The organism is Pusillimonas sp. SM2304 (assembly GCF_031628915.1).
Classification (GTDB): Bacteria; Pseudomonadota; Gammaproteobacteria; order Burkholderiales; family Burkholderiaceae_B; genus Pusillimonas_C.
Map to the genome: position 1 here is coordinate 790,205 of NZ_JAVLUJ010000002.1, position 457,304 is coordinate 1,247,508.

The 457,304-nt window shown below is 61.8% G+C and carries 405 protein-coding genes, 3 tRNA genes and 2 pseudogenes (1 of these 410 cut by a window edge); 206 read left to right on the forward strand and 204 right to left on the reverse strand.

Going from position 1 to position 457,304, the window contains the following annotated elements:
• The 4 genes in view from RE432_RS12770 to RE432_RS12785 are tightly spaced (each overlapping or abutting the next) and all read left to right on the forward strand, a layout consistent with a single transcriptional unit that may run on beyond the window.
• Nucleotides 1-885, forward strand: partial view of a branched-chain amino acid ABC transporter permease gene (locus tag RE432_RS12770; RefSeq protein WP_310933780.1) — the 3' portion only. Its footprint begins 48 nt before the window's first position; 885 of the gene's 933 nt are visible here — the last part of the coding sequence; its start codon lies off the left edge, out of view; its stop codon occupies nt 883-885.
• Nucleotides 882-1,970, forward strand: a complete 1,089-nt coding sequence (locus RE432_RS12775; protein ID WP_310933781.1) for an ABC transporter permease subunit — start codon at nt 882-884, stop codon at nt 1,968-1,970. Before RE432_RS12770 ends, RE432_RS12775 begins: the two co-directional genes overlap by 4 nt.
• Nucleotides 1,967-2,875, forward strand: a complete 909-nt coding sequence (locus RE432_RS12780; protein WP_409079854.1) for an ABC transporter ATP-binding protein — start codon at nt 1,967-1,969, stop codon at nt 2,873-2,875. Before RE432_RS12775 ends, RE432_RS12780 begins: the two co-directional genes overlap by 4 nt.
• Nucleotides 2,872-3,606 carry an ABC transporter ATP-binding protein gene (locus RE432_RS12785; RefSeq protein WP_310933782.1) on the forward strand — a complete coding sequence of 245 codons (735 nt, stop codon included), beginning with the start codon at nt 2,872-2,874 and terminating at the stop codon, nt 3,604-3,606. Before RE432_RS12780 ends, RE432_RS12785 begins: the two co-directional genes overlap by 4 nt.
• A gap of 913 nt (nt 3,607-4,519) precedes the next feature.
• On the opposite strand, the gene dut is transcribed toward RE432_RS12785, so the two are convergent.
• From dut to RE432_RS12815, 6 genes are read right to left on the reverse strand one after another with little or no spacing between them, the layout of a single operon-like run.
• Nucleotides 4,520-4,969 carry a dUTP diphosphatase gene (gene dut, locus RE432_RS12790; RefSeq protein WP_310933783.1) on the reverse strand — a complete coding sequence of 150 codons (450 nt, stop codon included), beginning with the start codon at nt 4,967-4,969 and terminating at the stop codon, nt 4,520-4,522.
• A 14-nt stretch (nt 4,970-4,983) separates the two neighbouring features.
• Nucleotides 4,984-5,631, reverse strand: coding sequence for a DedA family protein (locus RE432_RS12795; protein WP_310933784.1), 648 nt, complete (start codon nt 5,629-5,631; stop codon nt 4,984-4,986).
• 8 nt (nt 5,632-5,639) lie between these two features.
• Complete coding sequence (gene coaBC / locus RE432_RS12800; RefSeq protein WP_310933785.1) at nt 5,640-6,869, reverse strand: bifunctional phosphopantothenoylcysteine decarboxylase/phosphopantothenate--cysteine ligase CoaBC; 1,230 nt, start codon at nt 6,867-6,869, stop codon at nt 5,640-5,642.
• Between the two features lie 42 nt (nt 6,870-6,911).
• Nucleotides 6,912-7,460, reverse strand: a complete 549-nt coding sequence (lspA, locus tag RE432_RS12805) for a signal peptidase II (protein WP_310933786.1) — start codon at nt 7,458-7,460, stop codon at nt 6,912-6,914.
• Nucleotides 7,453-10,290 (reverse strand): isoleucine--tRNA ligase, encoded by a 2,838-nt coding sequence (gene ileS / locus RE432_RS12810; protein WP_310933787.1) that lies wholly within the window; start codon nt 10,288-10,290, stop codon nt 7,453-7,455. The genes lspA and ileS overlap by 8 nt, the downstream gene beginning before the upstream one ends.
• The gene (locus RE432_RS12815) at nt 10,280-11,245 is read right to left on the reverse strand and encodes a bifunctional riboflavin kinase/FAD synthetase (RefSeq protein WP_310933788.1); all 966 of its coding nucleotides are present in this window, start codon (nt 11,243-11,245) and stop codon (nt 10,280-10,282) included. Before RE432_RS12815 ends, ileS begins: the two co-directional genes overlap by 11 nt.
• Nucleotides 11,246-11,292: 47 nt before the next feature.
• On the opposite strand from RE432_RS12815, the gene purN reads away from it, so the two are divergent.
• From purN to RE432_RS12840, 5 genes are all read left to right on the forward strand, one after another.
• Complete coding sequence (gene purN, locus RE432_RS12820) at nt 11,293-11,982, forward strand: phosphoribosylglycinamide formyltransferase (RefSeq protein WP_310933789.1); 690 nt, start codon at nt 11,293-11,295, stop codon at nt 11,980-11,982.
• Between the two features lie 128 nt (nt 11,983-12,110).
• A complete protein-coding gene (locus tag RE432_RS12825; RefSeq protein WP_409079873.1) occupies nt 12,111-13,403 on the forward strand; it encodes an RsmB/NOP family class I SAM-dependent RNA methyltransferase in 1,293 nt (430 codons plus the stop codon).
• Between the two features lie 194 nt (nt 13,404-13,597).
• On the forward strand, nt 13,598-14,806 hold the full coding sequence (locus RE432_RS12830; RefSeq protein ID WP_310933791.1) for a fatty acid desaturase: 1,209 nt from the start codon (nt 13,598-13,600) through the stop codon (nt 14,804-14,806).
• On the forward strand, nt 14,803-17,085 hold the full coding sequence (locus RE432_RS12835; RefSeq protein ID WP_310933792.1) for a UvrD-helicase domain-containing protein: 2,283 nt from the start codon (nt 14,803-14,805) through the stop codon (nt 17,083-17,085). Before RE432_RS12830 ends, RE432_RS12835 begins: the two co-directional genes overlap by 4 nt.
• A gap of 29 nt (nt 17,086-17,114) precedes the next feature.
• The gene (locus RE432_RS12840; protein ID WP_310933793.1) at nt 17,115-17,414 is read left to right on the forward strand and encodes a DUF1330 domain-containing protein; all 300 of its coding nucleotides are present in this window, start codon (nt 17,115-17,117) and stop codon (nt 17,412-17,414) included.
• A 69-nt stretch (nt 17,415-17,483) separates the two neighbouring features.
• On the opposite strand, the gene RE432_RS12845 is transcribed toward RE432_RS12840, so the two are convergent.
• The 6 genes from RE432_RS12845 to RE432_RS12870 all read right to left on the reverse strand — a co-directional run bounded on the left by RE432_RS12845 (nt 17,484) and on the right by RE432_RS12870 (nt 23,675).
• Nucleotides 17,484-19,418 (reverse strand): ATP-binding cassette domain-containing protein, encoded by a 1,935-nt coding sequence (locus RE432_RS12845; RefSeq protein ID WP_310933794.1) that lies wholly within the window; start codon nt 19,416-19,418, stop codon nt 17,484-17,486.
• A complete protein-coding gene (gene prmB, locus RE432_RS12850) occupies nt 19,415-20,311 on the reverse strand; it encodes a 50S ribosomal protein L3 N(5)-glutamine methyltransferase (RefSeq protein ID WP_310933795.1) in 897 nt (298 codons plus the stop codon). The genes RE432_RS12845 and prmB overlap by 4 nt, the downstream gene beginning before the upstream one ends.
• A gap of 29 nt (nt 20,312-20,340) precedes the next feature.
• Nucleotides 20,341-21,501 carry a succinyl-diaminopimelate desuccinylase gene (gene dapE / locus RE432_RS12855; protein WP_310933796.1) on the reverse strand — a complete coding sequence of 387 codons (1,161 nt, stop codon included), beginning with the start codon at nt 21,499-21,501 and terminating at the stop codon, nt 20,341-20,343.
• Nucleotides 21,501-22,322: a 2,3,4,5-tetrahydropyridine-2,6-dicarboxylate N-succinyltransferase gene (gene dapD / locus RE432_RS12860; RefSeq protein WP_310933797.1), complete on the reverse strand. Its 822-nt coding sequence runs from the start codon at nt 22,320-22,322 to the stop codon at nt 21,501-21,503. Before dapD ends, dapE begins: the two co-directional genes overlap by 1 nt.
• An 8-nt stretch (nt 22,323-22,330) precedes the next feature.
• Nucleotides 22,331-23,521 carry a succinyldiaminopimelate transaminase gene (gene dapC / locus RE432_RS12865; RefSeq protein ID WP_310933798.1) on the reverse strand — a complete coding sequence of 397 codons (1,191 nt, stop codon included), beginning with the start codon at nt 23,519-23,521 and terminating at the stop codon, nt 22,331-22,333.
• 69 nt (nt 23,522-23,590) lie between these two features.
• Nucleotides 23,591-23,675 (reverse strand) — tRNA-Leu (locus RE432_RS12870).
• Between the two features lie 327 nt (nt 23,676-24,002).
• Here RE432_RS12870 and tig point away from each other — a divergent pair.
• The 4 genes from tig to lon all read left to right on the forward strand — a co-directional run bounded on the left by tig (nt 24,003) and on the right by lon (nt 29,997).
• Complete coding sequence (gene tig, locus RE432_RS12875; protein WP_310933799.1) at nt 24,003-25,313, forward strand: trigger factor; 1,311 nt, start codon at nt 24,003-24,005, stop codon at nt 25,311-25,313.
• Nucleotides 25,314-25,970, forward strand: a complete 657-nt coding sequence (gene clpP / locus RE432_RS12880) for an ATP-dependent Clp endopeptidase proteolytic subunit ClpP (RefSeq protein ID WP_310933800.1) — start codon at nt 25,314-25,316, stop codon at nt 25,968-25,970. It begins immediately after the preceding gene.
• Between the two features lie 91 nt (nt 25,971-26,061).
• Nucleotides 26,062-27,372, forward strand: a complete 1,311-nt coding sequence (clpX, locus tag RE432_RS12885; RefSeq protein WP_310933801.1) for an ATP-dependent Clp protease ATP-binding subunit ClpX — start codon at nt 26,062-26,064, stop codon at nt 27,370-27,372.
• A gap of 153 nt (nt 27,373-27,525) precedes the next feature.
• Nucleotides 27,526-29,997 carry an endopeptidase La gene (lon, locus tag RE432_RS12890; protein WP_310933802.1) on the forward strand — a complete coding sequence of 824 codons (2,472 nt, stop codon included), beginning with the start codon at nt 27,526-27,528 and terminating at the stop codon, nt 29,995-29,997.
• 120 nt (nt 29,998-30,117) lie between these two features.
• Here lon and RE432_RS12895 read toward each other — a convergent pair whose 3' ends face one another.
• From RE432_RS12895 to RE432_RS12905, 3 genes are all read right to left on the reverse strand, one after another.
• Entirely contained in the window at nt 30,118-30,789 is a 672-nt protein-coding gene (locus tag RE432_RS12895; RefSeq protein ID WP_310933803.1) for a hypothetical protein, read from the reverse strand.
• A gap of 166 nt (nt 30,790-30,955) precedes the next feature.
• Nucleotides 30,956-31,621 carry a transcriptional repressor LexA gene (gene lexA / locus RE432_RS12900; RefSeq protein ID WP_310933804.1) on the reverse strand — a complete coding sequence of 222 codons (666 nt, stop codon included), beginning with the start codon at nt 31,619-31,621 and terminating at the stop codon, nt 30,956-30,958.
• 119 nt (nt 31,622-31,740) lie between these two features.
• Nucleotides 31,741-32,943, reverse strand: coding sequence for an amino acid aminotransferase (locus RE432_RS12905; protein ID WP_310933805.1), 1,203 nt, complete (start codon nt 32,941-32,943; stop codon nt 31,741-31,743).
• A 77-nt stretch (nt 32,944-33,020) separates the two neighbouring features.
• Between RE432_RS12905 and uvrB the strand changes: the two genes are divergently transcribed.
• From uvrB to RE432_RS12940, 7 genes are all read left to right on the forward strand, one after another.
• Entirely contained in the window at nt 33,021-35,045 is a 2,025-nt protein-coding gene (uvrB, locus tag RE432_RS12910) for an excinuclease ABC subunit UvrB (RefSeq protein ID WP_310933806.1), read from the forward strand.
• Between the two features lie 374 nt (nt 35,046-35,419).
• Nucleotides 35,420-35,911, forward strand: coding sequence for a low molecular weight protein-tyrosine-phosphatase (locus RE432_RS12915; RefSeq protein ID WP_310934225.1), 492 nt, complete (start codon nt 35,420-35,422; stop codon nt 35,909-35,911).
• Between the two features lie 213 nt (nt 35,912-36,124).
• Nucleotides 36,125-36,634 (forward strand): Fe-S cluster assembly transcriptional regulator IscR, encoded by a 510-nt coding sequence (gene iscR, locus RE432_RS12920; RefSeq protein ID WP_310933807.1) that lies wholly within the window; start codon nt 36,125-36,127, stop codon nt 36,632-36,634.
• A gap of 17 nt (nt 36,635-36,651) precedes the next feature.
• A complete protein-coding gene (locus RE432_RS12925; RefSeq protein ID WP_310933808.1) occupies nt 36,652-37,863 on the forward strand; it encodes an IscS subfamily cysteine desulfurase in 1,212 nt (403 codons plus the stop codon).
• A 26-nt stretch (nt 37,864-37,889) separates the two neighbouring features.
• Nucleotides 37,890-38,273, forward strand: a complete 384-nt coding sequence (iscU, locus tag RE432_RS12930; protein ID WP_310934227.1) for a Fe-S cluster assembly scaffold IscU — start codon at nt 37,890-37,892, stop codon at nt 38,271-38,273.
• 2 nt (nt 38,274-38,275) lie between these two features.
• A complete protein-coding gene (gene iscA / locus RE432_RS12935; RefSeq protein ID WP_310933809.1) occupies nt 38,276-38,599 on the forward strand; it encodes an iron-sulfur cluster assembly protein IscA in 324 nt (107 codons plus the stop codon).
• A 112-nt stretch (nt 38,600-38,711) separates the two neighbouring features.
• Complete coding sequence (locus tag RE432_RS12940; protein WP_310933810.1) at nt 38,712-39,602, forward strand: methylglyoxal synthase; 891 nt, start codon at nt 38,712-38,714, stop codon at nt 39,600-39,602.
• Nucleotides 39,603-39,649: 47 nt separating this feature from the next.
• On the opposite strand, the gene lysS is transcribed toward RE432_RS12940, so the two are convergent.
• The 3 genes from lysS to prfB form a co-directional block, all read right to left on the reverse strand.
• Nucleotides 39,650-41,170, reverse strand: coding sequence for a lysine--tRNA ligase (gene lysS / locus RE432_RS12945; RefSeq protein ID WP_310933812.1), 1,521 nt, complete (start codon nt 41,168-41,170; stop codon nt 39,650-39,652).
• A gap of 12 nt (nt 41,171-41,182) precedes the next feature.
• Nucleotides 41,183-41,935, reverse strand: a complete 753-nt coding sequence (locus RE432_RS12950) for an SDR family oxidoreductase (protein WP_310933813.1) — start codon at nt 41,933-41,935, stop codon at nt 41,183-41,185.
• Nucleotides 41,936-41,937: 2 nt separating this feature from the next.
• Nucleotides 41,938-43,042 (reverse strand): peptide chain release factor 2 gene (prfB, locus tag RE432_RS12955; protein WP_310933814.1). Its coding sequence is split into 2 segments (ribosomal slippage): nt 41,938-42,960 and nt 42,962-43,042, totalling 1,104 coding nucleotides; the frame shifts between segments, so codons are not numbered across the junction.
• Nucleotides 43,043-43,207: 165 nt separating this feature from the next.
• Between prfB and RE432_RS12960 the strand changes: the two genes are divergently transcribed.
• A complete protein-coding gene (locus RE432_RS12960; RefSeq protein ID WP_409079855.1) occupies nt 43,208-44,290 on the forward strand; it encodes a tellurite resistance/C4-dicarboxylate transporter family protein in 1,083 nt (360 codons plus the stop codon).
• 46 nt (nt 44,291-44,336) lie between these two features.
• Here RE432_RS12960 and RE432_RS12965 read toward each other — a convergent pair whose 3' ends face one another.
• The 5 genes from RE432_RS12965 to RE432_RS12985 form a co-directional block, all read right to left on the reverse strand.
• The gene (locus RE432_RS12965) at nt 44,337-46,055 is read right to left on the reverse strand and encodes a methyl-accepting chemotaxis protein (RefSeq protein WP_310933815.1); all 1,719 of its coding nucleotides are present in this window, start codon (nt 46,053-46,055) and stop codon (nt 44,337-44,339) included.
• A 75-nt stretch (nt 46,056-46,130) separates the two neighbouring features.
• Complete coding sequence (locus tag RE432_RS12970; protein ID WP_310933816.1) at nt 46,131-46,997, reverse strand: ABC transporter permease; 867 nt, start codon at nt 46,995-46,997, stop codon at nt 46,131-46,133.
• Nucleotides 46,998-47,002: 5 nt separating this feature from the next.
• The gene (locus RE432_RS12975; protein WP_310933817.1) at nt 47,003-48,247 is read right to left on the reverse strand and encodes an ABC transporter permease; all 1,245 of its coding nucleotides are present in this window, start codon (nt 48,245-48,247) and stop codon (nt 47,003-47,005) included.
• A gap of 5 nt (nt 48,248-48,252) precedes the next feature.
• Nucleotides 48,253-49,317: an ABC transporter substrate-binding protein gene (locus RE432_RS12980; protein WP_310933818.1), complete on the reverse strand. Its 1,065-nt coding sequence runs from the start codon at nt 49,315-49,317 to the stop codon at nt 48,253-48,255.
• Nucleotides 49,314-50,441 carry an ABC transporter ATP-binding protein gene (locus RE432_RS12985; protein WP_310933819.1) on the reverse strand — a complete coding sequence of 376 codons (1,128 nt, stop codon included), beginning with the start codon at nt 50,439-50,441 and terminating at the stop codon, nt 49,314-49,316. The genes RE432_RS12980 and RE432_RS12985 overlap by 4 nt, the downstream gene beginning before the upstream one ends.
• A gap of 126 nt (nt 50,442-50,567) precedes the next feature.
• Here RE432_RS12985 and RE432_RS12990 point away from each other — a divergent pair, with 126 nt between their 5' ends.
• Nucleotides 50,568-51,827: a DNA repair exonuclease gene (locus RE432_RS12990; protein WP_310933820.1), complete on the forward strand. Its 1,260-nt coding sequence runs from the start codon at nt 50,568-50,570 to the stop codon at nt 51,825-51,827.
• A 5-nt stretch (nt 51,828-51,832) separates the two neighbouring features.
• On the forward strand, nt 51,833-55,354 hold the full coding sequence (locus tag RE432_RS12995) for an AAA family ATPase (RefSeq protein WP_310933821.1): 3,522 nt from the start codon (nt 51,833-51,835) through the stop codon (nt 55,352-55,354).
• Between the two features lie 15 nt (nt 55,355-55,369).
• On the opposite strand, the gene RE432_RS13000 is transcribed toward RE432_RS12995, so the two are convergent.
• Nucleotides 55,370-55,942 (reverse strand): hemerythrin domain-containing protein, encoded by a 573-nt coding sequence (locus RE432_RS13000; RefSeq protein WP_310933822.1) that lies wholly within the window; start codon nt 55,940-55,942, stop codon nt 55,370-55,372.
• Between the two features lie 60 nt (nt 55,943-56,002).
• On the opposite strand from RE432_RS13000, the gene RE432_RS13005 reads away from it, so the two are divergent.
• The 7 genes from RE432_RS13005 to RE432_RS13035 all read left to right on the forward strand — a co-directional run bounded on the left by RE432_RS13005 (nt 56,003) and on the right by RE432_RS13035 (nt 62,408).
• Nucleotides 56,003-56,617 (forward strand): peroxidase-related enzyme, encoded by a 615-nt coding sequence (locus RE432_RS13005; protein ID WP_310933823.1) that lies wholly within the window; start codon nt 56,003-56,005, stop codon nt 56,615-56,617.
• A 185-nt stretch (nt 56,618-56,802) separates the two neighbouring features.
• Entirely contained in the window at nt 56,803-57,576 is a 774-nt protein-coding gene (locus RE432_RS13010) for an ABC transporter ATP-binding protein (protein ID WP_310933824.1), read from the forward strand.
• A complete protein-coding gene (locus tag RE432_RS13015; RefSeq protein ID WP_310933825.1) occupies nt 57,573-58,568 on the forward strand; it encodes an ABC transporter substrate-binding protein in 996 nt (331 codons plus the stop codon). Before RE432_RS13010 ends, RE432_RS13015 begins: the two co-directional genes overlap by 4 nt.
• Before the next feature lie 111 nt (nt 58,569-58,679).
• A complete protein-coding gene (locus RE432_RS13020) occupies nt 58,680-59,453 on the forward strand; it encodes an ABC transporter permease subunit (RefSeq protein ID WP_310933826.1) in 774 nt (257 codons plus the stop codon).
• Between the two features lie 2 nt (nt 59,454-59,455).
• Nucleotides 59,456-60,298, forward strand: coding sequence for a transporter substrate-binding domain-containing protein (locus RE432_RS13025; RefSeq protein ID WP_310933827.1), 843 nt, complete (start codon nt 59,456-59,458; stop codon nt 60,296-60,298).
• 35 nt (nt 60,299-60,333) lie between these two features.
• Nucleotides 60,334-61,707, forward strand: a complete 1,374-nt coding sequence (locus RE432_RS13030; protein WP_310933828.1) for a sodium-dependent transporter — start codon at nt 60,334-60,336, stop codon at nt 61,705-61,707.
• 8 nt (nt 61,708-61,715) lie between these two features.
• The gene (locus tag RE432_RS13035; RefSeq protein WP_310933829.1) at nt 61,716-62,408 is read left to right on the forward strand and encodes an aspartate/glutamate racemase family protein; all 693 of its coding nucleotides are present in this window, start codon (nt 61,716-61,718) and stop codon (nt 62,406-62,408) included.
• Nucleotides 62,409-62,479: 71 nt separating this feature from the next.
• On the opposite strand, the gene RE432_RS13040 is transcribed toward RE432_RS13035, so the two are convergent.
• Both RE432_RS13040 and epsC read right to left on the reverse strand, forming a co-directional pair.
• Nucleotides 62,480-63,379: a DMT family transporter gene (locus RE432_RS13040; RefSeq protein WP_310933830.1), complete on the reverse strand. Its 900-nt coding sequence runs from the start codon at nt 63,377-63,379 to the stop codon at nt 62,480-62,482.
• 70 nt (nt 63,380-63,449) lie between these two features.
• Nucleotides 63,450-64,382 (reverse strand): serine O-acetyltransferase EpsC, encoded by a 933-nt coding sequence (gene epsC / locus RE432_RS13045; protein ID WP_310933831.1) that lies wholly within the window; start codon nt 64,380-64,382, stop codon nt 63,450-63,452.
• A gap of 108 nt (nt 64,383-64,490) precedes the next feature.
• Here epsC and RE432_RS13050 point away from each other — a divergent pair, with 108 nt between their 5' ends.
• Nucleotides 64,491-64,706: a hypothetical protein gene (locus tag RE432_RS13050; protein ID WP_310933832.1), complete on the forward strand. Its 216-nt coding sequence runs from the start codon at nt 64,491-64,493 to the stop codon at nt 64,704-64,706.
• Here RE432_RS13050 and RE432_RS13055 read toward each other — a convergent pair.
• Nucleotides 64,693-65,463 (reverse strand): winged helix-turn-helix transcriptional regulator, encoded by a 771-nt coding sequence (locus tag RE432_RS13055; RefSeq protein ID WP_310933833.1) that lies wholly within the window; start codon nt 65,461-65,463, stop codon nt 64,693-64,695. The two genes, RE432_RS13050 and RE432_RS13055, sit on opposite strands and share 14 nt — an antisense overlap.
• A gap of 150 nt (nt 65,464-65,613) precedes the next feature.
• Between RE432_RS13055 and RE432_RS13060 the strand changes: the two are divergent.
• The 3 genes and pseudogenes from RE432_RS13060 to RE432_RS13070 form a co-directional block, all read left to right on the forward strand.
• Nucleotides 65,614-66,003, forward strand: a pseudogene (locus tag RE432_RS13060) (YybH family protein); the annotation flags it as partial.
• A gap of 18 nt (nt 66,004-66,021) precedes the next feature.
• Nucleotides 66,022-66,561: a VOC family protein gene (locus RE432_RS13065; protein ID WP_310934229.1), complete on the forward strand. Its 540-nt coding sequence runs from the start codon at nt 66,022-66,024 to the stop codon at nt 66,559-66,561.
• Nucleotides 66,562-66,725: 164 nt separating this feature from the next.
• Nucleotides 66,726-67,652, forward strand: a complete 927-nt coding sequence (locus RE432_RS13070) for a DMT family transporter (RefSeq protein ID WP_310933834.1) — start codon at nt 66,726-66,728, stop codon at nt 67,650-67,652.
• Nucleotides 67,653-67,675: 23 nt separating this feature from the next.
• Here RE432_RS13070 and recJ read toward each other — a convergent pair whose 3' ends face one another.
• Nucleotides 67,676-69,388 (reverse strand): single-stranded-DNA-specific exonuclease RecJ, encoded by a 1,713-nt coding sequence (recJ, locus tag RE432_RS13075; protein ID WP_310933835.1) that lies wholly within the window; start codon nt 69,386-69,388, stop codon nt 67,676-67,678.
• Complete coding sequence (locus RE432_RS13080; RefSeq protein WP_310933836.1) at nt 69,370-70,308, reverse strand: hypothetical protein; 939 nt, start codon at nt 70,306-70,308, stop codon at nt 69,370-69,372. Before RE432_RS13080 ends, recJ begins: the two co-directional genes overlap by 19 nt.
• Before the next feature lie 40 nt (nt 70,309-70,348).
• Between RE432_RS13080 and RE432_RS13085 the strand changes: the two genes are divergently transcribed.
• From RE432_RS13085 to RE432_RS13095, 3 genes are read left to right on the forward strand one after another with little or no spacing between them, the layout of a single operon-like run.
• The gene (locus RE432_RS13085; RefSeq protein ID WP_310933837.1) at nt 70,349-71,620 is read left to right on the forward strand and encodes a lipoprotein-releasing ABC transporter permease subunit; all 1,272 of its coding nucleotides are present in this window, start codon (nt 70,349-70,351) and stop codon (nt 71,618-71,620) included.
• On the forward strand, nt 71,613-72,329 hold the full coding sequence (gene lolD, locus RE432_RS13090) for a lipoprotein-releasing ABC transporter ATP-binding protein LolD (RefSeq protein WP_310933839.1): 717 nt from the start codon (nt 71,613-71,615) through the stop codon (nt 72,327-72,329). The genes RE432_RS13085 and lolD overlap by 8 nt, the downstream gene beginning before the upstream one ends.
• A gap of 57 nt (nt 72,330-72,386) precedes the next feature.
• Nucleotides 72,387-73,220: a TatD family hydrolase gene (locus tag RE432_RS13095; RefSeq protein ID WP_310933840.1), complete on the forward strand. Its 834-nt coding sequence runs from the start codon at nt 72,387-72,389 to the stop codon at nt 73,218-73,220.
• A 49-nt stretch (nt 73,221-73,269) separates the two neighbouring features.
• Here the strand turns inward: RE432_RS13095 and RE432_RS13100 are convergent, their stop codons facing one another.
• Together RE432_RS13100 and RE432_RS13105 are read right to left on the reverse strand one after the other, a co-directional pair.
• A complete protein-coding gene (locus tag RE432_RS13100) occupies nt 73,270-74,268 on the reverse strand; it encodes a tripartite tricarboxylate transporter substrate binding protein (protein WP_310933841.1) in 999 nt (332 codons plus the stop codon).
• Between the two features lie 29 nt (nt 74,269-74,297).
• Complete coding sequence (locus tag RE432_RS13105) at nt 74,298-75,167, reverse strand: fumarylacetoacetate hydrolase family protein (RefSeq protein WP_310933842.1); 870 nt, start codon at nt 75,165-75,167, stop codon at nt 74,298-74,300.
• 133 nt (nt 75,168-75,300) lie between these two features.
• Between RE432_RS13105 and RE432_RS13110 the strand changes: the two genes are divergently transcribed.
• Complete coding sequence (locus RE432_RS13110) at nt 75,301-76,020, forward strand: FCD domain-containing protein (RefSeq protein WP_310933843.1); 720 nt, start codon at nt 75,301-75,303, stop codon at nt 76,018-76,020.
• 49 nt (nt 76,021-76,069) lie between these two features.
• On the opposite strand, the gene RE432_RS13115 is transcribed toward RE432_RS13110, so the two are convergent.
• Genes RE432_RS13115 through RE432_RS13125 form a run of 3 tightly spaced genes read right to left on the reverse strand, consistent with a single transcriptional unit; the run spans nt 76,070 to nt 78,832 of the window.
• The gene (locus RE432_RS13115; RefSeq protein WP_310933844.1) at nt 76,070-77,041 is read right to left on the reverse strand and encodes a tripartite tricarboxylate transporter substrate binding protein; all 972 of its coding nucleotides are present in this window, start codon (nt 77,039-77,041) and stop codon (nt 76,070-76,072) included.
• 30 nt (nt 77,042-77,071) lie between these two features.
• The gene (locus tag RE432_RS13120; RefSeq protein ID WP_310933845.1) at nt 77,072-77,539 is read right to left on the reverse strand and encodes a DUF3237 domain-containing protein; all 468 of its coding nucleotides are present in this window, start codon (nt 77,537-77,539) and stop codon (nt 77,072-77,074) included.
• Nucleotides 77,540-77,578: 39 nt separating this feature from the next.
• Complete coding sequence (locus RE432_RS13125; RefSeq protein ID WP_310933846.1) at nt 77,579-78,832, reverse strand: flavin-dependent oxidoreductase; 1,254 nt, start codon at nt 78,830-78,832, stop codon at nt 77,579-77,581.
• Between the two features lie 155 nt (nt 78,833-78,987).
• Here RE432_RS13125 and RE432_RS13130 point away from each other — a divergent pair, with 155 nt between their 5' ends.
• The 3 genes from RE432_RS13130 (at nt 78,988) to ycaC (ending at nt 82,917) form a co-directional block, all read left to right on the forward strand.
• The gene (locus RE432_RS13130) at nt 78,988-79,485 is read left to right on the forward strand and encodes a MarR family transcriptional regulator (RefSeq protein WP_310933847.1); all 498 of its coding nucleotides are present in this window, start codon (nt 78,988-78,990) and stop codon (nt 79,483-79,485) included.
• A gap of 147 nt (nt 79,486-79,632) precedes the next feature.
• Nucleotides 79,633-82,122: a DNA internalization-related competence protein ComEC/Rec2 gene (locus RE432_RS13135; RefSeq protein ID WP_310933848.1), complete on the forward strand. Its 2,490-nt coding sequence runs from the start codon at nt 79,633-79,635 to the stop codon at nt 82,120-82,122.
• Between the two features lie 168 nt (nt 82,123-82,290).
• On the forward strand, nt 82,291-82,917 hold the full coding sequence (ycaC, locus tag RE432_RS13140; protein ID WP_310933849.1) for an isochorismate family cysteine hydrolase YcaC: 627 nt from the start codon (nt 82,291-82,293) through the stop codon (nt 82,915-82,917).
• 48 nt (nt 82,918-82,965) lie between these two features.
• On the opposite strand, the gene RE432_RS13145 is transcribed toward ycaC, so the two are convergent.
• Entirely contained in the window at nt 82,966-83,646 is a 681-nt protein-coding gene (locus RE432_RS13145; protein ID WP_310933850.1) for an MgtC/SapB family protein, read from the reverse strand.
• A gap of 14 nt (nt 83,647-83,660) precedes the next feature.
• Between RE432_RS13145 and RE432_RS13150 the strand changes: the two genes are divergently transcribed.
• The 10 genes from RE432_RS13150 to guaB all read left to right on the forward strand — a co-directional run bounded on the left by RE432_RS13150 (nt 83,661) and on the right by guaB (nt 97,177).
• Entirely contained in the window at nt 83,661-83,810 is a 150-nt protein-coding gene (locus RE432_RS13150; protein WP_310933851.1) for a hypothetical protein, read from the forward strand.
• A 35-nt stretch (nt 83,811-83,845) separates the two neighbouring features.
• Nucleotides 83,846-85,078 carry a 3-methyl-2-oxobutanoate dehydrogenase (2-methylpropanoyl-transferring) subunit alpha gene (locus tag RE432_RS13155; protein WP_310933852.1) on the forward strand — a complete coding sequence of 411 codons (1,233 nt, stop codon included), beginning with the start codon at nt 83,846-83,848 and terminating at the stop codon, nt 85,076-85,078.
• A gap of 2 nt (nt 85,079-85,080) precedes the next feature.
• Complete coding sequence (locus tag RE432_RS13160) at nt 85,081-86,157, forward strand: alpha-ketoacid dehydrogenase subunit beta (RefSeq protein ID WP_310933853.1); 1,077 nt, start codon at nt 85,081-85,083, stop codon at nt 86,155-86,157.
• Between the two features lie 2 nt (nt 86,158-86,159).
• Nucleotides 86,160-87,527 carry a dihydrolipoamide acetyltransferase family protein gene (locus tag RE432_RS13165; protein WP_310933854.1) on the forward strand — a complete coding sequence of 456 codons (1,368 nt, stop codon included), beginning with the start codon at nt 86,160-86,162 and terminating at the stop codon, nt 87,525-87,527.
• A gap of 9 nt (nt 87,528-87,536) precedes the next feature.
• Entirely contained in the window at nt 87,537-88,937 is a 1,401-nt protein-coding gene (lpdA, locus tag RE432_RS13170) for a dihydrolipoyl dehydrogenase (protein ID WP_310933855.1), read from the forward strand.
• A 73-nt stretch (nt 88,938-89,010) separates the two neighbouring features.
• Entirely contained in the window at nt 89,011-89,958 is a 948-nt protein-coding gene (locus tag RE432_RS13175) for an alpha/beta fold hydrolase (protein ID WP_409079874.1), read from the forward strand.
• 51 nt (nt 89,959-90,009) lie between these two features.
• Nucleotides 90,010-90,840 (forward strand): 3',5'-nucleoside bisphosphate phosphatase, encoded by an 831-nt coding sequence (locus RE432_RS13180; protein WP_409079875.1) that lies wholly within the window; start codon nt 90,010-90,012, stop codon nt 90,838-90,840.
• 45 nt (nt 90,841-90,885) lie between these two features.
• The gene (gene greB / locus RE432_RS13185) at nt 90,886-91,443 is read left to right on the forward strand and encodes a transcription elongation factor GreB (protein ID WP_310933857.1); all 558 of its coding nucleotides are present in this window, start codon (nt 90,886-90,888) and stop codon (nt 91,441-91,443) included.
• A gap of 89 nt (nt 91,444-91,532) precedes the next feature.
• Entirely contained in the window at nt 91,533-95,615 is a 4,083-nt protein-coding gene (gene purL, locus RE432_RS13190) for a phosphoribosylformylglycinamidine synthase (RefSeq protein WP_310933858.1), read from the forward strand.
• 101 nt (nt 95,616-95,716) lie between these two features.
• Nucleotides 95,717-97,177 (forward strand): IMP dehydrogenase, encoded by a 1,461-nt coding sequence (gene guaB, locus RE432_RS13195; protein WP_310933859.1) that lies wholly within the window; start codon nt 95,717-95,719, stop codon nt 97,175-97,177.
• Nucleotides 97,178-97,244: 67 nt separating this feature from the next.
• On the opposite strand, the gene RE432_RS13200 is transcribed toward guaB, so the two are convergent.
• Nucleotides 97,245-97,979, reverse strand: a complete 735-nt coding sequence (locus tag RE432_RS13200; RefSeq protein ID WP_310933860.1) for an alpha/beta fold hydrolase — start codon at nt 97,977-97,979, stop codon at nt 97,245-97,247.
• A 30-nt stretch (nt 97,980-98,009) separates the two neighbouring features.
• Nucleotides 98,010-99,197: a YbfB/YjiJ family MFS transporter gene (locus RE432_RS13205; protein ID WP_310933861.1), complete on the reverse strand. Its 1,188-nt coding sequence runs from the start codon at nt 99,195-99,197 to the stop codon at nt 98,010-98,012.
• 107 nt (nt 99,198-99,304) lie between these two features.
• On the opposite strand from RE432_RS13205, the gene guaA reads away from it, so the two are divergent.
• Complete coding sequence (guaA, locus tag RE432_RS13210) at nt 99,305-100,891, forward strand: glutamine-hydrolyzing GMP synthase (RefSeq protein ID WP_310933862.1); 1,587 nt, start codon at nt 99,305-99,307, stop codon at nt 100,889-100,891.
• Between the two features lie 228 nt (nt 100,892-101,119).
• On the opposite strand, the gene RE432_RS13215 is transcribed toward guaA, so the two are convergent.
• The 5 genes from RE432_RS13215 to RE432_RS13235 form a co-directional block, all read right to left on the reverse strand.
• Nucleotides 101,120-102,337, reverse strand: a complete 1,218-nt coding sequence (locus tag RE432_RS13215; protein ID WP_310933864.1) for a hypothetical protein — start codon at nt 102,335-102,337, stop codon at nt 101,120-101,122.
• Nucleotides 102,338-102,420: 83 nt separating this feature from the next.
• Entirely contained in the window at nt 102,421-102,996 is a 576-nt protein-coding gene (locus RE432_RS13220; protein WP_310933865.1) for a PIN domain-containing protein, read from the reverse strand.
• On the reverse strand, nt 102,993-103,460 hold the full coding sequence (locus RE432_RS13225) for a helix-turn-helix domain-containing protein (RefSeq protein WP_310933866.1): 468 nt from the start codon (nt 103,458-103,460) through the stop codon (nt 102,993-102,995). The genes RE432_RS13220 and RE432_RS13225 overlap by 4 nt, the downstream gene beginning before the upstream one ends.
• 229 nt (nt 103,461-103,689) lie before the next feature.
• Complete coding sequence (locus RE432_RS13230) at nt 103,690-104,676, reverse strand: nickel/cobalt transporter (RefSeq protein WP_310933867.1); 987 nt, start codon at nt 104,674-104,676, stop codon at nt 103,690-103,692.
• Complete coding sequence (locus RE432_RS13235) at nt 104,667-105,215, reverse strand: DUF1007 family protein (protein ID WP_310933868.1); 549 nt, start codon at nt 105,213-105,215, stop codon at nt 104,667-104,669. Before RE432_RS13235 ends, RE432_RS13230 begins: the two co-directional genes overlap by 10 nt.
• Nucleotides 105,216-105,411: 196 nt before the next feature.
• On the opposite strand from RE432_RS13235, the gene RE432_RS13240 reads away from it, so the two are divergent.
• Nucleotides 105,412-106,356: an aldo/keto reductase gene (locus RE432_RS13240; protein WP_310933869.1), complete on the forward strand. Its 945-nt coding sequence runs from the start codon at nt 105,412-105,414 to the stop codon at nt 106,354-106,356.
• 142 nt (nt 106,357-106,498) lie between these two features.
• Here the strand turns inward: RE432_RS13240 and RE432_RS13245 are convergent, their stop codons facing one another.
• Complete coding sequence (locus RE432_RS13245) at nt 106,499-107,422, reverse strand: alpha/beta hydrolase-fold protein (RefSeq protein ID WP_310933870.1); 924 nt, start codon at nt 107,420-107,422, stop codon at nt 106,499-106,501.
• A 184-nt stretch (nt 107,423-107,606) separates the two neighbouring features.
• Between RE432_RS13245 and RE432_RS13250 the strand changes: the two genes are divergently transcribed.
• Complete coding sequence (locus RE432_RS13250; RefSeq protein ID WP_310933871.1) at nt 107,607-108,827, forward strand: MFS transporter; 1,221 nt, start codon at nt 107,607-107,609, stop codon at nt 108,825-108,827.
• Here RE432_RS13250 and RE432_RS13255 read toward each other — a convergent pair.
• From RE432_RS13255 to RE432_RS13280, 6 genes are read right to left on the reverse strand one after another with little or no spacing between them, the layout of a single operon-like run.
• Nucleotides 108,822-110,228 (reverse strand): M20 family metallopeptidase, encoded by a 1,407-nt coding sequence (locus RE432_RS13255; RefSeq protein WP_310933872.1) that lies wholly within the window; start codon nt 110,226-110,228, stop codon nt 108,822-108,824. The genes RE432_RS13250 and RE432_RS13255 overlap by 6 nt on opposite strands.
• Entirely contained in the window at nt 110,225-111,202 is a 978-nt protein-coding gene (locus tag RE432_RS13260) for an oligopeptide/dipeptide ABC transporter ATP-binding protein (protein ID WP_310933873.1), read from the reverse strand. The genes RE432_RS13255 and RE432_RS13260 overlap by 4 nt, the downstream gene beginning before the upstream one ends.
• Nucleotides 111,199-112,188 (reverse strand): ABC transporter ATP-binding protein, encoded by a 990-nt coding sequence (locus tag RE432_RS13265; RefSeq protein WP_310933874.1) that lies wholly within the window; start codon nt 112,186-112,188, stop codon nt 111,199-111,201. Before RE432_RS13265 ends, RE432_RS13260 begins: the two co-directional genes overlap by 4 nt.
• Before the next feature lie 2 nt (nt 112,189-112,190).
• Complete coding sequence (locus RE432_RS13270) at nt 112,191-113,102, reverse strand: ABC transporter permease (protein WP_310933875.1); 912 nt, start codon at nt 113,100-113,102, stop codon at nt 112,191-112,193.
• Nucleotides 113,103-113,104: 2 nt separating this feature from the next.
• Nucleotides 113,105-114,022: an ABC transporter permease gene (locus tag RE432_RS13275; protein ID WP_310933876.1), complete on the reverse strand. Its 918-nt coding sequence runs from the start codon at nt 114,020-114,022 to the stop codon at nt 113,105-113,107.
• 29 nt (nt 114,023-114,051) lie between these two features.
• A complete protein-coding gene (locus RE432_RS13280; protein WP_310933877.1) occupies nt 114,052-115,611 on the reverse strand; it encodes an ABC transporter substrate-binding protein in 1,560 nt (519 codons plus the stop codon).
• 194 nt (nt 115,612-115,805) lie between these two features.
• On the opposite strand from RE432_RS13280, the gene RE432_RS13285 reads away from it, so the two are divergent.
• Nucleotides 115,806-116,852 carry a serine hydrolase gene (locus RE432_RS13285; protein ID WP_310933878.1) on the forward strand — a complete coding sequence of 349 codons (1,047 nt, stop codon included), beginning with the start codon at nt 115,806-115,808 and terminating at the stop codon, nt 116,850-116,852.
• A 24-nt stretch (nt 116,853-116,876) separates the two neighbouring features.
• Here the strand turns inward: RE432_RS13285 and RE432_RS13290 are convergent, their stop codons facing one another.
• Both RE432_RS13290 and RE432_RS13295 read right to left on the reverse strand, forming a co-directional pair.
• A complete protein-coding gene (locus RE432_RS13290) occupies nt 116,877-117,653 on the reverse strand; it encodes a transporter substrate-binding domain-containing protein (protein ID WP_310933879.1) in 777 nt (258 codons plus the stop codon).
• 100 nt (nt 117,654-117,753) lie between these two features.
• The gene (locus tag RE432_RS13295) at nt 117,754-119,880 is read right to left on the reverse strand and encodes a TonB-dependent siderophore receptor (RefSeq protein ID WP_409079876.1); all 2,127 of its coding nucleotides are present in this window, start codon (nt 119,878-119,880) and stop codon (nt 117,754-117,756) included.
• Between the two features lie 397 nt (nt 119,881-120,277).
• On the opposite strand from RE432_RS13295, the gene RE432_RS13300 reads away from it, so the two are divergent.
• From RE432_RS13300 to RE432_RS13310, 3 genes are read left to right on the forward strand one after another with little or no spacing between them, the layout of a single operon-like run.
• The gene (locus tag RE432_RS13300; protein ID WP_310933881.1) at nt 120,278-120,565 is read left to right on the forward strand and encodes a DUF3649 domain-containing protein; all 288 of its coding nucleotides are present in this window, start codon (nt 120,278-120,280) and stop codon (nt 120,563-120,565) included.
• Nucleotides 120,566-120,570: 5 nt separating this feature from the next.
• The gene (locus tag RE432_RS13305) at nt 120,571-122,256 is read left to right on the forward strand and encodes a PepSY-associated TM helix domain-containing protein (protein WP_310933882.1); all 1,686 of its coding nucleotides are present in this window, start codon (nt 120,571-120,573) and stop codon (nt 122,254-122,256) included.
• The gene (locus RE432_RS13310) at nt 122,256-122,546 is read left to right on the forward strand and encodes a DUF3325 domain-containing protein (RefSeq protein ID WP_310933883.1); all 291 of its coding nucleotides are present in this window, start codon (nt 122,256-122,258) and stop codon (nt 122,544-122,546) included. Before RE432_RS13305 ends, RE432_RS13310 begins: the two co-directional genes overlap by 1 nt.
• Here the strand turns inward: RE432_RS13310 and RE432_RS13315 are convergent.
• A complete protein-coding gene (locus tag RE432_RS13315; RefSeq protein ID WP_310933884.1) occupies nt 122,523-123,695 on the reverse strand; it encodes a DJ-1/PfpI family protein in 1,173 nt (390 codons plus the stop codon). The two genes, RE432_RS13310 and RE432_RS13315, sit on opposite strands and share 24 nt — an antisense overlap.
• A gap of 50 nt (nt 123,696-123,745) precedes the next feature.
• Here RE432_RS13315 and RE432_RS13320 point away from each other — a divergent pair, with 50 nt between their 5' ends.
• Complete coding sequence (locus RE432_RS13320) at nt 123,746-124,438, forward strand: type 1 glutamine amidotransferase domain-containing protein (RefSeq protein WP_310933885.1); 693 nt, start codon at nt 123,746-123,748, stop codon at nt 124,436-124,438.
• Here the strand turns inward: RE432_RS13320 and RE432_RS13325 are convergent.
• The gene (locus tag RE432_RS13325; RefSeq protein ID WP_409079856.1) at nt 124,416-125,153 is read right to left on the reverse strand and encodes a hypothetical protein; all 738 of its coding nucleotides are present in this window, start codon (nt 125,151-125,153) and stop codon (nt 124,416-124,418) included. The genes RE432_RS13320 and RE432_RS13325 overlap by 23 nt on opposite strands.
• 180 nt (nt 125,154-125,333) lie before the next feature.
• Here RE432_RS13325 and RE432_RS13330 point away from each other — a divergent pair, with 180 nt between their 5' ends.
• Nucleotides 125,334-125,750, forward strand: coding sequence for a hypothetical protein (locus tag RE432_RS13330; protein ID WP_310933887.1), 417 nt, complete (start codon nt 125,334-125,336; stop codon nt 125,748-125,750).
• 4 nt (nt 125,751-125,754) lie between these two features.
• Here the strand turns inward: RE432_RS13330 and RE432_RS13335 are convergent, their stop codons facing one another.
• The gene (locus RE432_RS13335; protein WP_310933888.1) at nt 125,755-126,204 is read right to left on the reverse strand and encodes an Lrp/AsnC family transcriptional regulator; all 450 of its coding nucleotides are present in this window, start codon (nt 126,202-126,204) and stop codon (nt 125,755-125,757) included.
• 133 nt (nt 126,205-126,337) lie between these two features.
• Between RE432_RS13335 and RE432_RS13340 the strand changes: the two genes are divergently transcribed.
• The 5 genes from RE432_RS13340 (at nt 126,338) to RE432_RS13360 (ending at nt 130,795) form a co-directional block, all read left to right on the forward strand.
• A complete protein-coding gene (locus RE432_RS13340) occupies nt 126,338-127,237 on the forward strand; it encodes a DMT family transporter (RefSeq protein WP_310933890.1) in 900 nt (299 codons plus the stop codon).
• A gap of 109 nt (nt 127,238-127,346) precedes the next feature.
• The gene (locus tag RE432_RS13345) at nt 127,347-127,706 is read left to right on the forward strand and encodes a CidA/LrgA family protein (protein ID WP_310933892.1); all 360 of its coding nucleotides are present in this window, start codon (nt 127,347-127,349) and stop codon (nt 127,704-127,706) included.
• On the forward strand, nt 127,703-128,428 hold the full coding sequence (locus RE432_RS13350) for an LrgB family protein (RefSeq protein ID WP_310933893.1): 726 nt from the start codon (nt 127,703-127,705) through the stop codon (nt 128,426-128,428). Before RE432_RS13345 ends, RE432_RS13350 begins: the two co-directional genes overlap by 4 nt.
• 106 nt (nt 128,429-128,534) lie before the next feature.
• On the forward strand, nt 128,535-130,196 hold the full coding sequence (locus RE432_RS13355) for an acyl-CoA synthetase (RefSeq protein ID WP_310933894.1): 1,662 nt from the start codon (nt 128,535-128,537) through the stop codon (nt 130,194-130,196).
• Nucleotides 130,197-130,312: 116 nt separating this feature from the next.
• Nucleotides 130,313-130,795, forward strand: coding sequence for a YajQ family cyclic di-GMP-binding protein (locus tag RE432_RS13360; protein ID WP_310933895.1), 483 nt, complete (start codon nt 130,313-130,315; stop codon nt 130,793-130,795).
• A gap of 20 nt (nt 130,796-130,815) precedes the next feature.
• Here the strand turns inward: RE432_RS13360 and RE432_RS13365 are convergent, their stop codons facing one another.
• Together RE432_RS13365 and RE432_RS13370 are read right to left on the reverse strand one after the other, a co-directional pair.
• A complete protein-coding gene (locus RE432_RS13365) occupies nt 130,816-131,577 on the reverse strand; it encodes an ABC transporter permease (protein WP_310933897.1) in 762 nt (253 codons plus the stop codon).
• Entirely contained in the window at nt 131,574-132,500 is a 927-nt protein-coding gene (locus RE432_RS13370; protein ID WP_310933898.1) for an ABC transporter ATP-binding protein, read from the reverse strand. Before RE432_RS13370 ends, RE432_RS13365 begins: the two co-directional genes overlap by 4 nt.
• A gap of 136 nt (nt 132,501-132,636) precedes the next feature.
• Between RE432_RS13370 and RE432_RS13375 the strand changes: the two genes are divergently transcribed.
• The 6 genes from RE432_RS13375 to RE432_RS13400 all read left to right on the forward strand — a co-directional run bounded on the left by RE432_RS13375 (nt 132,637) and on the right by RE432_RS13400 (nt 138,934).
• Complete coding sequence (locus tag RE432_RS13375) at nt 132,637-134,115, forward strand: NAD(P)H-hydrate dehydratase (RefSeq protein WP_310933899.1); 1,479 nt, start codon at nt 132,637-132,639, stop codon at nt 134,113-134,115.
• Nucleotides 134,116-134,278: 163 nt separating this feature from the next.
• Nucleotides 134,279-135,127: an HAD family hydrolase gene (locus tag RE432_RS13380; RefSeq protein WP_310933901.1), complete on the forward strand. Its 849-nt coding sequence runs from the start codon at nt 134,279-134,281 to the stop codon at nt 135,125-135,127.
• A gap of 37 nt (nt 135,128-135,164) precedes the next feature.
• Nucleotides 135,165-135,635 (forward strand): tRNA adenosine(34) deaminase TadA, encoded by a 471-nt coding sequence (gene tadA, locus RE432_RS13385; RefSeq protein WP_310934232.1) that lies wholly within the window; start codon nt 135,165-135,167, stop codon nt 135,633-135,635.
• 49 nt (nt 135,636-135,684) lie between these two features.
• On the forward strand, nt 135,685-136,656 hold the full coding sequence (locus RE432_RS13390; RefSeq protein WP_310933902.1) for an LD-carboxypeptidase: 972 nt from the start codon (nt 135,685-135,687) through the stop codon (nt 136,654-136,656).
• Nucleotides 136,657-136,711: 55 nt separating this feature from the next.
• A complete protein-coding gene (locus RE432_RS13395; RefSeq protein WP_310933903.1) occupies nt 136,712-138,313 on the forward strand; it encodes an ABC-F family ATPase in 1,602 nt (533 codons plus the stop codon).
• An 18-nt stretch (nt 138,314-138,331) separates the two neighbouring features.
• The gene (locus RE432_RS13400; protein WP_310933904.1) at nt 138,332-138,934 is read left to right on the forward strand and encodes a YigZ family protein; all 603 of its coding nucleotides are present in this window, start codon (nt 138,332-138,334) and stop codon (nt 138,932-138,934) included.
• Nucleotides 138,935-138,990: 56 nt separating this feature from the next.
• On the opposite strand, the gene trxA is transcribed toward RE432_RS13400, so the two are convergent.
• On the reverse strand, nt 138,991-139,374 hold the full coding sequence (trxA, locus tag RE432_RS13405) for a thioredoxin (RefSeq protein WP_310933905.1): 384 nt from the start codon (nt 139,372-139,374) through the stop codon (nt 138,991-138,993).
• Nucleotides 139,375-139,508: 134 nt separating this feature from the next.
• The gene (locus tag RE432_RS13410; RefSeq protein ID WP_310933906.1) at nt 139,509-140,801 is read right to left on the reverse strand and encodes an NCS2 family permease; all 1,293 of its coding nucleotides are present in this window, start codon (nt 140,799-140,801) and stop codon (nt 139,509-139,511) included.
• Between the two features lie 81 nt (nt 140,802-140,882).
• On the opposite strand from RE432_RS13410, the gene tsaD reads away from it, so the two are divergent.
• Nucleotides 140,883-141,959: a tRNA (adenosine(37)-N6)-threonylcarbamoyltransferase complex transferase subunit TsaD gene (gene tsaD / locus RE432_RS13415; protein ID WP_310933907.1), complete on the forward strand. Its 1,077-nt coding sequence runs from the start codon at nt 140,883-140,885 to the stop codon at nt 141,957-141,959.
• Here the strand turns inward: tsaD and RE432_RS13420 are convergent.
• Nucleotides 141,934-142,836 carry a LysR substrate-binding domain-containing protein gene (locus tag RE432_RS13420; RefSeq protein ID WP_310933908.1) on the reverse strand — a complete coding sequence of 301 codons (903 nt, stop codon included), beginning with the start codon at nt 142,834-142,836 and terminating at the stop codon, nt 141,934-141,936. The two genes, tsaD and RE432_RS13420, sit on opposite strands and share 26 nt — an antisense overlap.
• 60 nt (nt 142,837-142,896) lie before the next feature.
• Between RE432_RS13420 and RE432_RS13425 the strand changes: the two genes are divergently transcribed.
• Both RE432_RS13425 and RE432_RS13430 read left to right on the forward strand, forming a co-directional pair.
• Entirely contained in the window at nt 142,897-143,976 is a 1,080-nt protein-coding gene (locus RE432_RS13425) for a 4-oxalomesaconate tautomerase (RefSeq protein WP_310933909.1), read from the forward strand.
• A gap of 44 nt (nt 143,977-144,020) precedes the next feature.
• A complete protein-coding gene (locus RE432_RS13430) occupies nt 144,021-144,968 on the forward strand; it encodes a tripartite tricarboxylate transporter substrate binding protein (protein ID WP_310933910.1) in 948 nt (315 codons plus the stop codon).
• An 88-nt stretch (nt 144,969-145,056) separates the two neighbouring features.
• Here the strand turns inward: RE432_RS13430 and plsY are convergent, their stop codons facing one another.
• Nucleotides 145,057-145,698: a glycerol-3-phosphate 1-O-acyltransferase PlsY gene (gene plsY / locus RE432_RS13435; RefSeq protein WP_310933911.1), complete on the reverse strand. Its 642-nt coding sequence runs from the start codon at nt 145,696-145,698 to the stop codon at nt 145,057-145,059.
• A 107-nt stretch (nt 145,699-145,805) separates the two neighbouring features.
• On the opposite strand from plsY, the gene surE reads away from it, so the two are divergent.
• From surE to rlmD, 6 genes are all read left to right on the forward strand, one after another.
• Nucleotides 145,806-146,564, forward strand: coding sequence for a 5'/3'-nucleotidase SurE (gene surE / locus RE432_RS13440; protein ID WP_310933912.1), 759 nt, complete (start codon nt 145,806-145,808; stop codon nt 146,562-146,564).
• A complete protein-coding gene (locus tag RE432_RS13445) occupies nt 146,549-147,367 on the forward strand; it encodes a protein-L-isoaspartate(D-aspartate) O-methyltransferase (RefSeq protein WP_310933913.1) in 819 nt (272 codons plus the stop codon). The genes surE and RE432_RS13445 overlap by 16 nt, the downstream gene beginning before the upstream one ends.
• Before the next feature lie 15 nt (nt 147,368-147,382).
• Nucleotides 147,383-148,174, forward strand: a complete 792-nt coding sequence (locus RE432_RS13450; RefSeq protein ID WP_310933915.1) for a peptidoglycan DD-metalloendopeptidase family protein — start codon at nt 147,383-147,385, stop codon at nt 148,172-148,174.
• Nucleotides 148,171-148,953, forward strand: coding sequence for a 3'-5' exonuclease (locus RE432_RS13455; RefSeq protein ID WP_310933916.1), 783 nt, complete (start codon nt 148,171-148,173; stop codon nt 148,951-148,953). The genes RE432_RS13450 and RE432_RS13455 overlap by 4 nt, the downstream gene beginning before the upstream one ends.
• A gap of 138 nt (nt 148,954-149,091) precedes the next feature.
• Nucleotides 149,092-149,718, forward strand: coding sequence for a hypothetical protein (locus RE432_RS13460; protein WP_310933917.1), 627 nt, complete (start codon nt 149,092-149,094; stop codon nt 149,716-149,718).
• Between the two features lie 151 nt (nt 149,719-149,869).
• Nucleotides 149,870-151,195 (forward strand): 23S rRNA (uracil(1939)-C(5))-methyltransferase RlmD, encoded by a 1,326-nt coding sequence (gene rlmD, locus RE432_RS13465; RefSeq protein ID WP_310933918.1) that lies wholly within the window; start codon nt 149,870-149,872, stop codon nt 151,193-151,195.
• Between the two features lie 62 nt (nt 151,196-151,257).
• Here the strand turns inward: rlmD and argH are convergent, their stop codons facing one another.
• The gene (gene argH / locus RE432_RS13470) at nt 151,258-152,679 is read right to left on the reverse strand and encodes an argininosuccinate lyase (RefSeq protein WP_310933919.1); all 1,422 of its coding nucleotides are present in this window, start codon (nt 152,677-152,679) and stop codon (nt 151,258-151,260) included.
• Between the two features lie 76 nt (nt 152,680-152,755).
• Between argH and RE432_RS13475 the strand changes: the two genes are divergently transcribed.
• From RE432_RS13475 to RE432_RS13485, 3 genes are all read left to right on the forward strand, one after another.
• Nucleotides 152,756-154,060, forward strand: coding sequence for a mechanosensitive ion channel family protein (locus RE432_RS13475; protein WP_310933920.1), 1,305 nt, complete (start codon nt 152,756-152,758; stop codon nt 154,058-154,060).
• 63 nt (nt 154,061-154,123) lie between these two features.
• Nucleotides 154,124-154,462 carry a P-II family nitrogen regulator gene (locus RE432_RS13480; RefSeq protein ID WP_310933921.1) on the forward strand — a complete coding sequence of 113 codons (339 nt, stop codon included), beginning with the start codon at nt 154,124-154,126 and terminating at the stop codon, nt 154,460-154,462.
• A 24-nt stretch (nt 154,463-154,486) separates the two neighbouring features.
• Nucleotides 154,487-155,023, forward strand: coding sequence for a YaeQ family protein (locus RE432_RS13485; RefSeq protein WP_310933922.1), 537 nt, complete (start codon nt 154,487-154,489; stop codon nt 155,021-155,023).
• Between the two features lie 11 nt (nt 155,024-155,034).
• Here RE432_RS13485 and RE432_RS13490 read toward each other — a convergent pair whose 3' ends face one another.
• Nucleotides 155,035-155,631 (reverse strand): chorismate lyase, encoded by a 597-nt coding sequence (locus RE432_RS13490; protein ID WP_310933923.1) that lies wholly within the window; start codon nt 155,629-155,631, stop codon nt 155,035-155,037.
• Between the two features lie 36 nt (nt 155,632-155,667).
• On the opposite strand from RE432_RS13490, the gene RE432_RS13495 reads away from it, so the two are divergent.
• A complete protein-coding gene (locus tag RE432_RS13495) occupies nt 155,668-156,402 on the forward strand; it encodes a pseudouridine synthase (RefSeq protein WP_310933924.1) in 735 nt (244 codons plus the stop codon).
• 43 nt (nt 156,403-156,445) lie between these two features.
• On the opposite strand, the gene RE432_RS13500 is transcribed toward RE432_RS13495, so the two are convergent.
• Both RE432_RS13500 and ugpQ read right to left on the reverse strand, forming a co-directional pair.
• Nucleotides 156,446-157,300 carry a 23S rRNA (adenine(2030)-N(6))-methyltransferase RlmJ gene (locus tag RE432_RS13500; protein WP_310933925.1) on the reverse strand — a complete coding sequence of 285 codons (855 nt, stop codon included), beginning with the start codon at nt 157,298-157,300 and terminating at the stop codon, nt 156,446-156,448.
• 97 nt (nt 157,301-157,397) lie between these two features.
• Nucleotides 157,398-158,159, reverse strand: coding sequence for a glycerophosphodiester phosphodiesterase (ugpQ, locus tag RE432_RS13505; protein ID WP_310933926.1), 762 nt, complete (start codon nt 158,157-158,159; stop codon nt 157,398-157,400).
• Between the two features lie 226 nt (nt 158,160-158,385).
• Here ugpQ and RE432_RS13510 point away from each other — a divergent pair, with 226 nt between their 5' ends.
• On the forward strand, nt 158,386-160,353 hold the full coding sequence (locus RE432_RS13510; protein ID WP_310933927.1) for a SurA N-terminal domain-containing protein: 1,968 nt from the start codon (nt 158,386-158,388) through the stop codon (nt 160,351-160,353).
• Here RE432_RS13510 and RE432_RS13515 read toward each other — a convergent pair.
• Nucleotides 160,350-160,991, reverse strand: coding sequence for an arylesterase (locus RE432_RS13515; RefSeq protein WP_409079877.1), 642 nt, complete (start codon nt 160,989-160,991; stop codon nt 160,350-160,352). The genes RE432_RS13510 and RE432_RS13515 overlap by 4 nt on opposite strands.
• Before the next feature lie 22 nt (nt 160,992-161,013).
• Here RE432_RS13515 and RE432_RS13520 point away from each other — a divergent pair, with 22 nt between their 5' ends.
• Nucleotides 161,014-161,685 (forward strand): ABC transporter ATP-binding protein, encoded by a 672-nt coding sequence (locus tag RE432_RS13520; RefSeq protein ID WP_310933928.1) that lies wholly within the window; start codon nt 161,014-161,016, stop codon nt 161,683-161,685.
• 7 nt (nt 161,686-161,692) lie between these two features.
• Here RE432_RS13520 and RE432_RS13525 read toward each other — a convergent pair whose 3' ends face one another.
• From RE432_RS13525 to RE432_RS13535, 3 genes are read right to left on the reverse strand one after another with little or no spacing between them, the layout of a single operon-like run.
• On the reverse strand, nt 161,693-162,994 hold the full coding sequence (locus RE432_RS13525; RefSeq protein WP_310933929.1) for a TRAP transporter large permease subunit: 1,302 nt from the start codon (nt 162,992-162,994) through the stop codon (nt 161,693-161,695).
• Nucleotides 162,987-163,493 (reverse strand): TRAP transporter small permease, encoded by a 507-nt coding sequence (locus RE432_RS13530; protein WP_310933930.1) that lies wholly within the window; start codon nt 163,491-163,493, stop codon nt 162,987-162,989. The genes RE432_RS13525 and RE432_RS13530 overlap by 8 nt, the downstream gene beginning before the upstream one ends.
• Nucleotides 163,494-163,495: 2 nt before the next feature.
• Nucleotides 163,496-164,473: a TRAP transporter substrate-binding protein gene (locus tag RE432_RS13535; RefSeq protein WP_310933931.1), complete on the reverse strand. Its 978-nt coding sequence runs from the start codon at nt 164,471-164,473 to the stop codon at nt 163,496-163,498.
• Nucleotides 164,474-164,679: 206 nt separating this feature from the next.
• Between RE432_RS13535 and RE432_RS13540 the strand changes: the two genes are divergently transcribed.
• From RE432_RS13540 to RE432_RS13550, 3 genes are read left to right on the forward strand one after another with little or no spacing between them, the layout of a single operon-like run.
• Nucleotides 164,680-165,522: a peptidoglycan DD-metalloendopeptidase family protein gene (locus RE432_RS13540; RefSeq protein ID WP_310933932.1), complete on the forward strand. Its 843-nt coding sequence runs from the start codon at nt 164,680-164,682 to the stop codon at nt 165,520-165,522.
• A 20-nt stretch (nt 165,523-165,542) separates the two neighbouring features.
• Complete coding sequence (locus RE432_RS13545) at nt 165,543-166,223, forward strand: AzlC family ABC transporter permease (RefSeq protein WP_310933933.1); 681 nt, start codon at nt 165,543-165,545, stop codon at nt 166,221-166,223.
• A 57-nt stretch (nt 166,224-166,280) separates the two neighbouring features.
• Nucleotides 166,281-166,622 (forward strand): AzlD domain-containing protein, encoded by a 342-nt coding sequence (locus RE432_RS13550; RefSeq protein WP_310933934.1) that lies wholly within the window; start codon nt 166,281-166,283, stop codon nt 166,620-166,622.
• 16 nt (nt 166,623-166,638) lie between these two features.
• Here the strand turns inward: RE432_RS13550 and RE432_RS13555 are convergent, their stop codons facing one another.
• The 6 genes from RE432_RS13555 to xth all read right to left on the reverse strand — a co-directional run bounded on the left by RE432_RS13555 (nt 166,639) and on the right by xth (nt 171,689).
• Nucleotides 166,639-168,912 (reverse strand): bifunctional (p)ppGpp synthetase/guanosine-3',5'-bis(diphosphate) 3'-pyrophosphohydrolase, encoded by a 2,274-nt coding sequence (locus RE432_RS13555; RefSeq protein ID WP_310933935.1) that lies wholly within the window; start codon nt 168,910-168,912, stop codon nt 166,639-166,641.
• Between the two features lie 15 nt (nt 168,913-168,927).
• Nucleotides 168,928-169,131: a DNA-directed RNA polymerase subunit omega gene (gene rpoZ, locus RE432_RS13560; RefSeq protein ID WP_310933936.1), complete on the reverse strand. Its 204-nt coding sequence runs from the start codon at nt 169,129-169,131 to the stop codon at nt 168,928-168,930.
• Between the two features lie 31 nt (nt 169,132-169,162).
• Nucleotides 169,163-169,798, reverse strand: a complete 636-nt coding sequence (gmk, locus tag RE432_RS13565) for a guanylate kinase (RefSeq protein ID WP_310933937.1) — start codon at nt 169,796-169,798, stop codon at nt 169,163-169,165.
• A gap of 61 nt (nt 169,799-169,859) precedes the next feature.
• On the reverse strand, nt 169,860-170,195 hold the full coding sequence (locus RE432_RS13570) for a hypothetical protein (protein ID WP_310933938.1): 336 nt from the start codon (nt 170,193-170,195) through the stop codon (nt 169,860-169,862).
• Nucleotides 170,155-170,826: a methyltransferase domain-containing protein gene (locus RE432_RS13575; RefSeq protein ID WP_310933939.1), complete on the reverse strand. Its 672-nt coding sequence runs from the start codon at nt 170,824-170,826 to the stop codon at nt 170,155-170,157. Before RE432_RS13575 ends, RE432_RS13570 begins: the two co-directional genes overlap by 41 nt.
• 74 nt (nt 170,827-170,900) lie before the next feature.
• Nucleotides 170,901-171,689, reverse strand: coding sequence for an exodeoxyribonuclease III (gene xth / locus RE432_RS13580; protein WP_310933940.1), 789 nt, complete (start codon nt 171,687-171,689; stop codon nt 170,901-170,903).
• A gap of 116 nt (nt 171,690-171,805) precedes the next feature.
• On the opposite strand from xth, the gene RE432_RS13585 reads away from it, so the two are divergent.
• The 10 genes from RE432_RS13585 (at nt 171,806) to RE432_RS13630 (ending at nt 180,580) form a co-directional block, all read left to right on the forward strand.
• Complete coding sequence (locus tag RE432_RS13585; protein ID WP_310933941.1) at nt 171,806-171,952, forward strand: hypothetical protein; 147 nt, start codon at nt 171,806-171,808, stop codon at nt 171,950-171,952.
• Between the two features lie 120 nt (nt 171,953-172,072).
• The gene (locus RE432_RS13590) at nt 172,073-173,254 is read left to right on the forward strand and encodes an acetyl-CoA C-acyltransferase family protein (RefSeq protein WP_310933942.1); all 1,182 of its coding nucleotides are present in this window, start codon (nt 172,073-172,075) and stop codon (nt 173,252-173,254) included.
• Nucleotides 173,247-174,014: a spermidine synthase gene (locus RE432_RS13595; protein ID WP_310933943.1), complete on the forward strand. Its 768-nt coding sequence runs from the start codon at nt 173,247-173,249 to the stop codon at nt 174,012-174,014. Before RE432_RS13590 ends, RE432_RS13595 begins: the two co-directional genes overlap by 8 nt.
• Before the next feature lie 140 nt (nt 174,015-174,154).
• Complete coding sequence (locus RE432_RS13600; RefSeq protein WP_310933944.1) at nt 174,155-175,123, forward strand: ABC transporter substrate-binding protein; 969 nt, start codon at nt 174,155-174,157, stop codon at nt 175,121-175,123.
• A 100-nt stretch (nt 175,124-175,223) separates the two neighbouring features.
• Nucleotides 175,224-176,114 (forward strand): ABC transporter permease, encoded by an 891-nt coding sequence (locus tag RE432_RS13605; protein WP_310933945.1) that lies wholly within the window; start codon nt 175,224-175,226, stop codon nt 176,112-176,114.
• Nucleotide 176,115: 1 nt separating this feature from the next.
• Complete coding sequence (locus RE432_RS13610) at nt 176,116-176,910, forward strand: ABC transporter ATP-binding protein (protein ID WP_310933946.1); 795 nt, start codon at nt 176,116-176,118, stop codon at nt 176,908-176,910.
• 68 nt (nt 176,911-176,978) lie between these two features.
• A complete protein-coding gene (locus RE432_RS13615; protein WP_310934234.1) occupies nt 176,979-177,743 on the forward strand; it encodes an endonuclease/exonuclease/phosphatase family protein in 765 nt (254 codons plus the stop codon).
• A complete protein-coding gene (gene clsB, locus RE432_RS13620; RefSeq protein ID WP_310933947.1) occupies nt 177,740-178,987 on the forward strand; it encodes a cardiolipin synthase ClsB in 1,248 nt (415 codons plus the stop codon). The genes RE432_RS13615 and clsB overlap by 4 nt, the downstream gene beginning before the upstream one ends.
• Nucleotides 178,984-179,952 carry a lysylphosphatidylglycerol synthase domain-containing protein gene (locus RE432_RS13625; RefSeq protein WP_310933948.1) on the forward strand — a complete coding sequence of 323 codons (969 nt, stop codon included), beginning with the start codon at nt 178,984-178,986 and terminating at the stop codon, nt 179,950-179,952. The genes clsB and RE432_RS13625 overlap by 4 nt, the downstream gene beginning before the upstream one ends.
• Nucleotides 179,953-180,004: 52 nt before the next feature.
• Nucleotides 180,005-180,580, forward strand: a complete 576-nt coding sequence (locus RE432_RS13630; RefSeq protein WP_310933949.1) for a hypothetical protein — start codon at nt 180,005-180,007, stop codon at nt 180,578-180,580.
• A gap of 18 nt (nt 180,581-180,598) precedes the next feature.
• Here the strand turns inward: RE432_RS13630 and RE432_RS13635 are convergent, their stop codons facing one another.
• Complete coding sequence (locus RE432_RS13635; RefSeq protein WP_310933950.1) at nt 180,599-180,919, reverse strand: BON domain-containing protein; 321 nt, start codon at nt 180,917-180,919, stop codon at nt 180,599-180,601.
• Between the two features lie 241 nt (nt 180,920-181,160).
• Here RE432_RS13635 and RE432_RS13640 point away from each other — a divergent pair, with 241 nt between their 5' ends.
• The 6 genes from RE432_RS13640 to RE432_RS13665 all read left to right on the forward strand — a co-directional run bounded on the left by RE432_RS13640 (nt 181,161) and on the right by RE432_RS13665 (nt 190,232).
• The gene (locus tag RE432_RS13640; protein ID WP_310933952.1) at nt 181,161-182,423 is read left to right on the forward strand and encodes an efflux RND transporter periplasmic adaptor subunit; all 1,263 of its coding nucleotides are present in this window, start codon (nt 181,161-181,163) and stop codon (nt 182,421-182,423) included.
• 70 nt (nt 182,424-182,493) lie between these two features.
• A complete protein-coding gene (locus RE432_RS13645; RefSeq protein WP_310933953.1) occupies nt 182,494-185,700 on the forward strand; it encodes an efflux RND transporter permease subunit in 3,207 nt (1,068 codons plus the stop codon).
• Nucleotides 185,697-187,232, forward strand: coding sequence for an efflux transporter outer membrane subunit (locus RE432_RS13650; protein WP_310933954.1), 1,536 nt, complete (start codon nt 185,697-185,699; stop codon nt 187,230-187,232). The genes RE432_RS13645 and RE432_RS13650 overlap by 4 nt, the downstream gene beginning before the upstream one ends.
• Nucleotides 187,233-187,291: 59 nt before the next feature.
• Nucleotides 187,292-188,017, forward strand: a complete 726-nt coding sequence (locus tag RE432_RS13655; protein WP_310933955.1) for a pyridoxine 5'-phosphate synthase — start codon at nt 187,292-187,294, stop codon at nt 188,015-188,017.
• A 112-nt stretch (nt 188,018-188,129) separates the two neighbouring features.
• Nucleotides 188,130-188,705 carry a nitroreductase gene (locus RE432_RS13660; RefSeq protein ID WP_310933956.1) on the forward strand — a complete coding sequence of 192 codons (576 nt, stop codon included), beginning with the start codon at nt 188,130-188,132 and terminating at the stop codon, nt 188,703-188,705.
• Between the two features lie 90 nt (nt 188,706-188,795).
• Nucleotides 188,796-190,232, forward strand: a complete 1,437-nt coding sequence (locus tag RE432_RS13665) for a dihydrolipoyl dehydrogenase (protein ID WP_310933957.1) — start codon at nt 188,796-188,798, stop codon at nt 190,230-190,232.
• 435 nt (nt 190,233-190,667) lie between these two features.
• Here RE432_RS13665 and RE432_RS13670 read toward each other — a convergent pair whose 3' ends face one another.
• From RE432_RS13670 to RE432_RS13690, 5 genes are read right to left on the reverse strand one after another with little or no spacing between them, the layout of a single operon-like run.
• Nucleotides 190,668-191,255, reverse strand: coding sequence for an SCO family protein (locus tag RE432_RS13670; protein WP_310933958.1), 588 nt, complete (start codon nt 191,253-191,255; stop codon nt 190,668-190,670).
• Nucleotides 191,256-191,307: 52 nt separating this feature from the next.
• Nucleotides 191,308-193,386 carry a M3 family metallopeptidase gene (locus RE432_RS13675; protein ID WP_310933959.1) on the reverse strand — a complete coding sequence of 693 codons (2,079 nt, stop codon included), beginning with the start codon at nt 193,384-193,386 and terminating at the stop codon, nt 191,308-191,310.
• A gap of 17 nt (nt 193,387-193,403) precedes the next feature.
• Nucleotides 193,404-194,264 (reverse strand): bifunctional methylenetetrahydrofolate dehydrogenase/methenyltetrahydrofolate cyclohydrolase FolD, encoded by an 861-nt coding sequence (folD, locus tag RE432_RS13680; RefSeq protein ID WP_310933960.1) that lies wholly within the window; start codon nt 194,262-194,264, stop codon nt 193,404-193,406.
• Nucleotides 194,261-194,887, reverse strand: coding sequence for a response regulator transcription factor (locus RE432_RS13685; protein WP_310933961.1), 627 nt, complete (start codon nt 194,885-194,887; stop codon nt 194,261-194,263). Before RE432_RS13685 ends, folD begins: the two co-directional genes overlap by 4 nt.
• Nucleotides 194,884-196,641: a PAS domain S-box protein gene (locus RE432_RS13690; protein ID WP_310933962.1), complete on the reverse strand. Its 1,758-nt coding sequence runs from the start codon at nt 196,639-196,641 to the stop codon at nt 194,884-194,886. The genes RE432_RS13685 and RE432_RS13690 overlap by 4 nt, the downstream gene beginning before the upstream one ends.
• A 261-nt stretch (nt 196,642-196,902) precedes the next feature.
• Between RE432_RS13690 and aceE the strand changes: the two genes are divergently transcribed.
• The 7 genes from aceE to purF all read left to right on the forward strand — a co-directional run bounded on the left by aceE (nt 196,903) and on the right by purF (nt 207,593).
• A complete protein-coding gene (gene aceE / locus RE432_RS13695) occupies nt 196,903-199,614 on the forward strand; it encodes a pyruvate dehydrogenase (acetyl-transferring), homodimeric type (protein ID WP_310933963.1) in 2,712 nt (903 codons plus the stop codon).
• A gap of 15 nt (nt 199,615-199,629) precedes the next feature.
• Nucleotides 199,630-201,345: a dihydrolipoyllysine-residue acetyltransferase gene (gene aceF, locus RE432_RS13700; protein ID WP_310933964.1), complete on the forward strand. Its 1,716-nt coding sequence runs from the start codon at nt 199,630-199,632 to the stop codon at nt 201,343-201,345.
• Between the two features lie 8 nt (nt 201,346-201,353).
• Nucleotides 201,354-203,174 carry a dihydrolipoyl dehydrogenase gene (lpdA, locus tag RE432_RS13705; RefSeq protein WP_310933965.1) on the forward strand — a complete coding sequence of 607 codons (1,821 nt, stop codon included), beginning with the start codon at nt 201,354-201,356 and terminating at the stop codon, nt 203,172-203,174.
• Nucleotides 203,175-203,262: 88 nt separating this feature from the next.
• On the forward strand, nt 203,263-204,672 hold the full coding sequence (folC, locus tag RE432_RS13710; protein ID WP_310933966.1) for a bifunctional tetrahydrofolate synthase/dihydrofolate synthase: 1,410 nt from the start codon (nt 203,263-203,265) through the stop codon (nt 204,670-204,672).
• 86 nt (nt 204,673-204,758) lie between these two features.
• Nucleotides 204,759-205,586: an SPOR domain-containing protein gene (locus RE432_RS13715; RefSeq protein WP_310933967.1), complete on the forward strand. Its 828-nt coding sequence runs from the start codon at nt 204,759-204,761 to the stop codon at nt 205,584-205,586.
• Nucleotides 205,583-206,071 carry a CvpA family protein gene (locus RE432_RS13720; protein WP_310933968.1) on the forward strand — a complete coding sequence of 163 codons (489 nt, stop codon included), beginning with the start codon at nt 205,583-205,585 and terminating at the stop codon, nt 206,069-206,071. The genes RE432_RS13715 and RE432_RS13720 overlap by 4 nt, the downstream gene beginning before the upstream one ends.
• Nucleotides 206,072-206,093: 22 nt before the next feature.
• On the forward strand, nt 206,094-207,593 hold the full coding sequence (purF, locus tag RE432_RS13725) for an amidophosphoribosyltransferase (protein WP_310933969.1): 1,500 nt from the start codon (nt 206,094-206,096) through the stop codon (nt 207,591-207,593).
• Between the two features lie 73 nt (nt 207,594-207,666).
• Here purF and RE432_RS13730 read toward each other — a convergent pair whose 3' ends face one another.
• From RE432_RS13730 to map, 3 genes are read right to left on the reverse strand one after another with little or no spacing between them, the layout of a single operon-like run.
• Nucleotides 207,667-208,158, reverse strand: a complete 492-nt coding sequence (locus RE432_RS13730) for a disulfide bond formation protein B (RefSeq protein ID WP_310933970.1) — start codon at nt 208,156-208,158, stop codon at nt 207,667-207,669.
• A 42-nt stretch (nt 208,159-208,200) separates the two neighbouring features.
• Nucleotides 208,201-210,783 (reverse strand): [protein-PII] uridylyltransferase, encoded by a 2,583-nt coding sequence (locus tag RE432_RS13735; protein ID WP_310933971.1) that lies wholly within the window; start codon nt 210,781-210,783, stop codon nt 208,201-208,203.
• Nucleotides 210,784-210,804: 21 nt separating this feature from the next.
• Nucleotides 210,805-211,611, reverse strand: coding sequence for a type I methionyl aminopeptidase (map, locus tag RE432_RS13740; RefSeq protein ID WP_310933972.1), 807 nt, complete (start codon nt 211,609-211,611; stop codon nt 210,805-210,807).
• A gap of 263 nt (nt 211,612-211,874) precedes the next feature.
• On the opposite strand from map, the gene rpsB reads away from it, so the two are divergent.
• The 16 genes from rpsB (at nt 211,875) to RE432_RS13820 (ending at nt 227,353) form a co-directional block, all read left to right on the forward strand.
• A complete protein-coding gene (gene rpsB, locus RE432_RS13745; RefSeq protein WP_310933973.1) occupies nt 211,875-212,624 on the forward strand; it encodes a 30S ribosomal protein S2 in 750 nt (249 codons plus the stop codon).
• Nucleotides 212,625-212,744: 120 nt separating this feature from the next.
• Nucleotides 212,745-213,623: a translation elongation factor Ts gene (gene tsf, locus RE432_RS13750; RefSeq protein ID WP_310933974.1), complete on the forward strand. Its 879-nt coding sequence runs from the start codon at nt 212,745-212,747 to the stop codon at nt 213,621-213,623.
• A 93-nt stretch (nt 213,624-213,716) separates the two neighbouring features.
• On the forward strand, nt 213,717-214,433 hold the full coding sequence (gene pyrH / locus RE432_RS13755; RefSeq protein ID WP_310933975.1) for a UMP kinase: 717 nt from the start codon (nt 213,717-213,719) through the stop codon (nt 214,431-214,433).
• Nucleotides 214,434-214,446: 13 nt separating this feature from the next.
• Nucleotides 214,447-215,007 (forward strand): ribosome recycling factor, encoded by a 561-nt coding sequence (frr, locus tag RE432_RS13760; RefSeq protein WP_310933976.1) that lies wholly within the window; start codon nt 214,447-214,449, stop codon nt 215,005-215,007.
• A gap of 26 nt (nt 215,008-215,033) precedes the next feature.
• The gene (gene uppS / locus RE432_RS13765; RefSeq protein WP_310933977.1) at nt 215,034-215,792 is read left to right on the forward strand and encodes a polyprenyl diphosphate synthase; all 759 of its coding nucleotides are present in this window, start codon (nt 215,034-215,036) and stop codon (nt 215,790-215,792) included.
• Nucleotides 215,793-215,809: 17 nt separating this feature from the next.
• The gene (locus RE432_RS13770; protein ID WP_310933978.1) at nt 215,810-216,673 is read left to right on the forward strand and encodes a phosphatidate cytidylyltransferase; all 864 of its coding nucleotides are present in this window, start codon (nt 215,810-215,812) and stop codon (nt 216,671-216,673) included.
• A complete protein-coding gene (gene ispC / locus RE432_RS13775) occupies nt 216,670-217,872 on the forward strand; it encodes a 1-deoxy-D-xylulose-5-phosphate reductoisomerase (RefSeq protein ID WP_310933979.1) in 1,203 nt (400 codons plus the stop codon). The genes RE432_RS13770 and ispC overlap by 4 nt, the downstream gene beginning before the upstream one ends.
• A 37-nt stretch (nt 217,873-217,909) precedes the next feature.
• The gene (gene rseP, locus RE432_RS13780) at nt 217,910-219,235 is read left to right on the forward strand and encodes an RIP metalloprotease RseP (RefSeq protein WP_310933980.1); all 1,326 of its coding nucleotides are present in this window, start codon (nt 217,910-217,912) and stop codon (nt 219,233-219,235) included.
• A 53-nt stretch (nt 219,236-219,288) separates the two neighbouring features.
• Nucleotides 219,289-221,625 (forward strand): outer membrane protein assembly factor BamA, encoded by a 2,337-nt coding sequence (bamA, locus tag RE432_RS13785; protein WP_310933981.1) that lies wholly within the window; start codon nt 219,289-219,291, stop codon nt 221,623-221,625.
• A gap of 62 nt (nt 221,626-221,687) precedes the next feature.
• Nucleotides 221,688-222,245: an OmpH family outer membrane protein gene (locus RE432_RS13790; protein ID WP_310933982.1), complete on the forward strand. Its 558-nt coding sequence runs from the start codon at nt 221,688-221,690 to the stop codon at nt 222,243-222,245.
• Nucleotides 222,246-222,251: 6 nt separating this feature from the next.
• A complete protein-coding gene (gene lpxD / locus RE432_RS13795; RefSeq protein ID WP_310933983.1) occupies nt 222,252-223,346 on the forward strand; it encodes a UDP-3-O-(3-hydroxymyristoyl)glucosamine N-acyltransferase in 1,095 nt (364 codons plus the stop codon).
• Between the two features lie 43 nt (nt 223,347-223,389).
• On the forward strand, nt 223,390-223,845 hold the full coding sequence (gene fabZ / locus RE432_RS13800) for a 3-hydroxyacyl-ACP dehydratase FabZ (protein ID WP_310933984.1): 456 nt from the start codon (nt 223,390-223,392) through the stop codon (nt 223,843-223,845).
• A gap of 2 nt (nt 223,846-223,847) precedes the next feature.
• The gene (lpxA, locus tag RE432_RS13805; protein ID WP_310933985.1) at nt 223,848-224,642 is read left to right on the forward strand and encodes an acyl-ACP--UDP-N-acetylglucosamine O-acyltransferase; all 795 of its coding nucleotides are present in this window, start codon (nt 223,848-223,850) and stop codon (nt 224,640-224,642) included.
• Nucleotides 224,639-225,886, forward strand: coding sequence for a lipid-A-disaccharide synthase (gene lpxB, locus RE432_RS13810; protein ID WP_310933986.1), 1,248 nt, complete (start codon nt 224,639-224,641; stop codon nt 225,884-225,886). Before lpxA ends, lpxB begins: the two co-directional genes overlap by 4 nt.
• Complete coding sequence (rnhB, locus tag RE432_RS13815; protein WP_310933987.1) at nt 225,876-226,526, forward strand: ribonuclease HII; 651 nt, start codon at nt 225,876-225,878, stop codon at nt 226,524-226,526. Before lpxB ends, rnhB begins: the two co-directional genes overlap by 11 nt.
• A 20-nt stretch (nt 226,527-226,546) precedes the next feature.
• Nucleotides 226,547-227,353 (forward strand): RNA methyltransferase, encoded by an 807-nt coding sequence (locus tag RE432_RS13820; RefSeq protein WP_310933988.1) that lies wholly within the window; start codon nt 226,547-226,549, stop codon nt 227,351-227,353.
• Nucleotides 227,354-228,009: 656 nt separating this feature from the next.
• Here RE432_RS13820 and RE432_RS13825 read toward each other — a convergent pair.
• The gene (locus RE432_RS13825) at nt 228,010-228,843 is read right to left on the reverse strand and encodes a pyruvate, water dikinase regulatory protein (protein ID WP_310933989.1); all 834 of its coding nucleotides are present in this window, start codon (nt 228,841-228,843) and stop codon (nt 228,010-228,012) included.
• A gap of 179 nt (nt 228,844-229,022) precedes the next feature.
• Between RE432_RS13825 and ppsA the strand changes: the two genes are divergently transcribed.
• From ppsA to RE432_RS13840, 3 genes are all read left to right on the forward strand, one after another.
• Nucleotides 229,023-231,392: a phosphoenolpyruvate synthase gene (gene ppsA, locus RE432_RS13830; protein WP_310933990.1), complete on the forward strand. Its 2,370-nt coding sequence runs from the start codon at nt 229,023-229,025 to the stop codon at nt 231,390-231,392.
• Nucleotides 231,393-231,627: 235 nt separating this feature from the next.
• A complete protein-coding gene (locus tag RE432_RS13835) occupies nt 231,628-232,938 on the forward strand; it encodes an NAD(P)/FAD-dependent oxidoreductase (protein ID WP_310933991.1) in 1,311 nt (436 codons plus the stop codon).
• Between the two features lie 11 nt (nt 232,939-232,949).
• Nucleotides 232,950-233,675, forward strand: coding sequence for a methylated-DNA--[protein]-cysteine S-methyltransferase (locus RE432_RS13840; protein WP_310933992.1), 726 nt, complete (start codon nt 232,950-232,952; stop codon nt 233,673-233,675).
• A gap of 17 nt (nt 233,676-233,692) precedes the next feature.
• Here the strand turns inward: RE432_RS13840 and smpB are convergent, their stop codons facing one another.
• Nucleotides 233,693-234,157 (reverse strand): SsrA-binding protein SmpB, encoded by a 465-nt coding sequence (gene smpB / locus RE432_RS13845; protein ID WP_310933993.1) that lies wholly within the window; start codon nt 234,155-234,157, stop codon nt 233,693-233,695.
• Between the two features lie 58 nt (nt 234,158-234,215).
• Here smpB and RE432_RS13850 point away from each other — a divergent pair, with 58 nt between their 5' ends.
• The 5 genes from RE432_RS13850 to mmsB all read left to right on the forward strand — a co-directional run bounded on the left by RE432_RS13850 (nt 234,216) and on the right by mmsB (nt 238,292).
• Nucleotides 234,216-234,650 carry a type II toxin-antitoxin system RatA family toxin gene (locus RE432_RS13850; protein ID WP_310933994.1) on the forward strand — a complete coding sequence of 145 codons (435 nt, stop codon included), beginning with the start codon at nt 234,216-234,218 and terminating at the stop codon, nt 234,648-234,650.
• Nucleotides 234,640-234,954 (forward strand): RnfH family protein, encoded by a 315-nt coding sequence (locus tag RE432_RS13855; protein WP_310933996.1) that lies wholly within the window; start codon nt 234,640-234,642, stop codon nt 234,952-234,954. Before RE432_RS13850 ends, RE432_RS13855 begins: the two co-directional genes overlap by 11 nt.
• 96 nt (nt 234,955-235,050) lie before the next feature.
• Entirely contained in the window at nt 235,051-236,205 is a 1,155-nt protein-coding gene (locus RE432_RS13860; RefSeq protein ID WP_310933998.1) for an acyl-CoA dehydrogenase family protein, read from the forward strand.
• Complete coding sequence (locus RE432_RS13865; RefSeq protein WP_310933999.1) at nt 236,202-237,347, forward strand: enoyl-CoA hydratase/isomerase family protein; 1,146 nt, start codon at nt 236,202-236,204, stop codon at nt 237,345-237,347. Before RE432_RS13860 ends, RE432_RS13865 begins: the two co-directional genes overlap by 4 nt.
• Nucleotides 237,348-237,407: 60 nt before the next feature.
• Nucleotides 237,408-238,292, forward strand: a complete 885-nt coding sequence (gene mmsB / locus RE432_RS13870; protein WP_310934000.1) for a 3-hydroxyisobutyrate dehydrogenase — start codon at nt 237,408-237,410, stop codon at nt 238,290-238,292.
• A 34-nt stretch (nt 238,293-238,326) separates the two neighbouring features.
• Here mmsB and RE432_RS13875 read toward each other — a convergent pair whose 3' ends face one another.
• The gene (locus RE432_RS13875; RefSeq protein ID WP_310934002.1) at nt 238,327-239,367 is read right to left on the reverse strand and encodes a folate-binding protein; all 1,041 of its coding nucleotides are present in this window, start codon (nt 239,365-239,367) and stop codon (nt 238,327-238,329) included.
• A gap of 142 nt (nt 239,368-239,509) precedes the next feature.
• On the opposite strand from RE432_RS13875, the gene mltG reads away from it, so the two are divergent.
• From mltG to RE432_RS13900, 5 genes are all read left to right on the forward strand, one after another.
• Nucleotides 239,510-240,520 (forward strand): endolytic transglycosylase MltG, encoded by a 1,011-nt coding sequence (mltG, locus tag RE432_RS13880; RefSeq protein WP_310934003.1) that lies wholly within the window; start codon nt 239,510-239,512, stop codon nt 240,518-240,520.
• On the forward strand, nt 240,520-241,173 hold the full coding sequence (gene tmk, locus RE432_RS13885; protein WP_310934004.1) for a dTMP kinase: 654 nt from the start codon (nt 240,520-240,522) through the stop codon (nt 241,171-241,173). Before mltG ends, tmk begins: the two co-directional genes overlap by 1 nt.
• On the forward strand, nt 241,170-242,225 hold the full coding sequence (holB, locus tag RE432_RS13890) for a DNA polymerase III subunit delta' (RefSeq protein ID WP_310934005.1): 1,056 nt from the start codon (nt 241,170-241,172) through the stop codon (nt 242,223-242,225). The genes tmk and holB overlap by 4 nt, the downstream gene beginning before the upstream one ends.
• 89 nt (nt 242,226-242,314) lie before the next feature.
• The gene (locus RE432_RS13895) at nt 242,315-243,085 is read left to right on the forward strand and encodes a TatD family hydrolase (RefSeq protein WP_310934006.1); all 771 of its coding nucleotides are present in this window, start codon (nt 242,315-242,317) and stop codon (nt 243,083-243,085) included.
• Between the two features lie 148 nt (nt 243,086-243,233).
• On the forward strand, nt 243,234-244,136 hold the full coding sequence (locus tag RE432_RS13900; protein ID WP_310934008.1) for an ankyrin repeat domain-containing protein: 903 nt from the start codon (nt 243,234-243,236) through the stop codon (nt 244,134-244,136).
• A 68-nt stretch (nt 244,137-244,204) separates the two neighbouring features.
• Here the strand turns inward: RE432_RS13900 and RE432_RS13905 are convergent, their stop codons facing one another.
• From RE432_RS13905 to RE432_RS13920, 4 genes are read right to left on the reverse strand one after another with little or no spacing between them, the layout of a single operon-like run.
• Nucleotides 244,205-245,002 (reverse strand): RsiV family protein, encoded by a 798-nt coding sequence (locus RE432_RS13905; protein WP_310934009.1) that lies wholly within the window; start codon nt 245,000-245,002, stop codon nt 244,205-244,207.
• A gap of 8 nt (nt 245,003-245,010) precedes the next feature.
• Nucleotides 245,011-245,709: a glutathione S-transferase N-terminal domain-containing protein gene (locus RE432_RS13910; RefSeq protein WP_310934010.1), complete on the reverse strand. Its 699-nt coding sequence runs from the start codon at nt 245,707-245,709 to the stop codon at nt 245,011-245,013.
• Between the two features lie 16 nt (nt 245,710-245,725).
• Nucleotides 245,726-246,226 carry a glutathione peroxidase gene (locus RE432_RS13915; protein WP_310934011.1) on the reverse strand — a complete coding sequence of 167 codons (501 nt, stop codon included), beginning with the start codon at nt 246,224-246,226 and terminating at the stop codon, nt 245,726-245,728.
• Between the two features lie 28 nt (nt 246,227-246,254).
• Nucleotides 246,255-246,758 (reverse strand): peroxiredoxin, encoded by a 504-nt coding sequence (locus RE432_RS13920; protein ID WP_310934236.1) that lies wholly within the window; start codon nt 246,756-246,758, stop codon nt 246,255-246,257.
• A 217-nt stretch (nt 246,759-246,975) separates the two neighbouring features.
• Between RE432_RS13920 and RE432_RS13925 the strand changes: the two genes are divergently transcribed.
• A complete protein-coding gene (locus tag RE432_RS13925; protein ID WP_310934012.1) occupies nt 246,976-247,845 on the forward strand; it encodes a DMT family transporter in 870 nt (289 codons plus the stop codon).
• A gap of 22 nt (nt 247,846-247,867) precedes the next feature.
• Here the strand turns inward: RE432_RS13925 and RE432_RS13930 are convergent, their stop codons facing one another.
• From RE432_RS13930 to RE432_RS13945, 4 genes are all read right to left on the reverse strand, one after another.
• Nucleotides 247,868-248,938, reverse strand: coding sequence for a sulfate ABC transporter ATP-binding protein (locus RE432_RS13930; RefSeq protein WP_310934014.1), 1,071 nt, complete (start codon nt 248,936-248,938; stop codon nt 247,868-247,870).
• A gap of 2 nt (nt 248,939-248,940) precedes the next feature.
• Entirely contained in the window at nt 248,941-249,822 is an 882-nt protein-coding gene (gene cysW / locus RE432_RS13935; RefSeq protein ID WP_409079878.1) for a sulfate ABC transporter permease subunit CysW, read from the reverse strand.
• 64 nt (nt 249,823-249,886) lie between these two features.
• Nucleotides 249,887-250,744 carry a sulfate ABC transporter permease subunit CysT gene (gene cysT / locus RE432_RS13940; RefSeq protein ID WP_310934015.1) on the reverse strand — a complete coding sequence of 286 codons (858 nt, stop codon included), beginning with the start codon at nt 250,742-250,744 and terminating at the stop codon, nt 249,887-249,889.
• Between the two features lie 82 nt (nt 250,745-250,826).
• Nucleotides 250,827-251,837, reverse strand: a complete 1,011-nt coding sequence (locus tag RE432_RS13945; protein WP_310934016.1) for a sulfate ABC transporter substrate-binding protein — start codon at nt 251,835-251,837, stop codon at nt 250,827-250,829.
• 219 nt (nt 251,838-252,056) lie between these two features.
• Between RE432_RS13945 and RE432_RS13950 the strand changes: the two genes are divergently transcribed.
• Nucleotides 252,057-253,403, forward strand: coding sequence for a Gfo/Idh/MocA family oxidoreductase (locus tag RE432_RS13950; protein WP_310934017.1), 1,347 nt, complete (start codon nt 252,057-252,059; stop codon nt 253,401-253,403).
• A 7-nt stretch (nt 253,404-253,410) separates the two neighbouring features.
• Here the strand turns inward: RE432_RS13950 and RE432_RS13955 are convergent, their stop codons facing one another.
• Nucleotides 253,411-254,184, reverse strand: coding sequence for a PRC-barrel domain-containing protein (locus RE432_RS13955; protein WP_310934018.1), 774 nt, complete (start codon nt 254,182-254,184; stop codon nt 253,411-253,413).
• A 187-nt stretch (nt 254,185-254,371) separates the two neighbouring features.
• Between RE432_RS13955 and RE432_RS13960 the strand changes: the two genes are divergently transcribed.
• From RE432_RS13960 to RE432_RS13975, 4 genes and pseudogenes are all read left to right on the forward strand, one after another.
• Complete coding sequence (locus RE432_RS13960) at nt 254,372-255,793, forward strand: cytochrome ubiquinol oxidase subunit I (protein WP_310934019.1); 1,422 nt, start codon at nt 254,372-254,374, stop codon at nt 255,791-255,793.
• Nucleotides 255,794-255,805: 12 nt separating this feature from the next.
• A complete protein-coding gene (gene cydB, locus RE432_RS13965) occupies nt 255,806-256,813 on the forward strand; it encodes a cytochrome d ubiquinol oxidase subunit II (RefSeq protein WP_310934239.1) in 1,008 nt (335 codons plus the stop codon).
• The gene (locus tag RE432_RS13970) at nt 256,813-256,953 is read left to right on the forward strand and encodes a DUF2474 family protein (RefSeq protein ID WP_310934020.1); all 141 of its coding nucleotides are present in this window, start codon (nt 256,813-256,815) and stop codon (nt 256,951-256,953) included. The genes cydB and RE432_RS13970 overlap by 1 nt, the downstream gene beginning before the upstream one ends.
• 162 nt (nt 256,954-257,115) lie before the next feature.
• Nucleotides 257,116-259,353, forward strand: a pseudogene (locus RE432_RS13975) (heavy metal translocating P-type ATPase); the annotation flags it as partial.
• Here the strand turns inward: RE432_RS13975 and RE432_RS13980 are convergent.
• Complete coding sequence (locus tag RE432_RS13980) at nt 259,327-259,533, reverse strand: heavy-metal-associated domain-containing protein (protein WP_310934022.1); 207 nt, start codon at nt 259,531-259,533, stop codon at nt 259,327-259,329. The pseudogene RE432_RS13975 and the gene RE432_RS13980 overlap by 27 nt on opposite strands.
• Before the next feature lie 125 nt (nt 259,534-259,658).
• Between RE432_RS13980 and cueR the strand changes: the two genes are divergently transcribed.
• Nucleotides 259,659-260,072 (forward strand): Cu(I)-responsive transcriptional regulator, encoded by a 414-nt coding sequence (cueR, locus tag RE432_RS13985; protein WP_310934023.1) that lies wholly within the window; start codon nt 259,659-259,661, stop codon nt 260,070-260,072.
• A 32-nt stretch (nt 260,073-260,104) separates the two neighbouring features.
• Here cueR and azu read toward each other — a convergent pair whose 3' ends face one another.
• Entirely contained in the window at nt 260,105-260,554 is a 450-nt protein-coding gene (azu, locus tag RE432_RS13990; RefSeq protein ID WP_310934024.1) for an azurin, read from the reverse strand.
• Between the two features lie 137 nt (nt 260,555-260,691).
• On the opposite strand from azu, the gene RE432_RS13995 reads away from it, so the two are divergent.
• Nucleotides 260,692-261,567: a pirin family protein gene (locus tag RE432_RS13995; RefSeq protein ID WP_310934025.1), complete on the forward strand. Its 876-nt coding sequence runs from the start codon at nt 260,692-260,694 to the stop codon at nt 261,565-261,567.
• Between the two features lie 10 nt (nt 261,568-261,577).
• On the opposite strand, the gene RE432_RS14000 is transcribed toward RE432_RS13995, so the two are convergent.
• Entirely contained in the window at nt 261,578-262,612 is a 1,035-nt protein-coding gene (locus RE432_RS14000) for a glycosyltransferase family 1 protein (RefSeq protein WP_310934026.1), read from the reverse strand.
• A 2-nt stretch (nt 262,613-262,614) separates the two neighbouring features.
• On the reverse strand, nt 262,615-263,511 hold the full coding sequence (locus RE432_RS14005; protein WP_310934027.1) for a UDP-2,3-diacylglucosamine diphosphatase: 897 nt from the start codon (nt 263,509-263,511) through the stop codon (nt 262,615-262,617).
• Between the two features lie 190 nt (nt 263,512-263,701).
• On the opposite strand from RE432_RS14005, the gene arsC reads away from it, so the two are divergent.
• Together arsC and RE432_RS14015 are read left to right on the forward strand one after the other, a co-directional pair.
• On the forward strand, nt 263,702-264,124 hold the full coding sequence (gene arsC, locus RE432_RS14010) for an arsenate reductase (glutaredoxin) (protein WP_310934029.1): 423 nt from the start codon (nt 263,702-263,704) through the stop codon (nt 264,122-264,124).
• A 6-nt stretch (nt 264,125-264,130) separates the two neighbouring features.
• Nucleotides 264,131-265,387 (forward strand): MFS transporter, encoded by a 1,257-nt coding sequence (locus tag RE432_RS14015; protein WP_310934030.1) that lies wholly within the window; start codon nt 264,131-264,133, stop codon nt 265,385-265,387.
• A gap of 47 nt (nt 265,388-265,434) precedes the next feature.
• On the opposite strand, the gene RE432_RS14020 is transcribed toward RE432_RS14015, so the two are convergent.
• Nucleotides 265,435-266,292, reverse strand: a complete 858-nt coding sequence (locus RE432_RS14020) for a class I SAM-dependent methyltransferase (protein WP_310934031.1) — start codon at nt 266,290-266,292, stop codon at nt 265,435-265,437.
• 185 nt (nt 266,293-266,477) lie between these two features.
• Nucleotides 266,478-266,903, reverse strand: coding sequence for a DUF4148 domain-containing protein (locus tag RE432_RS14025; protein WP_310934032.1), 426 nt, complete (start codon nt 266,901-266,903; stop codon nt 266,478-266,480).
• 181 nt (nt 266,904-267,084) lie between these two features.
• On the opposite strand from RE432_RS14025, the gene RE432_RS14030 reads away from it, so the two are divergent.
• From RE432_RS14030 to RE432_RS14040, 3 genes are all read left to right on the forward strand, one after another.
• Nucleotides 267,085-268,020 carry a LysR family transcriptional regulator gene (locus RE432_RS14030; protein WP_310934033.1) on the forward strand — a complete coding sequence of 312 codons (936 nt, stop codon included), beginning with the start codon at nt 267,085-267,087 and terminating at the stop codon, nt 268,018-268,020.
• Nucleotides 268,021-268,351: 331 nt separating this feature from the next.
• Nucleotides 268,352-269,161: an META and DUF4377 domain-containing protein gene (locus RE432_RS14035; protein WP_310934034.1), complete on the forward strand. Its 810-nt coding sequence runs from the start codon at nt 268,352-268,354 to the stop codon at nt 269,159-269,161.
• Nucleotides 269,162-269,282: 121 nt separating this feature from the next.
• Complete coding sequence (locus tag RE432_RS14040; protein ID WP_310934035.1) at nt 269,283-270,188, forward strand: fused MFS/spermidine synthase; 906 nt, start codon at nt 269,283-269,285, stop codon at nt 270,186-270,188.
• A 45-nt stretch (nt 270,189-270,233) separates the two neighbouring features.
• Here the strand turns inward: RE432_RS14040 and RE432_RS14045 are convergent, their stop codons facing one another.
• Nucleotides 270,234-271,730, reverse strand: coding sequence for a helix-turn-helix transcriptional regulator (locus RE432_RS14045; protein WP_310934036.1), 1,497 nt, complete (start codon nt 271,728-271,730; stop codon nt 270,234-270,236).
• 77 nt (nt 271,731-271,807) lie between these two features.
• Here RE432_RS14045 and RE432_RS14050 point away from each other — a divergent pair, with 77 nt between their 5' ends.
• On the forward strand, nt 271,808-272,164 hold the full coding sequence (locus tag RE432_RS14050; RefSeq protein WP_310934037.1) for a hypothetical protein: 357 nt from the start codon (nt 271,808-271,810) through the stop codon (nt 272,162-272,164).
• A gap of 568 nt (nt 272,165-272,732) precedes the next feature.
• Here the strand turns inward: RE432_RS14050 and malQ are convergent.
• From malQ to RE432_RS14080, 6 genes are read right to left on the reverse strand one after another with little or no spacing between them, the layout of a single operon-like run.
• Nucleotides 272,733-274,868, reverse strand: coding sequence for a 4-alpha-glucanotransferase (malQ, locus tag RE432_RS14055; protein WP_310934038.1), 2,136 nt, complete (start codon nt 274,866-274,868; stop codon nt 272,733-272,735).
• Complete coding sequence (gene glgX / locus RE432_RS14060) at nt 274,869-276,986, reverse strand: glycogen debranching protein GlgX (protein WP_310934039.1); 2,118 nt, start codon at nt 276,984-276,986, stop codon at nt 274,869-274,871.
• Complete coding sequence (glgB, locus tag RE432_RS14065; RefSeq protein ID WP_310934040.1) at nt 276,967-278,952, reverse strand: 1,4-alpha-glucan branching protein GlgB; 1,986 nt, start codon at nt 278,950-278,952, stop codon at nt 276,967-276,969. The genes glgX and glgB overlap by 20 nt, the downstream gene beginning before the upstream one ends.
• Nucleotides 278,949-282,392 (reverse strand): maltose alpha-D-glucosyltransferase, encoded by a 3,444-nt coding sequence (treS, locus tag RE432_RS14070; RefSeq protein WP_310934041.1) that lies wholly within the window; start codon nt 282,390-282,392, stop codon nt 278,949-278,951. The genes glgB and treS overlap by 4 nt, the downstream gene beginning before the upstream one ends.
• Complete coding sequence (locus tag RE432_RS14075; RefSeq protein ID WP_310934042.1) at nt 282,389-285,532, reverse strand: alpha-1,4-glucan--maltose-1-phosphate maltosyltransferase; 3,144 nt, start codon at nt 285,530-285,532, stop codon at nt 282,389-282,391. The genes treS and RE432_RS14075 overlap by 4 nt, the downstream gene beginning before the upstream one ends.
• 17 nt (nt 285,533-285,549) lie before the next feature.
• Nucleotides 285,550-285,978 (reverse strand): OsmC family protein, encoded by a 429-nt coding sequence (locus tag RE432_RS14080; protein ID WP_409079857.1) that lies wholly within the window; start codon nt 285,976-285,978, stop codon nt 285,550-285,552.
• Nucleotides 285,979-286,151: 173 nt separating this feature from the next.
• On the opposite strand from RE432_RS14080, the gene RE432_RS14085 reads away from it, so the two are divergent.
• From RE432_RS14085 to RE432_RS14105, 5 genes are all read left to right on the forward strand, one after another.
• Nucleotides 286,152-286,859 carry a response regulator transcription factor gene (locus RE432_RS14085; RefSeq protein WP_310934241.1) on the forward strand — a complete coding sequence of 236 codons (708 nt, stop codon included), beginning with the start codon at nt 286,152-286,154 and terminating at the stop codon, nt 286,857-286,859.
• A 1-nt stretch (nt 286,860) separates the two neighbouring features.
• Nucleotides 286,861-288,285: an ATP-binding protein gene (locus RE432_RS14090; RefSeq protein ID WP_310934043.1), complete on the forward strand. Its 1,425-nt coding sequence runs from the start codon at nt 286,861-286,863 to the stop codon at nt 288,283-288,285.
• A gap of 224 nt (nt 288,286-288,509) precedes the next feature.
• Complete coding sequence (locus tag RE432_RS14095; protein WP_310934044.1) at nt 288,510-288,971, forward strand: tripartite tricarboxylate transporter TctB family protein; 462 nt, start codon at nt 288,510-288,512, stop codon at nt 288,969-288,971.
• 12 nt (nt 288,972-288,983) lie between these two features.
• Nucleotides 288,984-290,489: a tripartite tricarboxylate transporter permease gene (locus RE432_RS14100; RefSeq protein ID WP_310934045.1), complete on the forward strand. Its 1,506-nt coding sequence runs from the start codon at nt 288,984-288,986 to the stop codon at nt 290,487-290,489.
• Between the two features lie 203 nt (nt 290,490-290,692).
• Nucleotides 290,693-291,241: an NAD(P)H-dependent oxidoreductase gene (locus tag RE432_RS14105; RefSeq protein ID WP_310934046.1), complete on the forward strand. Its 549-nt coding sequence runs from the start codon at nt 290,693-290,695 to the stop codon at nt 291,239-291,241.
• Nucleotides 291,242-291,250: 9 nt separating this feature from the next.
• Here the strand turns inward: RE432_RS14105 and RE432_RS14110 are convergent, their stop codons facing one another.
• Entirely contained in the window at nt 291,251-291,547 is a 297-nt protein-coding gene (locus tag RE432_RS14110) for an acylphosphatase (RefSeq protein ID WP_310934243.1), read from the reverse strand.
• Between the two features lie 71 nt (nt 291,548-291,618).
• Nucleotides 291,619-293,415 (reverse strand): glycoside hydrolase family 15 protein, encoded by a 1,797-nt coding sequence (locus RE432_RS14115; protein WP_310934047.1) that lies wholly within the window; start codon nt 293,413-293,415, stop codon nt 291,619-291,621.
• Between the two features lie 201 nt (nt 293,416-293,616).
• Here RE432_RS14115 and RE432_RS14120 point away from each other — a divergent pair, with 201 nt between their 5' ends.
• The gene (locus RE432_RS14120; RefSeq protein ID WP_310934048.1) at nt 293,617-294,042 is read left to right on the forward strand and encodes a universal stress protein; all 426 of its coding nucleotides are present in this window, start codon (nt 293,617-293,619) and stop codon (nt 294,040-294,042) included.
• A gap of 82 nt (nt 294,043-294,124) precedes the next feature.
• Here the strand turns inward: RE432_RS14120 and RE432_RS14125 are convergent, their stop codons facing one another.
• Nucleotides 294,125-295,279, reverse strand: coding sequence for a PQQ-dependent sugar dehydrogenase (locus RE432_RS14125; protein WP_409079858.1), 1,155 nt, complete (start codon nt 295,277-295,279; stop codon nt 294,125-294,127).
• Nucleotides 295,276-296,301, reverse strand: coding sequence for a phosphogluconate dehydrogenase (NAD(+)-dependent, decarboxylating) (gene gnd, locus RE432_RS14130; RefSeq protein ID WP_310934049.1), 1,026 nt, complete (start codon nt 296,299-296,301; stop codon nt 295,276-295,278). The genes RE432_RS14125 and gnd overlap by 4 nt, the downstream gene beginning before the upstream one ends.
• Before the next feature lie 94 nt (nt 296,302-296,395).
• Here gnd and RE432_RS14135 point away from each other — a divergent pair, with 94 nt between their 5' ends.
• Nucleotides 296,396-296,878: a redoxin domain-containing protein gene (locus tag RE432_RS14135; RefSeq protein ID WP_310934050.1), complete on the forward strand. Its 483-nt coding sequence runs from the start codon at nt 296,396-296,398 to the stop codon at nt 296,876-296,878.
• On the opposite strand, the gene RE432_RS14140 is transcribed toward RE432_RS14135, so the two are convergent.
• The 6 genes from RE432_RS14140 to RE432_RS14165 form a co-directional block, all read right to left on the reverse strand.
• Entirely contained in the window at nt 296,875-297,636 is a 762-nt protein-coding gene (locus RE432_RS14140) for a slipin family protein (protein ID WP_310934051.1), read from the reverse strand. The two genes, RE432_RS14135 and RE432_RS14140, sit on opposite strands and share 4 nt — an antisense overlap.
• Nucleotides 297,626-299,020, reverse strand: a complete 1,395-nt coding sequence (locus RE432_RS14145; RefSeq protein WP_310934052.1) for a nodulation protein NfeD — start codon at nt 299,018-299,020, stop codon at nt 297,626-297,628. Before RE432_RS14145 ends, RE432_RS14140 begins: the two co-directional genes overlap by 11 nt.
• A 76-nt stretch (nt 299,021-299,096) precedes the next feature.
• Nucleotides 299,097-299,459: a DUF488 family protein gene (locus tag RE432_RS14150; RefSeq protein WP_310934053.1), complete on the reverse strand. Its 363-nt coding sequence runs from the start codon at nt 299,457-299,459 to the stop codon at nt 299,097-299,099.
• 44 nt (nt 299,460-299,503) lie between these two features.
• The gene (gene fumC, locus RE432_RS14155; protein WP_310934054.1) at nt 299,504-300,901 is read right to left on the reverse strand and encodes a class II fumarate hydratase; all 1,398 of its coding nucleotides are present in this window, start codon (nt 300,899-300,901) and stop codon (nt 299,504-299,506) included.
• A gap of 96 nt (nt 300,902-300,997) precedes the next feature.
• Nucleotides 300,998-302,047: a glyceraldehyde 3-phosphate dehydrogenase NAD-binding domain-containing protein gene (locus RE432_RS14160; RefSeq protein WP_310934055.1), complete on the reverse strand. Its 1,050-nt coding sequence runs from the start codon at nt 302,045-302,047 to the stop codon at nt 300,998-301,000.
• Between the two features lie 119 nt (nt 302,048-302,166).
• The gene (locus RE432_RS14165; RefSeq protein WP_310934056.1) at nt 302,167-303,714 is read right to left on the reverse strand and encodes a CoA-acylating methylmalonate-semialdehyde dehydrogenase; all 1,548 of its coding nucleotides are present in this window, start codon (nt 303,712-303,714) and stop codon (nt 302,167-302,169) included.
• A 142-nt stretch (nt 303,715-303,856) separates the two neighbouring features.
• Between RE432_RS14165 and RE432_RS14170 the strand changes: the two genes are divergently transcribed.
• A complete protein-coding gene (locus tag RE432_RS14170; protein WP_310934057.1) occupies nt 303,857-304,789 on the forward strand; it encodes a LysR family transcriptional regulator in 933 nt (310 codons plus the stop codon).
• Here the strand turns inward: RE432_RS14170 and RE432_RS14175 are convergent.
• The 3 genes from RE432_RS14175 to RE432_RS14185 form a co-directional block, all read right to left on the reverse strand.
• A complete protein-coding gene (locus RE432_RS14175) occupies nt 304,779-305,561 on the reverse strand; it encodes an SDR family oxidoreductase (RefSeq protein ID WP_310934058.1) in 783 nt (260 codons plus the stop codon). The two genes, RE432_RS14170 and RE432_RS14175, sit on opposite strands and share 11 nt — an antisense overlap.
• A 20-nt stretch (nt 305,562-305,581) precedes the next feature.
• Nucleotides 305,582-306,736, reverse strand: a complete 1,155-nt coding sequence (locus RE432_RS14180) for a glycerate kinase (RefSeq protein ID WP_310934059.1) — start codon at nt 306,734-306,736, stop codon at nt 305,582-305,584.
• 79 nt (nt 306,737-306,815) lie between these two features.
• Nucleotides 306,816-307,787, reverse strand: coding sequence for a D-2-hydroxyacid dehydrogenase (locus RE432_RS14185; RefSeq protein WP_310934060.1), 972 nt, complete (start codon nt 307,785-307,787; stop codon nt 306,816-306,818).
• Nucleotides 307,788-307,933: 146 nt separating this feature from the next.
• Between RE432_RS14185 and RE432_RS14190 the strand changes: the two genes are divergently transcribed.
• Both RE432_RS14190 and RE432_RS14195 read left to right on the forward strand, forming a co-directional pair.
• On the forward strand, nt 307,934-309,790 hold the full coding sequence (locus RE432_RS14190; protein WP_310934062.1) for a S9 family peptidase: 1,857 nt from the start codon (nt 307,934-307,936) through the stop codon (nt 309,788-309,790).
• A gap of 52 nt (nt 309,791-309,842) precedes the next feature.
• A complete protein-coding gene (locus RE432_RS14195) occupies nt 309,843-310,457 on the forward strand; it encodes a glutathione S-transferase family protein (RefSeq protein WP_310934063.1) in 615 nt (204 codons plus the stop codon).
• A gap of 454 nt (nt 310,458-310,911) precedes the next feature.
• On the opposite strand, the gene RE432_RS14200 is transcribed toward RE432_RS14195, so the two are convergent.
• From RE432_RS14200 to proC, 6 genes are all read right to left on the reverse strand, one after another.
• Nucleotides 310,912-311,613: an ABC transporter ATP-binding protein gene (locus tag RE432_RS14200; RefSeq protein ID WP_310934064.1), complete on the reverse strand. Its 702-nt coding sequence runs from the start codon at nt 311,611-311,613 to the stop codon at nt 310,912-310,914.
• Nucleotides 311,614-312,381, reverse strand: a complete 768-nt coding sequence (gene livG / locus RE432_RS14205) for a high-affinity branched-chain amino acid ABC transporter ATP-binding protein LivG (RefSeq protein ID WP_310934065.1) — start codon at nt 312,379-312,381, stop codon at nt 311,614-311,616.
• Nucleotides 312,378-313,604, reverse strand: a complete 1,227-nt coding sequence (locus RE432_RS14210) for a high-affinity branched-chain amino acid ABC transporter permease LivM (protein ID WP_310934066.1) — start codon at nt 313,602-313,604, stop codon at nt 312,378-312,380. The genes livG and RE432_RS14210 overlap by 4 nt, the downstream gene beginning before the upstream one ends.
• Entirely contained in the window at nt 313,604-314,530 is a 927-nt protein-coding gene (gene livH / locus RE432_RS14215; RefSeq protein WP_310934067.1) for a high-affinity branched-chain amino acid ABC transporter permease LivH, read from the reverse strand. The genes RE432_RS14210 and livH overlap by 1 nt, the downstream gene beginning before the upstream one ends.
• A gap of 109 nt (nt 314,531-314,639) precedes the next feature.
• Nucleotides 314,640-315,755, reverse strand: coding sequence for a high-affinity branched-chain amino acid ABC transporter substrate-binding protein (locus tag RE432_RS14220; RefSeq protein WP_310934068.1), 1,116 nt, complete (start codon nt 315,753-315,755; stop codon nt 314,640-314,642).
• Nucleotides 315,756-315,939: 184 nt separating this feature from the next.
• Nucleotides 315,940-316,773 (reverse strand): pyrroline-5-carboxylate reductase, encoded by an 834-nt coding sequence (gene proC, locus RE432_RS14225; RefSeq protein ID WP_310934069.1) that lies wholly within the window; start codon nt 316,771-316,773, stop codon nt 315,940-315,942.
• A gap of 167 nt (nt 316,774-316,940) precedes the next feature.
• Here proC and ugpB point away from each other — a divergent pair, with 167 nt between their 5' ends.
• The 4 genes from ugpB (at nt 316,941) to RE432_RS14245 (ending at nt 321,309) form a co-directional block, all read left to right on the forward strand.
• Complete coding sequence (gene ugpB, locus RE432_RS14230) at nt 316,941-318,248, forward strand: sn-glycerol-3-phosphate ABC transporter substrate-binding protein UgpB (RefSeq protein WP_310934070.1); 1,308 nt, start codon at nt 316,941-316,943, stop codon at nt 318,246-318,248.
• Nucleotides 318,249-318,411: 163 nt separating this feature from the next.
• On the forward strand, nt 318,412-319,296 hold the full coding sequence (gene ugpA, locus RE432_RS14235; RefSeq protein ID WP_310934071.1) for a sn-glycerol-3-phosphate ABC transporter permease UgpA: 885 nt from the start codon (nt 318,412-318,414) through the stop codon (nt 319,294-319,296).
• Nucleotides 319,297-319,332: 36 nt separating this feature from the next.
• A complete protein-coding gene (gene ugpE, locus RE432_RS14240) occupies nt 319,333-320,175 on the forward strand; it encodes a sn-glycerol-3-phosphate ABC transporter permease UgpE (RefSeq protein WP_310934072.1) in 843 nt (280 codons plus the stop codon).
• Nucleotides 320,176-320,223: 48 nt separating this feature from the next.
• A complete protein-coding gene (locus tag RE432_RS14245; protein WP_310934073.1) occupies nt 320,224-321,309 on the forward strand; it encodes a sn-glycerol-3-phosphate import ATP-binding protein UgpC in 1,086 nt (361 codons plus the stop codon).
• Nucleotides 321,310-321,395: 86 nt separating this feature from the next.
• Here the strand turns inward: RE432_RS14245 and RE432_RS14250 are convergent, their stop codons facing one another.
• From RE432_RS14250 to RE432_RS14275, 6 genes are all read right to left on the reverse strand, one after another.
• Complete coding sequence (locus tag RE432_RS14250) at nt 321,396-322,520, reverse strand: branched-chain amino acid ABC transporter substrate-binding protein (protein WP_310934074.1); 1,125 nt, start codon at nt 322,518-322,520, stop codon at nt 321,396-321,398.
• A gap of 165 nt (nt 322,521-322,685) precedes the next feature.
• Nucleotides 322,686-323,168: a Dps family protein gene (locus tag RE432_RS14255; protein WP_310934246.1), complete on the reverse strand. Its 483-nt coding sequence runs from the start codon at nt 323,166-323,168 to the stop codon at nt 322,686-322,688.
• Nucleotides 323,169-323,305: 137 nt separating this feature from the next.
• Nucleotides 323,306-324,262, reverse strand: coding sequence for a LysR substrate-binding domain-containing protein (locus RE432_RS14260; protein ID WP_310934075.1), 957 nt, complete (start codon nt 324,260-324,262; stop codon nt 323,306-323,308).
• A gap of 33 nt (nt 324,263-324,295) precedes the next feature.
• Nucleotides 324,296-326,392, reverse strand: a complete 2,097-nt coding sequence (gene recG / locus RE432_RS14265; protein ID WP_310934076.1) for an ATP-dependent DNA helicase RecG — start codon at nt 326,390-326,392, stop codon at nt 324,296-324,298.
• A gap of 11 nt (nt 326,393-326,403) precedes the next feature.
• A complete protein-coding gene (locus RE432_RS14270) occupies nt 326,404-326,790 on the reverse strand; it encodes a Rid family detoxifying hydrolase (protein ID WP_310934077.1) in 387 nt (128 codons plus the stop codon).
• A gap of 139 nt (nt 326,791-326,929) precedes the next feature.
• Complete coding sequence (locus RE432_RS14275) at nt 326,930-327,706, reverse strand: ferredoxin--NADP reductase (RefSeq protein WP_310934078.1); 777 nt, start codon at nt 327,704-327,706, stop codon at nt 326,930-326,932.
• Between the two features lie 341 nt (nt 327,707-328,047).
• Between RE432_RS14275 and RE432_RS14280 the strand changes: the two genes are divergently transcribed.
• The 3 genes from RE432_RS14280 to RE432_RS14290 all read left to right on the forward strand — a co-directional run bounded on the left by RE432_RS14280 (nt 328,048) and on the right by RE432_RS14290 (nt 331,626).
• Nucleotides 328,048-329,097, forward strand: a complete 1,050-nt coding sequence (locus RE432_RS14280) for a Fe(3+) ABC transporter substrate-binding protein (RefSeq protein ID WP_310934079.1) — start codon at nt 328,048-328,050, stop codon at nt 329,095-329,097.
• Nucleotides 329,098-329,167: 70 nt separating this feature from the next.
• Nucleotides 329,168-330,835, forward strand: a complete 1,668-nt coding sequence (locus RE432_RS14285) for an iron ABC transporter permease (protein ID WP_310934080.1) — start codon at nt 329,168-329,170, stop codon at nt 330,833-330,835.
• A gap of 8 nt (nt 330,836-330,843) precedes the next feature.
• Entirely contained in the window at nt 330,844-331,626 is a 783-nt protein-coding gene (locus tag RE432_RS14290; RefSeq protein WP_310934081.1) for an ABC transporter ATP-binding protein, read from the forward strand.
• Between the two features lie 3 nt (nt 331,627-331,629).
• Here the strand turns inward: RE432_RS14290 and ntrC are convergent, their stop codons facing one another.
• The 6 genes from ntrC to RE432_RS14320 form a co-directional block, all read right to left on the reverse strand.
• Nucleotides 331,630-333,141 carry a nitrogen regulation protein NR(I) gene (gene ntrC, locus RE432_RS14295; RefSeq protein ID WP_310934082.1) on the reverse strand — a complete coding sequence of 504 codons (1,512 nt, stop codon included), beginning with the start codon at nt 333,139-333,141 and terminating at the stop codon, nt 331,630-331,632.
• Nucleotides 333,138-334,187 carry a nitrogen regulation protein NR(II) gene (gene glnL, locus RE432_RS14300; protein ID WP_310934083.1) on the reverse strand — a complete coding sequence of 350 codons (1,050 nt, stop codon included), beginning with the start codon at nt 334,185-334,187 and terminating at the stop codon, nt 333,138-333,140. The genes ntrC and glnL overlap by 4 nt, the downstream gene beginning before the upstream one ends.
• Nucleotides 334,188-334,236: 49 nt before the next feature.
• Complete coding sequence (gene glnA, locus RE432_RS14305) at nt 334,237-335,649, reverse strand: type I glutamate--ammonia ligase (RefSeq protein ID WP_310934084.1); 1,413 nt, start codon at nt 335,647-335,649, stop codon at nt 334,237-334,239.
• Between the two features lie 227 nt (nt 335,650-335,876).
• Complete coding sequence (gene hemW / locus RE432_RS14310; RefSeq protein WP_310934085.1) at nt 335,877-337,103, reverse strand: radical SAM family heme chaperone HemW; 1,227 nt, start codon at nt 337,101-337,103, stop codon at nt 335,877-335,879.
• Nucleotides 337,100-337,702, reverse strand: coding sequence for an RdgB/HAM1 family non-canonical purine NTP pyrophosphatase (gene rdgB / locus RE432_RS14315; protein ID WP_310934086.1), 603 nt, complete (start codon nt 337,700-337,702; stop codon nt 337,100-337,102). The genes hemW and rdgB overlap by 4 nt, the downstream gene beginning before the upstream one ends.
• 49 nt (nt 337,703-337,751) lie before the next feature.
• Nucleotides 337,752-338,654 carry a LysR substrate-binding domain-containing protein gene (locus RE432_RS14320; RefSeq protein ID WP_310934087.1) on the reverse strand — a complete coding sequence of 301 codons (903 nt, stop codon included), beginning with the start codon at nt 338,652-338,654 and terminating at the stop codon, nt 337,752-337,754.
• A 125-nt stretch (nt 338,655-338,779) separates the two neighbouring features.
• Between RE432_RS14320 and RE432_RS14325 the strand changes: the two genes are divergently transcribed.
• Both RE432_RS14325 and RE432_RS14330 read left to right on the forward strand, forming a co-directional pair.
• The gene (locus RE432_RS14325) at nt 338,780-339,940 is read left to right on the forward strand and encodes an acyl-CoA dehydrogenase family protein (RefSeq protein ID WP_310934088.1); all 1,161 of its coding nucleotides are present in this window, start codon (nt 338,780-338,782) and stop codon (nt 339,938-339,940) included.
• A gap of 43 nt (nt 339,941-339,983) precedes the next feature.
• The gene (locus RE432_RS14330) at nt 339,984-341,336 is read left to right on the forward strand and encodes an MmgE/PrpD family protein (RefSeq protein WP_310934089.1); all 1,353 of its coding nucleotides are present in this window, start codon (nt 339,984-339,986) and stop codon (nt 341,334-341,336) included.
• Nucleotides 341,337-341,450: 114 nt separating this feature from the next.
• Here the strand turns inward: RE432_RS14330 and rph are convergent, their stop codons facing one another.
• Nucleotides 341,451-342,200, reverse strand: coding sequence for a ribonuclease PH (gene rph, locus RE432_RS14335; protein WP_409079859.1), 750 nt, complete (start codon nt 342,198-342,200; stop codon nt 341,451-341,453).
• Nucleotides 342,201-342,301: 101 nt separating this feature from the next.
• On the opposite strand from rph, the gene RE432_RS14340 reads away from it, so the two are divergent.
• Nucleotides 342,302-343,231, forward strand: coding sequence for a YicC/YloC family endoribonuclease (locus tag RE432_RS14340; RefSeq protein ID WP_310934090.1), 930 nt, complete (start codon nt 342,302-342,304; stop codon nt 343,229-343,231).
• 44 nt (nt 343,232-343,275) lie between these two features.
• Here the strand turns inward: RE432_RS14340 and RE432_RS14345 are convergent, their stop codons facing one another.
• The 4 genes from RE432_RS14345 to RE432_RS14360 form a co-directional block, all read right to left on the reverse strand.
• Nucleotides 343,276-344,325, reverse strand: a complete 1,050-nt coding sequence (locus RE432_RS14345) for an AI-2E family transporter (protein ID WP_310934091.1) — start codon at nt 344,323-344,325, stop codon at nt 343,276-343,278.
• Between the two features lie 152 nt (nt 344,326-344,477).
• Complete coding sequence (locus RE432_RS14350; RefSeq protein WP_310934092.1) at nt 344,478-345,950, reverse strand: efflux transporter outer membrane subunit; 1,473 nt, start codon at nt 345,948-345,950, stop codon at nt 344,478-344,480.
• 19 nt (nt 345,951-345,969) lie between these two features.
• Entirely contained in the window at nt 345,970-349,152 is a 3,183-nt protein-coding gene (locus tag RE432_RS14355) for a multidrug efflux RND transporter permease subunit (protein ID WP_310934093.1), read from the reverse strand.
• A gap of 18 nt (nt 349,153-349,170) precedes the next feature.
• Nucleotides 349,171-350,376, reverse strand: a complete 1,206-nt coding sequence (locus tag RE432_RS14360; RefSeq protein WP_310934248.1) for an efflux RND transporter periplasmic adaptor subunit — start codon at nt 350,374-350,376, stop codon at nt 349,171-349,173.
• Between the two features lie 209 nt (nt 350,377-350,585).
• Between RE432_RS14360 and RE432_RS14365 the strand changes: the two genes are divergently transcribed.
• Both RE432_RS14365 and RE432_RS14370 read left to right on the forward strand, forming a co-directional pair.
• A complete protein-coding gene (locus RE432_RS14365) occupies nt 350,586-351,602 on the forward strand; it encodes a LysR family transcriptional regulator (protein ID WP_310934094.1) in 1,017 nt (338 codons plus the stop codon).
• A gap of 18 nt (nt 351,603-351,620) precedes the next feature.
• Entirely contained in the window at nt 351,621-352,904 is a 1,284-nt protein-coding gene (locus tag RE432_RS14370) for an MFS transporter (protein ID WP_310934095.1), read from the forward strand.
• Nucleotides 352,905-352,928: 24 nt separating this feature from the next.
• On the opposite strand, the gene RE432_RS14375 is transcribed toward RE432_RS14370, so the two are convergent.
• Entirely contained in the window at nt 352,929-353,837 is a 909-nt protein-coding gene (locus RE432_RS14375; RefSeq protein ID WP_310934096.1) for a LysR family transcriptional regulator, read from the reverse strand.
• A gap of 118 nt (nt 353,838-353,955) precedes the next feature.
• On the opposite strand from RE432_RS14375, the gene RE432_RS14380 reads away from it, so the two are divergent.
• The 4 genes from RE432_RS14380 (at nt 353,956) to RE432_RS14395 (ending at nt 358,188) form a co-directional block, all read left to right on the forward strand.
• Nucleotides 353,956-355,026: a tartrate dehydrogenase gene (locus RE432_RS14380; RefSeq protein ID WP_310934097.1), complete on the forward strand. Its 1,071-nt coding sequence runs from the start codon at nt 353,956-353,958 to the stop codon at nt 355,024-355,026.
• Nucleotides 355,027-355,084: 58 nt separating this feature from the next.
• A complete protein-coding gene (locus RE432_RS14385; RefSeq protein WP_310934098.1) occupies nt 355,085-356,086 on the forward strand; it encodes a tripartite tricarboxylate transporter substrate binding protein in 1,002 nt (333 codons plus the stop codon).
• A 248-nt stretch (nt 356,087-356,334) separates the two neighbouring features.
• Nucleotides 356,335-357,390, forward strand: a complete 1,056-nt coding sequence (pbpG, locus tag RE432_RS14390) for a D-alanyl-D-alanine endopeptidase (RefSeq protein ID WP_310934099.1) — start codon at nt 356,335-356,337, stop codon at nt 357,388-357,390.
• Nucleotides 357,391-358,188 (forward strand): NRDE family protein, encoded by a 798-nt coding sequence (locus tag RE432_RS14395; protein WP_310934100.1) that lies wholly within the window; start codon nt 357,391-357,393, stop codon nt 358,186-358,188. It begins immediately after the preceding gene.
• Here RE432_RS14395 and ypfH read toward each other — a convergent pair whose 3' ends face one another.
• A complete protein-coding gene (gene ypfH, locus RE432_RS14400) occupies nt 358,189-358,968 on the reverse strand; it encodes an esterase (RefSeq protein WP_310934101.1) in 780 nt (259 codons plus the stop codon).
• Between the two features lie 123 nt (nt 358,969-359,091).
• On the opposite strand from ypfH, the gene imuA reads away from it, so the two are divergent.
• From imuA to RE432_RS14420, 4 genes are read left to right on the forward strand one after another with little or no spacing between them, the layout of a single operon-like run.
• Nucleotides 359,092-359,826 (forward strand): translesion DNA synthesis-associated protein ImuA, encoded by a 735-nt coding sequence (gene imuA / locus RE432_RS14405; protein WP_310934102.1) that lies wholly within the window; start codon nt 359,092-359,094, stop codon nt 359,824-359,826.
• Nucleotides 359,756-361,237 carry a DNA polymerase Y family protein gene (locus RE432_RS14410; RefSeq protein ID WP_310934103.1) on the forward strand — a complete coding sequence of 494 codons (1,482 nt, stop codon included), beginning with the start codon at nt 359,756-359,758 and terminating at the stop codon, nt 361,235-361,237. Before imuA ends, RE432_RS14410 begins: the two co-directional genes overlap by 71 nt.
• An 8-nt stretch (nt 361,238-361,245) precedes the next feature.
• On the forward strand, nt 361,246-364,368 hold the full coding sequence (locus RE432_RS14415) for an error-prone DNA polymerase (RefSeq protein WP_310934104.1): 3,123 nt from the start codon (nt 361,246-361,248) through the stop codon (nt 364,366-364,368).
• 28 nt (nt 364,369-364,396) lie between these two features.
• Nucleotides 364,397-364,855 carry a GatB/YqeY domain-containing protein gene (locus tag RE432_RS14420; protein WP_310934105.1) on the forward strand — a complete coding sequence of 153 codons (459 nt, stop codon included), beginning with the start codon at nt 364,397-364,399 and terminating at the stop codon, nt 364,853-364,855.
• A gap of 207 nt (nt 364,856-365,062) precedes the next feature.
• Here RE432_RS14420 and RE432_RS14425 read toward each other — a convergent pair whose 3' ends face one another.
• A complete protein-coding gene (locus tag RE432_RS14425; RefSeq protein WP_310934106.1) occupies nt 365,063-365,473 on the reverse strand; it encodes a BPTD_2524 family lipoprotein in 411 nt (136 codons plus the stop codon).
• Between the two features lie 130 nt (nt 365,474-365,603).
• Nucleotides 365,604-366,689, reverse strand: coding sequence for an alkene reductase (locus tag RE432_RS14430; protein WP_310934107.1), 1,086 nt, complete (start codon nt 366,687-366,689; stop codon nt 365,604-365,606).
• 115 nt (nt 366,690-366,804) lie between these two features.
• Between RE432_RS14430 and RE432_RS14435 the strand changes: the two genes are divergently transcribed.
• Together RE432_RS14435 and RE432_RS14440 are read left to right on the forward strand one after the other, a co-directional pair.
• Nucleotides 366,805-367,458 carry a TrkA family potassium uptake protein gene (locus tag RE432_RS14435; protein ID WP_310934108.1) on the forward strand — a complete coding sequence of 218 codons (654 nt, stop codon included), beginning with the start codon at nt 366,805-366,807 and terminating at the stop codon, nt 367,456-367,458.
• 3 nt (nt 367,459-367,461) lie between these two features.
• Entirely contained in the window at nt 367,462-368,829 is a 1,368-nt protein-coding gene (locus RE432_RS14440; protein ID WP_310934109.1) for a potassium transporter TrkG, read from the forward strand.
• Nucleotides 368,830-368,841: 12 nt separating this feature from the next.
• Here the strand turns inward: RE432_RS14440 and RE432_RS14445 are convergent, their stop codons facing one another.
• The 4 genes from RE432_RS14445 to RE432_RS14460 all read right to left on the reverse strand — a co-directional run bounded on the left by RE432_RS14445 (nt 368,842) and on the right by RE432_RS14460 (nt 373,023).
• Nucleotides 368,842-369,837, reverse strand: a complete 996-nt coding sequence (locus tag RE432_RS14445; protein WP_409079860.1) for a Bug family tripartite tricarboxylate transporter substrate binding protein — start codon at nt 369,835-369,837, stop codon at nt 368,842-368,844.
• A 111-nt stretch (nt 369,838-369,948) separates the two neighbouring features.
• Nucleotides 369,949-370,851, reverse strand: coding sequence for a LysR substrate-binding domain-containing protein (locus RE432_RS14450; protein WP_310934110.1), 903 nt, complete (start codon nt 370,849-370,851; stop codon nt 369,949-369,951).
• Between the two features lie 21 nt (nt 370,852-370,872).
• Entirely contained in the window at nt 370,873-371,802 is a 930-nt protein-coding gene (locus RE432_RS14455; RefSeq protein WP_310934111.1) for a hydroxymethylglutaryl-CoA lyase, read from the reverse strand.
• 30 nt (nt 371,803-371,832) lie between these two features.
• Entirely contained in the window at nt 371,833-373,023 is a 1,191-nt protein-coding gene (locus tag RE432_RS14460) for a CoA transferase (protein ID WP_310934112.1), read from the reverse strand.
• A 139-nt stretch (nt 373,024-373,162) separates the two neighbouring features.
• On the opposite strand from RE432_RS14460, the gene RE432_RS14465 reads away from it, so the two are divergent.
• Together RE432_RS14465 and RE432_RS14470 are read left to right on the forward strand one after the other, a co-directional pair.
• On the forward strand, nt 373,163-374,086 hold the full coding sequence (locus RE432_RS14465; RefSeq protein ID WP_310934114.1) for a LysR family transcriptional regulator: 924 nt from the start codon (nt 373,163-373,165) through the stop codon (nt 374,084-374,086).
• Between the two features lie 140 nt (nt 374,087-374,226).
• Nucleotides 374,227-374,303: transfer RNA gene (locus RE432_RS14470), tRNA-Pro, on the forward strand.
• A 69-nt stretch (nt 374,304-374,372) separates the two neighbouring features.
• Here RE432_RS14470 and RE432_RS14475 read toward each other — a convergent pair.
• The 9 genes from RE432_RS14475 to RE432_RS14515 all read right to left on the reverse strand — a co-directional run bounded on the left by RE432_RS14475 (nt 374,373) and on the right by RE432_RS14515 (nt 390,080).
• The gene (locus RE432_RS14475) at nt 374,373-375,386 is read right to left on the reverse strand and encodes a GGDEF domain-containing protein (RefSeq protein WP_310934115.1); all 1,014 of its coding nucleotides are present in this window, start codon (nt 375,384-375,386) and stop codon (nt 374,373-374,375) included.
• Between the two features lie 20 nt (nt 375,387-375,406).
• A complete protein-coding gene (locus RE432_RS14480) occupies nt 375,407-376,279 on the reverse strand; it encodes an endo alpha-1,4 polygalactosaminidase (protein WP_310934116.1) in 873 nt (290 codons plus the stop codon).
• Nucleotides 376,280-376,281: 2 nt separating this feature from the next.
• Complete coding sequence (pelG, locus tag RE432_RS14485) at nt 376,282-377,661, reverse strand: exopolysaccharide Pel transporter PelG (RefSeq protein ID WP_310934117.1); 1,380 nt, start codon at nt 377,659-377,661, stop codon at nt 376,282-376,284.
• Between the two features lie 2 nt (nt 377,662-377,663).
• On the reverse strand, nt 377,664-379,211 hold the full coding sequence (pelF, locus tag RE432_RS14490; RefSeq protein WP_310934118.1) for a GT4 family glycosyltransferase PelF: 1,548 nt from the start codon (nt 379,209-379,211) through the stop codon (nt 377,664-377,666).
• The gene (locus RE432_RS14495) at nt 379,208-380,215 is read right to left on the reverse strand and encodes a hypothetical protein (protein WP_310934119.1); all 1,008 of its coding nucleotides are present in this window, start codon (nt 380,213-380,215) and stop codon (nt 379,208-379,210) included. Before RE432_RS14495 ends, pelF begins: the two co-directional genes overlap by 4 nt.
• Nucleotides 380,208-381,584: a PelD GGDEF domain-containing protein gene (locus RE432_RS14500; RefSeq protein WP_310934120.1), complete on the reverse strand. Its 1,377-nt coding sequence runs from the start codon at nt 381,582-381,584 to the stop codon at nt 380,208-380,210. The genes RE432_RS14495 and RE432_RS14500 overlap by 8 nt, the downstream gene beginning before the upstream one ends.
• A 13-nt stretch (nt 381,585-381,597) precedes the next feature.
• Nucleotides 381,598-382,137, reverse strand: a complete 540-nt coding sequence (locus tag RE432_RS14505; RefSeq protein ID WP_310934122.1) for a penicillin-binding protein activator LpoB — start codon at nt 382,135-382,137, stop codon at nt 381,598-381,600.
• A gap of 64 nt (nt 382,138-382,201) precedes the next feature.
• Complete coding sequence (locus RE432_RS14510; protein WP_310934123.1) at nt 382,202-387,169, reverse strand: tetratricopeptide repeat protein; 4,968 nt, start codon at nt 387,167-387,169, stop codon at nt 382,202-382,204.
• 52 nt (nt 387,170-387,221) lie between these two features.
• The gene (locus RE432_RS14515; RefSeq protein WP_310934124.1) at nt 387,222-390,080 is read right to left on the reverse strand and encodes an endo alpha-1,4 polygalactosaminidase; all 2,859 of its coding nucleotides are present in this window, start codon (nt 390,078-390,080) and stop codon (nt 387,222-387,224) included.
• Nucleotides 390,081-390,560: 480 nt separating this feature from the next.
• Between RE432_RS14515 and RE432_RS14520 the strand changes: the two genes are divergently transcribed.
• The 6 genes from RE432_RS14520 to RE432_RS14545 all read left to right on the forward strand — a co-directional run bounded on the left by RE432_RS14520 (nt 390,561) and on the right by RE432_RS14545 (nt 394,855).
• Entirely contained in the window at nt 390,561-391,112 is a 552-nt protein-coding gene (locus RE432_RS14520) for a curli production assembly/transport protein CsgE (RefSeq protein WP_310934125.1), read from the forward strand.
• A 17-nt stretch (nt 391,113-391,129) separates the two neighbouring features.
• The gene (locus RE432_RS14525) at nt 391,130-391,585 is read left to right on the forward strand and encodes a curli assembly protein CsgF (protein ID WP_310934126.1); all 456 of its coding nucleotides are present in this window, start codon (nt 391,130-391,132) and stop codon (nt 391,583-391,585) included.
• Nucleotides 391,585-392,523 (forward strand): CsgG/HfaB family protein, encoded by a 939-nt coding sequence (locus tag RE432_RS14530; RefSeq protein WP_310934127.1) that lies wholly within the window; start codon nt 391,585-391,587, stop codon nt 392,521-392,523. Before RE432_RS14525 ends, RE432_RS14530 begins: the two co-directional genes overlap by 1 nt.
• 104 nt (nt 392,524-392,627) lie before the next feature.
• Nucleotides 392,628-393,488: a hypothetical protein gene (locus tag RE432_RS14535; RefSeq protein ID WP_310934128.1), complete on the forward strand. Its 861-nt coding sequence runs from the start codon at nt 392,628-392,630 to the stop codon at nt 393,486-393,488.
• 101 nt (nt 393,489-393,589) lie between these two features.
• On the forward strand, nt 393,590-393,910 hold the full coding sequence (csgH, locus tag RE432_RS14540) for a curli-like amyloid fiber formation chaperone CsgH (protein WP_310934129.1): 321 nt from the start codon (nt 393,590-393,592) through the stop codon (nt 393,908-393,910).
• 195 nt (nt 393,911-394,105) lie between these two features.
• Nucleotides 394,106-394,855 carry a response regulator transcription factor gene (locus RE432_RS14545; protein WP_310934130.1) on the forward strand — a complete coding sequence of 250 codons (750 nt, stop codon included), beginning with the start codon at nt 394,106-394,108 and terminating at the stop codon, nt 394,853-394,855.
• A 29-nt stretch (nt 394,856-394,884) separates the two neighbouring features.
• On the opposite strand, the gene sufT is transcribed toward RE432_RS14545, so the two are convergent.
• The 10 genes from sufT to RE432_RS14595 form a co-directional block, all read right to left on the reverse strand.
• The gene (sufT, locus tag RE432_RS14550) at nt 394,885-395,439 is read right to left on the reverse strand and encodes a putative Fe-S cluster assembly protein SufT (protein WP_310934131.1); all 555 of its coding nucleotides are present in this window, start codon (nt 395,437-395,439) and stop codon (nt 394,885-394,887) included.
• An 11-nt stretch (nt 395,440-395,450) separates the two neighbouring features.
• Nucleotides 395,451-395,906 carry a Fe-S cluster assembly sulfur transfer protein SufU gene (gene sufU / locus RE432_RS14555; protein ID WP_310934132.1) on the reverse strand — a complete coding sequence of 152 codons (456 nt, stop codon included), beginning with the start codon at nt 395,904-395,906 and terminating at the stop codon, nt 395,451-395,453.
• Between the two features lie 2 nt (nt 395,907-395,908).
• A complete protein-coding gene (locus RE432_RS14560; RefSeq protein ID WP_310934133.1) occupies nt 395,909-397,162 on the reverse strand; it encodes a cysteine desulfurase in 1,254 nt (417 codons plus the stop codon).
• Complete coding sequence (sufD, locus tag RE432_RS14565) at nt 397,159-398,466, reverse strand: Fe-S cluster assembly protein SufD (protein WP_310934134.1); 1,308 nt, start codon at nt 398,464-398,466, stop codon at nt 397,159-397,161. Before sufD ends, RE432_RS14560 begins: the two co-directional genes overlap by 4 nt.
• On the reverse strand, nt 398,463-399,233 hold the full coding sequence (sufC, locus tag RE432_RS14570; protein ID WP_310934135.1) for a Fe-S cluster assembly ATPase SufC: 771 nt from the start codon (nt 399,231-399,233) through the stop codon (nt 398,463-398,465). The genes sufD and sufC overlap by 4 nt, the downstream gene beginning before the upstream one ends.
• A gap of 14 nt (nt 399,234-399,247) precedes the next feature.
• A complete protein-coding gene (gene sufB / locus RE432_RS14575; RefSeq protein WP_310934136.1) occupies nt 399,248-400,720 on the reverse strand; it encodes a Fe-S cluster assembly protein SufB in 1,473 nt (490 codons plus the stop codon).
• The gene (locus RE432_RS14580) at nt 400,717-401,244 is read right to left on the reverse strand and encodes an SUF system Fe-S cluster assembly regulator (protein ID WP_310934137.1); all 528 of its coding nucleotides are present in this window, start codon (nt 401,242-401,244) and stop codon (nt 400,717-400,719) included. Before RE432_RS14580 ends, sufB begins: the two co-directional genes overlap by 4 nt.
• 122 nt (nt 401,245-401,366) lie before the next feature.
• Complete coding sequence (locus tag RE432_RS14585; protein WP_409079879.1) at nt 401,367-403,508, reverse strand: TonB-dependent siderophore receptor; 2,142 nt, start codon at nt 403,506-403,508, stop codon at nt 401,367-401,369.
• 385 nt (nt 403,509-403,893) lie between these two features.
• On the reverse strand, nt 403,894-405,690 hold the full coding sequence (locus RE432_RS14590) for an ABC transporter ATP-binding protein/permease (protein ID WP_310934140.1): 1,797 nt from the start codon (nt 405,688-405,690) through the stop codon (nt 403,894-403,896).
• A complete protein-coding gene (locus RE432_RS14595; protein ID WP_310934141.1) occupies nt 405,687-406,634 on the reverse strand; it encodes a LysR substrate-binding domain-containing protein in 948 nt (315 codons plus the stop codon). The genes RE432_RS14590 and RE432_RS14595 overlap by 4 nt, the downstream gene beginning before the upstream one ends.
• A 95-nt stretch (nt 406,635-406,729) precedes the next feature.
• Between RE432_RS14595 and RE432_RS14600 the strand changes: the two genes are divergently transcribed.
• The 5 genes from RE432_RS14600 to RE432_RS14620 all read left to right on the forward strand — a co-directional run bounded on the left by RE432_RS14600 (nt 406,730) and on the right by RE432_RS14620 (nt 411,184).
• Nucleotides 406,730-408,082, forward strand: a complete 1,353-nt coding sequence (locus tag RE432_RS14600; RefSeq protein ID WP_310934142.1) for an acyclic terpene utilization AtuA family protein — start codon at nt 406,730-406,732, stop codon at nt 408,080-408,082.
• Entirely contained in the window at nt 408,083-408,454 is a 372-nt protein-coding gene (locus RE432_RS14605; RefSeq protein ID WP_310934143.1) for a hypothetical protein, read from the forward strand. It abuts the gene before it with no gap.
• A 34-nt stretch (nt 408,455-408,488) separates the two neighbouring features.
• Nucleotides 408,489-409,469 carry a tripartite tricarboxylate transporter substrate binding protein gene (locus tag RE432_RS14610; protein ID WP_310934144.1) on the forward strand — a complete coding sequence of 327 codons (981 nt, stop codon included), beginning with the start codon at nt 408,489-408,491 and terminating at the stop codon, nt 409,467-409,469.
• Nucleotides 409,470-409,568: 99 nt separating this feature from the next.
• Nucleotides 409,569-410,099 carry a sigma-70 family RNA polymerase sigma factor gene (locus RE432_RS14615; RefSeq protein WP_310934145.1) on the forward strand — a complete coding sequence of 177 codons (531 nt, stop codon included), beginning with the start codon at nt 409,569-409,571 and terminating at the stop codon, nt 410,097-410,099.
• Entirely contained in the window at nt 410,096-411,184 is a 1,089-nt protein-coding gene (locus RE432_RS14620) for an anti-sigma factor domain-containing protein (RefSeq protein ID WP_310934146.1), read from the forward strand. Before RE432_RS14615 ends, RE432_RS14620 begins: the two co-directional genes overlap by 4 nt.
• Here the strand turns inward: RE432_RS14620 and RE432_RS14625 are convergent.
• The 13 genes from RE432_RS14625 to RE432_RS14685 form a co-directional block, all read right to left on the reverse strand.
• Entirely contained in the window at nt 411,165-412,550 is a 1,386-nt protein-coding gene (locus tag RE432_RS14625; protein WP_310934147.1) for an L-serine ammonia-lyase, read from the reverse strand. The two genes, RE432_RS14620 and RE432_RS14625, sit on opposite strands and share 20 nt — an antisense overlap.
• Before the next feature lie 100 nt (nt 412,551-412,650).
• A complete protein-coding gene (locus tag RE432_RS14630; RefSeq protein ID WP_310934148.1) occupies nt 412,651-413,058 on the reverse strand; it encodes a helix-turn-helix transcriptional regulator in 408 nt (135 codons plus the stop codon).
• Nucleotides 413,059-413,213: 155 nt separating this feature from the next.
• Nucleotides 413,214-413,639, reverse strand: a complete 426-nt coding sequence (locus tag RE432_RS14635) for a MerR family transcriptional regulator (protein WP_310934149.1) — start codon at nt 413,637-413,639, stop codon at nt 413,214-413,216.
• Between the two features lie 15 nt (nt 413,640-413,654).
• Nucleotides 413,655-413,966: an integration host factor subunit alpha gene (locus RE432_RS14640; RefSeq protein WP_310934150.1), complete on the reverse strand. Its 312-nt coding sequence runs from the start codon at nt 413,964-413,966 to the stop codon at nt 413,655-413,657.
• A gap of 12 nt (nt 413,967-413,978) precedes the next feature.
• Nucleotides 413,979-416,387, reverse strand: a complete 2,409-nt coding sequence (gene pheT, locus RE432_RS14645; RefSeq protein ID WP_310934151.1) for a phenylalanine--tRNA ligase subunit beta — start codon at nt 416,385-416,387, stop codon at nt 413,979-413,981.
• Between the two features lie 63 nt (nt 416,388-416,450).
• Entirely contained in the window at nt 416,451-417,473 is a 1,023-nt protein-coding gene (gene pheS, locus RE432_RS14650; RefSeq protein ID WP_310934152.1) for a phenylalanine--tRNA ligase subunit alpha, read from the reverse strand.
• 70 nt (nt 417,474-417,543) lie between these two features.
• A complete protein-coding gene (rplT, locus tag RE432_RS14655; protein WP_013742339.1) occupies nt 417,544-417,903 on the reverse strand; it encodes a 50S ribosomal protein L20 in 360 nt (119 codons plus the stop codon).
• 13 nt (nt 417,904-417,916) lie between these two features.
• Entirely contained in the window at nt 417,917-418,114 is a 198-nt protein-coding gene (rpmI, locus tag RE432_RS14660; RefSeq protein WP_310934153.1) for a 50S ribosomal protein L35, read from the reverse strand.
• Nucleotides 418,115-418,276: 162 nt separating this feature from the next.
• Entirely contained in the window at nt 418,277-419,788 is a 1,512-nt protein-coding gene (locus RE432_RS14665; protein WP_310934154.1) for a YifB family Mg chelatase-like AAA ATPase, read from the reverse strand.
• Nucleotides 419,789-419,909: 121 nt separating this feature from the next.
• Complete coding sequence (locus tag RE432_RS14670) at nt 419,910-421,508, reverse strand: methyl-accepting chemotaxis protein (RefSeq protein WP_310934155.1); 1,599 nt, start codon at nt 421,506-421,508, stop codon at nt 419,910-419,912.
• A 225-nt stretch (nt 421,509-421,733) separates the two neighbouring features.
• Nucleotides 421,734-422,174 carry a PaaI family thioesterase gene (locus RE432_RS14675; protein ID WP_310934156.1) on the reverse strand — a complete coding sequence of 147 codons (441 nt, stop codon included), beginning with the start codon at nt 422,172-422,174 and terminating at the stop codon, nt 421,734-421,736.
• A 166-nt stretch (nt 422,175-422,340) separates the two neighbouring features.
• Nucleotides 422,341-422,619, reverse strand: a complete 279-nt coding sequence (locus RE432_RS14680; protein ID WP_310934157.1) for an accessory factor UbiK family protein — start codon at nt 422,617-422,619, stop codon at nt 422,341-422,343.
• 143 nt (nt 422,620-422,762) lie between these two features.
• Nucleotides 422,763-423,173, reverse strand: a complete 411-nt coding sequence (locus RE432_RS14685; RefSeq protein WP_310934158.1) for a hypothetical protein — start codon at nt 423,171-423,173, stop codon at nt 422,763-422,765.
• A 550-nt stretch (nt 423,174-423,723) separates the two neighbouring features.
• Here RE432_RS14685 and RE432_RS14690 point away from each other — a divergent pair.
• Both RE432_RS14690 and RE432_RS14695 read left to right on the forward strand, forming a co-directional pair.
• Nucleotides 423,724-424,062, forward strand: a complete 339-nt coding sequence (locus tag RE432_RS14690; RefSeq protein WP_310934159.1) for a P-II family nitrogen regulator — start codon at nt 423,724-423,726, stop codon at nt 424,060-424,062.
• A gap of 94 nt (nt 424,063-424,156) precedes the next feature.
• Nucleotides 424,157-425,383 (forward strand): ammonium transporter, encoded by a 1,227-nt coding sequence (locus tag RE432_RS14695; RefSeq protein ID WP_310934160.1) that lies wholly within the window; start codon nt 424,157-424,159, stop codon nt 425,381-425,383.
• Nucleotides 425,384-425,429: 46 nt separating this feature from the next.
• Here the strand turns inward: RE432_RS14695 and ptsP are convergent, their stop codons facing one another.
• The 7 genes from ptsP to RE432_RS14730 all read right to left on the reverse strand — a co-directional run bounded on the left by ptsP (nt 425,430) and on the right by RE432_RS14730 (nt 435,356).
• On the reverse strand, nt 425,430-427,121 hold the full coding sequence (ptsP, locus tag RE432_RS14700) for a phosphoenolpyruvate--protein phosphotransferase (RefSeq protein ID WP_310934251.1): 1,692 nt from the start codon (nt 427,119-427,121) through the stop codon (nt 425,430-425,432).
• A 94-nt stretch (nt 427,122-427,215) separates the two neighbouring features.
• Nucleotides 427,216-427,485 (reverse strand): HPr family phosphocarrier protein, encoded by a 270-nt coding sequence (locus RE432_RS14705; protein ID WP_310934161.1) that lies wholly within the window; start codon nt 427,483-427,485, stop codon nt 427,216-427,218.
• A gap of 42 nt (nt 427,486-427,527) precedes the next feature.
• Nucleotides 427,528-427,929, reverse strand: a complete 402-nt coding sequence (locus tag RE432_RS14710; RefSeq protein WP_310934162.1) for a PTS sugar transporter subunit IIA — start codon at nt 427,927-427,929, stop codon at nt 427,528-427,530.
• Nucleotide 427,930: 1 nt separating this feature from the next.
• Complete coding sequence (gene gshB / locus RE432_RS14715) at nt 427,931-428,926, reverse strand: glutathione synthase (protein WP_310934163.1); 996 nt, start codon at nt 428,924-428,926, stop codon at nt 427,931-427,933.
• Between the two features lie 63 nt (nt 428,927-428,989).
• Complete coding sequence (gene infC, locus RE432_RS14720; protein ID WP_310934252.1) at nt 428,990-429,562, reverse strand: translation initiation factor IF-3; 573 nt, start codon at nt 429,560-429,562, stop codon at nt 428,990-428,992.
• An 11-nt stretch (nt 429,563-429,573) separates the two neighbouring features.
• On the reverse strand, nt 429,574-431,520 hold the full coding sequence (thrS, locus tag RE432_RS14725; protein WP_310934164.1) for a threonine--tRNA ligase: 1,947 nt from the start codon (nt 431,518-431,520) through the stop codon (nt 429,574-429,576).
• Between the two features lie 278 nt (nt 431,521-431,798).
• Nucleotides 431,799-435,356: an autotransporter domain-containing protein gene (locus RE432_RS14730; RefSeq protein WP_310934165.1), complete on the reverse strand. Its 3,558-nt coding sequence runs from the start codon at nt 435,354-435,356 to the stop codon at nt 431,799-431,801.
• Between the two features lie 181 nt (nt 435,357-435,537).
• On the opposite strand from RE432_RS14730, the gene RE432_RS14735 reads away from it, so the two are divergent.
• The 3 genes from RE432_RS14735 to RE432_RS14745 all read left to right on the forward strand — a co-directional run bounded on the left by RE432_RS14735 (nt 435,538) and on the right by RE432_RS14745 (nt 438,112).
• Nucleotides 435,538-435,614, forward strand: a tRNA-Val gene (locus RE432_RS14735).
• 182 nt (nt 435,615-435,796) lie between these two features.
• Complete coding sequence (locus RE432_RS14740) at nt 435,797-437,038, forward strand: phage integrase central domain-containing protein (protein ID WP_310934166.1); 1,242 nt, start codon at nt 435,797-435,799, stop codon at nt 437,036-437,038.
• A gap of 441 nt (nt 437,039-437,479) precedes the next feature.
• Entirely contained in the window at nt 437,480-438,112 is a 633-nt protein-coding gene (locus RE432_RS14745; protein ID WP_310934168.1) for an SOS response-associated peptidase family protein, read from the forward strand.
• Here RE432_RS14745 and RE432_RS14750 read toward each other — a convergent pair.
• From RE432_RS14750 to RE432_RS14800, 11 genes are all read right to left on the reverse strand, one after another.
• A complete protein-coding gene (locus RE432_RS14750) occupies nt 438,109-446,541 on the reverse strand; it encodes an LPD38 domain-containing protein (protein ID WP_310934169.1) in 8,433 nt (2,810 codons plus the stop codon). The two genes, RE432_RS14745 and RE432_RS14750, sit on opposite strands and share 4 nt — an antisense overlap.
• Nucleotides 446,542-446,543: 2 nt before the next feature.
• Entirely contained in the window at nt 446,544-448,010 is a 1,467-nt protein-coding gene (locus RE432_RS14755; RefSeq protein ID WP_310934170.1) for a hypothetical protein, read from the reverse strand.
• A gap of 19 nt (nt 448,011-448,029) precedes the next feature.
• On the reverse strand, nt 448,030-449,205 hold the full coding sequence (locus RE432_RS14760) for a tail fiber domain-containing protein (RefSeq protein ID WP_310934171.1): 1,176 nt from the start codon (nt 449,203-449,205) through the stop codon (nt 448,030-448,032).
• Nucleotides 449,205-449,633: a GNAT family protein gene (locus RE432_RS14765; RefSeq protein WP_310934172.1), complete on the reverse strand. Its 429-nt coding sequence runs from the start codon at nt 449,631-449,633 to the stop codon at nt 449,205-449,207. Before RE432_RS14765 ends, RE432_RS14760 begins: the two co-directional genes overlap by 1 nt.
• A 2-nt stretch (nt 449,634-449,635) precedes the next feature.
• The gene (locus RE432_RS14770; RefSeq protein WP_310934173.1) at nt 449,636-449,866 is read right to left on the reverse strand and encodes a hypothetical protein; all 231 of its coding nucleotides are present in this window, start codon (nt 449,864-449,866) and stop codon (nt 449,636-449,638) included.
• A 50-nt stretch (nt 449,867-449,916) separates the two neighbouring features.
• Nucleotides 449,917-450,576, reverse strand: a complete 660-nt coding sequence (locus tag RE432_RS14775; protein ID WP_310934174.1) for a hypothetical protein — start codon at nt 450,574-450,576, stop codon at nt 449,917-449,919.
• A gap of 372 nt (nt 450,577-450,948) precedes the next feature.
• Nucleotides 450,949-452,109, reverse strand: a complete 1,161-nt coding sequence (locus RE432_RS14780; protein WP_310934175.1) for a hypothetical protein — start codon at nt 452,107-452,109, stop codon at nt 450,949-450,951.
• 3 nt (nt 452,110-452,112) lie between these two features.
• Nucleotides 452,113-453,774, reverse strand: a complete 1,662-nt coding sequence (locus tag RE432_RS14785) for a hypothetical protein (protein ID WP_310934176.1) — start codon at nt 453,772-453,774, stop codon at nt 452,113-452,115.
• Nucleotides 453,771-454,289, reverse strand: a complete 519-nt coding sequence (locus RE432_RS14790; protein ID WP_310934177.1) for a DUF2514 family protein — start codon at nt 454,287-454,289, stop codon at nt 453,771-453,773. Before RE432_RS14790 ends, RE432_RS14785 begins: the two co-directional genes overlap by 4 nt.
• Nucleotides 454,282-454,764, reverse strand: coding sequence for a glycoside hydrolase family 104 protein (locus tag RE432_RS14795; protein ID WP_310934178.1), 483 nt, complete (start codon nt 454,762-454,764; stop codon nt 454,282-454,284). Before RE432_RS14795 ends, RE432_RS14790 begins: the two co-directional genes overlap by 8 nt.
• 273 nt (nt 454,765-455,037) lie before the next feature.
• Nucleotides 455,038-455,370 (reverse strand): hypothetical protein, encoded by a 333-nt coding sequence (locus tag RE432_RS14800; protein WP_310934179.1) that lies wholly within the window; start codon nt 455,368-455,370, stop codon nt 455,038-455,040.
• 96 nt (nt 455,371-455,466) lie between these two features.
• Between RE432_RS14800 and RE432_RS14805 the strand changes: the two genes are divergently transcribed.
• Nucleotides 455,467-456,477, forward strand: a complete 1,011-nt coding sequence (locus RE432_RS14805) for a site-specific integrase (RefSeq protein WP_310934180.1) — start codon at nt 455,467-455,469, stop codon at nt 456,475-456,477.
• Here RE432_RS14805 and RE432_RS14810 read toward each other — a convergent pair.
• Both RE432_RS14810 and RE432_RS14815 read right to left on the reverse strand, forming a co-directional pair.
• Nucleotides 456,446-456,856, reverse strand: a complete 411-nt coding sequence (locus tag RE432_RS14810) for a hypothetical protein (RefSeq protein WP_310934181.1) — start codon at nt 456,854-456,856, stop codon at nt 456,446-456,448. The two genes, RE432_RS14805 and RE432_RS14810, sit on opposite strands and share 32 nt — an antisense overlap.
• Nucleotides 456,853-457,155: a hypothetical protein gene (locus RE432_RS14815; RefSeq protein ID WP_310934183.1), complete on the reverse strand. Its 303-nt coding sequence runs from the start codon at nt 457,153-457,155 to the stop codon at nt 456,853-456,855. The genes RE432_RS14810 and RE432_RS14815 overlap by 4 nt, the downstream gene beginning before the upstream one ends.
• Between the last annotated feature and the right edge of the window lie 149 nt (nt 457,156-457,304).

Here is a 457,304-nt window from a genome sequence, read left to right on the forward strand (position 1 = left end):
GTGTATGCCTTGGTCGCCCTTGGCTACACCATGGTTTATGGAATCATAGGCCTGATCAATTTCGCGCACGGCGATGTCGTGATGGTGGGCGCCATGGTGGCGACCACGCTGGTTGCCGTGTTCCTGGGCGCGGATCCCGGCAGTACGTCCGCCTGGCTGGCCGTCATGGGGGCATTGCTGCTGTCCATCCCCGTGTGCATGGCGCTGGGCTGGACCGCCGAGCGCTTTGCCTATCGGCCCCTGCGCCGCGCCCCCCGCCTGGCCGCGCTGATCACCGCCATCGGGGTATCGATCATTATCCAGAACATCGCCATGATGGTGTGGGGCCGTAATTACCTGAGCTTTCCGCACATCATCGAGCCGAATATCTTCCAGTTGGGCGGCGCGCGCATCAGCATGCTGCAAATCATCATTATCCTGTCCGCCACGGCCATCATGGCCGGCCTGCTGCTGGTGGTGCACCGCACCCGCCTGGGCACCGCCATGCGCGCCACGGCGCAGAACCGCGAGGTGGCCGGCCTGATGGGCGTCAATATCAATACCGTCATTTCGGCCGCCTTCCTGATCGGCTCCGCCCTGGCGGCGGTGGCCGGCGTCATGGTCACCACCTACTATGGCGTCGCGCAGTACACCATGGGATTCATGCTGGGGCTGAAGGCCTTCACCGCCGCTGTGCTGGGCGGCATCGGCAATCTGGGCGGCGCCATGCTGGGCGGCCTGTTGCTCGGCATTATCGAATCGTTGGGAGCGGGCTACATCGGCGACCTGACCAATGGCGTGTTCGGCAGCAACTATCAGGATGTGTTCTCTTTCATTGTGCTGATATTGGTGCTGGTTTTCCGTCCGTCGGGCTTGCTTGGCGAGCGCGTAGGAGACCGCGCATGAACCATACCGTTACGTCGAACAAAGGCATATCGCCCAAGGTCTGGTTCGGCATCGCGCTGTTCGGTGTCGTCCTTGCCATCCTGCCCTTCGTGCTGGGCATGGCCGGGCAGAGCTGGGTGCGCACGCTGAATTTTGCCCTGCTGTACGTCATGCTGGCGCTGGGCCTGAATATTGTGGTGGGCTTTGCCGGCCTGCTTGACCTGGGCTATATCGCCTTCTATGCGGTCGGCGCCTATGTATGGGCTTTGCTGGCATCGCCTCACTTTGGGCTGCACCTGCCGTTTTGGGTCGTGTTGCCGCTGGGTGTGCTGCTGGCGGCGTTCTTCGGCGCCATGCTGGGGGCGCCCACCTTGAAGCTGCGCGGCGACTATCTGGCCATTGTGACCCTGGGCTTCGGCGAGATCGTCCGCATTTTCCTAAATAATCTGGACGCGCCGGTCAATATCACCAACGGCCCGCAGGGCATCAATCGGGTCGACACTTTTTCGGTGGGCGAGTTTGCCTTCGGCCGTTCGCAAGAGCTGTTCGGGTTTCGCATCACAGGACCTGAAAAGTACTACTACCTGCTGCTGCTCTTCACCATCATCATTGTAATCATGTGCGCGCGCCTGCAGAACTCGCGCATTGGGCGGGCCTGGGAAGCCGTGCGCGAAGATGAAGTCGCCGCCAAGGCCATGGGCATCAATACGCGCAACATCAAGCTGCTGGCTTTCTCCATGGGCGCCAGCTTCGGCGGCGTGGCGGGCGCCATGTTTGCATCCATGCAGGGCTTCGTGAGCCCGGAAAGCTTCAGCCTGACCGAATCCATCATGGTGCTGTGCATGGTGGTGCTGGGCGGCATGGGGAATATACCGGGGGTCATCCTGGGCGCGATCCTGCTTTCCGTCTTTCCGGAAGTCCTGCGCGCCGTCGTCGTGCCGCTGCAGCAAACGATTTTCGGCGACGTCGTGCTTGATCCCGAAGGCATACGCATGCTGATGTTTGGCTTTGCCCTGGTGCTGGTGATGATATTCCGTCCGGCGGGCCTGTGGCCTTCGGCGGTGCGGCGTCGTGAACTTTCCACACCCAAGGGGGGCCAGGCATGATATCGGCCAATGTCAATCCCAATGCCAGTTCCATGCCCGAGCTACTGCTGGTGGCCAACAAGCTCAGCAAGCGGTTTGGCGGCCTGCAGGCTTTGTCGGACGTCAGCTTTTCCATTTGCAAAGGCGATATCTACGGCCTGATCGGACCGAACGGGGCGGGCAAGACCACTTTGTTCAACGTGCTGACCAGTCTGTATGTGCCAGAGTCGGGCTCCTGCAATTTCATGGGCCATCAGCTTACCCGTCTGAAGCCGCATGAAATCGCGATTGCCGGCTTGGCCCGCACCTTTCAGAACATCCGTTTGTTCGGCGCCCTGAGCGCCATCGAAAACGTCATGATAGGCCGGCACATCCGTACCCGGGCAGGTGTTTTTGGCGCGGTCACGCGCAATAAGGCGACCCGCGCCGAAGAGGCCGCCATCGAACAGCGCGCCCACGAACTGCTTGACTATGTCGGCATCGGCGATCGCGCCAATCATGTGGCCAGTTCGCTGCCCTATGGCGATCAGCGGCGGCTCGAAATCGCCCGGGCGCTGGCCACGGAGCCGGCGCTGCTGGCCCTGGATGAACCCGCAGCCGGCATGAATGCTTCAGAAACCATGGTCTTGCGCCGGCTGATCGAAAAAATCCGCGATGACGGCGTGACGGTATTGCTGATCGAGCACGACATGAAACTGGTCATGGGCCTGTGCAATCGTGTATTGGTGCTGGAATACGGCAAGGTGCTGGCCGAGGGCAAGCCGGCTGAAGTGCAGCGCAATCCCAAAGTCATCGAGGCTTACCTGGGCGCCGGCGCCGCCGAACAAGCGCCGGTCACGGTGCCCACGAACGATCCTGCCGCGCAGGAGCTGGGCAATATCAATGATCCCGCTGCCGCGGCGGACGATAGTAAGGACCCCTCATGAGCCCAGCAGATCATTTACTGGAAATAAAGCAACTCGAAGTGGCCTACGGCGGTATTCGCGCTGTGCGCGGCATGGATCTGGCGGTGGGCCGGGGCGAGCTGGTCAGCCTGATCGGCGCGAACGGCGCGGGCAAAAGCACGACCTTGCGCGCCATTTGCGGGCTGGTGCCCATCAGCGCCGGCGATATCCTCTATGACGGCAAGTCCATCGCGGGCACGCCGTCTTATATGCTGGTGCGGCAAGGCTTGGTCATGGTGCCGGAAGGGCGCGGTATTTTCGGGCAGTTGACCATCGAGGAAAATCTGGCAATGGGCGGCTACAGCCGGCAGGACCAGAATGCCGTGCGTCAAGACATCGAGCACGTGTTCGAGCTGTTTCCCCGCCTTCAGGAGCGCCGGCGCCAGTCGGCCGGCACTTTGTCGGGCGGTGAGCAGCAGATGCTGGCGATGGGCCGCGCCATGGTCTCGCGGCCGCGCTTGCTGCTGCTGGACGAGCCTTCGATGGGGCTGGCGCCGCTGATGGTCGAGAAAATCTTCGAGGTGGTCCGCACGATCGCCGCGGAGGGGGTCACGATTCTGCTGATTGAGCAGAACGCCAAGCTGGCGCTTGAGACCAGCCAGCGGGCGTATGTGATGGAGTCCGGGCAGATTATCCTGCAGGGGCCTTCCGGCCAGTTGCTGGATGATCCTAAGGTGCGGGCGGCTTATCTGGGTGAGGAAGAGGCGGCTTAGTTCTGGGTTTGGGTGCCTGCGATGCTCAGCCTTTGGAGAGCATCCTGTTTTTAAGCCAGGCGCTGGGGAGGCTGGGGCCAGGCGCCGCGCCGATCGCTGCGGCCACGGCCTTGCCGTGGCTTCCCGTGTCACAGGCCTGATGCCGGGGTCGGACGCGAACTCGCAAAAAGCGGTCCCCCGGACCGCTTTTTGCTCAGACATGCGCGTCCTCTTGCGCCCCCGTCCTCAGCCCCGTGCCACGGCTTGCTCAACCGTCGCTCTACCTGGCCCCAGCCACCCCAGCGCCTTCATAGCATGGCAGGAACTACCTTATTGGGTAGCATGGTGGAACGTGGCTTGTTCGGCGCGTATGGCAGAGCGTGTGCTATTGAGAACAAGCAGGCATGGTTTAACAGGGACTCACCAGTAAGCCTTCGACGAACACGGGATCATTGCATAGCAATTGGTGAGCAAGGAATAGTAGAATCAGCAACCGTTCAACAAGCAATCAAAGAACAAGCCATCGAAGAACAAGCAATCAATAAGTGCTCAACGTGCTCGTCAATGCTTTGATATGTTAAAGGCGTAGCGTCCGGTGCCGGGTGGCGCGACGGTTGAGCAAGCCGTGGGGCCAGGCTGGGGCGGAGGGCGTAAGAGGACGCGCATGTCTGAGCCTGAAACAGTCCGGGGGACTGTTTCAGGCGAGTTCGCGTCCGACCTCCGACGCAGATTGGCCCCATGGGAAGCCACGGCAGCGCCGTGGCCGCAGCGATCGGAGCAGAACCCGGCACTGGGCGCTACGCCTTATTAAGAAACCCAAAAGGGAGCAGAACCCGGCATCGGGCGCTACGCCTTATTAAGAAACCAAAACGTAAACAACAGGCCAAGCAGTAACGCTACAGCTGATTCCTTGCAGCCCGGTCAGCAATGCTCCTTAGCCGCGTCCGGTGCTGCCAAAGCCCCCAGCGCCGCGCGCACTATCATCGAACTCATCAACGATATCGAACTCGATCTGCTGCACCGGCACCACCACCAACTGTGCCAGCCGGTCCATAGGCTGCAGTACAAATTCATCTTGTCCGCGATTCCAGACCGATACCATCAGCGGCCCCTGGTAATCGGAATCGATCAGCCCCACCAGATTGCCCAGGACGATGCCATGCTTGTGCCCCAGGCCCGAGCGCGGCAGGATCATCGCGGCGTAGGCCGGGTCGGCGATATGGATGGACAACCCCGTAGGCACGAGCTCGGTGGCGCCCGGGCGCAAGGTCAGCGGCGCGTCGATGCAGGCGCGCAAATCCAGGCCGGCCGAGCCGCTGGTGGCATAGGCTGGCAAATAGTCGTTCATGCGCGGATCAAGAATTTTAAGGGCGATTTTTCTCACGTGAGGCTCTGTGTTCAGGGTTTATTGCGAGGTTGATTGATATGGTTGGTCTGGCGCTTGCGCATCATGGCGCGGGCGATCCATACGGCAAGCACCACCGACAGCACGCCGCTGAACAGGATGCTGAAGTTCATGTTGTCGCTGCCCAGGGCATCGACGCTGCGGCCGGTCAGGTAGCCGGGCATGAGCATGATGGGTATCCATATCAATGCCGACAGGACATTGGCGCATTGAAAGCGCCAGTGGGGCATGCGCATGACGCCGGCTACGCTGGGCACGACCGCGCGCAAGGGACCCAGGAACCGGCCCGCGAAAATCGAGAGCACCCCATATTTATGGAAGAAGTAGCGCGCCCGGGCGACGGTGCGCCGCTGTTTGTTCAAGGGCCAGCTGCGGACAATCCTGGGGCCCAGCAGGCGGCCGATGAAGTATGAGATGGCATCGCCCAGTGCCGCGCCGGCGACACCCCAGGCGATGATGGGCAAGGGATCAAGGGTTCCGCTGCCCACCAGGCCGCCTACCAGCAGCATCAGGGCGGTGGCGGGAATGGCAAGGCCGATGATCAGCAAGGACTCGCCCATGGCGAGCAATCCCAGCGTGACACCGGCCCATTCCTGGTGTGTTTCGATGAAAGTGCTGACGTACTCTATGTATTGCTCCATATTCCTCACTATAGCTTGGGTGTGCCGCGTGCTTGATCGCGTGCCTTGGGTGCTTGGCTGGCGATTTCCTGGATCAGCCTGCGGGCGGCGCCCAGTTTCGGCAGGGCGGGCAGTGTTCGCGCACCTTGTGCATCGAACAGAACGAGTTCAGCCGTATCGGCATTCATGGCCTGCTGAGCCAGGTTGCCGACCAGCAAGGGCACGCCCTTGCGCTGGCGCTTGGCTTCGGCGTTCTCGTGCAGATTTTCCGTTTCCGCCGCAAAACCTACACAATAGGGGCCTTGCGCCATCTGCGCCACTTCCGCCAGAATATCCGGGTTGGCTGAGAACTGCAGCGCAGGCGGCTGGCCGCCCGCCTGTTTCTTGAACTTGCGGTCGCTGGCATTGGACACATGCCAGTCGGCCACCGCAGCCACGGCAATAAAGATATCGGCCTGCAGGGCTTCGCCCATGACCGCGGCATGCATCTGGGCCGCGCTTTCGACGTTTACCCGGCTGACACCGTAAGGTGTGTTCAAGGCCGTCGGCCCGGACACCAGGACGACCTCGGCACCCGCTTCGCGGGCTGCCTGGGCAATGGCATAACCCATTTTACCTGACGAACGGTTGGTGATGACACGCACCGGATCGATCTTTTCAGAAGTCGGCCCCGCGGTGACCAGCACACGCCGTCCGGCAAGCGTCTTGGGCTGAAAAAAAGCGATCAGTTCGGACAGCAGCTGGTCGGCTTCCAGCATGCGCCCGCTGCCGACTTCGCCACAGGCCTGATCGCCTTCGGCAGGCCCCAGGATGCGCGCGCCATCGGCCTGCAACTGCCTGACATTGCGCTGGGTGGCCGGATGCAGCCACATTTCGCGATTCATGGCGGGGGCGACAAGCAAAGGGCAGGGACCTTTGGCTACGCAGAGGGTGGACAGCAAGTCGTCGGCCAGGCCGTTGGCCAGCTTGGCGATGAAGTCGGTGCTGGCGGGCGCCACCAGCACGGCGTCCGCGCCGCGCGTGAGGTTGATATGCGCCATGTTGTTGGGTACCCGCGCGTCCCATGCATCCACGAATACGGGGCGGCCCGACAGGGCCTGCATGGTGACGGGCGTGATGAAATGGGTGGCGGCTTCGGTCATGACCACATCGATCACCGCGCCCTGATCCTGGGCACGGCGTATGAACTCTGCCAGTTTGTAGCAGGCGATGCCGCCGGTGAGCCCCAGGACGATACGTTTCTTTGCAAGTTCCAGCATAAGGAATTGTGCTCTTGTCAGATTAAACCAACACCGGGCGTGTCAGCCTGCGTTGCGTGACGCGCGCTTTTCGGCGCGCATGCGGCGGATTTCATCCAGGACAAGCAGGACGGCGCCGCAGCTAATGGCGATATCCGCGATGTTGAACGCCGGAAAATACCAACTATCCCAATAAAACAGCAAAAAATCAATGACATGACCGTGCTGTATGCGGTCGATCACATTGCCGATGGCGCCGCCCAGGATGCTCATGAGCGAGGCGCAAAACAGAGGCTGGCCGGGGTTGCGGCGCAGCAGGTGGATGATCAGGCCGATGGCGCCCAGCGCAATGGCCGTGAACAGCCAGCGCTGCCAGCCCTGGCCGTCGGCCAAAAAGCTGAACGCCGCCCCCGGGTTATAGAGCAGGGTAAAGTCGAAGAAGGGCAGCAGACGCCAGCGCTCGCCGTATTGCAAAGCGCCGTCGAAATAGATTTTGGTGATCTGGTCCAGCACGATGATCACCAGCGCGCCTGCGATCCAGGCCCAGAATCGCAGGCTTTTGGAGGGCCCGCGCGGGGCCGGGGCGGGATTGTTGGCGTGGGCGTCAGGCATGCTGGCGTGCTTCACCCTGGCCAAACAGATTATCGACGCAACGGCCGCAAATGGCGGGATGCCCGGGGTCGATGCCCACATCTTCCCGATGGTGCCAGCAACGCTCGCACTTGGCATGGCGGGTGGGGTGGACATCGATCCGCAGTGCGCCGTCGGCCTGATGGACGGTGGCGCGCGACACGATCAGCACGAAGCGCAAATCATCGCCCAGGCTGGCCAGCAATGCATGGTTGTCGCCGTCCGCGTATAAATCCAGCTCGGCCGCCAGCGAGGACCCGATGTCGCCTGTGGCACGGACTTCTTCGATTCTGCGCATGGCCTCGGCGCGGATGTCGCGCAGGCGGTCCCATTTGTCGCGCAGCAACTGGGCATCGACCTGGTCGGGCAGGGCGTGGAACAGTTCGGTAAAAATGCTGGGCACGTCGCTGCCGGTATGCAGGTCTTTCCAGGCTTCTTCCGCCGTGAACGACACGATGGGCGCCAGCAGTTTCAGCAAGGCATGGGTGATGTGATGGACCGCGGTCTGGGCCGAGCGGCGCGCCACGCTGGACTGCCCCGCCGTATAAAGGCGGTCTTTCAGGACGTCCAGATAAAAGGCGCCCAGGTCTTCCGAGCAGAAAATCTGCAGCCGGGACACGGCGGGGTGGAATTCATAGCGCTTGAAGCTGGCCAGGACCTCGGCCTGCATGGCGGCGGTCATGGCCAGGGCGTAGCGGTCGATCTCGAACAGATGCTCGGGCGCCAGGGCATCGGTGGCCGGATTGAAGTCCCGCAGGTTGCCCAGCAGGAACTTGAGCGTATTGCGTATGCGGCGATAGCCTTCGACCACGCGCTTGAGGATTTCGTCGGAAATCGACAGTTCGCCCGAGTAATCGGTGGACGCCGTCCACAGGCGCAGGATCTCCGCCCCCAGCGAGTCGGACACTTTCTGCGGCGCAATGACGTTGCCCACGGATTTGCTCATTTTGCGGCCCTGGCCATCGACCACGAAACCGTGCGTAAGCAGTGCCTTGTAGGGCGGACGGCCGTACATCATGCAGCCGGTCAGCAGCGAAGAGTGGAACCAGCCGCGATGCTGGTCCGACCCTTCCAGGTACAGGTCGGCCGGCCAGGTCAGCGCGTCGGCATGCGAGCCCTTGACGCTATGGTCCTGGCCGCCCAGCACGGTGGCGTGCGTGGTGCCTGAATCGAACCAGACGTCCAGCGTGTCGCGGTTTTTTTCGTACTGGCCGGCTTCGTCGCCGAGCAGCTCGGCGGGGTCCAGCGACTGCCAGGCCTCGATGCCGTGCTGTTCGATGCGCTGCGCGACCTGTTCCATGAGTTCCGGAGTGCGTGGATGCAGCTGCCCTGTTTCCTTGTGGACGAAGAACGCCATGGGCACGCCCCACTGGCGCTGCCGCGACAGGGTCCAGTCGGGACGGTTGGCGATCATGGCGTGCAGCCGGGCACGGCCCCAGGCCGGATAGAATTCGGTGTTTTCCACGCCTTGCAGCGCGGTTTCACGCAGCGTCCTGCCTGATTCAGGCTGACGGTCCATGCCCGCAAACCACTGGCTGGTCGCGCGATAGATGATGGGCGTCTTGTGGCGCCAACAGTGCATGTAGCTGTGCGACAGGGGTTCGGTGTGCAGCAGGCTGCCGGCGTCTTGCAACGCTTGGACGATGACCGGATTCGCCTTCCAGATCATCATGCCGCCGAACAGGGGCAGGCTTTCTGCGTAGTGTCCGTCGCCCATGACCGGGTTGATGATCTGGTCGTCGGTCATGCCATGGGCCTTGCACGACACAAAGTCTTCAATACCGTAGGCGGGCGCCGAGTGCACCACGCCGGTGCCGCTGTCGAGTGTGACGTAGTCGCCCAGATACACGGGCGACATGCGCCGGTAGCCTTCGTGTACATCGTACAGGGGGTGTTTGAATTCGAGGTTGGTCAGCGCGTCGCCTTTGGCGGTGGCAACCACCTGGCCGGTCAGCTTCCATTGGCTCAAGCAGGTGTCGACCAGGTCCTTGGCCAGCAACAGCATGGGGCCGGTGCTGCGCGGCTGGTCCAGCCTGACCAGCGCGTAGTCGAATTCGGGGTGTACATTCAGGGCCTGGTTGGCGGGCAAGGTCCAGGGCGTCGTGGTCCAGATGGCGATGGCGCCATCGTCGACCTGCGGCAAGCCGAAGGCATGGGCGAGCTTTTCCTTGTCGCCGAACTTGAACGCCACATGCACCGATGGATCTTTGCGGTCGGCGTATTCCACTTCGGCTTCGGCCAGGGCGGAACCACAGTCAAAACACCAGTTCACCGGCTTCAGTCCGCGGAATACATAGCCTTTCTGCATGATGCGGGACAGCGCGCGCAGCTCGTCGGCTTCATTGCCGAAGTTCATGGTCAGATAGGGGTTGTCCCAGTCGCCCAGCACGCCCAGCCGCTTGAAATCCTTGCGCTGGCGGTCGATCTGTTCATGCGCGTAGGCACGCGCCTTGGATTGCACTTCGGCCACCGGCAGATGCTTGCCGTACTTTTTCTCGATCTGGATTTCAATCGGCATGCCGTGGCAATCCCAGCCCGGCACGTAGACAGCGTCGTAACCCGCCATGGCGCGGCTCTTGACGATGATGTCCTTGAGTATCTTGTTGACCGCGTGCCCGATATGAATATCGCCGTTGGCGTAGGGCGGGCCGTCGTGCAGCACGAATTTCGGCCTGCCTTTGCTGGCTTCGCGAATGGCTGCATAAACCTTTTTTTCTTCCCACTCGGCAACCCAGCGGGGTTCCCGCTTGGCGAGGTCACCCCGCATGGGGAAGGGTGTGTCGGGCAAATTTAAGGTGTTTCTATAGTCCATGGAGGGCGAAATAGTCGCGAGCGCTTTGCGCATCGTTATCGATGGCGGCGATCATAGTGGGAAGGTCGGGAAATTTTTCTTCGTCCCGCAGATATTCAAGAAATTCAACACATGTGAGTTTACCGTATGCGTCTATGCTGCAGTCGAGCAGGTGCACTTCCAGCATCAGCCGCCCGCCGTGCGAGATCGTGGGCCGTACGCCCAGGCTGGCCACGCCGTTGATGGCCTGGGGCCCCAGGCCGTGCGCGCGCACGAAATACACGCCCGAGCGCAGGGCGCATTGCGCGGGCACTTTGACGTTCAGGGTGGGGTAGCCTATGCTGCGGCCCAGTTTCTGGCCGTGTATGACGTGGCCGCTGATGCGGTAGCCGTGGCCCAGCAAATGCTCCGCGCGCGCCAGGTTGCCCACAGCCAGGGCGGTGCGCAATTCCGAACTGGATATGCGGTGGCCGTGTTCGTCGGCCACGTCGGCAATGGTTTCCACTTCGAAGCCATGCTGCCGCCCGGCCCGCCGCAACAGATCAATGTCGCCGCTGCGCTTGTGGCCGTAGCGGAAATCCTCGCCCACCAGAAGCCAGCGGGTGTTCAGGCCCCGGACCAGCAGTTGCTGGATGAAGTCCTCGGCGGACATGTCGGCCAGGCTTTGGTTGAAGCGTTCAAGCACGACCTGATCCAGTTGATGGGCGGCCAGGGCAGTGAGCTTGTCGCGCAGGCTGCTGATCTGGGTGGGGACAAGTTCGGGGCGTTGGCCGCGCCGCGCGAAATAGGCGCGCGGGTGGGGCTCGAACGTCATGACCGTCGAGGACAGCCCGCGTTCGACGGCCAACTGCTGCACACGCGCAAGAATGGCCTGGTGGCCTCGATGGACGCCATCGAAGTTGCCTATGGTCACTGCGCTGGGAAGCTGGCTATCGTGGCGGGGCAGGGTGCGATATAGGGTTGGGGAGGTTTTCACACCCGAGAGTTTACAATCTTGTGCTGCTTTACTCAGGAATTATTGTCTTGGACGCTACTTCATCCTCCGACTGCCGTATCGTCGTACTGATATCGGGCCGCGGTTCAAACATGCAAACCATCGTGAATACGGTGCGCGACCGGGCCTTGCCCGCGACCATCGCGGCGGTCATGGCCAACAGGGCGGATGCGGCCGGCCTGGCCTGGGCGCAGGCGCGCGGCATACCGACCGGGGTCGTGCCCCACCGCGATTACGCCAGCCGTGAAGACTTCGACGCGGCGCTGGCGGACGCCATCGACGCCCATCGGCCGCATTACGTGCTGCTGGCGGGCTTTATGCGCGTGCTCACGCCGGCATTTGTCGAGCGGTTCAATGGCCGCCTGATCAATATCCATCCTTCTTTGCTGCCCGCGTTTCCCGGGCTGCACACCCACCAGCAGGCGCTGGCGACCGGTGTCCAGTGGCATGGCTGCACCATTCACTTCGTTACGCCGGTGCTGGATCATGGCCCGATCGTGGCCCAGGGCGCGGTCCCCGTCCTGGCGGGCGACACACCCGAGGATCTGGCCGGCCGCGTGCTGCAGGTGGAGCATCGGATGTACGCCGACGTGGTAGGCTGGCTGGCGGAAGGGCGCGTGTCGCTCGATGCCATGCAGCGCGTACAGGTAGCTGGCATCGCCAGCCGCTCTTTTGTCCTGACGCCCGATGGCGTTGAATCATCTGAAAGGCCGTCATGAATAGTACAGACAAGCCCCGGCGCAGCCGGGACCCACGCAAAGCGCCCCGTGCGCAGCGCGACGAGCGCAGCGCGCCGGCGGCGCGTCCCTACGTCATGGCGGCGGTGCGCATCGAACAGGTGCGCAGCGTGCTGGGCGAAATTCTTCAGTGGGAATACCCCGCCGACGCCGCCTTGTCGCACTGGCTGCGCGCCAACCCCAAGCTGGGCATGCGCGACCGCGCCGAGGTGGCCGAGGCCGTTTTCGATGTCTTGCGGCACTTGCGGCGCTACCGGCAGTACGCGGAAAGCGGCACCGGCCCGGCGGCGCGCCGCCTGGCCATACTTGGCCTTGCGTCGGTGTTCGACAGGTCGGTGCTTGATACGGGCCTGTCGGAACCGGAGCGTCATTGGTTGACGCATGTGCAAGGCATCAGCGTCGACAGCTTGTCGCGTGCGGTGCGCGACAGCCTGCCGGACTGGCTGGACGAGCGCCTGGCTTGCCTGGAAGATGCCGACGCCCTGATCAAGGCGCTGAACCAGCCCGCCCCCCTGGACATACGCGTCAATCCGCTGAAGGCGGACCGCGCCGACATGCTCAAGCAGATGCGCGGCGGGCCGGCCTTGCGCTATGACCCGGAGCCCACGCCTTATTCGCCCTGGGGCATACGCCTGCAGGGCCGCCCGCCCGTCAACCGGTGGCCGATGTTCGAGAAGGGCGAAATAGAAGTCCAAGACGAAGGCAGCCAGATTCTGGTGGCCTTGGTGGCGCCCAAGCGCGGCGAAATGATCATCGACTATTGCGCAGGCGCGGGCGGCAAGACCTTGCTGCTGGGGGCCCTGATGCGCTCCACAGGCCGCTTGTATGCCTTTGACGTATCGGCCGCCCGGCTGGCGCGCGCCAAGCCACGGTTCGCCCGCAGCGGCTTGTCCAATATTGTTCCGGTCGCCATCAGCGCCGACAACGACCAGCGCGTCAAGCGTCTTCGAGGCAAGGCGCAGCGGGTGCTGGTGGATGCGCCTTGTAGCGGGCTGGGCACGCTGCGCCGGAATCCGGACCTGAAATGGCGCCAGCACCCCGAGTCGCTGCAGGGCTTGCTGGACATCCAGGCGCGCATACTGCGCCAGGCGTCCCGCTGCGTTGCGCCGGGTGGCCGGCTGGTCTATGCCACCTGCAGTATCCTGCCCGAAGAGAACGAACAGCAGGTTGAGCGCTTTTTAGCCGAAAATCCGGACTTTACCCTCCTTGATGCGAGCAAAATCGCAGCAGATCGTTGCGAAAATCTGACACTGCAAGGGCCATTTTTGCGTCTCCGTCCGGATCGTCATGAAACCGATGGTTTCTTCGCCGCCGTACTCGAGCGCGTGAAGGCGGTACCCGCCAAAAAAGACCCTCAGGGGCTTGAAAACGCCGTACAAGGCGAAAACAGCGAAACTGCCTGAAATCATGCCGCCGGGGCGATCGCGGCGTATGCGCCGATATGACGCCCCGGGGCTGGCATGAAGGCAGGGGACGGCAAGCGCTTGCCGTCCGTAATTCCTTGATCTACCTCAAAACTATTTTGAAACTGCGCTGTCATATAGCTGACAACTGGGATACACTTTTCCTTGTTCTAACATGAGGCCTTTACAGGTTTATGGACCAAATACTTAATTTTCTGTCGGGCGGCTTCCTGCACCTTTCGTGGTGGCAGGTTGCATTGGTTGCCTTGGTGCTGACGCACATCACCATTGTCGGCGTTACGGTGTTCCTGCACCGTAGCCAGGCGCATCGCGGGCTTGATCTGCACCCCTCCGTCATGCACTTTTTCCGATTCTGGCTCTGGCTGACCACGGGTATGGTCACCAAAGAGTGGGTGGCCATTCACCGCAAGCACCACGCCAAATGCGAAAAAGAAGGCGATCCGCACTCGCCGGTGGTGTTCGGCCTGGGCAAGGTGTTTTTCCGCGGCGCGGAACTCTACCGCGAAGAAGCCACCAATCCGGAAACCCTGAAACGTTTCGGTCACGGCACGCCCGACGACTGGATCGAGCGCAATCTGTATTCCAAGCACAGTCTGCTTGGCATCCTCATCATGCTGGGCATCGACCTGGCGCTGTTCGGGGTGCTGGGCCTGACGGTATGGGCCGTGCAGATGGCATGGATTCCCTTCTGGGCCGCCGGCGTTGTCAACGGCATCGGCCACGCTTGGGGCTACCGCAACTATGCCAGCCCCGATACCAGCACCAATGTGTCGCCCTGGGGCATCATCATCGGTGGCGAAGAGCTCCACAACAACCACCACGCCTACGGCACGTCGGCCAAGTTCTCGACCAAGTGGTATGAATTCGATCTGGGCTGGTGCTACATCCAGGTGCTGCGCTTTTTCGGGCTGGCCACCGTCAAGAAACGTGCGCCCAAGCTCAAGCTCGAAGCGCCCAAGGCGCTGGCCGACGCCAGCACCTTGCAGGGCGTGATCACCCACCGCTACGAAATCCTGGCCCGCTATACCGATCTGGTCAAGAAGTCCGCCAGCGAAGAACTCAACAAGCTCCGGCTGACCCGCAAGGAAGGCAGTCCCGACTGCAGCTGGACGCTGCTGAGCCGCTGCAAAGACTGGATCAGCCGCAGCGACGACGCCCTGGAACCCGACCAGCGCGAGCAGGTCGATACGGTCCTGGCTCAAAACCAGTCCCTGTCCACCCTGGTGCAAATGCGGCGCGAACTCATCCGCCTGTGGGAAAGCTCCAGTTCCAGCAGCGAACAACTTCTGGCTGATCTGCAGGCCTGGTGCCAGCGGGCTCAGCAAAGCGGCATCGAAGGTCTTGAGCAGTTTGCTTACCGGTTGCGCCGCTACGCGGCATGATAGATAGCCTTAACCCGCAACAACAAGCTGCTGTCACTCTCCCTCCCTCGCACGCGCTGGTTCTGGCCGGCGCGGGCAGCGGAAAAACCCGGGTCCTGACCACACGCATGGCCTGGCTGATTCAAACCAGCCAGGCCAGCCCGTTTGGGCTGATGGCGGTTACCTTCACCAATAAGTCGGCGCGTGAAATGCTCACGCGCCTTTCCGCGTTGCTGCCCATCAATACGCGGGGGCTGTGGGTCGGTACCTTTCATGGCTTGTGCAACCGGCTGTTGCGCGCCCATCACCGCGACGCGGGCCTGCCGCAAACTTTTCAGATCCTGGACAGCGCCGATCAACTGGCGGCCATCAAGCGCCTGATCAAAGGCGCGGGCATCGACGACGAAAAGTTTCCGCCGCGCGATGTCCAGCGCTTTATCAACGGCGCCAAGGAAGAGGGGCTGCGTCCCGCCGATGTCGACGTCTGGGATGCGCACCGGCGCCGCCTGGTCGAGATCTATCAACTGTATCAGGATCAGTGCGAGCGCGAAGGCGTCGTCGATTTTGCCGAACTGCTGCTGCGCGCCTACGAGCTGCTGCAGCGCAACGCCCCCATCCGCGAGCACTACCAGCGCCGCTTCCAGCATATCCTGGTCGACGAATTCCAGGACACCAATACGCTGCAGTACCGCTGGCTGGCCCTGCTGGCCGGCGGCGGCGCATTCATGTTCGCAGTGGGCGACGACGACCAATCCATTTACGCTTTTCGGGGCGCCAATGTGGGCAATATGTCGGACTTCGAGCGCGACTATGCCCGGGGCAATGTGATTCGCCTCGAGCAGAATTACCGCTCGTATGGGCATATCCTGGATTCGGCCAATGCCCTGATTGCGCACAACAGCGCGCGGCTGGGTAAAAACCTGTGGACCGAGCAGGGCGAAGGCGAACCGGTGCGTGTGGTCGAGCAGGCATCCGACCTGTTGGAAGCGCAGTGGATCATCGACGAGATCAAGGCGCTGATCAATGACGGCCGCCTGCGGCGCGAAATCGCGGTCCTGTATCGCAGCAATGCGCAGTCGCGCATTATCGAACACGCGCTGTTTTCAGCCGGTATTCCCTATAAAGTCTACGGCGGGCTGCGGTTTTTCGAGCGGCAGGAAGTCAAGCACGCGCTGGCTTATTTAAGGCTGATGGATAACCCCCACGACGATACCTCGTGGCTGCGGGTGGTCAATTTTCCCACCCGGGGCATCGGCGCGCGTACGCTTGAACAATTGGCCGATGTGGCCAGGCAGCAAGGCAGCAGCCTGTTTCGCGCCGTGCCGGCGATGTCGGGCAAGGGCGGCAACAACCTGGCGCGTTTTGCCGAGCTGGTCGAGCAGATGGCCCACGAGGCGCAAATCCTGTCATTGCCGGAACTGATCGAGCACGTGGTGCATCACAGCGGCTTGCTGGCGCACTATCAGAATGACCGCGAGGGCGCGGACCGCCTTGAGAACCTGCAGGAGCTGGTCAACGCCGCCGCCGCGTTTGTGGCCGAGGAAAACTTTGAAGGCCTGCCGGCGGGACGCCTGCCCGACGAAGCCTTGCCGGCAGCCTCGCTGAATGCGGGCGCGCCGGAGGCGCTGGCGGCGATGTCGCCGCTGGCGGCCTTTTTGACGCATGCCTCGCTAGAGGCGGGCGACAACCAGGCGCAGGCGGGGCAGGATGCCGTGCAATTGATGACCGTGCATGCGGCCAAGGGGCTGGAGTTCGATTCGGTGTTTATCACCGGTGTCGAAGAGGGCTTGTTCCCCCATGAAAACAGCCTGTTGGAAGCGGCGGGGCTCGAAGAAGAACGGCGCCTGATGTATGTGGCGATCACGCGCGCGCGCGAACGCTTGTATCTGACCCTGGCGCAAAGCCGCATGCTGCATGGGCAAACCCGCTACGCGATGCGCTCGCGCTTCCTGGACGAGATCCCCGACGAGCATGTGAAATGGCTGACGCCCCGGGAAGGCCGGGCGCCTGTGCAGGTGCAGCAGCATGCCTGGAGCGGTGCGTTCCGCCGCGGCGATGCGTATAACCGTCCGGACAGCGGCAGTGTTGCGCCGCGGGCGCCGCGCAGCCTGACAACGGGCGTGACCGTTGGTACACAGCAGTTTCGCATAGGCACAGGAGTACGGCATGCCAAGTTCGGCGAGGGCACGGTGATTGGCTTGAGCGGCATAGGGCAGGATGCCCAGGCGCAGATCCAATTTCGTGATGTGGGCACCAAGACATTGGCGCTGGGCGTGGCCAAGCTGGACATCGTCGCTTAGGCCCTGGCTTACAAGTCAAGAGGGACAACATGGAGCAGAAAAGAGCCTACGTCATCGGGCACATCAGGGTCAAGGACCCCGTCAGTTGGGCCGAGTACTGCAGTAAAGTGCCTGGCACCGTCGCCCCGTGGGGGGCATCGCTGGTGTTCCGGGCTGACGGCGCGCAGGTATTGAGCGGCGAACATGCCTATACGGATACGGTGGTGATCAGTTTCCCGGACCTGGCTTCGGTCAAGGCGTGGCATGAATCAGCCGATTACCAGGCCATTGTGCCTTTACGCCAGAAGGCGGCTGATGTGGTGATCATCAGCTACGAGGCCCAAGCGTAATTCCAGAGAAAAAGCAGGCCGCGGTCCAGGCCGCCTCCTGTTCGCTTTGTACTGAGCCGGTTATACAGGCTAGCCGGCCGCCAGCGCTTCCAGTTCTTCTTGCAGCGCCAGCCATTGCTCTTCGAGCTGTGCCTGTTTTTTGCTCAGCTCGCCGTGCTCTTCAAGCACCTTCAGGCGTTCGTCGCGGCGGGCATCCGAATAAAAGTCGGGGTCCGCGATCAAGGTATTGAGCGCCTGCAGCCGTTGGCCGCAGCGCTCCATCTCGGTGTCGACCTGCTTCAGCTTGGTATCCAGCGGTTTGCGCAGGCTGGCCAGGCGCTGCCGCTCTTCGGCTTCCTGGCGGCGCTGCGTCTTGCGGTCGGATGCCGCTTCCCCGCCGCCGGCGGATGGGGTGCTGTTGCGGGCTTCAGCCCGCGCATGGGCGCTGCGGTCCGAGAGCCAGTCACGGTAGTCTTCAAGGTCGCCGTCGAACTCATGGACTCGGCCGTCGGCCACAATCCAGAAGCTGTCGACCGTCGTGCGCAGCAGGTGGCGGTCGTGGGACACCAGCAAGACGCTGCCCGCGAACTCCGCCAGGGCCGTGGCCAGCGCTTCGCGCGTGTCGACATCCAGGTGGTTGCTGGGCTCATCCAGCAAGAGCAGGTTCGGTTTCTGCCAGACGATCAGCGAGAGGGCCAGGCGGGCCTTTTCGCCGCCGGACATGGGCGCGATCTTGCTGGTGACGGTGTCGCCGCTGAAACCGAAACCGCCCAGGTAGTTGCGCAGCTCTTGCTCGCGGGTTTGGGGCGCCAGCCGCAGCAGATGCTGCAGCGGCGTGGCCTCTGGATCGAGCATGTCGAGCTGATGCTGGGCAAAATAGCCTATTTCCAAGCCTTTCGATGCCCGCCGCTCGCCGGCCAGCACCGGCAGCTCTTCAGCCAGGGTCTTGATCAGTGTGCTCTTGCCGGCGCCGTTCACCCCCAGCACGCCGATGCGGCCGCCCCCCCGGACCATGAGCTGGATGTTGCTCAGAATAGTGTGTGTCTGGCCGTCGCGGCCCTGGTAGCCGGTCGATACCCCGTCGAGCACCAGCAAGGGGTCGGGCATGCTGGTGGGTTCGGGAATGCGTATGTCGATACCCGATTCAGCCTGCAGGGGCGCCAGTGTTTCCATGCGGGCCAGCGCCTTGACGCGGCTTTGGGCTTGCTTGGCCTTGGTCGCCTTGGCTTTGAACCGGTCGATGAAGCTTTGCAGCCGCGCTGCTTCGCGGGTTTGCCTGTCCCAGGCGAGCCGGGTTTGACGCAGGCGCTCGGCGCGCTGCGTCAGGAAGTCTTCGTAGCCGCCGCGATAGCGCAGGAGCTTCGCCTGATCGAAATGAAGGATGACCGACGCGACGGAATCCAGGAATTCCGTGTCGTGCGAGATCAGCAGGACGATGCCTTGATACGCGGCAAGCCATCGCTCCAGCCACAGCATGGCATCCAGATCAAGGTGATTGGTGGGTTCATCGAGCAACAGCAGTTCGGACGGCGCCATCAGCGCCCGGGCCAGCGCCAGCCGCATCTGCCATCCGCCCGAAAAGCTGTTGACCGGATTCATCCATTGGCCTGGCGCGAAACCCAGGCCGGCCAATAGCTGCTCGGCGCGCGAGGGCGCGCTCCAGGCATCGGCTTCCACCAGCGCGGATTCCAGCTCGGCGATACGGTGGCCGTCGCCATCGGGCGTGGCGGCGCGTTCGGCCTGCAGGGCGCGCAGATGCGTATCGCCATCGATCACAAACTCGCGGGCGGGCAGGTCGTTGTGGCTGATTTCCTGTTCGACGCTGGCAATCCGCCAGCCCGGCGGGATCAGCAGCGACCCGGCATCGGCATCCAGCCTGCCTTGCAGCAAGGCGAACAGGGTGGACTTGCCCGCCCCGTTCTTGCCGACGATGCCCACGCGCTCGCCCGGATTGACGACAAAGTCTGCGCCGTCCAGCAGCACTTTGGTGCCGCGGCGCAGGGTCAGGCCGGCCGCGCGGATCACGAGGCCAATTGCTCGCGCGTGAGCAGCAGAATCTGGTCTTCGGTGTTTTCAGTGCTCAGCCAGACGGGGTCCAGGTGGGGGAAGGCCGCCACGAAATGCTGGTATTCGTGTCCGATCTCAAGCACCAGCATGCCTTCGGGAGCCAGGAAGTCGGGCGCTTGCTGCAGCAGGCGGCGGATCAAATCCATGCCATCGTCGCCGCCTGCCAGCGCCATGGTGGGCTCGTGCCGATATTCTTGCGGCAGGTGCTCCATGGAATGGTTGTTGACGTAGGGCGGATTGCAGATGATCAGTTGGTACTCGCATTGCGGCAGCTGTTCGAACAGGTCGCTGCAATGCGTGGTGATGCGTCCGTCCAGGCCGGACAGCTCGATGTTTTCGTCGGCGACTTCCAGGGCGCGCTCGGACAGGTCCACGGCATCGACCTGGGCATTGGGAAAGGCCAGCGCCGCCAGGACAGCCAGGCATCCGGATCCGGTGCATAAATCCAGTACGAAATCGACGTCGTCGGGGTCGGCCACCCAGGGGCTCAAGCCGTTGGCCAGCAGTTCGGAAATGGGCGAACGGGGGATGATGACACGCTGGTCCACCACGAAACGGTGTCCTTGCAGCCAAGCTTCGCCGGTCAGATAGGCGGCCGGCACGTGCTCGGTAATGCGCCGCTCCAGCAATGTCAGGAAGCGTTCGCGCTCGGCCGGCAGCACCCGCGCATCCAGAAAGGGATCGAGCATGTCCAGCGGCAGATGCAGGCTGTGCAGCAGCAGATAGGCGGCCTCGTCCCAGGCGTTGTCGCTACCGTGTCCGAAAGAGAGCCTGGACGCATTGAACTGGCTGACGGCATAGCGCAGCAGGTCGCGTACCGTGCGCAGCTTTTTACTGGCGATTTGATGCATGGCGGCTCCTTGAGTAGTGTTGACAGACGCTAGCCCTTGTCGGCCAGAAGATGCTCGAGCGCCAGAAGATGCTCGAGCGTACGGCGATAAATGTTCTTCAGGGGTTCAAGTGTATCGAGCCGTATGTGTTCATTCAGTTGATGGATGCTGGCATTGATGGGGCCGAACTCAATCACTTGCGGGCATATCTTGGCGATGAAGCGGCCGTCCGAGGTGCCGCCCGTGGTCGACAACTGGGTGGTCACGCCGGTTTCCTCAAGAATAGCCTGCGACAGGGCCTTGCTGAGCTCGCCCTTGGGCGTCAGGAAGGGTTCGCCGCCCAGGGTCCAGTCCAGATCATAGTCCAAGTCATGCCTTTGCAGAATGGCAATAACACGCGCTTTCAGGGATTCCGGGGTGCTGGCGGTGGAAAAACGGAAATTGAAGTCCAGCACGGCGGTTCCCGGCACCACATTCGTGGCCCCTGTGCCCGAGTGCAGGTTGGAGACCTGGAAGGTCGTGGCGGGAAAATACTCGTTGCCCTCGTCCCATTGCTGGGCCGTCAGGTCGACCAGCGCCGGCGCGAGCAAATGGATGGGGTTGCGGGCAAGATGCGGATAGGCCACATGCCCTTGCTTGCCTTTGATCGTGAGCTTGCCCGACAAAGAGCCGCGCCGGCCATTCTTCACGGTGTCGCCCAGCTGATCGACCGACGTGGGTTCGCCCACGATACAGTAGTCCAGCTGTTCGGCGCGCTGCGTCAGCGCCTGGCACACCTTGACGGTGCCGTCGATGGAAGGCCCTTCTTCGTCGGAAGTAATCAGCAGGGCGATCGAACCGGCGTGATCCGGATGACGCGCCACAAATTCTTCCGCCGCCACCGTGAACGCGGCGATCGAGCTTTTCATGTCGGCGGCGCCGCGCCCATACAGATTGCCGTCGCGCTCGGTGGGCTTGAAGGGATCGCTGTGCCAGCGGTCCAGCGGTCCGGTGGGCACCACGTCGGTATGCCCGGCAAACGCCAGCAGGGGCGCGGTGTCGCCGCGCCGCGCCCATAGGTTGGTCACGTCGCCGAAAACCAGGGTTTCGCAGGTAAAGCCCGCGGCCCGCAGGCGGGCGGCCAGCGCTTCCTGGCAGCCGCTGTCGTCAGGCGTCACGGACGGGCGTGCAATCAATTCCTTGGCCAGCGCCAGGACGGGTGAATCAGCCATCAGGTCCTCAGCAGATCGTTGATGCTGGTTTTGGAGCGTGTTTGCGCATCGACGCGCTTGACGATCACGGCGCAAGCCAGGCTGTGCGAGCCGTCGGCGGACGGCAGCGAGCCAGGCACGACCACCGAGCCCGACGGAACGCGGCCGTAGGTGATGGCGCCGGTGGCGCGATCGTAGATCTTGGTGCTCTGCGAGATGAACACACCCATGGCCAGCACGGAGTTCGCTTCAATGATCACGCCTTCGACGATTTCAGAGCGCGCGCCGATAAAGCAGTTGTCTTCGATGATGGTCGGGTTGGCCTGCAGCGGCTCGAGCACGCCGCCGATCCCCACGCCCCCCGATAGGTGCACGTTCTTGCCGATCTGCGCGCATGAGCCCACCGTGGCCCAGGTGTCGACCATGGTGCCTTCGTCGACGTAGGCGCCCACATTGACGTACGACGGCATCAGCACCACGTTCTTGCCGATGTAGGCCCCTTTGCGGGCAACCGCGGGGGGGACCACGCGGAATCCGCCCTCGGCGAAGGCCGCGGCGTCATAGCTTTCAAACTTGGTGTCGACTTTGTCGTAGAACTGCAAAGGGCCCTGGCCTTGCACGCGATTGTTTTCCAGCCGGAACGACAGCAGAACGGCTTTCTTGATCCATTGGTGCACGACCCAGTCCGCATCGATTTTTTCGGCGACGCGCAAATGGCCTGTATCCAGTGCGTTCAGTGTTGCCTGTACCGCTGCGCGGACTTCGGTGTGTCCGGATGCGGGAGAGAGGTCGGCGCGGTTTTCCCAGGCCAGCTCGATGGTGCGCTGCAGATCTGTAGTCATGTAGGTGCTCAGTGGTTAAGAAAAGCCGCGATGCGTCCGGCCGCTTCAATACATTGCTGTTTTGGAGCGACCAGGGCGATGCGGATGCGGTTTGCGCCAGGATTGACGCCGTGGGCCTCGCGGGCCAGAAAACTGCCGGGCAGGGCGGTGACGCCCGTTGCGCCGTACAGGTCACGTACAAAGTCGGTATCGGCGCCGGGTGTTCTGGCCCATAGGTAGAACGAGGCGTCCGGCCGGCTCACGTCCAGCACGGGCTCCAGGATGGGCAGGACGGCGTCGAATTTCTCGCGATAGAGGCGGCGGTTGTCGACAACGTGCGCTTCGTCGTTCCAGGCCGCAATGCTGGCCTGCGATACCACGGGACTCATGGCGCTGCCGTGGTAAGTGCGATAAAGCAGGAACTGTTCAATCAGTTTCGCGTCGCCGGCCACGAAGCCGGAGCGCAGGCCCGGTACGTTGGACCGCTTGGACAGGCTGGAAAAGCACATCAGATTGCGATAGTCGCCGCGTCCCAGCAGGTTTGCGGCCTGAAGGCCGCCCAGCGGCTTGCTGGATTCGTCGAAATAGATTTCCGAATAGCATTCATCGGCGGCAATGGCGAAGCCATATTCATCCGACAGGGTGAACAGCCGCTTCCAGTCGTCCAGCGACATCACGTTTCCGGCTGGATTGCCGGGCGAGCATACAAACAGCAGCTGTGTCTTGCGCCAGACGTCAGCCGGCACGGCTGCCCAGTCGTAGCCAAAATTCAGTTCGGCCTGCGCGTTGATGAAATAGGGTCGGGCGCCGGCAAGCAGGGCCGCCCCTTCATAAATCTGGTAGAAAGGGTTGGGGCATATCACCAGCGCGCCCGCATCGGGATCGATGACCGCCTGCGCAAAGGCAAAAAGCGCTTCGCGCGACCCCAATGCCGGCAGCACTTGCGTGTCGGGGTCGGGCGCCGCAATGCCGTAACGCCGGCCTATCCAGCTGGAGATCGCGGATCGCAGCGCAGGATCGCCTTTGGTCGGGGGGTAGACCGCCAGGCCGGACATGGCATCTTGCATGGCTTGCGAGATCAGCGCCGGCGTGGCGTGCTTGGGCTCGCCGATGGAAAGATTGATAGGGGTTTGCTGCGCGGCGGATGGCCCGGCCTGCGCGAGCAGACGCCTTAGCTTTTCAAAAGGATAAGGGTGCAGGGCGCTGAGTCGGGGGTTCATGTTTGCCGCAAGGTAAGGCTGCGAGCCGGCTATGGAGCAAGCTGCAATGCCGGCGCGCATGCTTTGTTGTGGTGCGAACGGAGAGACTCGAACTCTCACACCTCTCGGCGCCAGAACCTAAATCTGGTGCGTCTACCAATTCCGCCACGTTCGCTAAAGTAAGCCAAGCATTATAGCTTTTTTTGAATGCGGCGCAATGCGGGCCGCCGGGCCTGCGCTGCGCCCGGGGCATCGTATCCGTGACGTCATATATAGAGGGAGGGGGCAAGGACGATTCCACGGGGCAAGCCGAAGGCAGGCCGATCGTGCCGGCCGGCCGCTGGCCTTGCGCAAGCGGGTTTTATTTGCCGGGAACGCCGCGCTTCCATGCCGATTCACGGGGGTCCGCCATAGGGGCGCGCAGGGGAATTGGATTGTCTTGGCGAGTTTCCGGTAAAATGTTCTGTTCATTTCTTCAATTATTCATTTATATAGGTCCCTAATGCAGCCCGAGGTTGAAATTTTGTCTGGTCTGGAGCGCCGTGTTGATCTGGTCGTTTCGGTCGCCGACGTAGAAAAAGAAGTCCAGGCGCAACTCAAACGTGTCGCTCGTACTGCCAAAGTTCAGGGTTTTCGCCCAGGGAAGGCGCCGCTTTCCCTGATCGAGCGTAGCCATGGGCCCGGCATCCGCTACGACGTCATCAATTCCGAAGTGGGCCGTTCGCTGGATAAGGTCATTGGGGAAGCCAAACTGCGCGTGGCCGGTACGCCCAACCTGGAGCCCAAGACCGAAGGCGTGGAAGAAGGCGTCATGGCTTTCTCGGCCACCTTCGAAGTCTATCCCGAGGTCGATGTGCCCGACCTGGCGGCTTTGCAGGTCAAGCGCGCCAACGTGCAAGTGGGCGAAGCCGAAGTGCAGCGCACGATCGACATCCTGCGCAAGCAGCGCGCCAGCTACGAAGTCCGCGAGGGCCGCGAAGCCCAGGATGACGACCGCGTAACGCTCGATTTTGTCGGTTCGATCGACGGTGTCGCGTTTGACGGCGGCTCGGCAGAGAAATTCCCGTTCGTGCTGGGCCAGGGCCGCATGCTGCCCGAATTCGAAACCGCCGTTCGCGGCATGAAGGCCGGCGAATCCAAGACCTTCCCCCTGACCTTCCCCGAAGAGTACGGCAGCAAGGAAGTGGCCGGCAAGACCGCCGAATTCAAGATCACCGTCACTGAAGTGGCCGAGGCCGTTCTGCCCGAAGTGGATGCCGAATTCGCCAAGTCGCTGGGCCAGGCCGAAGGCGACGTCGAAAAACTGCTGGCCGACGTGCGCAGCAACATCGAGCGCGAAGTCAAGGTCCGTGCCCAGGCGCGCACCAAGGCCAGCGTCATGGACGCCCTGGTCGAGGCTTGCTCTTTCGACGTGCCCAAGGCGCTGGTAGACAATGACGCGCAAGGCCGTGTCAGCGCCGCCCGCGAAGAACTCAAGCAGCGCGGCGTGCCCAATGCCGACTCCATGCCCATCCCGGCCGACGCCTTCACGGCCGAGTCCGAGCGCCGCGTGCGTCTGGGCCTGCTGGTCTCCGAGCTGGTGCAAGCGGCCGATCTGCAAGCCAAGCCCGAGCAGGTGCGCACGCGCATTGAAGAATTCGCGCAAAACTACGAGCAGCCCGCGCAGGTTGTCGCGTATTACCTTTCCGACCGTCAGCGCCGCGCCGAAATCGAGGCCATCGTGCTTGAAGACAACGTGGTCGAACACGTGCTGTCCAAGGCCCAGGTTACCGATGAAGACGTTGCGTTCGAAGAACTCATGGGGACCAACTAAATGTCACGATTTACCGATTTTTACGCCTCAATGTATGGTGGTGACTCGGTGACCCCGACGGGGCTGGGCTACGTGCCTATCGTGATTGAACAGTCGGGCCGTGGCGAGCGGTCTTACGATATCTACTCGCGCTTGCTGCGCGAGCGCGTCATTTTCTTTGTCGGGCCGGTCAACGACCATTCCGCCAATCTGGTGGTGGCGCAGCTGCTGTTCCTGGAATCGGAAAATCCCGAGAAGGACATTTCGCTGTACATCAACTCGCCCGGCGGTTCGGTGTACGCCGGCATGGCCATCTACGACACCATGCAGTTCGTCAAGCCCGATGTGTCCACCCTGTGCACGGGCATTGCGGCCAGCATGGGTGCATTCCTGCTGGCGGCCGGCACCAAGGGCAAGCGCTACACCTTGCCCAACTCCCGCATCATGATTCACCAGCCTTCGGGCGGCGCTCAGGGCCAGGCTTCCGATATCCAGATCCAGGCGCGGGAAATCCTCAGCTTGCGTGAACGCCTGAACACCATCCTGGCCAAGAACACGGGCCAGCCAGTCGAGCGCATTGCCGAAGACACCGAGCGTGATAATTTCATGTCGGCTGAAGATGCGGTATCGTATGGTTTAGTAGACAAAGTACTGGTCTCTCGCTCCGACGAGGCCTAAGACCAGCAGGTCGGCGGGCGCCCGTGGCGCTTGCCGGTTAATACCCGACAGGCGCGTGTCGTCCTGTCCACTGAACTTAACGAAGAGTTTTATGCCCGAAAAAAAAGGATCGGCGGACGATAAAGTATTGCATTGCTCGTTTTGCAATAAAAGCCAGCACGAGGTTCGCAAGCTTATCGCAGGGCCGTCAGTGTTCATCTGCGATGAATGTATCGATCTTTGCAATGACATTATTGTCGAAGAAAGCCAGGAAGCGGCACGCGATGCCATACGCAACGAACTGCCCACGCCGCAAGAGATAAAAGGTTTTCTTGACGGCTACGTCATCGGGCAGGATACGCCCAAGCGCACGCTGGCCGTCGCGGTCTACAACCACTATAAGCGGATACGCTATGGCGAAGTCAAAGGGGACGACGTCGAGCTTTCCAAAAGCAATATTCTGCTGATTGGCCCGACCGGCTCGGGCAAGACACTGCTGGCCCAGACACTGGCCCGTATGCTCGATGTGCCTTTCGTCATGGCCGACGCCACGACACTGACCGAAGCCGGCTATGTGGGCGAGGATGTCGAAAATATCGTGCAGAAGCTGTTGCAGAACTGCAATTACGATGTGGACAAGGCCCAGCGCGCCATCATCTACATCGACGAGATCGACAAGATCTCGCGCAAGGCCGATAACCCGTCCATTACCCGCGACGTCTCCGGCGAGGGCGTGCAGCAGGCGCTGCTTAAGCTGATCGAGGGCACGGTCGCATCGGTGCCGCCTCAGGGCGGCCGCAAGCATCCGAACCAGGATTTCGTCCAGGTCGACACGACCAACATCCTGTTCATCGTGGGCGGCGCCTTCGATGGGCTGGATAAGGTCATTCGCGACCGCACCGAACGTTCCGGCATTGGCTTTTCGGCATCGGTGCGTGCCAAGACCGAGCGCGGCGTGGGTGAATTGTTCGCCGAGGTCGAACCCGAAGATCTGATCAAGTTCGGGCTGATTCCCGAACTGGTGGGCCGTCTGCCCGTCGTGGCAACGCTGGAAGAGCTCCAGGAAGATACGCTGGTGCGCATTTTGACCGAACCCAAGAACTCCCTGATCAAGCAGTTCCAAAAGCTGTTTGAAATGGAAGAGGTCGAACTCGATGTGCGCCCGGGTGCGCTGTCGGCCATTGCCAAGCGCGCCATCAAGCGCCGCACAGGGGCGCGAGGCCTGCGTTCCATCGTCGAGCAGGCTTTGCTGGGCACCATGTATGAACTTCCGTCGAATAAAGATGTCAAACGCGTCGTACTCGATGAAAACGCCATTACCGGCAAAGGTACGCCCATGCTCATCTATCAGGACGAGGACAAGAACCATGCCGCGGCCCCCGAAGAAGGCGCCGGCAAGAAGCTGAAGAATGCGGCCGCATAGCGGGGCTTGTAGAATACCCCTATATAAAGCAGGATTCGCGCTTTGTAGACTTGAAATACTGGCTATCGTCACTACATGCACCTATAGGTAGTACTAAAAAGGGAGGCCAAGGCTTCCCTTTTGCATCCAGAGGTAAACTTTAAGGAAATGACTATGTCTGCAAGCCAGATTCTCTCTTCAGAACCCACGGACTTGCCGCTGTTGCCTTTACGCGACGTAGTGGTATTTCCACACATGGTGATTCCGCTGTTTGTCGGCCGCCCGCGCTCCATCAAGGCGCTGGAGCTGGCCATGGAATCAGGCAACAACATCATGCTGGTGGCGCAAAAGTCGGCCAGCAAAGACGATCCTACCCCCGAAGACCTGTACAGCATCGGTTGCGCCGCCAGCATTCTGCAAATGCTCAAGCTCCCCGACGGCACTGTCAAAGTCTTGGTCGAGGGCCTGCAGCGCGCCACCATCCAGTCGGTACGCGAAGCGGACACCCATTTCATGTCCATCGTCGTGCCGATCGCACCGGATGCGGACGAGGGCGCCGAATCCGAAGCCCTGCGCCGCGCGGTGGTCGCGCAGTTCGAGCAATACGTCAAGCTCAACAAGAAAATCCCTCAGGAAATACTCACTTCCCTGACGGGGATCGATGACGCCGGCCGTCTGGCCGACACCATTTCGGCCCATTTGCCGCTCAAGCTCGAGCAAAAACAGCAAATGCTCGAGGTCACCGGCACGTCGGAACGGCTTGAAAACCTGCTGGCCCAGTTGGAATCCGAAATCGACATCCTTCAGGTCGAGAAGCGCATTCGTGGCCGCGTCAAGAAGCAGATGGAAAAAAGCCAGCGCGATTACTATCTGAATGAGCAGGTCAAGGCCATACAGAAAGAGCTGGGCGAAGGCGAAGAAGGCGCAGACATCGAAGAGCTCGAAAAGAAGATCACGGCAGCGCAACTGCCCAAGGAAGCCCAGAAAAAGGCCGACGCGGAGCTCAAGAAGCTCAAGCTGATGTCGCCCATGTCGGCGGAAGCCACCGTGGTGCGCAATTACATCGATACGCTGATCGGCCTGCCGTGGCGCAAGAAAAGCCGCATCAACAACTCCATTTCGAATGCGGAAGGCGTGCTGGATGCCGACCACTATGGCCTGGAAAAGGTCAAAGAGCGCATTATCGAATACCTGGCTGTCCAGCAGCGGGTCGACAAGCTCAAAGCGCCCATCCTGTGCCTGGTCGGCCCTCCCGGCGTGGGCAAGACCTCGCTGGGCCAATCCATTGCCCGCGCCACGAACCGCAAGTTCGTGCGCATGGCGCTGGGCGGCGTGCGCGACGAGGCCGAGATCCGCGGCCACCGCCGTACCTATATCGGTTCGATGCCGGGCAAGATTCTGCAGAACATGGCCAAGGTCTCTGTGCGCAACCCCTTGTTCCTGCTCGACGAGATCGACAAGATGGGTGCGGATTTCCGTGGCGACCCGTCCTCGGCCCTGCTCGAGGTGCTCGATCCCGAACAGAACCACACATTCCAGGACCACTACATCGAGGTCGATTTCGATCTGTCCGATGTCATGTTCGTGGCCACCAGCAATACGCTGAACATTCCGCCTGCCCTGCTGGACCGGATGGAGGTCATTCGCCTGTCGGGTTACACCGAAGACGAGAAGGTGCATATCGCTTTCGACCACTTGCTGCCCAAGCTCATGAAGAACAACGGCGTGCAAGAGGGCGAAGTCACCATTGAAGAGTCGGCGGTACGCGACATCGTGCGTTATTACACGCGTGAAGCGGGTGTCCGGGCGCTCGAGCGTGAAATCAGCAAGATCTGCCGCAAGGTGGTCAAGAAGCTGCTGGCTACCAACCCATCGGTGCGCACGCGCGGCCGCAAGACGGCGCAGTCCGCGCAGAATGTGGAGCGTGTCACAGTCACCTCCGACAACCTCAGCGACTTCCTGGGTGTGCGGCGTTTCAATTTCGGCATGGCCGAGAAAGAAAACAAGATCGGCCAAGTCACCGGCCTGGCCTGGACGGAAGTGGGCGGCGACCTGCTGACCATCGAAGTGGCGGACATGCCCGGAAAGGGCGTGGTACTGCGTACCGGCTCACTGGGCGATGTCATGAAAGAGTCGGTGGAAGCGGCGCGTACCGTGGTGCGCGCTCGTGCCCAGAAATGGGGTATTCCGAACACGGCTTTTGAAAAACGCGACCTGCACGTGCACTTTCCGGAAGGGGCGACGCCTAAAGACGGCCCTTCGGCGGGCATTGCAATCACCACGGCCATGGTCTCGGCGCTTACGGGCATTCCCGTGCGGGCCGATGTCGCGATGACCGGTGAAATCACGCTGCGCGGCGAAGTGCTGGGTATCGGCGGCTTGAAGGAAAAGCTGCTGGCGGCGCATCGCGGCGGCATCAAAGTGGTGATGATCCCCGAGGAAAACGTGAAGGATCTGGCCGATATCCCCGACAACGTCAAGAATCACCTGGAGATCATTCCGGTGCGCTGGATAGACCGGGTGCTGGAAGTCGCCTTGCAGAACATGCCCACGCCGCTGTCAGACGAGGAAGTGGCGCGGCTGGCCGCCGAGGCGGTGGCCAATGCCAAGCCCGCTGAAGCGCAAGAAGGCGTCATGAAGCATTGATGACGCGCAGTTGATGAACCCGCCGTCATGGCGGGTTCACTGGCAGTTTGTCCCAGGCCAGGCCCTGATCGATCAGGGCCTGGCCTGTTTTTCTGAATGCGCTTTGTGTTGCCGCATGCCTTACGCATGCCGCATGCGGGGCATGTCCAGGCAATTGTGCTCGATATCTATAGGCCGGTTGGCGCGCGACACATAGGCATGCGTGGTGCGCTGAACGATTTGCGAGATAAGCTCCACAAACCGGATCGAAGCCCTGGGGGACACAACGACGCCCAGCAGCAATGTTCGCAGGTCGACAAGAAGCCGCATGGGATTATGCCTGGGATCGCCCTGATAGGCGTCGCCCTGGGCGTTCACGATGACAAGCAGCGTCTCGTCCTCGAGCAGGGGCAGCACGGTGGACTGCGGGGGCCTTGGTGTGCCGGGCAGCGGGATGACGCGGCATGTCTGTTCGATAAATACATCGGTGCCTTCGCATGGAATCAAGGATGCCGACAGGGCGCTGATGCTTGAAATCAGATAGATCGATGGTTCAGCGGGCTCATCCGGCCACCAGTCAATGGCATGCTCATGGTCCAGCATCGCCCAGGATTGAAACCGCAGGCTGGCCGCATCGTCGGTGCTGTCTGCTGCTTCCCGATGCGGGTAGCGCTGGATTCCAAGCCGGAACGGGTCCGCACGGCCAAAGGTCATTTGACTGAATGTCATCAGGTCGATCAGATCATAGAAGCTGACCGTCCTGAAAATCCGCTTATCCTGATCGAGGCCTGGATTGATGTGAATATCCCCCATGCTTCAAACTCCTTCCAGGCCAAAGCGGCCTGCGTACTGGGCACCCCTTGAATCTTAGTCAAAAGCAAAGGCGCCCAACATTACGGTCTCCTTACCGTTTCGTAATGTTGGGCGCGTGGCAGGTGCCGATACGCGAAACCGGCGTGTGAGGCCGGCTGAAGCACGCCTAGTGCAAGGGCGTGTTCCGGATGAGGCCGACGGCGATGCCTTCGATGGAGAACTCGTCGTCAGCGGTGACGATGATGGGCTGGAAGTCGGGGTTTTCAGGCAGGAGCTCGATGCGCTTGCCGGCGCGGGCAAAGCGTTTGACCGTGACGTCTTCGCCGATACGGGCGACCACGATCTGGCCATTGCGGGCATCGGGCGATTTTTTGACGGCCAGCAGGTCGCCGTCGAGGATGCCGGCGTCGCGCATGCTGAGGCCGCGCACACGCAGCAGATAATCGGGCGTCTGGCTGAACAGGGCGAGTTCGATGCCGACTTCGCGCTCGACGTGTTCCGCTGCGAGTATGGGGTTGCCCGCCGCCACGCGGCCGACCAAAGGCACCATGAGCTGTGTGACCGCCGACGAGGCGCGGCCCAGCAGGGAGCCTGCGTGCTGCGCGCCGGCCAGGCTGCCGCCGGTAAGCCGTATGCCGCGCGAGGCGCCCGCGGTGAGTTCGATGGCGCCTTTTCGAGCCAGGGCCTTCAGGTGGTCTTCGGCGGCATTGGCCGATTTGAAACCCAGGGCGCGGGCGATTTCAGCCCGGGTGGGCGGGAAGCCCGTGCGGGTGATTTCGCTGCGGATGAGTTCGAGTATTTGCTGCTGACGCTCGGTAAGCTTGACGGCCATGACGATCCAGACTGTATTTATATACAGTCTGGATTTTGCAGTATTTCAGGGGAAAGATCAAGCCTGTGCACGCGGGGATAGGCAAACAGGCGATGCCCGCCAGGAAGGCGGGCGCTTGCTTAGGCCAGGACTTTGGCGATGGACGCGGCCACGTAATCGATATTGCGGCTATTGAGCGCCGCCACGCAGATGCGGCCGCTGCTGACTGCGTACACGCCATGTTCTTCCCGCAGTTGGTCCACTTGGGCCGCCGTCAGGCCGGAATACGAGAACATGCCGCGCTGGGCCAGCACGAAATCGAAATTCTGCGTGACGCCGTGGGCCTTGAGTTTTTCGACCAGTTGCACGCGCATGGTGCGGATGCGGTCGCGCATGGCCGCCAGTTCAGTGGTCCACAGGGTGTAGAGCTCGGGGGTATTGAGTACCGTGGAGACCACTGTGCCGCCGTGCGTGGGCGGGTTGGAGTAGTTGGTGCGAATGACGCGCTTGAGCTGGCTGAGCACGCGCCCGCTTTCTTCCTTGCTGGACGAGACCAGGGTCAGGGCGCCGACCCGTTCGCCGTACAGCGAGAACGACTTGGAGAAAGACGAACTGATGAACATGGTGAGGTCGTGCTGGGCGAACAGGCGCACCACGGCGGCGTCTTCTTCCAGGCCTTCGCCAAAACCCTGGTAGGCGATGTCCAGGAAGGGCACCAGGTTTCTGTCTTTGACGACCTGGACGATCTGCTGCCATTGCTCGAAGCTAGGGTCCACGCCGGTGGGGTTGTGGCAGCATGCGTGCAGGACGACGATGGTCTGCTCGGGCAGGGCCTGGAAGCAGGCCAGCATGGCGTCGAAGTTCAGGCCATGGCTGGCCGCGTCGTAGTAGGGGTAGGTCTCGACCTGGAATCGGGCGCGCTCGAACAGGGCGCGGTGGTTTTCCCAGCTGGGGTCGCTGATGAGCACCTTGGAGTCTGGCAGGATCTGCTTCAGGAAGTCGGCGCCGATCTTGAGCGCGCCGGTGCCCCCCAGGGCCTGGGCGGTCAGGACGCGGCCGCCGGACACCAGGGGCGAGTCGTGTCCGAGCAGCAAAGTCTGCGCGCCTTTGTTGTACCCCGGGATGCCTTCGATGGGCAGGTATCCGCGCGCGGCATGCGCTTCGATGCGCGCGACTTCGGCTTTGCTGACCGCGTCAAGCAAAGGAATGCGCCCTTCGTCGTCGTAGTACACGCCGACCCCCAGATTGACCTTGCCCGCGCGGGTGTCGGCGTTATATTGTTCGTTCAGGCCAAGAATGGGGTCGCGCGGAGCGAGCTCGACGGATTCGAAGAGAGATTTCATTTGGGGAGTATGAAGGTAGGTAGAGAAAGAGGTAGCAATAGTGTGATAATAAGGGGTTTACCCTGAAAGTGTCCAGTATGAACGCACCTGCGCCCGGCTTCATCGAGTATCCGAACAGTCCGTTTCAGCTTTTCCAGCCTTATCCGCCGGCGGGCGATCAGCCCGCGGCGATCGACGCGCTGACCGAGGGCATCAACGATGGGTTGATGTACCAGACGCTGCTGGGGGTGACCGGCTCGGGCAAGACCTACACCATGGCCAACGTCATCGCCCGTACCGGGCGTCCGGCGATTGTGCTGGCGCCGAACAAGACGCTGGCGGCGCAGCTCTATGCCGAAATGCGGGAGTTCTTTCCCAATAATGCGGTCGAGTATTTTGTGTCTTACTACGACTACTATCAGCCCGAAGCCTATGTGGCGGCGCGCGATCTGTTCATCGAGAAAGACTCATCGATCAATGAGCACATCGAACAGATGCGCCTGTCGGCCACCAAAAGCCTGTTGGAGCGGCGCGACACCGTGATTGTCGGAACCGTGTCGTGCATCTACGGCATAGGCAACCCCGGTGATTACCACGCCATGGTGCTGACCTTGCGCACGGGCGACCGCATTGCGCGGCAAGAGCTGCTGGGGCGGCTGGTGGCGATGCAGTACGAGCGCAACGATGTGGAGTTCACGCGCGGCGCCTTTCGCGCGCGCGGCGAGATCATCGATGTGTTTCCGGCCGAGCACGCCGAACTGGCCCTGCGCATCACCCTGTTCGACGACGAGATCGAATCGCTGGAAATGTTCGATCCGCTGACCGGGAAGATCAAGCAGAAAGTACCGCGCTTCACGGTGTTTCCCAGTTCGCACTATGTGACCCCGCGCGAGACCGTCCTGCGCGCCATCGAAACCATCAAGATGGAGCTGCGCGAAAGGGCGGCCGCGCTGGTTGCCGACGGCAAGCTGGTCGAGGCGCAGCGGCTGGAGCAACGCACCCGCTTCGACCTTGAAATGCTGCAGGAGCTGGGTTTCTGCAAAGGCATTGAAAACTACTCCCGCCACTTGTCGGGCGCCGCGCCCGGCGAACCGCCGCCCACGCTGATTGATTATTTGCCCGCCGATGCCTTGATGTTCATCGACGAAAGCCATGTCACCATGGGGCAGCTCAGCGCCATGTACCGGGGCGACCGCTCACGCAAGTCGACGCTGGTGCAGTTTGGCTTCCGCCTGCCGTCCGCCATGGACAATCGGCCTTTGCAGCTAGAGGAGTTCGAGCAGCGCATGCGCCAGTGCGTATTCGTATCGGCAACGCCCGCCAACTACGAGAACGAGCATTCCGACAATATTGTGGAGCAGGTGGTCAGGCCTACCGGGCTGGTCGACCCCGAAGTGGAGGTGCGGCCGGCGCTGACCCAGGTCGATGACTTGCTGGGCGAAATCAAGCAACGCATAGCGGTTCAGGAGCGCATACTGGTCACCACGCTGACCAAGCGGATGTCAGAGGACCTGACCGACTATCTGGCCGAAAACGGCCTGAAAGTCCGCTACCTGCATTCCGACATCGATACCGTCGAGCGGGTGGAAATCATTCGGGACCTGCGTCTGGGCGTGTTTGATGTCCTGGTGGGCATCAACCTGCTGCGCGAAGGGCTGGATATTCCCGAAGTGTCGCTGGTGGCCATCCTGGATGCCGACAAAGAAGGCTTCCTGCGCTCGGAGCGCAGTTTGATCCAGACCATGGGGCGGGCGGCCCGCAACCTGAATGGCCGGGCCATCCTGTATGCCGACAGGATCACCGATTCGATGCGCCGGGCCATGGACGAAACCCAAAGGCGCCGCATCAAGCAGCTGGAATTCAACCAGGCGCATGGCATCACCGCGCGCAGCGTGAGCAAGGCGGTGCGTGAAATGATCGACGGCGTCATGGTGGTGCCGGACCAGGCTTCCATGGTGGACGAGATTTCGCCCGATGTGCTGCGCGACGACAAATCGCTGGCCAAGGAAATCCGGCGGCTGGAAAAGCTGATGATGGATCACGCCAGGAACCTGGAGTTCGAACAAGCCGCGGCGGCCCGCGATGCGCTGAACAAGCTGAAGCAGAAGGCCTTGCTGTCCTAGCGTGGAATCGGTGCCGATAGTCCCGCGTTATAAGCGCAGGGCATATCGTTGTAATTCATCCACATTATGTGTTTTTTAATGCGCCTGTCATCGGGCTCCGATTGAACGGTCGATTCAGATCTTGCTTTCGTCTTTATTAGGGTTTACCATTAATTTTTAAAGGATTTTTGCTCGCGTTTCGGCTTGTTGCAGTGCATGAATATTGGTTTTCCGGCGGGTTTCGGAAAGGCCGTTTTGTGTGAAAGCAAGCGCAAAAATAGGCAGTAACGTCTTATTGCATTTAAATTTATCGGCTTGTCAATACGGTCGGAAACATAAATGTGGTGCCGCAAAAATCCTTGCCTTATAACGGGTTTTCCCTCACACTCTCGCTTATGATGACTAAGGTACTTTTCGTTTGCATGGGTAATATCTGTCGCTCGCCGAGCGCAGAGGGTGTTTTCCGCCGTTTAGTCGACGAAGCGGGGCTCTCTGACGTGGTCGGCGTCGACTCCGCTGGCACCCACAGCTTTCATATTGGCGAGGCGCCCGATGCGCGTGCGCAGGCCGCAGCGCGCAAGCGTGGTTACGAATTGTCGCACTGTGTGGCGCGCCAAGTCTGTGCCGATGATTTCCGCGAGTTCGACCTGATCCTGGCCATGGATTGGGAAAATCTTTCCGCGTTGCAGCAACAATGCCCCAAAGTATACCAGCACAAGCTGATGCTGCTTATGCGCTTCGCCAACGAGTTCGAAGAAGCCACGGTGCCCGATCCCTACTATGGCGGTCCCGAAGGCTTTGGCAAAGTGCTTGACTATCTTGAAGACGCCTGTCAAGGCGTCATGGAAATGGTGCGCAAGCGCGTACTGCAATACCAGGCAGCCTGAACCGTCAGGCCCTTTTCAGTAAAAAACCGTGCGCTGCACGGTTTTTTCGTTTCCGGCCTGTTTTTTTCGTGTTTAAAGCCGAGCGTTTTAGTCGGGAATTTGCTATACTGGACTATATTAGTCGGGTATAGGAATCCTGCTAATCGGCCGGGGTGCGGTGTTCCTGAATGGCGCTGCGCTCCGCGTGTTTCGGGCTTAATCAAGGACATCACGATGCGTTTAACGACCAAAGGGCGTTTTGCAGTGACCGCCATGATCGATCTGGCGTTGCGGCAGCAAAGCGGGCCTGTCACTCTGGCAGCCATCAGTCAGCGGCAGAACATTTCGCTGTCATATCTGGAGCAATTATTTGGAAAGCTGCGCCGGCATGAACTGGTCGACAGCGTCAGGGGGCCGGGCGGCGGCTACTCCCTGGCTCGCCTGGCGCGCAACATTACAGTGGCCGACATGATCTTCGCGGTCGATGAGCCGCTCGATGCCACCAGCTGCGGCGGCAAGGAAAACTGCAACATCGGCCGCAATGGCAGCACCGGAAAATGCATGACGCACGAACTGTGGTCCACGCTTAACCGTAAAATGGTCGATTATCTTGATTCGGTGTCGCTGCAGGACCTGGTCGATCAACAGCGCATGCGGCAACTGCATGAAGCCACGCAGGCTCAGGCCAGTATCCGGCTCAACCGGTCTCCCGATGTCCTGATCGCTTCTTCGACGCTGACTTAACCCATTCCAGGAGATGTATGGCAACCCCTCCCGTCTATCTCGATTATTCCGCCACGACGCCGGTCGACCCCCGTGTGGTCGATGTCATGGTGCCGTATCTGTACGAACGGTTCGGCAATCCGGCCTCGAACAGCCATGCCTACGGCTGGGACGCCGAAGAGGCCGTCGAGCAGGCGCGCGCCGAGGTTGCCGCACTGGTCAACGCCGAGCCGCGTGAAATCGTCTGGACGTCCGGCGCGACCGAGTCCAATAACCTGGCGCTCAAGGGCGCGGCGCATTTTCACGCCGGGCGGGGCAAGCACATCATCACGCTCAAGACCGAGCACAAGGCGGTGCTGGACACCTGTCGCGAGCTCGAACGCCAGGGCTTCGAAGTCTCTTACCTGGATGTCCAGGAAGATGGCATTGTCGACCTGGACGTGTTCAAGGCGGCGCTGCGGCCCGACACCATCCTGGCCTCGGTCATGCTGGTCAACAACGAAATCGGCGTGGTGCAGGACATTGCCGCCATCGGGCGGCTGTGCCGCGGCCAGGGCGTGGTGTTTCATGTGGATGCTGCGCAGGCAACAGGCAAGGTCCAGATCGATCTGCAGTCCCTGGACGTCGACCTGATGTCTTTTTCGGCGCATAAAACCTACGGCCCCAAAGGGGTGGGGGCCTTGTTCATACGGCGCAAGCCGCGTGTGCGTCTGGAAGCGCAGATTCACGGCGGCGGCCACGAGCGCGGTTTCCGGTCGGGTACGCTGGCCACCCACCAGATTGTGGGCATGGGCGAGGCCTTCCGCCTGGCCCGCCTGGAAATGGCTGACGAGAACCCGCGCATGCGTGTGCTGCGCGATCGGCTGTGGGCGGGCTTGTCAGGCATAGCCGGCGTCTATCTGAACGGCAGCCTGGATCAGCGCGTGCCGCATAACCTGAATCTCAGTTTCAACTACATCGAGGGCGAGTCGCTGCTCATGGCGCTGAAAGAGCTGGCGGTATCCAGCGGCTCGGCCTGCACCTCGGCCAGTCTCGAACCCTCGTATGTGTTGCGCGCGCTGGGGCGCAGCGACGAGCTTGCGCACAGCTCGATCCGCTTTACCGTGGGCCGCTACACCACGGCCGAAGACATCGATTTCACCATACAGCTGGTGGTTCGGCAGGTAGGCAAGCTGCGCGACATGTCGCCTTTGTGGGAAATGGCCCAGGCGGGCGTAGACTTGAAATCCGTGCAATGGGCCGCACATTAATCATGGAAGGAGCTTGATCGATGTCCATGATTTACAGTGAAAAAGTCCTGGATCACTACGAAAATCCACGCAATGTCGGTTCGTTTGATCCCGCCGACACCCGCGTGGGCACGGGGCTGGTCGGCGCGCCGGCGCTGGGCGATGTCATGAAGCTGCAGATCAAGGTCAACGAATCGGGTATCATCGAAGATGCGCGGTTCAAAACGTATGGTTGCGGTTCGGCCATTGCGTCCAGTTCCCTGATCACGGTATGGGTCAAGGGCAAAACGCTGGATCAGGCGCTTGATATACGCAATACGCATATCGTCGAAGAACTGGCGTTGCCGCCGGTCAAGGTTCATTGTTCCATCCTGGCCGAAGATGCCATCAAGGCGGCGGTCCAGGACTACAGGAAAAAGCATCAGGGATAATCATGGGAATTACGCTTACACAACAAGCGGCTGACCATATCAACCGCTACATCGAAAAACGGGGCAAAGGCCTGGGCCTGCGCCTGGGTGTCCGCACCACAGGGTGCTCGGGCATGGCCTACAAGCTCGAATACGTCGATCAGCCCAACGCCGACGACCAAGTGTTCGAACAGCTTGGCGTCAGGGTGTATGTCGACCCTAAAAGCCTGCCATTCCTGGAAGGCACCCAGCTCGATTACGGGCGCGAAGGCTTGAACGAAGGCTTCAGGTTCACCAATCCCAACGAAAAAGCCACCTGCGGTTGCGGCGAATCCTTCACGGTTTGAATCCCGCCCGCCCACAGGGCGGAGCCCCCGCATCGCTATCCCAGGCCATCCGGCACAGGGCGCCCCCGCGCATGACTTCCCGGTGTCACCTTAATGTGTTCTGATCGTCACCATGACTACACCTGTATTGCGCTTTGGCTTGGCGGCAAACCGCCTGCATCACGAAACCTATGGGGCCGCCCTGTTCCAGTGGCTGGAGCAATCGGCGGCCGGCATACGGGAGCTCGGCATAGAGCTCTACACCGTGGGCCGCACCTTCGACGCCATTGAGCGCTCGGGTCTGCTCAAGGGGCATGCCGGCCTGGTCCGCTACCCATTTGGCCGCGAGGGCGGGCTGATGAAACTGGTGGCCCGGGTCACCGAGGGCCGCGACGGAGCAGCGCCGTTCGATGGCGCCATCTATCTGATCGACCCGGTCGATCCCTCTTCTATCTTCCCCGAAGCCCTGGCCTTGAAGCGCCAGTGCATTACGCATGGCCGGCCTTTCGTGTCGACCCTGATGGGCGCGATCGAATGGGTAGAGGTCGAGCGTCTTTGCGCCGGCCTGGCGCCTGATCCGGCGCGGGCGCCCCTTTTTGATTTTTCACGGCAGACGCTGGCCCTGATCGCCCACGACGCCCTGAAGGACCAGATGGTCGAATTTGCGGACAAGCATTTTGATGTGTTGTCGCGCTTTGCCGGCCGGGTCGGCACCGGCACGACCAGCGGCCGGCTCAACGAACTGGCCTGGTCGCGCGGGTGGCCCAAGGATTCCCCCTGGGTGCAAGCCTACCTGAGCGGACCTTTGGGCGGCGATGCGCAAATAGCCGAGCTGGTGCTCGAGCAGCGCTGCCAGCGCGTCATCTTTTTCGAAGACCCCCATGTGGCGCGCCAGCACGAGGCCGACATTCAGTTGCTGGAACGCGCGGTGCGCGTGATCAGCGACAAAGCCGCCTGCATTGCGTCGCCGGCGGTGGCGCACAAGTGGGCCGGCGCAATGGGCAGGCGCCTTCAGTCCGCCTGACGGCAGGGCGGGCAGCCCGCAAGCGGGCCTGCCGCCCTTGCGCGGTCTTAGTCCTCGCGGCGCAGGTGCGGAAACAGGATGACGTCGCGGATGCTGGGGCTATCGGTCAGTAGCATGACCAGGCGGTCGATGCCGATGCCGCAGCCGCCCGTGGGCGGCATGCCGTATTCCAGCGCGCGGATATAGTCGGCGTCGTAATACATGGCTTCCTCGTCGCCGGCATCCTTGGCTTCGACCTGGGCCAGAAAGCGCGCCGCCTGGTCTTCGGGGTCGTTCAGCTCGGAAAACCCGTTGGCGATTTCGCGGCCCGTCATGAACAGCTCGAACCGCTCGGTGATGCCTTCCTGCGTGTCGGAGGCGCGGGCCAGCGGCGAGACCTCGACGGGATAATCAATGATGTAGGTGGGGTTCCAGAGTTTGGCTTCGGCCGTTTCCTCGAACAGGGCCAGCTGCAGTCCGCCCAGTCCGGCGCGTGCCAGGACGGGGCCATTGACATCGGCGCCCAGCCGCTTGAGCTCGCTGCGCAGGAAAGCCTCGTCCTGCAATTGCGCCAGGTCGTAAGCCGGCGCGTATTTGAGGATGGCCTGGGCAATGGTCAGGCGGTCGAAAGGCTGGCTCAGGTCCAGGACTTTGTCCTGGTAGGTCAGCACGGCGCTGCCGGTCGCGGCAATGGCCGCTTCGCGTATGAGCGATTCGGTAAAGTCCATGAGCCAGCGATAGTCGGTATACGCGGCGTAGAACTCCATCATGGTGAATTCTGGATTATGGCGGGGGCTGACGCCTTCGTTGCGGAAATTGCGGTTGACCTCGAATACGCGGTCGAAGCCGCCCACGACCAAGCGCTTCAGGTAAAGCTCGGGCGCGATGCGCAGGAACATCTCCATGTCGAGCGCATTGTGGTGCGTGACAAAAGGCTTGGCCGCGGCGCCGCCCGGTATGGGATGCAGCATGGGGGTTTCGACTTCAAGAAAGCCGGCGTTGAGCATGTGCTGGCGTATGCTGCCTATGGCTTTGCTGCGCGCCGCGAAACAGCGCCGCGTTTCTTCCGTCATGATGAGGTCGACATAGCGCTGGCGGTAGCGCAGTTCCGTGTCGGCCACGCCGTGGAACTTGTCGGGCAGGGGACGCAGCGACTTGGCCAGCAGGCGTATCGTCGCGGCATGGACCGAGAGCTCGCCTTTGTTGGTCTTGAACATCGTGCCCTCGACGGCCACGATGTCGCCGATGTCCCAGGTCTTGAACTGGGCGTAGGGCTCGTCGCCCACGGTGTTCCGGTCCAGGAAGATCTGGATGCGGCCGGAACTGTCCTGCAGCGTCGCAAAGCTGGCCTTGCCCATGACGCGCTTGAGCATCATGCGGCCGGCGACCTTGACATGCTTGTCGACCTCGGCCAGCGCGTCCTTGTCCAGTTCGTCGTAGGCGGCATGCAGCGCCGCCGCGACGTTGTCGGGGCGGAAATCATTGGGGTAGGCCACCCCCTCGGCGCGCAGTTTGGCCAGCTTGCCACGGCGTTCGGCAATCAGGTGGTTTTCGTCGGCGGCAATACTGGAAGGCGTAGGTTCGTTCATGATTCTGGTGGATTAAGCGTGATTTCTGATGTCGTCCAGCACATTCGCGCCGAAGTCGTCGTGGGCAACATAGCGCAGGATGCGGGCGGCCACGTCGGCCGGCAAGGCCAGCTGGCCCTGCTGGTGCAGTTGGGTAAAGCGCTCTACATTGGGAAAGTCGGTCGTGGCGGAGCCGCGGATGGTTTCCTGCATGCCGGTGTCGACCACGCCCGGCGCCAGCGACACGATGCGCACGCCGTGGTTTTCGGACTGCAGCACCCGCGTATAGTGGTCGAGCGCCGCTTTGGTGGCGCAGTAGACCCCCCAGCCCGGGGTGGGGTTGCGGCCGGCGCCAGACGAAATATTGACGATGCGGCAATCCGCGAGCAGCGGCTTGACCGCCTGCAGGAACGCAGCCGTGATCAGCATTACGCTGGTCACATTCAGGCTGAAGGCCGCGGTGATGGCCGCGGCATTGTCCAGCTCGGTGGCCTGGTGGATGGGCGCCACGGTGCCGGCATTGTTGATCAACAGATAACGTTTGGCGCCCGGCGGCAGGCCGGCAACCACTTGCTTGGCAACGCGTTCGGCGGCAGCGGGGTTGGCCAGGTCGGACTGGACCTGTTGCAGCACGCAGCCGGTTTGCTCGGCGCGGGCCGCCAGCTCGGGGCTGTGGCTGCGGGCCACGGTGATAAGCCGCGTGTCGGCCTGCATCAGGCCCTGGGCCAGCGCCTGGCCCAGGCCGCGCGTGGCGCCCGTCACAATGGCAACAGTACTTGGTTCCATGCTTATACCCCTTGTTTCAGGCTGGCCTGTATGAATGGGTCAAGGTCGCCGTCCAGCACTTTCTGCGTGTTGGATATTTCGACGTTGGTGCGCAAGTCTTTGATGCGGCTCTGGTCGAGCACATAAGAACGGATCTGATGGCCCCAGCCCACATCGGTCTTGGCGTCTTCCATTTTCTGCTGTTCCGCCATGCGTTGACGCATTTCAAGTTCGTACAGGCGCGACTTGAGCATCTGCATGGCTTCGGCCCGGTTGCGGTGCTGGGAACGGTCGTTCTGGCATTGCACGACGATGCCGGTGGGCATGTGCGTGATGCGCACTGCCGAGTCGGTCTTGTTGATGTGCTGGCCGCCGGCGCCGCTGGCGCGGTAGGTATCCACGCGCAAATCGGCCGGGTTGACCTCGATCTCGACCGAGTCGTCGACCTCGGGGTAGACGAACACGCTGGCGAACGAGGTATGGCGGCCATTGGCCGAGTCGAAGGGACTTTTGCGAACCAGGCGGTGCACGCCGCTTTCGGTGCGCAGAAAGCCAAAGGCGTATTCGCCTTCGACCTTGATGGTGGCTGACTTGATGCCGGCCACATCGCCGTCGGATTCTTCAAGGATTTCGGCCTTGAAGTCCTTGCGCTCGCAGTAACGCAGGTACTGGCGCAGCAAAATAGACGCCCAGTCCTGGGCTTCGGTGCCCCCCGCGCCCGCCTGGATGTCCATGAAGCAGTTGAGCGGGTCGGCGGGGTTGGAGAACATGCGCCTGAACTCAAGCTCTTCAAGGCGTTCGCCCAGCGCGGCGGTGTCATGCTCGATGGCCGCTAGGGTGGCGTCGTCGTCATCGTCGGCGGCCAGATCAAACAGTTCTTGCGCGTCGTTCAGGCCGTTGGCGATGTCCGTAAGCGTCTGGACGACGTTTTCCAGGGATTTTTTTTCACGCCCTAATTCTTGCGCATGCTTGGGGTCGTTCCAGACGTCGGCGCTTTCGAGCTCGGCATTGACGACATGCAGGCGTTCGGCTTTGGCATCGTAGTCAAAGATACCTCCGAAGGGCCGCCTGGCGCTCCGCATAGTCTTCAAGGCGGGCGGCAAGTAGGTTTTGGCGTTCGGCTTCCATAAGTATTCCTGATTGTGTCGGTGGCGGGCAATATGCTTGCGTAACCCGGTATTTTACCCTGTACTTCGATGCGCTTGCCGGCCCTGCGTTCTGGTCTTTGCCCGCTTGCGGGGATAAAATGCGGATTGTCGTATTCATATCGTGCCACGAGGCACATTCCACCCCATGCGCCCACCTCCCACCGAACATCCTCCTTTTTCGCCCAGCCTGCCGGTGGGTGTCCGGCTTGGGGGGTTGGCCGGCATGTCGCCCGCCAACTTCGGCATGGTCATGGCCACGGGCATCGTGTCCCTGGCGGCGCACATGCTGGGGCATGGCGCGCTTGCGCATGCCTTGTTCCTGCTCAATAACGTCCTGTTCGGCGTGCTGTGCGTGCTGACGCTGCTGCGCATCGTGCGTTACCCGAGGCTGTTTTTCAGCGATATGTCGGACCATCTGCGCGGGCCGGGGTGCTTCACCACCGTGGCGGCATGCGCCATACTCGCCTGCCAGTACATGGTGCTGCTGGGCGATACGCACATGGGGACGATTTTATGGGCGGCGGCCCTGACCTTGTGGTTCGGCTTCACGTATGCCATTTTCACCGTGCTGACGGTCAAGCGCGAGAAGCCCGGCCTGGAGCGCGGCATCAATGGCGGGTGGCTGCTTGCCGTGGTGGCGACGCAGTCGATCGCGGTATCCAGCGTCTTGCTGGCCGCCACCAGCCAGCAGCCGTATCGCCTTGAGCTGAACTTTCTGGCGCTGTCGATGTGGCTGTGGGGCGGCATGCTCTATATATGGCTGATGGCGCTGATTTTCTACCGCTATACCTACTTCCGGCTGTCGCCGGACGACCTGACGCCGCCTTACTGGATCAATATGGGGGCGATGGCCATCTCGACACTGGCCGGCTCCTTGTTGATCAGCCGTTCGGCCGACGCGCCTTACCTGATATCCCTGCAGCCATTCCTGAAGGGCTTCACCATTTTTTATTGGGCCACCGGCACCTGGTGGATCCCCATGCTTTTGCTGTTGGGCGTATGGCGCTACGCCTACAAGCGGTTTCCGCTGCGCTATGACGCCCTGTACTGGGGGGCCGTGTTTCCGCTGGGGATGTACGCGGCCTGTACGGAGCAAATGAACCAGGCCATGGGCTTTCGCTTTCTTGCTCCGGTGCCCGGCATTTTCTTTTACCTGGCGCTTGGAGCCTGGGCGCTGGCCTTTCTTGGCCTGCTGGCGCAGCTTGTCCGCGGCCGGCGCGCCGCCTAGCACCCGGCCCGGTTCCGCCTTGGCGGTTCGCCTGGCCTGGCGATGCTCAGGCGTAGCTGATCCGGGAGGCCGGGGAGGGCAGGAAACGGGGAGCCGCCCGGCCTTCGTCCGGCTGGATGGCGGCGGCATCGGCCAGGCCTGGCGCGGCAGCCGCCAGGTCGCGGCCGTTCAATGTAAAGCGCAGCAGGGTGTCCAGCAGCGCATCCGACTGCGCCTGCTGCAAGGCCGTGGCTTCCGCCGCTTCCCGCACCATGCCCAGATTCTGCTGTGTGATGGCGTCAAGGTGGTTGACCGCCTTGCTGACCTCGCTGATGCCGCTGGACTGTTCAATCGAGGCGCCGGCGATCTCGTTGACCATGGTTTGAACCTGGTTGACCGACTGCACGATGTCATGGATGGCGCGGCCGGCGTCATCGACCAGGTTGGCGCCGGCATCAAGCTGCGCGACGGAATCCTTGATCAATTGCTCAATGTCTTTCGAGGCCTCGGCCGAGCGCAGCGCCAGGCTGCGCACTTCAGCCGCCACCACGGCAAACCCTTTGCCTTGCGCGCCTGCGCGGGCCGCTTCGACGGCGGCGTTCAAGGCGAGGATATTGGTCTGGAAGGCAATATTGTTGATCAGGCTTGTGATGTCGGCGATTTTCCTGGAGCCCTGACGCACTTCCTGCATGGTCGCGACGGCATGGTTCATTGTCCGGCTGCCGCTGTGGGCGGCCGCCACCGCTTTATCCACCAGGATCTTGGATTGCTCGGCATTGGCCGCGTTCTGCTGGACGGTGGCGGCCAACTGCTCCATGGAGCTGGCCGTTTCCTGCAGATTGGCCGCCTGTTCGTTGCTGCGATCCGCCAGATGGGTGTTGCCGCCTGAAATCCGGTGCGACACGGTCGCGATGTGGGTCGCGTGATCGTAGACATGCTCGACCGCTTCATGCAGGCCATGGCCGATGCCGTTCAGCGCGTGCAGAAGCTTGCCCAGTTCGTCGCTGCGCTGGACCGGCACACGGGCCGTCAGGTCGCCCTGCGCAAGCCGTTCGGCAAACAGCACGCCGCGGTCCAGCGGACGCTTGATGGACCAGTACAGGCCCCACAGGGCCATGGCGCTGCAGGCCAGCAGGGCGATGATGGCGGCTACCGCCAGCAGGTAGGCGCGCTGGCTGGCCGCGCTGGCTTCCTCGACATCCTGGGCGTAGCGGTTTGCCTGCAGGGTATTGAATTCGTCGATGGCCTGCTGGATGCCGGCGGATGCCTGCGCGTACTGCTGGCCGAATATCATGACTTTGGCCAGCAGCGCATTGGGCAGCGCGACCTTGATGCCGCCTTGCCCGTCATCAAGCTGGCCGCTGGCCGTCCCGATGGCTTCGACTTCCGTCTTGCCCAGTTCGATCATCTGGGCGTGCGCCGATTCCAGCTTGGCCATTTCGTCCGCGGTGAAATCCAGCGCCTTGAAGCGGTCCAGCATGGCCTGCTGTATGCCGTTCGCATCCGGCGCCGCGCCATGCAGGACTTGGGCCAGATGCTTGTAGCTTTCTTCGAATTCGGGCTGCTCGCTGGCCACGAAAGCCATGACGTCGCGGGTCATGGCCTGCGTCAGATTCTTGTAGTCGGTGGCCAGTTCGGTGGCCTGATAACGCCGCGCTTCGGTGGTTTTAAGATGTTCTATGCTGCGCGTGAGATGTTGCAGCGCGCTGAGAACCAGCAGTGACAGCACGGTGAGGATGGCCAGAAAAAAAATAAAGCTTTTCTTCAGGGTGAAAACTTTGCTCATGTGCTGCTGCCTGCCGTCGATGATCTGCTGCCGGGCGCGGATGTCCGGCTATGCGGGACGAATTATCGCAGGGCTTCATGACAGCAATGTGTCGCCCCCCTGGCGTATTTTTTCAGAACGCCGGCGCAGCAGTTCCAGTGTCGCCAGAAACAGGATGGAAATAATGATCAGCAAGGTGGCGACCGCCAGGATGGTGGGATTGATTTGCTCGCGCAGCCCGGCGAACATCTGGCGGGGAATGGTGCCTTGCTCGGGTCCGGCCAGGAAGAGCACCAGCACGATTTCGTCGAACGACGTCACGAAGGCGAACAGCGCGCCGGAGATGACGCCGGGGCGTATCAGCGGGATGACCACGTCGCGGAATACCTGGAGCGGCGATGCCCCCAGGCTCAAGCCCGCCTGATAGAGCGACCGGTCGAAGCCGCTGAGCGTGGCGGTGACGGTGATGATCACGAAGGGCACGCCTAATGCCGCATGGGCAATGATGATGCCGGCGAAGCTGCCTACCAGGTTGAAGCGGGTGTAGAAAAAGAACATGCCCGCGGCGACGATAATCAGCGGCACGATCATGGGAGACAGCAGCAGGGCGGTGATCAGCCGCCGACAGGGCATGTGCTCGCTGGCCAGGCCCACGGCCGCCACAGTGCCTAGGGTGGTGGCGATGACAGTGGCGCACATGCCGATGAAGAAACTGTTGCGTATGGCCAGCATCCAGTTCTGGCTGTTGAAAATGGCCTGATACCATTTCAGCGAGTAGGCCTCGGGGTCCAGCTGCAGCATGCCGGGCGTGAAGCTGAAGAAGGGTTCGGCATTGAAAGAAAGGGGGATGATGACCAGTATGGGCAGCATCAGGAAGAACAGCACGGCCCAGGCGGTCAGCTTGAGCGCGTAGGCGGCCAGTTTGTGCCGCCAGGTGTAGTAGGCCGGATAAGCGTGTTCCATGGCCGTCAACCCAGCTTGATGTTCCTGGCGCCGATCAGACGGTCGTACGTCCAATACAGCAGCAGGATCAGTATGAGCAGCAGCGTACCCAGCGCGGCGGCCAGGCCCCAGTTGTTCGAGCGCTGCATGTGGAAGGCAATGATGTTGGAGATCATCTGCCCGTCGGTGCCGCCGACCAGGGCGGGCGTGATGTAGTAGCCCACCGAAATGATGAAGACCAGCAGCGAGCCGGCGCTCAGGCCGGGCAGGGTCAAGGGAAGGAAGACGCGCAGGAAGGCCGAGAAGGGCCGGCTGCCCAGGGACAGCGCCGCCCGGACATAACTGGGGTCGATGCCCTTCATGACGCTGTACAGTGGCAAGATCATGAAGGGAAGCAGAATGTGCGTCATGGCAATGACGGTGGCGAACCGGGTGTACAGCATTTCGATGGGGCCGCTGGTCAGGCCGATGGACTGGAATATCGAGTTGAGTACGCCGTTGGTTTGCAGCAAGGCGATCCAAGCGGTGGTGCGCACCAGCAGCGACGTCCAGAACGGCAGCAACACCAGCACCATCAGTATGCCCGCGGTACGGCGCGGCGCGTGGGCCAGGTAGTAGGCCAAGGGGTAGCCCAGCGCAATGCACAGCACGGTGATGATCAGGGCGATGCTGAGCGTTTTGCTATAGAGCTGTATATAAATGCGGGCGGATTCGCGCAGTTGGATTTCATTCTGCGCGTTGCGCTCCAGGTCCAGCGCGGTCAGATAATAGCTGTCGGTATAGACTTGGCCGACCTCACGGATCGCCCGCCACAAGCCGGGTTCGGCCCAGCGGGGGTCGGCTGCTTGCAATAGGGTTCCGCCTTCCTTGGCCAGCGTGCCGTCCGGCATTTTCCTGAATTTGCGCGCGGTGGCGTTGACCAGGCTGGATGCGCCGGGGTAGGCGCGGTTGATGGCGGCGGCCAGAATGCCCGAGCGGCGGCTTTCGGCAAGTTGCTTGAGCTCCACCGCCAGGGCCGAAAACACGACGGGTTCAGGCAGTTCGCTGTCTTTCCATTTTGCCAGCTGTTCCAGGGTGTTGGGGATGAGTTCGACCAGCGTCGGGTTATAGACGCTGCGATACAGCATGGTGGCGATGGGCGCCACGAAGGCAAAGAAAATAAAGGCCAGCAGGGGCGCCACGAGCAGCAGGCTGCCGCGCCGGCGGCGCCGCAGCTCTTTGCTTTCCGCCCTGATCTCGCTTGCCGACAGGGCAACGTGCTGGCCGGCCATCGCGATTACTTAAGCAGCCATTCGTTGAACTTCTCGCCCAGCGACTCGCCGTAGTCGGCCCAGAAAATGCCGTCGGCCTTGACGCCTTCGTCGACGTGGGAACTGGGCAGGTGATCGATGACGCTCTTGTCAACCAGCGCCATGGAGGAGTTGCGCGGCGGGCCATAGGCGACGTCCTGGAAGCCCGACAGCGCCTTGGTGCTGGTGGTGAACGAGACGAATTCCAGCGCTTGCTTCAGGTTGGGCGTGCCCTTGACGATGCCCCAGGCATCCAGGTCGTAAAGATTGCCGTCCCACACCATGGTAAATGGCTTGCCTTCGCGCTTGATGGCGTCAAAGAAGCGTCCGTTGGCCGATTGCACCATGACGGCGCCGCCGTCGTTCAGCAACTGGGGCGCTTGCGACCAGCTTTCGAACCAGACGATGTCGGGCTTGATGGTGTCCAGCTTGGCAAAGGCGCGTGCCTGGCCCTCGGGCGTGGCCAGCACTTTGTAGACGTCCTCGGCCTTGACGCCGTCGGCCAGCAGCGCCCATTCAAGATTGACCTGGGCGCGTTTGCGCAGGGCGCGCTTGCCGGGAAATTTCTGCAGATCGAACAGATCCTGAATGGTGGAAGGTTGCTTGTCGCCTATGGTCTTGTTGTTGTAGGCATAGACCGTGCTCCAGACGATTTCGCCCACGCCGCACTCGTTTTCCAGGGCGGCCGGGATGAAGTCCTGCTCGGCCGGCGTGCCATCGTCGCCCGGCAGCAGGATGTCGCGCGGTATGACTTCAAGCAGGCCTTCGGCGCAGGCCCGTTCCAGGTCGATGGTTTCGATGTCGACGACATCCCACTGGATTTTGCCGGCTTCGACCTGCGCCTTGATTTCGGCGACGCCGCCGGTGTAGTTTTCGAACAGGACCTTGTTGCCGGTCTTGGCGACATAGGGATCGATCTGGTGGACTTTCTGCGCCGCGCCATAGGCGCCGCCAAACGACACGACCGTCAGGGTTTGCTGCGCCTGTACTGCGCTACCCAATGCCAGGCCCAGCACCAGCGCGGGGCCTGCCAATTTTGTGATGGTTTTCACGGTTGTTCTCCTTGGACTGGGGATGAGTGGGTGCTGAACGCAAAACAGTCGCTGGTCATCCAGGCCAGGACGGTCGTTTGCCCTTCGGTGAAGTCGGGCGCCTTCGTATCGTTCAGGGTCTTGACGGTCACGTTGCTGCCGTCGGACAACTGAAAGTAATAACGGATGAAGTCGCCCACATAGTGGCGGGTGATGAACTTGGCGGAAACCTGGTTATCGAAGGCCTGGCCTTCCGTTTTGATCGCCAGCTTTTCCGGCCGGATCGAGATAATGCTTTGCGTGTCGCGCGCGCCGCAGTTGCCATTCCGGGCCTGGATGGCCGTGCCGCACTGCATGGATGCCGCCACGAAGCCTGTGCCGGCTCCGCCCGAAATAGCGGCCGGTATCAGGTTGTTCTCGCCGATGAAGTTGGCGACGAAGGCGTTGGCGGGCCGCTCGTACAGGTCGTCGGGCGAGGCGTATTGCTGCACGACGCCCTCGTTGAAGACGGCAATGCGGCTGGACATGGTCAGCGCTTCGACCTGGTCGTGCGTAACGTAAATGACGGTAAAGCCCAAGCGCTGGTGCAGGCGGGTGATTTCGAACTGCATTTGTTCGCGCAGCTTTTTATCGAGCGCGCCCAGGGGTTCGTCCATGAGCACCAGGGTGGGCTCGAAGATCAAGGCGCGGGCCAGCGCGACCCGCTGGCGCTGGCCGCCGGACAACTGGCCGGGATGGCGGTCGCCGAAATGGCTCAGTTCGATCAGTTTCAGGTACTGGGCGACTTTCTCGTTGATGACGGCCTTGGGCAGTTTGCGCACGGTCAAGGGGTAGGCCAGGTTTTGCGCAACGGTCAGATGGGGGAACAGGGCGTAGTTCTGGAACACCATGCCGATATTGCGCTTGTAGGGCGCGGTGGTGGTCATGGGCGCGCCGTTGATGGTGATGCTGCCGCTGGTGACGTTCTCGAAGCCGGCCAACATCATCAGCACCGTTGTTTTGCCTGAGCCCGACGGGCCCAGCAAGGTGACGAACTCGCCTTGTTTCACGTCAAGGCTGAAGTCTTTGACGACCAGCGTTTTTTGGTCGTAGGTTTTTTTGACGTTGGCAAATCTGAGAAATTCTTCCTTGCCTGCTTCTTCCATCGGTCTTCCAGTTGATCTTGGTTTTGTGTCAGACTATCCCGCGAACGAGTGCCAGGGCTCACTTTAGAATAGCACCACACCCGCCTGATTTATACCAAGGGTTTCCCCCGTAAAAGGATTTGTTCCGTGAGATTCATCCACGCTGCCGACATCCATCTGGACAGCCCCCTGACCGGGCTCAGCGCCTATGCGGACGCGCCGGCGGACATGCTGCGCACCGCCACGCGCGAGGCGTTCGCCAAGCTGGTCGGCGTCGCCATTGACGAGGCGGTCGACTTCATGGTGATTGCCGGCGACCTGTACGACGGCAACTGGAAAGACCACAACACCGGGCTGTATTTCGCCAGGCAGATGGGGCGCTTGAAGCGTGCCGGCATACCGGTGTATTTGCTGTATGGCAATCATGACGCGGAAAGCGAAATGACCCGCAAGCTGCTGTTGCCCGACAATGTATTCGTGTTCGACGCCCGCAAGGCCTCTACCTTCATCGACCCGGAACTGAAGCTGGCCTTGCACGGGCGCAGTTTCAAGGTGGCCGCCACCACCGAGAACCTGGTGGCCACCTATCCGGAGCCGGTCCGGGGCATGTTCAACATCGGGGTGCTGCATACGGCGCTGGAAGGCAATGCCGCCCACGCCCACTACGCGCCCTGTTCCCTGGACGAACTGCAAGCCAAAGGCTACCAGTACTGGGCCTTGGGCCATGTGCATGAATACAGCGTCTGGCGCGGCGATGCCTGTGTGGTCTTCCCCGGCAACCTGCAGGGGCGCAATATCCGTGAAACCGGTCCTCGCGGGGCGGTCATGGTCAGCCACGACGCCGCGACGGGGCAGGTCGACATAGAGCGTTTGCTGGTGGACGTATTGCGCTGGCACAGGCTGGAGGTCGATGCGTCGTCTTGCGCATCCTTTGTCGAGGTGGCCCGCGCCATCGGCAGCCGGCTTGAGCGTTTGCTGCTGGACGAGTCGCCGGACATGCCCTTGGTCGTTCGCGTCGTTGTCGGCGGGGAAACCGCCGCGCATGGCGAACTCTTCGGCCTGGAAAGCCAACTGCGGGCGGAAGTCCAGGCCCAGGTGGCCGCCCTGGGGCATGAACGGCTCTGGCTTGAAAAGCTCAGGCTCGCCACGCGCGCGCCGTTGCGGCCCGCCACGCTGCATGACCGCGCCGAGGCGCTGACCGATCTGCAGGCCTTGCTGGAAGAAGCGGAAACCGACGAGGCCTTTTTGAAGGATCTGCAAACGGAACTCATGGGCCTGGTGGGCAAAGCGCCCCATGAACTGCAAAGCAGCGTGCCCTGGTTCAGCGACATCAGGGCGGGCGAGTTGACCGGCCTGCTGCGCGAGGTGGCGCCGTCCCTGATGGCCCACTTGGCCAAGGCGGAGTAAGCGGCATGCGGCTGAACCGACTTGATCTGATCCGCTATGGAAAATTCACCGGCCAATCCGTTTCGTTGCCGCAAGCCCCCCGTGACTTTCATCTGATTCTGGGCGCGAACGAAGCGGGCAAATCGACCTTGCGCAGTGCGATCCTGGATTTGCTGTTCGGATTTCCCTTGCGTACGCCGCTTGACTTCCTGCATCAAAAATCAGATTTGTGTGTCGGGGCCCAGATCCAGCATGGGGACGGCATGCTGGAATTCGTGCGCCTGAAGGCCAACAAGAATACCTTGCGCGCGCCGGACGGCGAGATCTTGCCGGATACCGTGCTGGATGCCTTTCTTGGGGGGGCGGGCCGGGGCTTTTTCGACAAGATGTTCGGCCTGGACCATCCCAGGCTGGTCGAGGGCGGCAACAGCATACTGAATGCGCAGGACGACGTCGGCCAGGTCCTGTTCCAATCGGCGGCGGGCCTGGCCAGCCTGGGCCGTGTGCGCGATGCGCTCGAACAAGAGGCCGACAGTCTGTGGGCGCCCACCCGCTCGTCCAAACGGGCCTATTATCAGGCGCGGGACGACATGGCCGAGGCCAGCGCCGCCCTGAAGGCCGCCACGGTCCGTACGGGTGCGTGGACCGACGCGCACGAGCGGGTCCAGGCGTTGACCGAGCGCATCGAGGCGCAGCGCGCCGTGCAGCTCAGGCAGCAGGCGCAGCGCAATCAGCTGGAACGCATCCGCCGCGTCAATCCGGTCATGCAGGAGCTGAGGGAAAGCGAAGCCGAGTTGGCCGGCTTGGGCCAGGTCGTCAGCCTGGCGCCCGATGCGGCGCAGACGCTGGCGCAGGCGGAGCGGGCCCAGGCGATGGCCGAGCATGGACTGGATTTGCGCCGCGCCGAAGCGCAGCGGCTGGAGGCGGCCTTGGCGGGTATCGCCATTGACGACACCCTGCTGGCCATGGCCGGGGACATTGAAGCGCTGGATGCCCTGCGCCATCAGTATGGGGCGCACGAGTCCGCGATGGTGCGCTGCCAGGGGCAACTGGACCAGCTTTGGAAAGAGGCGCTGCAATGGCTGGATGAACTGGGCATGGCGCCGCGCGATGTTACGGACGGACGGGTCAGTGCGGCCGGGGTGCTGGCGCTGCAAGCCCGCTTGCCCGGCTTGCCTGTGCGCAAGCATTTGGAACAACTGCTGCGCGATCAGCATGTCGCCGGCCAGGCCCTGCACGCCGCGCAAGCGGCGGCAAGCAGCCGGCGGGCCGAAGTCGCCGCTATCGAAGCCAAGCTCCGCGCGCAACCCGCGCCCGTTGTCAATGCGGCGCTGCGCGCGGCGCTCGAGCGTGCAAAGACCTTGGGCGATCCCGATGCCGCGCTGCAGAAATCCATGGCGCTGGTCCGGAAAGCCCAGTCCGCCCTGGACCAGGCACTGGCCAATCTGGGCGAATGGTCCCACCCGCCTGGGCCATTGCGTACGCTTGCCGTGCCGCTGGCCCAGGTGGTGGCGGAGCTGCTGCCCGAACGCCGGGTGCATGTGTCCGATGTGAAGTCGGCGGGCCAGCGTTGCGACGAACTGGCCGCCACGGCCGAGAAGGCGCGGCTGCGTGTGCAGCAATACCGCGAACTGCATCATCCGGCCACGCAGGAAGATGTCATGCAGGCGCGCCTTCAGCGTGACGAGATCTGGCGGTCCATCAAGCGTGGCGACCAGGCGGTGGCGGCCGCGGCGACGCAGTTCGAGTCGCAGGTTGGCCGGGCCGATGCGCTGGCCGATTCCCGCCATGAGAAAGCGCAAGAGGCCGCGCAAATGCAAAGCCTGCAGCATCAGTGGGAGCAAGCCAGCCAGGACCTTGAACTGGCGCGGGCGCGTCAATCAGCCTGCCAGAAAGCGCTGGCTGATCTGGATGCGCGGTGGCGGGCGGCATGCGATAGCCTGGGGTTGGCCGGGATGCCCTTGGAGCACGCGCCGGATTGGCTCGCCCAGAAAGACCGCGTGCTGGATGCGGACGAAGCGCTGGTGCAGGCGCAGCACGATACCGCGCTGCTGCAGGACGCCCTCCAGACGGCGAGCGACCGGCTGGCGCAGACGCTGGCGGGCAACCGCGGCCAGGCGGAAGGCGATGCGGAACTGGACAAGGGCGCGGCCCTTACCTTGGACGGCTTGCGCGCCAAGGCCGAAGCCACGATCCGTGATGCCGATGCCGCCATAGTGCGGCGGGAAGCCTGGCTGGCGCAGCTTGCCGAACTCAAGCCCGTGTTCGAAGCGGCGCAGCAAGCCCTGCACGACGCGCAGGCCAGGCAGGCCAATTGGCAACAGGCCTGGACTGCGGCCTTGACGCAGGCGGGCCTGGCCCCCCATGCCAGCCTGGGCGAGGCCGAAGGGGCGCTGGCCCTGATCTCGGCTGTTGCGGACAAGCTCGAACAGATGCGCCGCCTGCGTGCAGAGCGGCTCGATGTCATGCAGGCCGAGCTGGACAGCTTTACCGAGCAGGCCGGCAGGTATGCGCAAACGGCGGGCCTGGCGGCAGGCGCTTTGTCGCATGCCGAGGCATTTTCCGTCAGCCAGACCCTGATGCAGCGCCTGGCCGAGGCGCGCCGGGCGCAGGAGCAGGCGGCAGGCCTGAAGCGCGCCCTGGAGGGCGAGCAGGCCGAGATCCGCGTCGCGGAACAGGCGCTGCGGCAAGCGCAGGCCAATGTGCAGCCGCTGCTGGATCGCGCCGGCGTGCGCACTCTGGACGCGCTGGCGCAGGCCATCGGCCGTTCTGATCAGCACCGTGCGCTGCAAGAGCGCATCCGCCTGGCGCAGGCGCGCTTGCTGCAAGAGGGCGACGGCCTGACCCGAGAACAATTGCAGGCCGAACGGGAGGCGGTCGATCCGGCGGCGATTTTGACGCAATGGACGGCGCTGCAGGCTGATCTGGAACAGTCGTCCAAGGCGCAGAGCGATCTGGCTGTGGAGCTGGCCGAGGCCCGGCGCGATCTGGACGCCATGGCCGGCGCCGACACGGCGGCCCGGGCCGAGGCGCGCCGGCAGGATGCCCTGGCCAGAATGGGCGATGCGGCCGAGCGCTACGTCAAAGTGTTTACCGCCGCCCGGCTGTTGCGGTGGTCGATTGACCGGTATCGCGAGGAAAAACAAGGCCCCATGCTGGCGCGCGCCAGCGCCATTTATGCGCAGCTTACCTTGAACTCCTTCGAGCGGCTCAGGGTCGACTTTGACAGGCATCCCATGGTGCTGGAGGGGCAGCGTGCCGACGGGCAGCGCGTCGGCATTGGGGGAATGAGCGACGGCACGCGCGACCAGTTGTATTTGGCCTTGCGCCTGGCGGCGCTCGAGCTGCATTTGCAGCAGGCGCCCGCGCTGCCGTTCATCGCCGACGATCTGTTCATCAACTATGACGATGCCCGGTCCGAGGCCGGCTTGCGCGCGCTGGCCGATTTGTCCGAGCAGACCCAGGTCGTGTTCCTGAGCCATCATGGCGCTTTGCTGGCGCCGGCGCGCCGGGTGTTCGGCGACCGTCTGAACGTGGTGACCCTGTAGCGGTGACCTGCAGCCCTATGGCTTTGGCGGCGAGTCGATGTCGCTGTCGCGGATGCCTCGCCGCCTGCGCATGGCCGCGCCTACGCGGGTGATGTCCTGATCGCTGAGCAGGCGCGCCGCCATGGGCAGCAACTCGTCCTCCTCGCGCTTAATGTGGCTGGCGTACAACTGGGTAAAGGATGCGACGGTGTCGGCGGGCAGGGTGGCCGGTTCGCCTTGGGCGACCCGCGCCAGGGTCTGGCGCAAGCGCCGCCAGTCTGCCTCCAGCTTGCGGTGCTCGGCGCTCAGGCCGTCAATCAGCGCCCGGATGCAGACGGCATCGGAGCCCGCCATGGATTCAAGCAGGGCGGGAAACAGGTCGTCTTCCTCGTCGGCGTGATGTTGCAGGGCCGAGGTGTCGAAATAGCGCATGATGGCCGCGGCCGCGCTGCGGGCTGCGCTGTCGCTGCCGTGTTCCAGTAAGTGAGGCGCCAGCCGCTCCAGGGTGTCGCATTGGCGCTCAATGCGATGGTGGCATGCACTGAGCATCTCCAGCGGCGCTTCAGTGCTGGCCGTGGGGCCCGAAAAGCCCGGAAAGTCTGTGGTCATGGCACGGTCTCCTGCCTATACTCTATTCTTGATCATTATAAATAGCAGAGAGAGACCCTTATGCCGCAACCGAACTATGTATCCGCCCTGGGCGCGCCCGACGCCAGCAGCCTGGATGAGGACATCCAGGCGGTGTTCGACAAATGCACTGAAAAGCTCGGCCTGGTGCCCAATGTACTGGCCGCCTATAGCCTGCGGCCCAACAAGCTGCGCCACTTCATGGCGATGTACAACGAGCTGATGCTGGCGCCGTCGGGGCTCAGCAAGCTCGAACGCGAAATGATTGCGGTCGTGGTGTCCAGCGCCAATCATTGCTATTACTGCCTGGTGGCGCATGGCCAGGCGGTACGCGCGCTGTCCGGCGACCCGCAACTGGGCGAAATGATGGTCATGAACTATCGGGTCGCGCCGCTTGAGCCGCGCCAGCGGGCCATGCTGGATTTTGCCTGGAAGCTGACCAAGACGCCCGAGCTGGTGGTAGAGGCTGACCGGGCGGCCTTGGCGGCGGCGGGCTTGAGCCCGGAAGACATTTTCGACCTGGCCGATACCGTTGGCTTCTTCAACATGTCCAACCGGATGGCCATCGGCATCGACATGATTCCGAATCCCGAATATCACGGCATGGATAGGCCTGCGGCTTTCGTGGCGCCCCCCAAGCAGGACAAGCCTGTGTGATTTTGCAACATTTCATCGTCCGTTCATGAAGTCGCCGCGGGTGTGTGTTTTTTTTATACACCCGCCCGTAGCGCGGCCCGGGCACCTATATTTCTGTTTGATATAAGTAAAGACAATAAAAATTCTTGTGGGTCATGATGGCGGTCAGTACAGTTCGATATAACCAAATAGTTAATCGAACACTCATGAAGTTGTCATTCAAGAATATAGAAAAGGAATTCTCGGGGCTGCATGTCATTGAGGATTTCAGCCGCGATATCGACGACGGCGAGCTGGTGGCCCTGGTGGGGCCGTCGGGCTGCGGCAAGTCGACCTTGCTGCATATTGCCGCCGGCTTGGAAAAGCCCAGCGGCGGCGTCATGCTGGCTGACGGGGCTCCCGTCCAGGGGCCGCATCCGGAACGCACGCTCATGTTCCAGGAGAATGCCCTGTATCCGTGGCTGACGCTGGCCCAGAACGTGGCGCTGGCGCTGGAATTCCAGAAAATCGACAAGCAGAAGGCATTGGCGCAAGCGTACGAATGGCTGGCCAAGGTCAACTTGCAGCGCTTCGAGAACTATTTTCCGCATCAGGTATCGGGCGGCATGCGCCAGCGTGCCGCATTGGCGCGCGCGTTCATTTCGCACCCCAAGGCCTTGCTGCTGGACGAGCCTTTCGGCGCATTGGACGCCTTGACGCGCATGACGCTGCAAGACGCATTGCGGCAGTTGATACGCGAGGCCGGCCCGACTGTGCTGCTGGTGACGCACGATGTGGACGAGGCGTTGTTCCTGGCGGACCGGATCCTGGTGTTCAGCCCCCGCCCGGCCACCGTCCTGAAGGAATTCAACCTGGCGCATCATGAAAAAACGCATGATCTGTCGGAGTTTGCCGCGATGCGCCGCGAGATCCTGGGCCTGCTCGGGATACACGCCGAACATGATGAATCCATTGAAATACAAGAGGAAGTTGAAGCATGAAATTGACACGTCTACTGTTGCCCGTCCTGGCCGCCTTTGCGTTGGCGTCGCCGGTGACCGCCGCTGAAAAATTCAAGGTCGGCTATTTGCGCGTCATGGACGATGCGCAGGCCATCGCCGCGTACGAGGGCGACTTCTACAAGAAGCACGGCCTGGATGTCGAGCTGGTGGAGTTCAAGTCGGGCACCGACCTGATCAAGGCCATCGTCGGCGGGCAGTTGGATACGGGCGTGCTGGGATTCACCAACGCCGCTTCGTGGTCGTCCAAGGGCGCTGACCTGAAGGTAGTGGGCGGCGCCCAGCATGGTTTCCACTCTATCGTTGTGCGCGACGACTCCGGCATCAAGGATGTCGCCGGCCTGAAAGGCCATACGCTGGCCTCGCAGAAAGAAGGCAGCACGGCGGACACGGTGCTAAGGGGCGTTGTGCTCAAGGATGCCGGCCTGAAGCCCGACGACCTTTCCATCATGGGGGTCAGCCCGCAAGTGGCCGTGCAGTCGCTGGTCGGCAAGCGTGTCGATGCCGCCTTCCTGTTCGAGCCTCAGGCGCGTATTGCCCAATTGATCGCGCCCGTGACGCAAATATATGAAATCGGCGAAGTCTGGCCTTTTCCCTGCATGGTGGTGATCACCTCGGGCGACACCCTGAAGAACCGCAAGGACGATGTCTGGAAATCGCTGGATGCGCAGCGCGAAGCCATCGAGCTGCTGCAGAACAATCCGGAAGAAGGCGCCAAGCTGATCGCCGACTACTTTATCGCCGAGCCCACGCTTAAAACCCTGAAGCATGGCGACATGCCGCGCGAAGACATCATTCGCGACGCGATCAAGAGCCAGACGTTCAGCCCGGTCCTGACGGACAAGGAACTGGCGCGCATGCAGGAGATCGCCGATATCATGCAGGAGCAGGGTGCCTTGAAGACCCGCGATGGCCAGCCGTTCGACGTCGGCCAGATTATCGACCTGGAATGGCAGAACACGCGCAAGCTGTAAAATGCCGCCTGCTCCGGCCTTGAGCCGGAGTGCAACACAGCTGTTGTGCCGCTGTAATCATCCATTCCCAGATGGCCGGTACGCTCCGGCCATCTTGCATTTTGAGCATTCATGAGTACTCAGATTCGCCTGACGGGCTTCAGAAAAAAAATTGCCATGGTCGTGGCTGTCGCCGCCATTTTGCTGTTCTGGCAGATTGCGGCATGGTCGCTGCCCGATTTCCTTATGCCGGGCGTGCCTACGGTCATTGTCCGCCTGTGGGAAGACATCCAGTCGGCTGATTTCCGGGCCGCCCTGTCGGGCAGCCTGGTGCGCCTGGGCTTTGGCTACGGCTCGGCGCTGGCTTTCGGGGTGGGCTTCGGCCTGGTCGGCGGCGTGCTGTTCTTCTTTCGGGAAGTGCTCAAGTCGGCCATCATCATTTTGCAGTCTATTCCCTCTATTGCCTGGGTGCCGCTGTTTTTGATCATGATGGGTTTCGGCAACCTGCCCATCATCGTGGTCATTGCCCTGTCGGCGTTCTTTCCGGCCGCGCTGTCGGTGATGAATGCGACGGAAAGCGTATTGAACGTGCATGTTTCAGCCGCGCGCGTCATGGGCGCCAGCCGCTGGGACATGCTCCGGCGCGTGTATTTGCCCGCCGTCATGCCCGAACTGATTACCGGCGCGCAACTGGCCTTCGGCAATGCCTGGCGCGCCCTGATTTCGGCCGAAATGCTGATCGGCTTCGGCCAGGGGCTGGGACGCTCATTGGCGTATGCCGGTGAAACCGCCGACATGGTGGGCGTGATGGCGAATATTCTGACCATTGCCATCCTGGCCACGTTGATCGACCAAGTCATTCTGGAGAATCTGAAGCGCCGGGTATTGCGCTATCAGTACGTGTAAAGATGAATGCCACGCTGACCCGCCTGCTTGCCCTGTCCCGGCGTACCGCCATCGTGGCGGCAATGGGCCTGACCTGCTCGACGATGCTGGTTCAGGCATCGCCGCAACCCCCTGCGACGGCGCAGGGCGGGACGGCGGGAACGCTGCAGGTAGGCATGGCGTATGTCGTCCCCCCGTTTGTGGACGGCGCCAAAGTCCGCACGCCGGAAGCCATCGATACGGCACTTGCCGAAGCGCTGGCCGGCAAACTGGGGCTTGCGCTGCAGGCAGTGCCCGCCAGGCCCGCCGGCAAAGACATCTTGCTGGGCAAGGATAAGCCCAGGGCGACACTGGCTGTGTTGCCCGATACGCAGTCCCTGCCGGCCTCCATGGTGGCGGTTCCCACCGGCTATGCCGCCGCGCCCATGGCGATCATGCGCACCGATACCGACATCAAGTCGTGGGAGCAGTTGAAAGGGCGTACGGTCTGCCTGTCCGAGGGCGGGCGGCATGTGGGAACCCTGTCGGCCCGCTACGGCGCGCAGGAAATGGTGTTCAGGGCGCCGGCCGACGCTTTGCTGGCCTTGCGCATCGGCGAATGCGATGCGGCCGTGCACGATGACGTCATGCTGAAGGCATTGCTCAAGCTGCCCGAATGGAAGAAGTTTTCCGCCCGGCTGACGCAAGCAGAGGCGGCGCCGCTGGTCTTCCTGGCATCCGCCGACGACACCGCCCTGGTCGGCGCGCTGAAGCAATTGGCCAAAGAATGGAAGGCCAGGCGCCACTTGGCGGCGCTGACAGCGTCCCGCGTCAACGATATTGCATTTGAAGTGTATCTGGATCAGGTCGTCGCCGATTGCCATTAAGTGCGAAAATTGCGTCTTGAGCAAGGAGGCGCGCAATGGGCCAGGGCACGAACAGCACAGCAAAAAAACGGGACGGTTTTTCATCCAGCTTCGGCGTGCTGGCCGCGACCTTGGGTTCGGCCGTCGGGCTGGGCAATATCTGGAAGTTTCCCTCGCTGACCGGCGCTCATGGCGGCGCGGGTTTCCTGTTGGTTTACCTGTTGTCCACCTTGCTGATCGGCCTGCCGGTCATGATTGCCGAGATCACGCTGGGACGCAAGGCCAAAGCCAACCCCATTACCGCATTGCAGACGCTTGCGCCCAGTGCGCTGCCCTGGTGGCTGATCGGCGCATCAGGCGTGGCGGCCGCCTTCCTGATCCTGTCTTTCTATTCTGAAGTCGTTGCCTGGGTATTCGCCTATGTGGCCAAAGCCCTGGGCGGGTCCATTCTTAGCAGCAGCCCCGAGGTCACGCAGAGCGCCTTCAGCGCCTTGATCAGCGACCCCTTGCAGTCCCTGTTATGGCAATGGGGCGTACTGGCATTCATCGGCGGCATCTTGCTGTGCGGCGTCACCAAAGGCATTGAAGCCATCACCAAGAAGTTGATGCCGCTGCTGTTTCTGCTGCTCTTGCTGTTGGGCGCGGTCAGCCTGTCGCTGGAAGGCGCGCGCGCGGGCCTGGCCTTCCTGTTCAGCCCCCAGTTCGACAAGATCAGCGCCAGTGTCGTGCTCACCGCGATGGGCCTGGCGTTTTTCAAGCTGTCGATCGGCATGGGCACCATGATGACTTACGGCAGTTACTTCCGCGATGACCAGAATATCCCGGCGACGGCATTTCGCGTCATGAGCGCCGACCTGTGCGTGTCTTTGCTGGCGGGCATTGCGATTTTTCCCGCGGTGTTCACCTTCGGCTTCGAACCGTCTTCCGGGCCGTCGCTGGTGTTCATCACCATCCCCGCGGTATTTTCCCAGATCCCCCTGGGGCATGGGCTGATGGTTGTGTTCTTTGTGCTGACGGCCATTGCCGCAACCGGCGCCATGCTGTCGTTGATGGAAGTGCCCGTGGTGATTCTGCATGAACGTTTCGGCCTGGCGCGCGGCAAAGCCACACTGCTGACCCTGATGCTGCTGATCGTGGCGGGATCAGGGGCGGCCTTGTCCCATAGCACGCTGGCCGAGTTTACCGTCTGGAACATGAGCCTGTTTGACTTGGCCGACTACCTGTCTTCCAATGTGCTTTTGCCCGCAGGCGGCATTTTCATTGCGCTGTTCGTCGGATGGAGCTGGGGGCTGGACCGGTTCAGGCAAGCGGTGTCCAATCAGGGCCGGCTGTCCAACGCCGCGCTGGCCAATGTGATTTTCTTTCTGCTGCGTTACGTGTCGCCTTTGCTGATTCTGATTGTCATGCTGCGCGGCTTGGGCCTTATCTAAGGAAAGCCATGAAAACCATAGGATTGATCGGCGGCATGAGCTGGGAAAGCACCGCCGACTACTATCGCGAAATCAACGAAGGGGTCAAACAGGCGCTGGGCGGACTGCATTCCGCGAAAATTGCCTTGTTCAGCGTCGACTTCGAGCCTGTGGAGAAACTGCAGCACCAAGGCGACTGGCAAGGGGCGGCCGCGGTGCTGGCCGACGCGGCCAGGCGCGTGGAAGCGGCGGGCGCTGATTGTGTACTGATCTGCACCAACACCATGCACAAGGCGGCCCGGGACGTGGAGCAGGCCGTTTCCATCCCTTTATTGCACATCGCCGACGCCACGGCGCAGGAATTGGCGCTGCATGGCGTCAAGAAGGTGGGCCTGCTGGGGACGGCCTTTACGATGGAGCAGGATTTCTATAAAGGCCGCCTGCAGCAGTTGCATGGCCTGGATGTCATGGTGCCCGGCGAGCATGACCGCAAAATCGTGCACGACATCATTTACCAGGAGCTGTGCCTGGGGCAACTGCGCGAACCGTCCAAGGCGCACTATCTGCGCATCATCGATGCGCTGGCAAAGCAGGGCGCGCAGGCGGTCATATTGGGCTGCACCGAGATCGGCCTGCTGGTCAAGCAGGCCGACACGCAAGTCATGCTTTTCGACACCACGGTAATACATGCCCGAAAGGCGGTGCAGTGGGCGCTTTCGTAAGCCGCCAGGCTGGCCTGGTCCTGGCGTAGGCCGGCCTGGCGGCATCGTGCCGCCGGAAACGCTGCGGCGGTTCAGCGCCTGGACGACAGGATGATCCCGCCCACGATCAAGGCAAAGGCCACGGCATGGTATAGATGCGGCACCTCGCCCAGGAAGGCGGAAGACAGCAGGGCGGCAAACAGCGGGGTCAGGTTATTGAAAAAACCGGCGGTGGTCGGCCCCACGCGCTGAACGCCCATGCCCCAGCAGCGGAAGGCGATGATGGCTGGTCCGATAGACACATACGCCAGCGCCAGGGCCAGCGGCCAGCCCCAGTGTATATGGGCGTCGGTCAACGTCCATTCGCCGGCGGCGAACATGCCCGACCACATCACGCCGAAGGAGACCTGCGCCAGCAATACGGTGGCCCAGTTGCGCCGTATCGCTTCCGTATCCGTGGACTGCACCAACAGCCAGCTGTAAAAGGCCCAGACGATGGTGGCGATGATCATGAAGATATCGCCCGGGACGAAACGCAGGGCAAGCAATTGGCTGAATTGCCCCTGGCCGAGCACGGTCAGGACCCCCGATATCGACAGCACCGCGCCGGCCACTTGCGTGCCCGCGATGCGCGATCCGAAAAACAGCGAACCGATGACCAGCATCCATACGGGCATGCTGGCGCCGACCAGGGTGACATTGATGGGGGTGGAGGTATGCAGGGCGATGTACTGCAGCGTGTTGTACAGGCCGATGCCCAGCAGCCCCAGCATGGCATAGCGCTTGCGGTTGGCCCACAAGCCGCTGCCTTGGCGGAATACGGAATAGCCCAGCGGAAGCAGAACCAGCAGGGCAATCGCCCAGCGCAGGAAGTTCAGCGTAATAGGGGGAATCAATTCGCTGATCACCCGCCCTACGACCGCGTTGCCCGCCCATAAGGCGGGGGGTGTAACCAATAACAGAATGGTGAAAGGGGAAAGTTTCTGATTCATGCCTGAGCAAATAGACGGCGCGCAAACTTGCGCGCCTGGGCCGTTATCGTACCGTATGCGCTCGCGGCGCCTATTTGCCTGCGCCTTCGGCGGCGGGATCGCAACTACGCGTCCCCTGAGAATCAGCCTGGGTAACATGGCTGCCCGCCGGGACATCGTTGATCAACCAGACATTGCCGCCTATGGTACAGCCGCGGCCCAGCGTAACCCGGCCCAAAATGGTGGCGCCCGCGTAGATCACCACATCGTCTTCCACGATGGGGTGGCGGGGCAGGCCTTTTTCCAGCTTGCCGTTGGAATCGGTGGGAAAGCGTTTGGCGCCCAGCGTCACGGCTTGGTAAATGCGGACGCCCTTGCCGATGATGGCGGTTTCGCCGATCACGACGCCGGTGCCGTGATCGATGAAGAAGCAGGGGCCGATCTGCGCGCCGGGGTGGATATCGATGCCGGTTTGCGAATGCGCCAGTTCTGACGACATGCGGGCCAGCAGGGGCAGATCCTGTTTATAGAACTGATGGGCGATGCGATGATGGATCATGGCCAGAACGCCCGGATAGCACAGCAGGACTTCGTCGACGCTGCGGGCTGCCGGGTCGCCTTGGTAGGCGGCCAGGACGTCGGAGTCCAGCAGGCGGCGCATTTCGGGCAGCGACGAGGCAAAGGCCTGGACCAGCTGCACCGCCTTGGCTTCGATTTCGGCATCGTTGTGATGTTCGTGCCGCAGTTGATAGCGTAGTTCCAGCCGGACCTGGGCAAGCAAGGCATGCAGCGCCGAGTCCAGCGTATGGCCGATATAGAAATCCTCGCTTTCCTGGCGCAGGTCGAGCGGCCCGAGCCGCATCGGGAACAACACGCCTTTCAAGTCGTCCAGGATTTTGCTGATCGCCTGGGGGGATGGGAATTCGCGCCCGCCCGGCTCGCGTGAACGCCGCTGGGACTTGCGCCATTCCTGGCGGACGGCATTCAGTGAATCGACAATGGGGTTGACATCAAAAACAGCCATGGAAGCACTTTCTCCAGCCTGGATCGGCGGCTTGGACGGCGCGCGGGTGATCAGGCGCGGCGGTAAAGCGTTAAGATCGCAGTATGCGTTAGGGGGAGGCAAACGAATATGATACCAATCTATTCTCCGAAATCAGAGTCCGAGGCGGCCGTGATTGTGTCGCTGATGCAGGCCTACGACGTTCCTTTCCTGATGCAGGGGGGCGCTTTCAGTTCCATGTACCCCGGCCCGGTCTCCAACAGCCTGAATGCGCAGACCCTGCTGGTCGACAAGGACTATGCGGAAATGGCCCGGCAGCTGCTGCAACCCTTCATGGATGCGTAAGTCTGGATGTGGCGCCGGCTGCCTGCTGCGCCGCCGGTTCGGGCAGGGCGAATACCGAGAAAAAAGAAACAAGCGCCGAGCGTTCGCCCGTGTAGCTGAAGCGGCCTGTCTGCACGGTTTCATCGATATCGAATTTGCCGTAGGCCAGGTAAAGCAGGGTCTGGGGATCGGCGGACAGGATGGCCGCCGGTTTGACTGCCTGCCCTCGGTTGATGTGCAGCTGTTTGCCGTCGACTCGGGCGCTGAAGACCTCATCGCCAAAATGAAGCTCGATCGTCAGGTGGATGTTGCCATGGCTCGCCGCGGCGGGGTTGAACATGGCCTTGAATGACAGCATGAGCGCATCGACGCCCAGCGGCGCGCCGCGCTGAAACGCCGGTGAGCGCACGCCCCAGTGCGCCAGTTGCAGCACAATGGGTTCCAGTGCTTTGCCCCAGTCGGTCAGCTCGTATACCCAGGCGCTGGCGGGGGGCGGCAGTTTGCGCCGCTGCAGCACCTGGGCGGTGTCCAGTTCATTCAGGCGCTGGGTCAGGACATTGGGGCTGATGCTGGGCAGGCCGGCGCGCAAGGCCGTAAAGCGTTTGGGGCCCAACAGCAGTTCGCGCACAATCAGCAGCGCCCAGCGCTCGCCGATCAGGTCCAGTGCGTGCGCGGCGGCGCAGCCATCGTCGTAACTTCGTTTCGTTGCCATGGTCATCGGTATTGTGTTGGCGCCCTGCGCGGCCCCTGTCTGCTTGACATGAAGGCAGTCTACCATGTTAATCCTGATTACATTTTAATTAGTTGTTATTTAGGACTAAATGGTGATAAATTGGCGGCTCAGGCTTTTGGCGAGTGCGGGCGGAGGCAAGCAGCCCCGACACGATAGCCATGCACTTGGGCCTTACTCAAATTCAGGAGACGCATTATGGATGCAGCAGGAAATACCCAGACGCGGGACGAGGTCAGGCAAAGCATAGAGAGTTGGCTGGACGCCGTCCGGTCATTGGATGCGGACGCCATCATGGCGCATTACGCTCAGGATGTCGTGGCGTTTGATGCCATCATGCAATTGCAGTTCAAGGGCCGGGAAGCCTACGGAAAGCACTGGAAAGCGTGCCTGAGCATGTGCCCGGGGCCCATGGTATTTCAGCCGGGCGACCTGGATATCCAGACCGCCGGCGATCTGGCGGCGGTTCATGGCCTGATTCGCTGCGGGGGGCAGGACGAGAGCGGTCAAAGCCATACGTCATGGATGCGCATGAGCAGCACGTATCGCAAGACCGGCGGTCAATGGCTGATTGCCCACGAGCATTTTTCCGCGCCCTTCGACATGATGAGCAACAAGGCTTTATTCGATCTGGACCCCGACCATACGGACAAGGTCAGGGCAATACCGCCGGACATGAACACCGTCACCCCGCATCTGGTGTGCGCCAACGCCGCCCAGGCCATCGATTTCTACAAGCAGGCGTTTGGCGCCATCGAGCAGGCCAGGCTGGCAGGCCCCGATGGCAAGATTGCGCATGCCTGCCTGCGCATCGGCAATTCGGCCATCTTCCTGTTCGACGAGAATCCGCAATGGGGCGCCCTGGGCCCCCTGGCGCTCAAGGGCACGCCGGTTTCCATCCATCTATATGTGGACAATGCCGACGAGGCGGCCAGGAAAGCGGTGGCGGCGGGCGCCAAGCTGATCATGGAAGTGCAAGACATGTTCTGGGGCGACCGCTATGGCCTGCTCGAAGATCCTTACGGCCATCGCTGGTCGGTGGCGACGCACGTTAAAGACCTGAGCCCCGAAGAGATCAAGAAAGCGTCTGAAACGATGTTGACGGACGGAGGTTGCGCTGGCGGGGAGGCCAAGGCAGGGGCTTGATCTGCCCGATCGCCCGGTTTCTGTAAAAAGGCCCGCTGCGGCATGCATCGCAGCGGGCCTTGTTCATCCCGGGCAGCGCGTGCCCGCGACGGCGTCCAGGGGTTCGCCGGTGCCGGCCCTCTGCACAGGCGATAATACAAAGCTTGGCGTTCCCGAGTATTTCCATGCATGATGTTTCAAGCCGTCTCAAGGCCTATGCCTGCCTGGCCTTATCCATGTCGCTGGTCGGCGCGTACGTTGCGCTGACCAAGCCGCTAGCGGTGGTCCTGCCGGTGTTCTTGCTGGGCTGGCTGCGTTTCGGCATAGGCGCCATTGCCATGCTGCGCTGGATCCGGAAGCCCGCCGCCGAGCCCGCCCTGTCGGCGCAAACACGCTGGCTGATTTTTCTTGAGTCTTTTCTGGGCAATTTCCTGTTCACGCTTTGCATGATACTGGGGGTCAGCATGACCAGCGCGGTATCGGCGGGCGTGATCATGTCCGCCATCCCCGCCACGGTGGCCCTGCTGAGCCGGATTTTCCTGAAGGAGTCGATTCGCCCCAGGGTCTGGGGGGCGATTGCCTGCGGGGTGCTTGGCATCAGCGTGCTGTCGCTGGCGCAGGCTCCCTCCACGGGCCAGGCTTCGGAGCTGCTGGGGGAGGCGAGCCAGGGCAGGCAGTGGCTGGGCAATCTGCTGATTTTTGCCGCAGTCATATGCGAGAGCGCCTATGCCGTGATCGGCAAGCGGTTGACGGCCGTGCTCAGCCCCAAGCGCATCAGCGCCGTGATCAATTTGTGGGGTTTCGTGCTGATGACGCCCTTCGGTCTTTACGCGGCGCTTCAGTTCGACTTTACGACGGTGCGCTACGAGCTGTGGGTGCTGATGCTGTTCTACGGCCTGGCCGCGAGCGTATGGACAGTCTGGCTCTGGATGGTCGGCCTGAAGTCAGTGCCCGCCTCGCAGGCGGGCGTGTTCACCGTTATGCTGCCCATCAGCGCCGCGGTGGTGGGGGTACTGGCGCTGGGCGAAACACTGGGCGGCCTGCAGCTTGCGGCGTTTGCCATTGCGCTGGCCGGCCTGCTGCTGGCGACGCTGCCATCCAGGCAAGCCTGACGCGCCAGGTTGACGCGGGCCCGTCAGCTTTCGGGCGCGCAGGCGTATTCGATGATCAACTGGGCCGATACCATGCCGTTCCAGACATTCTGGTCCAGCCGGTACGCGACGTCCACGTATTCGGGCAGCATGTCGGCGTGGTTGAACCAGATGGCGTCGAAGCGCTGATGTCCGCGTTCCAGGCTGAGCTTCAGATGCTTTTCTTTCAGCAGCCTTTGCTGGCGCACATAAAAAGTGTCGCGAAAAACCGGGGCGGGAAAGCCCGCGCCCCAGACTTGCTGCTGCAGCAGTCCGGCGACCTCGGCGTTGGCGTAGCCTGTTTCCAGCGAGCCGTCGGTTTCGATGATGGGTTCGAAACTGGCCTTGCCGCTCAGTTCCTTGACCGCACTGTCAAAGCCGTTGATGAACAGCTCGTAAGCCTCTTCACGCAGCGTCAGCCCGGCTGCCATGGCATGGCCGCCGAACTTGAGGATGATGCCCGGGTGCCGTTTGGAGACCAGGTCCAGCACGTCGCGCAGATGCACGTCGGGGATGGATCGGCCCGATCCGCGCAGTTCGCCCGAATCGGAGCGGGCGAAAGCGAGGGTGGGACGCCAATAGGTTTCCTTCAGGCGCGAAGCCACCAGGCCGACGACACCCTGGTGCCATTCGGGGTGATAGACGCAGACCGTGGCGCCGATGACCGGATGCGAGGCCTCGATGGCTGCCAGCGCCTCTTCGCGCATGGTGGCTTCAATGCCGCGCCGCTCCTGGTTCATGGTGTCCAGCTGCCGCGCAAGGTTCAGCGCCTGGCCTTCATCATCAGTGATCAGGCAATTGATCCCCAGGCTCATGTCGGCCAGGCGGCCGGCTGCATTGATGCGCGGGCCCAGGGCGAAGCCCAGGTCGAAGCCGCTGGCTTGGCGGGGCTCGCGACCCGCTACGGCAAACAGGGCGCGTACGCCCGGCTGCATGCGCCCGGCCCGCATTTTCTGCAGGCCCTGGGTGACCAGAAGCCGGTTGTTGGCGTCCAGCTTGACCACGTCGGCGACCGTGCCCAGCGCTACCAGATCGGCCAGGTTGTCGAGCCGGGGCCCGCCATCGGGGGGGTATACGCCGCGTTGGCGCAGCTCGGCGCGCAAGGCCAGCATCAGATAAAAAATAACGCCCACGCCCGCCAGGTTCTTGGAGGGAAAGCCGCAGCCGGGCTGGTTGGGATTGACGATGGCCAAGGCTTGCGGCAGGGTGTCGCCGGGCAGGTGGTGATCGGTGATCAGCACATCCATGCCGGCCAGCCGGGCCGCTTCCACGCCATCCACGCTGGCAATGCCGTTGTCCACGGTAATCAGCAGGTCGGGCTTGCCCGCCGGATGCCGCACGGCCAGATCGACCACGGCCGGCGATAAGCCATAGCCGGTTTCAAAGCGGTTGGGCACCAGGAAATCCACCGTGGCGCCCATGCTGCGCAAGGCGCGCAAGCCCACGGCGCAAGCGGTGGCGCCGTCGCAATCATAGTCGGCGACGATCAGCAGTTTCTTGCGGGCCTGCATGGCGTCGGCCAGGACCTGGGCGGCATGCTGCACATGGGTCAGTTGTCCGGGCGGTATCAGGGCCGCCCAGGCCAGTTGGGTTTCGCTGGGATGGCACACGCCGCGCGCCGCCCACAGGCGGGAAAGCAGGGGGTGGATGCCCGCCGCTTCAAGGGCCTGCGCGGCTTGAAAGTTGGCGAGGCGGGTGCTTAGTTTTGGGGTGACCACCAGTGACTCCATGCGTTGCGGCTGCGGGGCAGCCATTGTGTCCATCGGCCGAATGCGCCGGGCGTCAGCTCGACGATTCGGTCGCGGCCTGTCAGGACCAGGTTGGGCGGCCGGCCGCTGGCCAGAGGCGTGAAGACGCGTGCCTCGAGCTGGCCCAATGCGGCCAGCCAGCCGCCCCAGTCCTGCTTGATGCTGAATTCCTGCAAGTCGTTGTAGACCCGGGTATCCTGCGGGGGCGGGGCAGTGGCAAGCTGGTCCGCGCGCGCGCCGCCGAACAGCCACAGGCTGTTGATGGGCACCAGGCCCTGCTGGTAGCGTGCCTGGTTGACCGGATGATCGAACCACAGCATTTGCACTTCATTGACCAGGCGGCGCCATGGGCGCGCGGCCATGTCCTGCGGCCACCAGTCGTTGACCGAGGTGATGCTGACCAGGGCCGGGCTGGCGCTGATCGGCGCATAGCCGCCGGGCAGCGCAATGCGCCACTGCGTGACGCCCGAAGGGCTTAATTCAAAGCCCGCTTCGGAAAACAGCGCTTGCACGGACTCGAACAAGGCTACACTCTGATCTGGCGTGATGGCCAGCTCGCCGGCGGGCAGCAAAGCGGCGCCATCGCGCGAGGGCGACACATGCACGAGTTCGGTCAACCAGATTGGCTGGTCTTGTTCTGCAACATCTTGCGCCCATAAAGGCCCCAGGCCTGTGGCAAAATTCTGTTCGCTTCCCGGCGAAAACCCGCGGGCCAGCAGTTGCCATTGCTCGTAGGGCGTACAGCCGCTGCGGGCCGGGTCGGCGGCAATGCTGCGGGCGCGGGCCTGCTGCAGCCATCCCAGCAGGGTGGGGGCGGTTTTTTGCAGATAAGCAGTGAGTTCGCGCGCTTCGCGAGGGTCGGGCAAAGCGCCGGGTAGTACGATTCGCATTCCTGGATTGTAGTGTTTATGGGAAAGGGTGGCTTTAACGATGTCTTATGAATTATGGATAGGCGCCCGCTATGCCGGCCTGGTGCGCGCCAGACGCCGCGGGGGGCGGGGCGACCGTTTTGTGTCCTTCATTGCCGCAAGCTCCATGGCGGGTATCGCGCTGGGTGTGGCGGCGCTGATCGTGGTGCTGTCCGTCATGAACGGATTCCAGACACAGGTCCGGGACCGCATGCTTTCGGTTCTGCCGCATATCGAACTGTATGTACCCAGCATGGCGCCCGAGCAGGTCCTGTCAGCATGGCAAGAGATCGCTGCTGACGCCAGAAAGAACCCCAAGGTCCAGGGTAGCGCGCCCTTCGTTGCGGCCCAGGGCATGATCGTCCGGGGCGAGGTGCTGAGCGGCGTGCAGATCCGGGGGATTGATCCGCAGCTCGAGAGCGGCGTGTCCGACGTCGCCGGGCAGATGATTTCGGGCCGGCTCGACACCTTGAAGCCGGGCAGCTTTTCAGTCGTATTGGGCAACCAGCTTGCCAATTCATTGGGCGTCGGCGTGGGCGACACCGTGCTGGTGCTGGCGCCGCAAGGCTCGATTTCGCCGGCGGGCTTTACCCCCAGAATGCGGCAGTTTACGGTGTCGGGGCTGTTTTCATCCGGCTATTATGAATACGATGCGTCGCTGGCTTTCATCCATTACGAAGATGCCGCCAGGGTATTTCGCGACAGCGGCGCCAGCGGCGTGCGCTTGCGTATCAACGACATGCAGCAGGCCCCGTTTGTGGCGCAGGAACTGCGCAATGTCCTGCCGCCTTCTGTGTATGCGCAAGACTGGACCCAGAACAATCGCACCTGGTTTGCGGCGGTGCAAACCGAAAAACGCATGATGTTCCTGATTCTTGCCCTGATCGTGGCGGTCGCCGCCTTCAATCTGCTGTCGTCGCTGGTCATGGCGGTCAAGGACAAGCGTTCCGACATCGCCATCTTGCGCACGCTGGGCGCGGGGCCGCGCGAAATCGCGCGCATCTTCCTGGTGCAGGGTTCGCTGATCGGGATCGTGGGCACCTTGCTTGGGGTGGGCTTCGGCATGCTGCTGGCCTATAACATCGACGTGATCGTCCCCTTCATCGAGCGTATGCTGGGCGTGCAGTTCCTGCCGCAGCAAATCTACTTTATCAGCGAGCTGCCATCCAATCCGCAACTCAGCGATATCGCCGTCGTCGCGGCCACGTCGCTGGTGCTGTCGCTGTTAGCGACGCTTTACCCCAGCTGGCGCGCGTCCAGCCTGCAACCCGCACAGGTGCTGCGTCATGACTGATACCACGGCTGTTCACGCGCTGAGCGCGCGCAATCTGGTCAAGACCTATCACGAAGGCGGGCAGACAGTCGAAGTGCTGCGCGATGTCAGCCTGCATGTCGACCAAGGCGAAATGGTGGCCATTGTGGGCGCGTCCGGTTCAGGCAAGAGCACCTTGCTGCATATGCTGGGCCTGCTGGACGAGGCTACGTCCGGCACGGTGCTTGTCAATGGCGAATCGGCCGACGGCTTGAACGAAGCCCAGCGCAGCCGCCTGCGCAATCGCAGTCTGGGCTTTGTGTATCAGTTCCATCACTTGCTGCCGGAATTCTCCGCCCTGGACAACGTGGCCATGCCCTTGATCGTGCGCCGGGAAAAGCGCGGCGCGGCGCGCGAGCAGGCCCAGATCGTCCTGGAGCAGGTCGGCCTGGCTGCGCGCATCGACCACTATCCCGGGCAGTTGTCCGGCGGCGAGCGCCAGCGGGTCGCACTGGCTCGCGCATTGGTCACGCGTCCGAGCTGCGTGCTGGCCGACGAGCCCACCGGCAATCTTGACCGCTATACGGCCGAAAGCATGTTCGACCTGCTGGTGCAGGTCAACCGCGAGTTCGGCACGGCCTTTGCTATCGTGACGCATGACCCCGCGCTGGCCGCGCTGGCGCATAGGCAGTTGTCGATGGATAAAGGCCGGCTGGTCGATCCCGAGACGCCGCCGCTGACCCCCGCCTGAGCGGGCCTGCCCAGGCGCGACGCATCGGTGGGCCGGGGTGTTCGGAACGGAGGACTTATGCTGATAGACACGCATTGCCATCTGGATGCCGCCGAGTTCGGCGCCGATCGTCAAGCGGTCATTGACCGGGCCGGCGCGCAGGGCGTGGGCGCGATCGTCATCCCCGCCGTGTCGCGCGCCAACTTCGATGCCGTGCGCGACCTGGCCCATTCCTTTCAGGGCGGGGCCTACGCCTTGGGCATACATCCGATCTGCGTCCCGCAGGCGCAGGAGTCGGACCTGGCCGTACTGGAAGGGCGGATTCAGGCGGCCCTGGACGACCCCCGCTTTGTCGCCATCGGCGAGATCGGGCTGGATTTTTTCCTGCCCCAGCTCAAACCCCCCGCGATGCGTGACAGGCAGGAAGTCTTCTATGCCGCGCAGCTCGACCTGGCCGAACGCTATGGCTTGCCGGTGCTGCTGCATGTCAGGCGCTCGCAGGACCTGCTGCTCAAGCATCTGCGTCCGCGGGCAGCCATCGGGGGGATTGCCCACGCTTTCAACGGCAGCTTTCAGCAAGCCGGCCAGTTCATCGAACAAGGTTTCGCATTGGGTTTCGGCGGCGCCATGACCTTTTCCCGGGCATTGCAGATCCGGCGCCTGGCCGAACAACTGCCCCTGGAAGCCCTGGTGCTGGAAACCGATGCGCCCGATATTCCACCGGCCTGGCTGGGCGGGCCGGGGCGGCCGGCGGCGCGCAACGAGCCGGCTCAGGTGGGGAAAATTGCCCAGGCGCTGGCGGACATCAGGGGTGTGAGCCGTGCAGACATTGTCTTGGCCACGGCGGGGAACGCCCGGCGGGTTTTGCCCAGGCTGGCCGATCATGCGATGCCGGCTGGCGCGCGCGGATGATACAGTGGGCAGGGGCGTGCGCCACGCGGCGCCCCTGCCGTTCAGCCGGTCAATCCACCTTGCCCATTTTCTGGACGGCCTTGGCGATCGACTCGGAGTCTGTCTTCCAGTAGGCGTCGAAGTCGGCGGCGTCCTGGAAATCCAAGGGGCTGCCGGTTCCCAGCATGGTCTTCTGGAAGTCGGGATTCGCGGCAATCTTCTGTGTGGCGGCGCTCAAGGTATCGATGGCTTCCTGCGGCGTGGCCGCGGGTACGAATATGCCTGACCATTGGATGAACTTGGCGTCATAGCCCAGCGACGTCAGGCTGGGTACGTCGGGCATGGAATCCAGCGGTTTTTCGCCCCAATGCGCCAGGGCGCGCAGTTTTCCGGCCTTGATCTGCTGCAAAGCGCTGGCAGGCCCCGTGGCCAGGGCCTGTACATGGCCGCCCAGCAAGGCGGCCACGGCGGGGCCGGCGCCGGTGTAGGGGATGTGCGCGAGCTTCACGCCGGACGCCTGCGCGAGCATCTCCATGGGAACGTGCATGGTGCCATAAATGCCCGAGCTTCCGTAGGTGATGCTCTCGGGGTTCTTGCGCGCATCTTCGATGAAGTCTTTGGCCGTCTTCCAGGGGGCGTCGGCACGAACGACCAGCACGGTCGGGTCGGCGGTGATGCGGCCAATGGGTTTGAACTGATCCAGTTGGAATGCCGCTTTGCGCTCAAGAATCTTGTCGGCTTCGGGCAGAATGGAAATGGACGACAGGCTCAGCAGTATGGTGTAGCCGTCCGGTTTCGCCTGGGCGGCCTGGCCGATGCCGATGGCGCCGCCCGCGCCGGCCTTGTTCTCGATGACGACGGTCTGGCCCAGTTCCTTGGACAGCGCGTCCGCCACGGGGCGAGCCACCGTGTCGGCGACGCCGCCGGGCGGGAAGGGCACCACCATGGTGATGGGGCGCTCGGGATACTGCGCCAGGGCGTGGCCGGACAAGGACAGCAGCGCGATGGCGCAGAACGCTTTGAGCCCTGATGCAATGCCCGCTTTCTTGATGGTTGATGATTTATTCATGTGTCTCCTCCGGAGGTGGGGCGTGTTGTTTATTTAAAGGTGTTTTCCAGGACGCCGATGCCATCGATTTCGATGCGCACGACGTCGCCTGTTTTCAGATACTGGGGCGGATTCATCCCCATGCCGACACCGGCGGGAGTCCCCGTGGCGATGATGTCGCCAGGGTAGAGCGTGATCCCGCGCGAGCAGGTTTCGATCAGCGAGGGCAGGTCGAAAATAAGGTCCGGCGTGGCGCCGTCCTGGCGCAGTTCGCCGTTCACCCAGCAGCGTACGCGCGTGTTGCTGCCATCGAGTTCATCGGCCGTCACGATCCAGGGCCCCATGGGGCAGAAAGTGTCGAAGGATTTGCCCATGTCCCATTGCTGGTGGCGCATCTGCACATCGCGGGCCGTCACGTCGTTCACAATGGTGTAGCCGAAGACATGGCTCATGGCGTCTTCGCGCGAGATGTTCTTACCGCCCTTGCCGATGATGATGGCCAGCTCCGCCTCGTAGTCGATCTGCTCGGATACGCCGGCGGGCAGCGCCACGGCGTCGTTCGGGCCCACCACGCATTCGGGCACTTTGGTGAAGACGATGGGCCAGGACTGCACATTCTGGTCGTTGTCCTTGAACACCGAACTCGACAGTTCCTTGGCGTGCGCATGGTAGTTGCGGCCGACGCAAAATACATTACGGAAGGGGCGCTCGATAGGCGCTGCCAAGGTGGACATGTCCAGAGGCTGGCCATCGCCGGCGGCTTGGATTTTGCCCTGGATTTTGCTATAGTTATGTACCAATTGGTGCATATCCCCGTCGAAGCCGGGTATCAGGCTTTCAAGCGTCCAATACTGTTTTTTGTTGCTGTCTACCAGGCAGACTTTGGATTTTCCGTTAAGTTTCAGCGTTGCGAATTTCATCTTGCTTCCTGTATGGTGAACCAATGATCGTAATTTAGCATAAAAAAAGTACCAAATTGGAGCATTAAACGCAAAATTTTTCTATAAAACAGACCAATTGGTATATTATGATGCGAATGAAACTTTATCGAGGATGCGGGTTGTGAGCGAACAATGGGCCATGCAGGGGGTGCGTACGGCAGGCATACGCGCGCTTTCCGATCACTTGCTGCTTGAAATGTCTCAGGGCAGCCTGCGGCAGGGGGTCAAGCTGCCGCCTGAACGCGAACTGGGCGAGCGCTTCGGCATCTCTCGCGGTTCCGTGCGGCGTGTACTGGGGCATTTCCGGGAGCAGGGCCTGATCACCCAGACGGTGGGCAGCGGCACTTTTGTTTCGGCTCAGGCAGAATCCTTGCGCCAGACGCAGGCCGAACCCGCCGCGGTACATACCAGCCCCGCCGAGCTCATGGTGGCGCGTCTTCTGATCGAACCGCTCATGCCGGGGCTGATCGTCCAGCACGCCACCGCCGCGGATTTCCAGCATATGGCCGATTGCCTCGAACGCTCCGAAGCGGCGGACAGCATCGAAGAATTCGAACACTGGGACGAAGCCCTGCACCGATCCTTCGCGCATGCCACGCATAACAGTTTCTTTGTGCAGATCCTGGATCTGACCAACAAGGTCAGGGAACAGGGCGAGTGGGGCAGGCTGAAACGCATTTCACTCACGCCCGACACCCGCCGCCAGTACGAGGCCCAGCACCGGGCCATCGTCGAGGCGCTCAAGGACAGGGACGCGGTCCTGGCGCGCCGCTGCCTGATCGAGCACCTGGAACAGATACAAAGCAATCTGTTCTCCCGGCCCGGCGCCTGAAAGCGAGCCGCGGCACGTTGCGGCGCGGCCTTATTGCGGCGCGGCCTTGCTAGTGGATCTTGAAGCCGGTTTTCTTGACGACGTCCGCCCAGCGCTGCTGCTCGGCAATCAGCAACTCCGCCAACGCCTTGCGTTCGGAGCCCACGATCACGAAGCCGTTGCCTTCAAGGGTCTTGCGAACGCCGTCGGCTTTCAGTGCCTCGACGATTTTTTGATTCAGCGTGTCCAACGCTATGCTGGGCGCGCCTTTGGGGGCGAAGAAGGCAAACCAGGCGCCAAAGTCGACTTCGGGCATGGCTTGCTCTTTGAAGGTTGGGATGTCGGCCAGCATCTGCGTGCGTTCCGCCCCGGTGATGGCCAGCGCCCGCATTTTGCCGGCGGCCAGCTGCGGCGCCGCCATCGCGGTCGTGACGAAGGCGCCTTGTACTTGTCCACCGATGATGGCCGTGACCGCATCGCCGGTGGAGCGGTAATGAACCGGTTCAATCTTGAAGCCGCCCGCCTCGGCCAGCATTTCCGCGCCAAAATGACCTGGCGTGCCGGCGCCGAAAGTGGCGATATTAAAGCGTTCCGCGCTGGCCTTGGCGGCGGCGACAAAATCGCTCAGCGTCTTGTGGGGGGAGTCGGCGGGGGTCACCAGAACGAAGTTGGCGCGCACGGCTTCGGTAATGGGTTCGAACTCTTCCAGAGGCTTGTATGAAAGATTGGCGGTGGTTTCGGGCGAGATACTGATGGAGCCCACCTCGCCCAGCAGAATGTTGTAGCCATTGGGCGCGCTGCGCGCAACGGAGTAGGCCGCAATCTGGCCGCCGGCGCCAGCCTTGTTTTCGACGACGACCGATTGACCGATTTCTTTTGCCAACTGGTCGCCCACGGTGCGCGCAACAATGTCGGGACCGGTGCCGGCGGGAAAACCAACCGTCAGGCGTATAGGTTGATCCGGGTAGGCGGCCAGTGCGGCGGCCGAAATGAGCGTCAGGCAGGCTGCCGATAGCAGCTTGTGCAGGATGGCTGGCTTCATGGGTGGGGTCTCCTGTGTAGGTATTCTGTGTTAGCGGACAAGAAAAAAATTCAGCTCGACGCGATCGGGGTAGCGGGCGCCGGTGCCCAGAAACAGATGCGTGTTAAGCCAGTCCAGCCGGGGCGAGGCCGTTTCAAAGCGCGGATAGCTGCGGAAGTAAATGCGTTCAGGACTCACCGGCCGGCCATGCGCCAAAGCGGCGATGTCTTCCGCCGAACCCGTGCGTATGCCCGTGTTTTCCACGTAAACCGTTTCGCCCTGGTCAGTTTCGATGACATAGCGCGCGTGAATGTCGGTAAAGGTGTGCGATCGTATGGATTGGAAATCGGCTCCGCCCGGCAGAATGCGGCCCGCCAGGCGGCCCGTGACGATGCCGCCGGTGATGGGGATGACGCGGCGCCTGCCGCTGGGGGTGTGTCCGATTTCCTGCGGCGCGGCCACCTCTACAGCGAGGGTGGCGATATGTTCCAGGTCGGGGGGCAGGGCGGGCGAGGTCATCGGTTTCAGTCCTTTCAGGCTTGCGGGTTGGCCGCTGGATCAAGCGCGGCTTTGAAGCTTGGCCGGATCAAAGCCTGCCAGCCGTTTATAGCGTGCGGCGATGTCGGCCAGCTCGGCTTCGGGCACGACTTCGTGTATGTGCTGGAAGCCGTCCGGCGACCGCTCGTGCGCCAACTGCATGACCTGTTCAGGTCCGTTCAACCGGTTGCGCAAGACGATGCCCGCGGTGATGGGCAGCCGTTCTGCTTCGTATTCCTTGAGCGCCAGTTCGATATCGGGCTGGCGTTGCGCGCCCAGTGCCTGCAATCGGTCAGCCAGGCAGCGCGCGTCCAGTATGGCCTGCGCCGACCCATTCGAACCGATGGGATACATTGGGTGGGCGGCGTCGCCCAGCAGCGTGACCCGTTCGTGGGTCCAGCGCGGTAGTGGGTCTTTGTCGACCAGGGGGAACTCATAGATCGCCTCGGCGCCGCGAATGATCTCGGGAATGTCTATCCAATCCCATTGCCACGACGCGAAGCTGTCGGCAAACACCGACGCGTCCACCACGCGATTCCAATCGGTACGCGGCAGATCCGGATTAGGCACGCGCAGCTCGGCGATCCAGTTGATGCGGGATCGGCCTTGTTGCCGAAGCGGCTCGGAAATCGGATAGCAGACGAATTTCTGATCCTGATGGCCCGCCATGAACATGGTCCTGCCATCCAGATAAGGGTTGCTGTCGGTGATGGCCCGCCACAACATGCGCCCGGAAAAACGCAGTTCGTCGGTTTGCGGATAGAAGTGACGCCGTACGGCGGAATGTATGCCGTCTGCGCCGATCAGCAGATCGCCCCGGACTTCTTCTGTATCGCCTGTATTGCGGTTGCGGAAAAAGGCCGTGACGCCCTGCGGATCCTGCGTCAGGGATTCCAGCGCCAGGCCCGTATGCAGATGGCTGGCGCCCAGGCGCTGGATGGCGAGCTGGGCCAGGGACAGCTGCAGTTCGCCGCGATGAATGGACAGCTGCGGGACGGCATAGCCTGCCGCCAAGCCGCGCGGCTCTTGCCAGATGGGCTGGCCATGGCGGTTGTAATAGTGCAGGGCGGATGTGGCAATCGCATTTTCCGCAAGGGTATCCAGCACGCCCAATTGATCCAGTTCCGTCACCGCATGGGGCAGCAGATTGATGCCCACGCCCAATGGCTTAAGGGTGCGCACGCTTTCAAAAATATCGCATTCGATGCCGCGCTGGTGCAGCATAAGCCCCAGGGCCAGGCCGCCTATGCCTGCGCCGACGATAATGACTTTCAAGGCTGGTCTCCTTATTTGTTATGTATCATAACAATCTAGCAGGGGTTAATACCTATAAGGACTTACCCGGATTTTTGATGTGTATCAAGGCATGAGCCGTCTGGACGGAGCACATGGGTTACTCTTCACGGCTTGCGGATTGTTCAGGAAAAGCAGTGGGCAAAAAATTAAGTTCCCGTCCCAACCAACGTCTTCCCGCGCAGCGCGGCGAGTCCACGGGGGCCCAAGTACCCGGTGTGGACTATGGCGTTCTGGACGAACTGGTGGGCTATGCCTTGCGGCGCGCACAGATTCGCATCTACCAGGATTTTCTGGACGCATTGAGTGTGTGGTCCATCACGCCGCCGCGTTTTTCGGCCATGACCATCATTCACAACAACTCGGGCATGAAACTGACCGAACTGGCGCAAGCCATGGGCATTGCCCGGTCCGGCGCGGTGGAAGTGGTGAACTCGCTGGAAAAGCTCGGGTTTGTGGCGCGCACCGATTCGACAGTGGATAAGCGTGCGCATGCATTGACGTTGACGGGCCCGGGCCGGCAGGCCCTGAACACTATTACGCAGGCTATCCAGGCGCACGACGCCCGGATCAGCGCCAGGCTGTCGGCGGTGGAACAGACGGAGCTGCGGCGCCTGCTTGATTTGCTGGGGTAAAGCCCCCTTGTGTTGATGGGCCCATCCTGCGAGGCCATGCGCTCCGCGCCTTGTGCGCCCGTGTTTTCCGGGCCGGCCCGTTTTGACCCGTTGACGATTTTTTTCCTTCGCCTCCGATTACGCTGACTGATTTGGGAGCGTATTCGGGTGACGGGGCGCATCAGTCTATTGGCGTTTGTGACGGCCGGCGGCGCCGTGCACAGCTTATCGCACATGCCGGGACGTGCCTGGTGGCTGGGCTTGTGCGTGGCCGCGGTATTGGCAAGCCTGATCATTATCGGGTGCTCGCCCCGTCGCCGGCGCTATGGCGTACTGATGCCTTTATGGATGGCGACGGCAGGCCTGCTGCTGACCCTGGCGCGCGTCGAGCAGCGTCTGGCGGACCGCCTGCACGACGATAATGAAAACCAAGTCTCGCGCGTGGTGTTGCGGGTGGCGGGCCTGCCGCGGCTGAATCCGGACAGCCGCCAATTTGAAGCCGACGTGATGTCGTCCCTGCCCGGCGGTGTGCCGTCCCGCATCCAGGTGTCGTGGACGGCAGCGCAGTGGGCCGGCCCTTATGGCCGCGCCGACCGCGCCCCGGCTTCGTTTCCCGAGCTGATGCCCGGCCAAGTGTGGCGGATGGCGCTGACCTTGAAACGCCCGCAAGCCGCGCGCAACCCGAATGCGTTTGATTACGAAGCCTATGCTTTTGCGCATGGCGTGCGCGCCCTGGGCAGCGTGCGCGGCAAGCCCCGGCTCCTGTACGACGACCCGTGGGCCAGCCTGCCCATCATGGCGCAACGGGCAAGGCATGTGGTGCGCGCCGCCATGCAGCCCTACCTGGAAGGCAAGCGTTACGGGGCAGTGCTGCTGGCCCTGGCGATCGGGGATCAGGCCAGCGTGCAGGCTGACGACTGGGAGGTCTTCAACCTGACCGGCATTACCCATCTCGTGTCCATCAGCGGATCGCATATCACCATGATCGCCGCATTGGGGGGTGTCGCGGTTTTCAATGCCTGGCGGCGCTTGCGCTGGCGGGGCCGGGCGTTGGCCGAGCGTGTGCCCGCGCAGGTGGCCGCAGCCCTGGCTGCATTGCTGGTGGCCTGGTTGTATTGCCTGCTGGCCGGCTGGGGCGTGCCCGCGCGCCGCACTTTCTTCATGCTTGCTGTGGTATCGCTAACGTATATACTTCGCCTGCCTTTGTCCGCCTTCCGGCTGTTGGCGTTGGTTGCCTTCGTGGTGGTTCTGCTTGACCCCTGGTCCTTGCTGGCCAGCGGTTTCTGGCTGTCCTTCGGCGCGGTCTACGTGCTGATGGCCAGCAGCGGATGGTACGGCCGGGCCGTTGGCCAGGCTGTCCTGACCCGGCGGCAGCGCCTGTCGGCGTTCCTGTGGACGGCAGCGTGCCTGCAACTGGCGATCACGGCCGGGCTGATGCCCCTGTTGGCGGTGATCTTTCACGAAGTCTCGCTTGCGTCGCCGCTGGTCAACGCCTATGCCATCCCGGTGATCAGCCTGCTGGTGACGCCGCTGGCCTTGTTGCTGGCGGGTGTTGCGCTGATGCCGGGGCTGGAATTTTTTGCGTCCCTGTTCGCCTGGCTGGGGCATGCGGCGCTGGATTTCATGATGGGGCCCACCCAGTGGTTTGCCGGGTTCAAGATGGCCAGTTTCAAGGTTGCGGCCGCGCCGCCGTGGTTGACCGCAGGCGCGATGCTGGGCCTGGTGCTGGCCACGCTGCCCTACGGCCTGCCCGGCCGCCGCCTGGCCTGGCTGCTGATGGTGCCGGCGCTGCTCTGGCGGCCGGGCAGGCCGCCGGAAGGCGGTTGGGACCTTCACGCGCTGGATGTGGGACAGGGCGGCGCCATCGTCATCCAGACGGCGCGCCACGCCATCCTTTTCGACGCAGGCCTGCGCAGCAGCGCCACATCGGATGCCGGCCAGCGCAGCATTTGGCCATTCCTGCGCTCGCAAGGCATCGCCCGGCTGGGTGCGCTGATCGTATCGCATGCCGATCTCGACCATGCGGGCGGCGTGCGCAGCATGCTCGAGGCCTTGCCGGTTCAGCAAACGTACAGCTCCTTCGACCTAAGCGCCTATCTGGCGCGCGAGGCCCGCCTGCTGGGCATGCCGGGCCAGTTGCCGCCGCTTCCGCCCGTCATGTCGCCGTGCGAATACGGCATGACGTGGCATGTGGATGGCGTGTCATTCGAGTTCTTGTGGCCGCTGGCGTCCAAGGCGGGCGCCAGCGGCCGCGGGGCGTCGCGCAATGCGCGCAACGATCAGGCTTGCGTGCTGCGCGTGCGCGGCCGGCATCACTCGGCTTTGTTGACCGCCGACGTCGGCAGCCGCCAGGAAGCCGCCCTGGTCGATCGGGGGCTGGGCGCGGCGGACGTGGTCGTGGCGCCGCATCATGGTTCCAGGACGTCATCCAGCCCCGAATTCGTCGCTGAAGTACAGGCCGCGCATGTGATTGCGCAAGTGGCTGCATGGAACCGCTACGGCCACCCCGCCGCCGAGGTCGAAGCGCGCTGGCAGGATAGCGGCGCCGTATTCTGGCGGACCGATCATCATGGCGCCGTCAGCCTGCGTTCACGCGCCGATGGCCTGCAGGCGCGTAGCGAAAGAGTGGCTGGGCGGCGGTACTGGCAAACCCGATGATGCCGATGGGCGAATGGGAACGGCTATTACACCCTGCTGGCCGCCCATCGTTCCATAAATAGAACGGTGATGTCAGATTTTGCGCTCTATCAGAAAATGCGTTCGAAGCTTATGCTATCTCCAGTGCAAACCCAGTATTTTCCAACGTCAACGTCCAAGGAGACAAACATGACGACTGTTTATAAACGTCTTGACAAGACCCAGGCCGCGGTGCTGTTGGTCGATCATCAAACCGGCCTGCTTTCCCTGGTTCGGGATATTGATCCGGACAAGTTCAAGAACAACGTGCTGGCCGTGGCTGACCTGGCCAAATACTTCGAGCTGCCCACCATTCTGACCACCAGCTTTGAAGACGGCCCCAACGGCCCGCTTGTGCCAGAGCTGAAAGCATCCTTTCCCGATGCGCCCTACATTGCCCGTCCCGGGCAAATCAATGCCTGGGACAACGACGACTTTGTGAAGGCCATAGAAGCCACCGGCAGGAAGCAATTGATCATCGCCGGTGTCGTGACCGAAGTCTGCGTCGCGTTTCCAGCGTTGTCGGCCATCGAGGCCGGGTATGAAGTGTTCGTGGTCACCGATGCGTCGGGCACATTCAACGAGATCACACGCCATTCGGCATGGGACCGCATGTCAGCGGCGGGCGCGCAACTGATGACTTGGTTCGGGCTGGCGTGCGAGCTGCATCGCGACTGGCGCAATGATGTGGAAGGCCTGGGTACATTGTTTTCCAACCATATTCCGGATTATCGGAATCTGATCAACAGCTATAACCAGCTGACCTCCGGCAAATAGCTGAAAAGCGCAATGTGCTTGCCCTGGACATAGCGTAGCCGGCGCCGGTCAGTCGGCGTCTTCGTGCAAGTTGTGTACGGTCGGCATGGCCTGCAGACGCTCGCGTATCGCGTGGTACTGCGCCGGCGACACTCGGGACAGCGTGATCTGTACCTCATCAAGCTCTGCCGAGTCTTCGCTGTGCTGCATGACAAATTGCTTGATGCGGGCGCTGCCCGGCCCCAGCGTTTCGTGCAAGACACGCAGGTTGAGCGATCCACGCTCGACCACCAGTTGCATGCGGCGCTGTTGCTTGCTGACGATGTAGCGCTGTTCCAGGGGCTTGAGGCCCGCCAGAATAATCAAGATGATGATGGTCGCCGCAATGGAAGCGACATAGAGTCCGCCGCCTACCGCCAGGCCAATGGCCGCCACTGACCACAGGCTGGCTGCCGTGGTCAGCCCGCGGATCACTTCGCCGCGCAACAGAATCGAGCCGGCGCCCAGAAAACCGATGCCTGAAACCACTTGCGCCGCGACCCGAGAAGGATCAAGCGTGACATGATCGGCGCCCAGGATATCGCTAAAGCCGAAGGCCGACACGATCATGATGAGTGTGGACCCCACGCATACCAGCATATGCGTGCGCAGGCCCGCCGCCCACGAGAGCCTTTCCCGCTCGAAGCCGATCACACTGCCAAGCGCCGCGCCCAGCAAGAGCCGGGCGATGAGTTCTCCGTTACCGAGCATAGGCTTCCTTTGTCATGTCCGAAGACCTGAAAACACATAGCATGATTACTATTATGCGCTTTTGCGGCAAAAGCGGGCCGGATCGCCCTGGCTTGCGCAAAAATGTCGAATCGGCGATGATGTTTTTTATCTGCTCACAAGGCGGAACGAACAAAACACCGTAGCTGTTACGAAAAATCCACAAGATATTTTCATAAGCATGAGACAAAACACACCACTTAGGCTGCATGTGCCCGAGCCTTCCGGGCGCCCCGGGCACGCCACAGATTTTTCCTATTTGCGCCTGGCCCCTGCCGGCGCTGTCCGTAAACCGCCCCTCGACACGACAGCCATCGACACCACCGATCTGGCCGGCACGCTTGTGCGCGTGCTCGATGACCAGGGCAAGGCGGTGGGGCCCTGGGCCGAAGCCGTCGCCCCCGAACTGCTCCGCAAAGGCCTGCAGGCCATGATCAAGACCCGCATCTACGATGCGCGGATGCTGATCGCGCAGCGTCAGAAAAAGATGTCTTTCTATATGCAGAGCCTGGGCGAAGAGGCCATAGGCGTCGCGCAGGTGCTGGCCTTGTCCAAAGGCGATATGTGCTTCCCGTCGTATCGCCAGCAGAACCTGCTGATCGCGCAAGATGTGCCTTTGATCGACATGATGTGCCAGCTGTTTTCTAATGATTGCGACCGCTTGAAGGGCCGGCAGCTGCCCGTCATGTATTCCATGCGCGAACACGGCTTCTTCAGCATTTCCGGCAACCTGGCGACGCAGTTCGTTCAGGCGGTGGGCTGGGCCATGGCCTCGGCCATCAAGGGCGACACCAAGATCGCGTCGGCCTGGATTGGCGACGGCGCGACGGCTGCCGCCGATTTCCAGACCGCGCTGACCTTTGCCCATGTATACCAGGCGCCCGTGATTCTGAATGTCATCAACAATCAGTGGGCCATTTCCAGTTTTCAGGCCCTGGCGGGCGGCGAAAGCAATACCTTCGCGGCGCGCGGCGTGGGCAGCGGCATTGCGTCGCTGCGGGTGGACGGCAATGACTTTCTTGCCGTGTACGCGGCGTCCAAATGGGCGGTCGAGCGCGCGCGGGGGAATCTGGGGCCGACCCTGATCGAATGGGTCACTTACCGGGCAGGCCCGCATTCCACCTCTGACGACCCCTCCAAATACCGGCCGGCGGATGACTGGGCGCGGTTCCCGCTGGGGGACCCCATCAACCGCCTGAAGCAGCATCTGATAGGCATCGGCGCCTGGTCCGAAGACGAGCACAACCGTACCCAGAAGGAATACGAAGCCGAAGTCATTGCCGCGCAGAAGAAGGCGGAAAGCCACGGCACGCTGGCCACCGGCCAGACCTCAAGCGTGGCAACCATGTTCGAGGACGTCTACCAAGACATGCCCTGGCATTTGCGCCGTCAACGCCAGCAACTGGGGGTATAGCCATGGCTGCGCATTCAACACAGAATAAGACCACGCCCATGACCATGATCCAGGCCTTGCGGTCGGCCATGGACGTCATGCTGGAGCGCGATGACAATGTCGTGATTTTTGGGCAGGACGTGGGGTATTTCGGCGGGGTGTTCCGCTGCACCGAAGGCTTGCAATCCAAGTATGGGCGGTCCCGCGTTTTCGATGCGCCCATTTCCGAAGGCGGGATCGTGGGCGCGGCGGTGGGCATGGGCGCCTATGGCTTGCGTCCGGTGGTCGAAATCCAGTTCGCCGATTATTTTTATCCGGCCACCGACCAGATCGTTTCGGAAGCGGCCCGCTTGCGCTATCGGTCGGCGGGCGAGTTCATCGCGCCGCTGACTATACGCATGCCTTGCGGCGGCGGCATCTACGGCGGGCAGACCCACAGCCAGAGTCCCGAAGCCATGTTCACCCACGTCAGCGGCCTGCGTACCGTCATGCCGTCCAACCCCTACGATGCCAAGGGCTTGCTGATTGCCGCGATCGAGTGCGATGATCCCGTCATTTTCCTTGAACCCAAACGCCTGTATAACGGGCCTTTCGACGGCCATCACGATCAGCCCGTGGTGCCCTGGTCCAAACACCCTTTGGGCAAGGTGCCCGAAGGCTATTACACCGTGCCGCTGGAGTCGGCCTCGGTGGTCCGCCCAGGCGCCGACCTCACGGTCATCACCTACGGCACCATGGTGTATGTATCGCAAGTGGCGGCAAGCGAGTCGGGCATCGACGCTGAAGTCATCGATTTGCGCAGTCTTTGGCCGCTGGACCTGGACACCCTCGTTGCCTCGGTCAAGAAAACAGGGCGCTGCGTGATCCTGCACGAAGCCACGCAGACCAGCGGTTTCGGCGCGGAACTGGCTGCATTGGTGCAGGAACACTGTTTTTATCACCTGGAAGCGCCGATAGAGCGCATCGCGGGATGGGACACCCCCTATCCCCACGCGCACGAATGGGCGTATTTCCCCAGCCCCCAACGCGTTGCCGATGCCTACCGGCGGGTCATGAATCCCGACGCGGCGCACGCGCTTGAGCAAAAGGGGGGCGACTGATCATGGGTATACACATCATCAAGATGCCGGATATCGGTGAAGGCATTGCCGAGGTTGAATTGGTCGAGTGGCATGTCCAGCCTGGCGATACGGTGGTCGAAGATCAAGTACTGGCCGACGTCATGACCGACAAGGCCACGGTGCAGGTGCCGTCGCCGGTCGACGGCAAGGTCCAGGCGCTGGGCGGCAAGGTGGGCGAAGTCATGGCGGTGGGCTCGGAGCTTATCCGCCTGGAAGTGGACGGCCCGGGCAATGCGGCGGCGGGCGCGAAGCAGAAGCGGCCCGTGGAGCGAACCGAGACGGCGGCGCAGGCGGAAGATGCCACTGCACCGGCCCCCGTCCAGGAGCGCGGCGCCGACGCGCACGTGGCCACACCGGGTCCCGCTCAAGTACCGATCAAAGGTCAGGCAGGCCAAGTCCAGCCGGCCCAATCTCAACCCCAGGTCCAGCCCGCCGCGGGCGCCGGTCATGCGGCGGCGCGTCCCGCCGGGGAAAAGCCGCTGGCCTCGCCGGCGGTGCGCAAGCGCGCCTGGGATCTGGGCATCGAGCTTCAGTACGTGCCGGGCACGGGAGGAGGGGGGCAGATTACCCACAATGACCTGGACAGCTATCTAGCGCGCGGGGCCATGGGTTCCGCCGCGGCCGGCCGTGCCGCGGGCTATGCGCCACGCGACGATGAGCAGGCGGTTTCCGTCATTGGCCTGCGGCGCAAGATTGCCGAGAAAATGCAGGAGTCCAAACGCCGGATTCCCCATTTCACCTATGTCGAGGAAGTCGACGTGACCGAGCTGGACGCGCTGCGGGCGCGGTTGAACGCGCAATGGGGCGCCGAGCGCGGCAAGCTGACCATCCTGCCCTTGCTGGCGCGGGCCATGGTGCTGGCCCTGCGCGACTTCCCGCAAATCAACGCCCGCTATGACGACGAAGCCGGGGTGGTGACACGTTATGGCGCTGTCCATCTGGGCATTGCCGCCCAGACCGAATCGGGCCTGATGGTGCCGGTTCTGCGGCATGCCGAAACGCTGGATCTCTGGGCCTGCGCAGCGGAAATCGCGCGGCTGGCCGATGCCGCCCGCGCCGGCCGTGCCGCGCGCGAGGAACTGTCGGGGTCGACCATTACGCTTACTAGCCTTGGCGCTTTGGGAGGGGTCGTTTCAACGCCTGTCATCAACCATCCGGAAGTGGCCATCGTAGGCGTCAACCGCATGGTCGAGCGCCCGGTGATCCTGGGCGGCGCAGTGGTGGCGCGCAAGATGATGAATCTGTCTTCGTCTTTCGACCATCGTGTGGTCGATGGCATGCACGCCGCCGAGTTCATACAGACAATACGCGGATACCTGGAGTGTCCGGCCATGCTGTTCGTGGAGTAGGCCACTTCTATGCAAACAACGACTTTATTGGTTATTGGCGGCGGCCCCGGCGGGTATGTGGCGGCCATCCGCGCCGCCCAACTGGGTGTCCAGACGACGCTGGTCGAAGCCGGCAACGTGGGCGGAACGTGCCTGAACATAGGCTGCATCCCCTCGAAGGCCCTGATTCACGCGGCCGAGGAGTTCCATAAGCTCACGCAGTATGCGGGTGGGACGCCTTTGGGGCTGAGCCTGCAGTCGCCCAGCGTGGACATCGCCGGGACGGTGGCCTGGAAGGACGCTATCGTCGGTAAATTGACCGGCGGCGTAGACGCCTTGCTCAAAAAGAATGGCGTCCGCTTGGTCAAGGGCTGGGCGCGCATCATCGACGGCAAGACGGTTGACGTTGAGCAGCCCGGCCAGGCAGGCGGCAAGCCACAGCGCTTCATTTGCGAGCATTTATTGTTGGCGACGGGTTCCGAGCCGGCCGAGTTGCCCTTCATGCCCTTTGGCGGTCCGGTGGTGTCGTCCACCCAGGCCCTTTCTCCGTCAGTATTGCCCCAGCGCATCGCGGTCGTGGGGGCGGGTTATATCGGGCTCGAATTAGGCATGGCCTATCGCAAGCTGGGCGTCGAGGTCAGCGTCGTCGAGGCGCAAGACCGCATTTTGCCGGCCTATGATGCCGAACTGGTCAAGCCGGTGCAGGCAGCCCTCAAGAAGCTGGGCGTGCCGCTCTATTTGTCCAGCCGTGTGCAGGGCATGGACGAATCCGGACGGGGCTTGCGCGTGGCGGCCGGGCAGAGCGGCGAAACCGTCCTGCCGGTCGATCAGGTGCTGGTCGCGGTGGGCCGCCGTCCGCGTACGCAGGGATATGGGCTGGAATCATTGCTGCTGGACATGAATGGGCCGGCCCTGCGCATCGACGATCAATGCCGCACGTCCATGCGCAACGCCTGGGCGATAGGGGATGTGGCGGGCGAACCCATGCTGGCGCACCGTGCCATGGCGCAGGGCGAAATGGTGGCCGAGATCATCGCGGGCAAGCGCCGGCGCTTCAGCCCGGCCGCGATTCCAGCGGTGTGTTTTACCGACCCCGAAATCGCTGTGGCCGGCCTGGCCCCCGACGATGCCAAACGCCAGGGCATGGACGTCATCAGCGCGTCCTTCCCTTTCGCCGCCAATGGGCGTGCCATGACCATCGAGTCGACGGACGGCTTTGTCCGTGTCGTCGCGCGGCGCGACAACCATCTGATCGTGGGTTGGCAGGCGGTCGGGCGCGGCGTGTCGGAACTGAGCACCGCTTTTTCCCAGTCGCTGGAGATGGGCGCAAGGCTGGAGGACGTCGCCGGTACGATCCATGCGCATCCTTCTTTGGGCGAAGCGGTTCAAGAGGCGGCATTGCGCGCGCTGGGCCATGCTTTGCACATTTGATGTCCCGCAGGTATATCAGACGCTACAATCGACGGTCCTGGACACTGATGATGCAGAAAGAGCGATGAATTCCATGACCGATGCAAGCCGCTTGTCTCCCGCTACCCAGCCAAGACTCGATTACGTGATGTGCGCCAGCCCGGCCGGCACGCATCGCATGGCTTATTGGGAATGGGGCGACCCGGACAATGACAAGGTGCTGCTGTGCGTGCACGGCCTGACCCGTACCGGCCGCGACTTCGACACCCTGGCCGCCCGTTTGTCCGGCGAGTATCGTGTGGTGTGCCCCGATGTAGTGGGCCGGGGCAAGTCAGACTGGCTGGCGAATCCCTCGTTCTACGTTGTGCCGCAGTATGCGGCCGATATGCTGACCTTGATCGCGCGCCTGAACGTCACGCAGCTTGATTGGGTGGGCACCTCCATGGGCGGCCTGATCGGCCTGGCCCTGGCAGGTACGCTGGCCATGTCCGCCGCCATGCGGCCGGCCCGGGGCGATGCCGGCCTGGCGGCGGAGCAGACCCTGCGCCTGGGCAAGGTCGTGCTCAATGATATTGGACCCAGCCTAAGCCTGTCCGGCCTGGAGCGCATCGCCGGCTATGTCGGCCAGCCCATGCAATTCGACAGCTTTGCGCAGGCGGTGGATTACGTGCGCAGCGTGTCGGCCGGGTTCGGCACGCACGATCAGCAAGGCTGGGAGGAACTGACCCGGCACGTTTTCTGCCAGCAGGGCAGCCATTGGGTCAAGCATTATGATCTGCGTATTGCCGAGCCCTTTGCGGGCCAGTCCGAACAGGCGGTCAAGGCGTCCGAGGGCTTGCTCTGGGGCGCTTATGAAAGCATCACTGCGCCTATCCTGCTGGTCCGCGGCGAGCTGTCTGACTTGTTGACGGCCGATACCGCCCAGGAAATGCTGGCGCGCAATCCGCACGCCAGCCTGCACAACGTGCCCAATGTCGGCCACGCGCCGACATTCCGCAGCAATGATCAAATTGAGCCCGTCCAGCGCTTTCTGCTGGCCTAAGGCGCTACACTGTTTGATTGACATCGATCATCATTCAACCGGAGCATAGGTATTAACGTCGATCTACATAGCCACTCAACCATTTCCGATGGTGTCCTGACGCCGCAGGAAGTGGCTGCGCGCGCCCATGCAAATGGCGTGCAGTTATGGGCGCTGACCGACCACGACGAGACGTCCGGCCTGGCGCTGGCCCGCGAGGCCGCGCGTGCCCACGATATGGCGTTTATTCCGGGTGTAGAGATTTCAGTGACCTGGGCCCAGCACACCGTGCATATTCTTGGCCTGGGTATCGACGAAAGCAACGAGCACCTGAATGCGGGCCTGGCCGACATCCGGGTCGGCCGCACGGTGCGCGCCAAGGAAATGGCCAACCGTTTCGAGCAGTTGGGCATTCCGGGCGCCTACGAAGGCGCTTTGCCCTATGCCGCCAACCCCGCGCTGATCAGCCGCACGCACTTCGCCCGCTTTCTGGTCGAGAACGGCTACTGCGCCAACATGCAGGCAGTGTTCGAGAAATACCTGGGCGACGGCAAGCCCGTCAGCGTGCCTATGCACTGGTCCACGCTGGAACAGGCGGTCGACTGGATTACCGGCGCCGGCGGGCGGGCCATTGTGGCGCATCCCGGACGCTATGACTATACGCCGCTGCAGTTCGGCGCTTTCTTCAGCCAGTTCAAGGACATCGGCGGGGCGGGCATTGAAGTCGTGACCGGCAGCCACAGGCCCGACCAGTATGCTGAATACGCCCAGGTAGCGCGCCATTACGGTTTCCTGGCTTCCTGCGGTTCCGACTTTCATAGCCCCAAAGAAGGCAAGCTGGATCTGGGCGGCGTCCCCGCCTTGCCCGCCGACTTGACGCCGGTCTGGCACGATTGGGTCTAGGGCGGGCCGCCGTCCCTTGCGGATGATTGAAAGGAGTCGATCCTTATGAGTAAAGCATTCGTCAAAGAGTCCGATCACGATGATGATGAGGACCTGGGGGCCGAATCGGTCCCTTTGCCGGCCGGCACAAAGAATTACATGACCACCGAAGGGTACAAGCGCTTGCGCGCCGAACTGGCCCATCTGATGAACGATGAACGCCCGTCTGTCGTCCAGGTCGTGTCCTGGGCCGCATCGAACGGCGACCGCTCTGAAAACGGCGATTACCTGTACGGCAAAAAGCGGCTCAGGGAAATCGACCGGCGCATGCGGTTTTTGACCAAGCGGCTTGAAATCGCCGAAGTCGTCGATCCGGCGGCGCAGCCGAACAAAGACCAAGTGTTCTTTGGCGCGACGGTCGAGTACTCGGACAAGAAAGGCGAAACCTTCCGGGTCACCATCGTCGGTGTCGACGAGGCCGAGCCCCTGCAGGGGAGGATCAGCTGGATTTCCCCGGTCGCCCGGGCTCTGCTGAAGGCGCGGGAAGGCGATACGGTGACCTTGCGCACGCCTGCCGGCGTCGATGAGCTGGATATCCTGGAAGTGATTTATCCGGGTTCTTAGCCGGGCCGGGCGAAAAGCGCCCGGCCGGCCGCCCGTCCTGCTGCAAACGGGTAAAATGGCATATTCCTTTTCTTTCCTTGCGCTGCATCGTGAACTCCATCCAGTATTTCCTTGGTTCCCCGGTCTTGTCCTCTTTCCGCCGCGAGCGCCTGCTGCAGCGTTTTACCGATCTGGGCCTGCCGGTGGCCGACATTCAAGGCCGGTTCGAGCACTACGTCTGGATGGAAACCGCGCCAGACCAGGAAGAACAGGCCAAACTGAGCCAGTTGCTGGATTACGGTGTGGCCGCCGAGGCGGGCGAAGCCAGTAAACATGCCCTGATATTGCGGGTGGTGCCCCGCCTGGGCACCGTGTCGCCCTGGGCCAGCAAGGCCACCGACATTGCACACAATTGCGGCCTGCCGGGCATTCGGCGCATCGAGCGCGGCATCCGCTACGAAATCACGCCCGCACGCGGCCTGCTGGGCAGCAAAACGCTGGATGCCGGACAACTGGCAACGCTGGCCGGCTGCCTGCACGACCGCATGACCGAAACCGTGGTGGACGCCGCATTCGACGGCTCGCCCTTGTTCGCTTCGCTGCCCGGAAAGCCTATACAGACCATTGATGTGCTGGGCAGCGGGCAGGACGCCCTGGAGCACGCCAACCGCAATCTGGGGCTGGCCTTGTCCGAAGACGAGATCGAATACCTGGAAGCCGCGTTCAAGCATCTGGGCCGTAATCCCACGGACGTCGAACTGATGATGTTCGCCCAGGCCAACAGCGAGCACTGCCGCCACAAGATTTTCAATGCCCAATGGGTGATCGACGGCGAAGAACAGCCCAGCACCTTGTTCGGCATGATACGCGCCACGCACGCCGCCCAGCCTGAAGGCACGGTCGTCGCCTATTCCGATAACGCCGCCATCATGGCGGGCGGACCGGCGACGCTGTTCCACGCGGGGCAGGCTGGCGCCGATCCAGTTTACCGGCATCACCCCGCCACCGTGCACACGCTGATGAAGGTGGAAACGCATAACCACCCCACAGCTATCGCGCCGTTTCCCGGGGCGGCAACGGGTGCCGGCGGCGAGATCCGTGACGAAGGCGCCACGGGGCGCGGCTCCAAGCCCAAGGCGGGGCTGACCGGTTTTACCGTATCGAACCTGCAGTTCAAGGATGCCATCGAGCCCTGGGAGGGCGATGTACATGGGGCGCCTGATCGCATCGCCAGCCCGCTGGACATCATGATAGAAGGTCCCATCGGCGGGGCCGCCTTCAATAATGAGTTCGGCCGGCCCAATCTGCTGGGCTACTTCCGTACCTTCGAGCAGACCTCGGGCGGCACGCGCTGGGGTTATCACAAGCCCATCATGATTGCCGGCGGCCTGGGGGCCATCGACGCTCGCCTGACGCACAAAGACCCGATTCCCCCCGGCGCGCTGCTGATTCAGCTGGGCGGGCCCGGCATGCGCATCGGCATGGGCGGCGGCGCGGCATCCAGCATGAGCGCGGGCGCCAACAGCGCCGAACTGGATTTTGATTCTGTGCAGCGCGGCAATCCCGAAATCGAACGGCGGGCGCAAGAAGTCATAGACCGATGCTGGCAGCAGGGCGAGCACAATCCCATTATTGCCATCCACGATGTGGGCGCGGGCGGCTTGTCCAACGCCTTTCCCGAACTGGTCAACGACGCGGGGCGGGGCGCTCTATTCGAACTGCAGCAAGTCCACCTGGAAGAATCCGGCCTGTCGGCGGCGGAAATCTGGAGCAATGAATCGCAAGAGCGCTATGTCCTGGCCATCTTGCCGGATGATTTACCGCGTTTCGACCAGATCGCCCGGCGGGAGCGCTGCCCCTATGCCGTGGTCGGCGTGGCGACCGAAGAGCGGCAACTGCGCGTCACCTTCGGCGAAGGCTTGGCCGGGGTACCCGACAGCGCGCTGGCGGCGGCAACGGCCGGCGCCAAGGCGGGCGACCCCGTTTCCGAACTGCGTCCGGTCGATGTGCCCATCGACGTCATCTTGGGCAAGCCGCCGCGCATGACGCGCGATGTCGGGCGTATGACCGCGTCGCACGCCGCGCTGGACCTGCCCGGCATTGAACTGCACGAGGCGATCAACCGCGTCTTGCGCCATCCGACCGTCGCCAGCAAGAATTTCCTGATCACCATTGGCGATCGTACCGTGGGGGGGCTTTCCAGCCGCGACCAGATGGTGGGTCCCTGGCAGATTCCGGTGGCTGACTGCGCGGTGACGCTGGCCGACTACGAAAGCGTGCGCGGTGAAGCCATGGCCATGGGCGAACGCACACCCATCGCCGTCATCGATGCGCCCGCTTCCGGGCGCATGGCGGTTGCCGAAGCCTTGACCAACTTGGTGGCCGCTGATGTGCAGTCCATCCGGGACATCAAGCTGTCGGCCAACTGGATGGCGGCTTGCGGCGTGGCAGGGCAGGACGCCGCCCTGTACGACACGGTGTCCGCGGTCAGTGAATGGTGCCAGCAATTGGGTCTGTCGATTCCGGTGGGCAAGGACTCCCTGTCGATGCGCACCGCCTGGGATCAGCAGGGCGAGGCGCGCCAGGTCGTGGCGCCGGTGTCCCTGATTGTGACCGCCTTCGCGCCGGTCGCCGATGTGCGCGCCACCCTGACGCCGCAACTGCGCAGCGATGCCGGCGATACGGTGTTGATCCTGGTCGACCTGGGCATGGGGCAGCAGCGTCTTGGCGGCTCCGTCCTGGCGCATGCCTTCAACCAGACGGGGCAGACCGTACCGGATATCGACGACGCCGTGGCGCTGGGGGCCTTCTTCAAGACCATACGCCAATTGGCGGCTGAAGGCCTGATCCTGGCTTATCACGACCGTTCCGACGGCGGCTTGCTGGCCACCGTGTGCGAGATGGCCTTTGCCGGCCACGTGGGTGTTTCGATCAACCTCGACATGCTCACCATCGACCCCGTGGCGGCCGATTGGGGCGATTACAAAATACGGCCTGAACAAGTGTCGGTCCAGCGCGACGAGATCACCCTGAAAGCCTTGTTCGCGGAAGAAGCCGGCGCGGTGATCCAGGTACCAGCCGCCCAGCGCGACCATGTCCTGCAGCAATTGCGCCAGGCAGGCTTGTCCGCCCATTCCCACGTGATCGGCAGTCTCAACACCCTGGACGAAATCCAGTTTTATCGCGACGGCCAGTGCGTGTATCAAAAACCGCGTGCCGATCTGGGCCAGCAGTGGGCCGAAGTGACCCGCCGCATCATGGCGCTGCGCGACAATCCCGCCTGCGCGCAGGCGGAGTTCGATCTGTGGCAGGACAAAACCGACCCCGGCCTTGCGCCGCTGGTGGAGTTCGACCCGCAAGAAGATATTGCTGCCCCGTTCATTGCCACCGGCAAGCGCCCCAAGGTCGCGATTCTGCGCGAGCAGGGCTGCAATAGCCAGGTTGAAATGGCCTGGGCCTTCGACAAGGCCGGCTTCGAGGCGCTTGACGTCCACATGACCGACCTGCTGTCTGGACGAACCAGGCTGGACGAGGTGCAGGGCATGGTGGCCGTGGGCGGATTCAGCTACGGCGACGTTCTGGGCGCCGGCGAAGGCTGGGCGCGTACCATACGCTTCAATGACCAATTGTCCGACCAGTTTGCCGCCTACTTCGCCAGGCCCGATACCTTTGCCCTGGGCGTGTGCAATGGCTGCCAGATGATGGCCGCGCTGGCGGGGATGATTCCCGGCGCCGAGCATTGGCCGCGCTTTACCCGCAATCAGTCCGAGAAATACGAAGCCCGGCTGTCTCTGGTCGAGATTGCCGATTCGCCGTCGCTGTTCCTGCAGGGGATGGCGGGCACACGTGTACCGGTTGCCGTGGCGCACGGCGAGGGCTATGCCGATTTTTCCACCCAGGGCAACCTGGCCATGGTCCATGGCGCGCTGCACTACATCGATCATCGCAGCCAGCATACCGAGCAGTATCCCTACAATCCCAACGGCAGCCCGCAGGGCCTGACCGGCGTGACGACGGCGGACGGGCGCTTCACCGTCATGATGCCGCACCCCGAGCGCGTCACGCGCAATGTGATGATGTCGTGGGCGCCCGAGCGTTGGGGCAGCAAGGATAGCGGCGGCCGCGATGCTGCGCATGGCGGCTACAGCCCCTGGCTGCGCATATTCCGCAACGCAAGAGTATGGCTGGGCTAAAGCCCGTTCAAACTCCCTAGGCCAGGCCGGTTTGCATCGGCGGGCCTAGGGACAGACCCTAGGTTTAGGCGTATAATCTTGCTTTGCACGGAGCCTAGTTTATGCGTCTCATCAAAAAAGCGCTCACCTTCGACGATGTATTGTTGGTGCCGGCGTATTCCGACATCCTTCCTCGCGACACATCTCTTGCCACCCGCTTCACGCGCGACATCACCCTGAATATTCCGCTGGTTTCAGCCGCCATGGACACGGTGACCGAAGCGCGCCTGGCCATCGCCATGGCCCAGGAAGGCGGCATAGGCATCATCCATAAAAACCTGACCGCCGAAGAACAGGCGCGCGAAGTCGCCCGCGTCAAGCGCCACGAGTTCGGCATTGTGATCGACCCGGTCACCGTGACACCCACCATGAAGGTGCGCGATGCCATCGCCTTGCAGCGCCAGCATGGTTTTTCCGGCCTGCCGGTCGTCGAGGCCGGCAAGCTGGTCGGCATCGTCACGAACCGCGACCTGCGTTTTGAAGACCGGCTCGATGTCCCCCTGCGCGACATCATGACGCCGCAAGACCGCCTGATCACCATGAAAGAAGGCGCCACGCTGGACGAGGCCCAGGCGCTCATGCACAAGCATCGCCTTGAGCGCGTCCTGATCGTCAACGACGCCTTTCAGTTGCGCGGCCTGGCCACCGTCAAAGACATTGTCAAGAACACCGAGCATCCCAATGCGTCCAAAGACAGCCAAGGCCAGTTGCGCGTCGGCGCCGCCGTGGGCGTGGGCGAGGGCACGGAAGAGCGCGTTGAAAAGCTGGCCGCCGCCGGCGTCGACGTCATCGTTGTCGACACCGCGCACGGCCATTCCTCCGGCGTGATCGAGCGTGTGCGCTGGGTCAAGAAGAATTACCCTAAAATCCAGGTCATCGGCGGCAATATCGCCACCGCCGCTGCGGCCAAGGCGCTGGTGGAAGCGGGCGCGGACTGCGTCAAAGTGGGTATCGGCCCAGGCTCCATCTGCACGACCCGCATCGTGGCGGGCGTGGGCGTACCGCAAATCACGGCCATTTCCGATGTGGCCAAGGCGCTGGAAGGCACGGGCGTGCCTTTGATTGCCGATGGCGGCATCCGCTATTCGGGCGATGTGTCCAAGGCCCTGGCCGCGGGGGCTTCCGCCTGCATGATGGGCGGCATGTTCGCCGGTACGGAAGAAGCGCCCGGTGAAGTGGTCCTGTTCCAGGGGCGTTCCTACAAGTCCTACCGTGGCATGGGCAGCCTGGGCGCCATGGCCGACGGCTCGGCCGACCGCTACTTCCAGGACCCCGCCAACAACGTCGATAAACTCGTTCCCGAAGGCATCGAAGGCCGCGTGCCGTATAAAGGCAGCGTCATCGCCATCATCTACCAACTGGTCGGCGGCATACGCGCCTCCATGGGTTATTGCGGCTGCGCGTCCATCGAAGACATGCGCACCAAGGCCGAGTTTGTCGAGATCACCTCGGCAGGCGTGCGCGAGTCGCACGTGCACGATGTGCAGATCACCAAGGAAGCGCCTAATTACCGGGCCGATTAGCATTCGCTAACAATCGGCAGGCCGAAAGGGCCGGTTCCTGCGTCGCAGGACCCGGCCCTTTTTAACTTCAGCTGGATTGCAACAGCGCTGCGCAAACCCGGTCCGGGTGTGACACCATGGCATCGTGGCCGCTGTCCAGCGCTTCCCAACGCCAATCCGTGTGGCTTTTCACCCAGGCACTGGTGTTTTCAACCGGCGCGAAGGGTGGACTGATGCAGTGCAGATACGTGCAGGGCAGGCCGTTGCCCGGCGCGTGTTTCAGCTGCAGGGCGGTTTGATAGGCCGCCAAAGGCTGCGGCGTCAGGCGTGACTGGACAAAGGCGATATCTTCAGGCGCTGCCAGCCCCAGGTGCTTGGGCTTGGGCGGCGGCAAGGCGGGCGCCGCAGTGGACACTTGCTGCGCGGCGGCTTCCATCTTGGCCGCCACCTCGGCGGGCAGGCTATCGAACGTGCTGATGCCGCTTTCCAGAATGAAGGCGTCCAGGTAGACCAGCCGGCTCAATCTTTGCGGGACGGCGTCCGCCACCCCCGTAATGACCAGCCCGGCAAAGCTGTGGCCTACTAGAACGACCTCGGTCAAATCTTCCCAGGCCAGCACATTGACGATGTCATCGACAAAGGTCTGCAGCGTGACCTCCCGGTTCAGCAAGTGACTGCGTTCCCCCAGTCCGGTCAGCGTTGGCGTGTATACAATGTGTCCATCCGCGCGCAAGCGTTCGGCCACCCGGGACCAGCACCAGCCGCCGTGCCAGGCGCCATGCACCAGGACAAAGGTTGATGTGCGGGCGGGTTTGCTAGACATGGTTTTATTCCTTCAAAAGAGGGATGGCGTTCAATGTGCGCTGCCCGCATCGTTTGCGGCGGGCACAGCGGATGCGTCGGGAATCAACAGCCATACACTGGCTGCGACCAGGCCCGCTGTCGCCAGGACCAGCGCAAAATCCAGGTCGGTATTGAACCAGGCATGGCTCAGGCTGAAGCATATCGGCCCCAGCAACTGGCCTGTCGCGAAGGCGGCGGTCAGGGCGGCAATCAACTGCTTGGCCTTCGCGCCGCCTGTCGCCTGGGCTTCCTGCATGCCCAGCATGGTGATGACCATGAAGGTTCCGCCCACGCACAGGGCGGCGATCATGATGGCGGCCATGCCCGGCCAGATGACCGGCAGCAGGACGCCCGCCGCCATGATCAGTTGGCAGACCGCCCAGAATGCACGGCGCGGCCAGGAAGCAAACAAGCGGCTGGCCATCACGGTGGAGACGGCCGCCGCCAGCCCGAACAGCGGCCAGGCCAGACCGAAAATAGCCGGGTCCTGGACCAGCATCCGGGCCTGGGCGGGTAAAAACGTGGCGGGCAGAATATAGCCAAAGCCGAACAGGCCGTAACACAGCACGAGCTTCCAGTAGCTGGCCGTTGTCAACCTGGTTTCTGCGCTGGACGGGCTTGATGCCTTTGTGGCAGGCGGGCGGCTCCACAAAGGCCGGGCCAGCCACATGCCGATCAGCGCGAGCAGGCCCAGCACAAGCCAGGCATGCGACGAGCGCACCAGAGCCAGCCCCAAGCCCATGCAGAGCAGTCCCGCGATGGCGATCCCGCTGCCCACGCCGGCGAACACCATGCCCGCGCGTTGCGATTGCCCCAGCGCGGCAAGCCTGGACAGGCACAGCGACGCAGTCCCCACCAGTGCGCAGGCGCTGGCGAATCCCGCAATAAAACGCCAGGCAAGCCAACTGAACCAGTTGCCGGTGATCCCCATCAGCAAGGTGGTGACGACCACCAGCAGCAGGCCCGCGCGCAGCAAGGTAGCGGGTGAACAGCGCAGCACCGCCGCGGCCAACGCTCCGGCCAGATAGCCCAGGTAGTTGGCGCTGGCCAGCCATCCGCCTTCAGCCAGCCCCAGCCCCGCATCGCTTTGCATCATGGGCAGCAAGGGAGTAAAGGCGAAACGGCCGATGCCCATGGCCACGGCCAGCGCGACGAAGCCCGAAAATGACAGTGAAACGGCAGACTGCTTTTGTTGCATTAATGCTCCTTGTTACCCGGAACTGTAGCCTTACCAGCCTGGTTACGCCAGCGTAACAGGCCTCAATACGTTACATTAACGCCTTGATTTCTTTTTTTCCTCAAGCCATGCACCAGCGTATCCTCATCCTCGACTACGGTTCACAAGTCACTCAACTTATCGCACGGCGCGTCCGCGAAGCGGGCGTATATTGCGAGATCCATCCGGGTGACGTCGACGACGCGTTCATTCAGGCGCAGCCAGGCTTGAAAGGCATCATTCTGTCGGGCAGCCACGCATCGGCCTATACAGAAGAATCCATGAAGGTCCCGGCCCAGGTCTTCAAGGCCGGCGTACCCGTGCTGGGCATATGCTACGGCATGCAATCCATGGCCTCCCAGCTGGGCGGGAAAGTAGAGTGGTCGGATCACCGCGAATTTGGCTATGCCGAAGTGCGCGCCCACGGCCATACCCGCCTGTTGGACGGTCTGCAGGACTTCATCACGACCGAAGGGCATGGCATGCTCAAGGTCTGGATGAGCCATGGCGATAAAGTCACCGCCTTGCCGCCCGGGTTCAAGCTGATGGCTTCCACGCCTTCCTGCCCGATTGCCGGCATGGCCGATGAAGAGCGCGGCTTTTATGCGCTGCAATTCCATCCTGAAGTCACCCACACCACTCAGGGCGAAGCCATACTGGCCCGATTCGTCACGGAAATCTGCGCCTGCAGCCGCGACTGGAACATGCCCGACTATGTCGAAGAAGCCATCGCCAACATCCGGGCCCAAGTCGGCAGCGACGAAGTCATACTGGGGCTGTCGGGCGGCGTGGATTCCTCTGTCGCCGCCGCGCTTATCCATAAAGCCATCGGCGACCAGCTCACCTGCGTCTTTGTCGATCACGGCCTGCTGCGCCTGAACGAGGCCGAGCAGGTCATGTCGACATTTGCCGACCATTTCGGCATCAAGGTCATCCACGTAGACGCCACCGATGACTTCATGGGCAAGCTGGCCGGCGTCGCCGACCCCGAAGCCAAGCGCAAGATTATCGGCAAGGAATTCGTCGAGGTCTTTCAGACCGAAGCCGGCAAGCTCAGCAACGCCCGCTGGCTGGCACAGGGCACCATCTACCCGGATGTGATCGAATCGGCCGCGTCGAAAACCGGCAAAGCCGTCGCCATCAAATCGCACCACAACGTCGGCGGGTTGCCCGACGACATGAATCTGAAGCTGCTTGAGCCGCTGCGCGAGCTCTTCAAGGACGAAGTGCGCAAACTGGGTGTCGCCCTGGGCCTGCCGCCCGCCATGGTGTACCGCCACCCGTTCCCGGGTCCCGGCCTGGGGGTGCGCATCCTGGGCGAAGTCAAGAAAGAATACGCCGACCTTTTGCGCCGCGCCGACGCCATCTTCATCGAAGAGCTGCGCAAGACCGTCGATCACAACAGCGGCAAGAACTGGTACGACCTGACGTCCCAGGCTTTTGCCGTGTTCCTGCCCGTCAAGTCGGTGGGAGTCATGGGCGATGGCCGTACCTACGATTATGTCGTGGCGCTGCGCGCAGTACAGACGACGGACTTCATGACCGCCGATTGGGCCGAATTGCCCTATGCCTTGCTGAAGAAAGTCTCGTCGCGCATCATCAACGAAGTCCGCGGCATCAATCGCGTGACTTACGATGTATCCAGCAAGCCGCCTGCGACGATTGAGTGGGAATGAGGTCGTTTTCTAACCAATTGATTCTGTTAGATAAAATAAATGCCATTGAGGATGTTCTTTACATTGTCAATGGCATTTTTCATGGTATGTATAAAGCCATATCATGGCAATATATTCCGATACCATGTATGGGAGAGGAGTACGGGCATGACGTCTAGATTTCTTACCCGAGCGTACGTCTAATCCAACAACAGAAGGAAGTGTTGGATCGAGAAGACCGACAGTTCATCAGCCTGATGCATCAGCAGATTTTTCTGGTGTGGCCTTTTCGGCACCATCCCCGATGGTATGAAATGTAAGGTTGAATACCTTTTCCCCAGTTCCCTGAACAGAACATTCCGCCTCGCGTAGAGCTGATACGGGCTGATTGTGTTGGAATACATGGAGAAAATGCTGAGCAACCGCGAATGCAGATCGAGGTGTTACCTTTGTTCCAGGCATATTGATGTTGATCTCATGCTCTCGGTCGAGCACTTCCTCTGGTTCTCGGAATTTGAATTTTATCTCGAACACGATTTTGGCTCCCGTGCGCATTGCGTCTTCAAAGTGGCGTTTCTTCAATTCCGGAGCGAATATTGGCTCTGCTGCCTTCATGGAAATTTTTGTGGCGATGCTTAATGCGAGAAGGGCTAGCGAGTCAGCCGTACCTTGCTCGTGGGGCTTCCAAGCGTCCTTCCGTTTGATGTTCCCGTGAAAGTAGAAGCCTCGTTTCTCAACTAGATGATTAATCACGTCGTCTGCCGTTGGCTTTGTGGCAAGCAATTTAGCTGTATCTGAACTGTGATCATCTTTTGCTGGGATCATGTCTTTGATGGCAAATTCAACGATATCTCGGAATTCATGGCTCGTTTTTAACGCTGCTTGCAAGCCCTCTTTTCTGAATTGGCCGTTGCCGTAGAGAGATTCAATCAACAGAAATGAGTAGCGAAAGGAGTTAATGAATTCCTGTGTCTCAAGAGCCTTCCGAGCGCTTCCTACAAGGGTCGCTTCAAACCTTGGGCCGTCGCATTTTTCGGCGGCCATGATGGCCCGCGTGAACATATCGAAAGGGAGTGGCAACGCGGGATTATGTCGGCCCATCGAAAAGCTCTTTATCGTGATTCGGGCTTCTTCCTCAGGTGTTTCACCTTCATATTTGGCATCGATCTCGTCTGTGATGAGCTCAATGTCATAGAGACACTCGAGAAATGTGGCAGCGTCGTCAAGTTGGCGCTTCACAAATATCATGCGGTGATCGCGTCCGGTTATCGTCGCCGCGACCTCGCCTTTGTTAGGTCGCTGGAGCTGCGGTGCATATTCGAGAGGTTGTTTCTCAAACGTGAGTTCAAGGGCTTTGGCGTAACCGGTCTCGTCGATGATTCGGAGCTTCCCGCCCTGTACGGGGATTTCCCAATGGTCATCGATGATGATCTTGCGCTTGAATGGAACCGTATAGCGGATTCTCATGGGCTCTTAGCCTTCAGGCTGTATCAAGCTGGCTCAGCGAAGAAAAGTCAGCGAAATGGGATTAGTCATGCCGGGCTGCACCGTTAGAGGATGGAGCGGTAAGTGGCCAAGGCTTTGGCTGCCTGAACCAATCCCTGCCGAAACAAAATTTCCAGATAGTGATCAACGTCGATAGGTGGAGTCTTGAGCTGAGCACGTTGACGTTGCGCAGCGGCCACTACCGCTGCAGCATCAAGGTCGAAGAGATTCTCAACAAACTCGTCGGGATGCTGAGACTCTATTCCATAGGAGGCAAGTATGCCTGCGGGAAAGTCCCGCTGGTTGAAGGTCACGATCACGCTAGCACCGCAGCGGATGGCCGCAGCCAGAACATGACGGTCGTCGGGATCGGGCAGTGTCAGACCTGCAATGAGATCTTCATATCCATCCACCAAGCCATCGGGGATTGCACGATCCATCAGGTCGGAAGTGCGATCCACTTGCGCACGTGTAAGATCGAGCCTATTGAGCAGTAGATTGCGTTTCCATTCTTCATGAATATCGCGACTCCAGCGGGCACGGAACCGTCCCGATAGCCCCAGCCACATCAGAAAGTCGCGCAGCGGTGCGGGATAGAGAACGCAAGCATCGAAGATGGCGGTGAAGGGGGAGTGCCTCACTCGTACCCCATGCCTGATTCCTGTGCCTGACGTGCGAGTTCCGCCATGGCTTCTTCGCTAGCGTGGTCGCGTGCATCCTTGTATTGCATCAGGTCTGCGAACCGCACTCGGCGGTGTTTTCCCGTTCGGTGGAACGGCAGCACACCATCCTCCAGTAACTTGACCAGATGAGGGCGGGAGACGTTGAGCATGTCTGCGGCTTCCTGGGTCGTCAGTTCCGCATGGACGGGCACGACTTTCACGGCATTGCCGTCGGCTAACTCTGCCAAGATATCGACGAGCAAACGCAGCGCGGAGGTGGGCAACTCCACATGGTGAGCTTGGTTTCGGTCATCGAAGATCTGGATGTGTTGCGTTTCGAAGCGCGTTGCCAGGTAGGCCGCCAAGGCGCGTTGCCCCTGCACCGCTGCCTGAACTTCCCGTTCGGCGGGCAGCGCCATCTTGGCTTGTGTGATGGTGGTCATGGCTAATTCCTATGCTATGTAGCAGTCTCAGGATTTAGTATATTCGAAATAAACGAAAAACGCAATAAACGAAAGATAGCCGAGTGATGACTGAGTCAGATCGTGATGACCTAGTGGACATTTGCACCCGACTTACCAGATAACCTTGCCGGGAGATCTTAATGAGCACCTCGTTTGATCATCGGGATCGCCGCTATATCGACCGTGTAAAGCTGTTGCCCCGCCACACTCAGAAAAGAGGATGGCTGGCTAGCTTCAGCCCTTGCTGGAGCAGGCCGATGCCGAGCAGGAAAATAGTCGTTCCGCCGATGACGCCAAGGACGTCAAACACGACGCCTGTCTGAAGCCTGGGTTTTGCGCCGCGTTGAAAAAAGCGCAGGGCGCCCTGCCGCAATGAAACGGCGGCTGTCGCCAGCAGGCTGACGGTGGCCGCGGTGCCAAGAGACATGGCCAGCACGGCGGCCATGCCGACCCAGCGCAGTCCCAGCGAGTAGGCGACCAGCAGCACCAGGATTGCCCCGGTGCATGGCCTTAATCCGATCGCCAGGACAATGGGCACGCTCGCGCGCCATGTCAGGGGCTGATCGATATGAGCCCCGGCCAAGCGGTGCAGGCCTCCGCAGTCGGCACAGTATGCCTGCATTTTTCCGCCGCCGGAAAACAGCGTGCCAGCGCTGCGCTCCGGCTGGCGCCACCGCTTATACAGCATCCTCGCGCTGCGCAGGAGCCATACCGCGCCCAGCATCGCGATCAGTGCAAAACTGATGTTTTCCAATTGAGCCGCCGCACCCTGGGTGCGGCGCAGGGAATAGCTCAGCAGGCTGGCAAGGACTTCGACCAGCACGATCGCGACGACGCCCTGGGCGATGGCCGACCCTATCGACAAGACCAGGCCGCGGCGCAGGCGTGTCCGGCTTGTGCCCAGGTAGGTGGCAATGACCGCCTTGCCATGCCCAGGGCCGGCCGCATGGAATACGCCATAGAGCAGGCTGATGCCAATCAGCGGCCATGTTGCAGCCAGTCCTTCTTGCGCCACCACGCGTATGGCGGCGGCGAGTTGCCGATGCAGTTCGGCCTGCGTGGTCATGAGCCAGGCCAGCACTGTGCTCCATACCGCATAGCGGTTCATGACGTAGGCTGCCGCCAAAAACGCCAGGACGCCCGCCAGGGCGCATGCCGCGAGCTTGCGGGAACGGCTTGAAACGGTCAGCCGCATTGGATGCGCACCTTCTCGGCAAACAGGTCGCCCAGGCCTTCCTGCGGGGCCGCGCCGCGGTCCAGCGCGAAGGCGCGGGCGATGTCCTGGGCGGAGGGGTTGGGCTGCTCGACGAGGGCGCGGCAGCGATGTTGTGCTTCGCTCCTGATGGTCGGCGGTGCTTCGGGGCGGTGTGTCATTTGAATGAAATAGCTGGGGTCGTAAACAGAGAACTTGACGGCGTGGCGTGCCGGATCCACCGGTTCGGCCAGCGGCGCGGTGAAGGAAAGCAGCAATTGCGGCCCTTGCATTTCGCTTTTGAATTGTGTGACGGTGCTGATGGCGACAGGGCGGTCATCCGCGGTGATGCGCATGAAATAGCCATAGGGGCCAAGGTTTTCAATGACCTTAGCGGCAAAGTTGCTGACGGCTTCCGCCTTGGGGGTACTGTCGTCCGAGGTTTCATCGATGACGGCCAAAGAATAAAGATCGTCGAACAGCCACTCTTCCTCAATGGCGGAAATCATCCCGTCGGGCGACATAATGAGGGTGCTTCGCACGTCTATCCAGGCATGCGGGTGGGCGGCGACGCTGAAAGGGAGCAGCGCTATTGTGACGGCACCGATTATGGATGTAAGCTTGTTCAATCTGGGCATACGCATTCTTTCTGTGGCGACTTGATTTTGTACAAGCGTAGCAGGTCGCGGCGAGCCTGACCGCGTAGCTGAATCCGCATCCGAATAAAGGACTTTCGACATGATCTCCCGTCGTGACTATCTGGCACTATGTATGGCGGTCGGCGCAGGTTCCATGCTTGCGCCGGGCCGGCTGTGGGCGAATGAAAAATCCGCTGCGCTGATGACGCGCCCCATTCCTTCGTCCGGCCAAGCGCTTCCCGTGGTGGGTTTGGGCAGCTCCGCGACATTTTCCAGCACGGCCAGCGGCCAGGACGTCGAAGCATTGAAACAGGTATTTCGTGCTTTTGTCGACCAGGGCGGGTCGGTCTTTGACACCGCACCCAGTTATGGCGCATCGGAAGCGGTGGCGGGGCGCATCGTCAACGAGCTCAACATCGTCGACAAGGTGTTCTGGGCAACCAAGCTCAACGTCGCCGGGTTTGGCGGGGGCAAGGCGGATGTCGAGCAGGCCAGGGCCCAGATCGAGGCCTCCTTCAAGGCCATCGGCAAACCGGTGATCGACCTGATCCAGGTGCACAATCTGGGCGATCTGCCTGTGCAATTGCCCTTGTTGAAGTCCCTGCGTGACGAAAAGCGAATCCGCTATATGGGTGTGACCACGACATTCCCGCGCCAGTACGAGCAACTGGAAGCGGTGATGCGCAAAGAGCGCCTTGATTTTATCGGCGTGGATTATGCAATCGATAACCGTGTCATGGAGGAGCGCATATTGCCGCTGGCGGCGGACCGGGGCATTGCGGTGCTGGTATACGCGCCATTTGGCCGTACGCGGCTATGGGATCTGGTGAGGGGGCATGACGTACCCGCCTGGGCGGCCGAGCTGGGCATACAGTCCTGGGGGCAGTTTTTCCTGAAGTTCGTGATTTCCCACCCGGCCGTCACCTGCGCCACACCCGCCACCAGCCGCCCCAAGAATGTGGTGGACAACATGGGCGCCGCCTTCGGCGATTTGCCGGATACGGCGATGCGCAACCGCATGGCCGCGCATATCCAGTCCCTTTGATTCTTGACCGCCGTCTGTCCATGCTCCAGGCTGTCTTGCGCCAGCCATCGGCCAATGGCTGTCACCCGCGCATCTTGTTGGGGCTGCCCGACGATCTGCACGCCTACCGGCATTGAGTCCTTGGCTATCGAGTAGGCGTGTTTCAAGGCTCGGTGGCGATTTGCAGGGCGCGTTCGAGCGAGACACGTATCATGTCGCCGTGTCCGTATTGCGGAAATGCTTCGTAGCTGGCATCGGCTCCGCCTTGGCGCAGGCCTTCGGCCATATCCTTGACGGCCGCGCGGTAATCGGGCGGCGGCCCGTTCTTTTGAGCAGGCTGGCGAGGCTTGGTGCCGACCAGGATGGCGATGCGTTTACCGGCTGCGCGTTCTTTGTTGAAGGCATGCCACGTTTGTACCAGCGCGCCGTCGTACCACCAGGCAGAAGGGTCGCCCGTGATGTATCGGGCAAATGCATCGGGCTGCGTGAAAAGGGTGTGCAGGGTGAACAAGCCGCCATAAGAGTGGCCCCACAGATATTCTTTGGCGGGGTCTATGCTTGCGCGCGTGCGCACCAGCGGCTTGATGTGCGAGGTGATGAACTGCAGGAAGATATCGGCGCCGCCGCCCACGCGTCCGCGAACAATGGGCTCGGCAATGGGTTTTCCGTCCTGATGGACGGGAGGCGTGTAGTCGTACGATCTGGAGACGGCGTCGTTGCGGGTGGGAACATCGTAGCCGATGGCCACCAGCACGGGCGGGTTGGCGGCGGAGATCGATGCAAGGTCGTGGTCGGTAAGCGTGGCCATCGCCGCATTGCCATCCAGCAGGTAAAGGACGGGGTAGCCGGCCTTCGGGGCCGGAGCCCGGGGAATGGACATGTCGATGCGATAGCGCCTTTTTCCATCGAGCGACGTCATCTTGTGCTGTTCAAACCGGTATAGGGCCGAAGGGCGGTCTGCGATGGTTTCCCCCACAAGCTGGCTGCTTCTTCCATGCGCGGGCGATGCGTCCTGGGCCTGGGCAGCGCCGGGCAGGCTGTACAGGCAGAGTAAAACCGACATCATGAAAGGGAAAAATCGCAACACGTAGTACTCCTGGAGTCAGTGCAGCGCCAAGACAGGCAGCGTAAGTTTGATGCAAAAATAAAAATGCGAATTAGTCGCAATTATATTGGGAGAAAGCCGCTGGAACCAGGCAGCGCTTTTTTTTAGGGTAGAGTAGCGCTGTAAAGTCCTTTCCCAATAACCTGTAAAAACCAAGAGACCCTGGATGACAAAGGCGGTGCCTGGCTGGCTTGTGCCTGTAGCGGCCATCTTCATTCTGCAGACCACTTCGTCATTCCTGGCACGGTTCATCCCCATCATCGCCCCGGCCGTGTCCGGCGAATTCGGATGGAGCGGAAGTTCCATCGGCTATCTGAGCGCCGCCAATTCACTGGGCGGGCTGGCCATTCTTGTGGCAGGCTCCGCGCTGATCAAGCAAGTGGGCGGGATGCGCATCCTGCAACTGAGCCTGCTGCTGGGCGCGGCCAGCATGGCGCTCTTCCTGCAGTCGAGCATAGGCCTTGCCCTGGCGGCCTGCTTCGTCATGGGGCTGAGCAACGGGGCTGCAAATCCGGCGGGCAGCGAGGTGCTGCAAAGGTACTCTCCGCCAGACAAACGCAATCTGATCTTTTCGATCAAGCAGGCGGGCGTGCCGCTGGGGGGCGTGATCGCGGGGCTGGCGATCCCGGTGGTGGTGCTGGCGGCGGGCTGGCGCGTCGCTTTATTCGCCTGCGCATTGCTGATCGTCCTGCCGTCCATGCTGACATGGCGCATCAGCACACAACTGGATAAAGCGAATACGCGCGCAGGCTGGCATTTCGGCATGCCCGGCCTGCAATCGCTGCATACGCTGCGTGTTCCCCTGCAATCCTTGACGCTGAACCGAGGCCTGTTGAACATCTCCATCGTGGGCAGCCTGTTCGCGATTTCCCAAAGCTGCTGGTTTACGTTCACCGTTGTCTTCCTGGTTGACAAGCTGGAGTTCTCGCTTGGCAAGGCGGGCGCCGTCTTTGCGGTGATGCAGCTTGGCGGCGTACTGGGCCGCATTGCGCTCGGGTGGCTTGCCGACCGATTGCACTCCGCCACCGCAACGCTGACCATGGCGGCGGTCGTCTCGGCCGTGACAACGGTGCTGCTGGGCATAAGCAGCACCGCATGGCCTTTATGGTGCATTGTGATGTTAGCGTTTGTGGCCGGATGCTCGGCGGCAAGCTGGAATGGTGTGCAAATTGCCGAAGTCGCGCGCCGGTCGCCCGCCGACCTGATTCCTGAAACGGCCGCGGGGTCCAGCATACTAATCAGCGTGGTCAATATGGTGGTGCCGACGTCGTTTGCCGCCTTTGTCGCATTCAGCGGCCGCTACGACTATGCCTTCGGCGCTGCAGGCGTCTGCACCTTGCTTGTGCTGGTGTTCTTGCCGCGCGACAAGCAGGCGGCGGCCTTATGACATGGCCATGCGTTTCTTCAAGGCCGCGCCGCCTTCGCCCAGATCCCAGTAGATGCCGGTCATGCCCAGCAGCCCTTCGCGCAGCACGGCCGGGGGCAGGTGCTCGTTCGGCGCATGCTGGGAGCAGCCGGGGTAAGAGTGCGGCACCCAGACCGTGCGCAGCCCCAGGACGTCGGTGAAGATGTCGTTGGGCAGCGAACCGCCCAGGTTGGGCAAAATAGCCGGCTTTTTACCTGTGGTCTGCGCCAGGGAGGCCACCGTCCACTGCACCCAGGGATCGTCGGGGTCGATGCGCGTCGCCTGAAACAAGGTTTCGCCCGTGGATTCGATGCGCACCATGGGAAAGCCTTGCCGATCCAGGTGGCGGCGCAGGGCCGGGATGATCTGCTCCGGGTCTATGCCCACGACGAAACGCAACTGGCAGCGCGCCCAGGCGCGCGGTGGAATCGCATTGACGGGCGTGGCCGGATTGCCTGTCTTGTAGGCCAGCACTTCGAATGAACACCAGCCGAATACGCGCTCGGCGGGCGTCAGGCCAGGTTCGCCCCAGTCCGGTTCGACGACCGGGCCGTTGGCGCCGCCGTCGACTTCGCAGTCTGCCAAGGCGTGGCGCACCGAGTCGGGCAGGGTGGGCGGCACCCACTCGGGGATGCGGATCTGGCCCGTGGGCGAGACGATGCTGGCGATGGCGTGGGCCAGCTGTATGCCGGGGTTGGAAATCAGTCCGCCCCAGTTGCCGGAATGGTGGCCGCCCTCGCGCGCATCGATGACCAGGTCCACATTGATGCTGCCCCGCGAGCCCAGGAACACGGTGGGGCGTTGCGCGTTGAGCCGCGGGCCGTCCGATGCCAGCAGCATGTCCGCCTGCAGCATGTCGCGATGCTGGGCGCAGACTTCCCTCAGGCCCGGCGACCCGGTTTCTTCGCCCATCTCGATCAGATATTTGGCGTTGAAGCCCAAGCGGCCGCGCGTCTCCAGCACCATGCGCAAGGCTTCCATGTTGACGGTGTGCTGTCCCTTGTTGTCGGCGATGCCGCGGCCATACCACATGCCTTTCGACTCGGCCAAGGTCCAGGGGCCGACGCCGGGCTTCCATTCCGCGTCCAAGCCGCGGATGACGTCGCCATGGCCGTAGCCCAGCGTGGTCGGCACGCCGGGATCTTCGAGCCGTTCCGCATACAGGAAGGGCGCCTTGGCCAGCGGATGCGTCAGGGTCTGGCAGGTGAACCCCATGGATTCGAATGCGGGGCGCATTTCGGCGTCAAGATAATCGACCAGATCCTGCTTGCGTTCGGGGTTCTGGCTTTCGGTCGGGATGGCGACCCGGCGGGCCAGCGTCGCTTTGAATTCGCCTGAGTCGAAACTGGCGGCGGCCCGGGATAATGCCTGTTCTCGTGTCACGATGCATGTCCTTGTTCGATGGTTTGCGGATACAGATGGCAGGCGACTTGCGCCTCGCCTTCTTGCGTGGCAAGGGGTACTTCCTGGTCGCAGCAGGCCAGGCGCTGGCCGCAGCGCGGATGGAATGTACAGCCAGGCGGCGGATGGATGGGGTCGGGAAATGACAGGCCTAGCCCGATGTCGGGGATGCCCAGGCGGGTATCGGGCGTCAGGACCGAGGCCAGCAGGGCTTGCGTATAGGGATGCCGAGGCTGGTGGAAAAGCTCGCGGGTACGGTTGTATTCGACGACACGGCCCAAATACATAACGGCCACATGGCTCGCAATGTGTTCCACGACGGCCAGATTATGGCTGATGAATACGTAAGTCAGATCGAATTGCACGCGCAGGTCCAGCAGCAGGTTCAGGATCTGCGCCTGTACGGACACATCCAGCGCCGAGGTCGGTTCGTCGCAGACGACGATGTCCGGGTGCATGACCAGGGCGCGCGCAATGGCCACCCGCTGGCGCTGGCCGCCCGACAACTGCCCCGGCGTGCTGCCGGCATGGCGAGGGCTCAGTCCTACGCATTCGAGCATCTCCGCCACCTGTTTGCGGCGCTGATCACGTGTGCCTATGCCGTGGACTTCTAACGGGAAAGCAACGATGTCCGCCACGGTCCGGCGCGGGTTCAGCGATGAATAAGGATCCTGGAACACGGGCTGCACACGGCGTGCGATGGCGCGCCGTGTCATGTTGCGGATGTCTTGTCCGTCGAGCGTAACGGTGCCTTGGGTGGGCGGGGTCAGGCCCAGCAGCATGCGGGCCAGCGTCGACTTGCCGCAGCCCGACTCACCGACAATGCCCAGCACCTCGCCGCGCTGTACGGAAAGGTCGACGCCGTTGACCGCATGCAGGGTCTGGCGCGGTTTGAACATGCCGCCGTCGATCGAGAACTCCCGCTTGAGTCCCTGTGCGCCGAGGATGGGGTTCATGCCGTCACCTCGAGTGTTTCATGTATGCAGCGCCAGCGTTGCCCGCCGCTGTGGCCGCGCAGCGGAATGGCCTCGGCGCAGGCGGTTTGCGCGTAGCTGCAGCGCTCGCGGAAAGCGCAACCCTGCAGGGGTCCGACAAGAGACGGCACAACGCCGGGAATGGTGCCCAGCTTGCCGCCCGGCGCTGTTCTTCCGGGAATGGGGATGCAGCGCATAAGGCCTTGCGTATAGGGATGGTGCGGCTCCTTGAACAGCTGGACCGCATCGCCTTCTTCGACGATTTCTCCGGCATACATGATGGCGACCCGGTCTGCGATGCGCGCCACAATGCCCAGGTCGTGAGTGATCAGGATCATGGCAATGCCCAGTTCCGCCTGGAGGTCGGCCAGCAGCCGAAGAATCTGTGCCTGTATGGTGACGTCCAGCGCTGTGCTGGGCTCGTCGGCGATCAGCAGTTCGGGGCCGCACATCAATGCCATGGCGATCATCACGCGCTGGCGAAGCCCGCCCGACAGTTGATGGGGGTATTGGTTCAGCCGCCGGCCCGCCGACGCGATGCCGACTTTCTCGAGCAGCTCGACGGCCCGTTCGCGCGCCTGCGCCGGCGACGCCTTGCGGTGCAGTATGTAGTGCTCCATCAGTTGGTCGCCGATGGTGTAGGCGGGATTGAGCGCCGTCATGGGCTCCTGGAAGATCATGGCCATCTTGTTGCCGCGCAGTGCGTTGATCTGGCCCTTGCCGGCGGCGCGCATGTCCGTGCCCTGGAAGGTGTAGCGTTCCACATGGCGCTGCGCCTGCTTGGGCAGCAAGCCCATCAATGCCAGCGAGGTCATCGATTTGCCGCAACCCGATTCGCCCACCAGGCACAGGGTCTGGCCGCGCTTCACGTCGAACGAGACCCCTCGCACTGCGTGCAGAATGCCGGCGGCGCCGTGAAAATCCACGCGCAGCCCCTGGATGCTCAGGACGGTGTCTTTATCATCCATGATCAGGCGCGCTCCTCGGGGGTGAGAAAGTGATGCAGCCCGTCGCCGGCCAGATTGATGGCAAAGATCAGCAAGGCCAGCGCGGTGCCGGGGATGGCGATCAGCCAGAAAGAAAAGAACATATAAGCCTTGGCTTCGGAAATCATCAGCCCCCATGAAGGCAGCGGCGGCTGTACCCCCAGCCCCAGGAAGGACAGCGCCGCTTCAAGCAGGATGGCGCTGGCGGCCTCGAGCGTGGCGATCACGATCAGATGCGGAATGACGTTGGGCAGGACTTCGGTAAGGATGATGCGCAGCGTGGACGCGCCCGCCGCCTGCGCCGCCGCCACATATTCCTGCGTCCGCACTTGCTGGGTCGCCCCCCGCATGACCACGGCAAAGCGATCCCATTTCAGCAGGCCCAGGACCCAGATCACGACGCTCAGGGAGCCGCCCACGATGGCCACCGTGGCCAGCGCCACCAGGATGACCGGCATGGCCAGGCGGGTCGTGACCAGGAACGAGACAGCCATATCGGTCCTGCCGCCGAAGTAGCCGGCCAGCAGCCCCAGGGTGGTGCCGATGGCGCCCGAAATGAGCGCCACGCTGGCGCCGATGGTGAGCGATATGCGGGCTCCGTACAAGAGCCGGGACAGATAGTCGCGGCCCAACTGGTCGGTGCCCAGCGGGTGCAGCCATGTGCCTTTGTCGTACCAGAAGGGGGGCACGTTGCGGTAGGCCAGGTCCTGAACGTAGGGGTCATGCGGCGCAAGCCACGGGGCCAGTACGGCCATCAGCACGATCAGCAGGAGCAGGCCGCCGCCGATGGCCAGGGCGTGGTTGGCCAGCACGCGGCGCCATAACGGGAGGCGGCGGTACGATGGACGGCCTGCCGCAGGGACGACTGTTGGGGGGACGGAATGAGAGCTAGTCATGTTCACGATACCCGTATGCGAGGATCAAGCCAGGCGTTGGCCAAATCGGCTGCCAGGGTCAGCAGCACATAGATGACGGAAAGCAGCAAGACGATGGACTGCATGACCGGATAATCCTTGAAGGTGATGCTTTGATAGGCCAGGTAGCCCAGCCCGTCCAGGGCGAAAATGGTTTCAATGACGACGGACCCGCCCAGCAGATAGCCCAGTTGCACGGCGGCCAGGGCCACGACAGGCACGATGGCATTGCGCAGGGCGTGCTTGAAGACGACGCGCGATGCCGGCAGGCCCTTTGCCCGCGCCGTGCGGATGTAGTCGGCGCTGAGCACTTCTATCATGCCTGCGCGTATCAGGCGCATGAAGGCGGGCGCGACGTAATAGCCCAGGGCAATGGCCGGCATGACGAAATGCCGCCATGTGCCGCTGCCCGACACCGGCAGGACACGCCAGGTAATGGCCAGCAGCATGATCAGCAACAGGGCAAAGAAAAAGTTGGGCAGCGCCTGGCCCATCACGGCGATGGCCAGGCACAGGCGGTCTATCCATGAGTTCTTGTAGATAGCCGCCAGCACGCCCAGGGGAATGGAAATGATCAGCGAGAAGGCCAATGCCCACAGGCCCAGTTGCACCGTGGTGGCGAGCTTTTCAAGAATCAGCGGACCCACGGCTGTCTTGAAATACACCGAGGTGCCGAAATCGCCCCTGACGATATGCCACAGCCAATCGGCATACTGCACCGCGATCGGCCGGTCCAGGCCGTAGGCCTTGCGTATCATTTCGATATCGGACTGGCGTGCGCCTTCGCCGGCAAGCGCGATGGCGGGATCGCCCGACAGGTGCAGCAGCAGGTAGGCAATGATGGACACCGTCAATGCGACGAGCACCGACAGCCCCAGCCTTTTCAGCATGTATACCAGCATGGATGAGCCTTGTTAGCGGGGCGGCGTGCTTACTTCCAGCGCATGTCCCAGAACCGTACGAGTTCGTCGGGATAGGCTTTGAAATCCACTTCCTTGTTGGCCACGTAATACACCGGCAGCGACCAAAGGGGGATGCCGTAGGCGTGCTCGGCGATCAGCGTCAGCGCCTGCTTGTAGGCCGCGGCGCGCTTGCCTTCGTCGATGGTCACATCGCCTTCCGCCAGCAGCTTCTGGACTTCCTTATCGCCCGTGATGTCGTCGGCGCCGCCGCCGAAGTACACCGGCGTCGAGGCGGATACGTCATTCACCAGGTTGGAGCCCCAGGTCTGGTGAGTCAGCGATGCCTTGCCGGCGCGGATCATGTCGCGCATGGCCGCGTATTGAAGGAAATTAAGCTTGGCGTCGATACCTACCGCCCGAAGATAGCTGATGATGGCCTCGGTCTGGTTGCGTTCGCGATAGGCCACGATGCTGGTTGCGAAGCCATTGGGATAGCCGGCTTCCGCCAGCAGCTTCTTCGACAATTCGGGGTCGTAGTCGTAGGTGGGCGCCCCTTCGTGGGTACAGCCGGTTTGCGACGGCGTGCAAATGGTTTCGAGCAATTCGGCCCCTTCGCCCACGATATTCTTGATGATGGCCTTGCGGTCGATGGCATGTGCGATGGCCTTGCGGACGCGCTCGTCTTTCAGCTGCGGCGCCGGCGTGTCGTCGCGGATATTGAGCTGCATGAAGACGATGCGCATGGTGTTGCCGCTTTTCACTTCCAGATTGGGCATGGACTTGAGCTGTTCGGCCTGGTCCTTGGGTACATGCATGATGAAGTCTTCGCCGCCCGAAATGACTTCGGCCATTTGCGTTTGGCGGTCGGGAATGAAACGGATGACGACCTTGCCGATGGTCGGCTGGTTTTTAGGCGAATCCTTGAAGTAATCGGTGTTGCGCTCAAGTGTGATGGATTTGCCTGGGATGTATTCGCTCACCTTGTAAGGGCCGGTGCCGACCGGCTTGGCGCTCATCCCCTGGGGGCCCACTTCCTTGTAATATTTGGCCGGATGGATCGCGACGGTGGTCGACAGGAATTCCTTGGCGGCGGGGAAGGGCGTTTTGCTGATGATGCGCACCGTGTAGTCGTCGACTTTTTCCACATGGTCGATCCAACTGACGTTCTGTTGCGTCGTGGCCTTGTTGGACGGATCAGAGACGAAGGTCAGCGTGTAGACCACGGCGTCCGCATTGAAGGGCTCGCCATTGTGGAACTTAATGCCCTGGCGCAGCTTGAATTCCAGCGTACGGTCGTCGACTTGTTCCCAGCTTTCTGCAAGCTGGCCTTTGTATTCGTTCGTGAGCGGGTCGCGATACAGCAAGGTGTCCCAGACATTGGCGGCAATGATGACGCCAATACGTACATTGTTGAAGTAGGGATCGATGCTTTCGGGCGCCTGGTCGTAGGCCATGCGCAGCGTATCGTCCGCCTTGTTGGCCAGGGCCGGCGACGAGGGGCCCAACAGGCTTGCCGTGACCAGGCCGGCGGCCAGGCTCTGCAATACGGAACGTGGGTTTGTAGCAATGGCATGCAGCGTTTTTTTCATGTCTCTTCCTTTTCACGGCCGTGGGCAGCCTTATATGCAATCTTGCGTTTTCACGAATGGATTGTTCAGGAACGACACCCTTCTTCTTCTTGCTTAACAGGGGGTGGTGTGCCTATTATGGGTACTCAGAACGATTTTGTATACCGTATACGGATATTCCCGCATGCGGATATTCGGCAACCTCAGGAATTGGGATGACAAAACTCGACGATGCAATTGCCTTTGCCCAGGCGCATGAATCAAGCTGGGATCGTGATGCCAGCGGGAAGTTCGGGGTACACCTGAATGATCCTCCGCCTTGGAATCGGCTGTATGGCCCCATTCATTCGCGCGGCCCTGCGTCGGGCGTCATCTTGCACGATGGCAAGGAATTGGCGGCCTGGGGCGAGCCGGACCGTGCCGATCTGACATTCAGCGTAGCCAAAATGTATCTGGCCCTGCTGGCAGGGGTGGCGCACGATCGCGGCCTGCTGCCCGATGTCAATGAGCGCATTGGCGCGCGCTTGCAGGGTATCGGTTTTGACGAGGGCAACAATGCCCGGATCACGTGGAAACACATGCTGCAGCAGACCAGCGAGTGGGAAGGGACGCTCTGGGACATCCCCGATCAGGCCGACCGCTACCGCGCCGTGACCTTCGGCACGCCGCCCGACGGCCGCAAGGGCGATCCGCGGCCCTTGCAGGCGGCGGGCACCTACTGGGAATACAACGATGTGCGCATCAACCAGTTGGCGCTGGCCTTGCTGCATCTGTTTCAACAGCCTTTGCCAGAGGTGTTTCGCGAAGCCATCATGCGGCCCGTGGGGGCCAGCGAAGACTGGCAATGGGTGGGCTATGACAATGCCTGGATAGACCTTAATGGCCAGCGCGTGCAGTCCGTGACCGGCGGCACGCACTGGGGCGGCGGCATGTCGGTCAGCGCGCGCAACCAGGCCAAGGTCGGGCAGATGCTGCTGGACGATGGCATGGCCCAGGGCAAGCGCATATTGTCTGCCGAGTGGCTGCGGGAAATGCGCCAGCCTTGCGGCATTGCGCCTTATTACGGCTACCTGATCTGGCTCAACCACGAACGCAAGATCTTCCCCGGCTTGCCGGCATCCAGCTATTTCGGCATTGGCGCGGGCAGCTCGTTCACCTGGGTCGAACCCGAGCGCCGCCTGGTGGTCATTGTGCGCTGGCTGGAAGCCGCGCACGCCAACGATTTATTTGCACAGGTATTGCAGGCCGTCGACGCGGCTTGACCTGCGCCGGCTGCCCGGCTTGCCTTATTTCAGCCAGCGGTCTTCCGCGTCGTCAAGCACGTCGCGCTCGTCGACCAGGTCCCAGGCGAACTGCATGACCCGCACATAGTCGGCATCGTCGACCGGCAGCATGAATCCGAGTTCGTTTTTCGGCGTCAGGGGATGGTCGATGAATTGGGCGGCAAGGCGGGGGTCCGCCTTGCTGTAATGCAAGGCTTCGTAGGTTTCAGTGATCATGACATCGCCTTTTCCTTCGGCGATCAGCGCCGGGATCTCGGCGTTTTTCTCGTGCGTGCTGACCTGCGCCTGCTTCAGGTTTTCCAGAACGAAAACCTCGTTCGTGCCGCCTGGATTCTTGATGACATGGACGGACGGCTGGTTCAGGTCGTCGATGGATTTGTATTGGGCGGCTTGGTCCTTGCGCACCAGGGCCACTTTGCCGAAGGGCGCGTAGCCGGGCAGCATGGCCACCTGGCTGATACGCGCAACATTGCGGGTAATGCCGCCCACCGCCACGTCGAACTTATCGGCCTGCAGGTCTTTCATCAGGTTGGGCCACGAGGTTTGCACATATTCGACCTGCACGCCCAGCGCCTTGGCCATGGCTTCCACCACATCGATATCGTGGCCCTCGTACTTGCCTTGGTCTGTTTTGATGGCAAAGGGCCGGTAGTCGCCAGGCGTGCCGACGCGGATCACCTTGCTCTCCATGATCCGGTCCAGGCGCGGACCGGCCTGCGCCGTGGCGCCCAGCGTCAATGCCACGGCCAGGCCCAGGAAGAAACGGAAGAAATATTTCATGAAATGCCCCTCTTTGAATGTTGAATTGAGCGATAGCCGCGACGGCGGCACCGCTCTATGATATGGCTTTTTTCAACAACGAGGCATTGGCGCCGAAGGCTTACCAGCGATAACGGAAGCTGGCCCGAATGCTGCGCTGGTAGCCATACCAGCACCATTCTTCGGAATAGCACGAAGCGACATATTCCTTGTCGAACAGATTGTTGACATTCAGTGCCACGGACATGCCTTTCAGCGCTGGGTTGGCGCGTCCCAGGTCGTAGTCCAGGGCCGCATCCACCAGTGTGGCGGCAGGGACTTTGAAGGCGTCATGCGTGCCGCCGGAGCTGGTGCCCAGGTAGCGTGCTCCCGCAGCGACGCCCAGCCCGGCAAGCGGGCCGCTCTGCAGTTGATAGCGCGCCCATACCGATGCCTGATGCTTGGGAATACCGTAAGGCGTGGTGCCTTCCAGGCTGGGGCGGGTAGGCGTTGCATTGTCCTTGGTGTACTCGTTGGCAATGTAAGAATAGTTGGCGATGATGCTCAGCCCGCGCGAGAGTTCGCCGCGTGCCTCGAACTCCAGGCCTTTCGTACGCAATTCCCCCGTTTGCTCCTGGCACCCTGCGCCAAAGCAACCCGGTATGGAGGTCAGCATATTCTTGCGGCGGATGTCGAAGGCGGCCACGGAATACAGCGCGTTCGTGCCCGGCGGCTGATACTTCACCCCCAGTTCGTACTGCTCTCCCTCCAGGGGATCGAAGGGCCGGTTGTTGGCATCGGTACCCGATTGCGGCTCGAACGACTCGGCATAGCTGATATAGGGCGCCACGCCATTGTCGAAGTTATAGATGAGGCCGGCGCGGCCCGTAAAGGCTTCGGCGCGCGTGGTGCTCGCGGTGGGGGTCGATGTGGTCAGGTTGGTGCCGGCGGACTCGGTGCGGGACCAATCGTAGCGCCCGCCCAGGAGGATGGACAGGCGATTGATCTTGATCTGGTCCTGCAGATACACACCGGTCTGGTACTGGCGCTGGTTGGTGTCGCTGACCCAGTTCAAAGGGCCGATGTTCTGATGATAGTCGGGATTGAATATGTCCAGCGGCAAGGTTTCATCGTAGCTGCTGGACAGGGTGTCGGAGTCCAAGTGGGCAAAATCGACGCCCGCGAGCAGGGTGTGCTCAAGCACGCCGGAATTGAATTTTGCCTGAATGTGGTTGTCGATGGCATACGTGTCCATCGATACGTCCGTTCCGCCTTTCCGGCGCGTGAGCAGCCGATAATTGCTGTCAGGAACATAGCCGTTGGAGTAGACCGAACGGTAGATGCCCTCGGCATGCAGGTAGCGCGCATTGGAACGCACCGTCACGGCATCGTTGAAGCGGTGCTCGAAGTCGTAGCCTATGGAATGGTTGCGCCGGTCGCTGGTTTCGAAGCCGGCATCGCCATCGTAGAAATCAGGCCCCAGCTTGTAGCCGTCTGGCGCGGCGACCAGGGTGCGCACGCGGGGCAAAGACCCATAAGAACCCATGTCCGGATCGCGCTGCAAGTTGGCCAGCAGCGTCAGGCGGGTGTCGCTGGACGGCTGCCAGGTAAACGAAGGAGAAATAAAATAGCGGCGCTCCTCGGTCTTGTTGAGCTGGCCGTCGGACATATAGCCGGAGCCTGTCAGGCGGTACAGAAACTGCCCGGACTCGTCGATGGGGCCGGAAAAGTCGAAGTTGGCCCGCCGGTAATCGAAATTGCCGACCTGCAGCTCCACCTCTTTGCGCGCATCCGCTGTGGGCCGCTTGCTGATCTGGTTGACCACGCCGCCAGGGCCGCCCTGGCCGAACATGACCGAGGACGGCCCTTTGAGGACGTCGACCCGCTCCAGGCGGTAAGCGTCGACCTGGGGCAGGGCATCGCGCGAGCCGAATATACGCAGGCCGTCGAGCAGGGTGGTGGCGGAAAACCCGCGAACCGTGAACTGGTCCAGGCGCGTTGCTGTGGCGCCGCGCGTTTCAGGCGCGATGCCGGAGGTATACCGCAGCACTTGGTTCAGTGTCTGTGCGCCTTGCTCGCGCATTTGGTCTTCGGTGATGACCGAAATCGATTGGGGCACTTCAATAAGCGGTGTATCGGTCTTGGTGGCCGTCGACGATTGTTCCGCAACGTATCCAATGGCTTCGCCGCTGGACCCCATGACCGTCACGGGCGCGAGCTGTGTCGCGTTGCCGGCCTCCTGGGCGTGCAGGGGGGTGCCCGCGCCCATGGCGAAAAGAAGGGCCGCCAGGACCGTAGGCCGGCTGGGGTGGTTGAACAACATCGACATCTGACACTTCTCCCGAAAGTAAAATTTTTAGTGTGGGGAAGTGTAATTTATTAATAGGAATGAGTATCATTATCGGACTGACTATTAATTGTAATGATGCAGTTCTACAACACTCTGTTTCCAGGCAGGAAGTCTGGCGGCGCCGTGCATAATTTATATATAATGAGAAGCTTTCTCATTATTGCTGCTGGCAGCCCGGATCACGGGCGCGGACTGGATTCATTCATGCACATCAAAACGTCTCTTGCACGCTGCGCCCCGGCATCCGGCCGCGCGCAGCCTTGCCCCGGCGGGCCCGGGCCGTGGACCGGACACCACGGCAAGGCGGGCAGGTAAGATGCTTGTCCTGGGCCGGTGGGCGCGTTCCGTGGCGCCTTTGATGTCTCGTATCACGGCTGCATTATTCGGCGGGTATGCATTGGCCGCGCTGGCCAGTGTTGCCGCCGTGGCCTTGCCCATTTCCCGCAGTGAGGCGGTTCTTACCGGCATGCTGGCCAGTTTTGCCGTGTATGCGGGCGCTGTCGTGTGGGTGTTCGCCGTCAGGTCGGCATGGCGCGCCTGGGCCGGCCTGCTTGCCGCGGCCTTGCCGCTGGGCCTGGCCGCGTGGTCGGTATGGGCGTCATGAGCACCATGGCGACGCATTCCCCCGACAAGGCCGCAACGGGCGCGGCGGCCGGCAAACCCCAGAAAGCGAAGCCCGCGAAAGCGCCCGGCATCCGCCAGACGATGTCGGACCTGCATATCTGGACCGGCCTGCTGGCGGGCTGGATACTGTATGCGATGTTCCTGACGGGCACCGTCAGCTACTTCCGGGACGAAATTTCGCAATGGATGCGGCCGGACGTGCCGGCGCAACTGCAGTTGGCCGACGCCGCCGAACTGGCGCCCCGGCTGGTTGCCACCATGCAGGCGCTGGCGCCGGCAAGTCCGCAATGGGGCATCAGCCTGCCCGATGCGCGCGACAACACCGCCGGCGCGTTCTGGCGGGGCGAGAAACGGTTTGAAAGCGCGACCTTCGATCCGGCCACCGCGCAGCCCATCGAAGTGCGCGACTCCGTCGGCGGCGAATTTTTCTATCGCTTTCATTTCCAGTTGCACTACCTGCCCGTCCTGTGGGGGCGCTGGCTTGCCGGGCTGTGTGCCATGTTCATGTTGGTGGCCATCGTCAGCGGCGTCATTACGCACAAGAAGATCTTTATCGATTTCTTCACCTTCCGGTGGGGCAAGGGGCAGCGTTCGTGGCTGGATGCGCACAATGCGTTGTCGGTGCTCGGCCTGCCGTTTCACCTGATGATCACCTACACCGGATTGGTGACCTTGATGCTGATGTATATGCCCTGGGGCAGCGATGCCGCGTTCAAGGAAGCAGCGCAACGCCAGGCCATGCAGTCCGAGATCAGCGCGTTCATTCGCCCCGACAAACCCAGCGGGCAGCCGGCCGAGCTCGCGCCGGTGGCAGGCATGATTCAGCAGGCGCAGGCGCGCTGGGGCCGCGATGGCATTGGCAACGTCAATGTGAACAACCCCGGCGATGCGGCGGCGCGCGTGATTGTGGTGCGCGCCGACGATGCGCGTGTTTCAACCAGCCCGCAGTACATGGTGTTCGATGGCGCCAATGGCCAATTGCTGCAGACCAAGGACCGGGTTGGCGCCGCGGCCGAGACGCGCGGCGTGATGTATGCATTGCATCTGGGCCGGTTTTCCGACTATCCCTTGCGCTGGCTGTACTTTCTGGTCAGCCTGGCGGGCACCGCCATGGTGGGCACCGGGCTGGTCATGTGGACGGTGAAACGGCGCGCCAGGCTGCCGGACCCGGCGCGGCCGCACGTTGGATTCCGCCTGGTTGAAAAGCTCAACATCGCCACCATTGCCGGCCTGTCCGTGGCAATGGCCGCCTTCTTCTGGGGGAACCGGCTGCTGCCCGAGGCGCTGGCCGACCGCAAGGTGTGGGAGGTCGACCTGCTCTTCATCGTCTGGGGGGCCACGTTGGCCTATGCGCTGCTGCGTCCCGCAAAACGCGCCTGGATCGAACTGCTGTGGCTGGCCGCCGCGCTGTTGGCGTTGCTGCCCTTGCTCAATGGCCTGACCACCGAACGCAATCTGTTGCACAGCATCGCTGCCGGGGACTGGGTCTTTACGGGGTTCGAACTGACGGTGCTGGCATTCGGCGGGCTGCACGCCTTGTTGGCCGTGCGCGTACGGCGTCACCAGCCGAAAACACGGCCCGCGCCGCGTCAATCGAAACCGGCGCCGCCGGTGGCTGCGCCGCATGCCGGCCTGAGCGCCCTCCAGGCTGCATCCACGGAATCCCGCTGATGAATCATCTGAGCATGTTGCTGCTGTCCGTATCGGCCTTTGCGTGTCTGGCGCTGGCCATGGCGCGCCACCAGGAAGACCTGTTTGCCCGCGAACTGAGCGCAAAAGCCACCCGGGCGCTGCGCGTGGCGGGCTGGCTCCTGCTCTGCGGCGCGCTGGCTGTAGCCTTGCGCCAGCCGTCATGGGCGGTCGGGCTGGTGGCGTGGTTTGGCTACCTGAGCTTCGGCGCCGGCGCCGTGTTCGCCGCCATGCTGCTGGCGGCGCGCCTAGGGTGGGCTCGCAAGCCCTGAAGGCGATGCGAGCCAGGGGTATTCCATCGTCAACGCCACGATCGCGGCGGTAGGCCGGTCGTAGCGGGAAGCGATGTGCGGCAGTTCGCGTTCCAGCACGGCGGCGGGCGCGCTGGAAGACGGGGCGGCAAGCATATGGTCCACCGCCGCGGCCCGCGCGGCTTGGGTGGGATGGATCACAAGGCCATGCCGGCTGCGTAGGGGCTCGCGGCTGACTCCCAGGGTGATGACCTTCGCCAGGGCAGTGCGCGAATAGGCATCGGCGGTCAGGCCAAGGGCGATTTCATCCACGCCCTGGACCAGGGGAATCCCCAGCGTTTCATGGCGCCAGAACGCCAGCGTGTTGCGCACAAATGTCTTTTTGTGTTCAGTGGTGAGCTGAAATGCGGCTGAGCGATGGCGTCCGTCCCACGCGGCTATGCCCAGCTCGCCTGCGACCCGTTCCGCTGTCTGGCGCCCGCCGATCGCTTCCACCAGCGCCAGCATGACAGGCACGTTGGCCGACACCCCCGTGGACGTTGTGATGCCCTGGTCGGTGACATAGCGCCTGTCCCGCACCCATTGCATGGTGGGATGCTTTTTCAGCAATTCGCCTATTGTGTACCAATGGCCGGTTGCACGCCGCCCGTCCAGCAATCCGGCGGCGGCAAGCGTTCTTGATCCGTTGCAGATGGAAACAATTCTTGCCCCCTTGCCAAGCTGGCCAGTGATCCAATCGATGATGACGGGGTCGTCGTGGGGTTCCATGGCCGGAATCACGATGTAGTCGGCGCCGCCAGGGTATTGCGCGTCAAAGGCGTCCAGCGTCGTTTCCGGCTCAATGCTCAGGTCCGGGGGATAAAGTTGCACCGGTTCGGCGCGCTCTGCGACGACGGTGACATCCGCCACATCGGCCAGGTGCAGGACGCCGTAGGCAACCATGAAGTCCGACACCTCGGTCGACGCGTTCAGGGCGACGATGGCCACTACCGGCCGCTTGCCGTGCGGCGGCTTCATGGCCTCGATCATGCGCGCCTGCTCGGCGGACTCGATCGGGTCGGCAAGCGGGGCGTTGGGCGGCTGTTTGCCGGGCGCAAGGATAAAAGGGGCGGCCAGCAGCGGCACGGCCACGATGCAGCCCAAGGCGATGAGCATCCATTTCTTGCGCATGCGAGTCTCCTTCCGGAAACCATAGTTTAAGACGAACTAAAGGAGTGCCAATGAATATTCTGATGATTCTGACATCGCATGACCGTCTTGGCGAGACGGGGCAGAAAACCGGTTTCTGGCTGGAAGAATTTGCCGCGCCGTACTACGCATTCCTGGATGCCGGCGCGCAGATTACCCTGGCGTCGCCTAAGGGCGGCCAGCCTCCGCGGGATCCCAGAAGCGATGCGCCCGACGCACAGACTGACGCAACCCGGCGATTCAACAGTGATCCGGTCGCCCAGCAGGCGCTGGCCGGCACGATCAAGCTGGCGCAAGCCAAGGCGTCCGAGTTCGACGCGGTGTTCTTCTGCGGTGGGCATGGCCCCTTGTGGGACCTGGCCGACAACAGGGATTCCATTGCCTTGCTGGAAGCCTTCGACCGGGCAGGCAAGCCCATCGGCCTGGTTTGCCACGGGCCGGCAGCCTTGCGTCACGCCCAGGGCGAAGACGGCGCTTCGCTGGTGGAAGGCCGCAGCGTAACGGGCTTCAGCAACAGCGAAGAGGCGGCGGTGGGGCTGACCGATGTCGTGCCTTTTTCTATCGAAGACGAATTCCGGAAACTGGGCGGCATCTACGAGAAAGGCCCCGACTGGGGCAGCCATGTGGTCATCGATGGGCATCTGATTACCGGCCAGAACCCGGCCTCGTCGGAAGCCAGCGCCAAGGCTTTGCTGCGGCTTGCTAGCGAACAGGCAGAAAATTGAAGAACAGCAGCCCCTGCATGTAATTGATCCCGACGCGCCGCAGATTCTCGTCCAGCAGATTGGCCACGAGATCCAGGCGGCCGATCAACTGGCCGAACTCGCGCTCGAAGCTCAGGTTGGTGGCGACATCGTTCATTTCATTGGCCCACAACAGCGGCTGGCCCGCCGGATTGCGGCGGCTCGCCAGCAGCCAGGCGGCGACCTCGATATTGCGGGCCGCATTATGCACATGCTGCGCCGTCAGCACATCGGACACATAAAAGCGTGTTTTGCTGTCATGCGCGCTGATGATCATATTGGCCATCCCGACAATGAAGGCGCCAACGCGATCGCCCCGGTAGGCCGGGTCCAGCGCGACGGCCAGTATCTCGATGTCGCGCAGCGAGGCCAGCTCGGGCGGCGTGGCGCCTGACTCGATGGCCTGGCGCCCGCGTTGAATGGCCGTTTCGATGTCGGGCGCGCCGGTTTTGCGCCATTCAGCCGGGTTGCGGCGGTACAGCTTTTCCAGCAGGCGGGTCAGGCTGGCCAGATTGTCGCGCATGGCGATGGTCACGGTGCGATTGAAGTCGGTTTGCCCAAGCTGGTCGAAGGACATGTCTTCGGTGCGGGGCAGAGGCCTGCCCGGCTCGGCCGACGGGGTGGCGCAGGCCGTCAGCAATAGGCTGCCCATCAATAGGATGACGCTGGCAAGCCAGCCGCGATTCAAGCCATTCATGTCCGTTTCATTGTTCTATTTCAAGACACCGTCGCGGCGCCGGGCATTATTTTGCCCTAGCACTGTAGCAGAAATCAGGCGCAGAACCCCTGGCGGGACGGCATGGGCGCGGGCTGGTTCTTGCCTGGCGTTTTGTTTTATGCTTTGTATAGCGCCGCGCTGCGGCAGCGGAGGTAAATCATGACACGGATGGCAATGGTATTGGCCGCGGCAATGGCCGCCACGGGATTGTCGGCATTGGCCGGGTGCGCCCCCATGCTGACGGGACACATGGCGGAAGCCGGCTATAACGCGGCGTTGGGCAAGCTTGGCGGGGGCGGCGATCTTTCTTCCGTGGGGGCCGATGAACGCCAGAAGCGCATCCAGTCGGTCCTGAACGAGGCCGTCATCGGGCAGGATGCCGAACCGCTGGTCAGCGCCATGGGGGAGGCCCCCAAAGAAAAGACCGCCAATGCGCAGGGCTATGTATGCTACGAATACGCCGCTGTATATTCTTCCACCGAAGCCGCTGTGATCGTATCCAGGCAGGGTAAGGTCGTGTTTTATGGCAACTCGCGCTGCAATGTCGAAATGCAGCGCGACCATGGCGGCGCATGACGGCTCAGGCGTGTGTCGGTTTCAGGGGCGGCAGCCGCCGCTTGACCGGCGTTGCCTTGACAATGGACGTATTGGTTTCCGCCTGATCCGCCAGCGTGTCAAGGATGGCATCCAGGTGCGCCATGGTTCGTACGCTCAGGCGCGCGATGAAACAGTCTTCCCCCGTGACCTTGTCGCATTCCGTGAATTCGGGCGTGGCCTGGATCAGGCGCTCGATGGCATGCATCCGTCCCGGCAGGGGGCGCACCCTGACGATGGCCTGCAGCGTGTAGCCGAACGATGACGGATCGACGGTAAGGGTATAGGCCGTCAGCACGCCGCGCTCTTCGAGCCGCCGCAACCGTTCGGCCACGCTGGGCGACGAGAGGCCGCTGATGCGGGCCAAAGCCTTGAGCGAACGGCGCGAGTCTTCCATGAGGGCGGCGATGATAATGTGGTCTATTTCGTCCGGCATTTTTTTATCTGAGGCGAAAAGGCAAGACACCTTATTATAAAAAAGGGAAACCAGGGCTTTTACATTATATTTTCTATGGCTGATTGCACCCAAAAGGCTCACACTTTCATCCTGTGCAATAGGAGTGCAATGAATGGATCATCAAGTAAAACGCGGTTCCTTCGAGATGGCAAGCGCCATGCTGATTTCGGGGACGATAGGCTGGTTCGTCCTGGTTTCCGGCCAGCCGGTGCTGGATGTCGTATTTTGGCGTTGCGCCGTCGGCGCAGCCACCTTGCTGGCCATTTGCGGACTGATGGGGTTTTTGAACCGGGGCATGCTGAGCTGGCCGAAGTTCGGCTGGGCCGTCCTCAGCGGCGTGGCCATCGTGGGCAACTGGGTGCTGTTGTTTGCCGCCTATTCGCGCGCGTCCATCGGCATTGCCACGGCGGTCTACAACACACAGCCTTTTATGCTGGTGGCCTTGGGCGCCGTGTTCCTGGGCGAGCGCATTACGCTGGATAAAATGGTGTGGCTCAGCCTGGCCTTTGCGGGCATGCTGGCCATCACCCAGCAGCATGGCGCCGCGCCCGCCTATGGCGTGGGCAGCTATCTGGCCGGTATTGCCCTGGCGCTGGGCGCGGCTTTTTTGTATGCCCTTGCCGCCATCGTGGTCAAGCGCCTGACCGGCACCCCCCCGCACCTGATCGCGTTGATACAGGTCTGTACCGGTATTTTGCTGCTGGCGCCTTTTGCCGGCGTGTCGACCCTGCCGCATCAGCCGCCGCAGGCTTGGCTTTCCTTGCTGATCCTGGGCGTCGTGCATACCGGGCTGATGTATGTGTTGCTGTATGGCGCCATCCAGAAACTGCCCACGGCCATCACCGGCGCCTTGTCTTTCATCTATCCGATTGTCGCCATCCTGGTGGACTGGATCGCCTTCGGGCACCGCCTGCAATGGCTGCAGTGGCTGGGGGCGGCGGCCATTCTGCTCGCCGCGGCCGCGATGCAGCAAGGCTGGGGTTTAAGGCGGCGCACTGTTGCAGTCCGGTAGGCCAGCGGCAGGCCAAAGGCGGGGGGATGGCGCGCCGAGCCTGGAGTTTGCCGCGCCGGTATGCTAGTGTTGGCCCCTGACTTCAAACGCCGCCAAGAAAAAAAAGCCTATGCCGGTCCTTTTTGCAGTGACTGTTCTGTTCATCATGCAGCTTGCGGGCGAGGTTCTGGCGCGGCTGACGGGCCTGCCTTTGCCCGGTCCGCTGATCGGCATGCTGCTGATGCTGGCGGCGCTCATGGCGCATGGCCGGGTGCCGTCCGGCCTGCGCGATACCTGCCATCACATGCTCAAGCACCTGATGCTGCTGTTCATTCCGCCTGTCGCGGGCATCATGCTGTATTTCGGGCCGTTGGAGCGTGAATGGATTCCGTTCCTGCTGGCGTGCATCGCCGGGGTGGCGCTGACCCTTGTCGTGACAGCCTTGACCTTCCGCTGGATGCTCAGGCGCGCCGAGAAACCCCGGCCATGAACGGCAGCGTCCTTTCTTTATGGGCCCATCTGGCCGATACGCCCTTGTTCTGGCTGGGTTTTACCCTGCTGGCTTACCTGGTGGCGGTCATCGTCTACCAGCGCTCCGGCAGCAACCCCTTGTTGCTGCCCGTTTTGACCGCGGTGATCCTGGTGGTGTGCTTTCTGTATGCCACCGGTACGTCATACCTCGTCTATGCCCAGCACACTTGGTTTCTGCAGTTCCTGATCGGTCCGGCAACGGTGGCGCTGGCTATACCGCTATACGGGCAACTGGATCGCTTGAAGCGCATGTTCTGGCCCGTGATGGTTGCCTTGCTGGCGGGGTCGGCCACCGCGATCTTGTCCGCCATCGGGATTGCCTGGGCCTTGGGTGCAAGCTTTCAGACCCAGGTTTCCCTGGGGCCCAAGTCAGCCACGATGCCGATTGCGATGGAGGCGGCCGCATTGAGCGGCGGATTGCCGTCGCTGACGACGGTGGCGGTCGCCATCACGGGCATTTCGGGGGCCATGCTGGCGGGCATGCTGTTCAGGATGAGCAGCGTGAAAGACCCGGCCATCCAGGGCTTTTCCCTGGGGCTCAGCGCGCATGCCATAGGCGTGGCGCGCGCTTTCCAGACGCACGAAACAGCGGGGGCTTTTGCCGCGCTGGGCATGGGCCTGAACGGAATCGCCACGGCGGTGCTGCTTCCCATCCTGTTGTCATTACTGGCGCTTTTCTGACGCCGGGGCTATGATTTTGTTATAGAAGAGGTCCTCGGCTTGCCCGTGGACGCTGGCGTGTGCCGCGCCGGCAGCAAGCATAAAAAATCATCGACAGGAGACCCGCATGACCCGCATATTCGACCAGGATCTGCCGCAAACACCCGCGAACTACGCAGCCATCTCGCCGCTTTCTTTTATCGAGCGCTCCGCCTTGACCTACCCGCAGCGCCTGGCCGTGGTGCACGGGACCGGGCCGCAGGCGCTGCGGCGCACCTGGTCCGAGCTTTATGGCCGCTGCCGGCAGTTGGCCAGCGCGCTGACGCGGGCGGGCATCGGCAAGGGGGACACGGTGGCGGTCATGCTGCCCAATACGCCGCCCATGGTCGAAGCCCATTTCGGCGTGCCCATGGCGGGCGCGGTGCTTAACGCCATCAATACGCGGCTTGACCCCAGCATGGTGGCCTTCATGCTCGATCACGGCGAAGCCAAGGTGGTGATCGTCGATTCCGAATTTGCGCCCATCATGGGCAAGGCGCTGGCCTTGCGCACCTCGACCGCGCCCATCAAGGTCATCGATGTGGTCGACAGCCTGTATGCGGGCGCCAATCAGCCCCTGGGCGACGCCAACTACGAGGACTTCGTGGCGGGCGGCGATGCCGATTTTGACTGGAGCCTGCCCGAAAGCGAATGGGATGCCATTGCGCTGAACTACACCAGCGGCACCACCGGCAACCCCAAAGGCGTGGTGTATCACCATCGCGGCGCCGCCACCGCGGCCATCTCCAACATTCTGGAATGGGACATGCCCAAGCATGCGGTCTATCTGTGGACCTTGCCCATGTTCCACTGCAACGGCTGGTGTTTTCCGTGGGCGGTTGCGGCGCGCGCCGGCGTCAACGTGTGCCTGCGCCGTATCGAGGCGCAGGCGATTTTCGACGCCATCCGCGAACATGGCGTCGATCACTATTGCGGCGCCCCGATTGTGCACAGCATGCTGGTCAATGCGCCCGACAAACTCAAGCAAGGGGTGCCGCAAGGCGTCAAGGCGATGGTGGCGGGCGCCGCGCCGCCCGCTTCCATGATAGAAGGCATGGAACGCATGGGGTTCGACCTGCTGCATGTCTACGGCCTGACCGAAACCTACGGCCCGGCCACCGTGTGCGCCAAGCACGCCGCTTGGGACGACCTGGATATCGGCGAGCGGGCGCGCCTAAATGCGCGCCAGGGCGTCACCTACCACCTTGAGCGCGGCATTGCGGTCATGGACCCGCAAACCATGCAGCCGGTGCCGGCCGACGGCGAAACCATGGGCGAGATCATGTTCCGCGGCAATATCACCATGAAGGGCTATCTTAAAAATCCCAAGGCGACGCAGGAAGCCTTGGCGGGCGGCTGGTTTCACAGCGGCGACCTGGCCGTCATGGACCCGGACGGCTACGTCAAGATCAAGGATCGCAGCAAAGACATCATTATCTCGGGCGGTGAAAACATCTCATCCATCGAAGTGGAAGATGTCCTGTATCGCCATCCCGATGTGCTGGCGGCGGCCGTCGTGGCGCGGTCGGACACGCGCTGGGGCGAAACGCCGTGCGCGTTCATTGAACTCAAAGAGGGCGCGCAGGCCAGCGCCGAGTCCATCATCGAGCACTGCAAAAAACATATGGCAAGCTTCAAAGTGCCGCGCCAAGTGGTGTTCTGCGAACTGCCCAAGACGTCCACCGGCAAAATCCAGAAGTTCGAGTTGCGCAAGCAGGCCGAGGCGCTCGACGCCGTGGCGGCAGGCTAGGCCGTTTGCCGGGCTTGTTCCGAGTCCGCGGCGCGCGCCGGCCGGCGGGCTCTTTTGAATGTCTCTTCAGCCGTCCAGGGTTAAACTCTGGGCAGCATGTTTTAAAGGATTGATGTATGCCTTCTTTTGATGTGGTCTCCGAAGTCGATAAGCACGAGCTGAGCAACGCGGTCGACCAGGCCAATCGCGAGCTGTCCACGCGTTTCGATTTCAAGGGCGCCGACGCCAAGTTCGAACTGGACGGTTTTGTCGTGACGCAGTCCGCGCCCAGCGTATTCCAGTTGAACCAGATGCTGGACATTCTGCGCGGGCGCCTGTCGGCGCGCAATATCGATGTGCGCTGCATGGACGTGGGCGAGCCGCTGGAAAATCTGGGCGGCGCGCGCCGCAAGGTCACGATCAAGCAAGGCATCGAGCAGGCCATTTCAAAAAAATTGATTGCCGAGCTCAAGACCGCCAAGCTCAAGGTAGAGGCCCAGATCAATGGCGAAAAGCTGCGCATCAGCGGCAAGAAGCGCGATGATCTTCAGTCCGCCATGGCTTTGCTGCGCAAGTCCGACATCGAACTGCCCCTGCAGTTCGACAATTTCCGCGACTGATACTCCGTGGCCGTCCGGGTTCAGGGCCGCAGCCGATATCCCGTCCTGAATATCCACCAGACCACGGCCAGGCATAGGGCCAGGAACAGCACGGTCATGCCCAGGCTGACGTACACATTCACGTCGGCGATGCCGTAGAAGCTCCAGCGGAAGCCGCTGACCAGGTAAACCACGGGATTGAACAAGGTCACGGTTTGCCAGAAGGGGGGAAGCATATTGATGGAATAAAAGCTTCCGCCCAGAAAGGTCAGCGGCGTCACGATCAGCAGCGGCACGATCTGCAATTTTTCGAAGCCGTCGGCCCAGATCCCGATGATGAAACCGAAGAGGCTGAAGGTGACCGAGGTCAGCACCAGGAATACCAGCATCCAGATCGGGTGGTCAATTCGCAATGGCACGAAGAAGCGGGCCGTGATCAGGATGATGGCCGCAAGAATAATCGACTTGGTCGCGGCGGCGCCGACATAGCTGAATGTTATTTCCAGATAGGACACCGGGGCGGACAGCAGCTCGTAGATGGTGCCGGTGAACTTCGGAAAATAAATGCCGAAAGAGGCATTCGATATGCTTTGCGTCAGCAGCGACAGCATGACCAGGCCCGGCACGATGAACGCGCCGTAGCTGATGCCGTCGATCTCGGTGATCCGGTTGCCGATGGCGGCGCCAAACACCACAAAGTACAGCGAGGTCGAGATGACGGGGGCAATAATGCTTTGCATCAGTGTCCGCCACGTCCTGGCCATTTCGAAGGCATAGATGGCGCGAATGGCGTGTAGGTTCATGGCGTGCTCCGTACCAGCTTCACGAAGATTTCCTCTAGCGAGCTTTGTTTGGTCTGCAAGTCCTTGAAGCGGATGCCGGCAAGGCTCAGGTCGTTGAACAGGGTGGCCATATCGTTGTTGTAGCGTTGCGTGTCGTAGGTATAGACGATTTCGCAGCCGTCGTCGGACAGCGCCAACTGATAAGCGGCCAGCCCCGGGGGGATGGCCTGCATGGGCTCGTGCAGTTGCAGGGTCAATTGCTTCTTGCCCAGCTTGCGCATGAGTTCGTTTTTTTCCTCGATCAGCACGATTTCGCCGTTGTTGATGACCCCGACCCGGTCGGCCATCTCTTCGGCCTCTTCGATGTAGTGGGTGGTCAGGATCACGGTGACGCCGGTGTTGCGCAGGGAACGCACGACTTCCCACATTTCTTTGCGCAGCGACACGTCCACCCCGGCGGTGGGCTCGTCCAGAAAAAGGATCTGCGGCTCATGCGACAGCGCCTTGGCGATCAGCACACGCCGCTTCATGCCGCCTGAAAGCGTGATGAGCGGGTTGTCTTTCTTGCTCCATAAAGACAGCTGGCGCAGGATTTTTTCAATGTGCGCGGGATCGGCCGGCTTTCCAAACAAGCCGCGGCTGAAGCTGACCGTCGCCCACACGGTTTCGAAGGCGTCGGTGGTCAGTTCCTGCGGCACCAGGCCGATTTTGGAGCGTGCCGCGCGGTAATCCTTGACGATGTCGTAGCCATCGGCGCTGACCGTGCCGGCGCTTGGGCTGGTCAAGCCGCAAATAATGCTGATGAGCGTCGTTTTTCCGGCCCCATTGGGCCCCAGCAGCGCGAAAATCTCGCCGCGCCGGATGTCCAGGTTGACGCCCTTGAGCGCTTGGAAACCCGAGGCGTAGGTTTTATCCAGATTCGATACGTTGATAATGGAAGGCATGAACATATTCCGGCTGCACTGCGGCACAATAGCATAATGGTAAATGCTTTCGGATAGTGCTTTCAGGGAATTTAGGGGCCTGAAAACGCTTTTCAGCGATCGATAACAATCTCACATCAGTTGGATGCCATTATTCATGAATGCTCATGCACAGAGCCTGGCCTTGTTGACTCCCGCGCAAATGGGGCGTGCCGACCAGGCAGCGATCCAGGCGGGGGTCAGCGGCGCGGCCCTGATGGAAGCGGCCGGCGCGGCGGTGGCCAATGCCGTGGCGGCGCGTTGGAGCCGGCGGCCGGTTGCCGTGCTGTGCGGGCCGGGCAATAACGGCGGGGACGGGTTCGTGGCGGCGCGCCATCTGCGCGATGCGGGCTGGCCGGTACGCCTGGGGCTGCTGGGCGGCAAGGCCTTGCTCACGGGCGACGCGGCCTATCACGCCAAGCGGTGGGGCGACGACATTGCGCCGCTATCGCCTGCCTTGCTCGATGGCGCCGGGGTCGTCATCGATGCGCTGTTCGGCGCCGGCCTGTCGCGTCCGCTCGATGGCGCCGCGGCGGCCACGGTGTCCGCACTATTGGAACGCCGCTTGCCGGTGTGCGCCGTCGATGTGCCCAGCGGCCTGGACGGCAACAGCGGGCAAGTGCTGGGGCTGGCGGCGCCTGCCCAGGTCACGATTACCTTTTTTCGCAAAAAACCGGGCCATGTGCTGATGCCCGGCAAGCATCTGTGCGGCGAGGTACTGCTGGCCGACATCGGTATTCCGGATTCGGTGTTGGATGCCGTGCACGCCACCGTCTTCGAAAACGGACCGGCCTTATGGTCGCCGCATTATCCCTGGCCCAGGCTGGATGGGCACAAGTACCAGCGCGGCCATGCCCTGATTGTGGGCGGACGCATCATGACCGGGGCAGCCAGGCTGGCTGCGTTGGCCTGCGCAAGAATCGGCGCGGGGCTGGTCACGATCGCCGCGCCGGCGTCCGTCTGGCCCATCTATGCCAGCGCCCTGACCAGCGTGATGGTGCTGCCCATGCGCGAGTCGGGCGCGCTGGACGATATGTTGTCCGATGGCCGCAAGAATGTCGTGGTGGTGGGCCCGGGAGCCGGTGTGTCGGACCTGACCCGCATGCATGCCTTGCAAGCCTTGGCCAGCCATCGGGCGGTGGTCCTGGATGCCGATGCGATCAGCGTGTTCAGCGCCGACCCGACGGCATTGTTTGCAGCCATCGGCGGTCCCTGCGTCTTGACGCCGCACGAAGGGGAGTTCAACCGCTTGTTTTCCGTCAGCGGGCATAAGCTGGACCGGGCGCGCCAGGCGGCGGCCGCCAGCGGGGCCGTCGTGGTGTTGAAGGGGTCCGATACGGTGATCGCCGCGCCGGACGGGCGGGCCGTCGTCAACACGAATGCGCCGCCGGATTTGGCGACCGGCGGCACGGGCGATGTCCTGGCGGGCTTTATCGCAGGGCTGATGGCCCAGGGCATGGATGCCTTCGAGGCCGCCGCGGCGGGGGTCTGGCTGCATGGCGAAGCCGCCCGCCGTGTCGGGCCGGGCCTGGTCTCGGAAGACTTGCCCAATGCGCTGCCCGGGGTATTGCGCCGCCTGAAGCGCCTGGCTGCCTAGCAGGACAGGCGGTTTGCGCGCCTGCCGCCTGGGCGCTGCGAGGCGTGATCGGCCAGGGGCCTGTGCACGATCGCGTTAAACTGCGGATGTTTACGGGATCTTGCCTTCCGTTCGCTTGATCTATTGTCACTTCATTTCGGCCCCCGCTACACGAGAGTCTTCCATGTCTGATGTCATCGCTTTGATTTTCGATTTCGACGATACGCTGGCCCCCGATAGCACGTCGGGGTTCCTGGCCGATATCGGCGTTGACGTCGAAGCGTTCTGGAACGGCAGGGTAGGCCCCTTGCTGTTTGAGCAGGACTGGGACCCGGTGCCCGCTTATCTGTACCAGATGATAGAGCTGTCCAAATCGGGGGCATGCCCGCCCATCACCCGCGCAAGCCTGGAGGCCTGGGGCGCGCGCCTGCCCCTGCATGCCGGCGTGGAAACCTTGTTCAGCCGCCTTCGGGCGCTTGTCAAGGAAAAGCATCCACAGGTGCAACTGGAGTTCTATCTGATTTCCAGCGGCATTGGGGATGTCGTACGGCATACGTCCATTGCGCATGAATTCACCGATATCTGGGCCTCGGAGTTCATCTACGACGCTGCCGACGCCATCCACTTTCCCAAGCGGGTCGTCAGTTTTACCGACAAGACCCGCTATCTGTTCCATATCCAGAAAGGCATTATCGGCGCCTCGTCGCGCAACAAGCCCTTTGAAGTCAACAAGAAGATCGCGCAAGATAAATTGCGCGTGCCTTTCGAGCAGATGATTTTCGTGGGCGATGGCTACACCGATATTCCGTGTTTTTCCCTGATTCGCCGTTCGGGCGGCGTGGCGTTCGGCGTATGGGACCCCCGCCACCGCGACAAGCGCAGCCGGGCCTGGGGGTTTATCCAGGAAGGGCGTGTATCGAACCTGAATCAGGCGCGCTACGACGACGAGGCCGAGCTGTACCAGTGGCTGGAAGAGGCCGTGGAAAGCCTGGCTGGGCGCATCACCTTGAACAACCGGATCTACCGTGGCTGAGGCGGAAGCAGCGGCGGGCGGCGCGCCGGGGACGGCGCTGGCCGTGGCCGGCGACGAGGCTGCCATGCGCCTGGCCTTGCAGCAGGCCGAGCTGGCCTATGCCGCCGGCGAGGTGCCGGTGGGCGCGGTCGTGCTGGACGCCGATGGCCAGGTGATCGGGACGGGCTTCAATCGCACGATAGGCGACCATGATCCCACCAGCCACGCCGAAATCGTCGCCTTGCGCCAGGCGGCCGCCAGCATGCGCAATTACCGCCTGCCGGGCGCCCGTCTGTTCGTCACCCTGGAGCCCTGCGTCATGTGCATCGGGGCCATGCTGCATGCGCGGCTGGATAGGGTGGTGTACGGGGCCGCGGACCCCAAGACGGGCGCCTGCGGCAGTGTGCTCGATGTGCATGCCATTGCGCAACTGAATCACCAGACCCAGGTGACAGGAGGCGTGCTCGCAAGCGAATGCGGCGACCTGCTGCGGCAGTTTTTCCGCGAACGGCGCGGCAGATCCGCGTAAGTATTAATATATCTACCGATTCTTTCTTTTCCTGGAAACAAGCCCAACCATGACGCAGCCGGCGCCTACACACGATCACGACCATGATCATCATCACGACCATCATGCCCATCACGGACATCAGCACAAAACGCCAGGCGGCATTTATCTGATTTCACCCTCGGGGGCCGTACCGGACCCGGCGGTGCTCGATCTGGCGCGCCAGCGTCTGGGCGAACTGGGTTTCAAGACAACCGTCGACCGCAGCGCGCTGGCCGTCCACGAACGCTTTGCCGGCACCGACAAGCAGCGGCTGGCGGGCATTGCCCGGTCGCTCAAGCAAAAACACCCCATCGTCATGGCCACGCGCGGCGGCTATGGGCTGGGCCGTTTGCTGCCTTTTATCGACTGGAACGCGGTAGCCGAAAGCGGCAAAAGCTTCGTGGGCCTGAGCGACTTCACGGCGTTCAACCTGGCGCTGCTGGCCAAGACGGGGGCCAGCAGTTTTACCGGCCCCACCGCTTTGTTCGATTTCGGCGCCAAGACGCTCGATGACCTGACCGCGGCGCTGTTCGTGGAAAGCATGCGCAACGAGCTCGAGATCCTGAGCTTTGAAACGCAAGACGCCGATCCGGTCGATGCGCGGGGGGTATTGTGGGGCGGCAGCCTGGCCATGCTTGTTTCGCTGATCGGCACGCCCTATATGCCCAAGATCAAGGGCGGCATCCTGTTCCTGGAAGATGTCGGCGAGCATCCGTACCGCATCGAGCGCATGCTGACGCAGCTTTGGCATGCCGGGATACTGGCGCGGCAGAAGGCCATTGTTCTGGGCCGCTTCACCGAGTACCGGCTGGGCGCCAACGACCGGGGCTACGATTTGCCGTCGACCGTGGCCTGGTTGCGGGCAACTGTCAAGGTGCCGGTCATCACCGGCCTGCCTTACGGGCATGTCAAGGTGAAAGCCACCTTGCCCATAGGGAAAAAGGTAGGTATCGCCACAGAGCCGGGCATGGCGCATCTGGTGCTTGAAGAGCATTTTTAACGGCGGCTTGTTAAACTAATGGGTTGTTTTCCTCTTCTTACGTGAATTCCACCCAGTGATCTCCACCGCAAATCTTACTATTCAGTTTGGCCCCAAACCCCTGTTCGAGAACGTCAGCGTCAAATTTGGCGAAGGCAACCGTTATGGGTTGATCGGGGCCAATGGCTCGGGCAAATCCACCTTCATGAAAATCATAGGTGGCGACCTCGAGCCCAGCGGCGGCAATGTATCGCTGGACCCGGGCGTGCGGCTGGGCAAGCTGCGCCAGGACCAGTTTGCCTACGAAGACACCCGGGTGCTGGACGTGGTCATGATGGGGCACCAGGAAATGTGGCAGGTCATGGCCGAACGCGATGCCATCTACGCCAATCCCGATGCCACCGAAGACGACTATATGCACGCCGCGAACCTGGAAGCCAAGTTCGCCGAGTACGACGGCTATACGGCCGAAGCACGCGCCGGCGAGCTGTTGCTGGGCCTTGAAATCCCGGTGGAGCAGCACAACCAGCCCATGCGCGAAATCGCCCCGGGCTGGAAGCTGCGGGTGCTGCTGGCGCAGGCCCTGTTTTCGAATCCCGACGTGCTGTTGCTGGACGAACCCACCAACAACCTGGACATCAACACGATCCGGTGGCTGGAAGATGTGATCAACAGCTATCAAAGCACCATGATCATCATCAGCCACGACCGCCACTTCCTGAATCAGGTATGCACGCACATGGCCGACCTGGACTACCGCGAGCTGCGCATCTATCCGGGCAATTACGACGACTACATGCTGGCGTCCACCCAGGCACGCGAGCGGCAGAGCGCCGCCAACGCCAAGGCCAAAGAGCGTGTCGCTGAACTGCAGGACTTTGTGCGCCGCTTTGCGGCCAACAAATCCAAGGCGCGCCAGGCAACCTCGAGGCTCAAGCAGATTGACCGGATCAAGGCCGGGGCCGTCGAAGTCAAGCCCTCGTCGCGCCAGAATCCGTACATCCGCTTCGAGCAGAACAAAGTGCTGCACCGCCTGGCGGTGACGGTCGAGTCCATCGGCAAGTCGTACGACCAGCCCGTGATCAAGCCGTTTTCCGCCATGATAGAAGCGGGCCAGAAAGTGGCCATCATCGGCGCCAACGGCGTGGGCAAGACCACCTTGCTGCGCATGCTGGCCGGCGACCTGGCGCCTGATGCCGGCAGCATCAAGTGGTCCGACAGCGCCGATCTGGGCTATATGGCCCAAGACGTTTCCGACCAGTTCCAGTCCGACAAGAACCTGTTCGACTGGCTGGGCGATTACCGCCAACCCGGCGACGATGACCAGTCCATGCGGTCGGTGCTGGGGCGCCTGCTTTTTTCGGGCGACGACATCAGCAAAGAAGTGCGGGTCTTGTCGGGCGGCGAAAAAAACCGCATGAGCTTCGGGCGCCTGATGCTGGGCCGCCATAATGTCATGCTGCTTGACGAACCCACCAACCACCTTGACATGGAGTCCATCGAGTCGCTGCAGTTTGCGCTGGAGCTGTACGCGGGGACGCTGATCTTTGTGTCGCACGACCGCGAGTTCGTCTCGGGCCTGGCCACGCGCATACTGGAAATCATGCCGGGCGGCGAGGTCGTGGATTACCACGGCAATTACGATGACTACCTGGCCTCGCGCGGGATCGAAGCCTGACCGCGCTTTGCGAGCCTCATGTCCACAAGTACGCTGACGGGTCTTGCCACCTATCAGGAAGACATCAAGAAAAGCCGGTTTATCGCCATGGCGGGCAGGGTGGACGAGCCTGCGCAAGCCCTGGCCTTCTTTGCCGAGCATAGCGTCGCGGACGCCACGCACAATTGCTGGGCCTACCGCATCCAGGACGAATACCGTTTCAACGACGACGGCGAGCCGGGCGGCACGGCCGGCCGGCCCATTCTTCAGGCCATAGACGGGCAGCAATGCGACCGCGTCGCTGTCCTGGTCATACGCTGGTTCGGCGGGATCAAGCTGGGGCCGGGCGGGCTGATCCGCGCATACGGCGGCGTGGCGGCCCAGTGCCTGCGCCTGGCCGATAAAGCGGAACTGGTCGACGAGGTGTGGGTGGACTGCGCGTGCAGCTTTGCCGACATGGCCATCGTGCAGTCGCGTTTTGCCGCCTTCGGCGCCCGCATCTGCGACGAGTCGTTCGACGGCCAAGGCGTCAGGTGGCGATTGGCCCTGCCGCGTGTCAATGAACAAGCCCTGGCAGAGCAATTAGGCAATTTGACCCGCGGGCAAGGGCAGTGGCGCCCGGTCGACGGCCGCCTGCCCTGAACCGCCTATCCCGGCACGGCAGCGTCCCGCGGCGCTTTCAAGATGCGCGGGGCGGCCTAGCTGTCTTGCGTGCCGCCGCCGTTTTGCTGGGCCGCGATTTCGGCGTGGACCTTTTCCATGTCCACCTCTTTGACCTGGGTGATCAGTTCCTGCAACTGGGCGGGCGAGAGCGCGCCCGCCTGGGAAAACAGCAGGACCTGTTCGCGGAACACCATCAGTGTGGGAATCGAGCGTATGTTCAGGCCGGCGGCCAGTTCCTGCTCTTCTTCCGTGTTCACCTTGGCGAACACGACATCGTCGTGCTTGGTGGATGCCTCTTCGAAAACCGGCGCGAAACTGCGGCATGGCCCGCACCAAGGCGCCCAAAAGTCCACAATCAGCGGCTTGCTTTCCTGGATGGCCGTCTGAAAGGTATCTTTGTTCAAATCGATGGTGCTCATAAGAACCCCTGAAAATAAAAAGCGGCCTTGACAGCCGCTTGTTCTTGAATGGTAGGTGAAGGTTCAGTGTACCGCCTTTATCGGCTTGATGCGATCATGGCCCGCTGTCCCGGGACAGCGGGCCATGCGGCGTCTTAATCCGGAAAGAAAGCATATTTGATGACGAACAGCGCGGCGACCAGCAGGGTGGCCATATGGACATCGCGGAACTTGCCCGTCACGGTCTTGAGCACCACGTAGCTGATGAAGCCGAAGGCCAGGCCATTGGCAATGGAGTAAGTGAACGGCATGACGATGGCGGTCAGGGCGGCCGGCGTCGCCTCGGTGATGTCTTCCCAGTCGATCTGGGTGATTTCGCGCAGCATCAGCCCAGCCACGTAAAGCAGGGCGGGCGCCGTGGCGTAGGCGGGCACGGAGCCCGCCAGCGGCGCCAGGAACAAGGACAGCAGGAACAGCACGGCAATGGTCAGCGCGGTCAGGCCGGTGCGCCCGCCCGCCTGGACGCCCGAAGCGCTTTCGACATAGGCGGTTGTGCTGCTGGTGCCCAGGAAAGAGCCCGCCACAATGGCGGAACTGTCGGCCAGCAGGGCGCGGCCCAGCCGGTTCGGCTTGCCGGGCTGGATCAGGTTGGCCCGGGTGGCCACGCCTATCATCGTGCCCGTGGCGTCGAACACCTCGACCAGGACCAGCACCAGAATAACGTGGACAAAGCCGGTATGCAGCGCGCCCATGATGTCCAGTTGAAAGAAGGTGGGGGCCAGGCTGGGCGGCGCGGAGAAAACGCCATGGAAGGCGCTGTGGCCGGTGAGCATCGACAGCACGGTCACGACCAGTATGCCGATCAGGATGGCGCCGCGCACTTTCAAGGCATCCAGCGCGGCAATGACGAAAAAGCCCAGCAGGGCAAGCAGGGCCGGCGCGGCGGTCAGGTCACCCAGGGCCACTTTGGTGGCGGGGTGGGCCACCACGATGCCGGCGTTGCCCAGCGCGATAATGGCCAGGAACAGGCCTATCCCGGCGGCAATGGCTGAGCGCAGGGATTTGGGTATGCCCGAAATCAGCCACGAACGCACACCCGTCACCGTGATCAACACAAAAATAACGCCTGAAATAAACACCGCGCCCAGCGCTTGTTGCCAGCTATAGCCCAGGCTGCCGACGACGGTAAAGGCGAAAAAGGCGTTCAGCCCCATGCCGGGGGCCATGCCGATGGGCCAGTTGGCCACGAAGGCCATGATCAGGGTCCCGATCGCGGCGGCCAGGCAAGTGGCGACGAACACAGCGCTTTTGTCCATGCCCGTGCTGGACAGAATTTCCGGATTCACGAAAATAATGTAGGACATGGTCAGGAAAGTGGTTACGCCGGCCAGGATCTCGGTACGTACCGAGGTGCCGTGTTCGCGCAACTGAAAGAATCGTTCAAGCATGGGTTTTCCAGGTGAGGAGTATTTATTTTTAGGCAGCCTGAATTCTAAGTCCGTTTTGCCTTCGGTTGTACACTAGCGCCTATGATTATTATCGGTTTTGAAAGCTCGTGCGACGAAACGGGCGTCGCAGTGGTCTGCACTGAAAAGGGATTGCTGGCGCACGCCCTGCACAGCCAGATCGCGATGCACCAGGAGTACGGCGGCGTGGTGCCCGAGCTGGCTTCGCGCGATCACATCCGGCGCATTCTGCCGCTGACGGAACAGGTGCTCGGCCAGGCAGGCCTGACGGTGGCGGACATCGACGCGGTCGCCTATACCGCGGGGCCCGGCCTGGCCGGGGCCTTGCTGGTCGGCGCCAGTGTGGCGCAGTCGTTTGCCTGGGCCCGGGGCCTGCCGGCTATTCCTATCCATCACCTGGAAGGGCATTTGCTGTCGCCCCTGCTGGCCGATCCGAAGCCGCAATTCCCCTTTGTGGCCCTGCTGGTGTCCGGCGGGCATACCCAATTGATGCGTGTCGACGGCGTGGGCGCCTACGCGCTGCTGGGCGAAACGCTGGACGACGCGGCGGGGGAAGCCTTCGACAAAACCGCAAAACTCATGGGGCTGGGGTATCCCGGCGGCCCCGCGCTGTCCCGCCTAGCGCAGGAAGGCGATGCCAGGGCATTCGATCTGCCCCGGCCGATGCTGCACAGCCCAGACCTGGATTTCAGCTTCAGCGGCCTGAAAACGGCCGTGCTGACGCGGTTGAAGCAGATTGAAAAGGAATCCGGCGCTATGACGGCGCGGCAGCGGGCCGACCTGGCCGCCTCGACCGAGGCCGCCATTGTCGATGTGCTGGCCGCCAAATCCATCAAGGCCATGAAGCAGACCGGGCTCAAGCGCTTGGTGGTGGCCGGCGGGGTAGGGGCCAACCGGCATCTGCGTGCCCAACTGGTTCAGGCCATGGGCAAGCTCAAGGGCGAAGTTTTCTTTCCGCCCTTGGAGCTCTGCACCGACAACGGCGCCATGATCGCCTATGCGGGCGCCCTGCGCATCCAGGCCGGGCTGGCAGACCTTGCCGGCGCCAGCCATGCATTCACGGTCAAACCGCGCTGGGACCTGCAGGAGGTCTGCCGCGAAGATTGCCTTCTGGCTACCGGCGATCCGCTTCTTCCTTGATCAGGTCATAGAGTATCTGGGCAGCGTGCGGAAGCGGATTGTGCTTCTTGCGCAGCAAGCCCAAGGTTCTTGATACCTCTGGGCATACCAGCGGAATCCCTTTGAGCGTTGAATGATTGTGGGGTGGCAGGGCCAATTGCGGCACGGCCGCGACACCCAGACGCGCTTCGACCAACCCCAGCAAGGATGAAACGTGCGCAACCTCGAAGAAGCTTGTTGGCCTGCGTGGACTTTGGGCCAGCGCCGAATCCAGCAGAACGCGGTTTCCGCTAGATTTGCCCACCGCAATAAAGCGCTCGTCGCATAGCTCTTCCCAGCGGACTTTGCGGCGCCTGGCCAGTCTGTGCCCGGCGTGGACGGCCAATACAAAACGTTCGGAAAAAATCGGCTCGAACTCCAGGTCCATTTCTTGGGTGCCAATAAAATTAATGCCAAAATCCGCGCGCCGGTTAACAACGTCGTTCAGGACGGTGTTGGCGCCTTCATCCAGTATGCGCACTCGAATGAGCGGATAGCGTTGCGCAAAAGTGTCGATCACCGTGGGTAGAAAGTAGTACGCGACCGAAGGCACGCAGGCAACGGTCACGACGCCGCTGCGCTTGGCGGCCAAGTCGGAAATACCCAGCATGGCGCCCTCCAGTTCACCCAAGGCACTTCTGGCATGTTCAAGAAACACCCTGCCCACGTTGGTCAATTCGACGTGACGGGTACTGCGCTCAAGCAGCTTTACGCCCAGCATGGTCTCGAGCTTATCGATTCGCCTGCTTAGCGCCGGCGCAGACAGATGTAGCTCCTCTGCGGCGACCCGAAACGAAAGCCGCTCTGCCACGGCAATAAATGCCTGAAGCTCCCGCAAATCAAAATTAATGCGTTTCATGCAATAAGCCTTGCTAAAGTTGCAATTCACTTATTATTGACCAGACGCCATCATCGCGTCATGGAAATAGAAATACCTTGCATCTTGATGCGCGGAGGGTCGTCTCGAGGGCCTTACTTTCGCGCCGACGATTTGCCCGCGGACATTGCCTTGCGCGACAGCGTCCTGCTTTCAGTCATGGGGTCGCCGCACGAGCTTCAGATCAACGGCCTGGGCGGCGGCACGACGTTGACCAGCAAGGTGGCTATTGTTTCGCGCTCTTCACGCCCTGGCTGCGACGTCGACTATCTTTTTGTGCAAGTGTCGGTTGACAAGGCGCTGGTCGATACCAGACCGAACTGCGGGAATATGCTGTCGGGTGTCGGGCCTTTTGCGATTGAATCAGGGCTGGTCCCGGCCAATGACGGCGTAACAGTCATACGCATTTTCAACGTCAATACCGGCACGCTGGTCGAGGCGACGGTACAAACGCCTGCCGGGCATGTGCTTTACACAGGCAACACCTGCATTGACGGGGTGCCCGGCTCGGGCGCTCCCATTGCCCTGAGCTTTCTTGACACCGTGGGCGGCCTGACGGGGTCCATGTTTCCCACGGGTTCACGCACTGACCTGATTGACGGCACTCAAGTCAGTTGTATTGACGTTGCCATACCCGTCATGGCCGTGGCGGCATCATCCCTTGGCATACAAGGTAATGAACGTCCACGCGAGCTGGATGCACATACCGCCCTGAAAAACCGCATTGAACATCTGCGTTTAGAGGCGGGCCGGCGCATGGGTTTAGGCGATGTATCGAACAGCGTGGTCCCCAAGCCAGTGATCGTCAGCGCAGGCGACAGCCCGAACGCCATTCAATCGCGTTACTTCACGCCGCATCATTGCCATCAGTCTCATGCGGTCACCGGTGCGATTGCGGTGGCAAGCAGTTTCGTGATTCCGGGGACGGTCAGCAACGCGCTGAGCCAAGGCGACCTGCCGCTCACAGGCACTATTTCCGTCATGCATCCCTCGGGGCGCATCGAAGTCGCCCTGGCGCTTCAGAATGACAACGGGCATTTGAAACTGTCCAAAGCAGGGGTCGTTCGGACGGCGCGAAAGATTATGCAAGGGACGGTTTGCGCCGTTGTCCCATCCCTTTAACGCTTACACTCCGGAGGAGACTTACGATGAAGTACCCAATACTGATGGGCGTGTTGCTTGGAGGTTCAATTTCAAGCCTGTCCATGGCCGCCGACATGGCGTTCCCGACTCGCACAATAACTATCGTTGTGCCCACAGCGCCCGGCGGCGGCAACGATGCGATGGCACGCATTCTGGCCCAGAAGATGAGTGAGAACCTGGCGCAAACCGTCATCGTAGAGAATAAGCCCGGTGCGAACGGGGCCATTGCATCGAGCTATGTGGCCAGAGAGAAGCCTGATGGCTATACGATGCTCTTTGGCTATATTGCCACGCACGCCATCAACCCCTCGATGCAAAAGCTAAGCTACGACCCTGTTAAGGACTTTTCCCCGGTGGGGATGGTCGCCACCTCGTCCACGCTGATGGTGGTCAATAAAGACTTGCCCGTCAGGACGGTGGATGAGTTGATAAAAATATCGAAAAAAGAGGGTGCTCACCTGAACTACGCCTCGGCGGGCAGCGGTACCGCACCCCATGCAGCCGGGGCTTTGTTCAAGTTGGCGACGGGCGCTGAAATGCAAGATATCCCCTACAAAGGATCGAACCCTGCCATGATGGACACGATAGGGGGGATTACACAGGTGATGTTCCCCAGCTTGTTCAGTGCTGCGCCGCATATCAAAAGCGGGGCGGTTCGCGCCTTGGCGGTTGCGGGAGAGCAACGCAGCGATGTATTCCCCGATCTGCCTACGCTGAAAGAGCAGGGCATTGATGTATCGGTTGACCAATGGTATGCGATGTTCGCGCCCGCCGGCACGCCCGCTGGCATCGTCTCCAAACTCAATCAGTCGCTGAACGCAGCCTTGAAGGATCCAGGCGTGAAACAGAAATTTGTTGATCAGGGCGCCCAGGTGCAGGCCAGCACGCCTGATGAGCTTAAAGAGCGGGTGATCAACGATTTGGCAAAATGGAAGGAGGTCATTGCCAGAAGCGGTATGAATAGCCAATGACATAAGCAGGAACATGCGCGATGCCGCTGCAGGCGCCCCTATTCAGGGCGGGGAGCAGGGCGGGCACGAAATCGGCCCTATATCTTGCTTATTTCTTTTTGCTGCCGATGCGGCTTTCTTTGCCGGTCATCAGGCGACTGATGTTGGCTTGATGCCGGAAGACCAGTACGACGCTGATGACGACGATGGCCAGGGCGAATGATTTATTCAGCGGCCAGGCGACATTGCCGCCCAGCAGGTAGTACAGCGGCGCGAAAATGGCCGCGAGTATGGATGAAAGCGACGAGTAGCGGGTGACGTAGGCCAGGATCAGCCAAGTGCCGGCGGTGGCCAGTGCCAGCCAGGGGTTCAGCGCGGTAATCACCCCCAAGGCGGTGGCGACGCCCTTGCCGCCCTTGAACCCCAGGAAAACCGGAAATACATGGCCCAGGAAGGCGGCAACGGCACAGCCCGCGACGACGCTAGAGGGAATGCCGAACCGCTGGGCCACGTAGCCAGCGGCAAAGACCGCAAGCCAGCCTTTGGCGGCGTCGCCCAGCAGGGTCAGGGCCGCCGCCGTTTTGTTGCCGGTACGCAACACGTTGGTGGCGCCCGGGTTCTTCGAGCCGAAAGTCCGGGGGTCGGCCAGGCCCATGGCGCGGCTGACGACCACCGCAAATGGAACCGACCCGAGCAGGTATGATGCGAGCATCATGCCAAACGCAATGACGATAGTGGGGATGACTGACATAGTTCTTGGACTCCGGTAGGTTCTGCGGCGATTCTACCCACTGTCGCCCAAAACACCAAAACGAGCGGGTACAATTCGCTACGTTCAGTTGAAACTTATGGAAGGCAATGCGCATACTGGTATCCAACGATGACGGCTACACGGCCCCGGGGCTGGACGCGTTGGTGCAGTCCCTGAAAGGGCTGGGCGATCTGACCGTCGTGGCCCCCGAAACGAACTGCAGCGGGGCATCGAATTCATTGACCCTGAACCGGCCGCTATCGGTGCGCCAGGCCAATAATGGTTTCTATTATGTCAATGGCACGCCATCCGATTGCGTACACATTGCGTTGACCGGCCTGCTGGATTTCCGTCCCGACCTGGTGGTGTCAGGCATCAACAATGGCGCCAATATGGGCGAGGATACCTTGTATTCCGGCACCGTCGCGGCGGCGACCGAGGGCTATCTTTTCGGTATTCCCGCCATTGCGTTCTCGCTGGTCAAGAAGGGGTGGGAACACCTGGACAGCGCGGCCAGGATCGCCCGCAGGATTGCCGAGCAGCACACCCGGCATCCGCTGCCCGGCTATACGCTGCTGAACGTCAACATCCCGGCCATGCCATTGGCCGACATACAGGAAATCCGTGTCACGCGGTTGGGCAAGCGGCATCCATCGGAACCCGTGGTCAAGACCAATACGCCTTATGGCGAGCCGGTCTACTGGATAGGGCCGGTCGGCAGGGTGTCCGATTCGGCGGCCGATACGGATTTCGGCGCGATCGAGCAAAATGCCGTGTCCTTGACGCCTTTGCGTTTTGACCTGACGCATTACGAGCAACTGGATCAGGTCAGGGATTGGGCGGTGCCGCTATGCGCAAACCCGTAGTTCCTTTCCCTTTTGCCAGCGGCACCACGAATCGCTTTGGGCGGTCCAGTTTCGGCGGCGGCGTGTCGGCGGCCAACAGCAACACCCGTATCTTTTCCCAGGGGAAAGCGGTCTCGAATGTGCCGGCCGCCAGCCGGAATACATCAACAAGTGTTAACTTGGGTTTGAACTCCGAGCGTTCGCGTGGCATGATGATTGCCCGCCTGCGCAATCAGGGCATACAAGACGAACGCGTGCTGGATGCCATGATGGCCGTGCCACGACATCTGTTTGTCGACGAAGGGCTGGCCAGCCGCGCCTACGAAAACGCCGCGCTGCCCATTGGGCACAGCCAGACCATCTCGCAGCCTTGGGTCGTTGCGCGCATGATCTCCGCCATGTGCGAAAATCGAGTTCCGGTTAAAGTGCTGGAAGTGGGGGCCGGCTGCGGCTATCAGGCAGCGGTGCTGGCGCAGTTTATTAAAGAGGTTCATGCTATCGAACGCATACGCGGCCTGTACGATCTGGCCCGCGATCGGCTTCGGGCACTGAAGCTTATTGCCCGTGTCCGCCTGACTTTTGGCGATGGCATGGCAGGATTGCCCGGTGTGGCGCCTTTTGATGGGATCATCATTGCCGCCGCCGGTATTAGAATTCCCCAAGCGTTGCTGGAACAGCTGGCGATTGGGGGCCGTTTAATCGCCCCCGAGGGGACGACAGCGCAACGCCTGATTCTTATAGAGCGCACGGGTGCCACGACCTGGCATCGCGAAGAGCTCGAATCGGTCCGCTTCGTTCCGCTTCGGTCGGGCACACAGCTTTAAGCACAGGAGAGCCACATGCACGCAGGGACGTTTCAGTCTACCGCTACTCTGACACACGAACACCCTCAACGCTCATCTCGCTATTTGTTGCTCGCCGCCGTTGCCGTAACGGTCGTTCTGGCAGGATGCGCGTCCAGGAAAACGCAGGCCCCCGTCACCGACATGTCGGGCGGCGTGGTGGCGCCCGCCACAGGCGGCACCTATGTGGTCAAGGGGGGCGACACGCTATACAAAATCGCCCAGGCCAACCAGATGGATATGAAAGAACTGGCCCGGCTCAACAACATCACCGATCCGGGCCAATTGCGGATCGGACAAGTCCTGCGCCTTGACAGCACCGGCCCCGCGCCGGCGGCGCCCCCTGCGGGAGCGGCGACGCCCCTCCCCGTGACGCCGGTGGCGCCCGCCGAGCCCACCAGCACCGTGCGCGCCAGCGATGCCTCGCTGATCGACTGGGGCTGGCCGGCATCGGGCAAGATCATCCAGAGCTTCAATGCCAATACCAAGGGTATCGATATTGCCGGAACGGTGGGCGAGCCCGTGCATGCCGCCGCGGATGGCAAGGTCATGTATGCCGGCAACGGCGTGCGCGGCCTGGGCAACCTGATCCTGCTGGGCCACAGCAACGGCTTCATCACCGCTTATGCGCATAACCAGACGCTGCTGGTCAAAACCGGCCAGGAAATCAAGAAGGGCGAGAAAATCGCCGCCATCGGGCAGAGCGACACCACGTCCCCGCGCCTGCACTTCGAGGTCCGCCGCCGCGGCACGCCGGTCAACCCCATGTCGTATCTGCCGGCGCGATGATACCCACCCTGGTCTTCGATCTTGAGACGATCCCCGACGCCCAAGGCCTGCGCCGCCTGAATCCCCAGTGGGGAGCCGAAATGACCGATACCCAGGTCATCGAGGCCGCCCTCGAGGCCAGGCAGGCATCGCACGGCACCGACTTCCTGCCTTTGCATCTTCACAAAGTGGCGGTGGTCGGCTGCGTCTTCCGGGATGACAACGGCTTTCGCGTCAAGACGCTGGGCAATGCCGACGATCCCGAGGCCGCGCTGCTGTCGGGTTTCTTCAAGACAATAGAACACTACACCCCCCGGTTGGTCAGTTGGAACGGCTCCGGCTTCGATTTGCCGGTGCTGCATTACCGCAGCTTGATCCACGGCGTCCAGGCGCCCCGTTATTGGGATACGGGCGAAGACGACCGCGATTTCAAATACAACAACTACATCAGCCGTTATCACAATCGGCATATCGACCTGATGGATCTACTGGCGAAATACAATGGCCGCGCCAATGCGCCCCTTGACGACCTGGCCAAGCTCTGCGGCTTTCCCGGCAAGCTGGGCATGGACGGCAGCCAGGTATGGAAGGCCTGGTCCAGCGGGCAGGCCGACGAGGTCCGCGCCTATTGCGAAACCGACGTCGTCAATACCTGGCTGGTGTATTGCCGCTTCCGTTTCCTGAAAGGCGAGCTGGATCGCGTCGCCTACGATGCCGAAGTGCAACTGGTGCGCGACACGCTGCAGGCCAGCGATGCCGCGCATTGGAAGGAATACATGGCAAGCTGGGATGCCGCCTGATCGGCAGGCCTGCAACGGGCTTGCCCCGAGCCATCGTGCTTGAAATCATCTGAAAGACTCTCGCTTTTGCTGAAACAGGGCAGAAACCGATACGCTTGCACAATGAGGCCTCCTACTGAATGGATTAAAGGAATCTTCATGCAAACCTCGAAATTCGCCTTTACGGCCAAGCTTGCTTCCCTGACTGCTGCGCTGGCGCTATGCGGCGGCGCCTATGCCGCAACCGGCACGGCGCCGGGCGCGTCGGCGGGCGTTGCTCAAGAGACCGCCGCCACGGCATCGGAGCCGGCGCAACACGTTCACAAGAAAGGCCAGCGCCATCACAAGCGCGGGCAATATGGCCAGCATCGCGCCGCCATGTGGGTGCCGGGTTACGGCCCGCTGAACAAGGAAACCGTCGATGCGCTGGCATTGAACGATAGCCAGATCAAATTGGTGGATGCGGCCAAGGCCGAACAGAAAGCAGGGCGTGCCGAACGGCGCGACGCCATGAAGTCGGCGCGCAGCGCCAGGCTGGAGCAGATCAAGGGTGGCAAGATCGATCCGCAGGCTGCGTTGAAGCAGCGGGACGCGGCGCAGCAAAGCGCTCTGGCCGAACGGCGCAAGGTGGACGAAAAATGGCTGGCCGTCTGGGACGCCCTGGATGACACCCAGCGGCAGAAGGTGGCGGCGCATTTGAACGAACGGGCCGAAAAGTTCGCGAAGCACGCCGAACAGCGCAAACAGCACCGGACACAACCCCAGCCTGAAAAAGCATCGTCCTAGGCTGCCGGGCAAGCCCATCTCCGGCCGGCTCGACTTGGCGGCCGGAGAATGTCAAAATTCGGGCCTGAGGATGGCCTGAGCATGTTTCGACGCGGCACGCGCTTGCATGGAATGTGTCCAGGCCATCTTTAACGCTTTGGGTATCCGGATAATGACGTCAGAAGTTTTAGAGATTGAATCGCTCGACCTTGAGGCGCGCGGGGTGGCCCGCCGCGACGGCAAGGTCGTTTTTGTGGAAGGGGCCTTGCCGGGCGAAAGGGTGCTGGCCGGCATCGCCCGGCGCAAGCCCTCGTTCGATACCGCCCGGGTCGAACGCATCCTCAAGCCGTCTTCGCAGCGCGTACAGCCGCCCTGTCCGTATTTCGGCGTCTGTGGCGGCTGTGCCATGCAGCACCTTGATCCCGCCGCCCAGGTGGCCGTGAAGCAGCGCGTGCTGGAAGACGCGCTGGGGCATATCGGCAAGGTGCAGCCGGGCAGGGTGCTGCCGCCGCTGCACGGGCCGGCCTTCGGGTATCGCTACCGTGCCCGCCTGTCGGTGCGGTTGGTCAGGAAGAAGGGCGGCGTGCTGGTCGGCTTTCGCGAGCGGCGCGGCAGCTATGTGGCCGACATGAAAAGCTGCCTGGTGCTGCCGCCGCATGTTTCGGCCTTGCTGGCGCCGCTGCGCGAACTGGTTGGCGCACTGGCCCAGCCAGACCGCATTCCCCAAATCGAAGTCGCCGTGGGCGACCAGACCACCGCGCTGCTGCTGCGCCATATGGAAGCGCTGACGCAGGCCGACATTGCTTTGCTGCGTGAATTCGGCGAACGCCGCAATGTGACGTGGTGGCTGCAGCCCAAAGGCCCCGAAACCGTTCATTTGCTGGACAAGGACGATGACGGCAAACTGGCCTACGCCTTGCCCGAGTTCGGTTTGCGCATGCCTTACCGGCCCACGGACTTCACCCAGATCAACCACGCCATCAACCGTACCCTGATTTCAAAGGCCTTAACCCTGCTGGCCATCCAGCCCGGCGACCGTGTGGCCGACCTGTTCTGCGGCTTGGGCAATTTCACTTTGCCGCTGGCAACGGTGGCGGCCAAGGTGGTGGGCATCGAAGGCAGCGCGGCGCTGACCGAGCGTGCGCTTGAGGCGGCGCGCCAGCACGGGCTGGAATCGAAAACCGCGTTCTCGACCCTGAATCTGTTCGACGTGGACGTCCAGTGGCTGCGCGATCTGGGTGTGTTCGACCGCATGCTGATCGATCCGCCGCGAGAAGGGGCCGAGGCGGTGGCGCGGGCGTTGGCGGCGCTGGCGCCCGCGGAACGGCCGCAGCGCATTGTGTATGTGTCCTGTAGCCCGGCCACGCTGGCGCGCGACGCGGGCATTCTGGTGCATGAAGGCGGCTATGTCCTGCAAAGCGCGGGGGTTGTGAACATGTTCCCGCACACCGGGCATGTGGAATCGATTGCGGTGTTCGACGCGCCCCGGGCTGCCTGACAGCGCGCCCCCCAGGACCCGCCGCTCGGCGGCGCCTGCACGCGCAGACGCCGGGGCGGGGACTACAGGCCGGTGTCGGCCAGGATGCGTTCGGCTTCCAGCTTGACGCGCTCGGGCGCGGTGCCGCCGATGTGCTTGCGGGCAGCCACCGAGCCTTCGAGCGTAAGAACGTCGAAGATGTCCTGTTCGATCAATGCATGGAAGCCCTGCAGCTCGGCCAGCGACAGGTCCGCCAGGTCGCAGCCGCGATCTTCGCAGGCGCGTACGGCATGGGCCACGGTTTCGTGGGCATCGCGGAACGGGACGCCTTTCTTGACCAGGTAATCGGCCAGGTCGGTGGCGGTGGCAAAGCCCTGCAGGGCGGCCGAACGCATGGCGTCGGCCTTGACCTTGATGCCGCCTATCATGTCCACGAAAATGGTCAGGGTGTCGCGGATGGTGTCGGCGGAATCGAACAGGCCTTCTTTGTCTTCCTGGTTGTCCTTGTTGTAGGCCAGCGGCTGGCCTTTCATGAGCGTCAGCAGGGCGATCAGGTGGCCGTTCACGCGCCCCGTCTTGCCGCGCGCCAGTTCGGGAACGTCAGGGTTTTTTTTCTGCGGCATGATAGAGCTGCCGGTGCAGAAGCGGTCGGCCAGGTCGATGAAGCCCACGCGCGGGCTCATCCACAAGACCAGTTCTTCGGACAGGCGCGAGATATGCGTCATGATCAGGGCGGCGGCGGCGCAAAACTCAATGGCGAAGTCGCGGTCGGATACGGCGTCCAGCGAGTTGCGGCAGACGCTGTCGAATTCCAGCGTCTTGGCCACGCGTTCGCGGTCGATGGGATACGAGGTGCCGGCCAGTGCGGCCGCGCCCAGGGGCAGGCGGTTGACGCGCTTGCGGCAATCGGCCAGGCGTTCGGCGTCGCGTCCGAACATTTCGGCGTAGGCCAGCAGATGGTGGCCGAAGGTGACCGGCTGGGCGACCTGAAGATGGGTAAACCCGGGCAGTATGGTGCCGGTATGCTGCAGGGCCAGCTCGGCCAGTTTGCGGCGCAGTTGGCGCAGCAGGTCAAGGGCGATGTCGATTTCGTGGCGCAGCCACAGGCGGATGTCGGTGGCGACCTGGTCGTTGCGCGAGCGCCCGGTGTGCAGGCGCTTGCCTGCGTCGCCGATCAGTTCGACCAGGCGTTTTTCGATGTTCAGGTGCACGTCTTCAAGGTCCAGCGACCAATTGAAGCGGCCTTGCCCGATTTCGTCCAGAATCTGCTTCATGCCGCGCTGGATGTCGGCCAGGTCGCCGGCGCTGATGAGGTTGATCGAGGCCAGCATGTCGGCGTGCGCCAGCGAACCCTGGATATCGAAGGCGGCCATGCGCTGGTCGAAGTCGACCGAGGCGGTATAGCGCTTGACCAGGTCTGAAACGGGTTCGGAAAAGCGGGCGGACCAGGCCTGGGCCTTGTTTGCAAACTGGTTTTGCAGGTCGGATGAAGTGTTTTTTGGCATAGTGGCATGATTATAAGGGAGGTTGTCACTACGTTATGATTAAGGGCTGCCGAACTTACAGGGTCAATCCGACGCAATGCAAGAACAGAGTTTGCTGGCCCACTGGCTGGGCGACAATTGGTTAAGCCAGAATATGCCGGATGCCCTGTGGGCGCAGGTATTGCTGGGCTTGCTGGTGCTGGCCTTCCTGGTTGTCGTGGCCGGGTGGGTTACCTCGCGGGTCCTGGCCACCATCACCCGGCGCACGCTGACTGCGGTCGGGCGCGACGACTGGTCGGTGGCGCTGTCGCGCCGGCGGGTTTTCCGCAACGTCAGCTATGCCGTGCCTTTGCTGGTCATCATGGCCAATATCGGCTTGCTGCCCATCGACGACCAATACATCGGCATCCTGGCCCGCATCTTCCTGTCGGCCGGCATTGTTTTCCTGTTCATGGCCGGAAACGGCGCGCTGTCGGCATGGCAGGACGTCTATAACGCCAGCACCCGCGCGCAGACCCGTTCGATCAAAGGCTATCTGGAACTGGGCAAGATCGTTGTCTGGGCGGTGTGCCTGATCTTGATCATTTCCATCCTGGTCAACCGTTCGCCCTTGCTGATGCTGTCCGGGCTGGGTGCGCTGTCGGCCGTGTTGCTGTTGGTCTTCAAGGACACCCTGCTGTCGCTGGTGGCCAGCACGCAGATGACGTCCAACGATATGCTGCGCATTGGCGACTGGATAGAAATGCCGCAGGCGGGCGCCGATGGTTTCGTCATTGACATCGCCCTGCATACCGTCAAGGTGCAGAACTGGGACAAGACCGTCACCACCGTGCCCACGTACAAGCTGTTTTCTGAAAGCTACCGGAACTGGCGCTATATGTTCGAGTCGGGCGGACGGCGCATCAAGCGTACGCTGCGCATCGACGCCAGCAGTGTCCGTTTCCTGCGGGAAGAAGAAATCACGGCCTTGAGCCGGTTCGCCCTGCTGAAGGACTACCTTGACGGCAAGCAGCAGGAGCTGGAAACCAGCAACCGCGCCCTGGGCGAACTGGCCGGCCTGGAAAGCAATCGGCGGCGCCTGACCAACCTGGGCACTTTCAGGGCTTACGCATTGGCTTATCTGCGCACGCAGCGCGAGCTGCATCAGGACATGCTGATGATCGTCCGGATGATGGAGCCGGACTCGCAGGGCATTCCCGTCGAGGTCTATTGCTTTGCCAACAATACGGCCTGGGTCGAGTACGAGCGTATCCAGGGCAATATCTTCGATCATTTGCTGGCTATCCTGCCCGAGCTCTCGCTGCGCCTGTATCAGGCGCCGTCGGGCGCTGATTTTGGCCGGGCCTGGGAAGGCAGCCGCGCCGAGGCCGCCGGCTGGCAGGGTCACGATGCCGGGCGCTGACTGCCGTCCTGTGCGCCATCCTGATCATCATGCGATAATTTTTCTTTATCCTGGAGCCATTCAATGAAACAAGTCGCGGCAATCATCAAGCCGTTCAAGCTGGACGAGGTGCGCGAGGCGCTGGCTGATATTGGCGTCAATGGCCTGACGGTCACCGAAGTCAAGGGTTTTGGACGCCAGAAAGGCCACACCGAACTGTACCGGGGCGCGGAATACGTCGTCGATTTTCTGCCCAAGATCCGCATCGACGTGGTCCTGCCGGCGGCGATGGTCGATGTCGCCATCGACGCCATCATCAAGGCGGCTTTTACCGGCAAGATTGGCGACGGCAAGATTTTTGTCACCGCTGTCGAACAGGCTGTCCGTATTCGTACCGGCGAGTCCGGCATCGACGCACTGTAGTTTCATTTCATGGCGTGTTGAACCATGGCTTTGCGTGCCACGATATTCAAGCTGGACCTGCACGTGGCCGATATGGACCGCGGCTACTACGGCAGCCATGTACTGACCCTGGCGCGCCACCCGTCGGAAACCGACGAACGGATGATGCTCCGGGTGCTGGCGTTCGCGCTGTATGCCGATGAAGGCCTGGCGTTTACCCGGGGCTTGAGCACCACCGACGAGCCTTCGCTCTGGCAGAAGGACCTGACCGGTTCGATCCTGAACTGGATAGAACTGGGGCATCCCGACGAGCGGCGCCTGTTGCAGGCCAGCGGCAAATCGGAACAGGTGGTGGTGTTTTGCTACGGCGGGCATGCCAGCCAGGTCTGGTGGCAGGGGGTTCAGGCCAATGTGGCCCGGGCGCCTAACCTGAGCGTGCTATCGGTCAGCCCGGCGTCGGTCCAGGCATTGGCCGGGTTCGCGCAGCGCGCGATGACGCTGCACGTCACCATCGAGGAAGGCATGGCGCTGGTCGCCTCCGACGCCGACAGCGTGTCGGTGCCGCTCGACGTCTGGCGCTGACAGGTTCTGGATCAGATCCGGAAGGGATCCAGTCCCTGCTCGTAGGCGGACTTGGCCGCCAGCGGCCAGAATTCCGGCAAGAAACATTCAGCCACCAGCAGGGGTTGTCCGCTGCGCCAGAAAACCGAGCATCGGGCCAGCAGTTGGCGGGCCGAGGGGGCATGGGCGCCGAATATGCGCCGGGCGGTGCCGTACAGGGGTTGTTGTTCGTTCAGGCGACAGGCAAAAAACGGCGAACGGATGATTTGCGGGTTGTGGTACAGCATGTCGGCCAAAGGGCGGGTGCGCAGGCGGCGCATGCCTTGCCACAGACCGTGCGATGCCTGCAAAGGGGTGAAGCTGCGCGCGAAGACGCAGTCGACGCCGTTGATGGACATCATGATTTCGCGTACCCAGATGGGGCTGCGCGCTTCGCGTTGCAGCATCCAGGCCTCGGCGGGCTGCAGGCCGTCTACTTGTTCATTGATGACGCGCAAATTAAACTGGCCCAGTTGGCGCAGGCCCGCGGTCAATGCGTCCGGGCGGAACAGCCAGTATTTTTGCTGGCGGGCCAGAACAGGCGAGGGCGCCGCCATCCACATGCTGCGATGATTCGGGTGTAATTGCATAAACGCTATTATCGCCAAAGTCATAAAATAGCGCTCATGGAAAAAATACGAATCTCAAAATTGATGGCTGAACGCGGCCTGTGCTCGCGGCGCGAGGCGGATGCCTATATCGAACGCGGCTGGGTGCGGGTCGACGGCGCGGTGGTGTCGGAACTGGGCAGCAAGGCCTGGCCCGACCAGAAGATTACCCTCGACAAGCAGGCCCAGCGGCGCCAGACGGCGCGTGTGACGATCCTGCTGAACAAGCCGGTAGGGTATGTGTCGGGGCAGGCCGAACAAGGCTACCGGCCGGCGATAACGCTGATCAGCGCCGCCACGCGCTATCGCGTCGACAAGTCGCCGCTGCGCTTCGAACCCGGGCATTTAAGGGGCCTGGCGCCGGCCGGCCGGCTGGACATCGATTCGCAAGGCCTGCTGGTCCTGACGCAGGATGGCCGGATCGCCCGCCAACTGATCAACGAAGATTCAGAGATCGAAAAGGAATACCTGGTCCGGGTTCAGGGCAAGATTGCGGGCAATGGCCTGGCTATGCTCAACCACGGCCTGTCGCTCGACGGGAAGCCTTTGCGTCCGGCTCACGTCAGTTGGCAGAATGAAGACCAGTTGCGTTTCATTCTTCAGGAAGGCAAGAAGCGCCAGATCAGGCGTATGTGCGAGCAGGTGGGCCTGAAGGTCATTGGCCTGAAGCGCGTACGCATGGGGCGTATTGTCTTGGGCGACCTGCCGCCCGGGCAATGGCGTTATCTGAAAGACGGCGAGCGCTTCCTGTAGCCGCCGGTTGTGCGTTGGCGCTTGCCCGGGCCGGCGCGCCCGCCTAGGCGCCGTGCTGCTTCAGGGTGAAGCCGGCGCGGTCATCCAGCTTCAGCTTTTCGCTCAGCCACGGCAGGGTCTTGGCCAGCTCGTCGTGCAATGTCCAGGGTGGGTTCAGTACGAACATGCCGCTGCCATGCAAGCCGAAGCCGTCGCCGGACGGCTTGCGCACGGTCAGGCTGGCATGCACCCATGGCGTTTGCAGGCGTTCCAGCGAACGCGCCAGCTCATGCGCCTCTCGCCGCTGCACCAAGGGGTACCACACGGCAAAGCAGCCCGTGGCGAAGCGCTTCAGGCCTTCGTTCACTGCCAGCAGGGTTTTGCGATAGTCTTGCTTGTCTTCATACGAAGGGTCGATGATCACAATCCCCCGGCGCGGCGCGGGCGGCAACTGGCTTTTCAGGCCCGTGAACCCGTCAGCTTCGTATATCGTGGTTTGGCGCAAGGCGGACTTGCCCTGGCTGCCCAGGTTCTGGCGTAGCACGTCTGCCTCGGAGGGATGCATTTCAAACAGGCGCAGGCGATCTTGCCCGCGTAGCGCCCGCAGGGCGAGCCAGGGCGAACCCGGGTAAAAGTTGGCGACGCCATCGGGGTTGAAGTGGTGCACCTCTTCAAGATAGCGCTCTATCATGGGCGGCATGTTCCCGGCGCCCAGCAAGCGGTCGAGCCCGTCGGTGAATTCCCCGTTCTTGGTGGCCCAGTCGCTGCGCAAATCGTACAGGCCGGCCCCCGCGTGGGTGTCGATCACCCAATAGGCGCTGTCTTTCCGGTTGAAGTAATCCAGAATGTGGACGAAGACGGCGTGCTTCAGGACGTCGGCATGATTGCCGGCGTGAAAGGCGTGTCGGTAGCTGAACAAAAGGTTTCCTTATCGGGCCGCGGCCCATGTGCGCGGCCCTGGGTGGCGCAGGCCGGCATGTCTATATAGTGTAGTGCAGCGCGGGCCGCAATCGGGCTCAGGCCCCGGCGCTGGCCGGCGAGAGGGCAATGATCTCGTCCGTGATGACCGCATTGCAGCCCCAGTCAAGCAGTTCGCGCGCGCGCGCCGGATCGTTGACCGTCCAAATGGCCAGCGTATAGCCCGCTCCGCGCACGGCCTGGACAAGCGCTTGGGTCGTGTGCTGGTGGTTCAGGTTCAAGCCCTGGCATTTCAGGCGGCGTACCCGGTCCAGCCAGTCGGCCGGCAGCGCTTCTTCCACCAGCAATGCGCGCGGAAGCTCGGGGGCTTCGTCCTGGGCGGCTTCCAGGGCGGTTTCCGAAAACGAGGACAGCAAAGGCGGCAAGTCGGCGCCGGCCCAGAGGGTGCGCGCCAGGCGCGCCACTTGACGGCCCGTTTCCGCTTCCAGCCCGGTATGCGGCTTGATTTCTATATTGCTGCGTATGCCGTTGGCCAGGGTGAAGGCGGCAATGGCGTGCAGGGAAGGGATGGGCTCGCCGGCATAGTCGGGGGAATGCCAGCGGCCGAAATCGATTTCGGCCAGTTCGGCCCAGGTTTTGTCGGCGGCGTTGCCAACGCGGTTCGAGGTGCGGTCGATGGTATCGTCGTGCAGCAGCACCGCCACGCCGTCACGGCTGAGCTTGACGTCGTACTCCATCATCTGGAAGCCGTGCCGCGCCCCTAGGCGCACTGCGGCCAGGGTGTTTTCAGGGGCCTGGCGGCCGGCGCCGCGATGGGCGATCAATGGGGGATAGGGCCAAAGGTGGGGTGGGGCGATCATATTGGCTGTTGGCTAGAGGTCGAGGTGAGTGCGCCTTGAATGGACTTATTCAAGGTTTCCACGGTATTTTATCGTCGGCCTTGTCTATCGCGGGACAAGGGTGGTGGTAAACTGCGTAAAATTTTAGTGTTCAGCTCGGGTTTTTATAATTTTGGCGATTCTTATCGCCTTTTTTGATGTAACCGTCGTGCAGTCCTGTTACGGGCTGTATGTCAGTGAGTGATTAATGTTCGATTTTATCCGTACGCATCAACGCTTGATGCAACTGGTTCTGCTGGTGTTGATTCTGCCGTCCTTCGTTCTGATCGGCGTGAGCGGCTACACCAATTACGTGTCGGGCGATCACGACATCGTAACGCTGGCCGGCACATCCATCACGCAGCAGGAATTTGACCAGGCGCGCCGCAATCAGTTGCAGCAGCTGCAGCAGAACAGCCAAGGCGGTTTCGATCCGGCCATTCTGGACAATCCCGCCGCGCGCAGCGCGCTGCTCGAATCGCTGATAGACCGCCGCGTCCTGGTCGAGACGGCAAGAAAAGAGCGCTTCAGCGTGTCGGACGCCACCTTGCGCCAGACGATTGCGGCCATGCCGCAACTACAGGTCGATGGCCGTTTTTCCGCTGAGCGCTATAACGAGGTGCTGGCGTCGGCCGGCCTGACGACCCGCGACTTCGAACAGAGCCAGCGCGGCGAACTCGCGCTCAACCGGGTCCTGGGGCCTGTGGCGGCGACGGCAACGGTTCCGGCCATGGTGGCCGACCAGCTCAAGCGTGCGCTGACAGAGCAGCGGACGGTCCGCCTGCTGGCCTACCCGGCCAGCGAGCACGAGAATTCAATCACGATTTCCGATGCCGATATCCAGGCCTGGTACGACGCCAACAAGCAAAGCCTTGAGCTGCCCGAGCAAGTCAGTGTGCAGTACCTGCTGCTGAACGAAGCCGCGGCCATGGAAAACCTGCCCGAAGTCAGCGACGAGGAACTGCAGAAGTACTACGAGCAGAACAAGGCACGCTACGTCCAGCCGTCCCGCGTCAACATCAGTCATATTCAGATCAATATTCCGGCTGGCGCCACCGAAGCGCAGCGTCAGGAAGCGCACGCCAAGGCGGAAGCCGTGGCCGCGCAGGCCCAAGCCGACAAAGCGGCTTTTGCCGAGCTGGCCAGTAAAGAATCCCAGGACGCCGGCACGGCCAAAGAGGGCGGCAAGCTTGGCTGGATCACCAAAGGTTCCTGGCCCGCCAATCTTGAACAGGTGATCTTTGCGCTTGGCGCGGGGGATGTCTCCAAGGTCGTGGAAGGCCCTGGCGGCTATCACATATTCCAGGCCAATGAAGTCCAGCCTGAAAAAGGGGAGTCGTTCGAAGAGGCCAAGGCCAAGGTCCAGGCCGAGGTGCAGCGCCAGTTGGGCGCGGACCGGTATGCCGATATGGCCACCAAGCTGACCAGCCTGGTCTACGACAACCCTACCAGCCTGCAGCCTGCCGCCGACGAACTGGGCTTGAAGGTGAGCTCGGCCGCGGGCATTACGCGCGATCATCTGCTTGCCTCTGACGAGGTGCCGGCCAATGCCGCCTCAAGCAGCGCGGATGCCGCCCTGCTTGACGACGTGCGTGTCCGCCGCGCGCTGTTCACGCCCCAGGTCCTGAACGAAAAACAGAACTCGGGGGTCATCGAGATTTCACCCGACACCATGATGGTCGTCCGTGTCGATACGGTCACGCCCGCGCATGTTCCCGAACTGGCGCAGGTATCGGACCATATCACCGAACAGTTGAAAGCGGAACGGGCACTGGCCGCTGCCGAACAGGCAGGCCAGGCCGCGCTGGCCGGATTCCAGCAACTGGATGCCGCGCAGGTGCCGGATGCGTTCGGAACGCCTTTGGATATCAGCCGCATCGACCCGCAGGGCCTGGACAAATCGGTGGCGGATGCCGCCTTCTCGGCGCCGGCCGGCACGCTGCCGGTCTACACCGGCGTCAAGGGCCCGCAGGGCTATGTGGTGGTCCGCGTGGAAGGCGTCAAGCAGGGCGAAACCGACAATCCCCTGTTGGCTTCCTTGCCGATCGAATTGAACCAGGCCTGGGGCCAGGCTGAAGAACAGGCTGTGCTGCAGGCCATGCGCACCCAGGCCGAGGTCACCCTGTTGCCGGAGGCGCAGCAAGCGCTGTCCGGCGATGCCGAAGACCGGAACTAACCGCCTTGGCGGGCGGGCTGGGGCGCAATCATAGGCCCCAGTTGTTCCCATACGTTGTCGGCCAAGATGGGCTGGGCTTGCTCGTTGGGGTGGATGCCGTCGGCCTGGAACAGATTTCGATCGGCCGCCATCCCTTCCATCAGGAAGGGCGCCAACTGCGTATTGTGCCGGCTGGCCAGCCGCGGGAAAAGCGCCTGGAATTGTTCAGCGTACTGGCGCCCATAGTTGGGCGGTATCTGCATGCCCAGCAGCAGTACCCGCGCCTGCGCTTCTTGCGACAGCGAGATCATCTTCGACAGGTTGTCTTCCGTTGCGCCGAGCGATAAGCCGCGCAGGGCGTCGTTGGCGCCCAGTTCGATAATCACGATGTCAGGCTGGTGTTCAGACAGCGCCGCGGGAAGACGGCTGACACCGCCGCTGCTGGTGTCGCCGCTGATGCTGGTATTGCGTATCTGGTAAGCTGCGTTTTCCGAGCGCAGGCGTTGTTCGATCAGCGCAACCCAGCCCGATCCGCGCTGCAAACCGTATTCAGCCGATAAACTATCGCCCACCACCAGTATCACTGGCTTCCGATTGCTGGTTGGCGTGTCCGCCCAGGCCAATGTGCCTGACCATTGAAATCCGCAAAGCAGCGCCATCGTCAAACCGCGGCGTATCCATATGAACATGATCCATTCCATTGAAGTTAAGCAACTATGCCAGCGTGTCGTCGATTCGTCCGGCGTACTGGATATTTTAGACAAGGTCAGTTTCACGGTGGATGCAGGCGAGGCCCTGGCCATTACCGGCAGCTCCGGATCGGGTAAATCGACCCTGCTTGGACTGCTGGCGGGCCTGGATGTTCCCAGTTCAGGCCAGGTCCTGTTATTTGGCCACGATCTGTTCTCGCTGGATGAGGAGGCCAGGGCGGCGCTGCGCGCGGCGCATGTGGGTTTCGTGTTCCAGTCGTTTCAATTGCTGCCCAATCTGACCGCCCTGGAAAACGTGATGCTGCCGCTGGAGCTGGCCGGCCAGCCGGCGCTGGACGAGGCCAAGGCCATGCTGGAGCGCGTGGGCCTGGGCGAGCGCCTGCATCATTATCCCAAGACGCTGTCCGGCGGCGAGCAGCAGCGCGTGTCGCTGGCGCGCGCTTTCGTGGTCAAGCCCAGGCTGTTGCTGGCCGACGAGCCCACGGGCAGCCTGGATACCCAGAATGGCGCCCGGGTCATCGAACTGATGTTTGACTTGCTGCAAGAGCAGAATGCGACGCTGGTGATGGTGACGCACGATCTGCAGCTGGCCGCCTTGTGCCAGCGCGAATTGCGTTTGTCAGGCGGGCGGGTAGCCGCCTGACATCACGCTACATTTTCATGTTTTGAGGAAGCCAGGTGGCGATTTCGGGGGCGGCGTACAGGATCAGCACACCCGCTATCATGAGCAGGAACATGGGGGACGACACCCGCGCAAGATAGGGCAGTTCTTTTTTGGTCATCCCCGAAAGCACGAACAGGTTGAAGCCAACGGGCGGCGTGATTTGCGCCATTTCAATGACGAAGACCAGGAAGATGCCGAACCAGATCAGGTCGATGCCTGCGGACGTCACGGTGGGCAGCAAGATGCCCATGGTCAGCACCACGATGGAAATGCCGTCGAGAAAGCAGCCCAGAACAATAAAGAACACCATCAAGGCCACGATCAGGCCGAATTGCGACAGGCCCAAAGAGGATATCCATTCGGCCAGTGCGCGAGGCAGGCCGATATAGCCCATGGATAGCGTCAGGAACTGCGCGCCCGCCAGAATAAGGGCGATCATGCAATACAGCCGCGTTGCCCCCATCAGCGATTCCTTGAATACAGGCCAGCTCAGGGAACCCTGGGTGGCCGACAGGATCAGGGCGCCGATGACGCCGACGGCCGCCGCTTCGGTGGCCGTGGCGAAACCGGTATAGATGGTGCCCAGTACGATGCCGATCAGGACGACGACGGGGATCAGATGCCGGGATTGGTGGATTTTCTGGCCGAAGCTTAAGCGGCGGTCCGCTTCGGGGATTTTGCCGGGGTGAAGCAAGGCCCAAATGGCAATGTAGCCCATGAACAGGCCGGCCAGCAGCATGCCGGGCAGGATGCCGGCAATAAAGAGCTTGGAAATGGACACATCGGCCGCCACCCCATACACAATCATGATGATAGAGGGGGGAATGAGCAGGCCCAGCGTGCCGGCGCCCGCCAGGGTGCCGATGATCTGGTCTTGCGGGTATCCGCGGCGCGTGAGCTCGGGGATGGTCATTTTGCCTATCGTGGCGCAGGTGGCGGCCGACGAGCCCGAGACGGCGGCAAAAATCGCGCAGCCCACCACATTGGTGTGCAGCAGCCGGCCGGGGATGCGGTCCAGCCAGGGCGCCAGGCCTTTGAACAGGTCTTGGGACAGGCGGGAACGGAACAGGATTTCCCCCATCCAGAGGAACAGGGGAAGGGCGGTGAGCGTCCAGCTGGACGAGGCGCCCCAGATGGTGATGGCCATGGCATCGCCCGCGGGGCGGCTGGAAAACAGCTCCATGCCCAGCCAGGCCGTGCCTGCCAGGGTCAGGCCCACCCACACGCCGCAGGCCAGGAATCCAAAGATGGAAACGACCAGCATGGTAATGACCAGTGCTTCATTCATAATGTGTTTCTTCGCTGTGGGCGGTTTCAGGGATGCCTTTGACGCGGCGGATGGTTTCATCCACGACGGCAATGAAGAAAATCAGCGAACCCACGGCCATGGCGATTTGCGGAATCCACAGAGGCGTGGCATCGTCGCTGGTGGAGATATCGTTATAGGCGTAAGAGTCGAGCACCAGCTTGAAACTGAACCAGCACAGGTTTCCGACAATCAGGCAGGCGACCAGCAGGGCGAAGATATCGAGTCGCATCCTGCCTTTGGACGGCAAGGCCGACAGCACCAGCGTGACGCGGATGTGTTCGCCGCTCTTGAAGGTATGGGCCAATGCCAGGAAGCCGGCCGCTGCCATCGAGTAGCCCGCATAGGCATCCAGCCCGCCTATGTGCACACCCAACTGGCGGGTGGCGATGGACAGGGTCACCGCCACCAGTACGCCGACCGTGAAAATGGCGGCCAGGCCGCCACTGACAAGATAAAGCTTGTCCAGAAAGCGGCGCATGCTTAGTTGCCGGCTTTGTACGTATCGATGACTTTCTGGCCATCAGGGCCGGCGCGCTTGATCCATTCGGCCAGCATGGTGTCGCCCACCTTGTCCATGCCGCTCATGAGCTCATCGCTGGGCTTGACGATATCCATGCCGTTTTCAGCCAGCTTGTCCAGATACCACTGGGTTTTTTCCTTGGACAGGGCCCAGCCGCGTTTCTCGGCTTCCTCGCCGGCCTGCAGCAAGGCCTTCTTGCTGTTGTCGTCAAGGCTGTCGAACGCTTTCTTGTTGACGATCACGGCATTTTTGGGCAGCCAGGCCTGCGTGTCGTAGAACTTCTTGATGTATTCATAGACCTTGGTGTCCCAGCCTGTGGAGCCCGACGTCATGAAGGCTTCGACCACACCGGTGGCCATGGCCTGGGCCAGCTCCGATTGCTGGATGGTGACCGGCTGGGCGCCCACCAGTTCGGCAATGCGCGCCGTCACGGGACTGTAGGCGCGCCACTTCAGGCCTTTCAGGTCATCGACGGTTTTGATGTCTTTGTTGGCGTAAATGCCCTGGGGCGGCCAGGCCACGGTGTACAGCAGAGTCATGCCTTGCGACTCGAGCTTCTTGTTCAGGAGTTCTTTTTGCGCCTGATACAGCTTCCACGAGGCGTCGTAGCCGGTAGCCAGGAAAGGCAGGCCGTCAAGCGCATAGATGGGGTCCTCGTTGGCATAGTTGGTCAGCAGGATTTCGCCGATCTGGGCCTGGTTGCCCTGAACCGCGCGCTTGATCTCGGGCGCCTTGTACAGCGATGCGTTGTTGTGCAGCGTGATCTGAAGCTCGCCATTGGACAGCTTGCTGACATCCTTGACGAATTGCTCCAGGTTTTCGGTGTGCAGATTCGAAGCGGGATAGGCGCTGGGAAGATCCCATTTGGTGGCAGCTTGAACGTTAAGCGCCAAAACCGCGGCGCCGGTCGCGGTAAGCAAAGCGAGCGTCTTCTTCATGGGGGATATCCTTAGGTTGAAGTGCGTGGACTGAAGCAGCAATATTGTTGGTATATTTTTTGAAACACAGATGTTGCTGGATTGTAGTGTGGGATTCCGGCGGCACCGCCTGCAAATGGGTAATTTAGGGGTAATTCCTAGGAGAAGGTTTGCTTCAAGGCGGTCAAGTGCGCTTTAATCGTTTCTTTCGAAGCGATCCTTCCGTCATGCGATTTCACGCCTTATTACTGATGGCGGCCAGCCTGTTGCTGCCGTCCTTGACCTGCGCGCAGGGCTATATCAGCCGCCTGCTGCACCAGCCCGTTCCGGGCGGTGTGGCGGTGGTCGGGCTGGGGGCTGCCGAGCAGGTGCCGCAGGTTTTCTACAAGAAGGACCGCGTCATGGTCGTGCGCGATAGCGACCAGGCCTGGATCGCCATCGTGGGCATAGATCTGAAAACGGCGCCGGGCGCGCAGACCTTGCAAGTCAAAAGCAGCCAGGGCGATCGCACGATGGATTTCCAGGTGCAAGCCAAGCACTACAAATCCCAGCACATCAAGCTGAAGAACCAGAGCCACGTGACGCCTGATCCGGCCCAGACCAAGCGGTTCGAGCGCGAGTATGCCGAACAGATGAAGGCCTACGCCAACTTCCGCCAGAGCGGGCCCAGCAATGTGTCGCTGGACAAGCCCGTGGAAGGCCGTTTGTCCAGTCCTTTCGGCTTGCGGCGTTTCTTCAACGGCCAAGAGCGCAATGCCCATTCAGGACTGGACTTCGCTGTCCCGGCGGGCACGCCGGTCAAGGCGCCCGCCGACGGGGTCGTGACCATCGTGGCTGATTATTTTTTCAATGGCAAGACGGTCTTCATCGATCACGGGCAAGGCTTCATTACCATGTATTGTCATTTGTCGGCCTTTCAGGTCGAGCAGGGGCAAGAGGTCAAGCGGGGCCAGGTGATCGGCCTGGTCGGCGCCACAGGGCGCGCAACCGGCCCCCATTTGCACTGGAATGTAAGCCTGAACAATACGCGCGTCGATCCCGCCATTTTCATCAACGCCTTCACGCCCTAGACGGGGCGCTTCCGCCACACATGAATTCCGCTTTCTTCAAAGGCCTGGGCGCCAGCCTGTCTATTGCCCTGGGTTATGTTCCCGTGGCCATTTCGTTCGGACTGGCCGCGGTGTATGCCGGCATCCCGCCGGCCATGGCCATCCTGGTTTCCCTGCTGGTCTACGCGGGCGCCAGCCAATTCATTCTGGTGAGCCTGCTGGCGGCCGGCGGGACCGCGGCCAGTATCGTGGGCATCGTCTGGCTGATGAATCTGCGCCACTTCTTCTATGGCCCGGCCCTGCTGTCCAGGTTTGGGTCCGGCACGCGCCGGCTGCCAACGGCCATTCTGGCCGCAGGCCTGACCGATGAGGTCTTTGCCGCCTCGGTCAGCAAACTTGAGCAGCAGCCCGAGCATGAGCGCGAGCTTTGGTACGCAGGCCTGCAGTTGGGGGCCTATGCCGCGTGGGTGGGCGGCACCGCGGTGGGCGCGCTGTTCGGCCATGACTGGATACGCGAATCCGGCATCCTGTCGCAAACGCTGGGTTTCGTGTTGCCTGCGCTGTTCTTTGCATTGCTGCTCGAGATCCGCAAGCTGGTGGCCACGCCGGTGGTGGCCGGCGCCGCGCTGATCACGGCGCTGAGCCTGCTGCTGTTGCCGGTCTATGGCGCGCTGATGGCCGGCATGCTGGGCGGGGCGTGGCTGGCGGCAAGACGGGCCTGATATCAGGCCTGGCCTGCCATCACGCAGATTGAGTGATTGAACGGAGTTTGATCAGCCATGAATACGTCGACCCTGCTGTGGGTGATTGCCTTGAGCGGCGCGGGCACCTTCCTGATCCGCTACCTGCCCATGGCCTGGCAAGAAAAGGGCAAGGGGAAAGGCTGGGGACAGGGGCGGATGCGGCGTGCGCTGGATGCCATTGGGCCGTCGGCCATCGTGGCCTTGCTGGTGGTGTCTTTTTCGGGGCTGGTTTCACCCCAGGCTTTGACGCAAACGGGGCTGCCCGTGATCGCGGGCCTGCTGGGCGTGCTGCTGGGCAAAAAACTGCTGGGGTCCATCGCCTGGGCCACACTTGCCGGCGTCGCCGCGTACGGCCTGGCGCTATGGTTCCTGGCGTAGGCCGGGGCGGGATGGGCTAGCCCTTGAGCCGCACGATTTTCTGCACCTGCGGCACATGCCGGATGGCGCGTATGACCTGAGCCAGATGTTTTCGGCTGTCGACCTGGACGGTCAAGTGCAGCAAGCCGGTGGCGGCGGCATCGTCGGGCATGGTCAGATGCATGATGTTTGAATCGGCGGCGGTGATTTCGGCCGCCAGGCGGCCCAGCACGCCGCGCTCGTTGATGACGGTGACATCCAGCCGGGTCGCCAGGTGACGGGCGGTGTTGGTGTCCCACATGACCGGAATCCAGCGCTCGGGTTCGCGCGCGCGCTGGCGCTGCGCCACCGCGCATTCTTCCATGTGCACGACCAGGCCATGCCCGAGCCGTATGCCGCCGATGATGGCGTCGCCGGGCAAGGGGCCGCAGCAGGGGGCCAACTGGACCGCCTGGCCCTCGTTGCCGTGAATCAGGATGGGCGCATTGGCCGAGGAGGTGAGTTCATCGACGGCGGCCGCCGTGGTGGCCAGGATGGCATTTTCGGGTGCAAAGCGCCTGGCCACCACCGCAGCCAGCCGTTTGCCCAGCCCGATGTCGGCCAGTATTTCTTCACGCGAACTGGCCCCTGAGCTCTTGGCCAGCTTTTCCCATTCAGGGTCGTCCTCAACGGGATGCGGCAAGTGCAACTGGTCAAAGGCCTGGTTCAGCAGGCGCTGGCCGAAAGCCACGGATTCTTCGTACTTGACGGTGCGCAGGTAGTGGCGGATTTCAGACCGGGCGCGGCCGGTGCGCACGTAGTTGAGCCACTGCGTGCTGGGCCGAGAGGCCGGCGACGTGATGATTTCGACGGCGTCCCCGCTTTTAAGCTCTGTGCGCAGCGGTGCGAACTCGCCATTGATCTTGGACGCCACGGCCTGATTGCCGATATCGGTGTGAATGGTATAGGCGAAGTCCACCGGCGTCGCCCCGCGCGGCAGCGAAATGATTTTGCCCTGGGGGGTGAACACGTAGACGGCATCGGGGAAGAGGTCGACCTTGACGTGCTCCAGGAACTCGCCCGAATCGCCCGTCTGGCTTTGTATGTCGAGCAGCGACTGCAGCCACTGGTGCGTGCGCTTTTGCAGGTCGTTGAGCGTGACGTCGTCGTCTTTGTACAGCCAGTGCGAGGCCACGCCTTCTTCGGCGATGTGATCCATGTCGCGCGTACGGAACTGGAACTCGACCGGCGTGCCGTAGGGGCCTACCAGCGTGGTGTGCAGCGATTGATAGCCATTCAGCTTGGGGATGGCGATGTAGTCCTTGAACTTGCCCGGTACCGGACGATACAGCTGGTGCAGGGTGCCCAGCGCCAGATAGCATTCGGGCAGGGTATGCACAATGACCCGGAATCCGTAGATGTCGAGCACGTCGGAAAACGACTTTTTCTGCTCGGTCATCTTGGTGTAGATGCTGTACAGCGATTTTTCGCGGCCGGTGACTTCGGCCTCGATGCCCGCCGCCGGCAGGGCGACGCGCACGGCGTCGGAGATCTTGCCCAGGACTTCCCGGCGATTGCCGCGCGCCGACATCATGGCTTTGTGCAGCACCTGATAGCGGTTCGGGTAGATCGCCTGGAAGCATAGGTCCTGCAGCTCGCGGAACAGGGCGTTCAGGCCCAGGCGATGGGCGATCGGGGTGTAGATTTCCAGGGTCTCGCGGGCGATGCGCCGGCGTTTATCAGGCCCCACGGCGCCCAGGGTGCGCATATTGTGCAGGCGGTCGGCCAGCTTGATGAGAATGACCCGCACATCGCGCGCCATGGCAAGCAGCATCTTGCGGAAGCTTTCGGCTTGCTGCTCTGCCTTGGTGGCGAAGTCGAGCCGGTCCAGCTTGGACAGCCCGTCGACGATCTCGGACACGTCGGCGCCGAACTTTTCGGCAAGTTCCTGCTTGGTAACGCCCTGGTCTTCGATGACGTCGTGCAATAGCGCCGCCATCAGCGAATCGGCGTCCAGCTTCCAGCCGGCGCAGATTTCAGTGACCGTGATGGGGTGCGAGATATAAGGTTCGCCGCTGGCGCGGAATTGGCCCAAATGGGCCTGATCGGCGAAACGGTAGGCTTCCCGGATGCGCTCGACCTCTTTGGGCTCAAGGTACTCGCTGACGATCTTGGTCAGGGGCGCAAGGGATGCAATCGTATTGGGGCCGGCGTCGCCCGGGGGCAGGGCCGCCGGCTGTTTGTTGACAGACTTGCGCCGGCGCAGGCGCGGGCCCTTCTTGAGTACGGCCAGGAGGCCGGACGAAGCACCACGAAGAGCGGAAAACGCCATGGTTGCCCCGGAAAATCAGGTTGGCACTTTGCGCAGCATTTCCAGGCCGGTGACACCCGCGGCAATTTCGCGTAGTGCGGTGACGGTGGGCTTGTCTTTGCTGTCCAGCCGCGGCTCGTGGCCTTGGGCCAGTTCGCGTGCGCGGTAGGTGGCGGCCAGGGTCAGGTTAAAACGGTTGGGAATATGTTCCAGGCAGTCTTCGACAGTGATACGGGCCATGTTTTACCTATGTTTTGGATGGTTGTGAGCGTCAGGCGACAGTTTTGCTGATGCCCAATTGCGAAAAGAGTTCGGTATGACGCACTGCCTGGGTGGCATAGCGCAAGCGTGTTGCGGCGACTATTTGACCAAGTTGCAAAAGTGCGGTGCTAAATTCTTGATTAATAATAACATATTGGCACTCCGAGGCATGCGACATTTCGCTTCCCGCCGCCAGCAGGCGGCGCGAAATGACTTGCGGCGCATCTTGGCCTCGGCTGGTCAGGCGCGATTCCAGGGCGGCGATGGAGGGGGGCAGTATGAATATGCCCACCGCCTGGGGGAAATGCTCGCGCACCTGGCGGGCGCCCTGCCAATCAATTTCAAGCAGGATGTCGCGGCCTTGCGCCAGGGCTTCGTCGATGCGGTCGCGGGGGGTGCCGTAGAAGTTGCCGTGGACCTCGGCCCACTCCAGCAGGGCATCGGCTTCGCGCAGCGCCGTGAACGCGTCGTGGCTGACAAAACGATAGTGCTTGTCGGCTTCCTCTCCGGGGCGGGGCGCCCGGGTGGTGCATGAAATGGACAGGACCAGCGTGGGGTCTTCGGCCAGCAAGGCATTGACCAGGCTGGATTTTCCTGCGCCGCTAGGCGCCACCACCATGAAAATATTGCCGGAGTAAGACGACATGATAAGGATCAAACAATAAATACGAGGAGCGGCAAGAATAGCAAAAGAATGACCGTCCTGGCTAATTCATGTGGTCCGGGCCGGGTTGGCCCAGCGCTTCCAGCGTCTGCTCGTAGGCTTGGGCGTTGCCGCACAGGAAGACGGCGGCGTCGCCCGGATTCATATTGAAGGCGATGTCTTCGATCTGGCTGCGGGATTCGGCGGGGTGGCTGATGGCCGTCACATGCACGTCGCCGTCCTGTTCGAATTGTTCTTTGGGGACAAAGTCGGCGACCAGGTTGATATCGGGCGCGCTGATGACGACATAAGCCCTGAACTGCAAGTCTTCGATGACGACGTCAAGAACCACGCCCTGTTCAAGGGTATCGACAAGATGGCTCAGGGGGGAAAGACTCATGGTGCGTGGGCGGTAGCTTAAGGGTATTGAACGAAAAGGTCGACACTTGGGCAGGCGGTAAATTGGCCCAGACGATTCGCGACCCGATTTGCCGGGCCTGAATATGCTGGCGCCATTTGGGCCGGCGCAAATTGTACGTGAACTGGACGGCGGTGCCGTTGTCTTGCAATAAATACTGCCACTGGCTCAGTATGGATAGCATGACCGGGTCGGGCATCGAGCACAGGGGCAGGCTGGAGACAATGGCGGAAATCCGGGCGCCCGCGGGGATGAGCCGGCATAAGTCGGACGCGTTGCCGTGCACCACATTTACATGGGGAAACCGTTTGCGCAGACGCTGCACGAACAGCGCCGAGTATTCGACGACCAGCAAGCGTTCAGGCGAAATGCCCTGATCCAGCAGCGCTTGGGTGACGACGCCGGTGCCAGGCCCCAGTTCGACGATCAGCCCATCGCGGCAATGCGCCACTTCGCGCGCCATGCGATGGGCCAGAAAGCGTGAACTGGGACAGACCGCACCGATGGTGCTGGGCCGGGCGCAAAACTCCTGGAAAAAATCACCCGGCACCACCTTTTTCAAATACGCCGATACGTGCCTGGCAGGGCCCAGCCTCAACACCCGATGCATCATACATTCCGTCCCGTTGAAAGTTGACTTACGTTAACAGCAGAATCGGGGCGGTGAGTGTCCAGATGTAAGGAATCTTATGGGCGATTGAAATCCAGGATGGCCACGACCGGCGCATGGTCGGAGGGCTGTTCGTTCGCCCTGGGCGACTTGTCGATGATGCAGGCTGCGCAATAGGAACGCAGGGCGTCCGACAGCAGGACATGATCGATGCGCAGGCCGGCATTGCGGCGGAAGGCAAAGCGGCGGTAGTCCCACCAGGTAAAGGCTTTGTCCGCCTGTTCGAATTCGCGGAAGGCGTCCGTCAGCCCAAGCGCCAGCAAGGCATTGAAGGCTGCCCGCTCGGGCTCGGAAACCAGTACATCGCCCACCCATTTGGCGGGATCGTGGACGTCTTCGTCTTTCGGCGCGACGTTGTAGTCGCCCAGAATGGCCAGCCTGGGATAGCGCTGCAGCTCGTCCCGCAGCCAACCGCGCAGGGCCTCGAACCATTTGAGCTTGTATTCGTACTTGTCGCTGCCCACCGCCTGGCCGTTGGGGCAGTAGGCGCTGATGACTCGCACATCACCCGCCGGGCTTGGCAGGGTGATGGCGATGATGCGCTGCTGATGATCGTCGAAGCCAGGTATGTTGCGTTGCACGTCGATGCCGGCTGTCTTGCTGATGATGGCCACGCCGTTATAGGTTTTCTGGCCCAGCCATGCGGCCTGGTATCCCGCCTCGGTAAAGGCATCAAGCGGGAACTTGTCGTCGGTGAGCTTCAGTTCCTGCAGGCACAGGGCGTCCACAGGCGATGTTTCAAGCCAGTCGAGTACCTGCGGCAAACGCACTTTCAGTGAATTGATATTCCATGTTGCTAGCTTCACGTGATTCCTGCTTTATGTAAGTTATTGACGTAATTGGATTTATTTTTCCCAATAGGGTACCCTAAAAGAGTACGAGGGCGCGCGGTGCGCCCTTTGTAATGCAATAGGAGTTCAACATGGCAACTAAACCGACTGCGAAGAAAAGGCAGCCTTTTGTTATTGAACCACTCAATTGGGTCGCCCCGGACGCCCATGGCGATAAAGCGGAAAAGCGCGTCGACGACGCCAAGCAGTCCGCGCCCGAGAAAGACGACCAGAATTAAAACATTCGGCCAAGGTTAAGAAAAGCGGCAGCGCCCAGGCGCTGCCGCTTTCTTTTGGGCAGCGCGTTACTATTCTGTTATCAAGCCACTACTCTTGAAATATTGTCTGGGAGACCGATCATGGAAGATGTTGTCGTAGTTGGAGCATGCCGTACCGCCATTGGCGATTTTGGCGGCGGGTTGAAAGATGTGTCGCCTTGCGAGCTGGGCGCAACGGTTGTGCGGGCCGTGCTGGACCGCAGCAATGTGGCCGGAACCGATGTCGGGCATGTGGTGTTCGGGCATGTCATCAATACCGAGCCGCGCGACATGTATCTGTCTCGCGTCGCATCGGTACAGGCCGGTGTCGGCCACGCTACACCGGCCTTCAACGTCAACCGCCTGTGCGGCTCGGGGCTGCAGGCCATTATTTCCGCCGCGCAGTCGCTGATGCTGGGCGACGCCGAGATCGCTATCGGCGCCGGCGCCGAGAGCATGAGCCGGGCGCCCTATATCGCCCCTGCCCAACGCTGGGGCGCCAGGATGGGCGACAGCGTGCTGCTGGACATGATGACGGGTGCGCTGTCCGATCCCTTCGAAAAAATCCATATGGGCGTGACGGCCGAGAATGTCGCCAAGAAGTTTTCCATTGGCCGCGACGAGCAGGACGCGCTGGCGCTGACCTCGCATCAGCGCGCGGAGGCCGCGATCAAGCAGGGCTATTTCAAGGATCAGATCGTTCCCGTCGTCCAGAAGACGCGGCGCGGGGATGTGGTGTTCGATACCGACGAGCACGTCCGCATGGGCGCTAACGCTGAAAATTTTTCCGGCCTGAAGCCGGTGTTCGTGAAAGAAAACGGCACCGTGACGGCGGGCAATGCCTCGGGGTTGAACGATGGCGCGGGCGCGGTGCTGCTGATGACGGCCCGGCAGGCGCAGGCCCGCGGGGTCGCGCCGCTGGCCCGGCTGGTGGCGTACGGCCACGCCGGGGTCGATCCCCAATACATGGGTATTGGCCCGGTGCCGGCCACCCGCATTGCGCTGGAAAAGGCCGGCCTGAATATCGGGCAGATGGATGTGATCGAGGCCAACGAGGCGTTTGCCGCGCAGGCTTGCGCCGTGGCCAAGGAGCTGGGCATGGACCCCGCCAAGGTCAATCCCAATGGCAGCGGCATCAGCCTGGGGCATCCCATTGGCGCCACCGGCGCCATTATCACGGTCAAGGCGCTGCATGAACTCAATCGCATTCAGGGCCGCTATGCGCTGGTAACGATGTGCATAGGCGGCGGGCAGGGGATCGCTGCAATTTTCGAACGTGTTTAGGGTCGGTCCGTCGCAGGACGATGAACCCAGCTTGTCGGAACTGGACGGCATTCGCTACCTGCATTTTGGTACCGAGTGGGTCCAGGGGGCCATGCGTATCGCCAAGCCCGCCGAGCTTGTGCTGGCCTACACGCAGCAGATGATGGCCTGGCTGCTGTTTCTGGAGCCATCCAGAACCGATGCCGTCGGCATCCTGGGCCTGGGCGCGGGCTCGCTGCTTCGCTACACCCTGAAGCACACGCCCGCCCTGGTTCAAACGGTCGAGTGGAATCCGGCGGTGACCGCAGTGTGCCGCAGTTATTTCCGCTTGCCCGGGACACGCCGTTCCGAGATCGATCACTGCGATGCGGGATTATGGGTTGAGAAAGCGGCCAACGCAGGGCGCTACACCGCCCTGATGGTCGATCTGTACGACGCCCACGCCCAGGGGCCGGTGCGCGATTCGCTGGCCTTTTACCAGGGTTGCCACCGGGTATTGGCCGATACGGGCGTCATGACGGTGAACCTGTTCGGCGAGCATGACAGCTTTGCGCCCAATATCCGGAACATCCACGAGGCTTTCGGCGGGCGCGTGCTCGAACTGCCCGAGATCGATGCCGGAAACCGCATCGTGATCGCGTTCAAGGGGCCCTTGCTGGATGTCACGGCCGGACAGTTCCTGGCGCGCGCCGAAGCCGTGGAGTCGAAGTACGGCTTGCCGGCCCGGCGCTGGGCAAAAGCCTTGCTGTCGCAACGTCCGGGCCGTTCAATATCGGTGTAGCGCGTCATGCTCCGCAGCCATCCCGCCGGCCGCCAGGCTGGCAGGGATATCCCTTGAGGTATTCGGGCTATGATCGCGTTAGACTAACGCCCATCCGCGGTACGGTGCATCGTGCCGCTTGTAAAATTAAGGAGCATCCCATGAGGTTTAGCAATTCCGCGAAACTGGCTTTCGCTGCGGCAGCGGTCCTGGGCGCATTGGCGAGCGCGCCGGTCGCTGCGCAATCGGTGGCGGTCACGTCCATCGTCGAGCATCCGGCCCTTGACTCCATCCGGGATGGCGTCAAGCAGGCCTTGTCCGAAGCCGGCTATACCGAATCCAAAGGGCTGAACTGGCAGTTCCAGACGGCACAGGGCAACACCGCCATCGCTGCGCAAATCGCGCGCAAGTTCGTGGGCGACAAACCCGATGTGATCGTGGCGATCGCGACGCCGTCGGCGCAGGCCGTGGTCGCGGCCACCAAGTCCATCCCCGTGGTGTATTCGGCGGTCACCGATCCCGTCGCGGCGCAACTGGTCAGCGCCATGGCGCCCTCGGGCACCAACGTGACGGGGGTCTCTGACAGCCTGTCGCTCGAAAAACAGGTTGAGCTCATCAAGAAAGCCTTGCCCGAGGCCAAGCGCGTGGGCATGGTCTACAACCCCGGCGAAGCCAATTCCGTGGTGGTGGTCAAGCAAATGCGCGAACTCTTGCCCAAGTCCGGCATGACGCTGGTCGAGGCTACCGCCGCGCGTACCGTCGATGTGGGCGCTGCCGCGCGTAGCCTGGTCGGCAAGGTCGACGTTATCTACACCAACACCGACAACAACGTTGTGTCCGCGTATGAAGCGCTGGTCAAGGTGGGCAACGATGCCAAGATTCCCTTGATCGCATCGGACACCGACAGCGTAAAGCGCGGCGCCATCGCCGCTTTGGGTGTCAACTACAAGGACTTGGGCCTGCAAACCGGTAAAATGGTCATCAAGATCCTGAAAGGCGAACAGCCCGGCAACATCGCGTCCGAAACCAGCGACAAGCTCGAACTCTACGTCAATCCGGCTGCCGCCGAGAAGCAGGGCGTCACGCTGTCGGAAGACTTCGTCAAGTCGGCGACGCAGGTTGTCGAGTAAAATCGCGCCGCTTGTCGGTTGACACAGCCGCACAGACAAAGCAGGCGGGTTGTTGCCAACAACCTGCCTGTTTCTTTTTTGGTTTCCACTGGCTAGATTAATGTCTATTTATTCTTTATGGGGCGCGCTCGAGATAGGCCTGATTTTCGGCCTCGTTGCATTGGGCGTGTTCATTTCCTTCCGGATACTGCGCTTTCCCGACCTGACCGTGGATGGCAGCTTTCCCCTGGGCGGCGCTGTGGCCGCCACCCTGATCAGCGCGGGGATGGACCCTTTCACTGCGACCCTGCTGGCTACGTTTTCAGGCGCGGTGGCGGGGATGATCACGGGCTGGTTGAACGTCAAGCTCAAGATCATGGACCTGTTGGCCAGCATCCTGATGATGATCGCCCTGTACTCGATCAACCTGCGCATCATGGGCCGGCCCAATGTGCCGCTTATTTCCGAGCCCACGGTCTTCACCTACCTGCAGCCGGACGGGATCAGCGACTATATTGTCCGCCCGCTGATTCTGCTGGTGCTGGTGATTGTCATCAAGTTCGCGCTTGACTGGTACTTTGCGACCAAGACCGGGCTGGCCATGCGGGCCACCGGCTCCAATCCGCGCATGGCGCGTTCGCAGGGTGTGGCGACGGGCAGCCGGATACTGGCCGGCATGGCCATTTCCAATGCGCTGTGCGCGCTGGCGGGCGCCCTGTTTGCGCAATCGCAGGGCGGCGCTGATATTTCCATGGGCATAGGCACCATTGTCATCGGCCTGGCCGCGGTCATCGTGGGGGAAAGCATCATGCCGTCGCGCCGGATGGTGGTGCTGACCTTGGCGGTGATCGTGGGGGCGGTGCTTTACCGCTTCTTTATCGCGCTGGCGCTTAATGCCGACTTCATCGGGCTGATGGCGCAAGACCTGAACCTGGTGACGGCGGTGCTGGTCACGATCGCGCTGGTGATTCCCTTGCTCAAGCAGCGCCTGCGCGGCAAAGGAGGGCGCTGACATGCTGAGCGCAAACAATCTGAACATCACCTTCAATGCCGGGACGCCGATTGAAACCCGAGCCTTGCGCGGGCTGTCGCTCGAGATCCCGGCGGGGCAGTTCGTGACCGTCATCGGCTCGAACGGCGCGGGCAAATCGACCTTCCTGAACGCCATCTCGGGCGATCTGCCGGTCGACAGCGGCACCATTGTCATCGACGGCCAGGACGTGACGCGGCAAGCGGTCTGGACCCGGGCGGAGCGGGTGGCCCGCGTATTCCAGGACCCCATGGCGGGCACCTGTGAAGACCTGACGATCGAAGAGAACCTGGCGCTGGCCTACAGCCGCGGCGAGCGCCGCGGCCTGGGCAAGGCCGTAAAGAAATCGATGCGCGACGAGTTTCGCGAACGTGTGTCCGTGTTGGGGCTGGGCCTGGAGAACAGGCTGGCCGACCGCATCGGCCTGCTGTCGGGCGGCCAGCGCCAGGCGGTCAGCCTGCTCATGGCGACTTTACGGCCCTCGCGCATCCTGCTGCTCGATGAGCACACGGCGGCGCTGGACCCGCGCACGGCTGAATTCGTCCTGCAATTGACGACGCGCATCGTGGCGGAAAGCAAGCTGACCACCATGATGGTCACCCATAGCATGAGACAGGCGCTGGATGTGGGCGAGCGGACGGTGATGCTGCATCAGGGCAATGTCGTGCTCGATGTTTCGGGCTCCGAGCGCCAAGGGCTGGACGTTCCCGACCTGTTGCATATGTTCGAGCGGGTGCGGGGCGAGGCCCTATCCGACGACGGACTGCTGCTGGGGTAAAGCGGGTACCAGCGGGTACAGGCATGGAACTTGCTGGCGGGTGGCTGTTTTTACCACCGCTGGCGTCCATGACTGTCGAGGATACATCGCTTACATTGAAAGTACTGACCGTAAACACGCACAAGGGGTTTACGTTCTTCAATCGCCGGTTCATTTTGCACGAGCTGCGCGATGCCATCCGCGCCACCCAGGCCGATGTCGTCTTCCTGCAAGAGGTTCTGGGTTCGCATCAACGCCATGCCAGCCGCCTGGCCCGCTGGCCGACCACTAGCCAATACGAGTTTCTGGCCGACTCGATCTGGGACGACTTCGCCTATGGCCGCAACGCGGTCTACCCCTATGGGGATCACGGCAACGCTTTGCTTTCCAAGTTTCCCATCAGCCGGTACGACAATGTGGACGTGTCGGTAGGCAAGCATGAGAAAAGGGGGTTGCTGCACTGTGTCCTGGCCCCGCCGGGCAGCGGCATGGAAATTCACGCCATCTGTGTGCATCTGGGTTTGCGCGAGCAGCATCGCAACAGCCAGTTAAGCTATCTATCGCGGCTGATTGATGAAGAGGTGCCCAAGGCGGCGCCGCTGGTGGTGGCCGGCGACTTCAACGATTGGCGCCAGCGGGGCCAGAACATACTGACGCGTTCCTGCGGCTTGAAGGAAGTGTTCCGCGAGCGGCATGGCCAAGTGGCGCGCACCTTTCCCGCCCGTTTTCCGCTGCTGCGCCTGGATCGCATTTATGTGCGCAATATCGCCCGCTTCCAGCCCGTTGCGCTGGCGTCCAGGCCCTGGACGCATCTGTCCGATCATGCGCCGCTGGCGGTGGAGCTTGCCGTATGAACATCAACTGGACTTCAGGCAACGCCCTGGAACTGCTGGAAAATGGCGAAGCCTTTTTTCCGGCCGCCTTTGAAGCCATACGCAAGGCGGAGCGCAGTGTCGTGCTTGAAACCTTTATTATCTTCGAAGATAAGGTGGGTCGTGAATTGCAGCAGGCGGTGATCGACGCCGCCCGCCGCGGGGTGCGTGTGGAGATCACCGTGGACGGTTACGGGTCCGCCGATCTGAGCGCGGGTTTCATCGAGGCGATGACTGCCGCCGGGGTCGTTTTCCATATGTTCGATCCCCAGCCCAGGCGCCTGGGCATGCGCACCAATCTATTCCGGCGCATGCACCGGAAAATCATCGTGGTCGATGGCGTGCTGGCCTTTATAGGCGGCATCAACTTCAGCGCCGATCATCTGGCCGACTTCGGGCCCACCGCCAAACAAGATTATGCGATGGCCATCAGGGGGCCGCTGGTGGACGACATTGCCCGTTTCGAGGCCGAGGCGCTGGCGCCGGTCAGGCAGCCGCGGCTTTCGTGGCTGCGTTTCCGCCGCAAACGCGGCAGCGGGGCGCAACAGGCGCCGGGCGACAGCGCCGCCGCGCTCGTGCTGCGCGACAACGACGCGCACACCAGCGACATCGAGCAGCACTACCGCATCGGCATACGCGCGGCGCGCCATGACATCACGATTGCGAACGCCTATTTTTTCCCGGGCTATCGCTTTCTGCGCGATTTGCGCCATGCGGCCAAGCGCGGCGTGCGGGTCCGCTTGATCTTGCAGGGCGAGCCCGATATGCCGGCCGCCCGCTTTGTGGCCACGATGCTGTACGACTATCTTTTATCCGCAGGGGTGCAGATCTACGAGTACTGCGAACGCCCCTTGCACGGCAAGGTGGCCACCGTCGACGGCACCTGGTCGACCGTGGGGTCCAGCAATCTTGATCCGCTGAGCCTGGCGCTGAACCTGGAGGCCAACGTGGTGGTGCATGACAAAAAGTTTACGGCCGAATTGCAGCAGCGGCTTGAGGCCCTGATCGAAGATCATTGCCAGCTCATGGAGCGCCAGACCCGGCCGCGCCGGAAAATCCAGCGCGTGCTGGTGGGCGTGTTCGTATTCCATTTTTTGCGGCGCTTCCCGTCCTGGGCGGGCTGGCTGCCGGCGCGCAAGCCGCAACTGACGTCGGCGCCGATGCCGGCCGAGGGCCTGTCTGCCGCGAAGGAACATAGCGACGAAGCCTGCGAAGGCAAGCCATGACGGCCCGCCAAAAGCCTCGTTTTTCCGAATGGGTCAAGGCGCGCTGGTCCTTGATCCGCAAGATCATCGTGAGCGTGTTCGTTGCGTTGGTGGTGGTGTTGATCGGGGTGGCCGTGACCCACGTCGAATGGAGCGAGGTGCTGGCGGCCATCCGCCAGTTGCCGGCCATGGCCTTGGCGATAGCGGCCTTGATCACGCTGGCGAGCTATCTGCTTTACAGCTGTTTCGATTTGCTGGGGAAGCGGTATACCCATCATGGCCTGGCCTGGTGGCGATCAATGATGGTGGGGTTCATCAGTTATGCCTTCACCATGAACATGGGCGCGCCTGTCGGCGGCATCGGCCTGCGCATGCGCCTGTATACCAAGCAGGGCCTGGCGCCCGGCGTCGTGCTGCGGGTGATGGGATTCAGCATCGCAACGAACTGGATGGGTTATGTCTTGCTGGCAGGCACTGTCTTTGCGCTGGGGAAAATGCCATTGCCCGCCGACTGGGAATTGGGCAATGGCGCCTTGCGGCTCATCGGCGCGGCCATGGTGCTGGCGGTGGTGGCCTATGTGTTGCTGTGCGCGTTTTCACGCACGCGCAGCTGGACGGTGCGCGGGCACGATATCAAGCTGCCTTCCTTGCGGCTTGCGCTGCTGCAGTTGACGGTTTCCATGTTGAACTGGGCGCTGATGGGCGCCGTAGTTTATGTGCTGCTGCAACAGAAAGTCGACTACCCGCTTGTGCTGGGCACTTTGCTGATCAGTGCGGTGGCGGGCGTCATTACGCATATCCCCGGGGGACTGGGTGTGCTTGAAGGCGTGTTCGTCGCCTTGTTGGCCTCGTCTTCCCTGCCTCGGTTTGAAATTCTGGGCGCGATCCTTGTTTACCGCGCGGTGTACTATCTGGCGCCTCTGCTGCTGGCGGGCGCGTGGTATTTGGCTGCCGAAGCCAAGATCAGCGGGGCGAAGACGGCATGAGGGCGGGCATGTTTATTGCCGACAGACTGTTCGAACTCTCAGGAGGTGCAACATGTCCTTGATCGTAGCAGCTCGTTTCGATACTTTTGACGCGGCCCAGGAGGCGGCGACGGCCTTGATGCGCGCGGGTATCGCCGAGGACGCCCTGCATACCTTTTTCGTGAATCCCGCGGGCAGCCATGATCGCTACCCGGTGGGAGGCGACCGGGCGTCGGACCCCGACTCGCAGGGCGGATTTTTCGGATCTGTGGCCGGGGCCGCCGTGATCGGCCTGGCGGGCGCGGGCGTAGGCGGTGTCGTTGCCTTTGCCGTCGCCGACTCGGTACTGCCTATTGTGGCCGGCGCGGGCGCCGGCGCCTACATCGGGTCCTTGATAGGCGCCATGATGGCTCTGGGCCGCCCCAGGCCCGAACGCAGCGGGCAGGAAGCCCGTTACGCGAAGAAGAACGAAGGGCGCGCGTCGGGGGTGCTGCTGGCTGTGCATACCGCGGCGGAGCAAGAGCGCGAGGTTGCCCAGATGCTTCGAGCCGCGGGAGGGGCCGAGGTGGAGAGGGCGCAGGGGCGCTGGCGTGACGGCAAGTGGGTGGACTTCGACCCGCTGACCAGCCCCGAGCTCGAGGCCAAGTAGCGCCCCCTGGCGCATACCTTAGGGCTGCGCGCCCACCTTGATGTCGTAGTCGACTTTCTTGACGCCCGCCACCTGGCGGGCCGCCTGTATGGCATTTTGCGCCGCAAGTTGATGCTCGACGGTGCCGCGCAAGGTCACGACACCTTCGTAGGTATTGACCTGCATATTGTTGGCGTGCACGCCCGGCACGCCGACGACCGCCGCCTGCACATTGGTATTGATGGACGCGTCGTCGGCGTATGACGCCGTATCGCGCGGCATCGGTTCGCCGGCGCAGGCGCCCAGCGCCACGACGGCGGCCATGATCATTATTGAGCGAGAGAGTCTTGAACGGGTCATGTAGCACTCCTTGTTGAAATATAGCGGTGATACCCTGTAGGGTCGACGGCGTGCAGCAATTCTCATGCCAATGCGCCGGCCGGGCGGGGCCGCACGGCTTGGCCAGTACGCGTTTGAAACAGGTGAAATGCTTGCTGTTCTGGTTGAGTTAGGTGTTTTCCCTTTATACTCACGCTTTACTAAAAATCACAATGGTTGCTATCGCGGCTCAAAAAGCAGCGCGTGGCACAGGAGCTATTGAATGTTGAACCTTCGACTGCCGTCCCGGCAGCTGGCCCATGTCTTGGTTTTTTCTTCTTTGCTGCTGCTGGCCGCGTGTGGCGAGAAGCCGCAGCAGGGTCAAGAGGGCATGAAGGTGCCGGTCAGTGTCATCACGGTCGAGCCGGCGCGCGCCGAAGTGTTTACCGATCTGCCCGGCCGGGTTCAGGCGGTCAAAGACGCCCAGATCCGCGCGCGGGTAACGGGGATTGTCAACGAGATCAACTTCGAGCAAGGCAGCGACGTCAAGGAAGGGCAGTTGCTCTTTACGATCGACCCGGCGCCCTATGCGGCCCAGCGGGCCCAGGCGGCGGCGCAACTGAAGAACGCCGAGGCTGATGTGCGCAGCGCGCGATTGCTGGCGCAACGCTACTCAAAGCTGATCAAGGCCAATGCGGTCAGCCGCCAGGAATACGATAACGCCATTGCCCAGTCGGGCCAGGCGGAAGCGGCCGTGGCGGCGGCCAAGGCCGCGCTGCAGGTGGCTGATATCGACCTTGGCTACACCAAGGTCGTCTCGCCGATCGACGGCCGCATCGGCCGCTCCCTGGTCACCGAGGGCGCGTTGGTCAGCGCCGCCGAGGCCACCCAACTGGCCTTGGTTCAACAGCTCGATCACGTCTATGTCGATGTCACGCGCTCGACCACCGAGCTGGCCGCCTTGCGCCGCGCTCTGGCGGCGGGCACGCTCACGCAGTCTGGCGACGGCGCCGCCGTGGTCAAGGCGTTGCTCGAAGACGGTTCTGTGTACCAGCACGACGGCAAGCTGCTGTTTTCGGGCGTAACGGTCGACCCCGGCACTGGCCAAGTCAGCCTGCGCGCCGAATTCCCGAACCCCGATCAGATCTTGTTGCCCGGCATGTATTTGCGTGTGCGCGTCCCCGAGGGCGTTGACGAGAAAGCGCTCAAGGTGCCCCAGCAGGCCATTCAGCGTACCGCCGATGGGCTGAGCAGCCTGATGGTTGTCCGTGAAGGCAAGGCGCAGATCGTGGCCGTATCCACGGGATCGGTGATCGACGGCCAGACCATCATCACGAAAGGGCTGAACCCTGGCGAGCAGGTGGTGGTCGAGGGCTTCCAGAAGATTCGTCCGGGCGCGCCGGTGCAGCCCATTCCCTGGAAGCAAGGCGCACCGGAAGGCGCAGGCGCGCCGGGCGGTGCGCCGGGTGCCGCGCCGGCCCAGGCCGATCCTGATGCCAAGCCGGCGGGTGAAGCGCCTGCCGCTAAGCCTGCTGAACAAGGCTGAATGTCCACGCCGACTCTTACGCAGGGCCCGCCCCGGTCCTGCTGCGCCAATGCTAGCAAAGTGAGCACTTATGCCGCAGTTTTTTATTGAACGTCCCGTATTTGCATGGGTGATCGCCCTGGCAATTACATTGGCCGGTATCCTGGCTCTTGTCAACATGCCGGTATCGCAGTACCCCGAGGTGGCGCCGCCAACCATCTCGATACAGGCGACCTATCCGGGCGCATCCGCCGACGACGTCTCCAAGTCCGTTGCCAGCGTGATCGAAAACGAACTGAATGGCGCGACCGGCCTGTTGTATTACGAGTCGGTCAGCGACTCTTACGGCTCGTCTGAAATCAGCGCTACGTTTGCGCCGGGCACCGATCCCGATCTGGCCCAGGTCGATGTGCAAAACCGCATCTCGAACATTTCGTCGAAATTGCCGGCGGCTGTGATGCAGCAGGGCTTGAAAGTCAGCAAAAGCAACGCCAGCTTTCTGATGGTGGTGGCGCTGTCGTCTACAGACGGTTCCATGGACCAGTTTGCCCTGGCTGACTACATCACGCGCAATATCCAGAACAGCATATCGCGTGTTCCCGGGGTGGGCACTTTCCAGCTTTTTGCCGCGCCACGCGCCATGCGCATCTGGGTTGATCCCGACAAGCTCACTGGCTACAACATCAGCATGGCCGAGGTCAACGCGGCCGTTGGCTCTCAGACCGCGCTGGTTTCCGCAGGCATTCTGGGTTCGCCGCCCAATCCCGACAGCCAAAGGGTTTCCGCCCCTATTGTGGTCAATGGCGAGTTGTCTACCGTTGCGGAATATGAAAACATCATCCTGAGGTCCAACCAGGATGGTTCCAGCGTGCGCGTCCGCGATGTGGCCCGCGTAGAGGTTGGCGCCGACAGTTACCAGTTTGGCGCCCGGCTCAACGGCAAGTCCACTGCGGCTTTCGCGATTTCGCTGGCGACCAACGCCAATGCGTTGGCGACGGCCGAGGGCATCAAGGCCCAGATGGACGAGCTCGCCAAATTCTTCCCCGGCAATATCGAATATTCCATCCCCTACGACACCACGCCTTACGTGGAAATTTCCATTGAACAGGTTATCCATACGCTGTTCGAGGCCATGGTCCTGGTGTTTGTGGTGATGTTCGTCTTTTTGCAGAACGTCCGCTATACGCTCATCCCGGCGCTTGTCGTTCCGATCGCCATTCTGGGTGCTTTCGGTGTGATGCAGGTCATGGGTTTCTCGGTCAACGTGCTCTCCATGTTCGCCATGGTGCTGGCCATCGGGATTCTGGTCGATGACGCAATTGTGGTGGTCGAGAACGTAGAGCGCATCATGGTCGAAGAAGGACTGTCGCCCAAAGAGGCCACCAAGAAAGCCATGCCGCAAATTAGCGGCGCGGTGGTCGGGATGACGCTGGTGCTGGCCACGGTGTTCCTGCCCCTGGCCTTCATGAGCGGTTCGGTGGGGGTGATTTACCAACAATTCTCGGTGGCCATGGCCGTGTCCATTGCGTTCTCGGGTTTTCTGGCCTTGAGCTTTACACCGGCTTTGTGCGCAACCATACTCAAGCCCATCCCCAAAGGCCACCACGAGCAGAAGAAAGGATTCTTCGGCTGGTTTAATAAATCCTTCGATAAAGTGACCAACCGCTACGAGAGCTGGGTTGGACGCAGCCTGAAGCGGGGCGGCCGCATGATGCTGGTATACCTGGTGCTGGTCATTGCAATGGGCTGGATGTACCTGCGTCTGCCCACTTCTTTCCTGCCCGACGAAGACCAGGGCTATGTGATTGCCAACATTGAGCTGCCTTCAGGCTCCACGGCCAACCGGACCATAGACATCATCAAGAAGGTTGAAGGCTATTTCATGGATCAGCCGCAGATGCAAAACATCGTGACGGTTCAGGGCTTCAGCTTCAATGGCAATGGCCTGAATTCAGCCATTGCGTTTGTACCGCTCAAGGATTTTTCGGAACGCAAGGGCGAAGCGGATTCAGCGCAGGCGATTTCGGCCAAGGCCACACAGTCCTTGCTGTTCGGCCTGCCCGACTCCATGGTGTTTTCCGTGATGCCTCCCGCCATCTCCTCGCTGGGCAACGCGTCGGGCTTCGACTTGCGTTTGCAGGACCGCGGTTCGCAAGGGCACGATGCCCTGATGGCCGCCACCCAGCAGTTGCTTCAGATGGCCAATGAAAGCCCGATACTGGCGGATACGCGCGTGACCGGGCTGGGCGGTGGACCTCAGTTGCGATTGACCATTGACCGTGAGAAAGCCGCGGCGCTCGGCGTGAGCTTCAGCGAAGCGGCCGACCTGATCTCCACGGCCCTGGGTTCGTCCTTCGTGGCCAAGTTTCCCAATATGGGGTGGATACAGAACGTATGGGTCCAGGCCGATCAAGACCACCGGATGGATGTGGCCGATATCATGAAGCTCAATGCCATCAATAATCAAGGGGAAACAGTGCCGCTGGCTTCCTTTGTGACGGCAGACTGGGAACAAGGTCCGGTGCAGGTCGTACGCTATAACAGCTACGAATCCATCCGTCTCGGCGGATCCGCGGCGCCAGGCTATTCAAGTGGTCAGGCTATGGAGGAAATGCAAAGGCTGGTGGCTGAATTGCCTGCGGGTTTCGGCTATGAGTGGACCGGGCTGTCCTACCAAGAGCAGCAAGCTGGCAGTCAGTCCATCTACCTGATGGCGCTGGCCATGCTGGTGGTTTTCATGGTGCTGGCCGCCTTGTATGAAAGCTGGGCCATTCCGGTTTCCGTCATGCTGATGGTGCCGCTGGGCATGCTGGGCGCGGTGGGTATCATTACCGCATTGGGCATGTCCAACGATGTGTACTTCACGGTGGGCATGGTGACGGTTATTGGCCTGGCGGCCAAGAACGCCATTCTGATCGTGGAGTTCGCCAAAGATACCTATGCGCAGGGCGGAGACATAATTGATGCCACTGTCGAGGCCGCGCGCTTGCGTTTTCGCCCGATTTTGATGACTTCTTTCGCCTTCATTCTGGGTGTGGTGCCGTTGGCCATTGCCACAGGCGCGAGCTCGGCCAGCCAGAACGCGGTAGGCCGGGGCGTTGTGGGCGGCATGCTGGCTGCCACGCCGCTGGCCATGCTGTTCGTGCCTACATTCTTCGTGGTGGTGATGGGGCTGTTTAAAGTCAAGCCCAAGCTGCTCGGCGCTCATGCCAATGCAGCCCCCTTGACCAGCGTTCATCATTCAACCGAGTCAACACAATCGGAGCCCCATCCGTCCGACGATGGGGGGAAAGCATGAGTTCAGCTTTATTTCGCCGTTCCGCCTTGCCGGTCCTGGTCACGCTGGCGCTGGCCGGCTGCTCGCTGGCGCCCAAGTACGAACGTCCCGCCATGCCTGTGCCCGATCAGTATCCGGGCCAGGCCGCCGGCAACAGCGCCGCGTCCGGCGACACTGCCGCGGGCGCGCTTCAGGCCCGTACGAGTTCGGATCTGGGCTGGAGCGAGTTCTTCACCGATCCTCGCCTGACGGCCTTGATCGAAGTGGCCTTGGCCAATAACCGCGACATGCGTGTTGCCGTGGGGCGTGTCCAGGAGGCCCGTGCCCAGTATGGCGTGGCGGCCAGCGACCGGCTGCCCACGATAGGTATCGGCGGCAATGCGCAGTTCACCCGCAACCCCGAGAACTTGCGCATGGACCCGGACGGCGGCAGCGTGACCCGCTACTATCAGGCCGGTGTCGGCATGACGGCCTTCGAGCTGGATTTCTTTGGCCGCGTGCGCAATTTGTCTGAAGCCGCTTTCCAGCAGTACCTGGCGACTGCGCAGGCGCGGCGCACCGTGCATATCAACCTGGTGGCCCAGGTTGCCGAAGCCTATTTCCGCCTGCGCACCGCCCAGCAGCAGCAGGGGCTGATGCAAAGCACCTTGCAGTCGCGCGGCAATACCATGGATCTGGTGCAGGCACGCTACGATGCCGGCGTTGCATCGGCGCTCGATTTGAATCAAGCGCGCGCCCAGCTCGATACGGTGCGCGCCGATCTGGCCGGCATCAATCGGGCCGAGGCGCAGGCGATCAACGCGTTGAACCTATTGCTCGGCGTCACCGTGCCCGATGACCTGCCCGATCCTGCCGTGTTCGGCCGTGATCAGGTCTTGGCGGCCATTCCCGTCGGCTTGCCGTCCGAATTGCTGGAGCGGCGGCCCGACATCATGGCGGCCGAAAATGCCTTGCTGGCGGCCAATGCCAATATTGGCGCGGCGCGTGCGGCGTTCTTCCCGAATATTTCCATCACCGGACTGCTGGGCTTTGCCAGCCCGCAACTGGGCGGCCTGTTCGGCTCGGACCAGCGCTACTGGCAGTTTGCGCCGCAACTGCAAATGCCTATTTTCTCGGGCGGGGGGATACGCAGCAATCTGGATCTGGCCAGGGCCCGCAGCAATATTGCGGTCGCCGAGTACGAAAAGACCATACAGACGGCTTTTCGCGAAGTGGCCGATGCCTTGGCCGGCGAAGCGACATACAGCGGTCAGCTTGACGCCTTGCGTTCGCTGGAAGCCTCGGCCAACGAAACCCTGCGCCTGGCCAAGTTGCGCTACGAAACCGGCATAGACAGTTTCCTGCAGGTGCAGAGCGCGGAAGTGGACTTGTACACCACGCAGCGCAGCTTCCTGCAAACCGGCATGGAATCCCTGCTCAACCGCGTGGAGCTGTACAAGGCGCTGGGCGGCGGCTGGCTGCAGGATTCCGCCAGCGGGTCGCCCGACGTCACGACAGGCGTCGAGGCAGGCGTCAGCGCCGGCGCCTCGGCGGCCGCGACAGCAGGGCAATAAAAGGCAATAATGGCAGTCTGGGGTTGTTGATACCGAGCACAAGGAGGGCGGGAAGCAAGATGGTTGAGCTAGGCGTAAATATTGATCATGTTGCCACGCTGCGCCAGCAGCGCTTCACGGTCTATCCCGACCCTGTCCAAGCCGCCCTGCGGGCCGAAGAGGCAGGCGCCGATCTTATCACCCTGCACTTGCGCGAAGACCGCCGCCATATTCAGGATGCCGACGTGGACGCCATGCGCCCCTTGCTGCGCACGCGCATGAATCTTGAATGCGCGGTCACGCCCGAGATGCTGGCCATTGCCTGCCGCGTGCGCCCCGATGATGTCTGCTTGGTGCCGGAAAAGCGCACAGAACTCACGACCGAAGGCGGTCTGGATGTATTGGGCCAGTTCGAGCATGTGCGGCAGGCGGTGGCGCAGTTGCACGATGCCGGCATACGCGTTTCGCTGTTCATCGACCCCGAGGCCGCCCAGATCGACGCGGCCCAGCGGGCGGGCGCCACCGTCATAGAGCTTCATACCGGCGCTTATGCCGACGCCGCGGACCAGGCCGCCATCGACTTCGAACTGGCGCGCCTGCGCGCCGGCGTGGCCCTGGGCGCAGGAAGCGGCCTGCGGGTCAATGCGGGGCATGGCCTGCATTACGAGAACGTTCAGACCATTGCCGCGTTGCCGGGCATCGCCGAACTCAATATCGGGCATGCCATCGTGGCCCGCGCCATCTTCGATGGCTGGGAAAAAGCCGTGCGCGATATGAAAGCGCTGATGGTCAGCGCGGGGCGTTGATCCCTATTGACGCAAAGCCTTACGGGGCTGCCGGGCTTCCCGGATGAAAGGCGGCAAGAATGTTAATCTGGCACAAGCGTAAACCAAGCTATCCATCCAGGAAGGTCTAGTCATGTCTGTTGCACCCATCGATTATCTGCTGTCGCGCCGCTCAAGCAAGTTTGTCCAGGCGCCCGGCCCCACGGACGAGCAACTGAGCCTGATTTTGCAGGCGGCCATGTCGGCGCCCGATCATGGCCGTTTGCAGCCTTGGCGTTTTTCGCTGATACGAGGCGAGGCCATCGAGCGCCTGGCCGACCTTGCCCTGTCAGCGACCAAGGCAGCCGGCCTGCCGCTGACGCCGCAGAAAGAAGCCAGCACGCGCAGTTGGCTGGCCAAAGTCCCCTTGCTGATTGCCGTTGCGTGCCGCATGGACCACGCCAACACGAAAATCCCCGAGCACGAGCGCCTGCTGGCCACGGGCGCTGCGGTGACCAATATGCTGAATGCCATCCATATGCTGGGTTATGCCGCGTTCTGGAGCACCGGCTTGGGTACTTACGTTGACGAGGTCAATGAAGCGCTCGGTTTCGATGGCCTGGATTACCGCTTTATGGGTTATGTGGCCGTGGGTACGCCCACTGATGCGCCCCTGCCGCTGGCCAGGCCGGACTACCGTCAGTTCGTGACAGAGTGGACGGGCGGCTAAGCGCTTTCGCTTCCGCCGCCGGCATGCCTCGCGCTTACCCGGTGTTGTCCACCGCCTGTTCGCTTTGAATCTTCGCTTGGAGTATGGATCATGAAGCAATTGAATACGGACGTTGCCGTCATCGGTGCCGGTACGGCGGGCTTGTCTGCCTACCGCGCGGTCAAAGCGGCGGGGCTGCAGGCCCTGCTGATCGAAGGCGGGCCGTATGGCACCACCTGCGCCCGCGTGGGCTGCATGCCGTCGAAACTGCTGATCGCGGCGGCCGAGGCGGCCCATACAGCCGCTTCGGCGGCGCCGTTCGGCGTGCACGTGGATGGGGTCCGTATTGACGGCAGGCAGGTCATGGAACGGGTCAAGAGCGAGCGCGACCGCTTTGTGGGTTTCGTGCTGGAGAGCGTTGAAAGCATTCCCGCCGCCGACAAAGTGCGGGGCTACGCGCGATTCTTGTCCGATACGGTGCTGCAGGTTGACGATCATACTGAAATCACCGCCAGTCGCGTCATCATCGCGACCGGATCCAGCCCTTTCGTGCCCGATCCCTATAAAGCGCTGGGGGATCGCGTGATCGTCAACGACGATGTCTTTGATTGGGCGGATCTGCCCGGCAGCGCCATGGTCGTGGGCGCCGGTGTCATCGGGCTGGAGTTGGGGCAGGCGCTGGCGCGCCTGGGCGTCAGGGTACGCATGGTCAACCGCAGCGGCGGCTTGGGCGGCCTGACCGACCCCGAGGTCAGGGCCAGCGCGCAGGCGGCTTTTCAGTCTGAACTCGATCTGTCGCTGAACACCACCATCCAGCAAGTGCGGCGGCTGGACGACCAAGTCGAGGTCCGTTATCAGCGTGAAGGCGAATCCGAGCGCACTGAGCGCTTCGATTATCTGCTGGTGGCCGCCGGCCGGCGGCCCAATGTGCAGTCGCTTGATCTGCACAATACGTCGGCGGTGCTTGACGATAAAGGCATGCCTGAATACGATCCGGCCACGCTGCAACTGGGGTCCAGTCCCATTTTCATTGCCGGCGACGTCAATGGCGTCCTGCCGCTGCTGCATGAAGCGGCCGACGATGGGCAGATAGCGGGCGAGAACGCGGTGGCCTATCCGCGCGTCGAGCCCGGCGCGCGGCGCGCGCCCATGGCGGTGGTGTTCTCCGACCCGCAGCTTGCCCAGGCGGGGGTCCGGTTCAAGGATTTGCCCAAGCATGGCGTGGTGATCGGCGAGGTCGATTTCGCCAACCAGGGACGTTCAAGGGTCATGCTCAAGAATCGCGGCAAACTGCGCGTGTATGCGCGGGTGGAGGACGGGCGCTTCCTGGGCGCGGAAATGGCCGGCCCGGCCATGGAGCACATCGCGCACTTGCTGGCCTGGGCGGTGCAAAAGGAACTGTGCATTACCGATATGCTGAAGATGCCGTTCTATCACCCGGTGGTGGAAGAGGGTTTGCGGACGGCGTTAAGGGATGCGGCCAAGAAGCTGATGGCGGCTGAGCTGGAGCATGTGTGCGAGGGGGATCAGGCGGTCAATAACGCTTGATGCGGGAGCTGGTGCAGCAGAGGTACGCGTACGTTTGATGCGTTTATTGCGTTCTTAAGCCAGGCGTTCGTGGCGCGGGCTGCTCCGGCTTCGCGCGCTGCGGCCTTGGCTGCGCCAAGGCTGCCCGTTCGAGTCCGCCACAACGAGGCGGTGCGGAACTCGGCCGGTCGGGCCAGTGGCCCGACATGCGCCGGCCTCAAACAGGCCGCCCCTTGCCTCCTCGTTGTGGCGGGCTCGAACGGCTTGCGCGAGGCGCCTGCACAGCCCGCGCCACGAACGCCTGGTTGGGAAGGCGTATTGCGTATGGGTAAGGTACTGTGGGGAATGACTACGCTGTCGTTATGCAAAGGCCTGCCGATGATTGCGTGGTTGCTGCGACGGTAGTGCGATGCTTGGCGATGGGCACGGATTGTCATCATGGCCCTGCAATGTTTTCTAGCTTTGGTCCAGCAAGCTCCTGACCCCGGCTGTCAGCACTTCTACTGATTCGGTGTCGGCGGCCAGGTAGCGTGCGCGGCCTGCCGCGTCGAATATGTATACGCCGCGGCTGTGGGCCACTTCGTAGTTGTCGGGGTTGTTGCCTCGGGGCTTTTCGATTTGGTAAGCGACCCGGTAGCGGCGGGCGACGTCGGCGACTTGTTTCTCGGTTCCGGTCAGGCCGATGGCGTTGCTTTCGAAGGCGTCGACATAGGCCTGCAGGATTTTCGGGGTATCGCGATGTGGGTCTACGCTGACAAATAGAATGCGCACTTTGTCGGCATCGTCGCCCAGTTCGTGCATGACTTGCGCCAGTTGCGCCATGGTCGTGGGGCAGACGTCAGGGCAGCTTGCATAGCCGAAGAACATCATGACCGTGCTGCCCTTGAAATCGTCCTGGGTGACTTTTTTGTCGCCGGCCGTTTCGAGCGTAAAACGCAAATCGGGCAGGAAGCCGCGCACATTATGCAGGGCGGTCTCGGCGTGCGATACGCTGGCCCAGCTCAAGACAGCGGCCGAAGCCAGACCCAGCAGAAATCGGTACATATTACGCATGGCGGACAAGAAAACAGTAAGCAAGCAAGAGCGCTTGAGCCGATTATAGGCTAGCTTGAGCCATGCCGCTGTGGCGCAGCAGGGCGTCTATGGCGGGCGCACGGCCCCGGAATGCCTTGAAGGACTCCGCTGCCGGACGCGATCCGCCGACCGCCAGGATCTCTGTCAGGAAGCGCCGGCCGGTGGCGGGGTCCAGCGTGTCGCGCGGCTGCCCATCGGCGGCCTCGCCGCTGTGTTCTTCAAACGCCGAGTAGGCATCGGCGGACAGGACCTCGGCCCATTTATAGCTGTAGTAGCCGGCGCCGTAGCCGCCGGCGAAGAGGTGCGAGAAGTTGTGCGGAAAGCGATGCCATGAAGGGGGGAACAGGACAGCGACCTCTTGGCGGACCTGATCGAGCAGGCCGAGCACGGCCTGTATGGACAGGCCCTGGGCCTGGTGATGGATGCCCATGTCGAACAGGGAAAACTCCACCTGCCGCAGCATCTGCATGCCGCTCTGGAAGTTGCGGGCGGCCAGCAGCTTGTCGTAGAGCGCGCGCGGCAGCGCCTGGCCGGTGTCGACGTGGGCGGACAAGGCTTGCACGACCGAGAATTCCCAGCAGAAATTCTCCATGAACTGCGAAGGCAGTTCGATGGCGTCCCATTCGACGCTGGCAAAGGCCGAGGCGCCCGGATCGTCGACTTGCGACAGCAGGGCATGCAGGGCGTGGCCGCTTTCATGGAACAGGGTGATGACGTCGTCGTGGGTCAGCAGGGCGGGCTTGCCGGGTTGCGCGCGCGAAAAATTGCAGGTCAGGTAAACGACCGGCGTTTGAATGGCCTGGCCGATCCGGCGCCGGTTGCGCTCGCTGTCGACCCAGGCGCCGCTTTGCTTGCCCTGGCGCGCATACAGGTCCATATACAAGGTGCCCAGCACGCGGTCATCCGTGGAGATGACCTGGAAGGCCTGGGCGTCGGCGTGCCAGACGGCGGCTTCAGAGGGCTGCAGCTTGACGCCAAACAGCTTTTCCACGACCTGGAACAGGCCTTTCAGGACTTGAGGCTCGGTGAAGTACTGCTTGATTTCCTCTTCGGAATAGGCATAGCGGGATTCGCGCAGCCGCTCGGACACAAAAGGGATGTCCCAGGGTTTGAGTTCGGCCAGGCCGAATTGTTCAAGAGCGAACTGGCGCAGCTCGGCAAGATCGCGCGTGGCGTAGGGCTTGGCTTTGCCAGCCAGCTCGCGCAAAAAATCCAGGACCTGGGCGGGGCTGTCGGCCATGCGCGTCTCGAGGCGCAAATCGGCGTAGCTGCCGTAGCCCAGCAAGGCCGCTTCTTCGGCGCGCAGCGCCAGCAGCCGTTCGATCAGGGCGGAATTGTCCAGCTCCGGGTCGCCGTATTCGGATGCGATGGTGGTGTAGGCGCGGTACATGTCTTGGCGCAGGCTGCGGTCTTGCGCATACTGCATCACAGGCAGATAGCAGGGCATGTTCAGCACCAGCTTCCAGCCGGCATGGCCATCGGCCTGGGCGGCCGATCTGGCCGCTTCCCGCACATCGGCGGGCAGGCCGGCAAGGCGCGACGCTTCTGTCAGCAGCAGGGACCAGCGGTCGATGCTGTCCAGTACGTTTTCAGAGAATTTCTGCGAGTCTTTCGCCTGGCTGTCCGATAGCTCGGCATAACGGCTACGCTGTTCCCCTTCCAGCTCGACACCGCCCAGACGGAAGTCGCGCAGGGCCAGCTCGATGATGCGCTGGCGCACCGGCGTCAACTGCTTGAAGTCCGCCGCGGCATGCAGGCGCTTGTACTGCGCATACAGCCCCGTATGCAGGCCTACCCATGTCGAAAACTCGGTGACCTGGGGCAGGCACTGGTTGTAGGCCGCGCGCAGCTCGGGCGTATTCACCACCGCATTCAGATGGCCCGCCACCGACCAGGCGCGCCAAAGCTTTTCTGTGACATCTTCCAGCGGTTCGACGATGGCTTCCCAGGTGGCGGGAAGGTCCGGCCGCGCACCGGCCTCGACGGCCTGGCGGCTGTCGGCGATCAGGGCGCTGATCGCCGGTTCGAGGTGTTCGGGCTTGACGGCGGCATAGTCGATCAGGGACGACATGGGGGCCAGCAGGGGGTTGTCTTGAATCATTGCTACCTTGAATCTTTCTATGCGGCCGGGTCGGCGCTGCGCTCGGCGGCTTCCACGGTGTTGACCAGCAGCATGGCGATGGTCATGGGGCCGACGCCGCCGGGCACCGGCGTGATGGCGCCGGCCACTTGGCGGGCCGATTCGAAATCGACGTCGCCCACGAGCTTGCCCTGGTCGTTGCGGTTGATGCCGACGTCGATCACGACGGCGCCGGGCTTGATCATGTCGCCGGTGACCATGCCCGGCTTGCCGGTGGCCACCACCAGCACGTCGGCGCGGCGGGTCTGAGCGCCCAGGTCGCGCGTTTTGGAGTTGCACAGGGTGACCGTGGCGCCGGCGGCGAGCATCAGCATGGCCATGGGCTTGCCCACGATGTTGCTGGCGCCTACCACGACGGTTTCAGCCCCCCACAGCGAGACCTGCTCGGATTCCAGCATTTTCATGATGCCGTAGGGCGTGCAAGGCCGGAACAGGGGCTGGCCCGTCATGAGCAGGCCGGCATTGCTGATATGGAAGCCGTCCACATCCTTGGCGGCGGCGATGGTCTCGATGACCCGGGCGGCATTCATGTGGCGGGGCAGGGGCAGTTGCACCAGAATGCCGTGCACCGCGTCGTCGTGATTCAGCTCGCGCACCACGTCGAGCAGGGCGTCTTCGCTGATATCGCCCGCCAGGCGGATGACGCGCGAGTGCAGGCCCGCTTTTTCGCAGGCCGCCGCCTTGTTCCGTACGTAGACTTGCGAGGCGGGGTCTTCGCCCACCAGGACGACAGCCAGGCCGGGCGTGACACCGCGCGCTTTCAGGGCAGTGACGCGCAGGCCGACTTCGGCTTTGACGGCGTCGGAAAGCGCTTTGCCGTCAATGATACGTGCCGTCATGCTGCGCCCTCGGCTTTGGTCAGGGCGATTTTCATCAAATCGGCCACCGTGGTGACTTCGAGTTTTTCCATGATGTTGGCCCGGTGCGCCTCGACGGTCTTGATGCTGATGTTCAGATCGCCGGCAATCTGCTTGTTCAGGCGGCCGGCCACAATGCGCTCAAGCACCTGCTGCTCGCGCGCCGTCAGCCGGTTCAGCACCGCCTGATGGTTCTTCTGGGCCTGGGCCTGATTGACGCGCTCCGCGGCCTGTTCCAGCATGCGGGCCACGATATTGCGCAAATCGGTTTCATTGAAGGGTTTTTCAAGGAAGTCGACCGCGCCTTTCTTCATGGTGGACACGGCCATCGGGACGTCGCCGTGCCCGGTAATGAAGACGATGGGCAGGGGGGCATCGCGGGCGATGAGTTCTTCCTGCAGCTCGAGACCGCTCATGCCGGGCATGCGCACGTCGGCGATCAGCACGCCGATCTGATCCGGCTCGTAGGCGTTCAGGAATTCTTCCGCACCGCTAAAGCTCCGGACCCGGTAACCGTTGGCCTCCAGGAGCCATCGCAATGAATCGCGTACCGCTTCGTCGTCATCGACGATAAAAATAGTGTTCGGTGCTTGAGGTGTAATCATGCATTCAACTCCTGGGTGTCTTCTGTAGTGCTGGGTGCTTGTGGCTTGGCACAGGGCAGGGTGAACCGGAAGATGGTGCCGCCTTCCGGGTTTGCACCGGCCCATAAGCGGCCGTGGTGCGATTCGATAATAGTACGGCAGATGTTCAGGCCCATGCCCAGGCCTTCCGACTTGGTGCTATAGAAAGGCTCGAACAGCCGCTCGGGTTCGCGCAGGCCGTAACCGCGGTCGATGACCGCAATTTCGATCAGTGGGTTTTGGTCCGTGATCACGACATGCAAAGTCCGGTAGTCGCTGGTTTCCATGGCTTCCACACCGTTCTTCAGCAGGTTCAATAATACCTGCTCGATCAGTATGGGGTCGGCCAGCACGTCGGGAAGGGGGTCGGGCAGGTGAACCTGGATGTCCACCTGGCGCTTGCGCGCATCGATGTCGGCAAAGCCCACGGCATTATCGACGATGCGCATGACCGGCACCTGCTGCCGCCGCGGCTCGCTGCGTTTGACGAACTCGCGGATGCGGCTGATGATCTTGCCCGCGCGTTCCGCCTGGCGGGCCGCTTTCTCGAGCGCTTCGAGCAGGCGCTCGGGGTCGGCGTTGCCCGACTTGAGCATGGCGACCGCCCCCATGCTGTAGTTGCTGATGGCCGTCAGAGGCTGATTCAGTTCATGGGCCAGCGACGAGGCCATTTCGCCCATGGTCGTCAGCCGGCTGGTGAGCTGGATTTTCTCCTGCTGAACGCGCGATGCTTCTTCGTGCGTGCGTCTTTCAGTGATGTCGCGCGCCACTTGCAGGCGGACGCGGCGCCCGTCGGTCCAGGCCAGAATGCGGTGGTGCACTTCGAACCAGCGCTGGGCCGAGTCTGAAAACGTTTCGACGGTTTCGTCGGTAAAACGGCCCAGCCGGCCGCCCAGCAGCTCGGCATGCCCGTTGGACTGGGCGCCGAAGAAACGCCGGTAGGTGCGGTTGGCGAACAGCAGCTCCAGGCCGTCGGCGGTGTCGGCCACCACCGAAATGGCATCGTCCAGGCCTTCCAGCACGGTCATGAAGCGTTCATGCGCGGCCGTGAGCGCTTCGCGTATCCGCTTGGGTTCGGTGATGTCGGTCATGGAAGTCATCCAGCCGATCTGCTCACCGTTGGGGTCGCGCAAAGGCGATACATACATGCGCGCCGTAAAGCGCGAGCCGTCGCGCCGCTGGGCCTCGACCTCGAGGCCGCTGCTTGGGGTGCGGCCCGACAGCAGGACGTCCAGCGTTTCCTGGTGTTGCGCATGCCGGCCGGGCAGCCAATAAGGAAAGGGGGTGGTGCGGCCGATCAGGTCGGCTTCGTTCCAGCCTATCATCCGGCAGAAGGCGGGATTCACGTAGGCAATGCGGCCGTGCATGTCGAAGACGCGCATGCCGGTGGACATGGAGTTTTCCATGGCGCGCCGAAATCCGGTTTCCGCAATCAGGGCGGCCTCGGCGCGGGTGCGGAAGCGCGTGTAGCGCCACAGGGCCAGCAGGCTCAGCACAATGACCAGCGACAAGGCGGCCACCACCATGATCAAGCGTTGCTGGCGGGTTTCCTGGTCTATGGTGACGAACATGACACTGTCATTGTGCAACTGTTGCAGCCAGACGAAGACCCCCATGACGCACAGGTACAGAATCAGCACGATGACCGGCGTCAGCCAATAGAAACCACGACGGGGGTGGTTGGCCTGGTCGTAGAACGTCGTCGGGATCAGGGATTTCTTGGAAGGTGTCGCCATGGTTATTTAATAAGCGCAAGGAAACTGCTCAGCGCATTTTAGACGGTAACAGGTCAGACATTTTTCCACATTATAAAAACTGATACCATAAAATGAAATTTTGCTTGAACATATCCCCGGTCTTTCCTAGAATTGGAAAAGCTCGGGGGCACATCTTTCCGGAACTTCAGGTTCGCAACCATCCACGTTCGGGTTATAACGAAACGGATTGGTGCAGATTGCGGTGCCCGATTCCACCATTTAAAAAACAGGAGACAGCGAATGTCCTCTCTTGATCAGGTAAGCAACAAAACGGCCGAGGTCGATGACGACGCCCTTGAAACGCAGGAATGGCTTGAAGCGCTCGAGGCCGTGCTTGATCGGGAAGGGCCCGAGCGCGCCCATTTTTTGCTGGAGCGATTGATTGACCTGGCACGCCGTTCGGGGGCCTATATTCCCTTTTCACCCAACACGGCGTACGTCAATACGATACCACCCGGGCTGGAGCCCGCGCATCCGGGCAACATCGTGCTCGAAGAGCGCATCCGCTCGTATGTGCGCTGGAACGCCATGGCCATGGTCGTCAAGGCCAATAACCACAATCCGCCCGATGGCGGCGACCTGGGCGGGCACATTGCTTCCTTCGCTTCCCTGGCCACGATGATAGGCTGCGGCCAGAACCACTTCTGGCACGCGGAAACCGAAGATCATGGCGGCGACCTGGTTTACTTCCAGGGGCATTCATCGCCCGGCATTTACGGCCGCGCCTATCTTGAAGGTCGCCTGACCGAAGAGCAACTGGACAATTTCCGCCAGGAAGTGGATGGCAAGGGGCTGCCGTCCTATCCGCACCCCAAGCTCATGCCGGATTTTTGGCAGTTTCCCACCGTATCCATGGGCCTGGGCCCCCTGATGGCCATTTACCAGGCGCGCTTCCTGAAGTATCTGCACGCTCGCGGCATTGCCGACACCAGCAAGCGCAAGGTCTGGGTGTTCTGCGGCGATGGCGAAATGGATGAACCCGAGTCCCTGGGCGCCATCAGCCTGGCCTCGCGCGAGAAGCTGGACAATCTGGTTTTCGTCATCAACTGCAACTTGCAGCGCCTTGACGGGCCGGTGCGCGGCAACGGCAAAATCATCCAGGAGCTGGAAGGCGATTTCCGCGGCAGCGGCTGGAATGTCATCAAGCTGATCTGGGGCGGTTACTGGGACCCCCTTCTTGCGCGCGACAAAGAAGGGATCTTGCGCCGCATCATGGAAGAGTCGGTCGACGGTGAATACCAGGCCTACAAGGCGCACGACGGCAAGTTTGTGCGCGAACACTTCTTCGGCAAGCACCCCAAGCTGCTGGAAATGGTCAGCCGCATGAGCGATGAAGACGTCTGGCGCCTGAACCGCGGCGGCCACGATCCTTACAAGGTCTATGCGGCATTCAAGGCGGCGTCCGAGCACGCGGGCCAGCCTACCGTCATTCTTGCCAAGACCATCAAGGGCTATGGCATGGGCCACGTCGGCCAGGCCAAGAACCCAAGCCACCAGCAGAAAAAGCTGGACGTAGACGCGGTGCGCGAATTCCGCGACCGCTTCAACATTCCGGTTTCCGACGACAAGCTCGAACAGCTTCCTTATTTCAAGCCGGCCGATGATTCCCCGGAAATGAAGTATTTGCACGAGCGCCGGAAAGCGCTGGGGGGATACTTGCCCCGTCGCCGCGAAAAGGCCGACGAGCATTTGACCGCGCCCAAGCTCGAAGCCTTCAAGGCAGTGCTTGAACCCACATCGGAAGGCCGCGAGATTTCCACTACCCAGGCTTTCGTGCGCATCCTGAACCAGATTCTGCGCGATAAAGAACTGAGCCCGCGCGTCGTGCCGATTCTGGCCGACGAATCCCGCACCTTCGGCATGGAAGGCCTGTTCCGCCAGATCGGCATTTATGCGCCTGAAGGCCAGAAATACACGCCTGTCGATAAAGACCAGGTCATGTATTACCGCGAAACGGAAAACGGCCAGCTGCTGCAGGAAGGGATCAACGAGGCCGGCGCCTTCAGTTCCTGGATGGCCGCCGCCACATCGTATTCGACCAATAACCGGATCATGATCCCGTTCTTCATTTATTACTCGATGTTCGGGTTCCAGCGCGTGGGCGATCTGGCCTGGGCAGCCGGGGATATGCAAGCGCGCGGCTTCCTGCTGGGCGGTACGGCGGGGCGCACCACCTTGAACGGCGAAGGCTTGCAGCACGAAGACGGCCACAGCCACATCATGTCCGCGCTGATTCCCAATTGCGTATCGTACGATCCCACGTTCGGGCACGAGCTGGCCGTCATCATTCAGGATGGCCTCAAGCGCATGGTGGAAAACCAAGAGAACGTGTACTACTACATCACCGTCATGAACGAGAACTATGCCCAGCCCGGCCTGAACCCCGGCGACGAGGAAGGCATTATTCGCGGCATGTACAAGTTCAAATCGCTGGGCGACAGCAAGAAGCTGCGTGTTCAACTGATGGGCTCCGGCACGATCTTGCGTGAAGTCCTTGCTGCGCAGGCATTGCTGGAAAGCGACTGGGGCGTGGGCTCCGATGTCTGGAGCGTGACCAGTTTCACCGAGTTGCGCCGCGATGGCCTGGACCGCGAACGCTACAGCCTGCTGCATCCCGAGGACACCAAGGCGCCTTTGCCGTATGTGACCCAGCAGCTGCAGAAGACGACCGGCCCCATCATTGTTTCGACCGATTACGTCAAGGCGTTTGGCGACCAGATTCGTCCCTACGTTCCCAAGGATCGCGCGTTCAAGGTGTTGGGCACAGACGGCTTCGGCCGTTCCGACTTCCGTTCCAAGCTGCGCGAGCACTTCGAGGTCGATCGTCATTTTGTGGTGCTGGCTGCATTGCGCGGCCTGGCCGACGAAGGAAAACTGCCAATGGCCAAGGTGGCGGAAGCCATCAAGAAGTACGGGATCAATCCTGACAAAGCCAATCCGCATCACGCTTAAAGGGGGGGCGCGAACATGAGCAATACCATCGAAGTAAAGGTCCCGGACATTGGCGATTTCAGTGAAGTCGAAGTCATCGAAGTGCTGGTGTCCGAGGGCGATACCATTGCCGCCGAGCAGAGCCTGATCACGGTCGAGTCCGACAAGGCCTCTATGGAAATCCCCTCTCCGCAGGCCGGCGTGGTGAAGTCCGTGTCGGTCAAGGTGGGCGACAAGATCAAGGAAGGATCGGTGATTATTCAGGTCGCGGCCGAAGAGGCCGACAGCGCCGCCGAAGCCCCGCCGGCCCAGGCCGGCGGCGATGCGGATGCCGGCAAGCCGGCGGACGAGCCACAGCCCAAGGCCGCATCCGGCCAAGCCGCCACGGCCGCGGCCGGGCAGCCGGGCGGCGAACGGGTCACCATCGTCGTGCCGGATATCGGCGACGCCACCGACGTCGAAGTCATTGAAATCATGGTGGCCGTGGGCGATACGGTGGCGGCCGAGCAAAGCCTGATCACGGTCGAGTCCGATAAAGCCTCAATGGAAGTGCCCGCCTCGCACGCGGGGGTCGTGACGGCCGTCAAGGTCAAGCTGGGTGACAAGGTGAACGAGGGTTCCGAAATCATCGAGGTGCAAAGCAACGCTGCCCCCGCGCCTGCGGCCAAGCAGCCTGCCGCCGCCGCAGCGGAACAGGCCGCCCCGGCCGCCAAGGCGGACAGCGCGGCGCCCGCGCCCAAGCAGCCGCCCGCGCCGGAAGGCGGCCTGGCTTCCGTTCCGCCAGAGCGTCATTCGCCGACTGAGTCGTTTGCCGATGCCAATGTGCCTTTGCGGAATCTGCCGCATGCATCGCCTTCGGTACGCAAGTTCGCGCGCGAGCTGGGTGTCAATCTGGCCACCGTGACGGGGTCAGGCGCCAAGAATCGCATTACCAAGGAAGATGTCCGCCAGTTCGTCAAGAGCGCATTGGCGGCCGGCGGCGGCGCCGCCACGGCCGGCGCATCGGGCGGCGAGGGCGGTTTCAGCGTGCTGGGCTGGCCCAAGGTCGATTTCGCCAAGTTCGGCGAGATCGAGTCCAAGCCCTTGTCCCGCATCAAGAAGATTTCCGGCGCCAACCTGCATCGCAACTGGGTCATGATTCCGCATGTGACCAATAACGATGTGGCCGACATCACCGAGCTTGAAGCCTTGCGCCAGACCTTGAACCAAGAGAACCAGAAGTCAGGGGTCAAAGTGACGATGCTCGCTTTCCTGATCAAGGCGGTCGTTGCCGGGCTCAAGAAATTCCCCGAGTTCAATGCATCGATCGACGGCGACAACCTGGTCCTGAAGCAGTACTACCATATCGGCTTTGCGGCAGATACGCCCAACGGGCTGGTGGTGCCGGTGATCCGCGATGCCGACAAGAAAGGGATTTTCGACCTGGCAACTGAAACGTCCGAGCTGGCCAAGCTGGCGCGCGACGGCAAGCTTTCGCCCACCCAGATGCAGGGCGGCTGCTTCTCGATTTCCTCATTGGGCGGCATAGGCGGCACCTCTTTCACGCCTATCATCAACGCGCCCGAAGTCGCCATCCTGGGGGTGTCGCGCTCGTCTCACGCACCGGTCTGGAACGGCAAGGAGTTCGAGCCTCGCCTGATGCTGCCTTTGTCGCTGTCCTATGACCACCGGGTCATCGACGGCGCCGCCGCGGCCCGCTTCAATGCCTACCTGGGTAGTTTGCTGGCCGACTTCCGCCGCATCGCGCTATAGGAGCCCGTATGAGCACAACCGAACTGAACGTGCCCGATATTGGCGATTTTGCCGAGGTCGAGGTCATCGAGGTGCTGGTCGCGGTGGGCGACAGCATCGACGCGGAGCAAGGCCTGATCACCGTGGAGTCCGACAAGGCCTCCATGGAAATCCCCGCTGCCAAGGCGGGCGTGGTCAAAGCGATATTGGTGAAAGTGGGCGACAAGGTGGCCGAAGGCTCGGCCATCGTGCAGATTGAAGAGACCGCCGCGTCGCCGGAGCAGGGCGAGGCGCCCGCCAAGGCCCGGGAAACGGCTACGGCGTCGAAGCCGGCCGCCGCTGCCCCTGCCGACGAGGCCAAGCGCGCGCCTGACGATGCCGGCTCCGCCGGCAAAGCGCCCAAGGCGCCTGCCGCAGCCAGTTTTTCGGGCTCGGCCGATGCCAGCTACGACGTGCTGGTGCTGGGCGCCGGACCCGGCGGGTATTCCGCTGCGTTCCGCGCCGCCGACCTGGGGCTTTCAGTCGTACTGGTCGAGCGCTACGCGACATTGGGCGGCGTCTGCCTGAATGTGGGCTGCATACCGTCCAAGGCGCTGCTGCACATGGCGGCCGTCCTGGAAGAGGCCCAGTCCTTGTCCGCGCATGGCATTTCCTTCGGCAAGCCTACCATCGACCTGGATGCATTGCGCGCCTACAAAGACGGGGTCGTGTCCAAATTGACCGGCGGACTGGCCGGCATGGCCAAGGCCCGCAAGGTGACGGTCTTGCATGGCGTGGGCGAGTTTGCCGATCCTCATCATCTGACCGTGACCGGGCAGGACGGCAAGGCCCAGACCGTCAAGTTCGGCTCGGCCATCATTGCCGCGGGCAGCCAGTCGGTGAAGCTGCCGTTTTTCCCGGATGACAGCCGCATCGTCGACTCCACGGGGGCGCTGCTTTTGTCCAGCATTCCCAAGAAGATGCTGATCGTGGGCGGCGGCATTATCGGGCTCGAAATGGGCACGGTCTACTCGGCGCTGGGCACCCGCCTGGATGTGGTCGAGATGCAAAGCGGCCTGATGCAGGGTGCGGACCGCGACATGGTCAAGGTCTGGGAAAAGAAAAACGCCGGCCGTTTCGATCAGATCATGCTCGACACCAAGACGGTTGGCGCCGAAGCGCGCGATGACGGCATCTGGGTCACTTTCGAGGGCAAGAACGCGCCCAAGGAAGCGCAACGCTACGATCTGGTGCTGCAGGCGGTCGGGCGCACCCCCAACGGCAAGAAGATCGCCGCCGACAAGGCGGGCGTGGCCGTGACCGATCGTGGCTTTATCGACGTCGACAAGCAGATGCGCACCAATGTGCCGCATATTTTTGCCATCGGCGACATCGTGGGCCAACCCATGCTGGCGCACAAGGCCGTGCATGAAGGCCATGTGGCCGCGGAAGTCATCGCCGGCGAGAAAAGCGCCTTCGACGCGCGCGTCATTCCGTCGGTGGCGTATACCGATCCCGAAGTCGCCTGGGTGGGGCTGACTGAGGACGATGCCAAGAAAGAGGGCATTGCGGTCAAGAAAGGCCTGTTCCCGTGGGCGGCATCGGGCCGCGCCATTGCCAATGGCCGTGACGAAGGGTTCACCAAGCTGTTGTTCGATGCGGAAACGCTTCGGGTGCTGGGCGGCGGCATTGTCGGCACCCATGCCGGCGACCTGATCGGCGAAGTGGCGCTGGCCATCGAGATGGGCGCCGATGCGGTGGACATCGGTAAAACCATCCATCCGCATCCGACCCTGGGCGAGTCCATCGGCATGGCCGCTGAGGTGGCCGAAGGCAGTTGTACCGACCTTCCTCCGGCCAAGCGCAAATAACGCTGGCTGCCGTGTGGGCACACGGTATGATTTCAACGGCAGGTGCTAACATGAGCGCCTGCCGTTGGTTTTTCTATAAGCATTGATCATGTCCCTTCCTGTCCCAAGCCCTACCGCCACCTTGCAAGCGTGGCTGAGCTATCTTGAGTCCTTGCATCGCAGCGCCATCGATTTGGGCCTCGAGCGCATACGCGCTGTGTCCGCCAAGCTGAACCTGACGCTCCCGTTCGTGAAAATCACGGTGGGGGGCACCAACGGCAAGGGCTCCACCTGCGCCATGCTGGAAGCCATCCTGCTGGCTTCGGGCTATAAAACCGGCACGTATACTTCGCCGCACCTGATCGACTTCAACGAACGCATCCGCGTGAACGGCGAGTTCGCCAGCGATGCGCAAATCATCGCGCAATTCCACCGTATCGAGCAAACGCGCGGCGACATCACCCTGAGCTATTTCGAGTACACGACACTGGCTGGGCTGATGCTGTTCGAGCAGGAAAAAATGGATGTCGCGGTGCTGGAAGTCGGCCTGGGCGGGCGCCTGGACGCCGTCAACCTGGTCGATGCGGACTGCGCCATCATTACCAGCGTCGACATCGACCATACCGATTACCTGGGCGATACGCGCGAGAAAATCGGCTTTGAAAAAGCGCATATTTTCCGCCCTGGCCGGCCCGCCATCTGCGCCGATCCGGTGCCGCCCCAAAGCATCATCGATCATGCCGCTCGGATTCAGGCCGATCTGTGGCTGTTCGGCAAAGATTTCAATTATTCCGGCGACCGGCAGCAATGGGCTTATGGCGGCCGCGGCCAGCGCCGCAGCGGCCTGGCTTATCCGGCCTTGCGCGGCGCCAACCAGTTGCTGAACGCCGCGGCGGCGTTGGCCGCGCTGGAAGCCTTGCGGCCGACGCTGGTCGTGCCGCAACAGGCCGTGCGCATCGGCCTGTCGCAGGCCGCGCTGCCTGGCCGCCTGCAAATATTGCCCGGTACGCCTACGATCATCCTGGATGTGGCCCACAACCCGCACGCCGCCGCCGCATTGGGCCAGAACCTGGACAACATGGGCTATTTCCCCCATACGCATGCGGTGCTGGGCATGTTGAACGACAAGGATATCGCCGGGGTCGTGGCCAAGCTGGCCCATCGCGTCGACCGCTGGTATTGCGCCAGCCTGCCGGGCCCGCGCGGAACATCCGGTGAAGCGCTTGCCGCTGCCGTGCGCCAGGCCGTCGCGGCGTCCAGCAGCACGCCTTCCATGGAAGAGGGCAGCCGGGAAGTGAAACGGGTCCAGCCTGCCGGCCAGGGCGCCGATAGCCGGCCCGGTGTGCGGGCCCATGCCCCCGCGCCCGTTGCGACCGGCTCGGTAAGCGTTTCCAGTTTTGATAATCCGGTACAAGCCTTTGCCGAAGCTCGGAAACAAGCCTCCGACAGTGATAGAATTCTTGTGTTCGGCTCTTTCGCAACAGTCGGCCCGGTGCTTGGCGAACTGGGCAGGGGCTGATCGTTGGCTCCCCGCCCGCAGTGCACAGGGTTATATAGTTCAGGCGGCCTTGCGGCCAGCCTGCTTACACGATAGGTTTTTGCTCCATGGGATTGTTCTCTCGTAACGAGTCCGCCTCGGATTCCGGGCGCCGCAGCGCGTCGCGCGCTTCCTTGTCCAGCGAAGCCCAGGCCAGCGAATTACGGGGCCGCGCCCGCCGCCGGCTGATCGGTGCCCTGGCATTGGTGCTGGCGGCCGTGATTGTCGTGCCGATGCTGTTCGATTCATCCGAACCGCTGGATGAAACCCAGACACCGGTCGTCGTGCCGTCCATCGTTCCTCCGCCGGCCGACGGCAATGTGGCGCTGGCGCCGGCCAGCCCCGAACCGGCCGCGCCGGACGCCGCAGCGCCCGCGCCTGGCGCAACGCCCCACGATCCCGCCACGCAGCCGGATGCCACGGCGCAAACGCCGCTTCCCGCCACCCCCGAACCCGCCGAACCGGTCCAGCCCGAGCCGGCCGATCCGGCGCCCAAACCCGAACCGGCCCCGGCCCCGGCCCCGGCAACCGAAAAACCCAAGCCCGCCGAAAAGCCGGCGCCCAAGCCATCGTCCGACCGCAGCGACGACGGTTCCGTGGCGCTTGCCCTGCTTGAAGGCCGCAGCCCAGGCGAGGCCAAGCCCGCGCCCGCCGAAACCAAAGGCAGCTTCATTCTGCAGATTGCGGCCTACACCAACGAGCAGGACGCCAATGTACGGCGCGAACGCCTGGTGTCGGCGGGGGTGACCAATGCTTACGTGGAAAATGCCAGCTCGGGCGGAAAGACGGCCTACCGCCTGCGGGTGGGGCCATTTCCTTCACGCGATGCGGCGCAGGCTGCGCAGGCCCGCTTAAGGGCGCTGGGATACGACAACGGTTTCATTTCCACTAAGTGACAAGCTTCGACTACCTGGTGCTGGCCATTCTTGGTGTGTCGGCATTTCTAGGGCTCCTGCGAGGGCTCATCAAAGAGGTATTGTCGCTGATCGCCTATGTGGTGGCTTTTCTGGCCGCGGTCTGGTGGGGGCCGCTGGTGTCTGTCTGGTTTACCGATCTGATCGAAAACGCTTTGCTGCGCACGGCCGTGGCCTATGGGCTGGTGTTCATCACTATGCTCTTGCTGGTCGGGCTGGTCAACGTCACCTTGGGGACGCTTATCCAGAAAACCGGGTTGACGCCGGCCGACCATGGGCTGGGCGCCTTGTTCGGCCTGTTGCGCGGCGCCCTGATCGTCTTGGTGCTGGTGGCGCTGGCCGGCTACACCGATTTGCCCAAAGAGCCCTGGTGGCAGGAAGCCAGGCTATCGCGCACGACGATACAGGCCATACAGCAGATCAAGCTGATGCTGCCCCCGTCTTTGGCGTCTTGGTTACCGTATTGATTGCATTCACAGGAACATAAAAATGTGTGGAATTGTCGGGGTTGCTTCCACGGCCCCTGTAAATCAGCTGATTTACGATAGTCTGCTTCTGTTGCAGCATCGCGGGCAGGATGCCGCGGGCATTGCGACCTCGCACGAGCAGTTTTTCAATATGTACAAGGCGCATGGCCTGGTGCGCGATGTGTTCCGCACGCGCAACATGCGGTCTTTGCCGGGGGTCAGCGGCCTGGGGCAGGTGCGGTATCCGACCGCGGGCTCCAGCGACAGCGTCGACGAGGCACAGCCTTTCTACGTGAACGCGCCGTTCGGGATCACGTTCGTGCACAACGGCAATCTGACCAATTGGCGCGAACTGCGCGAAGAGCTGTTCCGAATCGATCGGCGCCATATCAATACCAACTCCGACTCCGAAGTCTTGCTGAATGTTTTCGCGCACGAGCTTCAATTGGCGGCCAGCGGCGGCTCGCTGGACGAGGATGCCATTTTTACCGCCGTGTCGTCGGTGCACCGGCGCGCCAAGGGGGCTTACGCCGTCATCGCCCAGATTGCCAACTACGGGATGGTCGCCTTCCGCGATCCCTACGGGATACGGCCTTTGTGCCTGGGGTCGGTGGAAACCGATCAGGGCATGGAATGGATGGTGGCTTCCGAGTCGGTTGCGCTGACGGGCTGTGGATTCACCCTGGAGCGCGACATCGCTCCGGGCGAGGCGATATTCATTGGGCTGGATGGCAAGGTCAGCAGCCGCCAGTGCGCCCAGGCCCCGATCCTGACGCCCTGCGTGTTTGAGTATGTCTATTTTGCGCGCCCCGATTCGATGATGGATGGCGTGTCGATCTACGACGCGCGCCTGAACATGGGCGAGTACCTGGGCGACAATGTCGCCAAATCCCTGCGGCTGGGCGACATCGATGTCGTCATGCCCATACCGGACTCGTCCCGGCCATCGGCCATGCAGTTGGCGGCGCGGCTCGACCTGAGCTACCGTGAAGGTTTCATCAAGAACCGTTATGTGGGCCGGACCTTCATCATGCCTGGCCAGGCGGTCCGGAAAAAATCGGTGCGCCAAAAGCTCAGCGCCATCGACATGGAGTTTCGCGGCAAGAACGTGCTGCTGGTCGACGACTCCATTGTGCGCGGCACGACCAGCCGGGAAATCGTCGACATGGCCCGCGCAGCGGGGGCCAACAAGGTGTATTTCGCTTCGGCGGCGCCCGCGGTCCGCTTTCCCAATGTGTACGGGATAGACATGCCGACGCAGACTGAATTGATCGCTACCGGCCGGGATACGGCTGAAATCGCCCGGGAAATCGGGGCCGACGGCCTGGTCTATCAGGAACTGGCCGATCTGGAACAAGCCATTCGCGACCTGAATCCCGCCATGACCCAGTTCGAATCCTCGTGCTTCAACGGCCAGTACGTAACGGGCGATATCGACGCGGCCTATCTGGAGCGCTTGAGCGCCACGCGAGGCGCCAAGTCCAAAGCGGGCGAAATGGCCACCAGCGACAGCGACGACTGAAATACGGGGCGGCAAGCGCCGCTGCCCGCGCGGCGCGGGGCCTTGCCTTTGTTCTTGGCCGTGTGGCCGGTGCTTACGCCCGGCCGGACCGCCGCAACAGGGCCGCCAGGCCCAGTATGCCGATCACCGCGAACAGCCCCAGGCTCCATAGGGCGTATTCAATGCCAAACAGATCCACCCGTGCATCCATGCACGAGGCAAAGATGCCGAACAGCCAGGGCACGTTGGCGTCCAGGCCGCTCTGCACCATGAATCGGTCTGCAAAGGTCATGTCGCATGAAAACATTTTGGCTGCCACGGTGTATTGATACCAGGCAGCCATCACGCCGCCCACGCTCAGGGCAAGCACCAGCAGGGCGGCTGCGCGATGCAGGACGGGCGCCAGGCGGCCCGCCAGCAAACCCAGCCAGCACACCAGCGCAATCGTGGCGAAGACCAGCCGCTGCAGCACGCACCAGGCGCAGGGCTGCATATCAAAGACATGCTGCGATATCAGGGCGAACGTGAGTGCGGCAACGCACAGCAAGGCGATCAGGTGCAGGATTCTGGGTGTCGGGTTAGGCATGTTGGATCGTTGTGGACGCGAATAAGAAATGTGGGTGGGATGTCAGGGCGCGGTGCTGTCCAGCGCGGCAAGCAGATTGCGTTCGAATTGCAGTTGCGCGCGTGGATGGCCCAGCGCCTCTCCTTCGATAATGAATATGTCTTCGACCCGGTCGCCCAGGGTCAGGATCTTGGCCATTTTCAGGCTGACCGCATGCTCGGCGAACACCTGCGCCAGGCTGTGCAGCAGTCCGGGCCGATCGGCCGCGGTGATCGACAGGCGCCACGATGCGCTGCGCTCGTCGGGCTGCAGCTCAACGTTGGGCACAATCGGAAACACGCGCGAGCGCCGCGAGCCGGCGCGCCAGCCGCCTTGCCGGCCTTGGCGGGCGCCGGCCTCGAGCGGCTGATTCAGTTGCGCATCCAGTTCGTGTTCGATCAGGGTTGCGTTGGAACGGTAGTCTTTTTCGTGGGCCGGCAACAGCACAATAAAGCTGTCCAGCGCCCAGCCGTGATGGGTCGTGTGGATGCGCGCATCTTGCACGCTCAGGGCGCGATGGTCGAAATAGCGGCAGATGGTCACGAACAAATCATCGCGGTCCTGCGTGTACACCATGACCTGCAGCGCTTGATTCTGGCCCAGTATGCGCACCTTGATGACCGGCTCGGGCGAATTGACCCGATAGTACAGATGGCGGGTATGCCAGGCGATCTCGGCCGCTTCGTGGCGCAGGAAATAGGCCACGTCCAGTTGCTGCCAGAATGCGTCGCGGCTATCGTCGCGCAGGCCCATCAGGCGGATCTCGGTGGCCGCCGTCGCCTTGCGCTGCGCCAGGACTGCGCCGGGGTCGGGCTGCGCGCCGCCCAGGGCCGCAATGGTCTGCCGGTACAGGTCTTCAAGCAGCTTGCCTTTCCAGGAGTTCCATACTTTGGGGCTGGTACCGCGTATATCGGCCACGGTCAGCAGGTACAAAGCCGTCAGTTGGCGCTCATTGCGCACGCATTGGGCGAACTCATGGACCACGCCGGGATCGCTCAGATCGCGCTTTTGCGCCACCATGGACATGGTCAGGTGCTGGCGGACCAGGAATTCAACCAGTTCCTTGTCCTGGCCGTCGATGCCGTGGTCGTTGCAGAAACGCCTTGCCTCGACGGCGCCCAGCTCGGAATGATCGCCGCCGCGCCCTTTGGCGATGTCATGGAACAGGGCGGCCACATACAGCAGCCAGTGCCGGTCGAAATCGGCAATCAACTGGCTGGCCAGCGGGTATTCCTGGGCATGCTCGGGCATGGTGAAGCGGCGCAGGTTGCGCACCACCATCAAGGTGTGCTGGTCCACCGTGTAGGCATGAAAAAGATCATGCTGCATCTGGCCGACGATGCGCCGGAATACAGGCAGATAGCGGGGCAATATGTTCAGCATCGTCATGCGCCGCAGCGAGTGGACGATGCCGCGCGGCTGCTGAAGAATCTGGATGAACTGGCGGCGATTGACGGGGTTGCGCCGAAACTGCGCATCGATGCTGCGCCGGGCATGCCACATGGCCCGCAGCGCCTGGGCCGACATCCCGACGATGTCGGGCCGCTCTTGCATGACCAGAAAGGCGCGGAACAGCAGGGCCGGGTTGCGCGCGAAGCCGTCGTCGCGCCGCAGGCACAGGCGGTTCCGGATGACGCAGAAGTCATCGTCTATCATCCGCGCCTGATCGCCGGGCAGGGGGAACAGCAGTTCCTCGATGCTTTGCATCAGGATGGCGTTCAATTGGCTGACCACCCGGGCCGCCCAGTAGTAGCGCTGCATCAGTATTTCGCTGGGGCGCCGTGTCTTGGTGGCCTCGAAACCATAGATCTGGGCCAGCCCGGGTTGAAGATCGAACAGGACCCGGTCTTCGCGCCGCCCCGTCAGCAAGTGCAGTTCTATGCGCAGGCGTTTGAAAGCCTGGTCGGCCCGGCGCAAGGCGCGGAATTCGGTGGCGGTCAGCAGGTCGGACTTGGAGATTTCACGCCATGTGCTGCCCAGGCCGGCCGCCTGCGCCAGCCACTGGACGACCTGAAGGTCGCGCAGCCCGCCGGGGGCTTCCTTGCAATTGGGTTCCAGGGCGTAAGGCGTGTCTTGGTGGCGGGCGTGGCGCTGCTGCATTTCCGCGCGCTTGGCCTGGAAGAAAGTCTGTGCGTCCTGCTGCGCAAGCATGGCTGCCCGCAAGGCGGCCAGCAGCGTCTTGCTGCCCACCAGCCAGCGGGCCTCCATCAACGCGGTTTCCACCGTAATGTCATTGGCGGCTTCTTGCTTGCAGTCGTCTATGGTGCGCACGCTATGTCCGGGCTCGATGCCCAAGTCCCACATGGCAGCGACCAGTTCTTCGATCTTGCGGGCATTGTCCTGGCTGGGCCGCTCGTTCAACAGAATGAGCACATCAACGTCGGAATAGGGATAGAGCTCGCCGCGCCCGTAGCCGCCTACCGCCACCAGAACGGCGCCCGGCGGCAGGGGGTACAGCCGGACCAGCTCGCGCAGGACCTGGTCGGTAATGCGGCGCAGGGCCGCCAGCAAAGTGTCCGGCCGAAGGTGCTGGCGAAATGCGCGGATGGCTTCGGCCCGGCGTGCCGCCAGTTGATCGCGCAGCAGGGCGACGGACTGCGCATGCATGATGCGGTTCCGCTGCGTAATTTATGCGGCTCCGACGAATGCCGGCGGTTTGGGCATGGCGTCAGAGACGGTAAGAATTTCGTAACCGGTATCGGTTACAAGGATGCTGTGCTCCCACTGTGCCGACAGGCTGTGGTCGCGGGTGACGACGGTCCAGCCGTCGGCCAGCGTGCGGATTTCCTTGCGGCCGGCGTTGATCATGGGTTCCACGGTGAAAATCATGCCGGCCTCGAGCTTCTGGCCGGTGCCGGGCTTGCCGTAATGCAGGACCTGGGGGTCTTGGTGGAACTTGCGCCCGACGCCGTGGCCGCAGTATTCGCGCACGACCGAGAAGCCCTGCTTTTCCGCGTGCTTCTGTATGGCATGGCCGATATCGCCCAGGAAGGCGCCCGGGCGGATCTGTTCAATACCCAGCCACATGCACTCGTAGGTGGTCTCGGTAAGGCGCTTGGCCAGGATGGAAGGCTCGCCCACGTAGTACATGCGGCTGGTATCGCCGAACCAGCCGTCCTTGATCACGGTGACGTCGATATTCATGATGTCGCCGTTCTTGAGGACCTTGTCGCCGGGGATGCCGTGGCATATGACGTGGTTGACCGATGTGCAGATGGAGGCGGGAAAGGGAGTGTAGCCCGGCGGCGCGTAGCCGACCGTCGCCGACTCGACGTTGAGCTCATGGGTGATGAAATCCATGCAAAGCTTGTCGAGTTCGCCCGTCGTGACGCCGGCACGCACATGCGGCGCAAGAAAGTCCAGGGTGGCAGCGGCGGCCTGGCAGGCGGCGCGCATTTTGTTCAGATCGACGGGGTCGGTAACGAGACTACTCATGGCAACTTGAATTAGGTGATCAAAAAATAGTAGAATTATAGGCTTTCTTGGAATTCCTACCGCCCGCAGGGCTGAGGGGAATCCAAAGATAAGATGGCGCCTGGTTTTTTAGAAAACCTGACCGGGGCCTTTTTTAAAAATCGCGTGTCCGGCGACAAAAGGGTGTTTGGTATGGATGGCAGGCAGGGTGCAAGGCACCGGGCCCGTCTATTAGAACATACCGGATACACGCTTGGCACAAGACCAAACCCTTGGAGAATACAATGTCTTTAATGCGTGAAATGCTGGAAGCCGGTGTGCACTTTGGCCACCAGACCCGTTACTGGAACCCCAAGATGGCGCCGTTCATCTTCGGCCACCGTAACAAGATCCATATCGTCAACCTGGAACAAACCGTCGTCAAATACCAAGAGGCGGCCAAGTTCGTGCGCCAGGTTGCGGCCCGCGGTGGCAATGTCCTGTTCGTCGGCACCAAGCGCGCTGCGCGCGAGCTGGTGGCCGCAGAGGCCGCGCGTTGCGGCATGCCTTATGTAGACAGCCGTTGGCTGGGCGGCATGATGACCAACTTCAAAACGGTCAAGACGTCGATCAAGCGCCTGAAAGAAATGGAAGCGCAATTGGCCGAAGGCGCTACCGAGCACATGAGCAAGAAAGAAGCCCTGATGTTCGATCGCGAACTCGAGAAACTGAACAAGGCCATCGGCGGCATCAAGGACATGAACACCTTGCCTGAAGCCTTGTTTGTCATCGACGTCGGCTACCACAAGATTGCCGTTGCCGAAGCGCGTACCCTGGGCATTCCCGTCGTGGCTGTGGTCGATACCAACCATTCGCCCGACGGCGTCGATTACATCATCCCCGGCAACGATGACTCGGCCAAGGCAATCGCCTTGTACGCACGCGGCATGGCCGATGCCGTGCTTGAAGGCCGCGAACAGAACCTGAATGGCCTGGTCGAGGAAATTGCCGAAGGCGACGAAGAATTCGTCGAAATCGAAGAAGAGCGCGAATAAGCGACTGCGCCCGGCAAGCGCCGGGCCGAGGCCGCCGGCAGTACGCCGGCAGCCGGTCATCGTGTGTTTCGCATCTGCCCCGGCTCTGCCGGGGCGTGTTTTAGTGAACTGGAGAAAATAGTGGCTCAAATTACCGCATCCATGGTTAAAGAACTGCGCGAGAAAACCGACGCCCCCATGATGGAGTGCAAGAAAGCACTGACCGAAGCCGAAGGCGATCTGGCCCGTGCCGAAGAGATTCTCCGCGTAAAACTGGGTAACAAGGCCAGCAAGGCAGCCGCACGCGTTACCGCCGAAGGCCTGATCGGCCTGCATGTGGCGGCCGACGGCAAGCGCGGCGCCGTGATCGAAGTCAACTGCGAAACCGATTTCGTGGCCAAGAACGACGACTTCATCGGCTTTATCGGCCAATTGGCCGAGCTGGTCACCGAAAAGAATCCCGCCGACGTGGCGGCCCTGAATGCGCTCCCGATGGGCGAAGGCACTGTGGAAAGCACGCGTTCGGCATTGGTGGGCAAAATCGGCGAAAACATCTCCGTGCGCCGTTTCCAGCGCTTTGAAACCGCCAATCAGCTGGCCAGCTACGTTCATGGCGGCAAGATCGGTGTGCTGGTCGATTTCTCGGGTCCCGAGGAAACCGGCAAGGACCTGGCCATGCACATTGCCGCCACCAAGCCCAAGGCGCTGGACGCCAGCGGCGTGTCCCAGGACGACATCGCCGCCGAGCGCTCCGTCGCCCAGCAAAAAGCAGCCGAGTCCGGCAAGCCCGCCGAGATCGTCACCAAGATGGTCGAAGGTTCGGTACAGAAGTTCCTGAAAGAAGTCACCTTGCTTTCCCAGCCCTTTGTCAAGAACGACAAACAGTCCGTCGAGCAGATGCTCAAGGAAAAAGGCGCAGCCATTTCCGGTTTTGCCCTGTACGTCGTGGGCGAAGGCATCGAGAAGAAATCGGAAGACTTCGCTGCAGAAGTCGCTGCAGCGGCAGCCGGCAACGCCTAATCTCGTTTCAGGCGAAAAAGTTGGGCCGATGCCGTCACGCAGGCCCAACTCTGGCTTACACTTTCGTTGGATTGTTTACCTGGGAAACTACCTATGACCACCAGATCGTATAAGCGTGTTCTTCTCAAACTGTCCGGCGAAGCGCTGATGGGTGAAGACGCCTTTGGGATCAATCGCGCAACCATATTGCGCATGACCGAAGAAATCGCCGAAGTCGTTGCCTTGGGCGTCGAGCTGGCCATAGTCATCGGTGGCGGTAATATTTTCCGGGGCGTGGCCCCCGGCGCGCAAGGGATGGACCGCGCGACGGCCGACTATATGGGCATGATGGCCACGGTCATGAATGCGCTGGCGCTGCAAGATGCGCTCAAGAACCGCGGTGTGGACACCCGGGTGCAGTCGGCCCTGAACATCGATCAGGTGGTCGAGCCCTATATCCGCCCCAAGGCCTTGCGTTACCTGGAAGAGGGCAAAGTGGTGGTGTTTGCCGCCGGTACGGGCAACCCCTTTTTCACGACCGATACGGCCGCTGCCTTGCGCGGCGCCGAAATCGGCGCTGAAATCGTGCTCAAGGCCACCAAGGTCGATGGCATCTACAGCGCCGATCCCAATAAGGACCCCAGCGCCACGCGCTATGCGCGCATCAGTTTCGACGAGGCCATCGTCCGGCGCCTGGAAGTCATGGATGCCACCGCTTTCGCCCTGTGCCGCGACCAGAAGCTGCCCATCAAGGTATTTTCCATCAATAAGTCCGGTGCGCTCAAGCGGGCCGTGTCGGGCGAAGACGAAGGTACACTGGTACACGTTTGATAAAGGAATAGTAATGAGTCTTTCAGAGGTCAGACAGTCGGCGGAATCGCGTATGGGCAAGTCAATTGAAACGCTCAAGGTCAGCCTGTCCAAAATTCGCACCGGCCGCGCGCATGCGGGTATTCTCGACCACGTGCAGGTCGAATACTATGGCTCGCCCGTTCCCGTCAGCCAGGTGGCGAACGTCAATCTGGTCGACGCCCGCACCATCAGCGTGCAGGTATGGGAAAAGAACATGGCGGGTCCGGTTGAAAAGGCGATCCGCGATTCCGACCTGGGCTTGAATCCCATTGCCATGGGCGACAGCATCCGCGTGCCCATGCCGGCCCTGACCGAAGAGCGCCGGCGCGACCTGACCAAAGTGGTGCGCACCGAAGGCGAAGACGCCAAGATTGCCGTGCGCAACCTGCGCCGCGACGCCAACGACACGCTCAAGAAGCTGGTCAAGGACAAGGAAATTTCCGAAGACGACGAGCGTCGGACACAGGACGAAGTGCAAAAACTGACCGACAAGCATGTGGCCGAGATCGACAAGCTTGTTGCGCAGAAAGAAGCCGAGATCATGACGGTTTAGCCGGATCGCGCTTCGGATCATTCTTCATGCCAAATAGCTCGACCTTGTCTGTGCCCGCCTGCACAGACACCCCCCGCCACCTTGCCATCATCATGGACGGTAACGGACGTTGGGCTACCAAACGTTTTCTTCCCCGCACCGCGGGGCACATGCGCGGCGTGCAGGCGGTACGGCGCGTCGTGGAAGCCTGCGGCAGGCGGGGGGTCGAGTACCTGACGCTGTTTGCCTTCAGCTCTGAAAACTGGCGCCGCCCCAAGGAAGAAGTGTCGCTGCTGATGCGCCTGTTCATGCAGACGCTGGAAAAGCAAGTGGGCAAGCTGGAAGAGCAGGGGGTCAGGCTGCGCATCGTGGGCGACCTGTCGCCCTTCGAGCCCCGGCTGCAGGCGCTGATCCGGGCTGCCGAAGAACGCACGGCGCACAATAGCACGCTGAACCTGACCATTGCGGCCAACTACGGCGGACGCTGGGATATCCTGCAGGCCATGCGAAAGCTGCTGGCCGCCCAGCCCGGTCTGGCCAGCCAGCCCGACGCCATCGACGAAGCGCAACTGGCCCAGTATCTGTCCATGGCTTATGCGCCCGAACCCGACCTGTTCATCCGCACGGGCGGCGAGCAGCGCATTTCTAATTTCCTTATCTGGCAGCTCGCCTATACTGAGCTGTATTTTTCAGACGACTATTGGCCCGATTTCGGCGCCAAGAACATTGACGCCGCTTTCGAGTGGTACAGAACCCGAGAGCGGCGGTTTGGGCGCACCAGCGCCCAGGTCGCCAGCCAAACCTGAAGAAAAGGGGTCCCGCTATGTTGAAGCAGCGCGTCATCACGGCGATAGTCTTGCTTGCTGTATTGCTGGGCGCCTTGCTGGCTCCGGGGTCCTGGCCCCTGGTCTTGCTGCTGACCCTGATTGCGGGCTGCGCCTTGTGGGAATGGCTCAGGCTGACCTGGCCGCGCCAGCCTTCCGCGGCGCCCGTGGTGCTGGCCCTGTTCTGCGCCGCCCTGATGCTGCTGGTGGCCATGCAATGGCTGGCCGCCGCGCCCGCGGCGTGGGCGGTTGCCCTGCAAGGCGGGCTGAATCGGGTTTTGCTGCCGGCGGTGGCCCTGATATGGGTGGTGGCCGCGACGATGCTGGTGGTCCAGGGGCAGGCCCAGCGGCGTTCGGGCGGCGCGTGGCTTAGTTTGTTTGGTGTGCTGGCCGTCTTTGCGGTGTGGATGGCGCTGGTGCAGCTTTTTCTGCTGCGCGGCGCCTGGTTCCTGGTATCGTTGCTGGCGCTGATCTGGTTTGCCGACATTGCCGCGTACTTTACCGGCAAGGCCCTGGGCCGGCGCAAGCTGGCGCCCCGGGTCAGCCCGGGCAAGACCTGGGAAGGCGCCGCCGGCGGCGTCCTGGCCGCTACCCTGTGGGTATTCGCCAGCGCGTACTGGCCCGGCAGCTTCGGCGATGTGCTGATGCAGCGCTGGCCAGGGTGGGTCGTGGCGGCGATCGCCGTTTTCCTGGCTGCCTTGTCGATTGTGGGCGATCTGTTCGAGTCCCTGCTCAAGCGCCGCGCCGGCGTCAAGGATTCCAGCCACCTGCTGCCCGGCCATGGCGGCGTCTATGACCGCATCGATGCCTTGCTGCCCGTGGCGCCCATCGCCTTGCTTATTACCGGAGTATGGAGTTCATGAGCGTTCAACGCGTCTGCGTACTGGGATCCACGGGTTCCATCGGCGAAAACACGCTTGATGTCATTTCACGCCATCCCGATACGCTTTCCGTGTATGCCCTGAGTGCGCACAGCCGCATGCAGAAGCTTGCCGAGCAGGCCGGACAGACCCGGGCAAAGATCGTCATCGTGCCCACCGATCAGGCGCGCGCGCAGTTCCTGCAGGCCTGGACGGGCGCTGGCCCGCGCCCTGAAATCCGCGTCGGCGCCCAGGCGCTGGTCGACACGGTTGCCGACACCGAGGTCACCACGGTGATGGCGGCCATCGTGGGCGCCGCGGGGCTGCCGTCGGCGCTGGCCGCCGCGCGGGCAGGCAAGCGCGTCCTGCTTGCCAACAAAGAAGCCCTGGTTGCGGCGGGCGGCCTGTTCATGCGCACCGTGCGCGAAAGCGGCGCCGAACTCCTGCCCATCGACAGCGAACACAACGCCATCTTCCAATGCATGCCCCAATCGGGCAGGGCTACGGCGCCCACGGCCGCTGCGCGCGGGGTCAGGCGTTTGCTGCTGACCGCATCGGGCGGGCCGTTTCGCACCACCGAGCTCGATCTATTGCCGGGCGTGACGCCCGACCAGGCTTGCGCGCACCCCAACTGGAGCATGGGCCGCAAGATTTCGGTCGATTCCGCCACCATGCTCAATAAAGGCCTGGAAGTGATCGAGGCGCATTGGCTGTTTGCCATGCCGGTCAACCAGATCCAGGTTGTGATTCATCCGCAAAGCGTGGTGCACTCGATGGTCGAGTACGAAGACGGCTCTATTCTTGCGCAGCTCGGCCAGCCCGATATGCGCACGCCCATTGCCTATGGGCTGGGCTTTCCCGAGCGCATCGACAGCGGGGTGGGCTTGCTCCAGTTGACGGCCCTGGGCCGCCTGGACTTTGAAGAGCCCAACCTCGAGCGTTTTCCCTGTCTGCGGTTGTCGTTCGATGCGCTCAGGGCGGGGCAGGCGGCCTGCGTGGCGCTGAATGCTGCGAACGAGATCGCCGTGGACTGCTTTCTGAAGCAGCAAATTCGCTATACTGAAATCGCGCGAGTCATTGAAACGTGCCTGAATCGTATTGCAGGGGTGCCCGACAGCGGCCTGGACTCGCTGGACGATGTCATGGCGCTTGACGCGCACACCCGAAGTATTGCTTCCGAGCTTTGTCTGCTCAAGACTTGATGCCGACAGGCGCCAGGCCGGATTCACCAGGAAACCCATGCTTTTTACCTTGCTTGCCTTTGCCGTTGCGCTGGGCGTTCTGATCACGTTTCATGAACTGGGCCATTATTGGGTCGCGCGCCGTTGCGGCGTGAAGGTGCTCAGGTTTTCGGTTGGATTCGGCAAAGTGCTGCTGCGCCGGATAGACCGCCACGGAACGGAATGGGCTGTTTCGGCCATCCCCCTGGGCGGCTACGTGAAGATGCTGGACGATCCCGAGCCCGGTGCAAGCGCGGGGCAGGCATTCAATCAGAAAAGCCTGAGGCAGCGCAGCGCGATCGTGCTGGCCGGGCCGGTCGCCAATCTGGTCCTGGCGGCCTTGCTCTACACCGGCCTGAATCTGGTCGGCACCCACGAGCCCGCGGCCATTCTGGCCGCTCCGCCCGCCCATACGATGGCCGCCCAGGCGGGCCTGCAGGCGGGCGATCGCATCACCGCCGTCAACCAGCAGGCTGTGCAGTCCTGGAACGAGGCGCGCTGGCAGCTGTTGGACGTACTGACCGGCGGCGGCCAGGTCGGGTTGCAGGTCGAGACCGCCAACGGCCTGCAGCGCGAGCGCACATTGCATCTTGAGCGGGGCAGGGTAGAGCCGGACGGCGCCGATCTGATGGCCGAAGCCGGGCTGTCGCTGGCCGCCCCCAAGCCCAAGGTCAATCAGGTCAACCCGGGGCAAGCGGGCGAGCAGGCCGGCTTGCAGCCCGGCGACATTGTCGTCAGGGTGGGCGAGCTCCAGAATCCCGGCGCGGGCGCCATGGTGGCGGAAATCCAGAAGCATGCGGGCGTACCGTTGCCGCTGACCGTGCTGCGCGATGGCGCGCCGCTCGACCTGACGGTTGTCCCCGAAGGCCAGGCGGACGCGGATGGCGCCACAGTGGGGCGCATCGGCGTCATGCTGGGCGCTGATTTCCCCATGGTCACGGTGCGTTACGGGGTGTTCGACAGCCTGGCCAAAGGGGTGTCGCGAACCGTCGATACGGTCTGGTTTTCCCTGAAAATGATGGGGCGCATGGTTGTCGGCGACATTTCCTTGCGCAATGTCAGCGGGCCGGTGACGATTGCCGATTACGCCGGGCAGACCGCACGCATCGGTTTTGCTTCGTATATAGGGTTTCTGGCACTTATTAGTGTTAGTATCGGCGTGTTAAATTTGCTACCCATCCCGATGCTGGATGGGGGGCATTTGCTGTATTACCTGATCGAGGCTGTTCGCGGTAAACCCATACCTGAAAAATGGCTCGAAAATGGTCAGCGCATCGGCTTGGGCTTGCTGGCGGGCCTGATGGGCCTGGCCTTTTTCAACGATTTCACTCGCCTTTTCAGTTAGCGGCATTCTGCCTTACAATCTTCCACCATTTAATCGTCCAAGGATTCACCAGGATGTCGTTTAGCCGGAAATTCTCTTTTTCCAAGCGCGCATTGCCTGTTTTGCTGGCTGCTTTGCTTGTTCCCAGTATTGCCAGTGCGTTCACGCCTTTCGTGGTGCGCGACATTCAGGTCAACGGCATACAGCGTGTCGACGCCGGAACGGTATTCAGCTATTTGCCGGTGAGGGTGGGCGAAGAGTTCACCGAGACCCAGGCGGCCGAAGCCATACAGCGTTTGTACGCCACCGGCTTCTTCAGCGACGTCAAGATCGACACCACCAACGATGTGCTGGTGGTGACGGTCGAAGAGCGGCCCACCATCGCGTCCGTCAGCTTCAACGGCATGCGCGAATTCGATGCCCCCGGCATTACCAAGTCGCTGGCGCAGGTAGGCTTTGGGCAGGGCAGGGTGTTCGACCGCTCCATGCTCGAACGCGCCGAATTCGAACTCAAGCAGCAGTATCTGTCCAAAGGCAAGTACGGGGTCGAAATCAACCCCATCATTACGCCGCTGCCGCGCAATCGCGTCGGGGTCAGCTTCGATATCTTTGAAGGCGATCTGGCCAAGATCAGCGAGATCCATATCGTGGGCAACAAGGCGTTTTCGCAGGGCACGCTGCTCGATCAAATGGAACTGACCACGTCCGGCATGATGACGTGGTACACAGGCACCGATAAGTATTCGCGCGAAAAGCTCGAGGGCGATGTAGAACGCATCCGTTCCTATTATCTGGATCGCGGCTACCTTGAGTACACGGCTGAACCGCCCCAAGTGACGATTTCGCCTGATCGCCAGGACATCTTCATCAATCTGACGCTGCACGAAGGCGACCCGTACACGGTACGCAGCGTGAAGCTGGCGGGCGACCTGATCGGGCTCGAAGATCAAATACAGCCGCTGATCGAAGTCAAGGCAGGCGAGACGTTCTCGGCCGCCAAAACCAATGCCACGGTCAAGGCCATTACCGACTACCTGGGCAGCCTGGGCTATGCGTTCGCCAACGTCAATCCCAACCCCGCGCTCGACCGCGAGGCCCACGAAACCGATCTGACCTTCTATGTCGATCCGGGCCGCCGTGTGTATGTGCGCCGCATCCAGATCGGCGGCAACACGCGTACTCGCGACCAGGTCATACGGCGTGAAATGCGGCAGCAAGAGGCCGCCTGGTACGATTCGAACAGCATCAGGGCGTCGCGCGACCGCATCGACCGCCTGGGCTATTTCAACGAAGTCGATGTGCATACGACCCCTGTGGCCGGGTCGCCCGACCAGATCGACGTCAATGTCGATGTCAAGGAAAAGCCCACGGGCCTGATCAATCTGGGCGTGGGCTATGGCTCGACCGACAAAATGATCCTGTCGGCGGGCATCAGCCAGGACAATATCTTCGGCAGCGGCAATACCTTGTCGCTGCAAATGAACACCAGCGCCACCAATCGCGCGGCGGTGATTTCGCATACCAATCCGTACTGGACCCAAGACGGCATCAGCAAGACCACTTCGATCTACTATCGCCGCACCACGCCGTACGACAATAGCGACGCTTTCGGCGATTACCGTGTGACGGCGTTCGGCGGCGGCCTGAATTTCGGCGTGCCTATTTCCGAACACGATCGCGTGTTTGCCGGCGTCAGCTTCGAGCACAACCGGATCAGCGATTTCAAAGACCGCGCGCCGCAGGCCTACCGCGATTTCGTCGATGAGTACGGCGAGCAGACCAATTCCTTCATTTTCAACCTGGGCTGGTCCAAAGATACGCGCGACAGCGCCATCGCGCCCACCAAGGGCAGCTATACGCGCCTGTCGGGCGACCTGTCCACGATGGACTTGCGTTACTATATGCTGGGCGCCCAGCAGCAATACTATCTGCCGCTGGGACGCGCCTATACCCTGGCTTTCAATGGCTTGGTCGATTGGGGTAAAGCCTACGGCGACAAGTCCTTCCCGGTCATCAAGAATATTTATGGCGGGGGCATAGGTTCCGTGCGCGGCTACGAGGGCGCTTCGCTGGGCCCGCGCGACTCGCTGACCAACGATTACCTGGGTGGCTCGCGCCGCATTGCGGCCAACGTGCAGCTGTATTTACCGTTCCCGGGCGCGACCCGCGACCGGACCCTGCGCTGGTTCCTGTTTACCGACGCCGGCCAGGTAGCCAACACCGACGGGGGCTGCGCCCAGGGCCGCAACAACGAGGTCGAAGATCCTTGCGGCTGGAAGTATTCCGCGGGTATAGGCCTGTCGTGGGAATCGCCGCTAGGCCCATTGCAACTGTCTTACGGCCGGGCGCTGAACGCCAAACCCGGCGACGACAAGCAATCCTTCCAGTTCCAGATCGGCACGGGTTTCTGATGTACGCCATTTAGTGGCACAATAACTGTTTTATCTCTGCTATTTCGCAAGGTAGATTTTTCATGAAGTCTCAATTCGCATTAAAACTTACTGCTCTAAGCCGTGGCATCGGTCAAGCCAACCGCGCCCTGGTACTGGCCGCGGCGCTGGGCGCCGGCGCCATGGTTGCAGCGCCTGTCGCCAACGCACAGGCAACCAAGATTGGCTTCGTGAGCACTGAACGGATTCTGCGCGACTCCAGGCCCGCCAAGGCTGCCCAGTCCAAGATCGAATCCGAATTCAAAAAGCGTGACGACGAGCTGCAAAGCCTGGCCAATCGCCTGCGCAGCGACGCGCAAAAATTCGACAAGGACGCTCCCGTGCTGTCCGAGTCCGAGCGCATCAAGCGGCAGCGCCAACTGGCCGACCTGGATTCCGACCTGCAACGCAAGCGCCGGGAATTCCAGGAAGACTTCAATCGCCGCCGCAACGAAGAGTTCTCGGGCATTGTCGAGAAGGCCGACGCAGCCATCAAGCAGATTGCCGAGCAGCAAGGCTACGACCTGATCATCCAGGACGCCGTCACGGTCAGCCCCAAAGTCGATATCACCGACCAGGTCATGAAAGCGCTGGGCGGCTAAACCACGATGCCGGTATTGCTAGCGCCGGAACAGGCGCCTACCCTGCAGACGCTGTTGGCCGAGGCAAACAGCGTCGGCCTGGATTGCAAACCGGTCGAAACAGAGCATGAATCCGGGCCCCGTATCCGGGGCCTGGGTTCGCTACTGTCCGCCGGCCCAGATGAAATCAGTTTTCTGTCCAATCACCGCTTGCAAGGGCAGTTGCAGCAATCCGGGGCTGCCGCCGTCATCCTGACGCAAGAGGCCTTCGATGCGCTGGAGCCAGGCAGCTATGCCTTTCGCCCCGTGGTGTGCAGCCAGCCCTACCTGATGTATGCCTTGCTGGCGCAGTGGTTCGACCAGCACAGGCTGAACCAGCTCGAGACCGGCATCCATGACAGCGCCGTCGTCGCGCCGTCGGCAGAGATTGCCCCCGGCGCCAGCATTGGGCCGCATTGTGTCATTGAAGCGGGCGCCCGCATAGGGCGGGGCGCCCGCCTGGGACCTGGCTGCATCATTGGCGCCCATTCGGTGGTGGGCGACGACTGCCTGCTGCATGCCCGGGTCACGCTTTACCATCATGTCACGGTGGGCAAGCGGGCTATCCTGCATTCGGGCTGCGTGCTGGGCGCCGATGGCTTCGGCTTTGCGCCGGACCCTCGCCAGAAGACCGGCGCCTGGGTCAAAATCGCCCAGATAGGCGGGGTCGTCCTGGGCGACGATGTCGAAATCGGCGCCAATACCACGGTTGACCGCGGCGCGATCGACAACACACACATCGGGAACGGGGTCAAGCTCGACAACCAGATCATGATCGGCCATAACTGCCAGATCGGCGACCATACCGCCATGGCCGCCTGCGTCGGGGTGGCGGGCTCTACCACGATCGGGCAGCGCTGTACGATAGGCGGCGCGGCCATGCTTTCAGGCCATCTGGTGCTGGGCGACGACGTGCATGTGTCGGGCGGCACGGCTATCACCTCCAGTATCGCCACGCCGGGGCGCTATACCGGTGTCTATCCCTATGCCGAGCATGTCCAGTGGCAACGCAATGCGGCGGTCCTGTCGCAGTTGTCGGCCTTGCGCCGCCGCCTGAAGGCGCTTGAAAAAAACAAACCGTAAAACAACTATCGTATCGTACGATTTATTTGCAGGATATAAGAAGATGGAACTCGACATCAGACAAATCATGGACAGACTGCCGCATCGTTACCCGATGCTGCTGGTCGATCGCGTGCTGGACATGGTTCCGGGCAAAAGCATCGTGGCCATCAAGAATGTGTCGATGAATGAACCCTTTTTTACGGGCCATTTTCCCCACCATCCCGTCATGCCCGGTGTGTTGATCATCGAGGCGCTGGCTCAGGCGGCTGCGCTTTTTTCGTTCGAGGACGACAGCGGCGTCAACCCCGCCGACAAGAAAATCGCCTACTACCTGGTCGGCGTCGATGGCGCCCGATTCCGCCGGCCTGTGCTGCCGGGCGATCAACTGCGCCTGGAAGTCACGGCCGACCGCATCAGCCGGTCCATCTGCAAGTACAGCGCCCGGGCGACGGTCGACGGCCAGGTGGCCGCCGAGGCGAAAATCATGTGTGCGATACGGGTATTGGAAGAAACCTAACCATGTCTAGTCTAATCCATCCCAGTGCGATCATTGCAGCCGGCGCCCGCATCGCCGGCGATGTCAGCATTGGCCCCTACAGCGTGATCGGCGAGCACGTCGAGATCGGCGCAGGCACCATAGTGGGCCCGCACTGCGTGATCGATGGCCATACGACCATCGGGGCAAATAATCATTTCTACCGCTTCTGCTCCATTGGGGGCATGCCGCAAGACAAAAAATACCAGGGCGAGCCGACCCGGCTGGAGATCGGCGACGGCAACACTGTGCGCGAGTACGTGACCATCAATACAGGGACGTCCCAGGATGTCGGCGTCACCCGGCTGGGGGACGACAACTGGATCATGGCGTACGTTCATATTGCGCATGACTGCCAGATTGGCCACCACACGGTGATTGCCAACGCGGTGCAGCTTGCCGGCCATATTCATATCGGCGATTGGGCCATTCTGGGCGGACTGACCGCCGTGCACCAGTTTGTACGCATCGGCGCGCACACCATGATAGGGGGAACCAGCTCCATTCGCCAGGATATCCCGCCCTACCTGATCGGCGCAGGCGACCCTTTCCGTCCGGTGGGCGTCAACTCGGAAGGCCTGGGCCGGCGGGGGTACAGCCCCGACGACATCGCCGCCCTCAAGGAAACCTACAAGCTGCTGTACCGCCGCAATCTGAAGGTGGAAGAGGCCTGCGAGCAGATGCGTGTGCTGCAGCAAGAAAAACCGGCAGCGCATGATGCCATTCAAGTCATGGTCGACTTCCTGTCGGCCTCCACACGGGGCATTGCGCGCTCATGAGCTTGCGCGTTGGCATGGTGGCCGGCGAACCGTCCGGTGATCTGCTGGCAGCCCGGATCATACGGGGCATCAGCCGCCACGATGCCCAAAGCCATTGCCAGGGGATAGGCGGGCCGGCCATGGCCAGGCAGGGCTTCGAGGCCTGGCACTCCATGGATGCCCTGACGGTGTTCGGTTATGTGGATGCCTTCAAGCGCATGCCGCGCCTGCTCAATACCTATTTCAATGTCAAAAAACAATGGCTGTCGGACAAGCCGGATGTTTTTGTCGGTATCGATGCGCCGGATTTCAACCTGCGCCTGGAGCATCAGCTCAAACAGGCGGGGGTGCCCACGGTTCATTTCGTGGGGCCGTCCATTTGGGCCTGGCGCTACGAGCGCATCCACAAGATACGCGAAGCCGTGTCGCATATGCTGGTGCTGTTTCCCTTCGAAGAGGACATCTACCAGAAAGAGGGCGTCCCGGTGACCTATGTCGGCCACCCGCTGGCCGAGATCATTCCCATGCAGCCCGACAGGCTTGCCGCCCGCCGCCACCTGGGCGTGGATGCCGGCGCGCGCGTACTGGCGCTCATGCCGGGCAGCCGCGCGTCTGAAATCAGCTTGCTGGGGCCGCGCTTTCTGCAGGCTGCGCAAATCCTGCTGCGGCAGGATCCCGCCCTGCAGGTGCTGGTGCCCATGGTCAATGCCGAGCGCCGCCGCGAATTCCAGGCATTGCTGCAGCAGTACCCGATTCCCAATCTGCGCATTATCGAGGGGCAGGGCGGGGCGCCGGGGCCCGCGTCGGCCGCCGCGGCGGATCAGGGGGCCGGGCCGCTTGCGCCCTCAGCGGATTTTGATGCGCGGCCCGCTGCCTGGAATGTCATGGAAGCAGCCGATGCGGTGCTGGTCGCCAGCGGCACGGCTACGCTGGAGGCCGCCCTGTTCAAGCGGCCCATGGTGATTTCCTACGTGCTTTCTCCCCTGATGAAGCGCATGATGGCGTGGAAATCAGGCCAGGCACGGCCTTACGTTCCCTGGGTGGGGCTGCCGAATGTGCTGGCGCGCGATTTCGTCGTGCCTGAACTGCTGCAGGACGACGCCACGCCCCAAGCCCTGGCCGAAGCCAGCTGGAAGGCGCTGACGGATGCCGCCTATGGGGCGCAGGTGGCCGAGCGCTTCGTGCGCATGCATGAGTCGCTATGGCGCGACACGCCGGAGCTGGCCGCCCGGGCTATTGTCGAACAGGTGCGTCATGCAGCCTGATCTGTTCCCGATGCACGAGCCGGCGTCGCTGTATGTGGCCGGCATTGACGAAGCAGGGCGCGGCCCATTGGCCGGGCCTGTGTTTGCCGCAGCGGTGATTCTTGACCCCGCCCGCCCCATTGCGGGGCTGGACGACTCCAAGAAGCTCAGCGCCGCCCGGCGCGAAACGCTGAGCTTGCTGATCCGTGAACAGGCCGTGGCGTGGTGCATTGCCAGCGCCACGGTTGAAGAAATCGACAGCCTGAATATTTTGCAGGCGACCATGCTGGCCATGCGCCGGGCCTGCGCAGGCCTGTCCGTCAGGCCCGGCAGGGCCGTGATCGACGGCAATCGCATCCCGCATGGGCTGGATTGCACCGCACAGGCCATTGTGGGCGGAGACGCCAGCGTTGCGGCGATCTCGGCCGCCTCGATTCTGGCGAAAACGGCACGCGATGCCGACTGCCTGCTGCTTCACCAGGCCTATCCCGATTATTGCTTTGATCAGCACAAGGGCTACGGAACGGCTTTGCACTTGGCCCGCTTGAACGCCTACGGCCCCAGTCCGGTGCACCGGCGCAGTTTTGCGCCGGTCAAGCGTCTGCTTGCGGCGGAGCAGGCGGAAACCCCTGTGGCGCCGGTGTATACGCCGGTCCCATGACCCAATGGGGAGAAGGGTCCATGAAGCATATTTCCTCGCGCGATAACCCCTTGTACAAGCGTATGCAGCGCTTGAGCCGCGGCAAACGGGAAGCAGGCCCCGACTCCAGTGATGCCCACTATGTGGTGCTGGAAGGGATACATCTGTGCCAGGCCTGGCTGGAACATGCCGGGCCGCCGGAACTGGCTTTGTTCGACCTGCAGCGGCTCGAGGCGCAGGCCGAGCTGCAAGCCCTGGCGGCCAGCCTGGCCCCGGCCCTATGCCACAGCTGCGAACCCAGGCTGGCCGCAGGCTTGTCCCAGGTCGAACACGGGCAAGGCGTTTACTTCCTGGTGGCGGCTCCCTTGCCCGCGCTGCCGGCCCGCATCGATCATCATTGCCTCTGGCTGGATCGCGTCCAGGACCCGGGCAATGTCGGCACGCTGCTGCGCACCGCGGCGGCGGCGGGCATCCGGCACGCTTACTTATCCATGGGCTGTGCGTCGGCCTGGTCCGCGAAAGTCCTGCGCAGCGCGCAAGGCGCGCACTTCGTCATGACGGTTCATGAGCATGTGGACCTGGCGGCCGCACGCAGCAGATTGGCGGTGCCGCTGATTGCTACGTCCCTGGACGATGCCGAGCCGCTGTACGAAGCCGCATTGCCCGCAAGCTGCGCCTGGCTGTTCGGCAATGAAGGGCAGGGCGTGGACCCGGCTCTGCTGGCGCAGGCCGATCGCCGCCTGTACATTCCGCAAGCGGAAAATGTCGAGTCGCTGAATGTGGCGGTGGCGGCAGGGGTTTGCCTGTTCGAGCAGCGGCGGCAGCATATAGGGACGTCGGCGGGATAGCCGCGTTTCTGTCGTTTGCGGGCGTTGCTGGATTTCTATTGAGGCGTGCGGGGTGTTGGGAACCGGGCTTAGCTCCTCGTGACAGGTTCGGCGCCTGCGCGCCGAACACCGCATCGCCTGGCTCGTCCGCCCCTTCGGGCTCCCTTCGCCGCCGGCTCGCTCAGTCCCGAAAGTCGCCGCAGCCCGGCTCCCAACACCCCGCACGCTGCATCGTGGACATGCCAGAGGCCCATGCGCTTTGCTGATGCTAATTGGCTTGTCGACGGTGCTTGTCGACGGTTTTTGCTGTCGAGAGCTGTCGAGATTTGTTGACCACTCAGCCAACCCAAGCTTTGAGCCCGCCATCAAGCTGCGATAGCACTTTCCAACACCTTGAGTAGATCTTAAGCGTGGGGGCTTGGCCTGGGTTGGGCGACCGTTGAGCAAGCCGCAGCCATGGCGCCAAGGCGGGGACGTAAGAGGGCGTGCTTGTTTGAGCCATTCATCAGCCCACAGGCGGCTGATGAATGGCGAGTTCACGCCCGGCCCCGCTTTGGAATCATTGCCAGGGTAGCCCCGCAGGGGCCGAAGCGATGGGAGCACAACCCCGGCCAAGCCCCCGCGCTTCTCAAGAACCCAAAAAGGCAGCGCCCCAAAAGGATAGTGCCCGCGGCAATTCAATACATCCGCCGATTCAACCCCACCTCATCCAGCACCTTGGTCGAAATCTCCTCGATCGATTTCGTCGTCGTCGACAGCCACGGAATATTCTCCATCCGCATCAGGCGCTCCGCCTCGGCCACCTCGTCCCGGCACTGCCTGATGGACGCATACTGACTGTTCGGACGCCGCTCATGGCGCACCTCGGCCAGGCGCTCGGGCTGTATCGACAGGCCGAACAGCTTCTTGCGATAAGGGGCCAGGGTGGCGGGCAGCGAACCCCGGTCGAAATCCTCGGGAATCAAGGGAAAGTTGGCCGCCTTGACCGCATACTGCATCGCCAGGTACAGACTGGTGGGCGTTTTTCCGCAGCGCGAGACGCCCACCAGAATCACATCCGCCTGTTCCAGCCCATGCACGAACTGCCCATCATCGTGCGCCAGGCTGAAGTTGATGGCTTCGATGCGATTGTTGTACTGCTTGGATAACCCGCCCATATGCGAACGGCCCACCGAATGATTGGACTTTATGCCCAGGGCTGTTTCGATATGTTGCACAAACGTGCTGAACAGATCCAGAAAGGTACAGTTGGCCTCGCGTATGGTTTGCGCGATTTCGGGATTGACCAGCGTGCTGAATACCAGCGGGGGCTCGTTCTGTTCTTCGGCGCAGCGGTTGATCCGTATGGCCGCGGCGGATGCCTTTTCGACGCTGTCGATAAAAGGAATGCGTATGGCTTCGAACGATACCTGCTCGAACTGGGAAAGCACGGAGTTGCTGAATGTTTCAGCGGTAATGCCCGTGCTGTCGGAGACAACAAAAACGGTGCGTTCGATCAGAGTGTCTGGCATGGAATAAAGTGAGTGCAGAAGGTGCGAGAAACGGTACAATCGCAAAGGTTAACAGTCACCGTACCAGCAAGCAAGGCTGGTTTGCTTAGTGCACCGGTTGATGGCGGCGTTCCGGTTTCGTCCGGCGCCCGGGCGCGCTAAGCAAACAAGCTTTCTTTTATATAGTTAAAGGTGACTTTATGTCTTATGTAGTATCTTTCGAGCAGCTCCGCATGACGGATGTCGACTCGGTCGGAGGAAAAAACGCATCACTCGGTGAAATGATCAGTCAGTTGGCCGGCGCCGGGGTAAGGGTCCCAGGCGGTTTTGCGACCACGGCCGACGCTTTCCGCGATTTCCTCAAGTCCACCCAGCTTGACCAGCGCATTGCCGACCGCCTTCAAACCTTGAACTCGGAAGACGTGCGCGAGCTGGCCACGGCGGGCGCCGAGATTCGCCAGTGGATTGTCGACACGCCTTTCCCGGCCGAGTTCGAGCAGGCCATTCGTACGGCCTTCGCCGAACTCGATGCAGACGGGCAGGGGTCTTTTGCCGTGCGCTCGTCGGCCACCGCCGAAGACCTTCCCGACGCCTCGTTTGCCGGCCAGCAGGAAACCTTCCTGAATGTGGTGGGTATCGACGACGTACTGGACAAGATTCGCCACGTCTTTGCCTCGCTGTACAACGACCGCGCCATTTCCTATCGCGTCCACAAAGGCTATGCCCACGCCGACGTCGCCTTGTCGGCGGGTGTGCAGCGCATGGTGCGCTCCGATCGCGGCAGTGCGGGGGTCATGTTCACGCTGGATACGGAATCGGGCTTTACCGACGTCGTGTTCATCACGTCGTCCTACGGCCTGGGCGAAACCGTCGTGCAAGGCGCGGTCAACCCCGACGAGTTCTATGTATTCAAGCCGACCCTGGCTTCGGGACATTACCCCATCATCAGCCGCCGCATCGGCTCCAAGCTCATCAAAATGGAATTCGACGCCGAGCGCACATCGGGCCACGCCGTCCGTACGGTCGATGTGCCTGTGTCCGAGCGCAACCGCTATTCTTTGACCGATGAAGAAGTCATCGAGCTGGCCCGCTACGCGGTCATTATCGAAAAGCACTATCAGCGTCCCATGGACATCGAATGGGGCCGCGATGGCATAGACGGCAAGATCTACATCCTGCAGGCACGGCCCGAGACGGTCAAATCTCAGCAAGGGCACAACGATGTGCAAGAGCGCTATCGCCTGAAAGCCACGGGCGAAGTCCTGATCACTGGGCGGGCCATTGGCCAGAAGATCGGTTCGGGCAAGGTGCGCATCGTCGCCGACATCTCCGAGATGGATCAGGTCAAGGCGGGCGATATTCTTGTGACCGACATGACCGATCCCAACTGGGAGCCCGTCATGAAGTTGGCCTCGGCCATTGTGACCAATCGCGGCGGCCGTACCTGCCACGCCGCCATCATCGCCCGGGAACTGGGCATTCCGGCGGTGGTCGGCTGCGCCAATGCCACCGATGTGCTGTCCAATGGCAAGGAAGTCACGGTATCTTGCGCCGAGGGCGACGAAGGCCGCATCTACGATGGCCTGATCGAAACCGAGATCGAAGAAGTCCGTTGGGGTGAAATGCCCGATATCGGCCTGAAGATCATGATGAACGTCGGCAATCCGCAACTGGCTTTCGACTTTGCCCAGATCCCCAACGAAGGGGTGGGGCTGGCGCGGCTCGAGTTCATCATCAACAACAACATCAACGTGCATCCCAAGGCCGTGCTCGACTACCCCAATGTGGACGGCGAGCTGAAGCAGGCGGTCGAATCGGCGGCGCGCGGCTATGCCAGCCCGCGTGCCTTCTTCGTTGAAAAACTGGCCGAAGGCATCGGCACCCTGGCCGCCGCTTTCTATCCCAAGCCCGTCATTGTGCGCCTGTCCGACTTCAAGTCGAACGAGTACCGCAAGCTGGTGGGCGGCTCGCGCTACGAGCCCGAGGAAGAGAATCCCATGCTCGGCTTCCGTGGCGCATCGCGCTATATCTCGCAGGAATTCGAGGAATGCTTCCGCATGGAATGCGAGGCGCTCAAGAAGGTGCGCGACGACATGGGCCTGACCAACGTCGAGATCATGGTGCCGTTTGTGCGAACCTTGCCGCAAGCGGCCAAGGTGGTTGACCTGCTGGCCAACCATGGCCTGGCACGCGGTGAAAACGGCCTGCGCCTGATCATGATGTGCGAGGTGCCGTCCAATGCCATCCTGGCCGATCAGTTCCTGCAGCATTTCGACGGTTTCTCCATTGGCTCGAACGACATGACCCAGCTCACCCTGGGCCTGGACCGCGATTCGGGCATGGAGCTTCTGGCGGCCGATTTCGACGAGCGCGACGAAGCCGTCCAGTTCATGCTGCGCCGTGCCATCCAGGCGTGCCTGTCCGCCGGCAAGTACGTGGGCATCTGCGGCCAAGGCCCCAGCGATCACCCCGACCTGGCCAATTGGCTGCGCGACGAAGGGATACTGTCGATGTCGCTGAATCCGGATACGGTGGTTGATACCTGGCAGCGCCTGGCCAAGCCGGCTTAAGTCTATATGACGCATCCGGGCGCTTTTTGGGGCGGCCCGGCAAAGAAAACGCTGGCTTAAATCCGTTCAAGCCAGCGTTTTTACGTGGCGGGCACGGGTTTTCCAGCTGTCTGTGGCATGTATGGATAACGGCTGGAGTTGACCTTGCCGAGGCGGACAGGGCAAGATACCGTTACGGCCACGGCTTATGCCCGGCAGGGCGCAGGGCCTGTCAACACGATTGAAGGACTCGGACATGACGAATAGCGATGCGCACAGGATAGTCATTGTGGGCGGCGGCGCCGGCGGCCTGGAACTGGCTGCCAAGCTGGGGCGCAAGTACGGGCCCCAGCATGTCCTGCTGGTGGACAAGGCCGGCGGGCATATCTGGAAGCCTTCCCTGCATGAAGTGGCGGCCGGAACCCTGGACATACACCGCGAAGGCCTGTCGTATTTCATGCTGGCCAAGGATTGCGGCTTCACCTTTATTTTTGGCGAAGTCCAAGCCATAGACCGCGATGCCAGGCGCCTGAAGCTGAAACCGGTTTTCTCGGATGCGCACGACGAAGTCTTTCCGGCCAGGGATATTGGCTACGACACGCTGGTCATGGCCGTGGGCAGCAAGTCTAATTTTTTCGGCACGCCGGGCGCCGCCGAGTTCGCGATTGCGCTGGACTCCACTGACGAGGCCGAGCGCTTCCGCTTGCGCCTGCTGCACGAACTGGTCACGGCCAACCGCCGCAAATCCGCGGAGCCGGACTACCAACTGAACATCGGTATCGTCGGCGGCGGCGCAACGGGCGTCGAGCTGGCCGCCGAGCTGCTCGAGGCCTGCGCCGACGCGGTTTTCTATGGCTTGAATGACCTGGACCCCGCTGCCGATATCCGCATCACCCTGCTGGAAGGAAGCGACCGCATCCTGTCGGCCTTGCCAGAAAAAATGTCGGCCGCGGCGCAGAAGCTACTGGAAGACCGGGGTGTCACGGTGAAAACATCGGTGCGCGTCGCCGCCGTCGAACGCGACGCGCTGGTCGACAGCGAAGGCAGCCGCTATCCGGCCGACCTGTGCGTCTGGGCAGCCGGCATCGAGGCGCCGGCATGGCTGGCCGGACTCGGCCTGGAAACCAACCGGATCAATCAACTGGTGGTGGATGGCAGCTTGCGGACCAGCGATCCGGTCATCTATGCGCTGGGAGACTGCGCACAGGCCCCTTGGCTGGGGGAAGATCGTCCCTTGCCGGCCCGCGCGCAGGTGGCGCACCAACAGGCCGGCTTCCTGATGGATACCTTGCGCGAGCGCATCAAAGGGCAGGCGATCGCGCAGCGGGCGTTCCGCTTCCGCGATTACGGATCGCTGGTGTCGGTGGGCCACAGCCGCGGCGTAGGAAGCCTGATGGGGGTGTTGTCCGGCAAAAGCTGGTTCGTTGAAGGCCTGCTGGCCCGGCTTATGTACATGAGCCTGCACCTGATGCATCACCTGGCGGTTCTGGGCCCGGTGCGCACCGGCACGCTGGCCATAGGGCGCTTGTTCATGAAACGCGGCGCCCCGCGGGTCAAACTGCATTGATGCGGGCGGCCATGACGTTTTATGCACAGATCACTTCACCGCTGGGTCCGATACTGCTCAGCAGCAACGGTGCTTGCCTTGATGGCCTGTACTTCGTGGGCCAGTCGGATTGCCCGTCCCCGGCGGGGGCCGTGCCGGTGAAACCAGGCAAGGCCGATCCGACCGCGGGCATGAGGGCGGGGGTGGCCATCAAGAACCTCAAGGCCTACAAGAACCCGCCCGCTGCGCCCACGCTGTTTGACGAGCAGGATCTACGCCCAACTGGCCTGGCAGGCTGTGATGACGGCGCCTGTGCGATCAAGCCTGCGCCAGCCGATCGGGCCGGGCTCGCGCATCAGGCCTGCGGGCCAGTGGCGCTGAAGCAGGCCGGCACGCCCGGCAGCGCGGTCGCCTTGTTCGAGCAGACACGGCGTGAACTGGATGAGTATTTTCTGGGCAGGCGCAAGGTCTTCACGGTTCCGCTGCAACTGGACGGCACCGAGTTTCAGGTCAAAGTCTGGCAGGCGCTGCTGACCATCCCCTACGGCGAATACGTGTCGTATGGCGATGTGGCGCAGGCGGCCGGCCTGAAGCCGCAGCATGGGCGTCCGGTGGGAACGGCGGTGGGGCGCAACCCCATTACCATCATCGTGCCCTGCCATCGGGTGCTGGCCGGTACGGGCAGGCTCAACGGCTACACGGGCGGGCTGGAGCGCAAATTCGCCTTGCTCGAGCTGGAAGGCTTTACCTTGGGGTAGCGCCTTGCGGCCCAGGCCTAGTCGCCGGACCTGTTGCGGGTATCGTGCTTCATGATGCGCTCTTTTTCCCGCTGCCAATCCTTGTCGCGCGACGAGTCGCGCTTATCGTGCAGCTTCTTGCCCCGGCCCAGCCCGAAGTCGAGCTTGATGCGTCCGTTCTTGTAGTGCAGGTTCAGCGGCACCAGGGTGTAGCCGCGTTGCTCGACCTTGCCGATCAGTTTGCTGATTTCTTCCGCCTTGAGCAGCAGCTTGCGCGTGCGGGTGGAGTTGGGGTGGATATGCGTAGAGGCCGTGGGCAGCGGGCTGATGTGCATGTTGATGATCCAGATTTCACCGTCGCGCACGATCACGTAGCTTTCCTTCAGTTGCACATGACCGGCCCGTATCGCTTTGACCTCCCACCCCTCCAGCACAAGACCCGCCTCGTAGCGGTCTTCGATGAAGTAATCGTGGGTTGCTTTCCGGTTATCGACAATGCTCATGAATCAATTATGCTTGTAGACTGTAAAATCAATACATTCTATCCATTAACGACTCTCGATGCATAAAGTACAGCGTTCTGTTCTCGTTCCCCATAGCTGCGCACAAATGTTCGACCTGGTGGCCGACGTGGCCAAGTATCCCGAATTCATGCCCTGGTGCGGCGGCACCACCGTACACAGGCACGATGAGCATGGCATGGAAGCCTCCATTACCATCAGCATTGCGGGGATCAAGCAAACGTTCACGACCCGCAACGAACATAAGTATCCCGAACTGATCACCTTCCATCTTGTCGATGGCCCCTTTTCGACGCTGACCGGCACATGGCAGTTCCAGGCCTTGGCGGAAGACGCCTGCAAAGTCCTCTACACCATGGAATATGCCTTTTCCAGCCGCGCGCTCGAGGCGGTTGTCGGGCCCATATTCAACCGGATTGCCAGCAGCTTCATCGATTCTTTCACGCAGCGCGCGCAAGCCGTCCATGGACACTGAGATTTCCGTCGAGGTCGTGTATGCCCTGGCCGCCTCGGCCTGGCGGGTTTCGCTGCGCCTGCCCGCCGGCAGCACGCTGGGGCAGGCGCTGGACGCCAGCGGCTTTGCCGGGCGCTTCCCGGATTATCCGCAGCATGCGCTGGCCGCCGGCGTGTACGGGCAGGCATGCTCTGTCGACCGCGTTCTGCAGGAAGGCGACCGTGTTGAAATCTACCGGCCCCTGACTTTCGACCCGATGGTGTCGCGGCGGCGGCGCGCTGAGCACCGGAAAGCATTCATGACCAAGCGATTGTCGCGCATATGACAAAAGAAAAGCCCGCAAAGCGCTATGGTTAGGAACCAGAAATAAATAGACGGCGTGGCCGATGAAAGCCATGCCGCAGTTGAAGGAGACCACATCATGGATTTTCGTCTGAGCGACGAACAACAGGCCTTTGCTCAGGCCGCACGCGATTTTGCCCAAGGCGAGCTCGAGCCGAACGCGGCGCGCTGGGATGCTGAAAGCATTTTCCCGCGCGAGGCTTTCGCCCGCGCCGGCGAGCTTGGATTTTGCGCCATCTACGCGCCCGAGACGATAGGCGGACTGGGTTTGCCGCGCCTGGATGCCACGCTGGTTTTCGAGGAAATGGCCGCCTATGATCCTTCCACAACGGCGTTCCTGACCATTCACAACATGGCGACGTGGATGATTGGCTCCTGGGCCAGCCAGGCCGTGCGCGACGCCTGGGGGCCGCAGTTGGCCAGCGGAGAGAAGCTGGCATCGTATTGCCTGACCGAGCCCGGTGCCGGCTCCGATGCCGCATCGCTGGCCACGCGCGCCGAAAAGAAGGGCGCCGCTTATACGCTGAACGGGGCCAAGGCATTCATTTCCGGCGCCGGCGATACCGACCTGCTGGTGGTCATGGCACGCACCGGCGAGGCCGGGGCGCGGGGTATTTCCGCCTTTGCCGTCCCGGCCGACACACCCGGCATCGTCTATGGCCGCAAGGAAGAGAAAATGGGCTGGAACAGCCAGTCCACCCGGCCCATCAGCTTCGAGAACGTGGAAGTGCCTGTTGAAAATCTGCTGGGCAGCGAAGGCGAGGGGTTCAAGTTCGCCATGAAAGGCCTGGACGGGGGCCGCATCAATATTGCCACGTGCTCGGTGGGCGCGGCGCAAGGCGCTTACGAGGCAGCCCGGCGCTACATGAGCGAACGCAAGCAGTTCGGCCAGCCCCTGGCCGATTTTCAGGCCCTGCAATTCAAGCTGGTCGACATGCTGACGCATATCGTGGCATCGCGCCAGATGGTGCGGCTGGCAGCCGCCAAGCTCGACGAACAGGACCCGCAGGCGTCCTCGTATTGCGCCATGGCCAAGCGCCTGGCCACCGACCTGTGCTTCCAGGCCTGCCTTGATGCGCAACAGATCCATGGCGGCTACGGCTACCTGAAAGACTACCCGCTGGAGCGGCTGGTGCGCGACACACGCGTGCATCAGATACTCGAAGGCACAAATGAAATCATGCGCGTGATCGTCGCGCGGCAATTACTCGAAAAAGGAGCTGACATCCGATGACTTCCCCGGTGTTGTTCGACGAACTGAGTACGGCTGACGGCCGCAAGGTGGGTGTTGCCACCTTGAACAGTCCCAAGACCCTTAATGGGCTGTCTCTGGACATGTGCAAATTGCTGGCCGCCCAATTACGGCGGTGGGAAGACGATGCCCAGGTCGCATTCGTTGCGCTTCGAGGGGCAGGCGACAAGGCGTTTTGCGCCGGCGGCGATCTGCACGGCATGTACCGGGGCATGCAAGAGAACGCCAGCGGCCAAGCCTGGGACAACACCTATGCGCGTGAATTCTTCGATGTAGAGTACCGGCTCGATTACCACATACACAGCTATGCCAAGCCCGTGCTGTGCTGGGGCAGCGGCATCGTCATGGGTGGCGGGGTAGGGCTGATGATGGGGGCCAGCCACCGCGTGGCAACCACCACGACGCGATTCGCCATGCCCGAGATTTCCATCGGCCTGTTTCCCGATGTGGGCGGCACATGGATGCTGTCGCGCCTGCCGGGCGGCATCGGCCTGTTCCTGGCGCTGACGGGCGCGCAGCTGGGCGCCAGCGACTGCCGGCTGCTGGGCCTGGCCGACTACACATTGGACGCGCAAGGGTGGGACGCGCTCGCGGCGTCAATCCAGGCGGCCTCGTGGTCGGACGACCGGCACAGCAACGACGTGGCGCTGCGCGCATTGCTGCTCGGACAGCAACGGGATGCGCCGGCCGAGCCGGGCCCTTTGCAAACGCATTATTCGCTGATTCGCCAGTCCTGCGACGGGGCGGACCTGACGGGTATCTGCGCCCATATCGCCGCCTGGGCCGAACATGAAGACCCTTGGCTCAAGCGTGCGGCCAGCACCTTTCTGGCGGGGTCCCCGGGTTCCGCGCGCCTGAGTTTTTCGCTTTTGCGCCGCGTGCGGCTGATGTCGCTGGCGGATGTCTTCCGGCAGGAATATATTGTGTCTTTGCAGTGCGGCGCGCAGGGCGACCTGAAAGAGGGCATACGGGCCTTGTTGATCGACAAAGACAGGCAGCCCCGCTGGAATCCCCCGTCGCTGGACGCGGCCAGCGAGGAATGGGTGCAGCGTTTCTACGCGGCGCCCTGGCCGGCCGACTTGGCGCACCCCCTGGCCGACCTGGGCCGGCCGGCGGCGGGCTGACCCGCCTATCCCTCATCACCTACCTATCACTTATCACGATCAAGAACAGGAGACAACAGAATGAGCCGTATTGCATTTATCGGTCTGGGCCACATGGGCGGCCCCATGGCCATGAATCTGCTCAAGGCGGGAAACGAACTGGTGGTGTTCGACCTGGCGCCGGCCGCGCTCAAGGCTGCGGCCGATGCGGGCGCCTTGACCGCCGCGTCGGCGCAAGAGGCCGTCAAGGGCGTGGATGCGGTGGTGTCCATGCTGCCGGCCAGCAAGCATGTCGAAGGGTTGTACCTGGGCGACGGCGCCTTGCTTGACCATATTGCCCCGGGCACCCTGGTGCTCGAATGCAGTACCATCGCGCCTGAATCCGCCCGGAAAGTGGCCGACGCGGCGCGCGCGAAAGGGGTGCGCATGATCGATGCGCCAGTGTCGGGCGGCACGGGCGGCGCGGTTGCCGGTACGCTGACTTTCATCGTCGGCGGCGAGGCGGGCGATCTGGACGACGCCCGGCCCTACCTGGAAAAAATGGGCAAGAATATTTTCCACGCCGGCGGCGCGGGCGCCGGCCAGGTGGCCAAGATTTGCAACAACATGCTGTTGGGGATACTCATGGCGGGTACGTCCGAGGCGCTTGCGCTGGGCGCGGCCAATGGGCTGGACCCCAAGGTGCTGTCGGACATCATCTCCAAGAGTTCGGGACGGAACTGGGCGACCGAACTGTACAACCCCTGGCCCGGCGTGATGGAGCATGCGCCGGCGTCCAAGGCCTATGCGGGCGGTTTCGGGGTGGACTTGATGCTTAAGGACCTGGGGCTGGCGGCGGAATCCGCCCTGAACGCCCGCGCGTCCGTGCCTCTGGGCGAACTGGCCCGCAACCTGTATTCGCTGCACAGCGCCCAGGGCCATGGCGGGCTGGATTTCTCCAGCATCCTGAATCTGTACAAGAAGTAATCAGGCGGCGCGGCAGGCCTGCCGCGCCATTGTGCTATGGGTTTTGCACGATGGCGTAGGGCAGGGCGCGCATGCTGAGGGCGGGGCCATCGGGGCTGCCCAGGCGAAAATCCGCCGTACCCAGGTCGGCCAATTGGACTTCGGCCAGCGCGTGGATGGGATGCGTGTCTGACGGGCTGGCATCAAGAGGCCTGTCCAGGTCGGCCCTTGCGGCGTTGATGATCCGCCCGCAGGGATTGTCCGGTTGCCGGGCGTCGAACACGTCTGTACCAGCCAAGACGCCGGCGTCCGGGCCTGTTGCCGTGCCATCCTGAATAAGGCCGTAGGCCATGCGGCGCTTGACGGTGCCCCGGTAGTGGCTGCGGGCGACGACTTCCTGGCCGGGGTAGCAGCCCTTGGTGAAACTGACGCCGTCGATCAAATCCAGGTTCAGCGTTTGCGGAATGAAAACGTCTTGCGTGGCGGCCTGCACCCAGGGCAGGCCGGCGGCGATATCGGCCGCCTGCCAGGCGGCCGCCTGCGCACTGCTTGCCGCAGCGGGTTGTTCTTCCAAAGGCGCGTGCGCCACCCGCCACCAGCGGGTGGACGGCGTTCCGGCGCAGGGCGCGGCAATCCAGTCGCCAGTGTCGCCGCGCACGATGGTCCAGGGCGCAGCGTCCGCAGGCAGCTTGGCGGCCTGTTCGGCCAGCGATGGATACGAGCCGTCCATCGCGGGCGCGGCGCTGCCCTTTGCGCCGGGGTCCAGGGTGACGCCCCATATCGAAGGCCGGGTGACGGCGAGGCTGGCTTTCGCCCGGAGCACGAACATGGACAGCCGCTTGGCGACCGTGTCGGCGATATCGGCCTTGATCAGTGCGCGCAGCGCGGGAGCTTCAGCGTCCCTTGCCTGCCAAACCACCATGCTGCCCAGCAAACGGCCTTTGGGTGTGCAGTAGCCGGCCAGGCGAGCCTGGTTGGGGGCAAGGCCTGCAATATCGTGCGTAAGCTGGCCGTGCAGAAAGGCTGCCGCGTCGGCGCCCGTGACATCGATGACCGCCATATCGGCCAGCGGGGAAGCAAAGCAGGGGGAACTCATGAATTTACGGCTCGCAAAATAAGACACAGACAAACGTAGCGATTATGATAATGGGCTTTTGCCAATCGTGCCGCCCGTACGCGTATGCGCGGATGAATTCAATTGCCGGCCCGAAACAGGCTTGGGCTAAACTTTATAGTCAATGAAAAAATTCAAGTCGATGCTTTTGTACTTGCTGCTGGTGATGGCGCTCATCGCCACGGCCATCAGCGCCGCTGCCTGGTATTGGGTCGAGCGGCCCGTGGCCATGGCCGGCGAGCGGGTCGACTATGTGGTCGAACCCGGCAGCCGGCCGCGCAGCATTGCCCAGATCATGAACAAGGCGGGCATACAGGTCGACGAAGACGGTTTCGTGGCGCTGGCCCGGCTGACCGGCCGCGACAAACAGTTGCAGGCGGGGGCTTACGAGGCCGTTCGGGGCGATTCACCGCGCATGCTGCTTGAACGGATGGTCAGCGGCGATATGACCCAAACACGCCTGACGCTGGTCGAGGGCTGGACCTATCAGCGCATACGGCAAGCCTTGCGCGACGATCCCAATGTCGGACAGACGCTGGACGGCGTGCCGGACGAGGCGTTGATGCAGCGCCTGGGCGCCACGGCCGACAGCCCTGAAGGCCTGTTTTATCCGGATACGTATGTGTTCGCGCCCGGTACGTCAGACTTTGACATTCTTCGGCGCGCGCACCACGCCCAGCAAGAATTGCTGGAATCGCTCTGGCGCGAGCGCGATCCGGACCTGCCGCTGAAGTCGCCGTACGAAGCGTTGATCCTGGCCTCCATTGTTGAAAAGGAAACCGGCCACAGCGCCGACCGTACCCGCGTCGCAGGCGTGTTCGTGAACCGTCTGCGCATAGGCATGCCGCTGCAGACCGATCCGACCGTCATCTATGGCATGGGCGACGCCTATCAGGGCAGGATACGCAGGAAAGACCTGACCACCGATACGCCATGGAACACCTATACGCGAGGCGGCTTGCCGCCCACACCCATTGCCAGCGCCGGACGCGCATCCCTGCTGGCGACCCTGCATCCCGAATCGCATAAATTCCTGTACTTCGTATCGCGGGGCGATGGCACCAGCGAGTTTTCCGCCAATCTTGCCGCCCATAACCGCGCCGTGGCCAAATACATTCTGGGGCGGCGCAACTGATGCAGACTGAACGCGGTTGTTTCATTACGCTCGAGGGCCTGGACGGCGCCGGAAAAAGCACCCATGTGCAATGGCTGGTCGATCAGTTGCGGGCACGCGGCATACAGGTGGTTTCCACGCGCGAACCCGGCGGCACGGCCTTGGGCGAGCAGTTGCGGCTCACCGTCCTGAGCCAGGCCATGCACCTGAAAACCGAAACCCTGCTGATGTTCGCGGCCCGGTGCGAGCATGTGGAAACCGTGATCAAACCGGCGCTGGCTGAAGGTAAATGGGTGGTGTGCGACCGATTTACCGATGCCAGCTATGCTTATCAAGGCGGTGGCCGCGAGCTGGGGTCGCATCCCATCGAAGTGCTTGAGCAGTGGGTTCATCCCGACCTGCAGCCGGATCGGACCTGGCTGTTCGATGTGCCGCTGGACATAGCGCGCGAGCGTCTGTCGCGCACGCGCGAGCTGGACCGTTTCGAGCGCGAGGGCGCGGCCTTTTTCGAGCGCACGCGACAGGCCTATCACGAGCGGGCCCGCCAGGACCCGCAACGTCTGCACATCGTCGATTCGACCCTGCCCATCGACACCATACGGGCAGAGCTGCTCGATCAGGTGGACGCGCTGGTGCGCGACACGGGCCGCATCCCGGCAGGGCCCCGGCCATGAGCGATTTTTTGCCATTCCTGCCCTGGCAGCAGGCGCTGGCGTCGCGCTGGCTGGGCCAGCGCGAGCGTTTTGCGCACGCCTGGCTGATCCACGGCCTGCCCGGCATCGGCAAACGCCAGTTTGCGCTGGCCGCGGCGGGCAGCCTGCTGTGCGAGTCGCCGGTCGACGGACTGGCTTGCGGGCACTGCGCCGCCTGTCTGTGGATCAAGAGCGGCAGCCATCCGGACTTGCGCCGCATCCGGCCTGAAGCGCTTGCGCAGGAAGAGGGCGCGGCGCAAGGCGCCGACGATGACGGCGAACAGACGGGCTCGGGCGCCAAGAAAACGCCTTCGAAAGAGATCAAGGTCGAGCAACTGCGCTCTTTGCATACGTGGTTCAATACGGCCACCCACCGCGGTGGGTGGCGCGTGGCCGTGCTGTACCCGGCGCGCGCCATGAACCTGATCACCGCCAATGCCTTGCTGAAGGTACTGGAAGAACCGCCGGCGCACACCATTTTCTTGCTGGTCGCCGATGCACCGGACAGGCTTTTGCCCACGCTCGTATCGCGTTGCCGCCGCTTGCCTTTGCCGGTGCCCGGCAAAGCGGAGAGCCTTGAATGGCTGGCGGCCGAAGGCGTGCGGGACGCCGGCCAATGGCTGGCGGTTTCCGGCGGCGCGCCGCTCTTGGCCCGGCAACTGGCCCAGTCGGGCCAGGATCCGTGCCCCGAGTGGCTGGCCCGGCTTCTGGCCGGCCTGGCCGCTGTGCAGCCGCCCGATATCGGCCCCCTGGCGGACCAGCTTGAAAAACAAGCGCCTGAAGTATGGATAGATGCCTTGCAGCGCTTGTTCCTGGACTTGCTGCTGGCCGCGTCGGGCGCGCCGCTGCGGTATTTCCCCGCACTGGAAAAACCGATAGGCGCCGTAGCAAGCCAGGCTTTGCCCGGAAACCTGGCCGACACGGCCCAATGGCTGGCGCAGCAAAGAGCGGTGGCGGGCCACCCCTTGAACGCCAAGCTTTTCGTGCATAGCGCCTTGCAGCGCGCCGTGCTGGCGTGCGCGCGCGCCCGTTAGTCGCGCGCGCCGCGAAATCGCTACACTAATAGTCTGCGCCGCAGCCTGGAGCTGCATTCATTCAGATACTTCCTCTTGAAAGAACCCTTATGTTTGTCGATTCACACTGCCATCTGGATTTTCCCGAGCTGGCCGAAAACCTGCCTGATATCCTGGGCCGCATGGCCCAAAACCAGGTTACCCACGCCTTGGTGGTCAGCGTCAATATGCCCGATTGGCCCAAACTGATGGATCTGGTGGCCCCGCATCCCCACCTGTATGCGTCGGTGGGGGTGCATCCCGATTACGAAGACACGCCGGAGCCCACCGTACAGCAACTGGCCGAACTGGCGCAATCGCCCAAGGTGGTGGCCATCGGAGAAACCGGGCTGGATTATTTTCGCCTGTCGGAACCGCTTGAGTGGCAGCGTGAGCGCTTTCGGACGCACATCCGGGCCAGCCGGGAAAGCGGCCTGCCTTTGATCATCCATACCCGGGCGGCCAGCGCCGACACGCTGCGCATCATGAAAGAAGAGGGCGCGGATAAAATCGGCGGCGTCATGCACTGTTTCACGGAGTCATGGGACGTGGCGCAGGCGGCTATGGACCTGAATTTCTATATTTCGCTATCCGGCATCGTCACCTTCAAGAAGGCCCAGGATTTGCAGGAACTGGCCAGAAAGCTGCCCCTGGATCGCCTGCTGATCGAAACCGATTCGCCTTATCTGGCGCCTGTGCCGCACCGGGGCAAAACGAACGACCCCTCCAAGGTCATGCATGTGGCCGAAAAAATCGCAGAGCTGAAGGGCTGCCCGTTGGCTGATGTGGCTGCGCATTCAACAAATAACTTCTTTAGCCTTTTCAATAAGATAAAAAGATAATATAAAGTGATTTATTTAAAGTAAATTATTTAAATTTATTTATTTAAAGTGATTTATTAGATAAGAGTTCGAGTTAGTGAAAATCTAATTCATAATTTAAATATCTCCTTTAACTTATTGATATAAATAAGATTAGGATTGGAATCGCATGACGCATTACATACATATCCTGTCGCATGGCAGCGCCGCCTGGGCATCCTGGGCTCGCCGGATGCTATACGCGATGGCGGGCCTGCTGATTTGCTGCACGGCGCAAGCCGCCAATCCAGCCAGTTGGTGGGTCGACATCGCCAACAATCGGGTCGGCAAGGTCCAGGAAGCCCTGGCAGGCGGGGCCGACCCCAACGAGGTCAGCCCGGCCGGGCAGCCGGCCATCATGCAGGCCATACGCGATGGGGCCTGGGATGTCTATGATGTGCTGGCGGCCCACCCGAAAACCGTCGTGAACGCCATCAATACCAACCGGGAAACCCCTTTGCTGTATCTGGCGGTCGCCGGCCAGACGCAGCGCGCCCAGGATTTGATCCGCCGCGGGGCGCTGGTCAACCGTCTTGGATGGACGCCGCTGCAATACGCGGCCTCCAAAGGCCATCTGGAGACCGTCAAGATGCTGCTTGCCAACAAGGCGGTGGTCAACGCGCCCGGGCCGGATGGCATTACGGCGCTGATGATGGCTGCCTACGGCGGCAATCAAGCCGTGGTACAGCTTTTGCTGGATTCGGGCGCCGACGTCACCATGCAGACTACGCAGCAATACGATGCAGCCCGCTGGGCGCGATTGAAGAACCACAATGCGCTGGCCGACAAGCTCGATGTGTTGTCCGCCAAGGTCCAAGCCCAGCGATCGGCGATGCGCCAGGCGCAGGGCGCCCAATCGCCCTCCCAAACGCTATCAGCTCCGGCGGCCCGCGATGCAGGCAAGCCGGGCGTCCCCAATACGATTGATGCGGGTACGGATACGCCGGCGGCCGACGCCCAGAAAGCGCCGTCCCAGCCTTCGTCATCGCGCTACTTCGATCTGGACCGTTTCAACGAGGAACCGAATCCATAACGTTCCAGCGCACCCCGCTGGCCCGTATCGGCAGCCTCGCCAGGCAGTTTGCCTGAAGGGGCCGCCGGTCAGGCGGCGGGCATGAACTCGGGCCTTAATATGCCTTGCAGGGCGGGATACGGAATCACCAACTCGGGCTGGCCGGACGAGTAGGGGGCCAATTGGTAAGAATCGTACTTGACGACCAGACCCTGATCGGTAAAGCCGAAATTTTCGCTGACCTGGAAGGGCCATAGGCGGTTGAAGGTGGCCGGATCGTTCTGCGCGTCTGGGTGGGACGCCACCCAGGTGGCATGCGCCTGCTTCAGCGCCGCCACATAGCCGTCATACTGGCCCGCTTGCAGCACGCGTTCCAGGCTCAGGACTTTGCTTGTGCTGTTGTCCCAGTTCAGGAACTGGGTGGCGGATATGCCGTGGGCCGATCCGGTCAGGTACTGCCACGTATTCAATTCAATCACCGTTAGGCTGCGATTACGATAGCGTGTCTTGGCCGTCATCACGGTGGCATCGCGCGGCGCGGCTGTTTTCCAGAAATAGTCTTCGTATTCAGCCACCGTGGCGTAGGGCGGCGCATCGCTGTCGCTGATGCCTGTCATCATGGCCAGGGCATGGTCGACCAGCTCGGTCAGGATGGGCACGCCGGGAAAAACCAAGGAATCCAGTTCCAGCGTGGGGCAGTCGCCGCGGCAATCCGGCTTGGCATGCTTCCATTTCACGGTCTGGGTGAACAGGCCGTCTTTGCTGGTTTGATCGGCGGTTTGCACCGGGATGCGCGAAATATTGCTTGAAGGGCCGCTTGCGCAAGCCGTGAGCACGCCCAGGGCCATGCAGGCCAGGGTCCATCGCAGCGCTGATCGAGAATGCATGCCTGCCCTCATTTGATGGTGCTGGCGTCTTGGCCAAACAGCAGTTTGCGGGAAGCCTCGTCGTTGACGGATGGCTGGGTGTTGATCTGTTCGGCCTTTTCGTAGGCGCGACGTGTGGCGGGCCGGGCCGCGATCGCGTCGAACCAGCGTTTCAGATGCGGGAAATCGTTCAGGTTCTGATCCTGGCGCTCGTGGGGCACGATCCAGGGGTAGCAGGCCATGTCGGCGATGGAGTAATCGTGCGCGATGAATTCGCGATCGGCCAGTTGTTTGTTCAGCACGCCGTACAGGCGGCCGGTTTCACGCACGTAGCGGTCGATCGCGTAGGGAATCTTTTCCTGGGCATACGTATTGAAATGGTGATTCTGCCCGGCCATGGGACCCAGTCCGCCCATTTGCCAGAACAGCCACTGCAGCACGTCGCTGCGGCCGCGCAGCGTGCTGGGCATGAACTGGCCGGTCTTTTCGGCCAGATACAGCAAAATGGCGCCCGATTCGAACAGGGACAGGGGTTCGCCGCCGTCGGCCGGCGCGCGATCGACCATGGCGGGAATCCGGTTGTTGGGCGAGACTTTCAGGAAATCGGGCTGAAACTGGTCGCCCTTGCCGATATTGATGGGGACAATGGTGTAAGGCAGCCCAGTTTCTTCCAGGAAGAGGGTGATCTTGTGTCCGTTGGGCGTTGTCCAGTAATACAGGTCTATCATACGGTTCCTTATAAGGTCACAGTTCGGTGGCGTTTGATTGCAGCGCGCGTTCAATGTCGCGCCGCAAGGCCTCGGGCTTGGTCGTGGAGCCGTAACGCTCTTGTACCTGGCCGTCCCGGCCCAGCAGGAATTTGGTGAAATTCCATTTGATGCTTTGGCTGCCCAGCACGCCTGATTTTTCGGTTTTCAGCCAGGCATAGAGCGGATGGGATTGCGGTCCGTTGACGTCGATCTTTTCGAACAGAGGAAAGCTGATGCCATACTGACGGGTGCAGAACTCGCCGATCTGGGCTGCGTCCCCCGGCTCTTGGTGGCCAAACTGGTTGCACGGAAAGCCCAGCACCACGAAGCCGCGATCCTGATAGTCTTTGTACAGTGCTTCCAGGCCTTGATATTGCGGGGTGAAGCCGCACTCCGATGCGACGTTCACAATAAGCAGGACCTTGCCGGCGTAGCGGGACAGGGCGACGGTTTCGCCCTGAAGCGTGACGGCTGAGAAATCGTAAACCGACGTCATGTTCACCCTGCGCTGTCGTGAATGATGGTCATTGCACTTTACCATTTAACGCCCATTGCTTGACGGCGGCCATGGTGTTGGGAACGTGCTCGTCGGGATCGCTGCTGCTGAACGCGTAGTAGATCTTGTGATCGGGCGTAATCACGTAGGAGACCCGGCTGGCCATATTGGGTATGAATGCCATTTTAGCGTCGTAGGCCTTGATGACTTGGGCATCCGGATCCGCCGCCACGGCAAATTTACTGCGGCAGGCGCTGACGGAAAACTCCTTCAGCTTTTCCAGATTGTCAGCCGATACGCCCAGCACCGTGGCGCCATACGATTTGTATTCGTCGCTGGCCTCGGCAAAATTGTAGGCTTCGATGGTGCAGCCCTTGGTGAAGGCGGCAGGATAAAAGTACAGGACGACCGGGCCCTGCTTCAGGGCCTGCGCCAATGAAAATTCGAAAGCGTTGCCCGCCAGGCTGGCTTCCAGTGTGAAGTCGGGCGCGGCGGCGCCGGGCTTGAGCTGGGCCAATGCGGTGGCGGGCATCAGGCAGGCAAGCGTCAATACAGTCAGCAGGCGTTGGGCGGGGCGGGTTGTCATCATGACTCCTTGGGACGAAGGGCGGCGCGGCGCGCGGACCGGCGATCAAACTCGGCTAATATGTCGTGTTTATGACAATGCGGCGGCCGGGCTTGGGGCGGCGGCTGGATTCAGTATTCATCATAAGCCCTGGCCCGCTGTTCTGGATACCGAAGTGTGACGTATGACGCCTGAAATATTTGGACTCGTGGTCTGTGCCGCAGCGTTGCATGCGGCATGGAATCTCATCTCCAAAAAGGCGGCCGCCGCGGCCGGGCACTTTGTGTTTTCCTACCGGCTGATCTCGGCCGTGCTGTATGCGCCCTGGGTGATCTATATTCTGTGGGCCGACGGCATGAGCTGGAGCGTGCCGGTTGTCGTCTTCATCGCCTTGTCCAGCATACTGCACCTGGGCTACAGCCTTTGCCTGCAGTGGGGCTATCACGCGGCGGACCTGTCTGTGGTGTACCCCATGGCGCGCGGGACCGGCCCCTTGCTGTCCAGCCTGGCCGCCTTCATCTGGCTGGGCGAACAGCCGTCCACCTTCGGTGTCCTGGGCATACTCAGCGTGGTCGTGGGGATATTGCTGATCGCCTCCGATGGCAAGCTGCGCCGCTTTGCCTCGCCGCAGGCCTGGGCCGGTGTGCGCTGGGGGCTGTTCATTGGCCTGTTCATTGCCGCCTATACGGTGACCGATGCATACAGCGTGAAAGTATTGCTGGTTGCCCCCGTGATCCTGGATTGGCTGTCGGCGCTGGGCAATGCCTTGATCATGGCGCCGCGCGCCTGGCTGCGGCGAACCAGCATGATGCAGCAAATGCGCGGCAAGTGGGGGTATGCGCTGGCGGTGGGCGCCTTGTCGCCCATGGCCTACATTCTTGTCCTGTATGCCCTGCAACGGGGCGGGCAGGTCAGCCTGGTGGCGCCGCTGCGGGAAATGTCGCTCATGATGGCGACGCTGGCCGGTTTTTTCATCTTGAAAGAGCGCGCCTCGGCAGCGCGTTTGCTGGGCTGCGCCGTGATTGTGGCGGGCGTGGTGCTGCTGGCCCGGTAATGCCGCCCGCCGCTGCGGGTCCTTAGGCGGGCTGAACCGGGAATATATGCAGTTGCCGGGGCCGGGCGACCAGAGTGTCGCGCGGCTTGAGCTGCAACTGCGAAAAACGTTCAGCCGAAATGACCGCTTCGATCACCTCATCGGTGTCGCTGCGCTTGAGCTCCAACTGGGCCAGCGGGCCTATGGCATGGACGCGCTCGAGCCGCACCACAATACCTTGCGCATCCGGCGTGTAGTGCTCGATGTCGATGTCGTGCGGGCGCACATAGGCCGTGCCCTGGGCGTTGCCGGCCTGGCCGGCCAGCCCGGGCGCATCCAGGCGGATATCGCCGGTTTCCAGCGCACCGTCGCGCAGGCGCCCGTGAAACAGATTGACGTGCCCCAGGAATCCGTACACAAAGGGCGTGGCGGGCTGGTTGTACACGGCCGCGGGCGCGCCGACTTGCTCGACCTTGCCGTGATTCATGACCACGATTTCGTCGGCCACTTCCAGGGCCTCTTCCTGATCGTGCGTCACAAAAATACTGGTGACGTTCAGCTCGTCGTGCAGGCGCCGCAGCCAGCGCCGCAGTTCCTTGCGCACCTTGGCATCCAGCGCGCCGAAGGGCTCATCCAGCAGCAGCACGCGCGGCTCCACGGCCAAAGCCCGGGCCAGGGCGATGCGCTGGCGCTGCCCGCCCGACAAGGCCGATGGCTTGCGGTCGGCAATCCAGTCGAGCTGCACCAGCTCCAGCAAGCGGGTAACGCGTTCTTTAATGGCGCTGTCGGAAGGGCGCTCTCTGCGCGGCTTGACCCGCAGGCCGAAAGCAATGTTCTCGAAGACGCTCATGTGCTTGAACAGGGCGTAATGCTGGAACACGAAACCCACCTGGCGTTCCCGCACATGGCGGGCGACCGCATTTTCATTGTCCAGCAGGATTTCGCCCGCATCGGGGTGTTCCAGGCCGGCGATGATGCGCAGCAGCGTGGTCTTGCCGCAGCCCGACGGGCCCAGCAAGGCGGTCAGTTTTCCATCGGGAAACTTCAGCGACACATCGTTCAATGCGGTGAAGCTGCCAAACTGCTTGTAGATATTGCGTACTTCTATGCTCATGTTCAGGGCTCCCCGGCATCCATTTCAGACGCCGTGCTGTGTGTGCGCCACGCCACCCATGACTTCAGAGCCAGCGTGACCAGGGCAAGCATCGCCAGCAGCGATGCCACGGCAAAGGCCGCGGAAAAGTTGTATTCGTTGTAAAGGATTTCCACATGCAGTGGAATGGTGTTGGTCATGCCCCGTATATGCCCCGATACCACCGACACGGCGCCGAACTCGCCCATGGCCCGCGCATTGCACAGGATGACCCCATACAGCAGTCCCCATTTGATGTTCGGCAGGGTGACCTGCCAGAAAGTCCGCCAGCCCGACGCGCCCAGGACCAGCGCGGCTTCTTCCTCTTCGCTGCCCTGCGACTGCATCAGGGGTATCAGCTCGCGGGCGACGAAGGGGAAGGTCACGAAAATAGTGGCCAGCACAATGCCGGGCACCGCAAACAGGATCTTGATGTCATGCTGGTACAGCCATTCGCCCATCCAGCCGTGCGCGCCGAAAAGCAGCACGTAGATCAGGCCGGAGATAATCGGCGATACTGAAAAAGGGATGTCGATCAGCGTGATCAGCAAGTTCTTGCCCCGGAAGTCGAACTTGGCAATACACCAGGCCGCGGACACGCCAAACACCAGGTTGAGCGGTACGGAAATGGCGGCGGCCAGCAGGGTCAGCTTGATGGCCGACACGGCATCGGGCTCGATGATGGCGGCCACGTAGGCATCCCAGCCTTTGCGCAGGGCCTCGGCAAAAACGGCAAACAGCGGCACGAACAGAAACAGGCCCAGAAACAGCAAGGCCACGGCAATCAGCGTATGCCGGACCCAGGCGGGCTCTTGCGTGGCGGATGGCGTTTTCTGCCGCTGCGTCGCGCCGCCATGCAGCGGCAGGCGCGGGGAAGCAGGGTCCGCGCTGGCGGCCCGAGCCGGCAAAGTCAGGTCGGATGCGCTCAAGTCAGCTCCTTTTTGCTTCAGTGTTGCGGCGTGTCCAGGCTTGCAGCAGATTGATCGCCAGCAGGAGGACAAACGAAATCAGCAGCATGACGACGGCAATCGCCGTGGCGCCGGCATAGTCGTATTGCTCCAGCTTGGTCACGATGAGCAGAGGGGCGATTTCGGAAATCATGGGCATATTGCCGGCAATGAAGATCACCGAGCCGTATTCGCCCGTGGCCCGGGCGAACGCCATCGCAAAACCCGTGAGCAGGGCGGGAAAAACAGAAGGGAAGATCACCCGGGCCAAGGTCTGCAGCCGGCTGGCCCCCAGGCTGGCGGCGGCTTCTTCGAGTTCGCGCTCGGCCTCTTCCAGCACAGGCTGCACCGTTCGGACCACAAAGGGCAGGCCGATGAAGGTCAGCGCCACGACAATGCCGATGGGCGTGAAGGCCACCTTGATGCCCATCGGCTCCAGCAACTGTCCTATCCAGCCATTCGGCGCATACAGCGCGGTCAATGCAATACCCGCCACGGCGGTGGGCAGGGCGAAAGGCAGGTCCACCAGCGCGTCGATGAATTTCTTTCCGAAGAATCGATAGCGCACCAGCACCCAGGCCACGATGGTGCCGAAAACCAGGTTGATCGCGGCGGCCAGCAATGACGCGCCGAAACTCAATTTATAAGATGCCACGACGCGCGGCGAAGAAATCGTCTCCCAGAAGCCGCTCCAGCTCAGGGTGAAGGTTTTAAGAAATACCGCCGACAGGGGAATCAGCACAATCAGGCTCAGGTAGAGCAGGGTGAAGCCCAATGTCAGATTGAACCCAGGTATTACCCTGAAGGGCGCCGCGCGGAACGGGCTGGCCAGGCTGGACATAAAACGTTCTCTTTCTTATGACACGATGGTGCGCCGCCCAAGGGCGGCGCGGTGATCGCGCGGGCAGATGCCGCGCTGTCTGCTACTTGCCCGCAGGCTGATAAATCTGATCGAAGATGCCGCCGTCGCCGAAGTGGTATTTCTGGGCAGTGGCCCAGCCGCCGGCCACTTCGTCAATCGTGAACAGCTTGATGGCGGGGTACTGGTCGGCGTACTTGGTCGCGATTTTTTCCGAGGTCGGGCGATAGTAGTGCTTGCCGGCAATAGCCTGGCCCTCGTCGGTGTACAGGTATTCCAGATACGCCTGGGCAACCTCGCGCGTCCCTTTCTTGTCGACCGTCTTGTCGACGATCGCCACGGGCGGCTCGGCCAGGATGCTGACCGAAGGGGCGACGATCTCTACCTTGTCCGGGCCCAGTTCCTTGATGGCGAGCAGGGCCTCGTTTTCCCAGGCCAGCAAGACGTCCCCTATGCCGCGCTCGACAAAGGTGGTGGTTGATCCGCGCGCGCCGGAATCCAGCACGGGCACTTGCCGGAACAGGTCGCCCACGAATTTCTTGGCGCTTTCCTCGCTGCCGCCGGGCAGCCCCAGCGCATAACCCCATGCGGCCAGGTAGTTCCAGCGCGCACCGCCCGATGTCTTGGGATTGGGCGTGATGATCTGCACGCCGGGCTGGACCAGGTCGCCCCAGTCTTTGATCTGCTTGGGATTGCCCTTGCGGACCAGGAAGACAATGGTCGAGGTATAAGGCGAACTGTTCAATGCGAACTGCTTCTGCCAATCCGCCTTGAGCGCGCCGCGCTCGGCAATGGCATCGATGTCCGAGGCCAGGGCAAGGGTCACGACATCGGCATCCAGGCCATCGATGACGGAACGCGCCTGCTTGCCCGACCCGCCATGCGATTGCCGGATGGTAACCGTATCGCCGGTTTTTTCTTTCCAGTTCCGGGCAAACGCCTGGTTGAATTCCTGGTACAGCTCGCGGGTGGGATCGTACGAGACATTCAGCAATGAAACGTCTGCGGCGTACGCCGCGGGGGTCGCAAGCAGGCTTGCAACGATGACTGACTTGATGAGCGAAGATAAAGACATACTTGCTTCCTGTTGTTGACGGCCATATTTGACTCAGGCTCTAGACTACGGAAGCAGTCTTGAAAACAGAACGAATACTTTTTTCCATATTTATAAGCTGGGCGCATAATGTGCCGCGGCTATATGCTTAAGAGCCTGGCCGCGACAGCGCGGCAGATATGGGCGGGTGTTCCGGAATCGGGTAAGCTTGGTTTTTTTTCTTCGTCACAGGACCGACCGATGAGCCTTTATGCCCAGTTGCAGGAACGCGCCGCCCAGAACAAACCCATACGGGTGGGCCTGATCGGCGCCGGCAAGTTCGGCGCCATGTATCTGGCGCAAATTCCGCGCACGCCGGGCGTGCATCTGGTGGGCATCGCCGATCTGTCTCCCGAGGCGGCCAGGGTCAATCTGGCCCGGGTAGGCTGGACGCCCGAGCAAAGCGGGGCGGCGTCGGCCGCCGAGGCCTTGCGCACGGGCGCCACCTGGATCACTGAAGACTGGAAGGCGCTGGTGCGCTTGCCCGATATCGATGTCATCGTCGAATGCACCGGCAATCCCATCGCGGCCGTGGAGCATTGCCTGGAAGCCTTCGACCAGGGCAAGCATGTGGTCAACGTGACGGTAGAGGCCGATGCATTTTGCGGCCCGCTGCTGGGCCGCAAGGCGGCCCAGGCCGGCGTGGTGTATTCGCTGGCGTTCGGCGATCAGCCCGCCTTGATCTGCGACCTGGTCGACTGGGCGCGCACCTGCGGCTTCCCGGTGGTTGCGGCCGGGCGGGGGCATAAATGGCTGCCCCATTTTTCCGAATCCACGCCCGATACCGTCTGGGGCAATTATGGGCTGACCCCCGAGCAGGCGGCACGCGGCGGCCTGAATCCGAAAATGTTCAACAGTTTCCTGGACGGCTCCAAGCCATCCATTGAAAGCGCCGCGGTGGCCAACGCCACGGGGCTGCGCGTGCCGTCGAATGGCTTGCTGTATCCCCCGGCCAGCATCGAAGACATCCCTTTTGTGACCCGGCCCGTCAGCGAGGGCGGTGTGCTGGAAGGCAAAGGCATGGTCGAGGTCGTCTCGTCGCTGGAAGCCGATGGCCGGCGCATTCCCTACGAGATACGCATGGGCGTCTGGGTGACGGTCGAAGCGGAAACCGACTACATCAAGAATTGTTTCGAGGAATACAACGCCCACACCGACCCCAGCGGCCGCTACTTTACCTTGTACAAGCGCTGGCACCTGATCGGCCTGGAAGTCGGCATGTCGGTGGCGTCCATCGCCTTGCGCGGCGAAGCGACCGGCGTGGCCACCTGCTGGCAGGCCGATGTGGTCGCCACCGCGAAACGCGATCTGCAGGTGGGCGAAATGCTGGACGGAGAGGGCGGCTATACCGTATGGGGCAAGCTGCTGCCGGCGGAAAAATCGGTCCAGGCGGGCGGGCTGCCCCTGGGCCTGGCGCACGGAGTCAAGCTTGTGCGCCCGGTGGCCAAGGGGCAATCCTTAAGCTGGGCCGATGTCGCCATCGACACCAGCACCCCCGCCTATCGGGTGCGGCGCGAGATGGAAGACGCGTTCGCGCGCCGGCCTTAGCAAGGCATCAGTCCCAATAGCCTCGCTTGTCATAGTATGCATGCAACTGGGTCTCGTAGCCGCGATCCAGCGGCTCGTCTTCATCGTATTCGGGGCTGTTCTTGATCTGTTCCTGCGTCAGCCTGGCCTGCACCGTCGAGTCGGTCCAGTCTATGCGTTCGATCCACTGCGTGGCCAGCAGCACTTTTTTGCCGCCCGGCCACCAGTTGCGGGTATCGACCAGCAAATAGCGTATTGCCCACGACTCGTCGTCGCAGATGAAGTCTTCGACATGGCCGATTTCCTCATCGGTGCCGACGATGTGGTAGCCGGCCACATCCTTGCTGCTGCGCAGGTGCACGTCTTCGGGCCGGTCGGCCGCGCGCTCGGCCACGGCATCGGGCCGTTCGTCCACCTTGGGAACGCCCACCGCATCCGGTAGCACGGGATAGCCGCCGGCGCCCCACAGGTAGGGGCCGGTCCAATAGTTGCCAAAGCCGTAATAGCTGGAAAATTCCCCTTCCAACTGGCGCGAGACAGGCTGATGCGTGTCGATGTCGGGGCTGTTCTTGACCTGTTCGCGTGTGAGCGACACATGGATGAGTTCTTCAAGATCGTCAACGCCGGTAATCGAGTAAGGCGAGATCAGCACCGTTCGCTGCGACAGCCAGGTGCCGGTTTCGACCACCAGATAGCGCACACCCCATTGCTCGTCATCGAAGTAGACTTCCTTGACGCTGCCCAGCTCATCGTCGGTGGCTTTGATGGCGTATCCTTTAAGACTGCTGACTTTGCGTAACATTGGCATTCTCCTTGCGGTGGGTGTGTTGTTGTCCCAGCAAGCCGCATGCCCGCGCACGGGTTTACGGTTGCCACGGCATCCTGTACAGTGGGTCGCTGACCTTGAAGGCGCAGCCATGGCCGGCGCAGGCAGGCGATGCCGGTACCGTTCAGGCTCGATCTGGACATGGAATGACTGGGGGTAATGGATGGATATCGACGCATTGATGCTGGCGCGGATTCAATTTGGGTTCACGATATCGTTCCACATTATTTTCCCCGCCATCACCATTGGCCTGGCCAGTTACCTGGCTGTGCTGGAAGGCTGCTGGCTCAAGACGGGCCGGCCGGTCTACAAGCAGCTTTATCATTTCTGGATCAAGATATTTGCCGTCAATTTCGGCATGGGGGTGGTATCGGGCCTGGTCATGGCCTACCAGTTCGGCACCAACTGGAGCTATTTTTCTGATTTCGCCGGCAGTGTGACCGGCCCCTTGCTGGCCTACGAGGTCCTGACGGCTTTCTTCCTGGAGGCTGGCTTTCTGGGCGTGATGCTTTTCGGATGGCATCGCGTGGGTCCCGGGCTGCACTTTTTCTCGACCATCATGGTCGCCCTGGGCACGCTGGTTTCAGCCACCTGGATACTGGCGTCCAACAGCTGGATGCAGACGCCGGCAGGCTATGAAATCATCAACAACCAGGTTGTGCCGACCGACTGGCTGGCTGTGATTTTCAATCCTTCCTTCCCGTATCGTCTGGCGCACATGGGCATCGCGGCCTTCCTGGCCACGGCGCTGATGGTGGGGGCCTCGGCCGGCTGGCATCTGCTCAGGCGCAACGACACGCCGGCCATCCGAAAAATGCTGTCGATGGCCATGTGGATGCTGCTGATCGTGGCGCCCATACAGGCCGTTGTGGGCGATTTCCACGGGCTCAATACGCTCAAGCACCAACCGGCCAAGATTGCGGCCATCGAAGGGCATTGGGAAAACAAGCCGGGCCAGGGCGTGCCGCTGACCTTGTTCGGATGGCCCGACATGGAAGCCGAGAAAAATCACTTTGCGCTCGAAATCCCCCGCCTGGGCAGCCTGATCCTGACGCATAGCTGGGACGGCCAGTTTGCGGGGCTGAAGGAATTCGCCAAAGAGGATCGCCCCAATGCCACGGTGGTGTTCTGGTCTTTCAGGGTCATGGTCGGGCTCGGTCTGTTGATGATAGGACTGGCCTTGTGGGCGGCCTGGGCCCGGTGGAAAGGGCGGTTGTATGATTCACGCCCATTATGGCGATGTGCGCTGTATATGGGCCCCAGCGGCCTGGTGGCGATACTGGCGGGGTGGTACACCACCGAGATCGGGCGCCAGCCCTGGGTCGTCTATGGCGTCATGCGCACGGCCGATGCGGTCAGCCCCCATGGGGCCATCGAGCTTGGCGTCACGCTGGCCCTTTTTGTGGTGATCTACTTTCTGGTGTTCGGCGCCGGTACGGTCTACATCCTCAGGCTCATACGCAAGGGGCCCGACGAGCACGACGGCGAACAGCCCGATACCGGAGGCCCGGGCGAGTCGCGCACCCCGGCGCGGCCGCTTTCCGCGGCACCCGATTCCGACGCGCCGGACACTCACGCAGGATAAAGGATGAACGATATGGGCATTGATCTGGCGCTGATATGGGCAATCATCATTCTGTTCGGCATCCTGATGTATGTCGTCATGGACGGCTTCGATCTGGGCATAGGCATCCTGTTTCCGCTGGTGCCCGATAAAGAAGACCGGGACGTGATGATGAACACGGTGGCGCCGGTCTGGGACGGGAATGAAACCTGGCTGGTCCTGGGCGGCGCCGGTTTGCTGGCTGCCTTCCCCCTGGCGTACTCCGTGATTCTCAGCGCCTTCATGCTGCCGCTGGTTTTCATGTTGCTCGGTTTGATTTTCAGGGGGGTGGCGTTCGAATTCCGGTTCAAGGCACACGACCACCGCCGCCATTGGTGGGACAAGGCCTTTATATTGGGCTCGATCACGGCCACTTTTTTCCAGGGCGTGACGCTGGGCGCCTATATGCACGGCATTCCCGTGGTGAATCGCAGCTATGCGGGCGGGGCGCTGGACTGGATCTCGCCATTTTCCATTTTCACCGGACTGGGGCTGCTGGCCGCCTATGCCTTGCTCGGATGCACCTGGCTGATCTTCAAGACCGAGGGCGCCCTGCATGACCGCATGCTGCAACTGGCCAGGCCGCTGACCCTGGTACTGCTGGGCGTGATTGCGATCATCAGTATCTGGACACCCTTGACGCACGCCGCCATTGCCGAGCGCTGGTTCAGCCTGCCCAATCTGTTCTGGTTCGCGCCGGTGCCCCTGCTGGTGGCGCTGGCGGCGTATTATCTGCTGCGGTCCCTGCAGCGCACGCCTCATGCGGGGCCCTTTCTGCTGACGCTGGCCCTGATTTTCCTGGGGTATAGCGGCCTGGGCATCAGTATCTGGCCGTATATCATCCCGCCCGACATCTCCATATGGGACGCCTCGGGGCCGGCGCAAAGCCAGGGCTTCGCCCTGGTGGGCGCTTTGTTCATCGTGCCTTTCATCCTGATGTATACCGCCTGGTCCTACTATGTATTCCGGGGCAAGGTCGTGGCCGGCGAGGGCTACCATTGATGAACGGCGCGCCGCGCAAAGGCCGCTGGCTCAGGCGCGTGGGCTGGCTGCTCGGCATCTGGGCCGCCAGCATCGCCGCGCTGGCCCTGGTCGCCTACCTATTGCGGCTGATCATGAATGCCGTCGGCATGACGGCCTGAGGCTTGACCTTGCCATGGTGGGAAGGTTTACAGTGACCCATAGATGACAAGATCGTCTCGCCATCACGATATCCTTATCTCGACAGGTCCTCTTTCATGACATCCCATTCCGCACAACCCCTTGCCAGCGCAGCCAGCCATCCTTCGCAGGACGATGTGTTCGATCTGACCGTCGCGGGCATGAGCTGCGCCTCTTGCGTAGGGCGCGTAGAGCGCGCCCTGGCCGCTGTGCCCGGGGTCAGCCAGGCCAGCGTCAATCTGGCCACCGAGCGGGCGCAGGTACGGGCGGCGCCCGGCACACTCCAGCAAAGCCTGGTCGATGCCATACACAAGGCCGGCTATGAAGCCGAGCCGGTGAAGGGCGGCGACCGCCAAGCCGCCGACGAACTCGCCGCGCGCAACGAGGCCCATATGGCCCAGCTTGGGCGCGATCTCCTGCTCGCCCTGGTGCTGACCCTGCCGGTCTTTGCCATGGAGATGGGGGCCCACCTGATCCCGGCTGTTCACCATTTTCTGGATGCCTCGATAGGCCGGCAGGCCAACTGGATCATCCAGTTCGTGCTTACAGGCCTGGTCCTGGCGCTTCCCGGCCGGCGGTTTTTTACCGTAGGCCTGCCCGCCTTGTGGCGCCGCGCGCCCGACATGAACGCACTGGTGGCCATGGGCGCGGGCGCCGCGTATGGGTATTCGATGGTCGCCACCTTTTTACCCGGCTGGCTGCCCCAGGGAACGATCAACGTCTATTACGAGGCCGCGGCGGTCATCGTCACGCTGATTCTTCTGGGCCGCTACCTGGAAGCCAAAGCCAAAGGCCGCAGTTCCCAGGCCATCAGGCGGCTGATCGAGCTGCAGCCCCAAACCGCCCGTGTGCTGCGCAACGGGCTTGTACAAGAGGTGGCCATTGCCGATGTCCGTGTCGGCGACGAGCTGGCGCTGCGCCCCGGCGAACGGGTCCCCGTCGACGGCGAGGTTGTGCAGGGCCACAGCTTTATCGATGAATCCATGCTCAGCGGCGAACCGGTGCCGGTGGAAAAAAGCAAGGGCTCGGCCCTGACCGCGGGGACCGTCAACCAGACCGGCGCCCTCACGCTGCGTGCCGGCAAAGTGGGCGACGACACGGTGCTGGCGCAGATCATACGGATGGTCGAGCAGGCGCAGGCGTCCAAGCTGCCCATCCAGGCCCTGGTCGATCGCATTACGCTGTGGTTTGTGCCCGCTGTCATGCTGGCGGCGGCCTTGACCTTCGCCGTCTGGCTGGCGCTGGGGCCCGCTCCGGCGCTGACGTTCGCGCTGGTCAATGCGGTGGCCGTTCTGATCATTGCCTGCCCCTGCGCCATGGGCCTGGCAACGCCCACCTCCATCATGGTCGGAACGGGCAGGGCAGCGCAAATGGGCGTGTTGTTCCGCAAGGGCGAGGCGCTGCAATCGCTGCGCGATGCCCAGGTGGTGGCCGTCGATAAAACGGGGACTTTGACCAAAGGCCGGCCCGAACTGACCGACTTGCTGCTGGCGCCCGGCTATGCGCGCGCCGACGTGTTGTCGATGATCGCCGCGGTAGAGGACAAGTCCGAGCATCCCATCGCGCGCGCCATTGTCGACGCGGCACGGGCGGAAGGCCTGGCGCTTTCGTCCGTGCAAGCGTTCGAGTCCGTCACAGGCTATGGCGTGCGGGCAACCGTGTCGGGCCGGCAGGTCGATATCGGCGCCGACCGCTATATGGTCAAGCTCGGGCTCGAGGCAGGCCTGTTTGCGGATCAGGCCGCCCGCCTGGCCGACGAGGGGAAAACACCTTTGTACGCCGCCCTGGACGGCAGGCTGGCCGCCATGATCGCCGTGGCCGACCCCATCAAGGACACGACGGCGCCGGCCATTGCGGCGCTGCACAGCCTGGGCCTGAAGGTCGCCATGATTACCGGCGACAATCGCCGTACCGGCCAGGCCATCGCCCGCAAGCTCGGCATCGACGAGGTCATTGCCGAGGTGCTGCCGGACGGTAAAGTCGATGCCGTGAAACGGCTCAAGCAGGAGCACGGCTTGCTGGCCTTCGTGGGCGATGGCATCAATGATGCCCCCGCGCTGGCGGCCGCCGATGTGGGCGTGGCGATCGGCACGGGCGCTGACATCGCCATCGAGGCCGCCGATGTGGTGCTGATGTCGGGCGACATGGGCGGCGTGCCCAGGGCGATCGCCCTGTCCAAGGCCACCATGTCGAACATCCGCCAGAACCTGTTCTGGGCCTTTGCCTACAACACGGCGCTGATACCGGTGGCGGCGGGGGTGCTGTATCCGTTCAACGGCACCTTGCTGTCCCCCATATTCGCCGCGGGCGCCATGGCGCTGTCCAGCGTATTCGTGCTGGCCAACGCCCTGCGCTTACGGCGCTTCGACCCGCAAGGGTGAGTAGCCGGCTTCGCGTATGGCGGATTCGATCAGGCCGGCATCGGCATCGCCGCCGATGCGGATGCGCTGCGTATCCAGGCTGATATCCAGCTCCGCGCCCGGGGCGGCGGCGTTCACTGCCTGGGTGATGGCGCTGACACAATGACCGCAAGTCATGTCCTTGATTTCAAATTCCAGCATGGTGGGTTCCTTGTTCAGAAAATAAATGCTTGCTGCGAGGGCGCAAGGGAAAAACGAAACTATAAGCCTTACCGCCGTGGTAAGGTCAAACAGGTCGAACCATGCGTTTGGACCGGGAGACTCACATGAATATTGGACAGGCGTCAAAAGCATCGGGCGTGACCGCCAAGATGATCCGGTATTACGAAAGCATAGACTTGATCGGCCCGGCACGCCGCAATGATGCGGGCTACCGTCAATACGACGACAAAGACGTCCAGACCTTGCGTTTCGTGAAACGGTCGCGCGATCTGGGTTTCTCGCTTGAGCGCATCAAGATGCTGTCGGGGCTGTGGCAGGACGGCACGCGAAAAAGCGCCGACGTCAAAAGACTGGCGCTTCAGCATATTGCGGAATTGGACCAGGACATTGCCAAGCTGCAGTCCATACGCGACGAGCTTGAGCACCTGGCCGACGGCTGCCACGGCGACAACCGGCCGGAATGCCCGATTCTGGCTGATCTGGCCGCATCGCCGCCGACGCGCTCAAGGCGGCGATGAGCCAAGGCCGGCGCTGGCGCGCCGGCGGGCGATTAGCTGGACAGCTTCAATGTGCCCGTCATGATGGCCCAGTGGCCGGGGAAAGAGCAAAAGAAGGTGTAGTTCTCGCCGGCGGCCAGCTTGCTGACGTCGAACGTGACCGAGGTGCTTTCGCCGCCGCCGATCACCTTGGTGTGGGCAATGACGCGCTCGTCGCCGGATTTGACGTAGTCGTTGTCCAGGCCGGCGGCCATGCCATCGTTGGCGACGCCTTGTTTATCGGCCTCTTTGGTCAGCACCCAGTTGTGGCCCATGGCCGCCTTGGGCAGTTGGCCGCTGTGCTTCAGATTGACGGTGAATTCTTTGCAGGAACTATCGACCGTGATTTCTTTGGTGTCGAACTGCATGGCGTCAGTGCTGTCCACGTTGATGTCGCATTGGGCGGCGAGGGCGGGCAGGCTCATGACGGAAAGCAGGGCGGCGAAAGTGGCTTTTGCAAGCATGGTGTTCTCCAGGTTAGGTAAAAGTTTCACGGCATTGCGCTTGAATGTCCTATAGTAGTATTGGAACCCAGCAGGCGGCAAAAAGTCTTGATTCACGTCAAGCTAGTAGGGCCTTTTTGTTCATTCAGGGGAAATTCATGCTCGATCTTGTCATTCAAACTCGTGTCCACGACCTGGGCGGCGGCTTCGAGGTAGGGCGGGTGCTGCCATATCGCCAGCGCCGCATGGTCGGGCCGTTCATTTTCTTCGACCGCATGGGGCCGCACACTTTGCCCGCGCCCATCCCCAGACACACCGATGTCCGGCCCCATCCTCATATTGGCCTGTCCACGGTCACGTATCTGTTCGACGGCCAGATGACGCACCGCGACAGCCTGGGCATAGAGCAGGCCATCCTGCCCGGCGCCCTGAACTGGATGACGGCCGGATCGGGCATCAGCCACTCCGAGCGCTTCGATGGCATGCGCCAGAACGGGGGCCATATCGACGGTATCCAGGCTTGGGTGGCCGTGCCCGAAGCGCACGAAGAAGACGATCCTGCTTTTGATCATTATGCGGCCGATCGCTTGCCTACCTTCAGCGAAGACGGCGTGTCGGGGCGTGTCATTGCGGGCAGCGCCTATGGCGTGGACAGCCCGGCGAAAGTGCATTCGCCCTTGTTCTACCTGGATGTCGCGCTTGAGCCCGAAGCGCGCATTGCACTGCCGGCATCGCATGCCGAGCGGGCGGCCTATGTGGCCAGCGGCACGATTGAGTTCGACGGACGCCAGTATCAGAAGGGCCAGATGCTGGTGTTTGCGCCGGGCGGGACGCCCACCCTGAAGGCGCTGGCCGCCTCGCGCCTGATGCTGCTGGGCGGCGAGCCTTTGGGGCCGCGCCATATCTGGTGGAATTTCGTGTCCTCGCGCAAAGAGCGCATCGAACAGGCCAAGGCCGACTGGCAGGCGGGCCGGATCGCCTTGCCTTCGCACGACAATGCCGAGTTCATTCCCCTGCCGGACACGGTGGCCTGACCGGCGGGTTTCACGCCGCCTTCGCCACGGCGGCAGCCATGCCCTGGATGGGGTGCAGATGCGCCAGAAACGTTTCCGTCGACGCCGTCCACGAGAATTTCTCCGCATGTTCGCGCGCCACGGCGCGCGGGATGTCCAGCGCTTTCAGGCAGGCGGCTCTCAGGTCTTCGTCCATCACCCCGGCGGCTGAATCGCCCAGGACATCGATCGGGCCGGTGACCGGGTAGGCCGCCACGGGGCAGCCGCAGGCCAGCGCCTCCAGCAACACCAGGCCAAAAGTATCGGTGCGGCTGGGAAAAACGAATACATCGGCGGCGTTATACAGGCTGGCCAGCGTGTCCTGATCCATCACGCCGGTGAAGCGCACCTTGGGATAACGGTTCTTCAGGTCCGCCAGCAAGGGGCCATCGCCCGCCACCCATTTGGTGCCCGGCAGATCCAGGCGCAGGAAGGCTTCGATGTTCTTTTCAACCGCCACGCGGCCCACGCACAGAAAGACGGGCGGCTTTTCCTCATGAGGCAGGGCGGGGCCCGGCTTGAAGAGGTCCAGATCCACCCCGCGCGACCACAGCACCACTTGCTTCTGCGCAAAGCCGTTGGCCAGCAAGTCGCGCCGGACTACTTCAGTCGGCACCATGACCGCGCTGGCCGGGCCATGGAACCAGCGCAGGAAGCGGTAGGTCACCGACAGGGGCAGGCGCGTGCGGGCCTGCACATACTCAGGGAAACGGGTGTGGTACGCGGTGGTAAAGGGCAGCTTGTGGCGCAGGGCATAGGCGCGGGCCGCGATGCCCAGCGGGCCTTCTGTGGCAATGTGCAGCGCGTCGGCCGACGCAGCCTTCAGGCGGGCATTGACTTTACGCCGCGCAAAAAGCGATAGACGGATTTCAGGATAAGTGGGGCACGGCAAGGTGCGGAATTCCAGCGGCGTCAGCAAGTCGACCTTGTGCCCCATCTGCATGAGTTCGCTCCGGGTTTGGGTCAAGGTACGCACGACCCCATTGACCTGCGGCTCCCAGGCATCCGTGACAATCATGATCTTCACTTTTACGTGACTCCTTCAGTGGTTTTCGAGTCCAGCGTCTGTGGTTCGGGGCAGGGCATGGCCGGCAATACCGCGCCTGGCGCCGCCTGGACGGCGGGCTGGGGCGGCAAGGACTTCCCGGCCTTGGGCTTTTTGGCCTTGACGGCCGTTTTCGGAATCCAGGTAATGATTTCCAGGCGGCCATCGCGATGCTCGACCAGCGCCGTCAGGCTTTCCACCCAGTCGCCGTCGTTGCAGTACAGCACCCCGTCGACTTCCCGCATCTGGGCTTTATGAATGTGGCCGCAGACCACGCCATCGAAGCCGCGGCGCTTGGCCTCCTTGATCAGGGCGTCTTCAAAGGCCGTAATGAAGGACACTGCGTCTTTTACCTTGTGCTTCAGGTACTGCGACAGCGACCAGTAGCCCAGGCCCATGCGGGCGCGGGCGCGGTTGAACCAGACATTCCAGGTCAGCACCAGGCAATACAGCCTGTCGCCCACGTAAGCCAGCCAGGGCGCATACTGGATCACGCCGTCGAACAAGTCGCCGTGCGTGATCAGCAGACACTTGCCCTGCAGCGTGGTGTGTTCGGCTTCAAGGTGGACCTCGATGCCGCCGAAGCGTTCTCCGGCGTACTGCCGGGCGAAGGAATCATGATTGCCGGGCACGTAGACCACGCGCGTGCCTTTGCGGGCCTTGCGCAGGATTTTCTGGACCACATCGTTATGGGACTGCGGCCACATCCATTTTTTCTTCAACTGCCAGCCATCGATAATATCGCCGACCAGATACAGGGTGTCGGATTCATGCAGCTTCAGGAAATCAAGTAGGGGTTCGGCTTGGCAGCCGGCGGTGCCCAGGTGCAGATCCGAGATCCAGATTGTTCTATAGTGCTTGGCTTCGTCGTGTGCTTGCATCGGCTCTGATACCGGTACGAATTAAGTTGCTTCGCATTACATCAACCGCAGGTGACCGCCAAGTGACAAAAACCTGTCATCAGAGGAAACTGTGGTGTAAATGCCTCGTTGTCTTGTTCAATATAATGGGCTGGGTATTCGGATATCGTGCCGGCCAACTTCAGCGCCGCACATCAAGAAAGGATGCTTCATGGATTCCATCACCATTTATCACAACCCCAAGTGCGGTACGTCGCGCAATGCGCTGGCGCTGATTCGCCACACGGGTGTCGAGCCGCAGATCATCGAATACCTGCAGTCGCCGCCCAGCCGCGCCACGCTGACAGGCCTGATCAGGCAAGCCGGACTGACCGTACGCGGCGCGCTGCGTGAAAAGGCCCCGCAGTACGCGGAACTGGACTTGGGCAACCCGGACTTGAGCGATGAGCAATTGCTGGACGCCATGCTGACGCATCCCATGCTGATCAATCGCCCGTTTGTCGTCACGCCCATGGGTACAAGGCTGTGCCGTCCCCTGGAGCAGGTGCTGGACATCCTGCCGCCCATCAAAGGGCCATTTACCAAAGAAAACGGCGAGCTGCTGATCGACGAGCAGGGCAAGCAGGTCCGCTGACAGACGATGCAAGCCGGCGCAGCAGGCACAGCGGAATCGGCCGCGCCTTCGCCCGACGCGAAGGCAGGGGGCCTGACGACCGCCCTGGGGGTGGGCCAGATCTGTTCCTGGGGAACGCTGTACTACAGTTTCCCGCTGATTGCCGAGGCCATGGGCGCGGAATTCGGATGGCCCAAATTCCACCTGTATGCCGCGGCGACCCTGGGACTGGTCCTGGCCGCATTGGCCACCTATTCTGTTGGGGTGGCTGTGGATCGCGGCCATGGCCGATGGGTGATGGGCTTGTCGTCGCTGGGCGCCGGGATCCTGCTTATCCTGTGGTCGCAGGTCGACTCCCTGACATCCTTCTATCTATTGACCGCAGGCGTGGGACTGCTGCAGGCGGCCACCCTGTACGAACCCGCTTTCGCCGTGCTGGCCCGCAGGGTCGGAGCCGCCCAGTCGCGCCGCGCCATTACGACCCTGACACTGTGGGGCGGCTTTGCCAGCACGGTCTTCATTCCCCTGATTCAGTGGCTGATGGACCATTGGGGCTGGCGCGACACGCTGATTGTGCTGGGACTGGTCAACGTGTTGCTGTGCGCAACCGCGCACTTGGTGTTCATCCGCCCTGAACGGGACTGCATTTCGACCGAGCCGGGGGCCGCCTTCCTGCAGATCGACCTGGACCGCGCCGCTGTCCACGAGGCCGTGCGCCGCCCGGTTTTCTGGGCGCTGCTGCTGGCGTTGACCGTTTATGCGGCGATGTTTTCCGCCTTTACCTTCCATATGTATCCCATGTTCATCGAGCGCGGAATGAATACGGCGGCCGTGGTCCAGGCCATTGCGCTGATCGGGCCGGCGCAGGTGGCCGGACGTATCCTGATCAGCGTCTTTGCGGCCAGGGCGTCGATGCGGGTCATCGGGTCGGTCGTCGTGGCCAGCTTTCCGGTGTCATTCGGGGCACTGCTGTGGGTGGACGCCGCCTTCTGGCCGGTTGCGGCCATTTGCGTGACTTACGGTGCGGCCAACGGCATTTTCACCATTGTGCGCGGCCTGGTGGTGCCGGAAATGCTCACGCGCCATGCCTATGGCGCCATCAACGGCTTGCTGACCGTGCCGACCAATCTGGCGCGCGCCGCCGCGCCTTTGGCCGCCGCCTTGCTGTGGTCGACAACGGCCTCGTACAACAGCGTGCTGATAGGGATCATTGTGTCGGCCATTGTGCTGGCTGCCAGTTTCTGGCTGGCAGCCTGGTTGAGACGCAAGCCCGGCCGCCTGTAGTCCGGTTCGGCCGGCCTCGGCTGGAGGGGTTGCCGCGGATTGCCCCGTTACTGTTTGCGGGTGGCGGTCCAGGCCTTCCCCTGGTCGTCGCGGCCTGTCATTCGGTCGGCGTCAACCTGGCCCGTGTATTGCCGGCCATTGGCGCTGAAGGCCACACGTGTGCCCAGCAGGCTGCCATCGCTGATTTCATGCTGGGTTCCGTCCAGGGTGATGTGGCCGCTGAACATTTGATAGGCCTGGTTCAGGCTGAGCGCTGCGTTCTTCCCCAGCGTCCAGGCTCCTTCGACCTTGGCGGGCACGACCCATTTGTAAGCGTGGCAGTAGGATTGACATTCGGCGCCGCCGTCCACCGCATCATCCGGCGTCCAGTCGCCCATGTCGAACGAGTTCGACACAATCCGGGTGCCGGGTTTCATGTCCAGCAGGGTGGGGCGCAGGCGCAGATTGAGGTTGGGCAGCAGGAAAAGCGTGATGACCGTGGCATCCGAGAAGTCCGATTCAAAGATATCGCCTTCCGTAAACGTTGCCTTGTCGGCAACGCCCGCTTTTTGCGCGGCCTCGCGCGCCAGTTTGACCATGTCGGGATTGAATTCGATTCCGTGCGCGCGCGTACCTTGCTGTGCCGCGGTAATGACTGTGCGGCCATCGCCGGCTCCCAGATCGACCAGGTAGTCCTGCGGCGTGATGTCGGCCATGCGCAGCATATGATCAACCAGCGACTGGGCAGTGGGGACCCAGACCACGTCTTTGCCCGACTGCCCGACAGTCGGTTCATAGGCTGTGGCGCCGGAGGTGGCTTCGGCGGCCGGCGCCTGCCCGGTCTGGGCATGGGCTGCGCCCAAGGTCAACGCCAGCGATGCAGCCAGCAGAAGACGGGCGGAGCGGTGTGAGGTATGCGATGGCATGGCAGAATCCTTGGTAGCAAGTAGTACCGACAGCGTCGCGTGAATCACTGGCCCCCGCTGCCGGGGCGAATGGAGCCATAAGTGGATTTTGCATAAAAAACCATCGCTTGACTACCCTGGAACGTTGACGAAGGCATGGCCGGGCTGTGGCCATGCTCTTCGGGCTGCCGCCATGCGGTCATGGTTTACGCTTCAATATGGCGGTACAGCTGGCCGCTGGCGGCGGCTTCCGCCAATTCCGCGTGAACCTGCTCGCGGCTCTTGCCGGCTACGTTCTGCCGGGCATAGTTCTGGGGCAGGACTTCGTTCAGTTTCGCGCTGCTTTCACCCACCAGCACATTGCCTGTCCGGATGGCTTCAGCCAGCTCGGCCTGTACCTGGGCGCGCGTCACGGTGGCGTCGGCCTGTTGCTGGGGATACAACTGGGGGAACTGCTCGTTCAGCCTGGCGCTGCTTTCGCCTGTCACCACATTGCCGGTGCGAACGGCTTCGGCCAGCTCGGCCTTGACTTGGTCGCGGGTAAGCGGGGCGGCGGTGCCGGCCGCCATGGCTTGTCCGGCAAACAGGGCGGAAAAGGCCAGGGCGAGGGTGGCGGTGTGTGTGCGTGTCATGATGTATATCCTTTAAATCAATAAGTTTGGCTGGAACCGGCGGCAAACAGTGCGCCGGCTTCGGCGAGGGGTTCAACGAGTGATTTCGTCGATGTAGTCACTTTAAAAGCTTCAGAAGAATGAATAAACGGTTAAAATAGACATGCACCATTCATAAAATTGAAATAATCCTGGAAGACCTATGGATCGTTTGCTTTCAATGCAAGTCTTCGAGCGGGTGGCGAACGAGGGCGGCTTCGCGGCGGCGGCCCGCGCCATGAATGTGTCTCCCCCTGCGGTGACCCGGCTGATCGCTGAACTGGAGTCCTACCTGGGTACGCGGCTGTTCCAGCGGACCACGCGGCGCGTGTCGCTGACAGAGGCGGGCGAAGCCTATCTGGCGCGCGTCCGGCAAATCCTGCAAGACGTGGAAGAAGCCGATGCCATTGCCAGCGCCGATACAGACACGCTTTCCGGCCGGCTGCGCGTGCATGCACAGCCGGTGCTCGCAACGTATGTGATCGCTCCTTTATTGTCTGCGTTTCGTCAGCGCCATCCAGGGATCGTGGTCGATATCGAAGTCGAGACTTACCGGGATCCGCCCATCGAGGATTTCGACATTACGTTGTTGGGCGCCGACGCAAATTTCAACGCCAATATCGTGGCGCGTAAAATCGTCGAGTCCCTGGTCGTCCTGGTTGCCTCGCCGGCTTACGTGCAGCGCCGGGGCTCGCCCAAAACCCCCGAGGATCTGGCGCAGCATGAATGTTTGCGCCTTAGAAGGCCCAGCGGCGGGCCGCTGCGCGCCTGGCGCATGTGGTCAGAAGAAAACACCGGCGACGAGGTCGAAGTAAACGTGGATCCCGTTCTTATCGCAAACCATACCGACACCTTGCTGCGCGCGGCATTGGATGGCGCCGGCATTACATCGATACCGCTGGACATGGCGGCGCCTTACCTGACTCGAGGCGATCTGGTTCGCGTGCTGAATCCCTGGTTTACGGGCCGGCTGGGGATGTATGCCGCGCTGCCTAGCCGCAAGTTCATCCCGCAGCGATCCCGCGTATTCCTGGACTATCTGGTTGCGCATACGCGTGAACAGAATCGCGAGGCCTTGCGGGTGTGCACGGCATGCTAGTTCGTGACAGATACCTGCAACCTAATATTCGCATAATGTGTATTATGTAAAGTCAACAATATAAGCGCCCGCGTGCATCCATTCCTATATCTTCTCCAGAACTTCATTCGCTGCGGCGGCCGCACAGTCCTGCCCACCCCGCAAGGCAAGCAAGCCGGCTTGAAAACAAACCACTTAGTCTTCCATGATTATTCTTTTTAAATCAATTCATTAAAGGATTTATTTAAATCTGTTTATCACGCAACAACAAGTGTGAAGTTTCGCCTTAACCAGCGTCTTCCCGTGTCTTTCAAAGTAAAATCGGGCCTTGCTTTCAAACAGGATGATCAAGATGAAACGTTCTTTGGCATGGTTGTGCGTGGCCTTTGCTATCTCCAGCCTGGGGGCATGCGCCAGCCGGGACGGCGGCCCCAGTCAACCGCCCCAGGCCGCCGCAGACGGAACAACGCTGACGGCCTTTACCTGGCAATTGCAGAACGCGACAGATAGCAAGGGCGCGGCGCAGCCCCAGTGGGTGCGCGGCGGCGCGGCCGGCAAGCCGGCCGTATTCACCTTCAAGGATCAGCGCTTGGCTGTGACCGGCCTGTGCAATACGCTGCTCGCGGGCTACGACATCCAGGGGCAGCAAATGGATGTCAGCCAGGTGGTCAGCACCATGCGCGCCTGCGCCGATGCGTCGCTGATGCGCTACGAGCGGGAAGTCTCCGGCCGGCTGGCCCAGGTATCGGCATGGCGCATCGATGGCAGCGCCGTGCAGGCGGGCGAGCCCCCGCCCGTGCTGACCTTGCGCTTTCAGGACGGCGGGCAATGGCAGCTTCAGGGTACGCCCACGCCCGAAACCCTTTACGGCTCGGCGGGCGAAACCCTCTTCCTGGAGGTCGCGGCGCAGAAAATCCCCTGCCACCACCCTCTTATGCCCGACACGCCATGCCTGAATGTGCGCACGGTGCAGTATGACGCCGGGGGCCTGAAACAAGGCTACGGCGCGTGGGAGGCTTTCTACGAAAGCATCCAGGGCTATACGCACCAGGCCGGCACCCGCAATGTGCTTCGGGTAAAGCGCTACACCCGCAAGGATGTGCCGGCGGACGCCTCGCGTTACGTTTATGTCCTGGACATGGTGGTGGAAAGCGAGCGCTAGCCGCTGCCGGCCCGAAGGGCGCCGCTTAGATAAGCCGCCGGCGCACTTTCGCGGTCTGCCCTGCGCCCTGTTTTTAGCCATAATGGGGCCTATTCTTTCTAATTCGGGCTGCCCCTAGATAATGTTCAAGCGCCATCCCTTTTTATTTGCCGCGGCGGCTGGCGCGCTGGCGGCCGGCGCAGCGCTGGCCTTGTTCGTTTATACGCAGGCGGCGTCACCGGCCACGCGCCTGGTCCATACCGAACCGTCTGAGTTCGCGCCGGTGGTCGTGCTGGAAGAATTCGGCCAGCGCTGCATGAACTTCAATACCATCGAAGACAATGGCCGGCACACCTGCATCGAGCTGGACAATCCCGACAAAATGGTGTTTGGCTATACACGCATGATGACGACCGCCCTTTTCGTCAAGCCCGATCCGCAAAGCGTGCTGGTGGTGGGCCTGGGCGGCGCAACGCTGCCCTTGGCGCTGGAAAAGATCCTGCCCGGGGCGGTCATCGACAGCATAGAGATCGACCCCGCGGTGGCGCGCGTTGCCGAACGTTTCTTCGGCTATCGGCAGGGCCCCAGGCAGCGCCTGTTCGTGGAAGACGGCCGGGCCTTCGTCGAGCGCGCCCGGCGGGAAGGCAGGCGCTACGATATGATCATGCTGGACGCCTTCGACGTTGACTACATTCCCGCGCATTTGCTGACCCGCCAGTTCCTGGAGCATGTGCGCGCCATTCTATCGCCCGATGGTGTGCTGGCGGCCAACTCATTTACCACCAGCGGGATGTACGATCGGGAGTCGGTCACCTACGCGGCGGTATTCGGCGATTTCTACAACCTGCGCGCCGAGAGCCGCTATGTAACGGCCAACCGCGTGATCGTCGCCACGCGGGGTCCGCTGCCTGACCGGACCGTCGTGGCGCGCAACGCCACCGCCCTGGCCAGCACCTTGGCGCGTTTCGGCATCAACGCGGAGCAGGCGCTCGAGCGGTTCTCGACAGAGCGCAACTGGAACGAGGATGCCGCCATCCTGACCGACTGAGCGCCGGCCTTTCGAGCGCCCTGCTTTCACCCGCAATGCCAGCACTCAGGACGGGCGGCCTTTCGTCCGCTTTTCGCGGCCCAGAATGCCCCGCTCCCGGCCCCACACAATGGCGGCGCTGCGCCGGTGCACCTCGATCTTGTTGTAGACCTTGGCAATGTGGTTGCGCACGGTATTGCGCGACAGGTGCAGCGCTGCGCCTATTTCATCGTCAGTCAGGCCCTTGCACATCAGCCCCAGCACTTCACGTTCACGCGCAGTCAGGGCCGCAAGCTGCGCCCCGCCGCCCTGGGCTCTTTCAGGCCGCCTTATCTGCGCCAGCTTTTCGATCACTGTGCGGCTGAACCAGGATGCATCCTGCATCACGGCATCGATCGCGGCGATCAGCTCGTCTTCGGACTGTTTATGCTCGGTCATGTCCTGGATCACGCTCAGGATGCAACGCTTGCCGTCTATCGCAACAATGTCGGCGGACGCCAGGCAGTCAAGCAGCATGCCCTCTTTGGTGCATAGCTGTATGCCATGATTGCGCACGCTGCCGGCGGTTTTGAGCAGGTTTTCAAACGCGCGATATTCCGTTTTGCTTGCCCAGACCTCAAGGCTTGCCGCGTCTTTTCCGAGCACGTCTTCATTCGTATAGCCCGTCGTTTTCAGGAAGGCCTCGTTGACCTCCAGTAAACGGGCGTCGTCCAATGTGCTGACGATCATCGGGACCGGCGCGAGCCGGAATGCCTTCGAGAACCGCTCCTCGGTTTGCCTGAGCGCATCCTCCATCTTTTTCCTTGCTTCCAGGTCAATGAAGGTAAAGAGCAGGCAGCTTTCGCCAAGCACGTCAATCGGCTGGCCCGCCACAATCACGTAGTGGCGCTTGCCGCCCGGCAGCATCAGGGTGGCCTCCATTTGCGGAATCGTCCTGCCTTCATGAATGCGGGCAATGGCCAGATTCTTGTCCTCGGCGTGGGACAGTACATCCAGTTCGTAGGCGGATCGTCCAATGACCTGTTTAGGGTTCAGACCGGTCATTTCCAGGAAACCCTGATTGACGCGAACATAGCGAAAATCTGACAGGCGGCATATCAGGGCCGGCGCGGGGTTGGTATTGAATGCTTGCTCGAAACGCGCTTCCGCGTTGAAGCGATCGGTGACGTCGCTCATGACCAGCGCGGCGTATTCGAGCTTGCCCGCCGCATCGTCCAGGCGCAAGCTGCGCAACTCATGCACCCGGCCGAATCGCCCATTCGACCAGGATACCTGCACCACCAAGCCCGAGAACGCCTCGCCTGCGAGCGCGCGCACGGCAGGATACTGGCCCGCCCGCACTAGACGATTGTTGCGATATTTCAAGCTGTATTTTTTTGAGTAGCCCGCCACTGTTTTCCCGAGCCCTGCCTGGGTGCGTGCGCCATGCATGGCAAGCGCGGCCTCGTTGGCCCAGACGATGGACTGGTCGGTGCCGATCAGCATGAGGCCGTCGCTGAGCCCGGCAACAATGCTTTGAAGATGCCGCAGGCCAGTCCTGGAGGCTGAAGGTGTCTTGCTCATTTACCGCTCTGGGGAAAACAGCTGCGCATGGTGTTCCTTGGGTCAAAAGTACTAGTACGACTGGTTAAATTGCATCTATGCCGGCCCCTTTGCATTTGCCTAAAATTCGGACGCCTCCACCCTACGCGAGGCGTCAGCCGATACACAGAGGACAATCGATAATGTGCTACAGCCAGTTTATGCGGCAGCTTGCAAAAGGCCTTGAAAATAAAATCGTCGCCTATGACGACAATGAAGGCCAAAGCGGATGCACGATCTATCTTCACGGCCGCAAACATGCCATTTTCGTGCCCGACGAAATCATTACCCTGAAGCAAGAGGAAGCCATCCAATTGCTGCGAGCAAGCATTGCCGACAACACGCTGGAAGCATCTTGCCTTATTGTGAAGGATACGGGTGAAAAGTTGATTTTTGAAATGCGCGGCAATGGTTAGTTTCAGGCCTGCTCCCTGGGCACCGCGCCGTTTCCGATCAACGGCCAAACTCGAACACGGGGCACCGCCGCCGCAAGACGGATCGGCAAAGCGGTGACGGCCCGACCGCCCGCGCCCTGGCTCTTTGCGGCCTTGTCTGTTCGAGGCGGTTGATATCGCAGCGCTGCGCCCGGCCGTGGAACGAGGCCCGCTGCAATGCGGGGGAAGCCCAAAACCGTCGATAACGGGTACTTTTTGCATAGGAAGTCCTATCCGGCAAGCGGGACACCGGACCGAGCCGCGCTTGTGCCGGCGCGGCATGCCGGCGCTGCGGCGCGCCGGCGCTTTTCTGGAGAGCAGTCCAGATTCCATAGGTGGCGATGGTGAAGAAACAAAGCAATATGCTCGCCATGCTCAGCACAAATTGAGTTTGCATAGGTATTACCTGTACTTTGTCGATATTTCACTCGGACGGCGCTAGGGGAAGATAGCGGCCCACTGTCGAAACACAGATTCTTGGAAGGGTTTCCCGTCACAGCAATTATCATGCCGGACCCCTCGGCAAAGCGCCTGAAGGCAAGCCTGCGGTTCACGGCGTCCCCTGCCTGCGGCCGCGCCGAATGCTGTTCAGGCTGCGCGCCACTTCGGGGTGATCGAAAAATGCGTCGACGCCGGTCGGCAGGACTTGTATCCAGCTTGGGTGCGCGGGCTTGCTGGCGGCCGGCTCCGAGGGCTCGCCCGCGGCATTGACGTCGAAGCCGGGCAGGTTCGGCTGTTCGGCAACGCCAAGCAGGTCCTCGGCGGGAATGACGACCAGCGGGCTTGACGTGGCGGCGACGTAGGCCAGGATGTCCTGCCTTGGCGCGGGCGACGGGATACCGCCGGATTGGCCCAACGCCTGCGCGAGCAGGACCTTTTCCGCCGATCTGGCCCGATGCTGCATCTGTGCCTGATCGGCGGACAACTGCCCCACCCGCCAGCGCCACCCTATGTCGCGGCCAGACCACCAGCCCTCGATCGTCGGCAAGTCGTGGGTGGATGTGGTCGCCATGGACCAGTCGGGCCACGCACCCTGGAGCTCGAACCACAATACGCTGGTGCCGAGTATGCCCTTGTCGCGCAGCATGTCATTGAATCCTGGCGCCACCGTGCCCAGGTTCTCGCCGATGACCAGGACTTGGTGCCGCCACGCCTCGAGCATAAGCAGGCGCAGCATGTCGTCCAGCGGATAGCGCAGATAGGCCCCGTCATGGGCCTCCGCGCCGGCCGCGATCAGCCACATTCTGGCCAGCCCGATGATGTGGTCGATCCGGACACCGCCCGCGTGCCGGAAGTTGGCGCGCAGCGTTTCGATATAGGCCGCATAGCCTGTGTCGCGCAGCGCATAAGGAGAAAAGGCGGTGATGCCCCAGTTTTGTCCTTGCGGCTGGAACAGGTCCGGCGGCGCGCCGATCGATACCTGCTGCAGCAGGTCGGCCTGTCGGCTCCAGGCGTGGCTGCCGCGCGGATCGGTGCCGATCGCCAGATCGATGATCAGGCCTATCGGCATGCCGCTGCCAAGCGCCGCTTGCTGCGCCTGGCGCAGGCCGCGATCCGCCAGCCATTGCAGGAAAGCCTGGAATTCAACCTCGGCCTGATGCGCCTGGGCAAAGCGCCGTACTGCGGCGCCGGACGGGTCATGCAGCGCACCGGGCCAGTCCTGCCAGCCGCTGTCTGCGCCGAGCATGCCCCGGTGGGCGGCATGCAGGGCTTCATAACGCGCATGGCGCTCGAGCGCCTCTCCGCCCGCCTTGCGAAACGCCTGGAAATCATCCTGCAGCGAATGGCTGGCGCCCGATCGGACATGCTCGAACACGCGGCGCAAGATAGCCAGGCGCGCGGGGACCAGCGCGGGCCAGTCTATGCGGGGCGCTGCAGGGCGGGTGGCGCCGGCGTTCTCTTGCGCCTGCGCGTCGGCGGCGGGGTGCCCGTTCCCCAGCGCCTGTTTCACTGTTTCCGATCCGCAGACCAGAGCGGGTTCGGCATAGGCGGCATTCAAAAAAAGCCTGCTGGACGGCGCGTACGGACTATAGCGTTCGGGCGCGGCGCCGAACAGCGCGTGGACGGGACTGATGGCCAGGGCGCTGGCGCCCGCCTTGCCGGCGCGCGCCGCGAAGTCGGCCAGCGTGGCGAAGTCCCCCGCCACGCCCCACTTATCTTGCGAAGGCCGCTCGCCGCCGTGCAGACTGTAGACTTGGGCCGTGATGCCCCAGGGGCGCTCCAGGCCGCCGCTGCGCGCCGGCACCGCCGGGCACCGCGCCGGGCAGACAGCCAGCCTCAGGCGGGCCTCGCCGATGTCCAGCGTGTGATAGCCGGGCGCTGCAATGGGCTCGATGCGGACGGACTCCGGCGCCAGCCTTGCGGCGGTGCCGTGCAGGATCTCGCCCGATTCGAGCAGCAGCCGGTATGGCAGCCTGCCTCGCCAGCGCATGATGAGCGGTTCTCCTGCCTCCAGTATCCACAGCGGCCGGGCGGCCGAATCGCTTTCAAGCGCCTGCGCCGCCTGCAATCTTTGCATGCTGTCGCGGATTTGCGCAGCAGACTCGCAAGGAAAGCCGAGCGCAGCCAGCAAATACCGCAAGCTGTCTTCACTGACCTGGCGGGCTTCGCCAAACACATCTTGCCAGGATGGCGCCAGCCCAGCCATCGCAGCCAGTTGCAGCAAGGCGTGGCCCGGGGCTGCCATTCAGCCCTCGGCGTCCGCGGCCGCCATCGATCCGGCCAACAGCACCACCCCATGGGCCGCCACCCTGACTTTGTCCCGCACGGCCTTTCCGACAGCCGCGCTGGACAGCGAGCTGTCCAGCTGCAACAACATGGGGCAGCGCAAGGCAGGCAATATGAAATCGATTGCCTGCTCCCCCGCATTGAGCAATAACAGCGTGATGTCGACATCGCCTTGCGGCAAACTGGCGGCGCGCTGCAGGCCAAGCACCCTGCCCTCGTGATAGTCCCAGGCGGCGTCAGACATCGATTGCCCATCCATGTCGTACCAGCAGATGCGTGGCAGCCCCGGCAGAACTTCGTGGTTGCCGTCCCCGAAGCGGGCCAGGCGCAACGAGGGATGCTCGCGCCGCAGTGCGCTCAGGGCGGCGGTGAAGCCGATGAGCGCGCGGCCCCTGGGACTGCTGGCGTCGGCCCAGTCCAGCCACGAGACAGCGTTATCCTGGCAATAGGCATTGTTGTTGCCTTCCTGGCTATTGCCGAACTCGTCGCCCGCAAGCAGCATGGGGGTGCCGTTCGAAAAGAAGGTGCAGGCCAGCATGGACCGCAGCACCGTATCGCGCAGGCGCATCAGGTCCGGATCGTCGGTGGGCCCCTCGTGCCCCCAGTTGCAACTGAAGTTTTCCCCATGGCCGTCGGCATTGTCGTCGCCATTGGCCTCGTTATGCTTGTCGTTGTACGACACGAGGTCGCTTGCGGTAAAACCATCGTGCGAGGCAATATAGTTGACGGATGCCCAGGGCCGGCGATGGCGCCGGTCGAAGATCGCGGGCGAGCCGATCAGCCAGTCGGCAAGCTCGCCCCGCAAGCCCGCCTCGCCCTTCCAGAAGCGGCGCATGCCATCGCGAAAACGGTCATTCCATTCGGAAAAACCGGGAGGATGATTGCCCAGCTGATATCCATCGGGCCCCGTATCCCAGGGCTCGGAAATCAGTTTCAGGCGCGACAGGACCGGGTCCTGCAGAATTGCATCGAAAAATCCCGAGCCCGGGTCAAAGCCGGGGCCCTCGCGGCCCAGCGTGACGCCCAGGTCGAAGCGAAAGCCGTCGATGCGGTAGCTCTGGGCCCAGTAGCGCAGTGAGTCCATGACCATCTGCAGGACTTTGGGATGCGACAGGTTCACGGTATTGCCGCAGCCTGTGTCGTTGATGTAGTAACGCTCATCGCCGGGCACCAAGCGGTAATAACTGCTGTTGTCCAGGCCGCGCCACGACAGCGTGGGGCCCAGTTCATTGCCCTCGCCGGTATGGTTGTAGACCACATCCAGAATGACTTCGATGCCTGCATCCTGCAGGCGGCGGATCGCCATGCGCAGGTCATTGGTCCGGCCGTTGGCCAGGTAAGACGGTTCGGGTGCGAAGAAAGCCAGTGTGTTGTACCCCCAGTAATTGCGCAGGCCGCGCTGCACCAGGAAATGGTCTTGCAGGAAGGCGTGCAGGGGCAGCAGTTCGATGGCCGTAATGCCCAGCTTGTGCAGATGGTCGATGAAGCGCGGGCTGGCCAGGCCATCGGTGGTGCCCCGCCATTCGGCGCGTACGTCTTCACGCTGCATGGAAACACCGCGCAGGTGCGCCTCGTAGATGACGCTATGGGCCCATGGCGTGCAGTGGCGCCCTGCCGTGCCCCAGTTGAAGCTTTCGCTGGTCACCACGCACTTGGGCACGTAGGGGGCAGAGTCGCGCTTGTCCTGGCTGAGGTCCGCCTTGGCGTGCTGCACACGGTATCCGAACAGCGCATCCGTCCAGCGCAACGGCCCTTCGAGCTTCCGGGCGTAGGGATCGATAAGCAGCTTGTGCGGATTGAAGCGGTGGCCCTGTTTGGGATCGTAGGGGCCATGCGCCCTGAAGCCATAGACCAGGCCCGGGCCGGCATCGGGCAGGTAGCCGTGCCAGATTTCGTCCGTACACTCGGGCAAGGGATAGCGCTTCAGTTCCTTGCGTCCGCGTGCGTCGAAAATACAGAGCTCGATACTGCTTGCACTGGCTGAAAACACCGCGAAGTTGACGCCCAGCCCATCGCTGGATGCCCCCATGGGGTAAGGGAGTCCCGCCGCAAGTCTATCAGGGAGTGTGGGCTTCATGGTTGTTTTCCGCGAGAAGAATAAGGGTGGCAAGCGGCGGCAAGGTCAGCGACAGCGAGTACGGCCGGCCATGCGCAGACAAATCTTCGGCGCGGGCGCCGCCGGCGTTGCCAAGATTGGACCCGCCATATAGCTGCGCATCCGTATTGAGGGTCTCGCGCCAGTGGCCGGGCCGCGGCACGCCGATGCGATAGTCCCGCCGGGGAACGGGCGTCATGTTGCTGATCACCAGCGCTTCGTCCCCGCGATGCCTGCGCAGGAAGGCAAACACGCTGTTGTCCGCGTCGTCGCCAATCACCCACTGGAAGCCTTCGGGCACGGCGTCCGCATGCAGCGCGGGCGTCGTCCTGTACAGCCTGTTCAGATCGCACAGCAATCGCTGCAAGCCGGCATGCCGGTTTTCGCCGGAAGCGGACATGGCGGGAGGAAGCAGCGCTTTCGCGTCAAGCGCGTCCGCCGCGGCCGGACGGTCCAGGCAGGCCCAGTCGACCTGGCCGTCGTGGTCCCATTCGCGCCACTGGCCGATGTCGCCGCCCATGAACAGCAGTTTCTTGCCCGGATGCGTCCACATGAAGCCCAGGTAAGCGCGCAATTGGGCAAACTGTTGCCATGCGTCGCCCGGCATTTTCTGCAGCAAAGCGCCTTTGCCATGCACGACTTCATCGTGGGACAAAGGCAGGATGAAGCGCTCGGAATAGGCATAGACCATCCCGAAAGTCATGTCGTGGTGATGATGGCGCCGATGCACCGGATCGTGCTGCATGTAGCGCAAGGTATCGTGCATCCAGCCCATATTCCATTTGTAATCGAACCCCAGCCCTCCCTGCTCCACCTTCGCCGTCACGCCGGGCCAGGCGGTGGACTCTTCGGCAATCATGATGGCGCCCGGGCATTCCTCGTCAATCAGCGTGTTCAGTTCTTGCAGGAATTGCACCGCTTCCAGGTTTTCACGGCCGCCGTGGCGGTTGGGCAGCCAGCCGCCCGGCGCCCGGCTATAGTCCAGATACAGCATGGATGCCACGGCATCCACCCGCAGCCCGTCCACGTGGTAGCGCCGCAGCCACTCCAGCGCGCTGCCGAACAGGAAATTGCGCACCTCGTTGCGGCCCAGGTTGTAGATCAGCGTGTTCCAATCCGGGTGAAACCCTTGTCTGGGGTCGGCATGCTCGTATAGGGCCGTTCCGTCAAAACGCGCCAAGCCGTGCGCATCCGAGGGGAAGTGGGCCGGCACCCAGTCAAGAATGAGTCCCAGGCCGGCGTCATGGCAGCGATCCACGAAACGCGCGAAATCCTTTGGGCTGCCGTAGCGGGCGGAGGGGGCATATAAGCCCAGTGGCTGATAGCCCCAGGAACCGCCGAAGGGGTGCTCGGTAATCGGCAGCAGCTCGATATGCGTGAACCCCATGCCTGCGGCATAGTCGATCAGGCGTGCGCCCACCTGCTCCCATAGATGGGCCTGGCCCTCGACGCGCAGCCATGAGGCCAGATGGGCTTCGTAGATGGACATCGGCGCCTGCGGCCCATGCCTGCCAGCACGGCCTTGCATCCAGGCCTGGTCGGTCCAGACAAAGGCTTCCGGCTCGGGCACCACAGACGCGGTGGCAGGCGGTTCTTCAGTCTGCCGCGCATAAGGGTCGGCCTTGAGCGGCAAGCGCTGTCCATTCTTGCCGTGCAACGCGTACTTGTACAGCGCGCCGGCGCCGATACCGGGAATGAACAGTTCCCAAACGCCGCAAGCCTGATTCAGCCGCATGGCATGGCGGCCGTCCTCCCATCCGTTGAAGTCGCCGACGACCGCAACCGAAAGCGCATTGGGCGCCCAGACGGCGAAACGTACACCCTGCTCGCCTGCGACTTGGGCGCAGTGGGCGCCCAGGCGGTCGGCGATATGGCGATGCCTGCCTTCGGCGATCAGGTGGATATCGAGTTCGCCCAGCAGGGATGCTTTACGCAGATCCGCCGTCATGGCCGGCCCCCGTCGGCGGGCGCTTCCAACGTTACGGTCTGGAGCCGGTCCGCTGCGTGCAAGAGCCCGCGCAGGGGCACAGGCAGCCAGTCGGGACGATGGGCGGCTTCGTAGCAGACTTCATAGGCCGCCTTTTCCAGCAAGGCCAGCGCCAGCAGACCCTTATCTCCCATGGCCGGCCAAGGTCCGGCGGGGGAAGGCGCGGCCTCGGCCTGCGGCCCCGCGGCTTCGGCGCTGGCCTTGGCATAACCGTCGAGAAAGGCGGTTGTGGCGCGGCGGCAGAACTGCTCGAGCAAGTCGCGATGCTGCTGCGCCAGGCTGGCTTCGCCAGGCAGCCCGGCAAGCACCGGCGCGTGTGCCTCCTCCTCTTCGCCATCCGCTGTAGCGGCGGATGCGGCCTGCGCCATGAAGGCCGCGCAAGCGTAGTCAAAGGAGCGTATCAAGCCGGCCACATCACGCCACACGCTGGCCTTGGCACGGCGCTCGCTCAATGGCCGTGCCGGCTCGCCTTCGAAGTCGATCAGGTAGACATCGCTTTGCGCAATCAGGACTTGGCCCAGATGCAAATCGCCATGGATGCGCGTCAGCATCGTCCCTTCCAGGACCGACGCCGCCTGATCGATCAGTTTGCCCAGGGGCTTCGCCGACTTTTCCAGTGCGGCCAAATGCGACTGCGAGGGTTCGTCCAGCTGTTTGCGCATCGCCCCCGCCGCTTTGAGCGCGTTGCCGAGCATCGTGCGTATGGACCGCGCCCATGCCTGGGCATCGCGCCGCCGGGCTATTTCGGGCGCAAAGGCGGGGTCGTCGCTTGGCCTGGCAAGCACCGCATGCATCTGGGCCAGGCGCCGCCCCAGCGTGACGGCCATGGTCTGGTAGCCGCGCAGCGCCTCTTGATATTCTTCCCGCGACTCGTCCAGGTTTTCAATGAAGGCGATCTCTTCGAACGTGCGTTTCAGATAGTCCAGGGTCCAGGTCCAGGCATCGCCCTGATTGTTCACGCGGCAATGCAACAGCGCCAGCGTATGCGGATTCCCCTTGGCATCGACACGGATCAGCTCGCCGAGCAGCGCGGCAATATTTCCGTAATTCGCCCGGCTCAGGTGCCGCACCATTTCAGCTTCGGGGTGGACGCCCGGCACGACCCGGCGCACCAGCTTGAGCATGGCCTGGTCCCCGAACATCACCGAACTGTTGGTCTGCTCGCCATGAAACCAGAGCAATTCGGGCTCTTGGGGCCACGCCACTTCGTGCAGGCGGGGATCGGCGTGGAACTCGAGACGGGCCTTGCCCGCCCCCGTGCCCAGCGGAATCCGGGTCTGGGACTTGAAGTTGTCCAGCAGCGCCAGAATAAATTCCGGAACGCTATAGCCATCGGTGGCCAGCCCCAGCTCCGAGCCGCGGCGCACCCGGGCCATGGCATACTGGGCGGGCATGCCGCCGACGGCTTCGCTCCACAACAAAGCCAGCGGCAGGAAATAGGATGCCGGACCGTCCTCCTGATCGACCTGCACTTCGGCCAGGAACAGATCGGTCTGGGCCGGCAAGGGCGCAACATAAGCAATGCGCGCCGCGGCGGGTTTGCCGCGGCTGCCGAACCAGCGCTGGCGCTCCAGATACATGGGCAGTACCTCCGCGCACAAGGCGCGCATGGAACCGTCCATCAACTGATAGTCCGCCTTGCGTCTGAGCACCAACGTAACGTATTCCGGCATTTGTTCCGGCATGGTCAAGTGCCACGACGGCGGCGAGACGAGGGCGCTCAGTTCAAACCAGTAAAACCCGTAGGGGGGCAGTGTCAGCAGATAAGGCAGCTCGCCGATGGTGGGAAAAGGCGTGCCGCCAAGCATTTCAACCGGCACCCTGCCCGCCATGAACGACAAATCCAGTTCCACGGGCTGCGAGGCATTGGAGAGATTGGCCACGCAAAGCAGGCTGACATCGCCATGCTCGCGCAGGTAGGCCAGTATCTTGCGGTTCCCCGGAAACAGAAAGCGCAAGCTGCCCCGGCCAAAGACAGGGGCATGCTGCTGACGTTTGAGCAGCATGCGGCGCGTCCAATTGAGCAGCGAGTGCGGATCGCGCTGCTGCGCCTCGACGTTGACGGCCTCGTAGCCGTACAGCGGGCCCATCAGCATAGGCAAGCGCAGGCGCTCGGGGTCCGCGCGCGAAAAACCGCCATTGCGGTCCGGCGACCACTGCATGGGGGTGCGCACACCGTCCCGGTCGCCCAGGTGGATATTGTCGCCCATGCCGATTTCATCGCCGTAATACAGCACCGGCGTGCCCGGCATGGACAGCAACAAGCTGTTCATCAGCTCCACGCGGCGCCGGTCGCGTTCGAGCAGCGGCGAAAGGCGGCGCCGTATGCCCAGATTAATGCGGGCGCGCCGGTCCGCGGCATACACATCCCAGAGATAATCGCGTTCGCTGCTGGTCACCATTTCCAGCGTCAGTTCATCGTGATTGCGCAGAAAAATCGCCCACTGGCAATTGGCGGGAATGTCGGGCGTCTGCTGCATGATATCGGTGATCGGGAAACGATCGGCGCGGGCAATGGCCATATACATGCGCGGCATCAGCGGGAAGTGGAACGACATATGGCACTCATCGCCCCGTCCGAAATATTCCTGTGCATCCTCGGGCCATTGATTGGCTTCCGCCAGCAACAGCCTGCCGGGATAGTCCTGGTCCATGGCCGCGCGTATCTGGCGCAGCACGGCATGCGTTTCCGGCAGGTTCTCGTTGTTGGTGCCTTCCCGTTCGACCAGATACGGCACCGCGTCCAGCCGCAGGCCGTCGACGCCCATGTCCAGCCAGAAACGCATGACGCCGATCACTTCTTTCAGCACTTGCGGGTTGTCGTAGTTCAGGTCGGGCTGATGCGAATAGAAGCGATGCCAGAAATAGGCGCCGGCCACTGCGTCCCACGTCCAGTTTGAATTCTCGGTGTCGCAGAAAATAATGCGTGTGCCGGCATAGGCCTGATCATGATCGGACCAGACATAATAGTTACGCGCCGCCGAGCCGGGCTTGGCGCGGCGGGCCCGCTGGAACCAGGCATGCTGATCCGACGTGTGATTGACGACCAGTTCGGTGATGACGCGCAAGCCGCGCTGGTGTGCGGCCCGTATCAGCTTGCGCACTTCTTTCAGTGTGCCGTAGCCTTCGTGCACGCCGCGGTACTCGGCAATGTCGTAGCCGTCATCGCGCCGCGGAGAGGGGTAGAACGGCAACAGCCAGAGGGTGTTCACGCCCAGGCTGGCCACATAATCCAGCTTGGCGATCAGCCCGGCAAAGTCCCCTTCTCCGTCATTGTTGGCATCGAAGAAGGATTTGACATGCAATTGATAAATCACTGCATCCTTGTACCAAAGCGGATCGTCCGGCGCCGCCATGCCGCCGGCTGCCGGCTTCGAATGGATTTCCTGCGCTTTCGTCATGATGGCAGCACCCCCCAGATCACGAAGGGACGGTCGGGCGACAAGTCGATGCGGTGATGCCGCCCTTTCAACTGGAACGGCCGGTCTTCGAAAAGGTCTTGCAGCCGCAGTACGCTGTCATCGGGCAGGCCCCACTGCCATAGCGGCAAATCCAGGGTGCCGGATTGCCACCCCTGCGGATCCAGGCTGACAGCCACAATGACGACATTGTCGGCAGCTTGCGTGGATTTTGTGTAGAACAGGATCTGCGCATTGTCGACCTCGTGGAATTGCACACCCAGGTGCGACTGCAGCGCGGGATTGTCCCGGCGCAATTGGTTGAGCCGGGTGATCTCGGGCACGATGTTACCGGGCTGCTTCTCGTCCCGATGCCGCAATTCGTACTTCTCGGCGTCCAGGTATTCCTCTTTGCCGGGCAGGCCGGCGGCCTCGCACAGCTCGAATCCGCTATACATGCCCCACAGCCCGGACAAGGTCGTGGCCAACGCCGCCCGGATCACAAAGCCGGACCGGCCGCCGTGCTGCAAAAACCAGGGGTTGATGTCCGGCGTGTTCACGAAGAAATTGGGCCGGAAAAAATCCGCCGCCGGGGGTGAGCTCAGTTCAAGCAGATAGTCGGTCAGTTCGTGCTTGGCATTGCGCCAGGTAAAGTAGGTGTATGACTGGGAAAAACCGGCCTTGGCCAGGCGGTACATCATCGCCGGGCGCGTGAACGCTTCGGAAAGGAAAATCACCTGGGGATGGCGGGTCTTTACCTGCGCAATCAGCCACTGCCAGAATGGCAGCGGCTTGGTATGGGGGTTGTCCACGCGAAATATCGCTACGCCCTTGTCCACCCAGAACAGGATGATGTCCAGCAAGGCGTCCCACAGGGGTTGCCGCGGCCGGCCCTGGGCATCGTGAAAGCTCGGATTGACGATGTCTTCATAGCGCTTGGGCGGATTTTCCGCATAACGCAGCGATCCATCGGGCCGCCACTCGAACCAGTCCGGATGCTGCTTAAGCCATGGATGGTCCGGCGAGCACTGTATGGCGAAGTCCAGCGCGATCTCCATATTGTGCCGGCGGGCCGCCAGGACCAGCGCCTGGAAATCGTCGAAACCGCCCAGTTCGGGATGGATGGCATCGTGCCCGCCCGAGGACGCGCCGATTGCGTACGGGCTGCCCGGGTCGCCCGCCGCGGCCTTCAGGGCATTGTTCCTGCCCTTGCGGTTGGTCTGGCCAATGGGGTGGATAGGAGGGAAATACAGAACGTCGAAACCCATGGCCGCAATCGCCGGCAAGCGCTCGATGACATCGCATAACGTGCCGTGCCGCCCCGCTTCCCTGGCTTGCGAGCGCGGAAACAACTCATACCAGTTCGCATAGCGCGCCTGGCGCCGGTCAACAGTCAAGGGGAAAATGGTCGAGTCGGTTTCAAAAGGCCGCCGGCCTGACCGGTGCATGGCTTGGGCCAGTTCGGCGGACAGCAACTGTTCCGCCGCCTGCGGCTGTCCCGGCGCCGCCGACTTCAAAAAACGATCAATGCAGCCTACGGCATCGGTATCGGATGCCTGCATCTGCATGCCGGATCTGGCCTGCGCCAGCATCTGGCGGCCCTCTTCGACCTCCAGCTCAAGGTCCTGCCCCGCTTGCAGTTTCTTGCGCAGATGCTCGCAAAACGATGACCATTCGTCCCGCCAGGCGCGCACTTTGTAGGCATGGGCGCCAAGGCGCAAAGGTTGGAAACCGGCTTCCCATTCGTCGTTGCCGATTTCCCGCATAGGTGTGCTTTGCCACGGTGCATCGTCTCCCGCCCGCCATAACAGGCTGGCGGCAAGGCGATCGTGGCCATGGGCGAAGATGCTCGCCCTGACATCCACCTGGTCGCCCAGGCAGGCCTTGGCCGCGAACAGGCCTTGATCGACCGACGGCCGAATGTTTTCTATCGCGATATCCGCCGGCGTGGCGGCATGCGCGCGGCTTTCCAACTGCGGTGCATGACAGAGCTTCACCGTGAACAGGCCGCCGGGCGGCAGCATCGAAGGAAAGCTTGCCCGGGCATCGGCCTGGAAAACATAATCGCCCGGCAGCCTGGAAGCCAGCATGCTCCAGTCCAAGGCGATGCCGGCATCCTGGCCGGGGTTGATCACCAACATGCTTGCGCTGGCGCCCTTCTGCCGGGTAAAAGCCGACACCGGCGCCAAGGGGCCGGCAAGCCGGTGAATGCGGGTCCAGGTTTGCCGGCCGGGGCCCGCCGCGCCTGCCTGCCGGCCCGCTTTCGGAGCGGGCGCCAGCCAGCGGCGAACCGCCTTCCAGCTTGCCGGATCGACCGATTTCGCCGAGTGGGCCGTCAGCAGAATGCCGTCCCCAAAGAAAGCCGCCATCCACAACCGGTTCACGGGCATCGCCGCTGAGGCGGGCAGCGATCCGGCCAGGCCGATGTCCGGATCGTCGACGGGCGCAATGACGGGCGCTATGCGCGATAAACGTGCATATTCCTCCAGCAGCCATGAAGCGCGGCCATCCCACCAGGGCAAAGAAAGAAACGTGGCACTGAAACCCACCGGCTCCAGGGCGGAAAGCTGTTGCGGCGTCATGCCGGGCGTCCAGGCCAGAAAGGAAAAACCGGGCCGGCGGGCATGGACCAGATCGATGAGCCGCTGCCATGCCGACGCGGCAATCTCCAGCGGGCGGCAACAGCGCACGCCCGCCACGCCTGCGTCGGCCCATTGCAACACATGGCCGCCCCACGCTTCGATCTGCGCCTGCGGCACGCGCCCCGCTTCCGCATGCCGAACGGCTTCCGGCGTCAGGCCGTCACCGGGCAGCTCGGCCAGCACCAGATCCAGCAGCAATGCCATGCCCTGGTCCGCGCAGGCTTGCGACAGCGGCGCCAGGACAGAGGCCGTCCCCCCGGACATGCCGTCCCGGTTCTTCCCCAGAAGGAGGTTGCCGCCCTCGGGGCTACAGCAGGCGGCCGGCAACAGGAGGCTGTCGCAAGCCGGCGCCAGCCTCCTTACATACCGGACCGCTGCATCGAAGCGGCCGTCCTGCGCATCATGGCCGGTCACTTGCGAGGCGAACGTCCGCGCATCGACATGGCAGATGCGGTAGTCCGCAAGGCGGGAGGGCGTGCCGCTCATAGGCATGGTCAACATGGCTGAGGCCGCGCGGCCTAGGGCAGCAAGGTCGCATCCATCGAAATCTTGGCGTTGAGCAATTTGGACACGGGGCATCCCGCTTTGGCCTGATTCGCGATTTCATCGAACTTGGCCGGGTCCGCGCCGGGAATCCTGGCGACCACGGTCAGATGACTGGCCGTGATCGCAAAGCCGTCGCCCACTTTGTCCAGCGTGACCGCCGCCGTGCTGCGTATTTCTTCCGGCGCCAATCCGGCTTCGCCCAGCATCAGTGAAAACGCCATCGAGAAGCAAGCGGCGTGCGCCGCGGCGATCAGCTCTTCAGGATTGGTCCCGCGCCCGTCCTCGAAGCGTGCCTGGACGCCGTAAGGCGCATCGCGCAGCGCACCGGTTTCAGTGGATATCGTGCCGTTGCCGTCCTTGAAACCGCCCATCCATACCGCCCATCCTTTCTTGATGATCATGTTCCGCTCCTTGCTGTCCGAATATTCAGTGGCCAGGCGCGCCGCGGTCCGGGACGCCTGTGCGCAGGTGGACAGCAAGCGGCGTACCCGACGCACGCCACGCCTGATTTCAACGCGCTACACTGATTGTCCGGCATAACAATCAGGCCTGAGGGCCCAGGAGAGCCTTTGTGATATGGAATTGCCTCATCATCGAGGACGACAGGGATAACGCCCATTACATTGCCGATGGCTTTCGGGAACTGGGCCATTGGCCCGTGGTGTGCTATGACGGCGTCGAGGGCTTGCAGCGCGCCACCAGCGAACCCTGGGACATCATTGTGCTGGACCGCATGCTGCCCAATCAGATCGACGGCCTGTCCATTCTGACCACCCTGCGCGGCGTAGGCATCAAGACCCCCGTCATCGTCCTGAGCGCATTGACGGCGTTGGACGAGCGCGTGCGGGGCCTGAAATCCGGCGGGGACGACTACCTGACCAAGCCCTTCGCCCTGATCGAGCTGCTGACGCGTGCGGAGGTCCTGGTGCGCCGGTCGAAAAGCAATGCCACGGATCGTGTCTTGGTCTACGCCGATCTGCGCATGGACCTGACGGTGCCCAGAGCAACCCGCTCGGGCAAGCCACTTGCCCTGCAGCCGCGCGAATGCCGTTTGTTGTCTTATATGATGGCGCATCCCGATCAGGTGCTGACCCGCGCCATGCTGCTGGGCGCCGTATGGGGGTATCAGTTCAATCCGCAAACCAATGTCATCGATGCCGCCATCAGCCGCTTGCGCCAGAAGGTGGATGGCGAACATGCCGGGCCTGCCCTGATCCATACGGTCAGGGGGGTGGGTTATATGCTGACCAGCCAAACCGGCGATACCTGCGGGAAGCCCTGACATGGCGCGGCGCCCGTCGGACAAACCCGCGGCGACCCCTTGGCGCCGGCTATGGGATTCCGTCGCCTTTCGCCTGACCTTCAACTACGGGCTGCTGGCGGTCTGCACAACGATCTTCCTGCTTATTTTTGCTTATGGAAAGATTGTGGACGTGCTGCAGACCCAGTTCCAGCGGCAGGTTGTGCTGACCACCCAGCGCCTGGTGACCCACTACGAGCAATACGGCCTGGCTGCGCTGCAGGCGGAAATCCGGCAACTGCTGTCCGACCAGACCGACATCGACACCGAAATGTATTTGTTGCTGGACAGCGACGGGGAAAAGCGGGTGGGCAACCTGGATCTGTTCGCGGCGGCCGACCATGTGCACGACACGCGCGGCCCGATCCAGCTGAATGTGCTGCGGCACGGGAAAACGGTATCGGGCCTGCTGGGCATACGGCAACTGAGCGGCGGCGGCACGCTGGTTGTTGGACGCGACACGCAGGACATGAAGGACATCGAGCGCTTGATCGGCAATGCGATCATTGCAGCCATGTTGGTGGCCCTGCTGCTGGTGATGATAGGCACGGTGATCTTCCGCCGCGAACTGCGCCGGCGGGTCGAAGCGATTCGGGACACCGCCGTGCAGGTGGGCACGGGTCAGTTGGCCCGGCGTATTCCGGCATCGCCGCAGGCCGACGAGTTCGACCAGTTGCGCGGTGATATCAATCGCATGCTGGACCAGATAGAAACGCTGATGAACGGCGTGCGCAATGTGTCCGACTCGATTGCCCACAATATTCGCACGCCCCTGGCGCGCGTGCTGGCCGGCCTGCATCGGGCCCGGCGCGACAAGCATGATCAGGCGGCCGCCCTGTCGGCCGCCATCGACGCGGCCTCGGACGAAATCATGGACCTGATTTCAGTGGCCGAAAAGCTGCTGCTGATCGCCGAAGCCGAGTCGGGCGTACGCAGGCAGACCTTCCGTGCCGTGCAACTCGAGGCCATTGTCAAAGATGTCATCGAACTCTATGAGCCGCTGGCTCAGGAACGCAATACAACACTGGCGCAGGCGCCCGCCACGAACGCACCGGGCCATGCCGGAACCTGGATATTGGCCGATGCCGATTTGTTGGCGGGCGCGATCGCCAACCTGGTCGATAATGCACTGAAATTTACCCAGGATGGCGCCCATGTAACGCTTGCCACGGCCCAGAAAGAAGGCCGCGCCGTGCTGACCGTCACGGACAGCGGCCCCGGCGTCGCCCAGCCGCAGCGGGCCGAGTTGGGGACCCGCTTCTACCGGCTCATGCCAGAAGTGCCCGGCTCAGGGCTGGGGCTGGCCTCGGTCCGCGCCATTGTGTCGCTGCACGACGGCAAGCTGTCGTTCGACGATGCACAACCGGGCTTGCGCGTACGCGCCACGTTCCCGATCCACAAGCCTTGATGCACATTTCCCCCTAGCCAGGACGCAAGCCGCCGAATCATTACCGAATGGTAATGATTCGGTAATAAAAGAACGCGTATCCAGCGGCTTGCCTCGCCTACTATTTCACGCTGCGCTTCTCGTGCTGGCTTACAAGGCTGGTCTGCGTGCGCCACGAGTTCAGCAAGACCTGAAAACGGCCCGGGCTGAACGTGTATACCGATAAACAACGAGACTTCGTCAACATGAGAATCAAAAACAAACAGGACTTCTGGTCCGGCGTGATGTTTTTCGCCATAGGAACCGGATTTGCCTTGGGAGCAACAAGTTACTCCATGGGCACGGCCGCCCGCATGGGGCCGGGATATTTTCCGTTCTGGCTGGGCGTGTGCCTGGCCTTGCTGGGCAGCGTCGTGGCGATCACTGCCATGCTGCCCAAGGCAGAGCATGTAAAGCTAGAGAAATTCGACTGGGGTATCGCCGTCATCCTGCTGGGCAGCGTCGCCCTGAGCGGCCTGCTGCTGAACTATCTGGGTGTCTACATCTCTGTTTTCCTGCTCGTTTTCCTGAGCAGCTACGCCAGTCACGTCTTCAACTGGAAAGTGGCCGCCGCCAACGGCCTGTTCCTGGTCGTTTTCGTATGGCTGGCATTCATCAAAGGCCTGGGACTCATATTCCCCCTGTGGCCGACCTTTCTCGGCAACTAAGGAAGCACTGACATGGAATTATTCGATCACCTGATGTTGGGGTTTTCCGTTGCGTTGTCAGTGGAAAATATTGCGTACTGCCTGCTGGGCTGTCTATTGGGAACGCTGATCGGCGTGCTGCCGGGCATCGGGCCGGTCCCCACGATTGCCATGCTGTTGCCCATTACCTATGTGCTGCCGCCGGTCGCCGGGCTCATCATGCTGGCGGGGATTTATTACGGGGCGCAGTACGGGGGGTCCACGACGGCCATCCTGGTGGCGCTGCCGGGTGAAACCTCGGCGGTCGTCACCGTGCTGGACGGGCACCAGATGGCACGCAATGGGCGTGCCGGGGCGGCACTGGCCATTGCCGCGGTCGGCTCGTTCTTTGCCGGTTGTTTTGCCACGGTGCTGCTGGCCGGCTTTGCGCCGCCGCTTGCCGAGCTTGCCTTCAAGTTCGGTCCCGCCGAATACTTCTCGCTCATGGTCCTGGGCCTGATTGGCGCGGTCGTGCTGGCGTCGGGGTCCTTGCCCAAGGCCATTTGCATGATCTTGCTGGGTCTGCTGCTGGGCATGATCGGCACCGACGTCAACTCGGGCGTGGCCCGCTATGACTTCGGCATCCCCGAACTGCAGGACGGCATCGACTTCGCGGTCGTGGCCATGGGTGTGTTCGGCTTTGCCGAGATCATGACCAACCTGGAGCTCAAGGACCAGCGGGTCGACCTGACCGACAAAGTCGGCCGGCTGTACCCCAACATGCAAGAGTTCAAGGAAGCGGCCCCCGCCTGCGTGCGCGGCACCTTGCTGGGTTCGGCACTGGGCATCCTGCCGGGCGGCGGCGCGGTCTTGTCGTCGTTTGCCTCGTATACCTTGGAAAAGAAAATATCCAAGAACCCCGAGCGTTTCGGCAAGGGCCACCCCGCCGGACTGGCAGGTCCCGAATCCGCCAACAACGCCGCGGCGCAGACATCCTTCATTCCGCTGCTGACGCTGGGGATACCGGGTAACGCCGTGACGGCGCTCATGATCGGCGCTATGACCATCCACAACATCCAGCCGGGCCCGCAGGTCATGACCAGCCACCCGGAACTGTTCTGGGGCCTGATCGCCTCGATGTGGATCGGCAACCTGATGCTGATCGTGCTCAACCTGCCGCTGGTCGGTTTGTGGGTCAAGCTGCTGAAAGTGCCTTATCGCATCCTCTTCCCCGCTATTCTGGTGTTCTGCACGATCGGTGTGTATTCGCTGAACTACAACGTGTTCGATATCTGGATGACGGCAGGGTTTGGCCTGGTCGGCTATGTATGGGCCAAGCTCAAGTGCGAAGGCGCTCCGCTGCTGCTGGGCCTGGTGCTGGGGCCCATGATGGAAGAAAACTTCCGGCGCGCCCTGCTGCTGGCCCGGGGCGACTACATGACCTTTGTAACGCGTCCGCTGTCGCTGTCGCTGCTGATCGTTGCCCTCTTGCTGGTCATCCTGGTGACCCTGCCCTCCATCAAGAAGAAACGCGAAGAAACCTTTGTAGAAGAAGGCTGACACGCGTGAAGCATGCGCAGGCCGGAACTGGCCCGGCCTGCGCCTACCATCGCCGCGCTGTAGCGCGGCCACCCTGCTCTGATACGGCCCAGGCGGCCGGCGCCTCGAGCAAGAAACCCCTTGTCCTTATCGATCCGATCGCTCAAACTTGAGGGGCAGGTGTTCGCTTGCCTGTTGTTATCCAACCTCACCAGGAGATCGTTATGGCCCAGTTTAAAATCGCCGTCGTCGTCGGCAGCCTTCGGAAGGAATCGTTCAACCTTGCGCTGGCAAAAGGATTGACCCGACTGGCTCCCTCCGAATTCAGCTTCAACATGCTGGAAATCGGCGATCTGCCCTTGTACAACCAGGATGATGACGCCAATCAGGCCGATGCGGTCAAACGCCTGAAAGCCGACATTGCGGCATCGCAAGGCGTGCTATTTGTCACGCCCGAATACAATCGCTCGATTCCGGGCGTACTCAAGAATGCACTGGACCATGCTTCCCGGCCCTATGGCCAGAGCGCCTGGGCGGGCAAACCGGCAGGTGTGATCGGCGCGTCCATCGGGAGTATCGGTTCAGCCCTGGCGCAGCAGCACTTGCGCAATATCCTGGTCTATCTGGACATGCCCACCATGGGTCAGCCCGAAGCCTTCATCCATGTCAAGGACGGCCTGTTCAACGACGATGGCAGCATAGGCGCCGGCAGCAAGGATTTCCTGCAGGGGTGGATGGACCAGTTCGCGGCCTGGGTCAAACAGCACGCGTGATCTTATCGTTCATAGCTGCTCAAAGCGGTCGAAGCGCCTTTCGGTATGCTCCTCTTGGTGTTCGACGGCGTCGACCCGCGCAGCCTGAGGGCCGTGATGCAGCCATGACAGCATCCGGTCGACCAGATCGTGCGGCCCTTGCAGCAGGGCCTCGACGGAGCCGTCTTCAAGGTTGCGCACCCAGCCCCTGACGCCCAGCAGATGGGCCTGGCGCACGGTCGCCGCACGAAAGCCCACGCCTTGCACGCGTCCGGTCACCCTTGCGACCAGGGTATCGAATTGATGGTGGGGGCCAAGCTTTTTAATGACGATTCTCCCGCAAACGGACCAGGCGTTCAACGCAAGGCGTGATTATTCCATACAAGCGGCGCAGACCGTCAGGTGTGCGCCCTTTTTTGGGCCGGGGCCTTGACCCTGTGCAGGTTCAAGGCGGTGTTGATAATGCCTACATGGCTGAATGCCTGCGGAAAGTTGCCCAGCATGCGTTGTGCTTGCGGGTCGTACTGCTCTGCCAACAGCCCGACATCATTGCATAGCCCGGCCAGGCGCTCGAACAGAGCACGTGCGTCATCGTCGCGCCCCAGCAAGACGTACACGTCAGCCAGCCAGAAAGAGCACACCAGGAAGGTGCCTTCGCCGGGCGGCAGGCCATCGACACCCTGTTCCGTTTCATAGCGCAGCAGCAAGCCATCGCGCATCAGGCGTTTTTCGATGGCGGCGACCGTGCCCAGCACACGCGGATCATCGGGCGGAAGGAAACCGGTCAGGGCGATTTGCAGCAGGCTGGCATCCAGGCATTTGCAGCCGTAATACTGGACGAAGCTGCCCAGCTCGGCATCGTAGCCCTTGCGGCAGACCTCGGCATGGATTTCATCGGCGATACGCCGGCAGGTTTCCGAGAATTCACGGCCATTCTCCATGTCCCGCGCCACGATGGCGATGCGGTCGAACGCCACCCAGGCCATCACTTTCGAATGGGTAAAGTGCTGTTGCTCGGCCCGGATCTCCCAGATGCCCTCGTCGGGTTCGCGCCAGGCTTTTTCCAGAAACGGCACGATCACCTCGGCAATGGCTTCGATGCGCCGGTGCCTGGGAAGCTTGCCTTTGATGGCCTGCTCCATGGCGTCGGCCACTTCGCCATAGACATCCAGCTGGGACTGCGTGGCGGCCGCATTTCCGATGCGTACAGGCCTGGAATCTTCATAGCCGTCCAGCCAGGGCAGTTCGTATTCCGGTAGCCGGCGCTCGCCGCCCAGCCCGTACATGATCTGGATCTGGTCGGGTTTGCCGGCCGCTGACCTGGCCAGCCAGTCGCGCCAGGCGCGCGCCTCGTCGAAGTAGCCCAGGCTCATGAAAGCCAGCAACGTCATGGTGGCGTCCCGCAGCCAGCAGTAGCGGTAGTCCCAATTGCGCTGGCCGCCTATGTGCTCGGGCAACGAAGTGGTCGCGGCCGCCACAATGCCGCCCGTGGGCAGATAGGTCAGCGCCTTGAGGGTGATCAGCGAACGTTTGACCAGGGCGGTCCAGGGTCCGACATCGGGACAGCGGCTGGAGAACTCATGCCAGAAGTACTCTGTTTTGGCCAGGGAGGCTTCCGCATCGAACCCTTCGGCCACCGGCTCATGCGAGGGCTGGTATGACAGGGTGAACGCCCGGCGCTCGCCTTCCGACACGCTGAATCTTGCAGTGGAATGGGCCGCCCGGGCCTTGATCGGGGTGGGGGTCCGCAGAACCAGCATGTCGGGGCCGGCCACCGCCGTCAGCGTCAGCGGATCGTGCCTTTCCACCCACGGCACGGTATGGCCGTAGTCAAAGCGGATCACCAGATCCATATCGAAGGTCACCCGCCCTTTTACGCCGACGACAATGCGGGCCACGCTTGAATGCCTGAAGGTCGAAGACATGAAGTCGATCAGCGTGGCGGTGCCTTCGTCGGTGGTGAAGGTGGTTTCAAGAATGAGCGTACCTTCGTGGTAGCGTCGGGTGACATGGCGGACCGGTGTGGTGGGAGCGATTTGCCAGCGGCCATTTTCAGGCGTGCCCAGCAATGCAGCGAAGCATGCCGGCGCATCGAATCGGGGAAAGCAAAGCCAGTCTATGGACCCCTGTTTGGAAACGAGCGCTGCCGTGCGGCAGTTGCCCAGTAAGGCGTAATCTTCAATACGGCCTGCCATAGTCCTCCGCTGTCGTGTTGGCCGCCATGCCGCGCGGCCGGATAAGCGATCGAACCCGCCCGATCGGACAAGGTCCTTGATATAAATCATGATGCCGTTTACTGTGTCTTTTAATATAAAGCAGCTATCCTGCTAACGCCACCCGCTTTCCTTTGGGTAGCGCCCGCCGGCATGCATTTTCAGTAACCACAGGGGGTATCCATGAGAACCATACTTATACCGGTCGACGGTTCCGAATCATCGGGGCGCGCCGTCAAAGCCGCCATCAAGGCCGCCAATGAGCTGGGCGGCGCCAATCTGCACATCATCACCGTGCATCCGCCCATCGTTTCAGGCAACGTGACGCGATTTTTTTCGGCCGAGGCCATCAACGAGTATTATCAGGATGAAGGCAGGAACGCCCTGCTGCCGGCCAAGGCCCTGCTGGACGAAGCGGGCGTGGCCTATCAGGAAAAAGTCGCCATAGGCCCCGTGGCCATCACCATCGCCGACTATGCCAAGAAAAACCAATGCGACCTGATCATCATGGGTACGCGCGGCCTGGGCAGCGTCACCGGCCTGGTGCTGGGGTCGGTGACCACCAAGGTGCTCAGCCTGGTCGACATCCCCGTGACACTGGTCAAATAAACGCCTAAAGCAAAAACAGCGTGGACGGCAAGAAAAGCCCCCACGCTGCGCAGGCTGACGGCTGGCAAAGCCCCGCCCGTCTTTATTTTTTCAGGCCGACTTTCAAGAGCTTGCCTTTGGATTCGTCGGTCAGTACATAAACATAGCCATCGGGGCCTGTCCGCACATCGCGAATGCGCTCGTTACGGTCTTCCAGCAAGCGCTCTTCATGAACGATCCTGTCGTCTTTCAGGGTAAGCCGTATCAAGGCCTGTTCTTTCAAGGCGCCGATAAACAGCGAGTGCTGCCAGCCGGGGAAAAGGTCGGCGCTGTAAAACGCCATGCCCGATATGGCCGGCGAGACTTTCCAGTAATAGATGGGCGGCTCGGTGTCTTCCACCTGCTGCCCCTTGGCCTCGGGAATGGCCAGGCCGGAATAGTTGATCCCGTAGGTGGCCAGCGGCCAACCGTAGTTCTTGCCGGCCTGCGGAATATTGATTTCGTCTCCGCCGCGCGGGCCATGCTCATTCGTCCATAGCTGGCCGGACCAGGGGTTCAGTGCCGCGCCCTGCTGGTTCCGGTGGCCGTAGGACCATATTTCCGGCCTGGCCTGCTTGTGCCCGGTAAAAGGATTGTCGTCGGGTATGCGCCCGTCCGGGTGCAGGCGAACGACTTTGCCCTGCAGTTTATCCAGGTCTTGCGAGGTAGGACGCTGGTTGTTTTCGCCCAGGGCGATGAACAGGTAGCCTTGCTTGTCGAAAACCAGCCTGGAGCCGAAATGCGCACCCGTCGACAGCTTTGGCGTCTGGCGGAAAATAACGGTAAAGCCTTCCAGCTTCCGCCCGTCCTCGGACAGCCTTCCATAACCCACCGCCGTTCCCGCACGGCCCTCGCCGCCCATTTCGGCATATGACAAATACACATGCCGGCTTTGCGCGAAATCGGGCGCCAGGGCAACATCAAGCAGGCCGCCTTGCGAACGCGCATAGACCTCAGGCACGCCCTGTATGGGGTCGGACAGGCCCGAAGACGCGTCCCACAGGCGCAACCGGCCCGGCTTCTCGGTGATCAGCGCCGCCGTGCCCTTGGGCAGAAAAGCCAGCGACCAGGGATGATCGAGCCCGGTCAGCAGCTCGGTGACCGTCAGCGTACCTTGTTCGCTTGGGTACTCCTGCGCGCTTTGCGCATGGGCCGGCGGCATGCACAGGACCCACGGCAGCAATCCCGCAGCCAGGGTCAGGAAATGTTTTTTGCTCATCCGGTCGAGCCCCCTTTGGTTTTTTCCACATGGCCGCCGAATTGTTTGCGCATGGCGGACAAGACACGGTTGGCGTAGTCGGCATTGCCCCGCGACTCGAAGCGCGAAAACAAAGCGGCGCTCAGGACCGGAGTCGGCACCCCCTGGTCAATCGCCGCCGCCAGCGCCCAGCGCCCTTCCCCCGAATCCGACACATGGCCGGTATAGTCGTCCAGGTCGGGGTTGCCCTGCAAAGCCTGGGCGGTCAGGTCGAGCAGCCAAGAGCCGATGACGCTGCCTCTGCGCCACAACTCGGTGATCTCGGGCAGATCGAAATCGTATTGAAAATGTTCAGGATGGCGCAGCGGGGTCGTCTCGGCATCGGCGGCGCGGCCTTGCTGGCCGATATTGCCCTTATGCAGGATGTTGAGCCCCTCCGCATAGGCCGCCATCATGCCGTACTCGATGCCGTTATGTATCATTTTCACGAAATGCCCCGCCCCGTGCGGCCCGCAGTGCAGGTAGCCGCTTTCCGCGCTGGTTTGCGCAGGCCGGCCCACCGTGCGCGGCACAGCGTCGGCGCCAGGCGCCAGCGCGGCAAAAATCGGTTCCAGATGCCGATACGTACTGGCCTCGCCGCCTATCATCAGGCAATAGCCCCGCTCCAGGCCCGCCACGCCGCCGCTGGTGCCCACATCCATATAATGCAGGCCCGCCTTCGCCAGCGTCCCGGCGCGGCGGATGTCGTCGTGGTAGGACGAGTTGCCGCCGTCGATCACGATGTCGTCCTTGTCCAGCAAAGGCAGCAAGGTGTCCAGCACGCCGTCCACCACGGCGGCGGGCACCATCAGCCATATGGCCCGCGGCCTGGCCAGCGCCTGAACGAAATCGGGCAGCGACGCAAAAGCGGCTGCGCCCTGATCCTTGGCTTTGGCCAATGCGTCAGGGTGGCTGTCGTACACCACGCACTCATGTCCCTTGCGCAACAGGCGCTGCACCATATTGCTGCCCATGCGGCCCAAGCCCACCATTCCTATCTGCATCCCGATACTCCCAAATACTGGCATATAAAGTCTAAACTAGGCGTGATTATATTGGCCTGTCGATACATCGCCCCTTACGCTTGCGGGAGGTCTTATGAATGCGGTCGCCTACGAACGCGCGCCATCCTGGTCGGTCAGCCAGTGGATGAACGCGCGCGATGACATCACCCTGGAATCGCTGCGCGGCTCGGTCGTGGCGCTGCACGCCTTCCAGATGCTGTGCCCGGGCTGCGTCTCGCACGGCATACCGCAGGCCAAGGCCATCCATGCCGCCTTCCCGCCCGATAAAGTCCGGGTCATCGGCCTGCACAGCGTGTTCGAACACCACGAGGCCATGGGGCCCGTGGCGCTGGCAGCCTTCCTGTCCGAATACCGGCTGGGTTTCCCGGTGGCCGTGGACCAGCCCGCCGCGCAGGGCCCCATTCCCCTGACCATGCAGGCCTACGGCATGCAGGGGACCCCCACGCTGGTGCTGATCGACAAGACCGGCCATATCCGGCTGCATCATTTCGGCCAGCTCGACGATTTGCGCGTGGGCGCGGTCATTGGGCAATTGCTGACCGAACCTTTCGGCTAATCGGTTTTCTTGCCCAGCAGGGCCGACAACAGGTCCACAGGCACCGGAAACACCAGAGTCGAGCTCTTGTCGCCGGCCACCTGCGTCAGCGTTTGCAGATAGCGCAATTGCATGGCCGACGGCTGGGTCGACAGGATTTCGGCCGCCTCCATCAGCGACTGTGCCGCCTGTTTCTCGCCTTCGGCGTGAATGACCTTGGCGCGCCGCTCGCGTTCGGCTTCGGCCTGGCGCGCAATGGCGCGCACCATGGTTTCGTTCAGATCGATATGCTTGATCTCGACGTTGGTCACCTTGATGCCCCAGGAATCCGTCTGGGCATCCAGAATGTGCTGGATGTCTATGTTCAGCTTTTCGCGTTCCGACAGCATTTCATCGAGTTCGTGCTTGCCCAGCACCGCTCGCAGCGTGGTCTGCGCCAACTGGCTGGTGGCATCCAGATAACGCTCGACCTGGATAATGGCCTTGTCGGGCGCGATGACACGGAAATACAGCACGGCATTGACCTTGACGGAAACGTTATCGCGCGAAATGACGTCCTGACTGGGTACATCCATGGTGACCACGCGCAAGTCCACCCGCACCATCTGCTGCACCACCGGGATCACGAAGATCAGGCCGGGGCCCTTGACGCCGGAAAAGCGCCCCAGCGTAAAAATGACGCCGCGCTGATATTCGCGCAGGACCTTGATGGCATTGACAAGCACCAGCACCAAGACAATGATGACGGCGGTAAGCCCGATATTGACGCTATAGAACATGTGATTCCCCCTTGGCTGGCCGGCCGGCCATGCTGGCCTGGCCGATGCGGACGACCTGCAGAATCAGGCCTTCCAGTGCAACTACCTTGACGTGGTCGCCGGGCGACAATGGCTCATTGCATACCACCCGCCAACTTTCACCGCGTACGTCAGCATAGATCATGCCGTCCTTTCCGGATGTGACGACGCCCAGGGCGCCTTGCATGTCCTCGCGGCCGCTTACCACCGCGCGCTTATGCACGCGCGCCGCCACCGTGCCAATGACCATGATCAGGCCGGCGCTGACCACGGCCAGGCCGATCAGAAAAGGCATGGACAGGTCGAACCCCGGTATGCCGGTATCGGTCAGGAACAGGCCTCCCAGTACGAACGCGATGATGCCGCCTATGCCCAGCACGCCGAAACTGGGCAGGAAGGCCTCGGCGATCATCATTGCCGTGCCGGCGGCGATCAGGCCCACGCCGGCCCAGTTGACCGGCAACATCTGGAAGGCATACAGGCCCAGCAGCAGGCAGATCAGCCCGGCGACGCCCGGCAGCGCGATGCCCGGGCTGGTGAGTTCGAAAAACAAACCGTATATGCCGATCATCATGAGTATCAGCGCAATCTGCGGGTTGGCCACCAGGGCCAGCACCCGGGTGCGCCAATCGGGTTCAATGCGCTCTATGGTGGCGTGCGCGGTATTCAATGTCGCGACGGCGCCGCTATCAAGGGTGATGGCCTTGCGGTCGATCTGGGCCAGCAATTGGGTCAGATCGGCGGCGATCACATCCACGACACCCGCCTTGAGCGCTTCCTGCGCCGACATGCTGCGCGCCTCGAGCACGGCTTTTTCGGCAAAGTCCGCATTGCGGCCGCGCAACTGCGCCAGGCTGCGGATGTACGCCGCCGCGTCGTTGGTGACTTTGCTGCTCATGGTGTCGAGCCCGCCCTTCTTGTCCTTGCCGTCGTCTGCCGCGCCGGGGCCAGGCATGCCGATGGATACCGGCGACGCCGCGCCCAGATTGCTGGCCGGCGTCATGGCGGCAATATGGCTGGCATACAGAATGAAGGTGCCCGCGCTGGCGGCGCGCGCGCCGCCGGGGCTCACAAAGCTGGCGACGGGAATCGGGGAAGCCAGGATCTGGCGGATAATGGACCGCATCGAGGTGTCCAGGCCGCCGGGCGTGTCGAGTTCGAGAATGACCAGTTTCGAGCCGTTTTCAGCGGCCTGCCTAAGGCCGCGCGTAATGAAGTCGGACGTGGCCGGGCTGATAATGCCGTCCACCTGCAACACGGTCACGGTAGAGGCCGCGGCATCTGCCTTGGCGGGCGCCTGGGTCCAGTAGCCCAGGATACCCAGCAACACTACGCAGGCGAACCACGCTGTTCGTACTTTGCTCATGTCGGCCTCCCGCAGTCGGGTGTTGCGTCTTTGTAAATACTGATGACGGCGCGCAGCTACCGTTTAAGGCACATGCTCAGTATAGTCTGTTTATTTCGGCTGCCAAGATCAATGCGTGATTATGGTCGGGGTCCTTGGCGCCATACACCAGGGTGATTTTCTTGCCCTGCGCCGCCTTGATCAGGGCCCGCATGCGTTCTTTCTGCTCCGGCGTGCGCAGTTCCGACTCGTAGCTGTCGCGAAACCGGGCCCAGTTCTCGGTCTTGTGCCCAAACCATTTGCGCAAAGGCGGACTGGGCGCCAGGTCTTTGCACCATGTATCGTACGGAAGCGCCTCTTTGGACACGCCGCGCGGCCACAGGCGGTCGACCAGCACGCGGTAGCCGTCGGCGGCCTTGGCCTCTTCGTAGGCGCGTTTGATGTGCACGTGCTGAGTCATGGAAGGTATAACCCCCTGTCTGATAAAAGGCCGCGGCGCGCCGGCTAGCCGGTATGCGTCATGTCGATGGGCTTGATCCAGGCATCATACTGCTCTGCGCTGACATACCCCAATTCCAGCGCGGCCGCGCGCAAGGTCGTTTTTTCCTTTTGCGCCTTCTTGGCAATCGCGGCCGCTTTGTCGTAGCCGATATGACGATTCAGCGCCGTGACCAGCATCAGGTTCTTTTCAAGGTTTTCAGCGATGCGCTCGTGGTTCGGTTCGATGCCGACGGCGCAATGGTCGTTGAAGGCCAGGCATGCGTCGGCAAGCAATTCAATGCTTTCAAGCACATTGTGCACCATCACCGGCTTGTATACGTTCAGCTGGAAGTTGCCTTGGGTCCCGGCAAAGGCCGTGGCGGCATCGTTGCCAAACACCTGTACGCACACCATGGTCATGGCCTCGCACTGGGTGGGATTGACCTTGCCCGGCATGATGGATGAACCCGGCTCGTTATCGGGGATGGACAGTTCGCCAATGCCGCAGCGCGGGCCGCTGGCCAGCCAGCGGACATCGTTGGCCATCTTCATCAAGGCGCCGGCCAGCGTCCGCAGCGACGCCGACAGGTTGACCAGCGCATCGTGCGCCGACAGTGCAAAGAACTTGTTATCGGCCGAGCGGAACGGCAAGCCGGTGATCCCGGCGATATGCTTGGCCGCGGTCTCGCCAAAACGGGGGTGGGCATTCAGGCCGGTTCCGACGGCTGTGCCGCCTATGGCCAGATCGTAGATGCCTGGCAGGTCGGACTGCACGGCATCCAGCGCAAAATCGATCTGCGCCACCCAACTGCCGATCTCTTGCCCCAAGGTGACGGGCGTGGCATCCTGCAAGTGGGTGCGGCCGGTTTTCACAATGCCGCTGAAATCCTCGGCCTTGCCGGCCAGCGTGCTGCGCAGCTTGCCCACGGCGGGAAACAGCTTGCGCTGCAGTTCCTGCGCCACGGCAATATGCATGGCGGTCGGGAACGTATCGTTGGAGGACTGGCCCCGGTTGACATGGTCGTTGGGATGCACCGGTTTCTTGGCGCCCATATTGCCGCCGGCCAGCTCGATGGCCCGGTTTGAAATCACCTCGTTGGCATTCATGTTCGACTGCGTGCCCGAGCCTGTCTGGAATACCACCAGGGGGAACTCGCCGTTCAGCTTGCCCGCAATGACTTCATCGGCCGCCCGTACGATCAGGTCGGCGATGTCGGCCGGCAATTCGCCCAGCTCGGCATTGGCCTGGGCCGCCGCTTTCTTCAAAATACCCAGCGCGGTGATGACGGGGGGCTGCCACTTGAAGCGGGCCACCCCTATCGGGAAATTCTGGATCGAGCGCTGCGTCTGTGCGCCCCAGTATTTTTCGGCGGGTACTTCGATTTCACCCATGGAATCGGATTCAATACGGCTGGCCGTCATGCTTGCTCCTTGTGCGGCGGGTTGAGTCTATGCAACCTTAAACTATACGCCTGGAACGCGGCCGTTGCACGGCAAGGCCCGCCTGCCGGAAGGGGCTTATACCGCGTCCGCCTGCAAAGCCTGGAAGCGCGTGGACCAGACCTGGGCCACATCGAGCATGCGATTGGCAAAGCCCCATTCGTTGTCGAACCAAATGAACAGGTTGGCGAAACCATCGCCATTGGTGCGCGTCTGGCTGATGTCGATGATGGCGGAATGCGGGTTGTGATTGAAATCAATCGATGCGTGCGGATGATCCGAATACGCCAGCAAGCCCGGATAGCGCCGGGTGGCCGAAATCAGCATGTCATTCAATTTCTGGACCGAGACGTCGCTGTCCAGCTTTACCATCAAATCAATGGCCGAGACGTTCAATATGGGCACGCGTATGGCCTTGGCCTGAACCTTGCCTTTAAGCTGGGGCAGCAAGCGCTCCACCCCCTGGGCCAGGCCTGTCGCCACCGGCACAATCGACTGCATGGCCGAGCGCGTGCGGCGCAGATCGGAATGGTGATAGCCATCGATCATGGGCTGATCGTTCATCACCGAATGCAGGGTCGTCAGGAATGCATGGCCGACACCGAAAGCGGCGTCCAGTTCGGACAAGACCGGAACAATGGCGTTGGTCGTGCAAGAGGCATTGGATACGATGGTCTCCTGCCCGGTCAGCCCTGTGTGGTTGATGCCATAGACCACGGTGTAGTCGACATCCTGGGCGCTGTTGGACGGTTGCGATACCAGCACGCGCGGACAGCCGGCATCGATAAAACGCTGCAGCTGCCCGCGCGAGCTGTAGTGGCCCGAGCATTCCAGCAGCAAGTCTACGCCCGCCGCGCGCCAGTCCACCGCTTCGGGCTCCGTCGCGTGGCTGACATGGATGGACCGGCCATTGACCACCAGGCTGCCGGGGCCTTGCTGGACCGTGCCTGGAAACACGCCGTGCGTGGAGTCGAACTGCGACAGGTAAGCCATGCTGGCCAGATCCGCCGGCTCATTGATGGCCACGACCTGAAAAACGTCTTTCAGGGGGGACTCGTACAGGGCGCGCAACACGCATCGGCCAATGCGGCCATAACCGTTGATCGCCAGGCGTAAGGGACGGCTCATGAACTGCTCTCGCTATCGTTGCTGGGGTTGAGGTGGGACTGATTCCAACTGTACTACTTTAGCGTATAAAGAAACGGGGCTCATGAAGAGCCCCGTTCTGTGGTCTGCGGCCGATCAGGCTACATCGTCGGCATAATGAACTCGTTACCCTTGCTGATGTTCTCGGGCCAGCGTTGCATGATGGACTTCTGCTTGGTGTAGAAGCGCACACCCTCTTCGCCGTAGGAATGCGTATCGCCGAACAGGCTGCGCTTCCAGCCGCCGAAACCGTGCCATGACATAGGCACCGGAATCGGCACGTTGACGCCGACCATGCCCACCTGGATGCGCCGCGCGAATTCGCGGGCGGTATGCCCGTCGCTGGTAAAGCACGACACGCCATTGCCGAACTCATGCCGGTTGATCAGGTCGACCGCGGCCCCCAGGTCGGGGACATGAACGCAGGCCAGCACCGGCCCGAATATTTCTTCTTTGTAGATACGCATGTCGGGGGTCACGTTATCGAACAGCGTGCCGCCGATATAAAAGCCGTCCGCGTGGCCATCGACCTTGTGGCCCCGGCCATCGACCAGCAGGTCGGCGCCCTCTTCCACCCCGATGGCAATATAGTTTTCGATGCGCTTCAAGGCTTCTTTCGTGACGATCGGGCCCATTTCCGCATCCAGATGCATGCCGTCCTTGATCTTCAGTTCCTGGGCGCGCGCCTGCAAGGCCGGCAGAATCTTCTTGCCGACTTCGCCCACCAGAACGGCCACCGAAATGGCCATGCAGCGCTCGCCGGCGGAACCGTAAGCTGCGCCCACCAGGGCATCCACCGTCCGCTCGATATCGGCGTCGGGCATGATGATCATGTGGTTCTTGGCGCCGCCCAGCGCCTGTACACGCTTGCCGAAATGGGCGCCGCGCTCGTACACATACTGCGCAATGGGCGTGGAGCCTACAAAGCTCAATGCCGCCACATCGGGATGCTCCAGCAAGGCATCGACCACCGCCTTGTCGCCCTGCACCACGTTGAAGACGCCGTCGGGCAGGCCCGCCTGCTTGAACAGCTCGGCCATCAGCAGCGATGCGCTGGGGTCGCGCTCGCTGGGTTTCAGAATGAAGGTATTGCCGGCGGCAATGGCCATCGGGAACATCCAGCACGGCACCATGCAGGGGAAATTGAACGGCGTAATACCGGCCACCACGCCCAGGGGCTGGCGCATGGTCCAGTTGTCGATGCCGTTGGCCACCTGCTCGGTGTAGTCGCCCTTGAGCAGTTGCGGAATGCCGCAGGCGAATTCGATAATGTCGATGCCGCGCGCCACTTCGCCTTGCGCATCGGTAAACACCTTGCCATGCTCGGCCGTGATCATGGCCGCCAGGGCATCGGTATGCTCGTTCATCAGGCCAAGAAACTTGTTCATGATGCGGGCCCGCTTGACCGGCGGCGTATCCGCCCAGGCGGGCGCCGCCGCTTTGGCGGCCGCCACGGCGGTGTTCAGGTCATCCAGGGTGGACAACACGACCTGGCGCGCCACGGCGCCCGTCGACGGATTGAAAACATCTTGCTTGCGGCTGCTGCCGCTGGCCGCCTTCCGCCCATTGATGAAATTGACGACGTCGCTGGTGTCGGTATAGGGCGCTTGCTTTGCCAGCGTGCCGGCCGACGGGTTCTGATCCTTCATGATGGTCTCCTGAGCGTGGAATGCGGATGGGAAAAGTATAGGGATCAAGCCTGAGGCGTACAAGCCCAGATTGCTGGATACATTGTTTAATTTAATAGACAATAACAGCTATCTGAACGCCATCGCCTCCGGGAGCAAGCACGTGAAGGAACAAAAAAGCGAACCCATGTGGTCGCACATCTACTGGCTGGGCATGCTAGGCACGACCGGCAGCTTTACCGCGGCCGCCCGGCGCCTGGGTGTCAGCAAGGGCGCGGTCAGCCTGCGCATTGCGGAACTGGAACAGGTGTCCGGCGTGGCGCTGGTGCGGCGCACGACCCGCAGCGTGCGCCTGACCGAGGCCGGCCAAGCCCTGGTGGACAACACCCGGCAGGCTTTTGTGGCCATAGAACAGGGTTTTGACGGCATACGCGATCTGGCCGACGTGCCGCGCGGCGTGGTGCGCGTGACCACGGCGGTCGCGCTGGGCCGGCAAAAAATCATGCCGCTGATCAATGGTTTCTTGCAAAGCCATCCCGATGTGCGCATCGAGATCGAGCTATCGGACCATTTGAGTTCACTGGCCCAGGAAGGTTTCGACCTGGCCATTCGCCACACCAACGACGTGCCTGAAACCTATGTGGCCTGGCTGCTGCGGCCATCCAGCACCCTGCTGGTGGCCACGCCCCGCTATCTGCAGCGGCACGGCCGGCCCGACACGCCTCAAGACCTGGCGGCGCACAATTGCCTGTACTACTTGCGTTCGGCGGCGTCGCCCGCCTGGAGCTTCGCGCCCAAGAAGGCGGAAAACGACCGGCACAGCGTTGCGGTCAAAGGCAATTTCTGCGCCAACAACAGTGAAGCGCTGCGCGAATTGGTGCTGGCCGACCAGGGGATTGCGCTGCTGCCGGACTTCACGGCGCAGGAAGAAGTCGATGCCGGACGGCTGGTGCACCTGCTGCCGGGCTGGAAACCGGTGGGCGTCTTTGGCGACGCCATTTACGCCATCAGGCCCTACAGCGCTTATGTGCCGCGCGCGGTACGGGCTTTCGTCGAGCACCTGAAAAGCGCGTTCAATACCAATACTAAAACGTGATCGAGAACCCGCCGTCCACCACCAGAATGTGGCCGTTCACATAGGAAGCGCTGGGCGAGGCCAGAAACACCGCCGCGCCGGCGATTTCATGGGGCTGGGCCCAACGCCCCAGCGGATTGCGGCCGACCACGATAGGCCCCTTGACCGGGTCGGCCGCCAGGCCGGCATTGGTTTCGGTGGCGAAGGTGCCCGGCGCAATGCCGTTGCTGGTAATGCCCTGGCCGCCATATTCCACCGCCAGCGCCCGCACCATGCCCGCCAGTCCCTGCTTGGCAATGGGGTAAATGGCGTCCCCGGGACGGGCCAGCTCGCCGGCTATCGAGGTGAGCGTAATAATGCGGCCTGGTTTCCCCTTGCGCGCCATGGCGGCGGCGGCCAGCTTGGACAAGTGGACCGAAGCCACCAGGTCGATGTTGATGAGATCGAGGATATCGGCAAGCGCGGCTTCTTCCAGCGTCTTCCGTATGCGGATGCCCACGTTGTTGACCAGAATGTCGGGGGGGCCGGCTTCCCGGCATAGCGCATCGAATGCGGCTTCCTGCTCGCCGATCCGGCCAATGTCGTGCACAAAGGCGTGGGCGGTGTATCCGTCACGCGCCAGCGATGCCACGGCGGCGTCCACGCGCTCGGGCCGGCGTCCATTGATGACGACGCGCGCCCCGCTGGCCGCATACGCTTGCGCGATCGCCAGGCCCAGGCCCTGGGTCGAACCGGTCACCAGGGCCAGTTTGCCCTGGAGTGAAAAATCGGGAAGATGACGGGCTGTATGCATGCTGTGCCTGGCTCGGTGGCTTACACGCCGGCCGCCGGCGCGGCGTTTCGGCCGGCCAGCCACGCCCGCGTGCAGTCCCCGGCGCGCTGGCGCAGGTACTCGCTTGCCTGCTGGTAAGCCTGTTCAAGGGAAATCGGCCCGGGCGCAAGGCTGAAGGCAGCCGTAATGCCGGCCTGGTACAAGGCTTCGTAGCCTTCGCCCAACGACCCCACAATAGCAATCACCGGGATGCCATCCCGGCGCGCGTAGCGTGCAACCCCCGCCGGCGTTTTGCCCAGCAGCGTTTGCGCATCCATGCGCCCTTCGCCGGTGAACACCAGATCGGCGCCCTGCATGGCGGCGGCCAGGCCGGAAAGCTCCGCCATGAGCTCGACCCCGGGCCGGAAGCTGGCGTTGAAGCAGGTTTTGATGGCAAAGCCCAGGCCGCCCGCCGCGCCCATGCCGGGAATATCGCGTTCGTCCTTGCCGCAGTGCCGCGCGCAGACATCGGCAAAATGCGCCAGGGCGGCATCCAGCACGGCGACGTCATCGGCCGACGCCCCTTTCTGGGGGCCGAAAATCGCAGAGGCCCCCTTGGGCCCGCAAAGCGGATTATCGACGTCGACAGCGATCTCGAACTGGACGTCGTTCAGGCGCGGATCCAGATCGTGCAGTTGGATGCGGGCCAGTTTTTGCAGCGCCGCGCCGCCCGAGGGCAGTTCATTGCCCTGTTCGTCAAGCAGCCTGGCGCCCAGCGCCTGCAGCAAGCCGGCGCCGGCATCGTTGGTTGCGCTGCCGCCCAGGCCCAGCACAATATGCCGGGCGCCGGCCTGGACGGCGGCCTGAATCAACTGGCCTACGCCATAGCTGCTGGCTTGCAGCGGTTTGCGTTCGGCGGGCGGAATCTGTTCAAGCCCGGCGGCGGCGGCCATTTCGATGAAGGCCTTGCCGTCGCCCAGCCAGGCCCAACTGGCCTGGGTGGGCAGGCCATTGGCGTTCAGCACCTTGAGCTGGCGCCGTTCGCCCTGGGTCGCGTCCAGCACGGCATCGAGCGAACCTTCGCCGCCGTCGGCCATGGGTACGCAGGCAATGTCGGCCTGGGGGAGCGCCTGCCGGACGCCGGACGCAATCGCCGCGGCCACATCGGCCGCGCTCAGGCACTCTTTGAAGGAATCGGGAGCAATGACAACGCGCATGCGGGATCAACCTTTGTCGTGAATAGTGTGACAGCTAAGACTTTCCGGTGTGCCGGGCGGCAAGCGCCCGGCGCATTTGTTAACCGCCGACCACGTTGCGCGGCGCGCCTTGATGAAAGGCCTCGATGTTGTCGATCAGCTGGTCGGCCAAACCCTGTATGGCCTCTTGGCTGGCCCAACCCACATGCGGCGTCAGGATGAAGTTGGGCAGATCCAGCAATTGAACCAGCGGATGCTGGTTCTCTGGAGGCTCAGGCGTGGTGACATCGAAACCGGCGCCGCCAAGCTGGCCTGAACGCATGGCCTGCACCAATGCGTTTTCATCGACCAGGCCGCCGCGCGCGGTGTTGATCAGCAGCGGCTTGCGCTTCATCAGCGCGAATTCCGGGGCGCCGATCAGATTGCGCGTCTGTTCATTCAAGGGGCAATGCAAGGTAATGACATCGCTTTGTTCCAGCATCTGCTCGAACGGCGTGTACAGGCTGCCCTGCTTCTGTCCGCCCTTGCGCGCGGCAAACAGCACGCGCATGCCCAGCGCCCGGCCTATGCCGGCCACCGACTGCCCCAGGGCGCCTTCCCCGATAATGCCCAGGGTCGAACCCGCCAGGTCTTTGATGGGATAGTCGAAATAACAGAACTGCTGCGCATCGTACCAACGGCCTGCCTTGACCGATTCGCGGTAGGCGACAATGCTGCGGCGCAAGGCGAAAATCAGCGCGAACGTGTGCTCGGGCACCGTGTTGACGGCATAGCCGCGTATATTCGATACCACCACGCCTTGCTTTGCGCAGGCCTCCAGATCGACATTGTCGGTTCCGGTGGCGGCCACGGCCACCATTTTCAGGCGCGAGGCCTGCTCAAGGGCTTCGTGGCGCAAGGGCACTTTGTTGGTGATGACGATATCGGCCTGGGCAATGCGTTCGGCCACCTGGTCGCGGCTGCTGCGCCCGTACACCTTCAACTCGTGCTCGAAAGACAAAGGTCGCAGGACCGTATCGGGGGAAATGGTGTCACGATCCAGGAAGACGACTTGCAAAGCTTGATGGGCCATTGAATATCCTACAGGTGCATGGGCGGCGATGCGCGCCGGTTCGTGGCGGGCAGACGCCAACTGATAATCCGATATAGTAATGGGAAACCTTCATTACACAAATCACTGTAGGCCAGCGAACCGCGCTGCGCAGGAGAGTCCAAGCCATGACGCCAAAAAAATATGCTGTCCAGGATTTTTTTCGTAATCCCGAACGCGGCTTTTTCCGCCTGTCGGACGATGGCGCCAACCTGGGGTTCATGGAACCGCACAGCATCGACGGCCAGCCCGCCCGCATGAATATCTGCGTACAGGCGCTGGACGGCAGTACGCCCGTCGGCCCGGTACGCCGCCTGACCGCCGAAACCGAACGCGATATCTCGCAGTTTTTCTGGAAAGGCTCAGACACCCTCATTTATGAAAAAGATTTCAAGGGCGATGAAAACTTTCATGTGCTGGCCGTGGACATCGGCAGCGGCGCCGTGACCGACCTGACGCCCTTCCCGGGCGTCAGGGCCAGCATCGAAGACGACCTGGAAGACGACCCCGATCACATCCTGATCAGCCATAACGGACGCAATCCCGAGGTCTTCGATGTCTATCGCGCCAACATCCGTAACGGCCAACTGACGCTGGTCGCCGAAAACCCGGGCAATATCGTTGGATGGCAGACCGACCACCTGGGCCGCGTGCGCGCCGGCATCGCCAGCGACGGCCTGCACACCACCCTGCTGTACCGCGATACCGAGTCCGACGAGTTCAAGCCCATTATCACGACCGACTTCCGCACCGTCGTCAGCCCGCAGTTCTTTACCCCCGACAACCGCTGCCTGTATGCGCTGAGCAATCGCGGCCGCAATTACCTGACCCTGGTGATCATCGACCCGGCCGAGCCCGACCAAGAGCAGGTCATCTTCGGCGCCATCAGCAACGACCTGGACGGCGCCGGCTATTCGCGCCTGCGCCAAGTGCTGACCGTGGCCGCCTATCACACCGACAAGCCCCAGTATCATTTTTTCGACGAGATCAGCGCCCAACGTTTTGCACGGGTATCGGCCATGCTTGAAGGCTACGAGATTTCATTGCAAAGCAGCACGCGCGACGAAAGCAAATATATCGTCGCCGCCTACAACGACCGCACGCCGGGCAGCCGCTATATCTATGACGACACCCTGAACACCCTGGACAAACTGGCGGACATCAACCCCGTGCTGGCCGAGCGGGACATGGCCGCTGTGCGCCCCATCAGCTACCCATCGCGCGACGGGATGACCATACACGGCTACCTGACCTTGCCGGTGGGGCGTCCCGCCAAAGGCTTACCTTGCGTCATCAACCCCCACGGCGGGCCCTGGGCGCGCGACGGCTGGGGGTTCAATCCTGAAGCACAGTTCCTGGCCAATCGCGGCTACTGCGTACTGCAAATGAACTTCCGCGGGTCTACCGGCTATGGCCGCCAATTCTGGGAGGCCAGCTTCGGCCAATGGGGGCTGGCCATGCAGGACGACATCACCGATGGCGTCCAGTGGCTGATCAGCCAGGGCATTGCCGACCCCGCGCGCATTGCCATCTATGGCGGCAGCTACGGCGGCTATGCCACCCTGGCGGGCATCACTTACACCCCCGACCTGTACGCGGCGGCGGTGGACTATGTAGGGGTCTCAAACTTGCTGACGTTCATGAACACCATACCGCCCTACTGGAAGCCCATGCTGACCAAAATGCACAGCATGGTGGGCCACCCCGAGGACGACCGCGAGCGCCTGATCGCCAGTTCCCCGGCCCTGAATGCCGATCGGATCAAAACGCCGCTGTTCATTGCCCAAGGCGCCCACGATCCCCGTGTCAACAAGGACGAAAGCGACCAGATGGTCGCCGCCCTGAAGGCGCGGGGCGTAGAGGTGGAATACATGGTCAAGGATAACGAAGGCCATGGTTTCCATAATGATGAAAACAAATTCGAGTTCTATGAGCGTATGGAAGCATTTCTTGCCCTGCATCTGAAGCCGTCATCGGGATCCTGATCGCAGTATCCTGGAATATTGCCGGCCTCTTGTTCAAAAAAGGAAATCTCACATGAAACTGTATTATCTGCCGGGCGCCTGCCCGCTTGCCTCCCATATTGCATTGGAATGGGCCGGCCAGCCCTATGAGCTGCAGCGGCTCAGCCGCGAAGAAATCAAGCAGCCCGCCTACTTGGCGCTCAACCCCCTGGGCGCGGTGCCCACGCTGGTCGATGGCGATTTCACGCTGACGCAAAGCGCGGCCATTCTGGAGTACATCGCCGAACTCAATCCCCAGGCCAAACTGTTGCCCGACACACCACGCGATCGTGCCGAAGTACGCCGCTGGCTGGGCCTGTTCAATGCCGATCTGCACCGCACTTTCGGCAATATCTTCGGCGTACAGGGCTTGGCCAGCACGCCGGAAGCCCAGGAAGAGCTGATCGCCAAGTCGGCCGCAAAGGTGCAGCAGCTGTTTGCCATTGCCGACAAGCAGTTGGAAGGGAAAGCATGGATCGCGGGCACGCGGTCTGTGGCGGACCCGTATCTGTACGTTTTGATGCGCTGGGCCAATGCCAAGGGCGTAGACCTGTCGGGCATGAAGAATCTGCAGGCTTTCTATGCCCGCATGGAGGCGGATGCGGGGGTGCAGGCGGCGTTGAAGGCGCAGGGGTTGATGGAAGGCTGAGGGGCTGTTGCCGCTACGCGGGTGGCCACTAAACTGTCTACGAGAAAGCTGCCGTAATTTTATTGAGACAGTTCTATCTTGAGATGGGCCTGTGTGGTATCTAGACCGCTGTCTGGTGGGCTTCAGGCCCCGCCGGCTACGGCGTGCTTGTTTCCGCGTTTTCCTCGTCCGGCCGGGCGTCGGGCGAACTCACTCGCTACGCTCGTTCAGACAGCGCCCGACGAAAGCCCCCGGCCCTCCTTCGGAAACACGCGGCGCACGCCTAAACCGCCGGCGGGGCCTGAAGCCCGCCAGACAGCTTGGCAGCTAGCTAGATAAGCCAGGTCTTCGGCGCCAAGTTGACGGGCGGAACGCCTTAATATGCGGCCTCATAAAATAGGGGCGGCTTGATTTCAAAGCCGCCCCTATTGGGGATATGCGCGCAGCGCTATTGCCCAAGCGCCCGGGTGATGGGCTAGGCCCCCAGATACGCCTTCCGGACTTCGTCGTTGACCAAAAGGTTGGCGCCGGTGTCGGCCAGCACGACCTTGCCTGTTTCCAGCACGTAGCCGCGGTCAGCCACTTGCAGCGCCTTGTTCGCGTTCTGCTCTACCAGGAACACGGTGACGCCCTCTTCCCGAATCGTACGGATGATGTCGAATATCTGCGCGATGATCAGCGGGGCCAGCCCCAATGTGGGCTCATCGAGCAGCAGCAACTGGGGCTTGGTCATCAGGGCGCGCCCTATGGCCAGCATCTGCTGTTCGCCGCCCGACATGGTGCCGGCGCGCTGATTGGCGCGCTCTTTCAGGCGTGGAAACAATGTATATACATGCTCCAGGCCTGCCTCGACCTCGTCGCGCTTCAGGAAGAAGCCGCCCATCTTCAGGTTTTCGGACACCGTCAGATCCGGGAAGACGCGGCGGCCCTCGGGAGAGATCGCGATGCCGCGCTGCATGATGGTATGCGTATGCTGTTGGGTAATGTCTTCGCCCAGAAAGGTAACGGAGCCGCTGCTTGCCCTGGGGGAGCCGCAGACCGTCATGAGCAAGGTGGTTTTACCCGCGCCATTCGCGCCGATCAATGTAACAATCTCGCCTTTGTTGACTTCAACCGACACATCGTTAAGCGCCTGAATAGCACCATAGTAAGTATGTACGTTTTGGAGCTTGAGCACTTATTCTTCCCCCAGATAGGCTTTGATGACACGAGGGTCGGCACGAACATCGGTGGGCAGGCCTGTCGTGATCGGTTTGCCGTGCTCCATGACCATGATGCGGTCGGACACGCCCATGACCAGGCTCATATCGTGTTCGATCAATAGCACCGCGACGCCGAACTCTTTGCGCAGTTGATCGATAAGCTGTTGCAGATCCCGTTTTTCCTGCGGATTCAGGCCCGCGGCGGGCTCGTCAAGCATCAGCAGGCGCGGCTGGGTGATCATGCAGCGCGCAATTTCCAGGCGCCGCTGATGCCCATAAGCCAGATTGCCCGCTTCGCGATTGGCGAACTGCCGGATGCCCATGAAATCAAGCCACTCGGCCGCGCGCTTTTGCGCGTCCTGCTCCGACCTGCGATACGACGGTGTTTTCAGCAAGCCCTGCAGCAGACCGGTTTCGATGTGCGTGTGCTGCGCCACCAGCAGGTTCTCGAGCACGGTCAGGTTCTTGAACAGGCGCACGTTCTGAAAAGTGCGCACCAGGCCGTGTTGCGCCACTTTGTGGCTGGGCAGCCCATTGATGGGCTTGCCGTCCATGATGATGGAGCCCATGGTGGGTTTGTAGAAGCCCCCCACGCAGTTGAACACCGTGGTCTTGCCGGCGCCGTTGGGGCCGATAATGGCAAAGACTTCGTCACTTTTTACATCGAACTCGACCTGGTCCACCGCCAGCAGACCGCCAAACCGCATCGTCAGGCCAGATACCTTAAGCAATACTTCGCTCATACTTTCAACTCCACCTGCGGACGCTTGACGGGCAGCAGACCTTGGGGCCGCCACATCATCATCAACACCATCACCAAACCAAAGATCAACATACGGTACTCGGCAAACTCACGGGCAATCTCGGGCACGACAGTCAGCACAATGGCGGCCAGGATCACGCCCACTTGCGAGCCCATTCCGCCCAGCACCACGATCGCCAGGATCAGGGCCGACTCGATGAAGGTGAAGGATTCGGGATTGACCAGGCCTTGGCGGGCGGCAAAGAACGCCCCGCCGAAACCGGCGAACATGGCCCCCATGGTAAAGGCCGACAGCTTGATGCGCGTAGGGTTCAGGCCCAGCGAGCGGCAGGCGATTTCATCTTCGCGCAGCGCCTCCCAGGCGCGGCCAATGGGCATGCGAATGACCCGGTTGGACACAAACAGCGTGATCAGGGCCAGGCACAGCGCCATCAGGTAAAGATAAACAATGACGTCTTGCGTGCTGAAGTTCCACCCCACCAGATCGTGGAAGGTGGTGACGCCTTCGGGCGCGCGGCGCGCCATGGGAAAGCCGAAGACGGTCGGCTTGGGGATGCCCGATATGCCGTCGGGACCGCCGGTCAGGCTGTACAGATTGATCAGCAGCAGGCGTATGATCTCGCCGAAACCCAGGGTGACGATGGCCAGGTAATCGCCGCGCAGCCGCAATACGGGAAAACCGAGGAGGAAGCCGAATAAGGCAGCGATGCCGCCGGCAAAAGGCAAGGCCTCCCAAAAGCCCCAGCCGGCCCAGTGGTAGAGCAAGGCATACGTATAGGCGCCGACGGCATAAAAGCCCACGAACCCCAGGTCCAGCAGCCCGGCAAAACCCACCACAATGTTCAGGCCCAGGCCCAGCATAATGTAGATAAGCACCAGCGTGGCGATGTCGACCTGGGCGCGGCCCGTGGTAAACGGCCATACCAGGGCGATGGCGACCAGCAGGAAGATCAGGCCGCGCCGCGCGGGCTCGCTGAGCACCGGCAAGGCGCGTTTCTTTCCGGATGTCTTGAACACCTTGCGGAAGGCGGGCCGGATCACCTGAAAGACAAAGACGATGGCCATGCCCGAAAGAATCATTGTCCAATCGGGTTCCAGATGCGTTTGCATGCCGCTGCGGACAATCTGCAACCCGAAGATAGGCGCAATAATGACCCCGGCCATGAAGGCCGCGATCAGCGCGTTCTTGATGTTGTTACCCATTACACTTTTTCCACTTCAGGTTTACCCAGCAGGCCTGTCGGTCGGAACAGCAAGATGAAGACCAGCAGGCTGAAGGCGACAATATCCTTGTATTGGGACGAGATATAGGCGGCGGCAAAGGTTTCCGCCAGCCCCAGCAGCACGCCGCCCAGCATGGCGCCGGGAATGCTGCCTATCCCCCCCAGGACCGCCGCGGTAAACGCCTTGATTCCGGCAAGAAAGCCAATGAAAGGATTCAGCTTGCCGATAGCCAGGGCAATCAGCACGCCACCCACCGCCGCCAGCATGGCGCCGATGATGAAGGTGAAGGAAATGATCCGGTTGGTATCGATGCCCAGCAGGTTCGCCATGCGCAAATCCTGCGAACATGCGCGCGAAGCGCGGCCGACACGCGAGTACTTGATGAACAGCGAAAGCGCGATCATCATCAGCACGGTGACCACAATGATCATGATGCGGGAATACGGGGCGGTAATGACGAAGTCGGAGCCCATCTGGAACTGGAATGAACCCGTCACCAGCGCCGGCACCGCCATATCGCGCGCGCCCTGGCCGATGGCCACCCAGTTCTGCAGGAAAATGGACATGCCGATCGCCGAGATCAGGGGCACCAGGCGGGGGCCGCCGCGCAGCGGCGCATAGGCGACTTTTTCAATGGCGTAGCCGTACACGCCGGTGACCAGCACCGCGATAATGAGCATGACCAGGATGATCACAGGTAGCGGCAAGCCGCTGCCGACGCCAATCGCCGACAGCGTCACCAGGCCTACATATGCCCCGATCATGTAGATTTCGCCGTGCGCGAAGTTGATCATGCCGATGATGCCATAGACCATGGTGTAGCCAATGGCAATAAGCGCATAGATGGCGCCAAGCGACAAGCCGTTGAACAGCTGTTGCGTAAGTTGGGGGATAAGCTCAGACATAAAACGGATTTTCCGGTACGTTAGCCTGGCGGTGCGATGCAGGCTAACCGGGGGAAGAAAAGAACGCTCCAGCCCGGCCGGGCTGGAGCGGACGGCCTTGCTTCAAGCGTTACAGCTGCTCAAGGTTACCGTCTTTGTCCCATTTGAATACGGCAAATTCAAACTCTTTCAGATCGCCCTTGGCATCGTATTCGACTTTGCCGATGGCGGTGTTGAATGCATTGCTGTGCATGTAGTCGGCCACTTTTTGCGGATCCTGGCCAACGGCGTTGATGCTGTCGACAAGAATCTGCACGGCGGCGTAGGCGGTCAGGGTAAAAGCGCCGTCGGGGCTGCGTTTGTACTTCTTGAAGTTTTCAAGCACTTTTTCGTTGCCGGGCAGCTTGGTGAAGTCGGCAGGCAGCGTGACCAGCAGGCCCTCGACGGCGGGGCCGGCGATGGCAACGAGGTCTTGGTTGGCGACGCCTTCCGGACCCATGAACTGTGTCGACAGGCCTTGTTCACGCGCCTGGCGCAGCAACAGTCCCAATTCGGCGTGATAGCCGCCAAAATAGATCAGGTCGGGGTTGAGCGACTTGAGCTTGGTGATGACTGCGGAATAGTCGCTGTCGCCCACGTTGATGCCTTCGAACAGGGCAACGTCCGTGCCGCCTTTGGAAAGGCTGTCGCGCACCTGGGTGGCTACGCCGGAACCGTAGGTTTGCTTGTCGTGCAGAATGGCGACCGTCTTGGGCTTGAGGGTCTTGATGATGTAATCGGCCGCGAACGGGCCCTGCTGGTCATCACGGCCGATGGTGCGGAAGAAGAAATGCGGCTTGATGGTGTCGGTCACCAGCGGCGAAGTGGCCCCCGGGGTAATGGCGACGATGCCTTCCTGTTCGTATACGTTCACGGCAGGCACGGTTGTGCCGGAGCAGGCATGCGCCACAGCGAACTTGGCGCCCGAGTTAATGACCCGGTTGGCGGCGGGAACGGCCTGTTTTGGCTCGCATCCGTCATCGATCAGCAGGGGTTCGAGCTTTTGGCCTTTGACGCCGCCCGCATCGTTGATGGCTTCGATGGCAGTCAGCGCACCTGCCTGAATCTGGTCGCCGTACTGGGTTGCCGGCCCGGTCATGGGCTGGGGAATACCGATCTTGATCGTATCGGCAGCCAAAGCGCTGCCGGCAATGGCCAGTGCGCCCAGCGCAATGACCAGGGGTGATGCTTTCTTGAGGGACTTCATGCCTGTGCTTCTCCGGGTTAAGCTCGCCGCTTAAGAATTCATGTTACGAATTCAGGGGTTTGTTACGGCGAGCCATGTTGTTAGCTTCCGCCTTGAACGGCTAGCGTATTCTGACGACTCGCCACCCGCCTGTCACTACGGATAAGCCCTTACTGCATCGATTTGTTACAGCGGTCCGGCGGACCTACCCGGCAAACTCGGCGGATAATTCCGCGGCGCGATCGTTCGCCGCCTGCATGGCCTGCTGGACAATGGCCGGGAATGCCGCGCTTTGCAGCACCGCCAGGGCCGCCGCCGTCGTGCCGCCCTTGGACGTGACCTGCTCGCGCAGCGTGGCCAGGCTTTCGTGCGACAGGGCCGCCAACTGGGTAGCGCCGCCCAGGGTGGCCAGCGCCAGGGTGCGGGCCTGATCCTCGTTCAGGCCCTGCTGGATACCGCCTTGTATCAGGGCCTCGATAAACAGGAATACATAGGCAGGGCCGCTGCCGGACAAGGCGGTGACGGCATCGATCTGGGCATCGGTATCGACCCACACCACTTCGCCCACGGCACGGAACAACTGCTGCACGATGGTTTTGTCGTCGCCGGACACGCCCGGCAAGGCCAGCAGGCCGCTGGCGCCCGAACCGATCAGCGCGGGGGTATTGGGCATGCAGCGCACGATCCGGGTAAAGGGCTGATCAGGCGTGCCCAGCCAGCCGGCCAGCGTGCTAGCCGAAATGCCGGCGGCCACGCTGACCACGAGCGTGTCGTCCTGCAGAAAAGGCCGGCATTGCGCCACGGCCTCTTTAAGATACTGCGGCTTGACCGCGAAGATCCACATGCGGCGTTCTGCCAGCATGGCATCGGGCGACTGGGCCACCGTCGTGCCCTGTTCGGACCAGCGCGCCAGAACCGGCGCGTTGACGTCGACCACATGGACGTCATGGGCGCCGCAGCGCTTGCCGATCAGGCCGGATGCCAGGGCGGTGGCCATATTGCCGCCGCCAATGAAAGCGATAGTCAGTTCTTTTGTCATAAGGCCGATATTGTACGGTTTTCAGGGTTTGTCCGTGGGTACATTTACGTTGACGCGCGCCCGGGCTTCTCGTTACAGTCACGTCAACGTCATAAACGCGTAATAAACTCCCTCGCGTGCCACGGCCACACGCGTCTGGCAACACAGAATATCTAGGAGAAACACTCATGCGAGTCAAGCTTTATGCTCTATCCCTTGCCGGCCTTATCGCCAGCATCGGCACGGCCCACGCCGCCACCGACATCAATTTCTGGCATTCCATGGAAGGTGCCCTGGGCGACCGCGTCAGCGCACTGGTCGATAGCTTCAACAAGAGCCAGTCGGACTATGTCGTGCATGCCGTGTACAAGGGTACCTATGGTGAATCCATGAACGCGGGCATTGCCGCCTTCCGCGGCGGCAGCGCACCCGATATCCTGCAGGTATTCGAGGTGGGCACGGCCACCATGATGTACGCCAAGGGCGCGATCAAACCCATACAAGAGATGTCCGAAGAGGTCGGCGACCCCATCAATCCAGACGACTTCCTGGGCGCGGTCGCCAGTTATTATTCGGCTCCCGACGGCAAGCTGGTATCCATGCCGTTCAACAGCTCGACGCCTGTCTTCTACTACAACAAGGACGCATTCAAGAAAGCGGGCCTCGACGCCGACAATCCGCCCAAGACCTGGGAAGAAGTGGCCGAAGCCGGCAAGAAGCTGCGCGCGGCCGGCCTGGAGTGCGGCTACACCACCTCGTGGCCGTCGTGGATCCAGCTGGAAACTTTCGGCGCCTGGCACAACACGCCTTACGCATCGAAGGACAACGGCTTCGGCGGGCTGGATGCCCGCCTTGAGGTCAACCAGCCCCTGTTCGTGCGGCATATCAGCTTCCTGGCCGGCATGTCCAAGGAAGGCACCTTTACCTATGGCGGCCGGGGCGATGCGTCCAACGCACTGTTCACGTCGGGTAAATGCGGCATGTTCACCGGGTCCAGCGGCAATCGCGCCAACATCATCAAGACCGGCAACTTCGAGTTCGGCACCTCCTCCCTGCCCTACCACGCCGACGTCAAGGGCGCGCCCCAGAACTCGATTATCGGCGGCGCCTCGCTATGGGTATTCGCCAAGAAGAGCCCCGAAGTCTACAAGGGCGTGACCACATTCTTCAAATACATTTCCAGCCCCGAAAAGGCCGCGGAATGGCACCAGGGCACGGGCTACGTGCCGGTCACCAAGGCGGGCTTCCAGCTCACCCAGGAATCGGGCTTCTACGACAAGAATCCCGGCTCCGATGTGGCGGTCAAGCAGCTCGATGCCACGACGACCGAAAACTCGCGCGGCATACGCCTTGGCTACCTGCCGCAAATCCGGGAGATCGAAGACGGTGAAATGGAGCAAATCTTCGCCGGCAAGGTCACGCCGGAAGCCGGGCTGGAAAACATTGTCAAGCGCGGCAATGAACTGCTGGCCCGTTTCGAGAAAAGCGTCAAGTAGGAACTTGGCTTAAAATCGCCGCCGTGAGTGGAACCGGAACCTCGGTGCCTCTCGCGGCTTTTCCTTTTCTATTCCGGCAGGCTGCTCCGCCTGTGACAGGCATGACGGCGGGACGGCCGGCATGCCTGCCCCGAACAACGGCTCAACACGAATCACTTCCCGCATGGAAAAACGCGTAACTTTCAGCCACAAGGCGCTTCCGTATCTGCTGCTTGCGCCGCAACTGGCCATTACCGTTATTTTTTTCTTCCTGCCCGCCGGGCAGGCCATGTGGCAGTCTTTCCGGCTCGAAGATCCTTTCGGGCTGTCTTCCCAGTTTGTAGGCCTAGCCAATTTCGCCGAGCTTTTCTCCAATGCCGACTACGTCAGCTCCTTCAAGGTCACGGCGGCGTTTTCCGTGCTGGTTGCCGTACTGGGCTTGTCCATTTCGCTTCTGCTGGCGGTCATGGCCAACCGCGTCGTCAACAAGGCGGCGGGCGTATACAAGACGCTGCTGATCTGGCCCTACGCCGTCGCGACGGCTGTGGCCGGCGTGCTGTGGCTTTTTCTGTTTTCGCCATCCGTAGGGATTCTGGCGGTGTTCCTGGCCGACGTCGGCGTTGCATGGAACCCGCGGCTCGACGGCGACGATGCCATGATCCTGGTGGTCCTGGCGTCCGTCTGGAAGCAGATTTCCTACAATTTCCTTTTTTTCCTGGCGGGCCTGCAATCGATTCCACGCTCGCTGATCGAAGCAGCGGCCATTGACGGGGCCAGTCCTTCGCGCCGCTTCTGGACCATTGTCTTTCCCTTGCTGTCGCCCACCACTTTTTTCCTGCTGGTCATCAACGTTATCTACGCCTTCTTCGATACCTTCGCCATCATCGACATCATGACCCAGGGCGGGCCCGGATCGAGCACGTCCATCCTGGTCTACAAGGTATACAACACAGGCTTCAAGGGGCTGGATATAGGTTCGTCCGCCGCCCAGTCAGTCATCCTGATGCTGATTGTGGTGCTGCTCACCGTCGTACAGTTCCGCTACATCGACCGCAAGGTCAATTACTGATGCCGCGCCAGCCCCTGCTTCATCGCCAAGGCCACCATGATTGAACGCCGCCCCATTCTGGATATCGTCACCCATCTGATCCTGATTCTCGGGGTGGCGATCATTGCCTTTCCGCTCTATGTCACGCTGGTCGCATCGACCCAGACCGCGCAGGAAGTCGCGCAGGCGCCGATGTCCCTGCTGCCCGGCAGCCATTTTCTTGAGAATTTTCGTACTGTCCTGACCGGCGACGCGGCCAACACGCCGCCCGTGGCGCGCATGATGTGGGTCAGCACCGTCATGGCGCTGGCCATCACCATCGGGAAAATCGTCATTTCCATGCTGTCGGCCTTTGCGGTCGTGTATTTCCGCTTTCGCTTCCGCATGTTTTTCTTCTGGATGATTTTCGTCACCCTGATGCTGCCGGTCGAGGTGCGCATCGCACCCACTTATAAAGTCGTTGCCGACCTGGGCATGCTGAACAGCTATGCGGGCCTGACCCTGCCGCTGATTGCCTCGGCCACGGCCACCTTTCTGTTCCGCCAGTTTTTCCTGACCGTGCCCGATGAGCTGATTGAAGCGGCCCGGATCGACGGCGCCGGCCCCATGCGCTTTTTCTGGGACGTGCTGCTGCCCCTGTCGCGCACCAGCATTGCCGCCCTTTTCGTCATCCAGTTCATCTACGGCTGGAACCAGTATTTGTGGCCGCTCATCGTCACCACGCAAGAAAACATGTACCCCGTGGTCATCGGCATCAAGCGCATGATCGCCGGCGGCGACAGCGTGACGGAATGGAATCTGGTCATGGCCACCGCCCTGCTGGCCATGATACCGCCGGTGGCCGTGGTCATTCTCATGCAGAAATGGTTTGTGAAGGGTCTGGTGGATGCCGAAAAATAAACACACCGCCCAGGCAAGCCGCCATCAATACCGTTTTTGGAAGCACATATGGCTACTCTGAGTTTTCGCAACGTCAGCAAGACCTACCCAGGCGACATCGCCGTCATCCATGGCATAAACATGGAGGTCGCCGATGGCGAGTTCATCGTCATCGTGGGCCCTTCGGGCTGCGGCAAATCGACCCTGATGCGCATGGTGGCCGGCCTGGAAAGCATCACAGGCGGCGACATCAGCATTGACGGCAAGGTGGTCAACAAGCTGGAGCCCGCCGAGCGCGACATTGCCATGGTCTTCCAGAACTATGCGCTGTATCCGCACATGACGGTGTTCGAGAACATGGCGTACGGGCTGAAGATACGCAAGCTGAGCAAAGCCGACATCCAGGCCCGCGTCGAAGGGGCCGCCCACATCCTCGAACTGACGCATTTGCTGGCCCGGCGCCCGCGGCAATTGTCGGGCGGCCAGCGCCAGCGCGTGGCCATGGGCCGCGCCATCGTCCGGGACCCCAAGGTCTTCCTGTTTGACGAACCCCTGTCCAACCTGGATGCCAAGCTGCGGGTGCAGATGCGCCTGGAAATACAGAAGCTGCACCATCGCCTGAAGACAACCAGCCTGTATGTGACGCACGACCAGGTCGAGGCCATGACGCTGGCCCAGCGCATGGTGGTCATGAACAAAGGCATTCCCGAGCAGATCGGCACGCCTGCCGACGTATTCGAAAAGCCCGCGTCCATCTTCGTGGCCAGCTTCATCGGCTCGCCGCCCATGAATCTGATACCCGTGCAGCTCGATGAGCAGCGCCAGGTGCACGACGAAGACGGCGCCCTGCTGCAGATCGATCCGGCACAGGTTCCCGCCACGCTGGCACATCGCAAAGCCATCATGGGCATGCGGCCCGAGCACATGACGCTGCATGCCAGCGGCATACAGATGGACGTCGAGATGGTCGAGATCCTGGGGTCGGAACAACTGATTCACGGACGCCGCGGCGATACGCCCATCATCCTGCGCTGCCCGGTGGGATTGACCCGGGACTACCCGCTGCAGATCGGCGAGGCGGTGCAGGTGGGCAGCGACGGCGTCCATCCCCTGCACTGGTTCGACCCGGAAACGGGCAAGCGGATCGACGCCTGAGCACGGCGGCGCCTGCAGGCGCGTATTGCAGAAAGCAAAGCGCGCCGGTGAAAACCGGCGCGCTTTTGCTTCTTGATGAAGCCGGCTTACTGGTACACGGACTTGGAGCCGTCTTTGTGCCAGTTGAAGATGTCGAACTTGAACTCGTTCAGGTCGCCCTGCTCGTTCCAGGATACTTCGCCAATGGGTGTGGCCACTTTATTGGCATGCAGCCATTCGGCCACCTTGACCGGGTCGTCTTCGCCCGCGCCCTTGATGCCTTCGGCAATGGCGGTGGTCGCCGAATACGCCGTAAGCTGGAACGCCCCGCCCGGATCGCGCTTCTTGTCGGTAAACGCCTTGACAATCGCTGCGTTGGAGGGATCCTGGGTGAAGTCGGCCGGCAAGGTCACCAGCAGGCCTTCGACCGCGGCGCCGGCGATGGCGTTGATGTCGGGGTTGCCCACGCCTTCCGGACCCATGAGCTTGGCCGTCAGGCCCTGCTCGGCGCCCTGGCGCAGCAGCAAGCCCATTTCAGGGTGGTAGCCGCCGTAATAAATAAAGTCGGCGCCTGCGCTTTTAAGCTTGGTGATGACGGCGGAATAATCGCTGTCGCCCGCGTTGATGCCCTCGAACATGACCACCTTGATGCCTGCCTTTTCAAGCTCGCTTCTGACCGAGCTGGCGATGCCCTGGCCGTATGACTGCTTGTCATGCAGGATGGCGACCTGCGAAGGCTTGATCTTTTCAATAATGAACTTGGCCGCTGCCGGGCCTTGCTGATCGTCGCGGCCGATGGTGCGGAAGATCATGTCGTAGTTCTTGCCGTCCGTGACGGCGGGCGACGTGGCCGAAGGCGTCACCATGACCACGCCTTCGTTGTTATAGATGTCGGTGGCGGCAATGGTGGCGCCGGAACACACGTGGCCGACCACATAATGAATTTTATCGTTGACGACGCGGTTGGCGACGACAGGGCCTTGCTTGGGCTCGCAGCCATCGTCCACGGACACGGCCTCGAGCTGTTTGCCCAGCACGCCGCCGGCGGCGTTGATTTGTTCGATGGCGGTATCAACGCCTTCTTTGACCATGGTGCCATACTGGGTCAAGGCGCCGGTAAAGGGGCCTGCCACGGCGATCTTGATGGTGTCGGCAGCCAGGGCGCCGCCCGACATGAACAGGCCGGCGGCCAGGCCAAGAGCGGCCCCGAGGGGAGTAAAACGGAATTTCATATAGCCTCCTGAAAGTACGCAGAAAAGCATACACCGAAAGGCTGGCCCGTGCCCGGGGTTCTCTTCAGGGTTTTCGCTATTGCCCAGGACAAAAACACGCCCCAGCGCGTGAACATGTGTTCAACCCTGGGGCGACGTGTGCAGCGGCGTGTTGGAAATGGCAGATTACTGCAGCAGGCTGCGCAGCATCCAGGCGTTCTTTTCGTGGATATCCAGCCGTTGGGTGAGAAGATCGACCGTGGGCTGGTCGTCCACGCCATCGGCCTTCTTGAGGGCCGCGCGCGCTGTTTTGGCGACCGACTCGTTGCCCTTGACCAGCAGTTGAATCATTTCTTCGGCCGTCGGAACCGAGGTCGTTTCGGCGATAGAGGAAAGCTTGGCGTATTCGGCATAGGTGCCCGGCGCGAAATGGCCCAGAGCCCTGATGCGCTCGGCGATGCTGTCGAGCGCTTCCCACTCTTCTGTGTACTGGGTCATGAACATATTGTGCAGCGTGTTGAACAACGGGCCGGTGACGTTCCAGTGGAAATTGTGCGTCATCAGGTAGAGCGTATAGGAATCAGCCAGCATCTTGGATAGTTCGTCCGCGACCGTGGCGCGGTCTTTGCTGGAGATGCCGATATCGATAGGTAGCCCCTTATCGCTCATTTTTTCCGTTTTGCTGCCGTCCAGCTTGCGATCTTTGCTCATGTATACCTCCGGGAAATACAGTTGATTCGGGTGATACCAGAATACCATGCCGCCATGAAATATGCTGCCTTCCAAGCGCTGCGCAGGCGGTTCGGTCAGCCCGGCATCAGCTCGCCCGCCGGAGCGTGATCCAGGTAATTGACGCCTTCCAGTTCACAGGCATGCACGGCATCGATCAAGGCTTCGATGGCGGTTGGCCGGGGGAAGCTTTTACGCCAGACCAACACCACGCGGCGGTCGGGCACCGGCTTCTTGAAGGGAATAAAGGACAGCAGCTTGTTCTGGACCCCCGGCATGGACAGGGAGCTGGCCGGCAGCACCGTCACGCCGATGCCGGCCGCGACCATGTGCCGGATGGTTTCCAGGGAAGAGCCTTCGAAGGTGCGCTGTATGCCTTCGCTGGCCGCCGAAAAGCGCGACAGCTCCGGGCAGACCTCAAGCACCTGGTCTCGAAAGCAATGGCCCGAGCCCAGCAAAAGCATGGTTTCGTCTTTCAGCTCGGCCGAGTCGATCTCCTTTCGATCCGCCCAGGGGTGATGCTTGGGTATCGCCACCAGAAAGGGTTCGTCGTACAGGGGTTGCACCATCAGGCCGGAATCGGGAAGCGGCAAGGCCACGATGGCACAATCGATTTCGCCCTGGCGCAGCAGTTCCAGCAGGCGCGCCGTGTAGTTTTCCTGAAGCAGCAATGGCATTTGCGGCGTGGCCTCTATTTGCGTCGGGACCAGCTTGGGCAGCAGGTAAGGCCCTATCGTGTAGATAATGCCGACACGCAGCGGGCCGGCCAGGGGGTCGTGTCCCTGGCGCGCGATTTCGCGCAGGTTGGCGCTTTCTTCGAGCACGCGCTGGGCCTGTGCCACGACACGCAGCCCGATCGGGGTAATGCCCACCTCGGTTCCCCCCCGCTCGAACAGCACAACACCCAGTTCGTCTTCCAGCTTGCGTATGGCCACAGACAAGGTGGGCTGGCTGACGAAGCAGGCTTCCGCGGCGCGGCCGAAGTGCCGCTCGCGCGCAACCGCCACAATGTATTTCAATTCAGTCAGCGTCATGATGTGTCTCGCAAGAAAAAAGAAGGTCCATCGCTAAGTACGTAAAAAATCCTGCTTGTCACGCATCCATCTGCGCAGATGAGCGTGTGCGTGGCGGGGATAATGCGCTCGCAGTTCGTTGACGGCTTCCCGCGCCTGTTCCGCAATGCGGATGTCCGTTTCCAGGCTGGCGAAGCGCAGCAGTTCCTGCCCCGACTGCCGGACGCCGAGGAATTCGCCGGGCCCGCGCAAATCCAGATCGCGCTGCGCAATCTCAAAGCCATCGGCCGTTTCATACAGGGCCCGCAGGCGCTGGCGCGCAATGGCGGACAGCGGCGTCTGGTACATCAGTACGCAGATGGACTGGCGGTCTCCGCGCCCCACCCTGCCGCGCAGCTGATGCAGTTGCGCCAGGCCGAAGCGCTCGGCGTGTTCGATGATCATGAGCGAGGCATTGGGCACATCGACGCCCACCTCGATGACGGTGGTCGCGACCAGCAGGTCGACCAGGCCGGCGCGGAAATCGTGCATGATCTGCTGCTTTTCGGCTGTGGCCAGCTTGCCGTGCACAAGCCCCACGCGCATATCGGGCAGCGCCGATGCCAGCCTTGCATGGGTATCGACGGCCGTCTGCAGTTGCAAGGCCTCGCTTTCCTCGACCAACGGGCATACCCAGTACGCCTGTCGCCCCTGCCGGACTTCCGCCATGACGCTGCTCAGCACCTCGTCGCGGCGGCTATCGGCAATCAGCTTGGTCAGCACCGGGCTGCGCCCTGGCGGCAGCTCGTCGATGGCCGAGACGTCCAGATCGGCAAAAAAAGTCATGGCCAGCGTCCGGGGGATGGGCGTGGCGCTCATGTTCAATTGATGGGGAATCAAAGCCTGGCCGTCTTGCAGGCCTTCCCCTTTCCGGCTTAATTCAAGCCGCTGTCCGACGCCGAAGCGGTGCTGCTCGTCGAGGATGACCAGGCCCAGCTTGGCAAAGGCCACTTTTTCCTGGATCAGCGCGGTGGTGCCGACAACCAGTTGCGCCTGGCCCGAGGCCGCGGCGTCGAGCGCTGCCTTGCGCTGCTTGGCCGACAGGCTGCCGGCCAGCCAGACGGTATGGACGCCCAGCGGTTTCAGCCAGGACTCCAGCTTGTGAAAATGCTGTTCGGCCAGGATTTCAGTCGGCGCCATGATGGCGACCTGGCATCCGCTGGACACGGCCTGGGCCGCGGCGAAGGCGGCAACAATGGTTTTGCCGCTGCCCACGTCGCCCTGCAACAGGCGGTGCATGGGAAACGTACGCCCAAGGTCGCTTGAAATGTCGGCAATCACCCGCTCTTGCGCGGCCGTCAGGGAAAAAGGCAGGCTGCGCCGCAGCGCCTGGACCAGTCCGCCTGGAACGGCATCGAGCGCGCATGCCTTTTGCTTGCGCCGCGCCGCGCGCGCCGCCGCCAGCGACAGCTGCTGGGCCAGGAGTTCGTCGAACTTGATGCGCACCCAGGCCGGATGGCCCCGCTCGATCAGGTCGGCATACGAGACATTGGCCGGGGGGTGGTGCAATACCCGTATGGCATCGGCAAAGGGAATCAGGCCGTATCGTTTGCAAAGCGCGTCCGGCAAGGTGTCGGACAGATCGGCGGCGCCCAGGGCGTTATCGATGGCCTTGCGCAAACTAAGCTGCGACAGCCCGTCGGTGGTGGGGTACACAGGGGTCAGCGCCTCGGGCAAGGCCGTACCCGCCGCACTGACTTTGGGGTGGACCATTTCATACCCGCCGAAGCCGCTGCGCACTTCGCCGCGCACCCGTATCCGCTTGCCCGCCTCGACCTGCTTCTGCTGGCTGGGATAAAAATTGAGCCAGCGCAAGACAAGTTGGCCGCTATCGTCTTCAAGGATGGCATGCAGTTGCCGGCGCGGCCGGAACTGCACTTCGCTGCGTATGACTTCCCCTTCGACCTGCCCGGCGGCGCCCGGGCGCAGCGACGCAATGGACGAAATGTGCGTTTCGTCTTCGTAGCGCAGCGGCAGATGAACGATGAAGTCGGACGGCTCGTGCAGGCCCAGATGCCGCAGCTTGCGTTCGACGAGCGAGCCGGATTGGCCCGCTGTCCGCTTTTTGGCGGCGCTGCGGGATGCCCGGCCGGATGCCGCGGAAGCAGCCACAGGATGTCCCGTCAAACGACGATAATCGCCTCGACCTCGAACTGCGCGCCCTTGGGCAGGCTGGCCACGCCGATGGTGGAGCGGGCGGGGAAAGGCTGGGGAATGATGTCGGCCATGATCGCATTGGCGCTGGCGAACTTGCTCAGGTCGGTCAGGAACAAGGTGAGCTTGACAATGTTTTCGAGCTTGCCGCCCGCCGCCTCGATCACCGCCTGCATATTGGCAAATGACTGCCTGACCTGCCCTTCGAAGTTTTCAGAGACCAGCTCGCCGGTACCCGGCTCAAGGCCGATCTGGCCCGACAAATAAACGGTCTTGCCAGGCCCGGCTGCCACGGCTTGCGAATAGGGGCCGACGGCTGCGGGCGCTGCATCAGTATGAATAATTTGCTTGGTCATGAATTAATCTCGGTTAAGTCGTTAAAACAACTATCAGAGTTTAATCATCTATAGCTAGAATTAAAAGCCCCTGCCCTGCAATGCCTGCCCGCCGGACACAAGCCCCATCCGGGCAGGCCGATACGCCCTGGCCGGGACTTTATTTTTCGACGAAAGCCCGTTCGATGACGTAATCGCCGGGCTGGCCGACACCGGCCGATACGACAAAGCCGCGCTTATCGAGCATGGCGCTGATATCCGCCAGCATGTGCGGGCTGCCGCACAGCATGGCGCGATCGGTGTCAGGGTTGAGTTCGGGCAACCCGATGTCGGCAAACAACTGGCCGGACTCCACCACATGCGTGATGCGCCCTTGGTGGATGAAGGGTTCACGCGTCACGGTGGGGTAGTAAATCAGTTTGTCGCGCACCACATCGCCGAAGTATTCGTTGTTGGGCAGTTCGTTCTGGATGTAGTCGGAATAGGCCAGTTCGCTTTTGAAGCGGACCCCGTGCAGCAGCACGATTTTTTCGAAACGCTCATAGACGTCCGGGTCTTTGATGATGCTCATGAACGGCGCAAGCCCCGTGCCGGTGGCGAACAGGTAAAGGTGTTTTCCGGGCTTCAGGTCATCGGCGACCAGGGTGCCGACGGGTTTCTTGCTGACCAGCACCGAATCGCCTTCCTTCAGATGCTGCAGGCGCGACGTCAACGGACCGTCTTGTACCTTGATGCTCAGAAACTCGAGGTTCTCTTCATAGTTGGCGCTGGCGATGCTGTACGCACGCATCAAGGGCTTGCCGTTGACCTCGAGCCCCAGCATGACAAAGTGGCCATTGTGAAAGCGCAAGGCGGGATCGCGCGTGGTGGTGAAGGAAAACAAGGAGTCGTTCCAGTGGTGAACGCTAAGAACCTGCTCTGTATTGAAAGCTGCCATGTGTCTGATAAAAAAGTAATTGCCTGCGGCGTAAGGAATGCGGGTATCGGGATGCTGCTGCGCACAAAGCCGGAAAGCCGATTTTAGCCTACCGCCTGCTGTTTCAAGCATGTTATCCCAGGGGAAGATGGGGCCGTTTAAGATAAATCAAAAAATCAGTGGATCAAATTTCTGCCTGAAGAGTGCCAAAACACCCTCTTTCGTATTGAATTGTTTCTCATTGTCTGCTATCTTTCTGCCATCTACATGAGAATCGTTTCCATTTAGACAGAATACTATCTGTTTTTTCCTGAATTGTCAGTGACCGCTGTACATCCCCCACCCATTATCCGGAGAAGCTCATGCGCGCAAACCACATATTGCGTCCCCTGTTTCGATCGCTGGCGCTCGCAAGCATCACGACCTTGACCGCCTTGTCGACCGCGGCCGTCGCCGCCGATGTCAGCCTGTACACCACGCGCGAACCCAAGCTGATCCAGCCTTTGCTCGACGAATTCACCAAGGATACCGGCGTCAAGGTCAACACGGTGTTCGTCAAAGACGGCCTGATCGAGCGCGTCAAGGCGGAAGGCGATAAGTCTCCGGCCGACGTCCTGATGACGGTCGATATCGGCAATCTGCTGGACCTGGTGGAAGCGGGCATTACCCAGCCTGTTGAATCGGCAGTGCTGAACGACACCATTCCCGCCAACCTGCGCGGCGCCGACAATCAGTGGTATACCCTGTCGCTGCGCGATCGCGTCGCCTATGTCGCGACTGACCTGAACGTCGATAAGATCACGTACGAAGACTTCGCCGATCCCAAATGGAAAGGCAAAGTGTGCATCCGCTCGGGCCAGCACCCTTACAACACGGCCCTGATTGCGGCCATGATCTCTCACGACGGCATCGAGGCCACCGAAAAATGGCTGCGCGGGGTCAAGGACAACCTTGGACGCAAGGCGGCGGGCGGCGACCGTGATGTCGCGCGCGACATTCTGGGCGGCATTTGCGATATCGGCATTGCCAACGCCTATTATGTCGGCCACATGAAGAATGCGGAACCCGGCACCGACGCCCGTAAATGGGGCGATGCCATTAAAGTGGTGCGTCCGACTTTCGCCAACGAAAAAAGCCAGGGCACGCACGTGAACATTTCCGGCGCCTCTGTGGCCAAGCACGCGCCCAACAAAGACGGCGCCGTCAAGCTGCTCGAATACCTGGTGTCGGATAAAGCCCAAGGCCTCTACGCCAAAGCCAATTACGAATACCCCATCAAGCAAGGCGTTACCCTGGACCCGGTCGTCGCGAGCTTTGGCCCGCTGGTGGTCGACCCCCTGCCCTTGACCGAGATCGCCAAGCACCGCAAACAGGCCAGCGAACTTGTAGACAAAGTTGGATTCAACAACTAAGAATCTGACCGCTCCCCCCAAACGCGGGTCCCCGGGCCCGCGTTTTGCCGATTTTTGCAGGAACGCGCTGTTGCCTTCGCTCCCTTATTTTTCTTTTGAATCAGGCCTTGGCTGGCGAATCGCTGCTTTTCTGATTGCCCTTTGCGTGGTTGCGCCTGTGCTGACGCTGCTGTGGTTCGCCATGCAGGGGTCGGTCGAGCATTGGGCGCATCTGCTGGAATTCGTCCTTCCCACGGCTTTTCGCAATACGGCGCTGCTGCTGGCCGGTGTGGGCGTGCTCGTAGCCTGTCTGGGGGTGGGCAGCGCATGGCTGATTACGGCCTTTGAATTCCCATCCCGCCGGACGCTTTCCTGGGCGCTGCTGCTGCCGCTGGCCGTGCCCACTTACATTGTGGCGTTCGCCTACCTGGACCTGTTGCACCCGATAGGCCCGATCCAGACCGTCATACGCGAATTGCTGGGCTACGACAGCCCGCGGCAGTTCCGCCTGCCCGACTTGCGCTCTTTGCCCGGCGCCATTTTCTTGCTGGGCTTTGTCCTGTACCCCTATGTCTATCTGAGTACCCGCGTCATGTTCGCCACCCAGGCGGCCAGCCTGCTCGAGGCGGCCCGCATACTGGGCGCTACAGGCCAGAGCGCCTTTTTTCGCGTGGCGCTGCCCCTGGCGCGGCCCGCGATCGCGGTCGGGGTCAGCCTGGCGTTGCTGGAAACCCTGAACGACATCGGCGCATCGGAGTTTCTGGGCGTGCAAACGCTTACGGTGTCGGTCTACACCACCTGGGTGACGCGGTCCGACCTGGCCGGCGCCGCCCAGATTGCCCTGGCCATGCTGGCCATCGTCGCGGTGCTGATCTTGCTCGAACGCCATGGCCGCCGCCGGCAACGCTATGCCAGCACTCAGCGTGCCCGCGCCATCCAGCCCAAAAAGCTGAAAGGCAGCGCGGCCGTCATTGCCTTTTCGCTGGGCTGGACGCCCATCGTCATCGGTTTTGTGGCGCCCGGCCTTTACCTGCTGAACGAAACCGTCAAGCACTTCCACACCGTGGGTTCCGTATCGAACCAACTGATGCTTAGCGGTTACAACACCGTCAGAATCGCCTTGATCGCGACCCTTGTCACCCTGGTCTGCGGGCTGGTGGTGGCCTGGGCGGCCCGCGCCGTGCGGCATGGCGCCCCTTTCGCCCTGTCCGGGCTGTATGCCCGCATTTCCACCAGCGGTTATGCCATTCCGGGCACCGTTCTGGCCATCGGCCTGTTGATGCCCATCATGCTGACAGACCGCCTGGCCGCCTGGGCGTGGCAAGCGCTGGGCAATCCCGCGCCGGGACTGCTGCTCATGGGAACCACCACAGCCCTGGTCTGTGCCTATATGATCCGTTTCCTGGCCATATCCATAGGCGGGATTGAAGCCGGACTGTCCCGGATCCCTCCCTCGCTTGAGCAGGCGTCGCGCCTGCTGGGCGAGACCTCGGCGGGCACCTTGCGGCGTGTTCACTTGCCCCTGCTGCGCCCGGCACTGGGTGCGGCGGCATTGCTGATCTTCGTCGACACCATGAAAGAGCTTCCCGCCACCCTGCTGCTGCGCCCGGTCAACTTCGAAACGCTTGCCACCTGGCTTTACGCCGAAGCTGCCCGCGGCACCTACGAAGAAGGCGCCGTGGCCGCACTGGCGATCGTGCTGGCGGGATTGCTTCCCGTGATATTGCTGGCGCGGGCTCAACTGAAATCAACACACTGACCGCCGATATGCCCGAACTGCTCAAACTGGATCAAATCTCGCTGGCCTACGACACCGCCGACGGCCTGGTGCCTGTGGTGCAGGATCTATCCCTGTCCCTGGATAAAGGCAGCATAGGCTGCCTGCTTGGCGCATCGGGCTGTGGCAAAACAACTGTGCTGCGCGCGATCTCCGGGTTCGAGCCCCTGCGCGCGGGGGCGATCTGGCTGGGCGATACCTGCCTGTCGGAAGTAGGCAGACAGGTAGAGCCCGAATGCCGCCGCGTCGGCATGATGTTCCAGGACTATGCCCTGTTCCCCCACCTGACCGTTGAAAAGAACATCGCCTTTGGCCTGCGCAAATGGGACAAGGCGCGCCGCCGGGAGCGGGTCGGCGAACTGCTCGCGCTCACCGGACTCGAATCATCCGGGCGCCGCTATCCGCATGAGCTGTCGGGCGGACAGCAGCAACGCGTTGCGCTCGCCCGCGCCCTGGCTCCCGAACCAGACATGCTGCTGCTCGATGAGCCATTCTCCAACCTGGACGTCGATACCCGCGAACGCCTGGCCTTCGAGGTGCGCGATATTCTGAAGAAAACCAGCCACACGGCCATTCTGGTCACGCACAACCAGGCCGAAGCCTTTGCCATTGCCGATCGCATCGGTGTCATGCAGCAGGGCAAGATCGTTCAATGGGATACCCCCTACGGGCTGCATCACCAGCCCGCCAGCGATTTCGTGGCCGACTTCATCAAGCGCGAAGCGCTGATGGCGCAACGCGCGCAAGCCTATTTGCGCGGCGAGGCCGGCTAGGGCCTAGTTGTCCAGCCCCAGCTCTGCGCACTTGCGCGTCAGCGTATTGCGTCCTATGCCCAGCCGCTGCGCGGCTTCCATGCGACGGCCGCGGCTATGGTCAAGCGCTGTTTCCAGCAGCACGCGCTCGAAGTCGCGAGACAGCGTGGCCATGACGGCGGGTTCGTTGCGCGCCAGCCGGCGCTGCGCCTCCCGGGCCAGCTCGCGCATCCAGTCGGCCTGAGCGGACGATGCGCCGTCCGGCGCCGGGGCCAGCGCCTGTGCGCCCAAGACAGCCTGTTGCGCCTCGCTGGCCGGCCCGGACAGCGCATTGACGGCGGGCAAGGCCGCGCTGGCGGGCGCGCCGTGATTCAGGACCTCTGGCGGCAGGTCCTTGGCCTCGATCAGCCGGCCCGACGACATCACAGTGAGCCACTGACAGAAATTTTCCAGCTGACGGATATTGCCCGGATACTCGAAGGACGACAACAAATGCATGGCCTCCGGCGACACCTGCCGCGCCGGCACGCCCAGGTCGTTGGCGCTGTTCTGCATAAACAGTTGCACCAGCGCGGGAATGTCTTCTTTGCGTTCGCGCAGGGGCGGCAAGCGTAGCCGGATCACATTCAGGCGATGGAAAAGGTCTTCGCGAAACCGCCCCTCCACCACCCGCTGCTCCAGGGGCTGGTGGGTGGCCGCCACAATGCGCACATCGGCGCGTATGGCTTGCGATCCGCCCACGCGGTAAAAGCTGCCTTCGGCCAGCACCCGCAGCAGCCGCGTCTGCAGCTCGAAGGGCATATCCCCGATCTCATCGAAAAACAGGGTGCCGTTGCGGGCTTCTTCGAATCGTCCCCGACGCTGTTGCGTCGCCCCGGTGAAGGCGCCCCGTTCATGCCCGAAGAGCTCGGCCTCCAGCAGGTCCTTGGGTATGGCCGCCGCATTCAGCGCCACGAACGGGCCATCGGCCCGGTTACTGTGTTCATGCAAAGCGCGGGCAATCAATTCCTTCCCCGTGCCCGATTCACCCGTGATCAGCACGGTGACGCTGGACGTCGCCAGACGTCCGATCGCGCGAAAGACTTCCTGCATGGCGGGCGACGACGACTGCGCCATGACCCGGCCTGCCTGCGCCGGCTGGACCTCGGACGCCGCGCCTTCCTCGGCTTCCCGGGCGCCCGATTGCGCGGCGCGCTGTATCAGGGCGACCGCCGCATTCACGTCAAAAGGCTTGGGCAGGTAATCGAACGCCCCTTTTTGAAATGCCTCAACCGTGCTGTTCAGATCGGTGAATGCCGTCATCACAATGACAGGCAGGCCGGGATGGGCCTGCTTGATGCGGTGGAGCAGGTTCAAGCCGTCTTCGCCCGGCATGCGCACGTCCGTCACCAGGACAGCCGGCGTAGCCGTTTCAAGGGCGGCATAGGCTTCGCCGGCCGAAGCAAATGTCCGGGCAGGCACCGATACGCGCGCCAGGGCTTTTTCAAGCACCCAGCGTATGCTCTGGTCGTCATCTACAATCCATACCGCTTTCATACTGGCTCCAAAGGCAGGATCATGCGGAATTCCGTATGCCCGGCATGCGTATCGAACTCGACGATGCCGCCGTGTTGCTGGACGAACTCCTGGGCCAGGCTCAGCCCTAAACCGGTCCCGCTGGCCCGCCCCGTCACCAGCGGATGAAACAGCTTGTCGTGCAGGGCCGCGGGGACGCCCGGCCCGTTGTCCGTCACGGACACCACGATCGCCAACTTGGCCTGATGGGCCGCCAGCAGCAACTGCCGGCCTATGCGCGTGCGCAAGGTAATGCGCGCGGGGACATCCGGCGGCGTCTCGCTCAAGGCCTGCGCGGCATTGCGGGTTATGTTCAGTAAGGCCTGCAGCAGCCGGGCAAAATCGCCTTGCAGGTCGGGCGCCGACGCATCGTAGTCGCGCACGAAATCGATCTTCGGAAATTCCGCCCTGACCAGGGTGTGGACCCGTTCGCAAATCTCATGAATATTGAACGCGGTTTTCTGCAGCGTTTCGCCCTGGGGCGCGATCAGGCGGTCGACCAGGCCCGCAAGCCGGTCTGCCTCGGCAATGATGACCTGCGTATATTCATATAGCGCATCGTTGCCCAGTTCGACCTCCAGCAGTTGCGCCGCGCCGCGTATGCCGCCCAGGGGATTCTTGACCTCATGCGCCAGATTGCGCAGCGATTCCCGCTGCGCCGTCAATTCCTTGCTGAGCTGCTGATGGCGATCAAGCAAAATGTGATGCTCGATCATCCTGACCTCCAGCAAGGCGGCCCACGGCTGCTTGTCCAGCGGCACCACAGCCAGGCTGACGGCCACTTGATCGCCCCAACGGTCAATGACCAGGTCCTGGCGCAAAATCCCGAACTTGCCGTCAATCGCATCGGGCAGGCGCTCGGCCAATGCCTGGTCCGCACCGAACAAACGATGCACGGGCTGGCCGACCAGTTGCCGGCGCGAAGCGCTGAACAACTCTTCGGCCGCCGTGTTGGCATGCTCGATGCGGCCGTCGCCGTTCAATAACAACACCGCGGTCGACAATAAATCGTAACTGGCTACGTCCATGATTCGTCCGGATGCCGACCAGGGCGGGCCGATGCCCGCCCGGCGATGCCTACAGGCTGTAATACATATCGAACTCGACGGGATGCGAGGTCATGCGCAGGCGCGTGACTTCGGCCATCTTGAGCTCGATATAGGCGTCCAGCATATCGTTGCTGAATACACCGCCGCGGGTCAGGAACTCACGGTCCTGATCGAGCGCGGCAATGGCTTCTTCCAGCGATGCGCACACGGTCGGGATTTTTGCGTCTTCCTCGGGCGGCAGATCGTACAGATTCTTGTCGGCGGGGTCGCCGGGATGAATCTTGTTCTGCACGCCGTCCAGGCCGGCCATCATCAGTGCCGAGAAAGCCAGGTAAGGGTTGGCCAGCGGATCGGGGAAACGCGCCTCGACACGGCGTGCCTTGGGGTTGCCGACGTAGGGAATGCGGATGGACGCGGAGCGGTTGCGGGCGGAATACGCCAGCTTGACCGGCGCCTCGTAGTGCGGAACCAGGCGCTTGTACGAGTTGGTGCCGGGATTGGTAATGGCGTTGAGCGCCTTGGCGTGCTTGATGATTCCGCCGATGTAGAACAAGGCGAATTCCGACAGGCCTGCGTAGCCGTTGCCGGCAAACAGGTTCTGGCCGTCTTTCCAGATCGACTGGTGCACGTGCATGCCCGAACCGTTGTCGCCGACGATGGGCTTGGGCATGAAAGTGGCTGTCTTGCCATACACATGCGCTACGTTGCGCACGGTGTACTTCAGGATCTGGTTCCAGTCGGCGCGTTCGACCAGGGTGCTGAACTTGGTGCCGATTTCCAGCTGGCCGGGTCCCGCGACCTCGTGGTGATGGACTTCGACCGGCACGCCCTGCTGCTCCAGCAGCAGGCACATTTCCGAGCGCATGTCATGGAAGGAATCCACGGGCGAAACGGGTACGTAGCCGCCCTTGATGCCAGGACGATGGCCCATATTGCCGCCATCCAGTTCCAGTCCGCGCGACCAGGAGGCCTCTTCCGACTTGATCTTGACGAAGCAGCCCGACATGTCGTCGTTCCAGGTAATGCCGTCGAAGACAAAGAATTCGGGCTCAGGGCCAAAGTAGGCGGTATCGCCCAGTCCGCTGGACTTCAAGTATGCCTCGGCGCGCTTGGCCAGCGAGCGCGGATCGCGATCATAGCCTTTCAGGTCCGACGGCTCGACCACGTCGCAGGTCAGGTTCAGGGTGGACTCTTCGCGGAAGGGGTCCAGGCGGGCCGATTTCGTATCGGGGATCAGCACCATGTCGGAGGCTTCAATGCCCTTCCAGCCTGCGATCGAGGAGCCGTCGAATGCGACGCCCGTTTCCAGTTTTTCCTCGTCCACCGTATGAGCGGGAACGGTAAGATGATGCTCTTTACCCAGCGTATCCGTAAAGCGGAAGTCCACAAAAGCGACTTCGCGTTCTGTAATAAGTTTGACTACGTCTTCGGGGTTGGACATATAGGCTCCTGAACCATTGAAAGCGGAAAATAAAAGACATCTGTCGTTAAGCAAACGCCATGCCAACTTTTATCGCCATGGTTCATGCCTGCCGCCGGCGTCCGGGCACACGCCATTCACCATGATGGCGCGTGCCGCACTAATATGGTGCAAATTATAGTGCACGCTGGTCCGAAATACACCGTATTGATCGCGGATGTCCCCATTTCCGGCCCGCCAGAGGTGTCTTAATCCAGGAACTCGCCCTGCAGATCGTTCAGGAATGCCCAGCCCAGCGGCGTGGCCTGAAGTTGTTCGCGGCTGGGCTCGAGCAGCCCTCGGGCAACCGCCCGTTCCAGGGCCGGCGCAATAGCCAGAATAGACTGGCCCGTCCGTTCGATAAAACTGCTGCGCGGGACGCCCTCTTTCAAGCGCAAGGCATTGAGCATGAACTCAAAGCCCAGCTCTTTCCAATGCACCTGCCTGTCTTCCGCCAAGTGGCTGCCGTCGCGCAAGATGGACTTGCTCATCCACGAGGCCGGATTCTTCAATTTGGCCTGGCGCACAATCCTGTCATGGAATGACAGCTTTCCGTGCGCGCCGGGGCCGATGCCCAGGTAGTCCCCGAACTCCCAATAATTCAGGTTGTGCCGGCAGCGCTGGCCCGGCTTGGCGTAGGCGGACACTTCGTAGCGTTCCCACCCGTTTGCCGCGGTGGCCTCGGTGATCAAGTCCTGCATGGCGGCGCTGGCATCGTCATCCGGCACGGCGGGCGGATACTTGGCAAAAACGGTATTCGGCTCCATCGTCAGGTGGTACAGGGACAAGTGCCCTGTCTGGAACGACATGGCCTGCTGGATATCCTGGGCACAGGCCTGCAGCGACTGGCCGGGCAAGGCATACATCATGTCCAGGTTCACGCGTTCCACCGCCTTTTGCGCAACCTCGACGGCGGCAAGAGCCTGCGCGGCATCGTGAATCCGGCCCAAGGCCTTGAGCGCGCCATCGTCAAAGCTTTGTATTCCCAGCGAAATCCGGTTGACGCCGCTGGCGGCGTAATCGGCGAAACGGCCCGCCTCGACCGTGCCGGGGTTGGCTTCCAGGGTGACTTCGGCGTCCGGCAATATATTCAGGCAGGCGCGCAACATGGCCAGCATCTGGTCCAGCGCGCCGGCGGACAACAGGCTGGGCGTGCCGCCGCCGATAAAGATGGAAATGACTTGACGCCCCCACACAAGCGGCAGGGCCTGCTCCAGATCCGCCTGCAGGGCCGCCAGATAATCCTGCTCGGGCAATTCGGCGCCCAGCTCATGCGAGTTGAAGTCGCAATACGGGCATTTGCGCACGCACCAGGGTACATGAACGTACAGCGATAAAGGCGGCAGGCTGGACAGTATGGTTCTGCCGTCCGGCCCCGGCACGACGCCGGGCTTCCTGACACCGCCATCCAGCGGTATCACCGTGGGTTGCTTCATGCCGGCTGCCCGCGCAAGGTCAGCAACAACTGCTGCAGCGCTCGCGCGCGGTGGCTTTGCGCGTTCTTTTCGGCCGGCGCCAGCTCGGCCACTGTTTTACCGGCATCGGGCAGATAAAAGTGCGGGTCGTAGCCAAAACCGTTATCCCCGCGCGGCTGGGCGATGATTTCGCCTTGCCAGAGGCCTTCGGCAATCACCGGCCGGGGGTCGTCCGCCGAGCGCACATAGACCAGCACCGCCACATAACAGGCCGACCTATCGGTTTGGGCGGCCAGTTGCGCCACCAGATACCGGTTGTTGGCCGTGTCCGATTTTTCGCCGCCGGCCATCGCCGCATAGCGGGCCGAATACACGCCGGGCGCCCCGCCCAGGGCCGCCACACACAGCCCCGAGTCATCGGCCAGGGCCGGCAGCCCGGTGGCCAGGCTGGCATGCCGGGCCTTGGCCAGCGCATTTTCAACGAACGTCGCGTGCGGCTCTTCCGCCTCGGAAACGCCCAGATCGCCCTGCGCCACCATGCTGATCCCCGCATCGGCCAGGATGGAGGAAAACTCTTTCAGTTTGCCCTTGTTGTTTGAAGCGAGCACTACTTTGGTCATGCTTTGTTTATCCTTCTGTCATGTGTTGCTGGCGCCTGGCGCCATCCCGCTAATTCGACGCGGCGTCCTTGACCAGCAGTGAAACCAGTTCTTTGGCGAATACGGGCAGCCGGTCGAACTGCCGGACGCAAATATGCAGGCGCCGCAAGGCCCAGGCGTCGTTCAGGGTAATGAGCTTGAGCGGCAAGTCCTTCACGTAGCGCCGCCCGGCGGTTTCCGGAATAACGCCGATGCCGACATGCGAGGCGATCATCCGGCAGGCGGCTTCAAAGTTGCTGACTTCGACCCGGAAACGCAGCACCCTGCCCAGGTCATCGGCCGCCTGCAGCAAAAACGCATGAATGGCGCTGGTTTCAGACAGGCCTACGTAATCGTAGCCCAGGGTTTCATCGAAATCGACGGACTCGTTCGCGGCCAGCGGATGATCCTGATGCGTGACCAGCACCAGGCGGTCGGTGCGGTAAGGCAGGAACTCGATGTTCTCACCGCCGCCCGCCTGCGCGGTGATGCCGATATCGGCCGAACCGTCGGCAACGGCCTTGACCACCTGGTAGCTGAGCCGCTCGCGCAGCTCGACGTTGACATCAAGGTGGATGCTGAGATAGCGGGCCAGGATATTGGGCATGAACTCGTTCATGGCCGTCGTGTTCGCATAGACCCGCACCCGCCCTTTCACCCCGCTGGCATATTCCTGTATGTCGCCGCGCAAGTGTTCAAGCTGGCGCAGCACAATGCGGGCGTGGCGCACAAAGGCCTCGCCCGAGGGGGTCAGCGTGACCCCCTGGCTATTGCGATAGAACAAGGCGGTGCCCAGATGGTTTTCAAGGTTCTTGACCCGATTGCTGGCCGCGGGCAGCGACAGAAAAGAACGCTCCGCCCCTTTTGTCATGCTTTGGGCGCCCGCCACATTGACCATCAGTTGCATATCCGTCAAATCAAAGTGCATGGCCATGTAGACAGTTCCATTGCGATAATCTCTTCAAAATTGGCAAACCCCAGCTTAAGCAAGCAAGAATTGGCAAGCTCACCGGCTTCAGGCAAAGTAAACGGTATTGTAATGAACACGGATACCCACTCATGTCTCAGCACCCCCATTCTTTCCAGGACATTCGCGACGCCATCCGCGATCTGTGCGCACAATTCCCTCCGGAGTATTTCCGCAAGATCGACGAAGAACGCGCCTACCCGGAAGCATTCGTCAATACATTGACGGAAGCCGGATGGCTGGCCGCGCTCATACCGGAAGAATACGGCGGTTCGGGACTGAGCCTGACCGAGGCTTCGGTCATCATGGAGGAAATCAACCGCAACGGCGGCAACTCGGGGGTCTGTCACGGCCAAATGTACAACATGGGTACTTTACTACGCCATGGATCGGCCGAACAAAAGCAGCACTATCTGCCGCGCATTGCCAGCGGCGAATTGCGCCTGCAGTCCATGGGCGTGACCGAACCCACCACGGGCACCGACACCACCAAGATCAAGACCACCGCCGTCAAGCAGGGCGACCGCTATGTGATCAATGGCCAGAAGGTCTGGATTTCGCGCATTCAACACTCCGACCTGATGATTCTGCTGGCCCGCACGACGCCGCTGGAAGACGTCAGGAAAAAATCCGAAGGCATGTCGATCTTCCTGGTCAACCTGCACGATGCCATCGGCAAGGGCATGGAAGTGCGCCCCATCGCCAACATGGTCAATCATGAAACCAATGAACTGTTCTTCGATAACCTGGAGATTCCCGCCGAGAACCTGATCGGCGAAGAAGGCAAAGGCTTCAAGTACATACTGGATGGCCTGAACGCCGAGCGCACCCTGATCGCCGCCGAATGCATAGGCGATGGCCACTGGTTCATCGACAAGGTCACGGCCTATGCAAAAGAACGCATCGTCTTCAACCGCCCCATCGGCCAGAACCAGGGCGTACAGTTTCCCATCGCCCGCGCACACATCAACGTCGAGGCTGCCAGCCTGATGCGCTTCGAGGCCTGCCGCCTGTATGACGCGCATCAGCCTTGCGGCGCCCAGGCCAATATGGCCAAGCTGCTGGCGGCCGATGCCTCGTGGGAAGCGGCCAATGCCTGCCTGCAGTTTCACGGCGGCTTCGGGTTCGCCAACGAGTACGACATTGAGCGCAAGTTCCGCGAAACAAGGCTGTACCAGGTGGCGCCCATTTCGACCAACCTGATCTTGTCGTATGTTGCCGAGCATATACTGGGACTGCCCCGTTCATTCTGAATTTGCCCCGAACCATCCACCTTATTTTGTCATGGACGCGACTATGAGCCACCCCAGCGCCGAACTTGCTGAATTTACCGCCCAGCTTGCCTACGAAGACATCCCCCCTGCGGTGCTGCGGCGCACCGAGGATCTTTTGCTTGACTACCTGGCCTCGGCGCTGGCCGGTTCCAGCGCGCGGGCCGTCCAGGCCATTGCGCGTTTTGCCGACACCATGGGCCCCACCAGCGGCCCATCCGAGAACCTGGTGACCCGACGCTCGACCAGCCCCCTGTTTGCCGCCATGGTCAACGCGGCCTCGGCCCATATGGTCGAGCAGGACGACGTGCACAACGGATCGGTTTTCCATCCCGCGGCGGTCGTTTTCCCCGCGGCCGTTGCGGTCGCCCAGGCCCTGGGCCGCTCAGGCAAGGATTTGCTGGTCGCCTCGGTCGCGGGCTACGAAACAGGCATACGGGTAGGAGAATTCCTGGGCCGATCGCACTATAAAATCTTCCATACCACCGGCACGGCCGGCGCATTGGCGGCGGCGGTCGCCGTGGGCCGCCTGCTCCACCTGAACAATGAACAGATGCTGCATGCGCTGGGGTCGGCCGGGACCCAGGCTGCCGGCCTGTGGGAATTCCTGCGCGACGCGGCCGACTCCAAGCAACTGCATACGTCCAAGGCGGCCGTCAACGGGCTGATCGCCGCCTACCTGGCCCACGAAGGCTTCACCGGCGCGCGCCACATACTGGAAGGCCCGCAAGGCCTGGCCGCCGGCATGTCCAGCGATGCCGACCCGGCCAAACTGACCGACGGCCTGGGCACGCGCTGGACCGTGCTTGAAACCTCGTTCAAGTTTCATGCCTCGTGCCGCCACACCCATCCCGCCGCCGACGCCTTGCTGCAAATCGTCCAGCAACACAAGCTGTCGGCCGACGACATTGCCTCGGTCGAAGCCCAGGTGCATCAAGGCGCCATCGACGTCTTGGGGCCCGTCACCCACCCCACCAGCGTGCATCAGTCCAAATTCTCGATGGGTACCGTGCTTGGCCTGATCGCCCTGCATGGCCGCGCGGGCTTGCCCGAGTTCGACGCCGCCCTGAACGACCCGGCTGTCGCGGGCTTCCGCGACCGCGTCAAGATGGTGCTCGACCCCGAAGTCGATACCGCCTACCCGGCCCAGTGGATAGGCAAGGTCACCCTGCAGACCCGCGACGGCCGGACGCTCTCGGGCCGGGTCGACGAACCCAAAGGCGATCCGGGCAATACCCTGTCGCGCGAAGAGCTTGAAGACAAGGCGCTGCGCCTGGGCGTCTACCGCAACGCGGCCACCGCCGACGAAGTGCAGTCCATCATCCAGAAGGTATGGCGGCAAGCCGACGCGGAACAGGTCGGGCATTACCTGGCTTGAAGCTTGCTGGCCTGGGACCTGGCCTGGCCTTTGCCCGGCCTGGCAAAACAGAACAGGCCCCGCTGGGCGGGGCCTGTTCAATATGTACCGATAGCGTCAAGGCGGCGGGCGGTTTCAGCCCAGCGCCTGCCTTTGCGCCGCCAGCAATTGCTCGATGCCGCCCTGCGCCAGGTCAAGCAGCCCGTCCAGGGCTTCGCGCTGGAAGGTCTGGCCTTCGGCCGTGCCCTGCACTTCGACAAAGTGTCCGGCGCCCGTCATGACAATATTCATGTCTGCGCCGCAACCCGCGTCTTCAACGTAGTCCAGATCCAGCACGGCCTGCCCGTTCACCAGGCCCACCGAGACGGCCGCCACCTGATCCAGCAAGGGCTTGCCCGCCAGTTCGCCGCGCTCGGCCAGGGCGCGCACCGCCAGCGCCGCGGCCACCCAGGCGCCGGTAATGCTGGCGCAACGGGTGCCCCCGTCGGCCTGCAGCACGTCGCAATCCAGATGCAGCGTGCGTTCACCCAGCGCGGCCAGATCGAACACCGCGCGCAGGCTGCGCCCGATCAGGCGCTGAATCTCTTGTGTACGGCCGCTTTGCTTGCCGCGCGCGGCTTCGCGATCCGACCGGGTATGGGTGGAGCGCGGCAACATGCCGTATTCGGCCGTCACCCAGCCCTGCCCTTTGCCTTTCAGGAAAGGCGGCACCTTGTCGAGCACGCTGGCATTGCACAACACATGTGTGTCGCCCGCCTTGATCAGCACAGAGCCTTCGGCATGCCGTGTATAGCCGACTTCAATGGAAACGGGCCGCAACTGGGCCATCAGGCGGCCCGACGGGCGAACAGGCGTGGACGAAAGCGAAAGGCTGGACTCGGGCAAAACATACTCCATAAGATCAGAGGGCGGCACATGTGCGAAACGCGCCACGAAGACGCGGCATCATACAATAAGCGATTAAAGCTCAAAAACAGGAACCACGCATGATCCGCAGTATGACCGCTTTTGGCAACGCACGCGCCGAATCCCCGCAAGGCAGCGTTGCCATTGAATTCCGTACCGTGAACAGCCGCTTCCTGGACATCAATTTCAGGCTGCCTGAAGAACTGAGGATGGCGGAAAACCTCATACGCGAACAACTGGGCCAGGCCGTCAAACGCGGCAAGGTGGATATCCGCGTCAGCTACACGCGCCGTGACAGCCTGGACAAGGCCCAGCTCGACGAGGCCTACTTGTCCGGCATCGCCGAGCAATTAAGCGCCGCGCGACGCCTGATTCCTGACGTGGCGGCGCCTCGCCTGACCGAGCTGCTGAGCGGCTCCGGCGGCAACGCCACGGCATTCGACCCCGAGATCTGGACGGCCATGTGCCAGGAAGCCACGCATCTTGCCCTGGCGGAACTGCAGGCAGCCCGCGAACGCGAGGGCCAGCGGCTCGCCCAGATGATGACCGCTTGCGCACGCGAAGCGGCCGGCATCGTCGACCAGGTAGAGCAGGACTTGCCCACGCTGCTGGCCGAGCACCAGGAAAAAATCGCCGCCCGGCTGCGCGATGCCCTGGCTGCCGCCAGCCCGGAAGGCTATGCGCACATCAGCGGCCCTGAATTATCGGCCCGCATTGCGCAAGAAGCCTCGCTGTTTTCCCTGCGCATCGATGTGGCCGAGGAATTATCCCGCCTGCGCTCGCATATCGCCGAGCTGGACCACCTGCTCAACGATGGCCCATCCAGTCAAGGCAAGCGCGGCAAAAGCAGCGGCAGCGCCGGCAAGCGGCTGGATTTTCTGTTCCAGGAAATGAATCGCGAAGCCAACACCCTGGGCTCCAAGGCCGGCTCGCTCAGCGTGACACGCGCCGCCATCGACCTGAAGCTGCTGATCGAACAAATGCGGGAACAGGCGCAGAACATCGAATAGTCCGCCGCCGGATTTCTACGAACACGCTGAAGCCCGCAACAGGGTCAGCGGTCTTCGTGTATCCACTCCCGCCAGATCGCCACCAGCAAGGCCATCAGCACCGGCCCCACGAACAGGCCCACCAGCCCCATGGTCTTGACACCGCCGACCAGGCCAAAAAAAGTCGGCAGGAAAGGCAACTTGACCGGACCGCCCACCAGGCGCGGCCGCAAGGTCTTGTCGACGATGAAGAGCTCGACCGTTCCCCAGATGAACAGGCCCAGGCCGGCCATGGCGTTGCCCGAGCCGACCAAATACAGGGACACCAGGGAAAAAGACAAGGGCGCGCCGCCCGGAATCAAGGCCATGAATCCCGTCACAACCCCCAGCAACACCGGCGAAGGCACGCCCGCGACCCAGTAAGCGGCCCCCAGCACAACCCCTTCGCCCAGCGCAATCAGGCCCATGCCCGTGACGGTGGAGTTGACGGTGGCCGGCACGACCCGCGAAAACCGCTGCCAACGGCCCGGCAGGATCCGGTCGCCCACGATGTCCAGCTGCCCCAGGATGCGGGCCCCGTCCTTATAGACGAAAAACAGGGTGATCAGCATGAACACCACCCCCAGCAACAGCCGGAAGACGTCGCCCGTGGCCGACAGCAGCATGCGGTAGATGTTGCCCAGATGCTCGCCGCTGACGATCTCGACCATTTCGCCCAGCGCATGCGGCTCGCCCAGATAGGTCACCCAATATTCGGCCAGCCGTTCGCCCACGATGGGCAGCGCAAGTATCCAGGGCGGCGTCGGCATGCCATGCCGATTGGCGGCCAGCGCCCAGGCGATGAAATTACTGGCCTCCTGCACCGCATAGCTCAGGGCCAGCGACAGCGGCACAATCAGCACGATGATCACAATGACCAGCGCCAAAGACGCCGCCCAGGCGTTATGCCCGCGGCAACGCCGCAACAGGCGTTGATACAGGGGCCAACTGGCCAGGCTGATGATCAGCGCGGCCAGCACGGGCACCAGGAAGCCGCTCAGAAAATACAAGCCGATCAGAATAAGCAGCACAAGCAGCCAGCGGGCGATCAGGAAGGCGGGCAAAACAGGGTGCATGGCAATAGGGCCGAGGTGTTGATTTGAATGAAGGAAAACGCCTACTGAAAAACGGACGCAAGGCTAGGACGATATCACGAAAAACCGCCAGTACCCGCGCCGCAGTAGTGCGGTTTACCCTCAAATTCGGGCTCAACACCACCCTTGCATCCCTATGACCGCACGTCGCTCTGCCTGGTTTCGCCCCACCCGCCGCCTATCGCCCTGATCAAGTCCACCGCCACATGCGCCCGCAATCCGTCCAGCTGCACCGCCACGCGCTTTTGCTGCAGAACCATGCGGTCCGCATCGATCACATCCAGGTAGCTGACCGACCCTTCACGGTACTGGATCTGCGACAGCTCGGCCGCCCGCGCCGAGGCGCGCACGGCGTCATCCTGGACGTCGGTCTGGTCGCCCAGGATGCGCAGGCTGGACAAACCATCTTCGACTTCCCGGAAAGCGCTCAGCACGGTCTGGCGATAGACGGCCACTTCTTCTTCATAGCGGGCGCGGGCGCGATCCAGCCCCGCCTGGCGCCGGCCCCCATCAAAAATAGGCAAGGTCAGCGCGGTTCCCATCAACGGGCCAAGCAGGAAGGCGCGGCTGCTCCATTGGAGCAAATCCCCCAGTTGCGCAGACTCGTAGCCAAACGCGCCCGTGATATTCAGGCTGGGAAAAAAGGCGGCCTGGGCGCTGCCGATACGCGCATTGGCGGCCGCCATGGCGCGCTCGGCGGCGGCGATGTCCGGGCGGCGCTCCAGCAATGACGATGGCAGACCCGCCGGAATCTCGACCGCCACACGCGCCAGGGGGCGCGGCGCCACGGCGAACTCGGCAGGCGGCTTGCCCAGCAATATGGCCAGGGCATGCTCGGCAACGGCGCGTTCGCGTGCAATGCCCAGCGACTCGGATTGCGCCGAGGACAGCTCAGATTGCGCACGCGCGACATCCAGCTCGCTGATATCGCCTTCGTCATAACGGCGCTGCACCAGCTCAAGCGACTGGCGGCGCAACGCCACCGTGCCTTGATAGAGCGATTGCTCGGCATCCAGGCGCCGGATCAGAAAATAGCCTTGCGCCACATCGGCTTGCAGGGCAAGCCGGACAGACTGGAACAAGGCTGCGCTTTGCTGCGCATCGGCGGTGGCGGCATCGACAGACGAGGCCACCCGTCCGAACAGGTCCACCTCATAAGATACGCCGGCCTGGGCGCGCCACAAGGTTTCGGGCGAATTGGGCGCATTGTCGGGCAGGCCGCGCGAGGCATTTGACACCCGCTGGCGCGTTGGGCCAAAACCGGCATCCAGGTCGGGGAACCATTCCGACCGCGCGTTGCGCTGCAAGGCGCGCGCCTGAGCCACGCGCGCGGCAGCGGCTTTCAGGTCCTGGTTGGCGGACATGGCCTGCTCTTGCAGCGCATCCAGTTCGGCGTCCTTGAAGATGGCCCACCAGCGGCCGCGCTCCAGGTCGTCGGCGGGCTGCGCCGCTTTCCATCGTTGGGCGGCCTCGGGCGACAGGCTTGCTTCCTTGAAAGCATCCGGCGGACTGGCCGACGGCCGCTGGTATTGCGGCCCTACCGCGCAACCGGCCAGTACCAGCGCCAGCATGCCCAAAGACAGCGTGAATCGTAAAGACTTGATCATTGTGTTCATCCAATAACGCTTAATGTTCATGAGTGGCCGGGACCGGCGCTTCGTGCTGCGTGGCTGAATGCAGGCTGCGCCCGCCCAGCGAACGCAGCAGCACATAGAAGACCGGCGTCAGGAACAGACCGAACAGCGTGACGCCCAGCATGCCGAAGAACACCGCGATCCCCATGGCATGGCGCATTTCCGATCCGGCTCCGGTCGACAGAACCAGCGGCACGACGCCCATGATGAAAGCGATCGATGTCATCAGGATCGGCCGCAAGCGCAGGCGGCTGGCCTCGATCGCCGCCTTGACCGTCGCCATGCCCTGCAGTTCCAGTTCGCGCGCAAACTCCACGATCAGGATGGCGTTCTTGCAAGCCAGGCCCACCAGCACCATCAGGCCTATCTGCGTAAAGATGTTGTTGTCGCCCGCCGTCAGCCATACGCCGGCCAGCGCCGCCAGTATCCCCATGGGCACGATCAGAATCACCGCCAGCGGAAGCGTCAGGCTTTCATACAACGCCGCCAGCACCAGGAACACCAGCAGCACGCTGATGGGAAACACCCAGATGCCTGCATTGCCTGCCAGAATCTGCTGATAGGTCAGATCCGTCCACTCGAACTTGACGCCGCGCGGCAGGACCTCGGCCGCGATGCGCTCGGCCGCCGCCTGGGCCTGATCGGAAGAATAGCCGGGCGCCGGACCGCTGTTGATGTCGGCGGCGGTGAAACCGTTATAGCGCACGACCATTTCCGGGCCAAAACTGGGGGTCACGGTCACCAGCGACGACAAGGGCACCATCTCGCCCGAGCGGTTGCGCGTCTTCAACTGAAGAATGTCGTCCGCCTGCGCGCGGTACGGCGCATCGGCCTGTGCCCGGACTTGAAAGACACGGCCGAAACGATTGAAGTCATTGACGTACAGGGAGCCCAGATAGATCTGCATCGTATCGAAGACTTCCGTGACCGGCACGCCCAACTGCTTGGCTTTCACGCGGTCCAGATCGACATCCAGTTGGGGGACATTGATCTGATAGCTTGAAAATGCCGGCCCCAGCTCGGGCGCCTTGCGGGCCGCCGCCAGAAAGTCCTGCGCCACGGCATCCAGCGCCGCATAGCCCAGGGCCGAGCGGTCTTCGAGCTGCAGCTTGAAGCCGCCCACCGTTCCCAGGCCCATGACCGGCGGCGGCGGGAACACCGCAATGAACGAATCCTGAATGCCGCTGAATTGCTCGTTGAGCGCAGCCGTGATCGCATTGGCCGACAAGGCCTCGCTGCGCCGCTCGTCGAAGGGGGCCAGCGCAATGAACACGATGCCGGCGCTGGAGCTGTTGGTGAAGCCGTTGATGGACAAGCCCGGGAAGGCAATGGCGTTTTCCACGCCGGGTTGCTTCAGGGCGATGTCGCTCATGCGGCGAATCACGCTTTCGGTCCGGTCCAGCGAGGCCCCGCTGGGCAACTGGGCAAAGCTAATCAAGTACTGCTTGTCCTGGGCCGGCACAAAGCCGCCCGGCACAATGTACGAGACGCCCGCCGTCAAGGCCAGCAGCACCAGATAGACGCCCATGGTCGACGCCTTGCGGCCGATCACCCCGGACACCCCGCGAGCATAGCTTTCCGAAGATCGATGGAAGAAGCGGTTGAAGCGCTTGAAGAAGCCCCCGAAAAGACGATTCATCCCCCGGGTCAGCGCATCGGGCCGCTCGCCATGTCCTTTCAGCAACAAGGCGGCCAGTGCCGGCGACAAGGTCAGGGAATTGAAGGCCGAGATCACGGTGGAAATCGCAATCGTCATGGCAAACTGCTTGAAGAATTGTCCGCTCAGGCCCGTCATGAAGGCCAGCGGCACGAACACCGCAACCAGCGTCAGCGCGATCGCGATAATGGGGCCGCTGACCTCGCGCATCGCGCGATACGTCGCGTCGCGCGGGCTCAAGCCGTCGGCGATATTGCGCTCGACGTTTTCCACCACCACGATGGCATCATCCACCACAATCCCGATCGCAAGTACCAGTCCGAACAAGGACAAAGCGTTGATCGTGTAGCCGAACGCCAGCATCAGCGCAAACGTGCCGACGATCGACACCGGCACGGCCAGCAACGGAATAATGGACGCACGCCAGGTTTGCAGAAAGACGATCACGACCAGCACCACCAGCGCAATCGCCTCCAGCAGGGTCACCACCACCGCCTTGATGCTGGAACGGACGAACTGGGTGGGATCGTAGACAATGCTGCTGGACAGCGATGCCGGAAAATCGGCCGACAGCTCGTCCATGGTGGCGCGTACCGCATCGGACACCGCCAAGGCGTTGGCGCCCGGGGACTGCATGATGCCGATACCCACGGCAGGCTTGTTGTCCAGCAAAGAGCGCAGGCCGTACTCGGCCGCATCCAGCTCGACACGCGCCACATCGCCAAGGCGAGTGACGCCCCCGTCGGGTGATGTCTTCAGGATGATGCCGGCAAATTCCTCTTCGCTTTGCAGCCGCCCTTGCGTGTTGACCGACAGTTGCAGCGCGACATCGGCCGGGCTGGGCGAAGCGCCGATCACCCCCGCCGCCACCTGTACATTCTGCTCGCGAATGGCAGCCACCACATCGCTGGCCGTCATGCCGCGCTGGGCCACCTTCTGCGGATCCAGCCAGATACGCATCGAATAATCGCCCGCGCCCCATATCTGCACCTCGCCCACGCCTGGAATGCGTGCCAGGCGGTCTTTGACGTTCAGCACTGCATAGTTGCGCAAGTAAGTGGTGTCGTAGTGGTCATCCGGTGAGATCAGGTGCACCACCATGGTCAGCGTGGGCGAGCTTTTCACCGTGGTGACGCCCAGCCTTTGCACATCTTCCGGCAAGCGGGGCAGCGCCTGCGCGACCCGATTCTGCACAAGCTGCTGCGCCTTGTCCGGGTCCATGCCCAGATGGAAATTCACGGTGACCGCCAGGTTGCCATCGCTGTTCGCCTGGGACTGCATGTACAGCATGTTTTCAACGCCGTTGATCGACTCTTCCAGCGGCGCGGCAACCGTCTCGGCAATCACCTTGGGATTGGCGCCGGGATACTGGGCGCGCACCACGACTGAAGGCGGAACCACTTCAGGGTATTCGGAGATCGGCAGTTGGAACACCGCCAGGCTGCCCGCCAACAGGATCAGCACCGACAGCACGCCCGCGAAGATAGGACGATCAATAAAGAACTTGGAAATGTTCATGGGAATCCAGAAACGCGTTTAGGAGTTGTCGTCCGGGCCCGGCACGGGCGCCGCGCCGGCCGCCGCCAGCTTGGGCGTTTCCGGCGCCGGAACGGATCTGGGGGTAATAGGCTCCCCCGGGCGAATACGTTGCAAGCCGTTGATCACAATGCGCTCGCCATTGCGCAGGCCCGATTCGATCACCCGGTAGCCTTCCCGGTTCGCGCCCAGGCTGACCTCGCGATAAGCGGTTGTATTGCTATCGTCGACCACCACCACGAAGCGCTTGTTCTGATCCGTGCCGATGGCTTTTTCATCAATCAGCACGGCCTCGTGCGGTGTTCCGCCGCCTAGCCGGATGCGTGCATACAAGCCGGGCACCAGCGCACCGTCGGCATTGTCGAAGACCGCCCGCACGCGTATGGTGCCCGACGAGGTGTCAAGGCGATTGTCCACCGAAGCCAGTTCGCCGAGGCGCGGGTAGCCCGCCTCGCTGGCCAGCCCCAGCGATACCGACACCGGCGCGCCGCCGGCCGCGCGCGCCGGATGCACAAACTTCAGAAAGCTTTGTTCATCCACATCGAACGAGGCATACATGCGGGCCACGGACACCAGCGTCGTCAGGGGGGCCGAGCCGGCTCCCGCCGCGACCACATTGCCGACCGTCACTTCGGCACGCGACACCCGGCCCGCGATCGGCGCCACAATCCGGGTATGTTCCAGGTCCAGTTCGGCCGACGTCAGCATGGCCTGGGCTGCCTGCAGATTGGCCGCCGCCTCTCTGGCGGCATTGCGTTTTTCATCGTAGTCGCGCTTGGCGATGGCATTGCTGGCCAGCAGGCGCTTGCCGCGGGCCAGTTCGGTCGCGGTATAGGCCGCCCGGGCCTGCGTCGCCGCCACCTGGGCGCGCGCCTGGTCGACCGCCGCCTGGTAAGGACGCCTGTCGATGGTAAACAGCACATCCCCCTTCTGGACCAGCGCGCCGTCCGTAAAATGCACCTGCATCAAGGTGCCCGACACCAGCGGGCGGATCTCGACGCGGTCGACCGCTTCCAGCCGGCCGGAATAATCATGCCAGTCGGTGATCTGCCGGCTGGACACGGTCGCCACGTCAACCGCCACAGCCTGCTCCGCCGCCGTGGCGGCCGGCTCCGGCGCCGCCTGCGAACGCACGGCCGCGACGCCGCCCACGACAAACGCCGCGGCAACGGCCGCCGCCGCGTACCGTTTACGCAATATAAACATCATGCCATCCTTGGGGTGATGCGTTTTTGCCGAAAACCTGCATGAATGCAAAAACGCGATATGAATTATGGAAAAGTGAGCGTATTATTGACTCTTTGGAAAAATCGATAAATATCTATTTTTTGCTAACACTATTCGCTTATCCAGAACAATCAACCCGAATGCGCTGAACGCCGCGTCACCGGCGCGGTATATTTTCCGGAGTCCTTATGGATCGCTTCCAGGCCATGCAGGTCTTTACCCGCGTCGTCGACGCCAACAGTTTCACGCACGCCGCGGACAGTCTCGGGCTGCCGCGCGCCAGCGTCACCACCATCATCCAGAATCTGGAAAAACTGCTGCAGGTGCGTTTGCTTAACCGCACCACGCGGCGGCTCAGCCTGACGCCCGACGGCGCGGCCTATTACGAGCGCTGTATGCGGATACTGGCCGATGTCGAAGACGCCGAGGCCTCTTTCCACGATGTCACGCGCGGGCCCAAAGGCCGCCTGCGCATCGACGTTCCGCCGTCCATCGGGCGGCTGATACTGATTCCCGCCCTGTGCGAATTTCACCAGCGCTACCCCGATATCGAACTGGCTATCGGCATGAGCGACCGGCCCGTCGATATGGTGCAGGAAGCCGTTGACTGCGCCATACGGGTCGGCGAACTGCAAGATTCAACCATGGTCGCCAAGCGCATCGGCACCTTCGAAAGCATCACCTGCGCGGCGCCCGCCTATATCGAACGCCATGGCATTCCTGAAGACATCGAGGCCCTGGCGCAGCATCACGCGGTGCATTATTTTTCGGCCCGGACCGGCAAGATTATCGACTGGAGCTTTATGTGCGATGGCAAGGCCGTCAATGTCGACGTCAAAGGCATCGTATCGGTCAACGACGCCGAAGCCTATGTCCAGTGCGGCGTCAATGGTTTCGGCCTGATCCAGCCTGCGCGCTATATGGTGGCGCCCCACCTGCAGTCCGGCGCCCTGCGCGAAATCCTGACGGACTTGACGCCGCCGCCCATGCCTATTTCAGCGGTGTATCTGCACAACCGGCATCTTTCGCCTAAAGTACGTGTTTTCGTGGACTGGATCAGCGAGCTGTTCCAGCGCTGCCCCCTGCTGAGCGGCTGCCATGGCATGCCCTTTAATAACGAATGCACGTTTGCCACCGCATCCAAACCGCCGCATACTGTCCGCAACATGCTCGAACAGGAAAGCCTGGAGGAAAGCGTTTTCTAAACGTAGCCAAGACCACTCATGACGACTGCAGCCCCATCGAGCCAAGAGACTGAAACACCCTACGCCTGGACACGGCTTATTGTTTCCCTGCTGTTGATGACCATAGGTGGATCGGGCATGTACTCCGTCACCGTGGTGCTGCCGCAGATTCAGGCCGAGTTCGATGTCAGCCGCTCCGACGCTTCCCTGCCCTATACGCTGACCATGCTGGGCTTCGGCCTGGGCGGCATCCTCATGGGCCGCTTGTCGGACCGGTTCGGCGTGCTGGTTCCCATCGTGATCGGCACGGCGGGCATCAGCGCGGGGTTCATCCTGGCCGGTTCGGCGGGCAGCCTGTGGCAATTCAATCTGGCCCAAGGACTGCTGATCGGCCTGCTGGGCACGGCAGCCAGCTTTGCGCCTTTGGTGGCCGACACGTCGCAATGGTTTACGCGCCGGCGCGGTATCGCGCTGGCCATTTGCATGAGCGGCAACTACCTGGCCGGCGCGGTCTGGCCGCCCATCATGCAACACTTCATCGACACGGTGGGCTGGCGCCAGACCTATCTGGGCATCGGCATATTCTGCCTGGCCACCATGCTGCCGCTGGCGCTGGTGTATCGCCGGCGCCCCCCTTCAGTCAAAACCGGCGCCGCCAGCACCCATTCGCGGCCGAAGGCGCGATTCGCCCTGGAAGCCGCCCGGTCAGACCCTTCCCGCCCGCTGGGCTTTACGCCAGGCGCCTTGCAGGGCCTGCTGTGCGTGGCCGGCGTGGCCTGCTGCGTGGCCATGGCCATGCCGCAAGTGCATATCGTCGCGTATTGCGGCGACCTGGGTTTCGGGGCGGCCCGCGGCGCGGAAATGCTTGCCTTGATGCTGGGGCTGGGCATTATCAGCCGGCTGGCGTCCGGCTGGATTTCCGACCATATCGGCGGGCTTCGAACGCTGCTGCTGGGTTCGCTGCTGCAGGGCATCGCCCTGTTGATGTTCCTGCCCAGCAAAGGCCTGGTGTCGCTTTATGTCATTTCGGCGCTGTTCGGTTTGTTCCAGGGCGGCATCGTGCCGGCTTACGCCCTGATCGTGCGCGAATATTTCGCGCCGAAGGAAGCCGGCGCCCGGGTCGGCACGGTATTGATGGCCACCCTGTTCGGCATGGCCCTGGGCGGCTGGATGTCGGGCGCCATCTTCGACCTTAGCGGTTCCTACCAGGCCGCCTTCCTCAACGGCATTGCCTGGAATCTGCTGAACATCAGCATTATCGGGTTCCTGCTTTATCGCGCCAGGCGCGGCCCCGGCCCTGCGGGCGTGCCGGTGGGCGCCTAGACGGCGCGCGCCGGCATCAGGCGCCTAGCTTTGAAACGACAGCGCAACGAAATCCACGAAAGCGCGCACACGCGTCGACAGCTGATGCTTTTGCAGATAAGTGGCGTAGATGTCGGCATCGGGCGTCTGGTATTCGTGCAGCACCTGCACCAGGCGTCCGCTGTTCAGATAACGTGAAATATCCCATTCGGCACGCATCAAAATGCCGTGGCCATCCAGCGCCCAGTTCACGGCGGTTTCCCCATCGTTGGTGCTGAGCGTGCCATGCACCCGCACGAGCTCGGTGGTTTTGCTGCCGCCCCGCTCGGTCGTCAATCGCCATACCCCATAGGCTTCGTCGCCTTGCTGTATGCCGATGCAATGGTGTTTTTCCAGGTCTTTGGGGGTGCTGGGAACCGTATGGCGCGCCAGGTAAGCGGGCGAGGCGCACAGCAGCCGGCGATTTGTCGCCAGCCGCCGGGCAATGATGCGGGCATCGGGCGGCTCGCCAAAACGAATGCACACATCGAAGGTGTCGCTGCTGAATGCCGGCGGATCAACCGACAACTGCAACTGGATCTGCACCTCGGGATGCGTCAGCATGAAGCGCGATACCAACGGCGCAATATAGCTGCGTCCGAAACCCGGCGAGGCATTGACGCGCAGCATGCCCTTGGGCGCAGCCACCGAATCCGCCAGCAACTGTTCCATGTCATCGATTTCGGCCAGGATGCGGCGCGCGTGCGCCAGGTAGATTTCGCCTTCGGGCGTCAGCCGCATGCGCCGGGTGGTGCGTATGACCAGGGGCACCCCCAGGCGCGCCTCCATCTGCGCAAGACGCTTGCTGACCGCGGGCGGCGTCACGCCCAGGCTGCGAGCCGCCGCGGCCAGCCCCGGCGATGAGGCAATCACCGAAAAAAAAGCCAGCTCGGACGGATGGGTCCCGGAAGTCATGCAAACCGTTTTTGATTATTGAATAAAAGTTAACACTGGTTTCACCGCCAGCTTCTTATTGTGGCCCGGATTGCTCCTATAGTTCAAGCAAAGCCAAGCATTGCACAAGGAGCATTGGATGAAAACATATCGCATCGCCACCATCCCCGGAGACGGCATCGGCAAGGAAGTCATACCCGCAGGCCAGAAACTGCTGGAGGCCGTAGCGGCGGCGGACGGTTCCTTCGCCTTCGAATTCGAGGACTTCGATTGGGGTGGCGACTACTACCGCAAGCATGGCGTCATGATGCCTGAAGACGGCCTGGATGCCCTGCGCGATAAAGACGCCATTTTGTTCGGCTCCGCCGGCGATCCGGACATTCCCGACCACATCACCCTGTGGGGCCTGCGCCTGAAGATCTGCCAGGGCTTCGACCAGTACGCCAACGTCCGCCCCACCCGGATTCTTCCGGGCATCGATGCGCCGCTCAAGCGCTGCGCCATCCAGGATCTTGACTGGGTCATTGTCCGCGAAAATTCGGAAGGCGAATACTCGGGCGTCGGCGGCCGGGTGCATCAAGGGCACCCTATCGAGGCGGCCACCGATGTATCCATCATGACGCGCGCCGGTGTGGAACGCATCTTGCGCTTCGCCTTCCGGCTTGCGCAATCGCGCCCGCGCAAACTGCTGACTGTCATTACCAAATCCAATGCCCAACGCCATGCCATGGTCATGTGGGACGAGATCGCCAGGCAGGTGTCGGCGGAATTTCCCGATGTGGCCTGGGACAAGGAATTGGTCGACGCCGCCACCGCCCGCATGGTGAACCGGCCCGCTTCGCTGGACACCATCGTCGCCACCAATCTGCACGCCGACATTCTGAGCGACCTGGCGGCAGCGCTGGCCGGCAGCCTGGGCATCGCCCCCACCGGCAACATCGATCCCGAAAGGCGCTATCCATCCATGTTCGAGCCTATCCACGGGTCCGCCTTCGACATCATGGGCAAAGGCCTGGCCAACCCCGTCGGCACCTTCTGGTCGGCCGTCATGCTGCTGGAGCACCTGGGCGAAACGGCTGCGGCCCAGCGCGTCATGCGGGCGCTGGAAGATATCACCTCCCGGCCCGAACTGCATACCGGCGACCTGGGCGGCAGCGCGACAACGGCTGCCGTGACCGACGCCATGTGCAGCCGGATTGCACAACACTGATCCACAGCGGCACTCAAAGCGCCCATGGCGCCTATATCAAACCAAAGAGGAGACAACAATGCAAAAAATCCATATAAAAAGCCTGTTGGAAAAAATAGCCCGCCGTTCGGTGGCGGGCGCTGGCGTACTCGCCCTGTCGGCGGCGCCGGCCCTGGCGCAGGCCTGGCCCGAGAAACCGGTCAGCCTGGTCGTTCCCTTCGCCGCGGGCGGCACCACCGATGTATTGGCGCGCGCGCTGGGCGACGAGCTGTCCAAGTCGCTGGGCCAAACGGTGATCGTCGAGAACAAGCCGGGCGCCGGCGCCACCCTGGGCGCGGATATCGTCGCGCGCGCCAAGCCCGACGGCTATACGCTGCTCATGGGGGCCGTTCACCACACGATCGCCACCAGCGTCTACAAGACGCTGTCCTATGATTTCCAGAAAAGCTTCGACCCGATCACGATCGTGGCCCTGGTACCCAATGTGCTGGTGATCAATGCCGCCAATACGCCGGCCAAGACAGCCGGCGAACTGGTGGAGCTTGCCAAAAAGGCGACCACCAGCCTGGCCTACGGCTCGAATGGCTACGGCACCCTGCAGCACTTGATCGGTACGCAGTTCGCCATGCAAAACAACATCGAGCTGCTGCACGTGCCTTACAAGGGCAGCGGCCCTTTGACCACTGACCTGATCGGCGGCCAGGTGGCCATGTCCTTCGATACCGTCACGCCCGTGCTGCCGCACATCCAGGCCGGCAAGCTGCGCGCCCTGGCCGTCACCACGGCCAAGCGTTCATCGGCGCTGCCCGATACGCCGACCCTGAACGAATCGGGCATGCACGACTTCGACCTGGGCACCTGGTTTGGCATGCTCGCCCCGGCGGGCACCCCGGCCGATGTGCTGGACAAGCTGAACACCGAAATGGTCAAGATCATCAAGTCGGACAGCTTCCGCGACAAAATGTCCAAGATCGGCGCCGAAACCATCGGAAACTCGCGCGACGAGATGGCCGCCCAGATCGACAACGATACCAAGCGCTTCGCCGAGGTCATCAAAAAGGCCAACATTACCGTCAATTGAAGCCGCTGGTATTCATCCCCGGGCCAGGGGGATGGCCCCGGATAGAGGCATCACGTTAAAAAAAGGCCGTCCCGCTTGATTGCTGGGCCGGCCTTTTACTGTTTTTATGCACAGTAAAAAATCCATTGTTCCGCCAGCTTATGCCGGAGAGTTAAAAAAAAACTTAAAAGAATGTTGTAACTACCTAATATAACGCTGTTTTTTTCTGCTACTATCTGACAAATCAAAAATACGTTGATGGGTCGGCCATGCCTTCTACCTGGAATCCACCACGCTTTCGCTTCCTGCCGCAGGCTGTCGTGCCTGTCTTTGCGCTGGCCGTCAGCCTTGGCCTGCCTGCGCAGGCCAGCTCGCTTCATGCAGAGCAGTCCGCCAAGACCGCGCAGCAAACCCGTATCGTCAAGCGCCAGAACCTGCGGCCCGTCAACTATGCCAACTCGTCCTCCTCGGGCGCTCAGGTCCGGGTAGGCGTACGCAATCCGAACCGCGACGACATCGTGGTGCACCGCCCTTCGGCGGAAGCTGACCGGATCCAGCCGCTGACCGACCAGGCCGCCCTGCGCTCCGAAGTCGCCTTTGTGCAAGACCTGGAAAGCGCCGACGTCCTGTACGACAAAAACAGCGACGAAGTACGCCCCATTGCGTCCATTTCCAAGCTCATGACCGCCCTGGTCGTGGCCGAGGCAGACCTGCCCATGGACGAAATGCTGACTATATCCAGCGCCGATGTCGATCGCCTGCGCTATTCGCGCTCGCGCCTGCCCGTCGGCACAGAACTTAGCCGGGCCGACATGCTGCACCTGGCCTTGATGTCCTCGGAAAACCGGGCGGCCCATGCACTGGGCCGCTATTACCCGGGCGGCATGCCCGCCTTTGTGCGCGCCATGAACGACAAGGCGCGCGCCCTGGGCATGCGCAACACCCATTTTGTCGAGCCCACCGGCCTGTCCAGCGACAACGTGTCCACCCCCAGGGACCTGGTCAAGCTGTTGCGGGCCACCAGCCAACAGCCCCTGATCCACCGCTATACCACCGACGACAAGTATGAAGTCACGGTGGGGCGCGGCCGCCAGTTGGTATTCAACAATACCAACCGCCTGGTCAGAAACGCCAAATGGGATATCAAGGTCTCCAAAACAGGCTTCATCAATGAAGCGGGCGAATGCCTGGTCATGCTCACCCGCATCGACCAGCGCGATGTGGCCATCGTTCTGCTCAATTCCACCGGCCGCTATTCACGTATCGGCGATGCCGTACGCATTCGCACGCTGGTCGAAAACGACAACAGCCTGGCCATGCTTTGAATGTGCATTGCTTACCTGGCCATTTCCGCACATCCCGATTGGCCTTTGTTCATTGCGGCCAATCGCGACGAATTCCATGACCGCCCCTGCCTGCCCGCCGCGCCGTGGCCGGCGCATCCTGATGTCATTGCGGGCATAGACTGCCAGGCGCAGGGAAGCTGGCTGGGCCTGACACGGCAAGGGCGCTTCGCGCTGGTCACCAATTATCGCGACCCATCCCGCGTCCTCGCCAACGCGCCTTCGCGCGGACACTTGGTCAGCCAATACCTGACCGGAGACGAATCACCCGAAGCGTATGCCCGCCGTGTTCATGACGCAGGCGCCGCCTATAACGGATTCAACCTGATTGTCGGCGACCTGGGCCTAGCCTGCTATACCGGCAATCGCGATGGCCGGCCCGGGCCGACGCACCTGGCGCCAGGCCGCTACATTATGTCGAACCACCTGCTGGATACACCCTGGCCCAAGGCCCAGCGCCTGCGTCTGGCGCTGGATGTCTTTCCGCTGGAGCAACTGGACGCATCGCTGGCGCCGATTTTCGACATCCTTAAAGACGGCACGCCCGCACAGGATCATGACTTGCCCGATACGGGCCTGCCGCTGGCGCGCGAGCGGCTGCTGAGCAGTCCGTTCATTGTCAGCCCCAGCTACGGCACACGCTGTTCGACGGTCATTGCGGTGCATGCCAGCGGACGCGCGATCTTCAGCGAAATCAGCTACGATCCCGCCGGCATGCCCACCCGGCGGCATGACTGGCCGTTTCAGATCAAGCCAGCCCTGGCACCGCATACCGGCTGATCAGTGCAGCGTTCTGCCTGCCTGGATGGGCAGGGACGGCGGCGCCGCGTTGTGCGGGTCGCGCGCCTGCGCTTCCAGGGCGCCGAGCGCGGCTTCCCAATTACGCAAGGGAACACATGTCTGCAGGCGTACAACCGCCTGCTTGATCAGGGCGTCATGCAGCTCATGCCCTATCCGCGAGGCGACATCAAGGGTGGCATCGCCCTGCAGCTCGCCCAGGCGAACCAAGGTCGACTCGACCTCGTCGACCGACACTTGCTGGTCGCCGGCCCCATGAAAAAAATGCAGCATTGTGGCGGGCGGCGCATCGGCGGGCGGTTTGGCATACAAGCCGGAAAAGGCCAGGACACGGCCAGCCAGATCCGGCTGGGCATGACAGGCCTCGAGCGCCATGGAAGCGCCCTGGGAGAATCCCGCCAGCGCGGTTTGCTGCCCCGATAGCTGGTATTTTTCCTGGATTTGGCGGATCAGCCGGATCAGTTCCGGCAGCTTTTGCGCGACCCGGCCGGCATAATTGGCTTGATCCAGGCCAACGGGGTCGACCCAATAATAGCTTGCCGCATCATCGCCCCCGGTGGCCGAACCCTTGGAGTCCGCCGGCTCGAAAGCGTAAGGCAGGACCACCAGCGACAGCGGAAATGCCTGTTTCAAGGCATCGGCCAAGGGCATTAACTGTTCGGGGCCGGCAGACTCCCCATGCAGCAGGACGAACAGCAACTGCGGCTTACCTTGCCTGGGTACAAAAACAAAAGGATCGGGAAAATCGGGCTTGGTGGCCATGCGGTACGGACTCTCGGATAAACCTGGCTTATATGTGGAAAATTGTACGCCAGATAGGCAGCCGAATAAATTTTGCGCTATATTGACTGTGTATTTATACAGTATTAACCAGGTTTTTTTCATATGGCTGTTGCCGTCCGTCCCGCTTGCCTGCAGCACCCCGAACGCATACATCCTGCGGTCTGGCGGGCCACCCAATTGGCCTGCTCAAGCCGCAGCGCTATTTCAACGGGGTTTGCCGCGCTGGATGCCGAGCTTCCGGGCCGGGGCTGGCCCCCGGGCGCGCTGATTGAGCTCATGCCCAGTCAGCCGGGCATAGGCGAAATCTTTCTGCTGCAGCCGGCCCTGGCCCGGCTGGATGCCGAACGCAGCATTGCCTTGGTTCATCCGCCTTATATCCCCTATTTTCATTGCTGGAAGAACTGGCGGCTTGAAAACCACCGTTTGCTGTGCATCCACCCGCAAAGCGCCAGCGACGCCTTGTGGGCAACCGAGCAAATCCTTAAGCACAATGCCTGCGCGGCCGTAGTATGCTGGGCGAGCCATGTTCGCCTGGCCGCCTTGCGGCGCCTGCACCTGATCGCCCAGCAAGCCGATGCCTTGTTCGTTTTGCTGCGTCCGCAAGCCGCAGCGCAGCAAGCCAGCGCCGCGCCTCTGCGCCTGCGCCTGACGCCTTGTCCCCAAGGCATCAAGGCCCACATTGTCAAACGCCGCGGGCCCTGCTCCGCCAAGCCGGTGCTCATTACCTTTCCTTCTGCGCAGGCCAAGCCCAGCGCGCTTCCACACCATGTCCCTCTGGATCAGCCTGTATCTGCCCACGCTCAGCCTGGACGTCTGTTTTCCGCAGTGGCCGATTGACCCCCGTCCGGCTGCCGTCCTGCAACAAGACCGGGTATGCGCCTGCACGCCCGCCGCGCAGGCCCAAGGCGTCCGGCCCGGCATGCGGTCAAGCACGCTGCGGGGCCTGGTTCCCGGCATCGAACTGGCGGCCGACCGTCCCGCCGCCAGGCAACAGCATCTGCATGACACGGCATTGGGCCTGTTGCAGTACACCCCCAATGTGGCTTTTTTTGAAGCGCAATCCATCGTGCTCGAGGTCAGCGCCAGCCTTGATCTGTTCAAAGGGCCGCGCACGCTGCTGCGCCGCATACGCCTGACGCTGCAAAGCATGGGGGTGAACGCCCGCAGCGGCATGGCGCCCACGGCGCTGGGCGCCTGGATTCTGGCCAGCCAGACGTCCAGCGCGCAGCGCCACTGCCTTGGCCTGCATACCCTGCGCCGCCGCCTTGACCTTTTTCCCCCGCAGGCGCTGCCCGCCGCCCGTCCTTATGCCGCCTGGCTGGACGGCATCGGATGCCGCAGCTTGTCACAACTGCGCGGCCTGCCCAGGGCAGGCTTGCAGCAGCGCAGCAGTCCCCTGCTGGTGCAGGAACTGGATGCGGCCTACGGCGCCAGCGCTTATGGCTTCAACTGGTTCCAGGCGCCCGATGTCTTTTCGCAACGCATCGACCTGATCGAGCGCCTGGAGCACAGCCATGCGGTGCTGGCCTTTTCCAGACGGCTCATAGAACAGTTATGCGGCTGGCTGCAGGCGCGCCACCGCGCCACCCAGGTGCTTGAATTTCTTCTGCATCACGAGAAAGGCCGCCATGCCCGGCCGCCTACCCCCATGGTTTTGCGCTTGTCGGAAAAAGCCTGGTTGCCGGAAGATTTTTTAAGTGTGCTGCAAGAACAGGTTCAGGCGCTGAGCCTGGGCGCAGCGGTCATCGCCATTACGCTGTCGGTCAACACCACCACGGCCCGGCCCGCGGCCAGCGCCGGCCTGTTTCCCGAACCGGCCCAATGGATGCGCCAGGAACACCGTCTGCTGGATCTTTTGCGTGCCCGCCTGGGAGGCGACCGTGTACTGCATGCCCAGCCTGCGGCAGACTATCGGCCCGAACACGCCAATCTCTGGGGCCCTATGGGGGCCGCAACGGCAAAGCCCCCCCTTGGCCTGCCGCCCCGCCTGACGCTGCACTCCCGACCTTTCTGGCTGCTGCCCCGGCCGGTCGCCTTGGCCACGGCCAATAACCGCCCTATTCATGACAACGAGCCGCTGCGCCTTGTACAAGGGCCTGAGCGGCTGGAAAGCGGCTGGTGGAATGCCTCGGGACACGACCAGCGCGATTACTTTATTGCGCAAGACCGGCACGGCGCACGCTACTGGCTTTATCGGCAGCGTGAAAACCAGCACAGCGGCTGGTTTCTGCACGGCCTGTTCGGCTGACTCCCCTGATGCCTACCCTTGTCCCACCTGCTTACGCCGAGCTGGACTGCGTCTCGAATTTTTCTTTCCTGACCGGTGCCTCACACCCGGAAGAACTGGTCGCCCGCGCAGCCGAGCTGGGCTACCAGGCCCTGGCGCTCAGCGACGAATGCTCGCTGGCGGGGGTCGTGCGCGCCTGGTCCGAGGCCCAGCGGCACGACATCAAATTGATCATCGGCAGCCGCTTCGCCATCGGCGCCACCGAGATCATTCTTCTGGCCCGCAATCTGAATGGCTACGGGAATCTGTCCGAACTCATTACCCTGGCCCGCCGGCGCAGCGAAAAAGGCCAATATCAATTAAGCCTGCGCGACATCACCCATCCGCCCCCCGGTCATGAACACCTGCAAGGCATGCCCGATTGCCTGGCCATATTCAAACCCGCCTACGGTATCGAGCCGCACGCCTTGCAGCAACAGATACCGCCGCTTCAGGACGCTTTCCCGGGCCGGCTATGGCTGGGGTTGTGCCTGCACCACCGGCATGCCGATGCGCAGCACCAGGCCACGCTTGAAGCCGCTGCCCGGTTTTTCCGGCTCAAGCTGCTGGCCGCGGGGCACGTTGAAATGCATGTGCGATCCCGGCAGCCGCTGCACGATACGCTGGCCGCCATTCGCCTGAAGCAACCCCTGCAACAATGCGGCTATGCGCTCAAACCCAACGCGGAGCATTATCTGCGCAGCCGGTTCAGGCTATCCAATATATATCCTGCCCATGCCTTGGCGGAAACCCTTTTCCTGAGCCGGCTCTGCAGCTTCGACCTGAAAGAAATCCGCTATCAATACCCCAGGGAAATCGTTCCGCAGGGCATGAGTCCAAGCAGTTATCTGCGCCAGGAAACCTTTGCGGGCGCGCGCAAGCGCTATCCCGGCGGGATCAGCGAACCGGTCAGGATTCAGCTGGAAAGCGAGCTGACGATTATTTCCGGACTCCAGTACGAGCCTTATTTTCTAACGGTGTACGACATCGTCCGGTTCGCCAAATTACACGGCATACTATGCCAGGGCCGAGGCTCGGCCGCCAATTCCGCCGTGTGTTATTGCCTGGGCATTACCGAGGTCAATCCCGAAAACGGCAATGCCCTGTTCGCGCGCTTCATCAGCCAGGCCCGCAAAGAGCCTCCCGACATCGATGTCGATTTCGAACATCAGCGCCGGGAAGAAATCATCCAGTACATTTATCGCAAGTACGGCCGGGACCGGGCAGCCCTGACTGCGGTAGTCACCACTTACCGTACCCGCAGCGTCCTGCGCGATACCGGCAAGGCGCTGGGACTGGACCCCGATCTGATCGACCGGGTCGCCAAAGCCTTTCATTACTGGGGCGGCAAACAGAGCCTACTGGAGAAAATCGCGGAACACGGACTGGATGCCGACACGCATATTGCCCAGTTGTGGGCCGGCCTGGCGCAAACGCTGATAGGCTTTCCCCATCACCTGTCCCAGCACCCGGGCGGCTTTGTCATTGCGCGCGACAAGCTGTGCCGGCTGGTCCCCATCGAAAACGCCGCCATGCCCGACCGCAGCATCGTCCAATGGGACAAAGACGACCTGGACACCATGGGGTTGCTGAAAGTCGATGTGCTTGCGCTGGGCATGCTGTCCGCCCTGCAGCGCTGCCTGAAAATGGTGGCGTGCCGCCGGGGCCGGGCATTTACCTTGCAGGATGTTCCTCCGGACGACAAGCCCACCTACGACATGATCCAGCGCGCCGATACCATCGGCGTTTTCCAGATCGAGTCGCGTGCCCAGATGAGCATGCTGCCCCGCCTCAAGCCCGCGACCTTTTACGATTTAGTGATCCAGATAGCCATCGTCCGGCCAGGCCCCATCCAGGGCGGCATGGTCCACCCTTATCTGCGCCGGCGCCAGAAAAAAGAAGAAGTCGACAGCCCCACGCCCGAAATCGCCAAAGTGCTTGAACGCACTTTGGGCGTGCCGATCTTTCAGGAACAGGCCATGCAAATTGCCATGGTGGCGGCCGACTTCACCGCGGACGAGGCCGACCAGTTGCGCCGCTCCATGGCCGCCTGGCGGCGCAAGGGCGGCGTGGACGCCTTCCGCGACCGCCTCATCCATGGCATGAAAGCAAAGGGGTGCCCGGCGTCTTTCGCGGAAAGAATATACAAACAGCTGGAAGGATTTGGAGAATATGGGTTTCCTGAAAGCCATTCGGCCAGTTTCGCCAAGCTGGCCTATATCAGCGCCTGGCTGAAGCATCATGAGCCCGAAGCCTTTCTGGCCGCGCTGCTGAACTCGCAACCCATGGGCTTTTATTCACCCAGTCAATTGGTGCAAGATGCCAGGCGCCATCAGGTCGCTGTCTTGCCCATCGACGTTGCCGTCAGCCCCTGGGAGGCTTGCCTTGAAGCCAGGGGAACACGCCCCGCGGTCAGATTGGGGCTGAACCAGATCAAAAGCCTGCCGAAAGAAGCTGGCCTGCGCATTGAGGCCGCGCGCCAACAGCGGGCTTTTTCCAGCGTGCACGATCTGGCTTCCCGGGCCGGCCTGAACCGCCATGCCATGGACGCCCTGGCCGCCGCCAATGCGCTCAGTTCGCTGGCTGGGCATCGCCGCCTGGCACGCTGGCAGGCAGCCAGCCAAACACTTCCTGGCCTGCTGCGCAATACGCCGATTCCCGACCCTGTACTCCCGGCCTTGCCCGCCCTGACTGAAGGCCAGAGCATCAACGCCGACTACCAATCCATGGGGCTGACGCTGGGACGGCACCCTTTGGCCTTGTTGCGCGCCACCCTGCAAGCCCGGCAATTCGTTCAGGCCGCGACGCTGTCCGGCTCCTACCCCGACCGGCGGCTGGCCAGGGCCTGCGGCATCGTCACCGGCCGGCAGCGCCCCCAAACCGCCAATGGCACGATATTCGTGACCCTTGAAGACGAGACCGGCAACGTCAATGTCATCGTCCATGCCCGTCTTGCCGAACGCCAGCGCGCGGTGCTGGTCACGGCCAAGTTGCTGGGGGTCTATGGCGTCTGGCAAAGCCATCAAGGCGTAACCCACCTGATGGCCAGCCGGCTGGTGGACTTGAGCCATCTGCTGGGCGCCTTGCCGACCCGCAGCCGAAACTTCCATTAAAATGAAACTCTTTATCCAGGACACTTTCATGGGCAATTCGCTTAAACCCCAGCTGGCCGAAGCCGTTAAAACGGCCATGCGCGCCAAAGACACCGCCCGCCTGGGCACCTTGCGTTTCCTGCAGGCCGCCGTCAAGCAGAAAGAAGTCGACGAGCGCCGCGAACTCAGCGATGCCGATGTGACCGCCATCATTGAAAAACAGGTCAAGCAGCGCCGCGAATCCATTGCCGCCTTTGAACAGGCCGGCCGTACCGAGACCGCCGAACAGGAAAAAGCCGAGCTGGCCGTTTTACAGGAATTCCTGCCCAAGGCCGCCGATCCCGCCGAAGTCGAAGCCGCCATTGCCGACGCCATTGCGCAGGTCAACAGCCAGGGCGTCACGGGTGCGCCGGCCATGGGCAAGGTCATGGCCATACTGAAAACCGCCCTGGCCGGCCGCGCCGACATGTCGGCGGTATCCGCCCAAGTCAAAGCCCGATTGATGTAGTCGATAGCAAGCCCGCAGGGCGCAGCGTGGGGGCCCATTTTTGCCGCCGGGCCGCCCCAAGGCAAAAACGCCCCCTCGGGGGGATGAGCCCGGACACAAGACAGTCCCTGCGGACTGTCCTGTGCCTGGCGAATCCGAGCGGCATGCAGGCCGCGAGGTGGACAGCAAGCGGGCGCGAGCCCCGCGCAGCGTGGGGGCTTTATTTATCTATTTATACGCCACGCACACCGACGTGTCCATCAGCACCGACTGGCGCATCGCATTCAGGGCGCCGACATCCCACGGGCTGCGCCCCCATACCGTGTGCGTGACGCGGGTATGGCTGGCATCAATGGCCTGAATCTCAGTACGCGCGACGTCCCCGCCCAAGGGGCTGCGCACCGATACCGTCCCTGTTTGCATGGATGCATCGACCTGGGCGTAGACATCGTACTGGCTCTTGCCCGTCAGGCACTCGCCCGCCTGGTTTTGCGCGCGCAAATAAACGGTCTGGTAGCTGCGCGGAACCGTATACGAAACAGTGGGCGAATCGCCGCCCGGCTGTATACCCAGGGAACACCCGGACAGCAGCGCCAGCATGCCGGCCCCTGCCAGTAACGATTTCACCCTGCCTTTCATGGTTGCATCCGTTCCTATTCTGAACACCAAGGCGGCCGTGCCTGCGGACCGCGCCAACATTGGAAAGTTAGCATGCCAGGCCCCCATCATGGAAGCTTTTTAAAGCATGGAGTGCGCCGCCCGGCCGGCATCAGGAGCAGGCTTCATCCGCCGTTGCCGCGACGGTGTTCAGGCAAGGATAGTCAATATAGCCACGCGGACCTTCTGTGTAGAAGGTCGAGGCATCCCAGGCATTGAGCGGCGCCCCCGCTTGCAGGCGCGCCACCAGGTCGGGGTTGGCAATGTACGCCTTGCCGAACGCCACGGCGTCGGCCTGGCCAGCGGCCAGCGCGCGCTGGCCGCTGGCTGCGTCATACTGTTCATTCACAATCACCGGACCGCCGAACAAACGCTTGATGTCGGCGGTCAGGCTATCCGGGCCTTGGGCTTCGCGCGTGAACACAAAGGCAATGCGGCGCTCTCCGAGCGCCTGGGCCACATAGCCGAACAACTTGCCTGGATTCGAGTCGGAGATGGCGTGCGAGCCGCCGCCCGGCGACAGATGCACCCCGACCCGGCCCGCACCCCAGATGCCCATGCAGGCATCCACGACCTCCAGCAACAGGCGCGCGCGATTTTCAACCGGGCCGCCATATTCATCGGTCCGCTTGTTGGTGCCATCCTGTAAAAACTGGTCGATCAGGTAGCCATTGGCCGCATGCACTTCGACCCCATCGAAACCAGCTTCCTTGGCATTGCGGGCGCCCTCGGCAAAATCGGCCACAATCCCGGGGATTTCCTCGATGTGCAAGGCGCGGGGCACGACATAGGGACGCTTGGGGCGCAGCAGGCTGACATTGCCTTCGCAGGCAATCGCGCTGGGCGCGACGGGGATTTCGCCATTCAGGAACTCGGGATCCGACACACGGCCGACATGCCACAGCTGCATGAAGATCTTTCCGCCCTTGCTGTGCACCGCCTGTGTGATTTTCTTCCAGCCTTCTACCTGGGCGCTGCTCCAGATGCCGGGCGTACTGGGGTATCCCACCCCTTGCGGCGATACGGAAGTGGCTTCCGACAAGATCAGCCCCGCAGAGGCGCGCTGGCAATAATAGGTGCGCATCAGGTCATTGGGCACACGCCCTTCCGACGCGCGATTTCGCGTCAGCGGCGCCATGACGATGCGATTGGCCAACGCTACTGTGCCCAATTGCACTGAATCAAATAAACTTACCATCGTGAACGTTGCCTTTAACTGATGTCCATAAGGGTTTTTACCAGAATTTGCGCTATCCTAGCAATCGACTATCGTATTGGCACTTTTACTGCCTGGTGCAAAGCAAGGAAATCTCATGGGACAATTTGCCGTTATCGGCCTGGGCCGTTTCGGCTCCGCCGCCTCGCTGGAGCTCATGAAAATGGGGCATTCGGTGCTGGGCGTCGACACCAATGGCAAAGTCGTCGACAAGCTCGCCGACCAGATCACCCATGCCGTCATTGCCGACGTCACCGACCGCGCCGCGCTGGAAGAACTGGGGCTGGATAACTACGATGTCGTGCTGGTTGCCATCGGCGAAGAGATCCAGGCCAGCCTGCTGTGCGTCGTCCACCTGAAGTCCCTGGCCATACAAACCATATGGGTCAAGGCCACCTCGCACGCCCAGCACCTGATCCTGAGCAAGCTGGGCGTAGCGCGCATCATCCATCCGGAAGAAGAGATGGGCATACGGGTGGCCCAAGCACTGAGCTATCCGATGGTGAATGATTACATCTCTATCGGCAATGGCGAGTTCGTGGTCGAAATCGATGTCAGCGAGCACCTGGAAGGCGTCCCCTTGAGCCAGGTGCTGAAAGACGTCCCCGACTCCATTCATGTGCTGCTGGTCAAGCGAAGGACCGACATTACCGTCCATCCTCCCGGCGAGTTCACGCTGCAAGCCAAAGATGTGCTGGTTCTGCTGGGCCAGCTCAACACCCTGAAGACCATCGCTCCCAAGCTCATTTGAGCCATGCGTAACTGGCTCCCCGTTTACAGCTACCAGTCGTACCAGCGCATCAAGCGGACCGGCCTGTTGCGCGCCAGCCCGCCCGTCGTGCTGGCCATAGGATTTCTGGCACTGATCCTGATCGGAACCCTCTTGCTGTCGCTGCCGATGGCCAGCCGGCAGCCCATCAGCATCTTCACCGCCTTTTTCATGGCGACGTCCGCCGTGACCGTCACCGGCCTGGCCACGATCGAGCCTTCCATCGTGCTGAGCCACTTCGGCCAAATCGTACTGATTGCCCTGGTTCAGCTGGGCGGCCTGGGATTCGTGACCTTTGCCGTGGTCGCCGCCATCACGCTGGGCAAGAAAATGAGCCTGAAACACCAGGCCCTGGCGCTGGAAGCCTTCAACCAGACCAGCGTATCCAAGATCAGAAACACCGCCTTTTCGGTGTTCAAGCTATCGCTGGGCATAGAGCTGATTGCCGCCGTGATCCTGGCCTTGTGGTGGTGGCGCGATTATCCGCTGGTCACCGCGGCATACCGGGCCGTCTTTCACGCCATCGCGGCCTTCAACAATGCCGGGTTCTCGCTGTTCCCGGCCAGCCTGGCCCAATTCGTCGACGATCCCGTCACCATTCTCGTCATCACCTTTTCCATCATTCTGGGCGGCATCGGGTTTTCCGTCCTGGGCGATGTGGGGCACAAGAAACGCTGGTCGACCCTGCTGACCTATACCAAGGTCATCCTGGTCGGCACGCTGATCCTGAACCTCACGGGCTTCATTGCCATATGGGCGCTTGAATTCAACAACGTCGACACGCTGGCCGGCTTGTCCTGGCACGGCCAGGCCCTGGCGGCCTGGATGCAAAGCGTTACCTCGCGCACGGCGGGATTCGTGACCATCGACATTACCAAGCTGCATGACAGCTCTACGCTGATCATCATGCTGCTGATGTTCATCGGCGGCGGGTCCCTGAGTACGGCCAGCGGCATCAAGGTCGGCACCTTCATCGTCTTGCTGGCTGCCGTGTATTCGTATGTCTTTCACCGCAAGGAAGTCGTGCTGCTCAAGCGTTCGATTTCCCCGGATACGGTTCAAAAATCGCTGGCGCTGCTGCTGGTCAACAGCGCTCTGGTTTTTCTGGGCGTCCTGATACTGACCACGCTGGAAAAAGCGCCGTTCCTCAGCATATTGTTCGAGGTCGTATCGGCGGTCAGCACCACCGGGCTGAGCCGGGATCTGACCCCGCATTTGTCCGTACCCAGCCAGGCCCTGCTGACCGTACTGATGTTTGCGGGGCGCCTGGGGCCGCTGACCTTGATATACAGCCTGGCCACCCAGAAGCGCAGCCGCGTGCGCTATCCCGAAACCGAGTTCCAGGTGGGTTGACCGGCGGCGGGCTTATTGCACGGAAATGTTCGCCGCCTTGACGACGCCATCCCAACGCTCAAGCTCCTGCTTGGTGTAATCGCCCAGTTCGGCCGGACCCATGAACAAGGCCTCCGCACCCAGGGACTCGGCTTTCTCGCGGAATGCCGGGGTCTGCATGATGGTCTCAATCTCGGCGGCCAGTTTGTCGACGATGCCGGGGGGCGTTCCGGCCGGCGCATACACCGCAAACCACGACGACACCAGCAATTCCGGATACCCTGCTTCCGCCGCGGTCGGCACATCGGGCAGCGTCGACAGGCGGTTCTTGCCGGTGACCACCAAGGGCCTTAATTTACCGGCGGCAATATGCGGCAGCAGCGGCGGCGGCGTGGTGATGGTCAGGTCGACAGACCCGCCCAGCAGATCGTTCATGGCGGGCCCTGTCCCGTTATAGGGGATGTGTGTCAGTTTGGTTCCCGCCATCTGGTTCAACAGCTCGGTGGACACCTGCTGCAGCGAGCCGACCCCGGACGAGGCGTAGTTCAGCTTGCCGGGGTTCTGCTTGTCGGCGTCCACCAGATCCTTGAGCGTCTTGTAGGGCAGATCGGAACGGACCACCAGCACCTGGGGCGCCGAGAGTATGTTGGCGACCGGCGAAAAATCCTTGATCGGGTCCCAGTTCAAGTTGGGCGTGATCAAGGGGGTGATGACTTGGTAGCCGGAGTATTGCAACAGCAGCGTGTAGCCATCGGCCGGCGCGCGCGTCACAAGCTGGGCCGCGATGGTGCCCGCGCCGCCCGGCTTGTTGTCAACCACCACGCTTTGCCCCAACGCCCGGCCCAGCGGCTCGGCGATCATGCGCGCGGTGATGTCGGTGGTGCCGCCCGGCGCGGCTGAAACGATCAACCTGATGGGCCGGTCGGGATAGGATGCCGGCTGGGCCGACGCCGACGCCATGGTGAAGGTCAGGCCAAGCGCACCCGCCAATACAGCCAGCGAGCCTCGCCGTTTCATTGTAGATAGCATAGTAGTCTCCTCAAGTAACCAAATGAGTATGCCATCGTGCGCCATGATGTGCCCATCCTTAATACGGGAAGCGGGCTATCGCGAACCGCGAAGGCCCGCCAGGCAACGGCATCAGCTTGCCGGCTGGTCCTGAACGTGGGCCAGCAACAGCCTGGCGGCGGCCGTCAGCGCGTCGGGGTCGCGCACGCCGATCAGCAGCTTGCGGCGCGCCCATTCGTCGGTCAGCGGTATCAAGGACAAGGCCATTGAACGGGCATGGGTCGCCGCGGCCAGGCGAGGCAGGATGCCGATGCACTGCGTTGCGATCGCCATGCGGCAGATGGAATCGAAGCCCCTGACCTGGATGCGCAGCTTCAAAGGCTTGCCCAGGCGTTCGCTTTCTTCTTTAAGACGCATGGCCAGCGAGGTCTTCTCGGACAGCCCGATATAGTCGTAGGCCAGCGTATCGGCGAAACTGACCTGCTGGCTGGCCGAGAGCGGATGATGACGCGGCACAATCAAAACCAGCTCGTCGTAGCGGTAGTGATAAGTGGTCAGCCCGGCGCAGGGCGTGCGATCGGCAAAGATACCCAGGTCGGCCTGGTTGTTGATGACGGCATTGACGATGTGGGTGCTGTTTTCTTCTTTCAGGCTGATCTGTATGGCCGGATGCTCACGCATGAAAGCGGCAAGGTCGTCGGAAAGAAATTGGGTGATGGCAGAGGTGTTGGCGCCCAGGCGAACGTGTCCTTTCACGCCGAAGGCATAGTCGGACAAGGCGCTGGCCATCTGTTCCATCTCGTGCACCACGCGCAGCGAATGGTGCAGGAATGCCTGGCCCGCCTCGGTCAGCTCCACGCCGCCGGCGTGACGATAGAGCAAAGGGGTGCCCAAAGCCACTTCCAGGTCGGAAATACGTTTGCTGGCCGCCCCGATGGCCAGATGCGAACGCCGGGCGCCGGCCGATATACTGCCCTCGCGCGCAATGGCAATGAACAGCGACAGCGTGACAAGATCGAATCGGGCAAGGTTCATGGCGATCGGGCGCGATAGCGGTCAGGCCGTCCCCGCGGGCGCCGGGTGCAGGGTCAGGCGCGGCCCCGCCTTCAGGATCTGGCTGGGAATATCGTGGCCTATCAGTTGGGGCAAGCCGCCCGAAATGCCCAGTATCCGATCCAGATCCACGCCGGTGTCGTAACCCATGAGCTCCAGCATGTGCACCAGGTCTTCCGTGCATACATTACCGCTTGCGCCCGGCGCATAAGGGCATCCGCCCAGTCCGCCCAGCGACGCATCGAAACGGTCGACCCCCCTGTCGATGGCCGCCAGCGTATTGGCCAGCGCCATGCCCCGGGTGTTATGAAAATGCATGGTCAGCTCCAGTTGCGGGAACTGCGCCTTTGCCTGTTTTGCGATGTCCGCGACCTGGGACGGATACGCCATGCCCGTCGTGTCGCACAGGGTGATGCCGTCCACCTCCAATTGCGCAAACCGGTCCATCAGGCCAAAGACCTCGAGCGTGCCGATGTCGCCTTCCATCGGGCAGCCAAACACCGTGGAAAGCGACACGTTGACGGCCACCCCGGTGCCGCGCACGGCGCCGGCCACCTCCGCAAGCTGCGCGAACGACTGCTCGCGCGTCATGCGCAGATTGGCGCGGTTGTGGGTCTCGCTGGCCGACATCACCAGATTGACCTCGTCCACATTGCAGGCCAGCGCCCTTTCGGCGCCGCGCACATTGGGAACCAGCACGGTATAGACCACATCGGGATTGCGCTCGATTTCATGCATGACCATGTCCGCATCCTTCAACGCCGGAATGGCTTTGGGCGATGTGAAAGAAGTGGCCTCGATTTTTGCGTAACCGCTCTGGGACAGCCTGTTGATGAAATCGATCTTGTCATGCGTATCGATAAAGCGCTGCTCGTTCTGGAAGCCGTCCCGAGGCGCCACTTCCTGGATATAGAGTTTCTGCCTGCCGTTCATTGCCCTGTCCTTTGATCCTGTTCGTCCGTCTTAGATAATGCCGCGCTTGCGCCATGCCTGGCGCGTGCTTTCGTCTATGCCCAGGTCCGCCAGCACCTCATCGGTGTGCTGGCCCAGCGCGGGCGCGGCGCTGCGGACCTCGCCCGGCGTGGCGCTGAGCTTGGGCACGATCCCCGGCAGTTTGATCGGCGTGCCGTCGGGCAGCGTCGAATCCAGTATCATGCCCCGCGCCTGATAGTGCGGATCGTCGGCAATATCGGCCACATCGTAGATTTTGCCGGCGGGAATATGGTTGGCGTTGAGTGCAGCCAGCACATCGTCCAGGGCATGCTCGCCGGTCCATTGCGAGATCGCCGCGTCGATCATGTCCACCTGCCTGACCCGCCCCACATTATTTTCCAGGGCCGGATCATTGCCCAGGTCATTGCGGCCTATCACCGCCATCAAGCGCTTGAAAATACTGTCGCCATTGCCGGCGATCAAGACATACTTATTGTCCTTGCAGCGATAGGCATTGCTGGGCGCGATGCCGGGCAGGCTGCTGCCCGCCGCTTGCCGGACCTCGCCAAAGACCGCGTACTCGGGCAACAGGCTTTCCATCATATTGAAGACCGATTCGTGCAAGGCCACATCGATCATCTGGCCCTGGCCGCCCTGCTGGTCGCGCGCCCGCAAGGCCAGCAAAACACCGATAACGCCATGCAGGGCCGACAGGGAGTCCCCGATCGACACCCCCACCCGCACCGGGGTACGCCCGGGCTCACCGCTCAGGTGCCGCAGCCCGCCCATGGCCTCGCCAATGGCGCCGAACCCCGGCAAGTCCCGATAAGGGCCTGTCTGTCCATACCCGGACACCCTGAGCATGACCAGGCGCGGATTGATCGCCTGCAGTTGTTCCCATCCCAGCCCCCAGCCCTCCAGCGCGCCTGGCTTGAAGTTCTCGATGACGACATCCACTTCTTTCACCAGGGACCGGATCACCGCTTGCGCTTCCGCCTGGCGCAGATCCAGCGTGATGGATTTCTTGTTGCGCGACTGCACTTGCCACCACACCGAGGTGCCGTCGTGGATCAGGCGCCATTTGCGCAAGGGGTCGCCTTTGACAGGCGGCTCGACCTTGATGATCTCGGCGCCGAACTCCCCCAGCATCTTGGCCGCAAAAGGCCCGGCGATGAGCTGGCCCAGTTCCAGGACGCGGATTCCGCTTAACGGTTTGTTCATGATTCCCTCGTGAATTGCATTTGATCTGCTGCGGGATGCAGTCTAGCAAGTCTGCCGCCGCGGATGAAGAATTCCTTAGCGATGCCGCCATCGCGTTTTACGATGGCAAAGCGCGGAACCGCTATACTTGCAACGACCAATGCTTACTGGAACCGCCATGCTGGACCCCGTCTCCCTGAAGCTGTTCATCAGCGTGATCGAACAAGGCACCATCGCCGGCGCCGCCGAACGCCAGCACATCGCCGCGGCGGCCATCAGCAAAAGGGTCAGCGAGCTGGAAGCGCAACTGAAAACCAGCCTGTTGATCCGGACCAACAAGGGTGTCAAGCCCACCCCGGCAGGCATTGCCCTGTCGGCCATGGCCAGGCGCGCCCTGCGCGAGCTGGACGACGTTTCCATCCATATGAAGGAATATTCAGACGGGGCGCGCGGCTTCGTCAGGGTCTGCGCCAATATTTCGGCCATCACGCAGTTCCTGCCGCAAGACATCAAATCATTTTCCAGCCAGTACCCGAATATCCATGTCGACCTGGAAGAACAGGTAACACCCGCCATCATCAAGTCAATTACCGATAACGTCGCCGACGTCGGCATTTTTTCAGATTCATTGCTGGACCAGGACATCGAAGTCTTCCCCTACCAGGAAGACACGCTGGCCCTGATCGTGCCTGCGGGGCATCCCCTGGCCGCGCAAGACGGCTTCAGCTTTGCCGACAGCCTGCACTACGACTTTATCGGCTTGCACACGGGCAGCGCCATCAACCGCATCGTATCGAATGCCGCCAACGAGCTGAAGCGCAGCGTCAAGCTGAAGGTGCAGGTCACCGGATTCGATGCCCTATGCTTCATGGTGAACTCGGAACTGGGCATAGGGGTTCTGCCGCTGGGTATCGCCAAACGCTATGCCAGCATGTTCAGCATCCACATCCTTCCCCTGAAAGAAACCTGGGCCCGCCGGAAAATACAGATCGGCGTGCGTTCATTTGCATCGCTGCCCGCCGCCGCCAGACTGTTTGTCAGGCATTTGAGCCCAGCCGCCGGCCTGCCCGGCCCTCCCCCCTGACCTGCCTGCCCACCAGCGGGTTCCCGGCCTTGTAGACAAGCATGAAACAAAATTCAAAGTTATGCTAGAATCTCGTTCTTCGCTGGTCTTGATTTGGTCGGCTGGCGAAACGACTAAAGGCTTGAAAAAGCCGCTAGTTTCGGGGCGTAGCGCAGCCTGGTAGCGCACTTGCATGGGGTGCAAGGGGTCGAGTGTTCGAATCACTCCGTCCCGACCAAACAAATCAAGGGGTTACACGCTTTATGCCTGTAACCCCTTGTCCTTTTTCTGCCCCGCCCCATCCACGCTACTCCTTCTTTTTCGGCATGTGCGAGGCCAACAGCGTCACGCCCGCCAGGTGCCGGGCGGCGCGCTTGGCCAGTTTGTTTTCATACATGCGCGCATCCGCTAGTTCAAGCGCCTTTTGCAAAGCGCCTGCTTCAGATTTTGTCGCCACGCCGATCGAGGCGCTAATCCCCTTCTCGCTCAAAGCCTGCTGCAGGCGTTCGCTGAGCTCATGGGCATCGCCAAGGCTCGCATCGGGCAGCAGCACGGCAAATTCGTCCCCTCCCAGGCGGGCCACGCAATCATGCGCACGCAATGATTTCTTCACCAGTTGGGCGGTCAGCTTCAGGGTCTGGTCGCCCGCTTGGTGCCCCTGCGTATCGTTGATCAGCTTGAGTTGGTCCAGATCCAGAAAACCGATGGCGATCTCGCCTGTGGCGCTGCGTGCATCATTGAGCACATGGTCCCAACCGGCACGATTCAGGATGCCCGTCAGGGAATCTATACGCGCGCCCTGCTGCGCTTCCAGCATGAGCTTGTCGGCCAGCGCCAGATCCATGTGCAGGCTCAGCGTATGCGCCATCGCATTCAGGCACAGCATGATCACCGGCGTGTGAAAGGGTTGATAGTCCGTGGGCTCCGTCTGGATCAGAAAGCCCGCAACGACGCCCGTGGGCCTGCCCTGCCTGTCCGGCAGGAAAGCCTTGAATACGTATTTTGGATAGGGCCCGCCGCCCGCGCCATGCCTGGACTCTGTGCGATACACCTCGGGGTTGGGCCGATAGCGCAAGGCGCTGCCCGCTTCCGGCGCGAGCCAGTCATCGGCCAGCGCGTCCAGCAGGCAAGAGACAGGCACCTGGCCCGCGTCCCCATGCGTGACAATGACCTCGAACTGCTTGCCATCCTGCCTGCCCACCATCCAGTAGTCCATCGGTAAAAAAGACTGCAGCAGGTCCAGTTGCGCCGGGAGCACCTGGTCAACCAGAAAGTCGGCCCCCTTGATGAAGCCATCGTGTTGATCTACTGAGTTGGACATGCGATGTGTCCCCCATCTGTTCACTCCAGCGCGGCAAAATTCACCTGCTGAAGGCGTCCGTCCCCCACATATGGGATCATGCCCAGTGCGCGGATCCGTTCGACGGTCTCCTGCGAGCACCGGTATTGCGCGGGCGGACAATAATCAATAGCAATGACCGGCAGGCCGTACTGCCGCATCACGTCGTGAACCCGGTCCAACAGCCATTTTCTGTCCTCTTCGGGCACATCCACATACTGGCCGCGCGCTTCGCTCCACCCCTTGAACAGCGACTCGAACGCCACGGCGTAGACATGCTCATGAATGGCGGGCAACAGCTCGAATCCGCGATTCAGTATCAGGGCCGCGGCGGGAAAACGATGGCGGATGGCGCGTATCACGGCAATCAGCCCGGCCTGGCTGTCACGTTTGTCCAGTTCGCCGGGTGAAACCAGTTGGTAGGAATCGAGCGTATCAAGAAAGAACCCGGTGTAGCCCTTCTCCCACAAGGGGGCGATAACCTGATCGACAAAAAAGGCCGGCCAGCCTTCGGCCGTTTGATCGATGATATCGGATTGCCATTCCCTGTTGCGCCCGATGATCCACGCTTTCGGTATGGCCGCGTAGTAATCCCGCGACCGGCTGGTCTCTCCCACGCTGACGTAGGCAAACCAGTGTGTCTGCGCACCGCTTGCCTGGCGCGGCAGAAAACCGGTATCAGGCTCAACCACCGCCAGGTCAAAACGATTCAATTCATGGGCCGTCGGCTGATCGCCGTAATAGAACACAATGCTGCTCGCCGGGGGTTCGGTCCTGGCATACGCCCCGCTGACGGACAAGGAAAGGAACAGCCCCATCATTATGCGCATCAACACAGGCGTCTTGCGGGCGGGCATGATCAGGGGCGCTCGCATGCTTATACCTTCTGCAGCATGTAGGTTTCGTATTCCAGCCGGTCAAAGCTGCGGTTCAGCACAAAGACCGCCAGGAACACAACGACGACCAAGGCGCCGGCAAAGCCGTAGCCATAGGCATTGGGACCGATCTCCAGCGTGGCCCACGTCAGCACGCCATTCAATCCGGCAAACAAAACCGTCAGGCCCAGCACGATGCCGCGACGGTCCAGATACAGGAAAATATTCAGGCACCCCAGGAAAAGCACCTGCAGGCTGGCTGCCACCACATCAATCTGCAGCAAGGGCAAATACAGACTGGAAATGCCGACCGCCTCGAGCAGCTTGTCGCCGAACGCGAAGATCAACAACGTGACCACGGCCTGTATCTTGAGAATATCGTAAAGGCCGGCGCGGGCGCTGCGCACCATGTCGTTGCGCATCTGGCGGATGTGGGACAGGGTTCCCCCGTTGCGCACCGCAGCGTAATAGCCGTTATAGCTGTCGGCAAAATCTGTTTCGAGCCTAAGCAGAAACACAGCCATGCCGGGAATGATGCATAGATAGGAAATAAAAACCGGCAAATCGTAGATGACCGAAGCGCGCAAAGGGCCGATCACATCACTGCCGGTTTCCGAGAACCAGAACATGAACTTGTCCAGCCACACACCCAGGTTGAACAACAGCCCGACCATGACCAGGCTGGGATAGGCGTAGCGCCGGTCGAACACCTCGAACGCCATGTACTGCCTGTGGCCGGATGCGTGATCCCGGTGCATGACCGCAGTCATGCATGCAAGCAGCACCGCATGCCCGGCCACGAAGCCGGCCATCAATCCCTCCAGCCCGTACCGGTTCAAGCTGACGGCGACGGCCACGGTCATGGCGTAGCCGATGAAAAACGCGAAAAGAATGATCGAATAGCGCTTGATGCTTGCCAGGAAGATGATGCAGATCCAGATGTTGCTGACAATGACGAAGCCCATCACCATCAGCACGCGGTACACCGGGCTGACACCGCCAAAGGCGGCAACGGCCAGGAACAAGCCCAGCAAGCCCGTGGCCAGGGTGGTGACCACCATCATGCCGTTATAGTTGGGCAGGACACGGTCAGGCTGGTTCTGGAACAGGCGATCGGAAATGAAACGCGTGAACAACAGCTGTACGGCGCCGGTAATGACCAGGCTGAACGAAATCAGGTAAGTCACCGACACCTGGAACTGTACGATCAGCACGGGCGGATCGACGACACCCAGGCTGAGCACGCCAATCAGCAGTATCCCCAGTATCGACAGAATCAGGGGGCCGGCGCTGATAATGCCGGCATAGACATACGCCGACAGATCGCTGCTCAGGCTGTCGCGCTTCAGTATCTTCCTGAGCTGGAATCCGATGCCGGCCATGATCAGTCCCCTTCCACGTATTCGATCGATTTATCCATCAGCTTTACGTACAGGCCCTGATAGCTGTCCTGCATCAAGGTATCGGTGTAGTAGCGCTCGACCCGGGCGATCCCGGCCGTCTGGGCCGCGCGCCAGACCTTGGGCTGCTCCAGCAAGTCCAGAATGGCTTTCGCAAACCGCTCGGGATTGGCAATGGGAACCAGTCCGCCGGCACAACCCAGTGCCTTGTCGGCCTCGCCCCATCCGTCGATCAGGCTGCGGCAGGCACCCACCTCGGTTGTGACCACCGGCACCCCCGCTGCAAACGCTTCAAGAATCACCAACGGCAAGCCTTCGCTGATCGACGTCAAGGCCACCAGGCCGACCTTGGGCAGGAAATCGTCGATCCGCTGCATGCCCATGAACTTGAGCCTGTCCTGCATGCCCAGGCTGGCGGCCAGGTCGCGGCATTCTTGCGCATACTGGGGGTCCTCGTTATCGGGGCCGATGATCCAGCCTTCCAGGTCGGGCATGGCGCGACTGGCCGTGAAGACCGCCCGGATGAAGGTCTTGACATCCTTGATGGGCACGATCCGCCCGATGAACGCAACGACCGGCGGCACACCCGCCCGCCGCTGCGCCCGCAGCGGTTCGAAGCGCGAAATAGAGATACCGTTGGGAATAATGCGCGTCTTTTCGGGCGGGGCGCCATCCTGGATCTGGCGCACGCGATTGCCTTCGTACAAAGAAACGATGTCATCGGCGGCTTCATAGCAAATCCGGCCAAGCGCTTCAAAGAAGCGCACCCACAAATCCTGCAGATAGCCGACCTGCGTCACGTCTTTCTCGAACACCCCGCGGTTGTCGCGTATCCACTGGCTTTGCAAGAGATCAATCTTGCGCTCCTTGGTATAAATGCCGTGTTCGGAGACCAACAGCCGGCCCTGGTTGCGAAAACTGAGCAGTGCCCCCAGAAAACCGGCATAGCCTGTGGACACCGTGTGGTAGATCCTGGCCGGCAGCAATTGCTCGCTGATGCGCACCAATTGCCATATCGGCTTATGCATGATGCGTATGGTCCAGAAATAATCCGTGAACGAGGGATCGGTGCAGTACTTTTCATAGCGTTCGCTGATCATGTCCCAGGACCGCTCGGCATGCAGGAACTCTTGCTCGCCCAGTCCGCCGCCCGCGGCCAGCATGGGCATCATCTCGCGCATCAGGCTGGCCACCGCGCCGCGCATCCCCGGCTCGCGCAGCGCATCATGCATGCGCGAGACGCGCTCGAAGATTTCGCGCTTGCCGACCGTGGCATGCGGCGCCAGTTCGCCGGCCGGCTCATGGATGAAGTGCTCTTCAAAGTGCACCACATTGGCGGGCAGTTCGTAGACGGGCTTGCCGTAGTCCTGACGGCGGCCGCCAACGAACACCAGGGCAAAGGTGTACTGTGGAAACGCCCGTATCATTTTGTCTACCCAGGACGATACACCGCCGGGCACGTACGGAAACGTCCCTTCCAGCAGCAAAGCGATATCGGCCGCCGAGGCCTGGCGATTCAGATAGGTTTTCATTGTGTCCAGTAATGCACAGTAGATCGCAGCGCGGGCGAGGAAGCTCCGCCATGGAGCGGAGCGAGTATGGGGCCGATCCGATGATATTCACGCTTTATGAAGGCCGCCTCGGCCATCCAGGGCAGCAGGCGGTGCGCCGGGAAATGGCGTGTCTGGGCATGCCGCAGGAAAACCTCGGCTTGCAGCGGCTTGTTGTTCAACAGGGCGCAACGGCCCAGCAAGCACCACATGGCGGCGTGGTTTTCGTCCAGCGCCAATGCGGCGTGGGCGTACCGTTCTACGCGTTCCAGCGTATGCCGGCGCAGCTCGCCCTGCACCAGGTTCTGGTAGATCAGCTCCCAGTGCAGCTCCGCCAGATCGCAGCTCAGGCGGGATTTCTTGCTGGCGGTCGCCGCCACGTCCATCTGCCGCGATGCCGCCAGGATTTTCTGGGTCACGGTATTTTCAGCCGCATTCGATATCCCATACGCAAGCAGCCGTATTTCCTCAAGCGGGTCGGACAGCAGATTGCGCAGCATGCCGTCCGTCAGATGCAAAGGCAGGGACCGCATGGCAATCATGGCGGCCACCCTGTCTTCGTCAGGCGCCTCCTGATTGCCCAGTCTTACCCGCAGCCGTGCGCCCGAGCCGTAGGCAATATGCGACACCAGCGAGGGCACGAACCTGGGCGCATCAATGACCTGGGCGTCCGCGCGGCGCCGATCCGGCGGACAGATCACAGGCGCCAGCATCATGCACAGGCATAGCATCTGCCCGACGACCGGCAGGAACAGGCAAAGGCAAAACGCATGAATGAAAACACCATGGCGGTATTCCTGCGGCCTGTCCGGCATGACATGCGCGAAGAACAGCGCAGCAGCCAGCGTGGCCAGCAGTTGCCAGCCCAGCACCGCCGGCAAGGGTGTGTTGTCGCCCAGCCAGCCCGGCGACAGCAGCACGATCACCAGAAGCTGGGCGGCCACAGCCAGAATGCCCAGCATCGCCGCGAACAAAAGCCTAACCATGACGATTGCACCGCGAAACCATGTGCTTGAGCCCATAACCCGGCTCATCGAAATCCACCGTGGCGCGGTACGACACCACCTGGGCTTCTGCAAGGCTGATATTGAACTGGGCCTCGGCCGCGTGCTCTATGCGTACAAGGTAACCGTTGACGCCGGTATCCTCCGTCAGCGGCAACAGGGCGATCACCACCCGCGCATCCTCCAGGTTGTATGTCCATAGCAGATCGAGCGTCCGGCGCTGGCGCATCAGCTGCTCGACCATCGCATCGCCCAGGGCGCCGGCGGGAAACACCATGCCCACCAACGCGGAACGGACGCCGCTGCAATATTGCATATGCGCCAGCCTGGCCAGTTCAAGCGCAAAATCATAAGGGCATTGCGGCAGGCTACGCTGCACCGGCTCCACCAGCACCTGCTGCGCCAAACCATCCGCGTAATAGTTCAACAGCACCAGCAGCAATTGCAGGTTTTCATGGTTGAGCGACAGGAACGACATCTGGCGCACCACCAGCACGCCGGACACCTGTCCCGATGCGGCCATAATGGGTGCGCACACCAGGTAGTCGCTTTGCATGTCATCGGCCTGGCGCAAATGCGCCAGGCCCCGCTGATGCATGCACTCATTCAGCAGCGCGTCACCGGCATCAAGCTCGAACGCCGCGCCAACGGCGGCAACCGGCGCCGGGGCTATGCCCTGCTCCGTGACCGCAAAAACCGATGCCTGGCTGATCTGGCATCCATTGGCCACGAACTCCAGCATGGCTGCGGCATTGGGTAGCGGGCCGTCTTCGTCCGCGGCGGCCGGCAGGCTGCGCACGCGCTCGATGGCATCGCGCAGCGTAAAGGGCTTGGCCAGAATATCCCGCTCAAGGCGCTCGTGCGATACCCGCAACAGATAGTGGTTGTTGGTAATGGATACCAGGCTGTCATCCAGATAGGCATTCACCGCTTTCAGCCGCCGTCCGCGGGCCGACCAGACATCGCAAAAGTGCCCCGCAATGACCAGCTGCGCCATCCCCCCGACGAACAACATGGTGGGAAAAGGCGCGCTGCCCTGGAAGCCGTAGAAGAAAAACCAGGCCGCCGCCACGCATAGCCCCGCCACCACGCCCATGATTGTCCCGTAGCGTAGCGCAAAAACCGTGGCGGCAAGCCATATCCACGGAAAATCGATGCCGATGAGCAAGGGGTCGGCGGGCCGCGCCACGTAGCAGCATGCGAATACCAGCGCCATGCCGGCGATCACTTCGATGACGGTAAACGGCCGCGCGACGGCCGGCGCAAGCAGCCGGCCATACAGGCCGGCATGACCCGGCTGGTCGGTTTTCCGCGTCTTCGGTATGGCGTGAGCCAGGCTGATGTTCTGCATGGCGCGACCTCTTTTACTTTACGGATAGGGGATCAAGCATTTCTTTGATCAGCGTCTGGCCCACACCCGCCAGGCTGGACCGGCTCCAACCGCTGCGGCTGCCGCTTGCGCTCCAGACCACCGTCGCGCTCGATACGTCGATCAGGTTAAGCGTCAGGCCCACCACAGGCTCGCCGTCCAGGCCTACCTTGTAGCGCCATTCTTGCACCGAGCCCGTCAGCGCATAGCGCGCGCCGGCATTGCGCGCCCATTCCAGCGCCTGCTGTTGCATGCGATCGGCGCCAGAGGCCATCAGCAGATCGGTGGTTTCATCCTGCGGATACTGCTGCAGGCCGGTGAACCCCTTCTGATACAGGATGCTTTGCGCGATGGCGCGGGCCCGCTGGCCCGCCTCGGGCGTTTCGGTGTAGTTGGCAATGGGCAGCACCGCCAGCCCGTCCGCCGCCGAGAACCCCGGCCCGCTGCTCACATCGACGGTCGAGCAAGCGCTAAGTAGCCCCAGCGCAGCGACGGCGGCCCATGCGGGTACATGCTTGATATTGGAAGTTTTCATGTTCTTGCTCCAGGTTGTGATGGACGGGCGGCCTGGGCAGGCTCCACGCCATGCATTGCCATGATTAGAAAAACAATCGGTACGACAATCCGATCTGGGTCGAGGCGCGCCCATCTCCCTGCCGCGCCGCTGTGTGCAAATAAAATATCCGCAGGTGGTCATTGCCCAACACGGATCCGCCGGCGCCGACATTCACGACGGGACCCCAGCCCTCTTCGCTGTCGTGCACATACCCGGCATCCAGAAACAGCCGCCACCGGCGCCAGTAAGCATTCTGATCGCTCGCGCCGAAACCGATCATGACCCCGTACTGCGTGAAATTTTCCGGAACGATGTCGGCCGCCGCCAGCGAATAGTTGGCCGGCAGCAGCCTGCGCATGGCGTGAATGACGTTATCGCTCGCCGAATAGATGCCGCGTATCGCCGTCAACCGCACGCTCCAGTCCGGATAAGACGGCACGATCCTGTAGCCCAGGTCCGCCGAGAATTCCAGCCCGCGTCCAATATATGTACGGTCCTGGTCCCGCAGGCGGCTGGCTTCGGCACTGCCCCACAAGAACCAGCGCGACTCCGGGTCCCATTGAACGCTTACCCTAGCCAGGTCCTTCACGCCTGCCACCTGCAGCGCCTGCGACAGATCGGTAAACTGGTTCAGGCCCAGCATGAACGAGGTCTTGAATTCGGACTGCCGGTTCAGGTCGGCGCGCAGGCTGACGGTATAGAACGTATCCCAGGCATCGCGCGCCCCGACCGTCAAGGAAAATTTTCGATCGGGCGTGGCGTTGTACAGCGTGAAATTGAATTCCTGGTCATGCGACGGCACCCACGCCAGTATGCTGCGGTCTTTCGTCTTCTGATTGCGGTTGATCGCTTCCAGGCCTATGCCCCAGCGGCTCGTCAACTTCAAGCCGCCCACCAGCGTGGTCTGCACATATTCCAATGGATCGGTATCGACATACGCCACATCGGCGCCCACCGCCGGGCGGTCGTGCATCAGGGTATCGACCATCAACTGATGGCGGGTATCGCTCTGTGGCGCGCCTTCCACAGCGGCGAACGCCCGAGTCTGCGCTTCTTCGAACCGGCCAGTGCGCGCAAGCGCGTCAATACGGTTTTCAGTCGTTATGTTCTTTCGCCTGTCATCCAGCAAACGCGCCAGCCCGCGGCGGTCATCGGCGGCCAGCGCCAGCGTCACCTCGGCATCGACCGGCCTGAGCAGGCGGTCGGTATATTGCCTGGCCAGCCAGGCCCGCGCCAGGTCATACTCTTCACCACTCAATGACCAGGCCAGCACCACCTCTTTCGCCGTTGCGCCAATGACATCGCCGCGCCCAACCACGCCGGCTGGCGTGATCACCCGATCCTCGAGCGCCAGCGCTGCGCCAGGCAGGACTTCCGCAAGCCTGGGCAGGCCCGTGCTGTTCGCCAGAATCGATCGCGCCACCTCGATGCTCTCAGGCGAGCGCCCTTCCTGCTCCAGAAGCTGGATCAGCAGCCCCCGCGAATAGTCGCCATTGGCCAGCATCTGGCTCAGCGCCACGCGCGCCGCATCTTGGCTGCGCGCCGTGGGCGCGAGCGGACCGAACAGATCGGGCGCCGCGCCCCGCCCAGCGGCCAGCGCCGGATCGTCCTGCTGCTTCTGCGCCGCTTTTTCCCGTAAAAGCGTCCAGGCCAGCTTGCGGATGTTCCACGCCCGCTCGGCATGGCCGGATATTTCCTCGGCATCGGCAAGCGCCATCAGCCACAGGGGATCGTCGCCCAGGCTCAGGCGCTGCTTGCGCAGATAATGCACCGCCCGGACGGCATTGCCCATACGCATCTCGGCAGCTGCAAAAGCCCCCCAGTATTCAGGGTTGACCTGGGCAACCGGACGCCATTGATGCATGGCGACCCTGAGCTCGTCTTCCGAACCGAAATCGATCAGCGTCCATAAGTAGGAAATCCGGGTGTCGTCGGTGACGTCAGGCAAATACATGGCCTGGCGCAGATCCGCCAGCGCGGCATCCCAACGCTGGGTTTTGGCGTAATAATCGGCGCGCGCGGTCAGCAATGGGCTTGAATGCCCGAAGTAATCCTGCTGCCTGGGCGTCAGTTCGTTCAGCATCTTTTCGATCCGCGGCCAGGCGCGAGCGCTCGTATACAGGCGCAAGGCCGACTGCAGTGCGGCGGGCGAGCCATCGTTCTGGAACTGCATTTCTGCAATCCGGCCGCCGTCTATCGGATGGCGGGCATACAGATAGGCCAGTGTATTCAGGTCGGAACCGGTCGCCGCTCCGGTCGCCAGCAGATGGCGATGCGCGACAATGGCGTCTTCATTGCTTTGCGTCAGGCTGGCCAGCTCTCCGTACAGGCGCCAGTAGGGCACCGTCTCTGGCTCGTCTCCCGTTATATCGCGCACCGCGCGCAGCCTGACCAAGGCGCCGGCAAGATCGCCTTGCGCATAATCCATGCTGGCCAGCCGCTTGGCGTACAGGTGCGGATGGTCGCCAATCCGGGCAAGTTCTTCGTAGGCCTCCCGGGCGGCACCATCGTTGCCCGAACGGACGGCCAGATCGGCATAACGCTCAAGCATGGGGACGCGCAGGGACCCATGCGCGCGGCCCCGTAGGTAAGCCAGGCCCGCCTCCGGCTGGCCCAGGGCCTCGTAAGTGCTCACCACCTGATCCAGCAGCGCGGCATCGCCGGGCGCTCGCCCGGACAGATACTTCAGCGCGGCAAGCTGCGCGGCATTATCGCTGAGCTGCCCGGACAGCCTCAGCACGCTGGCCCAGGCCTGTACGTCGCCGGAAGCCTGGGCATACTGCAGCCAGTAGCGCAATGCCAACTGGGGGTGGCTGTTCCACTCGGCCACCTGGGCCAGGCGCGGCGTCCATATCAATGGGTCCATTCCCTCGGCCAGTGCGCTTTGCGCGGTCCGTTCCGCATCATTCAGTTGACGGCTTTCCACCAGCGCCCGGAATGCGACATCCAGATCGTTTTCCCGCTGGGTGGTGTTCTCGCCGGCCGGCATGCCGGCCGCATCCGCCACCGCGACCCGGACTGCAGCGTCCGCAACCCTGAAATCGGCATACCGGGCCGGCAAGCCGGCGGCGCGCCACATATCGGACTGGCCGATCCGGTCGTAAGCATCCCGGCGGGCCAGGCCGGTGCCGAGCGGCGCGCGCCGGCTTTGCTTCGTCGCTTTGATCAGCTCGCGCGCATAGTGCGCCATCAGGTCGGTACGATGCGCCTGGCGCGCCAGGTTGATCAGGTAGCGCAAGGTGCCTGGGTCGTCCATCAGGTCGCCCACCCGCTGCTCGCCTTCGACGCAGGCCTGCGCCACGTCGCCGCTGGCGACAAAAGCGCCCAGGCCTGCTTGAAAATAGCGGCTTCTTGCATCACGGGAGCCCGCTGCGGCCTGGGCGGCGAAATAAGCGGAAGCCGCTTCCTGGTATGCCTGCCGGCCCAGCGCAAAGTCCCCCAGCTTCTCTTGCCAATGCGCCGTGTTGCCGCTATCGGCTTGCGCCAGTGCGCGATAGTAATGAAGCATGATGGCGTCGGCGCCGGTTTCCTGCGCTTTCTGCGCCATCCATTTCATGGCCGGCAGATCCCACTGCAGCGACAGGGTCTGTTCCATGGCGCCATGCAGGCGCCGCATCAGTTCTGTACGCTGCGGGTCGCCAGGGGCGAACTCATAGGCGTACTGTTCAAGGGCAGTGACTTCCAGCATCAGTGTGCGCTGCCGGGTCTGATCGCCGTCCAAGGACTTCAGCCGGTCGACGACACGCAGCATGGACGCCCATTGCCCGGCCTGCATGTATTCGGCCAACAGGGCATTCCACCCCGCCGCCGCATCGGGCACGCCGCCCGACAAGCGCGTCTGCCGTTGCGTCCAGGCCGCCAGATAGGCCTCGTCGTTACCCTGCACCGGCGCCAGGGCCAGCACTTTATTCCAGGCCTCCTGGTCGTCCGACCCTTGCGCGTACTCCAGCCAGTATTTCAAGGCAGTGCCCGGATGATTATTCCATTGCGCCGCCTGGGCCAGCCGCGCGCTCCAGGCCACGCTATCCAGGCCGGCTTCCAGCGCCATCCGCGCCACCTGCTCGGCGTCGTCCAGGGCAGTGCTTTCGATAAAGGCCTGATAGACGAGCTGATATTCTTCTTCCAGCCCCGCCATGTCCGCAGCAGCGTCGTGGCGGCCTGATTGCGCATCCGCCGCAATCAGGACAATATGCGCGCCGACGTTGTTGCGCACATGCTGTGTACCACGGGAAGCATTCAGCAGCGCACGCGCGTACACGGCCACCAGATCGCTGCGGTTGGCCTGGCGGGCCAGAGCAAGCAGATAACGCAGTGTCTGGCTGTCGGTCGCCAGCACGCCCAGCCGCTGCTGGGCTTCCGTACATGCCTGCGCAACCTTATCCGCCGATTCCAGGACCTGCAAGGCCTTGATGAAATAATGCCGTTTTTCATCGAGCGCGGTCGCCGTTTCATAGGCCGAAAAGAACGAGAAGGCGGCTGTTTCGTATGCCTGGGTGGCCAGGGCCACCTCGCCCAGCCTGGCTTGCCATCTTGCGGCGTTGTCGATATCGGCCAGGGCCAGCTTTTGATAGAAGCGCAGCATCACATCGTCGGCGCCCGCCGCCCGGGCCTTTTCCGCCAACGAGCGCATGGCGGCGACACTCCAGGGAAACTCGGTCGCTTCCTGCAAAATCTGGTTCAGGCGCGCCACGCCTTGCGCCCGCTCGGGAACATCGGCCGGCTGGGCATAGGCCATCTGCTCGGTGGCGACCAGCTCAAGAAAGAAAGCCTTCTTCTTGCCGGTATCGTCCTGCGCCACGCGCAAAAGGCGTTTGGATACCTCCAGCGCCGATTGCCAGCGGCCCAGCTCAAGATACTGCATTGCCAGTGAATCCAGGTACATGGGCGAATCGGGCTCAACCAACAGCCATGCTTCCAGATAGGCGACCGAAATCATTGACGCCCTTTGCGTCGCCAGGGTACGGGTCTGCACGTCGGCCCGCGGGTACGCGGCCGCCAGTGCAGCGATCACAACGGCGCCAATCAACACAGATAGCCACATGGGGCATAGTTGGTCCCGGTTCCTATTCACAATGCACCCTGATCGAATGAAAGGCAACGGGCTTGGCGACGTGGCCCGCTACATCGAGCCGCCACGTGTCTGCACTGCGCCTGGATTGCCGGGCGCCGCCCGCTACGCTTGGCGTGCAGCCGGACATGTCCGCGAACTGCACAAAAGGCTTGTAGTAGCCGCCAAGATCAAACTGCATGTCGCGCCCCTGGCGCTGAAAATTCCTGATGAAGCCGGATGCTTCGCGTACATAGGGCATGTTTTGCTGCGCGGCGGAACGCATGCGGAAAGAAGCCTGATCGCCGCCCATATGGATGTACAGTCCGCCGGGCCCAGGCATGTATCCCGCAATGCCCGTGGCGCCGGACAGTTCCGGAACCCCCTGGCCGGGCCAGCGCAGCTGCCGCAAGTCGGTTCCCGACCGCACCAGCCAGCGGTCCCCTTCCCTGGCAACCGCTACCCGCCGCCACTGCAGCACGCGCCGGATGTAATCGGTCGTATAGATGGGGAAGATGGCTTGTTTCATGACCGCGTCGAAGACCTCTTCCAGCGCTCTGAGCGAAGCCTTCTTGGTGGCCGAATAAAAGTGGTAGTAGATATTCAGGGCCTTGAACCGGATGGGTTCATTCGTCATGGAAAACGTTTCAAGCACCCGGTTGAAGCCATAGAATGGCCCCAGCCAGTCGTTCGTATAGACGTTCTCGTTCATGGTGGCGGCATAGACCTGGTATTCGTCGGGGGCATCCCCCTTGGCCACACCGTAAGGAGCGATATTGGTCCAGCTGCTTCTGCTTTTGGTGATCACCGTAGAACCGCCGTTGATGCTCAGCACGCCGGCCTGCGCCGCTTTGCGCAAGGCAATGGCGGGCGCTTCGGCATCGCCGGTCCACAAGATGGCTTCAACCTGCTTGCCCGGAGGCGCCAGGCGCTGGTTGATGTAATCGATCGAACCAAAGATCTCCCGGTCCAGATCAAACTCATAGCCTGGGATGTTCAAGGAAAACGGATCGGCTTCCTCTTCCGCGGTTTGAAAGAAAGGCTTGACGCGCTTGCCGCTGGTGTTGTCGATTTGCCATAGAAAAAAAGGATGCGAATAGGTGTGGCTGGCTATTTCGATATGGGGAAGCGCAAAGATCTTCCTGGCAATAGGCTCCAGCAAGGGGCTCAAGGCCGGGTACTCGCCGGCCGGGCCAATTTCACCCTCGATCACCGACATCGTCATCGGAATGGGGTACTTGGTCAGGATGCGGTCATGAAGCACCTGCCCGCTGAACTGATTGGGTGCGCTGGAAAACTCCGTTCTCGACACAAAGCCATCGCCATCGACCTGGGTGAACATCAAGCGGCGGCCATTTTCAGAGGTCACGTCGGGCACGGGCATGTCAGGCAGCCGCAACGCCGCCTTCAGAAAATCCAGCGGCTGGAAGGCCAGGCGGTATTGCGTAATGGCATCCTGCGACACCACACCGTATGGGTCCAGCACATAGCCGCCCCACGAGGTCATGGCCGCCGCATCGTAGATATAGGAGCCGAACTTCAGGCGTAACAGGGACTGGTCCGCTGTTCCCGCCCTGATACCTACCGCGGTGCGCACATCGGGCACCGGCAAGGTTTCGAAACCGATCAAGGGCGCATGGCTGACGATCTGCGGCGTGCTACCCGGCGGCACCGTCCCCGCTACCCCTTCCAGGCCCAAAGCCGCCGCCGTGGGCCCGTCCATCGCAAAACCAAAATGGCCCACGACGGCAACCGGCAGCCCCTCGTTGATGCGCGCCAGCAGCCACTGGCGCCAGATACCGGCCCGGGCAGCCGGTTGGCTCATGGCCACCACAATGCCCGCATAGCGGTCGCTGCCGATATCGGCAGGCAAACTCTGCCTGTTGATGTCCACATAGCGGATGTCATACCCCAGGTAATTCAAAGGCATGGACAAGCCAATCACGCCTGTGCTCTGTTCCAGCGTGATGTTTTTCGGCAGGGATTGCACAATCAGTATCTTGCGCGGCATCACTTCAATGCGCCCTATTCCCACAATGCCCACGCCGGGCGCGGTGACAAACGGCTGTACGCCATCCTGTATCAGGCGTTGCGCCAGATCGCGTCTGCAGCGCTTGTCCGCGGGGCGGCAGTAGTCGATGGCAATCACCGGCAAATGCGATTCGGCCTGCAGCTGCCTGACTTCGTCCAGCATGGAGGCACGCTCGGTTTCCGGCACTTTGCCCATCAAGCCGCCATATCCGCCGGGATGCTGGTACAGCGAATCAAGCACCCATGCATCAAGCTGGCCGGCACGGGCACGCGCCACGGCAATATGATTGCGCAACATCAGCCTGGCTTCGGGGTAGTGCGCGCGGATGGCATCGATCAGGGCGAGCACGCCGGCATCGGGGCCCGCCGCGCCGGTATCAGCCTTGGCGCCATCGTCCAGAAGAAAACCGCGATAGCCTGCGTCCCACAGGGGCTGGAGCCGGGCGCGAACGAACTGGCCGGCCGCATCGGCGGATTGATGCTTCCAGGCCCTTAAATCCAGCCTGGCGAACCAGGACGTATGCGGGGCAAGCGCGGGCGCCGGACGCTTCGCGCGGGCGGGATCGATCACGACGACATCAAAAGCCTGCAGCTCGTCAATGGGCAGCGTATTCTGGTAATAAAACGCCACATTGACCCGCGCCGCCGCCTGCGCGGACGTTTTCACTGCCTCCGCCGCGTGGGCGAAGAGGTGCAGGCCCGACGCCAGCAACAAACCTGACACAAGCACCCACCGGCGCCACAGCCCCCAATCTATGTGGAACCCTGCGCCTGTCGGCCTGCCCCGGCGGCCGGCCGGCAGGCGGGATACGGCATTCCCCTTGTTGTTCTGTGTCTTAGCCATACAAGTGCCACCGGTTCAAACCACACATTCACACGGAATTAACACACCGAAACTTTTATTTGCTTTTAAGTAGCATAAAGACACTGCGACAGGCGTACATAAGCCGGATGTCCTAGGGGCTCGTCTCGCACCGTACTAGGCGTTCTGGCCGACGGGACTAACCCTAGTGAAATTTTCATAGAGAGCCCTAAGGTTTACACCTATAAATTCGCGGCTCAAAACGGTGCGCAGCCGATCGGAAGCATTCATCCGGATCCGCAAAAAAATGCTTAACGCTGGACGGAAAAACAGCTCGGAGCGCCCTCCCTGTTTTCACGATATTTACATCTAGGCCAAAAGGCCATCCAGGGCTTACGCCATATAACGCATGTTGACGCTGTCTTACATCCCTATCATTGACTTGCAAATGCGTTTCCATACGTAAAAACCGCAGCAAAAGTTCACTTTGGTTGGTACTCGAGCATTGGGAGGGCGCGTCACATGAAGCTGTCAATCGCACTTGCGCTTTCCCTTGTGCTGGCTTTGACCGGCACGCTTGCCGAGGCGCAAAACAATGCCGGCAAGAGCCATGGCGCCAAGCACAACGCCACCAAGACGAACGGCGCGAAGCAGAACGGGGCCAGGAATGGGGTGATCAAGAGCAACTTGCCTGAAACCGCCATGGACAAACTCGCCACGGAACAAGAACAGAAAACGATCTTCGATGACCCGCTGCAAGGCGTGATCACCAACAGAACCGTGACGGTGCTGGGCAATGATTTCTACCAGTATTTTTCGGCTTACTGGAATGAAATCGCCCAGCAAAGCCGATATTCGCTGGCAGTGTACGAGCGGCCAACCGCGCGTTGGGGCAGCGAAGTCTGGATACAGTTTCGCCAGGAACGCGTGTTCCACACATTTTTGTCGCCAGCCCGCCAGGCCGCCAAAGGCGTCGCCGAGGCTGCCGCCGACATTGTCGAACAAAACATTATGCGGACAGAAATTCAACGCATGACCTTCAAAGATCAGGATCTGGCGCCTGAAGAGCTGTAACCCCAAAGGAGAAGAAGATGTCCAGACAAAAGCAAACTCGAGTTCACCGCGCGGCACTGGCACTGCTCATGTGCGCCGGCACGGCATCCGTAGGCGCCACCGAATTGGTGTACTACCCCCTTAACCCCTCTTTCGGCGGCAATCCATTGAACGGCCCCGTTCTGCTGAACTCGGCCATCACCACCAGCAAGCACAAAGGTCCTGATGTCAATGATCGATCCGGCATCGAAGAGCGCACACCGCTGCAGAATTTTCAGGAAAGCCTGGAGCGGTCGATTCTGAACCGCTTGTCGACGGCCGCTGCCTCGAAACTGTTCGATGAGCAAGGCAACTTCGTACCCGGCACCCTGCAGACCGAGAACTTCATCATTACCATCGCCGATATGGGCGGCGGCATATTCTCGGTGACCACGCAAGACAAGGCCTCGGGCAACATCACCACCTTCGAGGTCAGCAGCCTGGGGGGCATGTGATGAACGGGCCGGCATGGCGTGGCAGCCTATCGCCCACACGACGTACCGCCCAAACGGGCCTGGCCGTGTTTTTCTGCGTGCTGGTTTCAGCGTGTGCCCTCCCCAAGGAACCTTCCCAAGTCGCCAATGCGGCGCAGCTGACGCCTGCAACGCCGTCAACGCACGACCTGAGGAATCTCCCCCCGCCCACCGGGAGGATCACCGCCGCCGTCTACGGTTTCAGGGACCAGACCGGCCAGTACAAACCGGCGCCGGACAGCTCGTTCTCGACATCGGTTACCCAGGGCGCGGCCTCCATGCTGGTCAAAGCCTTGAAAGAGTCCGGCTGGTTCACGCCGGTAGAACGTGAAAGCTTGCAAGAGCTCTTGACGGAGCGCCGTATCGTACGGGCGCTGGATGGCTCCCAGGACAATGCGCCCGGCATACAGATCCCCGCCCTCGTTCCCGCCTCTGTATTGATCAATGGCGGGATTCTCTCCTACGAAAGCAATGTGCGCACCGGGGGCCTGGGCGCACGATTCCTGGGTGTGGGTCTATCCACCCAATACCGGGTGGATCAGGTCACGGTCGGGCTGCGCAGCGTCGACATACGCACCGGCCGGGTTCTGCAAACCGTGTCCACCACCAAGACCATATTTTCGTATGAAATCCGTCCAAGCGTCTTCAAGTTCGTGAACTTCAAGGACTTGCTCGAGGTCGAGGGCGGCATTACCCGCAACGAACCCGCGCAGCTGTGCGTGAAGGAAGCCATCGAGGCCGCCGTCATTCATCTGACTGTGCAAGGCGTGAAGGACGGGAACTGGGCGCTGGCGAACCGGGCCGACTGGGATCTGCCTATTTTCCAGAAATATTTGCAGGAAGAACAGACTTATGCGCTGACTTTGCCCGACGATGCGGCACCCGATACGGCAGGCCAGAACACATCCGCCACGAATTAAACGGTAGCCCAGTTCAAACGAACTTACCGAGTAATGTGGATCCGGTTCTAAAGACCGCCGGATACACAGCAGGGATCAGGTCTTTATTTTGAGGAGAAACACAAATGAATATCAAACTTTCCGCTTTGGCCCTGGGCATTACCCTTGCATATAGTGCTACTGCCGCGATGGCCGCCAACAATGCCGACGTCAACCAGACTGGCGATGACAACAAAGCCTACATCACCCAGCACTACAACCACAACACGGACGCCACCATCAACGCCCGGGGCGACGACAACTACGGTGCGATCCAGCAATGGGGCAACAATGACAGCAATGCCAAGATCGACGTATGGCGGGGCGATGGCGACACAAGCTATATCAACCAGTTCGGCACACAACGCACCAGTGCCAACATCGACGTATACCGTGGCGATGACAACTACAACGTCATCGATCAAAGCAATACGCGCAACACCACGGCGCTGATTTCAACGTCGGGGGACCGAAACGACAACTCGATCAGCCAAACCAACGTTCGCGACGCATCCGCCAAGGTCTATCAATCGGCAGACCGCAGCAAGACCAACATCGAGCAAAGCGGTTTGCATGCCTATGACACTGGCCGCTATCAAGTGGCTCGCATCGACCAGTTTTCCGGCAGCCGCCACGATGCCAATATCGTCCAGAAGGGTGATCGCGTGAATGCCTCGATCGAGCAAGGCGGACGCAGCAACGATGCCGCGATCTATCAGGTCGGTTGGGGCAACAGCTACTCCGATACCGTCCTTGCCACCGTCTTCCAGGACGGCCGGGACAACAATAGCTACACAGAACAGACCGGCCAGGACCTTTATTCCAAGGTCGTGCAAGTCGGCAACCACAACCAATCCAACGTGGTCCAGTTCGGCGCCAATCATAACTCCAGGGTATACCAGAGCGGCAACGGCAACGTCAGCAACGTGGTCCAGACCGGATGGTAAACAGGCTGGCGGCAAGCGATTAATCAGCCTGCACGCGCACGGGCCTGGCTTGCCGGGTCCGTGCTTTTTTGTCTTTGCTATGTCCATTCGAGGAAACCGACATGAATGCAGATGCCGACATCCAAGTCTGGCTGGAAACCATTGCCCGCACCCAGCCTCGCGTCATCGTTCCCTATGTGCAAAGCGCCCAGAACGGCTCCTTGCGTTACAAGATGCGCGCCACCAGGCAGGGGCCTGGGGGCCGATCCGTGATCTCCCAGGGGGGCACCATCGAGATCACCGCCGGGACGCCGGCCGCCCTGGGACGGTTGGCCATCAGCCGCAGCCCGGATGATGATTGCCAGATAGAATTGACGATCCAGAACGGAAGCGGCACGGGCCCCGGCGCCAGCCGGGATTATCAATTTTCTTGCCCGGATTGAAATATTGGTGTATCAATATAACGATACATTAACAAATCTTTTGTTTCGGCGTTTTAAGGCGTTTAATCGTAATATATGTTTTTATATGTTAGAAAAATAATCTGTAGCTCACAATTAGTTTCGCCGTAGCGAACGGGAAATGGTGGGTAGGCACCCGTTTACATCGAAGCGAACGCCACTGGGGAGTAATGCGACATGCCCATTATTATTGTCGTTGAGCCGCATCCACTACTACGGCTAGGTATTCTGCAACTATTGTCCGCCTGCCTGCCGGACAGCCACGCCAAAGGCATCGACTATTCCGCCTTGTCTGAAGTCCACGCAGAGGATCAAGGTTGCGAGCTGCTGATGCTTTCCATCCCCTCGTTCGAAGACATTCAAAAACTCACCGCTGCCGCAAGCCACGCCTACGATCCCAAGTCCATTCTTTTGCTTTCGGAAAGCAGCAGCATGCCCGACTGGGTGCATAATTGCCCGCCGACCGTTGCCGGTTACGTTCCCAAGAATGCCGCGCCCGAAGTCTTGCAGGCCTCGGTCAAGCTGGTCCTGGCGGGAGGAACGTGCTTTCCTTTGCGGTCCAGCCCAAGCGCCGCCGAAAAGCAGCCGCAACCCGCCACGCTGGTTCAACACCTGGAACCCATAAGCTGGCCCGATGCGGGTGCCGCGGCCACGGTGGCCAATACGCCGGCCTCTGAATGCGAAAAACTGGGCTTGACCCCCAGGCAGTATGAAGTACTGGTTCTGCTGGCGCGCGGCTATCCCATGAAAACGGTTGGACGCCTGCTGAATATTTCAGTCGCCACAGCCAAGGCCCATACAGAAATGCTATACCAGCGGCTGGACGTACACAGCCGGAATGCGGCGGTGTACGTGGCGGTGTCGCGGGGAGCCACCTTGGGCTGGCCCAATATCAAGACGGCCAAGCAGCAGGCGGCCCTAAGCTGACCCGGTCCGCCCGCGCGGCGTGATGGCCTTTACAGCAGCCCCATTTGCAGGCGCGCCGGCTCGCTGATCATTTCCCGGCTCCATGGCGGGTCCCACACCAGATCCACCTTGACTTCGTCCACGCCGTGAATGGACAGCAGCTTGCCGCGCGCTTCGTCGGCAATGAAGGTGCCCATGCCGCAACCGGGAGCGGTCAGCGTCATTTGGACTTCGATGCGATACAGTTCGTCGGCGACAGGCAGTACTTTGCAGCTGTAGACCAAGCCCAGGTTGACGATATCGACAGGGATTTCGGGGTCATAGCAGGTCGCCAGCAAGCTCCAGGCGGCATCTTCGACAGACTGGGCGGTCACCGGGCCATCATGCACGTGCAAAGCGTCTTCGGTGGGCTCGAAACCCAGGGCGTCGCCATCCACGCCTTCGACCCGGTAAAGATTGCCTTCGACCATGACGGTATAGCTGCCGCCCAGCTGCTGCGTAATCGTGGCTTCGCAGCCTTTCTCGATGGTGACGGGCGAACCGTAGGGAACCGTCACGGCAGGGCAATCCCGGCTGACGATGACGTCTTGACGCGTGTAACTCATGATTGGCCTCTTTATTCAGTGCGCGCCGTATCGCGCGCCTGCGTAATCGCGTTGTGCAAAGTATGCCAGGCCAGCGTGGCGCACTTGACCCGCGCCGGAAACTCGCGCACGCCGGACAGGACCTCAAGCTTGCCGAAGTCGCGCGCTTCCGGGTGCGCTTCGGTCAGCATCGCATGCATATCGCGGAACAGCGCCTCGACCTCTTCCACCCGCTTGCCCTTGACCGCTTCCGTCATGAGTGATGCCGATGCGGTCGAGATGGCGCAGCCATGGCCAACGAAACTGGCCTGCTCGACGACGCCATCCTTGACGACGGCATATACGGTAAGCTGATCGCCGCACAGGGGGTTGTGCCCATCGGCACGGTGATTGGCATCGTCGATCGCATGAAAGTTGCGCGGGTGGCGGTTGTGATCGAAGATCACCTCCTGATAAAGCTCGCGTAAATCACTGTGTTGATCGCTCATGCTTACTGCCCTGTTCCAAATAACTTTTGTGCCTTGCGCAATGCAGCCATCAGCGCGGTCACATCGTCTTCCGTGTTGTACAGGGCCAGCGAGGCGCGCGCCGTGCCCGGTATGCCGAAACGGGTCATCAGCGGCATCGCGCAGTGATGGCCCGCGCGGATGGCGACCCCTTCCGTGTCAAGAATGGTGCCCAGATCGTGCGGATGTATGCCGTCCACCACGAAGGACAATATGCCGGCCTTGTCGGCGGCGGTGCCGATCAGGCGCACGCCGGGCAAGGACGACAGCTGCGCGGTCGCCAGATCGAGCAGGTGATGTTCATGGGCGGCGATGTTGTCCAGCCCGATGCCGCACACATAGCGAATGGCGGCATCCAGGCCGATCACGCCGGCGATATTGGGCGTGCCCGCTTCGAATCGCTGCGGCACATCGGCATACGTCGTACGCTCGAAGCTGACGGTGTGTATCATGTCGCCGCCACCCTGCCAGGGGGGCATGTCCTTCAAGATATCGTAGCGCGCATACAACGCGCCGATGCCGGTGGGGCCATAGAGCTTATGGCCCGAGAAGGTATAGAAATCACAGCCGATCGCCTGAACATCGACGACCTGGTGAGCCACCGCCTGCGCGCCGTCCACCAGCACCAGCGCGCCCGCCTCGTGGGCCAGGCGCGTCATCTCGGCAACCGGGTTGATCGTGCCCAGCGCATTGGAAATATGCACGATGCCGACCAGGCGGGTGCGGGCCCCGAGCAATGCCCGGTACGCATCCAGATCGAGCTCGCCGCTGTCGGTGACGGGCACGACGCGCAAACGCGCGCCAGTCTGCTCGCACAGCAACTGCCACGGCACAATATTGGAATGGTGCTCCATCCCGGTAATCAGGATTTCATCGCCCTCTTTCAGGTTCGCCCGGCCCCAGCTATGGGCCACCAGGTTGATGGCTTCGGTCGTACCGCGGGTAAAGACGATTTCTTCCGGGCGCCCGGCATTGAGCAAGCGCCGGATGCTTTCACGTCCCTGCTCGTACAGATCGGTGGAATGCTGCGACAGCCAATGCACGCCGCGATGAATATTGGCGTTGGACTGCTCGTAATACTGGCTTTCGGCCTGTATGACTGCCGAAGGCTTTTGCGTGGTCGCGCCGTTATCCAGATACACCAGCCGGCGGCCTTTCAGCGGACGGGACAAGATGGGGAAATCGGCCGTACGGTTCAATTGCGGCGCGTGCGCGGCCGCGGTCGTCACTGCGTTCATGCAAACTCCCCCAATTCGGCGCCATCGGGCACCAGCGAGCGGATGGCGGTAACCACCCGGCGCCGCAGTGCCTCGGGCTCGATGCGCGATACCGCCTCGGCCGCAAACGCATAGGTCAGCACCCTGCGCGCGCTAGCTTCATCCAGCCCGCGCGTGCGTAGGTAGAACAGGCTGTTCTCGTCGATCTGGCCCACGGTGGCGCCATGGGCGCACTTGACGTCATCCGCATAGATTTCGAGCTCGGGACGCGCATCGGCCTTGGCCATGCGCGACAGCAACAGGCTGTCGGAGCGCTGCACCGCATCGGTCTTGTCGGCGCCGGGCGCCACCAGAATCCGCCCGCCGAAGACGCCGCGCGCGGTGTCGGCCAGAATGCCGCGATAGTATTCGCGGCTGACGCCATGCGGCCGGGAATGCCCGATCAGCGTGTGATGATCGACATGCCGGCGGCCGTTGACGTAGTACAGGCCGTTCAGCAGGGTTTCGCAATGATCGCCCGTAAAGTCGGTGGCGATGTCATGGCGCGCCAAACGGGCGCCGAACGACATGGAGTGCGAGTTGTACACCGAGCTTTTGGCCTGCACGACATCGATCGTGCCCAGATGGAAAGCCTGCTCGTCTTCCTGCTGCAGCTTCAGATGCGTAATATGGGCATCCGCCGCTAGTTCGGCCCGCGTCACAGCATTGGTCAGGCTGGCGCCGCTGCCCTGCCCAACGTAATGCTCGACAATGACGGCTTGCGAAGCGGCGCCGGCCTGGATCAGGTTGCGGGGAAAGCTTGCCGCTTGCTGGCTGGCGGCAATAAAGACAATGTGCACTGGTTTTTCGAGCGCTACGCCGCGCTCGAGGCGTATGACCGCCCCGTCGCTGGCCAGCGCAAGATTCAGCGCGACTGTGCTGGCGCCCTGGGTTTCCGCGCCGAACAGGCCTTGCACCGACTCGGGTGAATCGGCCAGCGCGCCCGACAGCGGCAGCACTTGGGCGCCCGGGGGCAACACACCGATATCGGAAAGATCCGGCGCGAACCGGCCATCGACAAAAACCAGCCAATGGCCGGCTTCGCCCGCCTTGATCCGGCTGGCCAGATCGGCGACGGACGACTGCGCAGCCGGCAGGAACTGTTGCTGCTCTAGAGACGCCAAGGAAGTGTGGCGCCAGCTTTCGTGCTTGGTAGTCGGCCAGCCTTCATCGGCGAATCGCTCGATGGCGCGTTTGCGCATGGCCGCAAGCCAGGGGATGCCGGCGCCTGTCAAACCCTGTTCGCGGGCCGCGAAGTCGGCCACCCAGGTTTGTACAGTGCTCATGCCGCGGCCCCTTTTTCCGTGGCCGCCAGTTCGCTGACCCAGCCGTAGCCGTGCTCTTCGAGCTCAAGCGCCAGTTCGCGGCCGCCCGAGCGGACAATACGTCCGCCCGCCAGCACGTGCACAAAGTCGGGTACGATATAGTCCAGCAGGCGCTGGTAGTGGGTGATGACGATCAGGGCGCGCTCGGGCGAACGCAAACGGTTGACGCCGTCAGCCACCACCTTCAGGGCATCGATATCCAGCCCGGAGTCGGTTTCATCCAGAATCGCCAGCTTGGGCTCGAGCAGGGTCATCTGCAGCACCTCATTGCGTTTCTTTTCCCCGCCCGAAAAGCCTTCGTTGACAGAACGGTAAAGAAATTCTTCACGCATGCCGACGGTTTTCATTTCAGCCTTGACGCGTTTGAGGAAGTCCATGGCGTCCAGTTCGGGCAGGCCCTGGTGGCGCCGCGCGGCGTTGACGGAAGCCCGCAGGAAATAGGCGTTGGATACACCCGGAATCTCGATGGGGTACTGAAACGCCAGGAACAGGCCCGACCGGGCGCGCTCTTCAATCGGCATGGATAAAAGGTCTTGCCCCATCCAGTCGACCGATCCGCGCTCTATGACATAGTCTTCGCGACCGGCCAATACCTGCGACAAGGTGCTTTTGCCCGACCCATTGGGGCCCATGATGGCGTGCACTTCGCCGGCTTTGACTTCCAAATTCAAACCACGCAGTATCGATTTTTCTTCAACCGAAGCGTGCAGATCCTTGATACTCAGCATTACTAGCCTCTCTATTAACCTACGCTGCCTTCCAGACTCACGCCGAGCAGGTTCTGTGCTTCGACTGCAAATTCCATGGGCAATTCCTTGAAAACTTCCTTGCAGAAGCCGTTCACGATCATCGATACGGCGTCTTCCGCGGACAGGCCGCGCTGCATGGCATAAAACAACTGGTCTTCGCCAATGCGCGATGCGGTGGCTTCGTGCTCGACGCTGGCCGACGGGTTCTGCACTTCCATAGTGGGGAAAGTATGCGCGGCGCAATGGCTGCCGATCAGAAGCGAGTCGCACTGCGTGTAGTTGCGCGCGTTCTCGGCCTTGGGCGTCACGCGCACCAGGCCGCGATAGGCATTGCTGCCGTAGCCGGCCGAGATCCCCTTGGAAATAATCGTGCTGCGCGTGTTGCGGCCGATGTGAATCATTTTGGTGCCCGTATCGGCCTGCTGGCGATGGTTGCTGAGCGCCACGGAGTAGAACTCGCCCGTGGAGTCGTCGCCGCGCAGGATCACGCTGGGGTACTTCCAGGTGATGGCCGAACCGGTTTCGACCTGGGTCCAGGAAATGCGCGAGCGCGCCCCGCGGCAGTCGCCGCGCTTGGTCACGAAGTTATAGATGCCGCCCTTGCCGTCTTTATCGCCCGGATACCAGTTCTGTACGGTGGAGTACTTGATCTTGGCATCGTCCAGCGCCACGAGCTCGACCACTGCGGCATGCAACTGGTTCTCGTCGCGCATGGGCGCCGTACAGCCTTCCAGATAGCTGACAGAGGCGCCCTCTTCGGCAATGATCAGGGTACGTTCGAACTGCCCGGTATCCTGCGCATTGATGCGGAAATACGTGGACAGCTCCATGGGACATCGCACCCCTTTGGGGATGAAGACGAAAGAGCCATCGGAAAAAACGGCGGAGTTCAAGGCGGCGTAGAAATTATCGCCCGGCGGCACCACGGTACCCAGGTATTTGCGCACCAGCTCCGGATGCTCTTTGACCGCTTCCGAGAACGAACAGAAAATCACCCCGACCTCGGCCAGCTGCTTGCGGAAGGTGGTGGCAACCGATACCGAGTCGAATACGGCATCGACGGCGACACCGGCCAGACGCGCCCGCTCGTGCAGGGGCACACCCAGCTTTTCGTAAGTGCGCAGCAGTTCGGGATCGACCTCGTCCAGGCTCTTGGGGCCGTCTTTCTTGCTTTTAGGGGCCGAATAGTAGCTGATATCCTGGAAGTCGATCGCGGGAAAGCTGACCTTGGCCCATTCGGGCAAATCCATGGTCAGCCAGTGGCGATACGCCGCAAGACGCCATTCGAGCATGAACTCGGGCTCGCCTTTTTTAGCCGACAACAGGCGGATGGTATCTTCGGACAGACCCTTGGGAATCGTGACCGATTCGATCTCCGTCACAAACCCCGCCGAATACTCGCGATCAAGAAAAGACTCGATAGGATCGGCAGCGGGTTTCACGGTGGGTTCGGTTAAGGAATTCATTTAGATTGACTCCATGTCGTGGGACGTGCTGCTTCAGTCCGGACACTAGATTTGGTAACCGGCTGCATGTTCATAGGAAATTCAATAGGTGTGCTGCGGATCATGTCGGCCACGCTGACATCTTCGAGCGTGCGCCTGACAATGGCATTGATGCGCTGCCAGTTAGTGCGTATGTGGCAGCCCGCTTCGACGCTACAGGCGCCCGGCAAAGCGGTGCATTCGGTCAGCCCGAAGGGCTGTTCTTCAAGTGCGTCTATAATATCGGCCACACTGATCTGGCTGGCTGGTTTTCCCAGCATGTAACCGCCGCGCGCGCCCCGGCTGCTAATGACCAGTTCGTGCTGGCCCAGCAGCTTCAGTATCTTGCTGACAGTCGGTTGACCCAGCCCCAATGTACTGGCCAGGTCCGACGCGCTGAATACACGGTCTGGGCTACCCGCCATATGGGTAAGCACCAGTGTCCCGTAATCGATGATTTTGCTGATACGCAGCACCCGCTGCCTCCGACTCGCTACAATAACCATATAGTACTGCTTTGGTACTGTATTCGTCAAACCGAAAACAGCGAAGCGCGGGGGCTAAACGGAAAAACAGCCCGGCAGCAAGCGCCCCATCCGCCAAGTGATGGGGCCGGCCGGGCGTGGCGTCAGAACTGGTAGCGCAAATTGGCCATAATATTGCGCGGCTCGCCCCAAGTGTAGGTGCTGTACCAACTGAATATGGTGTAGTACTTTTTGTCGAACAAGTTCGAGACTTTCAGCGACCCCGACAACTGCTTGGTGAAGTCGTAGCGCGCCATCAGGTCGACCAGCAGCACGTCATCGACCGTATGCTTGACGGAGTCCCCGCTGGGTGCCGAAATCATGCCCCAGGTCTTGTCCTGCCAGCGGGCGCCGGCCCCAACCGTCAGGCCCGACAGCCGTCCGTCCAGCTTGTAGCTGGTGAACACGCTGAACTGGTTGGCCGGCGTCAGGGTACTGACACGTTCGCCTTCCTGGCGCGACACGTTGTGCGTGTAGCCGGCGCTGACCTGCCACGCGGGCGTCAGCTGCCCCGACAGCTCGACTTCAAAGCCCTTGGTCTTGACCCCTTGCGCCGCGCGGTAGGCCACGCCCCCCGACGGTGTGGTGCCGCCGCTTTCAATGCCGAAATTATCCTGCTCGAGCTGGAAAACGGCGGCCGAAGCATTCAGGCGTCCATTGAAGAATGCGGCCTTGACTCCCGCTTCATAGTTGTTGCCTTCCAGCGGATCGAGCGTCTTGCCCTGCTCGTCCTGCAGCGATTGCGGGCTGAAGATGCTGGTGTAGCTGGCATACACGGACCAGATATCGTTCAAGTCATAGACAATGCCCAGGTAAGGCACAAACACGCCCGACTCGTCCATATTCTGGGTCCTGTTCCGATACGTGGCCCAGCGCCCGCCGGTGATCAGCTTCAGGTCATCGCGCAGGTTCCAGCGCGCGGCGGCATACAGGCCGCGTTCCCGCGTGGTTTCGTCGTCCGTGTAGTCGGGGCCGCCCGGCCACGCGGGCGCCGGCACCTTGCCCTGCCAGTTGTAGTAATCCGTGACGTTGGTGTTATAGCCCGGCGCATTCCAGTAGCCATCGTTTTCCCACCGGCTTTCAGAAATACTGGCGCCCACGACCAGTTCGTGTTCGCGCCCCGCCAGCTTGAACGGACCGCTAAGATAGGCATCGAACGCATCGCTCTTGGTTTTACCGATGTACTGGCCAAGCCACATCGAAACGCCCGAGCCGTCGGCCGGATTGGGGAATCCGCTGGCCGCCGCCCCCAGGTTCGCATCGTAACCATTGATCTGATGGTTGAACTGGGCCTTGGCCACCCAGTCGTTGGCAAAGGCATGCTCGAGCGTAACGAATGCCGTGCGGGTGTATTGTTCCCAACGGCTGAAATCGGCGCCATTATTGAACGAACGCGGCATGTCATTGAACTGGCCATTGGCGTTCAGCAAGGGAATGCCGCCCCAGGTGGAGGCCTTGGGCTTATTGTCCTGGTAGTCGAATCCCAATGTCAGCAGCGTGTCGGGGGTGACGTCGGCCTCGAGAATGCCATAGAACACTGCGGTTTCACGCCCGTATCGGTCCAGGTGCGACTTTTTGTCCTGATAGGCGGCGACGCCGCGCGCCCGCAAGGTTCCGCTTTCGTTCAGCGGCCCGCTCACGTCCACCTCGCCCCGGTAGTCATCCCATCGGCCTGCTCCCGCCGAGATGTGGCCGCGAAAGTCGCGCGTAGGTTTCTTGCGGATCAGATTGATGGTGGCGCCCGGCGTGCCGCTGCCGGTAAGCAGGCCGGTGGAGCCCTTGAGCACCTCGATGCGGTCGTAGATGGCGGTGTCGCTGAGCGTGTTGCCTGCCGAGTAGGCCGAATTGCGCGTCATGGGTATGCCATCGTACTGGAAGTTCTGGATGGCGAATCCCCGCGCATAATATTCCGTGCGCTCGCTGTCGTAGGTCACGACGCTGATGCCGGGCGTGTATTCCATGACATCATCAATCGATGTCAGGTTGAAGTCATCCATCTGCTGGCGCGTGATCACACTGATGGACTGCGGCGTTTCTCGGGGCGTCAACACCAACCGGGTTGCCGTGGCGATGGCGCCCGGCGTGTATAAGCCGCTGTCCTCGGTAATTTCACCCAGTTGGTTGGCGTTGACCACCACCGCGTCCAGTTGCACGGCGTCGCCGGCGGGCTGGCCAGGCGCCCCTGTCGCCGATGTGGCGCCCTGGGCCTGCGAACGCCCAGGCGCTGCGGCGAACGCGACCGCCATTGAAAGGGCGAGGGTGGTCAATGCAACAGACGGCTTGCGCCTGGACACCTGGGCCGCACGGGCCTTGCGCGTGCGTAAAGTATGCTCGATCACTAGGGTTTACCTCATTTTATGTATTGTTTGCGTTTGGCGCCTGAGCCCCGACCGGCGGCGCCGGACGTGATCTTGCGCACATTCCCCTCCCTCTCGCCGGGATCGGGAAGCACATACAAAAACCCCGAGTGAAAAGGCCCGGTGATTATATAACAATAATGATATTGATTCTTATTATTAATATTGAATGGATGCTTGCGAATACGTGTTTACGTTTCCGGCGCCCACCCGCCAAGCCTGCCTTCATTCAAATAGCCGGACCGTCCCGCTTCCCGGCACGCACGCGCCATGCTCATGCCTGGGCAAGGTCGATGTCGCGCCCCGCCTGCTGCAATGTCCACATCTGGGCGTAGCGTCCGCCCTGGGCCAGCAAGGCGCGATGCGGGCCCCTTTCCAGCACTTTGCCGTGCTCCAGCACGATGATTTCATCCGCATCCACAATCGTGGACAGGCGGTGCGCAATGATGAGCGTGGTACGTTCCCGGGCAATCTGGTTGAGTTCGTCTTGTATGGATCGTTCGGTACGGGTGTCCAGCGCGCTGGTGGCTTCGTCCAGGATCAGGATCGGCGGGTTTTTCAGCAAGGTCCGCGCGATGGCGACACGCTGTTTTTCTCCGCCCGACAGTTTCAGGCCGCGCTCGCCCACCTGCGTTTGATAGCCGTCGGGCAACCCCGCAATAAAGTCATGAATGCTGGCCGCCCGCGCGGCCTGGATGATTTCATCTTGCGTGGCCAGCGGATTCCCATAGGCGATGTTGTACAGGATGCTGTCGTTGAACAGCACGGTATCTTGCGGAACAATGCCAATGTGCTGGCGCAGGCTGGCCTGGGTCAGGTCGCGGATATCCACGCCGTTGATGGTGATCGCACCGGCGGTCACGTCATAGAAACGGAACAGCAGCCGGGACAATGTCGATTTGCCGGCGCCCGACGAACCCACGACGGCCAGCGTTTTTCCGGCCGGTATCGTCACATCGACATCAAACAGAATCTGCCGGTTCTCTTCATAGCCAAAGTCCACATGCTTGAATGCAATCGAGGCCTGGCTGGTCTTGAGCTTGCGGGCGCCGGGCCGGTCCGACACCTCCTGCCCCTGTTCCAGCAGGTCGAACATCCGCTCCATATCAGCCAGCGCATGTTTGATTTCCCGATAGACGAATCCCAGGAAGTTAAGCGGCGCATACAACTGGGTCAGGTAGGCCGACACCAGCACCACATCGCCCACTGTCATGCCCCCTTTGATTACGCCATCGGCCGACAGCCACAGCAGCAGCGTCACCCCGACGGTAATGATGGCGCCCTGTCCGATATTCAGAAAGTTCAGCGATACCTGGTTCCTGACGGCCGAATCGACCCATTTCCCCAGATTCCGGTCGTAGCGGTCGAGCTCGTAGCCTTCATTGCCAAAATACTTGACTGTTTCGTAATTGATCAGCGCATCGATGGCTTTGCTGTTGGCCTTGCTGTCCAGATCGTTCATGCTGCGCCGGTACACCATGCGCTTTTCGGTGACCACCAGCGTAAACACGACGTACGACGCAATCGTGCCCAGTGTCACGACGGCAAACAGAAAGTCGTAGCGCCACAGCAGGATGCCCGCCACCATGCTGATTTCCAGCAGGGTGGGCAAAATATTGAACACCATGAAATTGAGCAGGAAGCCGATGCCTTTGGTGCCGCGCTCGATGTCCCGGCTCAAGCCGCCGGTTTGCCGCTGCATGTGAAACCGCAGGGACAGGGCAAACAGGTGCTTGAACAGTTGCGCCGCAATACGCCGTATCGAGCCCTGGGTGACCCGGGCAAACAAGGCATCGCGCAGTTCGCCGAACACGCTGGAGGCCAGGCGCGCAAAGCCATAGCCCAACAACGCAGCCACCGGCAAGGCCAGCAGCGTGGCCGGCACACTAAGCTGGTCGACGATATCCTTCAGGTACAAAGGCAGGATGACGCTGGCGACCTTGGCCGCCACCAGACAGGCCATGGCCGCAATGACCCGCCACTTGAATTGCCAGACATAGGGCAACAGTGATTTCAGGGTGTGCAGGTCGTTGCGTCGGCGGGGCGGCGTCGCCCGGTGAGAGAATTTCATGTGGAAGAGCGGGAAGTAGCGGCGTCCGGCATTGTACTGGGCGCCAAGGCCTGCGCCAGGCCTTGGCGCTGGGCCAGCAGCACATCGTAGAAGGCCTGCGCGGCGCTGGACAGGCTTTTCTCGCTGCGGCGTATCAGGTACAGCGAGCGCTTCATCCGGCTTCTGGCCGCCAGCGGCACCACCCTGATCCGTTCATGCCCGAACTGGAACAAGGTCATGGAAGGCACCAGGCTGACACCCAGGCCGGCAGCCACCAGCCCGGTGACCGTCGCCAGATGATCGACCTCCAGGAAGGTGTCCAGCCCTGAAAACGCCGCGTTGCGAGCCAAGCTCTGCCGGATGCTGCTGCTTTTGCCCAACTGGATGATCGGATTGCCCTTGAGTTCGCGCAGGTGAACCACACTGCGCCGGGCCAGCGGATGATCGTCGCGGCAAACCAGGTGGAAATAATCTTCGCACAAGGGTTCAGCCTGCAAGCCGCCCATATCCAGTCCCTGGGCCGCCACCGCGATATCCACCGCGCCGCGCCGGACCATGTCCAGGCAAGGCTCAAGCAACGCGTCGTGCAGTTGCAGCTCGACGCCGGGAAACCGGGCATGGAACTGCGCATAAATGCCCGGCAGCCAGCCCGCCGCAAGCGAGGGCAAGGCCGCGACGGAAACGCGCCCCTTGCGTATGGCAACGTGGTCTTGAATGTCGCCCATGACCGCATCCAGATCGTTCAGCAGGCGCAGCGCGGACTCGTTGAACAAGCGTCCTTCAGGGGTTAGCTCGACCCGGCGCGTGGTGCGATCGAACAGGCGCACCCCGGCCGCGTCTTCCAACGAACGGATCAGGGCGCTGAAAGCCGGCTGCGTCTGATGGCAGCGCTCCGCCGCTTTGGTGAAATGCCGCTCTTGAGCCAGGGCCACGAAGGCGCGCAACTGCCGCGATGACAGATTCATAAAAAAACCAGTATCAATGAATAAGATATTTCTATTTAACTAATCAATCAAGCCCCCCTATAGTACGACCAAAGCCATAAGGAATTTACAGATTCATGGAGACGACTTCATTCAAGATCGGGTGCGCCACCGGTTTTTCAGGAGACCGGACCGACGGCGTCATGCCCGTCGTCGATACGCTGATCCAATCCGGCGGACACGCGCTGATCTTCGAGACGCTCGCCGAGCGCACGCTGGCCTTGTCGCAACTGGCCAAGAACCAGAACCCCGAACTGGGCTATGAGCCCCTGCTGGCCGATTTGCTGCGCCCCGCGCTGGGGGCCTGCCTGCAGCATGGCATTCGCATCGTCAGCAACTTCGGCGCCGCCAACCCGCCCGCAGCCGCGCGACGGATCATGGCACTGGCCCAGGAACTGCAGCTACGCGCGCCGCGCATTGCCGTGCTGTCGGGCGATCAACTTGCGCAGCCTGAGCAACTGGCCTTCCTGCGCGAGCAACTGGGTCCGGGCTTCGACCAGTTGGACATTGTCAGCGTCAATGCCTATCAGGGCGCCAGCGAAATCGCCCAGGCCTTGCGCGCCGGCGCCGATATTGTCGTGGCCGGCCGGGTCGCCGACCCGTCGCTGGTCCTTGGCCCCGCCCTGGCCCACTTCGGCTGGGCCGACGACGATTGGCATCGGCTGGGTTGCGCCACCATCGCCGGCCATCTGCTGGAATGCGGCACGCAGGTGACCGGCGGCTATTTTGCCGTTCCCGGGCTGAAGGATGTGCCCGGCATGGATGCCTTGGGTTTTCCCATTGCCGACATCAGCCCATCGGGCGAGCTGTCGATCAGCAAGGCCATGAACACAGGCGGCGTGGTCAACGAGCAGACGGTCAAAGAACAATTGCTGTACGAGGTCCATGACCCGGCCGCCTATCTGACGCCCGACGTCAGCGCCGACATCAGCCGGGTCACCGTTGCGCAAACCGCCGACGATGTCGTCCGCGTCAACAACGTGACCGGCCACCCCCGGCCCGACGCGCTCAAGGTGAACATCTGCTACCACGGCGGCTGGCTGGCCGAGGCCGAAATCTCTTACGCCGGCGTGCAGGCCGAGGCCCGCGCCCGGCTGGCCGCGGACACCATCCTGAAACGCCTGGGCTCCGCCATGAAAGTGCGCGTCGACCTGATCGGCGCGGTCAGTCTTTTCTCGGACGACGACGGCAACTATCTGCGCAGCCAGGCGCCCTCCCGGGCGCGCGACATACGCTTGCGCATCGCCGGCGCCCATGCGCAAAAAGAAGTGGCCGAACGCGTGCTGCGCGAGGTCACCGCCCTGTATACCTGCGGCCCGGCGGGCGGCGGCGGCGTCAGGACATCGCTGCGCCCGCGCCTGAACAGCCTGTCGGGCACCGTGCCGCGGGACCTTGCCCCCGCCAGCTGGCGCTTCATGGAGGAGCAGTAAATGTCCCGGGACCGGAACACCACCACCGTCCCCCTGTACCGGCTGGCGCACAGCCGCAGCGGCGACAAGGGAGACATCTCGAACATCAGCGTCATTGCCTGGAAACCCGAGTATTTCGCGCTGCTGGAAGAACAGCTGACTGAAGCGGCGCTGCAACACTGGTTTGCCTTTCGCCATCCCACCCATGTGCAGCGCTACCTGATCGAATCCATCAACGCTATGAACTTCGTGCTTCATGGCATTCTGGACGGCGGCGTCAACGACGCCCTCAACCTGGATACGCACGGCAAGGCCTTGTCCTTCTATCTGCTCGACTTTCCTGTTGAAGTCGACAGCGAACTGGCCAAGACCCTTCCCGAAGTGACCGCCTGACCTCTTAAAAAAACCACTCCAAGGAGACACACTCATGTTCCCACGCTCGATTCGAACCACTCTGCTGGCCGGCGCCATCGGCCTGCTTTGCCTACCCCTTTCCGGACACGCCCAGGCACGGAACTATCCTGACAAGCCGCTGACCTTTGTCGTGCCATTCGGCCCCGGCAGCGCCACCGATCAGTTGGCCCGCGCGATAGGCCAAGGCGTCACCGAGCAGACCGGCCAGGCCGTCGTCATCGAGAACAAGCCGGGCGCCAGCGCCATGATCGGCGCCAGCGATGTGGCCCGGGCCGCCCCGGACGGCTATCGGGTGCTGATCACCACCAACACCTCGCAATCGGCCAACCCGCATCTATACAAAAAACTGAGCTACGATCCCGTCAAGGATTTTGAGCCGGTCACCCTGCTGGGCACCGGCGGCCAGATCATGGTGGTCAATCCCGCTTCGCCGGCCAAGACGGTAGAAGATTTCATCAAGCTGGCCAAGGAAAACCCCGGCAAGCTGAGCTTTGGCAGCGGCAGCTCCAGCAGTCGCGTGGCCGGCGAACTGTTTCAGCAAATGGCCGGCATCCAGCTCTTGCACGTGCCCTACAAAAGCAACCCTCTGGTCATCACCGACCTGCTGGGCGAGCAGATCGACATGATGATGGCCGATATGGCCACTGGCCTGCCCCAAGTCAAGGCCGACAAGCTGCGCGCGCTGGGTGTCACCACGGTCGAGCCGTCGCCCCTGGCGCCCGAAGTCCCCACCATTGCCGCCGCAGGCGTGCCGGGCTACCAGATGGGCTATTGGTTTGGCGCCTATGTGCCGGCCAATACACCCGAAGCCGTCGTCTCGGCGCTGCATGATTTGCTGGTCAATGCCACGACGCGTACGGCGGCCCAGCAGTTCTATACGCAGACCGGCACCCAGCCCGTGACGTCCACGCCCGCCGAGTTGGCCGATTTCCAGAAACAGGAAACTGAAAAATGGGGCGGCATCATCAAGAACGCCGGGATACAGCCTTCGTAAGTTAAGTCCTGTTACCCCTGCCTTTTCGCTTGTGGCGTCGGCAGGCTTGAACAGCTAATACAATAACGCCTTCCCTGAACGGGACGAACCGGAGAATGTATGGCTGTTCCATCCTTCAATTACGAAGCAGCGTTGCTGGCCTGCGCGCGAGGCGACCAACACGCTTTTCAGGATCTGTACCATCACGAGGCGCCGCGCATGCTGGCCCTGAGCCTGAAAATGCTGACGGAACGCACCAGTGCCGAGGAACTGGTGCGCGACGCCTTTGTCTTGATCTGGAAAAACGCTGAAAGCTACGATCCGCAAACCAGTACGGCACGCGCCTGGATGCAGAGCATCCTGCGCTATCGGGCGCTGGGGCGTTTGCGCCAGGCGGGCCGGGTCCGCCCTGGCCTGGCCTCCTGGTCCGACGTCCTGCCCACACTGCCACCCGCCCGGGAAACGCCACCCTCGAGCCTGCTGCATGCGCTGGCCCTGCTCGACGATACGCAGCGCCAGGCCATCCTCATGGCTTTTTACAATGGCTATACCTATGAGCAGATTGCGGAACGCCTGAAGATCGACGCCGTTGCGCTCAAGACGCACATGCAGGCGGGCCTGGACCGCATCACGGAGCAACAGCAGGCATGACAGGCAGCACCAAACCCCCACACAGCGCGCTGCTGGGCGAATACACGCTGGGGCTGTTGAGTCCCGTTGAAACGGCCCAGGCGCACGCCCTGCTCGGCCAGGACCAGCAAGCTGTCGCCACAGCCCTGGCCTGGGAAAATCGCCTGCTGGAACTCACTGACTTCCTGCCCCCCGTCGACCCATCGCCGCTATTGCTTCAGCGTATACAAAGCAGCCTCGGCCACGACACCACCCCCAAGCCCGCCAGCCTATACCGCAAGCCGGCAAGCGATACGCCGCCCACCCTGGCCGCCGCCCCGCCCGCTCCCGCGGGCTCGACAAGCCCGCGGCCTTCAAGCCGGCCCGCACCAGAACAGCGCCCGGCGCCCAGCCGCCCCGCCCCTGTGCAAGCCATCCGCAGCGCCGCAGCGACCCCCATCAAACGCATTGAACCGTCCGCCGGCATACCACCCGCCGGCACGACCGCCGGCAGCGCCACAAGCGCCGGCTCGGACGGCGCGCCGGTCATTCACATCGATCGCGCCGCCAGGACGCCGCCGGCTGCGCCTGAGCCGGCCCCCGTCCCACAGAAGAAACGCGGCAATATCTGGTTCTGGCGCCTGGCCAGCCTGGTTTTCGCGCTGATCGCGCTGGCGCTGGGCCTGATGCCTGCCCAGCCCGTCGCCCCGCCGATTACCGTGCTTCAGGTCGCGCCGACCCAGGCGGCCATCCTGCAGGCCCCCGGCCAAAGCTCGACGCCCGCCTGGGTGGTGACTGTCGACCCGCAACGCAATGTCCTGATGAGCCCCAAGGTGCACAGCGACATCCCCGCCGATGCCGCGGTGCAATTATGGACACACAACCGAAGCATGCCGGCGCCGCGCTCGCTGGGCCTGATCGACCCCAACCAGCCCGTCACCGTACCGGCCGCCCTGATGGGCGACATCGGCCCGGACCAGATCTTCGAGATGACGCTGGAGCCGGCCGGCGGCTCGCCCATCGCCAGCCCAAGCGGCCCCGTCCTGTTCATCGGCCGCATCGTGACCTTCGGAAAACCGGCGCAAGCCGACACTGAGGCGGCACTGGCTAACAGACCACCACATTGACCGCCAGGCCGCCGCGCGACGTTTCCTTGTACTTGCTGCGCATGTCGGCGCCCGTCTGGCGCATGGTCTCGATCACGGCATCGAGCGAGACGTGATGGGTGCCGTCGCCCTGCAACGCCAGGCGCGCCGCATTAATGGCCTTGACCGCGCCCATGGCATTGCGTTCGATACAGGGGATCTGCACCAGGCCGCCTATGGGGTCGCAGGTCAGGCCAAGGTTATGCTCCATGCCGATCTCGGCGGCGTTTTCCACCTGGGCGGGCGTCCCGCCCAGCACCGCCGCCAATCCGGCCGCCGCCATGGAACAGGCCACGCCGACTTCGCCTTGGCACCCGACCTCGGCCCCCGAAATCGACGCATTCTGCTTATACAGAAAGCCTACCGCAGCGGCCGTCAGCAGGAAATCAATCACCCCATCATCGTCGTGGCCGGGGATGAAAGTCTGGTAATAGCGCAAGACGGCGGGCAAAAGTCCCGCCGCCCCGTTGGTGGGCGCCGTGACCACGCGTCCGCCCGCCGCATTCTCTTCATTGACGGCCATGGCAAACAGATTGACCCAGTCCATGGCGTATAAAACATCTTTCTTGCCGCCGTCACGCTGCAAGTCGCGGTACAGCGCCGGCGCCCGGCGCCGGACCTTCAGTCCGCCGGGCAGCACCTGGCTGGCCTGATCGTTATCTTGGCCGCAGCCCCTGTCTATGCAGGCATTCATGACATCGGCAATCTGCAGGACACCCTTCCTGACCTCGTCCCGAGGCGCCAGCGCCGTTTCGTTGGCCATCATGATCCGGGCAATGGACATCTGCGTCGACGCGCATAAGTCCAGCAACTGCCGCCCATTTGAAAAAGGATACGGTACGGGATCGTGCTGCGGAACCGTCTCATCCGTCTGGATGGCATCGAGCGCGCGGATGAACCCGCCGCCTATGGACACATAGCGTTCGGAGCAGACCAGCTCGCCCTGCGGGTCCAGCGCATCGAAACGCATGCCATTGGGATGCTCGGCCATGGGTTTGATGCGATACGAAAAGGCCTGCTCGGGATCGAAGGCGATGGTTCTGGCCCCCCATAGGCTCAGACTGCGGCTGGCGTTGACCTGGCCGATCAGGCCCGGGATATCGCCCGAAACCACGGTATCGGGCGATTGGCCCATCAGGCCCAGGATAATGCCCGTATCGGTGCCATGGCCGCGGCCGGTCTCGGCCAGTGAGCCATACAGGGCAACCCGCAGGCCCGCCACCTGGTCCAGCAGGCCGCGCGCCTGGAGGTTGCGCGCAAAATTGCGCGCAGCCCGCATGGGACCGACGGTATGCGAACTGGACGGGCCAATGCCTATCTTGAATATATCGAAGACCGAGAGCGTCATGATGGAGCCTGCCTTAGCTGTTTGCTGGATTCTACATCGCGCTTTTGAACGCTATACAGGTCATTCTACGACCTATTCCGGCAAGCTGGGGCGCAAGCGCCTACTGTGAAGTCCATTGCATGGCGCCTTGCAGCGCGGTAATGGATTCCAGCGGCGCCTTTTCACGAAAACCGGTGGGCGACATGCCGACGTATTCACGAAAGGCGTTGGAGAAATTCGCGCTGCTGGAAAAGCCCAATTCCTGGGCGATCACATGCACCTCGAGCGAGGTCTGCACCAGCAGTCTCTGGGCCCGGCGCATCCGCTCTTCACGCAGAAACTTCGCCACGGTGATGCCCAGATGCCTGCGAAAAGCGTCCGAGATCTGTTTCTTGCTGACACCGGTCATGCCCGCGAGCTCTTCCAGCGTCGGCAGCTTGGCCGGGCTGGCTACAATACATTGCTTGACGGCTTGCATCAATAATTGATCGCTGGGCCTTTGGGCGGCATCCGGGGGAACACGAGGCATGACAAACAGCAAAGCAGGCGGAAGCCCACCTGCACCGTAACGTTGACAGACCTAACGTTACGGTCGCCCTTCCCGTTTGTCCAAATATTTAGCGCTTTCTTAACTATTGTTGATGTTCGAAACGACTGGCGGCCACACATTGCGCCCGTCTTGCATCACATAAGCTGAAAATCGCCCTCGGCCCCGGCATCCGGCGCCGTTTGACTGATCGCCTCGGAAAGCATGTCCTTGACGGCGTTCAGGTCGTTGCGCAGCGCCTGCAGCTCGGCCCCCGATAAACGCACGGCGGCGTCCTGATCGTGCGGCACTTCATTCATGTCGCCCAGGCGATTGCGCGCCCCGCTGATGGTAAAGCCTTGCTCGTACAGCAAGTCGCGAATGCGCCTGATCAGCAGGACTTCATGGTGCTGGTAATAGCGGCGGTTGCCGCGGCGCTTCACCGGCTTGAGCTGGGTAAACTCTTGTTCCCAATAGCGCAGCACATGGGGCTTGACGCAGCAAAGATCGCTGACCTCGCCGATGGTGAAGTAGCGCTTGGCGGGAATGGGAGGCAAAGTGACTGGTGTTTCGCTGGTGCTCATGTGGCTTTACCCGATCTACGCAGAGGCCTTGCCGGCCGTCTCTACAACGCTTTTGAGTTTCTGGCTGGCATGAAAAGTGACCACACGCCGAGCGGCGATGGGGATCACTTCACCCGTTTTGGGGTTGCGCCCAGGGCGCGGCGGCTTGTCGCGCACCTGGAAATTGCCGAATCCGGATAATTTTACTTCAACGCCGCGCGCCAGGGAGTCCCGGATCTCTTCAAAGAAGGTATCGACAATATCCTTGGCCTCGCGCTTGTTCAAGCCTACACGATCAAACAGCAACTCAGCCAATTCAGCCTTGGTCAGGGTACGTTCCGGATTCATAGTATGTGCTCCTTAAGCGCGCTGGCGTACACCGTGGGCGCTCACAAGCGCTTCAAGCAGCCGGGACATGCATTGTTCGACCGTCGCATCGTCAAGCGTGGTTTCACGGTCCTGGAGCCAGAAACGGAAGGCCATGCTCTTTTCCGGGGTTTGGGCCGATTTGTCGCGCCAGACATCGAACAGTTTAATATCTTTGACGATGCCAAGAGTAGCATTAGATTCAATCGCATGCGTAAGCGTATTCAACAAATCCTGATACGATACGTCGGCCGCGGCCCAGACCGCCAAGTCGCGAATCACCACCGGCTGGCGCGAAATCTCGGCGGGAGCCGGCAGATCCGTCAACGAAATGGCCGCTACATCAAGCTCGAACACCACCGGCGCATGCGCCAGATCGCATTGCTGCGCCCAGCGCGGATGCAGTTCGCCGATCCAGCCTATGGGCCGGCCGTCGAGTTCCAGCCGGGCTGAACGCCCGGGGTGCAGCGCCGGATGCGTATCGGCCACGCACACCAGCTTTTCCGCCCGGACGCCCAGCAGGCACTCGAGGTCGTTCTTGACGTCGTAGAAATCGACCTGGCGCGCGGGCACCGCCCACTGCTCTTGCACTGCGGGGCCCCACGCGGCCCCTGCGAGACGTTGGGGCTGGTTGACGCCGGCCACGGTCAGGTCGCCGTCCGCCACGTCCGCGTCGCGCCAAAAGACGCGCCCGAGCTCAAAAACCCGCACCCGGCTTTGCTTGTGGTTGGCATTATGGACAATATTGGCCAGGAGGCCGCCGATCAGGCTTGAACGCATGACGGCCAACTGGCTGGCAATGGGATTCAGCAGCTTGATGGGATCGGGGTTGCCGGCGTAGTCGCGCTCCCAATCCTCTTCCACAAAGGCGAAATTGATCACCTCTTGGTAGTCCAGGCTGGCCATGCGCGCACGCAGGGCGTGCGGGCCGCGCAGCACCTCGGGGCTGGCCAGCATGGTTGCGCGCGCCACCGGCGGCAGGTCGGGAATGCGCTCAAACCCGTACACGCGCGCAACCTCTTCGATCAGGTCCTCTTCGATGAACAAATCGAAACGATAGCTGGGCGGCGTCACGACGAAAACATCGTCCCGCACTTCATATTGCAGGCCGAGGCGGGTGAAAATACCTTCGACTTCCTCGCGCGGGACCGGCACCCCCAACACGCGATGGCAGCGCGCCAGGCGCATGGACACGGGCTCGCGCGCCGGCAGCTTGACGATCTGGTCATCCAGCGGGCCGGCCTGGCCGCCGCAGATATCGATCAGCAAGCGGGTCATCAATTCAAGATGCTCGGTAATCGATTCAAAGTCGACGCCCCGCTCGAAGCGGTGGCTGGCTTCGGAACTGAACTTGTACCGGCGCGGGCGGCCCATGATGGCCTCGGGCCACCAGAAAGCGCCTTCCAGGAAAATATCGGTGGTGTCCAGCGTGACCGCGGTCGCTTCGCCGCCCATGATGCCCGCCAGGCTTTCCACCGCATCCCCTGCGGCAATGATGCCGACGTCGGCATCCAGCGCGATGGTCTGCCCATTCAACAGCTCCAGGGTTTCGCCTTGCCTGGCCCACCGGACGGTCAGCCCGCCCTGTATGCGCTGCAGATCGAAGACATGCGTGGGGCGGCCCAGTTCGAGCATGACGTAATTCGAAATATCCACCAACGCCGAAATCGAACGCTGGCCCGCGCGCTCAAGGCGGTCCTTCATCCAAGCGGGCGTTGACGCCCGTGCGTTGACGCCGCGAATAATCCGCCCTGCAAAGCGCCCGCACAGATCGGGCGCGTCGACCTTGACCGGCAAACGGTCCGGCAGCGTGACATCGACAGGTTCGAAACGAGGCAGGGTCAGCGCGGCGCCCGTCAGCGCGGCCACTTCGCGCGCCACCCCCAGGATGGACAGGCAATCGGCCCGGTTGGGGGTCAGCTTCAGGGTAAACAGCGTATCGTCTAGGTCGAGCACATCGCGCAGCGATGCGCCCACAGGCGCGGCGTCGTCCAGCATCAGCAAGCCGGCGTGATCCTGCGACAGGCCCAGTTCGCGCGCCGAGCAAAGCATGCCGGACGATTCCACGCCGCGCATTTTGGCAACGCCTATTTTCATGCCGCCAGGCAATTCCGCACCCACGCGCGCCAGCGGCACCTTGATGCCCGCCGCCGCATTGGGCGCGCCGCATACGATCTGCAGCAAAGCGCCGGAGCCATCGTCGACCTGGCATACACGGAGCTTGTCGGCGTTGGGGTGCGGCGCAACTTCCTTGATGTGCGCGACCACGATACCGCTGAAAGGCGGCGCGGCCGTAGTGGTTTCCTCGACCTCGAGCCCCGCCATGGTCAGGCGATGCGACAAGGCATCGGTATCGAGATCGGGGTTTACAAAAGCGCGCAGCCAAGACTCAGGGAATTGCATAATGTACTCGTCGGATTCGTTTTTACGGCTGGGCAGGCGCAATACCGCCTGCCTGACTTGATTTCAGCGGTTGAACTGGCGCAAGAAGCGCAAATCGCCTTCGAAAAACTGGCGCAGGTCGTTTACGCCATAACGCAGCATGGTCAGGCGCTCCAGCCCCGAGCCAAATGCAAACCCGATATAGCGTTCCGGGTCCAGGCCAAAATTGCGGACGACCTCCGGGTGTACCTGCCCTGAGCCGGAGATTTCCAGCCAGCGGCCCTGGTTCGGCCCCGACGTAAACATCATGTCGATTTCCGCCGAGGGTTCGGTAAAGGGGAAGAAAGAAGGCCGAAAACGCACGGACAAGTCGTCGGTTTCGAAAAACGCCCGTAAAAAATCGGTATACACGCCCTTCAGGTCGGCAAAAGAGATGTCTTCGGCGATCCACAGGCCTTCGACCTGGTGGAACATGGGAGAGTGCGTGGCGTCGCTGTCGACGCGGTAGGTGCGCCCGGGCGCGATCACCTTGATGGGCGGCTTGTGCATGCGGGCGTAACGCACCTGCATGGGGCTGGTATGCGTACGCAACAGCAGGGGCAGACCCTGGCTGTCTTGCATGTCCACATAGAAAGTGTCCTGCATGGAACGGGCAGGATGGTTCTCCGGGTTGTTCAGGGCGGTGAAGTTGGTCCAGTCGTTTTCGATCTCGGGACCGTCGGCCACATCGAATCCGATCGAGCGGAAAATGGCTTCGACCCGCTGCCAGGATTGAATGACCGGGTGTATGCCGCCCATTCCCCTGCCTCGGCCCGGCAGGCTGACATCGATGGTTTCAGATGCCAGGCGCTTGTCCAGTTCGGCTTGCGCCATTTCCTGGCGCCGCGCAGTGAGCAGGCCTTCAATCTGCTGCTTCAGTTGATTGATGCGGGCCCCTTCGGCTTTCTTCTGCTCGGGCGCCAATTGCGCCAGGCCTTTCATGAGTGCCGTCAATGCGCCCTGCTTGCCCAGAAAACGGGCTTTGGCATTTTCCAGCGCCGCCGCATCACTGGCCTGAGAAAATTGTTCTTGCGCCTGAACGATCAGGTCATCAACCGGAGGAGTCATATTGTCGCTTTTCCAAATACAAACGGAGCCCATCAGAGCCCCGTTTGCAGCCATACAGAATCGAGATTGATCAAGCAGCCAAAGCGGACTTGGCTTGTTCAACCACGGCAGCAAAGCCGGCTTTATCGTTCACGGCCATATCGGCCAGCACTTTGCGGTCGAGTTCGATCGACGCTTTCTTGGTGCCGGCGATGAATACGCTGTACGACACACCCAATTCGCGGCAAGCCGCGTTGATACGGGTGATCCAGAGTGCGCGGAAAGTGCGCTTTTTGTTGCGGCGGTCGCGATAGGCATATTGCCCGGCTTTCATTACCGCCTGTTTGGCGATACGGAATACATTACCGCGGCGACCACGATAACCTTTTGCTGCTTTGATAACTTTTTTGTGACGGGCACGGGCAGTAACGCCGCGTTTTACGCGTGGCATAGTAGATCTCCTATCAAGCGAACGGCAACATTGCCTTGACCGCGTTCACGTCTGCATCGTGCACGGCGGTAGAACCGCGCAACTGGCGCTTGTTCTTGGTTGTTTTCTTGGTAAGGATGTGACGCTTGAACGCCTGGCCCCGCTTAATGGACCCACTACCACGAACCTTAAAGCGCTTGGCAGCGCCTTTCTTGGTTTTCATCTTAGGCATGATGTAACTCTGTGATTGATGAATGCAGGTGGCCCCCATAAATACTGGCAGCGCTTGCACAACCTGGCACCCACTTATTGGTTTCTTTCCCCTGCGCGCACCTTTAAAATGCAGGTTCGCCCGGAAAAGCTCTTGATTATACGATGAATTCCCGCCGTTTGTCTAACGCCAGGGCAAGCGATATTGTACGGCCTCAGAGACATGGATGGGCGCGATGTGGTCATGCCCCGACAGGTCTGCCAGCGTGCGGCTGACCCTGAGCACACGGTGCACAACCCGCGCCGACCAGTCCCAGCGCTGTATGGCCTGCGCCAGCAGCTTCTTGCCTTCGTGGTCAAGCCGGCAGACCGATTCCATCTGGGCGACATCCAGCCGGGCGTTGGTGGTTTGCTGGCGCCGCTGCTGCACGCCGCGGCACGTTGCCACCCTGGCCCGCACCGGACCGGAGCTTTCCCCTTCCGGCAGATCGATCCAGTCGGCATCGGCCGCGGGGAGCACAATCTGAAGGTCCACCCTGTCCAGCAAAGGCCCCGACAGGCGGCCGCGGTAGGCCTCGATCCGGTCGGGCGTGCACCGGCAGCTTTTCTTTTTATGGCCGAACCAGCCGCAGGGGCAAGGATTCATGGCGGCAACCAGCTGAAATGCCGCGGGGAATGTCAGGGTGCGTGAAGCGCGCGCAATCGATACACAGCCCGTTTCAAGCGGTTCGCGCAGGGATTCCAGCACCCGGCGTTGAAATTCAGGCAGTTCATCCAAAAACAGGACACCCTGGTGAGCCATGCTGATTTCGCCTGGGCGGGGGTAAACGCCGCCTCCGACCAGCGCCGGCGCGGAAGCCGTATGATGCGGAGCGCGAAACGGCGGCAGGTCGGTAAAGGTTTGCGCCTGCCCGCTGATACCCGCCAGCGCGGCAACCTCCAGAGCCTGTTCGGCCGTCAAGCGGGGCAGCAGCCCCGGCAGCCGATGCGCCAGCATGCTTTTCCCCGTGCCGGGCGGGCCGGCCATCAGCAGGCTATGCCCCCCTGCGGCGGCGACCTCCAGCACCCGGCGGGCCAGGGCCTGGCCGCGAACCTCGGACAGACAGGGCTCTGCGTGCGGACTGGCCGCCACCGGCGGCGCCGTGGCAAGCGGCAGCGCCCCCAGCCCGGCAAAGTGCTGTACCACATCAAGCAAGCTGCTTGCCGCCAGCACGGTCAGGCCCGGCACCCGGGCGGCATGTTCCGCCGAACCGGCCGGCAAGACCAGCACCGCCCCCGGGTCGCTGCGCGCAACGGCCAGCGCAATGGCCAGTGGCGCGCTTACAGAAACAATCGCGCCCGTCAGCGAGAGTTCGCCGGCGAAGACATGGTTTTGCAGTGCGCGCGGGCCAAGATCCGGGGCGCCCTGCACTTGCCCCGAGGCCAGCAGCACCCCCAGCGCAATCGGCAGATCGAAACGCCCTGACTCCTTGGGCAAATCCGCCGGCGCCAAGTTGACGGTAATGCGCCCCGGGGGAAAGTCAAAACCGCTGCTGATAATGGCCGCCCGCACCCGCTCGCGGCTTTCACGTACGCCGGCGTCCGGCAAACCCACGACATGGAAAGCCGGCAAGCCCGGCCCCATGTGGACCTCGACCCGCACGGGGATAGCCTGAAGGCCGCAAAGCGCCCGGCTGGCCAGTACCGCTAACGACATGAATGACCCCGCTGCTGTTATTCCGCATGACGCCAGTATGGCGCCCAAGGTCCGTTCACAGAACAGCTAATACGGGGATTTATCCATGGGGGCTACTACATGGCCCTTGGTCCATCATCCGTTACGCCAATGCCAACGGTTTGAGGGCGGCCCCAGTCCGTACCTCAACCGCGGTGGCCGGCATGGATTGGTCTACCAACTTGAATGTGGCCACAAGCCTGGCCAGGCCGGACGCCTGCTCTTGCAAACTGCTTGATGCGGCTGCAGCTTCCTCGACGAGCGCCGCATTCTGCTGGGTGACCTGGTCCATTTGCGAGACGGCTTGATTGACTTGATCTATACCCACACTTTGCTCCTGGCTCGCGGAAGTGATCTCTCCCATGATGTCGGTGACCCGCTTGATGCTTTTCACCGTTTCGTTCATCGTAGTGCCTGCTTCAGCAACCAGTTGATTGCCCGTCTCGGTTGTCGCCACTGAGGTGTCGATCAACGCCTTGATTTCCTTGGCCGCGGAAGCGCTGCGTTGGGCGAGCGCACGCACTTCGGTGGCCACGACTGCGAAACCTCGGCCTTGCTCACCCGCCCGGGCGGCTTCCACAGCCGCATTCAATGCCAGAATGTTGGTCTGGAAAGCAATCGTATCGATGACACCAATGATCTCGGCCACCTTCCTGGACGAATCGTTAATCTGGCCCATGGTGGTCACCACCTCGGACACTACCGCCCCACTTTTAACAGCGATCTCAGCGGCTGCCTGCGCAAGCACACTGGCCTGCTGCGCGTTGTCGGCATTCTGCTTGACCGTCGTCGTCAGTTGCTCCATCGTTGCAGCGGTCTCGGCCAGGGAACTTGCCTGTTCTTCGGTACGAGACGACAGATCCACGTTTCCAGCGGAGATTTGCATTGACGCCGTAGCAATCGAGTTGGCGCCATTGCGGACATCGAGAACCACGTCCGTCAGATTCTCGTTCATCTTCTTCAAAGCCCGCAAAAGAGCACTGGTTTCATCGGAGCCATGCACTTCTATTACGCTACGCAGATCTCGCGACGACACGGTCTCTGCCAAGCGGACCGATCGACGCAGAGGCTGGGTAATAGAACGGGTGATGAAAAAGGCGAAGGCGAGTCCAAGCAAGAGAGCCAGTGCAGCAACGCCAACAAGCAGCTTGAGTCCGAAACGATTGTCGTCCTGTAACGTTGCGGCGGCGGCATCAATTAACGCCTTTTGATGAGACAGCAAATCGTCAATGCTTTTCGTGTAGGCATCGAGCAGGCCCTCGAGCTCGTTCTCTACGAAAAGCCGGGCGGTCTCATAGTCGCCGGATCCAAGCGCGCTCGTTCGCGCATCCAGATAGACCGTTCGCTTCTTTTGTACCGTCCCGTACATGGCGATTGCTTGCGAGTCCGTGAGACTGGCACGCAAATCTTCTTGTATTTGCCTTATTTGAACAGACGCGTCGGCCATTTGAGCTTCAAAATACGCGATGGTCGCCGGATTAGTCGTCCTGGCGACGGCAATGGTCCGAACCGCATTCAGCGACGTCAGCTTGCTCCACTCGGTAATCATTCGCTCGTTCTTTAGCCTTACCTCCAGTATCTCATCGGTCATCGCGTTAGAGTCTTGCATGCGCCATAGACCGATCCCGGCCAGCATAGCGACAAGTATGAGCATAAATGTAAAACCTGCGGCCAAGCGTGTGCCGATTTTGAGATTGTTCATCAGAGAGCCAACTTTTAAGTGCGTGCGCATGCAGCGCATCGCGTCCATAGAAGCCCAGTCAACGGCTGAGAGATGGAAATATTTAGAGTTGGCGTTGTAACTGCCGGGATTGAAGGTTCGTCAATGTAGTCTGCGCCGGCGAGCGGGCTGCGTACCCCGGTTGCCGAAGCGCCGGACACCGAAGCAGCACACTCCCTTGCCGGTCCTACCTCGGTACACCCGTTTTCACTTCATGTTTTCGGCCGGCGTTTTCAATTGCATCCACGTGGCCGTCGCGAACGCGACGGTGGCCCCGTCTTCGTCAGTCATCGTGGATTTCAAGAATGAAATATTGCGGCCCCGGCGAATGAATTCACCGCAGCACTGGATTCTGCCCTGGCGGGCGGCCTTGACGTACTGGGTTTTCATTTCCAGGGTCGAACCCGGCCCTTGCAGATGATTGAGCAGATGCCCCATCGAAATATCAAGCACCGTCGCAATGAGGCCGCCGTGCAAGGAACCCTGCGGATTGAACATGAAGTCTTTGAGCTCGAAAGCGACGATGCACCGTTCGCCGACGTACTCAAACGTCAGGCCCAGAAACCGCGCCAGGAAGAATTCCTCGAATTGCGGCTTTTGACTTGCTATTGCACGCTGGAACGCGGATGTGGCTGCGCCTTCATCCATGGACTTGCTCTCCTGCACTTACCGCGAAAGGGGCTGATTATATTTTTTACCTGTCCGGCAGTGAGATGCCTCGCCGGCACGGCCATACCGTGCGCCGTCAATGGATCTCTGGCGCAAAAAGCATGGATATCGAGATCACCAAAGGACTACGCATTGCTGCTGCGCGTCAGGCCGTCCCATCTGCCGAGGGGCCTTGCTGCAGCGGCGTATCGGGCCGGCCTTCCAACGCCTGGACCCGCGATTCCAGCGCCGTGATCCGCGCCAGGGCCCGTTCGAGCAGCTGCGCCTGCACGTCAAACTCTTCGCGGGTGACCAGGTCAAGCCGGGAAAAGGTTTGCGCCATCATTGCCTTGACGTTCCGCTCGATATCGGCAGCCGGACTTTTCGCAATGAGTTCGGACATATTCTTCTGGAAGTCTTCGAAAAAATCATTGGGCTTGATCATTGTTATCTCCGCTGCGGTAAATTCAGAGCGTTGGCCCGCCTTTGCCGGCCAAACACTCGGGACAAGCCTTAGTGTAATGAAAAACGGGCCGCAAGGGCCCGTTTGATGCTGTGCAGCACAGTGCAGACTAGAACAAAACCGGTTTAGGATTTTGGCTGTTCTGTTTCAGAGACGGGCGTGGTACCGGGGTTGGGGCTGCCGTCGCCAACGGAATTCTGAATGGCGCTATCGGCTTTGGCGGCGCCCTCTTTGATGGCATCGCCCATCTGGCCGGCCTTTTCCGCCGCGGCGTCCTTCAGGTTCCCCGCCTTCTCGGATACGGTATTGGCCGCCTGCTTCGCATCCTCGGAGACCGACGATTGCGACGACGTGTCGGGGGCGGCGCCCGACGAAGGCTCGGGAGCCGGCGCGGGAGCGGGAGTGGGTTCAGGGGCTGGCGCGGGTTCAGGCGCAGGAGCCGGTGGGGGAACTGGAGCCGGAGCTTCTGTGCCGGCGGCACCGTCCATAGGCGCCTCGGTATTTTCGCCATCGGAGCATGCGGCAAGCAGACTCATCGAAGCAACCATCGCAATAACGGCTAAATGTGTACGAGTCTTTTTCATAATTTCCTCACTTATCCAACGTCGCATAGGTGTCTTGCTGATGCCGGTGCGACTAGCGGTTCAGCAGCGAGCTTGTTACAACTGGCTTGGTAACAATTCTAGCCACAGAACTTCGTGAGGAACCGGACCTAGTGTAAATCCTGATTTCAATCTTTTTATTTATTCTGTCCGATTTCAGCAAAAATACCTTCTGGCGCCTGCATTTACGGCCGGCACGCGCGAAATTGCGGCAACACACAACGATACAAAAGCCGCCGCCCTGCTCGTGTCTGGTTACATAGTTGTGCACCCATTGCCTTTGTTCCATGTTGGTGCGCGGCACCACGATGGGGCCATTTCCGGCTCATGGCGCGATGCCAGGTCCAGGCGCCATGCATGGGTGCCGCTCCTTGCACCGCCCGGGCGCCCCATTTTTCCGCCGGCCCCATGCGCATCAGGCTTGGCCAGAAAAACTGGCATCACTATTGCTTAAGCCTCGTCACCCACCTTACGAGGAACTGCAATGAAGCTTATCACCGCAATCATCAAACCCTTCAAGCTGGACGAAGTCCGGGAAGCCCTGTCCGACATCGGCATACAAGGCATGACCGTGACCGAAGTGAAAGGCTTCGGCCGCCAGAAGGGGCACACGGAGCTGTACCGCGGCGCCGAATACACCGTCGATTTTCTTCCGAAGCTGCGTCTTGAGATGGCCGTATCCGAGCACTTGGTGGAGCAAGCCATAGAGAACCTGTGCTCCGCGGCCCACACCGGAAAAATCGGCGACGGAAAAATATTCGTTACGCCGATTGAACAGGCCATACGGATCCGCACCGGCGAATCCGGCGAGAGCGCGCTGTAGCGTCCGGGTCCTCTCGAATTTTTCACGAACAATTTTATTTGGCATCCCAGCCGCTGCATCGCGTCATGCTGGATTCGTCCTTGGGGAGTAAATAATGGATAAAGCCGATTTGGCATGGGTCAGTGTCTCGACCCTCCTGGTATTAATGATGGTCGTGCCCGGACTCGCGCTGTTCTACGGCGGCCTGGTGCGCGCCAAGAATGTGCTGTCGATATTGATACAGGTACTGTCGACTTTCGCCCTGGCCGTCGTGGTATGGTTCATCTACGGCTACTCGCTGGCCTTTACGGAAGCAAGCGCCGTCATCGGCGGCTTCTCGCGGGTGCTGTTCAGCGGCATGTTCGATCTTGACAGCCACACCTTCGAGTTGGCCGGCAGCATTCCCGAACTGAGCTTTGCCGCCTTCCAGGCCACTTTCGCGGGCATTACCTGCGCCCTGATTGTGGGCGGGTTCGCCGAGCGCGCCAAGTATTCGGCGGTGCTGCTCTTCACCCTCATCTGGCTCACATTTGCCTACGTGCCCATCGCCCATATGGTGTGGGCGCCGGGCGGCTGGCTGCTGGAACGGGGCGCGCTGGACTTTGCCGGCGGCACCGTGGTCCATATCAACTCGGGCATCGCCGGGCTGGTGGGCGCCTACTTCATCGGCAAGCGGATCGGCTACGGGCGCGAGTCGATGCAGCCGCACAACCTGCCCATGGCCATGATAGGCGCTTCGCTGCTGTGGGTAGGCTGGTTCGGCTTCAATGCCGGCTCGGCGCTGGCCGCCGACGAAACGGCCGCCCTGGCATTCTTCAACACCCTGGTGGCGACGGCCGGCGGCATTCTCGCCTGGACCTTGACCGAATGGAAATACAAAGGCAAGCCATCCTTGCTGGGCGCTATTTCGGGCGCGGTCGCGGGACTGGTGGGCATTACACCCGCAGCAGGGCTGGTGGGTCCGGGCGGCGCCCTGATCATCGGGATCGCGGCGGGTATGGCTTGCCTGTGGGGAGTGAACGGCCTGAAACGCCTGCTGGGCGCGGACGATACCCTGGATGTATTCGGCATTCATGGCGTGGGCGGGATCGTGGGCGCCCTGCTGACTGGCGTTTTCAATGCCAAGCCGCTGGGCGGACCCGGCCTGGACAGCCTGGCAGCCATCCCCTATCAAGTATGGCTGCAGTTCGAGGGCGTGCTGATCACCCTCATCTGGTCGTCCATCGTTGCCTGGATTGCCTATTTCATTGCTGATAAAGTCTGCGGCCTGCGCGTCAGCGCGGATGTGGAACGCGAAGGCCTGGATGTGAACTCACACGGCGAAACAGCCTATCACCACTAAACCGGAAGCCGCGGCAGAACAGGCCTGCTCTGCCGCGCAACACTTCCTAGCCGGACAATGCGGCCAGATCAATCCGTTCAGCCCGATTCAGGGCTGAAGCCACTTTTACCCTGAGGGCATTGGAGTGTGCCTGGCGGACCTCTTTCTTGACGTCGAGCAACTGCTGCGGATGCATGGAGAATTCGGTCAGGCCCAGCCCCAGCAGCATCCGTGTCACGCTGGAATCGCCGGCGATCTCGCCACAGACCGCCACCGGCTTGCCGGCCCGCTCACCCGCATTGATGGTATGGGCAATCAGACGCAAGACAGCCGGATGCATGGGGTCATACAAGTCCGCCACGTCACTGTCGCCCCGGTCGATGGCCAGCGTGTACTGGATCAAGTCGTTGGTGCCGATGGACAGAAAATCCAGCGCTTCGACAAAGGGTTCGATGGCGATGGCAATGGCCGGGATTTCCACCATGGCGCCCAGGGAAATATTGCGGGCGTAGGCGACGCCGTCCGCATCCAGGCTGGCGCACGCCGTATCGATGGCTTCGCGCGTGGCGCGAACCTCGTGCATGTGCGAAATCATGGGTATGAGTATGCGCACATGGCCATGCAGCGATGCGCGCAGCAAGGCCCGCAACTGCGTCGTGAAGATATCGGGGTTGGCCAGGCAATACCGGATGGCCCGCAGCCCCAGCGCCGGGTTGGCGGCCACTGTCGCATCGCCGTCCAGGTTCTTGTCGGCCCCCAAGTCCAGCGTGCGTATCGTGACTGGACGCCCAGCCATGGTTTTGACGACCGAGGCGTAGGCCTGGTATTGCTCGGCCTCGGACGGCAGGTCGCGGCGGCCCATGAACAGGAATTCGCTGCGGAACAGGCCAATGCCGTCGGCGCCCGCCTGCATCGCGGCCACCGCTTCCTCGGGGAGCTCGATATTGGCTTCCAGCTTGATGGTGATGCCGTCCAGTGTGACGGCCGGCGCATCGCGCAACTGGGCCAGTTCAGCGCGTTCGCGGCGGTAATCATCCTGGCGCTGGCGGTATTCGGCCAGAATGCGTTCCGACGGGTTCACCAGCACCACGCCGGAGAATCCGTCGGCCACGAGCATGTCCCCGTCCCGCACAAGCGCCCGGAAATGGCCCAGGCCCACCACGGCCGGCACGTTCATGCTGCGCGCCACAATGGCGGTGTGCGACGTCGGCCCGCCCAGATCGGTCAGGAAGGCGGCAAAGCGCCCGCCACGCAGGCGGAGCATGTCGGCCGGCGAAATATCGCGCGCCACGACGATGAGCGGGTCCGTGGAATCGCCCGCCTGCAAGTTGGGCAAAAGCGAGGTCGAGCCCGACAGCACACGCAGCACCCGTTCGATGACCTGGCGGATATCGGCGCCCCGTTCGCGCAGATACTCGTCCTCCATCAAGGCAAACTGCTCTACAAGCAGTTGCCCCTGGCTGGTCAGCGCCCATTCCGCGTTGTAATGCCGCTCGATGATCAATGCGCAAGTCTGCTCCAGCAGCATGGGGTCATCGAGCAGCAGGGCATGCACCGTCAGCAAAGGCCCCAGCTCGCGCGGCGCGTCGCCGGGCAGCGCGCCCGCAATCTGTTGCAGTTCGTCGCGCGCTTGGGCCAGCGCGGCTTTCAGACGCCCGCACTCGGCCTCGACCTCGTCGGCAGCGATGCGGTAATGCGCCACTTCCAGGGCCGCCGCGCTCATGACCGCCGCCCTGCCTATCGCATAGCCTTTGACCACGCCCTGGCCCTGCATGCACAGCATTGCGCACAGCCCTGGCATGTCGGAAGATGCGTAGGTAGTCATGGGTCGGATCCTGGCAAGGGAAACGCGGCTATTCCTGCTCGCCGAATTTGTTGTCGAACAGGGACTGTATGTCGTTCAAAGCCTGATCGGCATCGTCGCCGGTCGCATCCACCTTGACCGTCACGCCCATCCCCGCAGCCAGCATCATGACGCCCATGATGCTTTTGGCGTTTACGCGCTGCGCGCCGCGGGCAATGAAGATCTCGCTTTGGAACTTGCTGGCAAGCTGGGTAAGTTTGGCGGCCGCCCGGGCATGCAGGCCCAGTTTATTGCTGATGACGATATCGATGGATGGCATATCACTCTTGTTGGTTTAATAGTCGAAAATCAGGCAATCGCGTCAGCATTCATGGTCGGCATTGACAATGCCCCTTAAGGCGCCTTGCTGAACACTTTTGCTGAGCTGCTCGGGATTATCCTGCTGATCGGTCAGTGCCTTCAGCACCATGCACAAATTGGTGCCGGTGATCAGATGCGCAGTCAAGCCGCGATCCGTTGCAAGTTTAATCGCTCGTTTGGCAATATTGAACGGCGTTGCCCCAAATATATCGCAAAGCACCAAGGTGGCTTCATTAGGCGCTTCCAGCAAGCGGCCAGCCAATCGGGTCACCTGCGATTCGGGGTCGGCATCGGGCGCCACGTCGAACACGGTCAGTTCCGGTTTCTTGCCCAGCACATGCTCGGCGCACGCCGAGAAGGCGGAGCCCAGGGGTTGGTGCATGACCAGTACGATGCGAGCCATGTTACGCCACGCCCGCGCCGACGGCGTCGCCCGCCGGGTCCGCGGCAACCGCTTGTTCAAGCGCCACAGCAAAGCATTCCGCCACATCAAAACCGGTTTGCTCGGTGATTTCGACAAAACAGGTGGGACTGGTGACGTTGACTTCGGTCAGGTAGTCGCCAATGACGTCGAGCCCCACCAGCAGCAAGCCCCGTCCGGCCACGCCTGCGGCGACCGCTTCCGCGATCTCCAGATCGCGCGGCGTCAGGGCTTGCGCTACGCCGCGCCCGCCCGCTGCCAGATTGCCGCGGGTTTCCCCGGCCAGCGGGATGCGCGCCAGCGCATAGGGCACCGGTTTGCCGCCGATTAGCAATATACGCTTATCGCCCTGGGTGATTTCCGGGATATAGCGCTGCGCCATGATCGAGCGCGAGCCATTGTCGGTCAGGGTTTCCAGGATGGCGCCCAAATTGGGTTCGGTTTGCTGCAAGCGGAAGATCCCGGTGCCGCCCATGCCATCCAGCGGCTTGACGATGACATCGGCATGCTTGGCATGGAAAGCACGCAAGCGGGCCATATCGCTGGTGACCAGGGTCGGCGACGTCAGCGGCGCAAACTCGGTAATCGTCAGTTTTTCCGGATGGTTGCGTATGGCCGCGCCCGAATTGAACACGCGCGCGCCCTGCGCTTGCGCGTACTCCAGCAAATGGGTGGCATACACATATTCCATGTCGAACGGCGGATCTTTGCGCATGAGCACGGCATCGAACTCGGACAGGACGGTTTCCCGCGCTGCTTCGCGTTCGCGCCACCATGCATGATCATGCAGGTCCGCCCCGTCGACCAGGGTGATCGCCTGGGACACGACCTTGACCAGGCCCTCTTCCAGATACAGGCCGCCTTGATAGGCAACGCTCAGGCTGTGACCCCGGGCTGCCAGCGCACGCATCATTGCTACCGAAGAATCTTTATAGGCTTTTAAAGACGGTAATGGATCAATAACAAACAATACATGCATAAAACACCTGCTTGCGCCTTCCCGCCGGTCCCGGCGGAAAGGCTTTAAGGAAGAGGTTCAGACTCAGTTGGCGGATTCGCCCGACTTGCCCGCTGCGGGCGCTTTTTTGCGCGGCGCCAGCACCATGACCATTTGCCGGCCTTCGAGCTTGGGCATGGCCTCGACCTGGCAGAGTTCGACCAGATCGTCGCGGACGCGTTCCAGCACCCGCATACCCAATTCCTGGTGAGCCATTTCGCGGCCACGAAAACGCAAGGTCACCTTGGCCTTGTCGCCTTCCTCGATGAAGCGGCGCAAATTACGCAGCTTGACCTGATAATCGCCTTCGTCGGTACCCGGGCGGAATTTGACTTCTTTTACCTGGATGACCTTTTGCTTGGCGCGAGCCTCGTGCTGGCGTTTTTGTTCTTGATATTTGAACTTGCCGTAATCCATCAGCCGGCATACAGGGGGTGCCGCGTTCGGTGCGATCTCGACCAGATCCACCTCGTGTTGTTCCGACAAGTGGAGAGCGTCAGCGGTTTTTACAACCCCTAGCTGCTCGCCGTCTACGCCAATAAGACGCACCTCGGGGACGCGGATTTCACCATTGATGCGATGGGGTTTTTCGGTTGCGATGTCTAAGACTCCTAGAATTGATAAAAAAATTAGGCCTGGCCGGCGTCACCGCCATGCTGGCGGCTATCGATTTCGTGCTGCAGGCGCGCAGTAAAAGCAGTCAGCGGCATGACCCCCAGGTCGACGCCACCCCGCCCTCGTACCGCAACCTGGCCGGTTTCGCGCTCTTTTTCGCCAACCACCAGAATGTACGGTATTTTTTGCATACTGTGTTCACGGATTTTACGAGTGATTTTTTCACCACGCAAATCAGAGAAGGCCCTAAGCCCTTGTTTTTTCAGGCCAAGCGCCACTTCAGCGGCATAGTCGGCCGATGATTCAGAGATACAGCATACAACAGCATGCTCGGGCGACAGCCAGGCCGGCATGGCGCCCGCATGGTTTTCAATGAGCATGCCGATAAAACGCTCGAAAGAACCCAGAATGGCACGGTGCAGCATCACCGGCGTCCTGCGCTGATCGCTGGCATCGACGAACTCGGCGCCCAGGCGTTGCGGCATCGAGAAATCCACCTGGATCGTGCCGCACTGCCAGTGGCGCCCAATGGCGTCTTTCAGGGTGTATTCGACCTTCGGGCCATAGAAAGCGCCCTCGCCCGGCGACACCTCGAATTGGCAGCCGGTATGCTCCAGGCTTTCCATGAGCGCTTTTTCGGCCTTGTCCCAGACCTCGTCCGATCCGATGCGTTTTTCGGGACGCGTGGCCACCTTGTACAAGATTTCGGTGAATCCGAAATCGGCATACACCTTCTGCAGCAGGGCCGTAAAGGCGGCGCATTCGTCCTGTAGCTGATCCTCGGTACAGAAAATGTGCCCGTCGTCCTGGGTAAAGCCGCGTACCCGCATCATCCCGTGCAGGGAGCCGGAAGGCTCATTGCGGTGGCACTGGCCGAATTCGCCATAGCGTATGGGCAGCTCGCGATAGGAATGCAGCCCCGCATTGAAAATCTGCACGTGGCCCGGGCAGTTCATGGGCTTGAGCCCATAAACGCGGTTCTCGGATTCCGTCGTGAACATGTTCTCGGCGTAGTTGTCCCAATGGCCGGTTTTCTTCCACAGGGACAAGTCCAGGATCTGCGGCGCCTTGACTTCCTGATAGCCGTTGTCGCGGTAGACGGCGCGCATGTACTGCTCGACCTGCTGCCACAGAACCCAGCCCTTGGGGTGCCAGAAGATCAGGCCAGGCGCTTCGTCCTGGAAGTGGAACAGGTCCAGTTCGCGGCCCAGCTTGCGGTGATCGCGCCGTTCGGCCTCTTCCAGCATGGTCAGGTAGGCGGCCTGCTCTTCCTTGCTGGCCCAGGCTGTTCCGTAAATGCGCTGGAGCATTTCATTCTTGCTGTCGCCGCGCCAATAGGCCCCGGCCACCTTCATCAGCTTGAACACCTTGAGCTTGCCTGTGGACGGCACGTGCGGGCCGCGGCACAGGTCGATGAAATCGCCCTCGCGGTACAGGCTGATGGGCTCGTTGGAGGGAATCGAGGCAATGATCTCGGCCTTGTAGTGTTCGCCTATGCCTTTGAAGTACGCCACGGCATCATCGCGCAGCCATTCTTCCCGCGTCACGACTTCGTCTTTCTTGGCCAGCTCCGCCATTTTCTTTTCAATGGCTTCCAGGTCTTCAGGCGTAAAGGGGCGCTTATACGAAAAGTCGTAATAAAAGCCGTTCTCGATCACCGGGCCGATCGTCACCTGGGCGTCGGGAAACAGGGATTTGACCGCGTAGGCCAGCAGGTGCGCCGTCGAATGGCGGATCAGGTCCAGGCCGTCGGCATCTTTGGCCGTGATGATGGCCAGTTGCGCATCTTGCCCGATGACGAAGCTGGTGTCGACCAGCCGAGGCTCCTTGCCGTCCACGGCGACACGCCCTGCCAGCGCGGCACGGCCCAGTCCGGTTCCGATGGAATGGGCGACATCGCTGACAGAGACAGGGCCGGGAAACTCGCGCTGCGAGCCGTCGGGCAAGGTGATGTGAACCATAAAACGTCCTGAAAATGCAAAAACGCGGCACTAGCCGCGTTCTGGGTATGTTGATTTTGCTAGTTGGCTGATAACAAATACGCGGCGACAGCTAGAAATGCCCGGTCGTAGTTCGCGTTGTGTTCATGCTCGCTCAAAATAAAATATTCGTTGCTTTAGTGTAACACTTGTAGTGGCAATGGCCCCAGCCCGGCCTGTAAATTTACATTATCGCGGGTGAATGGGCTGATGGGTGTTGCGAAAAAGCCCGTTTGCCCTGGCCAGGTAATCTTGAGCGGTCAGAACCTCATGCTGAGCGTTGCCTTGGCGCCGTGGTCTTTGGCCTCCGATGCGATCTGCCCTGTATACGACAGGCTCAAGACAGCATCGGGCGCGATAAGCAGGTCCAGGCCCGCTTCCAGCACCGCTGCATTGCGGGCGATGGGCACGCCTGCCACGGTGAATGCGTCGCCCGCCGAAAAGCGATGCGTAGACGTGGGCAGGGTATCCCCAAAGGCGTGCCGCCAACCCAGGCCGCCACGCACGGATGCCTGCGTCCGGCCCAGCGCGACATGGGTCGCGGCGCGCAAGCCCAGCGTCGTGAAAGTGGTGTCGGTCGACTGGCCCTTGCTCTGCAGCGCCGCCGCGGCGCCATTTTCCGTATAGCCGTCGGTATGCTGGCTGATGTGGGCCAGGGCGGCGAAAGGCTCGAACGACACCGCCTGGGCATCTATTCGGTAGCCCAGTTCGCCAAAAATCTGGAAGGTGCCTGCATGGTAGTCGGACGACAGACGGTCCGAGAAGCTGCCTATGGCCAGCGAACGATGGGTCTGGATGTTGTGCCAGGTATAAGCCAGGCCGGAGCGTAAGCCCAACCGGCCCCACTGTCTGCCGCCGTACAGGCCAAGATGGTAATTGTCGCTTTCGCCGGAGGAAGCGCGCTCCGCCGCGTCGAACTTGCTGCGGCTGTAGCCTGCCACGACCCCGGCGCGCCACGCATCGAACACTTCGCCGTCTGCACCCACCAGCAAGCCTCGGGTAGAGCGTTTAAGGCGCGCGGCGTTCCCGTCGTTATCCGCATGCCCCCAGCTTCCGAAGGCATTGCCCCATGCGGCAAACCGGTCAGTCGTGGCGGCGGCCGAACCTGCCTGATTCGCACCATAGGTGTGGACAGGCGTGGCGCTGGCAGCCACCGCGCCGAACGCGGTTCTTATGCGGTCGATCACCGCATCGCGGACAAAGCGGCTCTCTTCGATCAACGCCGTCTTGGCCGAAGCATGAATCTCGCCCGACAGCGCATCGAACCCCGCCCGGATACGCGCTGCGTCGTCCGGCAGCGTGACCACTGCGTTATAGGCGGCATTGCCCGCGCCCAGGCTCTCGACGCCTGCAGCCGCGGCGAGCTGGTTGCGGGTCAACGCCTTGTCAGGAAAGCTGACCTGATTGCGCTCGAGCAACAGGTCAACCGTGCCCGCCCCGTAATCGTAGGCAAGACCAGGAGTCAGGAAAGCAAAATCGGACGTCACCGTATCGAAAGCGCCGCTGAGCGAACCATCGGCCTTGAGGATGCGGTAGGCTGAGCTTGGATCATAGGCGCCATCCGCCCCAATATGAACCACCGAGCCGCCCGCCAGAGTAGCGGCGCCGGTGACATGAACCAGATCGGCGCCCGATCCTTGCGGATCGACCTCTACCAGGTAGCGCGACCCGGCGTCGAAGACCAAGTCACCGTCTACCGTGAGCGTGCCGATCGAGTTGCCCGGCGCAAGCGCCCCGCCGGAAGCGATGGTGGTGTTGCCAACCGTGCCGGTTCCTGCAAGCGATGCGCCCGCCATGATCTGCACATCCCCGTCGACCAAGCCGTCAACCCTTAGCTGCCCCGCATTCATGGCCAACTGCCCGGTCGAAATGACGCCCGCTACCTTGACGCCGGGGTCCACCGAAAATTCAACATGGCTTGCCTGGAGCGTATTGACGAGCAGGGGCGCCTGATTCTTCAGGCTGAAATTGCCTAAAACACGCACATTATCCAGCCGCCCGATGACGTTGCCGCTTCCGGTCAGGACGACGTCGCTATCGCTATCGATGTTGACGGCCGTAGCGGTCACGGCCCCACCCGATTGGGTAATGCCGCCGACGCCCTCAAGCGCGAGCGATGAAGTTGCCGTCACATTGTGGTTCAGGCTAATCCCATTACGCCCAAGCAGCTCAATGCGTGCTCCGCGCAACGCGCCCGCCGTCGATAATGCACCCCCTTTTGAAGCCAAGGCCAGATCTGCGTTGCCCACATCGATGTCATGGGCCGGCAGGCTTAGCACCCCATCGGCGACAAGCGCAACATTGGCATTGGCACCGTTAGCCAGCGATGCGATTGTCAGATCGTTGGCACTGGCAATCTGAATGCCCGTGCCCACAACAGTCAACGGGCCCACGAAATCGTTGCCGGCATGGTTCAAGGTAATGCTCCCCGCACCGGCATTGATCGTACTGGCGCCGCCCACAGAAAACGCTCCAGACTGCGAGATCGCGCCGCCATTGCTGGCAGCCGTCAAATCACCGCCGACAGCGCCCTGGCCCAGGGTCAGCGCGCCCTGGCTGCTCGCAGTCAATGCGCCCACAGACAGTACACCCAGGGTCAGCGCGTTGGCGTCACGAATAGACACCGCCCCACCCGTCAAGTTCACCGCCCCTACGAAATCGTTGTCGGCATGAGCAAGCTCAATACTTGCTGCACCGGCATCGATCATGCTAGTGCCCGTAACGGAAAGCGGCCCGGACTGCGAAATCGTACCGCCATTGCTGGTAGCCGACAAAGCGCCGCCGATAGCGCCCTGGCCCAAGTCCAGTGCGCCCTGGCTGGTCGCAGTCAATGCGCCCACAGACAGCGCACCCAAGGTCAGCGCGTTGGCGTCACGAATAGACACCGCCCCGCCCTTCAAGCTCACCGCCCCCACGAAATCGTTGCCGGCACTGCTCAGGGTAATGCTCCCATTCCCTGCATCGATACTGGCGTCGCCCTGCGTACTGACGTTGCCACCTGTCTGGGTGATTGCGCCTGAGCCGCTCGTCAGAGTCAGGTTCGATGATGAGTCCACATCATGAGACAGCGTAACGCCATCGCTACCGATCAGTTCAATGCGTGCTCCGGCTAGCGCACCCGCCGTCGATAACACTCCCCCATTTGAAGCCAAGGTCAGATCTGCGTTGCCGACATCGATTCCGCCATTTGCCAGGACCAGCGCCCCGCCAGCAATAAGTGTCACATTGGCATTGGCTCCGCTAACCAGCGATGCGATCGTCAGGTCGTTGGCATCGACAATCTGGATGCCGGTGCCGGCAATGCTCAGCGGACCCACGAAATCGTTGCCGTCATCAGCCAGGGAAATACTCCCGAGACCGGCATCGATCGTGCTAGTGCCCGTAACGGAAAGCGGCCCGGACTGCGAAATCGCGCCGCCATTGCTGGCAGCCGACAAAGCGCCGCCGATAGCGCCCTGGCCCAAGTCCAGTGCGCCCTGGCTGGTCGCAGTCAATGCGCCCACAGACAGCGCACCCAAGGTCAGCGCGTTGGCGTCATTAATAAAGACCGTCCCGCCCGCCAAGCTCACCGCCCCCACGAAATCGTTGCCGGCATGAGCCAGCGTAATGCTCGCCGCGCCAGCATCGATGGAAGTAGTGCCGTTGACGGTCACGGCCCCTGTTTGTGTAACTGCTTCATCAGGCGTGTTCAAGTCAATAAAAGGGTACGTCCCTGCCGGAATCTCCGTTTGCGCGGTTGACGTCCCGGCCAATCCAATGGCAAGCACGCCACCTGCAACAGCCGCCTGTATGGGTGTAAGCCGATATTTAAAACTCATTATGTGCCCCTCTTCATTATTGTCACGGTTCTTGTTGTTCGAATCAGTTTATCGGCACACCTCGCTTCTACCACCCAGTCACACACGTCGGTGAAAAGCCGCTCCAAGCTACCGCGGTATAAAATCATCAGTATGAGTTTTGACAAACTCAATAATAGTGCGCTAGAATCTTGTTCTTTCTAGGCGGTTAGCTCAGTTGGTTAGAGCGCTACGTTGACATCGTAGAGGTCGCTGGTTCGAATCCAGTACTGCCTACCATTACCTTTCTTTCCATGACACCCCCAAGGTGTCCATTTCTGCCTATAACCCGCAAAAAACAAGCGTTTGCGGGTTTTTTTGCGCCCTTTTTACCTTCCATAGTTGTCAGAAACAGTCAGTGCAGCCAAATTTCTTTGGGGTATATTTGGGGGTACGGAGAAAGCTTTTGGGGGTATGGAGAGATGGCGCGTATTATCACGCCTTTGACCGACATTCAGTGTCGTCAGGCCAAGTATAGTGCGGATGGGAAGAAAAAACTCTTTGACGGCGGCGGCCTATATTTACTATTGAAGGCCAGCGGCACGAAGACATGGCGGCTAAAGTATGTACAGCCAAACGGCAAAGAGAACACCCTAACCTTTGGCGATTACCCGACAATTAGCCTACAAGCAGCCAGAGATAAGCGTAGTGTTGCGCAAGCGCAAATTGCTGAAGGCAAAAACCCCGCCATTGAGCGCGAGCTGGCCAAGCAAATAGCCATTCAGGAACAAAACGATACGTTCAAGGTGGTTGCCGAGGAATGGCTGGCCATGAAGAAAGATCAGTGGAGCGAAGGCTACCACTCGCGCATAAGTAACGCCCTGAAGTCGAACGCCTATCCCGATATCGGTAATCTGCCTGTCGCGCAGATTCCAGGGCTGGTCATTCTGGGCATCGTGCAGAAGGTGGAAAAGCGCGGCGCCCTGGAGATGGCCAGTCGAGTATTAGATTCTATCGGCATGGTCTTCAAATACGCGGCGGCTACCGGCCGGGTAAAGGCCAATCCTGCCGATGGGCTGGATCAGTTTCTGAAAGATCGGCCGCCGGTGAAGCACCGGCCACACGTCGATGCACCGCAAGTCCCTGAATTGTTACGCCGAATCGACAATTACCATGGCCGACCAGAAACGATCTATGCCACAAAGCTAATGGTTCGCACCTTTCCGCGTACCTCGGAGCTGATCTGGGTCGAGTGGCCCGAACTGGACTTGGATGGCGCGATGTGGGTCATTCCACCGGATCGAATGAAGGGTCGACTCATGGCCAAGATGTATGGCCCTGTGCACCTCATTCCCCTATCCACCCAGGTAGTCACCATGCTTCGGGACCTGAAGTCGATAAACGGCCGATACAAATATGTGTTCCCGGGCGAGCGCAACCCCGCAACGAGACCGATATCGAACGAAACGATCAACAAAGCGCTCAAGACCATGGGGTATGAGGGGGAACAGACGGGCCATGGGTTCCGGGGCCTGGCTTCCACTATCATGAATGACTCGGGATTATTCCGACCTGAGGCCATTGAAATGCAGCTTTCACACAAGAAAAAGGACCAGGTAGAAGCAGCATACAACCATGCCGAGTATTTCCTAGAGCGGGTAAAACTCATGCAATGGTGGTCTGATTATCTGGAGCAGCAGAGGCAGAAGGCGGACAGCCCGTAACAACCATTGCTGGCCGGACATGCTAAAAATACTGTTTAGACACACAGTATTATTGAGCTACCATGAACAGCTATCACATCTCGTCCGTCCTCCGTGATTTGAAGCCCTTGAGTGACGCAGACTGCCGGGAGCTCTGGACCAAAGCTCCATGCCCTGAAACCAAGAAACTTCTATGGGAAGTGAAACGGCTGCAGGAGAAGATCGTCGGCCTGCACATTACCTGTATCGCGCACCTGGCCGGCCAAACTGGCGCGCTTATCGCATTCGAGACATACGCCCGGTCGCTCATGCGAGAGCCCGCCGTCCAGGCGCACTGGCGCGAGAGTAGACCTAAGGATGAACAGCCGGACCTTGACCAATGGGCCTTTGCCCTGGCCCACCGGAATCACATAGAATCCAAAGGTCAATACATACGCACAGACGATTTCGGGCCAGGAGGCGATGATGTGCAGCCACTATCAGATGCTTAAAGACCGGGACCGGATGGAGAAGTATTTTCGTGCACACGGTATGCCACTGCCCCCAAAATGGGACATGTATCCGCGAAAGCCCGGAGTATTCCTGCGGGGTGAGAACCGCGAGATCGTCGTCGGCCGGTGGGGCCTGATCCCCGCCCAAACCAGACCTGACTATCTACCCAAGGCCGAGAAGCTACCCACGTCCAACGCTCGAGCGGAAACCGCATCCAAACTGTATAGCTTCAGAAATGCTTGGGCGAAGGGTCAACGGTGCATCGTGCCAGCTGAAGCGATCTACGAGCCAGACTGGCGTACTGGCAAAGCCGTCCCCACCCGCTTCACCCGAGCCAATGGGGCCCCGATGGGCATCGCCGGATTATGGGACCGGTATCAAGACAACACCGGGCAGTGGCAGGATTCCTACACGATGCTGACCATCAATGCCGACGGCCACCCGCTTTTCAAGCACTATCACCGCCCAGACAAAGAGAAGAGGATGGTCGTCATCCTGCCCGATGAGGATTACGAGGGGTGGTTGGCTGGGGCGCCGGCCGATTCGCTCTTGACCGGCTTCCCAGCCGAATCATTGGCAACCGAAACCCCAGCCCAGGATTAACGTCCTGATTGACGTGCCCGTTCGTCGGCCAGGGCCACTAAGCGATTGCGCTGCTGGTACAGCATATCTCGCCTCAGAACCTTGGTAGCGGCATCCAGCGTTTTGTCGTTATCGATCGCCCGGATATTGCGGTTGATCGTCTGTAGCTGTTTGCTCGCTGCCCGGTAGATCGGGCGCAGTTTGATTTCATCGCGCCCGGCCAGCTCGATTGCACGCTCGACGTCCCCAGCCTTGCGGGCTTCAGAGTATGCCGCGTAGACCTGCTCAATCTCGCGCTGCTGGTCGTAGAATCGCTGCACGTACTTGCTGCTGCGCCCGCCCGCCTCCTTGACGAAGTCACCGATGACGAACCAGTTATCCACGCGAGAGGAATCGCGCATCGGGTTTTCCGGCATATCCATGAATGGCCTGGCCGCAAAGTCTGCCGCATTAAGCGCTTGCGTGCCCAGCCACCCAAAGTAACCGCGCAGCATGAACTCCAGCCGCTGGGGTGATATGTTCAAGGATTGACCAACAGCAACCGCCCCGGCGCTGGTTCGGGCCGTGTGGCGATCACCGGCCGGCAGCCGCATCTGACTCATGCTGTCAATATTGACGCCGCGGAAGTCGTCGTAGTTGAAGGCGGCGCCCATCACCGGTTTGAACAGCTGCGGTACCGGATTCATCGCCAGCTGGTCGCCCATGATGTGCAGCAGCGTATCGGCAAAATCCTTGGCCTGGTAATCGTCACCAGCAACCATCAATTCAGTCATGCGCTCGACCACCGTACCAAGTGCGCCCACTTCAAACGGCTTCGGAATGTAGACGAATTTACCAGTACCGGGCATCCGAGTCACCCAATACGTATTGCGAACCCAGTCTGGCAGCTCCTTGTACTCGTCATCATCCTTGCCCAGCAGGTAAAACAAGGACGAAGCCATGGCGACGGCGCCGGTAACCGTGGCGAATCGACGCGGATCGTCTTTGGCGGCCCGGCCCAACTTGTACATGCCCTGCAGGCGGGCGTTGAAGAACGGCACCACCTGGCTGAGCATGCGTATGGAGGCGAAGCTACCACCCGAGGTAAAGTCCATCAGGTCGCGGGCCATGTAGCTGGCTTCCAGGTGGCTCTTGCCATCGGCAATGGCCTTTTCATAGATGGCGGCACGGTTGACCGTTTCGGCCCGATCACCCAGTTCCTGATACCACTCGAATGCTCCGCGAAAAGCCCGTTTCACCTTGCTTTGCGAGTCCAGTATCTGGTCGGCGTCGACGCCACGTTCAATCAAACGCTTGGCGTTGGCCGCCTGGTCGCCGTCATTGAATGATCCGAACCGCACGGCACCCCCGCCGGCCAGCAGACGCTGATACGTGGGCGACTGTGAGCTGGTACCGCGCCACCCATCGGCCATGTTCTTGACTGGGTTGTAGGAAATGTCGGTCGTGGCCATCGCTGAAAGCGAGTCGCGTGCAAGGTTTCGGAGCCGGAAGGTGGGGCTTAAAGTCACACCGGTTGTCAGGTAGTGCTTGAATTTGCGCATTGCCCTCATCACTGGCGCACTCGAGTCCATGTGGCTCAACGCTGTGATGGAATCCAACACCATCGGATCGCTGACCAGGTAGTGGACTTCCTTGCCTTTCGTCATCACCCGGACGCTGCCCTTCTCGGCCGCCCTGACCTTTTCGGCAACGCCAACCTCTTGTGCAGTTTCCAGCGCCTTCTGCGCGGCAAGGTTCTTCATTGACGCGGACAGTAGATGAGACCAGTTCGAGAGCGTGTTCCCCAGCAGGTCGCCCAGCTTCTCCTGGCCGCCCTTCAATTTCTTGAATGCACGCTGGCCGACCAGCCCGTTGACCTGCCCGGGCCCCATGGTCCCAGTTTGATCTTCCTCCATGACCCGATAGAAGGGAACGTAGAACTCATGCTCCCATGTCTTGCGCCCGTCGGCGTCGATCAGCCCGGCCTGTTCGGCTACATCCATGACAGACTGCTGCAGCTCGTTGAACTCCTTTAACGCCTTCGCGTAGACTTGGGCCCGGTCCTTGAAGTTCTTGTCCCCCCGGTTCAGATTTTTTAACACCCGAATATCGTCAGGCGTAAAAAGATTCTCGCGCCCTTCAGCAGCCAACCGCTCGGCCCGATTGCCGGCAACCCAAGCGAAGAAGAAATCATGTTCGCCCCGTAGTTGCGCCAACACATCGGCCAGGCCGCCTGTGCTATCTACATCGAGCGCCCCATCCTTGAGCGTGACCTTGCCATGCCTGAAGACGGCCTCGACGGCGCCGTCGGTACCCTTCGATAACCGGGCCTGCATGTAGGCGACGACGTCCAGGTTCTTCAGCGCTGCGAACTGATCGAATATGCCCTGCTGCAGCTTTTGCGGCCAACCAGCAGTGAGCTTCTTGGCCCGCTCTTTGAATGGCTCGACTTCGGAGAACGCACCAATCTTGCCAAGTGCACTTTGGCGAATTGCACGCTCTGCACGCGACAAGCTCTCGCCCGGGCGCTCAACATCCCCGCGATAGCGCGGTTCAGACTGGGCTCCCGGTGGAATGTGGCCGGCCGTCGCTGCGCGCGATTCCATGGGACCAGAATCAGAAAGCCCCTCACTCGGAGGGGCTTTCGGTGTCTGGCGGTCAGAATCTAATGGGTCCGGAACGCTTGCCTGGCCTTGGCCATCGCGTCGCGCGTGCCGCGCTGCAGCGATGCGATCTCGGACGGCGTCAGGCGCGTCATGCTTGGCGAGGTATCGACCTTCTGACTCGGTGAGCGAGTCGAAGCCGCGGCCTGTCGCTTCACGGAATTGGTTTTCGATGTCGCCATAGCGTTCTCGGACTTGATTTAATGTATCGGATGATAGCCGTAATGTAGCGCTGTACTGCTTTCCAGTCAATGCAAAGCTACCGACAACGCGGCCACCACCAGCCTCAATATGCTGCGCCAGTGCCGCAAATGTGCCCCCTTGCGTCAGGGTGTCATCCACAAGGAAATACGCCCTTCCTTTCTGCACGGGGCCCTCGAACTCCGGCTGCTGAAAGAGCCGGTCCAATCCGCCCAGGGCGCTGCGCTTGGCTTTTACCGACTGATATATACCACCGTCGTCAGCTTGCGCACCCAGGGCTTCTGCGATGCGAGCTGCCGTCACAGGAGGTATCCGGTTCTCACCCGTCGCCTCGATGGACGCCACCGGAACAATCGTTACGTCCTGATCACCAATAGCAGATCGTATTTGTCGAATAATGTCGGGCGACACCAGATCCCCCACCAAGCGGATGGCCGCATCAGTGTCGCCTGCCTTCGCCGCTTTGTAATCTGGATGCTTACCCGCGGCCCCAAGCGGATTGCCGACGATAGCATCAGGCAGATCAACGGGTTTCGCTTGCCGGCGCGATTCAGCCCGACGCAGTGATTCAGCGGCAGTCAACGCGCCCGCGCGACTTTGCTCCGGCGTTCCGGTGCGCAGGCGTTGCGCTGCGTCGACCACCATGCCCTTTATTTCTTCTGCCGAATACCGGCCGGCCAGCCCAAGCGATCGCAGGAACTTGCGGATATATGCATACACCCTTTCCAGAAAGAACGGCCGCACATTGGTTTCGGCCATCCTGGCCAGGACTTCGCGGGCTTGGTTCTCCGGCGAGTAATCCGGATAGTCCATCTTCACGGCGTGAAGCGTCGCATAGTATTTGTCGCCTGGGCGCTGGATGCCCAGCTTTACACCAGATGGTATGGCGGTCAGACGCTCGATATCCGCCAGTACGTCAGCAAAGCGATCGCCAAGCAGCGCTTCCATGCCGAAGTGGCCCACGATCTCATGCGCCAGGACCTGGCGCGCACGGTCGACACTGGATAGATTGTCAGCCACCAGATATACACGTCCGGCACCCTGCGCAGGATAATAGACACCTTCCGCATGAATGGATGGCCGGTAATTTTCTGGAACTTGCGCAGAGCGGTTTACAACTCGGACCTGCAAGCCGCCGGCGCCCGGCAGCTCGGCCATGACGGCATCAACCATCGACTGGATTTCGCCAGCGAAGCCCTTTAATTTTGGAGTGGAGCCGGCACGGCTTTCGTGCGGCCGGCTATTTGCAGCCCTTACTTCGGATCGTTGGCCGCGCGCGTCTGCTGGTTCACGTACTCCAGCATTTCCTTGTCGCCGCGCTTCTCGGCTCCCTGCCTCATCGCCTGCAGCATCGTCAGCCTGGCCCGTAAAGAGCCCTGCTTGTTCTCCTGTGTTTTCGTTTGCTTGCCGTCGGCCATTGACAGTCCCTAATAATTGTTCCCCGCTGGGCGGGGAATCACCGAACATATTGTCGCCCGGCACCGTTGATTGCGCAAGACTTACATAGGCCGACAGGTCTTCCGATATCGGCTTGCGTCCACGCGGGCGCGTGAATTTCTCACCACCAAAGAACAGGCGTAGAAACTGTGTGATCGCAGGGTCTACCGGGCCGGTCAGAATATCGTTCTGGTTTGCCAGATCATAAATGCCCTTGCCTTCGGCGCGCGCCCGCCGCACGAGATTAACGGCTTCCACTAGGTGCGCCGTCGTGTCCAGATCGGCCGGTATGCCGCCGGCACGCGCATCTGAACGCATCTGCGCCCACGGCCCCGCAACATCCAGCAGGGCCCCGCTTATGGACTTGATATCACTATCGCCGCTCTCAAAGGAATCGCTCACGAGCTCTGGGCTGTCGTACGCCGCGGCCATCAATGCCGCTTCCAGGCGCCGGCGCCCAGCCTGCGACAACACACCGTCAGAACTGAACATACTGCCTTGGTCGGCTTTGGACACCACATCACGCACGAACTTGCGTACGAACTCACGGTTGGCCGCCGACGCAACGTCGCCACCAACATAGTCGCCAAGGACGGGCGCGATCGACTTAGCATCGGCCTGCGCCTGCTCGGTCGCGGACATTTGCGCCGTGGTGCGCTCATTGGATTCACGCGTGTATGCCCGAAGGTCGGCATCGGACATTTCTGTTTCACGCTGGCGGACCAGCACGGGCGCCTTCATGCCTTTGACCGCATAGCCCTGGTCCTGCAACCATTTACGGTATGCCTGGGCGCGCTCCGGGTTGTTGCTGTATGCCCGCTTGATGGCCAGGGTACGGCCATTGCCGCTTTCCACAACACCACGATGGGAGATGATCGGTGCGCCATCGGACGTGGTGGCGCTCACGCCCAGCATGGCTGGGCGCAGATTCTGCGCGATATCGTTGACTTGGACGTCAGACGCGCCGCGCGACCGGTCTCGCGGCTGCAGCGATGAAGGATAGCGCGGGTTGCTTTGCCCCGTGTCGGTGTGCGAAGGGATCAATTCGCCCGCCTCCACCACCCGGTGGCGAACTTTCACCTCCCGGCCAGACGGGGTAACTACAGTGCTTATGGGGCTTTGACCACCACCCGGCGGGCGAACGTCTGCACCCGGTATTTCATTGCTGACCCGGAAGCGCTTGCCATCCTTGACCACGTGCCCCCCAATACTGTCAGCATGCTTTTGTGCTTCGGACCGCATGACAAACCCGCTACCGGTCGCCGGATTCGCTTCGGACGACGCGATGGTGCCAAGCCCAGCTTGCGACTGGTAGCCCGCCGCCGGCCTGGTCGTATCGCCGTCTGTAATCCATGCTTTGAACGACGGCATATCCATGGGCGTGACCGTACCCATGCCTTGCCAGTCCGGCGCATAGTTCGCCTTGTACGCTGCCTCGGCCTCTTGCTGGGAACCATAGCCCAGCATGACCTTTGTTTCATCGAACTTGCCGGTTTTCGGGTTGATCTGATCTATGGCAAAGACCTGCCCGTCGGCCGCCGGCGCAGCACCCGGTTTGATGAAGGTATCGACGTGGTCGCCATCGGCGCCGACGGTGCGGCGGATATATCCATAGTGCGACTTCAGCGTGTTCGACCAGGCGTTCCCATCTTCGTCGGTCCCAGACCGTACGGACCCTTCCGGGTTTTCGATAGATATCTCCAGGCCGTCAATCGTAACGTGGCCCTTTTTGTAGTTTCCAGCCTCCTTCTGCGCATCGGTCGGCTCCGGCAGGTCGTTATGAGGTGAGGTCTGCGCCTCGTGCATGGCCGCTTCCAAGCGTCCTGGGTGATTGCGGGCGGCCTGCTCGACATCCGGGCTCAAGCCCAAAGCCGGGTCCGGATTGGCGTTGCGCTGGTCTGCCGTGGCAGCCCGGCCCGCCGAGTCCACCGAGATTGTGGGGGCCGGCAGCGCGCCGGCACGCACTGGCTCTCCCGTGAGTGCTGCCTGGACACCCGCTTGGACAAGTTCACGAGGATACGGCTGCATACCGTTTTCGTGCTGAATGATGGCCGCCGTCAGCCGCTCGATCGTTTCAGGGTCGCGCAAGTTCAAGGACTCGGTCGGAGAAACGCCGGCGGCCTGGGCGACCGCTTTCACGTACGCGCCGGTTTCGTTCTCGCTCTTCGGGGCCCACCGATTGATGATTCCCTCGACCGTATCCAGCCCGTGCCGCTCCTGATAGGTCAACAGGTTGCGCGCGATCCCGCGAATACCTGACTCGGGGGAATCGAACGTAGCGAAGCGGCTATCGTTGCCCTCGACCTCACCCTGGAACCCCACGCCCTTCTCGATGTTGCCGGGGTTATTGTTGCGGATGCCACGGGGGGCATTGGTTGGGATATTAAAGGTGGGACGCGCAACAAACCCATCGCCAGCCGCCGTAACATCGTCAGGTGCCGGAAGTGCCGGGGCTGCTGCGGGCTGCTCGGCAACCAGATCCCCGACGCGGACAAAGCGTCCACGACCATCAGCGGTTTTGATGCGGGCGATCCGTTCTGGGCCAGCATTGGCCGTGGCCGCATTGCTCTCATAGCCAACGAATTCGACGGGCATGCTGCGGCCGTTCTGGTGGATGAATACCTGCTGACCGGGCGAGAACTCGACGGGCTCCTGCGCGGCCGGCCTGCTGGCGCGTTCCTCACTTATGCCGGCAGCAGCTCGGCGCTGACGCTCTTCGCGCTTTGAGCGCGGACCCAACTGGTCAGCCGCGCCCGATTCTCCATCCGAGCCTGCATCATCGCTTGTCTCGCTGCTCTGGCCCAGCCCATCCACGAACTCAGACCCGGCATCTTGACCCTTGCGCACCACAAAACGGTTGCCCAAACGGAACACCTGCGCGCCATCACCGGCTTCCGCCGCTGCCTTGCGCGCCGCCGGCAGCGTGATGAATGGCTGGCCGTTGTGCGTGATATCGTCCGATTGCAACGAATCAGCGACCGGCAGATTGCGTGTGGCTAGGCCATGGGCGGCGCCATGAATCGTGCCAGGTGCCGCGCCACCTATGGCGCCAAGCAGGGCATTGCCAAATGAGCCCTCAAGCGGGTCTATTTCCGTGCCTGCGCCACGATTGATACCAACATGGGTAGCCACGCCCTCGCCCAGCTCCTGGCTGCCCTCAACCGTCGCAGTCGATAGCGCGCCGCCGGCTGTCTGCGCTGTAGCGCCACGGGTACCAAGTACGCGTCCGGTAGGCGACAATGCTTTACCCAATAGCGCGCCGCCAGCCATAGACACTGGCATGGTCAGGGCAGACGCCCAATTTTCAGCTGCAGCACTGGCTTGTTGGCGGGCCTCGGCGGGCGACCTTCCGTCGGCGATGGCCTCGCGATAGACCCTGGATTCCTTCGCCAGGGTATCGTCGTCCATGTTCGCAATCGTTTCTCTCGCCTGGTCGATGGCGCCACCGCCACCCACCAGCCCGCCGACGCCAGCCATAGCTGCCGCCTTGCTCACGCCACTGACCAAACCGGTCAGTAGAATGGGTGCCATGCTCCCAAGGACGTCGGTTCCCTGCGCGATATATCCCCGTACGGACGGATCGCTCCCAAGCGTCCACGTAGAAGGGTCTGTCAGCTTACCGTCCGGGGTCGAGTTCTCCTTGGCAAGTTGGCGTGCAATGGACGTGGTGCCAGAAATATCCTTGCCACGCGCCTGAACCCAGTCAGCGGCAGGGTCCAACGGATTCTCATCCATGACCATTGATGGGTTTGCCGTGATGCCGGCCCCAAGATAGGAACCAGCCTGCAGCAGTTTTCCAGCTTGTCGAACTGCGCCGCCTGTCGCTTCGACCGCGCTTCCGGCAAAGCCTTTGGCTTCGTCCCAGACGCCGTCAAGCATCCCGCCGTCCGACCCCTGAGGTGCGGGCGCGGACGGAACCAAGCTCATACCCTCGTCAATGGGTTCCAATGATTGGATTGCACTGCGGCTGACTGCACCGCGCGCAGGCTTGGCGGCGGGTGTTGCATTCACGGGGCCCTGCGAGGACAGCGCCACGCCGTCATCGATGGGTTGCAGTGCCTGCGGGTCCATGGCCGGTGCCGCTGGGGCGTGCGCACGCGCACGAGCGGTATCATGACGAACCTTCACGTTGTCGGCAAAGGTTGAATCGACATCATTGCCCAATTGCATATTTAGCGCTCCACGGGCTGATTGCCCTCATAACGGCTACGGATTTGCGACGGAACGGCGGTAGAAGGAATCACCACGTTGCCGTTCATGCCGCGGGCGAAGTAGATGATCTGACCGTCCTGCCCGCGGCTGGCCAAGATGTTCTTGGTACCGGTCGACAGCTCGTAGGCGATCTGGCTGATGGCTCCCGACGACTCGCTGCCTACACCCGGATTGTTGGTGTTGATCAGTTGCGCCAGGGCGATCTGCTGGAGAACGGTCGCCTTCTCGTCTTCCCCTATACCTGACAAGCTGTTGCTGTCCAAACCGTTCAACTTGAATATCTGGTCGGATAGAGCCTTGTTGGAATCGACAAGGCGCTTCTGGTCACGGCTGCTCATGCCACTGAAGTTATTGGCGTCCAGCGCAGCACCTTCGGCAATGACGTTTCCTTTTCCGTCCACCAGCCGTTCGTTCTCGCCCACTTTGACGGGTTTGGCTTTCTCCTTGTCGATAGCCAGGTCATGCTCAAACAAGGTTTGCTGCGCTTTGTATGCTCGCTCCATCTGCTGGGCCGCCATGGCGCGCTGAACCTGAGGATCAGCCACACCCTGGATGTAGCTCTGCAACTTGGCCTGGCTAAATGGCTGGCTGAACTTCTTACCGCTTTGCAGGTCCGTGCCTTCCACCATATAGATCGGCATGCCATCCTTGGTTTGCGCCGCCGGCGTGATGGCGTCGAGCTTCACACCAGTGGTCAACCAATCGTTGACGAGTGGCACAAAGACGTTGGGGTCTTGTGTCAGGGTGAACTGGTTCATGGCTTGGCTGTATGCCTGATCACGCCCTGCCTGTGAAAGCTTCTCGCGCTGAACCATCAATTGCAAAGCTCGATCCGGACGGTTCTCGCGCCAAGCGGCCTCGACACCGGCCGAGATGCCCGACAAAGCGCGGCCAATGTCAGCATTCTGTTGATTTCCAGGCGGCTGCCCGGACGATCCCTGCGCCGGCTGTAGCCCGGGGCTATGGGCGGCGTTGGGCGCCGGGGTCGGTGCGCGAGCGGGCGCCAAGCCAGCGGCAGGCGCTTGGCCGGCCTGATCCACTGCAGGAAGTCCAGCCGACTGCCCTTGCGGAGAAACCGGTGTAAGCCCGCCGGCCGATGTTGTCGCTTGACCACCCAGAGGTACAGCTTGCACTGGCTGTTGGCCGGCCACTGGCTGCGTCTGGGCGACTGGATCAAGTCCCAAGCCGCCGGTTTGCGCAGCCGCAGCGCCCTGCGTGGTGATTGGCTGAAGCCCTGCATCTTGATATTGCCCACCGGTTTGGGCAGCCTGTGCGATTGCTTCATCGATGCGCTTGTTCTCTTCCTCAAGGCGCTTGCTCTTCGCCCGCGAGTCTTTGCGCTCCTGGCCTTCCTCGTACGCGTTGTAGAGGCTCACGCCATTGCGCAGGCCCTGTGCAAGGCCGCCTGCAAATCCACCTGTTGCCATGTCTATTCCTTTATCCGTTTTAGAGCCCGACCAGGCCAGGGGTCAGATCGCCTTCGAGAACTTTTGGCATGCGATTGGTCCGCGCGCCCTCCTTCCCGCCTTTCCCGGTTGATACCTTGGCCAGGCCCAGCTCGTTCTTAATGGCCTTCAACTCATTGCCCAGTGCCCGGATGGCCGCATGGTGCTTACCGCTGACGCTGATTGGGTCCAGGCCTTGCCCATCGGGCGCCACGCCGTCGCCAAACTGCCGTTGCATATCCTCCGCATAGGGTCCGATATGGTGACCTTCATCGGCGACACCATCCTTATATTTCCACTCTTCGACCGGCACCTTCATGAGGCCGTCAAGAGCTTGCTGGTCGTCAACCGGCTTCTTGTCTTCCTTGAGCTCTTCCGAAGACTGCCACATGGCCCCGGCCATCAGCCCTGTCCCAATCAGGCTGCCAAGCCCAGCCTGCGACTGAGACTGTGCGTTCACTTGGGTCTGCCACTGGTTCAGGGCCATATTCCCCGACGAGTTGTAGCCCTGCACCGCAGTACCCAATAATCCCTGAGTGGTGCCAGCCGCATTGCCTTGGTTGGTCTGCGCTCCAATGATCCCAGTGCCAGCGTTACCAGCATTCAGCGCAGCTGCTGACGCGGCAAGCCCGGTGCCAGTCTGGTTTCGCCCAAAGCGAGCTGCATCCTGGCGCAGCGACATGCCCAGCAGCTTGGTATCGTTGCGTGCCTTGGTGACGGCGCCGGCCTTGGCCAGGGCCTCCGTGTTTCCCTGATCGACCAGCGCCTGCTGGCCCATGCTCGAAGTGGGTGATATCCCCATCCTGCCCATTTCACGGGCGGTCGAATCCCGTGTAGCGTCGAACTGCTTGCCGACGTCAGCGGCAGCCAGGCCTTCACGGCGCGCCATTTCCTCCGGCGAGTCATAGTTGACCGCCTCGGCCGCCATCTGGTTCTCGATGGGCTGAAAGATATCGACATACTGCTGCCATTGGTCCTGAGCGCGGCCTGCGTTCTGCTCCGACTCACGGATCGCGCTATTCAGCAGTTGCTCATAAACCGGCGCGTACTTCTCGGTCAGCTGCTTATTCCATTGCCAGCTTTGCTCGGCCAAATCTTGCGAACGCTCTGCGACCTGCGCATTGGCTTCGGACGCACGGCCGACGGCGGGATCTGACTTGATCGTTGGACCATCCATTAGCTCACCTCTATAGAAAGGTATTTACAGTCGGCTTTCAACAAGCCCAGAACGACGGCGTCCTCACCGTCGAAATATTCACGCAATAAACCCTCGATTTCAAAACCCAGCTTGAGACAACCCTTCAACGATCTGGTGTTCGAGCGTCGCACGTACGCGGTTACGCGCCGATAGTTCCATTGGACAAACGGCACACTGCATGCGTAAGCAAGGAACTGTTTTGAAACGAACCGCTTCGATTCATCCAAAGCGACAGTGACCATGCAATCGGATTGCGTCATGCGCGTGTAGATCACAACGCCCAAAATCCTGCCGTCACTTGACAGGCTGGCCAGGCACTTGCATTGGTCTCCGTACGAGAACGGGGTGCCAAGCACCTTAGATGCGAACTCGAAGTATTCGGGCCGCTGCTCACTAGAAACCGGCATGGTCAGCCCTTCTTGCCCGCGGCGCGCCGTCTGACCGGACTGGCCTTGGCAGCCGGCGCCGGCGGGTCAACCTGCGCCAGCTCAGACATCACTTGCTGACGTGCGTCCTGCGCAGCAGCGTCGATGGCAATCCTGCACTGATGCCCAAGGAGGGCCGTCAGACCAATGACAAGCTCGTTCGTCAACCTGTTTCCAAGGTTGTTATTCAGTATTTTTTCAATCTCATGCTGCATGTCGATTCCTTGCGTGTGAAAGTACAAATGCCGCACAAGGCGGCTTCAGTTCAAAATCCAGTGATGTCGGCTACGACTACGGTTCCAGGTGGTTTTTGCCAAACAATGCTCGGGTCAAATGGCGGCATGTCGAATGCTGCATCCCAACTGACGCCCCATTGAACGGGTATCACTCGGTACTCAAATATCTGAAAGCCAGTAGAAGTCGCCCTTAACCCCTCGACGGACGGATACGTTTCTATCAACGTCGAACTTCCAGACCCCTGAAATGACACGAACGCCGCAGTGCCATCGATGTTTGGTGCGAAGGCAAGATTGCTGCCGCCCAGATTCACAGTGCCAATGGCACCAGTGTTCAAAACTGGGAGCTCCCAGCCTGGAACACCGCTGCCCGCCCAAAAACCACCCTTGGCCTTGGCGGGCCGGGTGTATGAATACATGCCCATAATGCGTAAGGGCCGTTCCAGGGAGGTGTAGACGAGCTGGCCAGATGCGTTGAATATCTGCAGGCCGTAGTTCTGGGAGTATGAAGACGGCGGCGAGCAGAATATCCAATAACTGAACGATCCGGTGCAAAAGTAGGTATAGCTCGTTCCACCGTTTGATCGAAGGCGAATGTCTCGTCCATCCGTTGGCCGGACAAACACGACCGGGTATGTCGGGCTGTTGAAGGTTACGGAGCCGCTGGCAGTCCCCTTCGATAGGAACATCAAGTTCGGCTGCTCACCATCGATTATGTAGTCGCCGTGTGTGCCCAGGGCTTGGAATCCCACTGGCATTATCGTGACCCCCAGAATAGATTGAAGCTCACCGAAAGGTTCGTGGTAAGCACCCAGGTCAACGTCTGCCCACTATGGGTCAGGCTCAGTCTGGGCGGCCATCGGCCCGCTTGGGGCGAGTAGGTGAGCGTCGCAAAGTAGAACGGCAGACCGCCATTGAGCCCTACCATGTTGATCGACCCACTCGCATTGGATGAATAGGTCGAGGACTGCATGCTGCCCAGGAACCTGGCCGCGAATGACGACGTATCGAGGATCGTCTGCCCCGCTGCGTTGAATATCTGTAGCCCCTGCGGCATGGAGTCACCAGATACCCAAACGGACCCGCAGCACGTTGCTCGAGTCGTACACCAGTAACAGGTTGTCCCGTATCTCAAGCCTTGAGCCGGAAGTCGCGGTGCGCAGCACGCCAATGGTGGCCGTGATGGCCGACAGCGTAGACACGTTCAGCTTGCCCGCCGTGATGCTGCTGGCCGCCAAGCGGTCTGCGCTTAAGAAGCCCGCGGTCAACTTCGCAGCGTTCAGGTTCGCCACCTTGGCGTCTGTGATTGCGGCGTTCTCGATGTTGGCCGTGCCGACATAGGCTGTGGTTATCACCGCCAGGCGCGCGGCCAGCGTTTCCACGGTGATCCGGTCCGCGTCCAGCGTGTTCGCCTCAATCCGGTCACCGTGCATTTCGCCGAAAGTGATCTTCTCGGCTGACAGGCTGCTGACCTTTAGCGTATCAACGGCCCCGTTCGCCAGCTTCAGATTTGTCATCGAGCCGTTGGCAACGTACAGGTCCCGCATGTAGATGCCGGCCGGAACCGGAACGCCATTGATGACGGTCGGCTCGGGAATCTCGTACAGCAGCGCGTTGGGGTTGTCGGACGACAGGACGTCGATCAGATAGGTCGGATCAAGGGATGTGGTCCCGGAAACCCCGCCCACCGAATTAAAGGGGCCAGGCTTCCCACCGGTCGATATAAACCTGATCCAGTAGTAAAAGGTTGCGCTGGCATCCATCGGGTCAGCGTATATCCAGGCCAACGTCTGCCCGACCCGCACAGCATCGCCCAGATTGTCCGTAGAGCTGCGCCAAATCTCCGCGTATCCAAAGTACGCGAAAGTGGGCTGATCCCACTCAAGGATGATCGTGGCCAGGCCGGGGGTAACATGCAAACCGGTGGGCGCCGGCGGAATGCCGTCGACCTCGGGCGGCGTTGTCGGGATGAAGTCGCCGCCGGGATCGTCTACCCGAATGATCTGGCCTTTTGGCCCGCGCATGCTGACAATGCCGCTTTCCACCAGGTCGCCCCATGTCACAGCGCGATCGATTTTCTGCCCGGCCTTGCCGAAGCGGGTTTCCAGAGTCTGGCGGACCTGTTCTGCGAAGCGCGTGGCCGACTGATTGTCCGGGAAGCGCGCACGGTCGATCCCCGGCAGGTCTGCGTGACGCAGGCCGGTCTTTCGTGAAGTTGCCATGGTTTACTCGGCCGTGATATTTCCGAGGGTGGACGCCAGGGTGACCGCTGTCACCTTATGCTGGGAGGTGATCGTGTACTGATACTCGCGCACTCGATAACGACCATCCAGGCGAAATGGCCGGGCGCTGGTCACTGTCTTGGTGAAGGAGATGGTCCGATCACCCGTATCCGTCCTTACTACGGCGTCGAACTTAAAAGTAAGCGGATAGCCGTCGGCAACCACCATGGCGGCGCCCACGTTCTGGGGCCGCTCGGCGATGAACTGCTTGCCCGTGTATGTGAAGGTCAAGACATCAGCATGGCTGTCCCACTTGTGGAGCTTGCCATTTTCAACCACCAGGAACAGAGCATCACGCCGTTCGTCAGCAAAGGCTGCAGTTGCATGGATGCTGGTCAGAAACATCTGCACTCCCCCGCCGGGCACGGTCTCAAGGATGATGCCGCCCTTGCTGGTCCCTGTGTCATAGAACAGGAATATCCGGCCGTCATGCGTGACAGCCATCATGGAATCCGGCTTGTAGGCCTGCCACTGGTCCCGGGTCATGATCGTGGCGGTCAGCACCGAGAGCTGCCCCGTGCCGTCAACCCCCACCAGACCGTCGGGCGAGGCGTACACCACACCGCTTTCCAGAATGGCAATGCTGCGCTTGGACACGCACGGTTGCCAGCCATTGAGCTGAATGGGGGTGAATGTGATCGGATCGGCCTGGGTGGCCATGTACGTACCGCCCTTGGTGCAGATGACGGTCGCGGCGCCAAGAATCGCCCCGCCGACGATATCATCGGCCACCGGGGAAAAGTAGGGCCAACCATGCGGCTTGAAGGTTTCTGAGCGCAGGACCCGCTGGCCATCAAAGCCGATCAGAAACCCACCAGGGTGCGCCATAATGCCGAACATCGTCGCGGGCGGCGGCACCATGGCATTTTCCGGTACCGCTTCGCCCAGCACCGTCATGTCCAGCTCAGCGCTGTAGGTTGTGGCGCCGGCCGTGATTTCCTTCCAGAAGCGCAACACGGCGCTGCCCATGCTGTCGGTGATAGATACGTACAGCCGCTTATGCGTGATGTTGTAGGCACCCGAAGGGGGGCCTTCCATGCTCACGACGTTCAGCGTGTCACCTGTAGCAGCGTTGAACGGATCGGACACGGCGTTGGGAGGCCCCTCTTCACCCCACTCCGAGACAAATGTGTATGCCAACAGGCATTGCTGGCGCTCCATGTTCCCGTCCGGATCGTCCGGCCCTGGTGTCACGGTCACCGCCGCACTGGAGCTGGCCGCCGGGATGCCCAGCAGATAGCTTGCCGTCGGCATCAGCGCATCACCCGTGGCCAATGTGGAATCAGTCACCCTCGGGGCCTGGCCCGCTTCCGTGAAGTATGTACGCTCCTGGGTGTCGTCGGGGATGGACCCCCGCGTCACGTCCGTGTCGTTCAGCCAGTGAAACCAGTGCTGCGTGTCGGTGTCCAGGCTCTTACCGAACCGGTAGATCGTCTTGATGGTGCCCACTTTGGCCAGTGTCGTGACCTCTGCCGGCTTGCGGTACGTGTCGATGCTGCCGGACACCAGGCGGGCATCAACGGCTGTCTGCGCGGCGCCCGGCGGCAGCAGGTGCGGCTCGACGCGCGGCTGCATGCCGACAAAGGCATTTATTCCATTTCTCATTTGCTGTTCACCAATCCATCGTGTATTCGCTCACAGCCGTAGCCAGCTATTCGGAGCTGGTCAGCGAATCGAGTGACTTCTCGACCGTCCTCGTCCATCCTTGCGTACAGTTCGGCAAGCAGACCGATGGTGTCGGTACCCTGCTCACTCGAGCTTCCGTTGGCAGTGGCGGTATCGCTGCTTCCGTGGCGGGCACGTACCGTACCGAGTTCCCGCCGCAGCCGCTCAGACACAGCAGCGCCAGCAGCCAAGTCAGCCGCCAGGGCTTCGTTTTGTTCGATGGCATGATCACGTTCCTTCTCCAAGACGGCAGTACGCCGTTGTTCTATTTTGCGGGCGGCCTGTACAGACTCGACTACGGCCTGAGCCTGTTGCTCAAGCACAGTTGCATGCTGGGCACGCAAGTGCCAACCTTGAACCTTCCACCCGGCCCATCCGGCCAAGGCTGCGCCCGCGGCGAATGCCGCTGCGTATCCTTTCCACCCACCCAGCATGGCCAAGGCCGCCTTAAACATACGTCCCACCATGCATCACGTAGATGCCCTTCATTTCATCCATGCTGTAGGTGTGCTGGCCATAGGGCGAGCCTGGCAGGCTGGCCCATATGTTGTTGCAACGCATGACTGCCTTCTCAAACTCGCCCGCCTGAATACGGCCGTACGCGCCCTGTTCCTTCAACTGCTGGATTGCGTAAAGGTCCTGGCTGATCGGCCCGAAGTCCGGAAGGTTCATACGCTTCTGGTAGATCACCCAGAACCGGTGCAGGATCTGGTACCGGCCGGCAGCCGTGGACGAAAGCTTCGCATTAACCCGAACCAGCTTGTTTGGATGGTGGCTGTAATCAGTGAACAGTGATCCACCCACAATTACGTCATACCCTTCATCGTTGGTCAGCTGCCGGTTGTTGTCGGTACCCTCTGTGAACCCTATTGCGTCGAGGAAGGCGCACACATTCTGGCCGCCGGCTTGGTCTGGACTTATTCGCGGCATCGCTTTCTCCAGCGCCGCACCTGGGCGGCATGGCTCTTGATCCAATAGCACCGTACGGCCATGCAGGCCACGGCAACATTCAGAAGAACTTCGCTTCGATCCAGCACGACTGGGTATATCCAGGCCCATCCAGCATTTGCGAACGCGGCGAAGCACAACAGGATCAGTGATCCTTTCCCGAACCAACCGTCATTTACCCTGGGTGACAGGACCGCCCAGACACATGCGAGCGCAATGACGAAGTTGGCAAGTAGATGAAGGTAGAACAACATCTCAGCCTCCTTTGCGGACGAGCCAGCTGCGAATGATCTCTTTGGCGAGTTCCCACCAGTCAGCCTTCCGAATCATCGACAAGAACGACCCCACCACGGACCACGCCATCAGCCCCACCAGGAAGGCAACGCCGTCAGACCAATTACGGGGAATGTTGACAAGCTCAATGACAGGCTGCGTGAAAATGGCGGACATGAGCGTCCCCGACACAACCATGGTCAGCTTCTGCCACCGCGTCAGGCCCTTTATGAACGTGAGGGACACCGCGGCGCCGGCAGCACCTATGAGCACTGCCCATACTTTGGCTTCAGTAGGGTTATCTGGCGGCTGCATTCTTTTCCTTCGGGCAAAAAAAGGCCCCTTTCGGGGCGGTAGATATATGTGGTGTTGCAACAGACGGTCTTTCTGATACAAGCAGTGCTTTTCAACATGAACAACAAACGAGAAAGAAGGCTGAGAAAAAGCGCACCGACACTGCGATCAGCGCTCGCACTGTACGTCGTGGAAATAGCGAGTCAGAAGAACTCGATCAAGCAGGCCAAGAGCCTGGAACGCATCTGGAACAGCACCCGGTTGGCGAGTCGCACCATCGCTTCGATAAAAAACCTCGACCTACACCAGATCATGGACGAATGGCTGGAAACTTTGGCGCCGTCGACCGTCTGCCGGCGCGTTGCCATGATCAGCCACATGTACACCATCGCCCGGAAGAAATGGGGCTTCGACTGGATTCCTAACCCGGTCGAACTTGTCCAGCTCCCAGCGGTGGATGACGCACGGGATCGACGCCTGTTTGATCATATGAGGCTGCGCGGTGTCTCAGAGGATGAATGCCCGCGCAACGAGCTGGACTGGATCATCAATGCAACCAGGTCCGCGCAGCTGCCTACCATCCTTTGGCTGGCCGTCGAGACCGCTATGCGACGCGCCGAGATAACCCGCATCGAGCGCCAGCACATAGACCTGACTCGGGACACGATCTATATCCCAATCACCAAAAACCGTGAGCCGCGCATTGTTCCGCTCTCGCCCTGGGCAAAGTACGTTCTGCGGCTATACCTGCATGGGCGCCCGCGGCGCGGCCCGATCTTCACGCTGGACCCAGATGGCGTCACAAAGGCATTCATCCGAGCCCGCACAAAGGCCAAGGAGAATTACCATGCACTCTGCGCCAAGTACGGCCGCCGTCCGCAGCCGGCCTATTTCGATGACCTACGGTTCCACGATATGCGTCACGAGGCCACCAGCCGCTTGGCCAACGTGTACCAGATTCACCAGTTGGCCAAGATCACCGGTCACAAAGACCCGAAAATGCTACTTCGCTACTATCATCCGGACGGCTACGATCTGTCGAGAATTCTGGCAAAAAGCGAGTTGGGACGTCGCCAGCTCGACTACATCCGCACCATTACTCAGCAGGAGGATCGTCTTGCTGCGTAGGCCACACGATGGCGTCCAAGTCTTCTGGAGTCTGCGCCACATAAACCAGGTCGCGCAGCCTCTGACGTGTTCCAACCAACTGCTGGCTGGCCACCATAAACAGCTGGGTTTGGTCGAGCGTCTTCTGGCGCATCTCGGCCGCCGTGATGCCTCGAGCGGCGGCGAGTCCATCAAGGTAAGGCGTGGGTGCTCCCGCGTCAGCAGCCCATGCCAACGCCTCTTGCTGCTGGACGGGCCACGTAAGCCGCTCGGCTTCCGGGTAGCCAGCCGTAAGTGCGGTCGCCGCCCTAGCAAACTCGCCATCGACATAGGATAGCCGGGCGTCCTTCGCCTGATTGAACTTGTCAGCAGCCGTGACGATCTTCGCGTAATCGATCATTCAAGCTCCTTGATCACCGGTAGCTCGATCTGTCCGTCTGCCGGGTCGTTGATATCTTGCAACGCATCATGGAACACCGCTCGCTGAATAGGCAGCAAGAGGGATAGACGCAGTACACCGTCACTGTCACGCTCCACATCCCCCAGGATGAATGGACAGTCAATAGCTTCGCTTGGCAGCGTCGCGCCATTCGGTAGCGGCCCGAAGTCATAGGTTTCGCCGTTGACGATCAGCGCATCGCCGGCGCGAACGACATCCAAAGAGTCATTCCGGTATTGAGGAATTAATTTGATCTGCATGGTTCTCACAAGGTTTAGTGGTGTGACAGTATTGTTGGCACTGTCTCTGAGGATGAAGGCGTTCCTACCGGTTCCATCGTTGAATGCGGAAGCAATTCAAGTGGCCATTTCTGTCGATTCGCCGGCGGTTTCCAAATCTGCTATGTGAA

Bases quoted from the DNA above. Each gene is read 5' to 3' on its own strand.
- RE432_RS12775 (WP_310933781.1), top strand. From the start codon at position 882: ATGAACCATACCGTTACGTCGAACAAAGGCATATCGCCCAAGGTCTGG.
- RE432_RS12780 (WP_409079854.1), top strand. From the start codon at position 1,967: ATGATATCGGCCAATGTCAATCCCAATGCCAGTTCCATGCCCGAGCTA.
- RE432_RS12785 (WP_310933782.1), top strand. From the start codon at position 2,872: ATGAGCCCAGCAGATCATTTACTGGAAATAAAGCAACTCGAAGTGGCC.
- RE432_RS12795 (WP_310933784.1), bottom strand. From the start codon at position 5,631: ATGGAGCAATACATAGAGTACGTCAGCACTTTCATCGAAACACACCAG.
- coaBC (WP_310933785.1), bottom strand. From the start codon at position 6,869: ATGCTGGAACTTGCAAAGAAACGTATCGTCCTGGGGCTCACCGGCGGC.
- lspA (WP_310933786.1), bottom strand. From the start codon at position 7,460: ATGCCTGACGCCCACGCCAACAATCCCGCCCCGGCCCCGCGCGGGCCC.
- ileS (WP_310933787.1), bottom strand. From the start codon at position 10,290: ATGGACTATAGAAACACCTTAAATTTGCCCGACACACCCTTCCCCATG.
- RE432_RS12830 (WP_310933791.1), top strand. From the start codon at position 13,598: ATGGACCAAATACTTAATTTTCTGTCGGGCGGCTTCCTGCACCTTTCG.
- RE432_RS12835 (WP_310933792.1), top strand. From the start codon at position 14,803: ATGATAGATAGCCTTAACCCGCAACAACAAGCTGCTGTCACTCTCCCT.
- RE432_RS12840 (WP_310933793.1), top strand. From the start codon at position 17,115: ATGGAGCAGAAAAGAGCCTACGTCATCGGGCACATCAGGGTCAAGGAC.
- prmB (WP_310933795.1), bottom strand. From the start codon at position 20,311: ATGCATCAAATCGCCAGTAAAAAGCTGCGCACGGTACGCGACCTGCTG.
- dapE (WP_310933796.1), bottom strand. From the start codon at position 21,501: ATGGCTGATTCACCCGTCCTGGCGCTGGCCAAGGAATTGATTGCACGC.
- dapD (WP_310933797.1), bottom strand. From the start codon at position 22,322: ATGACTACAGATCTGCAGCGCACCATCGAGCTGGCCTGGGAAAACCGC.
- dapC (WP_310933798.1), bottom strand. From the start codon at position 23,521: ATGAACCCCCGACTCAGCGCCCTGCACCCTTATCCTTTTGAAAAGCTA.
- tig (WP_310933799.1), top strand. From the start codon at position 24,003: ATGCAGCCCGAGGTTGAAATTTTGTCTGGTCTGGAGCGCCGTGTTGAT.
- clpP (WP_310933800.1), top strand. From the start codon at position 25,314: ATGTCACGATTTACCGATTTTTACGCCTCAATGTATGGTGGTGACTCG.
- clpX (WP_310933801.1), top strand. From the start codon at position 26,062: ATGCCCGAAAAAAAAGGATCGGCGGACGATAAAGTATTGCATTGCTCG.
- lon (WP_310933802.1), top strand. From the start codon at position 27,526: ATGTCTGCAAGCCAGATTCTCTCTTCAGAACCCACGGACTTGCCGCTG.
- RE432_RS12895 (WP_310933803.1), bottom strand. From the start codon at position 30,789: ATGGGGGATATTCACATCAATCCAGGCCTCGATCAGGATAAGCGGATT.
- lexA (WP_310933804.1), bottom strand. From the start codon at position 31,621: ATGGCCGTCAAGCTTACCGAGCGTCAGCAGCAAATACTCGAACTCATC.
- RE432_RS12905 (WP_310933805.1), bottom strand. From the start codon at position 32,943: ATGAAATCTCTCTTCGAATCCGTCGAGCTCGCTCCGCGCGACCCCATT.
- uvrB (WP_310933806.1), top strand. From the start codon at position 33,021: ATGAACGCACCTGCGCCCGGCTTCATCGAGTATCCGAACAGTCCGTTT.
- RE432_RS12915 (WP_310934225.1), top strand. From the start codon at position 35,420: ATGATGACTAAGGTACTTTTCGTTTGCATGGGTAATATCTGTCGCTCG.
- iscR (WP_310933807.1), top strand. From the start codon at position 36,125: ATGCGTTTAACGACCAAAGGGCGTTTTGCAGTGACCGCCATGATCGAT.
- RE432_RS12925 (WP_310933808.1), top strand. From the start codon at position 36,652: ATGGCAACCCCTCCCGTCTATCTCGATTATTCCGCCACGACGCCGGTC.
- iscU (WP_310934227.1), top strand. From the start codon at position 37,890: ATGATTTACAGTGAAAAAGTCCTGGATCACTACGAAAATCCACGCAAT.
- iscA (WP_310933809.1), top strand. From the start codon at position 38,276: ATGGGAATTACGCTTACACAACAAGCGGCTGACCATATCAACCGCTAC.
- RE432_RS12940 (WP_310933810.1), top strand. From the start codon at position 38,712: ATGACTACACCTGTATTGCGCTTTGGCTTGGCGGCAAACCGCCTGCAT.
- lysS (WP_310933812.1), bottom strand. From the start codon at position 41,170: ATGAACGAACCTACGCCTTCCAGTATTGCCGCCGACGAAAACCACCTG.
- RE432_RS12950 (WP_310933813.1), bottom strand. From the start codon at position 41,935: ATGGAACCAAGTACTGTTGCCATTGTGACGGGCGCCACGCGCGGCCTG.
- RE432_RS12960 (WP_409079855.1), top strand. From the start codon at position 43,208: ATGCGCCCACCTCCCACCGAACATCCTCCTTTTTCGCCCAGCCTGCCG.
- RE432_RS12965 (WP_310933815.1), bottom strand. From the start codon at position 46,055: ATGAGCAAAGTTTTCACCCTGAAGAAAAGCTTTATTTTTTTTCTGGCC.
- RE432_RS12970 (WP_310933816.1), bottom strand. From the start codon at position 46,997: ATGGAACACGCTTATCCGGCCTACTACACCTGGCGGCACAAACTGGCC.
- RE432_RS12975 (WP_310933817.1), bottom strand. From the start codon at position 48,247: ATGGCCGGCCAGCACGTTGCCCTGTCGGCAAGCGAGATCAGGGCGGAA.
- RE432_RS12985 (WP_310933819.1), bottom strand. From the start codon at position 50,441: ATGGAAGAAGCAGGCAAGGAAGAATTTCTCAGATTTGCCAACGTCAAA.
- RE432_RS12995 (WP_310933821.1), top strand. From the start codon at position 51,833: ATGCGGCTGAACCGACTTGATCTGATCCGCTATGGAAAATTCACCGGC.
- RE432_RS13000 (WP_310933822.1), bottom strand. From the start codon at position 55,942: ATGACCACAGACTTTCCGGGCTTTTCGGGCCCCACGGCCAGCACTGAA.
- RE432_RS13005 (WP_310933823.1), top strand. From the start codon at position 56,003: ATGCCGCAACCGAACTATGTATCCGCCCTGGGCGCGCCCGACGCCAGC.
- RE432_RS13010 (WP_310933824.1), top strand. From the start codon at position 56,803: ATGAAGTTGTCATTCAAGAATATAGAAAAGGAATTCTCGGGGCTGCAT.
- RE432_RS13015 (WP_310933825.1), top strand. From the start codon at position 57,573: ATGAAATTGACACGTCTACTGTTGCCCGTCCTGGCCGCCTTTGCGTTG.
- RE432_RS13020 (WP_310933826.1), top strand. From the start codon at position 58,680: ATGAGTACTCAGATTCGCCTGACGGGCTTCAGAAAAAAAATTGCCATG.
- RE432_RS13025 (WP_310933827.1), top strand. From the start codon at position 59,456: ATGAATGCCACGCTGACCCGCCTGCTTGCCCTGTCCCGGCGTACCGCC.
- RE432_RS13030 (WP_310933828.1), top strand. From the start codon at position 60,334: ATGGGCCAGGGCACGAACAGCACAGCAAAAAAACGGGACGGTTTTTCA.
- RE432_RS13035 (WP_310933829.1), top strand. From the start codon at position 61,716: ATGAAAACCATAGGATTGATCGGCGGCATGAGCTGGGAAAGCACCGCC.
- RE432_RS13040 (WP_310933830.1), bottom strand. From the start codon at position 63,379: ATGAATCAGAAACTTTCCCCTTTCACCATTCTGTTATTGGTTACACCC.
- epsC (WP_310933831.1), bottom strand. From the start codon at position 64,382: ATGGCTGTTTTTGATGTCAACCCCATTGTCGATTCACTGAATGCCGTC.
- RE432_RS13050 (WP_310933832.1), top strand. From the start codon at position 64,491: ATGATACCAATCTATTCTCCGAAATCAGAGTCCGAGGCGGCCGTGATT.
- RE432_RS13055 (WP_310933833.1), bottom strand. From the start codon at position 65,463: ATGGTAGACTGCCTTCATGTCAAGCAGACAGGGGCCGCGCAGGGCGCC.
- RE432_RS13065 (WP_310934229.1), top strand. From the start codon at position 66,022: ATGAGCAACAAGGCTTTATTCGATCTGGACCCCGACCATACGGACAAG.
- RE432_RS13070 (WP_310933834.1), top strand. From the start codon at position 66,726: ATGCATGATGTTTCAAGCCGTCTCAAGGCCTATGCCTGCCTGGCCTTA.
- RE432_RS13080 (WP_310933836.1), bottom strand. From the start codon at position 70,308: ATGCGAATCGTACTACCCGGCGCTTTGCCCGACCCTCGCGAAGCGCGC.
- RE432_RS13085 (WP_310933837.1), top strand. From the start codon at position 70,349: ATGTCTTATGAATTATGGATAGGCGCCCGCTATGCCGGCCTGGTGCGC.
- lolD (WP_310933839.1), top strand. From the start codon at position 71,613: ATGACTGATACCACGGCTGTTCACGCGCTGAGCGCGCGCAATCTGGTC.
- RE432_RS13095 (WP_310933840.1), top strand. From the start codon at position 72,387: ATGCTGATAGACACGCATTGCCATCTGGATGCCGCCGAGTTCGGCGCC.
- RE432_RS13100 (WP_310933841.1), bottom strand. From the start codon at position 74,268: ATGAATAAATCATCAACCATCAAGAAAGCGGGCATTGCATCAGGGCTC.
- RE432_RS13105 (WP_310933842.1), bottom strand. From the start codon at position 75,167: ATGAAATTCGCAACGCTGAAACTTAACGGAAAATCCAAAGTCTGCCTG.
- RE432_RS13110 (WP_310933843.1), top strand. From the start codon at position 75,301: ATGCGGGTTGTGAGCGAACAATGGGCCATGCAGGGGGTGCGTACGGCA.
- RE432_RS13115 (WP_310933844.1), bottom strand. From the start codon at position 77,041: ATGAAGCCAGCCATCCTGCACAAGCTGCTATCGGCAGCCTGCCTGACG.
- RE432_RS13120 (WP_310933845.1), bottom strand. From the start codon at position 77,539: ATGACCTCGCCCGCCCTGCCCCCCGACCTGGAACATATCGCCACCCTC.
- ycaC (WP_310933849.1), top strand. From the start codon at position 82,291: ATGACGACTGTTTATAAACGTCTTGACAAGACCCAGGCCGCGGTGCTG.
- RE432_RS13145 (WP_310933850.1), bottom strand. From the start codon at position 83,646: ATGCTCGGTAACGGAGAACTCATCGCCCGGCTCTTGCTGGGCGCGGCG.
- RE432_RS13150 (WP_310933851.1), top strand. From the start codon at position 83,661: ATGTCCGAAGACCTGAAAACACATAGCATGATTACTATTATGCGCTTT.
- RE432_RS13155 (WP_310933852.1), top strand. From the start codon at position 83,846: ATGAGACAAAACACACCACTTAGGCTGCATGTGCCCGAGCCTTCCGGG.
- RE432_RS13160 (WP_310933853.1), top strand. From the start codon at position 85,081: ATGGCTGCGCATTCAACACAGAATAAGACCACGCCCATGACCATGATC.
- RE432_RS13165 (WP_310933854.1), top strand. From the start codon at position 86,160: ATGGGTATACACATCATCAAGATGCCGGATATCGGTGAAGGCATTGCC.
- lpdA (WP_310933855.1), top strand. From the start codon at position 87,537: ATGCAAACAACGACTTTATTGGTTATTGGCGGCGGCCCCGGCGGGTAT.
- RE432_RS13175 (WP_409079874.1), top strand. From the start codon at position 89,011: ATGACCGATGCAAGCCGCTTGTCTCCCGCTACCCAGCCAAGACTCGAT.
- greB (WP_310933857.1), top strand. From the start codon at position 90,886: ATGAGTAAAGCATTCGTCAAAGAGTCCGATCACGATGATGATGAGGAC.
- guaB (WP_310933859.1), top strand. From the start codon at position 95,717: ATGCGTCTCATCAAAAAAGCGCTCACCTTCGACGATGTATTGTTGGTG.
- RE432_RS13200 (WP_310933860.1), bottom strand. From the start codon at position 97,979: ATGTCTAGCAAACCCGCCCGCACATCAACCTTTGTCCTGGTGCATGGC.
- RE432_RS13205 (WP_310933861.1), bottom strand. From the start codon at position 99,197: ATGCAACAAAAGCAGTCTGCCGTTTCACTGTCATTTTCGGGCTTCGTC.
- guaA (WP_310933862.1), top strand. From the start codon at position 99,305: ATGCACCAGCGTATCCTCATCCTCGACTACGGTTCACAAGTCACTCAA.
- RE432_RS13215 (WP_310933864.1), bottom strand. From the start codon at position 102,337: ATGAGAATCCGCTATACGGTTCCATTCAAGCGCAAGATCATCATCGAT.
- RE432_RS13225 (WP_310933866.1), bottom strand. From the start codon at position 103,460: ATGACCACCATCACACAAGCCAAGATGGCGCTGCCCGCCGAACGGGAA.
- RE432_RS13230 (WP_310933867.1), bottom strand. From the start codon at position 104,676: ATGCGGCTGACCGTTTCAAGCCGTTCCCGCAAGCTCGCGGCATGCGCC.
- RE432_RS13240 (WP_310933869.1), top strand. From the start codon at position 105,412: ATGATCTCCCGTCGTGACTATCTGGCACTATGTATGGCGGTCGGCGCA.
- RE432_RS13250 (WP_310933871.1), top strand. From the start codon at position 107,607: ATGACAAAGGCGGTGCCTGGCTGGCTTGTGCCTGTAGCGGCCATCTTC.
- RE432_RS13260 (WP_310933873.1), bottom strand. From the start codon at position 111,202: ATGAACCCCATCCTCGGCGCACAGGGACTCAAGCGGGAGTTCTCGATC.
- RE432_RS13265 (WP_310933874.1), bottom strand. From the start codon at position 112,188: ATGGATGATAAAGACACCGTCCTGAGCATCCAGGGGCTGCGCGTGGAT.
- RE432_RS13270 (WP_310933875.1), bottom strand. From the start codon at position 113,102: ATGACTAGCTCTCATTCCGTCCCCCCAACAGTCGTCCCTGCGGCAGGC.
- RE432_RS13275 (WP_310933876.1), bottom strand. From the start codon at position 114,022: ATGCTGGTATACATGCTGAAAAGGCTGGGGCTGTCGGTGCTCGTCGCA.
- RE432_RS13280 (WP_310933877.1), bottom strand. From the start codon at position 115,611: ATGAAAAAAACGCTGCATGCCATTGCTACAAACCCACGTTCCGTATTG.
- RE432_RS13285 (WP_310933878.1), top strand. From the start codon at position 115,806: ATGACAAAACTCGACGATGCAATTGCCTTTGCCCAGGCGCATGAATCA.
- RE432_RS13290 (WP_310933879.1), bottom strand. From the start codon at position 117,653: ATGAAATATTTCTTCCGTTTCTTCCTGGGCCTGGCCGTGGCATTGACG.
- RE432_RS13295 (WP_409079876.1), bottom strand. From the start codon at position 119,880: ATGGGCGCGGGCACCCCCCTGCACGCCCAGGAGGCCGGCAACGCGACA.
- RE432_RS13300 (WP_310933881.1), top strand. From the start codon at position 120,278: ATGCTTGTCCTGGGCCGGTGGGCGCGTTCCGTGGCGCCTTTGATGTCT.
- RE432_RS13305 (WP_310933882.1), top strand. From the start codon at position 120,571: ATGGCGACGCATTCCCCCGACAAGGCCGCAACGGGCGCGGCGGCCGGC.
- RE432_RS13310 (WP_310933883.1), top strand. From the start codon at position 122,256: ATGAATCATCTGAGCATGTTGCTGCTGTCCGTATCGGCCTTTGCGTGT.
- RE432_RS13315 (WP_310933884.1), bottom strand. From the start codon at position 123,695: ATGCGCAAGAAATGGATGCTCATCGCCTTGGGCTGCATCGTGGCCGTG.
- RE432_RS13320 (WP_310933885.1), top strand. From the start codon at position 123,746: ATGAATATTCTGATGATTCTGACATCGCATGACCGTCTTGGCGAGACG.
- RE432_RS13325 (WP_409079856.1), bottom strand. From the start codon at position 125,153: ATGAATGGCTTGAATCGCGGCTGGCTTGCCAGCGTCATCCTATTGATG.
- RE432_RS13330 (WP_310933887.1), top strand. From the start codon at position 125,334: ATGACACGGATGGCAATGGTATTGGCCGCGGCAATGGCCGCCACGGGA.
- RE432_RS13335 (WP_310933888.1), bottom strand. From the start codon at position 126,204: ATGCCGGACGAAATAGACCACATTATCATCGCCGCCCTCATGGAAGAC.
- RE432_RS13340 (WP_310933890.1), top strand. From the start codon at position 126,338: ATGGATCATCAAGTAAAACGCGGTTCCTTCGAGATGGCAAGCGCCATG.
- RE432_RS13345 (WP_310933892.1), top strand. From the start codon at position 127,347: ATGCCGGTCCTTTTTGCAGTGACTGTTCTGTTCATCATGCAGCTTGCG.
- RE432_RS13350 (WP_310933893.1), top strand. From the start codon at position 127,703: ATGAACGGCAGCGTCCTTTCTTTATGGGCCCATCTGGCCGATACGCCC.
- RE432_RS13355 (WP_310933894.1), top strand. From the start codon at position 128,535: ATGACCCGCATATTCGACCAGGATCTGCCGCAAACACCCGCGAACTAC.
- RE432_RS13360 (WP_310933895.1), top strand. From the start codon at position 130,313: ATGCCTTCTTTTGATGTGGTCTCCGAAGTCGATAAGCACGAGCTGAGC.
- RE432_RS13365 (WP_310933897.1), bottom strand. From the start codon at position 131,577: ATGAACCTACACGCCATTCGCGCCATCTATGCCTTCGAAATGGCCAGG.
- RE432_RS13370 (WP_310933898.1), bottom strand. From the start codon at position 132,500: ATGCCTTCCATTATCAACGTATCGAATCTGGATAAAACCTACGCCTCG.
- RE432_RS13375 (WP_310933899.1), top strand. From the start codon at position 132,637: ATGAATGCTCATGCACAGAGCCTGGCCTTGTTGACTCCCGCGCAAATG.
- RE432_RS13380 (WP_310933901.1), top strand. From the start codon at position 134,279: ATGTCTGATGTCATCGCTTTGATTTTCGATTTCGACGATACGCTGGCC.
- RE432_RS13390 (WP_310933902.1), top strand. From the start codon at position 135,685: ATGACGCAGCCGGCGCCTACACACGATCACGACCATGATCATCATCAC.
- RE432_RS13400 (WP_310933904.1), top strand. From the start codon at position 138,332: ATGTCCACAAGTACGCTGACGGGTCTTGCCACCTATCAGGAAGACATC.
- trxA (WP_310933905.1), bottom strand. From the start codon at position 139,374: ATGAGCACCATCGATTTGAACAAAGATACCTTTCAGACGGCCATCCAG.
- RE432_RS13410 (WP_310933906.1), bottom strand. From the start codon at position 140,801: ATGCTTGAACGATTCTTTCAGTTGCGCGAACACGGCACCTCGGTACGT.
- tsaD (WP_310933907.1), top strand. From the start codon at position 140,883: ATGATTATTATCGGTTTTGAAAGCTCGTGCGACGAAACGGGCGTCGCA.
- RE432_RS13420 (WP_310933908.1), bottom strand. From the start codon at position 142,836: ATGAAACGCATTAATTTTGATTTGCGGGAGCTTCAGGCATTTATTGCC.
- RE432_RS13425 (WP_310933909.1), top strand. From the start codon at position 142,897: ATGGAAATAGAAATACCTTGCATCTTGATGCGCGGAGGGTCGTCTCGA.
- RE432_RS13430 (WP_310933910.1), top strand. From the start codon at position 144,021: ATGGGCGTGTTGCTTGGAGGTTCAATTTCAAGCCTGTCCATGGCCGCC.
- plsY (WP_310933911.1), bottom strand. From the start codon at position 145,698: ATGTCAGTCATCCCCACTATCGTCATTGCGTTTGGCATGATGCTCGCA.
- surE (WP_310933912.1), top strand. From the start codon at position 145,806: ATGCGCATACTGGTATCCAACGATGACGGCTACACGGCCCCGGGGCTG.
- RE432_RS13445 (WP_310933913.1), top strand. From the start codon at position 146,549: ATGCGCAAACCCGTAGTTCCTTTCCCTTTTGCCAGCGGCACCACGAAT.
- RE432_RS13450 (WP_310933915.1), top strand. From the start codon at position 147,383: ATGCACGCAGGGACGTTTCAGTCTACCGCTACTCTGACACACGAACAC.
- RE432_RS13455 (WP_310933916.1), top strand. From the start codon at position 148,171: ATGATACCCACCCTGGTCTTCGATCTTGAGACGATCCCCGACGCCCAA.
- RE432_RS13460 (WP_310933917.1), top strand. From the start codon at position 149,092: ATGCAAACCTCGAAATTCGCCTTTACGGCCAAGCTTGCTTCCCTGACT.
- rlmD (WP_310933918.1), top strand. From the start codon at position 149,870: ATGACGTCAGAAGTTTTAGAGATTGAATCGCTCGACCTTGAGGCGCGC.
- argH (WP_310933919.1), bottom strand. From the start codon at position 152,679: ATGCCAAAAAACACTTCATCCGACCTGCAAAACCAGTTTGCAAACAAG.
- RE432_RS13475 (WP_310933920.1), top strand. From the start codon at position 152,756: ATGCAAGAACAGAGTTTGCTGGCCCACTGGCTGGGCGACAATTGGTTA.
- RE432_RS13480 (WP_310933921.1), top strand. From the start codon at position 154,124: ATGAAACAAGTCGCGGCAATCATCAAGCCGTTCAAGCTGGACGAGGTG.
- RE432_RS13485 (WP_310933922.1), top strand. From the start codon at position 154,487: ATGGCTTTGCGTGCCACGATATTCAAGCTGGACCTGCACGTGGCCGAT.
- RE432_RS13490 (WP_310933923.1), bottom strand. From the start codon at position 155,631: ATGCAATTACACCCGAATCATCGCAGCATGTGGATGGCGGCGCCCTCG.
- RE432_RS13495 (WP_310933924.1), top strand. From the start codon at position 155,668: ATGGAAAAAATACGAATCTCAAAATTGATGGCTGAACGCGGCCTGTGC.
- ugpQ (WP_310933926.1), bottom strand. From the start codon at position 158,159: ATGATCGCCCCACCCCACCTTTGGCCCTATCCCCCATTGATCGCCCAT.
- RE432_RS13510 (WP_310933927.1), top strand. From the start codon at position 158,386: ATGTTCGATTTTATCCGTACGCATCAACGCTTGATGCAACTGGTTCTG.
- RE432_RS13515 (WP_409079877.1), bottom strand. From the start codon at position 160,991: ATGGCGCTGCTTTGCGGATTTCAATGGTCAGGCACATTGGCCTGGGCG.
- RE432_RS13520 (WP_310933928.1), top strand. From the start codon at position 161,014: ATGAACATGATCCATTCCATTGAAGTTAAGCAACTATGCCAGCGTGTC.
- RE432_RS13525 (WP_310933929.1), bottom strand. From the start codon at position 162,994: ATGAATGAAGCACTGGTCATTACCATGCTGGTCGTTTCCATCTTTGGA.
- RE432_RS13530 (WP_310933930.1), bottom strand. From the start codon at position 163,493: ATGCGCCGCTTTCTGGACAAGCTTTATCTTGTCAGTGGCGGCCTGGCC.
- RE432_RS13535 (WP_310933931.1), bottom strand. From the start codon at position 164,473: ATGAAGAAGACGCTCGCTTTGCTTACCGCGACCGGCGCCGCGGTTTTG.
- RE432_RS13540 (WP_310933932.1), top strand. From the start codon at position 164,680: ATGCGATTTCACGCCTTATTACTGATGGCGGCCAGCCTGTTGCTGCCG.
- RE432_RS13545 (WP_310933933.1), top strand. From the start codon at position 165,543: ATGAATTCCGCTTTCTTCAAAGGCCTGGGCGCCAGCCTGTCTATTGCC.
- RE432_RS13550 (WP_310933934.1), top strand. From the start codon at position 166,281: ATGAATACGTCGACCCTGCTGTGGGTGATTGCCTTGAGCGGCGCGGGC.
- RE432_RS13555 (WP_310933935.1), bottom strand. From the start codon at position 168,912: ATGGCGTTTTCCGCTCTTCGTGGTGCTTCGTCCGGCCTCCTGGCCGTA.
- rpoZ (WP_310933936.1), bottom strand. From the start codon at position 169,131: ATGGCCCGTATCACTGTCGAAGACTGCCTGGAACATATTCCCAACCGT.
- gmk (WP_310933937.1), bottom strand. From the start codon at position 169,798: ATGTCGTCTTACTCCGGCAATATTTTCATGGTGGTGGCGCCTAGCGGC.
- RE432_RS13570 (WP_310933938.1), bottom strand. From the start codon at position 170,195: ATGAGTCTTTCCCCCCTGAGCCATCTTGTCGATACCCTTGAACAGGGC.
- RE432_RS13575 (WP_310933939.1), bottom strand. From the start codon at position 170,826: ATGATGCATCGGGTGTTGAGGCTGGGCCCTGCCAGGCACGTATCGGCG.
- RE432_RS13585 (WP_310933941.1), top strand. From the start codon at position 171,806: ATGGCAACTAAACCGACTGCGAAGAAAAGGCAGCCTTTTGTTATTGAA.
- RE432_RS13590 (WP_310933942.1), top strand. From the start codon at position 172,073: ATGGAAGATGTTGTCGTAGTTGGAGCATGCCGTACCGCCATTGGCGAT.
- RE432_RS13600 (WP_310933944.1), top strand. From the start codon at position 174,155: ATGAGGTTTAGCAATTCCGCGAAACTGGCTTTCGCTGCGGCAGCGGTC.
- RE432_RS13605 (WP_310933945.1), top strand. From the start codon at position 175,224: ATGTCTATTTATTCTTTATGGGGCGCGCTCGAGATAGGCCTGATTTTC.
- RE432_RS13610 (WP_310933946.1), top strand. From the start codon at position 176,116: ATGCTGAGCGCAAACAATCTGAACATCACCTTCAATGCCGGGACGCCG.
- RE432_RS13615 (WP_310934234.1), top strand. From the start codon at position 176,979: ATGACTGTCGAGGATACATCGCTTACATTGAAAGTACTGACCGTAAAC.
- clsB (WP_310933947.1), top strand. From the start codon at position 177,740: ATGAACATCAACTGGACTTCAGGCAACGCCCTGGAACTGCTGGAAAAT.
- RE432_RS13625 (WP_310933948.1), top strand. From the start codon at position 178,984: ATGACGGCCCGCCAAAAGCCTCGTTTTTCCGAATGGGTCAAGGCGCGC.
- RE432_RS13630 (WP_310933949.1), top strand. From the start codon at position 180,005: ATGTCCTTGATCGTAGCAGCTCGTTTCGATACTTTTGACGCGGCCCAG.
- RE432_RS13635 (WP_310933950.1), bottom strand. From the start codon at position 180,919: ATGACCCGTTCAAGACTCTCTCGCTCAATAATGATCATGGCCGCCGTC.
- RE432_RS13640 (WP_310933952.1), top strand. From the start codon at position 181,161: ATGTTGAACCTTCGACTGCCGTCCCGGCAGCTGGCCCATGTCTTGGTT.
- RE432_RS13645 (WP_310933953.1), top strand. From the start codon at position 182,494: ATGCCGCAGTTTTTTATTGAACGTCCCGTATTTGCATGGGTGATCGCC.
- RE432_RS13650 (WP_310933954.1), top strand. From the start codon at position 185,697: ATGAGTTCAGCTTTATTTCGCCGTTCCGCCTTGCCGGTCCTGGTCACG.
- RE432_RS13655 (WP_310933955.1), top strand. From the start codon at position 187,292: ATGGTTGAGCTAGGCGTAAATATTGATCATGTTGCCACGCTGCGCCAG.
- RE432_RS13660 (WP_310933956.1), top strand. From the start codon at position 188,130: ATGTCTGTTGCACCCATCGATTATCTGCTGTCGCGCCGCTCAAGCAAG.
- RE432_RS13665 (WP_310933957.1), top strand. From the start codon at position 188,796: ATGAAGCAATTGAATACGGACGTTGCCGTCATCGGTGCCGGTACGGCG.
- RE432_RS13670 (WP_310933958.1), bottom strand. From the start codon at position 191,255: ATGTACCGATTTCTGCTGGGTCTGGCTTCGGCCGCTGTCTTGAGCTGG.
- RE432_RS13675 (WP_310933959.1), bottom strand. From the start codon at position 193,386: ATGATTCAAGACAACCCCCTGCTGGCCCCCATGTCGTCCCTGATCGAC.
- folD (WP_310933960.1), bottom strand. From the start codon at position 194,264: ATGACGGCACGTATCATTGACGGCAAAGCGCTTTCCGACGCCGTCAAA.
- RE432_RS13685 (WP_310933961.1), bottom strand. From the start codon at position 194,887: ATGATTACACCTCAAGCACCGAACACTATTTTTATCGTCGATGACGAC.
- RE432_RS13690 (WP_310933962.1), bottom strand. From the start codon at position 196,641: ATGGCGACACCTTCCAAGAAATCCCTGATCCCGACGACGTTCTACGAC.
- aceE (WP_310933963.1), top strand. From the start codon at position 196,903: ATGTCCTCTCTTGATCAGGTAAGCAACAAAACGGCCGAGGTCGATGAC.
- aceF (WP_310933964.1), top strand. From the start codon at position 199,630: ATGAGCAATACCATCGAAGTAAAGGTCCCGGACATTGGCGATTTCAGT.
- lpdA (WP_310933965.1), top strand. From the start codon at position 201,354: ATGAGCACAACCGAACTGAACGTGCCCGATATTGGCGATTTTGCCGAG.
- folC (WP_310933966.1), top strand. From the start codon at position 203,263: ATGTCCCTTCCTGTCCCAAGCCCTACCGCCACCTTGCAAGCGTGGCTG.
- RE432_RS13715 (WP_310933967.1), top strand. From the start codon at position 204,759: ATGGGATTGTTCTCTCGTAACGAGTCCGCCTCGGATTCCGGGCGCCGC.
- purF (WP_310933969.1), top strand. From the start codon at position 206,094: ATGTGTGGAATTGTCGGGGTTGCTTCCACGGCCCCTGTAAATCAGCTG.
- RE432_RS13730 (WP_310933970.1), bottom strand. From the start codon at position 208,158: ATGCCTAACCCGACACCCAGAATCCTGCACCTGATCGCCTTGCTGTGC.
- RE432_RS13735 (WP_310933971.1), bottom strand. From the start codon at position 210,783: ATGCATGCGCAGTCCGTCGCCCTGCTGCGCGATCAACTGGCGGCACGC.
- map (WP_310933972.1), bottom strand. From the start codon at position 211,611: ATGAGTAGTCTCGTTACCGACCCCGTCGATCTGAACAAAATGCGCGCC.
- rpsB (WP_310933973.1), top strand. From the start codon at position 211,875: ATGTCTTTAATGCGTGAAATGCTGGAAGCCGGTGTGCACTTTGGCCAC.
- pyrH (WP_310933975.1), top strand. From the start codon at position 213,717: ATGACCACCAGATCGTATAAGCGTGTTCTTCTCAAACTGTCCGGCGAA.
- frr (WP_310933976.1), top strand. From the start codon at position 214,447: ATGAGTCTTTCAGAGGTCAGACAGTCGGCGGAATCGCGTATGGGCAAG.
- uppS (WP_310933977.1), top strand. From the start codon at position 215,034: ATGCCAAATAGCTCGACCTTGTCTGTGCCCGCCTGCACAGACACCCCC.
- RE432_RS13770 (WP_310933978.1), top strand. From the start codon at position 215,810: ATGTTGAAGCAGCGCGTCATCACGGCGATAGTCTTGCTTGCTGTATTG.
- ispC (WP_310933979.1), top strand. From the start codon at position 216,670: ATGAGCGTTCAACGCGTCTGCGTACTGGGATCCACGGGTTCCATCGGC.
- rseP (WP_310933980.1), top strand. From the start codon at position 217,910: ATGCTTTTTACCTTGCTTGCCTTTGCCGTTGCGCTGGGCGTTCTGATC.
- bamA (WP_310933981.1), top strand. From the start codon at position 219,289: ATGTCGTTTAGCCGGAAATTCTCTTTTTCCAAGCGCGCATTGCCTGTT.
- RE432_RS13790 (WP_310933982.1), top strand. From the start codon at position 221,688: ATGAAGTCTCAATTCGCATTAAAACTTACTGCTCTAAGCCGTGGCATC.
- lpxD (WP_310933983.1), top strand. From the start codon at position 222,252: ATGCCGGTATTGCTAGCGCCGGAACAGGCGCCTACCCTGCAGACGCTG.
- fabZ (WP_310933984.1), top strand. From the start codon at position 223,390: ATGGAACTCGACATCAGACAAATCATGGACAGACTGCCGCATCGTTAC.
- lpxA (WP_310933985.1), top strand. From the start codon at position 223,848: ATGTCTAGTCTAATCCATCCCAGTGCGATCATTGCAGCCGGCGCCCGC.
- lpxB (WP_310933986.1), top strand. From the start codon at position 224,639: ATGAGCTTGCGCGTTGGCATGGTGGCCGGCGAACCGTCCGGTGATCTG.
- rnhB (WP_310933987.1), top strand. From the start codon at position 225,876: ATGCAGCCTGATCTGTTCCCGATGCACGAGCCGGCGTCGCTGTATGTG.
- RE432_RS13820 (WP_310933988.1), top strand. From the start codon at position 226,547: ATGAAGCATATTTCCTCGCGCGATAACCCCTTGTACAAGCGTATGCAG.
- RE432_RS13825 (WP_310933989.1), bottom strand. From the start codon at position 228,843: ATGCCAGACACTCTGATCGAACGCACCGTTTTTGTTGTCTCCGACAGC.
- ppsA (WP_310933990.1), top strand. From the start codon at position 229,023: ATGTCTTATGTAGTATCTTTCGAGCAGCTCCGCATGACGGATGTCGAC.
- RE432_RS13835 (WP_310933991.1), top strand. From the start codon at position 231,628: ATGACGAATAGCGATGCGCACAGGATAGTCATTGTGGGCGGCGGCGCC.
- RE432_RS13840 (WP_310933992.1), top strand. From the start codon at position 232,950: ATGACGTTTTATGCACAGATCACTTCACCGCTGGGTCCGATACTGCTC.
- smpB (WP_310933993.1), bottom strand. From the start codon at position 234,157: ATGAGCATTGTCGATAACCGGAAAGCAACCCACGATTACTTCATCGAA.
- RE432_RS13850 (WP_310933994.1), top strand. From the start codon at position 234,216: ATGCATAAAGTACAGCGTTCTGTTCTCGTTCCCCATAGCTGCGCACAA.
- RE432_RS13855 (WP_310933996.1), top strand. From the start codon at position 234,640: ATGGACACTGAGATTTCCGTCGAGGTCGTGTATGCCCTGGCCGCCTCG.
- RE432_RS13860 (WP_310933998.1), top strand. From the start codon at position 235,051: ATGGATTTTCGTCTGAGCGACGAACAACAGGCCTTTGCTCAGGCCGCA.
- RE432_RS13865 (WP_310933999.1), top strand. From the start codon at position 236,202: ATGACTTCCCCGGTGTTGTTCGACGAACTGAGTACGGCTGACGGCCGC.
- mmsB (WP_310934000.1), top strand. From the start codon at position 237,408: ATGAGCCGTATTGCATTTATCGGTCTGGGCCACATGGGCGGCCCCATG.
- RE432_RS13875 (WP_310934002.1), bottom strand. From the start codon at position 239,367: ATGAGTTCCCCCTGCTTTGCTTCCCCGCTGGCCGATATGGCGGTCATC.
- mltG (WP_310934003.1), top strand. From the start codon at position 239,510: ATGAAAAAATTCAAGTCGATGCTTTTGTACTTGCTGCTGGTGATGGCG.
- tmk (WP_310934004.1), top strand. From the start codon at position 240,520: ATGCAGACTGAACGCGGTTGTTTCATTACGCTCGAGGGCCTGGACGGC.
- holB (WP_310934005.1), top strand. From the start codon at position 241,170: ATGAGCGATTTTTTGCCATTCCTGCCCTGGCAGCAGGCGCTGGCGTCG.
- RE432_RS13895 (WP_310934006.1), top strand. From the start codon at position 242,315: ATGTTTGTCGATTCACACTGCCATCTGGATTTTCCCGAGCTGGCCGAA.
- RE432_RS13900 (WP_310934008.1), top strand. From the start codon at position 243,234: ATGACGCATTACATACATATCCTGTCGCATGGCAGCGCCGCCTGGGCA.
- RE432_RS13905 (WP_310934009.1), bottom strand. From the start codon at position 245,002: ATGCATTCTCGATCAGCGCTGCGATGGACCCTGGCCTGCATGGCCCTG.
- RE432_RS13910 (WP_310934010.1), bottom strand. From the start codon at position 245,709: ATGATAGACCTGTATTACTGGACAACGCCCAACGGACACAAGATCACC.
- RE432_RS13915 (WP_310934011.1), bottom strand. From the start codon at position 246,226: ATGACGTCGGTTTACGATTTCTCAGCCGTCACGCTTCAGGGCGAAACC.
- RE432_RS13920 (WP_310934236.1), bottom strand. From the start codon at position 246,758: ATGCCCGCCACCGCATTGGCCCAGCTCAAGCCCGGCGCCGCCGCGCCC.
- RE432_RS13925 (WP_310934012.1), top strand. From the start codon at position 246,976: ATGACGCCTGAAATATTTGGACTCGTGGTCTGTGCCGCAGCGTTGCAT.
- RE432_RS13930 (WP_310934014.1), bottom strand. From the start codon at position 248,938: ATGAGCATAGAAGTACGCAATATCTACAAGCAGTTTGGCAGCTTCACC.
- cysT (WP_310934015.1), bottom strand. From the start codon at position 250,744: ATGTCCAGCCTGGCCAGCCCGTTCCGCGCGGCGCCCTTCAGGGTAATA.
- RE432_RS13945 (WP_310934016.1), bottom strand. From the start codon at position 251,837: ATGTCTTTATCTTCGCTCATCAAGTCAGTCATCGTTGCAAGCCTGCTT.
- RE432_RS13950 (WP_310934017.1), top strand. From the start codon at position 252,057: ATGAGCCTTTATGCCCAGTTGCAGGAACGCGCCGCCCAGAACAAACCC.
- RE432_RS13955 (WP_310934018.1), bottom strand. From the start codon at position 254,184: ATGTTACGCAAAGTCAGCAGTCTTAAAGGATACGCCATCAAAGCCACC.
- RE432_RS13960 (WP_310934019.1), top strand. From the start codon at position 254,372: ATGGATATCGACGCATTGATGCTGGCGCGGATTCAATTTGGGTTCACG.
- cydB (WP_310934239.1), top strand. From the start codon at position 255,806: ATGGGCATTGATCTGGCGCTGATATGGGCAATCATCATTCTGTTCGGC.
- RE432_RS13970 (WP_310934020.1), top strand. From the start codon at position 256,813: ATGAACGGCGCGCCGCGCAAAGGCCGCTGGCTCAGGCGCGTGGGCTGG.
- RE432_RS13980 (WP_310934022.1), bottom strand. From the start codon at position 259,533: ATGCTGGAATTTGAAATCAAGGACATGACTTGCGGTCATTGTGTCAGC.
- cueR (WP_310934023.1), top strand. From the start codon at position 259,659: ATGAATATTGGACAGGCGTCAAAAGCATCGGGCGTGACCGCCAAGATG.
- azu (WP_310934024.1), bottom strand. From the start codon at position 260,554: ATGCTTGCAAAAGCCACTTTCGCCGCCCTGCTTTCCGTCATGAGCCTG.
- RE432_RS13995 (WP_310934025.1), top strand. From the start codon at position 260,692: ATGCTCGATCTTGTCATTCAAACTCGTGTCCACGACCTGGGCGGCGGC.
- RE432_RS14005 (WP_310934027.1), bottom strand. From the start codon at position 263,511: ATGCAAGCACACGACGAAGCCAAGCACTATAGAACAATCTGGATCTCG.
- arsC (WP_310934029.1), top strand. From the start codon at position 263,702: ATGGATTCCATCACCATTTATCACAACCCCAAGTGCGGTACGTCGCGC.
- RE432_RS14015 (WP_310934030.1), top strand. From the start codon at position 264,131: ATGCAAGCCGGCGCAGCAGGCACAGCGGAATCGGCCGCGCCTTCGCCC.
- RE432_RS14020 (WP_310934031.1), bottom strand. From the start codon at position 266,292: ATGCCATCGCATACCTCACACCGCTCCGCCCGTCTTCTGCTGGCTGCA.
- RE432_RS14025 (WP_310934032.1), bottom strand. From the start codon at position 266,903: ATGACACGCACACACACCGCCACCCTCGCCCTGGCCTTTTCCGCCCTG.
- RE432_RS14030 (WP_310934033.1), top strand. From the start codon at position 267,085: ATGGATCGTTTGCTTTCAATGCAAGTCTTCGAGCGGGTGGCGAACGAG.
- RE432_RS14035 (WP_310934034.1), top strand. From the start codon at position 268,352: ATGAAACGTTCTTTGGCATGGTTGTGCGTGGCCTTTGCTATCTCCAGC.
- RE432_RS14040 (WP_310934035.1), top strand. From the start codon at position 269,283: ATGTTCAAGCGCCATCCCTTTTTATTTGCCGCGGCGGCTGGCGCGCTG.
- RE432_RS14045 (WP_310934036.1), bottom strand. From the start codon at position 271,730: ATGAGCAAGACACCTTCAGCCTCCAGGACTGGCCTGCGGCATCTTCAA.
- RE432_RS14050 (WP_310934037.1), top strand. From the start codon at position 271,808: ATGCCGGCCCCTTTGCATTTGCCTAAAATTCGGACGCCTCCACCCTAC.
- malQ (WP_310934038.1), bottom strand. From the start codon at position 274,868: ATGGCAGCCCCGGGCCACGCCTTGCTGCAACTGGCTGCGATGGCTGGG.
- glgX (WP_310934039.1), bottom strand. From the start codon at position 276,986: ATGAAGCCCACACTCCCTGATAGACTTGCGGCGGGACTCCCTTACCCC.
- glgB (WP_310934040.1), bottom strand. From the start codon at position 278,952: ATGACGGCGGATCTGCGTAAAGCATCCCTGCTGGGCGAACTCGATATC.
- treS (WP_310934041.1), bottom strand. From the start codon at position 282,392: ATGACGAAAGCGCAGGAAATCCATTCGAAGCCGGCAGCCGGCGGCATG.
- RE432_RS14075 (WP_310934042.1), bottom strand. From the start codon at position 285,532: ATGTTGACCATGCCTATGAGCGGCACGCCCTCCCGCCTTGCGGACTAC.
- RE432_RS14080 (WP_409079857.1), bottom strand. From the start codon at position 285,978: ATGATCATCAAGAAAGGATGGGCGGTATGGATGGGCGGTTTCAAGGAC.
- RE432_RS14090 (WP_310934043.1), top strand. From the start codon at position 286,861: ATGGCGCGGCGCCCGTCGGACAAACCCGCGGCGACCCCTTGGCGCCGG.
- RE432_RS14095 (WP_310934044.1), top strand. From the start codon at position 288,510: ATGAGAATCAAAAACAAACAGGACTTCTGGTCCGGCGTGATGTTTTTC.
- RE432_RS14100 (WP_310934045.1), top strand. From the start codon at position 288,984: ATGGAATTATTCGATCACCTGATGTTGGGGTTTTCCGTTGCGTTGTCA.
- RE432_RS14105 (WP_310934046.1), top strand. From the start codon at position 290,693: ATGGCCCAGTTTAAAATCGCCGTCGTCGTCGGCAGCCTTCGGAAGGAA.
- RE432_RS14115 (WP_310934047.1), bottom strand. From the start codon at position 293,415: ATGGCAGGCCGTATTGAAGATTACGCCTTACTGGGCAACTGCCGCACG.
- RE432_RS14120 (WP_310934048.1), top strand. From the start codon at position 293,617: ATGAGAACCATACTTATACCGGTCGACGGTTCCGAATCATCGGGGCGC.
- RE432_RS14125 (WP_409079858.1), bottom strand. From the start codon at position 295,279: ATGAGCAAAAAACATTTCCTGACCCTGGCTGCGGGATTGCTGCCGTGG.
- gnd (WP_310934049.1), bottom strand. From the start codon at position 296,301: ATGCAGATAGGAATGGTGGGCTTGGGCCGCATGGGCAGCAATATGGTG.
- RE432_RS14135 (WP_310934050.1), top strand. From the start codon at position 296,396: ATGAATGCGGTCGCCTACGAACGCGCGCCATCCTGGTCGGTCAGCCAG.
- RE432_RS14140 (WP_310934051.1), bottom strand. From the start codon at position 297,636: ATGTTCTATAGCGTCAATATCGGGCTTACCGCCGTCATCATTGTCTTG.
- RE432_RS14145 (WP_310934052.1), bottom strand. From the start codon at position 299,020: ATGAGCAAAGTACGAACAGCGTGGTTCGCCTGCGTAGTGTTGCTGGGT.
- RE432_RS14150 (WP_310934053.1), bottom strand. From the start codon at position 299,459: ATGACTCAGCACGTGCACATCAAACGCGCCTACGAAGAGGCCAAGGCC.
- fumC (WP_310934054.1), bottom strand. From the start codon at position 300,901: ATGACGGCCAGCCGTATTGAATCCGATTCCATGGGTGAAATCGAAGTA.
- RE432_RS14160 (WP_310934055.1), bottom strand. From the start codon at position 302,047: ATGAGCCGTCCCTTACGCCTGGCGATCAACGGTTATGGCCGCATTGGC.
- RE432_RS14165 (WP_310934056.1), bottom strand. From the start codon at position 303,714: ATGAAGGATCAGAACCCGTCGGCCGGCACGCTGGCAAAGCAAGCGCCC.
- RE432_RS14175 (WP_310934058.1), bottom strand. From the start codon at position 305,561: ATGCATACAGCCCGTCATCTTCCCGATTTTTCACTCCAGGGCAAACTG.
- RE432_RS14180 (WP_310934059.1), bottom strand. From the start codon at position 306,736: ATGCGCGTTGTCATTGCTCCCGATTCCTTCAAAGAGTGCCTGAGCGCG.
- RE432_RS14185 (WP_310934060.1), bottom strand. From the start codon at position 307,787: ATGGCCCATCAAGCTTTGCAAGTCGTCTTCCTGGATCGTGACACCATT.
- RE432_RS14190 (WP_310934062.1), top strand. From the start codon at position 307,934: ATGACGCCAAAAAAATATGCTGTCCAGGATTTTTTTCGTAATCCCGAA.
- RE432_RS14195 (WP_310934063.1), top strand. From the start codon at position 309,843: ATGAAACTGTATTATCTGCCGGGCGCCTGCCCGCTTGCCTCCCATATT.
- livG (WP_310934065.1), bottom strand. From the start codon at position 312,381: ATGAGCGAAGTATTGCTTAAGGTATCTGGCCTGACGATGCGGTTTGGC.
- RE432_RS14210 (WP_310934066.1), bottom strand. From the start codon at position 313,604: ATGGGTAACAACATCAAGAACGCGCTGATCGCGGCCTTCATGGCCGGG.
- livH (WP_310934067.1), bottom strand. From the start codon at position 314,530: ATGTCTGAGCTTATCCCCCAACTTACGCAACAGCTGTTCAACGGCTTG.
- RE432_RS14220 (WP_310934068.1), bottom strand. From the start codon at position 315,755: ATGAAGTCCCTCAAGAAAGCATCACCCCTGGTCATTGCGCTGGGCGCA.
- proC (WP_310934069.1), bottom strand. From the start codon at position 316,773: ATGACAAAAGAACTGACTATCGCTTTCATTGGCGGCGGCAATATGGCC.
- ugpB (WP_310934070.1), top strand. From the start codon at position 316,941: ATGCGAGTCAAGCTTTATGCTCTATCCCTTGCCGGCCTTATCGCCAGC.
- ugpA (WP_310934071.1), top strand. From the start codon at position 318,412: ATGGAAAAACGCGTAACTTTCAGCCACAAGGCGCTTCCGTATCTGCTG.
- ugpE (WP_310934072.1), top strand. From the start codon at position 319,333: ATGATTGAACGCCGCCCCATTCTGGATATCGTCACCCATCTGATCCTG.
- RE432_RS14245 (WP_310934073.1), top strand. From the start codon at position 320,224: ATGGCTACTCTGAGTTTTCGCAACGTCAGCAAGACCTACCCAGGCGAC.
- RE432_RS14250 (WP_310934074.1), bottom strand. From the start codon at position 322,520: ATGAAATTCCGTTTTACTCCCCTCGGGGCCGCTCTTGGCCTGGCCGCC.
- RE432_RS14255 (WP_310934246.1), bottom strand. From the start codon at position 323,168: ATGAGCGATAAGGGGCTACCTATCGATATCGGCATCTCCAGCAAAGAC.
- RE432_RS14260 (WP_310934075.1), bottom strand. From the start codon at position 324,262: ATGACGCTGACTGAATTGAAATACATTGTGGCGGTTGCGCGCGAGCGG.
- RE432_RS14270 (WP_310934077.1), bottom strand. From the start codon at position 326,790: ATGACCAAGCAAATTATTCATACTGATGCAGCGCCCGCAGCCGTCGGC.
- RE432_RS14275 (WP_310934078.1), bottom strand. From the start codon at position 327,706: ATGGCAGCTTTCAATACAGAGCAGGTTCTTAGCGTTCACCACTGGAAC.
- RE432_RS14280 (WP_310934079.1), top strand. From the start codon at position 328,048: ATGCGCGCAAACCACATATTGCGTCCCCTGTTTCGATCGCTGGCGCTC.
- RE432_RS14290 (WP_310934081.1), top strand. From the start codon at position 330,844: ATGCCCGAACTGCTCAAACTGGATCAAATCTCGCTGGCCTACGACACC.
- ntrC (WP_310934082.1), bottom strand. From the start codon at position 333,141: ATGAAAGCGGTATGGATTGTAGATGACGACCAGAGCATACGCTGGGTG.
- glnL (WP_310934083.1), bottom strand. From the start codon at position 334,187: ATGGACGTAGCCAGTTACGATTTATTGTCGACCGCGGTGTTGTTATTG.
- glnA (WP_310934084.1), bottom strand. From the start codon at position 335,649: ATGTCCAACCCCGAAGACGTAGTCAAACTTATTACAGAACGCGAAGTC.
- hemW (WP_310934085.1), bottom strand. From the start codon at position 337,103: ATGAAGCAACCCACGGTGATACCGCTGGATGGCGGTGTCAGGAAGCCC.
- rdgB (WP_310934086.1), bottom strand. From the start codon at position 337,702: ATGACCAAAGTAGTGCTCGCTTCAAACAACAAGGGCAAACTGAAAGAG.
- RE432_RS14320 (WP_310934087.1), bottom strand. From the start codon at position 338,654: ATGGCCATGCACTTTGATTTGACGGATATGCAACTGATGGTCAATGTG.
- RE432_RS14325 (WP_310934088.1), top strand. From the start codon at position 338,780: ATGTCTCAGCACCCCCATTCTTTCCAGGACATTCGCGACGCCATCCGC.
- RE432_RS14330 (WP_310934089.1), top strand. From the start codon at position 339,984: ATGAGCCACCCCAGCGCCGAACTTGCTGAATTTACCGCCCAGCTTGCC.
- RE432_RS14340 (WP_310934090.1), top strand. From the start codon at position 342,302: ATGATCCGCAGTATGACCGCTTTTGGCAACGCACGCGCCGAATCCCCG.
- RE432_RS14345 (WP_310934091.1), bottom strand. From the start codon at position 344,325: ATGCACCCTGTTTTGCCCGCCTTCCTGATCGCCCGCTGGCTGCTTGTG.
- RE432_RS14350 (WP_310934092.1), bottom strand. From the start codon at position 345,950: ATGATCAAGTCTTTACGATTCACGCTGTCTTTGGGCATGCTGGCGCTG.
- RE432_RS14355 (WP_310934093.1), bottom strand. From the start codon at position 349,152: ATGAACATTTCCAAGTTCTTTATTGATCGTCCTATCTTCGCGGGCGTG.
- RE432_RS14360 (WP_310934248.1), bottom strand. From the start codon at position 350,376: ATGTTTATATTGCGTAAACGGTACGCGGCGGCGGCCGTTGCCGCGGCG.
- RE432_RS14365 (WP_310934094.1), top strand. From the start codon at position 350,586: ATGGATCGCTTCCAGGCCATGCAGGTCTTTACCCGCGTCGTCGACGCC.
- RE432_RS14370 (WP_310934095.1), top strand. From the start codon at position 351,621: ATGACGACTGCAGCCCCATCGAGCCAAGAGACTGAAACACCCTACGCC.
- RE432_RS14375 (WP_310934096.1), bottom strand. From the start codon at position 353,837: ATGACTTCCGGGACCCATCCGTCCGAGCTGGCTTTTTTTTCGGTGATT.
- RE432_RS14380 (WP_310934097.1), top strand. From the start codon at position 353,956: ATGAAAACATATCGCATCGCCACCATCCCCGGAGACGGCATCGGCAAG.
- RE432_RS14385 (WP_310934098.1), top strand. From the start codon at position 355,085: ATGCAAAAAATCCATATAAAAAGCCTGTTGGAAAAAATAGCCCGCCGT.
- pbpG (WP_310934099.1), top strand. From the start codon at position 356,335: ATGCCTTCTACCTGGAATCCACCACGCTTTCGCTTCCTGCCGCAGGCT.
- RE432_RS14395 (WP_310934100.1), top strand. From the start codon at position 357,391: ATGTGCATTGCTTACCTGGCCATTTCCGCACATCCCGATTGGCCTTTG.
- ypfH (WP_310934101.1), bottom strand. From the start codon at position 358,968: ATGGCCACCAAGCCCGATTTTCCCGATCCTTTTGTTTTTGTACCCAGG.
- imuA (WP_310934102.1), top strand. From the start codon at position 359,092: ATGGCTGTTGCCGTCCGTCCCGCTTGCCTGCAGCACCCCGAACGCATA.
- RE432_RS14410 (WP_310934103.1), top strand. From the start codon at position 359,756: ATGTCCCTCTGGATCAGCCTGTATCTGCCCACGCTCAGCCTGGACGTC.
- RE432_RS14415 (WP_310934104.1), top strand. From the start codon at position 361,246: ATGCCTACCCTTGTCCCACCTGCTTACGCCGAGCTGGACTGCGTCTCG.
- RE432_RS14420 (WP_310934105.1), top strand. From the start codon at position 364,397: ATGGGCAATTCGCTTAAACCCCAGCTGGCCGAAGCCGTTAAAACGGCC.
- RE432_RS14425 (WP_310934106.1), bottom strand. From the start codon at position 365,473: ATGAAAGGCAGGGTGAAATCGTTACTGGCAGGGGCCGGCATGCTGGCG.
- RE432_RS14430 (WP_310934107.1), bottom strand. From the start codon at position 366,689: ATGGTAAGTTTATTTGATTCAGTGCAATTGGGCACAGTAGCGTTGGCC.
- RE432_RS14435 (WP_310934108.1), top strand. From the start codon at position 366,805: ATGGGACAATTTGCCGTTATCGGCCTGGGCCGTTTCGGCTCCGCCGCC.
- RE432_RS14440 (WP_310934109.1), top strand. From the start codon at position 367,462: ATGCGTAACTGGCTCCCCGTTTACAGCTACCAGTCGTACCAGCGCATC.
- RE432_RS14445 (WP_409079860.1), bottom strand. From the start codon at position 369,837: ATGCTATCTACAATGAAACGGCGAGGCTCGCTGGCTGTATTGGCGGGT.
- RE432_RS14450 (WP_310934110.1), bottom strand. From the start codon at position 370,851: ATGAACCTTGCCCGATTCGATCTTGTCACGCTGTCGCTGTTCATTGCC.
- RE432_RS14455 (WP_310934111.1), bottom strand. From the start codon at position 371,802: ATGAACGGCAGGCAGAAACTCTATATCCAGGAAGTGGCGCCTCGGGAC.
- RE432_RS14460 (WP_310934112.1), bottom strand. From the start codon at position 373,023: ATGAACAAACCGTTAAGCGGAATCCGCGTCCTGGAACTGGGCCAGCTC.
- RE432_RS14465 (WP_310934114.1), top strand. From the start codon at position 373,163: ATGCTTACTGGAACCGCCATGCTGGACCCCGTCTCCCTGAAGCTGTTC.
- RE432_RS14475 (WP_310934115.1), bottom strand. From the start codon at position 375,386: ATGTCCAACTCAGTAGATCAACACGATGGCTTCATCAAGGGGGCCGAC.
- RE432_RS14480 (WP_310934116.1), bottom strand. From the start codon at position 376,279: ATGCGAGCGCCCCTGATCATGCCCGCCCGCAAGACGCCTGTGTTGATG.
- pelG (WP_310934117.1), bottom strand. From the start codon at position 377,661: ATGGCCGGCATCGGATTCCAGCTCAGGAAGATACTGAAGCGCGACAGC.
- pelF (WP_310934118.1), bottom strand. From the start codon at position 379,211: ATGAAAACCTATCTGAATCGCCAGGCCTCGGCGGCCGATATCGCTTTG.
- RE432_RS14495 (WP_310934119.1), bottom strand. From the start codon at position 380,215: ATGGTTAGGCTTTTGTTCGCGGCGATGCTGGGCATTCTGGCTGTGGCC.
- RE432_RS14500 (WP_310934120.1), bottom strand. From the start codon at position 381,584: ATGCAGAACATCAGCCTGGCTCACGCCATACCGAAGACGCGGAAAACC.
- RE432_RS14505 (WP_310934122.1), bottom strand. From the start codon at position 382,137: ATGAAAACTTCCAATATCAAGCATGTACCCGCATGGGCCGCCGTCGCT.
- RE432_RS14515 (WP_310934124.1), bottom strand. From the start codon at position 390,080: ATGGCTAAGACACAGAACAACAAGGGGAATGCCGTATCCCGCCTGCCG.
- RE432_RS14520 (WP_310934125.1), top strand. From the start codon at position 390,561: ATGAAGCTGTCAATCGCACTTGCGCTTTCCCTTGTGCTGGCTTTGACC.
- RE432_RS14525 (WP_310934126.1), top strand. From the start codon at position 391,130: ATGTCCAGACAAAAGCAAACTCGAGTTCACCGCGCGGCACTGGCACTG.
- RE432_RS14530 (WP_310934127.1), top strand. From the start codon at position 391,585: ATGAACGGGCCGGCATGGCGTGGCAGCCTATCGCCCACACGACGTACC.
- RE432_RS14535 (WP_310934128.1), top strand. From the start codon at position 392,628: ATGAATATCAAACTTTCCGCTTTGGCCCTGGGCATTACCCTTGCATAT.
- csgH (WP_310934129.1), top strand. From the start codon at position 393,590: ATGAATGCAGATGCCGACATCCAAGTCTGGCTGGAAACCATTGCCCGC.
- RE432_RS14545 (WP_310934130.1), top strand. From the start codon at position 394,106: ATGCCCATTATTATTGTCGTTGAGCCGCATCCACTACTACGGCTAGGT.
- sufT (WP_310934131.1), bottom strand. From the start codon at position 395,439: ATGAGTTACACGCGTCAAGACGTCATCGTCAGCCGGGATTGCCCTGCC.
- sufU (WP_310934132.1), bottom strand. From the start codon at position 395,906: ATGAGCGATCAACACAGTGATTTACGCGAGCTTTATCAGGAGGTGATC.
- RE432_RS14560 (WP_310934133.1), bottom strand. From the start codon at position 397,162: ATGAACGCAGTGACGACCGCGGCCGCGCACGCGCCGCAATTGAACCGT.
- sufD (WP_310934134.1), bottom strand. From the start codon at position 398,466: ATGAGCACTGTACAAACCTGGGTGGCCGACTTCGCGGCCCGCGAACAG.
- sufC (WP_310934135.1), bottom strand. From the start codon at position 399,233: ATGCTGAGTATCAAGGATCTGCACGCTTCGGTTGAAGAAAAATCGATA.
- sufB (WP_310934136.1), bottom strand. From the start codon at position 400,720: ATGAATTCCTTAACCGAACCCACCGTGAAACCCGCTGCCGATCCTATC.
- RE432_RS14580 (WP_310934137.1), bottom strand. From the start codon at position 401,244: ATGGTTATTGTAGCGAGTCGGAGGCAGCGGGTGCTGCGTATCAGCAAA.
- RE432_RS14585 (WP_409079879.1), bottom strand. From the start codon at position 403,508: ATGGCGGTCGCGTTCGCCGCAGCGCCTGGGCGTTCGCAGGCCCAGGGC.
- RE432_RS14590 (WP_310934140.1), bottom strand. From the start codon at position 405,690: ATGAAATTCTCTCACCGGGCGACGCCGCCCCGCCGACGCAACGACCTG.
- RE432_RS14595 (WP_310934141.1), bottom strand. From the start codon at position 406,634: ATGAATCTGTCATCGCGGCAGTTGCGCGCCTTCGTGGCCCTGGCTCAA.
- RE432_RS14600 (WP_310934142.1), top strand. From the start codon at position 406,730: ATGGAGACGACTTCATTCAAGATCGGGTGCGCCACCGGTTTTTCAGGA.
- RE432_RS14605 (WP_310934143.1), top strand. From the start codon at position 408,083: ATGTCCCGGGACCGGAACACCACCACCGTCCCCCTGTACCGGCTGGCG.
- RE432_RS14610 (WP_310934144.1), top strand. From the start codon at position 408,489: ATGTTCCCACGCTCGATTCGAACCACTCTGCTGGCCGGCGCCATCGGC.
- RE432_RS14615 (WP_310934145.1), top strand. From the start codon at position 409,569: ATGGCTGTTCCATCCTTCAATTACGAAGCAGCGTTGCTGGCCTGCGCG.
- RE432_RS14620 (WP_310934146.1), top strand. From the start codon at position 410,096: ATGACAGGCAGCACCAAACCCCCACACAGCGCGCTGCTGGGCGAATAC.
- RE432_RS14625 (WP_310934147.1), bottom strand. From the start codon at position 412,550: ATGACGCTCTCGGTCTTCGATATATTCAAGATAGGCATTGGCCCGTCC.
- RE432_RS14630 (WP_310934148.1), bottom strand. From the start codon at position 413,058: ATGCCTCGTGTTCCCCCGGATGCCGCCCAAAGGCCCAGCGATCAATTA.
- RE432_RS14635 (WP_310934149.1), bottom strand. From the start codon at position 413,639: ATGAGCACCAGCGAAACACCAGTCACTTTGCCTCCCATTCCCGCCAAG.
- RE432_RS14640 (WP_310934150.1), bottom strand. From the start codon at position 413,966: ATGAATCCGGAACGTACCCTGACCAAGGCTGAATTGGCTGAGTTGCTG.
- pheT (WP_310934151.1), bottom strand. From the start codon at position 416,387: ATGCAATTCCCTGAGTCTTGGCTGCGCGCTTTTGTAAACCCCGATCTC.
- pheS (WP_310934152.1), bottom strand. From the start codon at position 417,473: ATGACTCCTCCGGTTGATGACCTGATCGTTCAGGCGCAAGAACAATTT.
- rplT (WP_013742339.1), bottom strand. From the start codon at position 417,903: ATGCCACGCGTAAAACGCGGCGTTACTGCCCGTGCCCGTCACAAAAAA.
- rpmI (WP_310934153.1), bottom strand. From the start codon at position 418,114: ATGCCTAAGATGAAAACCAAGAAAGGCGCTGCCAAGCGCTTTAAGGTT.
- RE432_RS14665 (WP_310934154.1), bottom strand. From the start codon at position 419,788: ATGTCGTTAGCGGTACTGGCCAGCCGGGCGCTTTGCGGCCTTCAGGCT.
- RE432_RS14670 (WP_310934155.1), bottom strand. From the start codon at position 421,508: ATGAACAATCTCAAAATCGGCACACGCTTGGCCGCAGGTTTTACATTT.
- RE432_RS14675 (WP_310934156.1), bottom strand. From the start codon at position 422,174: ATGGATGAAGGCGCAGCCACATCCGCGTTCCAGCGTGCAATAGCAAGT.
- RE432_RS14680 (WP_310934157.1), bottom strand. From the start codon at position 422,619: ATGATCAAGCCCAATGATTTTTTCGAAGACTTCCAGAAGAATATGTCC.
- RE432_RS14685 (WP_310934158.1), bottom strand. From the start codon at position 423,173: ATGAGTCTGCTTGCCGCATGCTCCGATGGCGAAAATACCGAGGCGCCT.
- RE432_RS14690 (WP_310934159.1), top strand. From the start codon at position 423,724: ATGAAGCTTATCACCGCAATCATCAAACCCTTCAAGCTGGACGAAGTC.
- RE432_RS14695 (WP_310934160.1), top strand. From the start codon at position 424,157: ATGGATAAAGCCGATTTGGCATGGGTCAGTGTCTCGACCCTCCTGGTA.
- RE432_RS14705 (WP_310934161.1), bottom strand. From the start codon at position 427,485: ATGCCATCCATCGATATCGTCATCAGCAATAAACTGGGCCTGCATGCC.
- RE432_RS14710 (WP_310934162.1), bottom strand. From the start codon at position 427,929: ATGGCTCGCATCGTACTGGTCATGCACCAACCCCTGGGCTCCGCCTTC.
- gshB (WP_310934163.1), bottom strand. From the start codon at position 428,926: ATGCATGTATTGTTTGTTATTGATCCATTACCGTCTTTAAAAGCCTAT.
- thrS (WP_310934164.1), bottom strand. From the start codon at position 431,520: ATGGTTCACATCACCTTGCCCGACGGCTCGCAGCGCGAGTTTCCCGGC.
- RE432_RS14730 (WP_310934165.1), bottom strand. From the start codon at position 435,356: ATGAGTTTTAAATATCGGCTTACACCCATACAGGCGGCTGTTGCAGGT.
- RE432_RS14740 (WP_310934166.1), top strand. From the start codon at position 435,797: ATGGCGCGTATTATCACGCCTTTGACCGACATTCAGTGTCGTCAGGCC.
- RE432_RS14745 (WP_310934168.1), top strand. From the start codon at position 437,480: ATGATGTGCAGCCACTATCAGATGCTTAAAGACCGGGACCGGATGGAG.
- RE432_RS14750 (WP_310934169.1), bottom strand. From the start codon at position 446,541: ATGCAATTGGGCAATGATGTCGATTCAACCTTTGCCGACAACGTGAAG.
- RE432_RS14755 (WP_310934170.1), bottom strand. From the start codon at position 448,010: ATGGCAACAGGTGGATTTGCAGGCGGCCTTGCACAGGGCCTGCGCAAT.
- RE432_RS14760 (WP_310934171.1), bottom strand. From the start codon at position 449,205: ATGGATGGTCCAACGATCAAGTCAGATCCCGCCGTCGGCCGTGCGTCC.
- RE432_RS14765 (WP_310934172.1), bottom strand. From the start codon at position 449,633: ATGCCGGTTTCTAGTGAGCAGCGGCCCGAATACTTCGAGTTCGCATCT.
- RE432_RS14770 (WP_310934173.1), bottom strand. From the start codon at position 449,866: ATGCAGCATGAGATTGAAAAAATACTGAATAACAACCTTGGAAACAGG.
- RE432_RS14775 (WP_310934174.1), bottom strand. From the start codon at position 450,576: ATGTTCCTATCGAAGGGGACTGCCAGCGGCTCCGTAACCTTCAACAGC.
- RE432_RS14780 (WP_310934175.1), bottom strand. From the start codon at position 452,109: ATGGCAACTTCACGAAAGACCGGCCTGCGTCACGCAGACCTGCCGGGG.
- RE432_RS14785 (WP_310934176.1), bottom strand. From the start codon at position 453,774: ATGAGAAATGGAATAAATGCCTTTGTCGGCATGCAGCCGCGCGTCGAG.
- RE432_RS14790 (WP_310934177.1), bottom strand. From the start codon at position 454,289: ATGTTTAAGGCGGCCTTGGCCATGCTGGGTGGGTGGAAAGGATACGCA.
- RE432_RS14795 (WP_310934178.1), bottom strand. From the start codon at position 454,764: ATGCCGCGAATAAGTCCAGACCAAGCCGGCGGCCAGAATGTGTGCGCC.
- RE432_RS14800 (WP_310934179.1), bottom strand. From the start codon at position 455,370: ATGCAGCCGCCAGATAACCCTACTGAAGCCAAAGTATGGGCAGTGCTC.
- RE432_RS14805 (WP_310934180.1), top strand. From the start codon at position 455,467: ATGAACAACAAACGAGAAAGAAGGCTGAGAAAAAGCGCACCGACACTG.
- RE432_RS14810 (WP_310934181.1), bottom strand. From the start codon at position 456,856: ATGATCGATTACGCGAAGATCGTCACGGCTGCTGACAAGTTCAATCAG.
- RE432_RS14815 (WP_310934183.1), bottom strand. From the start codon at position 457,155: ATGCAGATCAAATTAATTCCTCAATACCGGAATGACTCTTTGGATGTC.